Consider the following 461,373-nt stretch of genomic DNA (forward strand, 5'->3'; position numbering starts at 1 on the left):
GGCGCTCCACCCCTCCGGGTGGGCCTATGGCATCAAGCCCGGCAGAGCGCTCCTGCCGCTTGTTCTCGCTGGCATAGGCACTCACCGCCGTCGTTGCGGAAAGACGACTCGGCGCTTTAACCGATACCGGACGTGGCTGGATTGGACCTAGATAAACCATGAGTACACCTGGATTTGCGAACTACAGTCAATTTATCGGCATAAATCACTCACTCTTTAACCTTAAGAGGCAATTACCCTAAAAACTGACACCAAGATCACATTTCAACTAAAAAAATCCACAGATAACCAACGCACTAAGTGCTTGACCCCGGCATCCAGTCTTTTATACTCGCCAGCACGAAGGGGAGTAGTTATCACCGCGCAGGTCGTCAATACGAGTCACAGCTCCGGTCGCGCGGGCAAGGCATTACCTTGTAAACGAGACCTTTGTCGCAATGACAAATGGCCTTCGTACACCCTGAATTTGCCCGTCATTGTGTTACCTATACTCATGTTGACGGAGCTATCTATGTTAAACCTTCTCGCGTTTTCCTCCCTCGCCAATGCCGAAGCCGGCTTGGCAAATGCACTGCAAACAGCCGAGCAATCCACAAGCGCTATTCAATCCATCGGCACCTGGTGGATGTGGTTAGCGTTTTTTGCGATTGTTTTTCTGGCCCTCGCTATTGATTTAATTTTTGTCGGCGGTGGTAAACAACACCGCGTGTCACTGAAGGAGGCCGCCTCCTGGTCGCTGGTATGGGTCGGGCTCGCCCTGAGTTTTGGTGCTGGCTTATGGTGGTATCTGGATGTGCACTACACACGGGAATTTGCCACTACCAAAACCATGGAATACTTGACCGGCTATCTGATTGAAAAATCACTTGCCGTGGATAATGTGTTCGTGTGGCTGATGTTATTTAACTTTTTTGCCATTCCGCTAGAGCTGCAAAAACGGGTACTGACTTACGGCGTACTCGGTGCCATTGTATTGCGCACGATTATGATTTTTGCCGGTGTCTGGTTACTCGCCCACTTCCATTGGCTGCTTTATGTATTTGGTGCATTCCTGTTAATTACCGGTATAAAAATGTGGTGGATGGCCGATAAAGAAATGGATCTCAATAACAACCCCTTACTCAATTGGTTCAAGCGACATTTTGCCATTAGCGACCACTTGGAAGGCGAGCGTTTCTTTGTTGTGATAAACGGTGTAAAGCTGATGACGCCTTTATTTTTAGTGCTCATCATGGTGGAAATTTCAGACATTATTTTTGCGGTGGATTCGATCCCGGCTATTTTTGCAATCACCTCAGATCCATTCATCGTACTCACATCCAATATCTTTGCGATTCTCGGTTTGCGAGCCATGTACTTTTTATTAGCGGATGTCGCTGACCGTTTTGCCTATATCAAATACGGCTTGGCCCTGGTGCTGGTATTTATTGGTATAAAAATGTTGTTGATCGATATTTACAAAATCCCGATTGGCATATCACTGGCAACCGTTGCGTTATTAATTGGTGGTTCGGTGTTGATCTCCTGGATAAAAACCAAACCTTCATCCAGCACACACTAACAACAACGCCGCCCTTGCAATCAACAAGGGCGGCTCTGCTGATTTAATGCGCGGGGTTAAACCACTTTAAACTATCGTGTAACTTCACCACTTCACCCACAATAAACAATGTCGGTGCATGCACATCATTGGCAGCAACCACATCAGCAATTGATAGCAAATCTGCAATCAACACGCGCTGTTCCTGTGTGGTTCCCTTTTCAATCAACGCCACCGGTGTTTGCGGTGAGCGACCATGACTAATTAGCGACTCGCAAATTTCTTTTAACCCCACCAAGCCCATATAAAACACCAGCGTCTGGGTTGGATTTGCCAATTCAGGCCACTGCAGGTTGGTATTGTCCGACTTTAAATGCCCCGTTACGAAACGCACCGATTGTGCGTAGTCGCGATGGGTAAGTGGAATACCAGCATAGGCCGAACAACCTGAGGCCGCCGTAATACCCGGCACTACCTGAAAAGGAATATTGTTTTGCGCCAGCAGCTCGATCTCTTCACCACCGCGCCCAAAAATAAAAGGGTCTCCCCCTTTCAAACGTAAAACACGTTTGCCTTCTTTCGCCAAATCAACCAACAATTGGTTGATATTTTCCTGCTGCATAGCATGCTCACTGCGACGCTTTCCTACATAAATGCGTTCAGCATCGCGACGAACCAATTCCATCACACCCTCTGACACCAAGCGGTCGTAAAGCACTACATCGGCCTGCTGCATCAAACGTAGTGCACGCAGGGTTAGCAATTCCGGATCACCAGGTCCTCCGCCCACCAAATACACTTCCCCTTGGGTGATTGTCTGATCTTCTTTTGCAATTTCCGTGGCAATGACATGTTCAGCGGCAGCATCCTGACCATTTAGCGCCAACTCAGCAGCCGGACCTTGCAGGATTTTCTCCCAAAACCGGCGACGACTATCACCATCATCAAAGCGCGCTTTAACACGGTCACGCCAACTACTGGCAATTTGGGCAAGGCGTCCGTAGCTAATTGGAATCAAGGTTTCTAATTTCGCGCGAATTAATCGCGCTAATACGGGCGACTCACCGCCGCTGGAAATTGCAATTACCAAGGGGGAGCGATCAATAATCGCAGGGGTGATATAAGTGCATAACGCCGGACTATCCACTACGTTTACTGGCAAGTTGCGCGCTTTTGCATCGGTAGAAATCTGCTCATTCAGCGTTTCAATATCGGTCGCGGCAATGGCGATGACACAATCATCCAAATCACTGGTTTGATATTCGCGCTCATGCAGTTCGCCATTATTTTGCGCAACCAGCTCACGCAACTCGCTGGAAATGTCCGGCGCAACCACCCGCAAACGCGCACCCGCCTTGGAGAGCAATCGCCCTTTGCGCGTCGCAATATCACCACCACCCACCAATAAGCACAGACGGTTTTTTAAATCGAGAAAGACGGGGAAATATTCCATAAAAAAATCTACACAGTTTTATTAGACACTATGCTAATGCCAGAGTTGAAACAAGACTCAGATGAATACAAAAAAGATACTGCAGAAATAAAAAAGGTGGGCATCGCCCACCTTTTTCCTATTTTTTAGCAGGTATTAGTAACTCCAACCCACCCATATAAGGCCGCAGTACTTCTGGCACTATAACGCTGCCATCTTCTTGCTGATAGTTTTCCAGCACAGCGAGCAAGGTGCGGCCGATGGCCAGACCCGAACCGTTTAAGGTGTGCAGCAATTCAGGCTTGCCGGTTTCCTTGTTACGGAAGCGAGCCATCATGCGGCGCGCCTGGAAATCGCGGAAGCTGCTGCAGGAAGAAATCTCACGATACTTATCTTGCGAAGGCACCCATACTTCAATGTCATAGGTTTTGGCAGCTGAAAAGCCGATGTCGCCACCACACAAAATGACGGTGCGATGAGGCAAGCCAAGCTGTTGCAAAATCGTTTCCGCATGACCAACCAAGGCTTCCAATGCTGCATCGGATTCCTCAGGGCGCACAAACTTCACCAGTTCCACTTTTTCAAATTGATGCTGGCGAATCATGCCGCGGGTATCACGACCATAACTGCCAGCTTCTGAACGGAAACAGGGAGAGTGGCACACCAATTTAATTGGCAGTTGCGATTCATCGACAATGTCATCGCGATAAATATTGGTCACTGGAACTTCTGCCGTGGGGATCAAATAAAACTCGCGATCATCCGTCAGCTTGAATAAGTCTTCTTCAAACTTGGGCAACTGACCAGTGCCGAAGAGTGAATCGCGATTAACAATAAACGGAACATTCACCTCTTCATAACCATGTTGGTTAATATGTGTGTCCAACATAAATTGCGCTAATGCGCGATGCAAACGCGCAACGCCGCCACGCAATACAGCAAAACGAGTGCCGGTGATTTTGGTGGCGACTTCAAAATCCAGCCCACCGAGTTCAGCGCCTAAATCGACGTGATCTTTAATAGGGAAATGAAAACTACGTGGCATACCCCAGCGGCGAATCTCGATATTATCTTCGTCGCTTTTGCCTTCGGGAACTTCATCGGCAGGTACGTTGGGAATCGCTTTTACAAAGTCATCCCACTCCGCTTGAATTTTTGTCAGCTCCGCTTCTGCACTCACCAGTTCTTGCTTGATGTTTTCCACCGCCTGCATCATAGGCGCAACATCTTCACCGGCCTGTTTGGCTTTGCCGATACCTTTGGAAATAGAATTGCGCTCACTTTGCAGGTTTTCTGTTTTTATTTGAATAGCCTTGCGGGTTTCTTCCAATGCCTGGATTTTGGCAACATCCAACACATAGCCACGTTTGGCCAACCCTTGAGCAACCTGTTCGGTAGCGGTGCGAAGCAATTTTGAATCTAACATGATGAGTAATTTTCTATATAAAGTTAAAGGATCATTAAACGATTTTTTGGGTCAATGCCATTCCGAGAAGTGCCATTAATAACCCGATAATGACTGAGCTGCTGGCATAGACTAGCGCGTTAACAACATGCCCTGTTTGCCACAGTTGCAACATTTCCAACGAGAACGCCGAGAAGGTCGTAAAGCCACCCAGCAGCCCGGTAATAAAAAATAAGCGCCATTCGACTGGCAAGGTAGTTTTTTCCACCAACAAAACGTAAGCGACGCCGATTAAAAAAGACCCGACAATATTGACCGCAAACGTGCCCAGTGGAAAACGAAAACCAAACAGTGGCGTTAGATAGCTTACCGCGGCGAATCTGAGAACAGACCCGAGTGCGCCACCTAATGCGATTGCCAACCACTGCATCATTTTTTCAGATTCTCTATTTTTTATAGCGCTTCTTTTTACTTTGTTTATCCAACTCGCGTAGGTGCGCCAGCTTTTCCTGAATTTTTAACTCCAATCCGCGCTCTACCGGTTGATAATAACGCGTGTGCGCAATATCTTCCGGCAAATAATTTTCACCCGCCGCATAAGCACCCGGCTCATCATGGGCGTAGCGATATTCTGCACCGTAATCCATGTTTTTCATTAGCTTGGTGGGGGCATTGCGTAAATGCATGGGAACATCGAACGCGGGCTGGCTGCGCACATCTGCCATGGCTTGATTGAACGCATTATACACAGCATTACTTTTAGGTGCGCAGGCCAAATAAACCACCGCTTGGGCGATGGCCAACTGCCCTTCGGGGCTGCCGAGACGCTCTTGCACATCCCACGCGGATAGGCACAGTGGCAGTGCACGCGGGTCGGCATTGCCTATATCCTCGCTGGCCATACGTACGACACGGCGAGCGATATAGAGCGGATCGCAGCCGCCGTCGAGCATCCGCGCCAGCCAATACAATGCACCATCGGGCGATGAGCCACGCACGGATTTATGCAGTGCCGATATTTGCTCGTAAAAAATGTCGCCACCCTTATCAAAACGGCGCACGTCACTCGCCAATACTTCGGCGATCACCTCATCATTAATGATTTTATGATCATCAACTTCATTGGCAAGGTCTGCTGCAATTTCCAACAGGTTTAAGGCTTTGCGCGCATCGCCGTCAGCGGCTTGGGCCAGTGTCATCAGGGTATCATCGGGAATACGGATGTCCTGTTCACCCAAACCACGGGTTTTATCCTGGAGTGCTTGCAATAGCACATCTCTTAATTGTTCCGGCTGCAAACCGCGCAGCACATAAACGCGACAGCGCGATAAGAGCGCGTTGTTTAATTCAAAGGATGGATTCTCGGTGGTGGCGCCAATAAAAATAAAGGTGCCGTCTTCCACGTAGGGCAAGAATGCATCCTGCTGGGATTTATTAAAGCGATGCACTTCATCGACAAATAAAATGGTTTTACGGCGAGTGGAAATACGCTCTTGTTGGGCAGCGGCAACAGCGGCGCGAATTTCTTTTACACCCGACAGCACCGCTGACAGGGTTTCAAAACGTGCGTCCGCCTGCTCTGCAAACAGTTTGGCAAGCGATGTTTTGCCAACACCGGGCGGCCCCCACAAAATCATCGAGTGCAATTGACCGCGGGTAATGGCTTCACGCAGCGGCTTGCCGGCACTGAGCAGGTGTTCCTGACCTATGTAGTCATCCAGATTGCGCGGGCGCATACGCGCGGCAAGGGGTTGATAGGCGGGAGCACTGCTGGCAAAAAGATCCATGGGATAGGGTGTCAGCTCAAGGTTTAATCATTCAGAATTTCAACGCCTTCCGGCGGAACAAAGAAGAAATTTTCTTCCGGCAATGCCACATTGCGCTGCACATTACCCAGCACACAACGGGTCAGTTGTCCCAAGCTGTCCTGAATCGCAAATTCAGCCAATTGCCCGGACTTAAAGACCAGAGTGAGCTGCTGGAACATACCATCAGTTACCTTGGGCGTGAGAGTGTATTGTTCTGTATCGGCGTCTTTTGCGGTACGGGCAACGGAAAAGTTTTTACGCAGTTGCGCTATATCTGCACTTAATAATAAGGCCGGTGTTTCGCGCAGGTCATCGGTAAACTCGCGGATATTGACGGTTTCCAGATCCGGGTCATACAGCCAGATGGTTTTGTTATTGGAAACCAATAGTTGTGGCATAGGCTCCAGGGTTTTCCAGTAAAACTTTCCCGGACGCATCAGCATAAAATTACCGCTGCTACGCTCTTGCTCTACCCCGGCTTTGTCGTAAGTGGTTTGCACAAAGTCACCCTGCAAAGTGTTCATGACATCAAGTTGCTTGCGCAGTTGTGCGGCCGCCTGATCGTCGGCGGCATATGCGACGACTGAAAGTAGGACTAACAGGCCGGTAAAAAATCGAGCAAAAACGTTCATATGAATTCCAACAGTAGATTGAGGTTACAGACACCCGAATCCTATCGGGTGAGGATGAACCTGAGATAAATTAATCGCGCCCGCCGGGCACCAAAACCTCACGATTACCATTATGGCCTGCAGAAGACACCACGCCCGCCGCCTCCATGGTTTCGATCAACCGTGCCGCGCGGTTGTAGCCAATGCGCAATTTGCGCTGTACCGACGAGATGGATGCCTTGCGCGATTCAATCACAAACGAGACAGCTTCATCGTAAAGTGCATCGGTTTCACCATCAGCGTCCTCGCCACCTTCACTGGGCAGACCGGGAACCGGGATAGAGTTGTTGTCATCGTCGGTGATGCCATCAATGTATTGTGGCGAGCCACGTTTCTTCCAATCGGCGACGACATTGTGAACTTCGTGATCATCCACAAAAGCACCATGTACACGAATGGGTACGCTAGTACCCGACGGTAGATAGAGCATATCGCCATGGCCAAGCAATTGGTCTGCACCACCTTGATCCAGAATGGTTCGGGAGTCGATTTTAGAAGATACCTGAAAGGCGATACGCGTTGGCACGTTGGCTTTAATCAAGCCGGTAATAATGTCGACCGAGGGACGCTGGGTAGCGAGAATCAAATGGATGCCGGCAGCACGCGCCTTTTGCGCGATACGGGCAATCAACTGCTCTACTTTTTTCTTGTCGACAATCATCATCATGTCGGCAAATTCATCGATCACCACCACAATAAAGGGCAGCGATTCCAGATCCGGCGCGGTGGCGACCTCGGCACCAGCCTCAAAATTATCTTCCGGTTTAAACAGAGGGTCTTTGATGGGTTCACCCACTTTGATGGCATCCTCCACCTTGCGGTTAAAGCCCGCCAGGTTACGCACGCCCAGAGCCGACATGAGTTTGTAACGGCGCTCCATTTCCCCTACGCACCAACGCAGGCCGTTAGAGGCGTCTTTCATGTCGGTGATAACAGGCGTGAGCAAATGTGGAATACCCTCATATACCGAGAGTTCCAGCATTTTGGGGTCAACCAGAATCAAACGAACTTCTTTCGGTGTGGACTTGTACAACAAGCTCAGCAGCATGACGTTTACGCCCACCGACTTACCCGAACCCGTGGTACCAGCGACCAACAAGTGCGGCATTTTGGCCAGATCCGCCACAATAGGCTCGCCGGAAATATCGTGCCCCAAAGCCATAGTCAGCGGTGATTTGGCGTGATCGTAAGCCTCGGAGGAAATCACTTCCGACAGACGTACCATTTCGCGGTGCGCATTGGGGATTTCCACCCCCATCACCGATTTACCCGGTATGACCTCCACTACCCTTACCGATACCACGGCAAGCGAGCGCGCCAGGTCTTTGGCAAGCCCGGAAATACGGCTGGCTTTAATGCCCGGCGCCGGCTGGATTTCAAAACGGGTCACTACCGGCCCGGGCTGCACTGAAACCACCTCGATTTCTATACCGAAATCTTTCAGTTTGAGTTCCAGCAGGCGCGACATGGCCTCCAGGGATTCTTTGGAATAGCCCTTATCGCTGCGCTTATCAGCAGGATCAAGCAGATTCAGGGGCGGCAATTGTCCTACGGCAGGTTCCAGCGATTCAAACAAGGAGGGCTGTTTTTCCTTTTCAACACGCGGGCTGGGCGCGGGTTTCTTTTTGGGCGGCTCGGCAATGATCACCGGCGCAACACGCTTGGCTTCCTGTTTTACATGCTGCTCGACGACTTCGCGGCGATGTTCTTGCGCTCTCACGGCGATTTGCTTTTCCGCGCGCTCGCGTTGGTAAACCTGCCACTTTTCAAGCAGCTTATTACAGCCAATCACCACCCAGCGACCAATATCTTCAGCCAGTTTGAGCCAGGAAAGATCGGTAAAAATGGTCATGCCCACTAAAAACATACTGAGCATTAATAATGTGCCGCCGGTATAGTTAAACGCATCAAAGATGCCATCGGACACCGCTGCGCCTAACAAGCCACCATTGGAATAAGGCAATACCGATGCGCCGTCGCTATAGTGCATCGCCGCAATACCGGTACCAGCGACCATCACCAGCACCAATCCCACGGCACGCAAGCCAAAAAATAACCAGTCGATGGCATCCTGACGGGTACGATCCTTAAGAACCAGCCATGCGCGGTAGGCAATCATCACCGGAAACAAGTAGGCCAAATACCCGAACAGCGAAAAGAACACATCTGCAATCCATGCACCAAAAGAGCCACCCGCGTTTTGTACCAAGGTATTTTCACCTGTCTTGGACCACCCCGGATCCATAGGGTCATAACTGACCATAGCGATTAGCAGATACAAGCAGATGGCGCCCAAACAGATCAGCGCCCCCTCTTTCAAAAGACGAACGAGCAGGCTGGAAGTTTGTTCGGAAGCAGGTGCGCGGCGTTGCGGAGTTACTGATTTCAATGGCAATGTCCCGATTCAGATACGAAAGCACAAGTGAATAAACGAAGGCTATTGTAATTACTGGCGGCAGATTTACCACCGGCAAGATCACTCTGTAGGGAAATGAACGAAAAAAGCAGCGTCACCGTAGGATTTCGCTCACTTTACAGACAATTCAAGGTTAAAAACCCGATGGGGAGCAGCCTGCAATACTGGCTTTCGCCCTCCCGCGGCTAGCCAGACGCTCGCCTTACTGCATTTGATGCCAGATTGGCAGATAAAACCTTACTTTTTATCGCTTGGAACTATAAGAAAAATCAAATACTAATTATTTTTTTATGCTCACAATTTTCGAGAGTATTTCTCAACACCTCAACTAGACTCTATTCTGCGAATGAGCTAATGCCTCCAACGAGGCGTGTTTCCATAGATATGGATAAATCATGCTATGAACGGACGTGTGGTTAACCTCAAGGGACGCCCACTATTTTTAGTTGGTATAGCAACACTGCTTATCCTGGTGGGGCTTAGTGTGATCGCCAGTTGGCACCTCCCTTCTCTCTTTGCCCCAATCTACCCCTACACCACACTCATGGCTTACAACACTGCCATTGGTTTTATTGCCTGCGGTGTTGGCTTGTTAGCGATCAATAACAATCAATGGCATAAAGTCTTCCTCAGCATTTTGCTGCTGTGGGTGATCGGCATAGTCACCCTCATCGACCTGCTCACCGACTTGAATTTGCACACTACGGATTGGTTTGTCTTCCTGCTGCACGAACCGCCCCTGCGCAACCAACCTATATCGCCGACCACCAGCAGCATGTTTTTACTGGCAGGTGCTGCGCTGGCATTTGGCTATATCAAACGTGGCAATGCAGCACTGCTGGCGACACTGATTTGTTTGCTGATCATTCTGATCGCTACCGCTGCTGTCATGGGGCAAAGTTTTGGCCTACTGCCCAACTTTGTATGGCTGGGTATAAAGATGGCGCCACATACCGTTGTAGGGCTCATTACTTTTGCTCTGGCAATTATTGTGTTGCGTTATACCGCTGCCATCAATGCCTTTAATCGCCTCACAGTTTTTCATCGGCTTGTGACCGGTTTTATTTTTATGAGTTTGCTGTTTGTAGGGATAGGTTCGATTGCCGTATTGCAAATCAATAGTGTGGCCGCCATTTCGCAGCAACTTTATTCAGGGCCGTTGCAAATCAGTAATGCGCTGTTACGGATAAAATCCCGCACCAGCAAATTGAACCGCACCGCAAAGGATATTGCCGTAGCACCGGAACTGGCGCAGAAACGCAATTTACCGGTATATATTGCAGAGACAGAGACATCCATCACTAAAGAACTGACCTTCATTGCACAACAAGCACCTTACGCAGCCGCTGCAGAACAACTCCAAAAAGCGTTTAACCAGTGGCAGGTATTACTGGCAACAATGCACCACCAATTACAAGCGGGCGATATTGATGGCTATCGCCACCTCGCATTGGAAGATAGCCAGGACATTGTTCAAACATTGGAAAAAATTTGCGACCTAACGATTGATCGGGCACAAAATGAAATACGTAGACTCAATGACCAAGCATTAATCACCAAACACCATGCCGGTAATTTGATGATGGTGGTTATCCTGGGTTTTTTAGTGGTGGGCATTATGGTTGCCGCACTGATTACCCGCAGCTTAAGCTGGCAACTGCAAAAAATTCGTACCGCAATGCTGGCGCTGGCACAAGGCAATACACAAGTAGATATTCCTTTTCTTGATCACCCACGCGACGTAGGTGATATGGCAAAAACACTCAAAGTATTTGCACAAAACATTGATGAACGGAATAAGTCGACAGCCCTGTTGGCTCAACATCAAAGAATACTGGAAAAAACCAATTTGCAACTGGCACAAACCAATAAAGAACTGGAAACCTTTGCTTACGTGGCCTCACACGATTTGAAATCGCCCTTGCGCGGCATTGCACAGCTCTCCACCTGGATCGAGGAAGATTTGGAAGAGCAGCAGTTTGCTGAAGTCAATAAACACACCGTGATGTTGCGCAATCGCATTCAACGCATGGAAAAACTGCTAGACGACCTGCTCGCGTTTTATCGCGCCGGAAAAACGGACGGTAATCTGGTACAGGTCGATGTCGCATACATGGCCAAGGAATTATTCGATATTCAAAATACCAAGCCCGGCTTACACCTGGAACTGGCAGAAAACTTGCCCAATTTCACCACTCTCAGCACCCCCTTCGAGCAGGTATTGCGCAATTTATTTTCCAATGCCATCAAACACCATGATCGCGAACAGGGAATGATTCGACTCAGCTGCACCACATTGCCCAACCAGTTTTATCGCTTCAGCGTGTGCGATGACGGCCCTGGCATTCCCGAAAAATTCCAGCAGCGGGTGTTTGGCATGTTTCAAACCCTGAAGCCGCGCGACGAATTGGAAGGCAGTGGTATGGGCTTAGCCCTGATTAGAAAAATTGTCGACACCTACGGCGGCACTATCACATTGGAATCAGAAGGGCGCGGTTGCTGTTTTCACTTTAGCTGGCCGCAACACATCACCAAGGATCAAAAAGATGACTGAAAACCCCTACCCAAACCTTAATCCAGGCCATTTTAAAGCCGTCAGCCTGCTGATTATTGACGACGACGATATAGATGCAACGGCCCTGCGGCGTGCACTGCACAAGCTAAAGTTGCTCAACCCACTCTATCGCGCCAAGGACGGCTTGGAAGCCATTGAAATGTTGCGTAATGGTAATGTGCCCAGCCCCTACATTATTCTGCTGGACATCAATATGCCGCGCATGAATGGCATAGAGTTTTTGGAAGTGCTGCGCGCCGACCCGGAACTGACCCACGCCGTGGTATTTGTGCTGACGACCTCCAAATCCGATGAGGATATTTTGGCGGCCTATCGTGAACACGTGGCTGGCTATCTGCTGAAACAGCGTATGGACAGCGATTTCATCCAGGTGATTGGCTTGCTGGATCACTATTGGCGCGTGATTGAGCTGCCACACCCCGAACAGTAAATATCGCAAGGGTTCACTGCTCCAGGAGACTTAATCTGCATGAAGCTATTACTGATCGATGACAATGAACTGGATCGTCAGGCGATTATTCGGACCTTTAAAAAGTCCGAATGGGATATCACTATCGCCCAAGCCTGTTCAGCCAGCGAAGGTCTGGCACAATTTGACAGTGACGACTTTGATGCCGTTTTGCTGGATTATCGCCTGCCGGATATCGACGGCATGGAAGTGTTGCACCTGTTGGCCAAACACCCCCATCACCACGCTGCCGTAATCATTCTCACCGGCGCCAGTGCTGACGAGGATCTGGAGCGCGAATTTATTGAAGCGGGCGCGCAGGATGTGCTGTTCAAATCGGAAATCGCCCACAAACACCTCACCCGCGCCATTACCCATGCCCGCGCGCGCCACGAACTTGAGCACCAATTACACGAGAGCCACCAGCGTTTGCGTGCGCTGGCAGAGAATGACTCACTGACTGGTCTCGCCAATCGCTACTATTTTGATGAGAGCCTGCGCGCCGCCATCCAGCGTGCCAGACGACAACAGGATCAACTCGCCCTGCTCTTTCTGGATTTGGATAACTTCAAATTCATCAACGATGGCTTGGGCCACTTAATCGGCGATCAGGTCTTGCAAGAAGTTGCCAAACGACTGGTGAACGTTGTGCGCGCCGGGGATGTTGTCTGCCGTCTGGGGGGCGATGAATTTGCCATCCTGGCCCACAACTTTGAATCCCAGGAGGCGATCAGCCAGCTCGCCCAACGGATTTTGGATGACCTGCGGCAGCCCATCGTGGTGGGCAATAATGAACACCGCATTTCCAGCAGTATTGGCATAGCCACCTACCCAGATGCCGGTGAAAATGCCAGCGATTTACTCAAAGCAGCCGATATGGCGATGTACCGCGCCAAGCAAGATGGCCGCGATAATTTCCAGTTTTTCTCTCCCGCTATGCAAGCGCAAATGCAAGAGCGCCTGCATCTTGAAAAAGAATTGCGCGCCCTGATTCCCACTGATCACTTTGTGCTGTTTTACCAGCCAATTGTGGACGCACAAACCTTTGAAGTCTGCGGTGCAGAAGGCCTCATTCGATGGGATCATCCCGAGCGTGGCATATTGCCGCCCAGCGAATTCATCAGCTTGGCGGAAGAGATTGGACTCATCAGCGAAATCGATTCCCGCAGCCGATTGAATGCCTGCAAACAATTGGCGAAATGGCGCCAGCAAGGGCTGGTCAACGACGATTTCAACATGAAGTTCAACGTCTGTGCGCAGTTGCTGACCGACGAGGATCTCTACCGCGGCATTATTGCTGATCTCACGACTACAGGCCTGCCCGGCTCCTGCGTCAGCCTGGAAATCACGGAGTCCATCCTGATTGAAAACCTGACACGAACCGCACAGAAGCTGCAGCAAATGCGCGACTATGGCATCGACATCGCCGTAGACGATTTTGGTACCGGCTACTCTTCCATCGCCTACCTCAAAGAATTACCCGCGCGCACACTCAAAATTGACCGCAAATTTGTCCAGAACATCCCCGACAATCTGGCCGACTGCCGGATTTTGCGGGCGATGATTGTATTCGCCAAAAGCCTCGATTTGATTGTGGTGGTTGAAGGTGTGGAAACCCGTGAACAAGCGCGTATTTGTCGCGATTACGGCGCAGATTTGCTCCAGGGTTACCTGTTTTCCAAACCCCTGCCGCCAGTGGCATTCGAGCAGTTTTTACACAACCACAATGCCATAGAATGGACCAAACACCTCTCGGTGCTAGGCATACTGACGGGCTGACCTACCGCCAGGCAATGTTACATAGCCAAACCCAATACGGCAGATTGAACCAGACAATTTTGCGCCGCCGTTGTGATTCGCCTATCATGCCCCCACATTGAAAAGACCCTTTGGTTAGCCCCCTTTTTGTTTCAATTTCAAGGATCTCCTATGAGTGACGTACAACACCACCGTTTGATTATTCTCGGCTCCGGCCCTGCCGGTTATACCGCTGCCATTTACGCTGCCCGTGCCAACCTCAAACCTGTGGTTATTACCGGTATGCAGCAAGGCGGCCAGTTGACCACCACTACAGAAGTTGAAAACTGGCCTGGTGGTGTTCACGACCTGCAAGGCCCTGACCTGATGGTGCAAATGCAACAACATGCCGAGCGTTTTGATACCCAAATCGTGTTCGACCACATTCACGAAACTATTCTGACCGAGCGTCCATTCAAGCTCATCGGTTCCAGCACTTACACCTGTGATGCATTGATTATTTCTACCGGTGCATCTGCCCAATACCTCGGCTTGCCTTCTGAAGAGGCCTTTATGGGCAAAGGCGTAAGCGCCTGTGCTACTTGCGATGGTTTCTTCTATCGCGGTCAAAAAGTTGCCGTGGTTGGCGGCGGCAATACCGCTGTTGAAGAAGCTCTGTACTTGTCTAACATTGCTAGCGAAGTGACACTGATTCACCGTCGCGACAAATTAAAGTCAGAAAAAATCCTGCAAGACAAGCTGATGGCAAAAGTGGCTAACGGCAACATCAAGGTAATCTGGAACCATCAATTGGAAGAAGTGCTAGGCAATGATTCCGGTGTAACTGGCCTGCGCTTGAAGAGCACCCAAGATGGCGCAACTCAGGAAATCGATGTGGCCGGAGTGTTTATCGCCATTGGCCACAAACCCAACACTGACATCTTTGAAGGCCAATTGGATATGCACAATGGCTACATCAAAGTGAAGAGCGGCTTGGAAGGTAATGCAACGGCAACCAATATTCCCGGTGTATTTGCTGCCGGTGACGTAGCCGACCATATTTACCGTCAGGCAATTACCTCATCAGGCGCTGGCTGTATGGCGGCACTTGATGCTGAAAAATACCTCGACGATCTGTAATAGCTGGCACGTAGCGTCGGTAATCAAATAAAAAGGGGGAAGGTCAGCACTGACCTTCCCCTTTTTATTTGCTGGTGTTTACCTGTGCCGTTTATTTGGCAGCCAGACGATCCAACTCTGTGCGCAAGGTGCGCAACCATTGGTTAAACGCCAAGCGAATTTGTATGTTATTGGTCACACGATTGTTCTCTTCCCAAATCCGCCCCAAATCGCGACGGTCAGTAATAATGGCCAACAAATCACCGGTTGCAGAATCAATCAACGTCAGCTCCAAGGTCATGGTGCCCATACCTTCACTGTACACTTTCATCATAGTCGGGCGCCCTTGGGGATCGTCCTTACTGGCCAGGGGGGCAATTTCAAGAATTTTTGCCTTTACTTGCAACACATCTGCCCCTGCTTGCAAGGATGTTGCAAAACGACCATCGGCAATCAGGTTATTCATCAAGGCTTCGGTGTAACGCTCCTGATAATAACGTCGATCCGCATCGCTCAGCTCCCATGGGGTATCATTAATTTTATCAGTGGTTTGTTTGCGAATTTTGACTTCGTTTAAATCCAACTGCTCCACCAACAGTTTTCTGTACTGTGCAAATTGTGCATTGGGAGCCACAAAAGTACCGTCAAAACGACTACTCTCAACTGCACTTAGCCCCGCCTGATCCGCTTTTGCCGCCGCCACTTTTTCATGGGGTTTAGTCAAGGAACAACCGGCTACAACACCTGCCGCGAGCGCAATCACTACCACTTTTACGCTGAGATTTTTCATGGAGAGTTTCATAGATTACCTGCCTGAAGTTCGGAAGACTGCAACCCTATTTGCTAAACGCGGCCATTGCAGTCATTGGTTGTACCGCATGTATATAAGACGTTATTCGTATTCATGGGTTCATTAGTTGCATGCGCGCAATACAGTAGCCACTCGCACATCTCTCAACCGTAGAACGATAAGTTATTGAAGCACAAAAACAAACCGGGAAGCATAGGCTCCTCAATCAAGTTTGTAATATTTTGTAGTTCTCTCACCACTTTCCGCTAATGCTTTCGACCCACCATCACCAACAAACAAAATATGCCTGCTCAATGTCAATGCATCAGTAAAAACAACAAAGGAGGCCGAAGCCTCCTTTGTTTCACACACCAGAAATAATTAACTCACAAATACGCGAGCATTGCGGAACAGGCGCAACCAAGCACCATCATCCTTCCACTCATCCGGTTTCCAGGAGTTGGTCACGGCGCGGAATACACGCTCAGGGTGCGGCATCATAATAGTGACGCGACCATCTTGACTCGCCACACTGGTAATACCCAAGGGTGATCCATTAGGGTTAGCCGGATAGGTTTCCGTCGCATTCAAGTGATTGTCGATAAAGCGCAGCGCAACCGTGCCACTTTCGTTACAGCGCTTGAGTGCGTCAGCGTTGGCAAATTCAGCATAGCCTTCACCGTGTGCCACAGCGACAGGCATATGAGAACCGGTCATACCCTTGAACAATACCGATGAGGATTCCTGTACTTGTACCAAGCTGAAACGCGCTTCAAATTGCTCGGATAAGTTACGCACAAAACGCGGCCAGTGGTCAGCACCGGGAATCAGGTTTTTCAGGTTGGACATCATCTGGCAACCGTTACATACACCCAAACTGAAGGTGTCGTTGCGGTGGAAGAAACGCTCAAACTCATCGCGCACTTTGCTGTTGAACAAAATGGTTTTGGACCAACCTTCACCAGCGCCCAATACGTCGCCATAGGAGAAGCCACCACAGGCCACCAGACCTTTGAAGGTTTCCAGCGATACGCGGCCAGAGAGCAAATCGCTCATGTGTACATCTATCGCGTTAAAACCAGCGCGATCAAACGCCGCCGCCATTTCCACATGACCATTCACACCCTGCTCACGCAGCACAGCAATGTTCGGGCGCACGCCAGTGTTGATAAAAGGCGCGGCAACATTTTCATTTTGGTCAAAGCTGAGTTTAACGCTCAGGCCTGGATCAGCTTTCAGGATGCCATCAAACTCGGATTGCGCGCAGGCCGGGTTATCGCGCAAGGCTTGAATACGATAACTGGTTTCAGCCCACAAACTTTGCAAGGCCGCACGCGCCTGATCAAAAATCACCGCGTTATTAGCGTGGATACGCAAAGTATCTTCATCATTCAATTGGCCGATGACATGCACATGGCTAATACCGGCGGCAGTAAAGCGCGCTTGTACGACAGCAGATTTGTCGCGCGCAACTTGCAATACAGCGCCCGCTTCTTCACTAAACAATACCGCCAGCGCATCATCGCCTAAACCGTCCAGAGTGATATCCACACCGGTATGACCGGCAAATGCCATTTCAGCAAGGGTAGCAAACAAGCCACCATCACTGCGGTCGTGATACGCAAGAATTTCATTGGCAGCGAGGCTGGCTTGCATCGCATTGAAGAAACCTTTGAGTTGGGCACCGGAATCCAGATCAGCCGCCACATCACCCAATTGGTTGTAAACCTGCGCCAGGATTGAACCACCCAAGCGGTTTTTGCCGTTACCCAAGTCAACCAAAATCAGATCGGTAGCGCCTTTGTCAGTGCGCAGTTGCGGCGTCAGGGTTTGACGAACATCGACCACGGGCGCAAAGGCCGAAATGACCAGCGACAAGGGAGCGGTAACAGCTTTGTCCTGATCGCCATCCTTCCACGCGGTGCGCATGGACATTGAGTCTTTACCCACCGGGATAGTAATTCCCAACTCAGGGCAGAGTTCCATACCCACAGCTTGTACGGTGCGATAGAGCTTTTCGTCTTCACCTTTATGGCCAGCGGCACACATCCAGTTAGCCGACAGTTTTACGTCCGAGAGTTTTTCAATGCGAGTCGCGGCGATGTTGGTAATGGCTTCGGCAATTGCCATGCGGCCAGAGGCTGGTGCATCAAGCAGTGCCAGCGGGGTGCGCTCGCCCATACTCATCGCTTCGCCTTTAATACTGTCGTAACTCACTGTCGTCACGGCACAATCAGCGACTGGAACCTGCCAGGGGCCAACCATTTGGTCGCGCACCACCATACCGGTTACCGAGCGGTCACCAATGGTAATCAAGAAGTTTTTGCTCGCTACCGCTGGGTGTTTCAGCACGCGTTCGGCAGCGTCATTGATATTGATTTCTTCCGTCGAGAAAGGCACAACGGCAGCGGTATGGGAATCCGCACTGCGGTGCATTTTAGGCGGTTTGCCAAACAGCACTGACATGGGCAGATCGACAGGTTTGGCGTCAAAGTGTTTGTCATTGACCAGCAGGTGCTTCTCGTCAGTCGCTTCACCTACTACGGCGTAAGGTGCGCGCTCGCGTTTGCAAATGGCTTCAAAACGCGCCAAGTCCTGGGGATTAATCGCCAACACGTAGCGCTCTTGCGATTCGTTACACCAAATCGCCAAGGGGCTCATGCCGGGTTCGTCGTTGGGCACATTGCGCAGCTCAAATTTGCCGCCGGTGCCGCCGTCTTTCACCAACTCAGGGAAAGCGTTAGATAAACCACCCGCGCCCACATCATGGATAAAGGCGATAGGGTTTTGCTCACCCTGCTGCCAACAGGCGTCGATGACTTCCTGACAGCGACGTTCAATTTCCGGGTTTTGACGTTGCACCGAGGCAAAATCCAAATCTTCTGAGGAAGAACCGGACGCCATAGATGATGCTGCACCGCCCCCCAAACCAATCAACATCGCCGGGCCGCCCAATACCACCAATTTGGTGCCTGCACTAAAGGGCGGCTTTTCGATATGTTCTGCTTTGATGTTGCCGTAACCACCAGCCAACATAATGGGCTTGTGGTAGCCACGACGTTCGCCGTCGAAGTCTTCCTCAAAGGTGCGGAAGTAACCACAAATATTCGGGCGACCAAATTCATTGTTAAACGCAGCGCCACCGAGTGGACCATCGATCATGATATCCAGCGCCGTCACAATGCGACCGGGCTTACCATAATTCACTTCCCAAGGCTGTTCAAAGCCGGGAATCTGCAGGTTGGATACAGTAAAACCATTCAACCCCACTTTGGGTTTGGAACCGCGCCCTACAGCACCTTCATCGCGAATCTCGCCACCGGAACCGGTACCAGCACCCGAGAAGGGTGAAATCGCCGTTGGGTGGTTGTGAGTCTCTACCTTCATTAATAAGTGGATAGGCTCTTGATGGTATTCATATGCCTTGGTTTCCGGGTTCGGGTAGAAACGCCCTGCCTCGTGTCCCACGACTACCGCCGCATTATCGGCATAAGCGGAAAGCACATCTTCACCACCAACTTCATTGGTGTTTTTGATCATTTTGAACAGGCTGCGCTCCTGCTCAACACCATCGATAGTCCAGGAAGCATTGAAAATCTTGTGGCGACAGTGCTCGGAGTTGGCCTGCGCAAACATCATCAATTCCACATCGACCGGATTGCGGCCAAGGGTTTGGAAGGCATCAACCAAATAGTCGATTTCGTCTTCTGCTAAAGCCAAACCGAGTGACTTGTTGGCCGCAACCAGTGCCGCACGACCGCCACCAAGGATATCCACACTGGTTTGCGGCGCGGGTTCTTGCGCGGTAAAAATTTGCGCCGCGGCATCCAGGCTATCAAATACAGTTTCCACCATACGGTCATGCAGCACAGCAATAATCGCCGCACGATCGGTCGCAGAAATCGCACCCTGTACATAATAGGCAACGCCACGCTCAACGCGTTTTACGGCATCCAGACCTGTGTTTTTAGCGATATCAGTTGCCTTGGACGCCCAAGGGGAAATGGTCCCCAAACGCGGCACCACTAAAAATAACTCGCCGTCGTGATTCACTTCCCCCTCAACTTTCGGGCCGTAGGTTAATAGTTGCTGCAGCACCTGCTGTTGCTCCGCACTCAAGGGCGTAGACAGGTTGGCAAAGTGCACAAATTCAGAGCTGACACCAGTCACCGCAGGCACGCGCTGTTGCAGGGTAGTCAGGAGTTTTTGTGTACGGAAACTGGAAAGAGCGGGAGCGCCACGCAGAATCAGCATAGTGGGAAGAGCCTCAGCATCGGGGGGATTGGAAAAAAGGCCGCCATTGTACTGGATTTAACAATGAATCAGGCAGGTTTTTAATCCCACAGCCTATGCGCAGCAAAAACGGCAGTGAATCAGGCAAATCTACCTACTTATCTATCGCTATAGATAAGAAGGTATATGGCAACCAAATCGCCCTTTTCTCTCAGCAGCAAAAACGATAAATAGCACACCACAGGCTCAACCAAAACATGGCTGGCACAAAAAACAACCAAGCAAAATCAGGGCCTTATAACCAAAAAGTCTGAATTTTGGTGATTTTTTACGCAAGTTTTTAACAAAAATTTACGGTTATGGTCATTTTTATGCGCTACCAGAGCGCAAAAATGGCACCTAAAACACCATTTTTGCGCATTTTTTTCGCCGTTCGTCGGGTTTTCAGCAACGCCTGAAAACCGCCAAAACCCTTGTCAGCAGAGGAGCCGGGGCAAAAACGGTCAAATAACCATCAAACAGCTAGCCTATGTATGCTCAAAAAACAAGCTAGGCACACCCAAAAACTGGCTATACCATGGTCGGGTATTTGCACGGGTCATTAATGGATTTGGATTCGGCATGAATGCGCACACACGAAATAGAACACCCTTTCGGGCGATGCAGTTCAGAAACCGGAGTAACCCCTTATGGAAATTCGCAAACCTTCTGTGTTAGTGATTAAGTCCATCTTGACGAGCCTTATCATCGGCTCATTACTGATTGCCAGCAGCCTAGTGCTGGTACGTAGCACCCCTCCCAGTCAGTTGGAGCAGGTGTTGGAAGCAGGCGAATTGCGCGTAGTATCGAGCAATGGCCCAACAACTTATTATGAAGGCCCCAATGGCCTGACAGGCTTTGAATACAGCTTGGTGAAAGGCTTTGCCGACTCGCTGGGCGTTCGCTTGGTTATCGAAGATGAGTCCAATCTGGAGCTCATGCTCGCTGGCGTTGAACGTAATCAATACCACCTTGCCGCAGCGGGATTAACCGCACTGGAAAGCCGCAGCAAGAATTTGCTGTTTGCAGATCCATTCATGCAGGTTACCCAGCAATTGGTTTACAACAGCCGCTTACGTCAACCAGCCAGCATTGCAGATCTTAATGGCAAAGAGGTTCTGGTAATTGCTAACTCTTCCCATGCGGAACGCTTGCGCGAGTTGCAAAACACTTTCCCGCAGTTGCAATGGCGTGAAATACCCAACGCGGAAATGATTGACTTGCTGGAGTTGGTAAATAAAGGCGACGCGGATTATGCCGTGGTGGATTCCAGTGCATTTGATTTGAATCGCTATTCCTACCCCAAGGCCAAACTGGCGTTTGATGTCAGTGATCCGCAACCCTTGGCCTGGGCATTTCCAGCAGGAAAAGACGATACGCTCTACTCCGCCGCCCAGCACTATCTGGGCAGCATCAAAGCCAATGGTAAGCTGGCCAAAGTCACCGAAGAATTCTTTGATCGCCACATTGAGGAAGTCACCACCGGCGAAGCCATGGCCTTTACCTATCGCCTTGAGCAACGTTTGCCCCAATGGGTAGACGACATGAAAGCGGCAGCAGCAGAATTTGAGTTGGACTGGCAATTATTGGCGGCCATCAGCTATCAGGAATCCCATTGGAAAGCCGATGCGCGCTCCCATACCGGTGTCCGCGGTTTAATGATGCTGACTAAAAATACCGCCAAGGCTATGGGCATCAAGGATCGCGAAGACCCGCAGCAAAGTATTTATGGCGGCGCCAAGTACCTGCGTTTGCTGCTGGAACGCCTGCCACAACGTATTGAAGGTGATGAGCGGTTAAATTTTGCCCTGGCTGCATACAACCAGGGGCTTGGTCACTTGGAAGATGCACGTGTACTCACTGAGCGCATGGGCGGCAACCCCAGTAAATGGAAAGATGTACGCAAGTACATGCCATTGCTGTCCAAGCACCAGTATTACAGCCGCGCCAAACACGGTTACATGCGAGGATGGGAACCGGTCAAATTTGTGGATAACGTGCTCAACTACCACAAGATTATCGCCTGGCATCAGCAGCAGGAAGAGTTCCGACTGGCCACTACCGGCACAGGCAACCGCCTATCGCTTAACACCCTGCAAAAGCGAGATAGCGATGAAAGCGGTAGCCGCGGTGATATCAGCGACAGAGCAGAAAAACGCACCACTGGTAGCTCCATACTCTAATCGCCCCCCTACTCCCTCCAAGACTGCCGCACCTGCGGCAGTTTTTGTTTGTACTACCACATTCCCCAGGTTCCTGAAGAAATACATCCTTGCATGGTTTGGCACCGTACAAGGGAGTAGAATGCCGCCCCAAGATTAGCTGCCGATTGATGATCTCCCATGATTCCACGCATAGACCAAACCTCGCCCGTCCAGGCTTTGTACTTGAACTTTATCAATACATTGCGTGAACGCGGTTTCACCGGTGACCTGAACCCGGACTACGCCAACCGTACGGTACTGGCGACAGATAACTCTATCTACCAGGTATTGCCCCAAGGAGTACTCTACCCGCGCGATACAGCCGATCTGGTACGCATTGCAACACTTAGCCAGGAACCACCATTCCAACAGGTCATATTGAGCCCTCGCGGCGGTGGTACCGGTACCAATGGCCAATCACTCACCGACGGCTTGGTGGTTGATACCTCCAAATACATGAACCAGATTCTGGAAATCAATGTCGAGGAGCGCTGGGTCCGGGTGCAGTGCGGTGTGGTCAAAGACCAACTCAATGCAGCCATAAAACCCCACGGGTTGTTTTTTGCACCGGAACTCTCCACCAGTAACCGCGCCACTATCGGTGGCATGATTAATACTGACGCCTCCGGTCAGGGTTCCTGTCGCTACGGCAAAACCCGCGACCACGTAATGGAATTGAAAACGGTATTGCTTGATGGCACAGAGTGGACATCAGCCGCAATCGATGAAACCGCGCTGGAAACCCTGTGGAAACGCGAAGACCGCGTGGGTGATATTCACCGTGTTATTGATGCTATCCAGCGTGAACATCACGCATTAATTGATGCAAAATTTCCCAAACTCAATCGCTGTCTCACCGGTTATGACCTGGCACATATCCGCGATAACCAGGGCCGATTTAACCTCAACAACATTTTATGCGGCAGTGAAGGCACCCTCGGCTTTATCACTGAAGCAAAAATCAGCCTGTTGCCTATTCCAAAATGCAGTGCACTGATTAACGTTAATTATCGCGATTTCAACGTTGCCCTGCGCGATGCCACGCAACTCATGAAAGCTGAACCAACCTCTATTGAGACCGTCGATTCAAAAGTATTGAATTTGGCGATGAACGATATTGTGTGGCATAGCGTTGCTGATTTTTTCCCAGCGCCGGAGAGCGGGGAAAAAATCCAGGGCATTAATCTGGTGGAATACACAGCTGATTCAGAAAACGATTTAAAAGCCGATGTGAAAAAACTGACAGATCTGCTGGATCAGGCCGCACAAGATATCAACACAGGCCGCATCAGTTACTCCATCGCCTGGGGTAGCGACGCAGTTAATAAAATCTGGGGCATGCGCAAAAAAGCGGTGGGCTTACTCGGGAATGTGGAGGGTGAAATTCGCCCCGTCCCCTTTGTGGAAGACACTGCAGTACCGCCCGAAAACCTCGCTGATTTTATCGCCGAGTTCCGCGCGGTATTGGATGAACACAAACTGACCTACGGCATGTTTGGTCATGTCGATGCCGGTGTACTACACGTGCGCCCAGCACTGGACATGAAAGATCCGGCGCAAGAAAAAATGGTGCGCGTGATTACCGACAAGGTGGTTGCCCTCACCCAAAAATACAATGGCCTGTTATGGGGCGAACACGGCAAAGGGGTTCGCTCGGAATACGCACCGGCCTTTTTTGGTGAGTTGTACCCGCAAATCCAACGCATCAAAGCGGCGTTTGACCCACGCAACCAACTCAATCCGGGAAAAATTGCCACACCCTCAGCCGATATCGCCTTATTAAAAATTGACGGCGTCGCAACACGGGGCCAAGTGGATCGCAAAATCCCGGTACAAGTCTGGGAAGGCTATAGCGAAGGCATGCACTGTAACGGCAACGGTCTGTGCTACAGCTGGAACCCTAACGATGCCATGTGCCCTAGCTGGAAAGGTACGCGGGAACGCAAACACTCCCCCAAAGGCCGTGCATCGCTCATGCGCGAATGGCTCAAACAAATGAGCGAGCGCGGCATTAATGCGGTAGAAGAAAGTAAAAAACTGAAACGTGCGAACTTTTTATTCACCTTACCCAGTCGCACCATCAACACCCTGGGCAAGCGCAAAGGTGAATACGATTTCTCCCATGAAGTGCATGAATCCATGCTGGGCTGCCTTGCGTGTAAATCCTGTGTTGGCCAATGCCCTATCAAAGTGGATGTTCCCGAATTCCGGGCGAAATTTTTAGAGCTGTATTACAGCCGTTACTTGCGTCCGCTCAAGGATTATTTCATTGGCGGTCTGGAATTTATGATTCCCACTCTTGCCAAAATGCCTTGGGCCTACAACCTGCTAATGAAACCGGCCTTTATGCAAAAGTTTATGGCTCGTTTTATCGGTATGGTAGATAGCCCTCTGCTTACCGGCATAAGCTTGCATAAAGCCGCCGAAAAACTCGAGGTGAATTACGCTACGCTGGAGAATATCGCCCAATTAAATCCAGCGGAAAAAGCCAAGGCCGTTATTTTGGTACAGGATGCCTTTACCAGCTATTTTGAAACGCCATTAGTGGTAGACACTCTCACCCTGCTTAAAAAACTCGGCTTTGTGCCGCTGTTGGCGCCCTTCAAGCCCAATGGTAAACCCCTGCAAGTACATGGATTTTTAAAGGCTTTTGCCAAAGCAGCCGATGCCAATGCCACCCAACTCAATGGCATTGCCTCTTCCGGCATTCCCTTGATTGGTATCGAACCGGCGATGACGCTAGCCTATCGCGCTGAATATAAAAAAGTGCTGGGTGACAATGCTCCCAAAGTACTGTTGGTTCAAGAGTGGCTTGCCAAACAAACCGAATTATTGGAAGGCAAGATTACGCAATTCAGGGCAGCCGATTTCTCACTGCTCGCCCACTGTACAGAAAAAACCAATGCGGTTAGTTCCATCAAGGATTGGCAGACAGTATTTGCCAAACTCGGCCAACAACTGAAGGTTATAGAGACGGGTTGTTGTGGCATGGCTGGCACCTATGGCCATGAATCCAGCAATGTGGAAACATCGAAAAAAATCTACGCGCTCTCTTGGGCACAAGTAGTAAATAACCCGGTTAACATTGGAAAACTAACGGCAACGGGCTATTCCTGCCGCAGCCAGGCAAAACGGATTGACAATGTTAAATTGCCACATCCGGTACAAGTATTACTGCAGCAAGCCGTTTAACATTGCAGCAATAAAACCGACACAGCGACAACTGTCGCTGTGTTAATACCCTACCAACTCACTGACTGACGAAACCACGACTATGAAATTATTACGCAAACTATTTGGTGCAAAGAATAAACCTGAACCCATCAAAGCCGCTCCTATTGTTGTTGCTGAGGTTAAACCGCCCAAACCGGTTATCACTCTGGATGCAGTCGAGCAAACTGACGATGAACAGGAGTTGTTAAAGCTCGCCAGCGATGGCGCCACCAGCCCCTTGCGCCAGGCAGCTGCTGAAAAAATTCATAGCCGTGAACTGCTTGAGCAACTGGCAAAAACCGCCAAAACCAAAGATAAAAATGTGTTCAAATTGGTAAAAAGCAAGTTGGATGCGTTTAAAGCGGAAGATGCCAAACTGGCAGAGCTGGAAGCGAATGCACTGCGTATTTGCGAAAAAATGGAACGCCACATACATCAAGAAGCCGACGCACTCTTCAAGGTCAAATTAACTGCCCTGCAAACAGAATGGTCTGCACTGAGCCAAATCTCAGCGACAAGTATTGCTCGCTATAAAACCGCCCTGACAGCCTGTGAAGATAAAATTGCTGCACGCGCGCAAGCCATCGCCGATGAAGAGGAAAAAATCACACTCGATGAACAGGCATTACAATTGGCACAAGAGGCCTATCAAAACCTGAAAGCCATGGCGAAGGATATTTATCACGCCGCACATATCGACGATATCATCAACGCCAATTATGAAGTCAAGATTCAAGAACTGGGCAATGCCGTGCGTTTGGCCGCCAATCGCCAACTGCCCATGGACAATCTCATCAAAGCGTTTGAACAGCGTAAGCAGCAAACGCTCAACCTGATCGATCAAATTAAAACCTCTGGCACTGCGCAACAAATTGCTGAATTATTGCAACAAACAGAAGATAGCAATGCAGTTAACAATGCCCAGCAAAAACTGCAGCAATTTATCAAGTCAGCCAAAGAATTGGGCGAAGAAATACCGGAAAGCTTGCAAGAAGCCAAAGCCAAATTAAATGCAATTTGGGCGGAGCGCCACCAAGCAGAACAGGCAGCGAAAAACGCGTTGCGCGAATTTAGCGAGCTCGCCCGCAAAGGTCTTTGGGCTGCCGAACAAGGTTTCGTGCGCAAAGCGCGTGCCATTCAAAAAGAACTGAACGAAAAGCGCGAACAGCTCAGTGGCGCAGCACAGGAACTACCCAAAAGCATTCAAGCCAAACTGGAAGACTTTGAAGCGCAACTGGTAAAACTGGGAGACTGGCATGAGTTTGCAGTAACGCCCAAAAAAGAAGCCTTAATTAGCCAGATGCAAGCATTAGCTACCAGCACTATTGACCCCGAAGTACTCGCTACCAAGGTGCATGAACTGCAAGATAGCTGGAAAGAAGTGAGTAAAGGCGCGCAGCAACAGGATGATGACCTGTGGCAACAATTCCAACAAGCGTCCGCTGTTGCTTATGCACCTTGCAAAGAATTTTTTGAAGCGCAAAGTGCCGCACGCGAAGCAAACCTGAATAAACGCCGTGAACTGGTTGCGCAATTAACTGCTTATTTGAATGGCTACGACTTTGCCAATGCCGTGTGGAAAGAGGTTGAGCAAACCTTAAAAACTGCCCGTGCAGAATGGCAAACCTACTGGCCAGTACCGCGCAAAGCGGGCAATGAATTGCAAAAAGAGTTTGAAACCTTAATGGAACAGCTCTTTGGAAAAATCACCAGCGAATATGAAAACAACAAAGCCGCCAAGCAGCAGCTTATTGAACAAGCCCAAGCTTTGCTGGATAGCACCGATATACGTGCAGCCACAGACAGGGTTAAGCAATTACAAGCGCAATGGAAAACCATTGGCAAAAGCTGGCACAAAGAAGACCAACAACTCTGGCAGGAATTCCGCAAACACTGCGATGCTATTTTTGCGCGTCGCAACGAAGTGTTTGAAGCGGCCAAAGCTGCACGCGAAACGGTAATACAGGAAGCCGAAGGCCTGCTGGCACAACTGAATGAGTTTGCCCAGCGTTCGGTGGATGAATTGAAAGCAGCCAAAGCGGAAATAGAGGCTGTTCAAGCTGCATTCTCCGCACTTGAATTGCCCAAGGAAGCCGCGAAATCATTGCAGCAAAAACTCTCTGCCAGCCTCGCCGCGATTGCCAACAAACGCGATAGCGCACGCGCACAAGCAGAAGAACAAAGCTGGCATGACTTATTCAATGCATTGGATGCGCTGCGCCATTATGAATTAGCGGTTATTGCCAATAAGCCAGCTGAAACACTCGCCGCGCAAAAAGCAGCGCTGGAAGAATTGATTGCCAACACGCCACGCTGGCCAAGTGGTTGCTTTAGCAGCCTGCAACAACGTTTGGCAAAAGCAGATAGCATTACTGCCGCCGATCAAATCACAAACACGGAAGCACTGCGCACGCTGGCTATTCGCGCAGAAATTATTACCGGCCAGGAAAGTCCTGCAAGCGATAAACAAGCGCGAATGGTCTATCAAGTGCAGCAAATGCAGCAGGGGTTCGGCCAGCGCGACACCCATTTTGAGCCGCTGTTAATTGAGTGGATATCGCTAGCCGGTGTAGATACTGCTGAGTACACATCACTCTTGCAACGCTTCAACGCCTGTCGCATTCAGGGCGTCGCAAAATAATTCGCGCACTGATGAGCGCAATCAAATGATAGCTAAGGGCAGTTAAATACTGCCCTTTTTTATGGGTGATGAAATATTTTTTATACGCAAAAAAAAGCAGCAGTCCAAATAGACTGCTGCACAATGGGAGAGGTTAATCATTCGGAACAATCGCCACATCAATAAGCGGCACATCAACCTACACCGCTTGGATTAGTCCGAGGTAAATCAATGGTTGTGGAAAAAACTGGCAGATGCGGGCGGCATCCGCCAGAAAAAGGTCAAACACAACCCCTGCTCAGCATCTCCCGACGAGAAAACACTGAACATTAATGCTATGCTAATCCTTGCATACTAGTCGGTCAACCTTTTTGTCACATTGACTTTATGATTATTATTAATACTTTCATATTTGCATGCTCTTTTATCCTTAAAGTAAACTCTACCACTCATACACAAGAGGAGTTACGTCGTGGCTAAACAGCCTGTGATAAGCATGCGCACCGATTCGAAGGGTTTGTCTTACGACCGCCCGGCCGCCAGCCAAATTTTCGGATTCATTCGTGATGCAATCATCAGCATGGAGCTCCTGCCCGGTCAGATGATTTCTGAAACTGCATTGGCGCAACAATTCGGCGTAAGCAGAACACCGGTGCGCGAAGCACTTATTCAATTATCCAACATAGGTTTTGTTGAGGTATTACCACAACGCGGTACCTATGTATCCAAGTTCAGCATGGATAAGATTTTGGAAGCCCGTTTTATTCGCGAGGCATTGGAAGTTGCGGTAGTCAGTCACATCGCCACCAATACCAATGAAGAAACACGACTTGAGGCTGTAAGCAGTTGCGAAAAAATTATCGCCAATCAAAAAACCGCCGCGGCAGATGACGATGCAATTGCCTTTCAAATACTGGACGATGAATTTCACCAAACACTGGCCAGCTTTACCCACTATCAACGCGTGGGAGCATTTATTGAAGCAGAAAAGGCTCACATGGACAGGGTTCGCTGTTTGAGTTTGCATGTGAGCGGCCAATACAAACGCATACTCAGCCAACATGCCGGAATTATCAAAGCGATCAAATCCGGCTCTGCAGAAAAGTCTGCCGCGGCGATGAGCGTACACCTGAAGGATGTTTATAACATTCTGGCGGTTATCCCGCAGGAACATCCGGAATACTTTGAGTAATACGGCGAGCAGCACTCTTAGTGGTACTGCCATTTTTCACTTGTAAAAAAAGCAGCCCAGGCTGCTTTTTTATTAACCGTAAAAATGTGCATCAATTAACGCTGACGTTTTAATACCGCAATTATCCCCTGTGATGTATTCATAAACATCGCAGGGCAAACACTGACCAATTCCCAGCCGTCGCGCCCTAATGTATTCAAAGTTTGATTCAGCTCATCGGTATCCAACGCACCTGAAAAGAAACTGCGTTTTTTGAATTTCAGTGTTTTGTATTCCCAATGCATTATATTTTCTCCTCATCTTGATCACCTGCTGATAGCAACTCTACATCAGTCACTACCTTTTGGGTTAGTTTAACACGCCCGCTTTTTACCAAGGCCTCGCGCAACACGAATTCAATTTGTGCGTTCAAACTGCGCAAGTCATCGTCGGCCCAGCGCTGCATTGCCGCGATGACCTGCTCATTGATACGCAGCGGAAATGATTTTTTCGTCACAATGAATTGCCTGTTTTCATCAATGCCAATGACACAGCGAGTTAGGAATAAAGTGTGCCGGCATTAATCACAGGCTTTGCCTGCTGATCGCCGCAGAGCACTACCAGTAAATTGCTGACCATGGATGCTTTGCGTTCGCCATCCAGATCCACGACGCCCTGCACTTTCAATTGGTCCAGTGCATCGGCCACCATCCCCACGGCTCCCTGAACAATAATTTTGCGCGCCGCCAGAACAGCACTCGCTTGCTGGCGTTGCAACATTGCCTGGGCAATTTCCGGGGAATAAGCCAGGTGGCTCAAACGCGCCTCAAGTACATCCACCCCGGCTTTTTGCAGGCGATCCTGAACCTCACTTTTCAATTTCAAAGCAATACTGTTGGCATCGCTGCGCAGCGATAAACGCGCATCTTCCTGATCATGTTCATAGGGATAGGTTGTTGCCAGATTGCGCAGCGCTGCTTCACTTTGGATGGTCACATAGTTTTCATAATCGTCCACCTCAAACACTGCCTCTGCGGTATCCACAACTCGCCAGACAATGACGGCAGCGATTTCAATCGGATTACCGTTGGCATCATTTACTTTCAAGCGACCCGATTCAAAGTTGCGCACTCGCAAGCTAACGGACTTTTTACTGTACAGGGGATTCGCCCAGCGCAGCCCGTTATTGCGGTCGGTTCCCGCATATTGGCCAAACAACTGCAGCACCTTGCCCTGATTGGGCTGCACCATATAAAAACCAAACCAACCCACAAAAATCAGCAATGCAGCCAGACCCAACACTATTTTTAGCAATATTGGCATGAGTATCACACCCGCTATGGTTATCACTTGTGATACCAGTAAAACCAACAGCATCAAATACCCTGAACCGCTGCGCGCTTCCACTTCTTGAACCATGATGTGCTCCTGTGCCCCTAGGCCTATAGTAGGTCAAACAATTATTTTGATATCAATTTGATATCAAAATAACACAGAAAAAGATGACTGACAATTGTCATAGCGCTCTCATGACTTTCCCGGCTGGCACAAATTTGTCGCGCACTGCAAACTGATCCTTAAAATAATAATGTTGTACTCTAGGCACTAACCTATCCAAACCAGCAGGATGATCCGCTCAACATGCATAAATCTGCCAACGACTGCAGCAGCTCTCTCTATTCCGCCAAGTCATGGATCTGGCTGTTTTTCAGCCTTTACTATTTTGTGCCGCTTTATTACATCCCGTTTGAGGGCTTGCAGCTCCCCATACTGATTGGTGTTTATTGCGTATTTGTCGGGCTATACCTCTGGGCAATCACCCTCAGCGCCAGTCAGGTATGGAAAGCGATTCTGGCTCTGTGTGTACTCTCGATTGTTACTACCGCCTACACCCCTGGCGCCAGCACCTTCTTTTCATATGTGGGCTTTTTGATCGGTTTTTCCTATGGCACCAAAATTTGGCTCAACCTTCTTGCCTTTCTTGCATTGGTTATTATCGCCTTGCACTACACATTCAATTACCCGATTCCCTTTTTTGCCCTGCCTGCACTTTCCGGGCTAATCACCATCAGCATTATTGGTTATGTGGAGCGTGTGCGCCTTGAAGCGCGCATCAGCCAGCAAAAAAGCCATGAGGAAATAGAGCAACTGGCGGTGATTGCCGAGCGCGAACGCATTGCCCGCGATCTGCATGACATTCTCGGCCACACCCTCTCCAGTATTGCGCTTAAAGCAGAGCTTGCGGAAAAGCTACTCACGCAAGACAAACCGGATCACGCCAAACAACACGTCTCCGAGTTACATCAAATCGCACGCAATACCTTGAGCCTTGTACGCCAAACGGTATCGGGCTACAAACACCGCGGCCTGTCTGGCGAAGTCATGGAGCTGTGCGACAAACTGCGCCAGAACGGCTTTGTGGTCGAACTGATGGGCGAAATACCACAGTTAACGCCGCGCGCCGAAACAGCACTCATCCTGGCGCTGACCGAATTAACCACTAATGTGCTGCGCCACAGTAACGGCAATCACTGCCAAATCGAATTTCGCCACCAGTGCGACAAAATTCTGGTCAGCATGCGCGATAACGGCAAAGTGAGTTCGCTAATCCCCGGCAATGGGCTGCAAGGTATCCAGGAGCGGCTCAATGCACTCGCAGGCGACTTGCAATCATCCATCCATAAAGGCTGTGAATTTGTTATTTCACTGCCGCGCCGCGAACTGCATCAATAGCCCACAACATTCAAGAGATCAGGTGTGATGAAAATTTTATTAGCAGAAGATCAATCCATGGTACGCGGCGCGCTCGCCGCCCTGCTCGGTATGGAGGATGGTTTTGAAATAACCCAGGCGGAGGATGGTGATCGCGCCTGGCTGCTGATGAAACAAAACAGTTACGACATTTTACTGACCGATATCGAAATGCCAGGGCGCTCCGGCCTGGAGTTGGCGCAATGGGTGCTGCAACAAAAATTCCCCACCAAAACCATTATCATCACAACATTTGGCCGTGCCGGTTATATTCGTCGCGCCATCGATATGGGAGTTGCCGGCTTTTTATTAAAAGATGCCCCCTCCGAACAACTGATCGAATCCATTTATAAAGTCATGGATGGAAAACGTGTCATTGATGGTGAATTAGCCATGATGGCACTGGGCGAAGCCGATCCGCTCAACGATAAAGAACGTCGCGCACTGCGACTGGCTGCTGAAGGAAAAACCACTGCTGAAATTGCAACAGTTCTCTGCTTGTCAGAAGGCACTGTGCGCAATTATTTATCTGAAGCTATCGCAAAATTGCACGCGGCCAATCGCGTGGATGCCGCCCGTATTGCCCGTCAGAAAGGCTGGATTTAATTATTATTGTTTAATCTGCACGATTGATAATTTAATCACGCCGCCCTCTTACTCTATTGTCAAAATGACTGCTAGAATCCGGTCACACTGTCACACCTGACAGCCTGATCAACAGCGATTATAACAATCAGATCCATTTATCAGCAGACACTGCTGGCAGCACGACAGTCAACTGGCCCTGCTGCCACTCGCAGTCAATATTGACAATAATTCACAAAAAACAGGGAAATCGATCATGCATATTGAAACGATCCGGCAACTACCAGAGTACGCGGCCCTGACCCGCGCACGCAAAAAAATTATGTGGCCACTCTCATTGGCAACCATTACTGCCTACTTCGCACTGATATTAACCATTGCCTTTAATCCTCACTCACTCGGAAACCCTATTGGCAATGGAGTCACTTCAATCGGCATGGTGTTGGGCTTGGGTGTAATTTTATTTTGCATGCTAATCACAGGCATTTATGTCTATTACGCCAACCGCGTTCTGGAACCGCTCACCCGCGCCATCGTTAGCAAAGCAGGAGCACAACAATGAAATTTCATGCTCCGCTAGCCATCCTATTATCTGCCATGGCCACTTGCGCCTGGGCGCAAGCCACCAGCCACTCCAGTATTAATGTGACTGCAGTTGCCATGTTTTTAGCCTTTGTATTAGTTACCTTGGGTATTACTTACTGGGCCGCCGGTCGCACAAAAACCGCTAGCGATTTTTACGCTGCGGGTGGTGGTATAACCGGGTTTCAGAATGGTTTGGCAATTGCTGGCGATTATATGTCCGCAGCCTCCTTCCTCGGTATTGCAGGCTTGGTGTATACATCCGGCTTTGATGGCTTGATTTATGCCATTGGTTTTTTAGTGGGCTGGCCCATTGTGTTGGTATTGATTGCTGAGCCACTGCGCAATTTAGGTAAATATACCTTTGCCGATGTGGCGTCCTTTCGTTTACAGCAAAAACCGATTCGCATCCTCGCCGCCAGCGGCTCTCTGGTCACCGTTATTTTTTACTTGATTGCACAGATGGTCGGCGCCGGAAAATTAATCGAATTGCTCTTTGGTTTACCTTATGAGGCAGCAGTTATTATTGTCGGCGTGTTGATGACCCTTTATGTGACCTTTGGCGGCATGATCGCAACCACTTGGGTGCAATTGATAAAAGCGATACTGCTACTCTCCGGCGCATCCTTAATGGCATTTTTAGTGATGCTGCAATTTGGTTTCAGCTTTGAAACATTATTTGCAGAGGCCGTTAAAGTTCACACCAAAGCCAATGCCATCATGGCCCCCGGCACACTGGTCAGCGACCCCATATCAGCAATTTCACTTGGCATCGCCCTGATGTTTGGCACTGCAGGACTACCACACATTTTGATGCGTTTCTTCACCGTGAAAGATGCCGTGCAAGCGCGTCGCTCAGTGTTTTACGCAACCGGTTTTATCGGCTATTTCTATATACTCACCTTTATTATTGGTTTCGGCGCAATTATTTTGCTGCTGAAAAATCCAGCCTATTTCACCGATGGTGCACTGATTGGTGGTGCCAATATGGCAGCGATTCATTTATCGCAAGCCTTGGGTGGCGATGTGTTACTCGGTTTTATTTCTGCCGTCGCCTTCGCCACTATTCTTGCGGTGGTATCAGGCTTAACGCTGGCAGGGTCAAGCGCCATCTCCCATGACCTTTACGCCACACTGGTATTAAAAGGCAAACGCGATGAGAAAAAAGAAATTCGCGCATCGCGTATCGCCACCGTTTGTCTGGGCGTCATTGCCGTATTACTCGGGATTGTATTTGAAAAACAAAACGTGGCGTTTATGGTTGGCCTTGCATTTTGTGTCGCGGCTAGCGCCAACTTCCCGATTTTGTTATTGAGCATGTACTGGCGCAAACTCACCACTCGCGGCGCAGTAATCGGCGGTGGGCTAGGCCTATTTACAGCGGTGATATTAGTGGTAATTGGCCCAACCGTATGGGTTGATGCCTTTGGTTTTGAGCAGGCTATTTTCCCCTACAAATACCCCGCGATCTTCTCAGTGAGCATTGCCTTTATCGGCATCTGGTTCTTCTCAATCACCGATAAATCAAGCACTGCCGCTAGCGAGCAAGCCGCATTTGATGCGCAGTTCGTGCGCTCGCAAACAGGTATTGGGGCAGCGGAAGCAGCTAAGCATTAATTAGCCAAAAAAACTATCAAAAAAGCCCATGCAAGCTATAGATTTGCATGGGCTTTTCTTTAGTCAAGTCAAGAGGAAAAACAACACAATAATGGTAAGAAAACGTTATTGTTTATAACCCGCAAGGTGATGGCAGCGGTGGATTCTGCTCTTTTACATCATCCACATATTCAACACCTGCCGCTTGTAAGTGAGCGACCTGCGACACCAACTCGGCAGGAGTCAATGCAACGCCCTCCTGGAAAAATACCCAATCGATATCTTGCTGATACTCGCGCAACTCCGGTGAATCAACTGGCCCGATGGAACCATCAGCCCCCTTGGGCATAAACCAGAGGTTGAAATTGATTGACATAAAATCTTCCGGATAAACCGCACTGCTGTGTTCGGAAAATAATTTACCGTCAACGTAATAAGTCAGCTTGTTGTCCGCAATGGTTAGCATGAGGGTGCGCCAGCCTGCATAGCTTCCTTCAACACGGGTAAATTCATTCACCTTGGTCCAAGGTTCCAATTGAAAGGTATCCCAACTGGTTGTCCACATCGCAGGCTTTTCGTTAGCCCCCCAACCACCGTTAGGCAAATACTCAAAATCCGCTTCGCTGTAGTCCTTGTCCATAGGCGCCTTGAGCGGACTGATGGTATAGAAGGTTTGTATTACCTCATCACCGTCCGGACCTCGGCTTGGCTCGTCGCGAAAAAATACGCGCGCCGCGTAAGTGCCCTCACGATACTTGCGTGCATGGCAAATTTGGGTGTGACGAGTATTTTCTCCCTGACCCGCAGTGACCGAACTCATGCGCAGGGCACCCAGGTGAGTGGCAGGAATATCCTGATGAAAACTAATTCCCTCTGCTGACCAAGCGGCACCTTTTATCCCAGGGTGACCGGTTTCCGTGCGCACCCGCCAACCATTACGATTAAACGCATCCATTGATGTGTAATTAAAATCATCAAAAAACACAGCCGCTGCGGGTACCTCACCTGCCCTCGCTGGCTCACTGTGTTGTGCCGTATTGACCGCACCGGTTGGTGCTGTTGATGCACCTGTTGCTTCATTTTTTGCACCGCACGCTGCAAGTAGTGATGTTGTTACAACGCCCCCAATAAACATTAGCCCTTTGTGTTTCATTGTTGTTATCTCTTATGGTTGATTGAGACCTTACTTTTCACCATAAAGACAACGTTGTCAATTATAAACAAGAAATTCAAGTGCGCTTTAACCTGCATTAACAAAAGTTGATTAAAGGTGAAATTGTCGTTAACACTCTATGGCAATGCATTTGTCGCGGATTAAAAATCCGGTGCAGACTCAATAAATACTGGCTCAGCGGTACGCGGGTGCAGGAATGACAAATCGGTTGCGTGCAGCAACAAGCGAGTGGCGGCTTTAGCCCAATCACCACCATAGAATTCACAACCAAGGATCGGGTGACCAATCGCTTGCAGGTGCAGCCGCAGCTGATGGGAACGCCCAGTAATAGGATGCAACCACACACGTGTAGTTCCCGCCATCTCATCACGTGCAAGAACACTGTATTCGGTAATAGATGGCTTGCCCGTCGCCGCACACACCTTATAGTGTGGTCCATCGGCAGAGACGATAGGTAAATCAATCACCCCCTCATCCTGCGCCATGATTCCCGCCACTACGGCGGTGTAATGCTTACTGACACTGCGCGCCTGAAACTGCTTGCTGATATGGGATAAGGCCAATTTGGTCAGCGGCACTACCATCACGCCGGAAGTATCAAAATCAAGCCGATGCACAATGCCTGCCCCTGGATACTCGAGCTGCAGCCGACTAACCACAGAGTCATGGTTCTGTGGATGACGGCCCGGCACACTCAGCAAGCGCGTGGGCTTATTGATCAGCAGAAAATCGCTGTCTACATGAAGAATGTCCACCTCGCCAGTGCAAGGAGGAAGGATAAATAAGTCATCAATAGACGCTGGCATAGGCGTAAAATAGGTTCAAGGGGCTGGGGCCGCCATCATAACCAGATGGAACAAGCTTAGCGATAAACAGTCGTTCACTTCCCTACCCTCTGCTGCTAAGGTGCCGGCGCCCATTCAAGCAAAAAGATGGGGCGATGGATCTCACGCTGAGGTCGCCGAAAAGCTGCTTTTCCTGTATCCTGCGCGCCTCGATTTTTCGCCTCAATGCCATTTTTGGCCTTTATCCTGATGATAGGTATCTAGTTACATGTATATCTACGATGAGTACGACCATAGCATTCTGCGCCAGCGCATCGCCCAGTTCCGCGACCAGACCGCGCGTTTTCTCGCTGGCGACCTGAAGCCAGAGCAGTTCCTGCCCTTGCGCTTGCAGAATGGCCTTTACGTCCAGCGTTTGGCGCCCATGCTGCGTATCAATGTGCCCTACGGCATGGTGAACTCTGCCCAACTGCGCAAACTGGCTCATATTGCCCGTCATTACGATAAAGGCTACTGCCACGTCAGTACCCGCCAGAACATCCAATACAACTGGCCGGACCTGACCGAAGTGCCCGACATTCTCGCCGAATTGGCAGAAGTGGGTATGCACGGCACCCAATCCAGTGGTAACTGCATCCGCAATACCACCTCCGACCAATTTGCCGGTGTAGCACCGGACGAAATGATCGACCCACGCCCCTACTGTGAAATTATTCGCCAGTGGTCAACCTTTCATCCTGAATTTGCATTTTTGCCACGTAAATTCAAAATCGCAGTGACTGGCTCAACCCAGGATCGCGCCGCCGTACAAGTACACGATATCGGCCTGCAGTTGGTGCATAACGACCAAGGCGAAGTAGGCTTTAAAGTTTACGTAGGTGGCGGTTTGGGACGCACTCCGGTGATTGGCGTGGCGATTCGCGAGTTTCTGCCAGAAGAGGATTTACTCTCTTACCTCGAAGCCATTTTGCGCGTCTACAACCTCTTTGGCCGTCGCGACAACAAATACAAAGCACGTATCAAGATTCTTGTGCGCGCTTTAACGCCTGAAGTCTTTGCCCAAAAAGTAGAAGACGAATGGCAACACTTGAAAGATGGCTACAGCAAGCTAACGCAAGAAGAAATCACTCGCGCAAAAGGTTTCTTCACTGCCCCCGCTTACGAACAACTTGACAATGCAGCAGCGCAAGCCGCGCTGGATGCACAAGCAGCTGACAGTGTCGCCTTTGGTAAATGGCTGCAACGCAATGTGCGAGAACACAAAATTGCCGGTTACGCCTCAGTTACCCTCTCGCTCAAACCCACCGGTGTTGCACCCGGCGATATTACCGATAGCCAACTGGAAGTCATTGCCGACCTCGCCGACCAATTCAGTTTCGGCGAAGCACGTACCACGCACGAACAAAATATCGTGCTGGCTGATGTGAAAAAAGCAGACCTGTTTGCACTCTGGCAAGCCTGTAAGACCGCTGGTTTTGCAACACCGAACATTGGCACTATTACCGATATTATCTGCTGTCCTGGTGGCGATTTCTGTTCACTCGCCAATGCTAAATCCATTCCAATTGCTGAGGCGATCCAGCGCCAGTTTGAAGATCTGGACTATGTGTACGACCTGGGCGATATCGACCTGAACATTTCAGGCTGTATGAATGCCTGTGGCCATCACCACGTAGGTCATATCGGTATTCTGGGCGTTGATAAATCCGGCAAAGAATTCTATCAAGTGCAACTGGGCGGTAATGCCAGCAACGACGCCTCACTCGGCGATGTGCTCGGCCCCTCTTTTGGAGCCGATGATATGCCCGCTGTGATTCAAAAAATTGTTGATGTCTACGTTGCCAATCGCACCGACGAAGAATTGTTTATTGATACCTATCGCCGTATAGGCGCCGCTCCCTTCAAGGAGAAAGTTTATGCAAAAGCTAATTAAAGACGGCCAAATCCAGGCAGATACCTGGACCCTACTCGCAAAAGCAGAAGGCGAAGCTGCCGCAGTAGAAGTACCCGCGGGCCAGGTGATTATTCCTGTCGCTGTATGGCATGCGCAAAAAGATGCATTGCAACAACGCACTGATATTGGCGTATGGCTGGACAGTGATGAAGCGGCGGATTTGATTGGCGCAGATGCTAACCGCTTCCCCGTGCTTGCGGTCAACTTCCCATTGTTTATGGATGGCCGCGCGTTTTCAACGGCGCGTTTGCTGCGTGAACGTTATGGCTTTACCGGTGAGCTGCGCGCGGTGGGCAATTTTATCCGCGATCAACTCTGCTACTTACGCCGCTGTGGCGTGAACGCATTTGCCTTTGCTGACCCGGAAACCAATCTGGAAGACGCGGTAAAATCGCTGAGCGATTTGCAGGAATATTATCAAGCCGCTGTTGATCAACCATTACCTCTGTTCCGTCGTCGCGCCTGACACCACAAGTAAAACGACACATAAAAAAACGCCGCGGTTATTAACCACGGCGTTTTTTTATGGAGCAATTATTTATGTCAGCGCGAAAAAAGTGCGCACCTGCTCTGCTTGGGCAAGGGTATCTTCACGCCCCAGCGCCATCATTTCCGTAATAAATTCTTTGGAAAACAGTAAATAACTCGCTGCCGTCGCACCACCGCCTTTAGCAGTAGAACCTGTCGCTCGCATAAAAAAACGCAAGCTCTTTGGCAAATAACGAATATTACGCCCAGCAATACCATCAATAGGATAACTGGGCGAAATGATCATATTGTTTACCGGGCGCAACTGGATGTCCTGCGCCGCACGGACATCCTCAGGAATAAGGTTAAGCAGCTCATTCATGCGCTGCATATGTTCCAGATCACCTTCCAGCGCATCCACAAATGCGCTGTTAAACAAGTGACCCACAATCTGCCCCATTGACGGAGAGTGGCGATGAGGCACGCGACGGTTTGCCTTCTGCGATGTGCGGTTACCGCTCACGCCTATCACAAAAAGTGCATCTGCCCCCAAGTGCAATGCAGGGCTAATAGGTGCAAGTTGACGCAAGGCGCCGTCACCAAAATATTCACGATTAATTCGCACTGCAGGAAATACTGTTGGAATAGCGGACGATGCCAATAAATGCTCCAGGCGCAGTTCCGTAGCCACCCCACTACGCCGGTGTCGCGCCCAACTTTGTAAATCCGGATGTCCTTGAAAAAAGCTGACAGTGTGACCTGAGGTATAACCCATAGCAGAAATACTCACAGCATGCAGTTTGCCGCTTTCAATCGCAGGAGCAAGGTTTTCAAAACGGATGACTGAGCCCAGTAAATTCCATAGCGGCGCATTGTCCAGCAAAGATAATGGACGGCGATGCCCTACCCCCTCATTAAACAGGGACAATCCCAACAAGCTCAGGCCTTTAAATAAATCAAACCAGCCATGTAAATACACCTGGCCTATATCCAAATTCTGCCAGACATTAGCAAGCGCATTGACTGCAGATTTAAAATTACCCTTGTGCGCAGCAATTGCCAAAGCATTAATCGCCCCAGCCGATGTACCACAAATAATCGGGAAAGGATTTTCAATATCGTCAGGTAATATTTCAACAAGCGCTTGCAAAACACCTACTTGATACGCTGCGCGGGCACCACCACCAGAGAGAACTAAAGCTGTTTTCATAAATTGTTCTAATAAAGTAATAATGCTTATGGATAGGAATCACTCCTCACAAAGCAATAATTACTATGTCGTTATGGTTTTGGGTTGGCGGTAATGAGTCATTGACCAGAAACAAAAAGCGCTTAATTAATAAGTGCTTTGCGCAAAAAATTATTCAGCTTGCACCAGTAATAAAGAACCATCTACCGCCAACACGCGCACACGGTCTCCCACCGCCACGGAGTTGGCTTCCTCTTTCAAGCGCGCTTGCCACTCAATACCTGAGTAACTCACCGCGCCTTGATCGCGCGTCACCACTTGAGAAACAGGTAAGACGCGTCCAATCATATCGCTGCTGGTATCCGGCACAACTGCTGCATTTTGGAAACGCTTGAATGGCTTCCACAACAGGAGCGCACTTATCGCCGTTAATATACCGAGTGACAATATTGCCATTTCCCAACCGTTCACCAACCCCAGAGAAATAACAATACCGGTTAGTAATGAACCCAGTGCAACAAACAACAGTGGGCCACTCATCCCCAACACACCTAACTCAAGCACCAAACACACACCGGTGATGGTGTAAAAAAGGTGCGCCGGATTTTGCACAAAATAATCAACAATATTGCCCATCATAAATCCCTCTTAACTACGTGGGGTTTGGGACAGGTTAATCGCGGACGACACGGCCATTGCTTGCGCCACTGTGCTCACAATATTGTCACTGGTTTTACCATCAGACAGCACCACAGTGCCCTCATGCGCAATCGCCTTGTGCGCCGCGATTGCCCCTTGAGCCAGATTCAAGGCAATTGCTTTTTGCCCTTCATCTGTCGCTGCCGATTTACCAATGGTTGTCAGTGCCTCTGCCTCTGCAATAGCCACCAGGCGAATTGCTTCTGCCTTACCGGTGGCCTCCAGAATCTGCGCTTCTTTACTGGCTTCTGCCGCTAATACCTGCTCCGCCTTGGCCGCCTCTGCATCCAGAACACGCGCTTGCTTTTGACCTTCTGCCGTGGTGATTGCTGCGATTTTTTCACCCTCTGCCGTCAAAATCGCTGACCGCTTTTGCCGCTCTGCCGTCATTTGTTTTTCCATATCTTCTTTAATAGAAGGTGGAATCGCAATTTCCAATAACTCAAAGCGCAATACAATTAGTCCCCAAGGCTGGGTGGCAAGCAACATGGCCTCCTGAATCTTGGCATTGATCGCCGAGCGATTCTGAAAACAGTCATCCAACTCCATGGAGCCAATAGCATTACGCATGGAGGTCATCGCCAACTGGGTACAGGCAAGTTTATAGTCAGTGATGTTGTTGGTTGCAGCGGCTGCATCAATCACTTTAATAAACAACACACCATCAATCATGATGGCGATGTTATCTTTGGTGATGGCCGATTGTTGCGGAATAACCAGGGTTTGCTCTTTTAAATTGCGATCCGCCTCAACTGACTCCACAAAGGGGACAATAAAATTCAACCCGGAGCCCAATGTCTTGGTGTATTTGCCAAACCGATAGATTACATAACCACGGTTTTGTGGCACAAAGTGAATACCTTTTTTAAGGGTATAGAGCAGTACTAATGCAATCCAAAATGCTGGACTGGTAACAATTGAAAACAGCGAATCCATATTAATTTCCTGGTTGACTTAGTTATTCCTGAACAGATTAAAACACGTTAATCGTTTTATTTTTTAACATCCTGATCGCGCAATTCACGCCGCAAGATTTTTCCCACATTGGTTTTTGGTAGCTCTTTACGAAACTCAATCAAATGCGGCACTTTGTAAGCGGTGAGTGTTTCTTTCGCAAACTTTCGCAGTGCCTCCACGGTAAGCGCCTCATTGGCAGTGACCACAAACGCTTTTACAATTTCACTCCCCTCACCATCAGGCACACCCACAACAGCAGCCTCTATAACATCAGGGTGGCTGCTCAACACATCTTCAACTTCATTGGGGAAGACTTTAAAACCACTGACATTGATCATGTCTTTTTTGCGATCGACAATTTTAATAAAACCATCCTGCTGAATAATCGCAATATCACCCGTTTTGAACCAACCTTGTTCATCCAATACTTCTGCTGTTGCATCCGGGCGCTGCCAATACCCCTTCATGACTTGCGGCCCACGAACACAAAGCTCACCCGCCTCACCGACTGGCAAAGTTACATTGTCGTCATCAATTACTTTGCATTCTGTGTCCGGTAATGGCAGACCGACAGTACCCATTTGCACATTATCGATAGGATTGTTCGATACCACTGGCGATGTCTCTGTCAGTCCATAGCCCTCGCTGATAGGTGCTTTGGTTAATTCCAACCAATGCTTGGTTGTTTCAGCGGTGAGCGCCATACCGCCCGAACAGGTAAGGCGCAAATGACTGAAGTCCAGATTACAAAAATCCGGGTTGCGCATCAGTGCATTAAACAAGGTGTTTAAGCCTACAAAGAAAGTGAAGGGAACACCCTGAATGGTTTTGACAAACGCGGGAATATCGCGCGGATTGGGGATTAATAAACTGTGATTGCCAAGCACAACAGCAGAGGTGCAGTGGATCGTAAATGAATAAATATGGTAGAGCGGCAAAGGCGCCACATAGAGTTCCTGCGCTGGCCGAAATACATCTTTCATACGCTCATTGAGCTGCAGCATATTTGCTACCAGGTTGCGATGAGTCAACATCGCACCTTTAGCAACACCGGTAGTGCCGCCGGTATACTGTAAAACAGCGATATCTTCCGGCGACTGCTGCACCGGCGCCCATGACCTTGCAGCTGAAGATAATGCTTTGTTAAACGCAATTTGTTGCGGGAATGTAAACGGTGGCACCATTTTTTTAACGTGCTTTACCACCACATTAATCAAGGTGCGCTTTAAAAACGGATGTAAATCGGCAAGCTCAGTGACTATCACCTGCTCAACGCTGGTTTCTTTAATGATTGATGCCGCATTTTTGGCGATGTTCGCCAGCACCACCAAGGCTTTTGCACCTGAGTCATTAAGCTGGTGTTTTATTTCATGGGGCGTATAAAGCGGATTGGTATTTACAACGACCATACCAGCACGCAATGCACCAAAGATCGCCACGGGATATTGCAAAATATTAGGTAATTGAACTGCAATTCTGTCGCCAGGCTTTAATGATGTGCACTGCTGCAAATACGCAGCAAATTTCCCAGAGAGATGATCAAGCTCCGCATAGGTCAGCGATTGCCCCATACAGCTAAAAGCTTTTTTGTCAGCGAATTGTTGACAGGAATCCGAGAAAACTTCCGTAAGCGTTCTATTGTATTGCAATGACATCTGACATTCTCCGTACTTGTTATTGTGCAAAAGTGAAACAACAAGAAAAACCCATCCGACTTCCCTTGCTTAATGTTCTGATTGTAGCCAATTACACCATGTCGCGCGCACTTAACGAAGTGCACGATCGACTAATCGCAGCAACTGGGCCGTTACCGCCGCTGTGAACCCCCATATCTCGTAGCCTTGGTAATGATAGACCGGCACCCGCAATATGTGCCCATGCCGCTCAAAGTGGTCTTCCCGTACCTGAAGCCCGGCCTGAAACGCGGCCAATGGAACCATAAAAATGCTTTCCAGCTCATCAGGGGATGGCTGCAAGTTAATGCTTGCATCAAAGTGTGCGACAAAAGGGGTTACAGCTGTACCGGCACGGGTATGGGACTGGGGAAGCGCCCCCAGGAGTTGAATATGACCAGCAGGCAAGCCTATTTCTTCGTGAACCTCACGCTGGGCTGTTACCAACAGATTATCATCGCCCGGCTCCCACATTCCCCCAGGAAAACAGACTTCTCCTGGGTGGTGACGTAAATGCGCCGCACGCTTGGTGAATAGAATAGAAGGATTATCGCCACGGCTGATAAGGACCAGCACAGCAGCCTGAGGAGAACTTACAGGATAAGAAGGTATGTTTGTCAGTTGTTGCGCAAGCCCGTCAAATAGCCAGGAAGTCACTAAAAATCCTCTGAATCAACCAGCAGGGATAAGTCAAATGCGGGGGTTTCATAGGGATGAGCAGCCCGCAAAGCGGCAATAGCAGGTCGAATATACTCATCAGCGCACACCAATTCAACACGATACTCCGGTAAGCACTCCAGCTCACCAGCTTTTCCGCAGTAGGGATTGGCGCCGGGCAAAGGCCTGAACTGTCCTCTGCCCAGGACCTGCCAGCAACACTGGTCATAATTGCCAAGTTTGCCAGCACCGGCTGCAAATACAGCCGTTTTTACTATTTCCAGATGAGATTCCAGGACAAAGAAGACCAATTTATACATCTACCCTGCCCCGTATTTTGTATCATCTTAGATTACACGCACAGCAATCACGTGCTCAACTTTCGCCAACGCATCAATTACCTGGGTAGAGGGGGCAACCTCGACATCAATAATGTTGTATGCCACATCGCCACGGCTTTTATTCACCATATCAACTACATTAACTTTATGGTCGGCCAATACAGACAGCACATGCCCCAACACGCCAGACACATTTTCGTTAGAAAACGTAATGCGCGCGCCAATTCCCGCATTGCGATCCATAGCAACCGCCGGGAAATTGACCGAGTTTTTGATGTTGCCGTTTTCAAGGTAGTCAACTAATTGATCAGCCGCCATGATTGCACAATTCTCTTCCGCTTCTTCCGTGCTAGCACCTATATGAGGCATGGCATATACATCATGGCGATTCAGCAAAATAGGCTCAGGGAAATCGCAGATATATTTACCCAAGTGACCTGCATCAAGGCTTTCAACAACGGCATGGGCATCCACAATCGCTTCGCGTGCAAAATTCAGCAGGGTCGCACCCTTCTTGCAAACTTTGAGGGTATCGGCATTAATCAGGTGTTTCGTGGCAGGAATAGCAGGTACATGCAGGGTGATGTAATCAGAGCGCGCCAACAATGATTGCAAGTTTTCCATGCGTCCCACTTGACTCGGCAAGCGCCATGCGGCCTCTACAGACAAGGCTGGGTCGAAACCAACAACATTCATTCCCAATGCCAGTGCAGCATCAGCAATGAGGGAACCGATTGCCCCCAATCCGACAATCCCCAAGGTTTTACCTTGCAGCTCAAAACCGGCAAAATTTGACTTCTCTTTTTCCAGAAGCTTGGACATTTCGTCAGCATCGGTCATGTGCGTCAAACTATTTACATAAGCCATGCCCGGCAGGATTCCACGTGAACCGAGTAACATCCCCGTCAACACCAACTCTTTCACGGCGTTGGCATTCGCGCCGGGAGAATTGAATACCACCACACCTTTTTTGGTGTACTCCTCTACCGGTACATTATTGGTTCCTGCACCGGCACGCGCGACCGCTTTAACGCTTTCAGGCAATGCTTCACCGTGCAGCTTGTGACTACGCAAAATATAGGCATCAGGCTGGCCAATATCACTGGCCACTTCATATTTCTCACGGGGAAAGCGATTCAAACCTTTTACTGAAATAGCGTTGTATGTTTTTATTTTGAACATGATGATTGTTCCTCAAATCTACCAACAAAAAGGCCGTGTAAAAACACGGCCTTGAGAAAATAAACAGGCAAATCAGGCCGCTGTTGCTTGCTCATATGCCCAAGTCAACCAAGGCAGCAACGCCTCAAGGTCTGCTGCAGCCACTGTTGCACCGCACCAAATACGCAAGCCTGGAGGGGCATCGCGGTAGGCGCCAATGTCGTAGGCAACACCTTCTTTATCCAGCAATTTGATCATCGCCTTAACTTGCTCAGGTGTTGCCTTCAAAGTAAAGCACACACTGGTGTTTGACAGAGTCTCTGGCGTTTTTGCCAAAAAGTCGATCCAATCGTTCGCTGCAACAAACTTTTTCAACACCTCAAGATTGGCATTGGAGCGTGCGATTGTTTCTTTCACACCACCAATTGAACGCACCCAATCCAGTGCATCCAAATAATCTGCTACCGCCAACATGGAGGGCGTATTGATGGTATCGCCCTTGAAGATACCCTCCACCAATTTGCCACCACTGGTCATGCGGAACAATTTTGGCATTGGCCAGCTTGGCTTGTAGGTTTCCAGGCGCTCAACGGCGCGCGGGCTCAAAATCAACATACCGTGAGCGCCTTCACCACCCAGCACTTTCTGCCAACTGTAGGTGATTACATCAAGCTTTTCCCAAGACATATCCATGGCAAAAACAGATGAGGTTGCATCACAAATGGTCAACCCCTTGCGATCTGCAGGAATCCAATCGCCATTGGGAACTTTCACACCGGAGGTAGTACCGTTCCAGGTAAAGATAACATCGTTATCGAAGTTTACTTTGGACAAATCGGGTAGCAAACCATAATCCGCCTCATGCGCATTGACTGCCAATTTCAGCTCTTTGGTTGCATCGCTCAGCCAGCCCTTACCGAATGACTCCCATTGCAGTATGTCTACACCACGGGCGCCCAACAGCGACCACATTGCCATTTCAACAGCGCCGGTATCCGAACCAGGCACTACGCCAACACGATAACCTTCGGGTAATCCCAATAACTCAGCAGTATCTTCACAAGCGCGCTGTAGTGCGGCTTTACCAATGGTTGAACGATGCGAACGGCCCAGAGTGGAAATATCCAACTGCTCCAAACTGTAACCCGGACGCTTGCTGCAGGGGCCAGATGAAAAATTGGGGTTGTTTGGTTTTACTGCTGGCTTCATGGTAATCCTCTAGCTGACAGAAATAGCGGTTTGACGATGAAAATCGGCAAAACACGCACAACGGGGCTCACCCTTGTCCAAAACCCAGGGCAAACCCATAAAATTCGGGGCGTCGATTATGCCAGCTCATTACCAAATAACCTAGCTAGCGCTACGGGAATTGGGCGCAAAAAAAAGCCCTCTGAAACTCAGAGGGCGCAGGGAGACGTCGATGCATCAACCAGACATCGACGGTGAGAGAACCTAAATGCTCGAAACCAACGGGACAACTCCTTTGTCAGCCAAGCATCTCAATCAACTGAGATTACTTTAGGCTCAAATGACAGCGCTGTCAACAATAATATGAAAAGACATTCAAAAAATTGAATTCCCAATACAGCAGAACAAAAATTGAGCTATAAAAAACAAAACCAGTAACCCTATGAGCTACTGGCTGACCTGAGCGTTGTTCGGCTTGATTAAATTAATGGCATGCCATGCAGCATTACATGATCAATTAAATCGCGATTTGAAGGGAGACCAGCCAGAAATTTACGTGTTTTCTCAGCTGTTTCACGAATACGTGCCAGGGCTGTAGGCAAGTTATCGGAAGTGCGGGGCAACGCTGATGCATCCATTTTAAAACCCATGCCATAAAGCACATATTGATAACTAGCCGACGGAAAGATTTCTTCAACCTGAATAAAGTCATTGCGATGCGGGGGACGGCTCTTCCACAACACCAACAATTCGCGCAATCGATCAGGCAGAGCTTCCGGCGACGACATATCACGCCAATAATCTGAATCCCGGCGCTCTGTTAGCGCATAATGAAGCTTCAAGAAATCAATTATACGCTCCCAGCGATAACAGAAGACTTCATTGAAACGTTTTGCTACCACGCTCATCGCCGACCTATCGACAGGAAACTCCTCACAAATCATATTCATCGACAACTCAACAAGCGCTAGTGCAGATGCCTCAAGCGGCTCAATGAAGCCGGCAGACATTCCCACAGCAACACAGTTTTTGTGCCAGAACTCCTGGCGATGCCCTGCCCTGATTGATAATTTTTTACTGGATAATGAGTCAGCAACAGCCGCACCAACACTCTTGGCAATGTGAGCTCGCAACTCTCGTTCTGCCTGCTCTTCTGAGATATAACCGCTGGAAAAAACATAACCAACACCGCGGCGTGATGACAAACCTATATCCCAAGTCCAACCCGCTGATTGAGCTGTCGCCACTGTACACGACTCAATAGGGCTATTTTTTTCAGGGTAAGGAACCTGCATGGCCAATGCAGTATCGTTCAACGACAGATGCTTTTTATCAACAAAAGGCACACCAAAGTGCTGTCCTAGCAATAAACAGCTGAGCCCCGAACAATCGATAAAAAGATCGCCACTTATAATACCGGTAGCCTTGGTATCGACAGCAGCGATATCACCATTGTCAGCAGAAACAACCTTGGTCACATGATCAAGAATATGTTTAACGCCCAGATTTGCAGTGCAATGTCGCTGCAAAATGACCGCAAACTTTCCTGCATCCAAATGATAGCCATAGTTAAGTACGCCTGCATATTCAGGGGTAGCAACCTGCTTTGGTGCGCAACCATGCTCAGCCACAACAAATTGAGAAGACACAATTTCAGCAAAAGGATGATCGGCAAATTTTGCCTGCCAGGCAGCTGCCAGATTACTCTCAGCATAACCATGGGGAATACTGAATGGATGATGGTAAACATCATCGGATGCGCCCGTTCTCCAACCTACGAATTTAGACCCCTGCTTAAACGAAACAAAACACTCGCGCACCAATTCGGTTTCAGAAATGCCGATTTTCCGTAACGTCGCACGCATAGAAGGCCACGTCCCCTCACCCACACCAATCGTATTCACGTCGGGTGATTCAATTAACGTAATCTCTATAGAGGACTCAGCATGTTTAAATTCTGCTGCCAACAACCCAGCTGCCAACCACCCGGCAGAACCACCACCGACAATAATTATTTTTTTTATGCTGTTACTCATCTTCAATATGCTTCCAATATAAATGTGTCAGCGCAATTTAAAGCCTTTGATCAATAATCACCTTGCAGATAATCTGCCTTGCTATAAAAGCAAAGTACATAATTCAGCCAAACCGTAAATGGATCAACAAACAGGAATAAATAGTTACTTTTCCATAGCGCAATATTGTGCAATAAACTCTTCATGCCCTGGCAATCGGGAGATATTATTTGCTACATGATCACGGAAACCCGTCATATACGCCCTAAACTCCATATCAGACATATTATCAACTATGGGCTGATAGTTTTCAGGTGTAAATCCCTGACCAATTAAAACTTGTGTCCAGCCATTTGTTCTAAACAGCTCATCCCCACCCAAAAAGACCATTCCGCTCTGGGTGAACATATCTATACGATGCCGAAGACTGTCTGGAACAGGCATGGTACGAACATGACGCCAAAATTCAGTATCGTTACGTCGAGTAGCATGATAATGAAGAATAATAAAGTCACGAATACTCTCAGCTTCTTCTTTGGACTGACGATTATACTCATCCACCAATACGCGCTGAACTCCTCGCAATGGGAATAAGCGCAGGAAACGAATTAAACCCGAGGTAACCATATGGATGCTGGTTGACTCCAGCGGCTCAAGAAATCCTGATGCCAAGCCGAGTGCAACACAGTTCTTATGCCAACCAAGCTTACGACGCCCTGTTGTAAATTGAATCAAGCGCGGCGCAGTCAACATTTCCCCTTCAAGATTTTCTGTAAGTGTTTTTTCTGCCCATATGCGGTCTGCATATTGACTAGAATAAACAAGTCCATTACCGGTACGATTCTGTAAAGGTATACGCCATTGCCAACCAAATTCGCGGGCAGTTGATGTGGTATAAGGGGTAGCAGGCTTCACTTTTGCTGTTTGTACAGCCAGTGCAGAATCACAAGGTAACCAATGCTGCCAATTCTCATAACCTGTCTTTAATGTTTCCTCAATTAATAATCCTCGAAAGCCACTGCAATCGATAAAAAAGTCCGCATCAATAGTCAAACCACTATCGAGATGTAGGCGCTGAACAAACCCGGATTCGACATCCTGCTCCACCCTCTCAATTTTTCCTTCATGACGAACAACGCCCAATCCCTCGCTAAATTTACGCAGAAATTTTGCATACAACCCAGCATCAAAGTGAAACGCATAGTTTAAAGCGGGATTTTCGCTGATTGAAAATTTTTCTGCACGTGCTGCCTCATGCTCCAAACAATATGCTCCAAAGGGAATGTTGAGGCCATTTTTTTTTGCTCGAGCCCAAAAATGCTGAAACTCTCCAGCCCAAAATATTCGCCCTACCTGACCAAAAGAGTGAATATAATCTTCACCTATCTCTCCCCAATCCTTGAAGTTTATTCCTAACTTAAATGTTGCATGGGTTGCACGCATCATTTCCACTTCAGGAATACCTATCAGCTTATGAAATGCAAGCATTGTTGGAATAGTTGCCTCACCAACGCCAACAACACCTATAGCGTCAGACTCTATCAAAGTAACGCTCACTTGACCTTGATAGATTTTTCCAACAGCAGCTGCAGCCAACCACCCAGCAGTTCCACCCCCGATAATTACAAGCTTCTTAATAGGCTGCATACTAACCTCTAGTATTTATATTTTTATAAAAAATTATCAATCGAAAACTATTTTTCAAACTCCGAATTTTTAATATCAACCATGCGCTGAATATTAGTAATTGACCCGATAATTAAATAAGCGTAGCGAAGTAATCCAGAGCGATGCAGCTTTACGATTTCATCATCAGGAAGTGCCAATAACCGCTCTTTGCTTAGGGTGGCATAGTTGGTATTTTTATAACTCGTACCATTCGAAAAAGCGGCCTCTATGGTAATTTTTTCGATTAAATTTAGCCGCTCAAACTCAACAAGCATCCGCTCTGCTTCAGCAACACCTTCATGCAATACTGACAATACGGTTGTAATGTGCTCCAAAAATGGCGAATTACCGCCATGACGCAAAAATAACGCTTCTCCATCACCATTGATTGAAATACGGGGACTATCCAAGTCGACATTAACAACAGGCTCTATACTGCCACTCATATGCTCCTGCATACCAATCACAAAGGGTTCACGCTCAATAACAGCAGGAACATAGGGAACACGCCAGTTATGGTCTGTTAAAAATAAATTTTCATTGGCGTTAAAGCCAAAAAGCACGATAGTCAACCAGCCACTATTTTCATTTTTTTGAAATAAAATTGGATAGTACTTCTGCAGCTCATTAAATTCTGTTGGATACACCGCACACCCGCCAACAGCATCTCCAAGATCAGCCCCCCTACGCGTAATCACCCTCAAATCTTTGTGTGAAATATTATTGAGCACTTGATATCTAGCCATTTACCGCCCCTTTATCCAAATACTGTAAGCAGAGCAAAATACATACTTTTCACTCTTACACAGTGAAAGTAAACCACTTTTTGTAATATGCATAAAATCAGAAAATAATGATTATAAAAAAAGCCGCTGTTCCCAGCGGCTTTTTTTGGATATTGCTAAGTTACGCTCTCAATCAGAAAGTGTAACGCAAGCCAACTTGATAACGAGCCCCCAGATCCTCCAAAGACAGTAACTGCGCCTTTGAACGCCCATGTGTACGATAGTTTTCGCCAGTAATATTGATGCCCTCTGCCGTTAAGGTCAAATTATCATTAATCTCATAACCAATTGAGAGATCAATTTGTGCGTAATCTTCAACGTATTCTGGCTCATTACCACTACCAACAGTTCGGCTTTCCAAGAAGCTATCACGCCAGTTATAAGCGATACGAATTTGCAGCGCATCCTTATCATAAAAAGCCACCACGTTTGCAGTATCAGACAAGCCTGTCATAGCGAACTGGCCGCCAGTCACCAAATTGTCATAGCCGATATCTGAGTCAACCATAGTGTAGTTGGCTTGAACACCAAAACCTGAGTCACCAAACCAATGTTGTGCGGCAAACTCTATACCGTCAATAACAGCAGATTTATCATTAACCGGCTTGTTAACATTCCAAATCAACAATGGATCATTATCGTCAGCACGCACCCAACGACCATTTGATGAAATGTATGCAGGAGCAGAGTTTGCGAGAACATATGCGTGTAAGTCTGCTTCGTTAGTCTGGGGAATGCCACTATTGACAGCCAAATCCCCCAAACGCACATCACGCAATCCGTAAGCGTTCTCTTTAAATATCTGAGTTCCAATGAAACCATCTACGTCTTTACGGAAATATCCCACAGACAAATAACTATCATCAGTGTAATACCATTCTGCAGAGATATCAGTATTGAATGATTCCATCGGCTTTAAGCCTGGATCACCAGCATTAGCTCCGCGATTAAGCAAATTACCCAAACCAACATCAGGACGTAAATCGACATAAGATGGACGACCAATAGTCTCGCTGAGCGATGCACGTAACTTTAAGCTATCAAAGAAGGTAATATCAAAGTCCAAGTTAGGTAGCAAATAGTCATACGAACCTGTTTTATATTGCAGGGTTTTTTCTGGCGACAACTGTACTGACCAGTCATTATCACTTTCCCACCAGAGTATGACAGGCTCATTAACCAATGAACTTGAGCTAACATCCGTCTCTTCGTAACGCAAGCCAACCAATAAGTTAGATTCCAAACCAGCAATATCAAAATTAGAATGGAATTGACCATAGAATGATGTGCTTTCTTCTTCAATAGTACGGTTAGTAGCGTAAATATTATTCCACTGAACTTTACCATTTACAAAACCATAAAAGTCAGCTGAATTATTTCCTTGAGAGTTAATAAACTCAGCAGTTTCAATTAATTTGAAGATATTCGCATCAACACCAGTAAACCATAAGTCACTATTTGTTGTTGAACCATAATCAGGGAAGTCTTTACCAAAATCACGGCTTTCAAAATACTGATCAGGGAATAAACTTGGGTCGACACCATCCCAGTTACCAACACCTTGACGATTATCTCCAGATGCACGACTAGTATTTATATCTTTACGCTGTTCAAATCCAAACTTGATGCCAGCATTTTCAAAGAAACCAGAACCATTAAACTTGTACTCACCAAACAGTTGAATCTGATCAATCTCAGTACGCGTATTTGAACGAAGATTATTTGTCATTGCACCACTGACATCACCACCATCAATCACACCATTACAATTACCATTTACATAACGATGAGTTTCAACGCCATCATCTGTTCCTCTCACACGCTCGTAACAATCATCAAAAGTTACGCTCATCAGCGGCATTTCTTTTGACCAATCAACAAACTCGCTTGTGACGATATTCGCATTGAGGCCCATATCTGCAATAGTAGAAAGGTTTTCTGCACTTGAACGATGATAATCCAAACCAAACTTCAGTTGTTCATTAACATCATAAGCTAAATTCAAACCAACAGAATTATTTTGTGTCAACGAGTTCAATTGAGAGCCTGCAAACGACACATCTTTCCATACATCGTTAGGCTGAGTGAAGGGATTACTATCTGTACCACGGCCAACCCTATTAAAATACTGTTCACGGTAAAGAATAGGAGTTTTTACTGCACCATTATCAAATGTTAATTCAGAAATAGCATCCTGATTAAACCACACAGATTGCTGCGCACGATCAGAAGTACGATCTAACTCAGAGAAAGTGTAATCCAAGGTTGCTGTCAATTGATCAACAGGCTTGAATTGAACCACTGCCTGCACATTGGAGCGCTCACGCTTGTTATCTTGAACTTCATAGCGCAAATCACTTGGTCGCGACCACAACTGATCAACAGCCGGCGCATTATTAATAACAACGCCATCACCGCCATTGACAAAATTATCAGTGGTATCTGCCGTCCAAGCCTCGGTAGTCCAATTATTTACAAAGTTATTAGCATTAGAGCTATCGCGACGCTGGTAAGACCCAGAAAGCGCTACACCAAAAGTATCATTATCATTAACCCACGAAAACAGGCCTGATGCTTCTGGAGTAATTTCTGCACCAGCACCTGAACGCACTGTTTCATCCTGAATCGCTTTAACACCAATAGTCGCACGCTCACCGGCTTCTAATGGGCGTAACGTTTTAATATTGATAGTTGCCCCCAAACCACCAGTAGCCACATCAGCACGACCAGTCTTGTACACCTCAACACCAAATACGGATTCAGATGCCAAGTTGGCAAAGTCAAATGCACGAGTAGCAGAGTCACCTGCATCACTGTTAGCAACAGCAGGCATAACGCGACCATTCAAGGTCACCATATTTAACTCTGCGCCTATACCACGTGCAGTTACACGAGAACCTTCACCATCAGAGCGATTAATAGAAAGGCCAGTGATACGCTGTAACGATTCTGCAAGGTTAGTATCAGGCATCTTACCGATATCTTCGGCAGAGATAGCATCAACAACGCCCACTGCATTACGTTTTGTATCCATTGACTGAATAACCGATGCACGGATACCCGTTACCATTACCTCTTCGAGTTGAGTGTCTTGTTGTGCCAAGACTATTCCACTCATACCGGCAGCAACCGAAGCCACTGCAGTAGCTAACATTTTCTTTTTAAAGCTTATTGTGTTGTACATGGAGCCCTCTCCTGTAATTATCGTCGGGATTATTTTCCGGTACTCAGATGCCTGAAATACATACCATAAGGGTCGCACTTCAAACATTTTCGCCCCAATCACTGCAGGCGAATCCACTCTCTCAAGCTTTAGCATTAGTTATAAAACTGTTTGCTTGACCTTAGCCGAGATTTTCAAATACAAAAACTGTTAATTTTATTTTTTACTAATAAACACCAAAAATAGGATTTCAGCCGCCAATTTATTCTATTTTTGTTAACTGAGGCCAAAACTACCCCTATGTGACAGCGCTGTCAATCTATTGAAAAATAACTTTACATATATTGTTAAAACAATAATTAGCGACAACTTATAGTCAAAAAGACACAAAAAAGGAAAGTGATATCGGTTACAACTGCCAATTGATAGGAGATTTCCCCATTGACTGTAAATAGTGATTGGCTTGGGAGAAATGCCCGCAACCGATAAAGCCACGGTGGGCCGATAGGGGCGATGGATGGGGTGCCTTGAGCACCAGATGTTTTTGGTGATTGATGAAAACAGCTTTCTTCTGGGCATAGCTGCCCCACAACAGGAACACAACGCCTGTGCATTCCTGATTGACGAGCTGAATAGCCTTATCGGTGAATTGTTCCCAGCCCTGCCCTTGATGCGATCCGGCATTGGCTTGTTGCACCGTCAAGGTAGCATTAAGCATTAACACACCTTGATTTGCCCATGACTGCAGGCAGCCGTGCCCCGGATGCTGAAATCCCAGATCCCGGTGCAGCTCCTTAAACATGTTTTGCAACGATGGAGGCACTTGTACACCAGGCTGTACCGAGAAACACAAACCATGCGCTTGATTAGGGCCGTGGTAGGGATCCTGGCCAAGGATAACAACCTTTACCTGATCAAGAGGTGTGCTGTTGAAAGCGTTAAAAATATTTCTGGATTCGGGATAAATGATCTTACCCTGCTGCTTTTCCGCAAGCAAAAACGCCTTCAGTTGCTTCATGTAAGGCTGCTCAAATTCCGGCGCCAGATGATCAAGCCAACTAGGATGAAGATCTATCTTTTTAGTAGTCGCCATGGTTATTCGCCTCCAAAGTCACACAACATCACGCAGCAGCCAAACATTCATTCAATAAAAAGCCCGGCACAGGCCGGGCTTTTTACAAGACTTGGCGCTAAAAGTAAAACTTAGAGCTTGTCAGCGTTTTCAGCCAAGTACTTGGCAACACCTTCTGGTGATGCATCCATACCTTTGTCACCATCTTTCCAGCCAGCAGGACAAACTTCACCGTGTTGCTCATGGAAAATTAACGCGTCTACAGTACGAATGGTTTCATCAATGTTACGGCCGATCGGCAGGTCATTAACGATTTGTGAACGCACCACACCCGCTTCGTCAATGATGAAAGTGCCACGGAAAGCCACACCATCAGCAGATTCTACGTCGAAAGCCTTAGCGATTGAGTGAGTGATATCAGCAACCAGTGTGTAACGAACAGGACCGATACCGCCTTCGTTTACTGGCGTGTTACGCCATGCGTTGTGGGTGAATTGTGAGTCGATAGAAACACCAATCACTTCTACATTGCGCTTTTTGAACTCTTCTACGCGATGGTCAAATGCCAACAGCTCTGAAGGACATACAAAGGTGAAGTCCAGTGGGTAGAAGAATACCACTGCTTTTTTACCTTTGGTGGCGGCAGCAAAATTGTAACCGTCTACGATCTCACCGCTCGCCAATACTGCTGCTGCAGTAAAGTCAGGTGCTTTTTTACCAACTAATACGCCCATATCTAATCTCCTAATGGTTGATAACTCAATTGGGGGGAACAGGAATCGGAGGCTTCAGGTTATTCACACTGTGTGAACGTTTGATGGCCAGTTATTGATTACCCGTTATTTGTCGATAGTGCGTCGCTATCATACACAGCCACAGTCCAGTGTCCCATTGATTTTCTATATGACTATTCCAAAACTGAGGCTATTGAGCGCCTGCTGGCACATTAATTAACCTACAAGTTATAAAAACCAATAACAACACATTCCAAATAAGAATTTATATCACAAGCTGTTGACAGGGATTCTCATCAGACTTAAAGTTCTATTCGCGATACCAAGATCGCTTTCTGAACAACTTTGTGGAAGTGTTTTATGTACGTTTGTGTATGCAAAGGCATAACCGATAGACAAATCAAAGCTGCCATAAATGATGGGGCGAGTTCCTTAGGGCAATTACGCAAAGCCTTGGGCGTTGCCAGCCAATGCGGCAAGTGTTCAGTTATGACGCGTGAAATTCTGGACGAAGCCCTGAGCGAAACACCAATGATCAATGGCTTACCGCAATTCTATGCCGCCGCATGAGCCCTCGGCGCATAGCACCAGATACTGAAATAGAATCTAAATCATTACCATTTTTAGTATTTTTTCCTTCCACATCAAACACTTAGATAACTCTAATTGCTTGACATAGCCTCTTGGGGCGACCAGACTCTCCTTTTGTTATTTGCGTATTAAGGAGCACTCCATGAAAGGCGATCCACAGGTCATAGCCGTATTAAATAAAGTCCTTGGAAATGAGCTGGTTGCAATCAACCAATATTTCCTACATTCACGTATGTACAAAGATTGGGGCCTCAAAGAGCTGGCTGATCATGAGTACCACGAATCGATTGACGAAATGAAACACGCTGATGCTTTGGTTGAGCGTATTTTGTTTTTGGAAGGTTTACCCAACCTGCAAGACCTGGGCAAATTGCACATTGGTGAAGACACCCTGGAAATGCTCAAATCCGACCTAAAGCTGGAACTGAAAGCTATTCCAGATTTACGTGATGGCATTCTTATTTGTGAAGGGGTGCGCGATTTTGTGAGCCGCGATTTGCTGAAAAGCATCCTTGAATCCGAAGAAGAACACGTTGATTGGCTCGAAACACAACTATCACTGATTGATACCGTTGGCCTGCAGAATTACCTGCAAACCAAAATGGGATCAACTGCCTGATAACTCAGCTCTGTCTTGTGTAAAAAAGGAGCCTGATGGCTCCTTTTTTATTTAATGATGGAAGCTGAGATAACTTGACCGCGATTACATATTAATCCAGCCGTTCAGTGCACGCAGCTTGAATACTTTATCGCCGTGTTTGAGTACCACACCATCCACCAGAATGTCTTGCACGACGAACTGTCCGGTAGCAACCAGGTTGCCCACTCCCAAGGTTTGCCCGTTGATCACGACACTGCTGATACCACCGGCAAGATAATCGTGCCGTTGATAGCTGATGGTCGGCATTTTCTGCTTGGTGTTCCAAGGTAGCTCATTAAAATCCTGAATATGGGTCATGCTGTCAAAAGTGCGCGCAGGCTCACGCACGACTTCCACGGGTGGTACTGCTTCAGGCGTTACTGGCACACTGGCAAAAGGGTCTATAACTGATTCAGAGCCAACCGACTCTTCAACGGCATAAAGCTGATTCACGTCGGCTTCCACGGTGGGTGGTGCAGTCTCGTCAGCGTAGAGGCTTTTAACATCATTTGCTGCGACAGCATTGTGCTCCGGCGCTATAGCTGCAGCACTAGCCAAACGGGTTATGGCTTGGTTACCCGCCGTTGTTGGCGCTGCTTGAGTGGCCACTCCTGACTGCCCCACAGGCACAGCCGGTGTTGTTGGCGGAACTTGCACTACCTCGGGGACGGTAGGGGCAACGGCAGGCGGCGGATCGCCAGCAGCCAACCAACGCCATAAAACCACCGCGGCCAACAGCATAATCACACCTGCAGCAACCAACCAGATCCATGAGCGGGATGCCTTGTCCGGCTCCAGCATCAATGGGCGATGCTGGGTATTCAAATCCGGCACCGGGGTTTGGTTTTTTCGTTCGGTATCTGCGCGATTGAGGGCATCCAGAATGAGTGACATAGAACTACAGCCCTTGTGTTGCCAAACCTTGCGCATCCAGCAGCGCAGGTATTTTTTGTTCATCCAACTGGACAAGTGGCTTATCCACCCCCAGCACTTCATTGAGACGGCGTAGCGTCTGGGCGCCAATCACACCGTCCGGCAAGATATTTTGTGTGCGTTGGAACAGCTCCACCCGTTTTTTGAGTTTTTCGGTAAAAAACTGGCGCGTCAAGGGGGCAGGCTGTTGGTCGAGGCGAGCGAATTGCTCTGCCACCCAGGTCACCAAATCGCTTTTATCACCCATCTGCAGACTTTTCTCAAACCCTTGCGGTCGCGACCAGACATAGAAGAAATCGCCTGTCCAAAGTGGCGCCAACTCCCGCCAGGGAATGATTTTTTCGGCACCGTTTTCAATAATCAGTGCATAGTTTTCGCTCAGCCCGGCGACCATTAAGTACACCCATTTTTTATCAGGCGTAGCCAGTGTCATTAAGCCCGGGCGATTGATGTCCCTCAGCTCATCCCAGGAAGCAAGGCGTACTTTTTCGCAGCTGTAGTTCACAGTAGTAGAGGCAAGGCAAGGATTGGACATATCGCCTACAGCAACCGCGAGATGATCAAACAGTACCAACTGCGCTGCGACCAAATCCCGGGTTGCCAGAGTGATTAAGGGGGATTGATCGACAGATGATATTGACTCACTGGATAGGCTACTTGCAGCAGCGCTGGATAGTGATGCAGAAGACGCCACCTCCGCGCCAGCAGCCAATGCTGCCGTATTGGTAGATCGATCATCCGGTAGCAGGAACCAAACTGCAGCCATGATTACCGCTACAGCAACTACCAATAAGGCATGCCATGAGGTACGTACAGCAGCGACTTTTTCTTCTTGTTGGGTAGCAGTACCAGCAACTTCTTTCGTGGCGGCCGCAAAGATCTGCTTGTCGATATGGTGTTGATTTTGCGCGTAGGCACCCAGTAATAAACGCTCACTGAGCACATTGATCAAACGGGGAATACCGCCGCTAAACCCATGGATTTTTTTAATAATCGCATCGCTAAATGGCCGCTGATGGTCCGGCAAGCCAGCGATTTTCAGGCGGTGGTGGATATATGCCTTGGTTTCTGCAGGTGTGAGCGCCTCCAGGTGAAAGCGCGCGGTAATCCGCTGGGATAATTGTCGCAACGCCGGACGCGCCAGGAGCTTTTTTAACTCCGGTTGCCCGATCAGCATAATCTGCAAGAGTTTTTCCGTGGTGGTTTCAAGGTTGGTCAGTAAGCGGATTTGCTCCAGAACCGGCACTTTTAACAGCTGCGCCTCATCAATCAGCAACACGGTTTTTCGCCCTTTACGGTGATTATTGAGCAAAAACTCATTCAAGGCATCGGTGAGGCTTTTTACGGTAAGTTCATCGCTGATATAACTCACGCCCAACTCATCACAAATCGTGGAGAGCAACTCGGGCGCATTGGCGGTGGGGTTCAAAATAATGGCGATGTCGGTGTTGTCAGGCAACTGTTCCAGCAAACAGCGAACGATGGTGGTTTTACCGGTTCCCACTTCCCCGGTCAGCATCACAAAACCGCCGTTCTGGATGCCGTATAAAAGGTGCGCCAATGCCTCCCGGTGCTGATCGCTCATAAAGAGGTAGCGCGGGTTAACGGCAATGGAAAAGGCGGGCTCTTTGAGTCCAAAAAAGTCGTGATACATAGGGTAGAAACACGCAGTTATTATGCTTGGCTCAGCGGGCTGGAATCATAACAGGCCAATGCGCGCTTTCGCAGCTTATTAAAGTGGGACATTTTCACACCGGGTAGATCCCCCTGTCGAGGTTCCATTTTTTTAGCGTCCATCCCATGTTTGAGCCGCCCCTGAAACTGGCACACATTTCATGGAGCGGTGTGCAACCATGTCGGTACAACCACACGCCTTGAGGACATTATGACAAAAAGCCTGCCATTCCTGATTTCACTGTCGCTGTGTACAGCCTATGCCCACGGCGAGGATAACTTCATTGCTTACCCCGGATACAGCGGTAACTACGCGGGTTATACGCTAAAGGTAGATGAGCGCTTCAATCGTTTTAATAGTGGCCTGTGGCAAAAAGGCGATGGCGCGGTGGGTCACGAATCTGCCTGCCGCTTTACACCACAAGGCGTACAGGTTGATAAAGGTGTGTTAAACCTGATCGTGAATAAAGAAGTAGTCCCAGCCAGTTGGTCAGAAAACCATCAACAACAAAAGCGCCAGTATGACTACTCTTGCGGTGAACTGCGTACCTTGCCGACCAAGGCAATCAAATACGGGCGTTTTGAAACACGGATGAAAACGCCGGCACGGGCTAGCGCCAGTGGGTATATTTCGTCTTTATTTACCTATACCAACACGGACACACCGCGCGAATGGGAGGAGATTGATATTGAACTGGAAGGTGGCAGGCCGGATAAGTTTCAAGCCAACCTGATTTACGGACTGGATGCCGCCAGTTGGACACAAACCCGGGATTGGGGTGCATGGGAAGATAAAATCCAAATAGGCCCGGTGGATGAATGGCGGGTATTCGCCATCGAGTGGACCCCCACTTTTATTAAATGGTATGTCGATGGGGCACTGGTAAAAACACTCGACCAGAGCCAACTCGATTGCAAACCTGCCTGCGCACCAGGACAGAAGAATCCGACGCCTATTCCCGATAACCTGACATCGCTCATGATGAATTTCTGGATCCCCAATGATGAGATTCAGGATGTCTTTGGCGGCAACAAAAAAGGCAATGTCTATCCCATGGTGACTCAATACGATTGGCTCCGTATTTACCAATTGGACGAACATCCGCTCACAAACTACTAAGCCACAGAATATCTACTCGGGGCAAAACACAGGTTTTGCCCTAAAAACCGCGCGTCGATTGCCCGCCAAGCACCAAATTGATACCATTGCCGCCTTTTTAAACAGGCACCCTCCAGCCTTCTCCCTCCGCATTTTTATTGTTGATTTCCTTATACAGAGAGCTTCTATGTCAGTTGATTTTCGCTCAGCTTCCCCTATTGATTTTCGTTCCGCTTCGCTAGGGGCTTTGGCGTATAACGACGAGTTTGTACAGCGTCATATCGGCCCGGATGCCCAACAAACCGCCGCTATGCTGGCAACCTTGGGTGTCAGCTCAGTCAAGGAGTTGATCGACAAAACTGTACCGGACAATATCCGCCTTAAAAACGAACTCAATCTGGGCGATGCCGTCAGTGAAGCCAATGCGCTAGCGCAGCTCAAAGCTATCGCCAGCAAAAACAAGATCTTCAAAAACTATATTGGTATGGGATATCACGATACCCATGTGCCACTCGTGGTGCTGCGCAACGTCTTGGAAAACCCGGGTTGGTACACGGCTTACACGCCCTATCAGCCGGAAATCGCCCAAGGTCGTTTGGAAGCACTGCTCAACTACCAGCAAATGATCATCGACCTGACCGGGATGGAAATGGCCAACGCTTCGGTATTGGATGAAGGTACCGCCGCCGCTGAAGCCATGGCGATGTGTAAGCGTCAAAACAAGAAAAGTAAATCCGACGTGTTTTTTGTGGATGCAGATACTCACCCGCAAACCATCGCTGTAGTTAAAACCCGCGCCGAACATTTTGGCTTTGAAGTCTTTGTTGCCAAGGCCGATGAACTGGCCAATGGTGACTACTTCGGTGCCCTGCTCTCCTACCCCGGCTCCAGCGGTCAGGTGCGCGATTTAACTGCCCTGATCGAAACGGCCCATAACAACAATGCGCTGGTGACGGTGGCATCGGATTTGATGGCGCTCATGCTGCTCAAATCACCCGGCGCCATGGGCGCAGACGTCGTCGTCGGCACCAGCCAACGCTTCGGTGTACCTATGGGCTTTGGCGGTCCACACGCCGGTTTCTTCGCTTTCCGCGACGCCTACAAACGCTCTGCTCCCGGCCGCATTATTGGTGTATCGATTGATGCACGCGGTAAACAAGCATTGCGTATGGCGATGCAAACCCGCGAACAACATATCCGCCGCGAGAAGGCCAACTCCAATATTTGCACCTCGCAAGTATTGCTTGCAGTGATGAGCGTGTTCTACGCGATTTACCACGGCCCCGACGGTTTGAAACGCATCGCTAACCGCATCCATCGTTTAACCGCGATTACTGCAGCCGCATTAAAAGCCAAAGGTTTTGGCATCACTAACAGCCAATTCTTCGACACCATTACCGTCAATGTTGGCGACAATCAAAAAGCGATTTATCAAGCCGCATTAAACGCCGAAATTAATTTACGTTTAGTGGGCAGCGATTCACTGGGCATCAGCCTGAATGAAACAACCTCTGCTGCCGATCTGGAAACGTTGCTCGCTGTGTTTGGTGTCGCCGGAATTGAACTAACATCCTTTGATGAGCAAGTGCTCGCCGGAAAAAACATCACCGCCAACAATGCAATTCCTGCCGACTTGTTGCGTAGCGATACCGTATTAACGCACCCAGTGTTCAATACCTATCACAGCGAAACCGAAATGCTGCGCTACCTAAAGCGTTTGGAATCCAAGGATATCGCACTGAATAACGCGATGATTCCGCTCGGCTCTTGCACCATGAAATTAAATGCAACCGCCGAAATGATTCCCGTCACCTGGCCAGAATTTGGCAAGCTGCACCCCTTCGCACCCATCGATCAAGCCGAAGGTTACAAAGCATTATTTGAAGAACTGCAAGAGATGCTCAAAGCCTGTACCGGTTACGATGCCATCAGCTTGCAACCCAACGCCGGTTCACAAGGTGAATACGCTGGCCTTGTGGCGATCAAAAAATATTTTGAAAGCAAAGGCGAAACCCAGCGCGATATTTGTTTGATTCCTGCATCCGCGCACGGCACCAATCCAGCATCGGCGCAAATGGTGAGTTACAAAGTGGTGGTGGTTGCCTGCGATAGCAAAGGTAACGTTGACCTTGAGGATCTTGCCGCAAAAATTGCAACCTACGAAAAACAAATCGCCTGCATCATGGTGACCTACCCATCCACGCACGGCGTGTTTGAAGAAGGCATCACCCAATTGTGTGACATGGTGCATGCCGTGGGTGCACAGGTGTATATCGATGGCGCCAACATGAATGCATTGGTAGGCGTTGCTGCGCCAGGAAAATTCGGTGGCGATGTATCGCATTTGAATTTGCATAAAACTTTCTGTATCCCACACGGCGGCGGCGGCCCAGGCATGGGGCCAATTGGCGTGGGCAAACATTTAGAGCCCTTCCTTGCCGCGCACCCTGTGCAAGCGGTTCCAGGTACTGATATCAACAACGGTACTATCTCTGCCGCACCTTGGGGCTCAGCCAGCATTCTGCCCATCAGTTGGATGTACATCAAAATGATGGGCGCAGTGGGTATGCGCCAAGCCACTGAATTTGCGATGCTTAATGCAAACTACGTCGCTAAAAAATTGGAAGCTGCGTACCCGATTTTGTACAAAGGCACTAACGGTTTTGTCGCGCATGAATGCTTACTGGATTTGCGTCCGTTAAAAGAAGCCAGCGGCATCAGCGAAGAAGATATCGCCAAACGCTTGATGGATTTCGGCTTCCACGCCCCTACCATGTCCTTCCCGGTAGCGGGCACACTCATGATCGAACCGACCGAATCAGAATCCAAAATCGAATTGGATAAGTTCATTGAGGCGATGCTGATCATCCGTAAAGAAATCGATCAAGTTATCAATGGTGAAATCGCAGCGGAAGCAAGTGCACTACACAATGCACCGCACACGCAAGATGACGTACTGGAAGAAAACTGGACGCGCGCCTACTCACGCGAAACGGCTGGCCGCCCTGCCCCTTGGTTGAAAAACCATAAGGTATGGCCAACGGTAAATCGCATCGACAACGTGTACGGGGACAGGAACCTCATTTGCTCATGCCCGAGCGTAGAAAACTATATGGAATAAAATTTTCTGTTGATAGCAAAAAACGGAATAAATAAAACGCATAGCGCCATACAAAAAAGCGACTCAACGTGAGTCGCTTTTTTTGTTTTAGCCGCCAAAGCAACCTACAGAAAACATTGTCATTAACCTTTATTTTTCCTTCATATTGGCAAGCGCAAGCCAAAAAATTTCCACGCAATATTTCGATGCTGTATCTGTCGGGATTTATTAAAAACATTGATTTTGACGACAACTTTTGTATTTCTATTCTTTTTGGCGCATCAGTCATCCGCAGGCGCAGGTTCAGTGCGAACCAGTCATCAGATACTTTAGTATTTTTCCCGTATAAATACGGCTCGTCCTGCAAGGCGGTTATAGCCAGTGTGTTTGGCACTCTCATAATAAAGATTACCGCTAGCCCCAAGATCGTGTTTTCAATCAACAACGTCGATGCTCGGGCGAGCCATTATCAATACAAAATGTGGTGACGATGGAGATCGTGAGAAGAGTTTTAGGCCTGGGTGATGACGTACCTGCCCGGCCTGGAAACCGGTGATCGCAAGTTCATTGCGGTCTTTGTCTCGCCTGCCTTAATACCAGCCGCGCATTCGCGCGCGCGGTGCATTGGCAGTCATCATAATAATTTGAGGATTGAATAATGGGACACGCGACATCTCCCTCCAATCGCTTTCCTGCTTCGTGCAAACGGGCGGTCAGCCTTCTCGGCGTCAGTATTGCGCTGGCCGCGTTTTCGAACGTTGCCGCCGCAGGTTGTGAATATGTAGTGACTAACAGCTGGGGTTCCGGTTTTACGGCGGCAATCCGTATTTCCAACACCAGCTCAACCGCAATCAACGGTTGGAATGTTAGCTGGCAATACAACACCAACCGTGTGACTAATTTGTGGAATGCCAACCTCTCTGGCAATAACCCTTACTCAGCATCAAACCTGGGTTGGAACGGCACTATACCGCCGGGCCAAACCGTTGAGCTTGGTTTTCAAGGCGTTACCAATGGCGGTGCGGTTGAACGGCCAACAGTGAACGGTGCAGCTTGTACTGGTGGTACACAGTCATCCAGTTCGTCCAGTGTATTAAGCTCGGCACCATCATCCAGCAGTGTCCGCTCAAGCTCAAGTTCTGCACCCAGCTCATCGTCCGTCGCCAGCGGCGGTCAATGTAACTGGTATGGCACCCTTTACCCATTGTGTACGAGCACTACCTCTGGCTGGGGTTACGAGAACAACAGAAGCTGTATTTCTTACGCGACCTGCGATGCACAACCAGACCCATTTGGCCCTGTCACTGGCTCATCCAGCTCATCGTCTGTGCGCTCATCCAGCAGTGTGCCAAGTAGCATCTCCAGCAGTTCATCGGTACGCAGCAGTTCATCCAGTTCTGTGATCTCCAGCTCCGTCAGTTCCAGCTCCGTGCGCAGCAGCTCCAGTGTGAGTTCGGTGTCATCAAGTTCGTCTTCTATTGGCGTACCGGGTAATGGCGTATTCCGTGTGAACACCCAAGGCAACCTGACAAAAGACGGTGATCCGTTACCAGCACGCTGTGGTAACTGGTTCGGCCTTGAAGGTCGCCACGAGCCGTCGAACGATGCCGACAACCCAAGTGGTGCACCACTGGAGCTGTACGTAGGTAATATGTGGTGGGTTAACAACAGCCAGGGTTCAGGTCGCACCATTCAGCAGACTATGACTGAGCTGAAACAGCAGGGTATTACCATGCTGCGTTTACCGATTGCTCCGCAAACACTGGAAACAAACAATCCACAAGGTATGGTCCCCAACTTGAAGAACCATCCGTCTGTACGTCAAACCAATGCACGTCAGGCGCTGGAGGATTTCATCAAGCTGGCTGATCAAAACAATATCCAGTTGTTTATCGATATCCATTCCTGTTCAAACTATGTGGGCTGGCGCGCAGGCCGTTTGGATGCACGTCCACCTTATGTGGATGCCAACCGCGTTGGTTATGACTTTACCCGTGAAGAATACTCCTGTTCTGCCACTGGCAACCCAAGCTCTGTTACCAAAATCCATGCGTACGACAAGGAAAAATGGTTGGCTAACCTGAGAGAAGTTGCGGGCCTGTCGGCGAAATTAAACGTGAGTAACATCATCGGTATCGACGTGTTCAACGAGCCTTACGATTACACTTGGGCAGAGTGGAAAGGTTTGGTTGAGGATGCCTACCAAGCGATCAACGAAGTGAACCCCAACATGCTGATTATTGTTGAAGGGATCTCAGGAAATGCTAACACTCAGGATGGGACACCAGACACCAAGGTTCCCGTTCCCCATGGCAACCCTGACCTGAACCCGAACTGGGGCGAAAACCTCTTCGAAGCAGGCACCAACCCGCTGAACATTCCTAAAGATCGCCTTGTGTTCTCTCCGCATACCTACGGACCTTCCGTATTTGTGCAGAAGCACTTTATGGATCCAACCCAAACCGAGTGTGAAGGGCTTGAAGGTGATGAAGCGGGCCATGCTGATTGCCGCATTGTGATCAACCCAACCCTATTGGAAGAAGGCTGGGAAGAGCACTTTGGTTATCTGCGTGAGCTGGGCTATGGCATCCTGATTGGTGAGTTTGGCGGCAATATGGATTGGCCAGGTGCGAAATCCAGTGCAGCAGACCGCGCACTCTGGAGCCATATCACCACTAATGTGGATCAACAATGGCAACAAGCAGCGGCTAACTACTTCAAGAAAAAGGGTATCAATGCCTGCTACTGGTCAATCAACCCCGAGTCAGCGGACACCATGGGCTGGTACTTAACCCCATGGGATCCTGTTTCCGCCACCACCAGTTGGGGACAATGGACCGGGTTTGATCCTCGCAAAACCCAGCTGTTGCATAACTTATGGGGGCTCTAAGATCTCTCTTTAGGTAGAGTACGTCCATAAAAAAACCGAGGTCGAAAGGCCTCGGTTTTTTATTGATGCCCCGTTTAGGCACCCGCTCCTTGCAAAAACATCCTCTCAATTAACTCCGCCATCCCTGCACGCGGCACACGCCCACGGCTCTCCGATTCAACCAGAGAAGTGGCGATGCCAAAAAAAATCTCATTCAATGCAACCGCGCTGATATCGATACGAAGCATTCCCTCTTGTTGGCAGCGCAGAAAAAAGTCATCGCAGGTTTTTTGGATATCCAGCCAACGCCTGTCCGGATTACTTTCATTCAGGAACTCTGGGCGAAAGTGAAAGATAAGGAATTGCGTAAGCTCTTTGGACTCCAAAAACCCTGCAATAAGCGCCTTAAACGCAGTATCCACTGGGGCCTGTTCAAGGTTGCAGTTCGCTATCGCCCTGCCGACGGTCACTGTTGCCTCATCTAATAAGCGCTCGATCAATGCCTCCCGCGTTGGACAAAACCGATACAGGGTTGCCTTGCTCACACCTACAGCCTTGGCTAGCTCCTGCAAATTGGCTCGTGGTCGATGTACCAGTGCCACCGCCAATTGAAGCAGTAAAGGGTCGATCGCTGTTGATGTCACAGTCTCTTCCTCTCTTTTAAATAAGACCGCCATTCTACGAGGCTAAATATCAATGTCCAGATGACACATATGAAATTAATTAAATTTAAATGAATCAATTTTGATTCATTTAAGGCTTTTATGTATTATGCGCCACCTTGGAATCAGTCTCACTGGAGTTCATTAATGATGAAACCTGTCTTTGCAAACATCAGCCTGGCCATATCGGGCCTAACCCTGTTGGCTGTACTCACCGGCTGCGGCGAACAATCGATACAACAGGGCGAGGGGTTGCCCCATCAGGTTGAGGTAGTCATCGCTGAACCTAAAGCCTTGTTAGTGACAGATTCATTGCCCGGCCGCGTCGTTCCCGTCCGGGAGTCCCAAGTGCGGGCACGAGTGGCAGGGATTGTGATGAAACGTCACTTTGAAGAAGGCAGCGACGTCACAGAGGGCCAATTGTTATTTGAACTGGATGCAGCTCCCTACAAAGTCGCTCTGGCAAAAGCGGCTGCAGAACTCGCGCGCACCGAAGCCTTATTTACTGATGCACAAACCAGGGCCGTACGCGCTGAAGATCTGGCCAAAGTAAAAGCGATCAGCGTGCAAGATCTGGATAGCGCCCGCGCAACATTAGCCAGTGCACGTGCCAGCGTACTGGCAGCCAAAGCCGATGTGGATAGTGCGACATTGAATCTGGGATATACACGTATTACAGCGCCTATTTCAGGGCGAATCGGCAAAGCATTGGTGACCGAAGGCATGCTGGTTGGCCAAAACGAAGCGACGGAAGTTGCACACATCCAGCAATTAAATCCGGTGTATGTGGATTTCTCTCACGCATTAAGTAACGAGTTGACCCGCCAGGAAGACAGCCGCACCGGCAAGCTGCTCGACGGCGATATTCTGGAAGCACGTGTAGAGGGAACCGGAATTCAGGTTAAAGGCAAACTGCATTTCACCGGCGCCGCCGTAGATCAAACGACCGGCACTATCGCCCTGCGCGGCGAGTTTCCCAACGACGATGGCCAACTATTGCCCGGCATGTATGTAACCGTGTTGACACGCTTACACAATCAACCCACTGCATTTCTCTTGCCGCAACGCGCTATCAGTCGCGGTGCCGATGGCAATCCGCAAGTCTTGATTGCCGGCAAAGACGGCGTAGAAGTACGCCCCATTCAAACCGGAAAAATGATCGGTGCCGAGTGGCACATTCTCTCCGGCCTTAATGCGGGCGATAAGGTCATTATCGGCGGTAGCACCACGCTGCAACCGGGTGACAAGGTTGAACCTGTAATCAAGCAACAATCCCACACCAGCACTTAATTGGGGACACCACACCATGCCTGATTTTTTTATTGCACGCCCCAAATTTGCCTGGGTCGTGGCGATTTTTATCGCACTCGCCGGTTTGCTGGCGTTACCCCAACTACCTGTAGCACAGTACCCGGTTGTAGCACCGCCGCAAATCGCACTCTATGCCACCTACCCCGGTGCATCTGCATCGGTATTAGTGGACTCAGTAACCAGCGTGATTGAAGAAGAACTCAATGGCACTAAAGGGTTGTTGTATTTTGAGTCCTCCAGTAACTCCAACGGTATTGCGGAAATCACAGCAACCTTTCAACCAGGGACCAACCCATCGTTCGCCCAGATGGAAGTGCAAAACCGCCTGAAAAAAGCCGAATCGCGTTTACCTGCAGCGGTAATCACGCAAGGTATTCAGGTGGAAGAAGCCAATGCTGATTTCTTAATGTTTTACGCACTCACTTATAAAGATGGCAGCGAACATAAAGACGTGACCGGCCTTGCCGATTACGCCGCGCGTTACATTAACAATGAAGTGCGCCGTGTAAATGGTGTTGGTAAATTGCAATTTTTCGCCTCGGAAGCGGCAATGCGTATTTGGGTTGACCCACAAAAACTCATCGGCTATGGCCTGAGTATTGACGATGTAAACAACGCAATTGCTGCACAAAATATCCAGGTGCCCGCTGGCAGTTTTGGTTCAACACCCACCGGCCAATCACAAGAACTCACAGCAAATATTAATGTAAAAGGCACGCTGAGTGATCCGCGCGAATTCGGCAAAATTATGCTCGCCACACTGACGAGCGGTGCCAGTGTGTTATTGCAAGATGTTGCACGTATTGAAATCGGGCAGCAGGATTACAACTTTGAATCGCGTTTAAATGGCAAGCCTTCAGCAATTGCTGCGGTGCAATTAGCACCGGGGGCAAATGCCATGCAAACCGTGGAAGCGATTAAAAAACGCTTGGATGAACTGTCCGTCAACTTTCCGGATGATATTGAATTATCAGTCCCTTACGACACCTCACGTTTTGTTGATGCAGCCATTACCAAAGTAATACACACCTTGATCGAAGCCATTATTCTGGTGTTTTTAGTCATGCTGTTATTCCTGCAAAGTGTTCGCTACACCTTGATTCCAACAATCGTAGTGCCGGTATGTTTACTCGGCACTCTCGCCGTCATGTATGTGATTGGTTTTTCAGTCAACATGATGACCATGTTCGGCATGGTGCTGGCAATTGGTATTTTGGTAGACGATGCGATTGTGGTAGTGGAAAACGTCGAACGACTAATGGCCGAGGAAAAGCTTGCGCCAAAAGAAGCAACGATTAAAGCCATGAAGCAAGTATCCGGTGCCATTGTGGGAATTACGCTTGTGCTCTCTGCGGTATTTATTCCACTGGCACTGATGAGTGGATCCGTCGGCGTTATTTATCAACAGTTCTCGGTATCCCTCGCCGTCTCGATTTTATTTTCCGGTTTCCTTGCACTCACGCTCACACCGGCGCTTTGTGCCACCTTACTTAAACCGGTTGACGCAGGTCATCACCACAAGACCGGTTTTTATGGTTGGTTTAATCGGAAATTCCAAACACTAACCAATCGTTACTCACAGCTGAATCATCAACTGGTGCGCAAAACCGGCCGCTATATGCTGATGTATCTTGTTATCGTCGGCGTGCTTGCTTTCTTTTATATGCGCTTGCCACAGGCATTTGCGCCCCAGGAAGACCAAGGCTACATGATTATCGATGTGCAATTACCCGCAGGCGCCACCACCGCGAGAACCCGTGCAACTACCATAGAATTGGAAAACTATTTAATCAGTCGCCCAGCGATGGATTCTGTCACATCCATTCTCGGATTTAGTTTTTCCGGTATGGGCCCCAATGCCGGATTGATGTTTCCGACCCTGAAAGATTGGAGTGAACGCGGTGCCGGTCAATCAGCTGCCGATGAAGCCAATGCCTTTAATGGTCACTTTGCCTCAGTGAGCGACGGTGCAGTAATGGCCGTCACACCCCCACCGGTTGAGGGCTTGGGAAATTCCGGCGGCTTCTCTTTGCGCCTGCAAGATCGCGCAGGCTTGGGCCGTGAAGCACTCACGGCTGCGCTTGGCGAAGTATTGGGGCGCGCTAATCAATCACCCATTATTGCCTACGCCATGCTGGAAGGATTACAGGATGCCCCCGAACTCAAACTGAATATTGATCGGTCAAAAGCAGCGGCCATGGGCGTGAGTTTTCCTGTCATCAGCCAAACAATTTCCGCGGCCTTTGGTTCTGCCACAATTAATGACTTCAACAATCAAGGGCGCCAGCAGCGCGTGGTTGTACAAGCAGATGTTGAAGCGCGTATGACACCGGAAGCGCTGCTGAAGCTACACGTGCCAACCTCGACCGGGCAACAGGTTCCGCTCAGCGCGTTTGTGACCGCAGCGTGGGATTTTGGCCCGGTGCAGTTGTCGCGCTACAACGGCTACCCCACCTTCAAAATTGCTGGTGATGCAAACCCCGGCCATAGCACTGGCGATGTCCTCGCGGAAATTGAACGCATTATTGCCGAGCTCCCCAAGGGTATCGGCTACGAGTGGACGGGACTTTCCTATCAGGAAAAATTATCCGGTGCGCAAGCACCTATCCTGATAAGCCTTTCTATTTTGGTCGTGTTTTTAATTCTGGTTGCGCTGTATGAAAGCTGGTCCATTCCGCTCACCGTGTTATTGATTGTCCCTATTGGTGCCTTGGGTGCAGTGTTAGCAGTCAGTTTGATGGGCATGTCCAACGATGTGTATTTCAAAGTCGGTTTGATCACCATCATCGGGCTCGCCGCGAAAAATGCCATTTTAATTGTGGAGTTCGCAAAGGAGCTGCACGCCGCCGGTGAAACACTGGCCGACGCCGCTGTTAAAGCGGCAAAGTTGCGTTTCCGCCCGATCATCATGACCTCTATGGCATTTATCCTCGGCGTTTTACCGCTGACCATTGCCACTGGGGCCGGTGCATCCAGCCAACAGGCCATTGGCACCAGTGTCATGGGTGGCATGATTACCGCAACACTGCTCGGCGTTATTTTTGTACCCGTGTTTTTTGTATGGGTCTTATCGCGCTTCCATAGTCGTAACGACGGCAGTGAATCAATAGCGATAAAGGCGCCGTGACCTTATCAGTAGTGTGACCTGTCAGTTCGGTTACCGACCGGATTGACTCTGCGATCTATCAAAACCCGAGACTGAAAAGCCTCGGGTTTTTTATTGTGCGTTCAGGCGTCACACACCAGTCGCTTAAATCATTAAATAAATGAGATTGATTATCAAATGATATCCATTAATATAGCCGCCCTGATACTTACTGAAATAATGAGGATTTATGCGGCGCCTGCTCTTAACCACCAGCCTGTTTCTGCCATTGTTGACCATTTCCCATTCGATTAAGGCTCAACCCAACGAACTGCAGGTTGTGACACATCGCTTGCAAACCACAGCGATGGGCAGTGAGCTGGAGCTAAGCGGCACACTGCGCGCCCTGCGCGACTCCAATCTGTCAGTTGCAGTGAACGCGCTGGTCAAGCAGCTGCATGTAGATCTTGGCAGCCATGTCAAACAGGGTGACTTGCTACTGGAGCTGGATGACAAGATCGCCAAACAGGAACACCAGCGTGCACTTGCACAGCTGTCAGCCGCTGAAACCGCCGCCACCGAAGCCGCTCGCCTGCGCGATGAAGCCCTGCGGTTGAAACAACAGAGCCATATTGCCCAAAGCGAGGTCAGCGCCCGTGAAAGCGCCGCCACACTGGCCGTAGCACGACTACAAGAAGCCCGTGCCGACGCCGGTATCGCCGCCGAGCAATTGGCCAGACATCAATTGAAAGCCCCCTTTGATGGCGTGATCAGTGCGCGCTGGACCGATCTCGGCCAGTGGCTGACCCCCGGCGATCAGGTCTTTACCCTGGTCTCCACCGATGAATTGCGCCTGGACGTGCAACTACCCCAGGAGCACTTGCCCAGCATCGACCAGATCCATGCCGTGCAGATACGCCCGGATTCCCAACCCACCCTGCACATTCCCGCGCGGGTTGACGCCATAGTGCCGGTGGGCGATGCCTCACGCAGCTTCCTACTGCGCCTCGTGGCAACGGACAGTTCGCCAGCGCTGGTACCCGGCGCCTCTGCCCGTGCGCACCTGACATTCCAACAGGCGAAGACGGCGGTGTTATTGCCACGCGATGCCGTGCTGCGCAATGCCGACGGCAACTTCAGTGTCTTTGTGGTGGAAAACGGCAAAGCCAAACGCCGCCAGATTGCACTCGGCAATACCAGGCGCGATGGGTATTTAGTGGAACAGGGGCTGGAGGCCGGTGAGCAGGTGGTGATTCGCGGCAACGAACTGCTGAGCGATGACCAATCAGTGACTGTCGCCAGCACTGGCGCCCCGTCAACCAACGCGCAGGGCCAGACTAATGATTGAAAAATGGGTTCTTCAAGGGCGCTTGCTGAGCATTATTGTATTGATTGTGTGTGTACTGGGCTTTGCTGCCGCACGGCAGATGCCGGTGCAGATGATTCCCAACCTGGATACTCGCATCATCACTGTAGTCACCGGTTGGTCGGGGGCGACGCCGCAGGACGTTGAAAAGGAAATCCTGCTGGAACAGGAGCGCTACCTGCGCTCGCTGCCCAATCTCAGCCGCATGCAATCCTTCGCCTCCATGGGTGAAGCTGTGATCGAGCTGGAATTCCCTATTGGCGTCGAAGCCAATGAAGCGCTTATCCGCGTTTCCAATGCGCTAAGCCAAGTGCCTAACTACCCCGAAAACGTTGACCAACCGCGCCTGTACAGCGAATCCTTTTCTGAAAGTGCATTTATGTACTTCGCGGTATTGCCCGAGATTGGCAACCCGCGCCAGTTGGATATGGACATGATCAGCGACTTTATCGACGACAACCTGCGCCCGCGCATGGAACGGGTTGCCGGTGTGTCGCAGGTTGAGATGAGCAATACCTTGCGCCAGATCCAAATCCACGTTGATCCGGCGCGGCTCGCCCAGCGCAACCTGAGCTTGGAAGATGTGAGCAGCGCCATTCGCGCGCGCAACCGCGATGTGTCCGCCGGTGATATCAACGACGGCAAACGCCGCTACCTGCTGCGAACTACCAGCCGTTTTGATGACATCAACGACCTGCAAAACCTGATTATCACCCACCAGGATGGCAGCCATATCCGCCTGGCCGATGTGGCCGACATCCGCCTGGATCACTACGAAAAACGCAGCTATTCCATCGTTAACGGCGAAGAAGCGCTGACACTGGCGGTCAAACGCCAGCAGGGATCCAATGTTATCGACATCAAACGCGCCATGCTCGCGGAGATAGACAAAATCCGCGCAGACCTGTTGGAACCCCATGGCCTGCGCATCTTGATGATTAGCGACGACGTGCGCTACGTGGAAGATTCCATCAGCAACGTGTTTTCCAACCTGTGCATTGGTGCCTTTCTCTCCACGCTGGTGATGTACCTGTTCCTGCGCTCCGGCCGCGCCACCCTTATCTGCCTGCTGGGTATTCCGGTCTGTACTATCGCCTCCTTTATCGGTCTGGCCGCCTTTGACCGCACCATTAACGTCATCTCCCTCGCCGGCATTGCCTTTGCAATTGGCATGACAGTGGACAACAGTATTGTGGTGCTGGAGAGTATCGAACAGGCGCGGCGACGCGGGCTGGATCGTATAGAAGCCGCCGTCACTGGCGTGCGCGAAGTATGGAGTGCGGTCATAGCCTCCAGTACCACCACCGTTTTGGTATTTGCGCCGGTACTCTTTATCACCGAAGAAGCGGGCCAACTCTATTCCGATATCGCACTGGCTATTTCTGCCTCCATTTTTGCCTCCATGCTGTTTGCATTGTTTGTGGTACCAGCGGCCAGCGCAGCTATTGGTGGGCGCATGGACATGGGCGAAGGCTCCAAACGCGAAGCCACAATTCTCAAGATAACCGACTGGCTCTGCCACAACCTCAAACGCCGTTACCTGACCATGGCGCTCACACTCGTTTGCAGCCTCGGTTTAGCCTGGGTATTTATGCCCGCCGCCGAATACCTACCGGAAGGTGAAGAACCCAAGGCATTCACCATGATGTTTGCGCCACCGGGCTATAACATTGAGGAAATGCACAAGATCAGCACTGAAATTCAGGCCGAGCTGGATAAAGCCATCCAACCTGATGCGGATGGCAGCAATGGCATACCGCCGCTGGCCTACTATTTTTTACGCATCAGCGCCGGTCAACTTTGGCTCATGAGCGAGCCGCGCAGCGCTGCCAATATCGATCTCATGATGGATGTACTGGTGAAGCGCTTTGAAAGCTACCCCGGCATGCGGGCCTTCTCCGCGCGCGGCTCGATTATCTCCAGCAATCAGGGAGGCACCCGCGCCGTCGAACTGAACCTCACCGGCCCCGATCTGGCAGAGCTCTACGACACCGCACGCCATGTAATGCGCCGCGCAGACGAGGTATTCACAGAGCCGCGTATCGATTCATCGCCCTCATCCCTGTCTCTCGACCAACCGTTAATTGAAATCCGCCCGCGCTGGGAGCGTCTGGCTGAACTCGGGTTTAGTCCGGCCGAATTCGGCTTTATTGTCGCGGCTTATAGCGACGGTGCCTTTGTGGGTGAATTTATTGATGGCGACGACAAAATCGATATGTTCTTGTTCAGCAGTGCCGGTAATCGCCAACAACTCAACGAATTAGCACAAGTGCCCATTCGCACACCCAAAGGGCAAGTCCTGCCGCTCTCGGCACTCGCCGAACTGCGCGAAACGGTAGACAGCGAAGAACTGCGCCGCGTCAATGGTCAGCGCACCGTATCGGTTTATATTATTCCCGCCGACGATGTCGCACTGGAAACCGCCGTGGATAAAATGCGCACCGAATTAATCCCGGCCATGAAACTCGCGGGCGAGTTACCCGCCCGCGTCGCCCTCAGCATTACCGGCGCCGCTGATGATCTCGCCGCAACCCGCGCCTCTTTGCTCAATAATTTCGTCGTCGCCATAGTGCTGATTTACCTGATGCTGGTCGCTATCTTCTCGCACTGGGGTTATCCATTGCTGATTATGACAACCGTACCGCTGGGAATGGCCGGCGGCTTGGTCGGATTGGTGGGGCTCAATGGTCTGAGCGCACTGTTGGCCACCATCGGCTTCAGCGGCAACCATCAAGCATTGGACATGATCACCATGCTCGGTTTTGTGATTTTGCTGGGAACGGTGATCAACAATCCCATCCTGATCGTGGAAAAAACGCGCCGCAATCTGGACGAACGCCAAATGACAATCACCGAGGCCGTACGCGACGCCGTTTCAAGCCGCCTGCGCCCTATATTAATGTCCACCGCCACCACCATTTTCGGCCTCGCACCACTGGTACTGATTCCCGGCGCGGGCACAGAGCTGTATCGCGGCGTAGGCATAGTCGTCCTTTGCGGCCTCACTGCCTCCATGCTACTCACGCTGAGTTTTTTACCCTGCTTATTAATAGAAGTATTAGACCCGCAAGCACGCTGGCGACATACATTAGCGCCGCTCTTATCGCGCAAAAAATAATGCGCCAATAAAAAACGGGCAGAAAGTTTCAATTTCTGCCCGTTTTTTATTTTTGACAACCACCCTGCAAGAGCACGCAACCTTAAGCTCGCCGATTCGCCTCCCCCATCTCTGACCGAAAAATGTAAAACAACGGGTATAGACTTCTTTTTCCTTGGGCAATTGGGATAGTTTCCTGTATATTACGCCGCTATTTTCCAACCCTGTTTTATCTAACCTTGCATAACATTAAGAGAGTCCTATGGCTGACTTATCCCTTTACAGAAACATCGGTATCTTCGCTCACGTGGACGCCGGTAAGACCACTACCACCGAGCGTATCCTCAAGCTCACTGGTCGTATCCACAAACTTGGTGAAGTTCACGAAGGTGAATCTACTACTGACTTTATGGAACAGGAAGCTGAGCGCGGTATTACCATTCAGTCAGCAGCAGTAAGCTGTTTCTGGAAGGGTCACCGTTTCAACGTTATCGATACCCCCGGACACGTTGACTTCACCGTAGAAGTGTACCGTTCATTGAAAGTACTCGATGGCGGTATCGGCGTATTCTGTGGTTCAGGCGGCGTAGAGCCTCAGTCAGAAACCAACTGGCGCTATGCGAACGACGCAAAAGTATCGCGTCTGATCTTCGTAAACAAACTGGACCGTATCGGCGCTGACTTCCTGCGCGTTACCGATCAAGTGAAAAAAGTATTGGGCGCCAAGCCACTGATCATGACCTTGCCAATCGGCCGCGAAGACACCTTCGTCGGTGTGGTTGACCTGTTGACCCGCAAAGCTTACGTATGGGATGACTCTGGCATTCCAGAAAACTACACCATCACCGACGTACCAGCCGACATGGTTGATGACGTAGAAATGTACCGCGACCAAATGGTTGAAAACGCGGTAGAAATGGACGACGACCTGCTGATGGCCTACATGGAAGGCGAACAACCTTCTATCGAAGACATCAAGCGCTGCATCCGTAAAGGTACCCGCGACCTGGCCTTCTTCCCAACCTTCTGCGGTTCAGCCTTTAAAAACAAAGGTATGCAACTTGTGTTGGATGCGGTAGTTGATTATCTGCCAGCACCACAAGAAGTAAATCCACAGCCTTTGACTGACGAAGAAGGTAATCCAAACGGTCAATTTGCTCTTGTTGATGCCAATGAGCCGTTCCGCGCACTGGCGTTCAAAATCATGGACGACCGTTTCGGCGCCCTGACTTTCGTACGTATCTACTCAGGCGTATTGAACAAAGGCGACACCATCCTCAACTCATTCACCGGTAAAAGTGAACGTGTTGGCCGTATGGTTGAAATGCATGCGAACGAGCGTACCGATCTGACTACCGCACAAGCCGGTGACATTATTGCATTGGTAGGTTTGAAGAACGTGCAAACCGGTCATACCCTGTGTGATCCAAAGCACCCATGTACGCTTGAGCCAATGATTTTCCCTGAGCCAGTAATCTCCATCTCAGTAACGCCGAAAGACAAAGCTGGCGTTGAGAAAATGGGTATCGCCATTGGCAAAATGGTTTCAGAAGACCCAACCTTCCGTGTTGAAACCGATATCGATTCAGGCGAAACCATCCTGAAAGGTATGGGTGAATTGCACTTGGATATTAAAGTAGACATTCTGAAACGTACTTACGGCGTTGAGTTGATCGTAGGTCAACCACAGGTTGCTTACCGCGAAACCATTACCCGCGAAATCGAAGACAGCTACACCCACAAGAAGCAGTCAGGTGGTTCTGGTCAATACGGCAAGATCGACTACCGCATCAAGCCGGGCGAACCAAACACTGGCTTCGTATTCAAGACTTCTGTTGTTGGTGGTAGCGTTCCAAAAGAATTCTACCCTGCAATTGAAAAGGGCTTTAAGTCAATGATGTCGACTGGCCCATTGGCTGGCTTCCCTGTATTGGACGTAGAAGTTGACCTGTTTGACGGTGCATTCCACGCCGTTGACTCCTCGGCAATTGCGTTTGAAATCGCGGCAAAAGGCGCTTTCCGTCAATCTATGCCGAAAGCGGGCCCGCAACTGCTTGAACCAATCATGAAAGTAGATGTGTTCACCCCAGAAGATCACGTAGGTGATGTAATTGGTGACTTGAACCGTCGTCGCGGCATGATCTCTGGTCAAGAAGCTGGCGTTACTGGCGTTCGCATCAAAGCAGACGTTCCGCTGTCAGAAATGTTTGGTTACATCAGCACTCTGCGTACCATGACCTCTGGTCGCGGTCAGTTCTCTATGGAGTTCTCGCACTACTCTGCATGCCCATCGAACGTGTCTGAAGCGGTAATTGCTAAAGAGAAAGAAAAGAAAGCAGCAGCTGCTAAAAACTAAGGTTTAAGCAAGCGTTGCCTCTCCTGCGCATCCATGCAGGAGCAGTTTTCTGCATGTTCGCCTTGAACATAAAAAAGCCCCGCCAGTGCAAACTGGCGGGGCTTTTTTATGTGGCGCGTAAGTCTTATTTGCCCTATCGCAGGCATCATCGCAAGAATCGGGTCGCGCTCGCCTATCGGCTTCTGCATACTAGTTGTCATCTATGACTAACACTTGATGAGAATCTATCCTGTGATACAGCAACAGATCGATTACGCCCGCATTGAAACGGCTATTTACTACATTAAGGATCACCTGCAAGACCAACCCTCACTGGAAGAAATAGCCGCTACTGTGCAGCTAAGTCCATCTCACTTCCAAAAGCTGTTTACCGCATGGGCTGGTGTAAGCCCCAAAAAGTTCATGCAATATTTGAGCATCGAATACGCTAAGTCCCTGCTGCAAAATCCGGCAGCACGCTTGCTGGATACCGCTCACGCCACCGGATTATCCGGCACCAGTCGGCTGCATGATTTGTTTATCACCATCGAAGGCATGACCCCCGGCGAATTTAAACAGGGCGGTGCAGGTCTGCACATTAATTACAGTTTTGCCGACAGCCCTTTTGGGCAACTCATCATAGCCTCCACCACCAAAGGGATATGCCACCTGTTTTTCGCAACTGACAAACAGCAAGCAGTAGATAACCTGCGCTCGCGGTTTCCGCAAGCCACACTCCACCCTGCAACAGATAAACTCCAACAAAATGCCTTGGGTATTTTTCATAAAGACTGGCGCCAGCTGGATCAAATCAAATTGCATTTAGCCGGTACGCCTTTTCAGCTTAAAGTGTGGGAAAGTTTGCTTAAAATACCGCAGGGAAATCTGGTGACCTACGGTGATATTGCACAACACATCGACAAACCCAGTGCCGCCAGAGCCGTGGGTACGGCAATTGGCAGCAACCCGATTGCCTTTTTAATTCCCTGCCACAGGGTGATACAAAACACCGGACGGCTTGGCGGTTACATGTGGGGAGAAACCCGGAAGACCGCAATAATCGGTTGGGAGGCCGCGCAGCAAAGCGCTGGGGAATAAACTTAAAATGTCATTAAATTGCCCATCAGCAAACACAGAGTATGTGTATGGATCTTTTTGAAACCTTGACTGCAGAGCCGCACAATCTATTGCCTCAGGACGGCACAGTGCTCTACTACGGAAAAATACTCAGCAGCGCACAAGCAACCTATTATTTTCATCAATTGCTACAACACATACGCTGGGAAAATGATAAAGCTATCATCATGGGGCGAGAAATAATTACCAAACGCAAAGTCGCATGGTATGCAGATGCGCCCTTCAACTATGCCTATTCCGGCACCACTAAAACTGCCCTTCCCTGGATTGATGAACTACTGGCGCTAAAACAATTGGCAGAGGCAACCAGCCATGAATCATACAACTCCTGTTTACTCAATTTGTATCACTCTGGCGAAGAAGGTATGACCTGGCATAGTGATGCCGAAATTGCGTTAAAAAAACAGGGCGCCATTGCATCACTGAGTTTTGGCGCTGAAAGAAAATTTTCCTTTAAACATAAAAAAACCAAAAACACCCTATCCGTAACACTGGAACATGGCAGCCTGCTGGTCATGAAAGGGGAAACACAAACCCATTGGTTGCACAGCCTACCCACGACAAAAAAAGTATTTACACCGCGCATTAACCTCACCTTTCGTTGCATTGTCCAGCCCCAGGCTTTGTAGAAACTCCGTGCTTTGTGGTTCATTACTCCTGGGCTCAACAAATTGACTCCAGTACAGAGCAATATGCGCTATTAGTAATAAAAACCAAATCGCGAATTTTTTTACGGAAAAGTACATTTGTCATATCCTCCTTAAGTGGTGATTGCCGGGAGTTCCTATACTATCGGCAAAGGTGTCAAAATATGTCACCAAATAAAAGGGGCGCATCATGGGCAAAAGTAATACCTATTCACAAATCGATCGCCATGATCAGTTACTGGGATTATTAAAGTCAGCCGACGGCCATAAGGTGGACGATCTTGCATTGTCGTTAACGGTTAGCCGTCGCACGCTTTTGCGAGATCTGGATTTACTGAAACAACGTGGCTACCCCATAGAAACTGAAGCGGGTCGTGGCGGCGGTGTGCGACTCTATAAGCACTGGGGAATCGGGCGATTACAGTTAAACTATCAAGAAGTAATAGACTTGTTGCTATCCATATCCATTATGGAAAAACTCAACTCACCTATTTTCCTCACCCATTTAAACAGTATTAAACACAAACTCTTTGCCAGCTTTCCTGCCGAACAGCAAGCACGTATTAAAAAAGTACGGGAACGGTTACTGATCGGCGAGCTAGCTTCCGATTTTGTCACCAGCAATTACAAAGCTATCGCAAGCAATGCCACCACCCAACAAATCAGCACGGCCTTTTTTGAACAGAAAATCTTGTATATTGAATATTGCGATGAGAAAAAGAATCACAGCAAACGCTGCATAGAGCCACACTATTTATTTTTGAACTGGCCGGTTTGGTACATACTGGCGTGGGATATAGATAAAGATGCATCACGCTGCTTCAGGCTGGATCGCATCCAAAAAGCAAATACCGAAAAAGATAGCTTTCGCCTCAAAAGAGCTAATGTATTAATGGAAGAAGCAGAAAAATACGCTAGAAAATTGTAGCGGATGAATAGCTACACTGCGCTCATAAGCATGCATGACATCATTCAGATCAGTGCTGGCAGGTTTTCTTAAATAGACCATGCTAGGCGCTCATTTAAAGGGACTTTATTCATCACTCCGCTAACAAATCGATAGTGCGCAGCTCATCGGCCGCAGTCAGTAACTGGAATTGTGCTGTTTCTCCCTGCTCTACATTCATCATGCGCTTCGCTTTAAAAGCCGAACAACCAGGTATGTTGCAGCCATTAATGGACACAATTTTATCGCCCACCTGAACACCCGCTCGATCCGCAGAGGAGCCTTCTTTTACGGTAGCGACCGTGACTGATTCAAGTTTTGGGGGAAACAAGCCAATGGTGGTAACATCCACCTCCACTCCAAAGTCGCCTGTGCTCGCCAAAATAGCGGGCGATAAGAAACAGCAGATAAACCATAAAATATATTTCACGTGTAGATCCTTTTTGTGATGATTGGAAAAACCTTAACGAGGTTCAAGTATATATTAATCAAAACCGCACATCCAAGGAGACGCGGGCAAGCGCAATGGGAACACATTTGTGAAATTGGGTAAGCGCTTAAAACAGATTGAGTCTCTTGTAGGCACTGGCTACACCCACATATGGGACTGCTGTTGTGACCACGGCCTTTTGGGGGCTGCGCTGCTATCGCGCCGTGCGGCGCCTCATATTCATTTTGTCGATATTGTGCCAGCACTCATGACGTCGTTGGAAAACAAGCTGATGACATTTTTTCCGCCCAATAAAACACTGCATGACAGCAGCACCAATTCCCAATGGCATATGCACTGCATGGACACAGCACTGCTCCCGCTGAATCAGGAGGATGGAAAACACTTGGTGATTATCGCTGGCGTTGGCGGTGATTTGATGACGGACTTTATTAGCGCGATCTGCAAGCGCCACCCAAACCTTGAATTGGATTTTTTACTTTGCCCGGTACACCACCATTTCACCCTTAGGCAGCAATTAATCCAGCACCAATTCAACTTACTGCACGAAGTGCTAATTGAAGAGAACCAACGGTTCTATGAGATTTTATTAGTCACAAAAACATCGGGCAACACACTGCCAACCTCACCCATCAGCCCGGTTGGCCATCAAATATGGCACTGCACTAACGCCGCACAAACAGCCATAGCGCATCGCTATTTACAAAAAACGATTGCCCATTACCAACGAATGCAACTACGCCCCAATGTTGATGTGCAGCATATTATTCAGGCTTATGAAGCCATTAATGAAAGGTTTTTTGCTATAGCCTAACAGCCCTGCCGGGCCCGCAAAATAGCACCTTCAATAGCCGCCAGTGCTTGCGGGCTGTTTTTCCAGCAAGTCGTTTTCAGCATGGAGGCCACCATTTCTGCAATGGTTTTCGCATCCTGAACGGCCAGTTTTTCAAAGGAATCAATCCCTATTTCTTCAAACCGCTTGATCACCGTTGGCCCGACACCTTTCACGCTCAATAACGCATTTTTTTCTACCGCTGAAAACGCCATTCTTACCTCTGAATAATGTACAACTGCTGCGCAATAATATTAACGCCGTCGATACAATGGCAGCGGCTCAATAACTGATCGACCATATAATACACTGATGCCCGATAACCCCTTGAGCGCATCAACAACCGATTTGTCAGCGCGGACAGCAAAGCTGGTAAAACCGCACTGCCGCATATGGCTTAATTGATCGCGCAACACATCACCGACAGCGCGCAACTCACCGCCCCACCCCAACCGCGTGCGCAGTACATAGGCTTGCGTGTAGGCGCGGCCGTCGCGAAAGCTGGGGAATTGTAAAGCAATTAAGGGAACAACACCCAACCAGGGCACTGCAGATTCTTCCTCTTCATCGGGCGCAAGCCAAAAACCCTGTGCGCTTTGTTGCTCTCCGCGCATTACTGCCGCTGGCTGCATTTTTTGCCACAAACCAAAAGGCAAAATGTATTTTCCATCAGCATGATAATCTGTTAATTCAGCATCGGATTGAATGAAAATCCATGGATCCTGTTCAACAAGATACGCGCCTGCCTGACCCAGACCAATCACATTATTCATTGTGCCACCTCCACAGCAGTTTGCACTGATGTTGAATTGACATAGAGATGTTCTTTGAATGGCTCAAGACCAATACGCTGCACCACAGCAAGAAATGTTTCGTCCAATTCCCGATAATTTTTATAAGTCGCCAGGACTTTTTCAATCACATCAGGCATTTCTGTGGCTGAAAACGCCGGGCCAATTACCTTGCCCAAACAACTGTCATTACCCTGACTGCCACCCAGGGTGACTTGATAAAACTCGCTACCGTTTTTGTCCACACCCAGCACACCAATATTGCCAATGTGATGATGGCCACAGGCATTCATACACCCGGAAATATTTAAACTGATATCGCCAAGGTCGTGCAAATAATCCAAATCTTCAAACCGCTGTTGAATCGCTTGGGCAATCGGAATGGATTTGGCATTGGCGAGCGAACAGTAATCGCCACCCGGGCAGGCAATAATATCGGTTAGCAAACCGGCGTTGGGAGTTGCCATGCCGATTAAATCCAGCGCTTGCCATAGATTAAATAAATACGCTTTGCGCACATCGGGTAGCACCAGGTTTTGCTCATGGGCAACGCGTATCTCACCAAAACCAAATTGCTCTGCCAATAAGGCAATCACATCCATTTGCTCAGCAGTAACATCCCCGGGAGGTGCGCTTGTACCGGGTTTGGTGGATATAACAACAGACGCATAACCGGTCACTTTATGTGCGACAACATTGCGCGCTACCCAGCGAGAAAACGGCGGGTGTGAGAATAAAGCGGTGTTGTAATCAATATCCACCGCAGGCAAGCACTCATAGGCTGGCGCGGTAAAGGCAGCAGCAATACGCTGGTATTCCTGATCGGTAACTTCGGCAGGCCCAGAGTTAATCGCTTGCCATTCGCGCTCTACCTCGTCGGCAAATGCTGAAATTCCCAGCGCTTTCACCAGAATTTTAATCCGCGCTTTGTATTTGTTATCACGCCGCCCATGACGATTGTAAACACGCAAAATAGCTTCTACATAGGAGAGTAAATGCCGCCAGGGCAAATCGTTTTTAATCGCCAAACCGATAATCGGTGTGCGCCCCAAACCGCCGCCTACGTAAACACGCAGTAGCATTTCGCCGCTGTTATCGCGATACAGATGCAACCCAATGTCGTGCACTTTGATTGCAGCGCGATCTTGCTCTGCTGAGGAAATCGCAATTTTAAATTTGCGGGGCAAAAATAAAAATTCCGGGTTGATGGTTGACCATTGGCGCAACAACTCTGCCAAAGGTCGCGGGTCGATGATTTCATCGGCAGCGACGCCGGCGAAGGCTTCGGTGGTTACGTTGCGCACACAGTTGCCCGAAGTTTGAATCGCATGCATTTGTGCGGCAGCCAGGCAATCCAGAATATCCGGCGCCTGCTCTAATTGGATCCAATTGAATTGAATATTCTGGCGCGTCGTGAAATGCCCGTAACCTTTATCATAAGTGCGTGCAATATGCGCCAGCGTCCGCAGCTGATGGCTGGATAAAACACCATAGGGAATTGCCGCCCGCAACATATAGGCGTGTTTTTGCAAATACAGACCATTTTGCAAACGCAGCGGGAGAAATTCCTCTTCTGATAACTCGCCATTCAAACGGCGCGCTACCTGATCCCTGAATTGATCCACCCGTTCACGCACCAGTGCGTAGTCGTAATCGTCGTAGCTATACATTGCAGAATCGCCCCATTGGCAGCCAAGGTTAATTGCTTACCTTAGTCCTGCTCTGTACTGGAAAACAGTTGCAGATAACCAGAATAACTACAGATCAGATGCTATATAAGGCATCTGTAACAGCCCTATCTGATACGGTGTTTTTCACCGAAACTGAATCTGTTTCCAGTACAGATGGAATCCCATACTGACAGCACGCACCCAACCGACCATCAAGCGAGTCGTCCAGTATGAGCGAACATATTCCAGTACAGCAGTTACCGCACCAACCCCGCACACACAAGCCCACTCCCGCCGAGCGCGGTGGAAAAATTCACACCCGCAGTTTTAGCGGTATTTTTCGTCGCTTGCGTATGACCATTGCAGGCGCCTTGGCCCTATTGTTTTTTGGTACCGCCTGGATCAATTGGGACGGTCACCAAGCCGTACTCTGGGATTTAGCCGAACGAAAATTTTATGTGTTCGGCACCACGTTTTTACCCGAAGATTTTCTCTTGCTCGCCTTTGTGATGAGTATTAGTGCTTTTTTATTGTTGGCGGTAACAGTTGTAGCTGGTCGCGTATGGTGCGGCTATGCCTGCCCGCAAAGCACATGGACCTGGGCTTTTATGTGGATGGAAAAAATCACCGAGGGCGATAGTTACCAGCGAGTAAAACTGGATGCAGCGCCCTGGTCATTGGATAAACTTTTCCGTCGCAGTAGTAAACATGCGTTATGGATACTGGCCTCACTGGCAACAGGTATCGCTTTTATGGGTTACTTTATGCCAGTGCGCACCTTAGTCAGTGATTTGGCAAGCGCACAATTGGAGATAAATTATTCATTCTGGGTATTTTTTATCGCGGCAATGACTTACCTCAATGCAGGCTGGCTGCGCGAAAAAGTCTGTACCCATATGTGCCCTTACGCGCGCTTTCAAAGTGTGATGTTTGATAAAGACACATTAATTATTGGTTACGATACCCAGCGCGGGGAGAGCCGCGGTTCGCGCCGTAAGGATGAAGACTATCAAGCAAAAGGCTTGGGCGATTGTATTGATTGCCACTTGTGTGTGCAGGTTTGTCCAACCGGAATTGATATTCGCAACGGCTTGCAAATGGATTGTATTGGTTGTGCGGCCTGTGTGGATGCCTGCGATTCCGTGATGGACAAAATGGGCTATGCACGCGGTCTGGTGAGCTATACCAGTGAACGTCAATTGGAAAGTTCACCTGCTCAACGCAAAAGCACAAAACCGGGTATTCGCTGGCGCACCAGTCTGGTGGCCTATGGGGTTGCGATTGTCGCGCTGCTGGCAATACTGGCGATAAGTTTGCAAGCGCGTGAACAAATGGCACTGAGTGCCTATCGCGATAGAAGTGTCTTGCGCATCAATTCACTGGGCGAACCGGTCAATGTTTATCGCTTGAAGTTGACCAACAAAACCCAGCAGACACAAACCTATCAACTAAGCTTGGAAAGCGACAGTTCACTGTACCTGACCAAAACCTATCAATTGACACTGATAGCGGGCGAGCGTGTCGAATTGCCCGTGGCGGTAGCCTTAAAACACAATGATCCCATCCATAACACCGGTGGCCATATCGATTTTCGTTTTCACATGAGCAATATCAATCAGCCAGAGCAAACCATTTATCAATCCGCCAGTTTTCTCTACCGAGGTAAATAGGCGATGACGCAACGACTATCCTGAAACCGGGGGCTGGCTTATCATTCGCTTATGAAGCTCTACGAACACTTTGCAGAAAACATCGCGGAATTAATTCGCACCGGCACACTGAAACCGGGCGAAAAAATTCCGTCGGTGCGCACCGCCAGCCGCACTCACAACATCAGCGCCGCTACCGTTTTTCAGGCCTATTATTTATTGGAGCGACGCGGGCTGATTGAAGCGCGCGCGCGTTCGGGTTATGTGGTACGCAACAATGCAGGTAGCCTGCTTGCAGCCCCACAATTAAGCGATAACGTCCAGGCACGCCATGAAATCGCCGCCACCGAGGTAGATGTGAGCGAGCTGGTTTTTTCGGTGCTGGACTCCATCAAAGACCCTCACACAACCCCCTTGGGTTCCGCATTTCCCAGCCCGGATTTATTTCCCCTGCCACGCCTTGCGCGCTCTATGCATAAAGCACTGCGCGATATGTCACCGCACGCCATAGTGAGCGACATGACCAGCGGCAACGCCAATTTACGCAGGCAAATTTTGCTGCGCGCCATGTCGGCAGGCAACAAATACACCGCCGATGAATTGATTATCACCAGCGGGGCATTAGAAGCGCTTAGCTTGTCGCTGCAGACGGTCACCAACCCTGGCGATATGGTAGCCATTGAATCACCGGCCTTTTATGCCAGCTTACAAGTATTGGAGCGCTTGAAATTAAAAGCGGTAGAAATTCCGGTTCATCCCAGCGAAGGAATGGATCTGGACATTCTGGCCGATAGCCTCACCCGCCTGCCAATAAAAGCCATATGGGTGATGAGCAGCTACCATAATCCGCTTGGCGCAAGCATGAGCGATGAAAAGAAAAAAGCGTTTTGCGATCTGATCGCAGAGCACCAAACGCCAACCATCGAAGACGATGTTTACGCCGAATTGTATTTCGGCAACCAGCAAGCAAAGCCCTTAAAAAGTTTTGACCAACACAATTTAATTATGTATTGCAGCTCTTTTTCTAAAAGCCTTGCACCGGGTTATAGAGTTGGCTGGGTAGCTGGCGGAAAGTTTTCGGAAAAAATAGCGCGCTTGCAACTCATGAGTACTATTTCCCCATCGGTGCCTGCACAAGCAGCTATTGCCGATTATTTACAACACGGCGGTTTTGATCGTCACCTGCGCAAACTGCGCGACACATTAGAAGCGCAGCAACAAAAAATGTTGCTGGCAATAGAAAAGTATTTCCCCACCGGCACTCGCGCAACCCAACCTAACGGCGGTTATTTTTTATGGGTGGAACTCCCACCCCATGTGGATTCCTTGCAACTCTTCAAACTCGCCCTCGCCCAAGGCATCAGCATAGCCCCCGGCCCCATCTTCTCCGCCTCCCGCCGTTTCCGCCACTGCATTCGCTTGAACTACGGTAATAGCTGGACACCACATATAGAAGAAGCCATGAAAATTCTTGGGCGGCTAATAGCGTCTTTTTAATATAAAGATTGAACGGGATGCAAAGACTAGATCCCACCTGTCGCATCGATAAAACTGCCGGTGACAAATGAAGATTTTTCAGACGCCAGCCAAAAAATAGCTTCTGCAATTTCTTTTACCTCACCACCGCGCTGAAGCGGAATTTTATTTTTTAATCGATCCACCCGGCCAGGCTCACCGCCTGATGCATGCATATCGGTATAAACCAGCGCGGGGCGGACGCCATTGACACGGATGCCCTCTGCCGCCACTTCCAATGCAAGACCGCGCGTCAAGGTATCCATCGCGCCTTTGGAGGCTGCATAGTCAACATACTCATTGGGAGAACCGCTTTTAGCCGCACCGGAAGACACATTGACAATTGCACCACCAACACCGCCATACTTATTCGACATACGTTTAACGGCTTCCTTACTACAGAGAAAACAACTCATCACATTCACATGTAATATCTCTGAAAAACGCTCTGCGCTGATTTCATCCAAGCGGCATTGTTGCTTTAAAATTCCCGCATTATTTACCAAAACAGATACGCGCCCCAGCGCCACATCAACGGTTTCAAATAACCGTTTAACTTCATGCTCTTTGGAAACATCAGCCTTAACACTGATGCAATGACCACCAGATTGTACAATCTCCCGTTTAACATGCTCGGCCGCATCGTCGTTTGAGACATAGTTTATACAAACTGCAAAACCATTCTGTGCAAATAGTTTTGCCGCCTCAGCACCAATACCACGGCTACCGCCCGTAATAATAACAACGTTGGATGCCTGCATTTTCCGTTCCTGTGAGTCCGCTCAAAACAGCAGTTTTACCGATCGAAATACAACATGCAATCCTTGGCTTGAATTAATCGCCATAAAAAACGCCACAAAAGAAAATACTTTGTGGCGTTATTGATGATTGCAAAATAAAACGCTTAATCCGGCTGATAAATGCTAATAGCATCACGCCCGCTGGCTTTGCTCATGTAGAGCGCTTCGTCGGCAAAGCGGATCAGTTCTTCCGGGGCGCCCTGACGTGAGCAGGCGATGCCTACACTGAGTGAGCAAGGACGCTGTAATTGACTGCTGCGCTGTTTAACAAAATCCTTTAATCGCTCTGCCAATAATTTCAGGCCCTCACTATCGGTATTTAGTGCGGCCAGTAAAAATTCGTCACCGCCGACGCGACAGGGAATATCGGTGCTACGCGCGATATATTGCAGTCCCTCACCCACTATTTTGATAATAGCATCACCAGTTTCATGGCCAAATTCATCGTTAAATTGTTTGAATCCATCAATGTCGATCATCATGATTGAAAGCGGTTGCTTGGTGCGTTTACTGAGTTTGATAGCAAACTCATAGCGGTGCTGAAAGGCGCGGCGATTAAGCAGACCAGTGAGTGGATCGGTATTGGCAAGCGCGGCAAGGTTTTCAATTTGATCGCGCAGGGAATCGACCTTGGCCTCTGCCTTGCGGGTATCGATTAACAGTTTTAACTGTAACGAAAGTGCATCGGCAATAAAACCCAGGCTGGCAATGTGATGTTCGGTTAATTCGATTTTTTCTTCGCTGGCACCACAAAGTGTACCAATCGTTTCGTCTGCCACCTTGATGGGCAACACCACAAAACTTTCCATACCGGCAGCTGCACCACGACTGTCAGGAAAAAGGAGTTTCACCTGACTGGTTGCAGTGAGTTGTTGGTTAATCATGAGATTGCACATGGATTCTGACCAGGATGTTTGCGAGTCAGTTTCCACCAGTGGGCTGCCGGAATTTTGCGCAACAATAACCATTTGTTGCTGTTGCTGCCAATCGATTGCGGTAACAAAGGATGTTTTTAAACCCGTGATATGCGTAATTAATTGCAGTAGCGGCAACGCAGCACTCATAAATGCATTGCGCTCTATTACATCCAGGCTGTTCATTTATAGTCGCCCTCAAATATCAGCCCAATGTGCAGCGGATGGGAAGTAAAGGCAAAAACTCGCCCTTACCTCCAACAACAATCTTTTACCGGATCATTTATTTTTGTACCCATATCTCCTGCAAGGGTTTACGTGGCGAGGGCACTTCCTTACTGCGCAGCGCTTCAGGTAAATCGGCAGTGTTGCCTAGCTTACCCAACGCAAATGCCATGATTAATTCATCGCTATTATTATCCAGTGCAAAAAATGCGTTGGCGGCATCTTTATGGATGCCCGCCATGCCATGGCAGTGCAAACCTTCATGCTGTGCTTGCAGCACCATGCTCATCCATGCGGCACCAGAATCGAAACCGCTGTGTGCATTGGGTTTGCCGTTGTGCTCAAAATTCTTTTTCGCGACCAGAAATCCAATCACTGCGGCTTCTTTGGCCCAAAGTTGATTAGCATCGACCAAGAGTGCCAAATAATCAGCGAAGTTACTGTCATTCGAGGTGTAAAAACGCCAAGGCTGCGCATTAAAACAAGAGGGAGCAAAACGCGCAGCATCAATAATACGAGCCAGTACCTCTGGCGCCAGACTGGTTTCGGTAAAGGCACGTGGTGACCAACGGTGCGAGAGCTGTTCCACAACCCCAGGCAGTGGATCACGCAAAGAGAAATCAATTGACATAACATCCTCCCAAATCAAACACGGTTAATTAGACTCTTACGACACAATACACAGAATCGATGACAGGCGTACAGATTTATCCAGTCTTTTCTGCTCATCTCAAGACGTATTTACTCGTCCTTAATCACGGGTCACATGATTTTACGGTGTGGGAAATGGCGTTGTGGGTGGCCACCAGGAAGGTTTTACCAAGGGTGTATCAACAGATAATAAGGGGTTATGCAGTAGGACAATGTGACGCTTATCCAAAGCCGCGCGCGCAATATTTGCACCAAAATGTTGCTGGAAATGCCGCTTAAATTCGCCGTTGGCTTGTAGCCGCTTGAGCCCTAACTCAAGCCGGGATGCAAGCCGTTCGTTATCTTTATGCACAAAAAAATACACCGGGTAGGGGTAATAAAAGGCGAAGCGTTTTTCTACTTGCAGATCAGGATATTGTTTGTTGAATTCGTCCAACTCGCGCCAGACTTCGGTCAGACCACGGGGGAAAAAATCGAAACGCCCTGAGGACAACATTTTAAATAACAGGTTGTATTTAGTGGCAGGTGCCAGCTTAAAGCCATTGTGTTGATAGACCGGATAATCCCCCCAGAGTGGATTAAACCCGACAAGAAAATCACTGCGCAGCTGGTCATCGCTCTGGACACCATCAAACCGGGGTTGGGTATTTTTGTTAATCATTAACAGGCGCAGCCCTAACAACCCCTCTTCCAATGCAATAGGTACTGCGCGAAATTGCGTTTCACGGATATAGCTGACCGATAAAAAAATCACCTGAATGCGTTTTTGTTTTAGCAGCGATAAACCGCGAGCCTCAGTGGCATTGTTGTCGCCCGGGTTGTACATGGCGGGTACCGCCGCACCGTATTCCGGTGTCGTGATTTCCAGCGCCCGGTTTAATAAGGTTTGGTAGTAACCGTAGGAGCCATCTTTTTGGTAATAGTAAATGGACTCAACGTCGCTCATTGCCTGCGCCGGATTGGCAAGAATGCAGGTAGCAGCCCATAGCAAACCGGTCGCTACTGATCTGACAATATTAACAACAGCATAAGAGTCCCGCATAACACAACCAGCCTTCAGTCAACCTCACAAACGGCGCTTCCCGCACCTCAACCCGAAGAGTATAGACAATCTATGAATGTTTCAGCGCCCAATAGATTATTGGTACCCTATGGATAGCTTAGTACCGCTTTTAACTCCGCCAGATTTTCCTCCACCCACTGGACATTCACCGCCCCCCAATCGGCAACACGATAAACCCCATTGTTATTTTCCAGCTGGATAGCGAGTTCATGAATGGCGGCCAAGGTATCCTGCGCGGTACGTCGGGGCATGCCGGTGGCGGCAATCACCTTAGGCACGGTATTGATCCCCTGGGTAATTAAATAGGCCACATAAATGCGGCGATAAAAACTGGTTTTGGTTTTACTGGGTTCATTCATACTCGTGACCTGTATAGCCTATTAGTAGATTTGACTTGCACTTATTGCCCCTACTCTGGATAGTCGACATTTTGCACTAGACTAGCCTGATAACAGGTATTTATTAGCGTATTGCGATTGGAGACTTTACCCATGCTCATAAACTGTGTGGCTTATCAGGAAGGGAAAAAACTGTGCAATGTCCCGGTGGAAGCGATAAGCGATTATGTCAAAAAAGATGGCTGTTTTGTGTGGGTCGCCCTGAAAGATGCAGAACCCGGTGAACTGGAACAAATGCAGCAGGAATTTGGTTTGCACGAACTGGCGGTGGAGGATGCACACACCGGTCACCAGCGCCCCAAAATCGAAGAGTATGGAGACTCCCTCTTTGCGGTGATGCACACCGTTGAGTTTACCGATGGCGAATTAAACATTGGCGAGGTGGATGTGTTTGTCGGTGAAAATTATGTGCTATCCACCCGCAATCGCACCCGCGAAGGTTTTCTGGGTGTGCGTGCCCGTTGTGAACGCGAGCCTCATCATCTGGCTCAGGGTTCCGCCTTTGTTTTTTATGCCTTGATGGACGCGGTGGTAGATCGCTACTTTCCCGTGGTGGTGGCATTTGAAACGGAACTGGAAATTATTGAAGACCAGATTTTTACCAAAGGGTCACAACGCAACAATATTGAGCGGCTGTACGAACTAAAACGCAAAGTCACCATATTGAAACATGCCGTTGCACCACTACTGGAAGCCGTAGGCAAGCTGGACGGCGGGCGGGTGCCGCCCATTGTGGCCAATACCAAGGATTATTTTCGCGATGTGCACGATCACCTCTATCGCATTAACGCTTCCATTGATGCAATTCGCGATACCATTGGCACTGCCATTCAAGTGAATTTATCCATGGTGAGTATCGACGAAAGTGAAGTGAATAAACGCTTGGCCGCCTGGGCAGCTATTTTTGCGGTAGCGACAGCATTTGTGGGTATTTGGGGAATGAACTTTGAACACATGCCCGAGCTAAAATGGAAATATGGTTACCCCATATCGCTCAGTGTGGTGTCTGTGATTTGTGTGTATTTGTATTACCGGTTTAAAAAATCCGGCTGGCTGTAATATTGATCGCACACCCGTGTGTGCGATCAATCGCTGGCAATTACGCCAGCATTTCCTGAATATTTTTTACCGTGTGCACGGCAAAACATTCAATGGTCTCCCCTTGGGCAAGGCTGCCAATGGATTTTTTAAGCGGTACATGGCGTGGAGTGAACTGGAATAATTCACTGCGCTCGGCATAGTGGCGCACGCGCTGGCTGACTAACACTTCGCCCGGCTCTGCTGCCGCTTCCATCCGCGCGGCCATGCTAACGGCAACCCCTTCCAGATCCGGCACATCAGTCACTTCGTTGTGCACCACCAATACTTCCCCCAACTCCACACCGATGCGTAACTCAAAACCGGCAGCATTGAGTACATTGCGAATCATGCAGGCGCAAGAGACACCCGCCGTCGCATTGGTAAAGGTGACGCGCAGGGAATCTCCCTCCATATTCGGGTGCCCGGCTGAAAACTTTTTGAGGATGGGTTTTACCAAGCCGCGAAACAGTGACAGCTTTTCAGAGAGTTCGCCGTCTGACCATTTGGAAAAGCCCTTGAGATCCATAAACAAAATGGTGAGGTTGCGCACCTGCTCGTGCTCGTGGTCTACCGCCAACTCCAATAAACGCGGCCAGAATTCTTCGCGAATGGCAGCAACCTTTTCCTTGAGTTGCAAATGCAATTGGGTGTTGTTGCGCAGCATTAATTGCGCTAATTGAATGCGCTCTGCTTCAGCCTGCAACTGGTTTTTTAATTCCGTAGGATTGTGGCTACCCACTTCTTCCACCACAAATTTAACCAGCGCGCCGCCCGCTACATCGCTAATGGATTTCAAGCGCAAAATGGTGCCCCAATGCACCGCGGCCAAATGCTCCATAAAAATAGGCAGCGTCGCCAATTCATGGTCGGCAAGGCGATAGGGGTAGCGCAATTCAATGGTGATGGCTTCTGCAAAAATTCGTTCAAACTCATGCATCCGGTAGGCGGTTTTTTGCTTACCTGCTTTATCCCAATAACTGTGCGTACAGCGGATATTATTGATAAGCCAACCTGTTGTATTGGTGTCCCAGAGTTTTGCACCGCTGAGGTCGGTATTCATCAGTTTGGCTTTGCTCAGGCTGGCACTGCGCAAATCGCAATCGCTGAGATCGGCATTGGAAAAATCAACTTTGTGTAAATCCATACCGGACAAATCAACACCGGAAAAATTGGCGGATTTACACAGCGCGCCGCTCAAGCGTGCGCCTTGGAAATTGCAGTTAATTAAGCGGGCGCCGGCCAGTAACGCATTGCTTAAATCGGCATCCTGCAAATTGGCGCCTTCCAGATTGGTATTGGTCAAATCCACACGCGCCAATTGTTGCCCGGTCAAATTACTCCCCACCAAAGAAACATCGCGCAGCATTAAGCCGCTAATATCCTGTCCGCGAAAATCAATGTAATCCAAAATAGCATTAGTGGTATTGGCGGTGAGCAGGTTGGCCAAGCGCAATTGTGAATGGCTTAAATTGCAACGTGTCAGATTAGTGGCAATTAATTTGGCCTGGGAGAAATCGTTATGCTGCAACAGCGAGCCTTCGCAGTTGACCCAGATTAAATCTGTATGCTTAAAAACACAGTGGGTAATGGTGGCGTAGCGCAGCGAGATTTTGGAGAAATCATAGTGGCTCAAATCCATGCCGTGCAATTCAATGCCGTCCAGATTAATGTCGCCAGGCGCGTTTTGCTTGCGCCATAAGTTCCAGGCGCTAGCTCCTTTGTTCAATTCATGAAGTATCCGTTCTTGGTTCATGTGTTCCGTAAGGCCAGTAATGAGTGGAAGTTGTTGTGTATGCCTTGTTGTTATTGATTGTTATGGGTGCTTGCTGGCGCGCATTTTACGCTCAATTGCCCAGCAGAGCCATGCGTAGGCGAAGATTCACTCAAGCTGCCAGTCGCTGCCGTAAGTTTTAACCAGCTCCGCCTGTAATTGGGTCAGCACCATCAGCGCGGGATAAGGCAAATGCAGGACATTCGCCTCTGTTGTTAATTCATCGTTAGGATTAATGCGGATAATTCGCGCGTGGTGTTCGTGCTGGATACGCGCCGAAAAATGGCGCGCCGAGGGCACCGCCGTGCCCGCCCCTATCTCAATCACCAATGGGTGCGCAACCCGCGCCAGCCAGCGCTCCTGGTATAAATGCTGTTTACGCGTGCGCTCATAGACCCAATCCACATCGTCGAACATCAGGATATTCGGGCGCGCCAAGCGACCACAATGGGTACAGCGCGGCGTATGGCTGCGCAGCCGGCACAAATTTTCATCGACCTCGGGCTGAAACTCCACTGCGCTCCACACAAAATTGCCACAGGGCTCAAGGCATTGCAGGTAGTGGATGGAGCCATGGCATTCATGCACGCGCATCAAATCAAACCCGGCCTTAAAAAAATGCCCATCTACATTACTGGTAAATACCTGATAGTGATTGGGCATCTTATGCCCCCAATGCAGCAGCAGGCCATAACCGGCGTGGGGCTCGGTGCGGCGGTACAAATTCAGGCGATGCCCATAAAACCCCCAGGCGCGCTCGGGGTTATCATAAAACGCTCTGGGGTTGGCGATATCGGTAAACCCCAATTGTTCTCGCCCCAGTGCGGGGTATGCCCGCCAAAATCCTTCCGGGCCGCGAAAATCCGGCAGGCCCGAATCCACCGACATACCGGCGCCAGTGCTAATCACCAGCGAATCTGCCTCGGCGATCCAACTGGCGGCTTGGGAAAGCGCTTGTTCAAGGTTAATCGGGTGATGGCTCATAGTGTGGTTTTCCGGGGCAATGCTTTAACTCAAGGGATGCTTTCTTTATAGTACGCCCGCTGAAAAAATTCCCTGTCATCGGCGCAAGGCCGATGACTTTTTCTACCGAGGTATAGCCCCCATGGCTCAATACGTATACAGCATGCACCGGCTTGGCAAAGTTGTGCCACCCAAGCGTGAAATTTTGAAAGATATTTCCCTGTCGTTTTTCCCCGGCGCCAAGATCGGCGTACTCGGCCTGAACGGCTCAGGTAAATCCACCCTGTTGCGCATTATGGCGGGCGTTGATCAGGATTTTAATGGCGAAGCGCGCCCCATGCCCGGCATCAAAATCGGTTATTTACCCCAAGAGCCGCAGCTTGACCCCGCCAAAGATGTACTGGGCAACGTGCAAGATGGCGTGCGTGAAGCCGTAGATGCACTGGCCGAGCTGGATGCCATCTACGCGGCCTACGCCGAACCCGATGCCGACTTCGATGACCTGGCCAAAAAACAAGCCAAGTGCGAAGACATCATCCAGGCCTGGGATGCCCATAACCTGCAACACACGCTGGAAGTGGCCGCCGATGCCCTGCGCCTGCCGCCGTGGGATGCGGATGTAACCAAACTCTCCGGCGGTGAGCGCCGCCGTGTGGCCCTGTGCCGCTTGCTGCTGTCGCGCCCCGATATGCTGCTGTTGGACGAACCGACCAACCACTTGGACGCCGAATCCGTTTACTGGTTGGAGCAATTCCTGCACAGTTTCAGCGGCACCGTCGTGGCGATTACCCACGACCGCTACTTCCTCGATAACGCCGCCGGTTGGATTCTGGAACTCGACCGCGGCCACGGTATTCCGTACGAAGGTAACTACACCAGTTGGCTGGAGCAAAAAGATGCCCGTTTGGAGCAAGAACAACGTGCAGAAGCCGCTCACCAGAAAGCCTTGAAAACCGAATTGGAATGGGTTCGCCAAAATCCAAAAGGCCGCCAAGCCAAGAGCAAGGCGCGTCTGGCCCGCTTTGATGAATTGCAATCGCAAGAATTCCAGGCGCGCAACGAAACCAACGAGATCTACATCCCGCCGGGTGAGCGCCTGGGCGATAAAGTCATTGTGTTAGAAAACGTCAGCAAGGGTTATGGCGATCGCCTACTGATCGACAACCTGTCGCTCAGTATTCCCAAAGGCGCGGTGGTGGGGATTGTCGGCGGTAACGGTGCGGGTAAATCCACCCTGTTCCGTATGATTGCCGGCACCGAGCAACCCGATAGCGGCACCGTAACCATTGGCGATACCGTGAAAGTCGCTTATGTAGAGCAAAGCCGTGAAAATCTGGACGATAAAAAATCCGTGTGGGAAGCCGTATCCGACGGCTTGGATATTCTGAAAATCGGCAACTATGAAGTGAACTCGCGCTCCTACGTGGGCCGCTTTAACTTCAAAGGCTCAGATCAACAAAAGCGCGTGGGCGAACTCTCGGGCGGTGAACGCGGCCGTTTGCACTTGGCCAACACCTTGAAACAAGGCGCTAACGTGCTGTTACTCGACGAACCCTCCAACGATTTGGACATCGAAACCCTGCGCGCCCTGGAAGATGCGATCCTCGCCTTCCCCGGCTGTGTTCTGGTGATCTCGCATGACCGCTGGTTCCTCGACCGTATCGCCACCCACATCCTCGCCTACGAAGGCGATTCCGATATTGTCTTCTTTGAGGGTAACTACACGGAATACCACGAGGATTTCGTCAAACGCAAAGGCCACGACTCACAGCCCAAGCGCATGAAGTACAAACCGCTCAAGGCGTAAAAATCCGCGTAAAAAAACGCATAAAAGGCAGCCACACTGGCTGCCTTTTTTTTCACCTGTGTCACACTCAAGCACCTGCATAACTCACAAATACAACAATCGCCACACACTTGGGGAGCTTTCATGCTGCAACAACGCTCATTATTGGTATTGCTGTTTCTGGGCTGGTGTACCTCGGCAAACGCTGCTTCCACTGGGTTGGATTTAACCAACAGCCTGGCAGGCTGGTTTTGTGTCGGCTTGTTTGTGATTGCCTATGCATTTGTGATGTTGGAAGAAAAACTGCACCTGCGCAAATCCAAACCGGTACTGGCTGCCGCCGGTATCATCTGGGTCGTTATTGGCTGGGTTTACACGCAGCACGAACAATCCGCTCTTGCGGAGCAAGCCTTTCGCCATACCCTGCTTGAATTTGCCGAACTGATGTTATTTTTGCTAGTCGCCATGACATACATTAATGCCATGGATGAACGCGGCTTATTCAACGCCTTGCGCGGATGGATGATTAAAAAAGGCTTTACCTATCGCCAACTGTTTTGGATTACCGGCTTGATGGCATTTTTTATATCGCCCATTGCCGACAACCTCACCACCGCATTGCTGATGTGCGCAGTAGTATTAAAAATCGCTGAAAATGAAAAAGCCTTTATCAATATGTGCTGCGTCAACATTATTGTCGCCGCCAACGCAGGCGGCGCTTTCAGCCCATTTGGTGACATCACCACACTCATGGTATGGCAAGCGGGAAAAGTCGACTTTTTTACCTTCTTCCATTTATTCATCCCCTCGCTGGTCAACTTTGCCCTACCCGCCGCGATTATGAGTTTTTTCATCAACAATAAAAAACCACACAAAGATGAAGAGGATTTATTTCTGGAAACCCTCACCTACAAAGAGGGCGCCTTTCCAATCCTGTTTTTATTTTTAGCCACCATCGCCAGTGCAGTACTCGGTCACATCCTCATTCATATGCCACCAGTGCTCGGCATGATGCTGGGCTTGGCCTACCTGAAAATTTACGGTTTCTATTTGCGCAAAAAAGGCATAGTAGATTTAAAAAATGCAGAGCAAAGTGCCTCTGACTTCATGCCGAAAAATGACGAAAACCCCATCACCAAAGTGCCCCTCCCCTTTGATGTATTTCAACCCCTGGCCCGCCTGGAATGGGACACGCTGTTATTTTTCTACGGTGTGATTATGTGTGTCGGTGGTTTAGGTTTTATGGGCTACTTAACACTGCTGTCAGAATCGCTCTACGGCAATTTCAGCCACACCGTCTCCAACGTGAGCCTCGGTTTGATCTCCGCCGTCATCGACAACATCCCCGTCATGTACGCCGTACTTACCATGGCTCCGGACTTCTCCCAAGGCCAATGGCTGCTTATTACTTTAACAACCGGTGTCGGCGGCAGCATGCTATCAATCGGTTCCGCCGCCGGTGTCGCTCTCATGGGCCAAGCCCGCGGCTACTACAGTTTTCTCGGCCATTTAAAATGGACGCCGGTAGTCGCCTTGGGTTATGTCGCCAGTATTTATTCACACCTGTGGTTAAATGCTTCCATTATGTAAAGTTGGGCAGGTTAAAAGTAATGACTGTGTTGAATGCTATAACGCATGGTAATTGCGAGTGCGCGTAAGCTAAATTGGCGCGGAAGGTATTGGTTTTTTGGATTTTCCACTTTTCTCGAGCAAAATAATCATTTCTTTCGCCACCAATGCAGCAGAAGGGAGGAACATTGTGGAAACAATACGTCCATCAATAATGACATCATGTTTATCCGCGATGTTATCTTTATTGATTATCCGCGCCCCATTCTTGCGAAGCTGTTTTTCGACGAAAAATGGGAGGAGCGAGCCTTGTTTGGCCCATGACTTTTCTTTTTCGGTAGAGTCAGGAAATCCGGCGACTTGCTTTCCCTCAACCAGAAACTTTCCGCTACTCAGTTTTACATTTGCAAAACCGCCAGCACCATGCCCACTGCTACCGATCACGCCGCCTTTCTCATAAATCGCTGCCATGACATTTAACAGCTTTTTATTTGAAGCTACATCGAACAGTGTTCCGTATCCTCCGCCAATAAAAACGGCTGCGTATTCATCAGGCTTTATCTGATCCGGCGCCAGAGAACTATTGGCCCGCTCTAAAAAACCTTCATATTTTATGGTGTAGCTACTAATGCCTACTGGCTCCATCATAAACGGCACGACGTCTCCCGAGGGGGATGCAAATTCCACATCATATCCATGAGAGACAAAAACGTGATATGGGGGCGCGTACTCCCATAGATTATTCCTGGCATCATGTTTATCAGGATCACCCATATCTTCAACATTAGAGGCAATAATCAGAATTTTCTTAAGATCATTAGATTGTGCGGGCACAGAAAAAAATGCCAGTAGGATTAGTGCTATTAATAGATTTTTCATTTTCACTCCATTGATACAAGTTATTTTCTTTCATTTTCAGTCGAGCCGCATATACCAAGTGCCTCAATATGCTGCAATTCCACACGACTAACCTATGGCCCATTCCGCCGCAATCTTCCCCACCTCAGCGAGAACAGCTTCATGCCTTGCTTCTATTTTTTCCGTGTATTCACCACTATCAAAATAGGCTGCAATGATGATGGGGTTCTTACCAGGGGGAAAAGTAATAGCAACGTCATTGCACTTATTAGTCGTTCCTTCATCGCGCCCGGTTCCAGTCTTGTTCCCAGTACGCCATTCAGTGGGAAGACCAGCTCGCAACCGCCGAGCACCCGTAGTTGTATTTCGTGCCCACTCCAGAAGTCGTTCGCGCGAATCTGGCCGTAAAATGCTGCCAGTCAAAATTCGACTGACAAGCTGGGCATAAGCAAGAGGTGAAGTAGTGTCGCGAGTATCGGCAGAAAGAACCAAACCTAGATCCGGCTCATAACGATCCAGGCGAGTGACAGTATCACCCATCTCTCTGAACTTTGCGGTGACAGCCTTAGGGCCGCCCAAGCGCTTAACTAAAAGGTTCGCCGCAACGCCATCGCTCTTTTCTTGAGCCGCTTGCGCCAAGGTGGCAATACTTAAACCTCCCTTGGCAAGATGCTCTCTAGTGACCGGCGCCCAAGGAAGAAGATCCGCCGCTGAATAAGGCAATATCTCATCCAGACTCAACCGCCCGTTATCGGCCTCGCGCAGGCAAGCGGCAACCATCGCCAGTTTGAATGACGAACACATCGCAAAGCGCTCCTCGATACGATTACCACTGACCTCACCGGTAACTGTGTCAAGGAAACAAACTCCGAGGCGCGCCTGCCCCACTTCCAACATCTGAAGCCGCTCAGCGGCATCAAAACGGCGCTTGGCAGGCTTTGATGCAACAGGCATTGCCAGAATTGTGCCTGCCACCACGGAGGCAATCAAAAAGTCGCGTCTATTAAACATTCAACTGATCCTATTGTGATTAAATAAATTCCTATTTGTTGTAAAATTTGGCGACCTAATACCAAGTTCAACGGTAATTTTTCAAGAGGAACTGCTTTTAACTTTTATCATAAGCACACCCCATAATTACATTACTTTTGTTGGGGAATACTTAAGCCGACTGAACATGGCTTGTTGTAACTTCTGCTATTAGCTTACCGGATACATCAATAACCGTTGTTTTAACTACACTAACAGTGCGTCCTTTTTTGACATAATTTGATTTTGCCACAAAGGTTCCTGCCGTATTATTCCCTAATAAGTTGGCATTAATATTTATTGCCAATGGAAAGCCTTTCATACCCTGCTCAGGATTAACTCCTTCAAGAACAAGTACAGATGCGGTTACATCAGCGAGCCACAAAGTAGCACCCGCATTAACAGTACCAAAAGGATTCAATATGCCGGGCTGTATCGGCATTTCAGAAATAACTTCATCTGATGATCTTGCAGTAACCGTAAACTTAATATGACCTTGAACTTCCATACTTACACCTTACCTACAACCAATGAATTAACAATTAGCCAACTTATCCTAAGTGTTCTTAGGTTTTCAACAAACCTTATAAGAAGCTCGTCGAGCAGGGTAAATACAAGAAAAATTCACTTACGACCTGCATACGAAAAATAATGACGATCTTGAATGCCATGGTGAGCGATAACTGCGAGTGGCAGGCTAACTAAATTTGCGCCGTAGGTATTGATTTTCTACCACAGTCGCTTGTTAGAGTTCTTCTTTCTCTGCACACTTTAGTTTTTCGTTACCCAGCTCTAGGTCTGCACTAAAGTTTTTGGATTCAACCGATTGAAAGCAAACCAACTCATGATTTTGACCAAACTCCGAAATTTGGTATTGGGCATCTGCGTCAGTCAGCAGCTTATTTAAACGGACAACTACACCTTTATGATCATTTTTTCTTAGCGCATGCCTTCCATAAATTACTGTGAATTTATTTTCAGGTAGGTTTCCACTTACTATTTTTTTAACCTTTGCTTCGTACAAATAAAATGTGGACCACGTATGACAATCTTCTTCATTGTCTCCGTAGCACATAACACCAGCTGTCTTTCCAGTGTCTTTGATAAACTTTAGGTCAAGTTTTGCAATTAGCTCTTCAGAATGGCAGAAGCTTGAAAACAGAACTGCAACGATAGCGATTATTTTTTTCATTGATAACTCTAAGGCCGCGATAAACGGTGGTTTTTAAGGCTCTTCGTACTCTACTTCAATTTCAAATGGCGCCCTTGCTTTACAGTCTTCAGGGAAGATTCGTTCTATTTTTTTAATGCTTTTAATTTCTACGTTTCTTTCCCATGGCTCACCAGCCAATCCCCACCCTGCGCGCCCCTCTCCTGCTATACGCCCCACAAACTCTACATAAATAGGTTCTCGTATTTTGGCTTTTCGAAGAGCGTACTCATTTGAAATGTTCGTATTACCCACGTCAGTGAAACTCATTCCTTTGCTACCCGAGCACGAGAAAAAGCCGATAAGTTCTTCGTCATCAATAACATAACCAGAAAATGCACTCCACTGATCCGAATAGCTCTTTTCATGGAAAACATACATGCCTGCTCCAGTAAAAACAGTAAGAACAGCGCATATATAAAAATAAGTAGAAATTTGGTTAAAGTTCATGACTGCCTTAACGCCCGTAGCACGCGCGGCCTTGTAGTGGAGGCGCAGCCGCAACGAAAAGGCCGTCGCTGTACCTGCGCTTGTTAAGAGGCGACCTGCTTGCACATGACATCGACCGTCACTCCTTTATATTCGCATCGCTCCATATGACGCCAGCCCAGCTTCTCATAAAGCTTCGAGGCGAACTCGGTGTAGAGATACCATGTACTGATATTTGAGCGAACCGCCTCATCTTCGCATCGAATAATCAATTCGGTTGCTATCCCTTGATGCCGGAAGCCCTCCTTTACGTAGACGGCCGCCAACCAAGGGGATAGATCTGGTTTGGAGTCCATATCGTTCTTTACAAGCGCAGCGGAACCAACAAGCTGATTTCCTGATATTGCAATAAAGATTGAAGGAATACCCTCTCGCCCCGCGGCGTTAGCGATTGCTTCTGCTCGCCCGTCCAAAGTAAGCGATGGATTCAAATGCTTCCATTCTGCATGGTGGAGCTCAGCCAACTCAGCAATGAACTCTTTTTTATCAGCCAGAGGAACGATTTCCACAGTCTTTGCCTCTGGTCCTACCCACAAAAAGTAGACACTCTAACTATGCAGCTAGCGCTGCCCTTCGTTCAAACTCAGCGGGTGCCACATAACCAATACTGGAATGTCGGCGCAAGCGATTGTAGAACACTTCAATGTATTCAAAGATACTGGATTTAGCCTCATCAATCGAGTGAAATTGCTGGGTATAAATCAACTCTACTTTCAAGCGACTAAAGAAGGATTCCATCGGCGCATTATCCCAACAGTTGCCTTTCCTACTCATACTCGGAGTGGCTCCATGACGCACCATAAAATCAATATATTTTTGCGCCCGATATTGAACACCTCGATCAGAGTGGATGATTAGTCCAGGTTGAGTTTCCCGACGTTCAAACGCCATGCGTAATGCATTGGTGACCAGCGCCTCTGTCATACTGGTATCCAGCGACCAACCGACAATACTGCGCGAATATAGATCCATTACCACCGCCAAATAGAGCCACTGCTTTTCAACCCAGATATACGTAATATCCGTTGTCCACTTCTCATTAGGTTTGTTCGCGCCAAAGCGACGCCAGAGTAGATTCTCTGACACGTTGTGCATCGTCAAGGCATGGCTTCCATAATTAAACGCCTTACCGTTGTGGGCCTTTAAACCCTGTAGTTTCAGCACATTGGCAACAAAGTTCACTGAACAAGGATAACCTATGGCCTGCAACTCTTTGGCGATGCGCGGCGCACCATAGCGTGCTTTGTAAGTCGCATAGGTGTCCATAATCTGACGCTCGCGGCACTCCCGCTTCTGCTGCCGCTGGCTCTTTTCCCCCCGAACAGCCCAGCGATAAAAGCCACTGCGAGAAACGGACAATACACGGCACATTAGCGTTACCGAAAATGCCTCCAGATGCTCACGAATTAATGCGTACTTCACTCGTGCTGGTTCGCAAAGTACGCAGCTGCCTTTTTTAAGAAGGCCAACTCTTTTTCAAGCTCTGCATTTCTTCGCTTTAATTGACGCAGCTCATCACTTTCATTTTTTGAATAATCGACCCCCGCCACCGAATTGAATTGCTTTTCAGAAAGACGGGTAAACTGACGGCGCCAGTTGTAAATTTGCTGTGCACTAATACCGAGATCCCGCGCTACTGAAGCAGTGGTATTGCCCTCCTGCTCTGCGCGTTTAACGGCTTCGCGGCGAAACTCTTCGGTATAAGCTTGTGTTTTTTTACGTGCCATAGTGAGCACCTCCATATAGGGTTTTCTAACTATACAGGGTGTCTACAATTGGTGGGTAACTCGGCCTCTTAACGCCTAGTTCAGCGGCAGTTTTTAAGTTGTGGTTTTATGGAATACTTTTGCGCAGCAAAACCATAAAGCCGCGACTTAAAAACTTTCCAGCACACGAAGTGTGCGATGCTGGAACGACTTGTTATGTGCTATACATATTTTGGTCTTTTTCCAGCTTTAATTTGACGCGCAAGCCAAATTATTATTGGCGTGCCGAGAATGCTTGGTAAGAACCATATAAAAATATTACCGGAGCCAAAATTTACAACTAAAACTGCTGTAGCCATGGCTATAAAAGAGCCTGCTTGACCTGTTAAGTGAAACCGAAGCCAATTACGCCATTTTAATTTGGCCGCAAGAAAGCCAACCAGGGCAAAAGCATAGGAAAAAAGTGCAATAGGTAAAAACCACCATAGGCGCTCCCAATTTAGCAAGGATAATGCTACAGCCGATAGAGAAAGCATTAGAAATAGCCAGTGGTAAATATTACCCAAAAGCGTATGTATGCCTTTACGCTTTTTAGATGCAAATGCACCGAAGCCGATTACCAAGCCTGCGGCTCCGCAAAATATATGCAAAATTAATATTATAATTTCCATATTTAAGATAATTTTTCAGCCTAAGAAAACATAACGTTAAGCACAACGGCAGTTTGTAAATTGCGCGTTGTGAAATACTTTTGCGTAGCAAAACAACATAAGCGCGACTTACAAACTGTTCAGCACACGAAGTGTGCGTGCTGCAACGCTTGTTATGAGTTTTACTTTCCACCAAACAGCCTTGATATAAAACCTTTTTTTGGTTTTTTGTTTTCTCTAATACTCTCAATCTCTTGCCATACAGGATTAGCTGCTTTTTCTAAGGGGTCATGTATTTCAATAAGTTTATTTACCAGATTAAATGTTGTTTCATAATTTGATATTTCGTGCTCACAAACTTCTATTGATTTATCAAAAATGTAGGGAAATATTTTGCACCACACGGAGTAATATTTTCGACAGTATGTCTCTGTTCCGAATATTTGACCATGCGGGCCACATATAAGTGCGTGAGTTATTGTTTTACGCCGGCCATTTATTTCTTTTGCTTTTTCGATTTGAGATTCGTTTAAAGTAACAAGAGTTAAATTATATTTCATTTTTGTGGTTTTCTCATAACGTTGCGATAACCGGTGGTTTTTAAGTAGCACTTTTGCCATAAAATGGAGCGAAGCGGAATGGCAAAAATGCTACTTAAAAACCATCCGGTTGATTGCCTTGTTAGCTGCTTACTGCCAATTTTTAATTGCTCTTTCTATATGCTTTTTCTCAACCAATTCAAAATTACTTAGGCACCATTTTAAAAAAGACAGCACGGTTGATTTTTGCTGGCTGTTACAGAGGTGCTTGAAATTAAGGTGACTATTTGCAGTGTCTTTAGCTCTACCATATTCGGAAAGACAACTCAAAGTATATGAGCAGACAAGATTACCGTTTTCTTCTCCGTGCTTCATGCACCATTTCAAATAAGCTGGAACAATAACCATAAGGTCTAGTTCACCCTCAATTTCCATTAAATTCGGGTTGCGCTCAATAAATTCTTCCGTTATGACTCCGTCAGAGAATTTACCGAATGCATTTTCTATTTCTTGCGATATATTCATTTTTTTGGGTTCAGCTAACAGTTTATTAGACGGCTACAGCCGTATATCACTTTTATTTGACTTCACCAAATTGAATTAGTCAATTGTTTCTATTGGCATTTATTGGAATGCTAAAGCCTCAATAAATCAGATATACGGCGCGAGCCGTTTATAGCGAAAGACCAATTAAAGACTATCACACAAGCGAGCGCCAACAAAAATTTCACCTTATTACCTACCCCCTTTAAAAAGGGCAAAAAAAACCCGGCGCGAAGCCGGGTAAGCGTGGGGTGTACGACTACTGTTAAAGGTTAGAACTGACTGATAAATTTCCAGGCTTCTTGTGGAATCCAACTTTCTGGTTGACCAGCATCGTGTTGCGATGGCCAGTGTCCGCCATCAAATGCACACCAACGTACCGGGTAGCCCGCTGTACAGCCCTGATAAGAGGTGCATATGTGCGTGCCGCTTCCGCGTGATGGTTCAAGCGGGTTTTGTGCGGTACATCTGTTGTTTCTGACAAAGCGATCACGCAGAGAGCGACCTTGGGAAATGCTCAGCACATTGTCATCCAAACCATGGGTCGCGAAATATGCGATTGGTAAGGTTCCGCCGTCACAACCGCTTAGCTGTGCGCCTGCATAGAGTGCAACACCACGGAAAACATTGGCGCGTGCACAGGCTACTGCATTTGACATGCCTGCACCGTAGCTAAAGCCGGTAGCAAAGATTCTGCTTTTATCGATACAGAAGTTGGACTGGATTTGATTCAAAATAGCATCGGTAAATGCAAGATCACGGCCACCGCTATTTGCCCAGCCTTTATCTATGCCTTCCGGTGCAATAAAGATTGTGCTGTTTTGCGCGAGGTTCCACAGGCCGTAATAAGGTGTTTCGGTTGCAGAACCATTACCGCCATTGGCAACTTGTGTAGCATCGCCGTTTAACCAGTGGTAACCAATAATCAAACGATAGGGATTTTGATTATTGTAGTTGTCCGGTACGCGCAGAATATATGAACGATTCAATCCATTCACATTGAGATTATGGCGGCCATTTTGTTGGCTGCGAGCTTTACCACATCCGTCACTGGGTATAGCGCCATTTGGATTGGTGGGTGTTGTCGGCGGATCTATAACACCTGAGTATGGACCAATATGTACCCAATCCAGGTCTACATAATCTGTCGCGCCGACAGTGACGCGAATTTTTTGATAACCGGGTTTCAAGCGAACCTTGCCCGCTGACCAGGTTTTAAATTCACCCCAGTTATTAACGTTCGGCACCTGGAAGGATTCAATCAGCGTGGTGTTGCACTGTGAGATTTTTAATGTGCGCCCCGTACCTACAGCACCGGAACGAATGATTACATCGTAATCGCCTTCCGTTTCGACGTAGACAGTGTATTCAAGCCATTCACCAGCAGTCATCCAGCCAACGGCGTGACCATTAGTAATGGTTTTGATGTCTACGCCGGTATCTGTGCGATAAGCACCGCCTTCGTTGGCCGCTGTGCTATCAAAGTAACCGGCAGGATCAAAATCTTCCGCCTGGATTGTTGCCGGGATACGTGGCGCCAGCATTTGAAATGCATTCTCTACCTGACTTGGACAGGCATTACTCGCCACACTCGATGAGGTACGCGAGGACGATGAACTGGTACGCGATGATGAAGCAACAACAATAGATGAACTTGAACTGGAAGAGCTGACGACTGGCGTACTGCTTACCGAAGAGCTTGCTGGCGCAGTACCGCACAAGGTGCCATTAATTTGTGGACGCTCAGCGCTATTGCCGGTTTTTGTTCCCTGGAATCCAAATGAAATAGATTGACCGGCAGCAATGTTGCCATTCCAGGATACGTTGGTTGCCGTGTATGGATTGTTACCCGATAGATTGGCATTCCAGCTATTGGTAATACGATTGTTGGCATATTGCCAATTTACGCTCCAATTGTTGACGGCTGCGCCTGTATCATTTTTTACCGTAATACTTGCTACGAAGCCATTGGACCATTCATTGTCGACTTGGTAAGTACAAGCAGCCGATGCTGTTTGTGTCGCGAGGGCGATAGTAGCAGCCACCCCAAAATAGAATAACGATCGTTTTACATTACGCCAATTATCTGGGGAGGATTGGTTTGATTTATACATAATTCAAATCCTTAGCGAATAATGAAGAAATCCGCGAATGTTAACCATTCGCGGCGATAGGATTGGGGTTTGCCGAGACCTGTTAATTTATTGTTATGATTTTTAATTTTTATTCATTCGATAAAATAAAAATTTTTATATCGCATTTATAGTGAGGGGAATCTCCTATCCCTATATCAATCGGGATAGGAGAAGTCTTATTGTGAAGAGTCACAAACCTTTACGATTTATGTTATTTCTTCAGTCGCAACAAACCCAATTTATAAGGAATAGTGTTGTAAGTTGAGCCTGTGCCTGATTCGCCTTGATAGAGGAATTCAAGGTTGCATGGATCAACCGTCAGACGCTCATCGTAACCGGAACGAACGAGTTCGCCATGGCTGATACCATTAGCCCACTTACCAGTTGGCCACTCCACATTGTTATTACCTGCAAATGGGTTTGCATCAGTATCTGCCAGTGGCGTCCATGGGCCATCCAGACTGGATGATGTCCATGAGCGGAACATACGTGGGCCACTTGGCCAGGCTTCAACCAACAACAAATATTTATTTTGTCCATCCAATTTATAAACGTTAGGCGCTTCAAATAAATACTGGTTGCCATTGCCACGATGATCTTCCATCACGATGGAATAACCGGAGAAATTGGGGAAATTGCCGATAGTGGTTTTGGATACATACAACACACCGTCGTCGCGTGAGAAATATAAATAGCAGTGGGTATCATTACAAATCACCCAGAAATCCAAGGCGCCATTAGGTTCACCTTGCAGCAAGCGCTGCTTGGCTGACCAATTGGGGTTTCTAATGTCGTCCGTTGTGGCATAAGTACCCGGCCACTGGGTAATCAAATACCATTTGTTATGTGGACGGAAGAAAAATACCTGTGGTGCAACAGCGTTGCCAACACGAGTACCATTCATGGAAGTATGCGGTGCTTGTTGTGCATTGTTCCAATCAGTGAAGCTGGTGTACATGGATTTGTAGGAGGTGTCATAGTAGGTCGCATACACATGGTAAGTACCGTTATATTTCACAACCGACGGATCTTTAATAGATACCCAACCCTGGTTTTTTGGACTGATTAATGGACCAGTCGATGTCCATCTCAGCGGCGCTTTTAATTCACAGGTCTGGCCCGTACTGCTGCTGGAACTGCTTGAGCTACTGGAAGAACTGGAGCCAGGAACAACATCACCCGTGATGAAAAAATCATCCGCATAATAACTAATGGTGGTCTCTGTCGCTTCAATAATGAAATGCTGGAATGCTGTGGAACCTAACTGAGTGTAATAACCTTGCAGCAAACGCCACTCGGTAGATGATGCAGTGATGGTCGCCACACGAGTGTATTCGTTATAGGTTGTGGTATCCGAATCATCCAGGCGTTTTGCTGTCAGGCTGATAACACTATCCGGTGTGCCGGGCGCTAGTTTTACCCATACACCCACATCATACTGGTTGCCGTTAGTGAGAGAACCCACATTAAATGTCAAACCATTCCACGCCGCTGTGCGCCCGGTAATTAATGCACTGGCAGAACCACTGCGCTTATCGGCTGTTGAACGAGCAACAGTTCCTGCGGTGGTTCCCCAATTAGTCAGGCCAGATTCCACGCCACCATTTTGTGCAAAGTTATTGGCTGGTAATGAAGCATTTGCCGATGAAGCAACGCTGCTACGCACGCTGGATGCAACCATTGAACTGGAGCTTGAATTAGCGCTTGAACTGGAGCGTGGTACAGAACTGGTAGCAGCGCTACACAAAGCACCATTCACACTGGGGCGCTCAGCGCTTCCACCACGTTTATCAACCTGAAAACCAAATGATACAGACTGACCTGCAGCAATATTGCCATTCCAACTCATATTGGTGGCCGTATAGGGACTGCTGCCAGAAAAATTGGCATTCCAACCGCTAGTCATACGATTGGTAGCGTATTGCCAATTTACACTCCAATTATTAACTGCTGCATTGGTATCATTTTTTACTGTGATATTAGCAACATAACCACTCGACCATTCACTTTCAATCGAGTAAGTACATGCTGCCGACACCGCCGAGGATGCAACCATAAGGCCCATCCCCAAACCAATTACACCGCAGGTATTGCGCAAGATTTGCGATAGTAAATTGGCGGAGTATTTTTGCTTATTCATAATTCATCTCCGTTAATGGATTAAGTTATTTCACTTTATAGATTTTTATTTATTGACCGAGCCGATAATAATCAAAGTCCACATAACCACCGGTAGATTGTGTGGCGTAATTGAAAAGAGCAAAGCGATAACCCATAAAATGCTTCAGGTCATAGGTCATGCGTAAGGTGCTACCAATCACAGTCCAGTTATTACCATCAAGACTGTAGTAAAACCTTCCCTGATCAGTTTGGTTACGAAAATCCATATCAATGCGGAAATACACGCGATCCTGGTTTAAACCAATGCGAGTAATTTCTTGTGGCGAGCCGGATGTGGTGTCCACCATGACAATGGATTTATTACCTCCCGTTTTGTTTACACCAACAAAACCGTAACGCGTTTGCAATGCGCCAAGCCCGGCATAATCACCGTCTTTCATGCCGGCAGTTTCCATGGCAATGCGCGCTGAGCTTTGCGGGCCGAATGTACGCTGTGTAAGACTATTGCGTGCCACTTCAAAATTAGCAGCGGTGCGCTTGGTAGTAAGGCGCAAGTAACCAGGGCGATTCAATAACGACCAACCACTGTTATCCGGGTTGTGATTCCATTGCCATTGCAATGGCAAGCTGGAGGAACCTTGCGAACCTTGGTTAAACTCATCGGCAGTGACTATGCCTCGCAGATTTTTATCCTCTACGACGAATCCCAACTTTTGAGGAACCTTGCCACTAACTCCCATTACCGGCCAACCATCTTGCCAGCTCACAGGAACCAAATAAGGAATTCGCCCTACTGCACCGGAATCGCGGAATAAAAAGGCATACCAATTTCCAGTGGGCGTATCAACCAATCCACCTTGCGCTACACCTTGATCCTGTAATGCAATGCGCCCCTCGTAAGGCCCCGTTAAATTATTGGAACGGAAAATTAATTGTGTCCGCGATTTTCCTGATGGCCAAGTAATTAAAGAGATGTAATAGCGACCATTGATTTTCTGCAAATGCGTGCCCTCTGGACGAACAATAAAGTTTGTTCCCGCCACAGAAGACGATTTGGTAATGATGGTCTGGTTTAATCCACCCGGTTTAATTGCTGATGCATCCGCCGTTAGCTCGATAATTTTTATATCATCAATACCATAAGCCAAAAATGCGCGACCATTTTCAAAAAACAATGAGCTGTCGTGATACAAGCCATTCAAGGCGGAAACTGTCCAAGGGCCATTTTCAATATCGCGGGTTTTGTAGATATAGGTTTTATTCGTGGTGTACGAGAAGGTACTGACGTAGTAAGTACCATCCACGTAGCGAATACTGCTAGCCCAGGAACCTTTTCCATAGGCATTTTGACCATTCTCCAAATTAAGCGCGCTGGTGTTATCCAATGTGCTGTAGGCGTAATTAATCAGCGACCAATTTACAAGATCCGTTGATTTCATGATGGGCACACCGGGACTCATGTGCATGGTTGTGCTACTCATATAATAAGTATTACCCACACGAATCACCGAAGGATCTGGAACATCTGCCCAAATTGTTGGATTGCTCGCCTCAACCAGATTAAATGCTGACGATGAACTTGCAGCATTGCTGGATATTCTTGAACTACTACTCATCGCCACTGAAGATGCAGGTCGGGACGACGAAGTAGTCGTCGCATTTGATGAACTGCTCGCTGCACGCGACGAAGAAGTGACGGAACCACCACAAGGTGCGCCATTAATCACAGGGACTTCTGCGGCCGCAGTACCTTTGGTGCCTTGAAAACCAAACTCTACAGTCTGATTCGGTTGAATAGTGGCATTCCATGAAAGATTGCTGGCGGAATATGGATTAGCGCCAGACAAGTTGGCATTCCAGCTATTGGTGATACGGTTATCACCAGAGTACTGCCAATTAACTGACCAATTATTAATCGCACCAGTACCAGTGTTAGTAATTTTTATTGCTGCAGTAAAACCATTATTCCATTGATTAGTGACTTGGTATTGGCAGCTTGCGTGTACATTCCACGCAAAAAGCAGCGCAAAAAAACTGCCACCTATTTTTATACGCGATACTGCATAGCGAGCACTTACCTTGTTATTTGCGCGCATGGGAATTCTCCCTGATTATTATGAATGGGTTGGGTGTTTGACGAAGGGATTAAGAGGAGCGGCTCATAAAATCCTTTCCATGAGCCACCAAAAACCAAATTACTTTCTATTACTTCCTAATATAATTATTCAGCAGCCAAGTCATTGCGGGGCGCGGCGTACCGTTTTCGGAAATCAAGCCGGAGCCTTCAATCCAGGTTCTGCCGTTTACATATCCCCAAATGGTGATGCCTTTAACGTGTGGATGGTCCCAGAATACGGGGAAATGTGCCTGGAAGTTCTGCAGCTGAACCTGGTCATTGGTATCGCCAATATCGTATTCAGAAATGTAAATAGGCTTGCCTACTTGATTCCAAATATTGTCGATTGCCGTTTTAACTTGTGCAGCTGTCATACCCTTCAACTCGTGCGCCTGCAGGCCAACTGCATCAATGTAATTACCTTGTGCTTTGGCGAGCGCAATAAACTCATTGTGCTGCCAACGAATATTGTTGTAGTCGTTCAGGATAAGAATAGAGTTGGGGCAATATTGGCGCGCTAATTGGAATACACGTTGAATCCAGTTATTACCAAACGCCCGTTGTGCATAACCTGCTGGCTGATGACCAGGTACAGCTTCGTTCACCACATCGATCATCGCGGTATCCGGGTAGCGGGCGCAGTAATCGCGAATCCATTCTTCAATTTCTGCAGCAGTTTCCGTCGCACTCAAATTGTTGAGCCATGAAGGCGACTGCGCACCCCATATAAAGGTGTGTGCTTTTACCGGGATATTGTGTTGGCGTGCGTAGGCATAAATGCGATCAACCGGCGCCCAGTTGTAAACATCACGGGTACCTTCCACTGAGCCCCACTTACCTTCATTTTCGCCGGTAATTTGATTCCAGTAATTAATGAAGTCAGAGCGAACCGCACCTGAGGTAGTGATATTGCCGATAAATTTGCGTGTGGTGCCGCCCGTTGAGCTACTGCTGGAGCTGCTACTGGACGAGGCCGCTTGCCCACCGATGGAGAAATCATCAGCGTAATAGCTCACCGTTGTACTCTCGGCTTCAATAATAAAATGTTGGAACCCGGTGGTGCCGCTTTGGGTGTAATAACCCTGCAACAAACGCCACTCAGTGGACGATGCCGTCACGGTAGAGACACGGGTATATTCGTTGTAGGTTGTGCTGTCGCTATCATCCAGACGTTTGCCGGTGAGGTGGATAACACTGTCAGGTGTGCCCGGTGCCAATTTCACCCACACCGCCACATCGTACTGGTTGCCACTGACCAATGAACCCACATTAAATGTAATGCCATGCCAGTTGGCAGTGCGGCCGGAAATTAACGCACTTGCAGCACCGCTGCGTTTGTCTTGTGTGCTGCGCGTAACTGTTGCTGCGGTACTGCCCCAATTGGTCAAATTATTTTCCACACCGCCATTTTGCGCAAAATTGTTCGCAGGAACGGTATAACCACCGGATGAAGATGAACTGCTGGAAGTGCCCGGCATAGAACTGGGCACAGAGCTTGAAGACGGCGGCACTGAGCTAGGCGCTGAACTTGCCGATGAAGCTGTTGCACCACCACAGGCTGCACCATTAATAGTAGGACGCTCAGCCTGCCCACCATTTTTATTCCCTTGGAAACCAAAAGTAACAGACTGACCGGCAGCAAGGCTTCCGTTCCAGTTCATATTGCTTGCAGTGTAGGGATTATTACCTGAAAAATTGGCGTTCCAACCACTGCTCATCCGGTTGTTAACGTACTGCCAATTTACAGACCAATTATTAAGTGCTGCACCGGTATCATTTTTAATAGTGATGTTGGCAACAAAACCACTGTTCCATTCACTTTCAATCGCGTAGGTACAAGCTGCAAATGCCGACTGCGATAACACAGCCAACGCAGCACTTGTACCCATCACAGCGCAGGTTCGTTTAACCAGGCTGCGTAATACAGGATGAGGTAATTTTGATTTATGCATTTTTTGAAATCTCCATTGTTATTAGAAAAGCACAGGAACGAACTTAAAAACGCCCGGATCGAAGACCGGGCAAAGGGACCTAACGACGAAAAACATTACTTGCACACACTGCCACTTACCGTGGGAATGGAAGGGTTACCATTATTTTTTGTTCCCTGAAATCCGAACTCGACGGTTTGGCCGGGCGAGATACTTGAGTTCCAACTCAGCCCGGTAGCCGCGTAAGGGTTACTGCCAGTGAGCGTGGCATTCCAACTATTGGTAATGCGCGTACTATCGGCGTAGCTCCAGTTCACACTCCAGTTGTTAATTGCACTGGTGCCATTGTTGCGAATGCGAATAGCCGCGGTATAGCCACTACCCCAATCGCTGGTAACCACATAACTACAGCTTGCATTGGCGGCGCTATTGGCAGAGGAAGAACTACTGCTGGTGGTAACAGGAGAACTGCTGCTGGAGCGCGGAATGGAAGACGAAGATATCGCCACCGAACTGGACGCTACCGAACTGCGTGAGGATGAACTGGATGAGGTAGTCGCACCTGAACCTTCACTTTCAAAGGTGGCGATACTTTGTGGCTCAACGTACAAAGTGACAGCACCATTATTCACTCTGGTCGTTCCACCATAACCAACGCTCAGCGTGCTGGATGTGCTGTACTTGATAAAGTTTCCAACACTGCCATTTTGCAGGTTTACATTCAGGCTACGAGATACCGTGCCGTTGTTAACAACCACCATCACGATTTTATTATTAGGGCCCTTGTACGCACTGACCAACACATCGGAGTATGGTTTTTCTGTTACCGCAATGCGCTTAAAACCCGGGCGCACAAAGCGTGCGTATTGGGACATGATGTAACCACGCTTGGTGACTGTGCCATCTTCTGCCAAAAAGCCGTAGAAGCGACGAACATACCACCAGATATAAGCATTGAAGTTTGCCACCATACTTCTGTGCAACTCGGTACCCACATCCAACGCCAGAGGCCATACATTGGCATCACTTTTACTGTCTGTGTAATGCTCCGTCATCCACACTTCTTTGCCTTTACTGCGCGCTAAAGGGTAATCCTGTGGAACAGCACCGTATAAATGCCCTGCAATAATGTCGGCATGCTGTACTGCTGTTGGGCTATTTAATACCGGGTCGGTAAAACGCTTGGCGAATCCCACCGCTTCGCCTACCGCCACATTGATACTGGAGTCAAAACGAGAACCCTGCGAATTGAGGAAATTCACAAAATCGTCACCACTCCAATCGCATGATTCATAGTCCGGATGCCAATCCGGTTCATTTTGTACGGATACCGAATAGAGCGATGCGCCGTTACGCGACATAAAATCCACAAAGCTCAATAAGTGTGTTGCGTAGTCGCCGTAATATTCCGGCTTGAGCTTTCCACCATTGATCAAACTGTTATTGGTTTTCATATGTGCCGGTGGAGACCAGGGCGTTGCTAATAATATGGCGCCCTTTTGCTTGGCACGAACAGCAGCGGGAACTTGTAAGCGCCAATTTGCTGAATTTGGGTCAATTCGCATCCGCATAATGGACAAACCGATTTGCCCTGGCTCGGAGCCATAAGCGGCATCAATTTGGGCTGGTGTGAGGTCGCCAATCCAACCTACTCCATTCATTCCTCCAAACCCGCGTATGGTTTGATATTCAACCGCCGGATTCAGTGTGACTGATTGTGCTAATGCTTGGACGCAGGACAGACAGGCACCGACTATGGATAGCAATAAAGTGCGGTAAACAATTTTTTTATTCATGACGGAACGCCCAGATAAAAATCAATTATTAGAATAGAACCAAACGGCAATCAGACAGTGGCCGTTGAGAAACGCGAGAATAAGGAAGCGAAGATAATAAGAATGGAAGTTTTGAATGATTTCTTACAAAACTGTAAAAAATTGAAGCATTACTGCAATTATTTTAATGCAATTTTTGACGACAACCCGCAAAATGATAACCAGGTTGCACAGAGATTGTGGAAGGGTCGAAAGAAGATCTATTTCATATCAGTGTGTAAAAAAGTAGCTTACACAAAACAATAATAAAATAGCACGCCCGTGTTGAGTAAAAAATAAACGCAGCTGTATTTTTTATAGCCTTTTCTGCTACAAAATTTCTCATGAAATTTCTTTGAATGGATACAAAACCTTAAAGGTTTTTGGAACACACCCATACTCTACTTTAAATAATTTATTGAAATAGGAAACATTGTTGTAACCAACAGAATAGGCAATCTCTGACACATTTGCCTCTTCATTTTCTGACAGCAATCGCGCCGCCTCTGTGAGGCGTAGCTTGTTCAAGTAGGCACTAAAGGTGAGACCCAATTCATCTTTTAGTATGTCGTTAATTTTTGTTCGATTTACCCCCAAGGCTGTCGCAGCCATTTCCAGACTCAACTCGGGGTTAGCATACTCTGTTGCCATGTATCGCAATACTGCACTTTTTTCTTTATCTTTTTGCGGCTCAATCGATAGTTTTTTATAAGCCATTAATGGCTGATCCAACCTCACCTTTTCACGAATATCCACTTTCAATACTGCAACGTACTGGCGCAATAAAAAAATGAGACATACAACCCATAAAAATACGACGCCTATCACAGCACTGTACACACAACCAAAATCATTACCGAGTAATTTCACATCCGTTAATTTTACATAGGAAGACGTATCGAGCGGGCTTTGCAGCGAGTTCACCCAAGCGAATCCCATGGTTTTATCGAGCCTATAGCCTGTATCACTGTGCTCAAAGCCATAGCGCCCCAGCCACCAATAAGGAGTATCCAGTTCATCAAACCGAATGTTTACCGTGGCCCAATGGCTATCGCACGAAAACGCTGTTGATGACACACGACGCGTCACCGCATTATTGATATCGGTGACTTTGTCATCGAAACTGAATAGTACGAATAGCAGGACATTCTTGGGGTCGCACAGGATTTTAAACGACACACTGCTGTATTTCGTTAAATCAACCAACCTGTAGGGCTGTATGGAATCGATAAAAGCAATAGTGAAGTGCGCATAGGGAAAGGGCTTGTCGGGGTCGAGGAAGAACTCATACTCAAACGCACCGACATCATTGCGTAATGTCACCTGTGTTTTGCCCACAGGCGATTGCGGCTCTATATCAGATGCCCATAAATAATTGTCGTCGCGCGCGGGGAATAGCGATGCCGTTAAATTGGATTTGGTGTATCCAAGATACAAAATTGCGCCGGACACCATGATAAGCGCAACAAATATAGCGATGGCATTTCTATAAAACTTCAGCATAGTTAACCGCGGCCATTAAGTTTAAGCAAATTACCCGGCGGCTATGTCACACAGCCGCTGCGACTTAACAGTGTTTCACCACATAACCATCAGATGTGCCTGAGCCACACCCTAATAGCGATTAGATGTAAAAACACAGTCATGGGAATCAATGCAATTAAACCAGAATATTTTTATTATGCTGACCAAATACTATAAAACCAATTACGATAAGGCTGGAACAAACGCGCAAAATCACTGACAGGGACGCATAGGAGCCAGACATACTTTTTATTATTGAGCTGTTGAATATCACAACAGTCGTCATGATTGCGCGAACATCATGTCACATCGCCTGCCTCATAAGCAACGGCAGAAGTCAAACAAATAGCATCATCACATAAATGCAATTTTTGACGACAGAGTGGCGATGCAAATCATCTATTGAACCAGGGATAAAACCTTTTCCACATCGATACCAAAAATCATTACCCCCAAGGGTTCAAGTTTCTGCTCGCTATACAAGGGCACGCTCAAATGCAACTGAAAGCGTTTGGTGGATTCATCGTAACTAATATTGCCAAAGCTAATAGTGTTTGCCGGTTTGCCATAGACATTGATGAACTTTTCTTCATCGCCCTGCCAATAGTCCGATGTCATGTCGCTGATCGCGACATTCAAACCGCGGTTATCGGTGACTATGACTTCCGTAATCATATCCTGTGACTGCTTTTTGATTTCACGCAGCTCGGCAGACATAGGCTGATCCACCAAACCGATTGAATAGCCATAGTCATTTTCTGCAAAGGCGCGCATCCACTTTTTATCCCGCGCATTAATTTCTTGCTGACTTAAGCCATGTGTCTTTTTATTGGCGGCAATAAGCATAGGTTCCAGGTTGGGCAGGCGTTTCCAGCGCTCTATTTTACGCCCCAGCAATTCCTGAATCTGCAGTCGCTCATAATCGGTAACGGCAAAGCTCACAGTGGAGCAACGGGTAATTTGCTGGTTAAAGGCCAATAAGAAGCCTGGATTCTGATTGAGGAACTGCTCGTTAAAATAAACGCCCAAGGGGACATAACGAAAAAAGCGCGATTGGAAGTGGTTGATATCCAGCTTCAGTTCTTTAGCGGCCTGCATAAAGTGTTCACGATCGGCCAGGATCACATCGATGCGCTTTGATTGCAGCAGCTTGATTAACTGGGGCAAGTTGTTGCCAGTCATCTCTACCTTATACCCGGCCTCGGCAAGCCAGGTTTCCTGCTGGCTCCCCAAAATGGAACCCAGTTTGTAGCCCTCACGCCAGGATTCGGGGGCAATGGTATCGGTGCGCCAAAACCAGTACCAATTCTCCAGCACCAAGGGCGATGACAAGACCGCATAAGGGTCAATCTGACGCATGGGAATCGCGGTAAAGAAACCATCGATGCGATTGCTTTTGACATCCTGATAGGCACGGCGCCAAGGCATGATCTGTACGGAGTAATCGCGCTGCATTTGTTTGAAGATGCATTGCAGGTGTGGCAGTAAGGTCTGCTCGTAAGCCGTTGCGGGGTCAGCACTGTAAGCAGATGAAATATTGGTCGCAAGGTTAACCGTGGTATTGGCGGGCTCAGCCTGATTGGCACTGCTGTGCGCCGTGCACAAGGTCGCGAAGATCAATACCCATAAAGACACACAGCGCATATCGGTGCTCCTTCCTGATTAACTCGTCAACTAACCCGCTTGAGTATAGGCCCGATACGCCTGTTTGCACGCCAGCGCAAATAGGTGCTGCGAGCAGCGGTCATTACGCTTGTCGCGCAGGCAGGTAAACAGGTTACAATGCGCCCAACATTTTGTATTAAGTTACCGATTATGAAGAAAGAGTATATTTGGCCAGTTGTCGGGCTCGGCGCCGTTATCTTTTCTGTCTACTTGCTGTACCACCAGTTAAAAGGCATTTCTTACGATGATATTGTCAACAGCCTGCAAGCGATTCCGCTCAATGGCTGGCTGTTAGCCGCTCTGGCGACTGTAGGAGCCTATGTCGCTCTTGCCGGTTATGATCGCATCGCCTTGTTACACCTGCGCAAAAAGATCTCCTGGCGCTTCATTACCATCGCTTCTTTTACTGCCTATGCCATAGGACACAACCTCGGCGCCTCGGTGTTTTCCGGTGGTGTTGTGCGTTATCGGGCTTATTCTTCACAAGGCTTAAGTGGCGCAGATGTCGGTATTTTGGTCGCTTTTTGCTCATTCACCTTTGCACTGGGCAGCATTTTATTAGGTGGCATTGTGCTGGTGATTCAGCCCTCCATGCTGAACCGTTTCAATGAAGACCTGCCAACATGGGTTGGACTGGGTGCCGGCATTGGCATGCTGACACTGGTCGCCTTGTATGTGCTGGGCAGTGTGCTTAAATTTCGCGCGTTGAAAATCCGCCACTTCACTCTGGAATATCCGGCAATACCCGTCGTATGGCGCCAGTTGTTGATAGGACCACTAGAGCTCTTGGCCGCCGCGGCCATCATTTATTTTGCCCTCCCCGCCGACAGTAACCCTGGGTACCTGTTAGTGCTGGGAATCTTCCTGGCCTCTTTTTCGGCGGCATTGATTTCCCATGCGCCTGGAGGATTGGGTGTGTTGGAGGTTTTATTCCTGCTGGCCCTGCCCGATGTTAATCCAGCCGATGTGGTCGCGGCCCTGCTAGTATTCCGTTTGTTTTATCTACTGATTCCCTTTGCGGTTTCACTGGTTTTTGTTGTGTTGTTTGAGCATGACCAGTGGATCAATCGGTTCCGAAACCGCAGCAAACACACGGATCAATCCTAACTACCGGTTTGTCACCAACCGATAGGCATTGAATGGATTCAGGTTGGTGACCACTGGTCAAGGAAATCGGCTGCGAACACAGCCTCCACTTCCTTGGCCAATCGCTCAATAGATATTTCACGTTGCTGATTAATATCCACCACTTCTGCCTTGGTCACACCAGCCCAGAGCAAAAGTTGCTGCAATGTCTCGGGCCGGTCAAATAGGCCGTGCAGGTAGGTTCCTATAATAGCCTTGTCCTGGCTTATCGCCCCATCCGGCACCAGCCCATCGGCGTTCTGGAAATAACAGGCAGGTTGCAGCAGCGCATCGCCGCTACTTATCCCCGTGTGAATTTCATAACCGACAACCGGCGTGTTTTTATCCCATAAGAACCCGTGACGCTGCAGCAATATTTTGTCGCGTTGTAATTGGGTATGCATGGAAAAATAGCCCAAACCGCTGGAACTCCCCGGCGCAGACTCTACACCCTCCGGGTCATGAATCTGCTCGCCCAACATTTGAAAACCACCGCAAATCCCCAACAGCTTGCCGCCATAGCGCAGGTGCGTCTGAATCGCACTTTCCCAACCTTGGGCCCGTACAAAATCCAGATCGGCACGGGTATTTTTACTGCCAGGAATAATCAATAAATCGCAAGGAGGAACCTGCTGATTAGGGCCAACCCAGTGAAAATTAATCTGCGGATGCAGTCGCAGCGGATCAAAATCCGTGTGATTGGAAATACGCGGCAACGCCAGTACTGCAACATTTAACAACGCATCGGCGTTGGATGATGATGAGGTGGTTAAAGCGTCTTCCGCATCCAGATACAGGCCTTGCAAATAAGGGATCACGCCCAGCACCGGCTTACCGGTTTTTTGTTCAAGCCAGTCCAGGCCCGATTGCAATAAACTGATGTCACCACGAAAGCGATTAATCACAAAACCCACAACACGTTTACGTTCAGACTCACTCAGCAATTCCAGCGTCCCTACCAAATGGGCAAACACACCACCGCGATCAATATCGGCAATTAAAATAACCGGGCAATCCACCGCCTCCGCAAAACCCATGTTGGCAATATCGCGCTCGCGCAAATTAATTTCAGCCGGACTGCCAGCGCCTTCCACCACAATCACATTGTACTGCTGTTGCAAGCGCGCAAAGGAATCCAGCACATAACCCATGGCTTCAGTTTTGTAATGGTGATAAACCGCAGCATCCATATCGGTAATTGCCCGACCTTGCACAATAATTTGTGCGCGGGTATCGCTGGTGGGTTTAATCAGGATCGGATTCATGTCTGTATGGGGTTCAAGCCCGGCAGCTTGTGCCTGCAATGCCTGGGCACGCCCGATTTCACCGCCATCAACCGTCACCGCAGAATTCAATGCCATATTCTGGGGCTTAAACGGTGCCACTGATATACCGCGATTTTTCAAAATACGACAAAGCGCTGCCACCAGAGTGGATTTACCTGCATCAGATGTGGTGCCTTGTACCATTAGTGTTTTGCCAAGTGGCATAGGTTCAGCCTGTAAAAAAAATGAAAAAAGACGTCTTATCCACTCGCGGAAAAAGAAACCGAATTGCACCCTCAGTGTCATTGGTGCATAGTTTGTGCGCGACGGGATATTCGCTGTCGCCTTCCAACACCTAGGTGGTTCAATCTTGAAACTCTCGCGCACGTTGATTAATGGAATTTCCTTATTAGCTGCGATGGCAGCCTTTTACATGGTGTGGCGGGAAATAACAACCTATCAGGTAACCTGGGCTACCGTTGGTGAAATTGTTGCAGATTTTTCATCATCCAGCTTGCTGTTAGCTTTTGCCGCCACCATCATGGGTTATCTGGTACTCGCCACCTATGACCTGTTGGCCATTCATCACTTGCAATACAAAATTGCATGGCATAAAACACTCTTAGCCAGTTTCCTGGGATTCGCCATCAGTAATAATGCGGGCCATGCGATTATCACCGGTGGTGCCGTGCGTTTTCGATTTTATTCAAGCTGGGGATTGGATACTGCCGCAATTGGAAAAATTATTATTTTCTCCAGTGCCACCTACTTATTAGGCGCCGCTACTTTATTGTGTGCCGCTTATTTTTTTGCTCCGCAAGAGGAGTTACATAACCCGCAACTCTTGGGCGGCCACCTATCCTGGCTCATTGGAAGTGTCGCACTCTTACTGGCGATTTATTGGTTGCTGATCCTCAGCGGACGGCATCAACTGCGCTGGAAAAAAATTAATATTAGCCTACCGCCTGCGCCTATTTCCGCACTGCAAACCATTGCCGGCATTTGCGATTTGGTATTTGCAGGCTTGGTGCTCTATTGCTTGTTACAACCCGCAACACAAATGCACTTTATGTGGTTTTTTACCCTGTATATTCTTGCGCAACTAACAGGGCTTTTTAGTCAGGTCCCCGGCGGGATAGGTATTTTTGAAAGCGCTTTTTTATTCCTGGTGGGCGACAACTACAATCACCAAATTATTTTGATTGCATTGCTAACCTACAGACTGATGTATTTTCTACTACCACTGGTGATTGCGCTTCTTATTTTTCTATTTACGCAGCGAAAAACGTTCATGCACCATTGGCAGACATTACCGGGAGTGATTCAACTACAAAACACCGTCAAAACACTCAGCATTTTTTTGCATAAACGTTTACCACTTTTGCTATCCCTGTTGACGCTGGGCGCTGGCAGTATTCTATTGTTTTCAGGCAGCACACCGGACTTACCTGAACGGCTACATACCCTTCGTCACATTATTAATCTCCCGCTTATTGAAGCATCACACTTACTGGGCAGCGTGATTGGCGTGTTCCTGTTGATACTCGCACGTGCCATTTTATTGCGGATCAATGCCGCCTACCCCTTAACATTGTTACTGCTCGCAGCCGGTATTGTGCTGTCGCTAACAAAGGGGTTGGATTATGAAGAAGCATTATTTTTAACTGTGCTGTTCCTGCTATTTATTCCATGCAAGCCTTACTTTTACCGCAAATCCAATTTGGGTGCACATTTGCTTACACCGGGTTGGATAGCATTAATCATCAGCATTATTATATTCAGTATTGTAATTGGCTTTATGGCCTACAAAGAAGTGAATTACGCCCATGAGCTGTGGTGGCAATTTGAGCAGGACGCCAATGCATCGCGCTTTTTACGCGCAACATTACTCATCAGTATTATCGCTTGCGGAACATTATTGCATTACCTTTTATCCCGCGGACAATATAAACCACAACTCCCCTCTCCCGAAGAAATTGCTGAAGCCTATGCAATTATCAACACACAAAAGAATACCGAACACTATATTAGCCTGAGTGCTGACAAGTATCTTTTCTGGAGTGAAAACCGCGATAGTTTTATTGCCTATATAACAACGCCCAAATACTGGATTGCACTCAATGATCCCTGCGGTAATAAATCCACCTTTAAAAGCCTGGCCAAGGCGTTTCGCTCTCGCGCTGATTTACACGGCGCAAAGCCGGTGTTCTACCGTATTACCACTGAACACCTACCACTCTACGTTGACCTCGGCCTCAACCTGGTAAAACTTGGCGAAGAGGCTCATGTGGATTTAAGCAACTTTACGCTAAAAGGAAATGCCTGGACCTCATTTCGCAACACCATCAATAAAATAAACAAAGAGGGCTTTACCTTCAGGATAATTCCCGCTGCAGCATGTGCAGATCACCTCGCTGCGCTGCAACAGGTTTCTGACCAATGGCTTGCACACAAAAAAACCCGGGAAAAAGGCTTTTCGCTGGGATTCTTTGACAAACACTACTTGTCGCTTTTTGATATTGCTGTGGTGGAAAAAAATGATGAAATTGTTGCTTTTGCCAATGTATTGCATGGCGACCTGCCCAACGAAGTATCCATCGATTTAATGCGCTATGGCGATAAAGCGCCAAAAGGCGCAATGGATTTCTTGTTAACCAACATTATCCTTTGGGCAAAAGAACATCACTATTACACCTTCAATCTGGGCATGGCACCACTTGCCGGGTTGGATGATGATGAATTGGCACCGTTTTGGCAGCGCTTGGGTTCATCGGTATTTCGCTTGGGCAACGAATTTTATGATTTTCAGGGATTACACCACTATAAAGAAAAATTTCGCCCGCAATGGAACCCGGTTTATCTTGCACTGCCACGAGGCGGACACTTGGCACCGGTTATTTTTACCATCACCAATGCCATTTCCGGAGGAGTTAAAGGGAGCTTTTCCAAATGAAACGGGTGCTGTCATTGTTTTTATGCGTGCTTAGCCTTAGCTGTGCGGCGCAGTATCAACCAGAAACCCTGGCATGGGGTGATTTTGGTAACACCATTGTTTATAACGGCGGCACAAAGGGCGTTGAGTTATTGTTAACTGACAATCAACATCAACCCCAAGCCAAACTATTTGCCGAACAATTAAGCCAGCAGGGAAACCTGAGCGCTGTATTAAATATGGATAGTTATCTCACTGCTCTTGAGCGGCGACATGCCACCTGTTTTGATGCAGCAACACCACTGTCTGTCTATGCGCAAGATCTGCAACAACGCCATCGTTTCCCGCATTTTACCCAAGCCTTTATCACTGGTTTTGGTACAGCAGGACACTATTTATATGCGATGCTAAGCCAAATACCCAAAGGCATGTTTCGCGGTGCTTACAGCATCAACCTTGAAACACAATTCACCCTGCCTATTCCATTTTGCAAACCACTCCTCAACATTGCATGGGATAGTAAAACCCATAACGCCACCATTTTAGCTACCACACCGTTACAGACCCCATGGAAATTATTCAACACGACAATCTGGATTAACCAACTAATGCCACATTTTTCGCTTCTGGGCAATTGGCAACAAGATCGCCGTCAATTTGAGCAGGTACTAGCAACCAAGCAAGCGACATCTGCAGACTCAGCAATATCACAACTTCCCTTGATTGAAATCCCCATGCACTTATCATCAACAACTCCCACTTCTAATACACTTGCCATTATTATTTCTGGTGATGGAGGTTGGGCTAATATCGATAAAGACATCGCCAATGCATTAGCTAGTAAAGGAATTGCGGTGGTTGGTTGGAATTCGCTGGAATATTTTTGGGAGGAAAAAACACCCGACATTGCTGGAAAGGATTTACAAGGTGTTATTAACCATTACCTGAATGCCTGGAAAAAAACAAAGCTGATTATGATTGGTTTTTCTATGGGGGCAGACGTTATGCCCTTTATGGTGAACCGTTTAGATAAGGACACCCAGGCCAATATTCTGAGTGTGAATTTACTAAATCCATCCACTAGCGTGGACTTTGTCTTTCACCTCAGCGGCTGGCTGCAAAATGACAAAGAGGCAAGCCATAAACTTTACCCGGAAGTAAAAGATTGGAAAGACTGGCCATCCAATTGCTTTTACAGTGAGACCAAAGAAAGCCTTTGCGAAAAAATTCAGGAAAATCTGGAACAAAAACCGGATAAACAACAACTCTTCTATTTACCCGGCGATCACCATTTTAATGGGAACTATCAACAACTTATCGAACTGATACTTAAAAACAGTACCGCACAGTGATTACCACTCAATTCCCTTTTGCGCTTTAACACCGGCATTAAATGCATGTTTAATTGCTTTTACCTCACTAAAGGTATCAGCGAGATCTTCCAGATATTTTTTAGCGCCGCGACCGGTGATAATCACATTTTGATTGCGCGGGCGGTTTTGGATAGCGGTAATAACCTTATCTTTATCCAGATATTTGTAATTGAGCATGTAGGTCAATTCATCCAGCAATACCAAGTGGATATCCGGGTCGCGAAAGACGTGTTCACACTCTTCCCATACTTTTTCAGCGGCAGCCTTATCTTGTTCAGCACTTTGGGTCTCCCAAGTGAAGCCTGTCCCCATCACAAAATACTCAAGTTGTGGGCTGGCACCACGAAAAACACTTTCCGTTAAAAAGTTTTTCTCACCGCATTCCCATGTGCCTTTAATAAATTGCACTATCGCGACTTTGTAACCGTGCCCGAGGCAGCGCAAGGCCGTTCCAAAACCGGACGAACTTTTCCCTTTACCATCACCGGTTAACACAATCACTACACCGCGCTCTTCATCTGCACGCGCAATCGCCGCATCGACAATTTCTTTGCGCTGCTGCATGCGTTCTTGATGGCGCTTGGCTTTGTCGTTGCTATCGGTCTGGTTATCGGTCATGGCAATTCTCTTTAATTAAACAAGGGTGGGTGTTGCTTTCGCTTCACCCACCTTACTGTACTTAGAAGCGATAGGTAATACTGGCTTCGTAGTTACGTTCTGGTTGTGGGTATTGTCCCCAGGTCGAGTGATAACCTGCATACAATTCATTGGTAATATTATTGATACGGCCACTCACTTCCAATTGACGATAAGTATAAACCGCCGCCAAATTGAATACGGTTAGAGGTGCAAGCATGCTACTGCTGTTGTTCTCATCACCTGATTTGTAACGTGAACCGGTATAAATACTTTCCAAAGAAAAGGTTAAGGGGGTAATTGGTGTGAATAATACCGTTACTGCCGCCGAATTTTCGGCAATAAATGGGACTTTCTTACCTTTATAAGTACCATCAATGACTTCCGCGTCGGTATAGGTGTAATTAAAACGCAACGCCAGCTCATCACTCAAACGAGTGTCGGCATCCAGTGTAAGCCCCTGACGCTCTGAATCAGGCAAGTTAATATTAGCCCCGTTATAAAACTGATTGTTGGGAACAAATGGATCGTAAACGATCTCATCATTTAATGTCATATGATAAAGCGCATAAGAAACCTGTGATTTCTCACCTTGCCATTGCGTACCAAGCTCAAAGGACTCGCCTGTTTGCGGCTTCAAAAAAATGACGTTTACAGGAACCAGATTATTATCATCCGGGTTTGCAAAACGGAAACTCTCGGCAAAGCGACCAAATACTCGCCACTCATTGCTGAGCTGGTAACTTAGACCAAATTCGCTTGCCGTCAGGTCGTCTTTTTGCTGCTCTGATTGCAATTGATTTTCATCATCCACTTCTGACTGGCGCACACCTATGGTTGCAGTCAATTTCGACAAAACCGGATAAATCAACTGTGCATAATAACTACGCTGCTCTTGCGTAGAAGCAACAGGTGACCAAGCGTTATTGCTCTCATAATCACTTTCAATTTGGTCATACCCCAGAGTCGCGACCATGGGACCATTTGCAAGTGCATATTCACCGACAATACGTGGCGTTAAACTTTTTACACGCATTGAATATTGGGTAGCATTAGGCGAATACATGTATTCACCTTCTTCATTACGATCAGAATATTCCGCCTGTACCGACCAATGGGCAGACACATTTACGCCACCACCAAACCGCCAGGTATCAGTATCCTGATTACTGTAATCGTTAGGACTATTCGTTTGACGGCGATCAACTGCTGCCTGGGCATCGCTAATAGAACCCGGGGTACGCAAATCATCTTTTATTTGCTGGCCTTCAGCAAACACAAAACCGCGCTCATGATCGTAGCGCACATTCAGCAAGGCGCTTTCATAACCGGACTGGTTATTATCGCGATAGTTATCTGCATTGCGCTTTTGTCCTGACAGGCTATAGCTCACACCATTGGCAAAACCTTGACTCAGATTTACACCGTAATCTTCTAAATTATCGCTACCTGTGCGCGCAACAACTGAGCCAGTGGTTTCACCAGCCGCAGCGCGGCGTGTTATCACATTAATTACGCCACCTACGGCTTGATCGCCATAAAGCACACCCGCACTACCCTGCACAATCTCAATACGTTCAATATCGCGTACCGCAATAGCATTAATCGCAGGCGTCGCTTGGCTAGGGTTATTCAGCTTACGGCCGTCAACCAACACCAACACATTATTGGCTCCACTCAAACCACGCATGGAAATAGACACATTGCGCATGCCGCTGCCATCCATATCCGACAACTGTATGCCCGCCTGAGTGCGCAGAACCTCAGTTAATAATTTGGCACCACTTTGACGGATTTCTTCCCCGCCTATCACCTTAATCTGAGTGGCAACAGGTAAAGGGGCGGTTTCACTACGAGTAGCGCTCACATACACAGTTTCAAGCTTTTTTTCTGCTGCAACTGCAACAGGAGCAGTAATAGAAAGAATGGCAGCGCTCAGGCCACTGAGCAAAAACGCGGTAGACGGAACAGTTGATTGGCTAGACATGATTTCCTCAATCCAATGGGGATGAGGGAGGGAAAGCGGAAAATAGAGGCATGGGCTACAGACACAAGCCCAAAACACACACAGATTTCCACCGATGTTGCCCTCCGCGACATCGTGAACAAAAGGAGCTAGTGCTCCGGGTTTGAGGCTGGTATCGGACTCATCCTGCGGCATTTAAGCCGGCGTGGATTCACCGTTGCGGGGGCAGTGTCGGGATTACATCGCGCTGGTTTACGACCAGGCATGTGCACCGACTTCCCATTAACTCTGATCCCAATGCTTGCGCACTCATCAGACACCTCGGGCGCGCAAGGTAAAGGCGAGCGTCACTCAAGTCAATGAATTCCTGCTTTCTCCACACGCCTTATGACCCCAAAGCCGCCAAGATAGAAACCATTCTTTTTTCTATTTGCATTGACTTATTAAAACTCACTAGAATCTCATGCGTAAAAATATCGTAAACAACACTACAGGTCAGGACACTTAACATGCCACGCGTATTCAGCTTAAGCCCCCTCGCCGCCAGTATCGCACTGGTATTCGCCGCACCCATGACTATGGCCGCTGACACACCGAATGAGCCAAAACTCAAGGCGATGCCCACCATCCAGATTTTTGCCGCACCGGAATTATTAGAAACCACACCCGGATCCGCTGAAGTGATCGATCGCAAAAAGCTCGACCAGCTACAGCCACTCAGCACTCAGGATGCGCTGCGCAAAAGCCCCGGCATCCACGCAGTCGATACTGAAGGCTATGGTTTTTACCCGCGTATCACCATTCGCGGACTGGGCTCGGACATGAGTAAAGGCGTACTTTTGGTAGAAGATGGCTCCCCCATCGCCCTTGGCCCTTATACCGACCCGGCTACCTACTACAGCCCACCCATTGAGCGCATGGATAGTATTGAGGTGCTCAAAGGCAGCGGCGCGCTGCGCTATGGTCCATCGACCATCGGCGGTGCGATTAACTACATCACCCGCAACCCAGAAGGCTTCCGCGTAAAAGCCACTGGCGGCAGCCTGGGCTACAACAGCTTGCTGGCTGAATATGGTGGTAACTGGGATAGCACCACTGCCAGCATCAGCGCCCTGCGCAAAGAAGGTGATGGCTGGCGCGACATGCCATTTGAGGTAAACGATATTGTCGCCAAAGCAGGCACTGCTATTGGCGAGAGCCAATTTATCGGCATCAAGCTGACCCAATACAAACACGTCGCACAGCACACCTACCTCGGCCTCACCCAAAAAGAGTACGAGGAAGACTACAAACAAAACAAAGCGAAGAATGATGAAATGCAGGTAGAGCGCACCGGCGTTGACCTGAACCATGAACTGGATCTGGGCGACGGCACCAGTATCAAAACCCTGCTTTACTGGAACAATGCCGAGCGCGATTGGTGGCGGGAAGGCCACAGCCAACCCACAACAGGTGCCAACGCGGGTTATTCCGTACTCAGCGGCCAGAGCGATGGTCGCCTGCGTGAATTTACCGTGATGGGTATCGACAGTCGCTGGAGCCAGCCACATCAATTGTTTGGTTTGACCAACGAATTTGAACTCGGCCTGCGCCTGCACGATGAAGAAATGGAAAACCAACGCGTCCGTGGCCGTGCCGGTCAACCAGCCGATCACCGCGTTGACGTTACTATTAACAGCGCTGACTATAAAAATGGGGTTCGCGAAGACGATACCCGCACCGCACAAGCTATTGCCCTATTTGCGCAAAACCGTTTCCACCTGAGCGACAGCTTCACTATCACTCCCGGGGTACGGGTTGAAAAATACGAGCAAAAACGCGACATACGCGTCTGGCAATCACTCGCACCCTCTGTAGCCGAAGTGGATAACACCGAAGTAGTGCCCGGCATTGGCGCCACCTGGAAATTGAGTGCCGCTGCTACCCTGTTTGCCGGTGTGCACGAAGGATTTGCCCCTCCTCGCGTGGCGGATGCTGTGAGCAACAACGGCGATGCGGTGGATCTGGATGCCGAGCGCAGCACCAACTTTGAACTGGGTGCACGCGGCAGTTGGGGTCAGGGCCGTTATGAAGTCACCTTCTTCCGTCTGGACTTTGACAACCAACTGGTACAAGCCAGCCAATCGGGCGGCGCAGGCACGCAACTGGGCAACGCCGGTGAAACCCTGAATCAGGGCATTGAGTTGGGTGGCGACTGGATTATCGGCGGCGGTTTCAGCCTGGCCGGTAACTACACCTTCCTCGACGATGCCAAACTCACCAGCACCCGTATCATTGGCGGCATTGACCGCAACGGAAACCGTTTGACCTATGCTCCCGAGCACTTGCTCAACCTGCGCCTTGTCTATGAAGCAGCTAACTGGGGCGGCAACCTGGGTGCCTCCTACGTGAGTGAGCAGTATGCTGATTTGGAAAACACCCAAGCGGGTAGCGCCAATGGCCGCACCGGTCTACTTCCCAGCTACACCGTTTGGGATGCCAATGCCTACATCAACGCAGACGACACAGTGAAATACACCCTCGCGGTACGCAACCTGAGCGATGAAAAATACATCGCCTCCCGCGCGCCCGAAGGTATTTTCCCCGGTATTGGCCGTACCCTTGAGATTGGGGTAGACATCAAGTTCTAACTACCAAAAAGCCACCCTTGCGGTGGCTTTTTGGTTTTTGCGCGGTGCGCGCCTTAAGGCACAGCAGATTTCCTCTGAACGCTGTGCCTTTTTCGTCGCTGTTAATTCCTTAGTAACGCCAGGTAATAGAGCCAGTTACATTGCGCGGAGCGCCATAATTAGCCTGGCCCCATTGCGGGCTGAGAAGGTATTTTTCATCACCCAGATTATTCAGGTTCAAGGCTAAGGCCAGGTTTGTGGTCAGCTCATAACGGGCAAAGAGATCAACCAGCGCGTAAGTACCTTGGACTTGGGTGTCGCCATAATAAATTTCATTCTGCCAATTAATGCTTGCACCCAGGCGCAACTCCGGGAGGGCTGCGAGGTTATAGGCAGTGGCCACTTTAAATTGTCGGGTTGGGATAAAGCGGCGTGTGTCATCGCCATTTTCATCCTTAACCTTGACCTGAGTGTAACCAGCACTGATATTCAAACCAGAAAACACTTCACCAGCCAATTCCACTTCAAACCCGTCGCTGTCAAAGCCAACACCGCGATAAATGTTTAAACCGGATGCAGTATCACGGGCAACCCATTCGCCGAAGTTGTCCTGACTGGATTCAAACATAGCCAGTGTGAGTACCGCATTACCGGCAAACACTTCCTGCTTAACACCGATTTCCGCGCTCTCTCCACGTACCGCACCCAGCGGCAACAAATCAGCATCAACCCAGGTTTGGGGGTTAAAGACTTCGCTATAGCTGGTATAGAGCATGGTGCCCGGAAGAATTTCATAGGTGATGCCTGCATAAGGAACGGTTTCCTTGTCGGATGCTACCTGCGGTGCGCCATAGCTGATCCCATCCTGCTCGATATCAACCGTGCGTGCCCCCAGAAGAACAGAAAGTGCGTCCGTGAGGCTGAGGCGAGTGGATACGTAATAAGAATCCTGCGTCTGATCAATGAGTGTAGATTGTGTCGCCGCGTCGTATACATCGAATACTGGCAGTGCTGTTTTCCCCTCGGCCCAATCTGCACCTATCGGAGCATAGTTCCATTCATTGTTATACACAGAACGACCGGTCAGTTTGATATCCGCCGTATTAATACCCGCGACCAACTCATGCTCTTGCCCCCAGAGTGAAAAAGAGCCGTTCACAAAAAGATCGACAATTTCCTCTTTATCAGCAGCTTCGTAGAAACTGGCCTTTGCCCGCAAACCTTCTTCTGTAATCGGGTCCGGGGCGCCCGACAAGTAAAGTGATGGCCACTCACTGTCCAGGTCATTGCGCGTAAAAATGGCTTTCGCCATCCAGTTTGTGCCCAACTCTTGTTCCAACTCAACGAAGGTGCGGGTTTGCTTCACATCCTGATAAGCCCATTTCGGTGCCGTGTTGGTGGACACATCATAATCCGTCAGAGCGCCACCCTCGTAAAACAACGGCAAGGCACCGGATGAGTTTGCATCGCTATGGCTGTCATTAACGCTGTGACCCAAGGCGAATCGCGTGGTCTCCGTTATTGAGCCGTCGATAATGCCGTAGAAAACCGTCAGCTCTTTGCTGTAGCGATCCAGGTAGGAATCCCCATCTTGCTTGGCGAGAACCAAACGCCCCTTGAGCTTGTCCGCAATGATTGGCCCGGAAATATCGCCATCTATACGGTATTGATTCCAACTACCCGCAGAGCCAGTGACCGATGCTTGCACGTTTTCCGTCGGACGTTTGCGCAAATAGTTAATGGTGGCCGAGGGATTAGCGAGGCCAGTGATCAAGCCGGTAGCGCCTTTGACGACTTCCACCTGCTCGTAAATCGCCGTGTCGTCATGGCCATGGCCCAAGCCATAAGAAAAGGGAACCCCCACCCCATCGTATTGAAAGTTAACAATGTCAAAACCGCGCGCCGTGTAGTAAGTACGACCGGTTTCCACCTGCTCAACCGTAACGCCGGGGACCTGGGCTAACAGGGAGTTAATCTCCCGCAGGGAAAAGTCTTCAATCTGGTCACGGGAAATCACCGACACCACTTGCGGCGTTTCCAGCACCGTCAGGTTCAACTTGGTCGCGGTTTTGGTTTTCTCCGCCTCGCCATACACATAAACGGTTTCAATCTCGCCCTTACTGGAACTCTTACTTGATACTGTTGGTTGCTGATTCATTTGTGCATGGGCATTGCTGCCCCAAACAACACCTGCAACCGACAAGGCTAAAACACCACGCGACAATTTATGCATACCCACTTCCCCAATGATCCTTGTTTCAGGCCAAACCGCCTTGAAAATACAAGAGTGACGTTTAAATGGATGCAATCCTAATTCCGCTGCAAATAAGAATCAATATCACAAAATTAATTATTCAGTGTCACCCAATACTGCATAGGTAATGGTTTTATTCACGCCTTAAGTTGCCCCATCAAATTGTTATAGTATAACATCACCAAAAATTTGGATGGCTTGGCGCCTGTTGCGCTTGAGTCGCAGTGCTTTCTGATGTTGGTGAGGATGTGATGACGATGAAAAAATCCCTTTTGTGGCTGGCAATTGCCGCCGTAAGTGCGCCGGTGTTGGCGCAAGTAGAAGGTGTGGTGCGCGACCCGGCGGGTATGCCGATTGCCGGCGCGACAATCGAGGTGGTGGGTACCAATATCCGTACCACAGCCAATGAACGCGGTGAATTTCAACTCCCGCAGGTAACGGACAAACACGTTGAGCTGCATGTGCGTGCACCGGACTACACCCACAGAACCCTGCATGTGCATGAAGGCGACGGCCCCGTCGAACTGGTACTCAGCAGCACCACGCTGGAAATTGTGAATGTGGTGGGCCTGCCCTGGCATGCCTCCAATATGGAGTCGGCCCAGCCAGTCAATGTGCTCAGCGGCGATGCATTGCGTGAGCGTCAGGCATCCACGCTGGGAGAAACCCTGAAGCATGAAGTGGGTGTGCATTCCAGTTACTACGGCCCGGTTGCCAGCAGCCCGATTATTCGCGGCCTGGAAGGCCCTCGTGTACTCGTGACTCAAAATGGCTTGGATGCTGGCGATGCTTCCCGCGTGGGCCCGGACCATGCGGTTGCAGCAGAGGCATCCACAGCGCGCCAAATTGAAATCCTGCGCGGCCCTGCAACACTCTTCTACGGTAGCGGCGCGATTGGCGGTGTAGTGAATGTGGTGGATGACCGCGTCCCCCAATCCACGGACACTAACGGTGAATGGCGCCTGCAGCAGGATTCTGTCGCTGACGACAAATTGGTCTCTGCCAGTGGCAACACAGGTATAGGCAGCATGGGTTTGCATTTGGATGGTTTCTGGCGCGAAGCCGATAACTACAAAATCCCCGGTGCTGCCGAAATCGAAACCGAAGAGCATGAAGCAGACCACGACGCGCAGAGCAGCAATCGCCTCGCCAATTCCTGGAGCGAAGGCAAGGGTTTTAATATCGGCGCCAGTCAGGTTATGGATGAAGGGTTTGTCGGCCTGTCCTACGGTTTGTTGGATCGCCAGTATGGCATTCCCGGTCATGGCCACGGCGGCGATGAAGAAGTCGATGTTTATGCCGATGTCAAACAACATCGCATTCAATTTTTAAGCGAACTGAATCTGGATCACGATTTTTTCAGTGCCAGTAACACCCGCTTTGGCTTTACCGATTACGAGCACAGCGAAATCGAAAACGGTGAAGTCGGCACCACCTTCCGCAATGAAACTGCGGAAGCGCGTTGGGAATTATTCCATCACCCCATCGCAGAATGGCGCGGCGCCTTGAGCCTGCACTATAAACACAGCGACTTTGAAGCCATTGGCGAAGAAGCGTTCACCCCACCCAGCCAAACCAGAACACTTGCCCTTGGATTAATGGAAGAGCGCCACTTTGGTGATGTATTAGTGCAATTAGGTGCACGTATCGAGCAGGTAAAAATTACTGCCGATAATTTCCAGGTCGACCTTGACGAACACGATCATGCCGACGACGAACACACCGAAGAATACCTCCGCGTGTTTTCGATAGACCATGAATCAACCCCCTTCAGCGCCTCTGCCGGTGTGGTATGGGATTTCACGCCCGGCTACAACATTGGCCTCTCCTACACCCATGCCGAACGCACACCATCGGCTGCTGAATTATTGTCCTTTGGTCCGCATATTGGCTCAGGCTTGTATGAAGTGGGAGCGCTGTTACAACTGGTAGAAGATGAAGACGGCGAATTCCATTTTGATTTGGCTCGCCACGATCTGGAATTGGAAACCTCCAACAACATCGATATTTCCCTGCGTAAATTTGAAGGCGATTTTGGTTTCATCCTCAACGCGTTTTACAACCGTATCGACAATTATTATTACCTTGCCGAAACCGGTTTAACGCGTGAGAGCGGGCATGATCACGATCATGGCGACGAGGAAGACGCTCACGGCCACAGCAGTGAATTACCGGTATTTATTTATCAAGCACGCGATGCAGAACTCTATGGCTTTGAAACCGAATTTGTATGGCAACTGAGTGCTCCTTTCAAACTCAGCCTCACCAGCGATTACATACGCGCACAACTTGTGGATGGTGGCGATTTACCGCGCATCCCACCGCTGCGTGTTGGCGCGCGCGCGGAATATGAAACAGGTAACTGGCGCGCGGAATTAAGTGGCCAGCACTATTTTGAACAAGACAACATCGGTGCATTTGAAACCAGTACCGACGCTTACACCCTGCTGGATGCCCAAATCAGTTACGCGCTCAATGACGGGCTAAAAATTTACCTCAAAGGCAACAACCTCACTGACGAATACGCCCGTGTACACGCCTCATTCCTCAAGGAAAAGGCCCCATTGCCCGCACGTTCATTTGCGCTGGGAATTAGCGGCAGCTTTTAATCGGCTGCCTGTTTAACAATGAATTGAAACGAAACGCTATTGGAAAGGTAAACAACAATGTTGAAGAAAAATATCCCGTTCAGTCTCACACTGATTCTTATCGCCTCACTGCTCAGCGCCTGTGGTGGTGGCGATACAAAAATTGTTGAACGCGACCCGGTACCGATTGATCACGACCATGATCACGACGATGACCACGATCATGACGATGAACTCACTCAGGGCCGCTTGTTAATCAGCGCTCAAAACCAGGCAAAAATCAGTATTTTTGATATTAAGGACAAAGCGCTGCTGGAAGAGTTTACGCTGACAGAATCCGCCAGCGCCGTTTATGCAAGCCCGTCCTATCGTTACGGTTATGTGATTCAACGCACCGCTGACCGCGTCAATGTTATTGATAGTGGACTGTCGCAAGAAGATCACGGCGACCATAAAGATGATGTGATTGCAGCGCCCCTGTGGATGAGTTTTAGCGCCACCAATTCACGTCCGACACACTTTACCGGCAACACCACTCAATCCGTCATTTTTTATGACGGCAATGCAGCCACCACCACAGCGGCGAGTGTTGGCGTGTATACCGAGAGTGACATTGCCAACAATACGGCGGGCACTCGCCTGGAATACACCACACACATGCACGGTGCCGCACAAGGGCGTGGTGACTATTTAATTTCCACTGTACGCGATGCTGCAACCACCAGCACCCTGCCCGACCGCGTTGCGCTATACAAAGCAAACGCCGGTTTTTTCACTGAACAAACCGTCTTTACTGAAACCTGCCCCGGTTTACATGGCAGTGCACAAAATGAAAACCAAATCGCGTTTGGCTGTACTGACGGTGTATTGGTAATTACCCAAAATGGTGATGCCTTCACTGCTGAAAAAATTGCTAACCCTGCAAACTTTGACACAACCAAACGTGTTGGCACACTGCTGGGAAGCGATGATGTAATGGAATTTGTCGGCATAGCCGCTGGCGAATTTTATGCAGTGAATACCAGTACCAATCAACTCACTGCGATCAACTGGATAGACGCCAATACCTCACCCGCACCGAGTGCATTAGCCTATGGCTTTGCCGATAGCGGTGAATTATTTGTGATACTGGATAGTCAAGGCTGGTTAACACTGTTAAATACCAACGACTGGTCGGTAAAAAGTCGAATCCAAGCCGTTACCAGCAACATCGCTGCACTGCCCAGTGGCAGCCGCTTTGAGCTGGCACTGACACCGGGTCACATAGCCTATGTGAGTGATCCTATCGCCAACCAAATCAAGGCCATTGATTTGGATGAAGGCACCGTAAGCACCAGCTTGCAATTGAATTTTGTACCCAACAAATTCACCTGGCTTGGCATCGCTGACCCACAGGGCAGTCATCACTGATATTGGTTAGTCAGGAGCGGGGCAAACATCCTCTCAAGAAAGGGTCGTCAATGATGAATTGACGACCCTTTTTTATCGCCAATCCTTAATTAAGCATAAACCGCTTTTCCCGACTCTCGCCGACTGCGAAGTTCAGATAGCATATCCCGCTCAGTCAGATTCGTCGCCCATGCAGGACGTAGTTGGTAGTGTGGCTGGTCGACAATTGTCTTCCAGTTCCCACCCCACTCTAGCCCTATCTCTGTACCCAATATTCCCACGGCCTTATATTTGGGTGAATCCCCTAAATATTTGCTACCTTCAAAAACACCTATATCAAATGCGATACCAAAATTGTGATTAGAGTAACCGCCACGTGCATTGGTTACCTTGTTGCCAGGAGCAGTACGCCCTTGGGCATAAAGTGCATTTTGCTCGTCATAGGTACGCAAGCCACTGATTACCTTAATGGTAATAGCATTCGCCGCCGCTTTGTGTACCAACGCCCGCGCATAAGATTGAACCTCAGGCAACAGAGTTGAAATAATCTTTTCGCTACGCGAATCAACCAAATCGGTTACCGCTGTTGCAATTATTTTAGTGTTAGCAGGTTTGCAAATCTTTCTGTAAATGGCCCCCCAGGTTTCAGGACCAGCCTTACCATCTACCCCTATACCCAATTCGGTCTGTATCGCTGTAATCATTTCATCAATACGCATTCCCATCTCCTTGTCTTAGCCTGTTAGTCATGACGAAAGAACCGCCCAAAATATGCAGCGCTCACGCCAACTATTTAGATCACAGCGAACGGGGTCAGGTAAATGCCTGCATTAGCACAAATTTGCATGTGAAAAACGGCTGATAGGAATGAATTATTGCATTGAGGGAAATGTGTACTACAACTGTAAAAGGCTATTGGTAATTATTACGCCAACAACAGTGTCCTATAGCTATGCTAAATAGCCCCTCCATTTTCACCTCACAGGTTTAAGACGGAATTTACAATGATGACTCTATCCACTGGTTTAATAAAAGTTACCCGCTTCACCATGCTGTTAGCACTACTCTCTGCCATTCTCAGCAGTTGCTCTTCCATCAAATACCGCGAAATGCAAGCTGCATCTCCTGAGCTTAAAGGGCTAAAAACCTACCATTGGGAACGACCTGCACTCGATGCAGCCAGTGGTGCCAATGCACAGCAGTTTGATGCAACCTTCCGCGCGGAAATCGATAAAGGAATGGCCATCAAAGGTTATGTGTATTCAGCAGATAATGCGCAATTATTATTGGATTATCGTATTGCGGTGGTCACTCGCCCTGGAATAGAGGAGCCCAACTACGGCCCACATTGGATACGCGATGACACAGGCAATTTCCGCTTTACCGGCTGGGAAGATCCGCAGGGTGCCAGCAACTTGCTTGAACATGGCATTATCACAATCAGTATGCGCGCAACACGCACCGAACACTTATTATGGGAAGGTGGTGCCAGTAAACTGCTGACCTCTGGTGTCGAACAAACCAACCCCGTCAGCGCAGCAAAAACAGCAGCCAGTGTATTACTGCATCGAATTCCAGCACCGCGCTAAATGCGCGACAACTTGATCAATCAGCCTACTAAAACACAGGAGCCTGTATATGTTTAGAGGAATTCATTCGCGTCATCTTGTCATTGCATTACTATGCAGTATTGCACTGCCCGCTGCAGCGAGTAATTTTGGGTTCATGAAAAACACCTTACCCAGCCAGCTGTCCGATAGCGAAATGCAGCAATTAAAAACAGAAATCAATCGCGTACTGGAAGAAAATCCCGATAAAAAAATCACGCAGTGGCAGGCACCTGAAGCCAAAGTGAATGTAAAAATCCTTCCCAAGCTCAGCTACACTGAAGCCGGAAATCCCTGTCGCCGCACGTTATTACATTTCTCGGCACCACAAAAAAATCCAGAGAACTACGGCTTTACCATTTGCAAAAACACGGAAAATAAATGGCACATTACACAATCTCGCTTGCAAACCCTAAGCGATACCGATATCACCCTGATTGAAACTCATTCTCTGCAAGCGTTAAATGACAACAACATAGGCACGCCAGTTACCTGGTTTAATGCCAAATCCAAAATTAACGGGACAGTGGTACTGGTTGGTGCAGCCAGAAAAAATCAGCAGCACTGTAAAACCATTGCCATCAGCTTGTTTGATGCCGATGGCACATCCTTGGAGGGGCAATATTTATTGTGCAAAACCGATAGCGGCTGGAAACAAGAGGGCAGCGTTAACAAGTAATAAAAACTCCAACCAAAGCTCTGATAAAAATCGGAGCTTCGGTTGATTGTTGCCAGCAATAAAACAGAACACATATGAACATAAAACAGCAGGTTAACGACATGTAATTATTTTCACGCAAAGAATTCGATCATGACTTTACTCACAAGATTTAGCCAATCAGGAAAACATTTATGCGTTGGCATATTAGCAGCTTGCCTAATAAGCTGCTCCGAGCCATCTCCCCCCACCTCAATAAAAGCGGCAGATAGCATCTATTTCGGCGGCACCATTATTACCCTCAACGACACCCAACCTAAGGCCGAAGCCATTGCAGTTGAAGACGGAAAAATTATTGCCGTTGGCAACTATGTCGATATAGAAAGATCACACAAAAGCGCGCAGACACAGTTGATTGATTTACACGGAAAAACGCTGGTACCAGGGTTTATTGACGGTCACTCGCATTTTAGTGAAGTGGGCACACAAACCGTATTGGCTAACCTGCTCCCGCCACCGGATGGATCGGCAAAAAACATCGCCGATTTGCAAAAAACCATGCGCGATTTTATTGCGACATCACCTATTGTAAAAAAGCACGGCGTTGCTATCGGCATGAACTATGACGATTCACAACTTGCCGAACACCGCCACCCCACACGCCACGATTTAGATGCAATTTCTACCGAATTACCCATTATGGTCACACACCAATCCGGGCATTTTGGTGCGCTCAATAGTAAAGCGCTGGAACAAGTCGGCATTACTGCCGCCAGTGTTGCACCTGATGGCGGGGTCATCCGGCGCGAAGCGGATGGCAAAACGCCCAATGGGGTACTCGAAGAAAATGCATTTTTTAGCGTGGTTTATAAAATATTTCCAGCATTCACTCCTGATGAAATTGCCGCGCAGCTTCAGGCCTCTGAAAAGATTTATCTAGCAAATGGCTTCACTACCATTCAGGATGGAAAAACCACCAAAGATAATTTAAAACTATTAATGGCTATGTCAGAAGCAGGGACACTCAAGGCAGATGTAGTTTCCTATCCCGATATTGTGACCTTTGGTGATGATCCCCTACTACAAAGCCCACTAATGTCACGCCACTATAAAAATCATTTACGCATGGGCGGCGTAAAATTAACATTGGATGGTTCACCACAAGGTAAAACCGGTTGGTTTACCGTACCTTATTTTAAAGTGCCGGAAGGTCAGCCTGAAACCTATGCGGGCTACCCGGCCTTTAGCGATGAAAAATTAAACGAATGGATACTGCTGGCTTATAAAAACAATTGGCAAGTCCTTGGACATTGCAGTGGTGATGCAGCGGTTGAACAATTTATCAATGCAGTGCGTAACGCGCAAAAAATCTATCCCGGCACCAATCATCGTCCGGTTATTATTCATGGCCATTTTATTCGCGCCGATCAAGTCCCTGCGATTAAAGAGCTCGGCATTTTCGTTTCGGCCTTTCCGTTACATACATTTAATTGGGGTGACTGGCACCGCGAGTCCGTTGTGGGGCCAGAGCGGGCTGAGAACATTTCACCGACAGGATGGTTTTTGACACAGGATGTTCCATTCAGCATCCATTCCGATGCCCCGGTCATTTTCCCCGACTCCATGCAATTAATTGGAACAGCGGTAAATCGCACTACACGCAGTGGTTATGTATTGGGCGCTGAACATCGCCTTGAACCATTGGCAGCGCTTAAAGCCATGACATTATCTGCTGCCTATCAGCATTTTGAAGAAGCCACCAAGGGTTCCATTGAAGTTGGAAAACTGGCTGATTTTGTTGTACTCGCCGAAAACCCGCTAACCAAAACCCGTGCAAACTTAAAGCAAATAAGGGTTCTGGAAACGATCAAAGAAGGAAAAAGTGTTTATCGCTCAACAGAGTATGAAAAATAAAAATGCTTTTAGATTTTAATCTGCCTTCCCTTGGCGTCTACAAAATGTCCTGTCTGGCGCCATATGGAAATCAACCACAATATCTACAATAAACATGCAGAAAAAGTAATGCCCACCGCATTACTTTTCACTATTTTGTTTGATGACACGCGGCTCTGCGACAGGAATCAACTTGCCATCACGCCACTCAATAGCTTGTGACGCACCCATACTGGGCCAGACCTTAAGGTCATGTCCCTTTTGTTTTAACGCCTGTTGGATGTCGGCTGGCATAGCCGCTTCCACAAATAGCATATTGGGATTCCACTGCTGATGAATACGCGGCTGCGCCATTGCTTCAGCAACGGGCATACCATCATGTAGGCTATACAACAGGGTTTGCACCACTTGTGAAATAATCGTGGGGCCACCGGCAGCACCGAGCGTCATCACCGGTTGATTACCTTTAAATACCAGTGTCGGACTCATACTTGATAGCGGTCGCTTGCGCGCCGCAATTGCATTTGCATCTGAACCAACCAGACCAAATGCATTGGCAGCACCCACCTGTGCAGAAAAATCATCCATTTGGTTATTGAGTACCACTCCCGTACCTGGAATAACCACCTTACTGCCAAAACTGGTATTGACGGTGGAGGTAATGGCAACCCAATTTCCCTGCAAATCAGCCGCAGCAATATGAGTGGTGTGTTTATTCATCAGATGTTGGATATCTGCTTCCGGATTACCATAACGAATATCCGCTGTAGTTTTTTCCAGGCTGATTTTTTGGGCAATACTGCGCGCGTAATTTTTATCCGTCAGTCCGGCAGGTATACGCGTAAAATCCGCATCGCCCAACCAGTGGGCGCGATCAGCAAACGCAAATTTCATCGCCTCTGCAATCAGGTGATAGCGCTCGCTGGTAGTCATTTTTGTCAAATCAAATTGTTCGAGGATATTCAGGATTTGCGCTACATGAGTACCACCGGAGCTGGGCGGAGGAAAACCGTAAAGCGTGAACCCCGCAAATTCGGACACAACCGGTTTACGCATTTTTATTTGATAATTGGAAAAATCCTTACGCGTAATCAAGCCACCATTGAGCTGCATCCAACGCTCGGTTTTGCGCGCAAAATCGCCCTGATAAAAATACGCGGCACCCTGCTTGGCAATTGCGCGATAAGTCGCCGCTAAATCCGCTTGCTTCAACGTATTGCCTGCATCCCAAGGCTGTTGCTTGTCGTCGAGGTAAATCGCGGCGCTGGCAGGGAATTTCGCTAAATCAGGCGCAGTGGCTGCCAATCGCTCCGCAAGGCTACGGGATACCACAAAACCTTTATCCGCCAACTCGGCGGAGGGCAAAATTAAATCGCGCCAACGCAATACCGCGCCCAGCTGTCGCAACTTATCCAATGCCAATACCGAACCGGGAATACCTACCGCCAGCGCACCGGTACGGCTCAGCTCAGGATCAGCTTTGCCATTCACCAAAAACATATCACGCGTTGCCGCCGCCGGCGCCATTTCACGGCCATCAATCGCCAGCACTCTGCCATCAGCCAAGCGCACCAGAATAAAACAGCCCCCACCAATACCCGAGTTATGGCCGTCCACCACCCCCAACGCAAAGGTAGCTGCAATTGCCGCATCCAATGCATTACCGCCACGCGCTACCACATCCATTGCAATCTGCGTGGCATAAGGACTCACCGTCGCTACCGCTACCTTGCTATCGGCACTGACGCTGGCGTAATCGCTTGCCGGTTTAACCAAAGAAGGCATTTGCCCAGTATCCGTTACTGCAGTAACGGAGGCACACAGGAAACCACTCAAAACAAAAACAACAAGCCACCCATTTTTCATAATTATGTCCAGGGTAATGATTAATCATGCAGGTAAGTAAAGAGATAATGAATGATGAAGCATACAAGCTGTTGATGGATGCAGCAAACAGGGAGGAAAATTAACAAGGCAGGGAAGAGGCCAAATGAGCGATAAGGCGCAAGATAATAAAAATGTATACGTCTATGAGAATTAAAAAAATAGTGTTGTTTGAAGCAGTTGTGCGCAGAATATATAACTACATTCTGCGCACCAACCATCCCTATTAAAAAATCAATGCCTCTGCTGGTTTCAGGATAATGCGTTTGCCCAAGTCTCTTTCTTGCCCACTGAGTTTTTCAGTGCGCGCTCCTTGTAGCGATTTTGGCAATTCCACCTCGGCAGCAGCGGTAGAACTCAGGTTGATGACCACCCACACACTGCCGGTTTTGCCGAGCGCTTCCACTAACCAGACATCCTGATTTTCTACCGGGTAGTAACGGATTTCATCCGGTTGTTTAAGCGTTGGATTGGCGTTGCGCACGGCGATCAATCGCTTGTAGTGATTAAGCAGGGAATTTTCATCGGCACTTTGCGCGGCGACGGACAAGCCTTTACCTTGCAGCCCTTGCCAGTAATGCGCAAACCAGCCTTCGTGGTTTTGCACCCACGGGAACCATTTTCCTTGATCCAACCAGAAGTTGGCCGTGCTATTAAAACCAGCGGAGGGTTCGTCTGCCCATTGCATAATGGCGCGACGATATTGGTCGTCGCCGGTTTTATATTGCGACATACCAATTTCTTCACCGTAATACATATACAAAGTACCGGGCGTAGTCATCAATAAACTGGCGGCGATTTTCGCTTTATTCATGTCATTATTGAGCGACAACATGATACGGTTTTGATCGTGATTGGTGAGGAAGGGGGCGAAATAATTCATCGGCGCCGCGGCTTTGCGCGCGTGCAAATTGGCCCACAGGTTTTCGCGATTTTGTTGCAACTTATTATTGCCGAGCGTACCGAAATCGGCGCTTTGTTTAACGGCAGGATTGAGTATATCAATCACCATAGTGCCAAAATCAAAATCAAACGCGGAATCCAAACCTTTGCCATTATCGCGGTATTTGCCGATAGTGTTTAAATCAGCCCAGGCTTCGGCAACTAACATGGCATCGGGTTTTATGGATTTCACATGTTGGGTAAACAGTGTCCAGTAATCGATTGTGCCTTGGGTATCGGCTTGTAATGGATAACCGCCCTCTTCCACCGCGTAGCGCACCGCATCCAAACGGAAACCGTCCACACCTTTTTCCAACCAGAAGGTGGCAAGTTTATTTAATTCATCGATCACTACTTGCTTGGTGAGATTTAAATCCGGCTGGCTACTACCGAATGCACCGTAATAATAGGCGTTGCGGGTTTCGTTCCAGTGCCATACGGCTGCCGGATTGGATTCGCTGGACCAAGGTTGACCCCAACCGCTCGCGGGTCGCTCATCGCGCCAGATGAAATAATCTTCGTAACCTGCTTCTTTGTTTGCGGATTTAATAAACCAGTCGTGTTTGTCGGAAATGTGGTTGAGCACTAAATCCAGAATGACTTTGATATCGCGTTTGTGCGCTTCGGCGATAAAATTTTCAAATTCTTCCATGGTGCCGTAATCGGATTCAACCTTGTAAAAATCCTGGAAGTCATAACCGTGATAAGACGGCGCTTCAAATACCGGCGTGAGCCAAATACCATTCACCCCCAGATCTTTTAGGTAATCCAGCTTGCTGGTCATGCCGTTAAAATCGCCACTGCCATCACCGTCAGCATCGTAAAAAGAGCGCGGCCAGATCTCGTAAATAATGGCGTTGTGCCACCAGGCGTTGGCATCTTCATTGATCGCGAGGGATTGATAGGCCGTACTGCTGGTAGCGGCACTGGCGAGCGTTTGGTGTTGCGGGGAAGAAGTGCCGGAGTCGGAACAGCCAGCAAATAAGCTGGCGGCGATAAACAGGGAAAGCAGGCGTTTCATTAGCAAGGCTCCGTGAGGTATTAGCGTTATAAGACTGAGCTTTGTGAGTAAAGCCCATTCATAACACCGGTGCCAAGCCCTGTGTGGTTGTGACGCCTATGAATACGTATGCGCCAGCTTAATTATTGCTCTCTTCGTCGATTTTAGCGGCGAGCACCTTATCGATACGGCGACCATCCATATCCACAATCTCCAACTGCCAACCGGGGATCTGTGCCTTGTCGCCAGTGACCGGCATACGCCCGATCAACAGCATCATTAACCCATTGAGAGTTTGATAGTTGCCCTCTTCCGGCAATTCGGCAAGTCCAAGGCAATCCTTGATATCCAATACCGGCAACATACCATCGAGCAGGAAAGAACCATCATCGCGGCGAATAATGAACGCATCTTCATCGTCTTCACTGATGAACTCACCGGTGAGTGCTTCAAGCAAATCCTGCAGGGTCACTATGCCTTTCAGATCGCCATACTCATCCACCACAAACACCATTTGGCTGTGTGAGGAACGGAAGAACTCCAGCAGCTCCATCGCCGTGAGCGATTCGGGAACAACCTCGCAAGGTTGCGCCATAGTCGCCAAATCCACCTGATTGCCGCGAATGGCTTCTGCCAGCAATTCTTTGGCATTGATGATGCCAATCAGGTTGTCGTTTTGCTTGGTACAGACCGGAAAACGCGAGTGGGGCGATTGCATTACCCGCTGGTAGTTTTCTTCCAGCGAGAGCGTGGTATCCAAATAGATCACATCGGCGCGCGGCACCATGAGGGAGACAATACTGCGCGCTTCCAGTCGCAATACATTTTTCACCATGGTGTGTTCCTGGGCTTCCAGAATGCCGGAACTTGAACCCTCTTCCAAAATCGCGTGAATATCCTCTTCGGTAACCTGATGTCCCTGCATCTGGTTAAATCCAAGGATACGCATCAGGTAGAGAGTCGACATGGACAAGAGCGCCACAAAGGGCTTGGTGATAATCGCCAGCAGTTGCATTGGCCTTGCCATGGTACAGGCGATGCGCTCAGCACTGATCTGGCCGATACGCTTGGGCACCAATTCACCCACCACAATGGATAAATAAGTCACCACTACCACCACCAGAACTGTTGCGACGTTATCGCTGATATTGGTTGGCAACCCCAGGGTTTGCAACCAGAGTGCAAACGGCTCGGCAAATGCGGACTCGCCAAAAATACCGTTCATAATGCCAATGGAGGTAATACCAATTTGCACGGTGGACAAAAATTGGGTAGGGTCCTCTGCCAGTTTCAACGCGGCAGCAGCGGAGCGATTGCCTTTGGCCGCCAGCGCACTGAGGCGGGATTTCTTTGCAGTGACAATAGCAATCTCCGACATCGCAAAGATGCCGTTGAGCACAATTAAACCCAGCAATACAAATATTTCCATAACCGCCTACTAAATAGCTTTAATTTGTGGAGCCTTTTGATCCACACTACCCGGGAGCGAGCGAGTATAGCACTATTCAAAAACACGCCAATTAACCTCAACCCACCCATTAGCAGGATTGATTTAGAGAGCCCATCACCAAGGATTTTATGAAGACAACAGCATTGCCCAGCCAGCCGTTAGAGCAGCAAGCTACCTCAACCCCAATCAACGCAACGCATCCTGTCACTGGCAATGTGGCTCGTGAAGATGCGACTGCTATTGCCAAACATTTTTCACAATACCTGAAACCGCAGATTGCATTGAGCGAAGAACTCAAACGTGAAGTGTACAAATTGCGCCATAAAGTCTATTGCGAAGAGCTGCATTTTGAGGATGAAAAGCCCCAGCACATGGAGCAGGACGAATTTGACCCACGCTCGGTACACTGTGCTATTCGCCACCTCAACAGCAACCAGCTCGCCGGTACGGTGCGGGTCATCACCACCAAACACAGCACTGAATTATTACCCTTGCAACAATACTGCGCCCATGCGATTACGCATGAGAGCCTTGCACCGACTAATTTCCTGCCGCATCAGATCTGTGAGCTATCGCGCCTCGCGGTGCCCGCGTTGTTTCGCAAACGCATCACCGACAAACAAGATGGTGCGGCGATTGGGGTTATTAATGAAGAGTCATTTTCAGCCCACGAAATGCGCGCGTTTCCTTATATCGCGGTCAGCCTGTATTTATCTGCCATGGCGCTCTGCCACAAAACCCGCCGCGTCCACATTTATTTAATGATGGAACCACGCCTGGCGCGCAGCCTGAAATTTGTAGGAATCCACTGCACACAACTGGGGCCGGTAATTGAATACCACGGACAGCGTGCGGCCTATTATGTAGATGTACGTGAAGCACGTCGGACCTTAAACCCCGGCTATCGCAAATTACTCACATTTATTGAAGCAGAACTGTTTGATCATACTCAGATCACTGTCTGAATCCCCCAACAGCCTCACTTACAAAACTACGTTCTGCAGACTATTAACGACTGGGTGATAAACCACCCAGCCGCCCAATATTGTCTCGACAACGAGTGATCACAGGTTTTTATTGCCTTTGCACTTGAGAAGAATTATCATTAACACCAGTTTGTTATTCGCTTCTTTGTGTGTTTTATTGACTTCTTTCCTAAGGCCAGCATTTCGTTCATGTCATCCAAACATAGCTCACTGATTTCCTTACTGCTCGTTACTGGTGTGCATGTGGGTGTATTAGCTGCCGTTGTCATGTCAACGTCCGACCCTGTGCCAGTTGACATCATTCAACCGACTATTCAGGGCGTTATCGTGATGGCCGAACCAGAAGCAGCGCCACCGCCGCCTGAACCGCCACCTCCTCCGCCCCCGGAAAAAAAGCCCGAACCTAAGCCCAAGCCAAAACCGAAGCCGGTGCCCAAAGCACCACCATCAGAGCGCGCGGTAAAGGCACCGGAACCGGAGCCCGCTCCGCCGCCACCGCCAGTGGAAAAACCGTCCGAACCAAAACCGGCGGCGCCCGCGCCGGTTTTGCCGCCGCGTGCAGATGCTGGCCAGATCAGCAATCCGGCTCCTGCCTACCCGAGTTTGTCGCGCCGCTTGCGTGAAGAGGGTTTGGTTGTACTGGAGATTTTGATTCTCACGGACGGCAGCGTCGGCGAGATAAAACTAAAAGCATCCAGCGGTTTTAAACGCCTGGATGACGCGGCGATTAATGCGGTAAAACGCTGGCGCTACCAGCCGGCAACCCAAGGTGGCAAAGCCATCGATTTTTGGTACGAACAACCACTCGAATTTAATTTGCATTAATTTTGATACTCATACTGCTACAACGAGGTTTTTATGGATTCACCATACGGCATAGCTTCTATCTGGGCACAAGGCGACGCGCTGATCAAAGGCGTGGCGATCATGCTGCTCATCATGTCCATCGCAAGCTGGTGGGTAATTGTGGTGCGCGCCTGGGGTTTATGGCGCCTGCGTCACCCGGCACAGGGCTTGAACGATTTCTGGCACGCCCAGAGTTTTGCTGAAGGCTTGCGCACTTTGGGTGAAGACCGCACTACCCCATTTCGCCATTTGGCAGAAGAAGGTCAAGCAGCACTGGATCACCACAGCAATCACAAGGACGACCTGCATGGTCACCTACCTTTGGCTGAATGGCTTACTGCTTGCCTGCGCGGTTCAATCGATGAAAGTGCCGAGCGCCTGCAACGCGGCTTGGCGATTCTCGCATCGGTGGGTTCTACAGCGCCATTTATCGGCCTGTTTGGTACTGTTTGGGGGATTTACCACGCACTGGTAGGTATTGGCGTGTCAGGCCAGGCCAGTATTGATAAGGTGGCAGGCCCTGTAGGCGAGGCGTTGATCATGACCGCCTTTGGCTTGGCAGTCGCGATTCCGGCAGTATTAGGTTACAACGCACTGACTCGCGCCAACAAAGGCGTGCTCAATAAACTCAACCGTTTTGCCCATCAGTTACATGCCTATTTCATCACCGGCAGCCCGATGCAAAACAAAGGCACTATCACCAAACTGAGTCCGCGCAATACCAGTCCGCGCAAAGAGGGTTAAGCCATGGCTTTTGGTGGAGGTCTCGACGACGATAATGAAGTCATGAACGAAATCAACATGACACCACTGGTGGATGTGATGTTGGTATTGTTGATTATTTTTATTATCACCGTGCCAGTATTAACGCACTCGGTAAAAGTAGATTTGCCGCGCGCCGACAATACGCCGAATGAATTAAAACCGGAAACCATCAATATCGCAGTCAATGCCGAGGGTGCGATTTTCTGGAATGAAACCCAAGTGAGTTTTGATGATTTGGAAGCGCGTCTGGCAGGCGAAGCAAGCAAGGAGCCACAACCCGAAATACATATTCGCGGCGATAAAGCGGTCGCTTACGAGCATGTGATACAGACCATGGCCGCCGTGCAGCGCGCGGGCATTTTAAAGTTAGGATTTGTCACCGAACCCGGCAACTAGCCGGGTTCTTTGTTATGGGGCCGGGGTTTTAATGCGGAGCAGGCTTGGGTTGCCCCTGATCCCGCCAGGGTTTGCCATCGCAGGTGGCATAGTGTGGGCAAGTCTCCTGACATCCGCGACAGGGTAAGTGCACCGGCGCACCGATTTCTGTTGTGTTGGGGGTAGCTTGCAGCGACATAGGTTCTCCATTCATTATCCAATGTGTAATAAACGCTATACGCAAACTGCGACAGTTTAGGTGCATGCCGCACGCCGATTATTTATCCCATGAGCTACCCGTGAATACCTCGCAACCCGCACAGACTTCGCACTCGCCATTACCCAATACCAGCCACAGCGCCATTCTTCGCTTGGCATTTCCCATTATTCTCGCCAATGCCGCCGTGCCTTTGTTGGGACTGGTAGATACAGCCGTGATCGGTCATCAGGGCACCGCTGCCGACGTGGGCGCTATCGCTTTTGGCTCCCTGATTTTCAGCTTCGTCTTTTGGGGCTTTGGCTTTTTGCGCATGGGCACCAGTGGCTTTACGGCACAAGCAGCCGGTGCGGGCGATTATCGCGAAGTGCGGGTGGCCTATGGTCGCGCCCTGCTATTGGGTTCCGCTATTGGCCTGCTGTTAATCTTGCTGCAATACCCGCTAAGCCTGCTCGCATTTGGTTTACTGGATGGCAGTGACGCCGTTGAGCAAGGCGCGCAGGTATATCTGCATACCCGGATTTGGGGTGCACCGGCAACGCTCGCCACCTACGCCATTATGGGAACCCTGATCGGACTAGGGCACACGCGTCAGCTCCTCTGGCTGCAACTGCTACTGAATGGCCTGAACCTGTTGCTGGACGTGGTTTTTGTGGTTGGCTTCGACTGGGGTGTACGCGGCATAGCACTGGGCACAGTGATTGCCGAATGGATATGTGTCATTGCCGGTGCCCGGGTTTTATACAAGGTATTGCGCAACCAAGCACAACCGGCAGAACCTTTTTTTAACCGCTCACAGATTTTCCAGCGCGACGGGTTGATCAACACCCTGAAAATAAACAGCGACATTATGTGGCGTACCCTTTTCATGCTCACCGGTTTTGGCTGGTTCGCCAATCAAGGTGCACAGTTTGGTGATACGGTGCTTGCGGCCAATTACATACTGCTGCAGTTCCTATCGTTCGCCGCCTTTTTTCTCGATGGATTTGCATTCGCGTTGGAGTCACTGGTGGGCAAAGCTATTGGTGCGCGCAACCGCAGCTTGTTTGATCGCGTGCTTGTGGTATCCACACAAATCGCTGCCCTGTGTGCCACAGGCCTGATGCTACTCTTATTAATTGGTGGACCACAGGCAATTAACGCCCTGAATCCCCACGACGCCATTCGGCAACAGGCACAAGCCTACCTGCCCTACGCTGCAGCCTATGTCTTGTTATCGTTTATGGCATTTCAACTGGACGGTATTTTCATTGGTGCAACAGCAAGCCGCGCCATGCGAAATGCAGCCTTCGTATCGCTGCTGATATTTCTTGGCGCCGCCTGGATTCTGGTTGCCTGGGCAGGCAACCAAGGGTTGTGGCTGGCATTTATTCTCTATGTGATTGCTCGCGCGCTCACACTCGGCATTTACTTACCGGGATTGCGTCGACAGCTTCACTAGACGGCAGGTACCAAGACCATCACCAACGGCTTAGCTGTTCGCCTGATGCTTGTGCAAATGTTTCTCCAGCAACTGCATGAACCTGGGTTCAGGCCCAATATCCTCATAGAGTGGATCGCCCATTTCATCGGTGGCGATTACCTTACTGCCCTGCACATAGGGAAAACTTTCCTCCACCATATTCAACGCTGAGGATAACAATTCGCGAATTAATTGCTCTTTGGTACGCTTGGGATACATCTCCGCCAGAGCGTCGATGCGTGCAGCATCTTCAATGGTGAGATGAACCTCATAGCTGTCCTTGGTTAAAATCCCCTGCGCTTGTTTTTCCCACTCGGCAACCAAACCTTTTAACGACATAGATCCACTCCTTTTACTGCAATGACGGGATAGAATAGTGTTCATGCCTAGTGTTGAGTGTAGCCCAACCGCCACCGACGGTAGATAGGCTTCACGAAAATCCCTTACAAAAATTCACACAAGGTTAAACATAAAATGCAGGGTACCCATAGAAAATGCCCGCAACTGCGACTATGGTTAGCAGCGCAAAAACAATAATCCCTCCCTATTAGAGACGACAGCAATGACGAAAAAAATAAACCTCTTCCTGCTCGGTTTAGGACTGGCCTTCGGCAGCCAGATCAGCTTCGCAGCAGACAAGCCATTCCAGTGGCCAAATGGCGCCAAGGCAGCTATCAACCTGGCCTACGACGACGCCTTACCCACACAACTGGATAACGCCATTCCCGCTCTGGATAAATACGGCTTGAAAGGCAGCTTTTATTTAACACTGAGCGCAGAAACCGTTGCTAATCGCATGGCAGATTGGCGCAAAGCCGCCATTAATGGTCACGAGCTTGCCAACCACACCTTATTTCACCAATGTTCGCGCGTCGGTGCTGGCCGCGAATGGGTACAACCCGAAAATGATTTGGATAAAGTCAGCGCCGTTCAACTGGCAGCACAAATTCGTGTAGGGAATACCATGCTGCACGCCATTGACGGCAAAACCGAACGCACTTTCACCACCCCTTGCGGTGATTTAAATGCGGGCGGAACCCCCTACTTGCCACTGGTGAAAAATGAATTTGTTGCCGCGAAAGCCGCCTTTGGCCGCGTAGTACCCGACATGAAAACCCTCGATCCCTACTCAGTGGTTGTAGCAACACCAGCCGATGTGAGTGGCAAAGAATTAATCGCAGCCGTAAAAGAAGCCGCCGCCAAAGGCACCATGATGAACTTTACTTTTCATGGTATTGGCGGCGATCACCTGAGCATATCCAATGAAGCCCATGAGGAATTATTGAAATACCTCGCAGACAACAAAGATATTTATTGGACAGATACCTTTGTCACCATCATGAAGTATGTGAAGGAACAACAGGCAAAGAAATAATTGTGACCGTACTCGTCAACTAAGTTGACAGTTTTTGTTTAAGCCAGCTCTCATAAAGAGCTGGCTTTTTCATATACACCTTCCGGGCTTTTATTCTGAGACTCAAACGCGACTGAGGCGATTATAAATATTCACCGATGTTGTACGAGTAATGTCCACTCATCAACGTTCTGACCGATTTTTTCTTTAGCCTAAAGTTTTTTCATTTGTTGGCGTTAACATCATTAGGCGTGCAACTTTATCGGAAGGATATTTATCATGGACTCTATTAGCTTAAATCACGCACAGACTCTGACAACAACCGCAAAAAAAAGCTCAGATCAGACTACCTCAGAAACTTCATCGCCTACGCAAGAGAAGACCTTCACTGCTAGCAGCAGCTCTCCATCTGTGATTGTTACCTTGTCACCTGAATCTACAAAATTATCTTATGACTACAATGCTACCCCACGCTTTGGATCGCTTGAGGAGTTAAGCGAGCACAAAACCAGCTTATACGAGACCTGGGTTACAGAAAAGGAGCTGGAGAGTGGCACCAGACGCCCCTATGCTTCCGCCGAAGATGAGCGTCTGAGCAAGCTAACAATGAAGGAACTAATGGTTGAATCCTCAAAACTGCCACGAGTGGATCTAAATGGCCATTTGCAATCCAGCCGTGAGGGAACCGAACAGGGAGACCGGATTGGTGTTGCTAAAACCAATTTGATATTTGAGGCTCAATACAATTTTAGAAAAGCGGCTGGGAATGTCCAAGCATCTATGGAAAAATTTGAGCAGCATTTGCAAGAAGAATTTAATATTGACCCTGACAGTTACGACATTGTATTTATTGATGGCAAGATCACCGCGGTAAGCACTGGCAAAGACGGCGCAGATAGTGCAACCTTAAAAAAGATTCAAAAAATGCTGGATGATCCCGAGAAAATAAAACCTGCTAAAGACCTTGTTCAAGACATTGAAGCTTACAACAAGGCAGCATTTACCATTATCGACAATCAACTAACCATACATATTTACGGCGCATCCAAGAATCGCTATTTACCAAAAAACATTTCCGCTGATTGGCTTGCCGAAGGAATGAATTACTCTCATGCAACCACAAGCGGAAATATTAATAATAAATGGCTATCAATAGTTGCTGACGCAAATGAAAAATATCAAGCAGCAGTAAAAGATGGGTCCCACTTGGCCAACAGTAACACTGACCCTGGAATCTTAGAGCTGACCAGAATTCGCCAGTCAGCATCCCAAAACACCTAAACAGAACCAACCCCCATAATTTTCAATGCAATTGAATTTAATAGCTACTTGGCAAGACTATTAAATTTTATTGTAATGTTAAAAACATCTGCTTTTTACTGGATGCCAGCAGCTCATCTACGGCAAATTGTTGATGATTGGCATTGTATTTTTCCAACAATTCAACAAAATCTTGCACATTACGATCCTCATAAGTGCGCGAATCCTCATCTACTAATTTGCGGTTTTCATAACGGCTGACATTTTTATTGTCAGACGCATCCTGCTCAACCCACAAATTATTTACCCTGTCACCGGTCATGGATAATATCCGGCTCGTCGTTGCCTCTATACGTTGTTTAACATACAAATAGTTACCACCGGCTAAATCAGGAAACTCAAGTCCTGGTAAGGGCTCAAAACGGTTGTTAATAAACTCGTAGTGACTTTCCTGTTTGATCAGCAGGTTATCCTGATTTTTTTCTGTGGATGTTTGCTGCTGGATGGTTAATACCATGGCAGAGGTTTGCGAGTAAAAATTAGGATTGTGAAACACTGGGGACCGGAAAGTTGCTTTAAAATCCGGTAAGCCTGAGTCAAATGCAGCGATGGATTTTTCAGAGGGCGTCTGTGTAGTGTCATCACCCTTAGCCACCAACAGACTATCCGGGAAAAATCCGGAAAACACATCCAACATAAAACGTTGCGTACCGCTGGGGGTATCGCTATCGTCCGTTGCTTTGCGGATGAGCTCTATATATTGTTTTAAGACATTGGTATCTACGCCTACCCTATCGCTCAGCGGTTTTAATGCGCTAGTGATATCCACTGTGTAGCCACTGCCATCCTCTGCGCTGAGCGTGTGGGTTTGTGCCACCTCATCGATACGATAATCGTAGCTGTGGGTTTCGACGTCATCGCCTTTAGGGCGCTGGAGCGTCAGATTAAATCCACTGATTACACTGGTATCGACATCTTTCAAACCGCGCAACTCGGTGGTGCCGGTGCGAAAAAAAGTATCGCTGACTTGCGCTAATTTTTCACTGAGCTGTCCCAAGGCTTTTTGTTCAGCTTCGGATAAGTTGCCATCCACCACAAATGAAAATTCAATGCCCGACGAACCGTCTTTATAGTCAATGCGGCTCATCTGAATTTGGATGCTATCGCCCTCTTTAGTGCGCACACTCAAATTAACAGATTCCGCTTTTTTGCCGCGAGCGGCAGCAAAATCCGGCGAGAATTTTTCCGTCAGGAGTTTTTGCGGCACCTTGAATTGACGGGCTTCGTTGCGGTACTCCGTGGTTTCTTTGCTAAGGCTACTGATTTGGCTGAATACATTCGCTACCGAGAAAGGTGCTTTGCCATCGGTAACTTGATTCAGGGAGGAGAGTAATCCCTGGGACGTTGCGTGCGCTGCCGCGCCGGTATGGCTGTCATCGCGCAGGCGATTCAAGGTCGCCAGCGGTTCGGTATAGACCGGGGCGGGCGTAGGTTCGCGCGTAATACTCACTAACACCGCAGGTGAAATTTGCACTGACTCAGCCATAAGCGCCGCTGATGAATCGGCATTCACACCATTAGGCACATCGGGTTCAGTGGCTGGCGCAACAGCACTTTGGGTATTGCGGGTTATAGGTTCCAACAGGGGAATAGTGGAAATTTCCATCGTATCTGGCCTCCATAGACTCACCTTGTTATCGGCCGAAAGCAGAAAAACTTTGGGGTTAGGGATTAAAAAATGGATTTATATTTTCTATTAAGCGAGCGCAATCTATAAAATCATTGCCGTTTCAGCCAGTAAGGCTACTCATTCACCGGTGATAACGAGGCACTTCAAGATTTGATTATCCTTTGAATCCCTTACCCACCACATAGACTTCGCGCGAACGCGGGCGCGACGCATCTGGCTTGCGAATTACCACTTTGTCAAATGAAGTGCGTACGTCTTTCACGTAATCATCATAACCTTCACCGTGAAAAACCTTGGCGACAAAATCCCCTTTAGATTTTAACACACTGCGCGCCATATCCAGTGCAAGCTCAACCAGGTACATGGACGATGCTTGATCTACCGCATCCACCCCGCTGATGTTGGGCGCCATATCGGAGATCACCACATCAGCACGGTTACCACCGAGTTTCTCCATGATTTGATTAAACACCGCCTCTTCCGTGAAATCACCCTGAATAAAATCCACGTGCTCCAATGAATCCATCGGCAAAATATCCGACGCGATCACCCGCCCTTTTACCCCGACCAAACGCCCGGCAATTTGTGACCAACTCCCCGGCGCCGAACCCAAATCAACCACCCTCATACCGGGGCGAATCAGCTTATCTTTTTCATTCAACTCCAGCAGCTTATACGCCGCGCGCGCGCGATAGCCGTCCACCTGTGCCTTTTTAACATAGGGATCGTTGACGTGTTCTTCCAGCCAACGGTTACTGCTTTTGGATCGGGCCATAAATATCACAATTTTTCTGGGGGAGAAGGAAACAGGCTCATGAAAAACGAGCCAAAAACAGCGCGCATTGTATGCCGTTAAAGACCATAAAACAAAAGCACGCCGCTATAGCCAGTGACGCATCATCAGAAACCAGCGTAAAATGCGCGCCATTCTATTGTTCTGCCACCCTTTTTATCCCTTTGCTGGACAGTCACCAGCCAGGAGCCATCATGATTCGTATCACCGAACTCCAACTGCCGTTGGATCACCCTGTCGAAGCCCTGCGTTTGGCTATAGTCAAGCGCTTGAAAATCAAAGACAGTGACCTGCTCGACTTCACTGTATTCAAACGCAGTTACGATGCGCGCAAGAAAAATAGCGAAATCACTTTTGTTTACATCATTGACCTGAGCGCTAATAACGAAGAAAAAATTCTCAGCCGTTTTGCAGATGACAAAAATATTCGCCCGGCACCAGATACCCATTACTATCCAGTGGCTCAAGCGCCCGCCGATTTAAGCGAGCGCCCGCTGGTAATAGGTTTTGGCCCCTGTGGCTTATTTGCCGCACTCACCCTTGCACAAATGGGATTCAAACCAATTGTGCTGGAACGCGGTAAGGATGTGCGGCGTCGTACCAAAGACACCTGGGCGCTGTGGCGCAATAAAGTCTTAACGCCCGAATCCAACGTGCAATTCGGCGAGGGCGGTGCCGGATTATTTTCTGATGGAAAACTCTATAGCCAAATTAAGGACCCTAAATTTTACGGCCGTAAAGTGATGCATGAATTTGTGCGCGCCGGTGCACCCGAAGAAATTATGTATGTGAGCAAACCACACATAGGTACGTTCCGGTTGACTGGTGTAGTAGCTGCAATGCGGGAAGAAATTAAAGCACTCGGTGGCGAAGTGCGCTTTGAAAGTAAAGTCACTGATTTCCTGATTGAAGATGGCCGCATTGAAGGGGTAATCCTGGCCGATGGTGAAACCCTGCGTAGTCGCTATGTCGTACTCGCCCTTGGTCACAGCTCGCGCGATACCTTCCGTAAAATTCATGAACGCGGCGTTTATGTGGAGGCAAAACCCTTTGCCGTCGGCTTTCGTATTGAGCATCCACAATCATTAATTGACGATGCGCGCTTGGGTAAATATGCAGGTCATCCGGAACTGGGCGCCGCTGATTACAAAGTGGTTTATCACGCAAAAAATGGCCGCGCCGTGTACAGTTTTTGTATGTGCCCCGGTGGAACTGTCGTTGCTGCTACTTCGGAGCCTAATCGCGTTGTCACCAACGGCATGAGCCAATATTCACGCAACGAGCGTAACGCTAACTCCGGCATTGTAGTTGGTATTAACCCAAATGAAGATTTCCCCGGCGGCCCCTTGGCTGGTGTGGAATTACAAGAACGACTGGAATCCCGCGCGTTTGAATTGGGCGGTAGCGATTATTGCGCACCTGGGCAATTAGTGGGCGACTTTATTCGCGGCAAAGCCTCTAGCGAATTTGGTGAGGTTGAACCCTCTTACAAACCCGGCGTACGCTTGGGCGATCTGGCACCCTCACTGCCAGACTATGTCATTGAAGCGATTCGCGAAGCCCTGCCGGAGTTCGGCAAACAAATTCGAGGTTTCGATCGCGACGATGCCATCCTCACCGGCATTGAAACCCGCACTTCATCACCGGTGCGCATTACACGCGACCACGAAACACTGCAAAGTTTAAATACTCGCGGCCTTTACCCCGCCGGTGAAGGTGCCGGATATGCGGGCGGTATTTTATCTGCCGGTGTAGATGGAATTAAAGTGGCAGAAGCCGTCGCCAAAGCCATGCTGGCCGATTTACAAGGCCAATAAGATGCACTTAAAAATCGACGAGATAAAAAAACTCCACCAAAAAAAATACCGCAGTGAACTGGGTTATTTTTTGGTGGAAGGCGAACATCTGATTCTAGAACTGGAAAAAGCGGCAGAGCACAGCGCAGCGCTGCAAAACTGCGAATTATTTGTCACTGAAGGTTATCAGCACTTCGCCAGTCGCTTTACAAAAAATCTGGTTAGCGAAAAAACCATGGCGCAGTTGTCTGATACCAAAACGCCGCAAGGTATTATCGCTGTAGCGCCTATTGCTGATTCTCCGAAACCACTACTTACCAGCGAAAAAGTCATTTACCTCTATGAAGTGCAAGACCCAGGAAATTTAGGGACTATTTTGCGCAGCCTCGCCTGGTTCGGTAACTTCCGCTGCCTGCTCAGCCCCGGCTCGGTGGACCCTTACAATCCCAAAGTAGTTCGCTCCAGTATGGGTGCTATTTTTCATGTGCCTATGGAATTGGATGTGCCACTCGACGCTATCGCCTCACGCTTTAAATCCATCGCCACGCTGGATATGAACGGCAAATCGCTCAGCGATAACAGCTTCACACAGTTTGATTGCTACGTGTTTGGCAACGAAGCGCGCGGTGTGCCACGCGAGGCACTGCAGGCGATGAATGCACAAGCGTTTACCATTGCTGGCTGTGGAGCAATTGAATCGCTGAATTTGGCTTCCGCCGTAAATATGTGTGTGTATGAGCTGAAAAGATAATACTGGCTGCCGCAATGGCAGCCGCGATCAGGAATATTATTTTTCCAGTGACAGGGTTGCCATCAACCCCTTGGAAAGAAGACCGGGAAAAACACTGTGATGGTTTTCACCTTGCAGAACCTCAACCCGCAAACTAAACCCCTCATAATTGCGTGAGCGCAGTTGCTTCTCCATCGCTAACAAATCGGTCACCATTGGATAGTAATCATTTTCCAGTGATCCAACAAACATGGTGACATTCGCCGGTAAACGGCTATGAACTTTGGAAAACGCTTTTTCAAGCGTAAACATAACGCGATTATCGTACCACAGGGATGGGCTTCCAATAATATAGTCGGTGAACAAGTGCGGCTTTTTAAACAAAATATAAGTGCCAAGCAATCCACCGTAGGAATGCCCTACAAAAACGCTCTTTTTTGGATCAATGCGATATTTTTCTTTCAATAAAGGAATGACCTGCCGCTCAATAAAATCGACGTACTCTTTGGCATGCCCGGACGCCATGCGAGCAGTGCTCGAATTCCCATTTTTATCTACCGGTGAAAATGTGGGTGTGTAATCACGTGTACGACTGACCATGCGATCATCACCTTTTGAGTAGGAAATACCAACCACAATCGCCTCTTTAACAACGGCACCTCCCATTAAAGCCATAGCGCCATTGGTAATGGGAAAGGCAAAACTGGTGTCATTGACAATAATAAATGGGTAATGCGCTTTTGTATCCTTATAAGATTTTGGCAACTGAATATACAGTTCGTAATCTTTGTTATTGCTATTGGCATGTATCGCAACCGTTTCAAAAGGTGGATAGCCAAATGGCGGCAACGGGTTTGCATGAACAAAAGTTGATGAGCAGACCGGGACAAGCAATAAACATAATGCAATGACTTTACGAATAAACATGTAATTTCCTTATTTATTATTGATGAGTGATTACACCTGCTTTTTGGAATACCTGATTCAGATATTCCTCATTTTCTGATGGATGGCGCAACTCAGACTCAGGTATGCCTTTACTATTGGCAATAGCAGCTACCCTACCCTGTTTATGAAAAGCGATATTGGGAAAGTTGCGCGCAATAGGATCCTGGTAGGCTTGTTGTGGACTGATAATTTTCCAGTCTTTTTTACGCAAATGTGTAATCAAGTCACCTATAAACAAGGCTGCCGCATCATTTTCATGCAATAGCAGAACATGCTTGGGTGATCTGCCAAGTGTTTTTTGAGCAATAGCATCATAAAACTCAATGGTATCGTACAAGGTATCTACATAAAATTTTCTTGCCCGTTCGTAATTAATCGTTTTCTTATCCTCAGCAGCCTTGGTCAATAGCGCGCCGATATACCAATCAAAATTATCAACGGTGATGTAACCATCTTTATAACCCAGTTCCGTTAGAGATTGCTGCACCGCGATAATCGAAGGTACATCCTTGCCATAATTCATGTAAGGAAAACGATGGTAAGGCAAAAAATGCGGCTGTGATTTCAATAATAAATGCGCTTTATAGACATCAGCAGAATAATCCAAAGGACCGAGTTCACTGGCTGATGAATGACTATAACTATGATTGGCAAGATGAAAACCGGCAGCAGCATATTGTGCAAAGCGCTGTTGTGTCTGTGAATTGATGTTGCCCGCTTTCACAAAAAATAAAGCATCAGGCACTTTGGACTGCACCAGGGCATCAATCAATCGCTGGGTGCGCTCAGCTCCGCTCATTAATGCCGAGTCGGGAGTGGGAGCATCGTCAAAGGTGAGGGCAATTTCGCGGGCATGACAAAATGCACCAAGGAATAGCAATAGTATTGAGGTTAAAGAAAAATGGTTCATCACTGGTCCCGGTTATTATTGATTATTCCAAGGTATTACGAGTTACTGACACGAGCTGCAAAAATAAGTTCCATTATGCCAAGAGGCGGGCTTTCGCAAGTAAAACACCGTAGAATAGCATCTCCGCCAAGCGCCCCAGTCCCCTGTATGAGCTGCTTAGTATCACCTGTGCAGGCCACTCATGACACAATTTCGCGTTCGCTATCAAACCCTTGAGTTCGGTACCACCGATATCCACATTCGCAGTCTGCGCGACAATCAGGAATTCTCTGACGATGATGGCACCGCAGCCGATCTGGGCATTTCATCTGCCAACTGGCCACTTTTTGGCATTATTTGGCCTTCGGGTGAAGTGTTGGCCGATTTAATGGCCGCATTTGATTTTAAGGGGAAACGTATTTTGGAAGTTGGCTGTGGCATAGCACTGGCGAGTTTGATTCTTAATCATCGCCGCGCCGATATAACCGCGACAGACTATCATCCTGGTGTAGAAGATTTCCTTAATAAAAATACCCAATTAAATAAAGACCAACTCATTCCTTTTGTACGCACTGGCTGGAGCGATGCGATTAGTGACCTGGGTTTATTTGATGTCATTATTGGTAGCGATTTATTGTATGAAAGTGAGCACGTGGAGTTACTGGCCGGGTTTATTCATCAGCATGCAGCACCAGAGTGTGAAGTGATTTTAATTGATCCAGGTCGCGGGCATCACGCCAAGTTCAGTAAAAAAATGGTGTCACTGGGTTATTCACATAGCCAAACAAAAACACAAGTACACATTCAGGGGCGCCAGTCATTTAACGGCCAAATACTGCGTTATCAGCGTTAGCGCCTCGGCTCAGTCTGTTTTTAATGGCGGACAATGGTAGCTTTGCTTTATTTCGCCTGCATCAACCGAATGCAAGTACACATCAAACCCCCACAGGCGATGCAGGTGCTTTAATACCTCATTGGTTGATCCCGCCAAAGGTCGACGGTTGTGCATATAGTGATGCAGGGTTAGCGATCGGTCGCCACGCACATCCACATTGTAGACCTGAATATTTGGCTCACGATTCCCTAAATTATATTGTCCCGCCAAATTCTCACGCAGTTTTTTAAAGCCTTTTTCATTATGGATTGCATCAACGCTAATTTTTTCTTGTTGGTCATCATCCACTATGCTGAATAGTTTTAAATCACGCATCACTTTGGGCGATAAGAATTGCAAAATAAAACTTTCATCTTTGAAATTTTTCATCGCGAACTGCAATGTTTCTTTCCAATGTGAACCAGCAATTTCAGGAAACCAGTGCTTATCTTCATTCGTCGGATTTTCACAAATACGACGAATATCACTCATCATCGCAAAACCCAGTGCATAAGGGTTAATCCCACTAAAGTAAGGGTGGTCATAGGCCGGTTGCGCTACCACACTGGTATGTGATTGTAAAAATTCCAGGATAAAACCATCGGTTACATAACCACGGGCATAAAGTTCATTCAGCAAGGTATAGTGCCAAAAAGTAGCCCAACCTTCGTTCATTACCTGGGTTTGGCGCTGGGGGTAAAAATACTGGGCAATTTTGCGCACAATACGGATAATTTCCCGCTGCCAAGGTTCGAGCAATGGTGAGTTTTTCTCCAGAAAATACAAAATGTTTTCCTGTGGTTCCGATGGGTAGCGCGGTACATTTTTTTCAGGGTCTTGCAAAGCCGACTTGGGAATAGTGCGCCACAAATCATTTACATGCTTTTGCAGATATTCCTCACGCTCACTTTGACGGCGTTCCTCCTCATGGGCGGAAATAGGCGATGGCCGCTTGTAGCGATCAACACCGTAATTCATCAAGGCATGGCAGGAATCCAGAATATTCTCAACCTCACTGACCCCGTAGCGCTCTTCGCATTTACTGATGTAATTTTTGGCAAACACCAAGTAATCAATAATCGAACTCGCATCTGTCCAAGTACGAAATAAATAGTTTCCTTTAAAAAAAGAATTGTGCCCATAACAAGCGTGGGCGATAACCAAGGTCTGCATAGTCATGGTATTTTCTTCCATCAAATACGCAATGCAGGGATTGGAGTTAATCACAATTTCATAGGCCAAACCCATTTGGCCACGCTTATAGGAATGCTCCGTACTTAACAGCTGTTTACCATAGGACCAGTGATGATAACCAATAGGCATGCCCACTGAAGAATAGGCATCCATCATTTGTTCAGAGCTAATCACTTCAATTTGATTGGGGTAAGTGTCCAAACTGAATTCAGCAGCCAACTCACCCAGTACTGCATCAACATCCCGGATTAAATCAAAACTCCATTCTGATGTGGTAAACAGTGGTTTTTTCATGCGACCTTCTTATGGAAAAGTTCACGAAAGACGGGGTAGATATCACTCGCATCGCGAATGTGCTGCAGCGCAAAACGCTCGGGGAATTCTGTATGAATCGTATCGTAGGTTTCCCACAGCGCTTGATGTTGGTTTTGTGTAATTTCAATATAAGAAAAGTACTGGCAACTGGGCAGTAATTCATCAACCAGAATATCCCGACACAAATCGGAATCCTCCCCCCAATTGTCACCGTCCGATGCCTGCGCACCGTAAATATTCCAGACTTCTGGCGAATAACGATCCTGGATAATATCCTGCATTAACCGCAAAGCACTGGATACTACAGTGCCGCCAGTTTCACGAGAGTGAAAGAAATCATCTTCATTCACTTCTTTAGCAATAGTGTGGTGGCGAATAAATACAATCTCTGTTTTTTCATAATTTCGCTGCAAGAATAAATACAGCAAAATAAAAAATCGCTTAGCTATATCTTTGGTTGCCTGATCCATGGAACCGGACACATCCATCAAACAAAACATAACGGCTTTGGAGCGGGGAATAGGCTGTTTGATATGCAAATTGTATTTAAGGTCAAAGGTATCCAGCCAAGGAATACGGCCAATGGCTTTCTCCAGCTTGGCAATCGTTGCCAACAGTTCTGTAATACGCGTTGTTTTTGCAGGAGAGTCAGGCTGTTTATCCAGTGCGACCAATTCGGCGTGCAGTTCGTTCAACTGACGCCGTTTACCTGCGGTTAACGCAATACGGCGCATATTGGCAGAGCGCAAGGAGCGAACAATGTTAATGCGCCCTGGTTGCCCCTCATTGGCAATACCTGCACGCACGGTTTTAAATTCCTCCAAGCCCGTTAACTGACGCTTGACCAAGTTGGGCAGCTCCAATCCTTCAAACATAAAATCCAGAAACTCTTCTTGTGACAAGGTAAACGAGAAATCATCTTCTCCCTCACCCGAGTCGCTGGCTTGACCGCCACTCCCCTGCCCTTCACCGCCTTGAGGTCGGGCAATCTTGTCGCCTTCGGAATACTGTTTATTCCCAGGCAATACGCGCTCGTTATACCCGCCCTGACCATGATAAATACTCGGCTCATTGATATCCCGAGTCGGGATACTCACTTTGCCGCCTTTATCTATATCAGTAATTGAACGTTGGTTAACCGCATCAGAGACGGCTTTTTGAATTTGCTGGCGATAGCGCTGTAAAAATCGCTGGCGATTAACTGCGCTTTTATTTTTGGCATTGAGGCGACGATCGATAATGTAACTCATATTTCAACCTTAAGGTTTACTCACCCATTTCGAGCAGCGATTGCCGCGCAAGTTCGCTGCAATCGCTGCCTGATAACCAGTTACTGGGATTTTCTTACTCTCAAATACCACTCGGACAACAAGCGTACTTGTTTTTCCGTATAACCTCGCTCCACCATGCGCTGCACAAAGTCTTGATGTTTCTTTTTGTCCTGCACCGATGCCTTGGCATTGAAGGAAATAACCGGCAATAAATCCTCGGTGTTGGAGAACATTTTTTTCTCAATCACAATGCGCAACTTTTCATAGCTGCGCCAATCCGGGTTTTTACCCGCATTATTGGCTTTTGCACGCAATACAAAGTTAACAATTTCGTTGCGGAAATCTTTTGGATTGCTAATGCCTGCCGGTTTTTCAATTTTCTCCAGCTCATCATTTAGTGAAGCGCGATTGAGGATTTCACCAGTTTCATGATCACGATATTCCTGATCCTGAATCCAGAAATCCGCATAGGTGACGTAGCGATCAAAAATATTTTGACCGTATTCCGCATAGGACTCCAGATAGGCGGTTTGAATTTCTTTGCCAATAAAGTCTACATACTTGGGCGAAATGTATTCTTTTAAGGCATTCAGGTATTTATCTTGCACCTCTTTGGGGAACTGTTCCTGCTCAATTTGCTGCTCCAACACATACATTAAATGCACGGGGTTAGCGGCAATCTCGGTAGGATCAAAGTTAAATACTTTGGATAAAATTTTAAATGCAAAACGGGTGGAAAGCCCGGTCATGCCTTCATCGACCCCGGCCGCATCTTTGTACTCTTGTAGCGATTTAGCACGCGGGTCGGTATCCTTCAGGTTTTCCCCGTCGTAGATGCGCATTTTGGAAAAGATATTAGAGTTTTCCGGCTCCTTGATGCGCGACAGCACCGTAAACTGCGCAAGCATGCGTAACGTATCCGGGGCGCAGGGCGCCTTGGAGAGAGAGCTGTTTTGCAAAAGCTTCTCGTAAATTTTCATTTCCTCTGTCACGCGTAAACAGTAAGGCACTTTGACGATATAAACCCGATCAATAAAGGCCTCATTGTTTTTGTTGTTGCGAAAATTTTGCCATTCAGATTCATTGGAGTGAGCCAGAATAATGCCATCAAATGGAATCGCTCCCAGTCCTTCTGTGCTGTTGTAATTGCCTTCCTGAGTTGCGGTTAATAATGGGTGCAACACTTTAATGGGAGCCTTGAACATCTCCACAAATTCCATCAACCCCTGATTAGCACGGCACAAACCGCCGCTGAAGCTATAGGCATCAGGATCATTTTGGGGAAACTCTTCCAACTGGCGAATATCTACCTTACCCACCAGCGACGAGATATCCTGGTTATTCTCATCTCCCGGCTCTGTTTTGGTAATGGCAATTTGCTCAAGGATAGAGGGATACACTTTCACTACCTTAAACTGGGTGATATCTCCATGAAATTCTTTAAGGCGTTTTGCTGCCCAAGGCGACATAATGGTTTTTAAGTAACGACGCTGAATGCCGTAATCCTCTTCCAGGATCTTTCCGTCTTCATCAGCATTAAATAAGCCAAGCGGTGACTCAAAAACCGGCGAGCCTTTAATGCAATAGATGGGCATTTTTTCCATGAGGGATTTAAGCATTTCTGCCAGCGATGACTTACCACCGCCTACCGGGCCAAGTAGATAAAGGATTTGCTTCTTTTCTTCCAAGCCTTGTGCAGCATGTTTAAAGAAGGACACTATCTGCTGGATAGCCTCTTCCATGCCATAAAATTCGTTAAAGACCTTATAACGCTTCATCATCTTGTTAGAAAAAATTCGACTGAGGCGCGGGTCTTGTGAGGTATCGACCATCTCGGGTTCACCGATGGCCATTAGCATGCGTTCAGCAGCGGAGGCATAAACGCTTGGATCTTTTTTGCAGAGTTCCAAATACTCCTGAATACTTAACTCTTCCTGCTGTGTCGTTTCGAAACGCTCGCGGTAATGACTAAAAATACTCATGATCTACCTCGGGTTAGCAACTTAAGCGGCAAAAGACAGACAATTAAACCATTAACAAAATTCCACCCTAAAGGACATTAAATACCTGATTGATTCATACTACTAAGCATAGCCTCAAAATTTACAAGCACTCAATGCAATAACAAATTATTGACTCGTATCTCGCTAGAATTTTACACTCAAAAAACGCGCCAACTGCTCGTAAAATTTAATGATTATTTTTAAACAAAAGTAAATTGAGCCTATTTATTGGCATAGAGGCGCAACATTTATAAACCTATTCATATATACGCAGGTTTTTCAAAATAGGATTTCATGATTTCACTTCACTGGTTAGATTCCAACACCCTCTGGTTCCCAGATCCCTCACAGGCATTAGACGAGCCGGATGGCCTGCTCGCGGCGGGGGGCGACTTATCGCCCGAACGCATTTTAGCGGCTTACCACAAGGGCATATTCCCCTGGTTCAATCCCGGCGACCCGATACTCTGGTGGAGCCCAAATCCACGCACTGTCGTATTTCCAGCACAATTACATATTTCCAAAAGCTTGCGCAAAACCCTGCGCAAGGGTAACTACCGTGTCAGCTTTGACTGCTGCTTTGAGACAGTCATGCGGGCTTGCGCTGCACCACGGCCTTATGCCGATGGCACTTGGATCAGTGAAGACATTATTGCCGGTTACTGCGCCTTGCATCAGCGCGGTTATGCTCATTCGATCGAGGTCTGGCACGAAGATGAATTGGTCGGCGGGCTGTACGGCATTGCATTAGGGCGAGTATTCTTTGGAGAGTCGATGTTCAGTCGCGCCGATAACGCCTCAAAAGTAGGCTTTGCCCACCTGGTTCGCCAGTTGCGCGCCTGGGACTTTCAATTAATTGACTGTCAGGTCGCTAATGATCATTTGTTTAGTTTGGGGGCAGTTGAAATCCCACGTGATGAATTCCAGCAAATGCTGATAAACTTTACACAGGAACCTGCAGTTTATTCTTTGCCCTGGTCAACGCTGGCGATTGAACGCTGGGAATAATACCGATCTGCGCGAGGCAATCATGTCCGACCTCTCAACCCTCAAACTATTTGCCACCCAACCTCACCCATGCAGCTATTTGGAAGGGCAAGAAGCCACCACCGTTTTTGTTGATCCGGCAGCAGAAATAAATCCCTCACTTTATACCCAGCTTTCGCAGTTAGGATTTCGCCGCAGCGGTGCGCACCTATATCGCCCGCAATGCTTGCGCTGCCAAGCCTGTGTATCCTGTCGTATTCCCGTCAGGTTATTTAAAGCCAATCGTTCACAACGCCGCTGTTTACAGCAAAACAGCGATATTTCGCTGCATATCACCGACAACATTAATACTGAAGAACACTACGCACTCTATGCCCGCTACATTGAAAGCCGCCATCAAAGTGGTGATATGTATCCGCCATCATTGGAGCAATACACAGCATTTCTAACCAGCGAATGGGGTATTACCCAATTTATTGAGCTGAGATTGGCGGGAACACTTATTGGGGTCTGTGTGTGCGATCAGTTGGGAGATGGCCTCTCGGCTGTTTATACCTTTTACGAGGCAGGGCTTGAACAGCGCAGCTTGGGCAAATTCGCCATACTCGCGCAAATTGAAAAAGCGCGTAGCATGAACCTAGATTATGTCTACCTGGGTTATTGGATAAAGGAATGCGACAAGATGAAATACAAAATTCAATACCGCCCGCTGGAGCTATTAATTAACCGCCGCTGGATGCGCCTTAACTGAGCCGCGCACTCCTTCACGCCGATCCTTACGGGATTCTGTTCATATTTGCAGCGAAGCTACCGGATAATTCACTCAAAAACCGCCTTTTCTGGGCTTTCCCCTTGGCGCCGCTGGTTAATTAAGGCACAATTCACGCCTATTTTTTTACCCCCCTCCTGTCGCGCCCTGCGATGGGCAAGAACTATCGAAAACCTGAGGAAACTGCCGCATGGCAAAAGACGATTGCATTGAATTTGAAGGCGAAGTGGTTGATACCCTGCCCAACACTACCTTCCGTGTAAAACTGGAAAATGGACATGTGGTTATTGCACACATCTCCGGCAAGATGCGCAAAAACTACATCCGCATTCTTACTGGCGACAAGGTCAAGGTTGAGATGACTCCCTATGACCTGACCAAAGGCCGTATTACTTACCGCGCTCGTTAATTGCGACAATCCTGCCCAACCTGCAGGACGCATAAAAACCAGTGAGCCAGAAACAAAAAAGCCGCAATCTGCGGCTTTTTTGTTATTTCGTTGAGCAAACCAGATCAGGCCGGTTGTGCATGCTTGGCATTAACCACAATGGTCAATTTGTCTTCTACCGCATCCACATCCACCGTTACCGTACCGCCGCCATGGGATAAAGAGCCAAACAGGATCTCCTCTGCCATTGGCTTTTTCAGCTTGTCCTGAATCAGGCGAGCCATGGGACGTGCCCCCATTTTTACATCGTAACCGTGAATCGCCAGCCATTCGCGCGCCGCATCGCTAATATCGAGCGTAACGTGCTTGTCATCCAACTGGGTTTGCAACTCCATCAAGAACTTATCGACCACTGTTTTAATGGTGTTCAAAGTGAGCGATGCAAACTGCACAATGGCATCCAGACGGTTGCGGAACTCTGGCGTGAACATCTTCTTGATTGCTTCCATACCATCCGTAGTGTGATCCTGATGAGTAAAGCCGATAGATGCACGACTCATCACCTCAGCACCTGCGTTGGTAGTCATAATCAAAATCACATTACGGAAATCGGCTTTGCGGCCATTGTTGTCGGTAAGGCTGCCGTGATCCATCACTTGCAACAGCAAGTTAAAGACTTCCGGATGCGCCTTCTCGATTTCATCGAGCAACAACACGCAATGTGGCTGCTTGGTGATGGCATCAGTTAACAACCCGCCCTGATCAAAGCCGACATAGCCCGGTGGCGCACCAATTAAACGCGACACGGTATGGCGCTCCATGTACTCCGACATATCAAAACGAATTAGCTCCATGCCCATACATTGTGCCAACTGGCGGCAAACTTCCGTTTTACCCACACCAGTGGGGCCTGCAAACAGGAAGGAACCAATGGGCTTTTCTGCCGAACCCAAGCCTGCGCGTGACAGTTTGATAGCAGTAGAAAGCGTGTCAATTGCCTCGTCCTGACCAAAAACGGTCATTTTCAGATTTTGATCCAGCTTACGCAGCTGCTCCTTATCTGAAGAGGACACGCTTTTTGGGGGAATACGTGCAATTTTGGCGACCACATTTTCCACATCGGTAACACCGATGGTTTTCTTACGCTTACTCGGTGTTTGCAACTGTTGATATGCACCAGCCTCATCGATCACATCGATGGCTTTATCCGGCAAGAAACGATCATTGATATAACGTTCCGCCAGTTCTGCTGCCGCACGCAATGCCGCATCGGTATAACGCAAGTTGTGGTGCTTTTCGAAACGACTCTTCAAGCCTTTCAAAATTTGATAAGTCTCATCAACCGAAGGTTCGTTGACATCCACTTTTTGGAAGCGACGCGAAAGGGCGCGATCCTTATCAAAAATACCGCGGTATTCCTGGTAAGTCGTTGATCCCATGCAGCGAATTTCACCGGATGACAGCAAAGGCTTCAGCAAGTTAGACGCGTCCATCACACCGCCTGACGCCGCACCGGCACCAATAATGGTGTGGATTTCATCGATAAACAAAATTGAATTCTTTTGCTTTTTTAACTCATTCAGCAAACTTTTGAAGCGTTTCTCAAAGTCACCACGGTATTTGGTACCCGCCAATAAGGCACCCAAATCCAATGAGTAAACAACACTGTCCGCCAGGGTTTCCGGTACATCACCATCTACTATGCGTTTTGCCAGCCCTTCTGCGATAGCTGTTTTACCCACGCCTGACTCACCCACCAGCAGTGGATTGTTTTTGCGACGACGGGCAAGAATCTGGCAGACACGCTCCACTTCAAACTCACGACCAACCAAGGGATCAATACGCCCTTGCATGGCAGCTTCATTCAAATTGCTCGCAAAGTTTTCCAATGGACTTTGTGCACTGGATTCTCCGCTAACGGATTCTTCATCCTGATTTTCTTGCGGAGCCTGATGGTCATGACTGTGATCGCTATTGCCACTGACTTTGTGGATACCGTGCGTGATGTAATTAACCACATCAATGCGCGCAATACTTTGTTGCTTCAGGTAATAAACTGCCTGGCTTTCCTGCTCACTGAAAATAGCAACCAGTACGTTGGCGCCGGTGACTTCTTGCTTACCGGAGGATTGGACATGAAATACAGCGCGTTGCAAAACACGCTGGAAACCCAGTGTTGGTTGGGTTTCGCGCTCGGAATCATGCTCGGGGATTAATGGGGTGGTGGAATCGACAAATTCGATCAGCTCTTTGCGCAAACTGATTAAATCGGCTCCGCACGCACGCAGCACATTCGCAGCCGAATCATTGTCGATGAGCGCTAACAGTAAGTGCTCAACCGTCATAAATTCGTGACGCTTGGAGCGCGCACCTTTGAAAGCAAGATTTAAGGTTACTTCCAGATCTTTACTTAACATTGCGCTTACCCTCTTCTAACCAACAAATTTAAAATCTTCTCGCAACGGCTATGACCTTATCTAAGCTGCCACTAGCTGAACAAGGTCTGAACATGGCGGTAAATCGCCTTAATCACTGTCCTCGACTGGCTCTATTTCACACAGCAGCGGATGCTGATTCTCTCTTGCATATTGATTCACTTGCGCCGCTTTAGTTTCAGCGATATCACGAGTATAGATGCCACACACTGCTTTGCCGTGAACATGTACTGTTAACATCACATGAGTCGCTTTTTCTCGCGACATGGAAAAAAACACTTCCAATATTTCCACTACAAAATCCATCGGAGTGTAGTCGTCGTTTAACAGCATCACCTTATACATAGGCGGCCGTTTTAACTTGGGCTTTTCCGTTAAAACGGCAAGGCCACCATCCGACTCATCGACAGATTTGTCGTCGTCTTTAGCTAAGGTTAGTTGAAGGTTTTGCAGATTGCCCATAGAGATTCAATACAAAATAAAAATGATTGGTCGACAAGCCGCATTGTACCCCATTGGCATAACAAGCCCTAATTACTGATGATACGGATAAGCGCTTGACTTTGGGTCAAATGTTGGATAAAAAAAGACCGCCTGCGTATGCAAATACGTCATTTTGTGCAGCTCAGACCTGATTTAATCAAATCGAGATTGCACAAACAGGTTTTCATTGGGAATAGCACACCAAGTCCATACCCCCAGGCGTCATTAGGCCCCGGGAAAATAATAACGATAGCGGTACCGATTATTGTCAGGTATTGCGCGGACAGAAGGATTCAATCATGCCTACAGGCACAGTTAAGTGGTTCAATAACGCAAAAGGTTACGGTTTTATCCTAGCGGATGAAGGCGGCGAAGATCTCTTTGCACACTACTCAGCAATTTCAATGGACGGCTACAAGACTCTCAAGGCGGGCCAAGCGGTTAGCTTTGAGATCACCAAAGGTGATAAGGGCCTGCATGCCGTCAACATTACGGCCCCCGAAAACGCAGCGCAATCGGCCAGTCATAACACCACTGCCGTTCCCGCCTAGGCGGGAACAAGTAGCACACCATAAAAAAGCCCTCCGTATTACTACGGAGGGCTTTTCGTGTTGCTATGACGCCGGTTATTACACCAAGCTTGCCAATATTGCATTGAATGTGGCGCTTGGACGCAAAGCAGCAGAAGCCTTGTTCACATCGGGGCGGTAGTAACCACCCAAATCAACAGGCTTGCCAGAGGCCGCTTTCAGCTCATCAACGATTTTGGCTTCGTTTTCAGTCAGTGCTTTGGCAACTGGCGCAAACTGGGCTTGCAGTGTGGCATCGTCCGTTTGTGCTGCCAGCGCTTGTGCCCAATACAACGCCAGGTAGAAATGGCTACCGCGGTTGTCCAGCTCACCAGCTGCACGACCGGGAGATTTGTTCTCATCGAGGAATTTACCGTTGGCCTGATCCAGCGTCTTGGCGAAGACTTTTGCTTTGGCGTTGTGGGTCACATTACCAAAATGATCCAATGATTCAGCCAGTGCCAGGAATTCACCAAGGGAATCCCAGCGCAAATGCCCTTCTTCCACGAATTGCTGTACGTGTTTTGGTGCAGAACCGCCAGCGCCGGTTTCAAATAAACCACCACCATTCATCAGAGGAACAATAGACAGCATCTTGGCAGATGTACCCAGCTCCATAATCGGGAACAAGTCAGTGAGGTAATCGCGTAGTACGTTACCGGTCACAGAGATAGTGTCTTTACCGGCACGGATACGGTCAAGTGAGTATTGAATCGCCTCTTCCGGGGTTTTGATGTAGATCTCAAGGCCGCTGGTATCGTGATCTTTCAGGTAGGTATTTACCTTGGTGATCAATTGGGCATCGTGAGCGCGTTTTGGGTCCAACCAGAATACGGCAGGAGTATTAGAGGCGCGAGCACGGTTGACGGCCAGCTTCACCCAGTCCTGGATAGGCGCATCTTTCACTTGGCAAGCACGGAAAATATCACCCTGTTCAACGGCTTGCTCGATCAGCACTTTACCTGCTGCATCCACAATGCGTACAACACCATCAGTAGGGATTTGGAAGGTCTTGTCGTGTGAACCGTACTCTTCAGCCGCTTGTGCCATCAGGCCAACGTTAGGCACGCTACCCATAGTCGTTGGGTTGAATGCGCCATGCTTCTTACAATCGTCGATAACGACTTGGTAGATGCCAGCGTAGCAGCGATCAGGAATACAGGCTTTGGTGTCTTGCAACTTGCCTTCGGTATTCCACATTTTGCCGGAATCACGAATCATTGCTGGCATAGAGGCGTCAACAATTACGTCGCTTGGTACATGCAGGTTGGTGATGCCCTTATCAGAATTCACCATCGCTAATGCTGGACGAGTTGCGTACAGCGCTTTAATGTCGCCTTCGATTTCCGCTTGTTTGTCAGCAGGCAGGGATTTGATTTTGGCGTAGAGATCGCCCAAACCGTTGTTCAAATCCACACCCAACTCGCCCAATACCGTAGCGTGTTTTTCCAATACTGGTGCGTAGAACACAGAGACGAAGTGACCGAAGATAATCGGGTCAGACACTTTCATCATGGTGGCTTTCAGATGCACCGACAGCAACACACCTTTGTTTTTTGCGTCTTCAATTTGCTCAGCGATATAGGTGCGCAACGCTTTTTTGCTCAGCACAGAGGCATCGATAATTTCGCCCGCCAACACTTTGGTGCTTTCTTTCAACACTTTGGTGCTGCCGTCTTTGGCAACCAGTTCGATTTTTACTACGCCAGCGTCAGCAATCAACGCCGACTTTTCGCTGCCGTAAAAATCACCAGCGTTCATGTGAGATACGTGGGATTTGGAGTCTGCAGACCAGGCACCCATTTTGTGTGGGTTCTTGCGCGCATAATTTTTCACAGACAAAGGCGCACGGCGATCCGAGTTACCTTCGCGCAGTACCGGGTTTACGGCAGAACCTTTGATTTTGTCGTAGCGCGCTTTTGCGTCTTTCTCGGCATCGGTGCCTGGCACTTCAGGGTAATCAGGCAGGTCATAACCTTGGGATTGCAATTCTTTGATTGCGGCCTTCAATTGCGGAATAGAGGCACTGATATTAGGCAGCTTGATAATGTTGGCTTCCGGGGTGGTCGCCAGTTGGCCCAGCTCGGCCAGGTGATCGCCAATACGTTGGGCGTCAGTCAAACGCTCGGGAAATGCAGCAATGATACGGCCAGAAAGCGAAATATCGCGGGTTTCTATGGCAATGCCGGAGGTTTTGGTAAAGGACTGAACGATGGGGAGTAAAGAATAGGTTGCTAAGGCAGGTGCTTCGTCGGTTTGGGTGTAGATAATTTTGGAATCGGTCATTTTTTACGTTTACTCCGTTAAGGCAGGCGGCGAAAGCCGAGGAAACCCGCCAACGGAAAACGCCGACACGGCACCCTCGTACAAGAAAACATGGACATGTAAGTCCTAAAAAATCGCGCGCAGTATAACAGTGCTGTAAACTTTTCGCATTCGGAGATATGCCTATCTCCACCCGATCCACTCTTGATGTCAGATGTATCCATGGCTGTTTTAGTGCTTTTTAACAAACCTTTTGGTGTTTTATCCCAATTTACTGATGGGGATAATCGTCCCACATTGGCGCAGTACATTAAATTACCCAATGTTTACCCCGCCGGACGGCTGGATCATGATTCAGAGGGTTTGCTGTTGCTTACCGATGACGGCGACCTGCAGCATTACATTAGCCACCCCGCGCACAAACAGCCCAAAACCTATTGGGTACAGGTAGAGGGAGCGCCCAATAGCTATGCGCTGACCAAACTGCGCCAGGGCGTGGAGCTGAACGACGGGATGACCCAACCGGCAGAAGTGCGCCTGATTCCCACCCCCAAACTATGGGAGCGGGTACCTCCTATTCGGGAGCGCGCCAATATTCCCACCCAATGGCTGGAAATTGTGATCACAGAAGGACGCAACCGCCAGGTGCGTCGTATGACGGCGGCGGTCGGTCACCCTACCCTGCGATTGGTGCGCGTTAAAATCGGCAATTGGACGCTGGAGGGAATTGAACAGGGTAAATACAAGACAGAAACCGTTAATGTACCTAAAACGGCCATTAAACCGGCAGGCAGGGCAAATCCGCGCCACAAAACCAACAACCAACGCACCGCCCAGCATAAACCCACCAGTAATCGCCCAGTACCAGACGGCGACAAACGCAACAGACCTGCACCGGCAGGTGCCAGAAGTAGCGGTTCAGGCAAGCCGCAAAAATCCTCATCAGCAGGGCCAAAACCAGTCGTGACTAAAGCACCCACTAAAACCCTGGTGATTCAAAAACCCAAACGCAAACTGGACCTGGAAAAATAGCGCCAGTTAAACACTTAGCCCACGCTCACGAAAATCGCGGATATAAATGCCATAGGCCCCGTCGGGCAGTGCGCGTTTAATCAGGTGGCTTTTGTCCAGCTTTTCTTGCTGGATGTCATTCAAGTCCAGCACGATCTCTTTGGCGAGCGGTTTGTTGAGGTCTTTGACCACAATGATTTTGGGCAAGTGGCGGTAACGGTGGTTGGTTTCCAAGACTATACCCACTAATCCATTCACCAATTCCACAATACTGCCGGGCGGATAAAGGCCTATGCACTTGATAAATTCCAGCGCCAGACGCTCGTCAAATTGCGTGCCGCGATGTTGAAAAATACGCTTCAGTGCTTCGGTACTGGCAATTGCTCGGGAGTAACAGCGATCTGCGGTCATCGCGTCGTAGGCATCCACAATACAAATAATGCGCGCAAAATCGGAGATGCCTGCGGCGCTTAATTTACGCGGATAGCCCGTACCATCCACCCGCTCATGATGGCTGTAGGCAACATCCACCGTTGCATTGGGTACACCCGGCGATGACATCAATAGGTTGCGCCCATGTACTGCATGGGCTTTGATGATATTGAACTCTTTGTCGGTAAGTGGCTCACGCTTATTCAGGATATGGGCCGGTACGCGCATTTTGCCCACATCATGCAACAAACCGCATAACCCCAAACGCGTCAGTTCCCCTTCACTCATACCCAGATGTCGGCCAAAGGCAATGGCGAGGATGCAGACATTCAAGCAGTGCTCTGCGGTGTACTCATCTTCATTGCGCATGCGCGACATCCAGATCAGGGCATCGGCATTGCGCAGGATACTGTTCATGCAATCCTTGACGGTTGCCTTGGCCTGTTCGGTATTAACGCCGCCGCCCAGACGCACATCATCCAGCAGGGTTTTGGTGAGTTTTTTAGCCTCGCGGTATACGCCTATGGCGGCGCGGTGCTCCTGCGACGATGATATTTTATTGATATAGGCGTTTTTACGCACAATGGAGTGGCTCGATACAGCGCGCTGCTCTGGCGGAACCCACTCCTCGCGCACGGCATCAATCCAGACATATTCGGCATATTCTGCAACGACCTCGATATCATCCAGACTTTCAATGATAAACCCCTGCATGACAAAGGGAGTCTCCTGCCAGTCGCGATCCAGCCGGGAGACAAACATACCGATTTTAAGCTCGGAGATATGGATTTTGAGGGTGCTCGATTTGCGTTCAATCGAGCCGGGTTTGACATCGCGGAGATCCAAAGGAACCTCACTCTATGGTTATTAGTAAGCCGTAGGTAGTTGGCTGCTAATTAATCATAGACGCTTTTATCAGATGCGCTTGGCTTCATCCCAAAGCAGGTTCATCTCATCGATACTGGTTTCACATAAGGGTTTGGGCGTGTTTTTCTCGATGTAATGAAAGCGCTGCTCGAACTTGTGGTTAGCGCGGCGCAAGGCTTGTTCCGGGTCGATTTTCTGGTAGCGGGCAATATTGACTACGGCAAATAACAAATCGCCCAGTTCCTCTTCCAGAGCCTGTTGATCACCGGAATCCAGCTCGGCTTCCACTTCCAGCAGTTCTTCACGCACTTTGGCGATGGGCCCATAGACATCGTCCCAATCAAAGCCCACGCTGGCGGCGCGCTTTTGCAATTTGGCCGCCCGGCTCAGGGATGGCAAATTGAGTGGAACATCAGCCAATAACCCCTGTGCACCTTTTGCCGCACGCTCCTGTTGTTTGATTTCCTCCCAGCGCGCTTTGACATCCGTCGGCAAGGTGTGGCGATTATCCACACGACTATCCAGTGTGCCCTGTGGAAATACATGCGGGTGGCGGCGAATCAGTTTGGCCACCAAGTCAGATACCACGCCAGCAAAGTCAAAACGCTGCTCCTCTTTGCCCAACTGACTGTAAAAAATTACCTGGAACAGCAAATCGCCCAACTCTTCTTTGAGGTGAACAAAATCCTGTTTTTCAATCGCATCCACCACTTCATAGGCCTCCTCCAGCGTAGAGGGCGCAATGCTGGCGTAATCCTGTTTGATGTCCCAAGGGCAGCCGGATTCCGGGTCACGCAGGCGGGCCATCAAATAAAGTAAATCGTCGATGCTGTAGTGGCTCACAAATAGAATCCTAGTGTTTACGGCGCGCCGAGGCGATGTTGGGCAACTGGTTGAGTTTAGTCAGTATGCGGCTCAGCTCGTCAAAGCTGCGGATTTCCACGGTCACCTGCATATCGACAGTGTTTTTGCGTTTATCCGAGAGAGTTTGCATAGCCACAATATTGATGCGCTCGGTATCCAGCAGCACCGTAATATCTTTCAGCAAACCATAGCGGTCATAGGCTTCGATAACGATATCCACCGAGTAGAGGCTCTGCGGTGTTTCGCCCCACTCAACCTTGATAATGCGCTGTGGTTCATCGGCCTGTAGCTGCAAGATGTTGTTGCAGTCTTGACGATGGATGGACACCCCTTTACCCAAGGTGATGTAGCCAGTAATCGCATCGCCCGGCACCGGATTACAGCAGTTGGCAATTTGGGTCAGCAGGTTACCCACACCTTCGATGTAGAAATCCGAATCCTTTTTCTGGCGCGATGCCTTGCTGCTGCGGAAAGGAATCAGCGGCTGTTGTGGATCCGCATCATCCAACTGTTTTTGTGCCGCATTGAGCACTTGGCCGACGCCTATATCACTGGCGCCTACGGCGGCATACAAATCATCCAGCGTATTGAAGTGCAATTTTTTGGCGAGTTCTTCAAAGTCCAGATCGAGCAGCGCAAGACGTTTGAATTCACGGTCGAGTAGCGCCTGCCCTTCGGCGATGTTTTTGTCGCGCGCTTGCTGCTTAAACCAGTGCTGGATTTTGGCACGGGCGCGGCCAGTATTGACGTAACCCAAGGCCATGTTGAGCCAGTCACGGCTGGGCGATTCAAGCTTACCGGTGAGGATTTCCACCTGATCCGCATTGGTCAGTTGATAGTTGAGCGGCACTATGCGGTTATTCACCTTGGCGCCACGGCAACGGTGACCAACATCGGTGTGGATTTTGTAGGCAAAATCAAGCGGCGTTGCCGTGCGTGGCAAGTCCACCACATGGCCTTCAGGGGTAAAGACGTAAATACGGTCCTGATTCACCGCGCGCAGGTCATCCTGCAGGTGGGATGGATCGCCACCCAGCTCCTCGTGCCACTCCAATACTTGGCGCAACCAGGCAATTTTCTGCTCATAGCCGTCCTGGGTCGCTTTGGTATCTGTGCCCTTGTAGCGCCAGTGGGCACAAACACCCAGCTCTGATTCTTCGTGCATTTCCTGGGTGCGGATCTGGATTTCCAACACCTTATTTTCCGGCCCCCACACAGCGGTATGCAGCGAGCGATAACCGTTCTCCTTGGGCGAGGCGATGTAATCGTCGAACTCGTGGGGTATGTTGCGCCAGAGGCTGTGGACTATACCGAGCACGGCATAACAATCGCGTACCGTAGGCACCAGGATGCGCACGGCGCGAATATCGTACACCTGGGAAAAGGGAATCCCCTTGCGCTGCATTTTGCGCCAGATGCTGTAGATATGTTTGGCGCGACCATCCACCGAACCTTCGATCCCGGCCTTTTTCAACTCGTTGCGCAGCCGTTCCAACAAGTTGTTGATGTATTCCTGCCGGGCGAGGCGACGCTCATCCAACAGTTTGGCGATGCGCTTGTAATCCTCGGGTTGCAAGTAACGGAAGGAGAGATCCTCCAGTTCCCACTTGATATGCCCAATGCCCAAGCGGTGAGCCAGCGGCGCATAAATATCAGCCACTTCGCGGGCTACCTGCCGGCGGCGATCTGCTTCGGCGTTTTTGACCGAGCGAATAGCACAGGTGCGCTCCGCCAGCTTGATCAGCGCCACACGCACATCATCCACCATGGACACGAGCATTTTGCGGATTTTTTCCGCCTGCTCGACCGCTTGTGAACCCAGCACCCGGTCTTCGTGTTCGTTGCGCTGGTAGCTGATAGCCGCCATGCGCAGCACACCTTTCACCAGCTTGCTGACTGTCTCGCCAAAGCGGTTTTGTAACTCAATAAGGGTAATTTTTTGTTCACGCACAGCGCGGTAGAGAATCGCCGCCACCAGAGCATCCTGATCCAACTGCAAATCAGCCAGGATTTCAGCCATTTCCAAACCGATACGGAAACAGGAGAAATCCTCCCCCAGTTGTGATCGTCTTCGGCGTGAATATCCACCAGCGATAAACTGAGTTCGGCGGCGCGGCGCAATTCGGCGCGGCTGGTATCGGACTGCAGGTAGGACTTATTCAGACGATCGATCCAGGCATCTATATCCACTTGACCATCAGCGGCTATGGGGTGATCTGCTCTGACTTTAACCATGAGGTTCGCCTTACTTATTCTTGCGTGTCACCGGCCGCGCAGGCCAATGAACACATAAATTCAATCGAGGTTTGAATGCCCTTCGCTAACGAAAGGCAATTGGGCAGCGGTGATTAAACAACAGTTACGCTAAACAAACGCTACTTCAGCAAAAACAGCGCCATAGACTCCACATGGCTGGTGTGCGGGAACATATCGAGCACACCGACAGCATCCAACTGATAGCCGACGTCGGCCAGTAGTGCTGAATCCCGCGCCAAGGTTGCCGGGTTGCAACTGACGTAGACAATTCGCTTGGGTGAAAGTTGCTTGCCCCTTACCCAGCGCTGGATGCTGGCGATAATATCTTTTGCACCATCGCGGGGCGGGTCGAGCAAGAGCGCATTAATATTGCCCCCCAGCCGCTGTAATTGAGTATGGGTCATATCTGCCAGATTCGCGGCAATAAATGTTGCGTTACCAATGCCCAGGGACTCCGCATTTTCACGCCCACGTAGCACCATGGATTCCACCGCTTCAATACCCACCACTTCGGCACACTGACGCGCCATGGGCAGGGTAAAGTTGCCAATGCCACAAAACAAATCCAGCGCGCGGTCATCCGGCTGCAAGGCCAGCAGAGCCAGCGCTTGGGCAACCATCTGCTGGTTCACGGGTGGATTGACCTGGGTGAAATCCTGCGGGTGATAGGCAAGCCTCAACCCGGCCACCTCATAGTGCAAACGCGGATCGCAGGAGTTGCCCTGTATGTCGGTTAACCCGGTATTGCCATTTGGCTCCAGCCACACATGAACCTGTTGTTGCTCAGCCAACTGCGACAGCGAGTTCAGATCGGCCTCTGCCAGCTTTTTAATGTGACGCACAATAATGGCACTACTACCGAGGGAATCATCGGACTGCCCTTTCACCAGTTCGATATGGGTGACCGCCTTGGCCGCACGCAGTGTCGTCAGCCAGGAGCGCAAAGGCGCCAACAATTGATTTAACGCCGGTGTTAATACCAAGCACTCATCGACCTGGGTAATTTCATTACTGTAATGCTGACGAAACCCGAGGCTGACACTACCGTCTTCCTCATACCAAACACCGAGGCGCGCGCGGCTGCGATAGCCCGTATCGCTCAAGGTAATAGGTGCAAGCACGCGTTTGGGTTCTACGCCGCCCCAGCGCTTTAATTGCTGCAACAGCGAATCCTGCTTCATCAATAATTGTTGCGCAGGCGGCATATGTTGCAGTTGGCAGCCACCGCAGTCGGCATAGTGTTGGCAGGGGGGTGTCACTCGCTCGGGTGACGGGGTAATAATTTGATCGACCCGCGCATCGATAAATCGCGCATGCTCTTCCACCAAACGCGCGGTGACCTTTTCATTCACCAAAGCGCCGGCGATAAACATCGTTTTCCCATCCAGATCGGCCACACCGCGACCATCGTGACTTAAACGATCAATGGTGAACTCACCCAGTCGCTTATTAAATTGTGGCAACACTTTTTCCGCAGCGCGCGGCTGATTGCGGCGCGGCGCATCATCGCGCACATACACTTTGCCATCCGCTTTTTTGGGCCGAGGTTTTTTGCCGAGCAGGCTGCTGCCTTTTTTAGCGCTGCCAGAGGGAGTTTTGCCGTTTTTGTGTGCCATGAAAAAATCCGCTAAAAAACTAAAAAAAGTGCGCCGGCTATTACGACAAATAGCAAACCCCGAATATCACCAAAGAAACAATAATTATTTCTGATTGAATAAACCGGACGATAAGTAGCGATCACCGCGATCACAAATAATCGCCACTATCACCGCATTTTCCACCTGTTGGCTTAATTCCAGCGCCGCTGCGACCGAACCGCCGGATGACACTCCACAAAAAATACCTTCCTTACGCGCAAGCTCACGCATGGTGTGCTCCGCCAAGGATTGCGGCATGCTGACTATGCCATCGACACGGTCGCGCTCATAAATTTTAGGCAAATAGGCTTCCGGCCAACGACGAATACCTGGAATTTGTGCACCCTCTGCTGGCTGCAAGCCAATAATCTGGACAGCGGGATTTTTCTCTTTGAGGAAGCGCGAGGTTCCCATAATGGTGCCTGTTGTTCCCATGGAGCTGACAAAGTGTGTGATGGTACCGGCCGTTTGTTGCCAAATTTCCGGGCCGGTAGTCGTGTAATGGGCGAGCGGGTTATCGGGGTTGCCAAACTGATCCAATACCTTGCCCTTGCCTTCTGTCTGCATTTTCAAGGCAAGATCCCGAGCGCCTTCCATGCCCTCTTCCTTACTCACCAGAATAAGCTCCGCCCCATAGGCGGCCATGGAGGCCTTGCGCTCAGCCGTGGAGTTGTCAGGCATGATCAAAATCAGGCGATAACCTTTGATTGCCGCCACCATAGCCAGTGCGATGCCGGTATTGCCGCTGGTTGCCTCAATCAAGGTATCACCGGGCTTAATATCACCGCGCAGTTCGGCGCGACTGATCATCGACAGCGCCGGGCGATCTTTTACCGAACCCGCCGGATTATTGCCTTCCAGTTTCACCAACAGAGTATTGTTGGTCACACCCTGCAAGCGCTGTAAGCGCACCAAGGGGGTATTGCCAACAAACGCTTCAATGGTGGGAAAATCCATGCTGACCTCGGAATAGTTAAATCGGTTAGGGGCTGTAGGGGCTAATCGTGCCGTGACTAAATGGTGTCGTGACTATTTGTCGGAAGGCGTCAGGTTTTCAAGCCTACCGTTGCGCAGCCGCGCGCGAGGCGGCTATTCTACCCGTGATCGCCCTGCCTGCGAACACTCGGTAGCAAATCTCCTACGACTATCGGACTATAGGGTGGCAGTGCTATTGCCAGACGTAAGTTTTTGGACTATCACAAAAATAAGGCCCACGCTGTTATGAATCCAGTTAGCAAACAGAAACACAGCAATATTAAATCCGATGTCTGGCGCCTGATTTTTATTCCCTCGTTCACCATCATCATATTGATCGCTGCTAGCCTGACTTATTTGTGCATTTCGCAAATCAATAAGTTCATCGATTTGCGCGGCAGCATACTCGCACAGAAAACAGCGCATTTACTGCACAAACCTATACTCGAACAGGATACGGAATTGGTGCAGCACATACTCGACGCCTCCGTTGAGGAACCTTATATCCGTGCCATCCATGTTTACTATGCAGCAGGCGATAAAAATTATCACAGCGGCCCGCAGTTTATGGACATCCGCGATGATACTGAACCCAGCATCGAATCCCCCACCGAGCATCGCACCTATCGCACACTGCACTTCTCTCACCCGCTGGTGGATCGCAATAACCAGAATGCCATTGGTTGGGTTGAGCTGGAGTTATTAACTGCACCATTTGTGGTAGTGCGCTATGAAGCCATAGTGCTGACCATTGCCATTACCTTGCTGTGTTTAATTATCGGCGCCTATTTTGCAATCTCACTCTATTACCGCATTACTGAACCGCTGGAGCACATTAAAAATATTGTGCAAGGGCTTGCCCGCGGGCGACTCAGTGAGCGCGTCCAACCGCAAAATTCCCGTGAGTTTTTAGCCCTGGCCGAGTCCATTAACAACATGGCCGATTACATGGAAGCCGCGCAGGCAGATATGCAATCCCACATTGACCACGCCATTGAAGACCTGCGCGAAACGCTGGAGACCATTGAAATCCAGAACGTAGAACTGGATCTCGCGCGCAAAGAAGCGCTGGAAGCCAGCCGGGTAAAATCCGAATTCCTGGCCAATACCAGCCATGAAATTCGCACACCGCTCAACGGCATTTTAGGGTTTATCAATCTCGCGCTGAAAACAGACTTGAATGAACAGCAGCGCGAATACATGGAAACCATTCGCGACTCAGCCCAAAACTTGTTGACGGTTATCAATGGCATTCTGGATTTCTCCAAAATAGAATCGGGCAAACTCACTCTGGATTATGCACCACTGCCCATTCGCCACTCGATTGACGAAGTGCTGCATATTTTTGCACCGGACGCCCACGATAAAAATCTGGAGTTAATTAATTATATCGAGCCCTCTATTCCCAAAAATCTGTTGGGCGACGCGTTGCGTTTTAAACAAGTACTATCCAATCTGATTAGCAATGCCATTAAATACAGCAGCAGTGGCAACATCATTATCGACGTGAGTATTTTGCAACGGCAAGAAACACAAATTACCCTCAAGGTATGCGTGAGCGATGAAGGCATAGGCCTGTCGCGCGAAGCACAGGAACAATTATTCAGCCCCTTTATCCAAGCCGATTCATCCAACAGTCGCGAACACGAAGGTACCGGCTTGGGGCTTGCTATTTGCAAAGGTTTGGTTGAGCGTATGAACGGCGAAATTGGTGTCGTGAGCGAGCCGGATAAAGGCTCCACCTTTTGGTTTACTGCGCGACTGGGGATTGATAAACGCCAGCCCTCACAAAACCAGCTGCCTAATTTGAGCGACTATCGCATTTTGCTGTGCGGTGAGAACCCGGCCTCCATCAAACAATTGAATAATTTATTACACAAATGGAATGCCAACACCCACACTATTCCTGCTATTCACGATTGTTTTCCTATGCTGCGCAGTGCGCGCGACAGCCAGCAAGGTTTTGATTTATTGATATTGGATATCGCCCCCAATGAACGGAAAATTCCCCCCATTTTGTTAAACAACCTCGCTGAACAATTGCACGCTGAATTTAACTGTACGCTGATCGCCTGCTGCACTACCGCGCATCAGCGTTTATTCCGCGCCCATACAGAGAAATCCCAGGTATTGTTTATCAACAAACCTATCGCCTACGATGCAATGCTGCAAACGCTGGGGCGTCAACTCGACTTACACATAAAAGATTTGCGCGATCAGGAAGATGAAGAAGCCCTGCGTCCCACCGCCTCGGTTTTATTGGTAGATGACAACCCCGCCAACCTGCAATTGGCCTCCGAATTGTTGCGCGGTTTAAATACCCAAGTCGTGCAGGCGAGTAATGGAAAGCAAGCGATTGAAGCCTGCCAGCATCAGGAATTTGATGTGATTTTCATGGACATTCAAATGCCGGGGATGGATGGCATGGAAGCAACACGGCACATTCGTGCTCTGGAACAGGGTAAACGTCGCACACCAATTATTGCACTAACAGCGCACACTATCACCGAACAAAAAGCCGAATTATTAATTGCCGGCATGGATGATTGCATCAGCAAACCGGTGAATGAATCGCAGCTGGCACATATTATTAATCGCTGGGCAACACTGACGGGTAAAAAAGAAATTGTTATTCATACGGATGACAAGGCATTTACCAACACTAACCCAGGTATTCCCACCGAGGATCACACCGGCTCAGTAGACATTAACCTGTGTTTAAAACTGGCTAACCACAAACCGGCACTGGCCCGCGACATGCTCACCATGTTACTGGCGGGGTTGGAAAGCGAAAAACAACAAATTAACGAATCGCTGGCGGCTGAAAACTATGAAGAGTCCGGTGAATTAATCCATCGCCTTTATGGCAGCAGTTGTTATTGTGGTGTGCCACGGTTAAAACACATCAGCGGTTTGCTGGATAAACTATTTCAAAGCAAGCAATACGATCAAGCACGGGATGCTATTCCCGCATTGAACCACGCGCTGGATGATTTGATTCGCTGGGGAAAAAATAAAGATATAGATGCACTGTTCGGTTTGGAAAAAGCGCCTGCGTGATTATTCAGTGGGCTTGAATGACACGAACAATTCGCGGCTGTTGAGTGGGCGACTTCCCAATAATGGCTTGAGCAGTCGCCGCGCCAATTGTTTAGCTGCAAGGCGCGTTGCAGGCAGCGAGTAATCCCCACAGTCAATGGCGAGCAAACATTCGCCTTTCAATAAAAACTGCTCGGGAAGATTCGGCGCGGCACTGAAAAACCCCTCCTGGATATGACATTCATAAAACCCATCGGGCACTATGGCGCAATGGTTACGCGCATCCTGGGTAAAATCCAGCCCATACCCCAACTCTGTTAATAAACGAAACTCAAATACCCGCAACAAGGGTTCTATATCCTCCCCTGCTTGCAGTGCATTCAAGCTCTGCTCATAGGCGTGATAGATGCCATTATGGCTGTCCATTTCCGGCAGCAAACGCACCAACAATTCATTCAGGTAAAAACCCGAGTACAAGTGATTCGCCGTGAGCGAAAGAAAATGATTGTCCGATTCAAAATTGGTGAGCAGTTTCATATCCGTTTTACCCTGCCAGGAAACTAGCAGGCGGCTGAATGGATTAAGCAACTGTCGTTTGGGAGTTTTGGTTTTGCGTACACCGCGCGCCACTGCCGTGACGCGCCCGTGATCGGGCGTGAGAAAGTCAATCAAGAGACTGGTATCGCGATAAGGACGAGTGTGGAGGATATAAGCGGGCTGCAGATCAACACGCATAAGCCGGCGTTAAAACTCGTTGTAACCGAGACTGCGCAAAGCGCGCTCATCGTCTGACCAACCGGACTTTACCTTGACCCAGAGTTTGAGCATGATTTTCATCTCAAATAACTTTTCCATATCAACACGCGCCTCAGTGCCAATTAGTTTGATACGCGCGCCTTTGTCGCCAATCAGAATTTTTTTCTGGCCGTCGCGCTCCACCAGAATCAGCGCAGAAATATTCAGCAAATTACCTTCTTGTTTGAACTCTTCAATTTCTACCGCCATTTCATAGGGTAGTTCATCACCTAATTGGCGAGTAATTTTTTCGCGCACGATTTCAGCCGCCATAAAACGCGAGCTGCGGTCAGTAATCTGATCTTCCGGGTACATATGAATGCCTTCCGGCAAGCGTTCGGTAATCAGGGTTTCCAATCGATCCAGATTGGTATTGCGCAGTGCCGACATAGGGACGATTTCGGCAACACTGAGCTTCTCCGACAGTACTTGCAAGTGCGGCAGCAGTGTTTCTTTATCTTCAATCTGATCGACTTTGTTTACCGCCAAAATAATTGGGCAACCCACATGCTGCAGCTTTTCTGCTACCGCTTCATCTTCCTCGGTCCAAATAAAACGATCTACCACAAACACCACAACATCCACATCCTTCATGGCGCTGGTGGCCGCTTTATTCATATAGCGGTTAATCGCTTTTTGTTGCCCGAGGTGCATGCCGGGAGTATCGACAAAAATAATTTGTACATCACCTTCGGTTTTAATACCCACCACCGCATTGCGTGTGGTTTGCGGCTTGCGCGAGGTGATGCTGATTTTTTGCCCGAGTATATGGTTAAGTAAGGTTGACTTACCCACGTTAGGGCGACCAACAATGGCGACATAACCGCAGCGACTGGCCGATGAATGTTCTGTATCTGAATTGAAGGTCATAGAAGAATTACTACAGGGTTAGTGATAAAAAAGCGCGTACATTACCGCGAAAGATCAATCGATTTTTAACTGGGCCAACATGAGTGCCGCTGCTTGTTTTTCAGCTTCACGGCGGCTGGATGCAACAGCGCGAGTCGGTTGTTTTGCCAGCGCAACACGGCATTCAATGGTAAACACCTGAGCGTGCCCTTCACCACCGACTTCCGCTACAACATAGTCCGGCAAAGGCTGACGCTGGGCTTGCAAATATTCCTGCAGGCGCGATTTGGCATCTTTAGCACTGGTATTAGCACTGAGTTCGTTCAAACGCGGCGCAAACCAGGTCAATACCCGCTCGCGACATACATCCAAACCACTGGCTAAATACATGGCGCCAATAATAGCTTCCACACTGTCAGCTAAAATGGAGTCACGACTCTTGCCACCAGATTTGAGTTCGCCCTCGCCTAAAATCAGGCAATCGCCTAATTCAAATTCACGGGCCAATAAGGCCAGGGTATCGCCCTTTACAATTTGGGATCGCAAGCGGCTCAGTTGGCCTTCGCGTGCTTCAGGCAAGCGTTTGAATAAGGCTTCACCAATAATAAAATTCAGGATGGAGTCGCCCAGAAACTCAAGGCGCTCATTATTGGTCGCGCCGTGGCTGCGGTGAGTTAATGCCAGTTGTAACTGGCGCTGGTCGTCAAAACGGTAGCCAAGGCGTTGCTCAAGGCGCTGATATTTAAGTGTTAACACAAGTTACTTGATCGCTGTTACTGGCTTACAACACTGACCGGGGCGCGAGCTGTCCAAATGGTTTTGGAAGCTTAAGACCAGGTCTATGTTGTAAAAAAGAGGGACACGGGTTTCATAGTCAACAGTGATGAGCAAATCCTCACTGCGACGATCAATTTTGATGTTTTTGGTCGGGCCTTCGCTGCGTACATTGTTAATCATATAAAAGTTGCCCAGTTTCTTTTTAATCTCGGCATCAGTCATATTCTCAACTTTTTCCCCACCGTTTTCGAGGGAGCGCAAGGCTGATTCCACATAGCGGTTTTCTGCGTAAAGCGGGATCACTTTAAATGCAAATAACAGAAAGAAACCGGCAACGGCAATCACCAATGCCCACTGCAGCATACCCAAACCGCGCTGACCTTTAATCGTTTTATAGTGATTCGCTCGCATCAGGTTTCACTCCAGAAAAAAGAAACGGGACTGTATATTAAGTAACGCCAACGCGATTATTGAATAACGCCAGCGCGATTAAACGTGGGAATACTGAAAAAAGAATCCCAGTGCATCCAGACGGCAAAAGCCTTACCGACAATCGCATCTTCCGACACCATGCCCCACTCGCGGCTATCCAAACTATTGTCGCGGTTATCGCCCATCATAAAATAATGGCCGGCGGGCACTACCCAGGAACCGTGCATGCTCAAACGGCTGGGCTGCAAGTGTTTGTAGGTAGTAAATTCCTTATCGTCAATGGTCTCGCTGGTCATTCTGAGCACCGGTGCACCAGCAGGCAATTGAGCAATCAGTTTTTCCTCAATCACTTTTCCGTTAATCGTCAACTGATGATTATTGTAGGAAATATGATCCCCAGGAACGCCAATAACGCGCTTGATATAATAAGTCTCCGGCGCATGGGGTGGAAAGAACACCATCACATCGCCGCGTTGCGGTTTACCAACAGGGATAATTTCTTTGTTTAATACCGGTGCACGCACGCCATAAGCAAACTTGTTGACCACAATGAAATCGCCCACTTCCAAGGTCGGGATCATGGAGCCGGAAGGGATCTGAAAAGGTTCAACCAGGAATGAACGCAAAAAGAAAACAATGAACAATACCGGAAAAAACGATTTGGAATACTCCACCAACATCGGCTCTTTGGCAGCGACCGATTTGGCTTCCTCATAGGCATTTTTTTGCTGCTCGGTATCCAGTGCCATACCGTTAAACTGTTTTTCAACAGCGGCCAACTTTTCCTTGCGCGGGCGCGATAACACCAAGGCGTCAAACAACCACACCAGTCCGGTAATAAATACGGCCAGCGTGAGAATCAGAGGAAGGTTAATACTGCTCATCGAGTTACCTTAGCGTGTTGGTTATAGGCAATGTTAGCTATCTATTTTAAGCACGGCGAAGAAGGCGGCCTGCGGAATTTCCACACTGCCCACTTGCTTCATACGTTTCTTACCGGCTTTTTGTTTTTCCAGCAGTTTTTTCTTACGGGTTGCATCACCACCATAACATTTGGCGGTTACATCTTTACGCAATGCTTTTACGGTGGAACGTGCAACAATTTGTCCACCAATCGCCGCTTGAATTGCCACATCGTACATCTGGCGTGGAATCAGCTCTTTCATTTTTTCAGTCAGTGAACGCCCCATGCCGTGCGCTTTGTCGCGGTGCACAATAATGGCCAGCGCATCTACTTTTTCGCTATTGATCAACACATCCAGGCGCACCAGGTTTGCGGGCTGGAAGCGGATAAAGCTGTAATCCAACGAGGCAAAACCACGGCTGACGGATTTAAGGCGATCGAAGAAATCGGTCACTACTTCGTTCATCGGCAATTCGTATTTCACCGACACTTGCGAGCCGGTGAATTGCAGGTCTTTCTGTACACCGCGCTTTTCAATACACAGAGTGATTACATTACCTAAATGCTCTTGCGGCACCAGAATATTGGCTTCCACAATCGGCTCGCGCATTTCATCGATAGAACCCGGGTCGGGTAGTTTGGACGGGTTGTCCACAAAAATCACTTCGCCGCCACGTTTGACCACTTCATAAACTACCGTGGGTGCAGTGGTGATCAGATCGAGATCGTACTCGCGCTCCAGACGCTCCTGAATGATTTCCATGTGCAGCATGCCGAGGAAACCAACACGGAACCCAAAGCCCAGCGCATCCGAACTTTCCGGTTCGTAAAACAGTGAGGCATCGTTCAGGGTCAGCTTGGCCAGCGCTTCACGGAAATCTTCAAAGTCGTCAGAGCTGATGGGGAACATACCCGCATAAACTTGCGGCTTAATTTTTTGGAAACCATCCAGCGCTTTCACTTCCGGTGTTTGCGCGTGGGTGATGGTATCGCCCACGGGAGCGCCGTGAATGTCTTTAATACCGGCCACCACAAAACCTACTTCACCGGCCTTAAGTTCTTTTAATTGGGTGGGCTTGGGGCTGAATACGCCCACGCCATCAACAATTTGTGCTTTACCGATGGTTTTAGTGATGATTTTGTCTTTCAGGCGCAAGGTACCCTGCTTTACTCGCACCAGCGAGACAACACCCAGATAGTTATCGAACCAGGAGTCGATAATCAGCGCTTGCAAGGGGGCATCCACATCGCCGACGGGTGCTGGAACCAAGCGCACCAATTCTTCCAGGACATCTTCCATGCCCAAGCCGGATTTGGCCGAACAGCGCACAGCTTCCGTGGCATCGATACCAATAATGTCTTCAATTTCCTGCGCAACGCGATCAGGTTCCGCTTGCGGCAAGTCCATCTTGTTCAGTACCGGAATCACTTCCAGCCCTTGTTCGATGGCGGTGTAACAGTTGGCAACTGACTGGGCCTCTACACCCTGAGCGGCATCCACCACCAGCAGAGCACCTTCACAGGCGGCCAGCGAGCGGGATACTTCATAGGTGAAGTCCACGTGACCGGGGGTATCAATAAAGTTCAGCTGATAGGTTTTGCCATCGCGCGCTTTGTAATAGAGCGTCACGCTATGGGCTTTAATAGTGATACCGCGCTCGCGCTCCAGATCCATGGAATCAAGCACTTGCGCTTCCATTTCACGGTCACTCAAGCCGCCGCACATCTGGATAAAGCGATCGGCGATGGTGGATTTACCGTGGTCAATGTGGGCGATGATGGAAAAGTTACGGATATGGCTCAGGTCAGTCACAGGCGCTTAACTACTTTAAGATGATGGAAAAAATGAACCCCAACCAAGTTGGGGCATGAAAAGAATGGGCGGCATTCTAGCCTATTTGCGGGGTGGGTGCTATGCAGCCAACAGGCTGCCCGAGACTTGAGTCAACCGGCCGTCGGGCGCACTCATCAGCCCGACGGCAGTTGCCAAACTCACGCGTTTTACTTGATGACAATCGACCGGAATACAGGACGATTTTGACGATAGAAACGAATAGCCTGGGGCTCGTTTTTGGGCAGGCCTTTGACAATTTTGGCGTAATCATCCGGCGATTTAATATCGCTGAATGCGAGTTGGGTGATGATATCGCCTGGTTGTATCCCTGCTTCTGCTGCCGGACTGCCCGGTTTAACTTGCTGCACCACAACACCGGCCTCAGCGCCGCCGCGCTGACTGCGCTCCAAAGGCGTAATAATGAGCCCTAAACTATCCACGGTGTTTTGCGCAGGCGCCGACGCCGGGCGACTTGCGGCCTCTTGGGGGGATACAGGCAAGATTCCCACAGTGACACTCAGGGACTGCTGTTTGCCTTTGCGCATAATTACCACAGGCACCTTGGATTTTGGTGCAGTGCGCCCTACCAGATAAGGCAGGTCACTGGACGTATTCACGGCGTGGTCATTGAATTTAATGATCAGGTCACCCGCTTTTAAGCCTGATTTGGCTGCGGGACCATCAGCATCCAATTCGCTGATTAGCGCTCCCATGGGTTTATCAACCCCCAATGAACTGGCCAAGTTTTTGTCGACATCCTGAATCATCACGCCCAACCAGCCGCGATCTACACGACCTTTATCTTTTAATTGCGCAACCACATCGACGGCCAATGAGGACGGAATTGCGAAAGACAGCCCAACAGAACCACCACTGGGTGAGTAGATTTGGGAATTAATACCCACTACTTCGCCATCCATATTGAACAGCGGACCACCGGAGTTACCAGGGTTGATAGCGACATCCGTCTGGATAAACGGCACATAATTGCTTTCGCTATGTGCCGAGGGAATGCTGCGACCAATAGCACTGACAATACCGGCGCTGGCGGAGTAGTCCAGCCCGAACGGCGAACCAATCGCCACAACCCATTGCCCCACTTTCAAGGTTTCATCCTTCGCCAGGATCAGTGTTGGGAGATTTTTGGCGTCGATTTTCAGCAGCGCCAAATCCGAGCGCTCATCGCTGCCCACCAGGGTGGCACTGTACTCCCGCTGATCATTCAGAATGACAGTAATGCTGTCCATTTTGTCGACCACATGGTCGTTCGTCAGTACATAACCATCGGCTGAAATAATAAAACCTGATCCCAAAGAGCCGCGATCACGCGGTGCCTGACGGCGCTCTAACAATTCACGAAAAATATCCGGCAGGCCCTGCATATCTTGCGGCAAACTGCGCTGCGGTTCCGCCGCACTGCCTTTGGACACGGCGGTAATTTTCACCACTGCCGGTGAATGCTGCTCAATCAATTGGGTGAAATCCGGCAATTCCGCGGCCTGACTCACCAGCGAATAAACACTGATACTCACGATTGCAATAACGGTTTTGATACCGGACGCCCACTTGGCAGTCAATGTGTGCATGAATGGCTCCTTAGATGAAATGAATTCAGGTCGCAAAGACACTGGCTCGCACATTGAGACTGATGACAGATAAAAAAATTCCAACCCGATCCTGAAAACCGGGTTAAGAATAATCTGGGAATTGTGGTTAAAAAATGCAAGTCCACGCAGGCGTCAACTGCGCAAAAAATTACAGGCTAGGCTGTTTGCCACTATTGAGGTTTTGTTTTTCCACTAACTGTTCAAGTTGACTGGTAGTTACCGACGATGCCTCAGCGGCGGCTTGTTTTTCCGCCTCTGCTGCCACTTTGGCTGCCTGTTCGGCAGCCGCTTTCTGCTCCGCCGCTTTTACTGCCGCAACACGGCGCTCCATTTCTTTGCGGGATGCTTCATTTTCAAGGCGCAAGGTAATGCGGCGATTTTTTGCCTGACCGGCAGCGTTTTTGTTGTCGGCGATGGGAAACTTATCGCCATGCCAGCGCGTTGTAATAAAAGTGGCAGGCAGGCCTTTTTCAATCAAATAATCAGCGACTAATTCCGCCTGCTGCTGCGATAAGCGATCGGCGTCCTCTGGGGTTTCGTGTTTATCGCTGTGCGCATCCACCAAAATACCCAGCACCTTGTTGTCCGCCTTGGTGTAGCGAACAATTTTATCCAACTGCGCCTTGGCGGCTGAACTCAATACGTCGGCACCACTCGCGTAATTGATCAAGGTGCGCGATAACTGATCAAACGTATAAGGAATCAAATTGGCAACGCAACGTTTATAGGTGGCATAACTCGCGGCAAAATTGCGCGCATCCACTATTACCCGCAGATTGCTGCCCTCATTCGCACTGGCGCTGCTGAACACGACATTGGTGCCGCCCTCCAATGACTCCGCCAAGGTTTTAAGTTGTGCGGCATTTAAACGCAACCCAGTGGTCGCCGATAAGGTCATCAAACTCTGGGGGCAAGATCGCTACGCCATAAGGGCGGTACAGCTTCCAGCTTCACACTGCCAGCAGGGAAGGCTTTTTTAGCGCCGCGAAATTCAAAAAAACCGGCTGAACCTGCGTTTTGACCAAAATACGCGGTGCCAAATGCGGGAATCTCATGGGTCAAGCTGCACGCAAAAGCACCAGACTGGGCGCTCCACTTGGCATCAGTAAACCCGGAGGCATATGTCTGCGCCTGAACGCTAAACGCCATCGACAGAGGAATCATGGCGAGACAGGATAAAATCGCGGGTTTGGACAACAAAAACATGCAAATGAAGCTCAGTTGAAGGGACGATCTCTGGAGTATAGCCACCTGCTGCCGGATTGCCGACCAGAATTAAGGCTGCGGATGCATGCCATTTTTGGTAGCATGCCGCGACTTTTCTGATGCTTATTGCTTACCGCTAGGGAATCACCACTCATGACCCAAACACTGACGCTCACCCGCCCCGACGACTGGCATATTCACCTGCGCGACGGCGCGGCCCTTAGCCGCACCGTAGGCGATGCCGCCGGGCAGTTTGCACGGGCGATAGTTATGCCCAACCTCGTGCCGCCAGTGATGAATGCCGAACAAGCGCTGGACTACAAAGCGCGCATTTTGGCTGCGCGCCCCGCTGGCAGCCAGTTTGAACCGCTGATGGTGCTCTACCTCACCGACAACACCGACCCCGCTGAAATTGCCCGCGCCAAAGCCGCCGGGGTAAAAGCCTGCAAACTCTACCCGGCCGGTGCCACTACCAATTCAGCCTCAGGCGTAACCGACCTGAACAAGATCTACCCGGTACTGGAGGCGATGCAAAAAGAAGGCATGCACTTCTTATTGCACGGTGAAGTCACTGACAGTGCCATTGATATTTTTGATCGCGAAAAAGTGTTTCTGGATCGCACCTTCAGCCAGGTGGTACGGGATTTTCCAGCACTGAGGATGGTACTGGAGCACATCACCACTGCTGACGCCGCCGAATTTGTCGCCGCCGCACCAGCCAATGTAGCCGCGACCATTACAGCCCATCACCTGCTGTACAACCGCAACCACATGCTTGCGGGAGGTATTCGCCCTCATTATTACTGCCTGCCCATTTTGAAGCGTGGCACACACCAGCAAGCGCTGATCAAAGCCGCCACCAGCGGTAGCCCCAAATTCTTCCTGGGTACAGATTCAGCCCCGCACGCCAAGGACAAAAAAGAAGCTGCCTGCGGCTGTGCTGGTAGCTATACCGCTTTTGCCGCCATTGAACTCTATGCCGAAGCATTTGAAGACGCAGGAGCACTCGACAAGCTGGAAGGTTTCGCCAGCCATTTTGGCCCTGACTTTTACCAATTGCCGCGCAATACCGACACCATCACACTGGTGAAACAAGACTGGCAAGTGCCGGACAGCCTGATATTGGGCGATCAACCGCTGGTGCCATTGCGCGCCGGTGAAACCCTGCGCTGGAAGCTCCAATCCAGCACGACTAACAGCCAGTTGCATACGGCTTAAGGCGATACCGTGAATCCACCTGAAAACTCTCGCGATCCCGACTCTCCACTGGCACAGCGCTTTCGCGGCTTTTTGCCCGTGATTGTGGATGTGGAAACCGGCGGCTTTAACGCCCAGACCGATGCCCTGCTGGAAATTGCTGCCGTGACTATCCGCATGGATCAGGATGGTTTTTTACATCGCCACGAAACCTTTTCCTTCCATGTTGAGCCATTTGAAGGCGCCAACATTGAACAGGCCGCGCTGGACTTCACCGGCATTGATCTGGATAGCCCCGACCGCATGGCAGAGCCGGAATTGATGGTGATGACTGATTTGCTGGCCGCCGTACGCCGTGCCGTGAAAGAAAACGGCTGCACGCGCGCCGTGATTGTCGGCCATAACGCCCACTTTGATTTGAATTTTGTCAACGCTGCAGTGGATCGCTGCCATATCAAACGCAGCCCCTTTCACCCTTTCTCAGTATTCGATACCGCCACCCTGGCCGGACTTGCCTTTGGGCAAACGGTGCTGGCAAAAGCCTGCAAGGTTGCCGGACTTGAATTCAGTAATAGTGCCGCGCATTCAGCTGCCTACGACGCCGAAAAAACAGCCGACCTGTTTTGCCTGATAGTGAATCGCTGGAAGGAACTGGGCGGCTGGAATGCCCTGTTGGATGAAGAGGACGAGTAATTAATACCTCGCTGGATAAGCATTGCAGGTAAAGAAAGCAAAAGACATAAGGCTCACCTGATCGTGGTGAGCCAATATCGCGTAATGAGCCAAACTGTTTTCATTCACGCCGGACACCTGCCTATGAGCAAACACAATCCCCTCCTGCCCCACACCTATTCTCGTCACCTCATGGTCACTGCACTGATCGCCCTGGGCGCAGGCACAGTGAGCGCAGCAGAGCCGCCAACCGCAGCGGCCTCCGTTGGCCCCCAGGAATTGATCCAGACATTTGAAGCCGTTGCTGGCGTACACAAGGGGATGCGACGCGGTCACGCCAAAGGCTATTGTGCAAAAGGCTTATTTACCGGCACAGATGGCGCCAACCAATATTCCAGATCACCGATTTTTAATGGGACACCGCACCCGGTAACAATGCGTTTCTCCCTGGGAGGCGGTAACCCGGCAGCCAGTGATGCCGCGCGCGGGCCACGAGGCATGGCTCTGCAAATCAAATTGCCCGATGGCCAGATGCACAACATGGCTATGCTCAGCACCCCCATGTTCCCCGCTAAAAACCCAACGGTTTTTAATGGCTTACTGCAAACCTTTATTCCCGACCCTAAAACCGGCAAACCCGACCCAGCCAAGACAGTCGCTTACCGGGCAGAACACCCGGACACACAAACCCAACCCGCATGGCTTGCAAGCCACAATCCCTCCTGGAGTTATGGTTCAACACGCTATTTCGGGATACATACCTTCTTTTTCACAGGAAGCGATGGCAAGCGTCACAAGGTGCGCTGGCAATTTAACCCCACTGCGGGTGAAAAATTGTTAAGCGATGAGGAATTAGCCAACGCCGGTAGCGACTTTTTGATCGACCACCTACGCGGACAACTGGCAAAAGGGCCTGTCCGCTGGGATATGGTGATCAGCCTTGGCGAAGCAAATGACAGCGAGATAGACCCATCACAAACCTGGCCGGATAACCGCCCCACAGTCACCCTGGCCACGTTGAGCCTAAGCTCCGCCGATGCCACGGATAAGGATTGTGAGGCGGTGAATTTTGACCCCAACCGGGTGACCCCAGGGGTAGAACCAAGCGCAGATCCTGTGCTGCAAATGCGCTCGGCCGCCTATGCTATTTCCTTCGGTAAACGCCTGAGCGGCCAGTAACCGAATGGCCTGATCAAGCGCCTAGCAGTATCTCCGGCACATGCCCCGGCGCCAGTGATTGTTTGATCGCTGGCGCTATGACTTCCGCGGCACCTTTGGCGATCAATTTGCCGTCCTGATTGTGCGCCTCGCAATCCAGCGTCACCAACTTCACCCGCTCTTTGATCTCTGCCACTGTCAGAGTGACCGTCACCGTATCGCCAATTTTTACCGGATGTTTAAAACTCAGGCTCTGGCCGCGATAGACCGAACCAGGGCCAGGCAGGCGCGTGGCAATTGCCGCAGACACCAATGCACCCGTCCACATACCATGGCCAATGGGCTCGCCAAATACGGTGGTAGCGGCATAGTCTTTATCCAGATGTACCGGGTTTACATCGCCAGAACAGGCGGCGAAAAGAATCACATCGCGCTCGGTCAGGGTTTTACTGTAGGTCGCTGTTTGACCCAGCGCGATTTCATTAATTGGGTAGTTTTCAAGCAAATTCATAGCCTTATCCACTGAGCTGTGTAAAAAAGGCGTACAGTTTAATCCATATCAACTTTATTTAACCGCTATCACCTGCAGCAAGCGGCTTTCGCGCTGTAAAAACACCAACGGGGTTGTTATGCTAGCTCCCAGCGAAAATAACAACCTAACTTTTTAGGGAACCAGTAGGAGCCTGTATGTCAAAGTCACAAAAGCTGTTTGTTGTTGTTGACCCCAACGACACCCACCACATAGCACTTGAGCGCGCGATTATCGTTTCATCCTTGATGCAAGGCATCAAACCCAAGGTTCACGCCTTTGTCGCGGTTGATGGCGATGCGGTAGACACTCGCTCTATTAACGACAATTTGTTCCGCGACCTGACCTGGTTTGAGCAAAATATTAAAAGCCCACTGGCCAATGCCGGTATCGAATACACCCTGGAAGTATCTTGGTCGAGCGAATGGCAAAAATCCATTATGGAATCAGCCAAACGCTTTGATGCCGATTTGATTTATCTGCCAGTACACGCCAAAACCAACAACAGCCGTTTCAGTTTCTCTGAATCAAAATGGGAATTGTTGAAAGGCGCATACTGCCCTGTCGTATTGATTCGCCCGGGTGCAAAAGCACAGCGCAAAGTGATTCTTGCTGCCGTTAACATGCAAGCACAACGCGATGTACAAATTGAATTAAACAAAAAGATCATCGAACAAGCTAAATTCTATGCTGATGTCTACGGTGCAGATCTGCATGTGATCAACGGCTACCTGGATTCACTGAGCTATCCTGATCGCGGTCGCTTGGTTGCCTTGACTGGCCTGCCTAACGACAAAATTCACGTGGCCAATGGTTATACTTCTGACGTGGTGTCAGCGCTGGCTGAAGAAATCAGTGCTGACTTGATCGTGATGGGAACATTGGGTCAAAACGGCATGACCAAAACCCGTCGCGGCAACACAGCCGAGCGTTTGATTGCAGCAGTTGATACCGATGTAATGGTCATTAACCACGGTTAATGACGGCGATTTAAAAACTGGTAACAACAAAACCCGATTATCAACCGATAATCGGGTTTTTTTATTGGCAGACGATTAATGGTATTGCCGATGATCCATAAAAAATGGCGACCACCAAGGCCGCCATTTTTCAATCGACTCAAGCAGAATTAACGCATTGAATCGCCAATCACTTTAATCAGCTCACCATTATTGGTATCGCCACTCAACTCCCAGAAGAATGTACCGCCTAGGCTTTGTTGATGCACGTAGTCCATTTTGCCAACCATGGTTTGCGGCGTATCGTAACTCCACCAGTTGCCATTACAGAACGCGTAGGCTGTGCCACCCACAGTGCCGGTTGCCGGGCAGGTATTTTTCAGCACTTTGTAGTCTTCTATACCGGCTTCATACGAACCTGTTGCAGCACCTGTTGCAGCACCGCCAGGTGCAGCTTGGGTTACACCTGACCAACCGCGACCATAGAATCCAACACCTAACAGGATTTTGTTCGCCGGAATGCCTTTGGCTTTCAGCAACTGCACAGCAGCGTCTGAATAGAATTCAGCGGCAGGAATACCTGAGTAGCCATAAAGTGCAGAGTGCGGAGCGGTTGGGCCTTTGGCCGCAAATGCGCCGAAGTAGTCATAAGTCATTGGCATAATGAAATCCAGATATTGGGCAGCACCGGCATAGTCAGCGGCGTTGATTTTTGAAGGCGCCGCACCGATTGCTGAAGTCACCAGCGCATTGGCACCAAAGCGGGTACGCAACGCCTGAATCAGGTTTTTGTACGCTGAGAAGCCGCTCGTATCACACGTCAGGCCGCAATCGTTGGGGTATTCCCAGTCGATATCAATACCATCGAACACATCCGCCCAACGAGGGTCTTCCACCAGGTTGTAGCATGAGTTGGCAAATGCAGTAGGGTTAGCTGCTGCTTGACCAAAACCACCCGACCAGGTCCAACCACCGAATGACCAAATCACCTTGATGTTTGGATAGGCTTTTTTCAGCTTACGCAACTGATTGAAGCTACCGCGCAAGGGTTGATCCCAGGTATCTGCAACACCGTCAACACTCAAATCCGCCGTGTAAGCGCGCTCGTAATCAGCATAGGCATCGCCAATCACACACTGGCCATTTTGCACATTACCGAAGGCATAAAGAATGTGGGTCAATTGCGCCGCCGAACCGCTGGTGGCGATGTTTTTCACATGGTAGTTACGGGCATAAGTACCCCATTGCGCAAAGTACCCAACCACTCGTTTGCCACCAACCGAGCTGACGCTGCTGGACGATGAGCTGGATACCACCGAACTGACAACAGAGCTGGAGGATGATCGGATAACAGAGGATGAGCTACTCACTGTTGAGGCAGATGAGGTTGAACATTGACCTTTGTTTGCCCAGACACCATCGACAGATGAGTTGGTTACTGGATCCTGGCCTTGCGTCCACCATTTAGCCTGATACTTAACACCATTACGCACTACTTCATTACCACCCGTGTAAACAGCCGTGCTATTCCACGCGGTAACACCGGAGCAGCCAGCTACCGAGGTGACAGATGAAGCGACTGATGATGTTTGACTCACAGTGGAGCTGGCAACAGAGCTTGGCGCTGCACTGGATACGGACGAAGAACTGACGGTACCGCCGGAACAACTACCCAAACTGCTCCAGGCATTTGTCCATGCCCAACCTGTGCCTGGCGCATAGGGGCCACCCACAGTACACCAGCCACCCACAGTACAGGAGTATGCACTGCCGCCGTTTTGCACTATGGCGCCCGTGGCGTAAGTAGCACCGCCCTGATACTGCGCAACGCCATTACAGTTATAGGCTTGCGCCTGGTTTGCCAATAAACCGGCAGTTGATAACAGCCCAAGGGTTGATAATAGTTTTATTAACTTAGGGGATCTCATTGAAACTTCCTCTGCATAATTTTTTTATTACACCGCTTGATAAGTATTGTGAATACCAAAACGGCTCCCGATACATCCACACAGTGACGCGCTCAACACTTATCCACCCACGCAAAAAATAACGCCGTAAATAAGGCGCGCTCCTTGTAATATTTTTTTGTCCGCTAACAGCATCCTGCAACACTCTCGTCCGCACCACTTTTGCCCACAAAATGCTGAGAGAAATGCACTATTTGCAGGCAAAATAAATCCTTCAGGCGATAAAAAGCCCTGAGCGATATCTCAAACCAGGAAATAAAAATTTGGAAAAAAGCGCACCCAACCCTGTAATAACAGAGTAGAAAAAACAGCACAGAAATCGCGAAAAAATAAAACGAACCACATTGAACACAACAGCAGATTTTTAAATTAAACCTGTGTTTTTTATCGATCCTTGGCTTACTACACGGTTGTTATGATTGTTATATCAATAGTAAAACCAACACACGCTTGAAAAATACACCCAACAGGACAACGTTGTCAACAGATTGTCATAAAGATGCTTTCAAGATCACATTTTTAACCGGGTATCAGCTGACAGGGAAAAGGAAGAATGCGACAACAGCGCACAACACAACAAGTGATGGCGCTGCACAAGGAAATGATATTACTGGCGAGATTTTTTAATGAGATCGTACGCGGATTGGATTTCCTGTGAGCGTTCCGTGGCCGCCTTGATCATATCCTCTGGCATGCCCTGCCCGATCAACTTGTCGGGGTGATACTCGCTCATTAATTTCCGGTAGGCTTTTTTTAACTCCGCATCACTTGCGGTTTTATCGACACCCAAGGCCTGATATGCCAGTGTTAAGGCGTCGCCACGAACAGCGTCCTGGTAACTGCCGCGCTCGCGATTAAACGCATCCTGCGCATTCAACATTCGCAGCAATTGTTCAAAGGCAAAGCGGGAGAAACCCAACTTTTCTGCCAACTGGCGCAGAACTTGTGCCTCCTGTTGGTCCAGCACCCCATCGGCCATGGCCAGATTTACCAAGTTGACCAACAGCATGTTGTTTAAATTCGGGCTCACGCCACACACGCGTTTGAACTCTGCAATGGTTGCATCAAAATCAAAATCGGCGGCAGCACCGTTTTTAAACAAACGAATTGCTTCGCGGCGATGGTCTGGCGTTAACCCCATTTTTACCATCAGCGCTTCGGTTAACTGTACTTCCGTTTCGCTCACACGACCATCGGCCTTGGCGAGATAACCCAATAATAAAAATACACTGTTAAAAAAAGTCGTTTGAATTTGTTCGCGCTGTTGGGCAGTGAGCTTGGGCGTATTTTTATGGCGACGCCACAGCAAAAATAAAAACCCAAGCAGCCCGCCTAACAAAACGCCCACCAAACCCACAAGCAATAAAATGCCACGCAATACTATTCGCAACACTGTACCTAATACCTTAATCATGCTGTTCCTGTAGGGTGTAAAAAATAGAAGATGAAAATTGACGGCAGTTTATGCACTGCCGGTTTATCAATTGCGAATTTTATGAACTGCACGACAGCATGGAACAACCAGCTTTGTGTCTGGCCCACTCTGGTCGTTTGGCATAATAGGATTCATATTCCGGCTGTTCATCATAGGGGTTGCGCAGCAGTTGCAACAATCGCTCAACCTCGGAGAAATCCCCTGCTGTCGCGCTATCAATGGCTTGCTGTGCCAAATAATTGCGCAGCACATATTTGGGATTTGCGCGATTCATCACCGCGCGCCGCGCCGCATCGCTCACATTGTGTAGCACCCGATCCTGCTGTAACCGCTGCCCGTAACGACGCAGCCAGTTGATCATAGCGAACCGAGCCTCTGCAGTCGGTTCAGCGTAATAAGCCAAGGCCACCTTATCAAACCACTGTTGATCCGTGTATTGATCAATGTCATCGAGCGCGTATTGCGCAAGTTGGCGATAAAAAATGGTCATATCAATCTCGGCTGATTGCAGCACAACCAATAAATCATCTGTTAAGGATTGGTCGCGCTCCGGATCAAAACGATGCAAACCTAATTTATTCGCCATATCCCGCTGGGCGCAGCGCTCATATTCAGCACGATATTGCTCAAGCGCTGCCTGCAATGGCTCCACTGCATTGATTAGCGGGTAAATCGCATTAGCCAACTGCGTCAAGTTCCACAGCGCAATGCGCGGTTGATTGCCATAGCGATAGCGACGGCCCTGCGCATCGGTGGTGTTTGGTGTCCAATCCGGATCATAACCTTCCAACCAACCGTAAGGGCCGTAATCAATGGTCAAGCCGAGGATCGACATATTGTCGGTATTCATCACGCCATGAACAAAACCGACACGCATCCAATGGGCAATTAACTGCGCCGTTGTCGTACACACTTCGGTAAACCAACGCAGATAAATATCACTGTTAATCTCCGTTGTTGTTGGCGATAACAGCTGCGGGAAATCCGTGCGAATGGTGAAGTCTGCCAGGCGCTTTAATAATTCGTTATCGCCACGTGCCGATAAAATTTCAAAATTGCCAAAGCGCGTAAAGCTGGGCGCAACGCGACACACAACGGCGCCCGGTTCAAATTGGGCGTTGCCGTCGTAAAACATATCGCGCCGAACGCGTTCGCCCGTGGTAACCAAGCTCAAGGCGCGTGTTGTGGGCACGCCTAAATGAAACATGGCTTCACTGCATAAAAATTCGCGCACCGAGGAGCGCAATACCGCTAAACCATCGGCAGTGCGCGAGTAAGGTGTGGGACCAGCGCCTTTTAATTGCAGCGTCCAATACTCACCCTTGCTATTGCGCAACTCACCCAGATTAATGGCGCGGCCATCACCCAACTGCCCTGCCCAATTACCAAATTGATGTCCACCGTAACAACAGGCATGAGGCTCCATGCCCGCCAATAATTGATTGCCGGCAAATACCTGCGCAAATTCTGCGTGCTGGAAAATGGTGGCGGGTAAATCCAGTAATGCGGCGACCTCGGCTGCACCTGCCAACAGTTGGGGATTACTTACTGGCGTAGGATTAACGCGCGAATAAATCGCACCCGTCACCTGACGTCGATAATTTTCCGTTTCCGGATCAGCCGGTAACTCGCGCACAAGGCGATTATCAAACAGCAATTCATGCAGGGAAGTTTTCATAGAGGTCAGCGCAAATGGCGCCTGTTTCCGAGAGTTAAGTCGCCAGGCGAGGTGTAACCGGTGGCGACAAGGGAGGTGATATGCCCGACCATGCGGGCAGTGCAATAATTACTTTACGCCGAGCAATTCAATTTTGTAGCCATCCGGGTCCTCTACGAAGGCGAGAATGGTAGTGCCGTGCAACATAGGGCCAGGTTCGCGAACAATTTTACCGCCTGCCGCACGGATTTTATCGCAGGTGGCATAGACATCCTCACACCCCAAAGCAATGTGACCATAGCCCTTGCCAAGGTCGTAACTTTCTACGCCATAGTTGTAAGTTAATTCAATCACTGAGTTGTTGGCTTCATCGCCATACCCAACAAACGCGAGGGTAAATTTGCCGTCAGGATAATCGTGTTGACGCAACAATTTCATACCCAGAACCTGGGTGTAAAACTCGATGGATTTTGGCAAGTTGCCAACACGCAACATAGTGTGAAGAAGACGCATAACTCTACCTTTCAATAACTCTCTTGGATAACCGGTTAAAAACGTTGCTGGGCGCCAATGGTGAGCTGGTATTTATCCAGACCGGCACGCGCACTTGTCGGTGTGGCCAAGTCCACGTGCACAACATTGCCGATGCGCACCTTACTCGAACTAAACCGCAACCCAACACCCACATTGCTCAGCAACGGGCTATAACCGTATTCGTCAATACCCCAGGCTTTACCCATATCAAAAAATACCACGGTCCCAACCCGCATCAGGTTGAAGATATGCAGGTCGGAGAAATAGCGGCGCTCGATGGTAAAAACATAGCGCTCGTTGCCGCGCTGAAAGTCGGTGGGGTAACCGCGTAAACCGGTAATATCACCTACGGTTAACTCTTCATGCTGGGCCAGATCCTGGCCTATGTCGTAGCGCAAGCCGAGATACCAACGGCGCTTTTCATCCTGAAAATAATTGTAATTGACATTAAAACCGATAATGGCCGTGCTGATGCTGTCCAGATTCAGGTAGTGGCGACCGTCGATGGTAACGCCCGCTTCCAGAATGTGGTGCTTATCAACTTCGATGATATTGGTGTAATTCCCGATATAACGAACAACATCATCGGTATTATCAAACGCCGTACCACCATAACCCAGGCGAAATGCCAGGTTCTGGCCGAGGGCTATATCTTCAGGACGCTGGATTTGATTGACGTTTTTGAACACCCCAAACCGATTTTCCAGGTATTGGTATTCAACCCAGGGATACACAGCTTTGCGCTGCAAAGGCAGCGGCTGCGTAGTATCACTGGTGCTGTAAAAATTATCTTCCTCATTGGAAACACCCACCAGCCAGCGCTGGGTGTGGGTCTCTGTGATATCTGTAGCGAGGCCAAAATACACCCGGTTATTCATGGCCTGATGCTGGAATTCATTGATATTTTCATCCATGTGCCGGATTTTTTGTTCCTGGGTGACATCCTGGGTGTAAAAGCCAGCAGCCCATGGACTCTGCAATGAATAGAAGGGATGGGATACATCCACAATGGTGTCGCGCCCATCGCTGGTATCGGCGTAGTAGAGTTTGACAGCAATCTGGGAGTTAAAAATGTGCGGGTTGCGGAAATCATAATTGACCAGATTGCGCTGGGCATTTTCCTCATAGCCTACCGTTAGGCTGTTTCCCGACCCCAGGATGTTGCCATCGGAAATGGCAAAACCTGACTTGGTGCCTTCAGACTCCTTACTGACAGAAAATTGCGGCTCCAGAGCCCAAGCGTCCTGGGTCACGACCAATACATCCAACTGATCATCACAGACGTTAAGCGGCAGGATATAGGCGTTGGTCAAATAGGGGCGCTTGCGCAAAATACGTTCACTTTCCTGCACGCGCGGCAAATCAAACGCTTCTCCCTCGCTAAATAGCAACTGTGCACGAATCACATGGGGGCGGGTATTGATGTGCAATTTATTGAGGAAAAGATAAAGACTGTTGTTCTCGCGGGGATCGTCTTTATCAAAAATAGATAAGGTGTTGTATTGGATATGACGGATGCGCTTACCTTGCATGCCCTCAAACACATTGGTTTCTACCCTGGCATGGGCATCAGTAATGGCAAGTGTTTTACTCTTGTTCGCCTGGTAGGGTACGCAACTGGCATCCTCTTCCATGACGGTATTATCGGACTCTGTTTCGGCCACTGCACAGACAGATACACTCGCCAGTGCCCCCCAAAACCAACAGCCAGTTTTTTTTAGCAACCCTTTACCTGGGGCTTTCATCATAATAGTGTCTCGGACGCTCGCTCAGGTGACCACAGAAAACCAGTCTCTCTTGGACTCAACAGTCACTGTTTAAGTTCAGGATAGCAGGCGCGCACCTTAGCATAGGGGAATTAAGACGCCTAGCGGCGAGCTGTAAAGGCTTGTTAGTGGTGGTGATGCTCGTGAGAGTCAGGCATCTCCGCTGCGGAAGAAGCCTGCTGGTGATGGTGTTCGTGCGCGTCCTGCGCCTCAGTTGCAGGAGTGGACCGGTGGTGATGCTCATGGGATGAAGGCGCCTCAGAACCGGCAGGCGCGGTTTGCTGGTGATCATGATGATGCCCGTGACCGCCAGCACCCCACAGGGTCCAGAAGCCAAATAGAATAATCAGGATCGCCATGCTCCACCGCAATTGGCGTAGCTGTAGCAGGCGTGTAAGTTGTTGGGCGGCAATCCCCGCGAGCAACAAGCTCGGCAGCGTACCGGCGCCAAAGGCCAGCATAGTCAATCCACTCAGGGCCCAATGCCCCTGAGCCATGCTGTAAGCCAAGGCAGAGTAAACCAAGCCACAGGGCAACCAGCCCCAGAGTGCCCCCAGTAACACCCCTTTTGCAGGACTATTAACGGGCATCAACCGTTTACCTATGGGTTGGACATAGGCCCACAAATAACGCCCGGCAGACTCCAGATAGGTTAATCCGTGCCACCAGTTGGCAAGGTACAATCCCATGGCGATTAGCAATAAGCCCGCCAGCCAACGCAATACCGAGGCGCCGCCAGATGCCGTTATTTGTTGGGCAAACAACCCCACCAAAATGCCCATGAACACATAGCTCAACAGGCGCCCGATATTGTAAGAACACAAAATAATAAAGCGGCGACGGGGCTCGCAGGCAGGAACAGCCATACTCAGGGCACCCATGATGCCGCCGCACATACCAATGCAATGGGCGCTACTAAATAGTCCCAGCAGAAAAGCGGTAACGACTACTGAACTATCGATGATCATTCAGGTGTATTCACTGAATCAGGTTTGGCAGGAGCCTCTTTCTTGGCCTGTTCGGCCTCAAAGAGTATGCGATGCGCTTCAGTATCGAGATTGTCGTACTGGCCGTTATTGATCGCCCAGAACAGCGCTTTTACCGCCAGGGCGATAAAAATAAGCGCGCAGGGAACCAAAAAATAGAGACTTTCCATCACAGACCTACAGTAAGGACACTTGCCCCGGAAGGAATCAATCCATCAAGCGCAGTGCATTAAAAATTACAACCAGAGAACTGGCGGTCATGCCGATCGCCGCCAACCAGGGCGGGATCATACCCGCTGCCGCCAAGGGCAAGGCGAGCAGATTGTAAACCAGCGAATAGCGCAAATTCTGACCTATCACCCGCTTGGTGCGGCGCGCAATCTCCAGCGCATCCGACAAAACGGCCAAACGATCATTGAGCAATACTGCATCGGCGCGAGTTTGCGCCAAATCCGACGCTGATGCCATGGCGACTGATACATCCGCACCGGATAACACCGGTATGTCGTTAATACCATCGCCAATCATTAATACTTTATCACCTGCCGCCTGGCGCTGGTTCAAGTGCGACAATTTGTCGCCTGGTTTAGCGCCCGCGATAAACTCGTCGATACCCAATTGACGAGCGAGCTGAGCAACCGCACCACTTTGATCACCGCTGAGCAGCTCAACCGCAATTCCCTTGGCTTTAAGGCTCGCAATCAACGCAGCAGCATCAGGCCGCACCTCATCGACCACACTGATCCAGGCCAGAGGCTGTTGCTCGCTGGCCAGCAGTAGCCAGATCTGCTGATCGTCCGGCAGTGGGAGTTCACGCGCCGTATTTTCATTGCTGAGCTGACTGGCAAACCCAGCAGTGCCCAAGCGATAACGCACACCATCAATCTCCCCTTCCACACCGGCTGCGGTCGTTTGTTTCACTCCACTTGCCTTGTAGGCGTCCTGCCAGGGAGTAAAGGCCACTGCCAGCGGGTGATTGGAGCCAGCCTCCAGCGCTGCGGCTATGCCAAGCAACTGATCGCGCGATTCCCGCGTCGCCTCAAAGAGGCGCACCTCTGCCAGAGTAAACTGGCCTTGGGTGAGGGTTCCGGTTTTATCAAAAATCACCCGATTCACACTATTGAGTGTTTCAATAACATGCCCGCGCGCGACTAAAAACCCGCGTTTACGCAGGTTGGCCGTGGCCGCAGACAGCGCCGCTGGCATGGCCAAGGCCAAAGCGCAGGGACAAGTTACCACCAAAACCGACAAGGTGACCCAGAGCGCATGCTCAGGGCGATACCACAACCAAAACGCAAAAACCGCCGCGCAAACCACCAATAATCGCGCGATAAAAAAGCGCGCAATACGATCAGCACTCAGTACCTGCTGGGGTTTTTCATCGGCGGCTTGACTGGCAAGACGCTCAATCGCCGACAACTGGGTTGCCGCCCCCAAGGCAGTCACTTCGACCTTTAGCGGACTGTGATTATTCAGGGTGCCAGCAATCACCAAATCGCCCGGCCTCTTTGTGATCGGTTGTGATTCCCCGGTGAGCAATGCCTCAACAACCGCACTTTCACCGGCAACCACCCGGCCATCACAGGGAAAGGTATCTCCCGCCTTCACCAGAATAAGATCGCCCAGCTGCAAGGTTTTGATCGGTGTGGATTCTTCTACTTCGCAACCATTTTCAACACGCAAACAGCAAGCAGTGAGCGGCATGAGCTGGGCAAGGTTGCCAAATGCCAAGCGGTTGCGATGGCGCGCACGCAACTCCACATAGCGTCCCACCAACAAAAACAAGGTGAACATGGAGACCGACTCAAAATAGACTTCGCCGCTACTGGTAATAGTGGCCCAGACACTTGCCAGATAGGCCAGGCCAATGGCCAGCGCCACCGGCACATCCATTACCAAATGGCGCATTTGAATACTGCGCCAGGCTGCCTGGAAAAAAGGCCAGGCCGAAAAGAACACAACGGGAGTAGCGACCAGCATGGACAGCCAGCGCAGGAAATCCAACCAGAAATCGGTCGCGCCGGTATACATCCCCACCGCGACCATCATTGCCTGCATAGTGCCAAAACCAGCCACACCGATGCGGAACAAGGCAATGCGGTTTTCTTTTTTGATCAATTGTTGCTGCTGGTCATCGGTTGCCGGACGCGGCACATAACCTATGGTATTGAGTGCGGAAAAAATATCGCTCAGGGGTGTCTGATCATCCCAAATAACCGTGCATCGATGGGTAGTCAGGTTCACCGTGACCGATTTGACAGCAGGATTTTTTTTAAGATGGGTTTCAATCAGCCAGCTACACGCTGCACAGGTTATACCTTCCAACAGCAGGTTGGCCTGCTTGAGGTTGCCGGTCAGCGGTGTAACAAACTCGGTCTGCACTTCTGGCAAGTCGTAAATTGCCCAGCGCTGGGCAGACAGCGCGGGCGAGTCACCAAACGCATCCGGACGCTCATTTGCAGCAGTCCGGAACTGGTAAAAGCTATCCAGTCCCCCATCCACAATAGCCATGGCAACAGCCTGGCATCCAGGACAACACATCAGGCGGGCTTCCCCCTGAATGCGGACCGGGTAATAACTGGCTGCGGGAACTGGCAGGCCACAGTGGTAACAAGCCTGCTCTTGGGGAGCGTGCGCGGTGGACGATGTCATGAATGACCCGATTATTTGACGCGCGGCGCCAGCCCTGTTTTTTCGTTAAGGCGAAAATCAATTTCACCGCTGAGCGTCCATGCTGCATCTTTACGCAGATCAATATTGCCAATGGGATAAAGGGTCAGATACCAGGAGTATTCCGGTTTGGTGAGCAATTCACCGCGATACTCTCCCGGCCCAATAGCCTTGAGGTGAATAAGCTGGTCTTTCTCTTCCTTTACCGGGTGTCCCATCATCAACAGTAAAGAATCCGGCATCAAACCGGCATCACTGGGGGCGTTGGCAATGCTCAATGCCACTTCGCCCGTGGTACGGTCAAAACGCAAATCACCACTTAACCCCAAATCGCGTGCGCGCTGATCCTGTTCCAACGCCTGATTGATCATGCGCCCTTCTTTGTAATAGTTATCCACTATCACATCATCCGCCCCTTTCAAGGCGATAGTCACGGTGATGCTGCACATGATGATGATGTAAATCAGCGGGCTAAATACAAACCAGAACCAAAACTCGCGATACCAGGGTTTTGCATTCTCTTCAACTAACTCACTCATACGAAATACCTGTTAAATCCAATTCAAAACCAGTATTGAACCCGTTTTTACTCAGGGGCCGATAAAGGTCGTTGTATTAATAGCCACAAGGTCAGGATTCTCCCGTGCACGAACACGGAAACGAATCTCGCTCTTGCGCGTCTTCAACTCAGATTTGGGAATAGTAACCCGTACCGGCACGGTCAGCACTTCGCCTTCCAATGCGGGCATGGCGCGATAGCCTTCAATGGCAAATGGATAATCCCCCTCCACTTCCAGATCATAGGTATGGGTACTGCGATCCATATTGCTGATCTTGATGGTATACACATTTTGAATCTCATGCCCTACCACGCGGTACATGCGCACACCGCGATCACGCTGTGCTTCCAGGCCAACCGGAACACGGGTTGCAATGGAATAGACAAACAGCGAGATCATAATGGTTAGCATCAGTCCGTAGCCCAGCAGGCGCGGACGGAACACTTTGGTCTTACCGTTTTGGATCGCATCCTCAGTGGTAAAACTGATCAGGCCGCGAGGATAATCCATCTTATCCATCACGCTATTACAGGCATCCACACAAAGACCACAATCGATACACTCGGCTTGTAGACCGTCGCGAATATCAATATCCACCGGGCACACCTGCACACACCAGGAACAATCAATACAATCGCCCAGGCCTTGCGCTTTGTAATCATCACCCACTTTACGCGGGCCACGCTTTTCACCACGCAGCGGGTTGTAGGAAACGGTCAGGGTATCCTGATCATACATGACCGCCTGGAAACGCGCGTAGGGACAAATGTATTTGCAAAACTGCTCGCGCATGAAACCGGCGTTCATATAGGTGGCGCCCACAAACAGCGCTACCCAGAAAAAGGGAACCAAATCGAGGTTAAAGGTGAAAAAGCCGACGACCAATTCGCGAATCGGAGTGAAGTACCCCACAAAGGTCAAGGAGGTGATTACGCTGATCGCAATCCAGATAAATTGTTTGGCACCCTTGCGCCACAACTTCTCAAAGCCCCAGGGTTTGGCGTCCAATTTGATGCGTTTGTTGCGGTCGCCCTCACAGACAAATTCCGCCCAGATAAACATTTGTGTCCATACCGTTTGGGGGCAAGTAAAACCACACCACACACGGCCTACCAACACCGTTACCGTGAACAGCAAAAATGCAGAAATCACCAACAACCACGCCAGATACATAGCATCCTGTGGCCAAAACGTCAGCCACAACACATGGAATTTGCGCTCTGGTAAATCAAACAACATGGCTGGACGACCATCGATCACTAACCAGGGAAGCAGTAAAAAACCCAGCATCAGCGGTACGCCGGTGTAACGACGCAAACGCTGGTAGAAGCCGGTGATACGCCGTATGTAAATTTTGTCATCGGCCTCGTAAAGATTTACATAGCGAATGACAGGCTCTGACGGCTTATTGTCGGGGGATGTGTTGGCGGGTTTTTCACTCAAGGGAACCACCTCGTTGGTTAGTTGCATTAAGACTCAAACAACTAAACAGGCATAAAAAAACAGGGCGAAAAAAAAGGCAGGCCTGGGCCCGCCTTCCTTGTGTAACAACCAGTACTACAACCTAGTTGTTATCATCTAAAGACAGACTGTACACATAAGCGGCCAGCAAATGGATACGGTCTTCTTTTAACAGGTCTTTTTGGGCAGGCATTACGCCGTTACGGCCATGACGCAAGGTTTGGCGAATCGTTGCCGGTTCACCGCCGTAAAGCCAGATATCATCAGTCAGGTTAGGTGCACCCACCAATTGGTTACCCTTGCCATCAACACCGTGACAGGCAACGCAGTTGGTATCAAAGTGCTTTTTACCTACCGCTGCTTTTGCTGCATCATGATCAGCGCCGGACAAGCTCAACACATATTCTGCCGTGTCAGCAATACCTTGCTCGCCCAGCAATGCGCCCCACGCCGGCATAGCGGCTTTACGACCATGGGTGATAGTCTCCAGAATTTTCTCGGGAGTACCGCCATACAGCCAGTCTTTGTCGGTCAAATTGGGGAAACCGGGGTTACCACCACCATCCGAACCATGACAAACAGCGCAGTTGTTAACGAACAAACGGAAACCCATCTTAAGTGCATCGGAGTTTCTGGCGAGGTCTTCAATCGGCATTTTTGAGTATACGCCGTAGGTTTCTGCATAAATTTTTTCAGCTTCAGCCTGGTCGCCACGCAATTCGCCTACTGATGTCCACGCACCAGTATCTTTCCATTCAATCCCTTTATAAGCGCCCAATCCCGGATAAATAATGAGATAAGCCGCGCCAAATACAAAGGTGAGTAAAAACATGAAAAACCACCAACGCGGCAAAGGGTTATCGTACTCCTCAATACCGTCGTATTCATGACCTGTGGTTTTTGCTTCCGTGTTCTCCTCGCCAACCACCGCACGCTTACGGTTGGCAAAAAGAATCCATAACAGCAACACCAGATTGGTGACTGTCAGGATAGTGATCCAAAGACTCCAAAAAGTACTCATAGTTAAATCCGCCCTAATCGATGATTACTTACGATCATCAGTCTGCTTGTTATCTGGCTGCTTGGTGAGATGCTCATCATCGGCAAATGGTAACTTTGCATCTTCTTCAAAGCGCTTTTTCAGCTTGGGCGAAAAGGCCCACAGACACACGCCAAAAAACGCAATAGTTACCAAAACCGTTGAAATAGCGCCGAGTGTACCTGTGTCCATTAGCGCTTCTCTTTGAGCAAGATGCCCAGGTTCTGCAAGTAAGCAACCAGCGCATCCATCTCCGTCACACCTTTCACAGCGTCTGCAGCACCGGCAATATCTTCCTCAGTGTAAGGAACACCAACGGAAGCCAGCGCGCGCATTTTAGCTGCAGTGTGCTTGCCATCCAGCTTGTTGTCATACAACCAGGGATAAGCGGGCATGATGGATTCAGGCACTACAATGCGTGGATTAAACAAATGTACCTTGTGCCAGTCATCAGAATAACGACCACCTACGCGAGCCAGATCAGGACCAGTACGCTTGGAGCCCCACAAAAATGGATGCTCGTAAACAGACTCGCCCGCTACCGAGTAGTGACCATAGCGCTCAACTTCTGCACGCAATGGGCGCACCATCTGGGTATGGCATACATGGCAGCCTTCGCGGATATAAATATCGCGGCCTTCCAATTGAACAGCGGTATAAGGCTTCAAACCTTCGATGGGGGTAGTTGTTTCCTTCAAAAAGAACTGTGGAACGATTTCTACCAAACCACCGAAACTAATGGCGATGACAACAAAAATTGTCATCAAACCGATATTTTTTTCTACTATTTCATGACCTTTCATGGCATTCCCCTTAAACAGCTGGTGCCTGAACAGGCTGGGTAGCGCCCGCAGCAGCTTCCAGTTTGGAAGCTCTTACGGTGCGGTAAGTGTTGTAGGCCATTACAAGCATACCGGTCAGGAAGAAAGCACCACCGATAAGACGCATGATGTAACCACCTTTGCTGAACACCACAGTTTCAATGAAGCTGTAGGTCAAGGAGCCATCGGGGTTAAATGCACGCCACATCAGGCCTTGGCCTATACCGTTGATCCACATGGCTACTACGTAAAGAACAGTACCTACGGTTGCCAACCAGAAGTGCAGGTTGATTAACTTAACGCTGTGCATCTCTTCGCGGTTAAACAGCTTGGGCAACATATGGTACAGCGCACCGATCGAAATCATTGCTACCCAACCGAGTGCACCGGAGTGAACGTGACCAACGGTCCAGTCAGTGTTGTGGGACAAAGCGTTTACATTTTTGATGGCCATCATTGGGCCTTCAAAGGTAGACATACCGTAGAAAGACAAGGCAACAACCAGGAAGCGGAGGGTTGGGTCGGTACGCAATTTATGCCATGCACCCGACAGCGTCATGATACCGTTGATCATACCGCCCCAGCTTGGCGCGAGCAGGATCAAGGACATCACCATACCCAGTGATTGGGTCCAGTCCGGCAGTGCCGAGTAGTGCAAATGGTGAGAACCTGCCCAAATGTACAGAGAAATCAGCGCCCAGAAGTGAACGATAGACAATTGATAAGAATAAACAGGGCGTCCGGCTTGCTTGGGTACAAAGTAGTACATCATGCCGAGGAAGCCTGCAGTGAGGAAGAAACCTACCGCGTTGTGACCATACCACCACTGCACCATCGCGTCGGCAGCACCGGCATAGGCAGAGTAAGATTTGGTCAGGGTCACAGGTACGGCAGCGCTGTTAACAACATGCAGTACGGCAACGGTAATAATGAAGCCACCGTAGAACCAGTTAGCCACGTAGATGTGGGAGGTTTTGCGCTTGACGATAGTGCCAAAGAAAACGGCAGCATAAGCAAGCCATACCAGAGTGATCAGAATATCGATCGGCCACTCCAGCTCGGCGTACTCTTTGGTAGTCGTCATGCCCTGTGGCAGGGTGATTACTGCCAGTACAATCACAGCTTGCCAGCCCCAAAAGGTAAATGGCACTAACCAACCACCAAACAAAGTCGTCTGGCAGGTTCTTTGTACTACGTAATAAGATGTCGCAAACAGAGCACAACCACCAAACGCAAAAATAACCACGTTGGTATGCAAAGGACGCAAGCGGCCAAAGTGTGTGTAGGGTTGCAGCAGGTCATTCAACCCGGGCCAAACCAATTGTGATGCGATAAGTACACCAACGCCCATACCCACTATGCCCCATACAATGGTCATAATGGAGAACTTGCGTACTATATCGAGGTCGTACACTGGAGGATCTCCAGCTACAGTCGCATGACTACCCATAGGACTTTCCTGTTACTTAAGAGAAATGAAATCTTGTTTGTCTCTAACCGTGCTATCTGTCCACACGGAGCTTCACGGCAATCATCAAGCCTATAACCCTACTGAAGGTGCGGCATTTTGCCTCATGTGCGACAGTTTGTCCCACCCTAGTAGCTATCGGATTGATATTTATCAAATTATTTATGCGGATTTAACCTGAGTGCTTTATTCACGCTTGGGAATAAAGCGCCTGCACACATTCAGGTGCGCAGGCATACAGAAAAATTACTTCAATACACGGCCTTTGTTAGCAGCAATACGCATACGGAGTGCATTCAGTTTAATGAAACCTTCCGCATCTTTCTGATTGTATGCGCCTGCGTCATCTTCAAATGTAGCCACTTTTTCATCAAACAAGCTATCCGCTGAGCGACGACCAACAACATGAACAGCACCTTTGTAGAGTTTTACGCGAACTTCACCGTTAACGTACTCTTGTGACTGATCAATCATTGCCTGCATCATCTTACGCTCAGGGCTCCACCAGTAACCGTTGTAGATCATTTCGGCGTACTTGGGCATCAAGCTGTCTTTCAGGTGAGCCACTTCGCGATCGAGGGTGATGGATTCAATTGCACGGTGTGCACGCAGCATAATGGTGCCACCGGGGGTTTCATAACAGCCGCGTGACTTCATGCCAACATAGCGGTTTTCAACGATATCCAAACGACCCACGCCATTCTCACCGCCCACCTTATTAAGATAGGTTAGTACAGTTGCAGGAGACATGCGCTCGCCATTGATCGCAACCACATCGCCTTTTTCGTAGGTCAAATCCAAATAGGTCGCTTTATCCGGTGCAGCTTCCGGTGAAACGCTCCAGCGCCACATATCATCTTCGGCTTCAGTCCATGGATTCTCCAACACACCGCCTTCATAGGAGATGTGCAGCAGGTTGGCATCCATTGAGTAGGGCGACTTTTTCTTTTTGTTGAAATCGACTGGGATATTGTTGCGCTCGCAATAGGCCATCAGGGTTTCACGGGAGGTCAGATCCCACTCACGCCAAGGCGCAATCACTTTGATGCCCGGTTTAAGTGCATAAGCACCCAACTCAAAACGTACCTGGTCATTGCCCTTACCGGTGGCGCCGTGAGAAATGGCATCTGCACCGACTTCATTGGCGATTTCAATCAGGCGTTTGGCGATCAGCGGACGTGCGATAGACGTACCCAGCAGGTACTCGCCTTCATAGATGGTATTGGCGCGGAACATGGGGAATACGAAATCGCGGACAAACTCTTCACGCAGGTCATCGATATATATTTGCTTAACACCCAACGCCTGTGCTTTTGCACGCGCTGGCTCAACTTCTTCGCCCTGACCAATGTCGGCGGTGAAGGTAATAACTTCACAGTTGTAGTTTTCTTGTAACCACTTAACGATTACTGAGGTGTCCAGGCCGCCGGAATAGGCCAACACCACTTTTTTGATAGATGACATGGGGAGCTCCCGCTAAAACTCGTTGACAATTCACAGGGCACGATCACGAGCCACAATCCGCAGACCAGTACCTTCTTGGGCGCGGAATTGTACTCGCAAGTAGATGAAATTCCCACTCTTGCGGCGGCGAAAACCACGGAGAAACAGCAAATTAAATCGCTGGCGGCAAATAGGCAGTCATCACCCAACAGGTTCGCTCATTATGGCCAGTCGCCAAAAACAAAAGCGGCTACCTGGCCGCTTTTGTGGACGCTTTTTGCGCAACGATTACAAGCGGAAAGTAGACACCTTGTCATTCAGGCCACTGGCCAGATCCTGCAAGTCCTTGGCGCGACGCTCACCTTGATTTGCTTCTGTCGCTGAATTGTCGGCCACAGTTTTAATCGCAGTGATATTGGTCAATACCTCTTTCACCACATGGCTTTGCTCTTCTGCTGCGGTGGCAATTTGCCCGGCCATACTACTGATGGCGCCCACGGCTTCGTTGATTTTATCCAGTGAGCGCGAGGCGTTGTCCGCATTATCCACGCTACCTGTTGCCAGACAGCGACTGTCATCCATAATCGCGACCGCATTTTGCGCCGTAGCTTGCAAGGTGCCGATCATGGTTTGGATTTCCTCTGTGCTCGCATGGGTTCGCTGGGACAAGACACGCACCTCATCCGCCACTACCGCAAACCCCCTGCCCTGCTCACCTGCACGGGCAGCCTCAATCGCCGCATTGAGGGCAAGCAAATTGGTTTGCTCGGCAATCCCCTTAATAGTCGCCAGAATACCGCTGATATTTTGCGCATTGCTGTTCAGGGCAGAAATTACACTGCCCGCCTGCTCAACCTTGTTGGCCAGAACCACAATGGAATCGCGGGTTTTATCCACTTGCTGCTTGCCATCACTGGCACTGCCTACTGACTCCCGCACTGAATCCGCGGTGTGTTCGGCGTGATGTGCGATCTCCTGGGTGGCATTGGTCATCTCGTTCATCGCTTGGGCGACCATACCGATTTGCTGCTGCTGAACCCCCAGCTCACGCACAGAGGTCACCGCTGAATCAGCCATGGCGCGCGCATTTTCCTGCAACTCGCTGGCCTGGGTGCGGATATGGCGCACCAGATCATTCATATGGTCCACAAAGGAATTGAAGTTGGCCGCCAATTGGCCGACCTCGTCATTGGAGGTCACCGGCAAACGCCGGGACAAATCGCCACCGCCTGATGCGATATCAGACAGGGATTGGGACACATTGTGCAAAGGCTGTAATAACACGCCATTGAACCAATTCAAGGCGATCAAGGCGACAATCAGCAGCACCAGGATAGTTGCCAGTTGCCCCACCAGCGCCGAGTGCACCGGGCCAACCAACAAGTCGCGCTCCAGCAACATGACCAACACCAAGTCACTGCCGGGGATGGCATCGGCAAAAATCTGCATGGTTTTGCCGTCCAGTTCAACCAGGTGCAGCTCATGTTTGTCGCGCTGGATTTGCTGTAGCCGGCTTGCCGTCAAATCAGCGGAAATACCCAGTAAAGGCTTGTTGAGTAGCTTCTGGTCTGCATGGGAGAAAACCTTGTCGCCGCGCACAATAAACATGTAGCCATTGCCTGGCAGGTCGATATCCCGCAGTTGCTGGACTATAGCGTCAATCACCACATCTATACCCAGAATAGCCTTGATACTGCCATCACTGTTGAGCACCGCCCGCCCGAGCGATACCACATTTTTACCGGTTGCCGATGCTACCGATGGATCGGCGATATAAGTTTCACGAGGATTTTTCGTCGCGGCGATATACCAGCCCCAGACTCGCGGGTCGTCGTTACCTGCGGCCATAACCAGATTATTGGCGTTAAATAGCTGACCATCAGCGAATGCCAAAAAACTGTTATCCACATCGGCCGATACTTTTACCTGATTCAAGTGCGCATTGTAGTTTTCTTCGGTGACTGTCGCGGGGAATGCCTCCAGCGCCTTACCCTTCAACGCGAACCAGTCGCTCACATATTTGCTAAACGTCGCCGAAATACCGGCAATCTGGCGATTAATATTCACTTCCATCGCCTTGATGGCCGACATATAAGACAGGTAGGAAACCGCACACCCCACCAATAAGAGAGATACGGCTACCGCCGCACTGATTTTTTTGCGTAGTGACCAATTTGCCGCCATGTTATGACCTCTGGGTACTAGAGCCCCGTCGTTGTAGGGCTTATATAGTTATTAGTATTTACATCTCTCACACATACGCGCGCCGTGACCATGACGCGCCCGAACCAACATCCTCCGTTAACCAGGTTTTCCCATATTTCGCCTTTATCAAAGACCTTCTGTAATCAGCTTAGCAGTTGGCTTTTAACTTATCGGCATAAAGCAGTAATTCCTTTAGAAGGCTTCTCTGCTGTTCACTGGTTTCCTCCGCATGCATCAGTGCCACCACCCTCTGATCAAATTCGCCAAGGGTCAAACTTGATTGCGCCTCCGGCGAGGTCAAGCGCCAGCGGCAGAACTCGCGCCAACGCTCTTGCTCTGCCGCTGTGAGGCTGGCGGGGAAGTTGCGCGCGCGGTAGCGGAATAGCATTTCCGGCAATCGAGGATCACGAAATGGGAAATCCGCGCTGGCTAGAGTGGCAGGGTCTGCACTGCGCACGCGCGTCATCAAGCGCTTGTCTTGCTCATCAAAAAAACCGCTGTAGAGCTGTTGCTCCGGGTCAGTTTTTTCCGCAAAAGATTGGGTGGAATACAACTGGTGCAAACGCTGTAGCAGGGATTCACGTTCACTCAACGTCAGGTTGCGCAGGGTATGCCAATGGGTTTCGCAGCGCTGCTTATCAATGTGCAGGCGCTGGGCCGTAGCATCATCCAACATGGCAGCGGGCAACAACATAGGCGTTTTATTCATGTGCACTTCTTTCAGTGCCAGACGCTCCACACCTTCTGGCAAGTCTTCTGTGCGAGTAAACAAACGCTGCTGCAATTCTTCTACCGGCAAGGTCAAGAGTGCCTGTGGATCAGCATTCAGGTTGTAAGCAATCACCGAGTTTTTGTTGGTCGGGTGCATCGCCAGAGGAACAACCAGGGCAGCATTACCATTCTCACCGGCAAAGCGCGACGAAATGTGCAGCAAGGGCTTGCAACCGTCGATATCAATCATACTCGCTGCAAAGCGCTTATCGCGCAGGCGATAGGCATAGTCATAGAGTTTGGGATGGCGGGTTTTTATCAGTTTGGCGACGGCGATGGTAGCGTAGACATCCGACAGCGCATCATGGGCTGCTTCATGTTTGAGGTTATTGGCCTGGCTCAGCATCTCCAATTTGAAGCAGGGGCGACCATCATCGTAATTGGGCCATTCAATTCCCTCGGGACGCAGTGCGCGCGTCATGCGCACCATATCGATAATGTCCCAGCGGGAGTTGCCATTGCGCCACTCGCGCTCGTAAGGATCGTAGAAATTACGGTAGAGGGTATAACGGGTAACTTCATCGTCAAAGCGGATCGAGTTATAGCCCACACCACAGGTTCCCGGGCGCGCTAGTTCGCGGTGAATCGCGGCAATAAATTCGTACTCGGGCAAGCCCTTGGCTTGCGCAACCTGCGGCAATAGACCGGTAATTAAACAGGCTTCCGGCTTGGGTAATACATCGGCGGCGGGCTGGCAATAAATCATCAAAGGCTCATCAATCACATTGAGCGCTTCATCGGTACGCACGCCGGCAAATTGTGAAGGCCGATCAATGGCAGGGATCTCGCCCCAGGTTTCGTAATCGTGCCAATAAAGGCTTGCCGTGGTTTCATTTTTCATACAATTTATTCCAAAAGTATTTCCTCGGGTGCACTCCGCTTTGCTGCACCAAGAGCGGGCAATCTAACACCTCACTATCAGTTTCCCCTATACTGCGGCCTGATTTTTGTGACACATATTCTCAACCTAAAGTCCCGCCTTGGAGCCATTATGAGTGATTTAGAGAGCCTGTTTGCCAGCAATATAAAATGGGCCGAAGACATCAAACGCAAAGAGCCTGACTTTTTTTCAAATCTGGCTAAACAACAAGCACCAGAATATTTGTGGATTGGCTGTTCGGACAGCCGTGTGCCCGCTAACCAGATCGTTGATTTGGCTCCCGGCGAATTATTTGTGCACCGCAATGTTGCCAATGTCGTGATTCATACCGACCTCAACTGTATGACCGTTTTAAATTACGCCGTTGAATTTCTCAAAGTAAAACACGTCATGGTTACCGGCCACTATGGTTGCGGTGGCGTAAAAGCGGCGCTGGAAAATCGCAAGCTGGGGCTGATCGATTATTGGCTGCGTAATATTCGCGATGTCTACTACAACAACAAAGACATCATGGATCAAATTAGTGATCCCGACGAGCGAATCAATCGCTTGTGTGAACTGAATGTTGTGCAGCAGGTTGAAAATATCGCGCGCAGCAATATTGTGCAAAATGCCTGGTCTCGCGGCCAGGAACTTACCATCCACGGTTGGATTTACGACATTCACGACGGCATCCTACACAAACTGATGCCGCCTATCGATTCGGTTGAGCAAATCCCCGAGCAATACCGCCTCTACTAATCAGCAACAAACTCGAATGCCATATCACCGCCAGCAGTACCTACAAGGTCTGTACTGCTGGCGGTAATCCTCCGTAATATTTTCCTGCAAGTCAGTCTGTAACAATACCTTGGCCGGGCTAGAAAGCAGTCAATGCTGTTCTATACTTCGGTAGCAGATCCGCATCCCTGGGTTTTACACTGACGAGACAACCAATGCACGGAGATTCACTGCCACCCGACCACCCAGCAGCGCCAGATGCGGCTACCTCGTCGGCGATGCAGTTGTTTAGCCAGCAACACCTGGAACCCGAGCAAGTCCATCAACTCTACAAAGGCTTTCCCCTGTCGCTGTTGGCATCGTTGGTGATTGCAACCATGCTCAGTGCATCGCAATGGAAAGTTATTGCCCACGCCGACATTATTCGCTGGAACCTGTTACTCAGCAGCGTACTCTTGCTTCGTATCGTGCTCTGGCTCTGCTGGAAAAATTTGCACCAGCTCTACTCCGCCCGCTTTTGGTTGAACAGCTTTCGCCTTGGCGCATGGTTAACCGGTATAGCCTGGGGCACAGCCGCACTTCTACTATTCGCCGCCGAAGAAACTATTTACCAAGCCTTGCTAGCCTTCACTCTCGCCGGTGTGGCAACGGGTTCAATTACATCACTGACAGTCGATAAATATTCATCCATTGGTTTTGTCATTTTCACCGTCAGCCCACTCAGCATTGTCATGCTATTACAAGATGGCCCCACAGCTATTGCCATGTCAGGCATGTCATTTATTTTTATTTTTTTTGTATTGGCCAGCGCTAAACGTACGCGTAGCACTATGGTCGATCAACTCACCAAACAATTTGATTTATTACACCTGAGTGAAACACTGAATAAAAAGCAGCGATTGGAACACATTATCAATAACGCACAATCGATTTATATCAGTGAAAATAATATTCAATCCGCACTGGACAATCTGCTGCGAGACACACTGGCGTTGTGCGACAGCAAACTGGGGTTTATAGGGCAAACCGACAAAGATGAACAAGGCCAGCCTTTTATGCGGGCACTGGTCTTTGCCAGCAACAAACCAAACGATTTACAACTGACATTATTCCGCGAAAAAAACTTACCTCCACAAGGTGAGTATCGCAATTTAAGCACCATTTTTGGCAGCATCATGCTCTCGGGTAAACCTGTGATTACCAGCCACTTGGGGCGCGACTTACGCGCCGCCACCCTTCCCCTCGGGCATCCTGCAATAGAAAGTTTTATCGGTATTCCTATTTTTAATGGTAAAGAACAGGTTGCCATTTTAGGTCTGGCTAACGCGCCAACTGGCTATAGCAACGACACTATTACCTATCTGGAACCCATTCTGAAGAGCATCGCCCAATTTGTGCAAACGCTTAATCATGAACGCCAACATGAGCACGACCAAGCGGCGCTGGAAGCCAGCAACCAACAAAATCAAACAATACTGAATGATATTGCCGACGGTATTGTGATTATTAATAAAGACGGCATTATTGAAAGTTTCAACCATGCAGCAGAAACGATTTTTGGTTATCGCGCCCCTCAGGTTATTGGCAAAAATGTCAATGTATTAATGCCTGAACCCTACAAGGCGATGCATGATGGCTACTTGAAAACCCACCTTCGTACCGGCAAAAAAAATATTATTGGGATCGGGCGCGAAGTGCGTGGACTGCGGCGCAATGGCAATGAGTTTCCCATGGATTTAATGGTGTCGCGGGTATATCAACGGGGAGAACCGGTTTTTATTGGCATCATCCGTGACATCACCGAAAAAAAACGCATAGAGGATTTGCGCACACAATTTATCAGTGCAGCCACAAAAGAAATTATCGGACCACTCAACCTCATCAGCGAAGCCATCAGCCTGCTTCACAAACGCGCTACAGAAACGCTACCGGAACATTTGGTGAACCTTACTGAAATAGCGCAAACCAATAGCAACCAGTTGCAAAAGCTCATGAGCGATTTGATTGAAGTACAAAATCTATCGCGCGGGGATGTCCCCTTTGAGTTGCGCAATCAGGCCGCACTCCCCTTGTTAAAAGACGCTGTTGCGCAGCAGAAAACCTTCTGCGCCATTTACCAAAATAGCGTTCTCATCAATGAAGATACCGGCAACTTTCCCATTTGTATCGACGCCCATCGCTTCAAACAGGCGCTTGGACATTTGCTTCAATACCTGCTTAAAACATCGGGGCGCAATGGAGTTGTACAACTGAAGCTCTACGAGGAGCGTGGACAGGTAAAAATGAGCATGCACTGCAATAACCATAAACTGAGCGAACAGGCTCGCCACAGTCTACGCCAGCAACTGAGCCAAAATACTGCCATAACGCGCACAAATTATTACGATGGTAGTGAATTAGGTCTGGCGATTGCCAAAGAAATTATTGAAAAAATGTTGGGGAGCATTGAACTGGCTGATTCGGCAGACTCACTGAATATTGTACTGGTATTTCCCCGGGCACCTCACAATTCCTAGCGACATTTTACATTGCACAAAGGCCTGAAAAAATTTAAAGGCGATTACCGCTGCCCATTGCTTTTATTTTCTCAAGCAGTACAGCCCCCATAGTGCCTAGCTCAACGGTTTGATCCACACCACCAACAGATACAGCCTCTTTGGGCATACCGTAAACTACACAACTCGCCTCGTCCTGAGCCAGGGTATAACCACCGTGCTCGCGAATATTCAACATGCCTTTGGCACCATCCTTGCCCATGCCGGTTAAGAGTACACCCAACACATTTTTACCTCCCGCCAAAGCGACTGATTCCATCATTACATCAACCGCTGGTCGATGACGATGCACTGGTTCAGCATCGGATAATTTCACCACATAATCCGCACCAGAACGCACGACAATCAAATGATGCCCTCCAGGCGCCAAATAGGCATGGCCGGGTAAAATCCGTTCACCGCCTTTGGCTTCCACAACATGAAGACGTGTTAGCTTATCCAGCCGCTCGGCAAAGGTGCGGGTGAACCCTGGCGGCATATGTTGGGTCATCACTATACCGGGTACCGCCGCAGGTAATTGCATGAGCAACTCTTTGATGGCTTCAGTTCCTCCGGTTGAGGCACCTATGGCAATTATTTTTTCTGTGCTTTGCAAACGCCCACCAGTGGCAATTTTTTGTTCTGTTTTTAAGGCAGTGACATTTTTTTTAACAGGAGCCTTAACCTTTGCAACAGCGGCTTCCTGAATCTTTTCCACAATCAAGTCCGTGTACTCACGGATACCGCTGGCAATACCTAATTTGGGTTTTGGAATAAAATCAACAGCGCCCAATTCCAGCGCGCGCAAAGTTGCATCCGCCCCCTCTTCCGTCAAGGTGGAAATCATAACCACCGGTGTGGGGCGCGCATTCATTAATTTCTCTAAAAAACTTAACCCATCCATGCGTGGCATTTCTATATCCAGGGTAATAACATCCGGTGAAAACTGTTTTACCATGTCACGCGCCACAAAGGCATCCGGGGCCAAACCAACCAATTCAAGGCCCGGTGTAGCGCGAATAATCTCAGCCAACAAACTGCGCACTAATGCAGAATCATCCACCACAAGCACTTTGATTGCCACAGTTAATTCTCCGAAAAAAGTTCAACATCGCCACTTTTAGGCGTGTACTTCACTCGCATACGGTATTCACTTTCACGATCCATAATGGTGGTATTGTGAATGGATTTTATTTTTTTAATCATCACCTTACCGCTATTCGGAAAAAAATATACCTTACGCGGATAAGAGCCCAACAAGTCCTGGGCAATAATAGGGATTCCCTCATTGTGCAAATAATCCAATACAAATTCGGCGTTACGTTCACCAACATTATTGACTGTCAACCCACGCAGCACATTACCACCACCAAATATTTTGGCCTCAAGACGATTGCGGTTGGCACCAATTTTGAGCAAATGGTTAATTAATAATTCCATGGCGTAACTACCATAGCGTGCCGATTCCGTTAATAAGCCGGTCTGATTACTCTCATCATTGGGCAACAAAAAATGGTTCATGCCACCTGCGCCGCTGTACCTATCGCGCAAACACACCGCCACACAAGAACCCAGCACAGTCACAATTAATTTGTTACTGGCGGTCACATAATATTCTCCCGGTAAAATTTTTACTGCCTCACAATCAAAATGACGGTCGTAATAACTGTTGGGAGAAAAATGTACATCCTGTTCATATTTCATGCCCGGCACCTTCATCCGCAGTACTTGCCAAATGATAAGTTGTTTTGCCCACCAGCCTGACTAAATGTGTAGCTTGGGTAAAACTTTCCGAGTGCCCTGCAATATAAAGTCCATCGGGTCTGAGTAACCGCGTCATGCGTTCCAGCAATGCCATTTGTGTTGGCTTATCAAAATAAATCATGACATTGCGACAAAAAATAACATCGAATGGACCTTGTAATGGCCAATGTTTGTCGAGCAGGTTTATTTTTTTAAACTCCACCAAGCGTCGCAGCTGATCTATCACTTTAGCCTTACCGGCATTACTGCCTTTGCCGCGCAGGAAAAACTGTTTTTTCTGTTCCAGCGGCAAGGCTTCAATGCGATCCAGGCTGTAAACTCCACGGCTAGCCTCCGCCAGTACATTGCTATCAATATCAGAGGCAATAATATCCACTGGAGGATCATAGCGCCCAAAGGCTTCTGCCAGTGTAATCGCAATTGAATAGGGCTCTTCACCGGTGCTGGATGCTGCACACCACACGCGTAACCGGTGCGCACGCGATTGATGCTGTTTGGCATAATCCGCCAGAATAGTAAAATGGTGAGACTCCCGAAAAAATGCCGTGAGATTAGTCGTCAGTGCATTAACGAACTCTTCCTGTTCTGCGGGCTCCTGCTCGAGGTAGGTTAAATAGGTAGCAAAATCCTGCAGGTGCAACGCCCGCAAGCGGCGCGCTAAACGGCTATATACCAACTGTTTTTTGCTATCGCCCAAGTGAATTCCAGCTTTGCGATAGATAATTACCTTTATTCGTTCAAAGTCCACATCGCGATAATTAAACTCACGAGTGGATTCAACCCGAGATCTGACCATTTTTTTGCTCTACGCACACATGCGATTGGCTCCTACTTGCAGAGCACAGCCAATAATCACCGCCACAAATAAAAGATGCACGTGGCGGTATGAATTCCCTGAATTCGCTGCAATTAAAATTCCTCCCACTCATCATCCTGGGAAGCTTTGGGCGGTGTTAATTTTTTAGCCGTAGCAGGTTTGCTTGTCTTAGCGCGCGGATTTGCCAAACGCTTCGCCGCTACAGGCTGGGCAAAGGCATCGGTTGCCAAATGAAATTGTGCAACGCTTTGACTAAGTTGATCAGCTTGCGATTGCAAACTTTCCGCCGCTGCAGCTGCCTCTTCCACTAGCGCCGCATTTTGCTGTGTCATTTCATCCATTTGCGATACGGCGGTGGATACCTCTTCTATACCGGTAGACTGCTCGGCGGATGCCGCTGCAATTTCCGCCATAATGTCATTCACACGCTTAATAGCATTGACGATTTCTTTCATGGTATCGCCCGATTTTCCAACCAGTTGATTACCACTATCAATTTTTTGTACTGAATCGGATATCAGGGCTTTGATATCTTTTGCGGCATTGGCAGAGCGCTGCGCCAGTGTACGCACCTCGGAGGCAACCACCGCAAAACCACGACCTTGATCACCGGCCCGCGCTGCCTCTACCGCCGCATTCAGTGCAAGGATATTAGTTTGGAAGGCGATGCCATCTATCACACCAATGATGTCGGAAATTTTTCGTGCGGATTCATTAATCGCATTCATGGTAGTAACCACTTGCTGGATCAGTGCACCACCATCAGTCGCAACAGCAGAGGCCTGCTCAGCCAACACATTCGCTTGTTTGGCGTTGTCTGCATTTAATTTCACCGTTGAAGTCAGCTCCTCCATAGAAGAAGCTGTCTCTTCCAGGTTTGCGGCTTGCTGCTCTGTGCGACTGGAGAGATCCGCATTACCTTGGGCAATTTCACTGGACGCCGTAAAAATGGTATCAGCCGCCATACGAATTTCACCCAACATACTGGTGAGGCTTGATGTGGTTTCATTACAATAATTTTTTAAGTCGCCAAATGTACCTGCATAATCTGCATCAATCGTTTCGGTTAAATCCCCTTTGGCAATAGCACCCAATACCCGCGCCACATCTTTCAATCCTTTATCGGCTGTTGTTACCAGGCTATTTAACCCTTCAGCCAACTTCAGGAAGAAACCACTTTTCCCATCAATTTTTATGCGTTCACTGAAGTTCCCCTCGGCTGCCGCTTCTACCAGTTGGTTCACCTCACTCTCTACACCCACTTCCTCTGTGCGGTCCAGCCATTCGACCACTGAGCCCAAACGTGAACCATCTTTGGCAAAAATAGGATTGGCTACCAAACGGAAAGAACGTTTGCCCACCACAATATTACTGGTATAGGTAGTGGTCAGGTTCTCCAGCAATTTCATTTGGTGCATGGGATTTTTATGGAATATGTCCATAGTGCTGCCCACAATTTTATCAACGGCAAAATGTGGCAATACCAGTTTTATATCAGCCTCAGCAATCCGCAACATTCTCTCTACCGATTTATTCATGTAGATAATTTTACGGTCTGTATCAGCAATCATGACATTAGTAGTGGTGGTTTCCAGTGCGCCCAAAATGCGCGTCAATTCATGATCAGCTTTTAACTTGACGGCCATGTCCGCCGTCACATCTGTAGCATATTTCACCACTTTTAGCGGGCGCCCATCCTTCCCGAGAATAGGGTTATAGCTCGCTTGTATCCACACTTCTTTTCCACCTTTGCCAATGCGCTTGTATTGGCCCGCTTCAAAATCACCGCGAGCCAGCGCCTCCCAAAACTTACGGTAGGCATCACTGGTGCGGTAATCAGGCTCAACAAACATACTGTGGTGCCGCCCTTTCACTTCATCCAGGTTATAACCGGTAAGCCGCAGGAAGTTGTCATTGGCATTCAACACAGTGCCGTCAAGGGAAAACTCAATAACGGCTTGCACGCGATTAATTGCCGTTAATTGTCCGCGCACGTTTTCCAGCTCGTGTGAATCCACTTTAACGAGATTTTTATCGCCGGCAAACATTTCAAGAAAGTTCATGTGTAAGTCTCCTTATGTTCTCGCTGCCATGGATTCAGCAGTATCAAATAATCCCAACTCTTCGCTGGAGATCAGTTCATTAATATCAACCAAAATAATCATTTGTTCGTTCACTGTGGCTAGCCCTAACAAATAACGGCTATTAAATGCCACACCAAAATCAGGTGGCGGTCGCAGCTGTTCTTTACTCAAGCTGACTACGTCGGAAACACCATCAACGACAATACCTACTATGCGATTGCGAATATGAAGCACAATGACAATAGTGAATTCATCGTAGGTCACTTTCCCCACATTGAATTTAATGCGCAAATCAACAATAGGCACTATATCGCCCCGCAGGTTGATGACGCCTTTAATAAAAGTAGGCGCATTGGCAATTTTTGTTACTGACTCATAACCGCGAATTTCTTTTACCGTTAGAATATCAATTGCATAGTTTTCATCGCCCAGACTAAATGTCAGGAACTCCTGTACAGCAGAGGCGGTAACTGATTCGGAAAACTGATCCATTTACACATTCTCCAGAGAAAGGAATAACGTCGGGTTAAATGGCGGCCGCCAAGGTGGCTGACTGATGGACAGATAGCGCCAGTGATTCAACATCAAGAATTAACGCTACGCTGCCATCACCTAAAATAGTTGCACCAGCAACACCATCGACTCGCTTGTAATGTTGCTCCAGGCTTTTGATCACTACCTGTTGTTGACCAACCAGTGCATCAACAAATAATGCAAACCGGTGTTTGGCCGTTTCCACCAGCACCACTATGCCGCGCGGCACTTCCCTGTACACAGGTTCCAATTGCATGATTTTGTAGAGGTGCAAGATTGGCCAGTATTCGTTGCGGACGTGTAATAATTCATCATCACCGGCAAGGGTTTTAATATCCTGTTGAGCAGGCTGCATGGATTCCACAATGTGAACCAGTGGAATGATGAATGTCTGATCGCCGACCGACACACACATTCCATCCACTATGGCCAGCGTCAGGGGCAAATGAATAGTGAAAGTAGAGCCCTGCCCCGCGTGAGACTCAATATGAATTCGCCCTCCCAAACTTTGCACATTGCGCTTTACAACATCCATTCCGACACCACGCCCGGAAATATCGGTAACCGCTGCAGCAGTGGAAAAACCCGGTGCAAAAATTAATTGCCATACTTCCTCATCTTTTGGGTTTTCACTAATGGCAATATTATTTTCAAGGGCTTTTGCTAAAATTCGCTCGCGATTTAAACCACCACCATCATCACTAATACTAATAACAATATTTCCACCTTGCTGGGCGGCACGCAGTGTCACTTTACCCACAGGGTCTTTACCGCGCTCGCGCCGCACCTCTGCTGATTCAATGCCGTGATCAATACTGTTGCGTACCAAGTGGGTTAAAGGGTCTACCAATTTTTCGGTCAAGCCTTTGTCCAATTCGGTATCACCGCCCTCTATAATTAACTCAATATTTTTTCCCAGCTTTCCCGACAAGTCGCGCACCACACGAGGAAAACGGTTGAATACAAATGAGACCGGCAACATGCGAATGGACATAACGGCCTCCTGAATTTCACGCGTATTGCGTTCCAATTCGCTGGCCACTGCCTGGAATTTTTCGGCGATTGCACCTTCAAGCCCTTGCCCTAATAAATTCATCATTGACTGGGTAATCACAATTTCGCCCACCAGGTTAATCAATTGATCGACCTTGGCGACATCAACACGAATCGAGGAGCTTTCCACCACACTGGTGTCAGGCGTTTTTTGTTTAGTCGCGCTGTGCAGCTCAACAACGGGAGCAGCTGTATTTGATACAGAAACAGTATTTGGCGTTGAAATCGAAGGCGGAGCAGACACCGGAATCGGGGAAACGCTCGCGCCATTCTCAGAGTCGGATAAAACCGGGGAAAGTGGCTCAAAAAAACCAAAACTGTCATCTACGGCGGGGCTCAACAAACTGTCAACAAAGCCATACACATCGTCTTTATTCGTATTGACAACCGCTTCGCTGCCTACTAGCTCATCAAAAAAACCATACCCATCGTCTGTTGCTGGGGCGGGATCATCAAAAAAGCCATAGGCTTCTGGCTCAGGGGCAACGGGAGGATCGCTAAAAAAGCCGTAGGTATTGTGATCAGATGCGGCCGCCTTGGGGCTATCCGTCGTTACGCCCGCAGTAATAATTTCCAGTTTTTCAGTCAGCTGATGTACACCAGCCCAATCAATTGCTTCACCGTGACGATAAGCACGCAAAATTTCTTTCAATTGATCGACGGCCGCTAAAAACAAATCGATCATCTCAGCAGTAATGGCCAGGTTTCCTTTGCGGATTTTATCCAACAGTCCTTCCATTATATGGGTCGCGCTGGTGAGGGCATCAAAACCAAAAATGCCACTGCCGCCTTTAATGGAGTGTGCTGCACGAAAAATACTGTTCAGCATTTCTGCATCCGGCGCGCTAAGGTCAAGGTCTAATAACAATTGCTCCATCTCATCGAGATGCTCTTGGCTCTCTTCAAAGAAGACGGTATGAAATTGTTTCATGTCGATCGACATACACTATTCCTATCAGTAAAAATCCTTCACGCAAACTCACTCGATGACAAGGTTACAAGCGTTATTACCCCATCACTTTTTTCGCAATTTCCAATAATTTATTGGGGTCAAAGGGTTTAACCATCCACCCGGTTGCTCCCGCTGCACGCCCTTGGGCCTTCATGGCGTCACTGGCCTCTGTTGTTAGCACAATAATGGGCGTGCGGATATGGGCAGGTAAGGCGCGCAGGGATTTGATCAGCGTTAACCCATCCATATTGGGCATGTTCTGATCTGTTAATACAAAATCGTAGGTTTTTGTTTTGCACAGGTTTAATGCTTCCAACCCGTCTTTCGCAGCGGTGACTGTGTAGCCGGCAGACTTGAGTGTTGCCTCAACCATTTGTCGTACCGATACAGAGTCATCAACGATTAATACATGCTTACTCATAGATAGATCCCTAATACGCCTTTATCAAAAAGAACTGATTACTGCCCGAATAAGATTGCCGGGCGGTGCAATATCAACTGATCGGGCCAAGCTGCGAATTAAATGCAAACCTCTTCCCGATAATTGATCATCGTTGTGCGCACGCAGAACGGATGGATCGTAACCGACACCGGAATCGCGCACAGTTATTGCCAGCGCCGGATTGCCGGGTTGCGGTAACCATTCCAATGAGAGCGATATAACATCCTGTTCTGTTAATAACTTTAGTCGACGCTCACGCTCTTGAAAATAAAACTCAAAGCCATCCGCCTGTTCTTTTACGGCGGAATCAAGGCGCAAAATGCCATGATCAATTGCGTTGCTAACCATTTCACTCACAATTAAAAAGACGATCTGGCAAATGTTTTGATCAATACCCAAATACTGGAGAAATTTATTCGCGAGTGGCGGCATTTCACATTCCGCAATTTTGCGACCAGAGAGTTCAACCCCCCAGGAAAAATGACCAATCCCCTGTTCAAAACGCCCTTGTAACATACCATTTGCCAGCAAACGCGAACTGCCAAGCAACATATCTGCGGGTGTTAGTGTGCACATGGAAACATCATCACTATAGGTCTCTCGCCCGGTATGCGCATGCAAGGCAGTAATTAATTGCCGGTGTAAATCCGCTGGATTGGACTGAATAATATCGACCACTCGCTGCATGGAAAAACACTCACCCGCCGGATTGCGCTCCTCCAGCAAACCATCGGTGCACGCAAATAAAAAACCGCTCTTGGGAAAATGATAGGTATCGACATTTGCATCAAATTGATCATCATCCAGAATTCCCAACGCCATATGACGCGAGCGGAACTCTTGCTGTATTTTTCCACCATTTATCCAATAGGCGGTTGGCATACCGCCATTCCACAGGTGCAATTCACTTCGGTCTTTTTGCACCTGTACAATAATGGCAGCCACAAACCGGTCTGCCGGAGTATCGCGGCTCAGTTTTTTATTCAGCTCCGTCACTATGGGCTGAATGTGAAAGCCCTTGGCCACCATACTGTTAAAAATTGATACCGCTGGCATGATCGTTATCGCCGCCGATAGCCCATGCCCGGTGGCATCTGCCAGCATGAAATACAAATCACCACTGGGTGATGTGCGAGCCATAGCAATATCGCCACTGAATGACGATGAAGATTGTAACCAGGTATTGACTCCTTCAACTGATTGACTGTTTTGCCCCAGCAAATATTCGTAAATAAACTTTGCAATGGCTTCTTCTCGCTCGGCCTCTTGTTTGAAACGTGCCAGCTCGGCATTTTGCAATGAAATTAACTGCTGCATGGATACAGAGTTAATGAGTGCTTTTACCTTTAAGGCTAACAGCGATAAATTTATTGGCTTGATAACGTAATCCGCCACGCCACAGGAAAAGCAGCTTTGCAAAAAATCCGGATCTTCATTCACACTGATCATAATTACCGGCGGTATGGCATGGGCATCGCGCGCGGACAAACTGCGTAGCAAATCCAGACCCGTGCCATCGCCCAACTCATAATCCAGCAACACCAGATCGACATTGTGACTGGCGCTACTCAAGGCCTGTGTCGCTTCAACCAAGCTATATGCAGAACGCGCTTGCAAATCTTTGCTGCGTAAAAATTCACAGAGAAGCTCATTGAGTAATTGATCATCATCAACGACCAGAATGCACAGCGGTTGGTCCAACACAATATCTGTCATAACAATTCCATTGGCGCCTACTTATAGATAATCAAAGAGGCGCTGCATATTTGCCATTGCCAGTATTTGTGCGGTAGCACCTTTAGCGCCTTTGATATACATTTTTTTGTGGGAAGCGGCAGCGCGACGCTGCCACATCATCATCATGCCCAAGGCAGCACTATCCAAATACTCAACACGACTAAAATCAAAAACGATATTTTTGATCAGCTCGTCGCCAATGTAGTCGGTGCATTTCTGCTGAAATTCTTTGTGATATCCGTAATCAAAGCGATTAGGAAGCACCACTACGGCTTGATCACTCATACACCTTGCACCTTCATAAAATGTCTGATTACTCGATATCAATAATTTTTTGGATATTGGCAAGCCCAAGAATTTCCTTGGGCGCTGTTTTCAGGCTATTCATCGTGAGCGCGGCACCACTGCTTTGTACTTTTTTTTGCGCCATCACCAATAGGCCAATACCGGCGCTATCGATATAGTCCATTTCCGAACAGTCCAGGGTGATATTTCCACCAAACTCCAACGCAGCCAATATCGCCTGGTTAAACTCCACACCCGACGAATAATCAAATCGTTTGGGCATTCGAATAACAGCGGCGGTCTGAGTCATTATTTGCTCCTTGGCAAATTAAAATAAATCGATAGAACCACTCTCCACTGACGAAGCAGAGACTGGATTGTGTTTTTGGCGCTGCTCACTATTTTTGTAGCGCAGCACTTCTGCATCCAATTGCTCCGGGCTTTGTGTCGCTACGCTTAATGTACGCACCAGGGGCTGAAGCTCATTCAAACGCGCGATACTGTATTCCATGTTTTGTTTGGACATATCTTCAAACTGCAACGCGCGCACCGCATTGTTCAGGGCATTCACCAACTGATTGATCAGCAGATCCATGTTATGTGTGGTCTCTTCATCAGCGTTTGCTTTGTGAATTAAATGCGTGCTTATGTGTTGCATGTCGGCTTTGGCGTGCAACACATAACTCATATCCTGCGATGCAACACGCCCCACCACTACATCAAGGTCAGCGATGGCATTTGCAATGCTACCCAGTTGTTGTTGAATATCCTTACTGAAACCCGCCGAGCGATTCGAGAGCGCGCGCACTTCATCTGCCACCACCGCAAAACCGCGACCAGCTTCACCCGCTCGCGCTGCTTCTATGGCCGCATTCAACGCCAACAGATTGGTTTGCGCGGCAATTTGGTCTATATCTTTCAAGGCGCGAATGACATTGGGCATCTGCTCTGCAATAGCACCCACTTTTTCTACCAGCTCCATAGACGATGCACTGATCTCTACCGTGGTATCCACAAAGCGATTCAGCAGACTGTAGGTATTTTCTGCAAACAAACTCATACGCGCGGACACAGTGCTCTTTTGCGCATCACTGTCGCTCTCATAGAGCATTTGATTGATATAGTGCTGCTGTTTCTCCAGCAAGGTTTTGATTGAATCAAAGGATTGGGTTAAGAGTGCAGTGGCATCGGATTGAACTGCAATTTGTGACGCCAAATTACGCTGTGTATCCTGTATCACCTCGTCCAACAACAAACTGGTTTCCTCTAATGAACGATTGGGCGACAAGGAAATATTCTCACCTGCAGGAAACGCAATAACACGGGCATTGGATTGCAAAACTAACAGCAACATTAGCGCTGTAGAGAAAAGTACAGCTAGCAGTGGATGAAACCAAATCCCCAAGAGACCACCGCCAATCACGGCCAAGGCGACGACAATAAGCTGCTTTATTGGCATAACCGCACTGTTCCCCTGCAGGTATCCGATGAGTAAGCTGGCCCACCAGCTACTCCGGTCAATATGAATTAAAAGTAGCAGGTTTATTTTTAGATGCGCAATTCAACAGCGATCTTGGCAGAAATAACTGAGGTGATATAAAAGATGGTTGGCTTAAAGCAATTCCACCGATTAAAAAAATATTTTTTTATAACATAAAAGTGTTTTTATACCGCGCTTATGCAAAAACGGCAGCCAGTGGCTGCCGTTTTTTTAAGGTTCAATCCTGATGATTTATTTAACCGCGATAGTGCCTTCTTCGATCTTGGCCTTCCAAATCTTTGGCCCGGTGTTGTGCACCGATTCACCGCGTGAATCTACAGCCACAGTGACAGGCATATCTTTTACATCGAACTCGTAAATCGCTTCCATACCCAGTTCAGGGAAGCCGAGCACTTTGGCGGATTTAATCGCTTGTGCTACCAGGTAAGCAGCGCCACCAACAGCCATTAAATACACGGATTTATTGTCACGGATTGCATCAATCGCGGCTGGGCCACGTTCGGATTTACCAATCATGCCAAGCAAACCGGTTTGCTCGAGCATGGTGCGGGTAAATTTGTCCATCCGGGTTGCCGTAGTGGGACCTGCCGGGCCAACCACTTCATCACGTACCGGATCAACCGGGCCGACGTAATAAATGAAGCGACCTTTCATGCTCACTGGCAGCTCCTCGCCTTTGGCGAGCAGGTCGGTCATTTTCTTGTGGGCAGCATCGCGACCAGTGAGCATTTTGCCGGAGAGTAATACGGTTTCACCGGTTTTCCACTCTTGCACCTCTTCGGGCGTCACAGTGTCCAGATTAACGCGGCGCACGCTGTCACCTACATCCCAACTGATTTCCGGATAATCGTCCAGTGAAGGCGGTGTTTGTAACGCTGGGCCTGAGCCATCCAACACAAAATGAGCGTGACGGGTTGCAGCGCAGTTGGGAATAATGGCGATGGCCTTGTTGGCGGCGTGAGTGGGGTAATCTTTTACTTTCACATCCAGCACGGTTGTCAAACCACCCAGGCCTTGCGCACCAATCCCCAGACGATTCACCTTGTCGTATAACTCAATACGCAATTCTTCTGCGCGATTACTTGCACCGCGCGCTTGCAGCTCTTGAATATCCACCGGTTCCAGCAAGGCCTCTTTGGCGAGCAGCATGGCTTTTTCGGCAGTGCCGCCAATGCCTATGCCCAGCATTCCCGGTGGGCACCAGCCGGCACCCATCTCGGGTACGACTTTTAACACCCAATCCACAACCGAATCCGATGGGTTGAGCATAGCGAATTTGGTTTTGGCTTCAGAGCCACCGCCTTTGGCTGCCACATGAACATCCACAGTGTTACCGGGCACAATGTTGTAGTGGATGATGGCAGGAGTATTGTCGCCAGTGTTCTTGCGCGCACCATCGGGGTCGGCAAGGATTGACGCGCGCAATACGTTGTCCGGGTTCATATAAGCGCGACGCACACCTTCATTCACCATATCGGTCAGGCTCATTTGCGCATCCCACTGCACATCCATCCCCACGGTCACAAACACAGTGACAATCCCCGTATCCTGGCAAATTGGGCGATGGCCCATGGCACACATACGTGAGTTGATGAGGATTTGTGCCATGGCGTCTTTGGCGGCCTTGCTCTCTTCGCGCTCGTAGGCTTGGTGCACCGCCTGGATAAAATCAACGGGGTGATAGTAGGAGATAAATTGCAGCGCATCGGCAACGCTGTCGATCAAGTCTTGCTGGCGAATCACGGTAGGCATAATCGCATCTCTTTTTAGAATCAATAGGATTTAAAAAAACGGTGGAAAGAAGCAGTTAAAAAGTGGCGCCAATTCTACACCATCAAGTTCCTCACTGGCGTTTTTGACCGGTCACTTTCTTTGATTAAAAGTTGTGCAAATTATCGGCCAGCAACTAGGCTAAATTAAGCGCCACTTTCAAGGAATCATAAGGTCATGAACGCGTTGTCACTTCGTTTCAAACTAAGCCTCAGCATTGCGTTAATCCTCGCCTTCAGCATGGGCACATTAAGTTTTGTCGCCTGGCGATCCATGTCCAATAACGCACAAGAGTCGATCGCGCGCAGTGCGGAATCCATGAAAACCACGATCAATAATCGCCTGCTGGAAATTGCCCAGGTCAGTGCACTGGAAACCAGTTCACTGCTCAATCGCAACTTCGATGTCGCCCTGCACCTTGCCAGTATTATGAGCGGCACGGCACACGGCAGCGGCACAACGCCCTACACCAGAGCCGAAGTGAAAAAAATGGCGCATGATATTTTGCTGTCTACGCCATCAGCTTCATCTATCTACACCCAGTTTGATGTTAATGGTTACGACAATCTCGACAGTCAATATCAGGGCGATACTGAATACAGTTCAGAAGTAGGCAGCTTGGGCATTTATTGGGTAGCCAATGAAAAAGGCCCGATTTACAGCCAAGTGAGTAATGCAGACCAATACGATGAAACCATTGATGCCAACGGCTTGCGCAAAGCGGAGTGGTATTTATGTAGCCGGGATACACGCAAGCCCTGTTTAATGGAGCCCTATTTGTATGAGGTCACCCCCGGCAACAAAGTGTTGCTTACCTCACTGGTGGCGCCGGTGGTGGTGAATAATCAGTTTCGCGGGGTGGCGGGGATTGATATCGACTTACCGGTACTGCAAAAAAATATCCTCGATCAATCGGCCAATTTATACAGCGGCAAAACCAGCATGTACTTACTGAGTGCGCGCAATAATGTAGTCGCCAGCAGCATGCATCCCGATTTTGTCGGCAAACCATTAGCCGATGGGGATAAAGAATTATTCGCCGCCCTCTCCGCCAACAACAGCAAACAATTTATTTATCAGGACAATATCATTACCGTCCAACCCATCATTGCCGATGCAGTGAGCAGCCAGTGGAAAATGGTCATAGTCACACCTGCCACGATTGCCTACGATGTGGTAGACGAACTGAGTAGGTCCTTACACGAAAGCAGTTTATCTACTGCGACCAATATGATCAGCCTCGCACTGATTCTATTGGTGGTCTTTGTGGGTGTTGTATCACTGTGGATTAAAAAATCCACCCATCCCATAGTGCACATGAGCAATATGATGCGAGACCTTGCCAGCTCGGACGGAGACCTGACACGCCAATTAATTCCCTCTAACGACAAAGAATTAATTGACATGGCAAATGGCTTTAACAGCTTCACCGAAAAATTGCGCAACATGATTATTGCGTTAAAACATGACTCTGTGCGCTTGAAAGAACAGAGTAATAGCCTGACCGGAACCTCCAAAAACACTCGCTCAGCCACAGAAATACAAGTAGAGCAAATTCAAAATATTATGACCGCCATTCATGAAATGTCGGCCACGGCTAACGAAGTTGCCAAGTTAGCCAGCAACACCTCCAGCGATTCGCAAGCCTCGGTAAAAGAAATTAATAATGCCCGTGATTTATTCCAACGCACAGTGGAAGAATTCAAAGGTGTGGCAACCGACTTTTCCAACTCCAGTCAAAAAATCCAATTGGTCGCTGAGAGCAGCAATAAAATCAGTGGCATTACCGATGTCATCCAAGCTATTGCCGCCCAAACCAATTTATTGGCATTGAATGCGGCGATTGAAGCCGCACGCGCAGGGGAACAAGGGCGCGGCTTTGCCGTTGTCGCCGATGAAGTGCGCTCATTGGCGGCACGTACCCAAACCTCCACCGAGGAAATCAAACAATTAATTCAAAGCCTGCAACAACAAGTTGATCAGACAGTGGTGCAAATGAATCAAAACACCCAGCGGGTTGGCGATACATTAACGGAAGCGGAGCACGCCTATGAGCGCTTGACCACGGCAACACAGGGCATTAATTCCATCACCGATAGCGCTTATCAAGTCGCGGCCGCCGCCGAAGAACAAAATCAGGTGACAGAGGAAATTAATCGCAATATTTCCGCCATCGGCGATGCCACCCACGAACTTGAACGGTTGTCGCACAGCGTTTTGTCCGCCAGCACCAATGTGGACAAAATTACTCAGGATATTGATAAGCACCTAACGCAATTGCGTTGCTAGCAAAGACACGACAAGGGAGGCTTGGCAGCGTGATGTAAGGTAATTGACACCAGAATGGGGAATCAGGCATGAGGGATATTGATTGGCGCACAGCAGCACTGCTCTGCATTGCCAGCACAAGCATACCGGCACAGGCGGAAGTGTCAGGCAATCTAACGCTGGTAAGTAATTATCTTTCCTACGGCCTTTCGCAAACAGAGGATGCCCCTGCCCTGCAGTTCAGTGCCACCTGGTCAGGGGAATCCGGTATCTATGCCAGTGGTTGGGCCTCGCAAGTAGATTTCGGGGAAGGAACCCATACAGAGCTGGGTATTTATGCCGGTTACTACAGCGCATTTTCAGACACAGTATCGCTGGATTGGGGAATCGCCCAATTTTTGTATGAAGGCGCTGATCACAGCGATGATTACAACTACAACGAGGTTTACGCCACCCTTGCAACCGCACTCATTACCATGGGAGTTCATTACGCCTGGGATTATTTTGGCAGTGATGCAGACTACACTGTAGTGCAAGTTTCCAAACAATTTTCCCTGCAAGATGGATTTGCACTCACACTGGGAGCGGATTATTCAGTGACTGGTGATGAAAATAAATACAGCATTATGGGCGAGTCGGATTGCCTGCATTATTTTGTGCGCGTGGAAAAAGAATGGCGTGGTTTGCAATGGCGCTTGAGCCTGCACGATACCAATATGTCGACGACAGAAACCGATAAAGCCCGTGTGGTTGCGGGTATTGGCTGGGCATTTTAGTAAAGCAGGAAAACACTCGCGAACAGCCCCGAACTATGCCGGGGCTGTTGTCGATATTGATTAAGGTTTAGCGCTAAGCTGTTGTTTAATTTGCAACAGCTCGCGATTGGTGGTGCGACGGTAGTCATCAATCGCAGCAATCGCTTCATCATGGCTGCGAATACGCGCGGCCAAACTATCCAGAGCAGTCATTTCCAATGACATTTTATCCAGACGCTCTTTCAGCTCCTGCACACCTTTGGACTGCTGGCTAACACTGCTGGCCATGCCATCAATTTTTGCCGCAGCGCCATCAGCAACGGTTTTATTCGCTGCCAACTCTTGCTTGAGCGATGTTGTTGCCGTTTTGGCCTCGGTTGCCGCTTTTTGGGCATTGGCAGCATCGCGCCCAACCAGGGTTGTTTTCTCGGTATTGGCGGCAATCGCCTTGCGATTAGTTTCAATCACCCCCGCCAAACGGCGCACTTCACCATCGATCTTTTTCAGATTGGATTGCAGGGTGACTACTGACGCACTCGATTCCTCAGACGTCATACTCAGTTGCTGCTCCAACCCCTGGATGCGGGTATCCGCCTGCTTGAGCATGGCTTGGGCCTGGAATAACTGCCAACCTAAAAAGCCGGCACCGCCTACCGCAACCAGTGCAATAACCAACGCCACCGCAGGCAAGCTGCTGGAAGGCGCCGGTGCATAAGCGGGGGCTTGTGGCGCCGCCTTGCGCGCGGGACGGCTTGGTGCTGGGTCATCATCGTGATCGAGATGGGATTGCTGGCGACGCGCGGTGGACTGCGCAGGTTCTGATATTGCGCCGGGAGATAATGTGGGTTCTCTGCGTTCCATAACAACAACTACCTTAACGATGAGTCAGTGATCAAGATGAGTAACAAGTGTGCGCGCATTTTATAGCAGCCGCCAACACAAACATAGGCTGCTATTTTTATTTCACACAATAAAAAACGGGCCTGTTGGCCCGTTTTTTATCACCTGAACAACAATTACTTGGCGTAATTGGTGTTCACGAATTCCCAGTTTACCAACGCCCAGAAAGCGTTCATGTAGGTTGGGCGTGCATTTCGGTAGTCAATGTAGTAAGCGTGTTCCCACAAATCCACAGTCAGGATCGGGGTAACAGAGGCGTCGGTCAATGGAGTAGCCGCATTGCTGGTGTTCACAATAGCAACAGAACCATCAGCCTTTTTCACCAACCAGGTCCAGCTTGAACCAAAGTTGTTGATAGCAGAATTGGTGAATTCTTCTTTGAACTTGTCAAACGAACCAAAAGCAGCATTGATTGCATCTGCTACAGCACCAGTTGCTGCGCCGCCACCGTTAGGGCTCAAGCAGTGCCAGTAGAAGGTGTGGTTCCAGATTTGTGCAGCATTGTTAAACACACCACCAGAAGAGGTTTTGATCACTTCTTCCAGGCTTTTGCCTTCAAATTCAGTGCCAGGAACCAGGCCATTCAACTTATCAACATAGGTTTTGTGGTGCTTACCGTAGTGGAATTCCAGAGTTTCAGCAGAAATATGGGGAGCCAATGCATCTTTCGCGTAAGGCAGTGCAGGTAATTCAAAAGCCATGATGTTTCTCCTAATTCACGGTTGTATACATTCAAGCGTCATTCAAAAAGCGGAGCTAATAATACCAACTAAATGATTTTGGCATTATTAAAAATTCGCTATCGCCATTTTAAAAGGGCAAATACCAAAAACAATTGCGGCCCACGAGGGGCCGCAACTATCGATGGGTCGGCTTACATCATACCGCCCATGCCACCCATACCGCCCATGTCTGGCGCAGCAGGTTTGTCTTCTGGCAGATCAGCAACCATTGCTTCGGTAGTGATCATCAAACCAGCGATAGAGCCGGCTGCCTGCAATGCAGAACGGGTTACTTTGGCTGGATCAAGAATACCCATTTCCAGCATATCGCCATAAACACCAGTCGCCGCGTTGTAACCGTAGTTGCCAGTGCCTTTTTTCACTTGGTCAGCAACTACTGATGGCTCATCACCGGCGTTAGCAACGATTTGACGCAATGGCGCTTCCATCGCACGACGAGCGATGCCGATACCGGCGTTTTGATCTTCGTTGTCACCTTTCAGGTCAGCGATAGCAGCTACTGCGCGAATCAATGCAGTACCGCCTCCTGGAACCACGCCTTCTTCTACCGCTGCGCGAGTAGCGTGCAGGGCATCTTCAACGCGGGCTTTCTTCTCTTTCATTTCAACTTCAGTCGCTGCGCCCACTTTGATTACCGCAACACCGCCAGCCAACTTGGCTACGCGCTCTTGCAGTTTTTCACGGTCATAGTCAGAAGAAGTTTCTTCGATTTGCACACGGATTTGTTGTACGCGTGATTTGATTTCTTCCGCGTTACCAGCACCGTCAACGATGGTGGTGTTGTCTTTGTTCATGGTGACGCGTTTTGCAGTACCCAAGTGTTCCAAAGTAGCGCTTTCCAGATCCAGACCCACCTCTTCAGAAATCACAGTACCGCCAGTCAATACGGCGATATCTTGCAACATTGCTTTACGACGATCACCGAAGCCAGGTGCTTTAACAGCAGCTACTTTCACGATACCGCGAATGTTGTTTACAACCAAAGTGGCCAGCGCTTCGCCTTCAACATCTTCAGCAACAATGACCAGTGGCTTGCCGGATTTGGCAACGCCTTCCAACACAGGCAACAACTCGCGGATGTTGGAGATTTTCTTGTCAACCAACAGGATGAACGGATGATCGTGTTCAACGCTCATGTTGTCCTGGTTGTTGATGAAGTAGGGAGACAGGTAGCCACGGTCAAACTGCATACCTTCTACTACGTCCAGCTCATTTTCCAGACTGGTGCCTTCTTCAACAGTGATAACGCCTTCTTTACCCACTTTTTCCATGGCTTCGGCAATCAACTCACCGACAGAAGTATCGCTGTTAGCAGAAATGCTACCCACTTGAGAGATAGACTTGGTATCAACACAAGGCTGGGCGATAGATTGAACGTGTTTAACGGCTGCGCTAATCGCTTTGTCGATACCGCGCTTCAGATCCATTGGGTTCATACCCGCGGCAACAGACTTCAAGCCTTCGTTCACAATGGCTTGCGCCAATACGGTTGCAGTCGTGGTGCCGTCACCAGCGTCGTCAGAAGCGCGTGAGGCAACTTCTTTCAACATTTGTGCGCCCATATTTTCAAATTTGTCTTTCAAGCTGATTTCTTTAGCAACAGACACACCGTCTTTAGTGATGGTTGGTGCACCGAAGGACTTCTCCAGCACCACGTTGCGGCCTTTCGGGCCAAGGGTCGCTTTAACCGCATCGGCCAAAATATTTACACCGGCCAACATGCGTTGACGTGCGCTATCACCAAATTTCACTTCTTTAGCTGACATATTTTCAATTCCTACAATCTTTTGTTAACCCAATGGGATCGGCACAGGGCGATCCCAGACTAAATTCTGCTAGCGTACGGTTTACACCAGTACCGCTTTGATGTCGGATTCGTTCAGAATCACCAGTTCTTCGCCATCGATGGTGATGGTGTCGCTACCGGCATACTTACCGAATACCACTACATCGCCAACTTTCACGTCCAGAGGACGCAGCTCACCACTCGCCAATACGCGGCCATTACCTACGGCAACCACTTCGCCTTGATTAGGCTTTTCTTTCGCAGCGCCAGATAAAATGATGCCACCGGCAGTTTTGGTTTCTTCTTCTTTGCGACGAATAACAACGCGATCGTGTAACGGACGGATTTTCATGAACATTTGTCTCCTAAACAAACAGGTTAAACGAGCGTAGAGCCTTACTCTTGATCACAAGAGCACAGGGCTCCGGCTTGATGACATATAGGGATGGTCTTGAGGGTTTCAAGGGCCATCAGTAAAGCCACCGATCTACAGGGACAACCCGGAAACCGGTAGCCAATAAAGCGGTGAAACCTATGTGGGGTTAGCAATGGGGATTTCAACCTGACTGCGCAAAAAATCTCGCAATAAAATGGATTTCTTTTACAAACCGGTGAATTGAGGACGTTTAGGGGTTGCTACAGCGGGTTATCGAGGCGGATTGTCGCAAGGTTTATCCTCGGGTCGCGCATCGGCGGGTTGGTCAATCAACAGGCCTGTCGTTGAGCTATCGCTCTCCGTTTTCACCGGCCCCTGATGTTCATAGACATTGCCTTGCCCGGCAAACGGGTTGCGCCGGAATTGCTCCGGGTTGAAACCGGCAGTGTAAAACCCGGTGGCTGACGCGCGCACTGCCATTTTAGCAAGCCACCGCTTGAGCAGTAGGCGCCTCACCAGCGGAATAAAACACAAAAGCGCCATAACATCGGTAAGAAAGCCCGGAATAATGAGCAGCACGGCACCCACGGCTTTGAACAGGTTATCCGCCAGAGCCTGCGCGGGTAATTCACCACCCATACGCATGTTTTGCGCTGTGCTCAGCATGCTCGACGCGCCCAAATAGCGGAGCAGGTTAACACCAACCACAATCATCAATACCAACCAGCCGATCACTGCCCAAGCGCCCAGATGACTGCCAATTTCAATCATCAGCCAGAGCTCAACAATAGGCAGCAGCAGGATTAACAGTGGCAAGCGCATAGCGGGTGTCCAATAGGTGAGGCTGGGCAGTTTACCACTTGTAGCTCACCCCCAGCGACATACGTGTGTCCTTGTCCTGACGCGTGGGCTGCGGGTCTGTGTCCAGCCAATAATCGATTTTAAACTCGGAATATATCCGATCGAGGATCATGGAGCTTAGACCGGTGGAGGTTTTCAATTGTAAATTGGGGTCATCTTCCGCCGATTGCAACAATTCATTATTGTGGAAAAAACCAACACCCCAAGGCAGGTTATAACGAAAATCCAGCGCAACCCCGAGGGCCATAAACTCATCGGCCAATGCATAGTTGCCCATCAGTTCAGCAGGCAGTTGATAGGATTCCTCGTGCAACGCCAGCCCCGACTTAAGTGACAGCGCCATGGTTTTATTATCGAAAAACTGATATCCCGTACCTGAACCCCAGCGCGTGTAATTGCGCATACCGCGCTGGGGATCGGCACCGGCAAGCACACTGTTGTACCAAAACCAGTGTTCGCCGAAAAACCAATCCAATGAGTAACGCAGGTTCCAACGCTCCTGCGGACGCGAATAATTCCAGGATGCGCGCGCAAATTCGCCGCCCACAACATGGCGGAAATCATTGCGCCGCAGGCTGAATTCCCCCTGGGTATTCCACTCCTCACGCACCTCGTTGCCACGGGAATAGGCACCCCATAAATTTAATCGCCCATGATGCACATAAGCGCCTTTCGTAAACTCTTCATAGGGCATCAGGGTTTTTATGCGCAGCAGCGATGCGCGCTTAACGCGATTGGAATCACCGCAGTTATAGCGTAAAAATTCATTTTCCATTGGCTGCAAGTGGCAGGGTGAGTTGTTGCCATTGATTTTCAATGCAACATCCGTCTGGATATTTTTAATATTGGTTTTATTGATGCGCTGCTCGCCAAAATTCGTTGAACGCCACAGCAGGTGTTCGTCATCCAGGCTCACCAGCTCCCCTTCCAAACGATCACCATTGAGTAATTCAACAACACCGGCAACAGCAGCCTGGCTAAGCCACAACAACAAAAACACAAGCCATGCAGTTTTATTCACAACTAACCTTTTTTGCGGCGAGAGGTTTATCGGGAGGGAAATACTCATTAAAGTGAGCCACACCCACCGCTGCAACGCCAAAAATGTTAATAGTGTTAATTTAGGTTACCTTGAGTTTAGCGAGGTAAATCTTCCATGTACTTGATCAATTCACGGACACACAACCCCTGATGAGCAGCAATCAACACAAAGAAGCCATTTATCTGGCGCTGATGACCATTCCACCGGGAAAAGTCGTGACTTATGGTGAGCTAGCCAAACTTGCAGGCCTACCGGGCGCAGCCCGCTTGGCAGGAAGACTCATGTCAGGGCTGAGCGAGAACACCACCCTGCCCTGGCACCGGGTGATTAACGCGCAAGGGCGACTATCGCTGCCGGAAGATTCCGAGGGGCGAAAAATACAGCAAGCGCGACTGGAAGCAGAAGGTGTGATTTTTGAACGAGGGAAAATTAATCTGCGCATTTATCGCTACAATGCGGCCGCAGCACATTCAACCGATTAGCACACACGACCCTATCACCACACATGAATACAGGCCCTATGACTTCATCACCACACGCTGACAGTGAATCGCAAAACTACAAGGGTTGGGCGGGTATCAAACGCGCCTTCGCCACCCCCTCCGCACTGACCATGCTGTTTTTGGGCTTCGGCTCTGGCTTACCCTTTTTATTGGTTGGCGCCACACTCTCAACCTGGCTGCGCGATACAGGCGTAGCGCTGAGTGTGATTGGCCTGGTGAGCTATGCGAGTTTTTTTTATGTATTGAAATTTTTGTGGGCGCCATTAATTGATCGCTACCCACTGCCATTTTTAGGCCGCCGAAAAGGCTGGCTGGCGCTGTCACAACTATTGCTCATTTCCGCACTGGCAGGTATGGCACTGTTTGGCCCGCAATCATCGCTCTTGTTATTTGTTGCACTGACAGGATTAGTCGCGCTTGCAGGAGCCACGCAAGACATAGTGGTAGATGCCTATCGCATTGAAGTCGCGCCAGTGCAGTCACAAGCCGCACTCGCCGCAACCTATATTTTAGGTTATCGCTTCGGACTGATTATCTCGGGCGCTATAGCCTTGTATTTAGCAGAACTCACCAGTTGGACAACAGCTTATCTCGTGATGGCCGCTTGCATTTTATTGCCCTTGTTAGCGGGATTATTATCCAAAGAACCGGCGGCGCAAGCATTGGCGATACGCGAAATTCGCTTGAGGGATGCATTTATAAAACCGTTTCAGGAATTTTTTTCGCGCAATGGCATTTGGCTCGCACTGGCACTGCTCGCCTTTGTTGGACTATTCAAATTGCCAGATCAAATGATCGGCGTACTGGCTGGGCCATTTTATTTAGACTCAGGTTATACCAAAGCCGATATAGCCACAGTCTCTAAAGTTTACGGTGTGTGGATAGGTATAGCAGGTGCATTTTTAGGTGGGATTTGTATCGCCGCATTTAGTTTGCGCTCAATGCTGGTGATTGCAGCACTCGCCATATCGATTTCCAATATTGCCTACTTGCTGATGGCCAATAACCCCGGCGAGAACTGGGCATTTTTTGCCACCATCAGTGCAGACAATTTATCGCAAGGGTTTGCAGGGGTTGTATTGGTTGCATTTATGTCGAGCCTTACCAATCGTAATTTCACGGCGACGCAATATGCACTGCTCGCCTCACTCGCCAATTTACCCGGTAAATTTATCGGCGGGTTATCGGGATACATTGTGGAAGCAAGTAGCTACTCGGCCTTTTTTATTATGAGTACCTTTTCCGTCATACCAACTCTGTTGTTGCTCGCCTGGATTTGGCATCGCATTCAGGCAGACAAACTGCAATAAAAAAGCCGCCGGATTTCTCCGGCAGCTTTTCATCCAGCCAAAACGGTAAACTGCAGAACCGCCTAGTCGCGGAAATTTTCAAACTGCATTGGCATTCCAAATTCAGCAGCACGCAACGCGGCGATACACTCTTGTAAGTCATCGCGTTTTTTGCCGGTGACACGCACCTGCTCACCCTGAATACTGGCTTGCACTTTCAGCTTTTTCTCTTTTACCAAGGCGACAATTTTTTTTGCCAGCTCCTTATCAATTCCCGTACGCACGGTGATATCCCGCTTTACTTGCTTACCTGCCGTTTTGATCGGCCCAATATCCAGGCAACTCACATCAATCCCATTTTTCGCCATATTGGGCCTGAGCACATCCAGCATTTGATCCAGTTGCATCTCGGCATCGGCGGTAATGGTGATTTCATATTCTTTGCGCTCGAAGGTTGCATTTACACCTTTAAAATCAAAACGATTGGTAATCAGTCGCTGGGTCTGATCAATCGCATTGGTCAAATTATGTTTATCAACTTCGGACACTACATCAAACGATGGCATAACAAACCTCTTTCACACTCAATCAATTCAATTACACAATCAGCGTTGCAAACGCAATCGCACAAATCCAGAACAACAGCGAACGCGAATAAAGCGGCAAGCTCGATTTCACCAACGCAAACGAATAGGCAGGCTCGGAATGGGTGGTGATTACATCGCCAGTGAGATCTTCAATAATATCCTGAGTCTCCTCCGCCATTTCCTCTTCCATTTCCGCTTTTTCGGCGGGATCCATTTGTGCCATGGTGGCTGCTGAACAGTCAGTGGGCGCACCCAGTGCACCGCGTAAACACTCGTTCAATACATAGTCAGACGGGCTTTGGGTGTCCAATAAATTCTTGCGCAAGGGACAGGTTTCAAAATTGCCGACAAAGGCCCAGGTAACGCCCATCAAACGCACGGCAGGTAATTCCAACAGCCACAGCCATTTACTCGCAGCGCGGAAGCTATCGCTGTCCTGCGGCGCAAAATCGCGATAGAGCACACTCAAACGGTACAACAGCGCTCCGAATGGCCCCGCGATAAAAAACCAGAAAAGTACCGCAAAACTGCGCTCAAAACCGCGATATGCAAAAACTTTTAACGCTTCGGTATGCATCTCACGCCAATCAGACACATCAGCACTGTTTTGCTCTGCGGGCGTATTGCCGCGTAAACGATCAATTAATTGTGCGGCTGCAACACCATCGCCACGGGTTGCCAGCGCGATATATTCGCGCGCATCGGCCAAAATGTTGCCGCGCCCCAAACTGTACAGCAACACCGGCACATAGAGGAAAAATAACCAGTGCTTACCCGCAAAGTGATGAATTAATAAAAAGATAAACACCAGCGTCACCAGTGGAATCAGCAACGCCAATAGCAATGGTGGAACAGGTGATGCGGAAAATCCGGGGATTTTTTGCAGACGGTTGATTAGCCATTTAAACCAGCCATCGTAGTGGATAAAACTGGCAGAACCGAGCCAGTAGACGATTGCGAGAACAACAACCAAGCTGAGAAAAATCATTGTGTTTTATCACTCATCGGTCAATAAATGTGAAACGAGGGCTTTATAAAAGCGCTCTGCGAAAACGCTGCCAATCAAAGGCAGGACCCGGGTCAGTTTTGCGTCCGGGCGCTATATGCTCATGACCAGTGATGCGCTCAAGCGTTAGTTTAGGATAAGTCAGCATCAACTGGCGAGTAACTTTCTCCAGGGCCAGGTATTGGGCATCGGTATAAGGTAGCTCGTCAGTACCCTCCAACTCTACGCCAACACTGTAATCATTACAGTTGGAGACCCCGTCAAAACTGGATGCACCGGCATGCCAGGCGCGCGCGGTAAAAGGCACAAACTGGGTAATTGCGCCATCGCGTTCAATAAATAAATGAGCAGATACCTGCAAGCCCGCAATGGTTTCAAAATAAGGATGGGCGTTAATATCTAGCCTATTTTGGAAGAAGGCCTGCACATAACCGCCGCCGAACTCGCCCGGCGGCAAGCTGATGTTGTGTACCACCAATAGACTGATATCTACCGATTCAGGCCGCGAATTGCTATTGGGTGATGGGCAAATATTGACGCCACTCAACCAACCATCGTGAATCATCATGTTATCGCCTTGTATCATAAATACCCTGCTTTATGCCGGAATGGTGCGGTCTTCAGCCCAGCGCCGCAACTGTGAAATCTGCTCAGCCATAACTACCGACAAGGGGCTGGTGGCCGCTATTTCACGCAAGAGAATATCAGTAGTCAGTGCCTGCGCCTCGGCAGCCGCTGAGTAGAGTGCGGCGATAATCGCCTGTTCAATCTCTGATCCCGAAAAGCCATCGCTAGCGTTGGCAAGGCGTTGCAAATCAAACTGCAGGGCATCGCAACCGCGCTTGCGCAGGTGTATAGAGAAAATATCCTGCCGCACCGCCACTTCAGGCAAATCGACAAAAAAGATTTCATCCAAACGCCCTTTGCGAATCAGCTCTGGCGGTAAGCGCGAAATATCATTGCTGGTGGCAACAATAAACACCCGTGAGCGCCGCTCTGCCATCCAGGTCAGCAAGGTGCCCAACAAACGCTGCGATACGCCATTGTCATTACCATCCTGCGCCATACCTTTTTCGATTTCATCCAGCCAGAGCACACAAGGCGACATGGCGTCGGCCAATTTGAGCGCCTCGCGCAGGTTGCGCTCGGTTTCACCATGGAATTTGTTGTAGAGCGCCCCGACATCCATGCGCATCAGGGGCAATCCCCACAGGCCAGCCACCGCTTTGGCAGCGAGACTTTTGCCGCCACCCTGCACACCTAACAGTAAAATCCCCTTGGGGCGGTCCAGTTTGGACTCCTCATCATTAAATGCGCCGCGACGGGTGAGCAGCCAACGCTTCAAGTTCTGCAAACCGCCAACGTTGGAGAAATCCTCCGTCTGCTGCTCAAAGCTGACCACGCCCTCCATATCCAGCAGTGCAAATTTGGCTTTATTGATTTTGGGCAAATCGTCTTCGTTGAGCGAGCCATCATTCCAGATCGCGCTACGCACCAAGCGACGCACATCGCTGACACTCATGCCCTGCAGGTTGTTCACCAGCTTTTTCAGCGTGAGATTGTCCGTTTTTACCCGCGCGCCCGCATGGCGATCAGACCAATCCTTAGCCTCCTCACGAATGATATCCATAATTTTGTCATCGCTCGGCAGGGTCAGGGCATAGGAAGCGCTGTAGCGCGACAACTCTGGCGGCAAGCGCAACTGATAACTCAGCAATACCAGCGTATGCGGCACCGCAAAGTGATTGAGGGCGATATCTTTCAACAGACGAACAACTTGAGCATTATCAGTCAGAAAGGGATGCAAATCGCACAACGCAAACATGGCAGGCTGATGCTGCTGCTTGATATGGCGCAGCATTTCCTCCGGATCGTTCAACGAACTGCCCTTGGGAACCAATTGGGGGCCGAAATTCAAGCGCGCCAAGCCATCAGTGAGCGACCAGCGGTGCAGATCCTTACCCTGGGTGTTTGCCACCTTGAGCAACACATCCAGGGCTTTTTTCTCTTCGAAGGTTTCTATGACTACGAGTGGGATACGGGCATCCAATAGCAGCTTTATTTCGTTTACATCTTGCACGCTTGTCTCCTTCGAGCAGGAAATGAATGAAAGGCGCCAGCATGCAGTGCCGCCTGCTGGCTTGCAATGATTTGATGCAACGCAAACAAATGCGCCAAGGTACAAGTGCCGAGTGCGACGATTTCTGTTTAAATAGCCCTATTAGTGATTCAAGGTAATGCGCCATGTCCCAGATTCGACACAGTTTCATCGACAACCTGATTATCAATGCCGATCGCGCCCTGCGCACCTTGGTGGCAGGCAGCGATATGACCAGCGAGCGGCCGTCACCCGCCCTGCCACTGAGTGAAGGCGACCTGTCAGAAACAGAACGCAAAAAATCAGCCGCCTTGATGCGCGTCAATCACACCGGGGAAGTCTGCGCCCAAGCGCTATACCAAGGACAAGCACTGACCGCCAAGCTGCCTCATGTTCGCGCGGAAATGGAACATGCCGCCGACGAAGAAATTGACCATCTGGTGTGGTGCCAACAGCGCATCGACGCACTCGGCAGTCACACCAGCTATTTGAATCCAATGTGGTATGGACTCTCCTTTGCGATTGGCGCCGGTGCAGGGCTAATTAGCGATAAAGTCAGCCTGGGGTTTGTTGCGGCAACGGAAGATCAAGTCTGCAAACATCTGCAACATCATTTGGCCGAGTTACCAGTAGCAGATATACCTAGCCGCGCTGTGGTCTCGCAAATGCTGGACGACGAAGCCCGCCATGCCGATATGGCACTTAGTGCCGGAGGCTATCGTTTCCCCGCCCCCGTAAAAGGTGTGATGACACTGGTATCCAAAGTCATGACAACGGCCAGCTACCGCTTGTAAATACGCCCTGCTTTCAGCGAGGCCAAAAACCACAATGCCCGCAAACGCGGGCATTGTTGTTTTTGGCAAAGTGATGCAAATTGCCCGTATCAGACCTCACGAATCTCGTAAGAATGGGTAATTTCTACGCCACCAGCTTCCAGCATAATAGATGCAGAGCAATACTTGGTTGCCGATAATTCAACAGCGCGTTTTACTTGCGCCTCTTTCAACTCTTTTCCTGTCACCAAAAACCTCATGTGTATTTTCGTAAAGGGTGAAGGAACACCTTCTGCGCGTTCGGCCTCCAGTTCGCAACGGCAATCAGTAACCTGCTGGCGAGCTTTGGTAAGGATGCTCATGACATCAAATGAAGAGCAGCCGCCCAAACCAATCAACAGCATTTCCATAGGGCGAACGCCGGTATTACGGCCACCGTGGTCCGGCGGGCCATCCATCAATACTGCATGGCCACTGCCCGACTCACCCAAAAATTGCGCGCCATCAACCCATTTAACCACTGCTTGCATATCTTGCACCGCCATAAAAATCGTGTTTAAAAATAGATGCTTAGCGTAACACAGCAGACCATCAAATCGAAAATGTCACGAAAATCAACACACAACAGACATTTGTCGACTTTTTGTAGACAATTCATTTCTCTGAGCTTATAACTACATCACAAATTTTAAGGTTGTTCTGGCATATCTCTAGCAGTACTTTAAGCATGTGTCATAATAAATTTTATATCCCAAATAGTGATATAAATATTAACTAATTATTACCATTCAACTTTGGAGCCACACCTTGGTCGCTGTCTCACTCACACCGCACATTAAGAATGTGGAAGAATTTCTGGTTCATTGCCATCGTCGCCGTTACCCAGCCAAGAGCACCATCATTTACGCTGGCGACAAAAGCGATTCGCTTTATTACATAGTCAAAGGTTCAGTTACTGTATTAATTGAAGATGACGAAGGCCACGAAATGATCGTCGCCTACCTCAATGACGGTGACTTTTTTGGTGAAATGGGCCTTTTTGACGACAAAGACTCACGCAGTGCCTGGGTACGCGCCAAATCAGAATGTGAAGTCGCTGAAATCAGCTATGCCAAATTTCAGGAGATTTCTGAAGAGCACCCTGAATTCCTTTTTGCACTGGGCAGCCAAATGGCGCGCCGCCTGCGTGCAACCACCCGCAAAGTCGGTGACCTCGCCTTCCTGGATGTTACCGGTCGTGTCGCACGCACCCTGCTTGAGCTTTGCAAAGAGCCTGATGCCATGACTCACCCTGATGGTATGCAAATTAAAATTACCCGCCAGGAGATTGGACGCATTGTAGGCTGTTCGCGTGAAATGGTTGGCCGTGTACTAAAGACCCTGGAAGAGCAAGGTCTGGTGATGGTGAAAGGTAAAACAATGGTTGTATTTGGCACCCGCTAAACCGACATCATTACCCAAATCATAAAAAAGCCCGCATTAACTTGAATAATGAGGGCTTTTTTACTGCACTCAGATTAAATCAGGCAAAAAAATTCGCCAAGGCAATGCCTGGCTCATCAGCGCGCATAAACGCCTCGCCCACCAAAAACGCATTTACATTTTTGCTGCGCATGGCCTGCACATCGGCTGGTGCAAGAATTCCGCTTTCAGTAACTACAATGCGATCACTGCCAATTTTATCGAGCAATTTATAGGTCGTATCCAGAGTCACATCGAAGGTGTGCAGGTTGCGATTATTAATGCCGATTAATTTGTTAGGTAATGCCAGCGCAATATCCAGCTCCTGCTCGTCGTGCACTTCCACCAATACATCCAAACCAATACGTTGTGCCAGGCTATTCAGTTCTGCCAACTTTTCCGGAGAGAGTGCCGCGACAATTAGCAGAACGCAATCAGCTCCCATCGCCCGGGCTTCATATATTTGGTACTCGTCTACCAGAAAGTCCTTGCGAATCACTGGCAAACTAACGGCAGCACGCGCCTGTTGCAGGTAAACATCAGCACCCTGAAAAAAATCGACATCTGTCAAAACTGACAAGCATGCCGCACCACCCTGCTCATAGGAACGCGCAATTTCATCCGGCACAAAATGCTCGCGAATCACCCCCTTACTGGGTGATGCTTTTTTAATCTCAGCGATCACACCTGCCTTGCCTTGCGCGATTTTATTTTCAATCGCTTTTACGAAACCCCGAGTCGGTGTTTGCTGAGCGGCTTGTATTTTTAACTGGTCCAGCGAAACCTGCGCCTTACGCTCGGCGATTTCTTCCCATTTGCGCGCAATAATTTTGCGCAGTACCGTTGGTGTATCAGACATGGAATCTTCCAAAAAACGTGTAACAAAAAGTTATTGCAGATATTGCGTAAATGCGGCTAATTCGCGAATTTTCTCGCCTGCCAAACTGCTGCCAATAGCATCGCGCGCCATTTCAACACCGTCGGACAAACTGCTCGCTACTCCGCTGACATAAATCGCAGCACCCGCATTAAGCGCAATAATATCGGCGGCTTTCTCTGCGTACTGACCACGGCGATTCCCCAGCGCATCGCGAATCAACAGCAGCGAATCTTCAGCATTGGAAACGCTCAAACCAATCAAGCTCTTGGATTGCATACCAAAATCTTCCGGTTTGATGATGTATTCGCGAATTTCACCATTCTTCAACTCTGCGATTTGTGTTTCAGTCGACAGGCTAATTTCATCAAGGCCATCTTTTGCATGCACTACCATCACATGCTCACTGCCCAAACGCCCCAGCACTTCCGCCATAGGCTTGCATAGCTCGCCATTAAATACCCCTATCACCTGGCGCTTCACATTGGCAGGATTTGTCATAGGGCCAAGCATGTTAAAAATAGTACGCATACCCAATTCTTTGCGCGGCCCGATGGCATGGCGCATAGCGCTGTGATGTGCCGGGGCAAACATAAAACCAACACCAATTTCACGCACACAGCGCGCCACCTGCTCGGCGGTGATATCCAGCTTAATACCAGCAGCTTCCAACACATCAGCACTACCCGTTGAGCTGGAGACGGAGCGATTGCCGTGCTTGGCAACTCTTCCACCTGCAGCGGCGACCACAAAAGCACTGGCGGTTGAGATATTAAATAAGTTGGCGCCATCGCCACCGGTACCACAGGTATCTACCAAATAATTCACATCAATATCGACTGGCGTTGCCAGTTCGCGCATCACCATTGCTGCACCGGTAATTTCATCCAGTGTCTCGCCTTTCATGCGCAAGGCAACCAAAAAGCCGCCGATTTGTGCAGGTGTTGCTCCACCAGTCATCACAATACGCATCACCGAGATCATTTCCTCTGTACTCAGGTCGATGCGCGCCACCAATTTTGTTAATGCTTGTTTGATATCCATTGCCTTTTACCTTTTTAGAATTGGCGCCCCCAATCAACAGTGCGCCGTATTTGTTGTCAGTAAGTCAGGAGCGATAAATTCAAATTAATATGCTGTCAAAAAGTTGCGCAGCATATCGTGACCATGTTCCGTTAAAATGGATTCAGGGTGAAACTGAACCCCTTCCAACGCGAGCGTTCTGTGCTTAACACCCATGATTTCAGCCACACTTCCATCGTCATTTTGCGTCCAGGCAGTAATCTCCAGACAATCGGGTAAAGACTCTTTTTCAATCACCAGCGAGTGGTAGCGCGTGGCTTGAAATGGGTTGGCTAACCCGCGAAATATACCAGTGTTACTGTGATAGACCGGTGAGGTTTTACCGTGCATTACATAGGGGGCGCGAATCACTTTACCTCCCAATGCCTGCCCAATACTCTGGTGCCCCAGACAAACCCCCAAAATCGGAATTTTTCCTGCGAAGGTTTGAATAGTCTCAACCGACACACCCGCTTCTGTTGGGGTGCAAGGCCCGGGAGAAATAACAATTTTTTCCGGTGCCAATGTCGCTATCTCATCCAAGGTGATCTCATCATTGCGCACAACCTTGATATCAGCACCCAGCTCACCGAAATATTGCACCAGGTTGTAGGTAAATGAGTCGTAATTATCGATCATTAAAATCATTTTGTATCACCTTTGAGACTTGGCTCACCGACCATATCAACCGCTTTGAAGATTGCCCGGGCTTTATTCATGGTTTCTTTCCACTCCAAGGCCGGCACCGAATCAGCAACAACACCTGCACCAGCCTGCACGTAGAGTTTGCCGTTCTTAATCACGGCTGTGCGAATGGCGATAGCCGTATCCATGTTGCCATTCCAGGCGATATAACCCACTGCGCCGCCATAGATACCGCGCTTTTCCGGCTCCAACTCATCGATAATTTCCATCGCACGAATTTTGGGGGCGCCGCTCAAGGTTCCCGCTGGCAGCGCTGCACGCAACACATCCATTGCCCGCAGCTCCTCTTTTAATGTCCCGGTGACATTGGAGGTAATGTGCATCACATGGGAGTAACGCTCTACCACCATTTTATCTGTCAGTTTTACGCTGCCGATTTTGGCCACGCGCCCCACATCATTGCGCCCCAGATCGATCAACATTAAATGCTCGGCAATTTCCTTGGGATCATTGACCAGCTCAATTTCCAGCGCTTTATCTTCTTCTGCTGTGCGACCACGGCGACGGGTCCCAGCAATCGGACGCACAGTTACTTCACCATCTTCCAAACGCGCCAGAATCTCCGGGCTTGAACCTACAACGTGATGATCACCCAAATCCATGAAATACATATAAGGCGAGGGATTCAGGTTGCGCAATGCGCGATACAGGTTAATTGGCTCACCTGCAAAATCAATAGACATACGCTGGGATACAACCACCTGCATCGTATCGCCAGCCAAGATATAGTTTTTGATTTTATTGACGTAACCGTGAAAATTTTCTTCGCCGCAATTGGAAGTAAAATGAGGCTCGCTATCGCCATTGTTTCCGAGCGACAAACCAGGAGTTGCGGGAATTTCACCGCGCAGCTTCTGTTCCAGCTCATCCAGTCTGGCATTGGCTTTTACAAATGCGTTTTCAACATCAGGATTGGCGTGAATAACAAAAATTAATTTGCCCGCCAAGTTGTCAAATACCAACACCTCATCTGACACGCTCAACAAAATATCAGGCGTACCTATCACATCTTTGGGGGTACTCGCTTTTAAATGCGGCTCGACATAACGGATACAATCGTAAGCAAAGTACCCCACCAGACCACCGGTAAATCGTGGCAAGCCGGGTAGCTCTGGCGCGCGATAGCGCTCCTTAAAGGTCTCTACAAAAGCAAGCGCATCGGCACACTCATGGGTTTCAATAACCTCACCATCACGCTCTACGGTGATTTGATCACCCAAGGCTTTTAATACTGTGCGTGCCGGCAAGCCAATCATGGAGTAGCGGCCCCATTTTTCACCGCCTTGTACAGATTCAAATAAGTAAGAGTAAGGACCGGCGGCGAGTTTGAGGTAAGACGAGAGCGGCGTATCCAAATCGGCCAGGACTTCGCGCATAACCGGAATGCGGTTGTAACCTTGCGCCGCTAATTGAGCAAACTGTTCGGAGTTCATGGGATTACCTTTTGCTTGCCACCCAATCGTGTACAAGTCTTATCGTTATCGGAAATTCGATGTATTAATTTGAGTGCGCGGTTCCATTAACAGGAGCTCATTACGCAAACAGAGAGAAGGCAAGCCATACATCAACCTAAAAGTGACATATAGCAAGATGAACTAGCGGCGCCATCGGGCGGCAAGGTGGGTAGCGCACTCTGTGATGATGGAAGTAGCGTTGTTCACGAGGATGGTTCCTGTTGATCGTGAGGGCAAGTGTACTGAATTAATCTGCACATGCCTACCCTCATTCAACACCTTCATTCAACTTGGGAAACCCAACTTAAACTTGCGCCAACTGTGCACGCATTTCTGCAATAACAGCCTTGTAATCCGGCGCATTAAATATGGCTGAGCCAGCGACAAATGTATCTGCGCCAGCAGCAGCCACTTCGCCAATATTGGCAAGTCCAACACCGCCATCAACCTCCAGACGGATAGGCAAACCACTGGAGTCAATCAGGGTGCGTGCAGCGCGCAACTTATCCAGCACGTAGGGTATAAATTTCTGGCCACCAAAACCGGGGTTAACAGACATTAATAACAGCATATCGAGCTTATCCATCACATAGTGAATCTGCTCCAGTGAACTGGCCGGGTTGAGCACCAAACCGGCCTTACAACCGCGATCTTTAATCAACTGCAATGAGCGATCCACATGGCGCGATGCCTCGGGATGAAACGTAATATAAGTTGCGCCAGCGTCTGCAAATTGAACGATAAGGTCATCAACAGGCTCAACCATTAAATGCACGTCAATCGGTGCCGTTACACCGTAGTTACGCAGGGCCTTACATACCATTGGGCCGACAGTTAAATTTGGCACATAGTGATTATCCATCACATCAAAATGAATAAAGTCAGCACCCGCCTCCAATACAGCATCAACCTCTGCACCCAAACGTGCAAAGTCAGCTGAAAGAATGGACGGTGCAATTTTGTAATCCCGTTTAAAATCTTGCATACGACTCAAGTTCTTCATAATTGTCCCGATATGTATCAACAGCAAGCCCTATTTTAGGCGAAAAGCCACACAACCTACAGCATGCAAGGTCAAACCATGCCATCAGCTCACCACCAAAGGCCAATTAGTTTCGCCAATTACCTTCTCAGCCTACTGCTTGGACTGACATTGTTAGCCGCTGATGGGCATACCCAAGAAACAGAAAATACGGCAGCGCAGAGCGACCCACAACAAAGCGAATCCCAAGCAAGCAGCAGCGTTTCATCGGAGGCACCACCTTATGAATCGCGCGCCATGCGCGACAGAACACTTATCGCCAATGCCCTACAAGATGAAAGCCTGTGGCTGGACACTGAATATGGAAAAATATTGGCGATGCACCGTATCACAGAAGCCAAATCAACTCTCGGCGTATTGCTATTACTACATGCCGCGGAAGATCCTCAACACTGGCCACCAACGTTGGAAAACGTGCGCGCAAACTTGCCACGCTATGGCTGGGAAACTCTCGCCTTGGCCGTGCCGCCAAAAATAGCTCCCCCAATTCCAGCAAGACCCTCCTCATCATCCTCAAGCCAAAGCGATGAGAGCAGTGACGAAAAAAATACTAATGAACCAAGCTCACCTGATGCTGCACCAGCAGCTAGCGCATCAAGCTCAAACTCAAGCTCAAGCTCAAGCTCAAGCTCAAGCGCATCAAGTGTTCCGCGGGAGCAACTGATCGCAGCGTATATAGATGCAGCACTCAACTATTTAAAAGAGAAAAATCAATTCAACGTTGTGGTTCTGACCGATAACAGCAGCGCCTACCCTAGCCTACAAAAACTACTCCCTATGATTAATGACAACCCAAAGGATCCCAAGACTATTGATGGCCCCCTCCAAGCACTCATCATTATCAACCTGCAACAGCAAGAGCCTTTAAACAGAGAGGAATTGGAGAGCATTTTTGACTCGAAACAACTACCGGTAATGGATATTTTTTTTACACCAGATGATGCAGCACAACAAACGGCACGCAACCTTCATCGCGCAGTTGCCATGCGCAAAAAGCTGGATGACTATCAACAATTGCAAATCAACAACCAACCGACCATCACCGAAACCGACTTTCAAAGTTTTCTATTGGGGCGAGTGCGCGGCTTTATGCAGAAAAAAGCCAGCGGGATTGAACTGAAAAAAGAGGATGAAAAAACACCAGGGACCATAAACTAAAAAAGCGGTATCAGCACAAGCCGATACCGCTTTTGGGTTACCCCCTCGACAATGAACATCCTGTTCTCATCGAGCAACTTCCTTACTGCCTACCGAGTGAGTACTCATATTAGGCGCTTCCCTTGACCCTGCTTGGCCAACCTACCTTCCCTGACGACCTCCTTGTTAGATGCCATTCTCCAGTAAGGAAGCCTTTAGGAATAGTCGCAAAGTTCACTGCTTTTTGTAGGAAATTGCCGCTAGCGCCTAGCCGTAATCGGCATGCTTGTGCGCGACATTAACAGCATCACCTCAGCGATAACCCAATATCTGCGCATGTAAATCACCAATAACAGGAGGCTGTGTCGCACGGGTAGCCAAATAATGCATGTTGAATAACTGAAAGTAGCCTAACAATCCATCTGCAGCACGTTGCTCACGAGCCATTTGCAAACATAAACCAGCTGCCTCCGCGGTAGACAGGTAATGCTCCTGATGCGACTTCCTAACCGCATAGCCACGCACAAGTGCCTCCGGCAGCTGTACGCAAGGCACAGTATCCAGCCAGCGACTGAGATGAAACATCCTGCCGCTTTGCTTCCATGTCCCATCCAAAAGGATAAAAGTTGTCAGTTTTCCATCTACCGGTAACTCTCGCACTACTTCACGCTGTATTGAGGCGCTACCGGCAGCTTCTGCCGGAAATACAACAACGCAACGTCGCTGGGTATCATTCAGCAGCGCCAACAATGCAGGATCCGGTTCGGTTCGACTCCAGCAAAATACATGGGTCTGCGCAGGCAATACATCAGCAATAAGCCGTCCGGTATTAGTTGGCTTAAAAACCTCATCACGATGCATCAAGAGCAGAAACTCACAACTTGCCGCCAAGCGTGGTTGCCATGGGCAAATACAGGCAAATGCCGCAAGTTGACAGGCATCACAACGCACCACTGATTTTCCCCGCGCGAGAAACTCACGCGTAGATTCAGCAAGTCGTTGCGCACGTAAACGCAAGTACTGATTGGGATACTCACTTGTCACATTGTTTACTCCAACCACTGCAGATTATCAGCAACAGCTACCAGATAAATAAAAATCACAGACGAAAAAAAAGCGCTCTTAGGAGCGCTTTTTTATTTGGTGCCCTGGGCCGGACTCGAACCGGCACAGCTTTCGCCACTACGACCTCAACATAGCGTGTCTACCAATTCCACCACCGGGGCAAAGACCTTTAATTACTCCTTTTTCTCTTCAGGCTGAGCAGCACTTGGAGCAGCTTCGCTCTGTACTGCAGGCACATCAGAAGGAGTTGTTGTAGCAGCTGGAATCTCACTCGCAGGTACATCAGAAGCCGCAGGAACTTCTTGTTGTTGTAACTCTGCCGGAACAACTAACCCTTTAGTTGCTACCTGAGACTGGTTTTTAGCAATAATCGCTAAACCAAAGCTGGTACAAAAGAAAATTGCTGCAATAACTGCAGTAGCACGAGTAAAAAAGTTACCACTGCCTTCACTGCCAAATACTGTTTGCGATGCACCAGCACCAAACGAAGCACCAGCTGCTGCGCCTTTACCTTGCTGCAATAAAATCAAACCAATAATGGCGATTGCCGCAAGCGAATGAATAATGAGTACTAATTTTTCCATTGCAAAGCTCTCTTGAGCGCTTGATGTAAAGTGCTTATTCAGCGGCCTTACAGATTGCTAGAAACTCGTCAGCATCGAGTGATGCACCGCCGAGCAAGGCACCGTCAATATCGCTTAACGCAAATAACTGCTCTGCGTTGTGAGCCTTAACACTGCCACCATACAATATTCTTACATCTTCACCTATCTCACCCAGTTGGCTGCGCATATATTTATGCACTTCTTCTGCCTGACTCGGTGTTGCTGTTTTACCTGTGCCTACAGCCCAAACAGGCTCATAAGCGAGTACAGCATTGGAAAACATCGACTTATCGACTAAATCAAACACAGCATCAAGCTGGCGACTAATAGTTTGTAGATGCATTCCTTTTTCACGATCTTCAAGAGATTCCCCTACACAGAGTATTGGAATCAAACCTGCCTGTTGAGCTTGAACAAATTTTTCTGCAACTTGAAGGTCAGATTCGCGCTGCATTCGACGGCGCTCATTGTGACCAATTATTACAAATTTGCAATTCAAATCTGCAAGCATTTCGGCAGAAACCTCGCCGGTATAAGCACCTTTTTCATATTCACTTACCGTTTGCGCGCCGATCATAATATCGAGGCCAGACAACACGGTTGCAGCATGAGCGAGATATGGGAAAGGAGGGCAAATTACAACATCAGCGTTACGCTGACCATGCCATCCGACGGCAATTGCTTTTAGTAGCACTGCGTTTTCACGCAAATTACCATTCATCTTCCAGTTGCCAACCACAAGTTGGCGGCGCTTGGTGTTACTTGCTTTAGTCAACAGCAATACCTCCCCCAAAGCGGGCGCTAATCTTAGCCAAGATGATTTCAACATACAACCAAATCTTGGCTTAACATCTGATTTTTATCTGTTTTTTTAAACTAAGCGGAGGAGTATTTTAACTCGTGAGCACAACTTAACCTGACCGGATACATTTTGCGCATTAATGCTGGGGCATATAGCCCCATTCACCTAGAAATCAGTTGAGCGCAGCCTCAACAGTCGCCGCCAGTTCCTGCGCCAATTCCTTGACCTGTTTTTTGTCCTCGCCTTCAACCATGACGCGCACTACAGGCTCAGTACCCGATGGACGAAGCAGTACTCTGCCAGTACCCGCAAGCTTATCCTCAGTGTGCTTAACTGCAGATTGGATCGTCGTATTGCTACTCAAGTCAACGCGCTTTGACATATGCACATTGATCATCACCTGCGGCAACTTGGTCATTGCTTTTTTGAGGCGATGCAACGGCTCCCCCATAGTCGTTACTGCAAGCAGCACTTGCAGCGCGGCAATAATGCCGTCACCTGTCGTGGTCACATTGCTGCATACTATATGACCGGAGTTTTCACCGCCTAAACGCCAACCATTTGCTCTCATCAACTCAATAACATAACGATCACCCACCTTTGCCCGCGCAAAGGGAACATTGAGTTTTTTAAGCCCTAGTTCAAAACCAAAATTACTCATCAAGGTGCCGACAACACCATCGCAACCACCGGCGTATTCATGCTGATAAGCCGCAATGATGTACAGCAATTCATCACCATCGACCAACTCGCCCTTGTGGTCTACAAAGACCACGCGATCGCCATCACCATCAAATGCAATCCCCAAGTCTGCCCCCAGCTCAACAACCTTTTCTTGCAGGGCTTCTGGCTTGGTGGAACCGCAGCTACGATTGATATTTGTGCCGTTGGGTTCAACAAATAAAGGGGTTATGCGTGCGCCCAGCTCAGTAAACACATCAGGCGCGATGTTATAGGTAGCGCCATTCGCGCAATCCAGAACGATATGCATGCCCTTAAGGTTAAATCCCCAAGGCATAGTGCCTTTGCAAAATTCGATATAGCGGCCAGATGCATCTGCAATACGGCGTGCCTTGCCCAGCTTTTCTGCTGTCGACATTTGCTGCTCAAGCTGCTGTTCGATGAGGCTCTCCAACTCATCTGGCAATTTACTGCCATTACCGCCAAAAAACTTGATGCCATTATCAACATAGCTATTGTGTGATGCGCTAATAACTATACCGGCCTGCGCCTTAAAGGTACGGGTCAAATAAGCAACTCCAGGCGTTGGCATTGGCCCCAACAGACCAACGTCTACACCGGCATTAATCAATCCAGCCTGCAATGCAGACTCAAACATATAACCAGAAATACGCGTATCTTTACCAATCAAAATCATATTTTGACCGTCGAAACGATCCTTCAATACACAACCAGCAGCCCAACCCAGCTTGAGCATAAAATCCGGGGTAATGGGGAACTCTCCCACCAAACCGCGAATACCATCTGTACCAAAATACTTGCGAGACATACTTCCTTACTCCGCTATCAATAGGTAGCTGAAACCAATTATGGATTTACAGCAGCAAGAACTTTCAGGACATCAACCGTTTCAGCGACATCATGAACACGAATAATAGATGCACCGCGCTCCGCGGCGAGCAGCGCCAGTGCCAAGCTTCCAGCCAAGCGTTGCTCAACTGGTCGACCAAGCAATTGGGCAACCATGGACTTGCGCGACATACCCACCAACAAAGGCAGCCCCAAGCGCGCGAATTCCGGTAAGCGCTGCAAAAGCGCGAGATTATGCGCGAGCGTTTTACCAAATCCAAACCCAGGGTCGAGGAGGATTTGTTCGCGCGCTATTCCAGCAGCGAGACAATCCGTTATTCGCTGCTGCAGAAAACTGGACACCTGCTCAACCACGTCACTGTAATGGGGATTTTCCTGCATAGTGTCAGGCTCACCCTGCATATGCATCAAACACACAGGCAAACCTGCCGCAGCAGCAGCTGCAAGCGCGCCATCACGTTGCAGCGCACGTACATCATTGATTAGGCCTGCGCCATGTCTGGCCGACTCACGGATGACCTGTGCCGAACTGGTATCCACAGATACCAATGCACCTAATTTACCTGCAACCGCCTCAACTACTGGCACCACACGTTCCAGCTCCTCCTGCTCCGATACCACAGGGGCCCCAGGGCGGGTGGACTCACCACCAATATCTATTATCTGCGCACCTTCCGCTAACATTTGTTCTGCACGGCGCACGGCAAGATCCAGTGATAACCGGTGGTTCTGGTAGTAGCTACCCCCATCCGAGAAGGAGTCTGGTGTTGTATTTAATATACCCATTACCACCGGACGACTCAGGTCCAATAGATGCTTACCACAGCGCAAGCTGGACACAGAAGAAAACATTGGTTTCATAAAAAGGCGGATAGTTTGGTGGGTGGCTATTATAAAACAAGAACCCCGAGCAAGCTCGGGGTTCTTGGTTAGCCTATAAAAGGATTAATGTGTATTGGCTGGACCACCGATAGGACCTGCCGGGTTATCCCCGGAACTGCCTTTTTCCTTTTCTTCCTTCTCGCGCAAGTGACTGTTGAAATCATCATCATTCCAGTCGCGTGGTGGACGTACTTTACGGCGCGCCATCAGATCATCCACCTGATCAGCATCGATAGTTTCATACTCCATTAGTGCGTCTTTCATTGCTTCCAGAATATCGCGGTTATCTTCAAGGATTTTCTGCGCGCGCGCATAGCACTCTTCGATAATGCGACGAACCTCTTCATCAATATTTTTGGAGGTATCATCCGAGTATTGCTGGCTAGCCATACCGGGGTACATTCCTTCTTCTTCACCATAATGAAGAGGCCCAAGCTTGGATGACAAGCCCCACTTGGTCACCATATTGCGTGCAATCGCTGTGGCACGCTCAATGTCGTTAGATGCACCGGTAGTAATACCGTCTTCACCAAGGGTCATCAATTCCGCAATTCGCCCACCAAACAGGGTACAAATACTCGACTCAAGCGCACGACGACTCAAGCTGTATTTGTCTGTCTCAGGCAGAAACTGGGTAACACCCAATGCGCGCCCACGCGGGATAATGGTCACCTTATGAACAGGATCATGCTCTGGCACTATACGACCAACAATGGCATGACCAGCCTCATGATAGGCTGTATTCTCTTTCTCTTTTTCGCTCATCACCATGGTGCGACGCTCCGCGCCCATCATGATTTTATCGCGCGCCTTTTCAAAATCTTCCATTGTCACTAAACGCTTATTGCCACGAGCCGCCATCAGCGCCGCTTCATTCACCAAGTTGGCCAGTTCAGCACCCGAAAACCCTGGTGTGCCGCGAGCAATAACCGAAGCACTGATACGCTCGTCCAGCGGTACTTTGCGCATATGCACTTTCAGGATTTGTTCGCGACCACGGATGTCCGGTAAACCGACATACACCTGGCGATCAAAACGACCTGGACGTAACAACGCCTTATCTAATACATCGGCACGGTTAGTGGCCGCAATAATGATCACGCCATCATTGCCTTCAAAACCGTCCATTTCGACCAATAGCTGGTTAAGGGTTTGCTCACGCTCATCATGACCACCACCATGGCCACCACCGCGATGGCGACCTACGGCATCAATCTCATCGATAAAAATAATACAGGGGGCTTGTTTCTTTGCCTGCTCAAACATATCGCGCACACGACTGGCGCCGACACCGACAAACATTTCAACAAAGTCCGAACCAGAAATGGAGAAGAACGGGACTTTCGCTTCGCCCGCTATCGCCTTAGCCAGCAAGGTTTTACCGGTACCCGGAGGGCCGACCATCAGTACACCACGAGGGATTTGACCGCCCAAACGCTGAAACTTGGAAGGATCGCGCAGGTATTGAACCAGCTCTTGTACTTCCTCTTTGGCTTCATCGACGCCCGCAACATCGGCAAAGGTAGTTTTGATTTGATCCTCACCCAGTAAGCGTGCCTTGCTCTTACCAAAGCTCATGGGGCCGCCTTTACCACCAGCACCGCCTTGCATTTGGCGCATAAAGAACCAGAACACCGCGATAATAATCAAAATGGGAAAACTGGCTACCAATAGCTGGTTCAGCAGGCTGGGCTGCTCAACTTCACGACCTTTGATGGTCACGTTATGATTGTAGAGATCATCAATCAGCTTGGGGTCCTGAACTTGAGGGCGAATGGTCTTGAACGTAGAGCTATCTCTGTTAATACCTTCGATAACCAAACCATCAATGGTCACCTCTTTTACCCGGTCATCGCGCACACTGGCGATAAAATCCGAGTAATTTAACGTGTTGCTCGCTGACTGCTTGTTGAAGCCCTCAAACACACTAAACAGGACTACGGCGATCACCAGCCAGAGCACGAGATTTTTGGTTATATCGTTCAAGGAAAAATCCTCATAGTTACATCATCTTGGTGGAAGCATCTGTATCCAGCATAGCGCTACGACCTACAGAGTCCCAATGGAATTCGCTAATTCTTACACATCTTTGACGTTAAATCGCCGGTTTTTTCCAAGTTTAACCCTTGGCATTTACCACCCATACTCACTTGGCAAAAGCATTGTACGGGAGGGATGATTGGGGCCAGGGGCGCCAAAAACAAGGCCAACCGCCAATTATTGCCATGAAACACCCAGGCTTTCACCACTCCTGTGCCCAAATACAAGCCTTGATAACGAGAATGGAGTAGAATGCGCGCCATTATTTCTTCTATTACTTCAGGTAAGTGTATGCCGATCAACACCGAGCGCAAAAAACAATTTCGTACTATTGGCCACAAGTTAAACCCTATCGTTACCATCGCAGGCAATGGCTTGAGTGATGGCGTTATTGCCGAGCTGAATCGCGCCCTGGATGACCACGAACTGATCAAAGTAAAACTGGCGATTGCCGAGCGCGACGAACGCAAAGAGCTGGTTGCAGAGCTGCTTGGACTACCCAATGTTGAGTTAATTCAGGAGATAGGCAAAGTTGTTTTACTCTATCGCCACAATAAAAAAGCCAATCCGAAGCTGTCTAATCTGCATCGCTAGGAATAAAAAAACCGCCCAAAGGCGGTTTTTTTATAACTGTATGTCAGCAAACTAGATGTGCTCAACCTTATCTATTTCATAGTCGACATCGCCACCCGGTGTTCTCACTACCACAACATCGCCCTCTTCTTTGCCGATCAAGGCGCGTGCGATAGGTGAATTCACTGAAATCTTGTTGGCTTTCACATCAGCTTCATCATCGCCCACGATTTGATAGGTCATCGCCTGATCTGTATCCAGATTAATCATGGTGACGGTGGTACCAAACAGCACTTTACCGGTATGCGGAATCTTGGTGACATCAATAATTTGGGCATTGGAAAGCTTGCCTTCAATTTCATTGATGCGCCCTTCACAAAAACTCTGCTGCTCACGCGCCGCTGAGTATTCTGCGTTTTCCTTCAGGTCACCGTGTTCGCGCGCCTCGGCAATAGCCTGAACAATACGCGGACGTTGAACCTTTTTCAGGTCTTCCAGCTCAAGGCGCAGTTTCTCTGCGCCTTGTTCGGTCATGGGAAATTTAGTGCTCATGCCAGTTCCTTTTAAGAGATTCTGTTGTGCAAGTCTTGCAGACGACGCACTTCAATATCTTTCACTTCTTTGAGTGCCATACAAACCGCAAAGCCAGCCGCCAGGGTGGTGTTGTAATACACGCGATGGTTTTCGGCGCTGCGACGAATTGATGATGAATCGCGGGTAGCCTGACGACCTTCCACGGTATTGATAATCAAGTCGATTTCATCATTTTTAATCATATCAACAATGTGCGGACGACCTTCCTGCACTTTATTCACGATATGCACAGTCAATCCAGCCTTCTCGAGTACAGCAGCAGTACCACGGGTAGCAACCAGCTTGAAGCCGAGCTCGGCCAGATCCTGCCCTACGCTCACTATGCCGTCTTTATCCATGTCGCGAACGCTGATAAAGGCTGTTCCCGAGGTGGGAATACGGTTATTGGCGCCCAACTGTGACTTGCCATAGGCTTCACCGAAGGTATTGCCAACACCCATCACTTCACCGGTTGATTTCATTTCTGGCCCGAGGATCGGGTCAACCGCCGGGAATTTGTTAAAGGGGAACACTGCCTCTTTAACACTGAAGTAGTCAGGAATAATTTCTTTGGTGAAGCCCTGCTCCGCCAATGACATACCTGCCTGACAGCGCGCAGCCACTTTAGCCAGCGACACACCAATACACTTGGAGACAAAAGGAACAGTACGGGATGCACGTGGATTCACTTCAATCACGTAGATCTTGCCGTCCTGATAAGCCAACTGGGTATTCATCAAACCAATAACACCCAATTCGATCGCCATTTGCTTCACTTGTTCACGCATAGCGTCCTGCACATCAGCAGGTAATGAATAAGGTGGCAGCGAACAGGCGGAGTCACCAGAGTGAACGCCACACTGCTCAATGTGCTGCATGATGCCGCCGATAACCACTTGCTTACCGTCAGATACCGAATCGATATCTACTTCAATCGCGTTATTCAGGAAGTGGTCGAGCAACACCGGCGCATCTTCCGACACCTGAACAGCGGTACGCATATAGGTGCGCAGCTCTTCTTCCTTATACACAATCTCCATCGCACGGCCGCCCAACACATAGGATGGACGTACAACCAATGGGTAACCGACTTTGTCCGCCGCGAGCAGTGCTTCTTCGAGAGAGCGCACAATCGCATTAGGCGGCTGTAACAAGCCCAGCTTGTGGATCATTTGTTGGAAGCGTTCGCGGTCTTCGGCTTTATCGATTGCGTCCGGGCTGGTGCCGATGATAGGTACACCTTCGGCCTCTAGCGCGCGAGCCAATTTCAGCGGCGTTTGACCACCAAATTGCACAATCACGCCAACCGGCTTTTCTTTGTGGACGATTTCCAGCACATCTTCCAGAGTCACAGGTTCAAAGAACAGGCGATCGGATGTGTCGTAGTCAGTCGATACGGTTTCAGGGTTACAGTTAACCATGATGGTTTCGTAACCGTCTTCACGCATAGCCAGCGCTGCGTGCACACAGCAGTAATCAAACTCGATACCTTGACCGATACGGTTAGGCCCACCACCGATAACCAGAATTTTCTTCTTGTCACTCGGGTTAGCTTCACACTCTTCTTCATAGGTTGAATACATATAGGCAGTCGAGGTAGAGAACTCGGCGGCACAGGTATCCACACGTTTGTATGCAGGGCGAATATTTAAACCCTGGCGATAATGACGCACGGCTTTTTCAGTGGCGCCCAACAACAATGCCAAACGCTTATCCGAGAAGCCTTTGCGCTTCAGTCTGAACAGTTGCTCCGCATTCAAGTCGTTGAGTGACTTGCCACGCAGTGACTGTTCGATATCAATTAACTCTTTGATTTGCACCAGGAACCAGGGGTCGATTTTTGACAGGTTGAATGCATCATCCACACTCAGCCCCATACGGAATGCATCGCCCACGAACCAAATACGCTCAGCACCTGGAGTTGCCAGTTCACGGCGAATCTTGGCTTGTCCTTCTTCGCTGGTCACATCTACTTTGGATTCAAAACCGGCAGAGCCCACTTCCAAACCGCGCAAGGCTTTTTGCAAGGATTCCTGGAAGGTGCGCCCAATGGCCATCACTTCGCCCACAGATTTCATTTGCGTCGTTAGACGTGCATCTGCTTCACCGAATTTTTCAAAGGTAAAACGCGGCACCTTGGTGACTACATAATCGATGGATGGCTCAAACGAGGCTGGTGTTGCGCCGCCGGTAATTTCGTTTTGCAGTTCATCCAGGGTGTAACCAATCGCCAGTTTTGCTGCGATTTTTGCAATAGGGAAACCCGTTGCTTTAGAGGCGAGAGCCGATGAGCGCGATACACGCGGGTTCATCTCGATTACCACCATGCGGCCATCAACCGGATTCACCGCAAATTGCACGTTGGAACCACCGGTTTCCACACCGATTTCACGCAATACCGCAATCGATGCATTACGCATGATTTGGTATTCCTTATCGGTGAGGGTTTGCGCTGGCGCTACGGTAATAGAGTCACCGGTGTGCACACCCATGGGGTCAAAGTTTTCGATGGAGCAGACGATAATGCAGTTGTCGTTTTTGTCGCGAACCACTTCCATCTCGTACTCTTTCCAGCCGAGCAAGGATTCGTCGATCAACAATTCGTTGGTGGGAGACAGATCCAACCCGCGGGTACAGATTTCTTCAAACTCTTCCCAGTTGTAGGCGATACCGCCACCCGAACCGCCCATGGTAAATGACGGGCGAATAATGCAAGGGAAACCAAATTCTTTCGGAACTTCTTTGGCCTCTTCCATGGTGTGAACGATTTTGGCACGCGCACATTCCAAGCCAATACGTTTCATCGCCTGGTCAAATAGATTGCGGTCTTCCGCCATGTTGATGGCTTCTTCTTTCGCGCCAATCAACTCCACATTGTACTTTTCCAACACACCGTTTTTAGCCAGCGCCAGTGCGCAGTTCAGTGCGGTTTGACCGCCCATGGTGGGCAGGATGACATCGGGGCGTTCTTTTTCGATGATCCTGGCAACGGTTTGCCACTCAATCGGCTCAATGTAGGTTGCATCTGCCATGGCAGGGTCGGTCATGATGGTGGCCGGGTTGGAGTTCACCAAAATAACGCGGTAACCCTCTTCACGCAGGGCTTTACAGGCTTGCGCACCCGAGTAGTCAAATTCACAGGCCTGGCCGATTACAATCGGGCCAGCACCGAGTATCAATACACTATTTATGTCTGTACGTTTTGGCATGTCTGCTCCGATTAGGACGCCTTGCGCGCTTGCATCAATTCAATAAAGTGGTCGAATAAGGTATCGGCATCGTGTGGGCCGGGGCTGGCTTCGGGGTGACCCTGGAAGCTGAACGCGGCTTTATCGGTGCGATGAATACCCTGCAAGGAACCATCAAACAAGGATTTATGAGTCGCCTTGAGGTTGGCAGGCAAGCTGGATTCTTCCACCGCAAAACCGTGGTTCTGTGCGGTGATCATCACACGCTTGGTTTCCAGATCCTGCACGGGGTGGTTGCCGCCGTGGTGGCCAAATTTCATTTTGATCGTTTTGGCACCGGACGCCAGCGCCAGCAATTGGTGACCAAGGCAAATCCCGAATACCGGAATATCAGTTTCCAAAATGGACTTGATGGCCTCAATGGCGTAAGTACATGGCTCAGGATCGCCAGGGCCATTGGAGAGGAATACACCGTCCGGATTCAGCGCTAATACGTCAGCGGCAGTGGTTTTGGCAGGCACCACAATGAGTTCGCAATCGCGATCAGCGAGCATACGCAGAATATTGCGCTTAACACCGTAATCGTAAGCCACGACTTTGAATTTTTTCGCACCGGCCAACACCTTATGACCTTCGCCCAAAGTCCAGCTACTTTCATTCCAGGTGTATGACTCACTCACCGTCACTTCTTTAGCGAGATCGAGGCCTTTCAACCCACCGAATGCTTTGGCAGCAGCCAGCGCTTTGGCTTCATCAACGTCATCGCCCGCCATCAGGCAACCGTTTTGAGCACCTTTGTCGCGTAGGATACGGGTCAAGCGGCGGGTGTCTATATCGGCGATGCCGATGACATTACGCGCTTTCAGATAATCGGAGAGGCTTTCCTGATTGCGGAAGTTGCTGGCCAGCAGCGGCAGATCGCGAATCACCAGGCCAGTAGCCCAAATACGTTCGCATTCTTCATCTTCGCTGTTGGTACCGGTATTACCGATATGGGGATAAGTGAGGGTAACAATTTGCTGGGCATAGGATGGGTCGGTAAGGATTTCCTGATAACCGGTGATCGCGGTATTAAATACCACCTCACCGACAGATAAACCTTCAGCACCAATCGCGGTACCACGGAACACACTACCGTCGGCAAGGACCAAAATGGCCTTCTTCGGGGCAGGAAGGGATTCCTGAGTAGTCAAAACAACCTCCTGAGCTGGTTGGGTTTTGGCTTGGAGAACACCGACAGCACCTTAACAATGGACTGCGGTAATACCCTTAAAGCAAGCTAATAAATCGTTATGGATTCGTCACCAGATTCGCACAGACGTTCAGTTTTTTTGGGCTCAAAAAGTCAGTCGCACTGACACGGATAAGGTGGGCGGCGCGATAAGTTATTGAGTACAAAGGCAAAATTAATCTGGCTGTAAAACGTCTGGTTGTAAAAAAGCGAGATGAAACTCTAATCTCATCTCGCTTTTTTATGTTCTTGTGCGAACCGTTTTGTATTCTGTGTCGCCCTATTTTTCAACCGGGCGCAATCTGACCGCGGATTCTACGGGACTCGCGCCTGCCTGTCCAATGGATATTGCCCTAATTAGAGTCAAGCACGCGACGGGCGAAATAACTTACCCAAAAGACTGACAACTGCCAGCACCAACGCACCAATCACCACACCTGCCAAGCCATTGAATAGCGACGATGTTAGCCAGCCCAGGGGTTCCGTCGCCGCGGCGACAGATTCGACCCAGTGATGGAATAGCGGAATACTGTGAGTCACTATGCCACCACCCACCATAAACATGGCAGCAGTGCCCAACACCGACAGTAATTTCATTAGTTTGGGGGCGGCAGCCAATAAAAACTGGCCAAGTAATTGTGCTGCGCCATTGGATTTTTTGCACAGATGCGCGCCAAGATCATCCAGCTTAACGATAAGGGCAACAAAACCATAAACCCCAATCGTCATGATGGCGGCAATCGCGACTACCACAGCAGCTTGCTTGGCGAAGGTCGCGGCGGCAACCGTGCCAAGAGCAATAACGATAATTTCTGCTGAAAGAATAAAATCCGTGCGCACGGCACCTTTTATTTTTTCTTTTTCAAAGGCAACCATATCGATCGCAGGATTAGCAACAGCGGACATGAGTTCACGATTGCGCTGATCACTTTCCTCTTTGGGATGAAAATAAGTGTGCGCCAGTTTTTCAAAACCTTCAAAACACAAATAGGCACCGCCGACCATTAGCAGCGGCACAATGAGCCAGGGAATAAATGCACTGATTGCCAAAGCGGCAGGCACCAGAATTAATTTATTTACTGCCGAGCCTTTAGCGACAGCCCACACAACCGGTAATTCACGCTCCGCTCGCACACCGGCAACTTGCTGCGCATTGAGCGCCAAATCATCCCCCAAAACACCCGCGGTTTTTTTCGCGGCAACTTTGGTCATTACCGCCACATCGTCCAATACTGTGGCGATATCGTCGAGCAACATCAATAAGCTGGAACCGGCCATAACACACCTTGTCGTGTAGGTTGGGCAACAATGCCCAATAAGGCTTTTAAACATTTATGTCAGGCATTGCTGCCGAACCTACGCAAAATCAACGCAAACCCAACACATCCTGCATATCAAACAAACCGGATTTTTGTTGTTGCAACCATACCGCGGCACGTACTGCACCATTAGCAAATGCCAAACGGCTTGATGCTTTGTGAGTGATTTCCACGCGCTCGCCATCGGCCATAAACATAACCGTGTGATCGCCCACTACATCGCCGCCACGCACAGTGGCAAAACCAATAGTGTCGCGCGGGCGCGGGCCAATTTGACCTTCGCGACCATAAACGGCGACTTTATCCAAATCGCGCTCCAAGGCATTTGCCAACACTTCACCCATACGCACCGCAGTACCTGAAGGTGAATCTACTTTATGGCGATGATGGGCTTCGTAGACTTCTACATCGTACTCATCGCCCAATACGCGCGCAGCTAAATCCAGCAATTTAAAACACAGGTTGACGCCAGTGGAAAAATTGGCCGACAGCAATAATGGAATTTGAGTTTGGTAAGCAAGCAATTCGGCTTTTTCTGCCGCACTAAAACCGGTAGTGCCAATCACGATGGGCTTGTTGTGTGCCGCACATAGTTTTACATGCTCCAGTGTTGCCAGGGGCGAACTGAAATCAATCAACACATCAAACTGATCAATCACTGCAGCAATATTATCAACCAATGTTATGCCGAGTTTTCCTACGTTACCCAACTCACCGGCATCCACACCAACCAGCGAACTGCCGGTGCGCACAGTGGCGGCGCCCAGCGTGGTGTGTGGATGTTTTTGAGTGGCTTCAATCAGCGCCTTACCCATACGGCCTGCGGCCCCCGCAATTGCAATTCGTGTCATTGCTTTAGTCTCAATCAAAGATGGTTATAAAAATAGTCGCTGTGCTATATCAAAGTTGCATCAAAAAGATGTCAAAAAATTATTCGTCGTCTTCACTGTTGAACAAATGCCCGAGCTTACCTTTTTTAGTTTCAAGGTATTTGGCATTGTGCGGGTTACGGCCGGTTTGATGGGGCAAGCGCTCAACAATATTAACGCCCATATCCTGCAAGGCTTTTACTTTGCGCGGATTATTGGTCAGCAATTTTAATGACTGGATATTAAGGTGTTCGATCATGGGCTTCAGGATCGAGTAGTCGCGCATGTCTGCACCAAAACCCAGTTGCTCATTGGCCTCCACTGTATCAGCCCCCTGATCCTGCAAATGATAAGCTTTGATTTTATTAAGCAAACCTATGCCACGCCCTTCCTGGCGCAAATAAAAAATAACGCCGCGCCCAGCCAGTGCCACCTTATGCATGGCAGCTTGCAATTGTGGACCACAATCGCAGCGCATACTAAACAGTGCATCGCCGGTTAAACATTCAGAATGCACCCGTGCGAGCACAGGCTCGTCAGTGCTGACATCGCCCATGGTGAGCACTACATGCTCTTTGTCATTTTCGGCATCGCAAAAGCCATGCATGACAAAAATGCCCCAGGGGGTTGGTAATTTGGAAGATTCAACAAAACGAACGGTCACAGAAACCTCACAAAATAGGCAAGCAGTTGCAGCACAATCAGTGCATAGATTCCGGCCAGCAGATCATCGACCATGATGCCAAAACCACCGTGAACTTTTTTATCCAGCCAATTGATTGGCCAAGGTTTGATAATGTCGAAAAAGCGAAACAGTACGAAGCCAACGACAATCCAGATCCAACCGGCAGGCGCCATAAACATAGTCACCCAGAAGCCGACAAATTCATCCCACACAATACCGCCGTGATCGTGCACTCCCAGCGCTTTGGAGGAGCGTTCACACCAGAATACGCCCAGCGCAAAGGTGACTAGCAACCAACTGAGGTAAACCGGCCAGGTTAAATGTTGCAGCAATAAAAAAAATGGAATCGCTGCCAGAGTGCCAAAGGTACCTGGCGCTTTGGGAGCCAAACCGCTGCCGAAACCAAAGGCGAACAGATGATCCGGATGGCTAAAAACCTGTTTCAAGCTGGGGGTATTCATAGTTTTTCTGACATCACTCAAAGTGTTGGTACCCGGTTTTGGCGAGAACAAAGGGCTCGCCCTCCAATTCACAGACAACCTGATTACCGGGAATAATTTCGCCAATAACAGTTGCGTTTAATTTTCCCTGCGCAATTAACATAGCGATGTCGGCCATTTTTTCCGGCGGCAGGGTAAAACACAGTTCGTAATCATCGCCACCGCTGAGCGCCCACTGGTAAGCCTGTGAAGTATTATTCAAGGCTTTCACCGCAGGCGATAAAGGAATATTTTCCACATCGATTACCGCCCCCACATCGCTGGCATCACAAATATGTTGCAAGTCAGCCACCAAGCCATCGGAAATATCCAGCGCACTGGTCGCCATGTCGCGAATCAATGCAGATTCTTGCAAGCGCGGCGTTGGGCGATAAAAACGGGACAATAAATAATCCCGGTGTTCAGGCGCAAACGATTGTGTCTGCTGGATTACTGCCAAGGCGGCAGCACCATCACCCAGGGCATTGGTGACCAGAATAAAATCGCCGATGTTGGCGCCATCGCGCCGCATCGCCTGATGCGCTTGCGTGGCGCCCATCACCTGAATCGTAATCGACAAGGGGCCAGAAGTAGTATCGCCACCGACCAGCGCAATTCCATAATCGCGCGCGCAGCTAAATAAACCGCGACTGAAACGGCGCAGCCACTCTTCATTGGCCTCAGGTAATGTCAGTGCAAGCGTAAACCATAAGGGGTCGGCGCCCATGGCAGCCAGATCGCTTAAATTGGTTCGCAATGCACGTTGGGCAATTAATTCCGGATCGGCATCTGCAGGAAAATGTACACCTGCAACCAGTGTATCTACCGACACGGCCAATTGTTTTCCTGCGGGAATTTGCAGGAGCGCACAGTCGTCGCCAATACCCAGCAATACCCCTTCGGCAGGCTGCTCGGCTTGCTCGCGCTGGAAAAATTGCTGGATTAATTGAAATTCACTGGGCACGGTAAGGGTCGGCGATGATGAGGCAGGAAAGAAAAAGGTGAGCAGGGCTCACCTTGGTCGTCACACACAATACTAGCGGCTTTTACGCTCGGCATTCACTTCCAAAGAGCGCAACACAGCAGCAGTTTTATCCAACACACCGTTGATAAATTTGTGGCTGTCTTCTGCTCCAAATTTTTTGGCCAGTGCTACTGCTTCATTGATAACCACTTTGTAGGGCACATCGATGCGGAATTTGAATTCATAGGTTGCCATGCGCAACAGCGCGCGGGTAATTGCATCCAACTCATCCAAAGAACGGTCCACCAAAAATGGAGTGAACATGGCTTCCAAATCACTGAGGTGCTCAGGCACTGCGTGCAAAATATCGTGGAAGTATTCAACATCCACTTTGCTCATATCGTTGTCGGTACGAAATTCCGCTTCAATGGCATTAATGCTGGAACCTGCCATTTGCCATTGGTAAAGCGCCTGCATGGCATAGTGGCGCGCCATGCGGCGAGTTGCAGCGGTGTGGCCTTTTTGCTGGCCTGAAGGAGTGCTCATGAACAATTACCTGATAAAGAACTTGAATGCAGAATTTGAATAACCGATACGATGATTAAAAATTAAATTTTTCCAAACAGGGAAACCATTTCCAGGGCAGTAGAGGCAGCTTCAACACCTTTGTTGCCCGCTTTGGTACCGGAGCGCTCAATGGCTTGTTCAATGGAATCTACCGTCAATACACCGAAGGTTACTGGTACGCCGTATTGCAGGGACACTTGCGCCAACCCTTTGGTGCATTCACCAGCCACATAATCAAAATGCGGAGTGCCGCCGCGAATAACAGCGCCCAACGCGATGATTGCATCGAATTCGTTTTTGGCCGCAATTTTTTGTGCGGTGAGCGGAAACTCAAATGCACCTGGTGCGTAATAAATGGTGATGTTTTCATCTTTAATGCCGTGGCGACGCAGGGTATCCAGAGCACCGTCTTTCAGGCTTTCTACAACAAAACTGTTCCAACGGCTCACGATCAGGGCGTATTTACCGGCTGATGCGGAAAAATCACCTTCAACTACTTTGATATTGCTCATATGCTTTTCTCTGTTCGATTAATTTTTCAAGGTGCGATGGGTAGCGCATGGCGTTACCCATAGTGCGAAAACTATTTTGGATTTATTCGCCTTCCGGACAAATATATTCCACTACTTCCAAATCAAACCCGAGAGCGCGGAGTAGCGCATAGGGGCAGACATCACCCGCATTTTACGCACGCCTAAATCGCGCAGGATTTGCGAGCCGGTGCCCACTTGTTTGTAGAGGACTTCCGAGCTGCGGCGCATTTGTTTGCCGGAAATCAGCCAGTCGATACTGTCCTCCACTTCTTTCGTGGATTCGTCGTGGCAAATCAGCAACACAACGCCTTTACCTTCTTCACTGACCTTTTTCAGCGCATCCTGATAGGTCCAGCTTTTGCCACCGGCAACCGAGGTGCGCTTCAGGCTTAATACGTCGCGCGCTATATCCATCACATGAACACGAACCAGGGTTGGTTCTGCGTCTATCTGGCCCATGGTCATCACAAAATGTAAATCGCCACGGGCAGTATCGCGATAGGTGTGCAAATCAAACTCGCCGAAGAGGGTCTCCACTTTGCGGCTGTTGATGCACTCCACGGTTTTCTCTTTAGTGGCGCGGTAGTGAATCAGGTCGGCAATGGTACCGATTTTCAGGTGATGTTGCTCGGCAAATCGCTCCAGGTCAGCGCGGCGCGCCATGGAACCGTCGGGGTTCATCACCTCCACAATCACCGCCGCCGGCTCAAAACCGGCCAGACGAGCCAAGTCACAACCGGCCTCAGTATGCCCGGCACGGCTCATAACGCCACCGGGCTGAGCCATCAGCGGAAAAATATGGCCCGGCTGGACTATGTCGCTGGCTTTGGCATTAGCCTTGACAGCGGCGCGCACGGTTAACGCGCGGTCGGCAGCGGAAATACCGGTGCTGACGCCTTCTGCCGCCTCAATGGAGACGGTGAAGTTGGTGGTGTGCTGGGATTTGTTGTCGCTCACCATGAGAGGCAAATCCAATTGCTTGCAGCGCTCGGCCGTAAGCGTCAGGCAAATCAAGCCACGGGCATGGGTGGCCATAAAGTTGATGTCTTCCGGGCGCACCTGTTCGGCGACCATGATCAAATCGCCTTCATTTTCACGATCTTCGTCATCCATCAGGATAACCATCTTGCCGTGACGCAAATCTTCTATCAGTTCTTCAATACTATTGAGTTGCATAGAGAATCCCGAGTTACCAATGTCTGTTGGGGAATGCCTGTCAGGTAATATCAATTACATAAAACCGTTTTTCGCCAAAAACTCCAGAGTGATGCCCTGCCCTTCACCCTCGGCGGCTTTTTCACCGAGCATTAAGCGCTCCAAATAACGCGCCAATACATCGACCTCCAGGTTGATTTTACTGCCCGCTTGATAGGACTCCATGATCGTCCATTTCAGGGTGTGCGGCACAATATTGAGCTCAAACTCGGCACCATCGACTTTGTTTACGGTAAGACTAGTGCCATCTACCGTAATTGACCCTTTATGGGCGATATATTTTGCCAATTCCTTGGGCGCGCGAATGCGGAAGCGCTCGGAGCGTGCATCCGGGTGACGACTGACTACTTCGCCCACACCATCCACATGGCCACTCACAATATGGCCGCCAAGGCGGGTTTGGGGAGTCAGCGCTTTTTCCAGATTGACGCGCTGGCCAATTTTCCAGCCAGGCAAAGTGGTGTTATCCAGGGTTTCGCGTGAGACATCCGCCCAGTAGCCGTCACCGGGTAAGTCGACAACCGTGAGGCAGACACCATTAGTGGCGATTGAGTCGCCCAGGTGCACGTCTGCCAAATTCAGGTTGTGGGTTTTGATACGCAGGCGCAAGTCGCCATTTTTAGGCTGCAGCGCCACAACTTCGCCAATTGCTTCAATGATACCGGTGAACATAGGTGGCCTCCGAATTGCTGCCGTAAAAAGTGCTACACGATGATGCTGTCAGGTTTGCCCTGATGATGGCTCACAGGGATCTTCAAATCGATCACCTTGGTTTTGGCGATATGATCGTGGATACAACGCTTATCGTCGCGGAAAATGGCCAATACGTCGGCCAAGCGCAACAAGATACCAATGACGGGAACCAGCCCCATGAGCCACTGGGATACGTAGCGTTGCAGGATCAACGGCAAGAATGGCGGCTTTTGGTTATCCATGGTGACTATGGCGATACCAATAATGCGCTTGCCAATAGTCTGCCCATACTGGTGCAGCAGGAAACCGTGCAGGACAAAAAACATCATCAGCTGGAATAACACCAGTTTCAGCGCCAGTTCCGGCGGAATAGTGCCTTGCTGTTCGGCGATTTCCATCAACCCCTGGTTTTGTGCAAAGGGGAAAATACACACCATCATGATCACCACATCAATCACCATGGCCTGCAGGCGCTTGCCCAATGAGGCGGTGTTATCCACTACAGGACCGGTGGGTGGCTGGGTAAACGGGGACGATTGTTGTTCATCACTCACAAGCAAAAACCTTTACTGGAAACAGGGTGGACGGGAAATATTAATACTCGGTATCGGGCACTGCGGTCAGACGCCAATCGCGGCCGACGGCACGAATGTCTTTGATTTTTAATGCCAGCGACGAGGACATGGTATCCAGCGGCAGCTCAAAAATCGGGCGCGCATTGCTGCCGAGCAGTTTGGGCGCCATGTAGATAATGATTTCATCCAGCAGGCCGCGACGCAAAAAACTGCCCGCCAGGGTTGCGCCAGCTTCTACCAGCACCTCATTGCACTGGCGCTGCACTAACTCGCGCAGCAGCGCGGTTAAATCGATACGGCCATCTTTGGCGGGGAGCGCCAGCAGCTCCACAAACGCTGGCCAGCCCTCGCACTGGGCGGCATCAACCGAGCCGTTATGCACCAACAAGATGGGGCTGGATTGTTTGAATAACAAGGCATTGCGCGGTAACCGCAGGGTGGAATCCAGAATGACACGCAGGGGTTGCCTGATAGCGATCTCCTCGGCATGGGGCAAGCCCAGTTCGTCGGCACGTACCGTCAGGGAGGAATTGTCCTGCAACAGCGAATCCACGCCGGAAATAATGGCACAGGAGCGGGCGCGTAAGCGCTGTACATCGGCGCGCGCTTTGGGGCCGGTAATCCACTTGCTTTCGCCGCTTTCCATGGCGGTGCGACCATCCAGGCTCATGGCTAACTTGCAGCGCACCAGCGGTTTCTTGCGCTCCATGCGTTTGATAAAACCGGGATTCAGGGCGCGGGCATCGTCTTCCAGTACCGGGCCATCCACCTCAACACCGGCGGCACGTAATAGCGCAATGCCATTGCCGGAGACCAGCGGATTAGGATCTTCCATGGCGTAGACAACCCGCGTCACACCAGCATCAACCAGCGCTTGTGAACAGGGGCCGGTGCGGCCGGTATGACTGCAAGGTTCAAGGCTGACATAGACTGTTGCGCCGCGAGCATTCTCGCCAGCGATACGCAGTGCGTTAACCTCGGCATGGCCTTCACCGGCGCGAACATGCCAACCCTCGGCGATGACCTGTCCGTCTTTCACCAGCACACAACCAACACGGGGGTTGGGCATGGTGGTGTACAAGCCGCGTTCTGCCAAGCGGAACGCTTGGGCCATGTAGTCAAAATCAGTAGGGGTAAGCGCCATTGGGAGTTAGTTGTGTCCGGTTGCCGTTTGTTTTCAGATGAGTGTGTTTGTTTTCAAGTTAGAGTTCATTTTCAGGTTGCTGCTCAAGGCGATCTATTTCCTGACGGAATTCATTTAAATCCTTAAAACGACGATAGACAGAGGCAAAGCGCACATAAGCGACTTCATCCAATTTCTGTAATTGCTCCATCACCTTTTCACCGACCAACAGGGCTTTGACTTCGCGTTCGCCGGTGGCCTGCAGAAAATGTTTGATGTGGTTAATGGCGGATTCAATCGCCTCAATGCTCACCGGGCGTTTTTCCAGCGCGCGCAACAAACCGGCGCGCAATTTATTTTCATCGAAGGGTTCGCGGGTGCCGTTTTGCTTGATGATGCGCGGCATCACCAATTCAGCGACTTCAAAGGTGGTAAAGCGTTCATGGCAGGATAAACACTCACGGCGGCGGCGAACTTGATCGCCCTCGGCCACCAGGCGGGAATCGATAACCTTGGTATCTTCCGCACTACAAAACGGACAATGCATAATCATTAGCCCCAGCGATTAAAAACTGGCGCGCAGTCTAGCACAAACGCGGCATAAGCCTTAACACACGCCAAACCACTCCGCTGTGCCCGCTGGAAATTGTCGTTATCAGTCAATATTCGGTTCAGCAGTTACTTATGCTCGTGTGGTATTTCCATATGATCCTCCACACCGGGTTGGGATAGTTCAAACTCGGATGGATTTTTGTAGATCCAGCCACTGCCACTTACCGAGACCAGGGTGTAGCTTCCTTTGGGCGTAGTGACTGTGGCAAACACTGAGTTGGCGCCATAGGTCATCACCACCGGATAATCCGTTCCGTACCCATCCAGATAGCCGCGCCAGGAATAATCGCCATTAGGATTTTCATTGCTGCTGATGACGGTGGCATTCACCAGAGCGCCTTCAGGTAATTCCAGCGCAACCTGCTCACCGGGCCCTGGAAACACCGGGGAATTCATATCGATAGTGACAGATTCATAGATCACCACACCTTCTGGTAAAGCGACAGCAGTTGAACCGGTATTGTTGCGCTGCCACGCCGGAACGGCACTTGATGCAGCTGCCGGTTTAACAGTTGGTTCAGTGATGTTTTCTGTGTTGGCGCTTGATACTGCTGCGCCAGAATGAACAGCAGCGGGAGGACGCTCACCGGATTGTGATTCAGCGGGCACTCTTGCCGGTGGCAATGCGCTGTAATCGCGCGGCGGCAATAAAAAATAGATGGCGCCAATAAGCACCAGAAGAATCAGTAAGAGCAAAAAATAACGGGGCTTGCCTTCAAATTGAGTTGTCATCCGCGTCGTCCGTGTGTCATTACCAAATTAAAAAATAGAAAGGCCGCGCATTAAACACCGCCTTAAAAAATAGCAGCCTTAAAAAAATAGCCTAGCAGCAACATAGAATTGCGCAGGGGCGGCAACATAAAAAAAGCGGCCCGAAGGCCGCCTTTCTCTAGCCAGGCACCCACCTATAAAGGTGGAGGCGCAACACACAAGGCATGCACGTTCAAGTTGGCCAGCAAGCCCAGGACCGCGGCTTTTTCAATCTCCACCTGATTGAAGTTACTGGTGGCATTCATGTAGACCAACTGTTTGGTGGCGTCACCCGTGAGATTGAGCAATTGCAAACTCAACAAGCCACTGGACGCAGACGCTTGCTGCGGTACGCCACTCAAATAGGTAGTGACTTTCAAGTTGCTGAGCAAGCTCAGATCCAGCACGCCTACGGGTAGCGATACCAGGAACCCAACGCGTTTGGAACCGCTATAGGTTACCGGCGCCTGAACGCGACCCCATACCGAAGCGGCTACAGCTACCGGTGTCGCGAAGGTTGCTGCATCGTTAATGGTGGATGCCATATACGCCGGATTCGTCACGCCGCAGCCTATACAGAGCACGCCACGCAACCCTTGGGTTACGGTTGCACTACCCAACACTGGCTCGAACAGCTTGCCGGGTGCACAGGCGACATTTTCCAGCGTATCGCAGGCGTCACCAATGCCATCGCCATCAATATCGGACTGTGTCGGATTGGCAACCAATGGGCAATTGTCTAACGCGTTCAAGATGCCATCGTTATCGATGTCGGTATCGCACGCGTCACCGTAGGCGTCACCATCGGTATTCAGTTGGTCAGCGTTCGCCACCAGTGGACAGTTGTCCAGATTGTTGGGAACACCATCGCCATCCGAATCCAAATCACAGGCATCGCCTATGCCATCACCGTCCGTATCCAACTGGCTGGGGTTGGCCACCAAGGGGCAGTTATCAATCAGGTTGAGTATGCCGTCGTTGTCCATATCCAGGTCGCACGCATCACCAATACCATCATGATCCGTGTCGGTTTGCGCCGGGTTGGCAATTAACGGGCAATTGTCTACATGATTGGCAATACCATCCCCATCATTGTCGGTTAGCGGGTCGCACGCATCGCCTATACCATCGCCATCCGTATCCAATTGGTTCGCGTTGGCATTGAGCGGACAATTGTCAGCGGCGTTGGTCACACCATCGCCATCAATGTCGGTATCACAGGCGTCGCCTATACCATCCTGATCTGTGTCTAACTGGCTGGGATTGGGGATCGCCACGCAATTGTCGAGCAGGTCGTTGACGCCATCACCGTCTATGTCGACCACACTATCGCAGGCATCGCCCACACCATTGCCATTGCTGTCCAACTGGTTGGGGTTGGCAATTAATGGACAGTTATCGGACACGTCCAATACGCCATCACCATCCTTATCGTGGTCGCACACGTTGCCTATACCATCCAGGTCAGTATCCAGTTGGTTGCTATTGGCATTGACCGGGCAGTTATCCACGGCATTTAACACACCATCACCGTCGACATCCGGGTCACAGGCATCGCCAACACCGTCGCCATCCAGATCCAATTGGTTGCTGTTGGCGATCAATGGGCAGTTGTCCACCACATTGCTCACACCGTCGCCATCTATGTCAGGATCACACGCATTACCAACACCATCACCATCGGTATCAGCCTGGTCAGGGTTGGCAACCAGCGGACAGTTATCACTGGAGTCATCGATAAGGTCGCCATCGCTATCCGTGTTGGCATCGCAGGCATCGCCTATGCCATCACCATCCGTATCTTGCTGCAATGGATTGGCAATGTTCGGGCAGTTATCCAGGACGTTCGGCACACCATCACCATCGCGGTCCGTGTCACAGACATCGCCAATACCATCCCCATCGCTATCTGCTTGTGTGCTGTTGGGCATTGCAGGGCAATTATCGATGTTGTTGGGCACGTTATCGCCGTCCTGATCGTCGTCACAGAGGTTGCCAATGCCATCGCCGTCCATGTCGGCCTGATCCGGATTGAATACCTGCGGGCAGTTATCCACGGCATTGAGGATGCTATCGCCGTCGCGGTCGTTATCGCAGGCATCACCTATACCATCGCCGTCAGTGTCCTGTTGTGAGGCGTTGGCGACCAAGGGGCAATTGTCGATGTTATTCGGGATACCATCGTTATCGTCATCCGTATCACAGGCGTTGCCTATGCCATCGCCGTCACTGTCCTCTTGCAATGGATTAGGCACAGCCGGGCAATTGTCCGTACCATCATCAATACCATCGCCATCCGTATCAGTATTGTCATCGCAGGCATCGCCCAAACCATCCAAATCTGTATCGAGCTGGCTCGGGTTAGCAACAGAAGGACAATTGTCGATGAGATTCAATACACCATCCCCATCGCGATCCGGGTCACAGGCATCACCGACACCATCGCCATCCTGATCAGCCTGGTTACTATTGGGCACCAGCGGGCAGTTATCTACACCGTTGAGCACAAGGTCACCGTCGATATCGTTATCGCAGGCGTCGCCTATGTCATCACCATCCTGATCCGCCTGGTTTGGATTCCCTACCAGGGGGCAGTTGTCGAGCACATTGAATACACCGTCGCCGTCGATATCGTTATCGCAACTATCGCCCACGCCATCCCCGTCTGAATCAAGCTGGCTGGGGTTGGCGATGGTGGGACAGTTATCCACCAGATCCAGGAAACCATCGCCATCCATATCCGGATCACAGACATCACCTATACCGTCACCATCGGCATCGGCTTGATTGGCGTTCCAGATAAGCGGGCAATTGTCCAGGTTGTTGGCAATGCCATCGCCGTCGTTGTCGGTTAATACATCGCACACATCGCCAATACCGTCGCCGTCGCTATCCAACTGGTCAGCATTGGGGTTGAGTGGGCAATTGTCGGCGCCATTGGCAACGCCATCGCCATCCAGGTCGTTGTCGCAGGCATCACCTATGCCGTCACCATCCGTATCCAACTGCGAGGGATTGGCGATGAGCGGGCAGTTGTCGAGCAGGTCATTCACACCGTCGCCGTCTATATCGACTACGCTGTCGCAGGCATCACCCACCCCGTTGCCATTGGTATCCAACTGGTTGGGGTTGGCAATCAGCGGGCAATTGTCGGAGATATCCAACACACCATCACCGTCGGCATCGCTGTCACACACATTACCAATGCCATCGCCATCGGTATCCAGCTGGTTGCTGTTGGCATTCACAGGACAGTTGTCGAGGGCGTTGTCCACGCCGTCGCCATCTATGTCGTTATCGCAGGCGTCACCTATACCATCACCATCCAGGTCGACCTGATTGCTGTTGGCGACTGATGGGCAGTTGTCTGCAACATTGTTAACACCATCGCCATCCAGGTCGTTATCGCAGGCATCGCCTATGCCGTCACCATCCGTATCCAACTGACTGGGATTGGCAATTAGCGGGCAGTTATCGGTGGCATCATCAATCAAGTCGCCATCAGTATCGGTGTTGGCATCGCAGGCATCACCAATACCATCGCCATCCGTATCCTCCTGAAGCGGGTTAGCGGTGATGGGACAGTTGTCTATGGCATTGTCCACACCATCACCGTCGCGGTCGGCGTCGCACACATCACCGATACCGTCACCATCCTGATCCGCCTGGTTGGTATTGGCAATGGCGGGACAGTTGTCGAGATTGTTGGTGACGTTATCGCCATCCAGGTCATCGTCACAGACATTGCCAATACCGTCGCCATCCAGGTCGGCCTGATCAGCGTTGGCGATTAACGGGCAGTTATCCACAGCATTGAGTATGTTGTCGCCATCCAGATCGGTATCGCAGGCATCACCAATACCATCACCGTCGGTATCCAACTGGCTGCTGTTGGCAACTAATGGGCAGTTGTCGAGGGTATTTGGAACACCATCGTTGTCATCGTCGTTGTCGCAAGCATTGCCGATACCATCGCCATCGCTATCTTCTTGCAGGGGGTTGGCAATGTTGGGGCAATTATCCACGCCATCATCAATACCATCGCCGTCAGTGTCGAGGTTGCTGTCGCAAGCATCACCAATACCGTCGCCATCGGTATCCAACTGGTTGGGATTGGCTAGTGTTGGGCAGTTATCGACGTTATTGAGCACGCCATCGCCGTCACTATCGCTGTCACAGGCATCACCAATACCGTCACCATCCTGATCGGACTGGCTGCTATTGGAGACCAACGGGCAGTTATCCAGCGCATTGAGCACATTGTCGCCATCGACATCGTCATCACAGGCATCGCCAATGCCATCGCCATCCTGATCCGACTGGGATACGTTGCCCACCAGCGGACAGTTGTCGAGTGCATTGAATACGCCATCGCCATCCATGTCGTTATCGCAGCTATCACCTACACCATCGCCATCGGTATCCAACTGGTTGGGGTTGGCTATTGCCGGGCAATTGTCGAAGCCATCATCAATACCGTCGCCATCGGTGTCGGTATTGGTGTCACAGGCATCGCCTATGCCGTCTGCATCGCTGTCGATTTGTGTAGGGTTAGCGACTGTCGGGCAGTTATCGACCGCATCCAAAATGCCATCATTATCCCGGTCGTCATCACAGACATCGCCTATACCATCACCGTCCTGATCGGCCTGATTACTGTTGGATACCAGAGGACAGTTATCGAGTGCATTGAGCACACTGTCGCCATCGATATCATCATCACAAGCATCACCAATGCCGTCGCCATCCTGATCTGACTGGGATGGGTTTGCGATTAGCGGACAGTTATCCAACGCATTCAATCTGCCGTCACCGTCGCTATCGCCATCACAGACATCGCCAATACCATCGCCATCCGCATCTTCCTGCAGTGGATTCGCCACGGCGGGGCAGTTGTCGACACCATCATCCACGCCATCCGCGTCGGTGTCAGTATTGTTATCGCAGGCATCACCTATTCCATCGCCATCGCCATCGGCCTGATTGGCGTTCGCGACGGCAGGGCAATTATCAAGGTCATTGAGCACGCCATCGCCATCCCGGTCGGCATCGCACACATCACCAATACCATCACCATCAGAATCCAATTGATTGGCGTTAGCGGTGACAGGGCAATTATCGACATCATTCAATACACCATCGCCATCCAGATCGTCATCACACACATCGCCAATGCCATCGCCATCCAGGTCTGCCTGATTGCCATTGGCTGCATTCGGGCAATTATCCAGGGCGTTGAGCACACCATCGTTATCATTGTCATTATCACAGGCATCGCCTATGCCATCGCCATCAACATCTTCCTGCAGTGGGTTCACATTGAACGGGCAATTATCAACACCGTCATCAATGCCATCGCCATCAATATCTGTGTTGCTATCGCAGGCATCGCCTATACCATCTGCATCGGTATCGGCCTGATCGGTATTGGCAATTAACGGGCAATTGTCATTGGCATTCAGCACAGTGTCGCCATCGCGATCCGCATCGCAAACATCACCAATGCCGTCATTGTCCAAATCGGCTTGATCAATGTTGGGAACAGCAGGACAGTTGTCGAGCGCATTCACAACAGTGTCGCCATCAATATCGCTATCGCACGCGTCACCGACACCATCATTATCGGTATCCAACTGATCGGCGTTAGCAACATTGGGACAATTATCCTGCCCATTGGGCACACCGTCATTATCACTATCGCTAAAAGGTTGTTCGCCCGGTTCTGTAATCACCGAAGAAGACGCGCTACTTAACGACGAACTGCTTAACGACGAACTATTTGAGGATGAGAATGAGCTAGGCACCTCACCGGGATTAGTAGGAGGCAAAGAAGAACTCGTTGATGACGAAACAGATGAAGCAGAAATAGATGAAGGAATTGAAGAGGCAACAGTCGTTGAAGATGCCACCTGACTCGAATTATTTTTAGGGAAGCCATTGCCATCACCACCGCACGCCGTCAACCCGAGCATCGACACCAACAACGAAAACAATAGTATATTTTTCATAACAGCCACCATGCGTATTGAATAGTTTAAAAACCACTACCGAGTTTTAGCGCCAGAAATGACAAACTCGACTCGTCGGTTTTTTGCCCTACCCTCTTCCGTTTGATTGTCTGCTACAGGCTGTTCCTCACCCATGCCATGCACAGTGATGCGATTAGCCTCAATGCCTTTTGACTGTAAATAATGTGCCACCACCTTCGCGCGCGTCTCGGACAAGCGTTGGTTGTACGCCGTCGCACCTCGCGCATCGGTATGCCCTGTGATGCTCACAACCAGTGATGGATGCTGAATAAGTTGCGCAACAACCGGATCAATAGCCGCAGTGTTGCGGATAACGGATTTATCAAAATCAAATAAAGGACCACCGACCTGCTCATCAACAATAATGCGCTGATCTGCAACAGGCTCAGGCGCTGCTTGAACAGGTTGCACTTGTGGTGCCGGTTCAGGTGCAGCAACGACAGCCTCAGGTGTTTTGCGCAGGCGAGATGCAAAATTCCACACCAATGACAGGCCAACAAAATTGGCATTAGCACGCCCCATTTCGCTATCGCCCACTTGATCTATGTATTGATATTCCAAACGAGTAGTCCAGCGATCTGACAGCGGTAATTCAATACCGCCACCAATTAACGGGCGCACACCTGAGCCATCAAGTTTGGTGGCACCCCCGGTTACTTCACCATCCCAATAGGCTGCACCGAGTTTTCCGTAAATACGGGTTTTCTGATAAAGCGGGTAAGATACCTTTAACGCCAAATCAATCTCGCGCAATTCTCCTTCCATAGTCGCACCGGGATATTTCGCCACAGAATCGCCGATATCATTCACGGACAATTCCAGAGCAAGGCGGCGATTAAAATCATATCCGGCAAAAACACCGTAGGCTGCTTCGTCTTTATCGCACACAAGCGCGGTATCGAGGCAGGAATTATCATTGTGTGAATAGCCAATACGCGCCCCCAAATAACCGCTCGAATAAGGCTCAGTGCTATCAGAAAAAGCAGCATTCGATAAACCCAGCAATGCCACCCACGCAAAACACACTCTGGCCGAATATACATTTTTCATAAGTATTCCCTCAGAACAGGCAAAGCAATGCCATGACGAAAATTCGCCAAAAAAATAAAAACCCAAAAAAAACTGGTTCAGAAAAACCCAACAAACGCTATTGAAAAATCACCGGACAACATTTTTATTAGCAGGCAAGGTTTTTCCGGGCATCAAAAAATCAGGAAGAAGAAAAACAGGAAATCGAGGAAAAGCACGAAAAGGAAGTACAAAAGAAGTATTTTTTTAGAATAAGAGGAAACGATCTATTCACGTCAGTCACTCCTTACAATCCAGATTGCAATAACACCGCAGAGAAAAAATAAAAAACTCTGCAATCTTCCAAGACACAGAAATCATTGCTTTCAATTAGGAGACTAGCAATGGAGAAACACAAAGCAACCATGCAGATAGATCATATTTCTATAAAAAAATAAAACCTTAAATTACATAACTAAAGAAATTAGCCAAAAAGGAAAATTAAACGACAAATTAAATAATTTTAAAATTAAAAAAATAATTTAACTTTTTAATTTATCGAATGAGATTTAACAGCGAGGCGCGAAAAACATAAAACAGGATGTCGCCAAAATAAGAAAAACCATCGACATTAAAAATAAAAAAATAAATTACATCACCTTACAGAAAAACAACGAAGCTCTGTTGGCACATAAAATAATCACAAAGCAGCTTATAACAGCGCCCATAAAATATGGGCGCGTCATTTATTAATTTATGCAGAAACCGGAACCCTGGCGCGGCGCGCAAATACCAATACACTCAACAACAGCGTTAAAAAGAGAGGGAATGCACCGCCTCCACCACCTGAGCTGCCGCCACCTGAACCTCCGCTTACCGCGCCACCTGTCGCTACTGAAGAGGTAGCACTGGGCAGGTTATCGCCGGTGGCATTTGCTGCACGGCTGGAAGACTGCATTGAACTGGTTGCCACACTCGAAGCAGAGCTTGCACTTGCAGCCGCTGCAAAAAATTTCGCAATTTGCGGGCCGGTAATATTCAATACATACACCGCATCTGCGCCGCTTGCAGTATTAGTACGATCGACACCGCAAGGTGAACCCTTACAGTTCAGCGTCGGGCTGGAAAATTTGTAAACCTTGCCGTCCCAATAATCCACATTAAATGCGCTTTGATAAGCCATGATGGTTGTGAATTTATTGTCTTCACCGTGCCCCAATGCGTAATCAAACGTGGCGCCTTTACCATCCTGTTTGCGCGAATGACGCAACCCCATGTTGTGCCCCAACTCATGCGCAGTCATAAAATCGCCACAACCATCAAAGGCAATATGGGCAAACATGAAGTCTTTGAGTGAGGGATCAGAAAAGTCCCCTTGGGTATCCGTGCCGCCAGTCCAGGCCAAACCGCAATTGCCATGGATCGCCTTATAAGGGCGATACAGAATCACCATATCGGCATTGGCCTGCGCACGCGCAGCAGCTACCGGGTTAAAAGCCGGGTCGCGATTGAAAGTAATATCCTGCAAGGCCGTTTCTGCAGAGTTTTCATCGGTGTAATCCACCATTAAGGTGCTGGCGACACGCACCTCAAGATCGACACCACTGTCCAGGTAAATTTGGTTGGTAACCTGAAAGAGTTGATTGATGCGTGTAGTAGGGTCACCGCCATAGTTGTCGGCCGTGCCCTTGGTGTAGACCACCAGTACATCAATCACATTGTTGGCAGCGAAAGCAGGAACAGCAATCAAAACAAAAAAGCTCGCCATCATATGCGTAACGCTTTTCAGGATAGTGCGCATAAAAATATTCTCGTAACGTTAAGTAAATGAGCCCTCCTTGATGTGTTGGTGAATGCCTGGGCTGTGTCTCACTCGTCTCTGAGGCACAGCGGTGCTTTTTTTGGCGCGCAGAAGCCCGTCCCAAAAAGCGTGAAAACTTTTGAGTGATGCGAATGTTCTTTCCGAGGGTTTGACGAGCAGCTATAGCGACGGGACAACCTTACATTCTGGCTATAGCGATACCACAGGGATCGACAGTGATTCCTGATAGTCCTTATGACGCTGGGGGAAAATCTTCAGCAGCAAGTGCCTTTTGTGCGAGAGCCTTTCGGCTTCCATTTTGATAGGCGAAAACCTACGCCAGCTAGTCGGCAAATTTCGGTATTGCGGCATAGCCTTCGCGCGCAAATTACCGAAAAACAACAACCTCACTTGCAAGCACCACAAAAACACAACAGCTCACAAGTTAATCAAATTGTAGAGGATTTATGCGCCAAAATCCATTTTTTATTACTTATCTAAAAATAAAATCTATTTGTAAGAGTTTTTTTGCTGTTTTGTTATAAGAATAGTCAATTGTAGGTAGAAATACTCATCGCGAAAAAATATAAGGCGTAGTTATACGAAGGCGGTAAATTTTGGCTCACTTGGCGCCTTAATTTTTTTATTGCAATAAAAAACCCGGCCTGAGCCGGGTTAAGACAAAGTTGCACGCAGGTTCAAACGGGTACTATTTTTTAGGCATGGCTTTCAAGGCAGCTTTGTATTGTGCTTGCAAGTTATTGTAAATCGCCAGGGCGTTAGCAACAGCGGCAGTCAGGCCCGCTGTTCTGGCTTTTTCAGTGGCCAAGGCAATAGTCGCGGCATTGGCTTTTACTGTCGCTGCATTTACCGCGTTAGTGGCGGGAACCAATTGTTGCTGGGCAGCGAGGGTATCGGTGCGCGCTTTCACCGCTTGTTCCAGCAAGAGGTTGTAACTCTTGACCTGATTGTTGTACTGATTCAGCTTGGCCGATTTAGCCGCCGCCGTAGTGGCCGTGAGATAGGCCGATAAGCTGGCATTCAACTGCACCTGCAGAGCATTCAGGCGTGCCACCAGCGAGTTGTAGTTGGCGAGAGCTTTCTCATAATTTTTAGTGGCAGTAGTCAGCGCAGTGGTGGCAGCCGTCAGCGCTGTTTTTGCTGTCCGCTCAGCGGCTGTTTTTTCGGTAATGGCCAGCTTATTGGCATTGAGGGCGGCCACTGCCGCAACATGATTCAAGCGTGCGGATTCTACTTTTGCCGCTAATTCGGCCAACCCTGTACCAGAAACACTACTGGCCGAACTCGAAGACTTTGACGATGAACTGGCCAGACTTGAACTCGACAGGCTTGAACTGGATAGACTTGTACTCGAGCTGGTCGCTGAGGACGAGCTGGCGGGCGCACCTGCATAATAGGCCGCGATCTGGGGTGCAGCTATATTCAGCGCATAACGCGCATCGGCACCGGTTGAGGTATTGTTGCGATCAACACCGCAAGGCTGATTCTTGCAGGTCATCAAATCCGGGTTGGAAAATTTGTAGACCTTACCATCCCAGTAATCCACATTGAATTCGCTTTGGTAGGCCATGATTGTGGTGAAGGAATTCATCACCCCATGCCCCAATGCATAGTGGAAAGTACCACCTGCGCCATCCTGTTTGCGCGAATGTTTTAACCCCATGTTGTGCCCCAACTCATGGGCAGTCACAAAGTCGCCACACGAATTTATCGCTACGTGGGCAAACATATAGGCTTTATGGCCAGCAATGAACACGCCATTGGCACTGCCAGCAACCCAGGCGACACCACAACTCCCATGGGAGTTCATATAGGGGCGATAGAACACCACCATGTCCGCTTTCGCTTTTTCGCGCGCGGCGGCTACACCATTAAATGCGGGGTTCTGGTTGTAGGTAATATCGTTCAAGGCTGTTTCAGCATTGTTATCGTCGGTGTAGTTCACCTGCAAGGTGGCAGCTACGCGAATTTCCAAATCCACGCCGCTGTCTGCGTATATCTGGTTGCTGACCTGAAAGAGTTGGTTGATCCGGGTTGTTGGATTACCGCCATACAAATTGGCGACTCCGTTGGTATAGACCACCAGCACATCGATAACATTGGAGGCGGCCAGCAGCGAGGGTGACGCAGCGGATATCAGGGCGATAGCCGCTACGCGAATAAGGTTTTGCACTGTTGTTTTCATGGAATGATTTCTCTGTTGACTTTACTGAAAACCCTCCGTGATTGACAAACCCGGAACCCACCGGGAGTTTGCGCGTATCCATCAAAGCCTTGCCTTACCGTTTTAGCCTTTCATCATGACTCCTCGCCTCGCAGCGATTAACACCACAGAGAATCAAGGGTGATCCTGTGGAATTTCAAGATAATCCCTGGCACCCGGCGTAGATAACTCAAATTCCGAGGGATTTTTATAAATCCAGCCACTTCCCTTAATCGACTCCAGGGTATAGCTGCCCGAGGGAGTAGTGACGGTGGCGAACACCGAACTACCGCCATAGGTCATCACTACTGGATACTCATCGGCGCCATAGCCATCAAGATGGCCGCGCCAGGTGTAGTCGCCGTTGGGGTTGGTGGTACTGGTTTTGACATTCACTTTCAAGCGCTCACCGCCCGGTAAGGTCAGGGTGGTTTGCTGCCCTGCCTCGGGAAATACAGGGTTATCCATATCGACCGACACAGGTTCATACAGAGATACGCCGTTTGGCACAGGCATAGACGGGGTGGCGGCAGTCGAATCTGCCATGCGCCAGGCATCGGGCGCGGTAGTCTGATCTGGTCGTGGAGGCTCCGCCGGCGGAGCGGGTTTAGTGGCTGGCGCAGCCAGAATACCTTGGGCACGCGCCAATTCTTTTCTGGCATCCGCTAACAGGGGATTGGCAGCGGGATCGGTCATCAAGGGGGGCGACTCTTCCAGCATTTGCTGCAGCCGTTGATCTGGGACTAACAAAGTCTCTTCACGGGTGATGCGATGCACCACAAACAACAATACAAACAACACCAAAAAAACCACTGCAACCACCAAGGAGGGGCGCATAAGATTACCGGGAAGGAAGGTTTTCATGGATCAATCAACTTGTTGCCTTAATTGTTTAAAAATGCGCCAAAATGATCAAAAAATCCAGTTTTTATTACTCTTTGTGAAAACAAAGTCTAATTTGCACAATTTTTTAAAAGAAAAGAAATAACAGAATCAGAAGCGGATAGGAATATTCTGGGTTGGTGAATGCCGTAATAACAAAAAGGCAGCCACAGGGGCTGCCTTTTTGCTACCGGGAAGCATTTGCTTCCAGCACTACCGATAACGCGGGCTAGATTACGCCGCGTAAACCGGGAATTGTTTGCACAGTGCTGACACTTTGGTTTTTACATCCGCAATCACCGCATCGGCATTGCCTGCTTCCAGCGCATCAAAAATATCGCAGATCCAGTGGGTCAATTGCACACACTCGGCTTCTTTGAAACCACGGGTAGTCACCGCAGGAGTACCTACACGAATACCGGAAGTAACAAAAGGTGAACGCGGGTCATTAGGTACGGCGTTTTTGTTCACAGTGATGTGCGCTTTGCCCAAGGCTTCGTCAGCGTCTTTACCGCTGTAGGATTTGCCAATCAAATCAACCAGCATCAAGTGGTTTTCAGTACCGCCGGACACAATATTAATGCCGCGCTCGATAAAGGTTTTAGCCATCGCTTTGGCGTTAACCACAACTTGTGTTTGGTAGGCTTTGTATTCCGGTGTCATAGCTTCTTTGAAGCTGATCGCCTTGGCCGCAATAACGTGCATCAACGGGCCACCCTGGCCGCCGGGGAATACGGCTGAGTTGAGTTTTTTCTCAATCTCTTCGTTGGCTTTGGCCAGAATCAAACCACCGCGCGGACCGCGCAGGGTTTTGTGAGTGGTGGTGGTGGTAACGTCAGCAATTTGCACCGGGTTGGGGTACAAACCAGCAGCCACCAAACCGGCAACGTGCGCCATATCCACAAACAGATAGGCGCCAACTTTGTCGGCGATGTCGCGGAAACGTTGCCAATCCACAACTTGTGAATAAGCAGAGAAACCGGCAACAACTACTTTTGGCTTATGCTCCAGAGCCAAACGCTCTACTTCGTCATAATCGATCAAGCCGGTTTCCGGGTTCAGACCGTACTGGACAGCGTTGTAATATTTACCCGATGAACTCACCTTGGCACCGTGGGTTAAGTGACCACCGTGCGCCAGGCTCATACCCAGAATGGTATCGCCCGGATTACACAACGCCGCGTAAACCGCTTGGTTAGCCTGTGAACCAGCGTGTGGTTGCACGTTAGCGTAATCCGCACCAAACAGCTCTTTGGCGCGGGAAATCGCCAGTGCTTCGGTGACATCCACGTATTCACAGCCGCCGTAGTAGCGCTTGCCCGGATAGCCTTCGGCGTACTTGTTGGTCAACTTGGTGCCTTGCGCTGCCATCACCAGAGGACTGGTGTAGTTTTCCGAGGCGATCAACTCGATGTGCTCTTCCTGACGCTGGCCTTCGTTTTCGATAGATGCCCAGATTTCGGGATCAAAAGAGGCGATAGTTTGGTTTTTATCAAACATAGATAGTTCCTGAGTTAACCGCGCACCATGAGTATGGCCGAGGTGTTGATGGGAAGGTGAAAAAGGGAGGCGCGCATTGTACACCATGCCCCCAAATAGCTTCCATGCAAAAAACTCATACACAGCGTTAAATCGATTCATGCCAGTGCCTGATGTACTATCACCCGACGAGTCGCAACGCACCAAAAGAGCACAAAAACCCGTTATTTTCGGCGAAAACGACCCTGTGTCACCCCCTGCCATAGCCGACCAGAATCACTAAACATCGGCGATATGACGCCAAAAACAACATTATTTGCGCCCTACTCTGCATTTCCGTGAATTTTTAGCGATAACACGCCACTTGGGCCTCGCTTTTGCAACACAGGTAACAGCTACAGGTTTTATTCCTCGTGATCCGGGGTATAGATCATTAAGGACAGTACACATGATGCGTTGTTATCCCCTTGGCCGCTTTTGTTTCTCCCTCACCACAGCCCTTCTGCTGCTGTGCAGCGCGCTGGTATGGGCAGAAACCTCAACCGCTCCGCGCAGCTATGTGATTGGCAGCGGCGATGAAATTCGCATTACGGTATTCGGCCAACAAGAGCTCACCGCTGAAGTTCAAGTCAGTGCCGCTGGCACAGTGCAAGTTCCTCTATTAGGCACACTGGCGATTGCCGGTAAAAATGCTGCCGACGCCGCACAAATGATCGCCGGGCGCTATGAGGCCGGTAACTTTCTCAAAAATGCCCAGGTCAACCTGCTGGTCACCAAGTATCGCAGCCAGGTGGTGGCCATCCTCGGCCGTGTCAACAGCCCCGGGCGATTAGTATTGGAAGGCCCTACCAGCTTGACCCAGGCACTGGCATGGGCCGGTGGTATCGCCCCCAGCGGCAGCGAGCGCCTGATCCTCACCCGCCCCCTTGCCAATGGCCGCCAGGAGCGCACCGAATACGATTTACAGCAGATGCTCAATTACGACGCCGGCCAGCAACCAACAGTCTGGCTGCGGGATGGCGACACGATTTATGTCCCCAATGCGGGCCGCTTTTACATTAATGGCGAGGTGCACTCGCCGGGTATGTATCCCTTGGATCGCCCGCTGAATATCCGACAGGCACTCAGTGCTGGCGGCGGCCCTACCGCCCGTGCCAGCGATAGCAAAGTGAAGGTATTTCGGCAGGCAGCGGACGGTTCGGTGCAGGAGTTAACCGCCAAACCCAATGATCAGGTGATGGATGGCGATGTACTGGTCGTGAGGGAAAGCTTGTTCTAGCCCTCATCAACACCCGGGAGCAAGGCATGAATCTGAATAGCTTGATAGGCATTTTACTGGCGCGGAAGTGGGCGATTCTGGCCAGTTGTGCACTCGCCTTAGTCGCTGCGCTGGCGATTATCCTGCTCACCCCCAAATCCTACACGGCGACGATTGACCTGCTGGTGGACAGCCGCGGGCTTGATCCGATCAGCGGCCAATCGCAACCGACGCGCATGACCGGCGCTTACCTAGCAACCCAGAGCGACATCATCCGCAGCCGCAATGTAGCCAGCAAAGTGATCGAGCAACTGGCGCTGGGCAGCTCCCCGGCGATGATCAGTGCCGCTCGGCTGACCGGCAACCCGGAGAGCGATCAGCGCCGTATGCTCAGTTTTCTGGCCAAAGGGCTGGTAGTGATCCCCAAACGCGACAGCAGTGTCTTGAGCATTGCCTTCAAGGCACAAGACCCAACCCTGGCCGCCCAGCTCGCGGACGCCTTTGCCGAGGCTTATATCTACACCAACCTTGAGCTGCGCATTGAACCCGCGAAGCAGACCAGCCAGTGGTACAACCAGCAACTTGCCGCACTACGGCAAGAGTTGATCGACAAGCAAAATGCGCTTTCCACCTATCAGGAAGAGCACGGCATACTCGCCTCCTCTGACCGACTGGATCTGGAATCCAGCAAGCTCGCCGATCTGTCGTCCATGCTGATGGCGGTACAAAACGAGCGTTTGAACTCCCAAAGCCGCAGCGACCAGATTGCCAACACCAAGCGCGGCCAACTGGAGACCCGCGCGCTGGATAACCCCCAAATGCAAAAGCTGGCAACCGACCTGGCGCAGGCGCAGGCGCGCCTGACCGAGTTGGCAACCCAGGTGGGCGAAAACCACCCCCAATACCGCCAGGCGCTCAGTGAAGTGGGTGCACTCAAGCAGCAAATGAACCGCATGCTGGAATTGATTAGCAGTAGCTTGCAGTCGTCGGTTGAGCTGTCCCAAGCCCGCGCTGATCAATTAAAAGCCGAGCTGGCGCAGCAAAAGGAGCTGGTACTGCAACTCAGCCGCAATCGCAATGAGCTGACCCTGCTCAAGCAGGAGGTGGATAACACCCAGGCCGCCTATGACGCCGCGCTCGCCCGTTCGGTACAAACCCGACTGGAGAGTCAAATCGCCGCGACTGACATAGCTGTACTCAACAGCGCGCTGGTGCCAACACAACCAACCTCCCCCAAACCCCTGCTGATCACCCTGCTTGCCACTCTGGCAGGCTTGTTGTTTGGCATTGCGATGGCGCTGTGCTGGGAGTGGCTGGATCAACGGATTCGCAGTGTGACGGACCTTGAACAGGGGCTAGGCCTACCGGTACTTGCCTATATCCCTCGCTGATAAACACAAGATGCTGACACCCATAGGAAGTACCCAGGAGGTCGCAAGATGAATGATCGCTTACAGATACTGGACCAGCAGACGCTCGCCACAACCACCGCACTGAGCCAGTCCACGCGCATGGGGCCTATGCTGGTCGCCATGGGCAAGCTCAGCCCCGCTGACCTGAATGCCATTCTCGCGATGCAAAAGAAACAGGGACTGCGTTTTGGCGATGCGGCCTTGCATCTGGGTTTGGTCAGCGCCGACGACATTAATGCCATTCTGGCCGAACAGTTTGCCTATACCCAGACACCGGCAGCCTCCAGCAAACTCGACCATCGCCTGAGCGCGCTGTTCCAACCGGATAGCAACCAGGCCGAAGCCCTGCGCAGCCTGCGCAGTGAACTGATGCTGCGCTACTTTAATCCCCAGCCGCAGCGCGCTGTGGCACTGGTGAGCACCGAAGATGCCGAGCGCACAGCACTCACCACTGCCAACCTGGCCATCAGTTTTGCGCAACTTGGGCTGCGCACCTTGCTGATCGACAGCAACCTACGCGCCCCGCAGCTCAACCGGTTATTTCATTTACCCGAGCACGCGCCAGGGCTATCGGACTGGATTGCCGAGCGCACCTCCGTCGCCCCCAGTGCCATAGAGCAGGTGCGTTCACTGTGGGTGCTCCCCGCAGGCACCCGCGCACCCAACCCCCAGGAGTTATTGGCCAGCAAGCACTATCAGGAGCGGGTTAATCCGCTGATACAGCAGTTTGATATCACCCTGATCAATACCGCGCCCATGGATTCCAATCGCGATGCCCAACTGGTCGCTGCCCAAGCCGGGGCGGCGCTACTCATCGCCCGGCAACACGTCACCCACACCAAGGCCCTGCTCGCTATTAGCAGCCGCTTCCGTGAATTGGGCGTACGCCTGCTGGGCACAGCCCTGCTCGGTTAACCGCAACGCCATACGAGGTAAGGATGAATTACCAGCAGGCCTACCCACCCCTTCCACCACTGCCCGCCAGTACACAGCGGGTGCAGGACCAGCCCTGGCTGAGCGACCAGCGGCTGATCACGTTTATTGTTGTCGCCAGCGTTGGTTACCAGTTGGTACTCTGCCTGCTCAACACCCAGTTATTACCTATGTCGCGCGCGCTGGTGGGCCTTGCTGAAGCCATTATCCTGCTGGCCTGCGTACCCTTTCTGATGCGCCGTTTACTGCCGGGTGTGCTGATCCTCGCCTGCCTTTCTGCCGCCATGCTCTGCCTGTTGGGCATAGCCAATGAGCAGCTCAATATCAAAGCCTTCCGCGATATTGCCATCCCCCTGTGTTACTTCTGGCTGGGGTGCAATATCGGACGGCTGGACCTGGCTGACCGCGCGCTCAAGGTCGCGATTAGCCTGGTGCTGGCGATGGGTATGTTTGAGCTACTGCTGCTGGATACCTATACCCGCTGGTTCGATATCTTTAGCTATTACGTCAATATCGGTTCACTCGACCCCGCCGTGGGTTTTGTGCGCGAGGATCGCCTGCAAGCCAACGGTATGCGCCCGGAAGGCATAGGCCGCACCCTGCTGCCCGGTTTGCTCGGCCCCCACCGGGTCTCCTCGGTATTCCTTGAGCCGGTATCCCTCGGCAATTTTGCCAGCCTCTGTGCCGCCTGGGGCCTGGCCCGCAGCCACTGGCGTGAAGGGATATTTTTTGTACTGGCTGCGGTAGTCATGATGGTGCTGTCCGACTCGCGCTTTGCGCTGATGACCGTCACCGGCTTTGTTGTGTTGCGGCTGCTAGTGCGTGGCGCCCTGCTGAACCTCTGTGTACTGGCACCGATTGCCGCCATTGTGCTGTTGCTGATCATCGGCCATTACACCCCCAATGAGACAGGCCGTATCCTCAATGATGACCTGCAAGGACGGCTGGCCTACAGCGGCTGGGCGCTACTGCAATTTGATGCCTTAAAGCTGCTCGGCATAGGCCATACCCGTGTCTATTACGACGAGGGCTACGCCCATACCCTGGCCACTTTTGGCCTGCCGATGACCCTGGTGTTTTGGGGCAGCTTCTGGCTGTTGCCGATGGAATCCGCCACAAGCCAGCGCTTTCGCGCCATGGTTTCGCTCTACATTGCGCTGATTCTCTGCATCAGTGGCTTCTCGTTTTTTGCACTCAAAAGTGCCGGCTTACTCTGGTTTTTAGTGGGCTGCAGCCTGCAGCAACCTGCGGCTACCCCCGGGCCACTCACCCATCCCGGAGGCCGTTATGCCCCTTGATTCCCCCGTCAAAGTCACCCACATAGTGCGCCAATACCTGCCGTCCATCGGCGGGATGGAAGAAGTAGTACGCAATATCGCGCACCACCAACTGCGTCGGGGACAAGACGCTACACGCATCATTACCCTCAATCGCTTGTTCCGTCAGTCAAGCCAGCAACTGCCAGCGCAGGAATGGATAGATGGCATAGAGGTCATACGCCTCCCCTATGCAGGCTCCAGCCGCTACCCACTGTGCCCCGCCGTGTTCAAATACCTAAGGGACGCCGACGTGATTCATGTGCACGGCGTGGACTTCTTCTACGATTTCCTCGCCGCCACCAAATGGCTGCATCGCCGACCCCTGCTGCTCTCCACCCACGGCGGCTTTTTTCATACCCGCTTTGCCTCCCGCGCCAAACAGGCCTATTTCCACAGCATTACCCGCCTCTCAGCCAATGCCTACAACCAGGTGGTAGCCACCAGCGCGAATGACGGCGACCTGTTTGGGCAGATCATAAGCCCACTGAAATTGCAGGTGATTGAGAACGGGGTGGATGTGGAAAAGTACGCAGGCAGCGCCGCCCCCCAGCTCACGCCAACCCTCATGTACTTTGGGCGATGGTCATCCAACAAAGGGCTATTGCCCACCTTGAAATTGTTTGCCGCCTTGCTCAGGCAGCACCCTGAGTGGCGCCTGATTATCGCCGGGCGCGAGTACGATCACAGCCTCGCCGAGTTACAGGAAGTCACCCGTGTGCTGGGAATCAGCCACGCCGTCACCCTGGCCGCCAACCCCAGCGATGAGCAGATCAAACAACTGTTGGCACAAGCCAGCTACTTCATTTGCCTGTCAGATCACGAAGGCTTTGGCATAGCGCCCATAGAAGCAATGAGCGCTGGGCTTACGCCCATTCTCAGCGGGATTCCACCCTTTCAGCGGCTGCATAACGAATCCGGCCTGGGCATCTGCATTGAACCATCAACTCCCATACCCGCCGTGATTAGCCGTTTGCTGGATTTGCACCATCAGGGCGAGGCCGCCTACCAGGGGCGTGTGAAAGCCGCGCAAGGATTCTCCTCCCGCTACGCCTGGCCACAAGTGGCGGATCGCTATCTCGCACTCTACGAACAACTAAGACGCGACCAGTTACCACAAGAGCAAGGGAGGAGCGCACAGTGAACCGCCAAGGGCGCCAGCAGCAGGTACCTGTCATCGCCATGCTCACCGGCGCGCTACTGCTCTTGCTTCATGCACAGTTACAGGCGGGCTGTTTGGATAAGGCACGGCTGACCGGCGTCAATCTGGCCGGTGCCGAGTTCAATACCAAAGCCCTACCCGGTATTGCCTTCAAGGATTACACCTACCCCAGCGCCGCCGAGCTGAATTACATCGCCGCCCAGGGCGCCAATATGATTCGCCTGCCATTTCGCTGGGAGCGGCTGCAACAATCACTCTACGGCGCGCTTGATGGGGCTGAACTGGGGCGCCTGCGCACGGCGGTCAATAACGCCAGCGCTGCCGGTTTGTGTGTGCTGCTGGATGTTCACAATTACGCCAAATACCGCCAATACAAACTGGGTGACCCACTGCCCGAACCGGCACCCGCTGGCAGTACCCTGAGCGATATGTTTATCGCCTTCTGGCTGACACTAGCTACTGAATTTCCCGACGCCAATCAGGCTGCCTTCGGGCTGATGAACGAACCGGCTAACATCCCATTGAGCCAGTGGGCCGTCATCGCCAAACAAACCCTTGCCGCCCTGCGCGCGGCCGATGCCAGCAATCTGGTGTTTGTCAGCGGCGGCCGTTGGAGCGGCGTACACGATTGGTTTTCCGGCTTGCAATACAGCAACGCCAGCGAGTTTGATGACCTGCAAGACCCACTTAAGCGCGCCATTATCGAGGTGCACCAGTACACCGACAGCGACTATTCCGGCACCCACACTGCAAAGACAGGAGCAGGTTGCCGCGCCGCCGCTGACTTTACCGCCAAATTCGAACGCATCACCGCCTGGGCAAACAGCCATCAGCAAACCCTGTTTTTGGGGGAGTTTGGTGTACCACCCGACAGCGAATGCCTGCTCACCCTCACTCACTTATTAAGCCTGATGGAAAACAGCACCTGGCGCGGTTGGAGCTACTGGGCCGCAGGCAGTTGGTGGGGAAATTACCCGCTGGCGCTGAGCGGTGCCAATCAGCCGGTTGCCCCCCAATGGGAACCGTTAAAACATTTTTTCTACTCAGACCCTGGCAGCGACAACAGCCCACCCGAACCACCAACGCCTCACCCCTGATGCCGCGAGTGAAGGCCTGATGTACTGAAGGAGAGCATTGTGAACACAACAGAATTTCTTAGCCGGACCAATGAATCCGCATTGACCGACACCGCCTGCGCAGCGCAACAGAAATACCTGCTGCTCTCCGCACACGACTACCGTTCGCCGCGCAAAGCAGGCATTCATTTTGTGGCCAGTGAATTAGCCAAAATGGGGCCGACGCGCTTCTTCTCGCTGCGCTACAGTTTTTTATCGCGCTACAAACACGACCCGCGCCTGTCGCTGGATGACCAGGCCAACAAAATCGTGACGCATCAGGGTGTCGACTGCTATTTGTGGAAAACACTGATTCACCCCATTCGCATTCGCCCGTTTGAATCGCTGATGTATCACCTCTACAGCTTCGGTTTTAATCGGGTATTGCGGCGATGGATTCGCGAATCCGATGTGATTATTTTGGAGAGCGGTGTCGCGCCGATTTTTTTCGATTTAATTAAACACTTAAATCCGCGCGCAAAAATACTTTACCGCGCCTCCGATGCACTCGACACCATTGATGCTGCCGTTTATATCCGCAACACCTTTGCGCGTATCGCCAAAGACATAGACACCATCGTCATGCCCTCTAAAGCACTCGCCGACTCAATGCCATCAACCCACAACCTGGCGTTTGTGCCGCAGGGAATTGATTATTCTGTTAATGAAAAAGCCAACCCATCACCCTATAGCGAAGGTATACATGCGGTGTCGGTAGGTTCCATGTTATTTGACCCACACTTTTTTGTACTCGCCAGCAAACGTTTTCCGCAGATTCATTTTCATATTATCGGCTCCTGCCAACCGCGCCACCCGGACTATGGCAACAATGTCAGCGTATACGGTGAAATGCCGTTTGATAAAACGCTGCCCTACATCAAACACGCCACACTCGGCATTGCGCCCTACTCCAGCGTTAACCTGCCCGCCTATTTGCGCGATACCTCACTCAAACTCACGCAGTATGAATTTTTTGGTTTGCCCGCCATTTGCCCGCATTTTATTGCCGCCGATTACCCCAGCCGTTTTGGTTATGACATTGGCGATGAAGATTCTATTGCACAAGCCATTTCCCGCGCACTGAACCCACCGCAGCCCTTTAGCAAACGCACTGTACTGGATTGGGCACAAGTCACCGCCCGCATGCTCGCCCCCAAACAATTCAGCGACACCGAGGTATTTGCCTGATGGACACTCCAATTCATGCAACACGCCCCCATGACATTATTGCCCTCGGTGGCTTTCCTATAATGCGCACCACAAGTGCTGCGCTAATTCCACTGTTGCAACAAAAAATGCAACAGCAACAAATCGCGCTGTGTTTTGCCAATACCAACTTCATTGTGAAATGCCAGGCAGAACAAGCGGCGTTAACGGGCAACGACACCATTATTGTCAACGATGGGATTGGTATTGATATAGCCACCTGGTTAGTGCATCGCCAGCGCTTTACTGAAAATTTAAACGGCACGGATTTTACACCGCAACTGCTACAACAGTTGGGAACCAGCGCGCGCGTATTTTTACTCGGCGCCAAGCCTGGTATTGCCCAGCGCGCGGCACAAACCCTGTCCACGCAATATCAGGTAAATGTGGTGGGCGTGCGCAATGGTTACGAAGAAGCACGCAACGCTGAAATGCTGATCAGCGCCATTAATACCAGCCATGCCAATGTAGTTTTAGTCGCTATGGGCAACCCCTATCAAGAACAGTGGATTCTCAAACATCGCCACCAACTGAACGCCACGCTCTTAATGGGTGTAGGTGCGCTGTTGGATTTTTTAGCAGGCGATAAAACACGCGCACCGGCATTGGTACAACGCTTGCGACTGGAATGGTTTTATCGGCTCTGCCTTGAACCTTCGCGTTTATTGCGGCGCTATACGCTGGATATTGCGCAATTCCTGCTGCTCTGTGTACGCAGCGGCGATCGCATTCATCACCTGCGTCACTCCGGGGGATAAGCCATGAAACTATTTGCCGCACCGGCCTTCAGCAATGAAAAGGTTAACCCTTACAACGCACTGCTCTACCGCGAACTGCAACAACTGGGGGTTGAGGTTGAAGAGTATCGCCACAGCAAAGCCCTGCGCACTCCGGCTGACATAGTGCATTTTCACTGGCCGGATGGTGATATTAATCGCGCAAGCCTCGGCAAAAGCTTGCAGCGCATGCTGCTCATGATTGCGATGGTGTGCCTGTTCAAATGGCGGGGCACTAAAATCCTGTGGACTGTACACAACACCGCACCACACGATGCGCGCCGCCCTCAGCTATCAAATACGTTTATGCAGTGGTTTGCTCGCCGTTGCGACGGTTTTATTTTTATGAGCGAAGCCAATCGCGCTGCATTTTACCAACACTACAATCCCTCACCCCACAGCCATTACGCCATTATTCCCCACGGTCATTATCGCAGCTGCTATCCACCAGCCATTGATTCGCTCTCCGCCAAAACACGATTGGGATTGGACCCGACCAAAAAAGTATTGTTATTTATCGGCATGATCAAACCCTACAAAAATATCGATGGATTAATGCAGGCGTTTAATCAAATCGCGCTGGGGGATTACCAACTGGTTATCGCTGGTACCGCCGACACAGCCCCGCCCGAACTGCGCAGCGCTTTGGAAACCTTAAAAAATAATCGCACACAATTATTTTTGCGCTTTATTCCCGATGACGAGCTAGCTGTTTTTATGAGCGCGGCCGACACAGTGATCTTGCCCTACAAAGCCATTCTCAATTCCGGTGCCCTGTTATTAGCACTGTCTTACAACCGCCCGGTGATTGCACCGCATATGGGCGCAGTCGCCGAACTGCAAAAAAAATTAGGGCGGCAATGGATTTACGGCTACGCCAGCGACTTAACACCAACCAGTTTGACCCATGCACTGCTCGCCCTTGAACACAGCAGCCGCCCGGAGGTGTGCCCATTGGATAGTTACAGCTGGGACAAACTCGCTGCACAAACGCTGGATTTTTATCGCCAATCCGGTACACCAGCCCACACGGCGGCTACCGCTACACCTTCCGACAAACCACACTGATCAATGATGAAAAATCTCGCGCGCCATATTTATCGTCGCATTCGTGCACAGTTATTACAGCGCATGATTCCCAAAAGCCATGCGTCACTGCCCACCAAGATGGACGAACTGTGCATCGAAGTAATCGGTTTTTTTCACAGCATTTCCGGCATTGGGGAATCTGCCCGTTTGTGTGCACAACAATTAGCGGCTGACGGCTATCGCGTTCACTGCACCAGTGTGGAAACATTTTTTCGCAAACCAAAAATATTGCCATGGGATTGGCCAACACCTGCAACCCACCCTGGCGATACACCAGCCATTAATTGCCGCATCTACCATTTAAATCCGCCCATGTTGCCGCCAGTCATTTTGCAAATGGGCATCGCCCAGTTTAAGCAAACCTACAATATTGGTTACTGGGCATGGGAGCTGGAAGCCATACCTGACGAATGGATAAATGCGCTTCGTTATATGAACGCCATTATTACGCCATCGCATTTCACTACCCGGGTTATTCAGCGCTATACCGACTCACCGGTGCTCACCGCCACTCACCCGGTAACCTGCGGCGCTACTAGCAGCGATATACGTACACGACTGAATATTCCTGCGCAGGCATTTGTGGTGTCCAGTATTTTCAGTTTTGGCAGTGCCATGGAACGCAAAAATCCGCTAGGGCTGATTGCCGCCTTTAAAGCCGCCTTGGCACACAAGCCCGATGCTTACTTGATATTAAAAGCCAATGCCGGTGGTGACTCGCCGGAAAAAAAACAATTACTCGATGCCATCGCCGGGCATCCGACCATTTTGTTAATCGACCAACAATGGAGCCATGCCGATATACTCGGATTAATCCAATGTTCGGATCTCTATGCCTCATTACATCGCTCGGAAGGTTTTGGCTTAACCCTTGCAGAAGCCATGTTGCTGCACACCCCCGTATTAACAACGGCCTGGTCAGGCAATATGGATTTTTGTAACGCCGACAACAGTTTTTTAGTGCCCAGCAAACCCATCGCGGTAAATTCCAGCCATCCGGAATTCAGCGATTTTGAACAAGCAACCTGGGCCGATGCAGACATTTCAGTAGCAACACAATGGCTAACGGATATTTATCAGGATCGCCGCCTGCTCGCGGCAAAAAAATCCTGCTGCGCGCAGCAAATGCAAGCCTGTATTGATCGCCACAAATACCAACACGCGTTGCAACACTTGGTTAACTCACAAGGCAATTCCTTATGAGCCTGAAAAAAAACTTTGGTAAAAGCACTGTGTGGATGAGTACTGCTGCCAGCGGCAACAGCCTTATCAGCTTTGTGATTTTTATTATCCTGTCGCGCTTGTTAGCACCTGAAGATATAGGCCTGGTCGCCTTTGCCTTGATTGTGGTGGAGCTGGGAAAAATAATCGTCAATGCCGGTTTTTCGCAAGCGATTGTGCGTCACACCGAGTGGGATGAACGCTATGCTGCCACCTGTTTTTATCTCAACCTGTTGCTGGCCGTACTGGTTACAGCAGTGGCGTTTTGGGTAATCGCGCCGCTGGTGGCTTACTATTACGACACCCGTGCCGAATTGCTGGTGCAGGTGCTTTCCATTATCTTTTTATTGGAAGGCGCCAAAGCCGTACACGAAGGAAAACTCAAACGCGATTTTAATTTCCGCGCTATTGCATTGCGCACCATTATTGCCAGCCTCCTCTCTGGTACACTGGGTATCCTATTGGCCATACAAGGCTATGGCTTATGGGCATTGGTGTGGCAACAACTGCTCAATCAACTCCTCATCACCCTTATCACCTGGTACAGCGCCCACTGGTTTCCCGGCTGGCATTTTTCCTTCGCACACAGCCGTTCACTGTTGCGCTTTTCCGCACCACTCACACTGGCGCAACTGGTGAGCAACTTGGCCACCAAAATATATGAAATGTTAATTGGCATCTTAATTGGCCCTGCGGCATTAGGGTTTTTCCGGGTGGGCGGTCGCGTATTATTTATCATGCAGGAAATTGTTATAAAACCCTTTGAACAGGCGCTGCTGCCCGCACTGTCACGCTTGAATGAAACCCAGGCACGCGCGCAGGCCACCTTGCGGGTCATGCGCATCAGCGCCTATTTCACCTTTCCGATTTTTTTTGGCGCCGCCGCACTGGGGCCAGAATTTATTCAACTCGCTTTTACCGACAAATGGGCACAAAGCGGCCAGGTCATGACTATGCTTGCCTTGGGTATTGCACCCCTGGTGATCAGTACGCAAGTTAATTCTGCACTCACCGCCAGTGGCCACACTCACTACGTGATGATACTGGCAGGCATTGCATTCGCATTGAATTGTCTGCTGGGCTTTCTGCTGGTGCCCTTCGGTATAGTCGTTGCAGCAGCGGGCTACGCACTGCGCGCCTACCTCAGCATTATTTTTAATATGTTATTTTTCAAAAAAATATTTCAGGTGGGCCTATTGCAACAACTGCGTGTTATAGCGCCCACTTTCAGCGCCGCACTGATTATGTTCGCACTGGTGCAGGCAACCAAACTACTCTTACCGACAGACTGGGCGCTTGGCTTACGTCTACTCGTGCTCGCGGGTTTTGGTGGACTGATTTATGTGCTGATAATGTCCTGCATTTTCCGCCATGAAACAAAACATTTTTTAGGTGAGAGCGCCGCCATGGCTCCCACCAAAGCAAAACCATTTATCCATTATGTGCAGCGGTTGTTGCGCCTTGCCTAGCTAACAGGATTAATCCCACAAATAGTAGGGAAAGGCATTCAATAACGGGCGATAATCAAAACGCAATCCGGGCATGCCCCCCATCTCCTTGCCTTCATCAATGGAACTGGCAAATTGCAATTCCGCTTCCACGCGACCGGAACCCAAATAATAATCGTTGTATTTGAAAGGATCTTCCGTTTGCGAGAGACGTACATAGCGTGCGGGAATACCGTAGGCTTCGGCAATAATCAGCCCGTGCAGTGAACTGGCCAATACCAATTTGGCTTGCAGGATTTGTTCAATAACCCGATTCCAACCTTGCAGGGGCGAAATCACATGGGGAGTATTGGGCGGCAGTATGGAGAGATCGTGCAAGTTAGGCACGAATACATAATCGCGGCTGGGGTTAGCTGTAAAACGCCCGGAGAATAAATGCGGCACTAACAGCGCAGGATCTCCATAAATATCGGGGACTGCAAAACCACGGCGCTGTAAAAATTCAGCGGTCAAGGGGCCACGCACAGCATGCAAGTTAAGCCGTCGGGATTTGAACATCACCTCCGGCACCTTGCCATTCCAACCGGTTCCCCAAATATGATCGTCGTCTGCACTGTATTGCAACACCGAACCTATAGCCAATAATCGCGCACTTTTACTGACTTGCTGATCCAAACTTAACCCCTGTAACGCCAACACCTGACGCGTCACAATTTCGGCGAGGTGATCGCCAAAATTCACGCGCCCATCGCTCGGCATCCAGTTGTATAAATCCACATAGGGAAAAGGCAAGCGCGGTTTATACTCAACCGCAGGTTCCAGGTAAGCAGCCAGACGTTTAAACATAGGCACTCCGTTAGCATCAATTCACAAGTCATGCATCGCGTATTCAAAATACCAAAGCGATACCAAGGCTGGCTTGTACATAATCATAATCGCGATACACCAGCGGCGATTGGCGATCCACCCATTGGGTATCAAGACGAATCCTGAGTAAGTCACTAAGCTGATAAGTCAGCGCCAATGGACTAAAAGTAGTAATCGTTTCATCGCGCGCAGGTTCTATCAATCGCTGCGCATAAGCCTGTTTACTGTAACCTGCGGCGGCAGTGAACAACCATTTTGATCGTGGCTCCCACCCAAGTATCAATTTACCCGTGCGCACAGAAGACGGTGAATCACTTGTCTCACCAACAGCCGGCTCACTTTGGCTGTAATTGAGCGATAGCGTCATTTTTTCACTCATTGCCCAACGCAAATCGATTAACGCTTGCGTACCCGTGCCCGCATTCACGTCCCCTTCGCGTTTAAAACGCCCTAAGGTAAAACCCAATTGTGTTTTGCGTGTCAGCGCCCAGGAACCTTCTATTTCCAATTGGCGATAATCAAAATCCAGCACCGCCACTGCATTAGGTACAGGGTTCACATAGTCACGCGAACCTTCGCGCAAACGCAGGCTCAGTGACGATTTATTGGCCGTGCTGTAGCTACTCGCCACAAACCATTCATCTTCATCAAAATCCAGGTAATCGCGCAATTTATTGGAATGGGTTTGCGCCACTTGTCGCGCACCTAGAGTGAGACCAAGGTATTTGCCCATACCCAGTGTTAACTCGCCACTTGCATCATCCCGTGCAACAACATCTTTATCGGCGAATTCCAAACGATCCACGGCATAGGCATCGCGCGCCCAGGCAAATGCGGTTTTTACGCGCGAATTCCAATCGCTGCGCCAACGCGCTTTGCCCTCGTAAAAACTCACATCCAAGTCATCGCGCTGCGCATAAGCGTAGCGACTACCACTCACACCCAAAGCAATATCCTGTTTACTCCAGCGCTCATGCAGTGCAACAGATGCAGTGGCGCGAGTGTAATGCTCTGAATCCACCTCGGCATTGCGCGCAAAATTACTGTCCCAATGTTCCTGCGCACCTAACATCAAGGTAAAACGATCTTCTGCCACAGCATGGCTAGCACTGAGTGCTACACCTGCTAGCGCCATCATCGCACTACTTGTCCAAGCACAACTCACCGATAAACAACTCTGCAAGCTACCGCTAAAAAAGCGGCGGAAGATACTCACACTCACACGGCCAGAATTAATACACATTCTGCCCGACAAAGCCTTTAAAAATAGTTTTCCATAAAATTTTAATATCCAACAAAATCGACCAGTTGCGAATGTATTCCAAATCATAGGCAATGCGGCCGGACATTTTGTCCAGCGTTTCTGTCTCACCGCGAAAACCATTGACCTGTGCCAAGCCAGTAATGCCGGGTTTGACTTTGTGACGCAACATATAGCCTTTAATCTGGCCGCGATAAAACTCATTGTGCGCCACCGCATGAGGGCGAGGCCCTACCAGAGACATGCTGCCCGACAACACATTAAACAATTGCGGCAATTCATCCAGTGAAGTGCGCCGTAAAAAATTCCCAAAGGGAGTAATGCGCGGATCAGCGCGCGTGGCTTGCGCTACATCCTTGCCGTCCTCACACACAGTCATGGAGCGAAACTTCCACACTTTTATTTTTTCGCCACCCATTCCGTAGCGCGTCTGTTTAAAAAAGATCGGGCCAGGCGATGTCAGTTTTACGCCAATCGCAACCGCCAACATAGGAATTGCCAGTAGCAATAAAATACCGGTACCGAGTACCACATCCTCCAAGCGTTTTGCCCAACCGTTATCCACCAGTGGGGAATCGTAAATACTGAGCGCGGGAATCCCTTGCAAACAGGTGAGGCGCGAATGCAATAAATCAAAACTGAATACATCGGGAATCACATAGGGCGAGACAGTGGTATCCGCAAGGCGATCAATCACCGTGTGCATACGCAACTCAGCACGCATGGGCAATGCCACAAAGACCATGTCCAATTTACCGTCGTGGGCGTCCTGGTATAACTGCTCCAATCCACCTTTTACTTCAATATTGTTGCCAATCAACCGTCGCCCTACGTCATTGGACGGCGAGCGGTCATCATAAAAACCCATCACCTTGTAACCCAACCAAGGCATAACTTTCATGGAGTTAATCAAACGCAAACCCAATTCATTTGCGCCTACAATTGCCACACGCCGCGGCTCGGTGGGGTTAGCGCGCAATTTCGCCAGCAGTAATCGTCGGCCCAAATGCATAGCCACCATCAAGCCTGGTGTGGCAATTAACCAACTGGCAAGTACCCATAAACCCAGTGAGGCAAATGGATAAACCAGCAGCGCAACCAACGCAATAAAAATGGCTGTTATGAACCAAGCTAGTAATAGTCGCGCCGCTAAATCCAACATAGAATGCCCGCGCCACAAATAATAAACCTCATTACCTTCGGCAAAAAAACCAAAAATAATAACGGCGGCAATCGCAAACGCGGTATAGAGATTTGTCCACTCAAGCCCAAAAAATGCCAGCCCGAGCCAAAGAATTGAAACAATGAGTGCGCTATCAATCGCGCGAAATAGCGCAAGAATTTTTGAATGGTGGAACCGTATAACCGGTGGTTGATTAGACGAAGTTACTGGGCTCACCAAAGCCCCTTTCACAGACAGATTGCTCATACGACCTCCATGCATGTTACTTCATCATGCCAAAAACATTCTGCGTCTTATTTGTACAGAGCATTTTCCAGGCCAAAAAATAACCTGCACGAAAATCCTGCAAAATTTTGTGAGGGAATTCGATCAATCTTCGCTTTGTGTCGCCAAAAGCAACAGATTACTGCTATTTAGCGAATAACAGAAAATCCAAAAAACACAGTGACTGCCCCAAGACAACGCATGCTTTTTGCGAAAGCACTGCACTATGGCAGCCAGAGGTGAATATCATTCACGGCGGTAAGCCTTTATAATCCGTTTTCATCGGATTTATTTGCCAGCATATGACCACACTTAAATATCTGGGCGGTTACTCGCCAGAGACACTGCAGAAAGTACAGACACTGATTGAGGAAGACCGCTTGGCGGAGGTATTACGCGCACGCTATCCGTCCGTACATGCAATACGTACCGACAATGCGCTCTACCAATATGCACAGCAACTCAAAGCCGACTTTATGGGAAAAACCCAGCCGCTCAGCCGCGTTAGTTACGACAGCAAAATAAAAGTGATCCAGCATGCGCTGGGGCAGCACCATTACATTAGCCGCATTCATGGCGGGAAACTTAAAACCGTCAACGAAATCAAAATCGCCAGCGTCTTTCGCAAAGCACCCGAAGCCTTTTTAAAAATGATAGTGGTGCATGAATTAGCCCACTTTAAAGAAAAGGAACACAACAAAGCGTTTTATCAACTGTGCTGCCACATGGAACCCAACTACCATCAATACGAATTTGATTTACGTTTGTATCTGACGTATTTGGATTTGAAAGGGGATCTCTATGTGTAGGGCGATAGCTTTTTTATTCTTTAGATAGACGGGGGGATTTTCCCTCTCCCCCCCAAATCTTAAGCACTCTTCTTAATCAATATTCACTGTCAGTGAATCCAAAACCACACCTGCATCGACCATCCAGATCTTAATATTCTGTATCCCCGGCGCTGTAATTTCATGTTCGGAAATTCCAATAGCGGCGGCCCTCAAAGTATTCACATTCCACGCTTCTGAGTACTCATTTGCATGAATATCAACAATGCGAGGCTTGTCTCCGTTTAACGATATTGCATAACGCAAGCCAGAATGTTCAGACGTAATTTTGTGTGTCGGTAAACACTGGGTATGAATTTTCACCTGACCGGTGCTGAATGAATAAAAACTATACGTCAGCGAAGGGCTATCTTCAGCCAGACGAACCAAATCAATACTCGCGGCTGTGACAGGCTGGATAGTCATGCCGTCACCGGTTGCGGTTGCCCGATTAACACGGTGCCAACCAGTACCGTTGTTAAGATCATGGTGCGCTATGTAGTCAACCGCGGCAATTTTGACTTCACTGTTATTTTCTACCGCGCTTGGCAGTGCCGCTACATCAAGCCCTTCTGGATTAAACACCCTTAGATCAACTCTTCGCTCCGTGCCTGCACCTGCAAGGGTAATAAATCCGGCAACAGCATCTCCGTAAGGTGCCTGCTGCCAATCAATACTCACTACGATACGAGCATCTCCACTGGCGCTAGCCTGACTCAACAGTATCCATGGAGCACTGGGTTTGGCTGTCCATTTCAAATCACCTGCACCTTGATTAAAAATATCGATAAAAAATTTGGAATTGGCAGGGCGATTAAAGATAGGAAGCACCCCTACCGCATTCACGCCGAGAGGATCGACAGCGCCTTCAACCACTACACCAAGGTTTGCTTGCGGCAGCGGTGTGTAATCACCTACCTCTGGCATCACCCAAGCACGTTGGGTGTCATGGGCCCAAGTGGGCAGTTGCGATAACGGCATGGGATTAGCCATATAATTCCATTTTCCATCAGCATTTTTTTCGTTGTAAAAACGCACCTCTTCAAGTAATGCTTTTTGGGCAGAATGTGCCTGCGCGGCAAGTGATGCTGTGGCAGCACGCTGTTGATGCGCCCAAAGGCGGCTACGCTCTGCCAGTAAAACCTTGTGGTTGATCAGGGAGGAAGCGCGAACGGCGTAAAGCACCATTTCGTAAAATGCCGGCTTGTGTGAATCGGGAAGCTGTTTATAAATAGCATCGGCAGATTCGGTTAAGGCTGCGAAAGTATCCAAGCGCTGCTGTGCTTCATCCCCTTTAGCGACAAGGCTAAAACCACTGTCGATTAAATCGAGTTGTTCCGGGCGTTTTTTAATATTCAGGCTGAGGTAATTTTCAAGCACATCCGCAATGGCATCAGCGTGCTCAGCGCCGAATGTGTAGGCTGCCCACTGCGTGAGATAAATTCTTTGATCAAAGTTTCGGAAGGCCTCCGGGTTGCGCGCAAGGCGCATAAAAAAGTCAGTGCCAATTTCGTAAGGCTTGATGTCACCAACATTGACGATCCAGATTTTATTCGCGTTAAAGTCCCACGCCTTTATCATTTCTGACTGTGTCATTCCCAAGGGTGTAGTGTAAAACCACAAATAACTGCGGGGGACACCCCAATATTGCAAGTGGTAGTAAACACCCGATCCACCGGAGCGCGCATTCTCGACAGGCGTAGAAAGCTGACGGATGTAACCGTGATTATCATCAGGCCAAACAATGGTGACATCATCCGGCAAGGTTAGGCCAGACTGGTATTGAACCAATGTTTCTTTGTACGGGATAAAAATTTGTGGGATCCCGGCAGGATCCACATGTAAATGATCAGCAATCATCTGGCGCTGATCTGGAATAATCGCATGCTGGATTTTTGCCGCTTTTTCTTCATTGGTTGTTTCCTCAGGAGCCATCATTCCTTCATCACGGCGCCCACGCATGCCAATGGTATAAATATTTTCATAGCTGGCCGATTCTTTTACACGATTCTCCCAGAACTTATAAATACGCTCGCGATTGTTCCAGTAATCGTATGGGCCGTGAACAGCTTCGTCGTATTCATGGCTATTTGTCAGCATAGGCTCGTGATGGGAAGTACTGATAACAATCGCATAGTTATCTGCAACGATTTTATTCTCGGGAATCTCATAGAAAGGTGTACTCTTCACCGGAAATTCATGCATCGCTGGCCAAATGACATTGCCATGGAGGCGCAGTAGTAACTCAAATATGGTGGCGTAGGTTTTGGAACCAATATTTCCGACTTCTGGCTCAAATGTGTTTGCAGCCCAGGGCTGTATGCCCCAATCCTCATCGTTAATAAAAATTCCGCGATATTTAACCCCGGGTGATTGCTGGGTATGGCTGCCAGCAATATAGAGCGCGTCTTTTTTCGCAACAGGTACATCACCCCAAAAATGCCAAGGGGAGATGCCTATGGATTCAGATAAACCAAACACACCAAAAGCGGTTCCGCGTCGATCACTGCCGACGATGATGAGACCTTGTTCTACATCGGGCAGAGGGTTACTTACCACAGCGGCAACATAGGCCTCCCATTTACCTCGAATGGCAGACACATCAATCTTGCCGGCTTTAACCAAATCATCAATCAGTGAACTCTGACCGAGAGTTCCAATCAAAATAGCGCGAGGTACGTGCGGTGTTCCCGTGCTTACCTCAGGTAGGAGACCTGTCACACGCTGAATATCATCGCGCAATGCCTCTGCGGCAAGCTGTACAACTTTGGCGTCCTCCATACTGTAATAAATAGCGGCAACATGGCTTTCAGCAGCAAGTATCATGGCCTCGTCTATTGGCGATTCTGATACAGGCATAAACGGTGGTGCGAAATAATTTGGTTGACTGGAAATTGCCGGATTCATTCCGTCGTAGGGCTTCCATACGCTGCCCATACTGCGTGGAGGCTCTACGTCATCCCGCCCAATTGTTGTCAGAACCAATACTGCCGCCACAACAACCAGCACAGAAACTACCATGATCTTTCTTATTGGATAACTCATACGCATCAATTCCCAACTATCTTGTATACAAGTATTTCAGACAATCTAGATTAGGGCTTGATAGTGCAGAAATCAACTCCAGAGAACCTCTGCTTGGCAATACTCAAGAAAGAAGCCATATCGGCAAGTCAACACAACGAATTAAAAACACATTTTCCTTTACATTCAATGAGTTATATTGTTCACTTTTAAACAATATAAACGCAACTGAACTTTTTGGAGACATTTACACCCAAGCCTCACGCGGTTTAAGGCCGCCACAATGATAGACAGGAGAATGACTGCCTTATGAAAGAACTTATGCAAAACCTGCTGACGCAGCTTGGTATGGGCGATAACGACTATATTTACGCATCAGCGGTGATAATACTGATTGTGCTGATATCACTTATTATCCACTGGCTATTTCACAAGGTTGTGATGGGGTTTTTACGGAAAAACGCCAACAACTCCGAGCAGCAATGGAAGCATTCACTGTATAAAAATAAACTGTTTCCTCGTATCGCGTTAACCTTGCAAGGCATTATTATTTTTGTGCAAGCGCGACTCTGGCTGAATGCCGATGATAACGCGTTACCTGTTATTGAAGTGATAACCCACTTATGGATTTTGTTGTATGGTTTGTTGTCAGTGTACTCGTTGCTGGATACGCTGGAGGACATTTCCAATAATAGCCCAACCGGCAAGCGCCTTCCCTTACGCGGTATTTTTCAAAGCATTAAATTAATTGGCGCTACGGTTGCTATTATTTTTGCGATTGCGTTATTGATTGGTAAATCCCCCGTTATTTTATTTAGTGGTTTGGGGGCCATGACGGCAATTTTATTATTGGTCTTTAAAGATCCAATTCTTGGTTTGGTGGCGGGCATTCAGTTGTCCGCCAATAAAATGCTGGCCGTAGGCGATTGGCTTGAAATGCCAAAATATGGCGCCGATGGCGATGTGGTTGACATTAACCTTACCACCGTAAAAATTCGCAACTGGGATAAAACCATTACCACGGTTCCTACCTACGCATTGATTTCTGATTCATTTAAAAACTGGCGCGGCATGACCGAATCCGGCGGACGCCGTATTAAGCGCGCCATTAATATTGATACTACCAGTGTTCATTTCCTGACAGACGCCGATATTAATCGCCTGCGGAAAGCGCAATTATTGAGTAGTTATATTGAAAACAAGTTAACCGAAATTGCTGCCTACAATGCCGAACACAAAGTGGATGCCAGTTCCGCCGCCAATGGCCGCCGCCTGACAAACCTTGGCACGCTGCGCGCCTACCTTGAAGCCTATTTAAAAGCGAGCCCGCACATCCACAAGGAAATGACCTGTATGGTGCGCCAGTTGCATCCGGGGGCAGAAGGTATCCCACTGGAGATTTATGCGTTTACCAATACCACCGCGTGGGCAGCTTATGAAAATATCCAGGCCGATATTTTTGACCATATTTTTGCGGTGTTGCCTGAATTTGGTTTGCGGGTGTATCAGTCACCAACCGGTTATGACATGCAACAACTCGGCAGCACACTTAACAACCCACGCGTAACTGCCGAGTCACCAACATCATAAACTTTTAATATATTCCACCAGCGCCCAACGCTCTTCGTCGCTCAATGCTGTGCCATATTCATGGCCAGTATTGGCGTTGCCGGGGAGCCGTGTATCAAACAAACTGGTATTGGGCGCTGCGCTGGATAGGCTTCCTACTTTTTGAGTATCCAACTCAATATTCCCCACATAAAACTGCTGTGGTCGCTGTGCTGCAGGCAATAATAAATCGTAAATGGTAGGCACCGAGCCATTATGCAAATAAGGGGATGATGCCCAAATGCCGTTAATAGAACGCGCCTTGTAGCTATCCACTGTGGGCACAGCAGCAGAATGGTTGTCCTGATATTCACTGACAATTGCTTTGAGAGTCTGCCAGGGGCTATTTAATAATGCTCCCATCGCCGCATGTTTTACCAATTCAAGTGAGCCAGCATCTGCCGCGAATTTTTTTCCAATCAGCACCATACTGCGCTCACCTTCCAGAATACCGGTTTTCACTTTGCGCTGACTGAAATTGCTCGCCATTAATGGATCGGTTCCCACTTCAGCTACGGGCGTTAGTACGGCATTGAGCTTACGTTTTTTATCTGTTGTATCCACATGGGTATGACACTCTACACAATGCTGATCGTAGAGTGCTTTGCCCGCTGCCAATTTTCCTGCATCTAAAGGGCCTACTATGTCCTGCGGCCAGGGCGGCGCGGTCAGTTGATAAAACGCATTTTGAATATCAGCCAAGTGATGAATGCGAATAGACGATGAATAGGTTAAATGCTCTTTTTTGATACTGATCGTGCCGTAAACCGCAAGCGCAGTAATCGCATTTTGAAACAGCGGCCCGGGTTCTTTATTCGGTGCTGAAGCATTCCATTGCACCAGATCCAAATGAGAGGCATCCCAGAGTACGGGGTAACTGGTGGGCGCATTCGGCGAATAAATATTTTCCGGCATATTCAATGCTTCAACGGCAATTGCATTAAAAATTTGCCCAAATGCATCCAGTCGCCCATAGCCATAAGGCACATCGGTCTTGTTAATCGCTAAGCGCTGTTGCAATTGCGCTAATCGTTCTTGCAACAACACCTGCAGTGATTGGGTCGTTAACGAAGGCGTTGTACTGTTTGTGGAAATAATGCCACCGGCAGATTGCGCGGTATGCACACGCGTATAAAAACGCGCAAATTTTTCAGTATCGGCAAGTGTTGCAGACAGTGCAGCAACCAGTGCAAATTCAAAACCACTGAAATCAATTAGCGCTTGCCCACCATCAATTTGAATACGCTGGCCATTGACCATGACTTGTCCTGTATGGCACGCCGCACAGGTCATACCGACATAATCGCCCTGGTGCTTATCGGTATCGCGCACTATGCCAATGGGCAGGCCATCCGGGTTGTACTCATCAGCAGGTGCGCTGATAAAACCCAGGGCCGCCATATGTGCGGAATCGCGAAATAATGTGGTGTTATCGGCTTGTTCCAGCGCGAGAAACCAATCGTAGGGAATAATGCGGGAACCAAAAGAAGTGAAGGATATTTTCTGGCGGGTTTGGTGATCCCAGCCTTGGGGTAAATAATGCATATGCTGTCGCTCTGGCGACACATTATGTGTCTGTGCGGCACTGGCACATGTCACCAGCAGCAGGGTTCCAAACCCCATACCGCGCCATAGTTTATTTGCACCAATCAGAGTTGTTTTGTTTTTTTTACTGTGTTTTTTCATGCTGCATCCTCAACATTTTTATTACTACTCCACACCTGAAGTAGTAGCACACTTTAAAAAAACGATTCCCTCCACTGTTAATGCCTTACCAGTCTCCTTCTATTACATCGGATAACCGTGATTACAGCCATGAATTACGATTACCCGATGTTTGATAATTTGCCAAGCCATTCACTAACCATAGATCAATTAACAGCAGATCAACTGACTCTATATCAACTAATCATGCATTGATTAACTGTGCAGTAAACAACAGTACCTTAACGTCGCCCTCCCAATAGCGAACCGAGAATACCGCGCACAATCTGTCGGCCAAGGTTACTACCAATAGCACGCGCCGCACTTTTCGCCAAGGCTTCTGCGGCGGATTCACGTCGGTTACTGGCGCGCTGCGCTTGCTGTTGCGCTTTTTCCTGCTCGCGCTGCCAGCGTTCTTGCTGTTTCTGCTGCTCTTTGGCAAGGCGTTCTTGCTCGATGCGCTGTTGCGTCTGTAATTTTTCTTGCTGCGTCACCTGTGCTTGCTGATTTACGCGCTGCTTTAAAATTTCATAGGCAGATTCACGGTCAATCACTTGATTGTAAATCGCTTTGTAGGGCGATCGCGCCATGACTTCAGCGCGCTCTTCCGGTGTTAGTGGGCCAATACGCGATGCCGGTGGTGCAACCATCACCCGCTCAACGGGTGTGGGCGAGCCTTTTTCATCCAATACCGATACCAAGGCCTCACCTATACCCAATTCAGTAATCACCGCTTCTGTAGAAAAAGCCGGATTAGGGCGAAAGGTTTGCGCCGCAATTTTTACCGCTTGTTGGTCTTTGGGGGTATAAGCGCGCAGTGCATGCTGGATGCGATTGCCCAACTGCCCCAAGACGCTGTCGGGAATGTCGGCCGGACTTTGGGAGATGAAATAAATTCCCACACCTTTGGAGCGAATCAACCGAACCACCTGTTCAATTTTATCCACTAATAATTTTGGTGCACCGTTAAATAATAAATGCGCCTCATCAAAGAAAAACACCAACTTGGGTTTATCGGCATCGCCTTGCTCCGGTAAGTTTTCAAACAACTCCGAAATTAACCACAGCAAAAAAATGGCATAGAGTTTTGGCTGATTCACTAATTTGGTGGCATCCAGAATATTAATCACACCAGTGCCTTCCAGTGTTACCTGCATGAGATGGTTTAAATCCAGAGCAGGCTCACCAAAGAAATGATCAGCACCTTCCTGTTCCAACATCATCAACCTGCGCTGAATAGCGGCAATACTGGCTTCACTCAAACCACCGTATTCGTCTTCCAGGTTCTTGCGTTCGTCCTTCATCCAATTCAACATGGCTTGCAGGTCTTTTAAATCCAACAGCAACATGCCCTGGTCGTCGGCAATTTTAAAGGCTGCATAAAGCACGCCAGTTTGGGTTTCATTCAAATCAAAAAAATTGGCGAGCAGCAATGGGCCAAAATCGGAAATAGTAGCGCGTACCGGGTGCCCTTGCTGCGCATATAAATCCCAAAACACGCAGGGAAATAATCGCTGCTGATAATCGCTAATGCCCATGAGCTGTACACGCTCATCTACTTTAGGGTGAGGTTTTCCCGCTTTGGCAAGGCCAGACAGGTCACCTTTAATATCCGCCATAAAAACCGGTACGCCTGCTTTGGCAAAACCTTCGGCCAACACCTGCAAGCTCACTGTTTTACCCGTACCGGTTGCACCGGCAATTAACCCGTGACGATTTGCCATGCGCAAATTTAAATGGACTGACTGGGTGCCATTGCCACCAATAAGATAGTGTTGAGTCATAAGCTCTCCATAACAATAAGCAAAATAATTTTACCGCTGCTGCGCATAAAGTTTGCGCAATTGGTGTTTGGGTGTTTTGGTTAATTGATGCATAAATCCGAAGGATAATTGCGTAAATCCCTGTTGCGCACGCAGTTCATCCAGCAAGCGCAACCATAAGTGCGCAGTCACTTCAGCATCCGCCAATGCCCGGTGGTAGATGCCTTCTGTCGGTAAGTTTTTGTAGGATGCCAAGGTCGCCAACTGATGATTGGGCGCATCGTGGAAAATACGTCGCGAGGCCAATAAACTACAGGCGATACCGCCACTGAATGTTTTTTTGATCCGTTTAAATTCTGCCCGCAGGAAACGCTCATCAAAACTGGCGTTGTGGGCAACCAGATTGCGCCCGGAAATAAACTCGTAAAAATCAGCCATCACCTGTGCATTGCTACGCGACTCCTTCGCCATAGCGTTGGTGATACCGGTGAGATTTTCGATAAACAGTGGAATGCGAATCCCTGGATTCATAAGCTGTTGGAAACGATCGGTGATTCTTCCGTTTTCAATCAATACCGCACCAATTTCAATGGCACGATCACCCATATCCGGCGATAGACCGGTTGTTTCAAAGTCAAATACCACCAAACTATCGGCAGGGTAACGATGGAGTTCCAGTAGCATCATGAAAGAATCCGAACATTAATACAGTAGCACTGCACCAAAAAAGACAAACAAAAAAGGGATGCACTCACAGAGCGCATCCCTTATTAATTGCTGCGCAAATCTGGCAGCTTCACGGTTAATCCGGCAACGTAATATTCAACTCCAACACAGAGCAATTGTCGGAGTTGTCGAGGTTGACCGTAACCTGGTCAGATTCGATATGAATATATTTGCGAATCACCGCAATAATTTCCTGCTGCATTTGCGGCAGGAAATCCGGTTGGTTTAAGTTGCGCTTGGTGCGCTCATGCGCCACGATAATTTGCAATCGTTCCTTTGCCACAGATGCCGATGAGGGCGCGCGCTTCTTGCGCAGATAATCAAAAATACTCACGGTTTATACCCCCAGCAAACGCTTAAGGAAACTTTTCTTTTCAGCTTCAAGGAAACGGTGCGGAATATCTTTACCCAATAAACGATCAACAGCATCGTTATAGGCTTGTCCCGCTTGGGTTGCATCGTCAAGGATAACTGGCGCACCCTGGTTAGAGGCTTTTAATACTGCCTCTGATTCAGGAATAACACCCAGCAGTGGAATGGCCAGGATTTCTTCCACGTCATTTACACTGAGCATTTCGCCGGCTTCTACCCGCACAGGGTTGTAGCGAGTCAACAACAAATGCTCTTTGATCGGCTCCAGATTTTGCTCGGCGCGACGGGATTTGCTCTGCAAAATACCGAGGATACGATCCGAGTCGCGCACCGAAGACACTTCCGGGTTGGTAACCACAATGGCGATATCTGCAAAATACAATGCCATCAATGCGCCCTGTTCAATACCGGCAGGTGAATCGCACACAATGAATTCAAAATCTTTGGAGAGTTCATTGATAACGACTTCTACGCCTTCGCGAGTAAGTGCATCTTTATCGCGGGTTTGCGACGCGGGCAGAATATATAAACCTTCTGTACGCTTGTCTTTGATTAATGCCTGATTCAAGGTGGACTCACCTTTCACGACATTAACAAAGTCGTACACAACACGGCGTTCGCAGCCCATGATTAAATCGAGGTTACGCAAACCCACATCGAAATCGATAACCACGGTTTTGTGGCCGCGCATCGCCAAGCCAGTGCTGATTGCTGCGCTGGAGGTGGTTTTTCCCACTCCGCCTTTACCTGATGTAACAACGATAATTTTGGCCAAGGGAGGCTCCTTAAATGACAAATCTGGGTAAAAAATACAAACCTGAATAGGTAATTGATAGGCAATCAATCCCCTATCCGCTAATTACTCACCAGTGCTTCGACAACGACTTTTTCGCCTTTCAGCGATACCTGCACAGGCTTTTTCAATAATTCCGGGGGCAGTGAATCCTGCAGTACAAAATTGCCTGCCACCGAGACTAATTCAGCCTCCATTTGCTGGCAGAAAATACGTGCACTTTCATCGCCTTTTACCCCGGCAAGGGCGCGACCACGCAGGGTGCCGTAAACATGGATATGACCATCGGCCAACACTTCGGCGCCTTCACTGACTTGCGCCAGTACAATAAGGTCTGCGCCTTCTGCGTAAATTTGCTGGCCTGAACGCACCGGACGTGTGATCACTTTGCTTTGACGTTGCACCAATCGCTCTTCAATAACGGTTTCTACAACCGTTTCCACAACGCGCTCGATAACCGTTTCTACCGAGGTCGCCGTTTCCTGTTTAGGAAGCTTGAGTGCACGTTCGCTAGGGGTTGGCAGTATGGCCAAGCCCGTCTTGTTAACTGCCGCTAACAATACCTCAGGTACGCCGCTAAAACCTAGTGGTTGTAAATCCAGTTCGCGGCAAATCGTCAGCAAATCCGCTATTTTTTTCAGGCTTTCAGGGTTTTCAAGGCGATCCAGATTGATCAATACCGGAGAGTTCACAAAGAACTGGGGCGCCTGGGTGATTTTCTCTTTCAGTTCGTCCACCAAACTCTTGGGTTCGTAGCGAATAATCGCCAATACCACCACGGTAATGGCACTACCTTTTAGCTGGAAATTCACATCGATCATGCGTGGCTCTCGGGTCTGGGGGCGGTGCTGCAGTTTGCATTGCAGAGGTGCGCCATTATCGGGGCGCATGTTGATTAGTCAAGCAAGATACGTAGCCAATAAAGCACAATCCAATCGCCGTGCTACCTGCTTGATAGTTCAGCCAGCGTTAAGCCCCACGCGCCTATAAATGAACCATGAGCGCCAATCCGCCCTCCAAGGGGCGACTATTGTGAAAATGCGTGATAACAGTGAGAACCACCATGACCTATCAGCTACTGCAACGCCCCGGAAAACTTGCGTTAACACTCAGCCTGCTGTTGCCGTTATTGGTGGGCTGCACGACGAGCCAAGCGGTGGAAACACCGGCCTATCGCGGGGCCGCAACCCAGTCGAGCTTCAGCTCAGCCCAGTTGGATTCCCTGCTGGCGCCAATCGCCCTCTACCCGGATACAGTTTTATCCCACGTACTAATTGCTTCTACCTACCCCCTGGAAGTGGTGGAGGCTGACCGCTGGGCGCGTAACAACACCCGCTACAAAGGTGATGATGCCGTCAATGCCGTGGACGGACGGGACTGGGACCCCAGTGTTAAAGCACTGGTCGCCTTTCCCGATATTTTAAAGCGCATGAGCGATGATCTGGATTGGACCCAACAATTGGGCGACGCTTTCCTCGCCGATGAAGAGCGGGTGATGGACAGTATCCAAAACCTGCGCAATCGCGCCTATGACTCCGGCAATCTGGACAAGGTGGAGCATGTGCGGGTAATCCGCGAAGAGCGAACCATTGTGATTGAGCCCTCGGTTGAGCGGGTGGTTTATGTGCCCGCCTACGATACCCGTGTGGTCTATGGCAGTTGGTGGTGGCCAGACTACCCACCAGTGTATTGGCACTACCCCAGCAGCTATGTGTTTGTATCCGGCTTTTATTGGGGTCCACGGGTTTACCTTGGTCCGCGCTTTTATTTCAGCGCAGTACACTGGCATCAACGCCGGGTCGTAGTGGTTGATCACCACCATCATCACCGTTTTTACGACAGCCGCAGCGTAGTGCGCTATCAAAATGCCCGTCATTGGCACCATAACCCGGTACACAGACGGGGCGTAGCCTATTACGACAATAACACTCGCGAGCGTTTCAATAGCCCGCGGGAAAGCTATCGCGATACCCGTGAATATCGCAGCAATCTGCGCGATGGCAACCAGATCGCCCCTAACCGTGCACGGGATCAACGTCAGGGCCGCGATGCGCAATTCCAACAACAACTGGAACGCCGTCAGGCAGGCCCCATGGGCGGCAATGATGCCAGGGCACGCATCTACGGTAATGATGAGCAGCGCAACCAGCCGCGCGCCGACCAGTTGCGTGAACGAATGACAGAGCGCCGCGAACAATTCAACACCACACCCAATCGGGGTGATGATCAACGGGCGCGCAACCCGCAACCGGAGCGCCAGGAGCGGCTCATTGAACGACGCGAAAGTCGCCCGGAAACATCCATTAACAGAACCCAGCAGCCGGAGTATCGCGCCCAACCCGGTGTACAGTCTACGCAAGAGCGGCAACGTATTTACCGCACCGAGCAACCAAACCGGCAGCAAGACATTAACAGTAACCGTGTTGAGCGGATTCAATCACCGCGCGCGCAACCTATTGAGCGCAGCCAACCGCGCTTTCAAAACAACGAACGCCGCGATACACCACGGGTAGAACGCAGTGGTGGCGATAACCGCGCCAGTATGCGCGGCGAGCGCGAACGTTAATCGCCTTGAAGATGGCGCCTGCACAGGGCGCCATCGCACTACTCCCGTCTCACCTATCTTCTTCTGCATTTACCTGTGCAAGCACTTCGCCAGCTTTTATACTACTGCAACATTGTTGAACCACACTGGCTTCACCTCACGTACAACAGAGCGTTTCACCTCCATGCAAAAACGTGCACACCCCTTTCGACTGCTGGCGCTACTGGCGCTGGTCGCCTCCTTGTTCGCCTGTACCTCCACCCATCGCGCCGCACAAGACCCATGGCCTGAGCGCATGCCATCCCGCGCTTATTTTGTGAAGGTTTACGAGGCAGACAAAATCAATAAACAAATCCAAACCCAGGATGAATACCTCACCTGGATCTTGCGTTTCTATAAAGGATGGGAGCTGTACCGACGCGGCTGGATCAAAATGACCGATGAATTGGTCGCCCAGGTGAATGACCCGCAGCAAGTGGAAGAGATTCGCTACAAAATCGACCGTATAGGCCGCTTGGTGTCAGGGGAGTGGGCGAAAAAATCCAATACACGCACTATTTATTTGCGCCATGTATCCATTTGGGGCAACGCGCTCCTGGAGTCTTTGGATCGCGATGAGGCGCTACCGCTGATTAATCGGGTTAACAACGATGTGGATGACCTGCTAGCCCATAAAATTAGTCCGGATGTCATCACCGCCAACCGCTATTTTCCCGTCAGCGAAGACGATCCGTTTTTATAATCTACCGATAAACACAGGCTGCCAAACGGATGCGGCAGCCTGTCATGCATCAAGACGCAAGCACTTTGATCGCAATTTCCGAACCGGGTAGCGCATCGGCGGCGATTAACAAAATCATCCCGATAAACAACCCCACTACCGCCAAGTACCACAATACCGAAAACCAGATACCGTAGCGGGTAAGCGGCGGTATATCTTCCGCCAGCCCTACGCGCCAACCGGCGAGAATATCAATCACTCCCAGAACAATAAAAAAGGTGATGAAGTACAAACCCAGCTTCCAGGCCACCACAAAACACAATGCGGAAATGACCAGCAACGCAACCAGCGCCAAATAATTACGCCCGGAAAACACCAGCGATTTGACTACACGCCCGCCATCGAGCGGATGCACGGGAATCAAATTAAATAGATTCAGCAGCGCGCTGGTGGAAGCTACCAATCCGGCAAAATGACTATCGGTCACCAGATAAACAATGTAAAAAGCCACGGTCAGGACCAAGCCAAATACCGGCCCCATCATCGAGATATACACATCCTGCCAGCGGGTTTTAGGCATATCGCCCACTGCCAAACCACCCACAAAGGGAATCAGGTACATACCCTTGGTGGGCAGGCCGCATTTTTTCATCGCACGTAAATGGCCGTACTCATGGAATACCAATACACCCACCAGTGCCAGTGCAAACTCCAGGGTAAACATCACGCTGTACACCGCAACCGAGGCCGCCATCAAGGCGACTTTTACCACTTGCGCTGCTTTTAAAAACTTAAAGGCAATCAAACCAATGGATAACCAGGAATTGCTTTTGTCAGGTGCCGGAGCCGCTGGTGCACCGCCCTCGCCTGCCAACGCCGCTTGTTGTGCGGCAAACGCCTGGGCTGCAGATTGCTGCTCAGCCGACACCAGTGCGCGCCCTTCCAACACTTGCGCATCGTTAACCCATAATTCGTAATTCACATCACCCGCACGCAGGTTAAGTACATACACCAATTTCACCGCACCCAGATCAGCCAATACAAATTCATGCGTACTGGCAATACCAAAATGGCGCGCACTGGATACTAGCTGACCATCGACAGCCACTTGTTCCTCTCCTGTTGCCGGAGTGGCCGCCACCGCAAATTCATGACCAGCGTAACCAAACGAAAATAACTGCATAAACATCAATTCTCTTAATCAGAATCATCAATATACTGTGATGAAAATTCACTACCAACAGCCTTGCTAACCTAGCGGCGCATTGTACACACCTAATCCAATACCTGTTGTTTTATAGCCAGGGCCAAACCCGCTAACCCTTGTTCCAGTTCTTGCTGATTCAAACTCGCATAACCTAAACGCAATGCGGGAATTGTTTTTCCTGGCCCGGAAAACCATTGCCCTGGCAATATCGCCACCCCCTGATTCAAAGTGTCACGCTGCAATTGCAACATATCAAGCCGCGCATCCAGAACTAACCACAAAGCCAACCCACCTGGAGGAACAGTGAACACCGCTTCCGGAATAATCTCGCGCACACGCTTAACCGCATAGTCGCGTCGCTCTCGATAGATTTTTAATGCACGCCGCACATGCCGTTTTATTTCCCCGCTACGCATCAATTCAGCAACAGCCAATTCAGTCAGGGAATTTCCTTGCCGATCAATCAAAATAATGTCGCGCACACAACGATTAATCACCAACTCCGGCGCAGCGATATAACCCAGTCGCAACCCCGGCGCGAGCACTTTGGATAGCGAGCCGATGTGAATCACACGACCATCAGTATCCATACTTGCCAGTGGCAACATCGGGCTGTGGGAAAAATGAAATTCATGATCGTAATCATCTTCAATAATCACAAAATCATGCTGCCGCGCCAATTCCAGTAATCGAATGCGTCGCTCAACGGAAAGCATGACAGTGGTGGGAAATTGATGGTGCGGTGTGGTGTAAACCGCACTCACTTTTCGCTGCAAACAAAGCGCTTCCAAGGCATCCAAATCCATTCCAGCGTGGTCCAGTGGAACATACTCAAGCGCTATGCCACAGGAGATAAATGCTTCGCGCGCAGGTGGATACCCGAGTTCTTCCATCACGACACAGCCCTCAGCTGAGGCAAGTAACCGTGCGCTGAGATAAATCCCCATCTGGCTACCGCGCACAACACAAATATGCGTTTCCGAAACACTCATGCCACGCTCGGTGCGCAACATATCGGCAATCGCTTCGCGCAATAATTGACTCCCGCGCGGATCATCATACGCAAGTCGATTAGCGCGCGCAGAAAATACCAGCGCTCGGCGATATGCACGCGACAACACATCAAAAGGCACCAGACGCGCATCGGGCACACCGTCGCTAAAACGGATAATGCCTGGCAGATTCATCGCCAAATCACCATAGGGCCACATATTGTTTTCAGGCAAGGTGTACGCAAAAGATGGCGCTGCCTGAAGTGCATTCGGGCTTTCTTTTTTCTCCGGCAGCAGCGGCAAATATGCCGAGACAAAAGCACCACGTCGCGCTTGTGTTTCAATCCAACCTTGTGCCTGCAATTCATCATAAGCCTGCACTACCGTCTTGCGGTTGAGTGACAGCGCCTCAGCAATTGTGCGGCTACCGGGTAAAGCGCTACCCGGCAGCAAACGCCCACGCTGGATTTCCTGAGTGATCGCTTGTACCAGCTGCAAATGCAGTGGCACACCTGCCGTCCGCTCCAATACCAGAGTCAAGTACCAATTCCGTAACATTGTCCACCTCGCACACCCCATCTGGACCAGTAATATTTTTAAAACTGGACGATTAAGGGAGCCAGAAAAAATCGCACTATTACTGCCAACAGACCTTACGTCAACCCTGAGGAGCAGAAAATGGCGAACACCCTTGATACCCCCAAAGATGAATTAATTCTCCAGTCGCAACAAAAGATGGAACAGTTTTTATCGCTGCCCCAATGGAGCACGCGGGAAAAATTAGCGCTCAGTTGCCGTATTTTATTTGATGCCGGGCACGACTCCGGCCTCGCTGGTCAGATCACCGCCCGCGCCGACGAACCGGGCACCTATTACACACAACAGTTGGGGCTGGGGTTTGATGAAATCACTGCATCCAATTTGTTACTGGTGGACGAAGACCTCAACCGCCTTGACGGCGCAGGCATGCCCAATCCTGCCAACCGTTTCCATACTTGGGTATACCGCCGCTATCCGGACATAAAGTGCATTATCCATACGCATCCGTTTCACGTTGCCACACTCTCCATGCTCGAAAAGCCGCTGGTGATTTCACACATGGATACCACGCCACTCTTTGATGACTGCGCATTTCTTGATAAGTGGCCAGGCATTCCTGTGGGCAACAGCGAAGGCCAAATGATTTCTGAAGCATTAACCAACAAGCGCTGCTTATTTCTCGCGCATCACGGCTTGTTAGTCACTGGTCGAACCGTAGAAGAAGCATTAATGCTTGCACATTTATTCGAGCGCGCTGCACGCATGCAACTCGTCGCAATGGCAGCAGGCAACATCCAACCCATTGATGAAAGTCTTGCAAAAGAAGCCCACGACTGGACATCAACACCCAAGCGTCATCAAGCTTTTTTTGCCTATTACGCACGCCGCACATTGCGCAAACACAGTGACTGCCTGCAATAACTCCAATCCATTTTTTAACACACCGCCATCAGAGGATATTTTTATGAAGCAAACATCAACGCAATTCAAAGGCATTATTACCTACCCCATCACGCCTTATTTACCAACGGGTGAAATTGATCTTAAAACCTTGAATCAATTAATTGAGAAATTGGTCAGTAATGGTTCACATGCCATTGCACCTTTAGGCAGCACCGGCGAAAGCACTTATTTAAATGATGAAGAGTGGACTGATGTTGCCCTGGCAAGTATTAAAGCCGTTGCCAAACGCTTGCCCGTTATTGTTGGAGTGTCAGATCTCACCACGGCAAACGCGATAAAAAGAGCGAAGATTGCGGAAAAGGCTGGTGCTGATGCCATTATGGTTTTACCAGTTTCTTACTGGAAATTATCCAACAATGAAATTTTTAACCATTACGCAAAAATTGCCGATGCGGTTTCACTACCGATTATGGTGTACAACAATCCCGCTACCAGCGGTATTGATATGTCGCCGGAATTGATTGTGCAAATGTTTAGGGCTATCGACAATATCACCATGGTAAAAGAAAGCACTGGCGATATTCAGCGTATGCATAAAATTCGTGTACTGGCCGATAATCAACTACCGTTTTATAACGGCAGTAATCCTCTTGCACTGGAAGCCTTTGCCGCCGGTGCAAGTGGCTGGTGCACTGCCGCACCTAACATCATTCCACAATGGCCATTAAAACTGTATGAGGCTTTCCAAAATAACGATCTCCCTCTCGCACGCGATGTTTTTTATAAACAATTACCGCTACTGGAATTTATTTTAAAAGGCGGGTTGCCCACCACAATTAAGGCTGGCCTTAAGCTACAGGGCTTAAATGCAGGTGCGCCACGCCTGCCATTACAACCATTGGACGAAGCCGGTAGTAGAAAACTGGAAACGCTATTGGGCGATTTGAAAAAACTGTGTTAACCGTGCAAACAGAAAGGAGCTATATGGCTCCTTTCTACTGTTTAATCACTGCTTAAGCCCTATCAAAAAGCCCAACCCAACGGTAAAACTGGAAATCCCCCTGCCATAACGCATACACTGTCTGCCTTTTCCGCATACACCTTGGCTAAAGGTCTCCTATGTTACAAATCGGCAAGCAAAACCGCTTAAAAATCATTAAACGTACCGATTTTGGTCTTTTTCTAGACGGTGGCAAGTACGGCAATATTTTGTTGCCCAAACGTTATGCCACCATTGAAATGAATATCGGTGATGAGCTGGACGTATTTATTTACCTGGACTCTGACGATTGCATCATCGCTACCACACTCACGCCAAAAGCGATGGTCGGCGAATGTGCTTTTTTGGAAGTCAAAGAAGTGAATAATGTGGGCGCCTTTTTGGATTGGGGACTGCCTAAAGATTTGCTGGTGCCCTACGGCGAACAACACAAACCTATGGAAGTGGGCCGCTCTTATGTGGTGTGTATTTACCAGGATGAATACACTGGCCGCATCACCGCCTCGTCTCGCCTGAATCGCCACCTTGAGGAGCGCGCCAGCGGTTTGCGCGCGCAACAAGCCGTTGACTTGATTATTTGCGGTCGCAGCGATATGGGTTACAAAGCGGTTGTCAATCACACTCACCTCGGGCTTATTTTCCGCGATGATGCTTTTCGTACGTTGCTATACGGTGAAAAGGTCAAAGGTTATATCAAAGCCATTCGCGCTGATCGCAAAATCGATTTGAGTTTGCAAAAACACGCGCGCGATACTAAAGAAGATTTAGCAGAAAAAATCCTCAGTGATCTGCAACAAAAAGGTGGCGTTTCCTATTTGACGGATAAGAGCGACCCGGATTCAATTTACAAAGCGTTTAACGTGAGTAAAGGCAACTACAAAAATGCCCTGAGTTTGCTCTATAAACAGCGAAAAATTCTGATTGAAAAAGACAAGATTACACTCGTATAACCGCAACAATCGACGACTCGACTTACCATGAATAGCAACGAAATTATCCGCTGGGGCATTATCGGGGTTGGCAGTGTTTGCGAAGTAAAAAGCGGCCCCGGGTTTTATAAAAACCCTAATTCACAATTGCTGGCCGTTATGCGCCGCGACTTGGAAAAAGCCCGCGACTTTGCAACGCGCCACAAGGTTCCGCTCTGGTACGACAACGCCGATACGCTGCTGAATAATCCCGATATCGATGCGGTTTACATCGCCACACCACCAGCGCAACACAAAGACTATGCGCTGGCGGCACTCGCGGCAGGCAAAGATGTGTACATCGAGAAACCCGTTACCCTCAATGCAGACGAATGCAAACAATTGATTGCTGCCGCGGCACAAAGTAATAACAAAGTCTGTGTTGCCCATTACCGCCGTGCGCTGCCATTTTTTGTACACATTGGCGAATTACTTCGCGCGGGCGCCATAGGCACACCACTGCTTGCGCGCATTGAAATGTTACGCCCAGCACCAGAAACACCTTATAGCGATGACAATTGGCGACTAAACCCAGCGGTTTCCGGCGGTGGTTTATTCCATGATTTGGCACCACACCAATTGGATTTACTCTTGCACTGGTTTGGCGGCGTACAAACTGCCAGCGGAATAGCGCTCAACCAACGGCAATTAAGTGCGGCAGACGATCTAGTGCAAGGCTGGGCACAATTGGCCTCGGGCCTTGTTGTGCAGGGGCGCTGGCATTTTGCCTTGGCGCCTATGCACAAGCGCGACCAAGGTGAAATTATCGGCACTCTGGGTAGCATTCACTTCAGTTTTTTTGGCGATGCCACACTTCAATTAATTGATAACAATGGCGAACGCACTATTACACTCAGCCACCCCGAGCATGTACAACAGCCATTAATTGCACAAGTAAACGACTATTTCCGCGGCAACGGCGCCAACCCTTGCAGTTTGCAAGATGCGTTAGCCGTTATGGAATTGATGGATTGTTTTAGTCAGACCACTAAGCAGGCGGGTTAAACAAATAAGGAAATAACTGTTGTTTTTGCGTTTGGGTTAATTGCTCCATGCAGGCTTTATTGTTATCGGGCACAGCATCAATATCATCGTAATAAGCGAGCGCCTTTTCCAAACTGGCTTCACGGATAATGTGCAGGATTGGATAGGGCGAGCGGTTGGTGAGGTTTTCTGCATCTTCCGGCGCAGCGCCGGCAAAACAGTAATCGGGATGAAAGGTCGCCAACTGATAAATGCCTGTCCAGCGATTGCGCTTCAGCAGTTGTTCGGCCCAGTTCAGAAATTGGTTGTAATCAAAAAAATCCTGCAGGTGCTGTGGAATAATTAATAGCGTTGTTTCAAGAGCACTGGCTGGCGTTTCATCGAGCAGTTCCAGTTCGCGCTGTAAATCCTGCAGCAGTAATTCATCGTCGTTCGCCGCACTCACTACCAAACGCACGCGATTTTCTCCGGTTGGCTTAGCCGCAAACGGGCAGAGATTTAAACCAATCACTACTGAATTTAACCAACGCGCCACGTCATTTTTTATCTGTTGCACTGCTGACTGCACAACAGCTTGCTCCGAGGTTTGTTCACTCACGTTGTCACACTCCTGCACTGGTAATTGCCGTCTGTTACGCACTGGCCTTGCGTGCCGCTAACCACAATCCAAGTCCTTCGATAAAATCCAGCACTAGTTCATCGTCACAGGCTTTGAAGTGTACATGGCCGGGTTTGCGAAATAACGCGGCCAAATCCGATTTGGTGAGTTCAATGGTTGCCAGTGCCAAGGCTTCGCGCACCTGCTGTTCGTGTAAGTTAAACGCGACGCGCAGTTTTTTTAGCACATCGTTATTGGATACTTTGGCGTGTTTTTCAATCACGGTTTTTTCTGCACCTTCTTTTTTGCCGCGCTGCTGTTCAATCAGGCTATTGAGGAAAATTAACAGCACATATTCCGGCATGGCTTCAAAGCCGGGCTGATAGTCCGTTTTCAGTAAATTGGCGACTTCTTTTTCGCTCAGTTCGATATCCGACAGCGAAAAGAGTTGTTGGACCTGCGCGGTATCCAGTGTGAGTGATTGGGTAATCTTACGAAAAATATCATTGGTTCTCATGGGGCTTGCTCTATGATTGCAGCTGGATTTTGCGTCATTCTACCGCAAATACACACTATTCGAGAGTCAGGCTATGAACCCATTCAACGAGGTTAACCCTTTTGCGGCTGAGCTGGTTGCCGGGCGCAAACGCGCCAAACAACTGTGCCAACAACTTAATGCGCTGCGCGCCGACCAAACCAAAGCGCGCAAACCGCTGTATCAACAATTATTCGGGCAGGTGTCCCGCGCGTATATTGAGCCCCATTTTTTTTGCGATTACGGCAGTAATATTTTTTTAGGCGACGGATTTTATGCCAATCACAATTGTGTGATTTTGGATGTGGCCGAGGTGCGCATTGGCAACAATGTGATGTTTGGCCCGAATGTACAGATTTATGCGACCACACACCCACTGGACCCGCAAGAGCGCGCAACGGGCAAGGAATTTTGCGCGGCGGTCACTATTGGCGATGACTGCTGGATTGGTGGCGGGGCGATTATTCTGGCCGGCGTGACTATCGGCAATGGCTCGGTCATAGGTGCAGGCAGCCTGGTCAATAAAGATATTCCTGCCGGTGTCGTCGCGGTGGGTAATCCTTGCAAGGTCATAAAAACCCTTGCTGATGAAGCGCCTTAATCGCCGGGGGGCTGGGCTGCCAGTTGCCGATAATGCTGTTTTTTAGCGGAGTACATGCGTTCATCGGCGAGGATTAGCAGGTTTTTGAGTGAATCCTTGTCGGTGCTGGCGAACCCCACACTGAAGCTGATGGCAATTCGCTCGCCGGCCACCAGCATATGCAAATCCCGGCACTGCGCAGTCAGACGGGCAACAAACTGCGCACATACAGCTTCTGTGGCCTGCTCCAGCAACAGGTAAAACTCATCGCCACCGACGCGGGCAACCGTATCATTGGCGCGCGCCGCTTGCTTGAGCGCGCGCGCTACTGCCATGAGCATCTGATCGCCGTATTGATGCCCATAATGGTCATTCACAAACTTCAGGCCGTTCACATCTACTACAAACACCCCGAAATGCGTTGCGGCATCACTGGCTGAAAAGGCGGCGAGTTTGTCGTTGTAATGGGTATTAAACAGGTGGCGATTGGGCAGTCCGGTGACGGAATCCAAATGTGCAAGTTGGTGCAGACGCGCATTCAAGCAATGCTGACGCAGCGCGGAGGACAACATAGTGCACAACACCATGAGTGCCTCTTCGGCTTGCTGGCTGCGCTCGGTGCGCGCGGTAATCAAAAACCCCTGGTAATCCGCCCCGGTGCCGCCAATCGCAAATACATGCAAGTCGCTATGAGGTTCGATCAAAGATAGTAAGGTGGTGTGGCTATTTAACGCGCTGTGGTGTTGGCGCAACAGTTGCTGATGGGACTCGTCCAAGTCGCTAATCAACTCACACCCGCCAAAAAATTCATTGCGCAGCAGATACAACCCAAAAGGCTGTCGCGCAACGGTCTGCGCCACAGCGAGGCTCCACTGCCCGAGTTCATCCAGTACATCGGTCTGATGCACTTCCATAGAGTACTGTACCAACCGCTGTAGGGCTGTACGCTGTTCATCCAACAACTGCAGTGGCCGTACGACTTTATCGGCCAGTTTTTTGACCAGTACCACCATCAGCACAATGGACAAAATCACCGCAATCGCCTGGGTGCGATAAGCCATGAGCACTTGGGTAATTACCCCTTGTCGGGTGTGCCCAAACTCCACTTGTAGCGATTGGTTTCCCAGCCCCAGCATGATGGGCGCCTGATGACGAAATAGCGCGGGGTCGCTATCACCGCGACTGAATATTGCCTGTTTGTCGCTGAGCAAGCGCAACAAGCCTGGCTGGCCTTGATGGGTATCGATCACCGCCTGCATCAACTTTTCCGTATTGATGTTCACCAGCAACAGACCATCCACCTGAAAAGGTTGTGCCAGCGAACTGCTGGCGGTCAGTATGGGGCGAATAAACACCAGCATTTGCGGCTGTCCCGGTGCAGTGGGCGGGATGAACATGCGCGGGCGTGGATCGCTAATGGAGGATGGCGATGACACAACCTGCGCCATGTAGGGCTCATAGGCCGCGATATCATCGGTCAGCGCCCAAGTCGGGATGACCTCTATGGGGAAAAACTCTTTGTCGATCAGCATCACACTTTCTGCCGATGGGTTACTGCCCAGGTAAGATTCTATTTTTTGCACGGAGATAGGGGTGAACAAGGGCATGGAGAGCGAGCGAATCACATTGCCATCGCTCGCAATACGGTCCAAGTCCCCCATCAACTGCAATAGCCCTTGGGTCAGCAGAAAAGAAAACCGCTCGGTTTCATAGACCAACTCACGTTCATTTGTGGTGACTTGTCGCTCATAGTCGGCGCGCAGTTGGTAGATACATAAAATGAGCAAAGGTACGGCAACAACCGCCCATACCAACAACTGGACGGTATGGCGAAACCTTGGCAGCACCTGTCTGGTCACGATCAAATCCTCAGGGGCCCGGTGTTGTCATCATGCGCTGGGCATTGCGAATATGGCGCTCGGCCAATTGCTGCATGTATTTGGCTGCCGCCGGGCCATTCAGGGCGCCCTCGCGGTGACGCAAAAACCCCTTGCCCATCGCATCCCAGATAAAGGTCATTTCTTTATCGGCGGGCAACGGCTTGGTATTAGCCATGAGCTCGATGGTTTTTTTGAGGTAACCACGGGCATTTTGCTGCGCCTGTTCAAAGGCGGCCTGCTCCACCGGGATAGCCCCCATCGCTAGCCAGAATTGCTTTTGCACGGCCGTACTTTGCAGGTAATTGGCCAGTTTGAGCAGGCGGGCACGCTTGGGGCCGTTCAGGCTCTGGTTGGGAAAGGACAACACATAGGAGCTGAAGGTAGGCACCATATGGCGCCCTTCGGCGGCGGGTATAGCACTCACGCCCAAATCGTCCCCCAAGGCTTCATAAAACGCTTTGCCGATCCAATCGCCATTGATGGTGTAGGCCACGGCGCCAGTTTTGAATAAATCGACCGCACACTGATAGCTGCAGCCTGGATAAGGCAATTCACGCGAACGCAATTGTTTATAAAAATCCAGGGCCGCCGCCATTTCGGGAGTATTTAACTGCACCTTGCCATCGTTGAGTGGCCAGCCGCCATAGGCACCCAGAAAGGGCAAAAACCAGTACATCTCATCAAAGCTCCAGGCGATAGAGGCAACGCCTTTGGCCATCAGCGCCGGACGCTGGGCAAACATGGCCTCCCAATCGGCGGCGGGTTCTGCAACCAGTTTTTTATTGTAAAACAGCATTAAGTGATTGCCCTGGATCAGCGGCACGCCGTAGGACTTACCGTCACTGTAGGTACTGGCCCAGACTCGCGGCGGCACGCGGGCGGGAAAGTCGGCAGGGTTGATCTCGCTGTATCTGATAAAACTGTGCAACCCTGTGTGATCGGCGGGCATGATGATGGCATCAGGCGTAGTACCCTGCTCCATCATGCCCATAATGCTGGACTTGAGTTCGTTTTGCTCTTTGAACTCCGCCTTGAGGGGAATCGATTCCCCCTTGGAAAACTCCGTCAAGATTGCTCCCAAGGAGTCTTTTGCGTAGGTATAGATAATGGTCAGATCATCATCTGCGCGGGTGACAGCTGCGGATAAGAGCACCGCAATGGCAAAAAAACAACGAGCAATTGTGGGTTTCAACCTGCACTCCCAAGCGGTGGACGTGAATCTTATCAATTGTTATTCAATGTGGATGACCGCGCCATTCCCTAGCAATAATAGACCACATAAGGGCACCTGGCCGGTGGATGTATCAACCTGCTGACACTCGCCCATCATAGCCAAGTGTATGTTTTTGCTTGCCCAATGGCGGCATTTTTTTTAAGGTGTCCCACCCTGGAGTTGCCTGAACCAGCGTATACCCCCTTTAATCGGCAGCGCTACACACGAATAGATCACTATAACTAGGCGCACGATATTCTTGGCGATCCGCCAAATTCCCAGACCAATAGCGGCAGCTTTTGCTGCTGTTACGCACAACGAGGAGTTAGTTTTTATGCAAGCGACGCTATTTGAACAAGCGCTCGATTTATTGATTTTTGGCATGGGCACAGTGTTTGTGTTTCTTGTCCTGCTGGTCATCGCCGTCAATATGATGTCGCGTTTTGTGGAGACCTTTTTTCCGGAAACGGTCATCGAAGAAACGCCCAATATCAAGCGAACACTCGCCACTGACACTCTAGATCCAACTACCCTCGCCGTTATTCAGGCTGCCATTCATCAACATCGCGACAAGCAGTCGCGCGGCTGATTCAGGAGTTCTTTGCATGATCAACAACAATAACCCTCTGGGAATTACTGATGTAGTACTGCGCGATGCGCACCAGTCCTTGTTTGCCACCCGCCTGCGTTTGGATGACATGCTGCCCATTGCCGCCAAGCTGGACAGCGTGGGGTTTTGGTCGCTGGAGTCCTGGGGCGGCGCCACTTTTGATGCCTGTATTCGCTACCTGGGTGAAGACCCATGGGATCGCATCCGCGAACTGAAAAAGGCCATGCCTAAAACCCCGCAGCAAATGCTGTTGCGCGGCCAGAACCTGCTGGGCTATCGCCACTATGCCGATGATGTTGTAGAGGCCTTTGTAGAGCGCGCCGCCACCAGCGGTGTGGATGTATTCCGTGTATTTGATGCGATGAACGATATGCGCAATATCGAAATCGCCATGAAAGCCGTCAAGCGCCACGGCAAACATGCGCAGGGAACACTCTCTTACACCCTGAGTCCGGTGCATAACCTGGATGGCTGGATCGCCCAAGCCAAGCAAATTGAAGATATGGGTGCAGACTCCATTTGCATCAAAGACATGGCAGGCCTACTCAAACCCTACGATGGTTTCAAGCTGGTCAAACGCTTGAAAGCGGAGTGCGATATTCCCATCCACATGCAGTGTCACGCCACCACCGGTTTAGCGCACGCCACCATTTTGAAATGCGTGGAAGCCGGTATCGATAATGTGGATACCGCCATTTCATCCATGTCCATGACCTATGGCCACAGCCCGACCGAAACCCTGGTCGCCGCCCTGGAAGGCACCAATCGCGATACCAAACTGGACTTGGTACTACTGGAAGAGATCGCCACCTACTTCCGTGAAATGCGCAAAAAATACGCGAAATTTGAAGGCTCCTTAAAGGGTGTGGATGCTCGCATCCTGATCGCCCAGGTGCCCGGTGGCATGCTCACCAATATGGAAAGCCAATTGCGCGAGCAAGGTGCTATTGACCGGTTTGATGAAGTGCTCGCCGAAATTCCCCGCGTACGTGAAGACCTGGGCTTTATTCCGCTGGTGACACCCACCTCGCAAATTGTGGGCACCCAGGCAGTCCTGAATGTATTGAGTGGCGAACGCTACAAAAATATCTCCAAAGAAACCGCCGGGGTACTGCGCGGTGAATACGGTTCAACACCTGCGCCGATGAACGCCGAGCTGCAAGCAAAAGTGTTACAGGATGGCGAACAGCCCATTACCTGTCGCCCGGCAGACAACCTTGCGCCAGAGCTGGCGCAGTTGACCTCCGCGCTGGAGAAAGAAGCCGCGTTGCGCAATATCACCCTGCGCACCGGCGAAGGAGCACTGGACGATGTGCTCACCTACGCCTTGTTCCCGCAAATCGGCCTGCGCTTCCTGGAGCATCGCCACAACCCTACCGCCTTTGAGCCAGCGCCAACGGGTAAAGAGTCGTCGGTAGTGACTAACGACGCCGGTGAAGAAATTTATACCGTGGAAGTAGACGGTAAAAAATACACCGTCAGTGTGAACAACGGCGGCGACCTCACCGGCATCAAGCCATTACAAGGTGGCAGTGTTGCAGCAAAACCCGCGCCCACTAGCGAAGCGCGGCAAGTACCGGCACCGCTGGCAGGCAATATCATCAAAATTGCGGTGAATGTTGGCGATGAAGTACAAGAAGGCGATGTATTACTGCTGTTGGAAGCCATGAAAATGGAAACCCAAATCAGCGCACCCTGCAGCGGCACCATCACCAGTATTGACGTCAAAACCGGCGATTCCGTTGTCGTTGGCAAAACCCTGCTTGCAATTGCGGGGGCATAACGAATGGATACCCTGTTACGACTCTGGCAATCCACTGGCATCTACCACATGCAATCCGGTCAGCTGATTATGATCGGCATATGCTTGCTGCTGCTATTCCTCGCCATTCGCAAAGGCTTTGAGCCAATGTTGCTGGTGCCCATAGGTTTTGGGGGATTACTCGCCAACCTGCCCGCCGCCGGGCTAGCCTTCTCCGCCATCGAACACGCACTGCACAATGGCACACCGGAAATAGGCGCGGCGCTGGCGCAACTGGCAGGGCTCAGTGCAGACACCACCGATGCCGTCATCTACAAAACCCTTGGCAGCGGTGACCCCGAACTGTACCAAACGGCATTGCACACAGCGCAAGCCGCTGGCTACAACGACGGGATGCTCTACACCTTCTATAAAGTCGCTATTGCCAGCGGTATTGCTCCCTTGGTGATTTTTATTGGCGTTGGCGCCATGACCGATTTTGGCCCACTGCTTGCCAACCCCAGAACACTCCTGCTTGGCGCAGCGGCGCAGTTTGGGATTTTCGCCACAGTATTGGGCGCTATAGGGCTGAGTTATTTCGGTATGGATTTCTCCCTCGCCGATGCCGCCGCGATTGGCATTATCGGTGGCGCTGATGGCCCGACGGCGATTTATGTTGCAAGCAAACTGGCGCCCGATTTACTGGGTGCCATTGCCGTTGCCGCCTACAGCTATATGGCGCTGGTGCCACTGATCCAACCACCCATCATGCGCCTGCTCACGACCCAAGCCGAACGCGGAATTGTGATGCAACAACTGCGCACGGTGAGCAAACGCGAAAAAATCATTTTCCCGATTGTGATGCTGGCACTGGTGGGTTTGATTCTGCCCGACGCCACTCCGCTGCTGGGCGCCTTTTGCCTGGGCAACCTGATGCGTGAATCGGGCGTGGTTGATCGTCTCTCGGATACCGCCCAAAACGCATTGATCAATATCACCACCATCTTCCTGGGCTTGGCAGTGGGCTCCAAACTGGCGGCAGATAAATTCCTCGACCCTAAAACCCTAGGCATTCTCGCGCTGGGTATTGTCGCCTTTGGTATTGGTACTGCCGCTGGTGTGTTGATGGCGAAATTAATGAATGTGTTCAGCAAAAACAAAATTAATCCGCTGATTGGCTCCGCTGGCGTTTCCGCCGTACCCATGGCCGCCCGCGTTTCCAACAAACTCGGATTGCAGGCGAATCCGCAAAACTATTTGTTGATGCATGCGATGGGACCAAACGTAGCCGGGGTCATAGGCTCAGCCATTGCCGCCGGGGTCATGATTACCATAGTGACCAATGTCTCAGCGGGATAAAGACGGCTGTCATTAACAACAAAAAAGGCTGCAAACTCTCGCGTTTGCAGCCTTTTTTATTGGAGGAGCTAATGCCGTTTAATCCAAAATAATATGCGGCAAAAACCGTGAGCTGTCTTTGGTGATCAGGGTTGCATCCTCGCGGATACAAATACCTGCAGCACTATCACCCACAACCCAACTACCCAGCATGGTGTAGGTATCTGCGTTGCGGTATTCATCGCGAAACTTTGGTAGTGCATGCAATGCTTGACGCACATAGCGGCCATCATCGTATGGGCCTGCTGCCGATATTTTTTCACCACTTGCTGTCACCAAATCCACGTTCGCACCTTCGCGCGATAACAGCGGCTTACGCACCCAACCTGCACTCAATGGTTCACTGCTGGCAGTTTCAAAAAAGGCGGGTAATAAATTCGGGTGATTGGGATAGCGCGCCCACAAGAGCGGCAAAATACCTTTGTTGGATAACAGCATTTTCCAGGCAGGTTCAAGCATTTGGGTGTTGGCTGCCATGATGGTTTTGGCAAAATCTTCCTGCACCATAAATTCCCAAGGGTACAATTTGAATAAGCCTTTGATCGCTTGATTATCCATATCAACAAATTGATCGTGCAGTTCGCCAATATCTTCCAGCGCGATATAACGTACATCTACCCCTGCCTGCGCGGCGATGTCCATCAAATAATCAACCGTGCCCTTGTCTTCTGCATTGTCGCGCACGCTGCTGAAATAAAACGGTTGGGGCAAATTCAAGTGTGCAAAGGCTTGTTCAATTTTGTCGTGCAGGGAATTGAATTGATCGGCACTGTCAGGCAACACACCATTTTTAATTTGATCTTCCAACCAGACCCATTGGAAAAATCCGGTTTCAAATAACGAGGTGGGCGTGTCGTAATTTAATTCGAGTAATTTTGCAGGGCCAAAACCGTTGTAAACCAAATCCATGCGGCCATACAAATGCGGCTCGCCCTTGTTCCAGGAATTCCAGATATAACTCCAGAACTCGCGGGGGATATTCAGCAGCGTAAGCATTTCCTCGCTGCGGGTAATATCGCCCACCATGTCCATAACCATCTGGTGCAGTTCTTCGGTAGGCGCTTCCAGGTCCTCTTCGATTTGTTGCAAACTGAATTGGTAATAGGCGGTTTCATCCCAATAGGGTTCGCCGTCAAAGGTGTGAAAATTAAACCCCACTTCTTCGGCATAAGCGCGCCAATTGGCGCGCTCGGCAACACTGATGCGTTTCATGGATTAGCCACCAAAACTATTGCGCGCAGCTGCTTGCTGGCCGAAACCACCGCGACGTACCACTTGGCCCACTTGCGGTTTTACTTGTGACGGTTTGAGGGTGATTGGGCCAATGGTTTTGGCAACAGGTGTATTGGTTGCAGTGCGGAAAGTGCCGCGATCATCGCGCGATTTATACAGCGGTTGCGTAGGCACCGTTGAACCACCGGCACCCGCCGCCGCAGGCTGTTGAAAATTACTGCCGCCGCGATTCATCATTTGCCCGGCGAGATAGCCCATCATCATCGGCATAAACACACTGCCGCCCGATGTGGTTTGCTGCGGTGCGGTTTCGCAATTGCCCGCACCAAAATCCACTTCGCATTCTTGTTTGTTTAAATATTTTGGCGCGACCTGCGGATGCAGGGCTTGGGCGGCTGCGTAATCGGCATTGCATTGCGCTGTATCATTTAACCCGGCAGCACTGCACTCACTCGGGTCACTGAACACCATCGCCTGCTGACTCTCTTCACCGCAACCGGCAAGCAGCAGTGTGGCAACAGGAACCATTAATACCAATGCAGCTTTTTTACTGCGCTTCAACGACACTTTTTTAGCCTGTTTCATAAGCATTTGTCCTGCAAAAAATTAATAACTCATACATGCGGCGTTGATCATGCCCACAGCAATAGCGGCAGCGGCAGCAAAAATACCCGTCGCAATTTCGCCCTGATTAATACGCTCGGGCAATTGTTTAATGACAACACGTAACACCACAAAGGTCAGCACTTGTACAATCAACGCCACAGCGCCCCATACAGCGCAATCGAGCAGCGACAGTGAATTGGTAATTGCGCTGGACAGTGGCAAAGCAAAACCAATGAGCGCACCACCAAAAGCAAGGGCTGCCGCCGGGTTATTGGCGCGGATCAAGGTCAACTCGTCTTGTGGCGTCACCCAGGTGTAAATACGCACAAAAATCAGGACTAATGCTATCGCCACGGCAAAATAGGCGAGAAAAGGCGGAATGCCATTCAGTGATGAGAGTGTTGTCGCAAGCATAGGAATTTCCCTAAGGTGTATAGATGAACATTAATACATGAAAAACCGGGGGGATTCTGACACAAAAGCCAGCGTGGCTCTATCTTGCCGAATGGCAAACAGCGGCCTATAAGTGTTAACTATTTTTAAGCGCTCTTTCTGTCACACTCAGCCTTGTCCATAGCTCAGGGATCCGTTTATGAAATCAGTTCTGTTTGATGCCTTTCGTTGCAGCCTGTTGCTGGCGCTCGGGGTGCAGCTCATCGCCTGCAGCGACCACAACGCCAACATCGCGCTCGGCACCCTGGAGCGCGACCGTATAGTGCTTAAAGCCACTGCTGCGGAAATCATCACCCAATTACCGCTTGTCGAGGGCAGCGATGTGAAAGCGGGCGATTTATTGTTGCAACTCGATGATCGCCGCCAGCAAGCGCTGGTCGCCAAGGCCGATGCCAACCTCGCTAGCGCCCGGGCCAACCTCACCAAATTACAAAACGGTGCACGTACTGAAGATATTGCGGCAGCACGCTCGCAAGTCAAAGGTGCCGAAGCCCAATTGGTAGAAGCGCAAAAAACCTTTGCCCGCGCTGAAACATTGGTGAGTAAAAAACTCGCTGGCGCCGCTGAGCTGGATAGCGCCCGCGCCAAACGCGATTCAGCGCAAGCCAATCTGGAGAAATCCCACGAAAACCTATTGCTGCTCACCAACGGCACCCGCGAGGAAGACTTGCAGCAAGCCGAAGCGCAAGTCGCGCTCGCCAAAGCCGCGCTGGCATTGGAGCAATACAATTTGAGCGAACTGAGCATTCGCGCCACCAGCGATGCGCGGCTGGATCACCTGCCTAAACACCTGGGTGAACGCACGAGTATTGGCGAAGCTGTCGCAACCCTGCTCGATAAAAACGCGCCCTATGCACGGGTGTATATCCCCGAAACCCATCGCGTGAAAATCCATACGGGACAGGAACTGGTAATCCATGTTGATGGACTGGATCAGCCACAAACCGGCAAGCTGCGCTGGATCTCACAAGATGCGGCCTTTACGCCCTACTTCGCACTCAACTCCACCGATCGCGCCCGCCTTGTCTATTTAGCGGAAGTGCAACTGCCCGACTCGGCGGCCAATTTACCCAGCGGTTTACCGGTACAGGTTGAGCTGCCCCATGACTGACCCCCTATTTAGTAAGGAGCCGGACTGGGCGATAGAAACACTCGGCATGACTCGCCGCTTTGGCGATTTTGTCGCCGTAGACCAGTTGGATTTACGTATCCCCCACAAAACCATTTACGGATTTCTCGGCCCCAATGGCTGTGGTAAATCGACCAGCATGCGTTTGATCACTGGCCTGCTCACGCCAAGTGCGGGCAGCGTGCGTGTATTGGGAATGGATATTCCCGAACAAGCCGAATTACTGCGCCGTCGCCTCGGCTATATGACACAAAAGTTTTCCCTCTACGACGATTTAACCGTGCAGGAAAACCTGCGCTTTATGGCGCAGATCTACAACCTCGAGAGCCGCAGCGTAAAACAGCTGATCGACAGCCAGCTCAGCCGCTATCAACTGGATGAACGCAAAACCCGCCTTGCCGGTGCACTCAGCGGCGGCCAACGCCAGCGCCTGGCGTTGGCAGCAGCGACACTGCACAAACCGGAACTGCTGATTCTGGATGAACCCACCTCCGCCGTAGACCCGGAAAACCGGCGCGATTTTTGGGAAAAATTATTCGACCTTTGCGATGGCGGCACCACTATTTTGGTTTCCACTCATTACATGGATGAAGCCGAACGCTGCCACGGCTTGGCGATTATGGAGGGCGGAGTAAAACGCGCCGATGGCTCGCCCGCACAACTCATGCGCGAGTTGGGAGCCAAGGTGGTTGAGATCGACGGCGAGAATTTGCGCCTGCTTAAACAGCAATTGGGTGAACTGCCAGAAGTCGTCTCCACCGCACAACAGGGCACACATTTGCGGGTATTGATTACCGAAGCAATCAACGACCCGGAAAACTGGCTGCGCACGATTCACCCGACGCTGGTCGTCAATCGCCAGATCCACAGCGTACGCCCAAGCTTGGAAGATGTATTTGTGCATTGCACCGGCAGCAACGCCGCCGGACAGGGAGCGCGACAATGAGTGCCCCGACCAGGAAAGCAACGGCGGTTAACGCCTTTGGCCAAAGCCTACAACGAATCGGCGCGATCATCTTCAAAGAGCTACGCCAATTAACGCGCGACCGCCCCACCTTTGGCATGATTGTGATGGTGCCACTCATCCAACTGTTGCTGTTTGGTTTTGCGATCAACACTAACGTGCGCGACCTGCCAGTGGGCGTGGTGGATTTAAGCCACACACAAACGGCGCGGGCGCTGATAAGTGACCTTACTGCTACCCAAGTGGTGAGCTTTACCGAAACCTATCAAACGCCCGCGCTGGCGGAAGATGCGATCCGCCGTGGCCATGTGCATGCGGTGTTGGTAATCCCTGAGGATTTTGGCCAGCGCTTGCAAGACCAGCGCCCTATCGCCCAATGGCTAATCGACGGCTCCGACACCATGGTCAGCAACGCCCTGCTCGCCCTGCAACAAATGCCCTTTGCCAGCGGCTTTGAGGCGCAACCCATCGCGCGCAAAAACACCTTTGAAATCGCGCTGTTTTTCAACCCGGAGCGACGCTCGGCGGTGAATATTGTCCCGGGCTTGGTGGCGATTGTGCTCACCATGACCATGGTGATGTTCACCTCGGCGGCGCTGGTACGCGAGCGCGAGCGCGGCAACCTGGAATTGCTGATCACTACGCCGGTGCGCTCCAGCGAGATTATGATCGGCAAAATCGTGCCCTATATTTTTGTCGGCCTGATTCAAGTGGCCATTATTCTCGGCCTCGGTCATGTGATTTTTGATGTGCCGATCAACGGGCGATTGGATCAACTGGTGCTCGGCGTCTTCGCCTTTATCAGCGCCAGCCTCACGCTTGGCCTACTGGTATCCACCATCGCCAAAACCCAGCTGCAGGCGATGCAACTCACGGTGTTTCTGCTGATTCCATCGATACTACTGTCCGGCTTTATGTTCCCCTACGAGGGCATGCCAGAAGCGGCGCAATGGATTGCGGAAGCGCTGCCTGCAACTCACTTTATCCGCATGGTGCGCGCCATTGTGTTGCGCGGCGCGACGCTGGAAGATTTGCAGCCGGATTTGTGGTGGCTGATCGGATTTACCGTGCTTGGGGTGATCGCCGCCGCGACTCGTTTTAAGAAACGGCTGGATTAATACCAAATTGACCTGCTTATACCCAACAACCCGCCATTTTGCTGAAATGGCGGCCTGTTTATAACCTATGCGCGTAACCACAGAAATTTTTATAGTCCAAAGCTTGTGATTGCACATAATTCAACCTAGACTTCAACACATCATTTCTGTGAACCGGTTCGCACTTATGCTCAAGCATGTTTCTGCTGTTTTAGCCTTACTCATCTCTACCCATGCCGCTGCTATCAACATCGACCTGGGGCCAGCAACAGGCTACAACCTTTTTATCAAAGAGAACTTCACCCAACCGGGTGCAGACTCCCAAGGCAAGATCGCCATTGGCGGTAACGCCAATATCGGCCAATACGATGTGGCCGTGAATTACGAACCTGGCACCCGCCGCGACGGCATACAATTTTGGACTGATCCGGGCAAATACGCCGATGTGTTAGTGGTAGGCGGCAACCTGACGACTACCCAATGGGCTTGGGGCAATGTCAAAGGCAATCTGATTCTGGGCGGCGAACTCACCCAGGGCTCCAGCAAAAACGCCGTGCTGGGTACGACTACCAAAGGCAAGCCTATCGATTTTGATGCTGCCTTTAAACAATTCACCAACCTGTCGCAAACCTTGGCAGGGCAATCCAACACCAGCGGCGTGGAGTTTAAATACAACAACTGGTTGATTTTGGATGGCAGCGCGAGCAATGACGTTTATGTCGCCAATATCACCGGCCAAATGCTGGCAAGTGCGACCGACTTGACCGCTACTGGTTTGGATAAAAACGACACCTTGATCATCAACGTCAGCGGCAAAAATATTAATTTTGACTCGCTCAACTATGGCCAGCGCGAAAGTTTTAATGCACTGGATATGTCGGCCAGCAATATTCTGTTCAACTTCTTTGAAGCGGAAACCATTACCTTCAGCGGTGGTATTAAAGGCAATATCCTCGCCCCTAATGCCGACTTCACCTTCTTGCAAGGTGACTTGAGCGGTCAGGTTATTGCCAAATCCTGGACCGGCGGATGGGGTGCACAGGCCAATTTGTGGGATGGATTTTTTGTTCCGCCCATAGACCCGCCTACTCCCACAACACCGCCAACTACTGTTGAAGTGTCTGAGCCAGCAACCTTGTTGCTGTTGGTTTTCGGATTGTTAGCGCTGGTGGCAATTCGTCGCAGTCGCCGCAACTAAGCACTTCCGGTTTATCGCACAAGCCGCTACCAGCCATGCTGATAGCGGCTTTTTTTATTGCGCGTATTGGTTACACTGTGCCCCTGTCATTTCACCGCTTGCACCCGCAAGCCCCACAGCACAGGGATATTTATGAAATTCGATAATATTTTGCAAACCATTGGCAACACCCCACACGTTCGCATCAATCATTTGTTCCGCAGCGATATTGAAGTATGGATGAAAGTCGAACGCTTTAATCCCGGCAGCAGCATTAAAGACCGTATTGCCCTGGCGATGATTGAAGATGCCGAAGCCAAAGGCCTGATTAACAAAGACACCGTCATCATCGAACCCACCTCCGGCAATACCGGCATTGGCCTCGCCTTGGTATGTGCCGTAAAAGGCTACAAATTAATTCTCACCATGCCTGAATCCATGTCGGTCGAGCGCCGCAAAAATATGAAAGCGCTGGGCGCAGAATTGGTGCTCACCCCCAAAGAGCTGGGCATGGGTGGCTGTATCGCCAAAGCCAATGAATTGCTCGCTGAAAACCCCAACAGCTGGATGCCACAACAGTTCAATAACCCCGCTAATGTGGAAGTTCATCGCAACACCACCGCGCAAGAAATCCTCGCCGATTTCCCCGAAGGTATTGATTACATGATTACCGGTGTCGGCACTGGCGGCCACATCACCGGTTGCAGCGAAGTCTTGAAAGAAAAGTTTCCGCAGTTAAAAACCTTTGCCGTCGAGCCGGAAAAATCCCCTGTTATCAGCGGCGGCCAAAAAGGCTTGCATCGCTTGCAAGGAATTGGTGCCGGATTTATCCCTCAGGTACTGAACAAAGATACGCTTGATGGCACCATCCTTGTCAGCGAAGAAGCCGCGTTTGACATGACTCGCCAATGCGCCTTAAGAGAAGGGATTTTTATCGGTATCTCCTCCGGCGCTACCCTTGCTGCTGTTGCCCAGCAACAAGCCGACATGAAACCCGGCAGCCGGGTGATTATTTTCAGTTACGACACCGGTGAGCGCTATTTATCGATTGAGGATTTATTTTAATTTTTCACATCAACCAACGTGAAAAATTACAGAGAGTAAACATTTAAAGCGTTAATGAAATAGAAAATTAAAAAATGAAAAAGGGGCGCAGTAAATGCGCCCCTTTTTCGTTTATCGCAGCAGCTATTACTCTACCGCAACAACAATCACGCCTTTGGCAGGAATTTCAATTGCCAGTTTTCCAGCATTGGCTTTAGCTTCAAATGGAGCAGGTTTTACCTTCTCTGGTTCAGCGAAGGTGTTGTGGCTATCCATTTCAGGGGCGGTGAGCACCTGGCCTTTAACTCCATTCACGGTGACACCTGCGAGGCTGATATCCACAGTTTCAGCTGCGTTCGGGTTGGCGTTTACCAAAGCGATATACACCTTGCCGTCTTTCGCGCGCGCTGCAGTTGCACTTACCGAGGGTACCGATGCTTTACCTAATTTATAGGTGGGCACTTTCTTCAAATCAATCGCAATGCTGGTTGCATCCTGGAATGGCTTATACATATTGAAGACATGATAAGTCGGAGTGAGAATCATCTTCTCTTTATCCGTCAAAATCATTGCCTGCAATACGTTTACCATTTGCGCAATGATACTCATGTGCACACGGTCAGCATGTTTGTGGAAAATATTGAAGTTAAGTGCGGTCACAATGGCATCGCGGATAGTGTTTTGCTGATACAAGAAACCAGGATCATCATCGCCGGTTACGTCATACCATGTGCCCCACTCGTCCACATAGAAGCCCACTTTTTTCTCTGGATCGTTTTTGTCCATCACCTTTTTGTTGTTAATGATGAATTGATCCATTTTCAAGGTGTTCACCATGGTGGACATCCACTCTGCTTCTGGGAAGCCGAGCGCTGCACCTTTTTTCTCCCAACTTCCGGTAGGCAAGGTGTAGTAATGGAAGCTCACCGCATCCATACGCAAGGCCCAATTGGGCTTCACGTTTTTGGTAAGGTGATCGGCCCATTCAGTATCTTCAGTGTGACCACCGCTGGCAATTAGGATTGGCGTATTGTCCTTGGGTGTTTTCAGGAAGCTGGCGTATTGCTTGTAGAGGTTGGTGTAAACCTCAGGCGTCATATTGCCGCCGCAACCCCAGGCTTCGTTACCAATCGCAAAATAATGCACGCGGAAAGGCTTATCGCGACCATTTTTACGGCGCAGCTCAGCGAGGGTAGATTTACTGTCTGAAGTCATATACTCCAGCCACTCCGCCATTTCTTGCGGGGTACCAGTACCTAAGTTGCCGTTGACGTAGGCTTCAGCACCGAGGATTTCTACCAGATCAAAAAACTCGTGGGTGCCTACGGCGTTATCTTCCAGTACACCACCCCAGTTGGTGTTCACGCGCACCATCCGTTGATCGCGTGGACCAATGCCATCGCGCCAGTGATATTCATCAGCAAAGCAGCCGCCTGGCCAACGCAATAAGGGCACTTGAATCTCTTTCAATGCGGCCAGCACGTCGTTGCGCCAGCCTCTGGTATTAGGAATGCTGGATTCAGGGCCAACCCACAGACCTTCATAGATGCCGCGACCAAGGTGCTCGGTAAATTGGCTGTAGATGTTTTTATTGATGACCGGCCCGGTTTTGCTGGCATCGATCTTGATTTGTGTATCGGCAAATGCCCCGAAGCTCATGCTCAGCCCCAGCGCCATTACCAATGGTTTAATCATTCTCATGGATGTCTCCTGTTTGTTGTTATTTACTGTAGCAGTCGTCTATTGAATACCTGACCTGTGAGGATAAGGGCTTAAAGGTCTTATTGTCATACAAGTTAACCTAAATTTACGACCACGTACCACACCGAAAGATAGATTCACTGATGAAAAAAGATGACACACACCCAATACTGTATTTAAATACAGTATTATATCTTGGAACAACAACCCGATTGCTTATCCATCATGCGCAAGATTATCCACTGCGATGCCGACTGCTTCTTTGCTGCTATAGAAATGCGCGATGACCCAAGCCTTGCCAAGCGTCCGATTGCTGTGGGCGGTAGCAGTGACCGACGCGGGGTTATCTCAACCTGCAACTACGAGGCGCGCCGCTTTGGCGTGCACTCTGCCATGCCCTCCAGCACCGCCAAGCGCCTTTGCCCTGACTTATTAATTCTGCCCCATCGCATGGAAGCCTATAGGGACGCCTCCCTGCAGATGCGCGCCATCTTTTATGACTATACCGACTTGGTTGAACCTCTCTCGCTGGATGAGGCGTTTCTGGATGTGAGCGATAGCAAACATCATCAAGGCAGCGCCACCCGTATCGCCCAGGAGATTCGCACCCGCATTCACCGGGAAATTGGTATCACGGTCTCTGCTGGCATAGCGCCCAATAAATTTCTTGCCAAAATCGCCAGCGATTGGAATAAACCCAACGGCCAATATGTGATTACGCCCGCGCAAGTGGATAACTTTGTCGCGCAGTTGCCAGTCAAAAAGATTTTTGGTGTAGGTAAAGCCATGGCAGCAAAATTGGCTGAACTGAATATTTTCACCTGCGCCGACTTACAAAAATTGTCGGTATTTGAACTTTCGCAGCGCTTTGGCCAAATGGGTTCACGCCTTTATAAATTAAGCCGCGGGATAGATGAGCGTGAATTAACCCTAGACCGACGCCGTAAATCGCTCAGCGTTGAAAATACCTTCGCGCAAGATTTACAAAGCCTGCCACAGTGTCTACACGAACTGCCAACACTCAGCCAACAACTCGCCATTCGGTTACGCCGTGTGGATGAGGATTACAAAATCGTAAAGTTATTTGTAAAAATCAAGTTTTCCGACTTCAGTATCACCACTATTGAGCGCAGCGCTACCGGCGTTCAACTAAATGAGTTTATCGACTTGTGCAGCGAAGCCTATCACCGTAAAGAACAACCAGTGCGGTTGCTCGGTGTGGGAGTAAGGTTTATTGATTTACGCGAGCACAATCATTTTGTGCAATTGGAATTATTTAATCATAACGCGCCATACCTGCCTCACACCGAAGCGGTTGCTACAGCAGCTATAGCGCGGTAAACCATCATTTATTTGGCAGTGGTCTCAATGGAATATACATTGGAAATATCACGATTAAACGCGGTGAAATCATCGCGGTAAAACTCGCGGAAGTCTTCCAGTGTACCGTTTTGAATATTTTCTTCGCGGTTGGCAGGCACCCAGTAATGGGGAACGTTTTTACCGTCTGGCCCGGGAACACCTTCCGGTGCATTGCGCCAGGTAAGCAGGAACGAAATATTGCGCGCATCCGGATCTGCTTTTAACGCAGAAATCAGCTTGCGGTACCATTGGTTGTCGTACTTGCCCGCTTCAATATCCGGGGCGCGAATACCAATTTCAGAAATTACTGGAATTTTTCCACGCGCTTCTGCCATGCGTGCCACCAGTGCGGCATTATCCACCACGTTTTTAAACCAATCGGCGTTATTTTCTACTGGGCCATAGGTATCAAAACCCAACATATCCACCCAGGCATCGCCAGGGTAGCGCTCTTCATAGTTGGCCTCAGTCACTTCCCAAAAATTATTGGGTGAGTAAGCATATAAAAAGTTACGTACGCCTTTGGTATCGCGCAAATATGCCACGGTGTATTGATACAATTTTTTGTATTGCTCCGGCGTGGATTGCTCTTCACCCCACCAAAACCAACTGCCAGTATTTTCGTGGAGAATACGGAAAATCACCGGAATCAATACGCCGTTTTCATCCTTCAAGTTATGCGCCCACTCTGCCAGCTCATCCAGATAACCATTGTATACCGCATTGAATTCACCATCGGGCAATGAAGCCACTACTGCAGGGGTTTTATCCCAGGAAGTGCCTACAGGCCATTCACCTTTTTGTTTATCGGTGATGGGATTATCGAAATGCGAACTTATGGTGATAATACCGCCGCGCGCGTAGGCTTTTTTCACTTGCTCTACTACATCGCCTTCCAGTTTTGGCGAGACAATCGAAAGCGTATCCCAACCGTACACCGCTGCAAAATCGCCAACGGCATTGAAGGTGTCAGACTGTGTGCCATCGGTAGTGGTAATAGTTAAACCTTGTGTGGTGTCGTGTTGATGGCCAAACATAATGGAGTGTTTACGCTGCGCTTGCATAAACGCAAACAGCGAGCGAGTTTCAGCAGTTGCCTGTTTATCCACCAGGGATACTTCTACTGCAGCCGTCGTTTGCACCGCCGCAACACTGCTGGCACCTTGCGCTGAAACACTCGATTTTTCCGCTGGATTACAACCAGCCAAGGTGGCCAGCACCAGCATGGAAAACCCTACACGCACAGCAAGCGAGCGCATTGAAACTATTTTTTTCATTGTTGTCCTCTCATTGTTTGTCCGCCAAAAAAATGGATTGGCGCAGTTAATGGGCATAAACACTTTCTTATAAGTCTATTTTTTCCGCTGTTATGAATTCATAAAACAATCGGGTGATTGGCTGGTAACGAACCATCCAATCACCCGATTGCGCAACGACCTTGAACAGCACTGAGGCTGTGAGCCAACACTCAACCTAACGAGTGTTGTAGCGCACGCGTATGCCTATGTCGTACGAGAGTCGCAATTCTTCCGCACTGATTTCACGGGGAAAAAATGCGCCGGAAAAATGCGCCTGACAAAAACTGGCACCCTCTAATTGCGTATTGCGGAAATCGACTCCGCGCAAATCGGCGCCGCGAAAATAGGCATCACGCAAGTCCAAGCCATCGGCATCTAACTCACGCAAATCCAGTCCGCGAAAATCACCGCCGCGCAACATTCCCTCTTTCACTTCTCCGCGCGCTTTGCGCTGATTAAATTCAGCCACACGCTCAGCCTTCAACAATTGATAAAGAGGGTTTTGATGGAGAATGGGTTTAGTCATAATCAGCTCCGTGTGATGCACTGTTATTAGTAAGGCTACACCTTGACTATAGCCCATGAGACTAATTTTGCTTAACCGATTACCCGCTGCTACACATTATACTGTAAACGGTTACATTCGGGTTTAAGAAGTGTAATCTCTTCATCAAAGACTTGTCGCGCCGGTTGGTATTTTATGCCGCAAGCGTTACACTTATCCGCAAGCTGCAACATAGCGGCACAACCCAACCAATAAAAAATCCATGTTGGGTATTCATCTAGCCTTTAGGCAGGCAATCCTCGGTCAAACTTATCCCCTCGGGCAAAAACCCGATGGAATAAAAATCATCAACCAGTCTCCCTACATCCAGGTTGGCCGCTCATTATTTGAGCCGGTTCATATGAGGCGTTGAGCGTAAAAAATTATCTTGCCATCGCACAGCCTCACGCGGGATTGCTGGCGCTTCGGCATTTTTGAGGAATTGTGAGAATGAGCTTTATCCACGACGACTTTTTGCTCGACACCGAGCAGGCCAAGGTACTCTTTCACGAGTACGCTAAAAACATGCCGATTATTGATTACCACTGCCACCTTCCTCCTGAGCAAGTCGGCCAGAACAAACAATTCAAAAACCTGACAGAAGTGTGGCTAGCCGGTGATCACTACAAGTGGCGCGCTATGCGTTCCAATGGTGTCAATGAGCGTTTCTGCACTGGCGATGCCAGCGATTGGGAAAAATTTGAACAATGGTGTGCAACCGTCCCTTACACCTTGCGCAACCCGCTCTACCACTGGACTCACCTGGAACTGCGCAAACCCTTTGGCATTACTGATCGCCTGCTGGATAGCAGCAGCGCCAAGCGCACTTGGGATGAGTGTAATGAACTGCTCGCCACCCCCGAATTCAGTGCGCGCGGTTTAATGACCCAAGCCAATGTGAAACTGGTATGTACTACTGATGACCCGATTCACGACCTGGCACACCACAAGACTGTCGCCGCCGACAGCTCGTTCAAGTCAGCCATGCTGCCTACCTGGCGCCCTGATCGCGCCATGATGGTGGAAGACACTGCCGCCTATAACAAGTATCTGGATCGCCTGGCAATTGCGGCTGATGTCAATATCAACACCTTTGAAGACCTGATTAAAGCGCTGGATATTCGCCACGATTATTTCCATGCAAATGGCTGTCGCCTATCAGACCACGGCCTTGAAACCGTTTACGCGGCGGATTACACCGAAGACGAAATCAAAGCTATTTTCCTGAAAATTCGTAGCCATAAAGATCTGGATGCGGTGGAAATTGAGAAATTCCAATCAGCGATGATGGTGGAATTTGCCCTGCAAGATCATGCGAAAGGCTGGGTGCAACAGTTCCATATCGGTGCCATCCGCAATAACAACCCGCGCCTGTTCCGCACCTTGGGTGCCGATACCGGGTTTGACTCTATTGGCGACCACAACTATGCCAAGCCATTGGCGAAGTTTTTGGGTCGTTTGGATGACCAAAACAAACTCGCCAAGACCATTATTTACAACCTGAACCCGCGCGATAACGAAGTGATCGGCACCATGATTGGTAACTTCCAGGACGGCTCCGCCGCCGGCAAGATCCAATTTGGCAGCGGCTGGTGGTTCCTGGATCAAATGGAGGGCATGACTCGCCAGATTGAAGCCCTGAGCCAGTTAGGCCTGCTGAGCCGTTTTGTGGGTATGCTCACCGATAGCCGCAGCTTCCTTAGCTATTCACGCCATGAATATTTCCGCCGCATTCTGTGTGGCATTTTAGGGCGCGATATGGCAAAAGGTTTGGTACCTAACGACACCAAGATGGTTGGCAAAATGATTCAAGACATCAGCTTCAACAACGCGAAAAATTATTTTCCGTTTGTTGTGCCTGAATAATCGTTTTACGATCCACAATTGCCTGAGCAATATATGACAGGCATGCGATAATAAAGCCCGGCTTGCGCCGGGCTTTATTATTTTCCGGAACATCACTTTGCTAACAAACGCACTCACCACCTTCTCTTTTGCCTTTGGCATTACTGCGCCCATTTTTGTGGTGTTATTTCTCGGCATGCTGCTGAAAAAGCGCGGCATGATTGACGATGGTTTCATCAAAAGTGCATCGGGCCTGGTTTATACCATCGGCCTGCCGATCATGCTGTTTACTACCAGCGCGAGCGCCGATTTTAGCCACATGGCCGATGTGGGTGTATTGATTGCCTTTGGCGTGATGACCCTGCTGGTATTTGCGGGCAGCCTGCTAACTGCACATTGGTTCACTCAGGAGCCACGCGACCATGGCGTGATTATCCAAGGCGCCTTTCGCGGTAATCTGGTTATTCTGGGGTTGGCGTTTTGCGCCAATGCTTATGGTGAGCGCGGCCTTGCTACTGCCGCATTGCCCGTAGCCATGACGGTCGTACTCTACAATGTACTTTCCATTTATGTGCTCAACCGCAGCCTGCAACGCAGCAGCAATTCCATTAAGGCGACACTCAACGGCATTGTTAAAAACCCGCTGATGCTCGCCATAGCGGCTGGACTCCTATTCAACACCAGCGGCTTGAATATGCCCGGCATTTTGCTCGATAGCGGCAAATATTTAAGTCAGATGGTACTGCCATTGGCATTGATTTGCATTGGTGGCGCGTTGGATTTGTCGCAATTAAAACGCATGGATGCCGCCACACTCAGCGCCAGCCTATGGAAATTAATTCTGTCGCCGTTACTGGCTTGCGGGATTGCAATTGGCCTGGGCGTGCGCGGCGAAAATCTTGCCATACTGTTTGTACTGGCCGCCTCACCCAGCGCTACCGTCAGCTTTGTAATGGTACAAGCCATGAAAGGCAATACATTACTCGCCGCCAATATTGTGGTGCAAACAACACTCTGGTCGCTGCTGAGCGTAACGCTAGGATTGTGGTTATTGGAAATGCTGGGATTGATTTGATAGGCAAATCAACCAAACCAACTTTCCGTTAAACCTGTATAGGGCGTGGCAAAAATAAATAAACTGCCCGCTCGCGGTTGCTGCGCCAATGCGTCATCGCTTAAGCCAACACGGGCACTCGTCACCGCTAATAAATTTAATTGCTCGCCACCAAATGCCACGCAGGTTGGTTGTGTCACTGGCATATTTAACACCAGGTTCTTGTTGCCATCTGGTGCGTAACGCACAACCTGGCTACCGCCCCACTGCGCATTCCACACATAACCTTCTGCATCGACACAGGCACCATCCGGCTCTACGCCAAGATCAGTATGGGTAAATATTTGTGGATTAGATAAATCGCCACTAGCCGCATCAAAATCGTACACACGAATACTGTGGGTAGGTGAATCCGCGTGATACAGCTTGCGCGAATCCGGGCTCCAGCAGAGCGCGTTGGAAATCATCAAACCACTGAAATGTTGGGTGATGGAATAATCTTTATCCAATGAGTAAAGCCCTGCCCCTTGCTCCTCACTGTGACGCTGCTCGACGATTGAGCCCATCCAAAAACGCCCCTGGCGATCACAGCGTCCATCGTTGGAGCGATTACCTTGTATATGCGCTTCCGGCTTGGCAATCCACTCCACGGCCCCCGACTCGGGCGTAAACCAGGCAAAGCCAGACTCAAATGCCGCCAGAATTCGCGCATCATTTTTGGCAAAGGCAAAGCAACAAAGGCGTTCAGGTAAATCCCAATGCGTTAAGTGCTTGTCATTCAAGCAATAGCGATACATCTTTGCAGAAAGAATATCTGTCCACCAAAAGCAACCATCCTGATGGTTCCATTGCACACCTTCACCCAGTGTATTGTTGCAAGGGATTGTGTCGATCAGAGTCATTGTCGTCATAGTTTGCGCTTTTAAAAAAGTCGGAGTGAATAGGCCAAAAATTGCGATTTGAGAAATTGGTTGCAAAAAAAATGCCCCGTAAAAGGGGCATTTTTTTAACCAACCTTAATGCCGGTCAGCTTACCACCAAGTGGCATAAATTGCGGCAAGAATCAAAACAACACCAACGGCGGCGATGTTGAAGCCTGATGTGGTTTTGAAGCTCACATCGTCCAGATGAATTGCATTGGCTTGCTCTTTCGCGCCACCCAACAAGGTAACAACAGCGGCCAATACACAACACAAAATAAATACCAGACCAACACGATCCATAAACGGCACTTCTGGTAAATAAATTTTAAACAGCCAGGATAAAACAACCGATGAAATAGCAGCGGTCAATGCGGAACTGGCTGTCGCTTTTTTCCAGAAGAAACCGAACAGGAAAATCACCACAATACCGGGCGTAAAGAAGCCGGTGAATTCCTGAATAAACTGGAATGCCTGCTCAGACTTTCCTACCAAGGGCTTAGCCAACACAATAGCAATTACCATTGCAATCAAGGCTGTTGCACGACCAACAAATACCAACTTATGTTCGCTGGCATTTTGATTGATGAGCTTTTTGTAAATGTCCATTGTAAAAATAGTCGAGATACTATTACTCATTGAGCTAAGGGAGGATGCAATCGCTGCCACCAACGCCGCAAAGGCAACACCTAACAAACCGTGCGGTAGGAGCTTCATCATTTCCGGATACGCTTGATCTGGCTTTGCCAAATCAGTGGCGAGTACCGCCGCGCAAATGCCGGGCAAAACCACAATGATAGGTACAAATAACTTCATGTAGGCAGCAAATGCCATACCCTTTTGTGCTTCCTGAATATTCTTGGCAGCCAATGCACGCTGAATAATGTATTGGTTAAAGCCCCAGTAGCTGATGTTCATAATCCACAAGCCACCAATCAATACTGATATTCCAGGCAGGTCCATGTAGTTAGGGTTGTCTTTGGACAAAATCATGTCGAATTTTTCCGGTGCTTTTTCCATCAAGGTAGCAAAACCTTGCACGACACCTGCATCACCGGAAATTTGGTTAAGGGCCAGATAGCTCACAAACAAGCCGCCCAATACCAACATAATCACTTGCACTATGTCAGTCATGGCAACCGCTTTAAGGCCGCCGTAAACCGAGTAAGCCATGGAAAACAACACCAGGAAAATCATGCCGTACACCATATCCACACCGATAAATTGCGAAATCGCCAATGAGCCCAAGTAGAGCACCGAGGTCAGGTTCACAAAGGTGTAAAGCGCCAGCCAGAAAATAGCCATCACGGTACGCACGCGACCGTCATAGCGGTTTTCCAGAAACTGCGGCATGGTGTAAATGCCTTTAGTGAGGAAAATAGGTAAAAAGAATTTGGCAATAATAATTAATGTGATAGCAGCCATTAATTCGTAGGCGGCGATTGCCATACCAATTTTGTAACCAGAACCCGACATACCAATAATTTGCTCCGCCGAAATATTGGCGGCAATCAAGGATGCACCTATGGCCCACCATGGCAAGGATTTACTGGCAAGAAAATAATCGTTGGCGTTTTTTTCGTGACCTTTTTCGTCACGCGATACCCAATAGGCAACAAATAGCAGAATCAGGGTGTAGGCAATTAATACCCCGATATCGATCCCGTTTAAAATCATATTGACCTCTGTGTAGTGATGCTGTGGTTGGAGAGCATCCTGTTATTAAAAAATTTTGTTTTTATTGGTGCCACTCAATCGGGTAAAAATTGAATGGCCCTATAAACAAGAAGCACTCATCAGGATCGCTGATGAATGCTTCCGGTTTGCCTTGCGTACTGCACTAACAATCGTAAGTGCTTAAATTCTCCCACCATCGACAATAAATTCTTGCGAGGTGATCATGGCGGAGTCATCCGCCGCGAGGAAGAGTGCCAGGTTCGCCACGTCGTGAGCACCCAAGCGTTTCTTGAGGCACACGCGTTTCATTAATTCTTCTTCCTCTTCTGCGGACAGCCATTTTTCCAACTGTTTAGGCGTAGCCACCCAGCCGGGTAAAATGGAGTTCACACGAATATTGTCCTGACCATAATCCGTGGCCAGCGCTTTGGATATCCCTAAAATACCCGCCTTGGCGGTGATATAACTGGCCAGATTGGGCGGGCCAAATTGTACATTAATAGAACTGATATTGATGATGGAGCCACCGCCCTGCGCGGCCATCATCGGCTGTACGGCCTGTGCGGCAAAAAATGCCGGGTGCAGGTTAATCGCCAAGCCGCGATGCCAACTTTCCTCTGTCATGGTTCGCGTATCGTAACGCTGATCATTGGCGGCGTTGTTCACCAGTACGGCAATGTCGCCATGAACTGCACGCGCATCGGCGATACTTTGCTGCAAGGCGCGAATATCGCTCACATCACAGAGTTCAAACCAGGGGCGCGCATAGCCTTGTCGCTCCAACGCATCACACAATTCACCGGCGCCTTCCGCATCAATATCCACAAAGGCAACGCGCGCGCCTTGGGCCGCAAACGCTTCCACCAGCGCCGCGCCTATGCCGGTTGAGCCGCCGGTTATAAATACGCTGCGCCCCTGCAGGCTGGCGTAGCGGGTGTATTGTGTGTGGTTTGAATAGCTGTACATCTTAATCTCTCTCTGGGTTCACACGGCATTTGGCTGTTATGAGCTTAGGCAGAATCAATCAACCTGCAAAGGTATTTTTGATAACTGCTCTCATGCAGGCTTAACCAGAGATACATTAATCAGTTGCATCACTTCTTGTAACAATACTTTAACCGCGCGACTCGCCTCTTCCTGATCACCCGCACAAATCGCATCGTAAATGCGCTTGTGATCGTCGTAATCTGCCGTCAGTACACCTTTGAGTTGGTTGGTACTGGCGATGCTCACGCGCAGCGCGACCTGGATAAAATCGCGCAACTGGAAGAAGAAGCGATTATTACCCGCCGCCAGAATGGCGCAGTGAAACTCAATATCGGCTGTGAGTGGATCATCCAACCCTTCATCGGCGCGCTTCATACGCGCCAAGGCGTCGCCGATTGCTTTAATTCTTGCAGTGTCCTGATTGTTTTCCGCTGCCAACACCGCCGCTTCCGGCTCAATGGCCATGCGCAACTGGGTGAATTCCCGCAGCAACTCCAATGAGGGGCGCGCGTTCAGGGTCCACCCAAGGACATCGGCATCAAACATATTCCAATGGCTACTCGGCATGACCCGAATGCCCTGACGTGGCCGCGAGGCAATCAACCCCTTGGCAGTCAGCATTTTTACCGCTTCGCGGGTAACGCTGCGGCTGATATTAAACTGCTGCGATAACTCGGCTTCCGTTGGGAAGGACTTATCGATTGCATATTGACCTTGAACAATTGCCGCACCCAATTGATGGGTTAACTGGTGAGTAAGGTTACGCCCTGTGTCCAGCATAGTTAATTAGCCTATTTATATTATATATATGTTGGTGGTTCGACAAGCTTTTCTTGGTGGTCTGGATACCGAAAAACGCGTGTTGATGTCAGAAGCCACGCTGTGTTGACCCTTAAAAACAAAAACCCGCGCCTGAACGCAGACGCGGGTTATTTAACAAGAGGGAGTCGCTTTAGTCACGCAAAAAATGCAGCGTGCGCCAAATGACGGGCTTATTCCTCTTTGGCATTCACATTTTCAGTGATCTGCTCAAGGTTGGCGTGACGAACATCCTCACCATTGACCAGATAAATCACGTATTGCGCCAGGTTGCGTGCGTGATCGCCAATACGCTCCAGCGCCCGCAGTGACCACATGATATTGAGCACCCGGGTAATGCTGCGCGGGTCTTCAATCATAAAGGTCACCAGCTCGCGCATGGCGGTGCTGTATTCCATATCCACTTGCTTGTCGGTTTGCACCACGGTCAGTGCCAATTGCATATCCAGACGGGCAAAGGCATCCAGTGCGTCTTGCAACATACGCGATACGTGGCCGCCAATATGGCGCACCTCAATATAACCGCGCGGCGACAAACCATCTTTGTTCATGGCAATGGCCTGACGGGCAATTTTGGTGGCTTCGTCGCCAATACGCTCAAGGTCGGTGATCGCCTTGGTGACGGCGATGACCAGGCGCAAATCGCTGGCAGCCGGTTGACGACGGGCGAGAATACGCACGCACTCCTCGTCGATCGCCACCTCCATAGTGTTGACTTTGGTGTCCGAGCGAACCACCTGCTCGGCGCGCTCCACGTCAGCGTCAATCAGCGCCTGGATGGCATCGTTCACCTGACGCTGGGCCATACCGCCCATTTCCGACAGGTGAGTGCGAATCGCTTCCAGCTCTATGTTGTACTGTTGCGAGATATGATGAGTGTGACTTGTAATATCCATAACCATGATGCGCCTCCGCATTAACCGTAACGGCCAGTGATGTAGTCTTCGGTTTGTTTTTTACTGGGGTTGGTAAACACTGTGTCGGTAAGATCGTGTTCAATCAAATCGCCCATGTACATAAACGCCGTGTAATCGGAAACGCGCGCCGCCTGCTGCATACTGTGCGTCACAATTACGATGGTGTATTGGTGCTTTAATTCGTTAATCAATTCTTCAATTTTCAGCGTGGAAATCGGGTCGAGCGCTGACGCTGGTTCATCGAGCAGAATGACTTCCGGCTCAATAGCAATCGCGCGTGCAATGACCAAACGCTGCTGCTGCCCGCCTGATAAACCGAAGGCATTTTCATGCAGACGATCCTTTACCTCATCCCAAAGTGCAGCGCCTTTGAGTGAATTTTCTACGACCTCATCCAGTACACGCTTGGATTTGACACCTTGCAAACGCAACCCGTAAGCGACATTTTCATATATCGATTTAGGAAAAGGATTCGGCTTTTGGAACACCATGCCGACCTGACGACGCAGCTCAGCGACATCCACACTTTTTTCGTAAATATTTTCACCGTCGAGCAGGATTTCACCTTCCACACGGCAGGAATCCACCAAATCATTCATGCGATTAAAACAACGTAACAGTGTGGATTTTCCACAGCCTGAAGGACCGATAAATGCAGTCACTTTTTTCTCAGGAATTTTCATGCTCACATTATTCAATGCGCGCTTTTGATCGTAGTACAAGTTGAGGTTTTTCACTTCAAGCTTGATGGGTTCCACCAGTGCAGTCGGGGTCATATAGGTGCCTGCTGTTTTAAAGACAAAAGTAAAATCACTAGAGAATTTTTGTTAATGCGCAAGTGCAACCGGTATCCGCTTAATCGGATGCACCACGATACTTTTCACGCAAACTGTTGCGGATTTTGATCGCCGTAATATTGAGGATCATAATCAGCAGGACCAAGGTAAGTGAGGTGGCATAGACCAAGGGGCGTGCCGCCTCCACGTTCGGGCTCTGGAAACCCACATCGTAAATATGGAACCCCAGGTGCATAATTTTTTGATCCAGATGCAGATAGGGATAGTTGCCATCCACTGGTAACGCCGGTGCCAACTTAACCACACCCACCAACATCAGTGGCGCCACTTCACCGGCAGCGCGGGCAATTGCCAAAATCAAACCCGTCAACATGGCCGGTGTCGCCAGCGGTACCACCACTTTCCACAGGGTTTCCGCTTTGGTTGCGCCCAAGGCCAAACTGCCTTGGCGAATTGTGCTGGGAATACGCGACAAACCTTCCTCGGTAGAGACGATAACAATGGGCAGGGTCAAGAGTGCCAGCGTGAGCGACGCCCAAAATAATCCCGGTGTACCAAAGGTAGGAGCAGGCAGCGATTCAGGATAAAACAGTTGATCGATACTGCCCCCAGGATGTACACAAAAAATCCCAAACCAAATACGCCGTACACAATCGATGGCACACCGGCAAGGTTGTATACCGAGATGCGGATAATTTTTAACAGCGTGCCTTGCTTTGCATATTCACGCAGATAAATAGCGGCGAGAATTCCCAGCGGCGTAACCATAATCGACATCACAATCACCATAGTGATGGTGCCAAAAATAGCGGGGAAAATACCGCCTTCCGTATTCGCCTCGCGCGGCTCGTCAGCCAGGAATTCCCAGAGGCGATCAAAGTATTGACCCAACTTGCCAAACACCCCCAGTACATTGGGACGGGTGACGCGCACTATGTGATCAAAACCAATAACAGCTTGCTTGCCATCTGCAGTGCGCACCATCAACTTGTCGCGTGTTGCTTGCGCGAGTATGTCGTCGCGCGCTTTTTTCACTACCGCATATTCCGCTTCCAAGGCGGCACGACGCTCGGCAAATTCGGCATCAGCCGCCGCCATTGCCGCGCCCTGCACACCGTTTAATTCCAAACGACGGCGCTCAAGACGCAGGTCATCCATGCGCTTATTGATGCGACCAATATCGACTTTCTCTATGCGATGTACCTGCGCATGTAAATCCAGTGCACGCGTCAAACGTTGATCCAGTTGCATCCAGAAGTCAGCGTTAGCCAGTTCACTGACTTGTTGCTCGCCTTCTTTAATCGCAACGGGGTAGCCATAAAAGTTGCCCCACTCACGGCGCTCAATCGCGACCGCATCAGTCGGGTATTCCCAGGGCTTCATGCCAATATCCAGGTACCACACAAAATCGCGGCCACTGATATCGCGGTTACCCATCTTGAACAGGTGACGGGTAATTAACTCAACATCGTCGGCAATCTCGTAACCACCATCGCGCGCTACCGCCGCAGGAATAACTTCATCGCGCACCGCTTCGCCCATGATGATGTGAGTCTGGCCGGTGCGATCCACAATGCTGGTTTGCAAAATGTCAGCGGGCCAAAAGTGACCAAAGCCCCGTACCGCAATCAACCCAAGCAGGCCGATAACCATGATCATACACAGCGCGATTGCACCACCGTTTAACCATATCCAGGGCGATCCGCTACTAAACCAGGAGCTATTTTTACTTGCCAATTTTTTCATCGGATTTATCACCAATTACAAGTTGCTGTAGCGTTTGCGTAAGCGCTGACGTATCACTTCTGCCAGAGTATTCATCACAAAAGTGAGCGCCAATAACACCAATGCGGCTAAAAACAATACCCGGAAGTGGGTGCTGGCCACGGCGGTTTCCGGCAACTCCACCGCAATGTTGGCCGAGAAGGTACGCATGCCCTCAAAGATATTAAAGTTCACAACCGGACTGTTACCGGTGGCCATAAGCACAATCATGGTCTCCCCCACAGCGCGACCAAAGCCCATCATCATCGCCGAGAAAATACCTGGACTGGCAGTGGGCAATACCACGCCAACTACGGTTTGCCAGCGGGTTGCACCGAGCGCCAATGAACCTTGGGTCAGGTGACGTGGCACACTGAATACGGCGTCTTCGGCGATAGAGAAAATAGTGGGGATGACCGCAAAGCCCATCACAATACCTACCACCAAGGCGTTGCGTTGGCTGTAGTCGATTCCATTTTCGGTAAACCACTGACGCATGCTGCCGTCAAAAAACCAGACCTCTGTAAACGGACTGGCGGCAACGCAAGCCCATACCGTGAGGATAATGGGTAGCACCAGAATGACAGCCTCCCATCCCTCTGGCACGCGATTACGCAGTGACTCGGGGCAGCGACTCCATGCATAACCCGTCACCAACATAATGACCGGCAGCAAAATCAGGATGCCAAATATCGCCGGCAGGTGATCTTCCACAAACGGTGCCAGCCACAAACCGGCCAGAAACCCGAGGATTACCGTGGGTAGCGCCTCCATGATTTCGATGGTTGGTTTTACCAGGCCACGCAGTTTGGGAGTCATAAAATAGGCGGTATAGATAGCGCCCATGACTCCCAGTGGAATTGCAAACAACATGGCAAAAAATGCGGCTTTTAATGTACCAACAGAGAGCGGCACAAAACTCATTTTGGCTTCAAAGTTGTCACTGCCTGAGGACGCTTGCCAAATATATTCCGGCGCATCGCGGCCCTCGTACCACACTTTTTTCCAGAGTGAACTGAATGAAACTTCAGGGTGTTTGTTCCAGACATTTGCCACGCTCAAGGTGTCGGTTTCATCCAACAACAAACTGCGATTGTGAATAGGTGAAATAGCGAGTTGCTTGATGGGATGATCACTCACCGATTCAATCAACAATGTGCGCTGGGAGGTCGCGTAATAAATACCGATATTGCCCTTGTCATCGCCCGCCCAGAAACCGCGACGCGCATGTTCAGGTGTAATGCGGGTAATCGCACCAGCCAGCGCATCAAACCCGCGTACATATTTCAGCTCATAAATATTGTCCGGGTTGCGCACCAGAAACCATTGGCTCAGGGCGCCCTTGTCAGTACCAATAATCAGCGAGGCAGTGCCCACTAAAAATTCCATCCGTGTGATCTTGCCATCGCCAATCACTACTGGCGGCTGCACTTTTACATCGCTGGGATTAATCACGTTGTACAACACCAGTTGCGACTGATCAGTCGCTATAACTATATGCTGTGCACGGTCGTCGATTTGTATGGCAATCGGCTTGCTTCCTGCCGGCAATGACGGCAGGGGAAACACTTCCTGATTGATACTCACATCGCCGGTAATCATGTTGTGGCTGCTGCTGTAAATCGCCAGCAGCAAACGCTGGTCAGCCGTCATTGCCGCCAACACAATCCCGCTGCCCGTCTCTTGCACCGCCAACTGTGTCAATGCAGAGCCCTGCTCATCCAACTGCAAGGGAGCATCACCCAAGGGGAATAACAGACTGGGTGTGATTTGGCGTTTGTCTTGTGGATAGCTGAGAGCATAATCCGCTTTGATGACGGCAACCTGGCCATTGCTGTAACCATAGGCGACCAAACCGTAATCCGGGGTGCTGGTGGCAATACGGGTAAAGCTGGCATCCGTCGCATGAGGTACTTGGGCATTCAGTACCTGACTGCCATCGCTGACATTAAAAAAATGTACGGCACCACTGCGCTTGAAACTTGCTCCGATTTCCTCATAGCGCTCTAACGTCAGGTGCTCTGTTGGATCGGTGGCCTGCTGTTGTAATTGGGCTGAGGTGTAACTGTGAATAGGTTCAACCGACGCACCGCGAAACAGCGGCGCAATCTCGGAAAACAAGTAAAAGAAAATCAACCCAAGCGAAAACACGACGGCAAGTCCGGCGGACATTACCCCGTAACGCGATAATTGATCTTTAAATTTGCGAATGCTGCGCAATTTACTGCGCTGCTCGCGATTGGGCATCAGGCTCTGGATTGGCTTTGCCGCTGTAATGGGTTCGGACATGGTCTACTCACCTGTTTATCGTCTGGCACAAGAATCCTAGCAATCGAAGATGACACTTTTGTTACAAAACCCCGAAAACTGTCATCCGACTGTCATATTTCTCTCTGGCTTCATCCATAAAAAAACGCCGAACAAGTCGGCGTTTTTTTATGGCAATCACGCGGGATTAATAGCGCAACAATTATTTCTGCAAGTCAGCCAGGGCTTTGTTAACCATAGTGGCTGGCAATGGAATATAGCCATCGCGAACAACGGTTTCCTGACCTTGTTTGGAAAGGATCAGTTTTACAAACTCTAACTGAATCGCATCCAACGGGCGGTTCGGGTGCTTGTTGATGTACATGAACAGTACGCGCGACAGGGGGTAAGAACCGTCCAGGGCGTGAGTGGCATCTGCAGCGATATAAGGCTGACCATCTTTTTTGGACAGGGGAACAGCGCGCACACCAGAGGTAATGTAACCAATACCAGAGTAACCAATGCCGTTGATAGATTCAGAAACACCCTGCACTACCGATGCTGAACCGGGCTGCTCAAGAATGCTGGATTTGAAATCGCCTTTACACAGAGCTTCATCTTTAAAGTAACCGTAAGTGCCTGATACCGCGTTACGGCTATAGATGGTGAAATCGCGATTTACCCATGCACCGGTCAAACCTACATCCCCCCAACGGGTCAGGTCTTTGGCACCGCCGCACTTGCGTGTAGCAGAGAAAATAGCATCCACCTGGGGAATGCTCAGGCCTTCAATCGGGTTATCTTTATTGACATACACAGCGAGCACGTCAATCGCCACAGGCACAGCCGTTGGCTTGTAACCATGCTTGGCTTCAAACGCCTGGATTTCTTCGGTTTTCATTGCGCGGCTCATAGGGCCGAAGTTGGCAGTACCTTCCGTCAAGGCTGGTGGTGCAGTAGAAGAACCGGCACCTTGAATCTGGATATTGACGTTGGGATACCACTTTTTGAAATCCTCTGCCCAGAGCGTCATCAGGTTATTAAGCGTGTCTGAACCGATTGAGTTAACGTTACCGGATACACCGGTAGTGGCTTTGTACTCTGGCAGCGCTGGGTCAATTGCAGCCTGCAATGCAGTGGCACAAACCATAGAGCCGGCCAAAACCAACCCTTTCATAATTTTCATAGCGTTCATAGAGCGCTCCATCAGTGATTACATGAGTAATGAATAGTGTGTCTAACCGTGAAGGGTTATCCCTTCAGTGATAATCACTTTACCCAGCAAATATGACAGTTATGTGACCAGCAGAAATTTTTGTCACAAATGTGTCGCACAAACGTCACACGCCCAGCGTGTATTGCTCCATCACCAGACAAATAGCAAAACACCAGCCGAAGCTGGTGTTTAAGGGGGGTATGCAGAGGCGTTATTTAACCACGCGCAAACCGGGTCGCTTGGCGGGTGGAGCATCACCCGACGTACTTGTACCGCCGCCACTGGGCACGGGTGTAGGACCGCTGGGTGGCGGTGGCGGTGGTGCAGGATTTGGCTCGGGTTCAAACATCATGCCCTGCCCGTTTTCACGGGCATAAATGCCCAAAATGGCACCGCAAGGGATGTAGAGATTATTAACTACACCGCTAAAACGCGCATTAAACGACACGGCGGTATTGTCCATAAAAAAGTCTTTAATCGCCGAGGGGGAAATATTCAGAATAATCTGGCCGTCTTTGTTGACGTGCTGCTGGGGCACCTGGGTTCCGGTCACATGGGCATCAACCAAAATATGGGGTGTGCAGTTGTTATCCAAAATCCACTCATAGACAGCACGTAAAAAATAAGGGCGACTGGACGTCATGGACATAAGTATTTCCTTGGTCTGATCAGGGCGAGACAAGCTGCAATTTACCCTGTTTTGGTGCTTTATAAAACCAACAGGGCTTAAACAAAAAGGGCGACCTAAGTCGCCCTTTTGGGTGTCATTTACTGCAATCAGTGAATTTCTCGCCAGAACTCACGGTTCAGGAAGTAAACAAAGATAAACAGAATAACCAAAAAGCCTAAAACATAATAACCAATCGCTTCACGCTTAACTGCCACTGGCTCGGCAAGGTACTCAAGGAAGTTCACCAGATCATACATCGCCTTGTCATACTCAGCGGTTGTCATAGTGCCTTTTACTTTACCTTCCACCAAAGCGCCGCAGTGCTCGTCCATTTCCACTTCACCCACATCGTTGCGCAATGCACCGCCGTGATGATTCAGTTTTGGACCTGCACCGCACTCCAACAGACCTTGTGGGCCAATCAGGACGTGAGGCATACCGACGTTCGGGAATACGCGGTTGTTAACACCCCAGGGGCGGGTTTCATCTTTGTAGAAGTTGCGCAGATAGGTGTACAACCACTCCGGTGAACGCGCACGGGCAACCAGCGTCAAATCCGGTGGTGCAACACCAAACCAGACTTTGGATTGTTGTGGCTTCATCGCAATTTCCATCAACTGACCAATGCGTTGACCGCCAAAAATCAAATTCTCTTCCATGGCACTGTGCGGGATATCCAGGTCATCGGCAATGCGCTCAAAGCGAGAATATTTGGCCGAGTGACACCCCATGCAGTAGTTCACAAAGTATTTGGCGCCACTTTGCAATGACTCTTTGTTACGCAAATCGGGCTCCATTTTGTCACACGGAATAGCGCCGCAATCAAATGCACCGCCCGCCGCTACAGCTTTGATTGGCACAATCATCAAAATCAGGAAGAGCGCAAAACCAGCAAGTACCACAATGGCAGGCAGGCCTTTCGCTTGGGTGCGAGTGGGTTCAACCAAATCTTTATCGCGCGCAGCCAAGGCTGGCAATACGGCAAAAATCACAGCCAACACAAAGCACAGCACCAACAAAATCGCCGGAACATCACCGCCAATATAGTCCACACCCATCCATGCAAAGATTACGGCAAACACACCAGAGACAATCCAGGAGGCTTTTGATTTCGCTTTCTCTGGGCTGGTGGTGGTCCATACAGGCATAGTCAGGAAGTAAGCAAAGTAGAATGCGGTAGCAATTTGCGACAACAAGGTTCTGCCTTCGGTAGGCGCCTTCACACCCAAATAACCCAACACCACAAACATAGCGGCAAAGGCAATCAGCATGATGCGAGGGATATGACCACGGTAACGCATGGATTTCACTTTGCTGCGATCAAACCAGGGCAGTACAAACAGGAGCGCAATCGCCGCACCCATCGCCACAAAGCCCAACAGTTTTGCAGTCAGAACCATTGGGCCGACTTCGATTTGCAGAGTTACTGCACGCAATACCGCATAGAAAGGGGTGAAGTACCAAACCGGTGCAATATGGGTTGGGGTTTTCAGGTTGTTTGCTTCTTCAAAGTTAGCGTATTCCAGGAAGAAACCGCCCATTTCCGGCATGAAGAACATAATGAAGCAGAAGGCAAACAGGAATACAGTAATACCAACCAAGTCGTGCACGGTGTAGAAAGGATGGAAAGGAACGCCGTCGCGTGGAATGCCGTTTTCATCTTTGTTCTTTTTGATTTCAACACCATCGGGGTTGTTGGAACCTACTTCGTGCAGCGCCAGAATATGCATGACTACCAGTGCCAGCAGTACAATCGGCAGCGCCACAACGTGCAAGGCAAAGAAACGGTTCAAGGTGATGCCGGAGATGAGGTAGTCACCGCGAATCCACTCAACCAAGCCATCGCCCACCACTGGAATCGCACCAAACAAGGATACGATTACCTGTGCCCCCCAGTAAGACATTTGTCCCCATGGCAACACATAACCCATAAAGGCTTCTGCCATCAGGACCAGATAAATAGTCATCCCGAAGATCCACACCAATTCCCGTGGGGCTTTGTAGGATCCGTACATCATGCCGCGGAACATGTGCAGGTAAACAACAACGAAGAACGCAGAGGCGCCGGTGGAGTGCATATAACGCAGCAACCAACCGTAATCCACATCGCGCATAATGTATTCAACAGAGGCAAAAGCACCTTCAGCGGATGGGTTATAACTCATAGTCAACCAAATACCGGTAACCAACTGGTTAACCAATACCAACAGCGACAGAACACCGAAGAAATACCAGAAGTTGAAGTTTTTGGGCGCATAGTATTTGCCCATGTGGGTGTCCCACGCGCGCTGTACTGGCAGACGCTTATCAACCCACTGCCACAAACCTGTTAACCAATTCATATCAAGCCTCCTGATCTTCGCCAATCACAACTACAGAGTCGCTCTCATAACGATGAGGAGGAACTTCGAGGTTGAGAGGAGCAGGTACACCGGAATAAACACGACCTGCCAGGTCGTATTTGGAACCATGGCAAGGACAAAAGAAGCCGCCTTGCCATTTATCGCCACCCAAATCGGCAGCTCCTACGTCAGGCCTGAACATAGGCGCACAGCCAAGGTGCGTACAAATTCCCAGCAAAATGGCAAATTCTTTGTTAATCGCACGCGCTTCATTCTGCGCGTAGGCTGGCTGCTGGGCTTCTTTGGATTCCGGGTCCAAGAGTACGCCTTGCGCCTCAACCGCTTTCAAACTATCCAATGCGGCTTGGGTACGACGCACAATAAATACCGGCTTGCCGCGCCACTCTACAGTGACCATAGCGCCGGGTTCTATTTTGCTGATGTTGTATTTAACAGGTGCGCCTGCAGCTTTTGCTCTGGCACTCGGGTTCCAGGAACCCACAAACGGAATTGCTGCACCCACCACGCCGACCGCACCCACTGCACAAGTGGCACCGATCAACACGCGACGGCGTGTTTTATTTACTGCGTCATTACTCATGACGAATTCTCCCCTAACAGCTTTAACGGCTAGCAAATCGCCTCACATCGCCCCACAACCTGATACTAAGGCTTATACGAAGTCTGGCGACAAAGGATTATTGGGTGACTCAAGAAAAGGCGGGCAATCTTAATGAATTAACACGCTGCTTACAAGAATAACCACACATAAGTAGTGGGTTATAGCTGTGCAATTTTAGACATAAAAAAACGCCCAAGCCAGCAAAGACTTGGGCGTTCTTGACGATCATCAACCAGCCGCCCAAAAAGCAGCTGGTGAAAACCATTAACGCTTGGAGAATTGTGGCTTCTTACGCGCTTTACGCAGACCCACTTTCTTACGTTCAACTTCGCGCGAGTCGCGAGTAACGTAGCCAGCTTTACGCAATTCACCACGCAGACTTTCATCGTACTCCATCAGAGCACGAGTCAGGCCGTGACGAATAGCGCCCGCTTGACCAAAGCTACCACCGCCAGAAACGGTAACATTTACATCGAACTTCTCAACCAAACCCACCAACTCCAATGGCTGACGCACTACCATGCGCGCTACTGGACGACCGAAATACTCGTCCAGAGGACGATCATTTACAGTGATGGTGCCTGAACCAGCGGTGATGAAAACACGCGCGGTAGAGGTTTTGCGACGGCCGGTGCCGTAAAATTGTGCAGACATGTCAGCTCCCCTTAGATGTTCAGTTCTTTAGGTTGCTGAGCAGCATGTGGATGCTCATTACCTGCATAAACTTTCAGTTTTTTGAACATGGCACGACCCAGTGGACCCTTCGGCAACATACCTTTAACGGCAGTTTGAATGGTGCGCTCTGGCGCCTTCTCAATCAACTTCTGGAAGCTGATAGATTTAATGCCGCCCACGAAACCTGTGTGCGAGTAGTAAATCTTGTCAGTAGCTTTACGGCCAGTCACGCGCACTTGAGCAGCATTGATCACAACGATGTAATCACCGGTATCAACGTGTGGTGTGAATTCTGGCTTGTGCTTGCCACGCAAACGCGAGGCGATTTCCGCAGATAAACGGCCGAGTGTTTTTCCCGCCGCATCCACGATGAACCAGTCATTAACGACAGATTCTGCTTTGGCAATATAGGTCTTCATGTTATTCCTGCCTAATTGGATGTGGATACTAATTTAAATACAACGAAACAACCCTAAAATAGGGAGGCGGCATACTACACAGCAAAGACCAGCTTTACAACCAGTATTTGAGCTTATTCAGGCCGGTGCGGACGGGCCAGATATTCATGACTTTGCATCTCCAACAAACGGCTCACTGTCCGCTGAAACTCAAAGTCCAGCTTTCCGGTTGAATAGAGCTGTGCCAGCGGGCGCTCGGCAGAGATAACCAGTTTTACCTGGCGATCGTAAAACTCATCCACCAGATTCACAAAACGGCGCGCCTGATCATCGGTTGCACGCCCAAGTCCAGGCACATTACTGAGGATCACCGTGTGATATTCACGCGCCAGTTCAATATAGTCATTCTGGGAGCGCGGGCCATCACACAGGGCAACAAAGTCAAACCAGGCAACACCCTCTCCGACATGACGCGCGCGAATCAGGCGCCCTTCCACTTCCAGATCGATATCATCCTGCAGCACCGCGTGTGCAGGTAAAAGGCTCTTGAAACTGCACATCAAACTTTGGTCAGCGGCCTCATCAAGAGGCGAGTGATATAACTCCGCCTGCTCCAGCGCGCGCAACCGATAATCAACACCACCATCAACATTCACCACCAAGGTATGCTGATTCAGCAGCGCAATCGCCGGCAGAAAACGCGCGCGCTGCAAACCATCCTTATATAAGCCATCCGGCACTATATTGGATGTCGCCACCAGGGTAACACCCCGCGCAAACAGCTCTTCCATCAGCGTTCCCAGAATCATGGCATCGGTGATATCAGAGACAAAAAATTCATCGAAACAGATTACGCGCGCCTCAGCTGCAATAATATCCGCCACTTTTTTAAGCGGATTTTTCTGCCCATCCAGTTTTTTAAGCTCAGCATGAACACGGCGCATAAATCGATGGAAGTGCGCGCGCAGTTTTTGATCAAATGGCAAGCTTTCAAAAAAGTTATCCATTAAGTAGGTTTTGCCACGCCCTACACCACCCCAAAAATACAAACCTCGCACCAGCTTGCGTGAATCACTACCGGTCAACTTCTTCAACAAACTTCCCAGTGCCGACTGTTGCTGCTCAGCGGTCCAGGCAGCCAGCAGCTCATCGTAGAGGCCCTGTAAATGCTGAACTGCCAGCGCCTGTGCGGCATCATGGCGAAAATCTGGTCGCGCCAGATCCCGTTGATAACGCGCCAGTGGCGATAAAGACACCGAAGAACTCACCATTGCGCTTGTCATACTACCTCTGCCCATTGCCGCTCAATGACACAACTTAAATCTGCTTTGAAGGCTGTTAAATACCCGTGAAAAAAATGCCCTGCCTGCTGATAACGCAACACTTCAACAACCCCGCCCAATGCAGCAGCCCATTGATAGACCCCTTCCGCATCCACACGCTCATCAGCATCACCCTGCACAACACACAGGGGACAGCTAAATTTACCGCCCTGCGCATAGGGGTAACGCTCCACCGGCGGTGCAATAAGGGTTAGATGCTGCAAGCCCGGTACGCGATAACTCACTTGCGCCGCAATTGAGGAGCCAAATGAAAACCCGGCCAGCAATAAAGGGGCCTGTGGAAATTGCTGGCCAACCCACGCGATGATCGCCAACAGATCACCCTGTTCGCCGATGGCATTATCAAAACTGCCCGCACTGGCGCCCACGCCGCGAAAGTTAAAACGCAATACATGGATACCCAGATCACGATAGGCGCGCATTAGCGTTGTTACCACCTTATTCTCCATGGTTCCGCCATGCACAGGGTGTGGATGGCATATCACCGCAAGCGCTTGGCGCGCAGCAAACACACCACCCTCATCAGCGGCATGTATCATCGCCTCTAATTGACCACAGGGGCCGGGAATAAAAAGCGCCTGCTCTTTGGCAAAGGGAAAAGTCATCGAATACCTCTGAATTCAGTGCGACTTCGCACAGGGGCAATAATTTTTGCCCATTTTAATGAGAAAATGGACTTATAATAGGTCTATTGGTGCTTCTGGCTGCATATTGTCAGAGCGACGCCCTTGTTCAGTAGGAGATAGCTGTGTATTCACTTAGTACCCTTATTATCAGTGGTTTGGTTTGCTTGCTCGCCGGTGGTGGTATTGCCGCTTTTATTCTTTACACATTCCGTGCACCACTGCTGGGCCGCGACCTGGAACAGCGCCTGCATCAGGCCGAAACTACCCTGCAAAGCTATCAGCGCGATGTAGCAGAACACTTTGCACAAACATCACAGTTGGTTAACAACCTGACACAATCCTATCGCGATGTGCATGAGCATCTGGCCAATGGCGCCTTAAAACTGGCAACGCCTGCTATTAGCCGTCAGATTCTGGACTCTGCCAACAGCGGATTGGGTGGGGATACAAAATCCTACATCAGTGGACAACACATTGAGCCGCCACGCGATTGGGCCCCCAAAACACCAGGCACCAAAGGCACGCTCAGCGAAGACTACGGCTTGCGCGATGATCACACTGACAGCTCGCCCCTGCCAACAGAATCAGCAGACGACTATGATTTTGATGGCAAAGCTAACCGCTATTAAAAGCTGAATAAATGCGCGCAACGGATTAGTCGCGCATTGCTACACACCTGAGTTCATTCACAGGATGTCGAACACAAGTAGAACCCCGCATTTAGCGGGGTTTTTGTTGGTCTGGTCACTGCTCGACGGAGATGCTTTTAATGTCCTTACAACGCTTGCTGCAGTTTATAGGCTGGCCGATTACCGCAGGCGTTATCATTGCGTTACTTGCTCTTTTGTTATTTCCGCAGCTACGCGGTAACAACGCACCAGTCCCACAACCCCAAGAACCCAAATATCCCGTCGGCGTAGTTTCCTATGCAGATGCCGTCAGCCGCGCGGCGCCCGCCGTGGTAAATGTGTATACCGAAAAGCGCGTTGTGCAGCGCTATCAGAACCTCTACAACAATCCGCTCTATCGCCAACTTTACGACAAGTCCAATACACCACAGCAACAGCGCATGCAAAACACCTTGGGCTCAGGTGTTATTGTCGATGCGCAGGGGCACATACTCACTAACAAGCACGTAGTAAATGGTGCCGACAAGATTTTGGTGTTGCTCTACGATGGCCGCGGCGCCTCCGCCGAATTAATTGGTACAGATCCGGAAAATGATTTAGCGGTATTAAAAATCAACACCGAAAACCTGAGCCCCATCACTATTGGCGACTCCAACAATATACGTGTAGGCGATGTGGTGCTCGCTATTGGCAACCCATTCGGGGTGGGCCAAAGTGTGAGTCAGGGAATTGTCAGCGCAACAGGTCGCTGGAATTTAGGCATTAACAGTGCAGAAAATTTTATCCAGACAGATGCTGCCATTAACCCGGGAAACTCAGGCGGCGCATTAATTGACGCTCACGGTAATTTGATAGGCATCAATACCGCCATGCTTGATGAAACCGGCGCATCGGTTGGAATCAGCTTTGCAGTACCCGCAGAAAAAGCCATGAATTCGCTGCGCCAGATTGTCGAGTATGGCGAGGTGCGTCGCGGCTGGCTGGGCTTGGCCATTAATTCACTTACCCATGAACAAATCAAAGAACTGGGCATTAATGGTTTGGTAGTAACCGAGATAGAAAGCAAAAGCCCCGCTGAAAATGCCGGCTTTCAAAAAGGCGATATCATCACTCATATTGATGGCGTCGCGCTAATTGACGCCCCCTCACTGTTCAACTCCATTCGCAATATCCAACCGAATGCAGAAATTACCTTCAGAGTCGTGCGCAATGGCGAGTCGAGAGAATTAAAAGCGATTGCAGGCTTCCCTCCCACCAAAACCTGATTTGCAACATTTTGCATAATCAATCAAATAAAAAATGGGCGCACACTGGCGCCCATTTTTAATACTGCAGACGTTTTGTTAATCGATAATACGATATTCCGCCGAGCGCGCATGCGCCTCCAGATATTCACTACGCGCCAACACTGATGCAGTTTTGGATAAGACCGACGCACCGGCAGCAGAGCACATAATAATCGAGCTGCGCTTTTGAAAATCATACACACCGAGTGGCGATGAAAAGCGCGCAGTGCCGGAAGTAGGCAACACGTGATTGGGACCAGCGCAATAATCGCCCAACGCCTCTGGAGTAAAGCGCCCCATAAAAATGGCACCCGCATGGCGAACCTTTGGCAGCAATGCTTCAGGATCTGCAACAGACAACTCCAAATGCTCAGGTGCAATGCGATTGCTCACAACAATTGCCTGCTCCATATCGGCAACTTTAATTAACGCGCCGCGATTTTTTAGCGATACGCTCGCAATGCTTTCGCGTGCCAGCGATGGCAACAATCGCCGAATAGATTCTTCAACCTTATCCAAATAATGCGCATCAGGGCACAACAAAATCGATTGAGCCTGTTCATCGTGTTCGGCTTGGCTAAACAAATCCATTGCAATCCAATCCGGATCCGTCAAACCATCACACACCACTAAAATTTCCGAGGGGCCAGCGATCATATCAATCGCTACCTGACCAAACACCGCACGCTTGGCGGTGGCCACATAAATATTGCCAGGACCGACAATTTTATCGACTTTTGCAATGGTTTCAGTACCGTACGCCAGTGCAGCAACTGCCTGGGCACCACCAATGGTAATCACACGATCCACACCGGCAATTGCCGCCGCCGCCAACACCATGGGGCTAATCTCACCATCGGGCGCAGGCACCACCATGGTCAACTCATCAACACCCGCCACCTTCGCCGGAATTGCATTCATTAATACCGATGAAGGGTAAGATGCCTTACCGCCGGGTACATACAAACCAACGCGCTCCATGGCAGAAATTTGTTGCCCAAGCACAGTGCCATCCGCTTCGGTGTAGCGCCACGAGCTTTGCAACTGGTGCTGGTGATAATTGCGGATTCGCTCGGCAGCCACTTCCAATGCCGCGCGCTGCTCGGCACTGATTTGCGTCAAGGCATACTGCAATTGCGCAGGCGTGACTACAAAGTCGTTAATACTTTGCGCAGTACGGCGATCAAACTTATTGGTGAACTCCACTACGGCGGCATCACCGCGCGTTTTTACTTGATGCAAAATATCATCAACCACCGAGGCAACTCGGGTATCGCTTACCGATTCCCACGCAAGCAACTGATCAAGGCGCAGATTAAAATCGCTTTGGCTGGCATCCAAACGGGTGATGATAGAGTCAGACATGGAATTCTCTTTAAAAACGGTGAACTAGAAAAATAATAAGTTGATCATGCAGCCTATCCATTGCAAATACACATTGACATTTGCAATAGACGGTATAGAAAATTAATTGACCGCTACGGCCTTGGCGATATGGTCGATGATAGTTTGGATTTGTACGTGCTTCATTTTCATTGAGGCTTTATTCACAATCAAACGCGAGCTGATATCCGCAATAAAATCGCGCGGCTCCAAACCATTGGCGCGCAGCGTGTTACCTGTATCGACAATATCCACAATTTCATCGGCCAAATTCATAATCGGCGCCAGCTCCATAGCACCGTACAGCTTGATAATATCGGTCTGACGCCCTTGGGAGGCATAATATTGCTTGGCAATATTCACATACTTGGTCGCCACACGAATGCGCCCCGCAGGCAGTGATTCACCTTTTACGCCAGCCGTCATTAATTTACAGCGCGCAATATTTAAATCGAGCGGCTCATACAATCCCTCAGCGCCGTTTTCCATCAATGTATCTTTGCCGGAAATACCCATGTCCGCCGCACCAAATTGCACATAGGTGGGTACATCAGCGCCGCGCAACAACAGCAGACGAACATGGGCCTGCGTGGTATCGAATACCAGCTTGCGGCTCTTCTCCATGTCCTCCAGCGGCTCAATGCCCGCTGCTGCCAGCAGCGGTAATGTCTCTTCCAGAATGCGCCCTTTGGTGAGCGCAATTGTCAGGGTTTGGCTCATAGCATCCACCTTCTTACGACCCTTTTACGCGGCGCACACTTGCACCGATGCTTTGGAATTTTTGTTCGATGGCTTCGTATCCACGGTCAATATGGTAGATACGGTCAATCAGGGTTTCACCGTCAGCGACCAACCCGGCAATCACCAAACTGGCGGATGCACGCAGGTCTGATGCCATAACGGGTGCCGCCTTCAAACGCTCAACACCGGTCACAATGGCGGTGTTGTGCTCTAATTCGATGTGCGCCCCCATACGGTTTAATTCGGCCACTTGCACCAGGCGGTTTTCAAAAATTGTCTCGGTAATATGGCTTACACCATCGGCGACGGCATTCATCGCCATAAATTGTGATTGCATGTCGGTAGGGAATGCGGGGTAAGGTGCCGTTTTCAAACTGACAGCCTTGGGGCGCTTACCGTGCATATCCAGCGTGATCCAGTCCTCGCCCACAGCAATATCGGCGCCTGCTTCCTGCAATTTTAATATCACCGCCTCAAGAATATCGGCGCGAGTATTGGTCAGCTTGATGCTGCCGCGTGTGGCAGCGGCGGCAACCAGATAAGTGCCGGTTTCAATACGATCCGGCATCACGGCGTATTCACAGCCATGCAATTTATCAACGCCATAAATCGTCAGGGTCGAGGTGCCTATACCTTCAATTTTTGCCCCCATGGAGACCAGCATATTTGCCAGATCCACGATCTCGGGCTCGCGCGCAGCGTTTTCCAGTACGGTTTTGCCATCGGCCAATACCGCAGCCATCAGCAGGTTTTCCGTACCGCCAACGGTGACCATATCCATCAGGAAGTGACAACCTTTCAGGCGACCATTGGAGCGGGCGCGGATATAACCACCATCAATTTCAATAGTTGCCCCCATGGCTTCCAGGCCGCGGAGGTGAATATCCACCGGACGCGAACCAATCGCACAACCGCCAGGGAAAGAAACATTGGCTTCACCGTAGCGAGCCAGCAAAGGCCCCAGCACCAGAATGGAGGCGCGCATGGTTTTCACCAACTCATAAGAGGCGGTGTAGGAGCTAATCGTATTGGGATCGACAATCACTACGTGATCGCCTTCGATCTTGATGGTCAACCCCAAGGTCAGCAGCAACTGCACCATTGTGGTCATGTCTTTTAGATGCGGGACATTGGTCAGCCGCACTTCACCATCTGCCAATATAGAGGCCGCCAACAGAGGCAAACCGGCATTTTTAGAACCGGAAATACGAATTTCACCAGAGAGCGGCCCGCCGCCCGAAATCAAAAACTTGTCCATTACCAACCTGAGAATAAAAGAAATGTGCGCACCAAGGCGAATACGCGGCGTCAACCGTGATGACGACTGAAGATCACCGCAAAATGAAGGACGGCCCTGTCGTAAGACTTACTGCTGCGCCTGCCACTGCTCAGGCGTAAACGATTTGATGTAATCCACCGCATGGATACTGCGATCCGCAAATTGCGCACTCAGGGTTGCAAGCACCAATTGCTGCTTTTTCACTGGAGTAAGACCCGCAAACGCAGGACTAACGATCACCAGACCAATATGGTCGCCCTGCACTTCTACGGACTTGACATCGCAGTCTGGAATTTGGCTTTCAATCAGGGCTTTGATTTGTTCGGCTTGCATAGTATTTCCCGGCAGAGGCTAAGGTCGCACCCAATCAGCACCGGGGCATGCTCTAGCATCACGGCACTGTTGGCTGGACTGAATGTAGCGATAAGTAAATAAGGCGCGGAGTTTACCGGAATGTCGCCCATATCGCACTTAAAAAACCATGATCCAAAACGCAAAACCCCCAGCCATTGGCCAGGGGTTTTGCGGTACCACAATCGGTGATCAGACTATGAATCAGGCATCAACCAGCCAGTTAGCGATCACCTGATCCAGATCGCCATTGTGCTTTTTCAGGCCAGCCTTGAATTGACCGCTGAAGGATTGCCCCAAATTTACACCATTAAGAATAACGTTGATCAGCTTCCACTCGCCCGTTTTCCCCTGCACCATGGTGTAATCCAGCTTGTGGTTGGCGCCATCGGCTGTCAGCTCTTGCTTCACCACTACGCGCTTCGGGTTTTTAGGATCGGCAGTAACGCCTGCCAGAGTAACTTTGCTATCGGCATAGCCCAGAATACCTTTGCCGAGTGATTTCACCATGCCATCTTTAAAGACCTTCAAAAATTGCTCGCGCTGTGCGGCAGTTGCCTTGCCGTAAGTCGCTTTACCCATAACCGATGCTGCGATAAAGGGGAAATTCACTACTTCATCCAGCACCTTCTCGACTTGTTTGAAGTAAACATCATCGGCTGTTTTAGCGGTATTTTTCGCTTTGACCAAGCCAAACAGTTCTTGCGCAACCGATTCAACGATCACTTGTGGTGCCTGGGTTGCATCGGCAGCCTGTGCTGACTGCAAGCCAAACAATAAAAATAAGCCCAAAACAGCACCAGAAACGTTGGTGAACAGATATTTCATTGTAAAACCTTCCATTAAGTGAGTTGTATTCATTCAGTCAAAATGACCTCAGGCCTGGATTCAGCGCACCGACACTCGGACAGCATTTATTCCTGATGGTGCCATTCTTTTCGTTTTTAAGGGTATTTTGGATGTGATGGCTGATTAAACCAAAGGGGAAATTAATTGAACCTGAAGGCCCGGCAAGCAAGTTCATGGCGCGCACTATACCATTTTGCCATTACAGGGGATAAGCAATAGCATGGAAAAAACAGCACCTTAAGCCTCACCTTGGAGGGCATCACCGCTATAATGCCTTCCCGCACTTCAGGAACCGCCCTATGTCTGCATTCGATTATGTTAGCTCTGCCCTACGGACTATTCGCCTTGAAGCGGAAGCCGTTAGCGCATTGAGCGAACGCATTAATGGCAGCTTCACCAAGGCCTGCGAACTGATCATGGCCTGCAATGGCAGAGTAATAGTGACGGGCATGGGCAAGTCCGGTCACATTGGCAAAAAAATCGCAGCAACACTCGCCAGCACTGGCACTCCTGCGTTCTTTGTTCACCCAGGCGAAGCGAGCCATGGTGATTTGGGAATGATTACCCGGCAGGATGTTGTGCTCGCCATCTCTTATTCGGGCAGCTCCAATGAGGTTGTTACCCTGCTGCCGCTGTTAAAACGCGCCGGGGTAAAGATCATCAGCATGAGTGCCAATGCCCAATCGACGCTGGGCGAAGTTGCTGAGGTTAACTTGGATATCAGCGTTGTACACGAAGCCTGCCCGCTCGACTTGGCCCCCACCTCCAGCACTACCGCCACCTTGGTAATGGGCGATGCGCTTGCTATTGCCTTGCTGGAAGCACGTGGCTTTACGGCTGAGGATTTTGCTTTTTCACACCCGGGCGGCGCACTCGGGCGCAAATTATTACTGCGCCTCACGGATGTCATGCACTCTGGCAGCGACATCCCTCAAGTATCACCCGACACGCCATTGCTTGAAGCATTGATGGTGATGTCAGAGAAAGGCTTTGGCATGACAACAGTCATGAATAACAGCGGTGAACTGCTCGGTATCTTTACCGATGGCGACTTACGTCGCAGTATTGATCGCGGTGTAGATGTGCGCAGCGCCAAAACAGGCGAGCTAATGAATACCAACCCCCGCATGCTGCGCGAAAACACCCTGGCAGCCGAGGCACTGGCAGTCATGGAAGAGGCAAAAATTAACGTACTACTGATCAGCAACGAACAAAAACAGCTCGTTGGTGTCGTAAAAATCAATGACTTGTTGCGCGCCGGCATTATTTAATGCCGTCACTGCAAGCTGACCTGGAACAAAGCATGAATCCCGAATTACGCGAGCGCGCGGCGCAAATCAAACTTTTTTTATTGGATGTGGATGGTGTACTGACCGATGGTCGCCTCTATTTCAGCAATAGCGGCGAAGAGTTTAAATCCTTCAGCACACTGGATGGACAAGGCATCAAAGCACTCCAAAAGACTGGAGTGAAAGTCGGCATTATTACCGGCAGAACCAGCAACCTGGTTGCCAGACGCGCCAAGGATTTGGGTATCGAAATTCTGGTGCAGGGCCGCGAAGACAAGTGGGATGCACTGCAAGAAATACTGCAACAGCACAGCTATGCGCTGCATGAAATTGCCTTTATGGGTGATGACTGGCCAGACCTCACCGTCATGACACGGGTTGGATTGGCATTCACGGTAGCCAATGCCCATACCAGTGTCGCCCAACGCGCGCACTGGCAAAGTGCCGAGCGTGGTGGCGAAGGCGCCGTGCGTGCTGCTTGCGACTTGATTATGCAAGCACAAAATACATTTGATGCTGCCCTGAACACCTACCTCATTGGAAACAGCCACTGACACCATGACTCTTTTGCAGCGCGCCCAATACCTACATCAACACATTCCAGGCCCCTGGCTAATCGCTTTCGTCCTGCTAGTGTGCTTCTTTGCCTTTTCGCTCCGCCAAAAGGACGATCCGCAACCTGCCACCTACGATCCACGCGGCTTTCCCCAGTACTATATGAAGTCGGTAGAAACCCGCGAATATAATTTGGGTGGTCAGTTGCGCTACCAACTCACTACACCGCAAGTTACCCACTTTCAACTGCAATTGGATGCACCATCGGCGGAAGACTATACCCACATAGAACAACCCGTGATGCTATTCCTTGATGTCGATGGCGGTGCTCCCTGGCAGGTTACTGCCAATACCGGGCGCAGCGAATCCAATGGCCACTTGATTCGTTTGCTCGACGATGTATTGATTCAGCAACAAACCCACAGCAATGGTTTGGTTCGCATCACCACTACCGAACTTAACTTGCACACCAATACACAATTCGCGCAAACCGACAAAGCTGTTAACATGCGCAGCGCAAAAGGCCAGATGGATGCAATAGGAATGGAAGCCGATCTGGCAAAAAGTTGGCTGACGTTAAAGTCACAGGTTAAGGCTGCTTATGAACCACGCTAAAATTCCGCTCAACATATTTCCCCTACTTATCAGCCTGTTATGTGCCAGCACAGCGTGGGCATTGCCCACCGACAAACATGAAACCATTCGGGGCTCTGCTGATAACCTGACCGTCGACCAGAAAAATGGTGTGGCCACCTACACCGGCTCTGTTGAGATTCGCCAAGGCTCACTCATCATTAATGCCGACTCCATTATTATTCACACCAATGCCGAAGGTGGTGTGGAAAAAATGATCGCCACAGGTAGCCCGGCAAAATTCAAGCAGCAACCCGATGCTGAACAGGGGATTGTAACGGCGGCAGCCAAGCAAATTACCTACACCCCCAACAATGAACACCTGCTATTAATAGAGGATGCATCCGTTGAGCAAAATGGCGCCGTCATGAGCGGCCCCCACATAGATTACGATTTAGTGAAAGAAGTCATGAAGGCAGAAGGCGGCAGCATTAAAGGTGAAGGGCAGCGAATTGAAATTGTTATCCCCCCAAAAACTGCCAGACCAGCAGAGCCACAAGCTTCCTCATCCACTGCCACCGATAACTGATTCCTATGCCTAGTTTGCACGCACGCCACCTCGCCAAAAGCTACAAAAAACGCAAAGTCGTTATCGATGTATCAATCACCGTAGAAAGCGGTCACATTGTTGGCTTACTGGGCCCTAACGGCGCCGGAAAAACCACCTGCTTTTATATGATTGCCGGTCTGGTACCAGCGGACAATGGCAGCGTACTGATTGATGATCGCGATATTACCCAACTCCCCATCCATGGCCGCGCCCGCGCCGGAATTGGTTATTTGCCGCAGGAAGCTTCTATTTTTCGCAAACTCACCGTCGCCGATAACATTATGGCGATCCTCGAGACCCGCAAAGACCTGAGCCGCGAAACACGCCTTGAAAAACTGGAGGCACTACTCAATGAGTTTCATATCACCCACATTCGCGATAGCTTGGGCATGGCCCTCTCTGGCGGTGAACGCCGTCGCGTAGAAATTGCGCGCGCGCTGGCAACTGACCCCAAGTTCATCCTGCTTGATGAACCCTTCGCCGGGGTAGACCCCATTTCCGTAAATGACATCAAAGAGATTGTCCGACACCTCAAAGACCGCGGCATCGGCGTATTGATTACGGATCACAATGTGCGTGAAACCCTGGATATCTGCGAAACCGCCTACATAGTCAGCGAAGGTCATATTATTGCGGAGGGCGATGCTGATACTGTCCTCAGCAATAGCAAAGTCCGCGAGGTTTACCTGGGCGAACACTTCCGGCTGTGATGAAATCCCACCAACAAACAGCTTGACATTTAAGTTTCTTTATACTCTAGGCATAAAGCTTGCTTACAGATGTTGCTTGCGGCGCAAACCCTGACTAAACTCCACCTAACAGATGTTTTCCATCCCGCGTTATAAGGGTTTGTTGCTACAACAATGAAACAATCTCTCCAGCTTAAACTCGGCCAACAGCTGACAATGACCCCCCAATTGCAACAGGCAATTCGCCTTCTGCAACTGTCCACACTGGATCTACAACAGGAGATTCAGGAAGCCCTCGAATCCAACCCGATGCTTGAAGTTGAAGAGAGCTTTGACTCATCAGCCAGCAGCACCGATTACGAAGGCAGCGAACAAGACAAGATTGACTACACCCGCCAACAGGAAATTGCCGCTGAATCCGGCACCGACAATAGCGCGGACTTTAGCGCAAGCGATAACTTCTCCTCAGCGACCAGCGACAACTTCAACGAGCCCGGCTATAGCGAAACCGAAAGCTTTGGTGACAGCGAAGGCTTTACTGATGGGGAATCCTTTGGCGATAACGATGTCTATGGTGAAGGTGAGAGTTTTAGTGCCGACAGCGGCGACTGGAGCGATTCAATCCCCAGCGACCTGCCTGTAGACACCAGTTGGGACGATGTTTACCAAACCTCATCCACCGGAAATTCCAGCAATTACGACAACGAAGACAGTGACTTTGAAAGCCGTCGCGCAGTAACCGATTCACTCTACGATCACCTGATGTGGCAACTCAACCTGACACCCATGTCTGATCGCGACCGGGTTCTGGCTATGGCGATCATCGACGCAGTTGAGCCCAGCGGCATGCTTTCCATCACCCTTGAAGAAATATTTGAAGGCATGCGCGGTGATTTTGAAGAGCTGGAGCTGGATGAAGTTGAGGCCGTTCAACACCGCTTACAGCAGTTTGATCCCTGTGGCGTTTGCAGCCAGAATCTCTCGGAATGTTTATTGGTGCAACTGCAGCAATTCGACCCGAAAACACCTTTTTTGGATTCAGCAAAGCTGATCGCCAAACAGTATTTGCCCTTGCTGGGAAGCCGCGACTACCGTCAATTAATGCGGCGTACCAAATTGAAAGAGGCGGAATTAAGTCAGGCAATCGCTCTTATTCAAAGCCTGAACCCGCGCCCGGGCGATATTATCGCCAGTGGTGATACCGAATATGTAGTACCGGATGTATTTGTAGAAAAACGCGATGGCCGCTGGATTGTTGAACTGAACCCGGAGATAGCACCACGCCTGCGGATCAATTCCAACTACGCTTCCATGGTGAAGCGTGCCGATTCAAGTAGCGATAACACGTTTCTCAAAGATAACCTGCAAGAAGCCCGCTGGTTCCTGAAAAGTTTGCAGAGCCGCAATGAAACCCTACTCAAAGTAGCAAGCTGTATTGTGGAAAAACAACGTGGCTTTCTTGATTACGGCCCCGAGGCGATGAAACCACTGGTGCTGCACGATATTGCAGAAATTGTAGAGATGCACGAATCCACTATCTCGCGCGTGACTACCCAGAAATACATGCATACCCCACAGGGAATCTTCGAGCTGAAGTATTTTTTCTCCAGCCACGTGAGTACTGACAGTGGTGGCGAATGTTCCTCAACGGCAATTCGCGCCATCATCAAAAAATTGGTGAGCGCCGAGAACCCCAAAAAACCGTTGAGTGACAGCAAGATTACCGACCTGCTCGCCGAGCAGGGAATACAAGTAGCTCGTCGGACCATTGCGAAATATCGCGAATCGCTGAATATTCCGCCCTCCAACGAGCGTAAAACAATTTAATTCCTAGCCCTATAAATACGAAATTCGGAAGAAAAATCATGGATGAGCTGTTGGGTTGTGGTAACCACAACCATTTTGTTTCTATCGAGAGGAAGTATCTATGCAAATAAATATCAGTGGTCATCATCTGGAAGTTACCGATTCGCTAAGAGACTATGTCAGTAGCAAAATCGAGCGCTTAAGCCACCACCACGATCGCATTACCAGTACGCATGTCATCCTCTCTGTCGATAAATTAATTCAAAAAGCAGAAGCCACTATTCATGTCAGCGGTAAAGATTTATTTGCCGATGCTACCCATGAGGACTTGTATGCTGCGATTGATTCTCTGGCCGATAAATTGGATCGCCAACTGATTAAACACAAAGAGAAGATGCGCAGCCATCGTTAACCCACGCTATGCAGCGGCCCCAGTGGCCCGCTGCATTCAACATTGTGAGATTCCTGGTAATCACCCTAGCCATGCAAATTCAAACTCTTATCAGCCCTGGCCGCACGCTGTGTGGTATCGAAGGCGGCAGTAAAAAACGCGCCCTGGAACTATTGGCAAACGCCATTGCACAGGATGTCCCCGGTATTGATGCGGACGACTTGTTTCGCCGCCTGATTGGCCGCGAGCGCCTTGGCTCAACCGGTATTGGCCACGGTATTGCCATTCCCCATTGCCGGGTAGAGAACTGCAGCGGCACTATAGGCGCACTGATCACCTTGGTAGACCCGATAGACTTTGACGCCATAGATTCACAACCCGTTGATATTCTGTTTGCCATGCTGGTTCCCGAAGACGCGCATGACGAACACCTGCAAACACTTGCCGCGTTGGCGGGTGCACTCAACAATGCCGACTATCGCCAGCGCTTGCGCAATGCCGATAGCGATGCAGCGCTTTATCAAGCAGCGATAACCCCCTGACAGGTTAATAACATGCATCTGGTGATTGTGAGTGGGCTCTCGGGTTCAGGAAAAAGTACAGCGCTTCACGTCCTTGAGGATGTGGGGTTTAACTGTATTGATAACCTGCCAGTCAGCCTACTGCCTGCACTGGTGGCACAAATACAAATTCACAAGAATGATCAGCAGCGTTTTGCAATCGGCATTGATGTGCGCAATGCCTGGCAAGACCTGAGCATATTTCCGCAGATGATCAGCACGCTGAAAGAGGCTCACCTCCCCTTTCAGACCTTGTTTCTGGATTCACAACCCGCTGTACTGATCCAGCGCTTTAGCGAAACGCGCCGCAAGCACCCACTATCGGATAAGCATACTAGCCTTGAAGAATCCATCTCCGCTGAACAGCATCTGCTGGAGCCTATTCGCGACTGTGCCGATCAGGTGATTGATACCAGTCATCTGAATTTGCATGAATTGCGCGATCTGGTGAAAGAGCGGGTGGTAGGCCGTAGTGAATCCACCATGGCAATCCTGTTTGAATCCTTTGGCTTTAAACACGGTGTGCCCGTGAATGCCGACCTGGTATTTGATGCACGCTGCCTGCCCAATCCTCACTGGAAGCCCAATCTGCGCCCGCAGACGGGTCAAGATCAGGAAGTGATTGAGTTTCTGGAAGAGCAAGTTACAGTCAAGGAAATGTATGATGACATTGAACATTATCTGACGCGTTGGTTGCCGCGCTATCAAGCGAACAACCGCAGCTATATTACGATTGCTATAGGCTGTACGGGCGGGCAACACCGCTCGGTGTATCTGGCAGAACGCCTGCAGCGTCATTTCAATCAGAGTTTTAGCGATGTGCAGGTGCGCCATCGCGATATCAACAAACACAAAAAACACTAAACCATGCCAATCGAAACGCTCGACATCATTAACAAGCGTGGGCTTCACGCGCGCGCCGCCGCCAAGTTTGCCACCCTGGCTAACCAATTTCAGGCCAGCGTTCAGGCTCGTGTCGGTGAAGGCCTTTGGGCTGATGCCAAAAGTGTCATGTCATTAATGCTGCTTGCCGCCAGTTGTGGCAGCCGTTTGGAAGTCAGCACTGAAGGTGCTGATGCCGATGCCGCGATGAATGCCATCAAGACACTGATTGCCGATCGCTTTGATGAAGGCGAATAAATACTCTATTGTTAAGCCAAAGCGGTTGTAGCTACCGCCGTTGTGCACTAAGCTGCGCGACCTTTTACCCTATTTCCCTTTCTGTCGGTAATACGCTCCCTGGATACGTAAAACTGATGGCGACTCCTTGAGCAAAAACAGATATTCCTATGGTTTACAACTACGACGACATCAATCCCGATGACTACATCCTCAGCAAATCGCAAGTAAAACGCGATATGCACGCCCTGCAGGCACTGGGTGAGAGTCTCATCGATATGAATGAAAAGCAGCTCGCCAGCATCCCACTGAGCGAAGAAATGCTCGATGCGATCTACATCGCCCGCAAACTACCACCGAAAGAAGCTCGCCGCCGTCAGGTTCAATATATTGGCCGCTTGATGCGCGAAGGCAATCATGAGGAGATCAAAGCGGCAGTAGAGAAAATGCAAAACCGCAGCGATCAATACGTGCATCGTCAACACCAGATTGAGCGCTACCGCGACCTGTTAATTGAAGGTGATAAGCAGATATTCCAAACCCTGGTGACCTCCTGTCCGGGTATTGATGTACAGCATTTGCGCCAACTGATTCGCGCGGCCCAAAAAGAGCGCGAAGAAAACAAGCCGCCCGCCAATGCGCGCAAACTCTTTGGTTTTATTCGCGATCAGCTCGCCACGCAAGATTAAGCATATCTCTATGCACAATGAAAAAGCCCGGACATGATCCGGGCTTTTTCATTGTGGGCGACAGACAATCTCACTAGGGCGCATTTGCCGCATCAATGGCATCATTCACTTCCGCCGGGGACAAAATCTTGGGACCCGCAGGTGGCTGAGTGAAGGTATCACTGCTATTGATCAGCTTACTACTGTCGATACCAACTCCACTTCCCAAGGCATCTGCTACTGCTTTTTTGAGCACAATAATCGCAATGCGGCGATTAATCGGTTCATTGGGGCGATCAACCAAGAAGGGCGCTGCCGAACCCATGCCCTGCACAGTTGCCACCTTGGCCTCAGGGTATGTACCCTCCAATAAAGCACGCCGCGCAGCGTTGGCACGATCCGCAGAAAGCTCCCAGTTGGTATAGGTCGCCCCGGCCCCATAGGGGGTTGAGTCTGTATGCCCGGTAATACTGATTTTGTTCTGCACCTTATTCAGGATGGGTGCCAGCGCATGCAACACATCCACTGAGTAGGACTTAAGGTTTGCACTACCCACATCAAACATCGGGCGCTGATCCTTATCCACAATCTGGATACGCAGACCCAGTGCAGTGAAATCAATAAGAATTTGATCCTTGATTTGCTGGAACACAGAATCGAGGGCATTAATTTCTGTTTCCAACTGTTTCTTCAATTCTTCCAACTGCTGATTTTCGATGCGCTCCATCTCTTTCTTGAGTTGGTCCTCACTCATCTCTTGTTGATAGCCTGCATCTTCCTTATTGCTAGCAGTGGAGTCCTCACTGTCATCAGCGTCTGAACGCTGAATGGGGCGCTCCTGGCTAATCAAACCGAGATCTGCACCACCCTCGCCCACAACATAGGGGCTACCCGGGTCTTTGAAATAACCGGAAATAGCCTTTTTCTCTTCTGGCGAAGTGCTTCCCAGCAGCCACATCAACAAAAAGAATGCCATCATCGCCGTCATAAAGTCGGCCAATGCAACCTTCCAGGAGCCGCCATGATGACCATGGCCATGGCCCTTTTTCTTTTTGATAATAATGGGTTGCTGTGCTGAGTTCTTTTCCATAAACGCTCGACCTTACTTCTTGTTAGCGCGATATTGCTCTTCCAGCTCTTTAAAGCTGGGACGCACACTATGGAAAAGAACCTTGCGGCCAAACTCGACCGCGACTTGCGGTGGCACACCGTTCATGGAGGCTACCAATACTGCCTTAACGCATTCATAGGCACGACTTTCATCGCGCACTTTGCCTTGCAAATAGCTGGAAAAGGGGGCGATAAAGCCATAGGCAAACAAAATACCCAGCAGCGTTCCCACCAGTGCAGCCGCTACCGCTGCACCAATTTCTGCAGGCGGCCCACCAATTTTACCCATGGTGATAATAACCCCGAGAACCGCCGCCACAATACCAAAGCCGGGCAAGCCGTCTGCAGCATTCTGGATAGCACCGGGAACCACCGACGCCTCTTGATGATGACCATCAAGTTCCTGCTCCATGAGTGACTCCAACTCGTGCGGCGCCATATTACCCGCGACCATGATGCGCAAATAATCACAAATAAATTCAACGATATGGTGATCTTTGAGGATAGAGGGATAGTTGGCAAAAATGGGGCTGGAATCCGGCTCTTCGATATCGCCCTCAATCGCCATCAGGCCTTCGCGACGGGTTTTATTGAGGATGTCATAAAGCAGTGTCAGCAGTTCCAGATAAAACACCTTGTTGAACTTGGAGGGCGTCATTAACGACCCGCCTGACTTGATAACCCCGATGGTGACGGATAGCGGGTTACCAATGATCATCGCCCCAAACGATGCCCCACAAATAATCATCACCTCAATCGGTGACATGAGTGCCAAGGGGTTACCGCCATGTATTGCAAACCCGCCGATAACACAGCCGAGTACGACAATAATGCCCAGAATGATATTCACGCAAAAACTCCCATTGCAAAAGGCCGGCTTGCTACCAGGCGATAAGAAACTATTAACATAACCAAATCATTACAACGACAAGCTTAACAGTACCGTTTGAGTATAGGCAGCTTGAATTGAGGATCAAGACGGGAAAAAAATTTAATCGCTACAAAACCCAATACTATTTGAACGATCAGGGTGAAATGCCGGAATTAATCGTAGAATAGCGGCCATGCCTAGCCTACGGAGTCATTTACTATGAAAATTCAAGACCTACCTATTGCCACTCAAGAACAACTGGAAGCAGCGGCGTTTCGCCGCCTTGTCGCACACTTGGATAGCCGTAAAGATGTACAAAATATCGACCTGATGAATCTGGCAGGCTTTTGTCGCAATTGTTTAAGCAAATGGTATGTCGCTGCCGGCGCCGAGCGCGATATTACGCTGGACTATGAGGATGCGCGGGAGAGAATTTACGGCATGCCCTACAGCGACTGGAAAAACCAGTTCCAGGGTGAAGCCAGTGCAGCACAACTGTCGCAGTTTGCGCAAAAAACCAGCAGCACTGAATAATCTGATTTGTATAACCCGAATAGACCAGCCCTGTTATGGGCTGGCCTGAATAGACAACATCCGAATAGAGGATGCCCCTACTTTAATTGATAAGCAGTCACTGTATCTTTAAAGAAATTAGGTACAAACAAGTGTTTATTCGTTGGATCGTAACCAATATCCGCGGTATTGATCTTCTCTTCGCGCGAGTCGATCAAAAGCTCCAGACGACCATCGCCGTGAACGTAATAAACCAATCCCACCCAACAGCTGACAATAAATTCGCCGCGCTCAATCATCTCAATACCATCAATACCAGACTCAAATCCCTTGGCGATTACCAGACGATTTTTCTTGGCATCCACCAGCAGTAGCTCTTGACCGGCACCTACCACTAAATTGGAACCTAATGCTTTCAAGCCATTGGCACTGGTCACATTATCCAGATATAGCTCTACTTTGCCGTTTTGATAGCGGTGAACTTTATTGGTGCGGGTATCCGACACATACACAATACCCGATGAGTTCACGGTGACATCATTCAAAAATACGGAATCGGCAACCGGAATTTTTTCGATTACCTTTTCTTCCTCAATATCGATAATAACCAGCTCGGTAATATCTGCCACATAGAGGTGGTTTTTATAAAGCGCCATGCCTTTGGGAGCATTGAGCCCAGTGATCCACTCCTTATCGATTACTTCCCCTTCGGTAGTTAATTTGGCAATACCGCCTTTGCTATCAACAACATCACCTTGCCCATCAATCAGGGATACAAACAGATATGGAGATTTTTTATCCGCCACATAGAGTACCGACTCAGGCGTAGGTAAATCAGCAGTTTGCCACAGTGGTTCCAATTGTTTCGCAGCCTGTGCCGGAACACCCAGTAGTAGGCACAACGGCAATGAGAAGAGCATAAATAGCTTTTTCATGGATAAACCTCATTATGATTATGGGTAACACATAGGGGAGCATATGGAGATTCAATCCGGGCCGTCCGGACATCCACCCTCCCCTACTACCCCATGGTGCCCCGCAGATTCGAAGATCGCAAAATGTTTTACATATCCTTGCGCGTCAAGTGAGGGTGAAGTGGTGTGAGTGAAATGATTGCGCTTGGCGGGCCTAAGCTCTACCCTAGCGCTTTGCTGACTAACTGAACCTCTACCGCTTATGAAAACCAGTGTCGATAAACACGCACCTAAATCCAAAGCCACGATTAAAGACGTTGCCAAACTGGCGGGTGTCTCTTTCAAAACCGTATCGCGAGTGATTAATAAAGAAGGTACTGTGGGGCAAGAGCTGCAGGAAAAAGTCATGCAGGCCGTCAAAGCGTTGAACTATCAACCAAACTTATCGGCACGCTTACTGCGCGGTGCGGCGTCATCCATCGGCTTCATTTACGACAACCCCAACAGCAACTATGTGATCGATATGCAAAAAGGCATATTGGGTGAATGTCGCCGCCAGGGTTATGAACTGGTTATTCACCCTTGCGATTCTAAAGCGGAAGACATTATTGACGAAGTATTGAACATGGTAGATCGCAGTCAGGTAGGCGGCCTGGTGCTCACGCCACCCATGTCAGAAATGCCTGAGGTACTATCAGCGCTCAGTAAACGTAAAATTCCGTTTGTGCGTATTCTCTCCGGCTCACAACCACCGGATAAAAAAGGCCCCTGTATTTTTATCGATGACCGCACTGCCGCGCACAAAATTACCCAGTATTTAATCGACTTAGGGCACAAGTCCATCGCCTTTTTAGGCGGTGAAGAGGCACACAAATCCAGCATTGAACGTTTGGAAGGCTATAAAGCAGCACTCAAAGCAAACAAAATTCCACTCGACAAAAAGTTGATTATTCCAGGCGAATACTCCTTCGAATCCGGAGTAAAACGCACACGCCAATTACTGGCATCCAATTTAAAACCGACAGCCGTATTTGCGTGTAACGACGAAATCGCGGCGGGCACTTTATTTGCCGCACGTATTCAAGGGGTGGAAGTTCCACAACAACTGTCTATTGTCGGCTTTGAAGACAGCCCCTTCTCTCGTCAAGCATGGCCCAACCTGACAACAGCGCAACAACCGAATACTACGATTGCTGAGCGCGCCACCGGATTGTTAATTGATACTATTCGCGCGCATCGCGATGTAGAAAGCGAAGGTTTTTACCCACAATTAATTGTGCGCGACTCAACCTGCCCAGCGCCGTCAAAGCGTTAAGCAAACAATAAAAAATCGCCCAACAAAAAAAGCCCGCACAATTAAATTGTGCGGGCTTTTTAGTGAGTGGCAAATGAGTAAATACAATTACTCATTACACATTCGTTTACTCAATTTTGCGGATGGTGTTGTTTTCGGTATCTGTCACAAACAATGAAAAACCGTCTGTGGTGATGCCAGTTGGATTATTGAACTGCGCTGCTGTGCCTACGCCGTCGGCACTGCCTATTGACCCACGCCCCGCCAAGCTAGTCACCACGCCCGTGGCGATTTCGATTTTGCGGATTGTATTACTGCCTGTATCAGCAACATAAAGGTGAGTACCATCGGTGGTGATACCTTGAGGGTTGGCGAAACTCGCCGCTGCGCCTGTGCCATCAACACTGCCGAATGAACCACTACCCGCCAGCGTAGTGACCACACCCGTCGCTATTTCGACTTTGCGGATTTTATAATTATTAGTATCGGTAACATAAAGGTGAGTACCGTCGGTGGTGATACCTTGAGGAGAATAGAAGCTCGCCGCAGAGCCTGTGCCATCAACACTGCCGTTTGCACCACTCCCCGCCAGTGTAGTGACCACGCCGGTCGCTATTACGATCTTGCGGATTTTACGATTGTATTTATCTGCAACATAAAGGTGAGTACCATCGGTGGTGATGCCGCTCGGCTCGTAGAAACTCGCCGCTGCGCCTGTGCCATCGGCACTGCCTCGTGAACCACCCGCCAACGTAGTCACCACGCCGGTCGCTATTTCAATTTTGCGGATTTTATGATTACCCTTATCAGCAACAAACAAGTAAGTTCCATCGGTGGCAATGCCGGACGGATTGTAAAAACTCGCCACCACACCTGTGCCATCTTCACCACCTTGTGAACCACTTCCAGCAAGCGTAGCGACTACACCTGTCGCTATCTCGGCTTTGCGGATTTTATGACTACCTTTGTCAGCAATATAAAAGTAAGTGCCATCGGTAGCAATGCCGGACGGTTCATGGAAATTCGCAGCTGCACCTGTACCATCAGAGCTATCCAGTTGACGGCCGGCTAGAGTGGTAACAACGCCTGTTGCTATTTCGATTTTACGAATTTCATGATTCGAACTATCTGCAACATAAAGATGAGCACCATCGATGGTGATGCCAGCCGGCCGAGAGAAGCTAGCTGCTGCGCCTGTACCATCAATACTGCCGCTTGAACCACTACCAGCCAGCGTAGTAACCGTACCCGTAGCCATATCGATTTTGCTGATTTTGTGATTGGAAGGTCCGGTAACATAAAGGTGGGAACCATCGGTAGTAATACCTCTTGGTTTGTTAATACCTGCAACTGTAGTGACGGCACGAGTCACTAAATCAATTTTGCGAATTTTATCATTATTGGTATCTGCAACATAAAGGTGAGTACCATCAATGACGATGTCGTTCGGAGTCCAGAAGCCTGCGCGAGTGCCTATGCCATCGACAGCTTTACCCCAACCTCCACTGCCAGCGAGCGTTGTGACGATATTCGTCGCCATATCGATTTTGCGAATTGTATGACGGTAAGAATCGGCAACATAAAGATAAATACCATCAGTGGCTATGCCTGTGGGAAAGAAAAACACACCCGCAGCGAGCGTAGTGGCTATACCTGTCGCTATCTCGATTTTGCGGATTTTATAACTGCCATAATCTGTGACATATAGGTAATTGCCATTGATAGTAATACCTTTCGGCTCATCGAAACCCGCCGCAATGCCTGTGCCATCAGCGTCACCACGTAAACCACTGCCAGCAAGAGTAGTGACTAACCCCGTCGCTATCTCGATTTTGCGAATTTTATGATTGTCAGCATCAGCAACATATAGGTAAGTACCATCGCTTACAGAACCAGTTGGGAATCTAAACTTAGCCGCAGCACCTATGCCATCAGCACCCGGTGGTGTTCCTGCAAAAGTTGTCACCACCCCCGTCATATTGAGTGGGGTTAGCTGAATAGCAGTTGTGGTTACTAAGAATGGGCGGGTAATACCACCGATCGTAATATCAGCCTGCATCTCAGTTTCAATAGTCGCTGCACTCGTTAATTTAACTGCGACAGTTTGACCATTACTTACCGTACCATCCGCACTCGTAAAAGCGCCGCCGTCAATAGAATATTCACCATTCTCAACACTAATGGGCACAGCGGTATTGATGCCTAAAATGGTGACCACCGCAGAAATAACGGCTTGATTCAGCGGGGCACCAGTGACGGAGGGGAAGCTAAACGAATCGGGAGTGGTATCGGGCAATTCGGTAGTAACACTAAAAGTCTGCGCTACTCCACCAACGGTCAAGGTAGCTTGTGTCGTAGTGCTCGGAGTTACAGATGTGGTGAGACTAACCACTACCGTTTGGCCATTAGTGACGGTTCCGGTGGCACTGGTTGCGGTACCGCCAGCAATGGAGTACTCACCACCCGTGATGCTGATAGGTGCTGCCGTATTAATACCGGAAATAGTCACTGCTGTTGAACTGATAGTGGCGTTCAGGGCCGCGCCGGTAACAGCGGTAAAACTAAACGCATTGGGGATAATATCGGGCAACTCGGTAGTAACACTGAAAGTCTGCGTCACTCCACCAACGATCAAGGTTGCTTGAGTCGTCGCACCTAATGTAGTTGCTGTGGTGAGGCTAACTACTACGGTTTGACCATTGGTTACTATTCCGGCAGCGCTCGTAAAAACACCACCATCTATGGAATATTCACCATTGGCAATGCTAATGGGCGCAGCTGTATTGATGCCTGAAATAGTGATAGTTGCCGAAGTGATGTTCGCATTCAATGCAGCTCCGGTGACGGCGGGGAAGCTAAACGAATCTGGCGTAGTGTCGACAGGAGCAACTACAGCGCTACTTGTCGAGCTGCTAGAGGAATTGCCCAGCGAACCCATACTGGAAGCGCCTTGGAAACTGCTCAGCGAACTGCCGATTGCGGAATTGCCGGGCGAACTAACGCTGGAACTATTTAGGAAGCTACTCAGCAAACTACTACTTGAATTGCTTACCGGGCTGGAACTAGGGGGAACCGGGTCAGGTTTTTTACCGCCACCTCCGCCACCACAAGCAGCCAATGTACTGACGAGACCTAGAATAAAAAACTTACGCATACTGATTTGAAATAGAGAACTTATCCACATGTCAATTATGATCCTTGAATGATACGGGTAAAAACGGTGCAACATAGTGCGGCGGCATGATATTACAGATCGTTTTTTAATGCCGAAACATCGTCAAAAAATGAGTACTGCACCTAAAAAACGCTACTTTTTACTGATACCTGATTTATGGCTATAAGAGCACTCCGCGTTTTAAATAAAAAAAGGCCGACTTGTAAACAAGCCGACCTTTTTTATTTAAGGTAAGAGCACTAAATAATCAGGTGCGTCCTAAACGCTCAAGCAGTTTCTGATTTTCCGCTTCGATATGCTTATAAAAATCCACATCCGATAAGTGTGATGCAGCGGCCTCATCGATCACTAGCACCACTTGCTCATGCAGCTGCAACGCTGATGCTGGGCACGCTGCCGTTAAGGGACCTTCTACAGTGGCTTTGATCGCCTCGGCCTTGTTTTCACCCGTTGCTAACAGCACGACTTTTTTCGATTCCAGAATAGTGCCTATACCCATAGTGATGGATAAATGCGGCTGGTATTCATCTGGCCCAAAAAAGCGCGCATTATCCTCAATGGTAGCGCGGGTCAGGGTTTTTACCCTGGTGCGAGATTTCAACGACGATGAAGGTTCATTAAACCCGATATGCCCATTGCGCCCAATGCCAAGCAACTGGATATCAATGCCGCCTTTTTGTTTGATATTTTTTTCATACGCCTCACAGGCAGCAAAAGGATCTTCTGCATCACCTGCAGGTACATGGGTTTGTGTTTTATCGATATCCACATGGTCAAACAATTGTTGATTCATAAAATAGCGATAACTTTGGGGATGGGTTGATGGCAACCCCAGGTATTCATCCAGATTAAAACTACTCACATTTTTAAATGAAACGCGGCCAGTTTCATAAGCGGCAATTAACTCTTTATACAGTGCAACCGGTGTTGAGCCTGTTGCCAGGCCCAACACAGAATCAGGTTTTTGATTAATATGGTTGATAAAAATATCCGCGCCATAACGTGCAACAGCAGCGGCGTCTTTCAAAATAACAACTTTCATTGAACACTCCGGTGAGTGGTATTAACTAACCATTAAATATGTAGCGCTAGAGCCGGGTAGCAGTTTCTATTTATCAAATATGCGTGCAAGGCTGACCGGCCACCCAGGTGTGGGTTACACGGTAGTCATCAGTAAAATGTACTAAATCCGCACGATAACCACTGACAATACGCCCCAAATAATTATCTGCCTGCATAAACTGGGCGGGGTAAAGTGATGCCATACGCAGGCTCTCTGCCAATTCCACACCAACCCAATTGGTATTTAAACGCACCGCATCAATCATACCGATGGCACTACCGGCCAAACGCCCTTCTGCGTTCACCAAGCAGCCGTCTTTTTCATAAATAGTTTCACCATAAATTTGGAAAGATTTTTCTGGTGAGCCAACGGTCGACATAGCATCCGTTACTAAATACATTTTGCCTTTGGGTTTTGCAGCATAAGCAATACGCGCGGACGCGGCGTGTACATGGTATGTATCAATAATAATACCGCACCAACTATTGCCATCCTCCAGCGCCGCGCCGACTACGCCAGGCTCACGCCCAGTTGTAGGTCGCATGGCGTTATACAAATGGGTAAACCCACTCAACCCTTCGTTGAGGGCTGCAGTAACATCTTCATAATGACCATCCGTGTGGCCAGCACAAACCACCACGCCGGCTGATGTTAATTGTTTGATTTGACCGGGTGCCGCATGTTCCGGCGCAAGTGTGAGCATCACTTTAAAATCATGCTGCGCCTTTACCGAAGCCACCAACCAATCAATATCGGCTTGCTCCATGGTGCGGATGTAGCGCTCATTGTGCGCCCCACGGCGCGCCATATCAAAAAATGGACCTTCTACATGAACACCCAACACCCCTTTGATCCCTGTCGCCACTGCATCTGCAACGGCTTTTACACCAGCTTGATGCACTTCACGCGTATCGCTAATCAAAGTAGGTAATAATGAGGTTGTTCCGGTTGGGCGATGACCATCCAGCATAGTTTGGATCGCACTTACACTGGTATCGTTGGTAAAAAATGCTCCGCCACCGCCATTCACTTGCAGGTCAATAAACCCCGGCGCCAGCACACCGCCCGCTAAAGGTGTTTGGAGAATTGATGAATCCAATTGTGCACGCGGCACTAGCGCTTCAATTTTTTCACCGGCAATCACCAGCGCATAATTATCCAGAAATTCTTCGCCGGTAAAAATGCGCGCACCGACCAGAGCTTGTTTCATAAAAATACCTGTAAGACGTTTTACACCCAAGGTGAAAAAACAAACTGTTTAGAGGCTGATAATGATATTGCGTTTATGTAATAGCCATGCCACAACCCACAAGATTAACACCATCAACAAGGCAAACAACAATGACGCCAAATAAGGATCTGCAAACTGGCAAAACGCTGCATAGAGCGCAACATAAGCTGCTTGATTGCCGATGGGGATCAAATATAAGGTAGTTGCCAACAAGCCCGACAACACATAAATAAACAACGGATTTTTGCCGATAATTTCAAACACATGATAGACAGGTTTAATCGCCGGTGCGGCAGCCGACTGCTCAAGCTTAACCAGCAATAACAACATCAAAATAGCAACACCGCAGGTCAAGAGGACAAAGGAACTAGTCCAGAGCGATTTGTTAATCGGAAACCATAAATTCCATACCAACGCGGCACCAATGAATAAGAGTGAAGCCACAAACAACTGACTTAATGCTTTGGTTTTATTTTCACTGGCAAGTAATACTCGTGTTGCTTCAAAACCGATAATGACATTAACAATAGAGGGAAAGGTGCTCAGAATACCTTCCGGGTCAAATGCTATGCCTTTGCCTTGCCACAAATGATTCGCACCCAATACTGCCACATCAAATTGACGCACCAGATTGTGCTCAAGGCTATATGGATCTGCAGAGAATTGCAGTAACGCCCAGTACCCCACCAACAAAGCCGCGCTGATCAAGGCTCGCCCGGTAAATCCGAAATACAAAATAATGAACGCCGCAAAACCGTAGGCAATCGCGATGCGCTGCAAGACGCCCATAACACGCCAGTTTTCAATACTGGTAGTAAATGGATACGCCGACAGCAACACACCAATCACAAACAAGAGCAACACACGACGCAGGATTTTTTTGGTTTGTGTCGCAGGAGCCAATTGCCGCAATCCACGCATCGCAAAATACATGGAGGAACCGACAATAAACATGAAGAAGGGAAAGACAAAGTCAGTGGGTGTGGCGCCATGCCAATCTGCATGCAGCAGTGGGCCGTATACATAGCTCCACGAACCGGGTGTGTTGACCAAAATCATCAACGCGAGGGTCAAACCACGCATCACATCCAAAGCTTGAAAACGTTGTTTGACCACTAAACACCTCGCAGATGATAAAAATATTTCCAGTCAATAATTCGCGATGAATTATTTCCAGCTGCGCAGTTTGTATCCTTTAGCTGCGTAAAACAGAATAAACAAATAGCACGGAGTCATGACGATATAAGCCGTTTGACGGTCAACAATAGTAGATGCGGCCCCCAGTATGACGGGAACAACCGCACCACCGGCAATTGCCATAATTAGCAGCGCAGAACCCGTCGCGGTATATTTACCCAAACCGCTCAATGCCAAGGGCCAAATAGCTGGCCATACAATGGCGTTGGCCAAGCCGAGCAGTGCAATACATAAAATAGTATTGGGAATGGCAGGCACCCCCAGAAATGCAAAGGCAGAAGAAATAGAGGTTGATTCATTACTACCAAACACAATGGCCAAACTAATTAACACACCCAATGCCGCTGAAACCAACAACATATTTTGCTGTGAAATAACTCGCGGAATTAACACTATGCCCAGAATGTAACCAAACACCATACACGCCATAGTGATAGAGGTCAGGATTGAAAAATTGGTGTAGCCAATACTGCGTCCATAGGAGCCGATGGTATCGCCCGCAATGACCTCTACACCCACATACAAGAACAATGCAATAACACCCAACACTAAATTAGGGAATTGAAACACTTCACGCAGTGGTAATTTTTCTTCTTTACTTTCTTCCTGCTCCAATTCTGGCAGCGATGAAACCCTTACTAAAAAAGCGACAACGCCAATCACCAGCGCCATGTAGATGTAGGGCAATACCAGATTACTCGCCAGTTGCTCAATCTCTTCAGGGCTTGGGGTTTTGGATGTAGCACCGCTCATACCACCAAGAATTAATGCGGTAAATACCAGCGGCGCCACAATGCCAGCAGATTTATTCAGGATTCCCATAATACTGATACGACGCGCAGCCGATTCCTCCGGCCCCATTTTGACAACATAAGGATTCACCGCCGTTTGCACCAATGTTTGTCCCGCACCCATCATAAATTGCGCAACCAAAAACAATAGGAACCAATGGGATTTTGCCGCCGGGATGTACAACAAGGCCGCCAATGCCATCACCGCCAAACCGAGGGCCATACCATTTTTATATCCGACTTTGCGAATTACCCAGGATGAAGGCAATGCAAAAACAGTTACCGCGATATAAAACGAAAACAAAATAAACGATGCCTGAAAAGGTGTCAGTGTTAATACCAACTCCAAATAGGGCATCAGAGATCCATTAAGCCAGGTTACAAAGCCAAAAATAAAAAACAAACCTGCAATCATCGCCAAAGGAATAATGCTCGATGATTGCTTGGGTACCGCTATAGTTTCGACTGACATAGTAAGTAACCTGCACTAGTGGATTTACATTGAACTCTTATGTTTTTAGGTAATGCTGATGGAACTGACCGAATGTAATTTTTTTTGAAACACAGATTGAATAACGAAATCACGAACAGCAACACAACCGCCATGAAAAACAGCAATCACTATCGCTTGGATTGCTGCTTGGCAAAATACACCGCGCCAAATTCTGGCTGGTACAAGGCTGGCGAAAGGTTGTCAGCCATGTCCTTATCCATCCAGGGAATCAAGCGCGGCGCCAAACCGCCAATAATCGACATACGCCCAGGTTGGGTAGCCCACAACCGACGAGCAACCGCACTCATATAGGCTGCTCCTTCCTTCACAATACTGATGGCAACTTCATCGCCCGCATCAGCAGCATCCACCACAAAAATAGCGAACTTGGCGTAATCACTAGATTTTGCACCAAACATTTTGTCCACAATCATCACGCCCTCTGCCTGCAAAAAGTGGCTGATGCTATGACTGAGCATGGTGGCAGGGCCAAGGTTATCGGAATCGAGCAAAACGGCTTGTATGGCTTCAAGCCCCATCCAGGCACCGCTGCCTTTATCGCCAATAGGAAAACCGTGTCCACCCAAAAACAGCGATGCATTGTTTACGTACGAATAACCGCAGGAACCCGTACCGGCAATCATCACAGCACCTTCGTCGCGGTTGTGCGCGCCGAGGCAAGCAATATGCAAGTCGGTAGTCAGAAACATTTGTTTGAAGGGATGCTGCCAATCGCTCATTACGTCATAAAGACTGGGCACATTCACACCCGCCAGACCAGCACCGGCAATTAATTGTCCCATGGCTGCAGGAGGCAGCCCGGCATCGATCAATGCCAGCTCGGCGGCTGTGCGGATGGAATCTTTTGCTTGCTGTACACCATGGAACGGATTAGCGGGGCCACCAACGCCAGTGCCTAGCACCTGTAAATCTTCAGTCATGATGCTGGCACGACACTTGGTGCCTCCGCCATCAATCCCGATATACAAGGTCTGCTCGCCAAGCGGCATTTTCACCATGATCTACCTCTTTATTTTTAGCGCAAATACCTGACTTTCCAGTGATTGAGTCAGCTATTCAAAAAATCTGATCGTTCTCGTGTGGGAGGTGATAATAGCAGAGAGTTAAAAAAGGTTAGTGCCCCATAGGACACTAACCACAAGACCACTACTACAGCTCTAGAGAACTCATGCCCTCTGACATCAAGCAGGATATGGAGAGCTATCCCGCAAGCGTTTCATCATCGGACAAGCTTAGATTACGCCGACAGGACAACGTTGTCAAAAAGAATATGTTCTTTTTTGGAAAAAAATTTTCGCCACATCACCACAACCGAGTGTCCCCTATAAGCATCGTTGCTTCGGTTAGATTCAGATGTGCAATATCTGCCAAAGACACACAAACAGAAAGGTCTAAATATTTTTTAATTCACAGTATTTAATCTGACAGATAAGGTCTCAATGGGGCAAAAGTTTTGACTCAACCCATCAAAACATTTTGAGAAGAGGCGCTTGGTTTTTCCCAATTAAAAATGCCAAATTATTTGGAAAGGCGTTCGTATTGGTTACACATCATATCCAAACTTCCAGTTTTCCCCACAAGGATTCAGGAATACTTACCGAACGATGACTATCATTCAAAAAATCACTATCTACACAATTAATATTGATAAGACAGCCATGGAAAAAACTCGCCAATCGATTACTGTTGTAACTGGGAAATCAACCATTTTTTTAACCGCTCAGCAGCGACTTCGTCGATTTCTGCCATAATTCCTCTTTTATCCTGAGGGAGATACTCTGCGATTTCACCGTCCTCTCGAAACACATAATAATCAAATAATGCCTTCCAGGCTCTTCTGGCTGAGGGTGAGCGCTTATTCATGGCCAACAAACTCATGAGCATTGCTGCATGAGGATAAGGAGATTCTTGATCACCACCAATAGCACCGCCACACCAATAATTAATCAATACATTTATTTCGGCCAAGGCTTCAACATGATGCCACCACAAAGTGGGGATATATAATCCATCCCCAGGTTCCATATCCGCCACAACGGCATACTCAAGAGCCTGTTTCAAACGTGGATATTTAGTGAAATCAGGCTGTGTCAGGGAAGCCATGCTGATAGTTGCCCCCGCCGGTGTAAACTCCAACGGACCAACATAAAGATTTTTAATTTGATCAGGGGGGAAAAGAGTAAATCTCCTCTTACCCGCCACCACGCAAGCAATGTTATCTGCATCATCATAATGAGTACCGACAATGGTTTTGTTACCAATCCAAATGCGCGGGCGAAGATTATCCCCCATAATAGTCATTCGGTTTTCAACATCAACACCCGGGAAATACTCATCAACAAAAGCACTTTGTATAGATAAAAAAGCAGAGCTTTTATACTTATAACTTAACAAGCGCTCACAAAAATCATGGAATTTTGCCTGTTTTCTTTCAAAGTTAAATCCCTGGAGGGTATCAGAGTAAAAAAAATAACCTCTTGTTGAAAATGGAGCCTCCAAAGTACTAACCATACCTGGAGCTACTTTACCACAAAGATATTCCAATAGACTTTCATCTGAATACCCCCCCGCACTAACTATCGGCCACGATTTAACAAGCCCTTTTAATAGAACTGGAACCGATTTTTCTTTTAAGGTTTGATAGTAATCTGGAGCCCCCCATTCATAAGAAACCTCCACCTTGGGAAGAATATCAATTAAGGACATAGTAATTATCCAGAATGACTTTTTAATTTAATATCGATCAAACGCTGTATATGCCCAAAAGACAATAGATGCGCATGAATAAGCCCAAAGTAGTTATTGCGCTGAATCTTAATAATTGTTTCATCATCCAAATTAGCTAATGCCTTCTGGTTAACCCTGTAAATTCCCCCAAGAATAGACTCACCAGAATTCAAATTAACTTTAATATCGACAGGTTCGATAAGCCCATTCCTAAAAAGAAAATCAATGAACTTATAAGTATTTATTTCCTGATCCATCAATTTGGAGAGATCATTAATTTTCTTAATAGTCAGTGCTGTTGGCTCGCCATTGGGATGAAATAACCGTTCGCCTTGCTCTCCAATTAATTCACTATCAAGGTCAACACATAGACTTAAATTTCTGGTGCTTTCATCAACAACGGCAGAAAAGGGATAACGAGAAATAGAAGCAGGAATATAAGTTGACAGTGAAACTTTATTGCTAAAAATCAGATTTTCATTTTTTTCCAAGCCTACAAGCCCTACGGACCGGAACTCACCGGTTACAGGGTCTTTAACAAAAACGACGGGGAAGTTAACCGCGGCATAGATAAATTCATCAACAACCAATGGCACCAAATTCGCTTGGGCTACATGCTCAAAGCTCAGCCTGTTATTTACACACAGATTGACATGCTTTTTTTTATCCAAAATTTCAATATTTGCCATAGTAGTACTACCTATTTTAAACCTGTTTGCTTTCCAATAAAAAAGCCGGGGAATGCCCGGCTTTTTTACTAAACACCAAGCTATCTAATTAGAATGTATAACGTATACCTGCAGTAAAGCGACGACCATTTTCATAAATAGACATCAGGCGCGCTTCATTGTTATCAGCATATTCAACTACTTGCTCATCCGTCAGGTTAATAGCCTCAAGGTTCAAGCTCAAACCTTCCATAATATTGAAGCTAATACTTGCGTCCAACTGACCGAAATCATCGTTAAACAAGTCATTGCCATTGTTGTGTTTACCTTTGTACCAATCAGTACGGAAGTTATACATAACACGTGCACTTAACAAGTCGTTTTCAAAGAATGCAGACAAGTTATACATGTTTTCTGAAACACCTGGAGTATAAGCTTCAGGGTCATCAGTTTCTGCATCGGTATAAGTATAGTTGGCCGTCAAACCAAAACCATTATCAAAGGTATGCATAGCTGACAACTCAAGACCAGAAACAGTGCCGCCTTTTGCATTGGTTGGCTTGTTGAAAGTAACATCAACCATGGTGTTATCTTCTTCACGCAAACGCGCTTCAACATAACTCTCGGTACCAATGTATGAGCTAATGTCTTTGAAGAAGTAAGCCGCAGATACGAGAGATGCATCGGCTAGATACCACTCATAAGACAGGTCGTATTGGTTAGCAAACGTTGGCTTCAACAATGGGTTACCCGCAGAACCCGTTGGGCTAGGAACGTTCAGCGCGCCAGCAGTCTCATAAGCCGACAAAGATGCCTGATTTTGGCGAGCCATTACACGACCAGCACCAAAACGCAGCTTCATATCATCATTTAACTCGTATGCAATATTCACACTTGGCAACAGCTCACTGTAATCGTTATCTACAGTTGTCCAGTTTACCGTATCTGTTGGTGGGGATATCAAAGCAGCCCATGCTGGATCAATTTCATCAACGTTAACGAGCTGCAAACCAGAGCCAGTGTAGTCATAACCACCTGATGTTTGCGAAGTGTCTACATAACGTAAACCAACGTTACCGCTGATAGAGTCCGCTTCGAAATCACCTTGCACATACAACGCAGTGATATTCTCTTCAACACGCCAGATCTCCGGTAAGTTATTCCAGATAGCGTAGGTAGCAGGACGACCATTCAATCCAACAAATGCAATTTCTTCCATTACCGCACGGTTTTGTTTAACTACGTCAAGGAAGTTACCACCTACAGGTGCATCAACACTTTGCACACCTAAAGAATCCAAACCGCAGGTAGCCAAAGTTGGACACTGATCGAAGATGTACCACATATAACCACCGGCACCACTGGTTGGTGCGCCATGCCAACTGTACGCATGACGCCCCTGGGTGCGCTCTGCATCACGCAATTTTGCACCCACTTTAATGGCATTAAATGCACCCAGCTCAACAGGGAAAACCAAATCCACTTGAGCATAAGTTTCCTCATCGGTAGTTGGCTTGGATCCGCCCCAAATCCAACCAGCCGCAAATTCAGAAGCGTCTGATGGAGCCGGGTCTGATACCAAACTTGGATTCCTCAGGTCAAAACTTGCATTTGATCCAGCAGCAACATATTCCCAAGAAGTTTCACGAAAAGTACCGCCTTCCGCTTCGGTGTAACCAACAACACCTGTCAGCGTGAATGCTTCTGTTTCGTACTTGGTTTCAAAGTTGTAAGACTTGGTCTCGGTGCTGGAAACACGGTTAATCCAGTTAACGCCTACGTTTACGGAATCAGACTCGTTAGCAACCACGGAGCCATTTTCGATAGTGGCACCAGAAATGTCAGTAATCGGCCAAACCAACCAGTTAGCATTTTGGTTATTAGCATCCATTTTTGAATTTAATAAATTCAATGTCATGGTTAATGAGTCTGTCGGCGCCGCCTGAAGAGAAACAAATACAGTTTCACGCTCACGACTCTGCTCAAAGCGTGGAACGCCCATTGGCTGACTTGGTGCAGAAACACCATTTGCGTCTTCCGGGCTCCAACCCAACACTTCAAAACCTTCACGAACAACAGTGCGATCTTGTTTGGTATAGGAAATCAATGCCCCCAGAGTGCTCTCATCATTTTTCCAGGAGTATTGGGCAGAAACTTGTGGGTCAGTTTTTTCAGATGTTTCTTGATATTGACCTTCCAGGGAAAAAGCAAAGCTATTTGCATCCTGATCAAGTGGCTTACGGGTTTTGATAATGACGGTACCACCCAATGAACCTTCTTCTTGAGAAGCTTCAGGGCTCTTGTGTACTTCAACAGTACCAATAAGAACGGAAGGCAACAGCGTATAGTTAAAGCTACGGTTTGGGTTATCCAAGATGAACCAGTCAGCAGAAGCAACTGTCTGACCATTCAATAATGTGCGGTTATAGTCAGAGCTGGTACCGCGAATGTTTACCTTTTCACCCTCACCAAATTCACGACTTACGTTTACACCGGGGATACGCGACAAAGATTCTGCTGCGTTACGGTCAGGAAACTTACCTACATCTTCAGCATTGATTGCATCTACAACGGTTGCAGAATTACGTTTTACATCAATAGATTGCTGCAAAGATCCACGAATACCGGTTACTACGACTTCTTCTGGCTCAGAGCCTGCACCCTGCGCACTTGCGGTAGTTGCAAAACCCATCATAGCGACGGCTGCTACAGAACCGAGCATGATTGCACTCTTATTGGCCAGCTTGATCGCGTCACTTAACTTATTACGCATGGTTAATCTCCCGAGATTAGTACTTTTATGTGTATTGATAACGATTGAGCTTATTCGACAACACAACCAAAAGACAACGTTGTCGATAAATCAACACTATCCAGACAGGACAACGTTGTCAACATCTTTGTAAACCTGCGTAAAAGAAAGTAAATGCACGCTTGGGACGGAACTTTATGAGAAACCTATTACAAATCAAAAGATTAGATTAATTGCCGGCCAGACGGCGGGGAAAAATATTTTTTATTGTTACTGGAAAAACATTACGAAAATACACACACCGAATTCGAGGCATAAAAAAAGCCGCAAATTTGCGGCTTTTTTTATATTTACAGCAAGGCTTCCTGCGCCCAATTATGTGTCACTGTGTGATGAGGCGTGCACGCAATTGGCGCAAGCTAGCTTTTACGCTGCGCGCATTTTCAGGGCCCATGCGCAACATTAATTTGTGCGTTTGCGGCAGTTGCTCCAGCGCTGGGTCGGCATATTGGTAAAACACTTTTGGACGAACTAACAATAAGTCGCCCTGTGCATCAGGTGCTGCCAAAATATTATCAATAGCCGCAATAAGCACACTGTGGAAGTTAGGCTTTTTCAAACCCAACTCGCGGAAGGCCTCTTCCAACAAGGGATAAAAACGACGGTAAACCGCTACTGCCGCATCACTGTCAATCAACGCCAAGGTGGTGACATAGGTTTCATAGCGCTGGTAGTTATTGGCAGATACACGCTCTTGTTCTACGGCCTCCCCTTCGATCATTACTGTGAAACTATCCACAATAAATGGAGGTGGTGGTGAAATGACCGGACGGTATTCATGAATCACTTTACCTTCCGAGAGATTGTTAACCGCCAAGACAAATTTACGGATCAATTCCTGAGGGACTAATAGTTCAATTAACCCTTCTCCGCGCAATTGCGTTAACGCCGCTAATACACTGCTGTCGCTCTCACCCAATGCAGGCAGTGGTTCAACTTCAATCACTTGTGCAGGCGGTTGATATTCTTCTATCGGCGCTTGCTCAGCCGGGGCGCTACTGGAAGTAACAGACTCCGGTGCAGTGGCAATGGGGGTTGCTACCACCGGGGTTGACGCTGGCGCATCGTCGCGCAGGTACATAAATGCTAGCCCAAGGGCGATTAAGGCTATCACCACAACGACGATCATGGCAGTAGACGAAGATTTTTGACGGGGTGGATAATCATCACTCATGGCAAACCCTTTTGTTGGTGATTTGTTGGTAACCGTAGATCGAACAGCTTAATGGGTGATTATGGCGTAATACCTATAAGCCTGACAGCCTCTATATCCATGGGTTCCCATCTTTTATGAACAACCGCTAGACTGGCAGGTGTACAGACTATTACCTGCTTAAGCATATAAAGGATCTTCATGAGTCGCCTTACTCACTTTGGTTTGACGCGCAGCCTACAGCGTGCGCTTGTTATCGCTAGCCTGTTGGTCACTATCGGTTGTGTCAGTATGGGTGGCTCGCAGTGGGATCAACGCTACGGCAAAGCCGTACCGAGGGAGGTTGCAACCAGCCCCCAGAAGGTAAGCCGCAATTATTACCAGCACACCAAAACGATTATTGAGCAGCGCTGCGTCGTCTGCCACGGCTGTTACGATGCCCCCTGCCAGCTCAAGATGGAGTCCTACGAAGGAATATTGCGCGGAGCGAATCCCACCAGGGTTTATGATGGTTCGCGCTTGCTGGGCGCCAGCCTGACCCGCTTGTTTGAGGACGCACAATCTACCGAAGCCTGGCGTAGCAAGGGGTTTCATCCCGTCATTAATGAACGTGGAAATAGCGCCAGCGCCAATATCAATGCCGGGGTGATGGCACAGCTATTAGCCTTAAAACAGGATAACCCCCTACCGGAGGACGCCCTTTTGTCCAGTGCGTTTAATCTGGATATCAACAGCCCGCAATACTGCGCCAGCATTGAAAATTTAGAGCAGTACACCCGTAAAAATCCGCTTTTGGGCATGCCTTATGGTTTGCCCGGGCTGAGCGATCAGGAATACAAAGTCACTATGGATTGGCTCAAACAAGGGGCTGCCATGGGTAAGGCACCGGAACTGCCACGACAAATCTACACGGATATTGCACGCTGGGAGGCCTTTTTAAATGGCAATACACTCAAAGCGCAATTAGTTAACCGCTATATATATGAACATCTGTTTTTGGCACAAATTGATTTCGCCTCTGCACCCGGTGTGTATTTCCGCTTGGTGCGCTCCAGTACACCGCCGGGTGAACCGCTACAGCGAATCAGCACCGCTCGCCCATTTGATGACCCCAAGGTGAACCGTGTTTATTATCGCCTCTGGCAAGACCCATCCAGTGTGGTTGCCAAAACCCATATGCCGTATCGCCTTGATGCAGCGCGCATCGCACAGTGGCAAACCCTGTTTTATGCATCGGACTATGAGGTCACACAACTACCGGGCTACAGCAGCGAAACCGCATCCAACCCCTTTGTGACCTTTGCCCAGTTGCCTATAGATGCGCGCTACCGGTTTATGCTCAATGAAGCCCGTTTTACCATCATGAACTTTATTAAGGGCCCGGTATGTCGCGGGCAGGTAGCCCTGAACGTCATTCAGGATCACTTTTGGGTATTTTTCTATTCCCCCGAATCACAAGCCACAGATGAAGATGCCCGCTTCCTGGCTAAAAACAGTAAACACTTGCAGTTGCCTGCCGGAGCGGGCAATACACTGCTGCCCTTGACCAATTGGCTCAAATATTCGGAATTACAAAAAGAATACCTGGCTGCCAAGGCAAAATTCATCAGCCAAAAAATGGCGGCCGAAGGCGGTTTGTTGATGCACGGCATTTGGGATGGCGATAAGGGCACCAACGACAATGCCGCACTCACCATTTTCCGCCACGCCGATAGCGCCAGCGTCCACAAGGGACTGATTGGGCAATCACCCAAAACTGCATGGGTTATTGGTTACCCACTGCTGGAGCGCATTCATTATTTATTGGTGGCGGGTTTTGATGTGTATGGCAACGTATCCCATCAATTATTGAGCCGGCTCTACATGGACTTCCTGCGCATTGAGGGCGAGATGAATTTTGTGGAGCTACTGCCGCGCGAGGCCCAACAGCCCACCATGCAATACTGGTATCGCAACGCCGAATCTAACCTGCAAACCTACATTGACCTCTACCTGAAACAGGTGGATTTGACCAACAACATCCAGTACCACACCGATGCACCACAAGAGGAGCTGTACCTCAAGCTAAAACAGCATTTGGGTAAAGCCGGTCAGTCGGCCCACAACCTCAACACCGCAAAATTACCTGCGGCCAAACTGGCGCTCTACCATCGCCTGCAAAACACCAGCGGTAAGGCAATCAGCTTCCTGCCGCAAACCACACTGATTGAGTTGCGCGGTGTCGGCTTGTTCAGCCTGATCCACAACAGCGCCTATTCCAATTTATCCTCCCTCTTTGGGGAAGATAAACGACGAATACCTGCCGAGGACAACCTCACCCTCGCGCGCGGTGTAATTGGCGCCTACCCCAATAGTTTCTTGCGCATTGGCCCGGATGAACTGGATGAGTTTATTGATCGGTTGCAACAAATCGACTCGGAGCAAGGCTACTTCGCCCTTAAGGAACGTTTTGGCATACGTCGTACCCACCCGGAATTTTGGGCATTTAGCGACAGGGTTCATCAGCTTTATAAAACGGCCGAGCCGGAAGAAGCAGCCCTACTGGACTACAACCGGCTGGAAAACCGCTAGCAACAGCTGGCGGCACCCCCTGCGCGACTAATGCAAAGGCGTGCAAAAATCAGCACCTTAAATTGCGACTCAGGGGTAAATGAAGTATTCTTTCTAATAATCAATCTCATTTACATTCAAGACGCCACTTCTTATGAATACTGCTGTGCTTGCTGATGCTATTACACCCGTGCTACGCCTTGACCAATGCCGTAAAGGTGCTTGTGTGCGCGTTACCACCCTTATCGAACAGCCACTGTTCGGCGCACAGGATGAGCGCGTCAGTTTGCGCTTGAAGGAACTGGGTTTTTTGCCCGGTGCGCAACTCAAGATCATTGGTTTTGGCTTGTTGGGTTCAGACCCTATGGCAGTACAAGTCAACGGCACTAAATTCGCCCTGCGTCGCGCCGAAGCCGCGAAAATCTGCGTGGAACCTGTATCCACTAACTCCTAATCAGGTAGCTCTATGTCCTCCCCTATTCGCTTTGCGCTAATTGGCAACCCCAATTGCGGTAAGACATTCTTATTCAATCGTTTAACTGGCGCGCGCGCCAAAGTTGCCAACTATCCCGGGGTGACCGTAGAGCGCCGCTCCGGCAAGCTGAGCGGCCTGTCACAACCCGCCGAATTGCTCGATTTACCCGGCACCTACAGCTTGTTTGTCACCTCACCGGATGAGCAGGTCGCACGCGATGTCATTCTCGGCAAACTTGCCGGTGAACGCCGCCCGGATGTGCTGATCGCCGTTGTTGATGCCTGCAACCTGAGCTTGGGGCTGCGCTTGGTGATGGAGCTTAAAAGCCTCAACCGCCCGATTGTTGTCGCACTCAACCAGATGGATGAAGCCAGACGCCGTGGCATTAGCATCAATACCGCCGCGCTATCCCAGGCGATTGGCATGCCCATCATTGAAACTGTTGCCGTGAATAGCCAAGGCGTTACTGCTTTGCGTGAACTCTTGAATGGTTATGCCCAGCAACCACCACAAGCCGAAGGCGAACAAACACTCGCCTTAAGTAACCGTCAGGAATCTGTGGAGGCGCTTTACGCGGAAATTGAAAGCTTGATGCGCCAGCATGTAATAGCACCAGCACATATGTCGCGCTGGCAAGATCGTATCGATCACTTGGTACTGCACCCGCTGATTGGCCTGATCGTGCTATTCAGTATTTTGTTGGTGATTTTCCAGGCCGTATTTGCCTGGGCGTCCCCTGTTGTCGATTTAATTGATGCCGGCTTTAGCGGCTTGGGTGAATTGGTAGGATCGCTCCTGCCCGATGGCATCCTCAAAGACTTTATTGTGGAAGGGCTTATTGCCGGTGTTGGCGGCGTATTGGTATTCCTACCGCAAATTATCATCCTCTTCTTTTTTATTCTGGTGCTGGAAGATACAGGTTATCTCACCCGAGCCGCCTTCCTGCTGGATCGCCCCATGCGTGGGTTGGGCTTGTCAGGCCGTTCATTTATTCCACTCCTGTCCAGCTTTGCCTGCGCCGTGCCTGGCATTATGGCCACCCGGACAATCGCCGATCCTCGCGAGCGCTTCATCACCATCATGGTGGCGCCGCTAATGACCTGCTCGGCAAGACTGCCGGTTTACGCACTGATTATCGCGGCATTTATCCCTGCACAAACCGTGTGGGGCATCTTTAACCTGCAAGGCCTGACGCTGTTTGCGCTCTATTTTGCCGGTGTTGCCAGCGCGGCATTAATCGCCTGGATTATGCGTCGCCGCACCAGTGGACGCGAAGAGTTTCCGCTGCTGCTGGAGCTACCTACTTATCGCTGGCCTATGCTCTATCACCTGATGATTGGCCTTCGTGAGCGCGCATGGATTTTTATCCGTCGCGTCGGCACCATCATTCTCGCGCTGTCCATAGTGCTCTGGTTCCTGGCTACCTTCCCCGGCGCCCCGGCTGATGCAACCCAACCCGCGATTGATTACAGCTTTGCCGGTCAGCTCGGACACTTCATGCAGCCGCTCTTTGCTCCACTCGGTTTCAACTGGCAGATGTGTATCGCACTGATTCCCGCCATGGGCGCACGCGAAGTTGCCGTGAGCGCATTAGCAACGGTTTATGCGGTAGGTGAAGAATCCATTGATGTAGCACTGGGCTCGGCCCTGGCAGCCAGTTGGTCACTACCTGTTGCTTACGCTTACTTGGCCTGGTTTGTTTATGCACCACAATGCATCTCCACAATTGCAGTGGTAAAACGCGAGACCAACTCCGCCAAGGCAACTACGTTCTTCACCATCTATTTATTTGCATTAGCCTATTTTGCCGCTTGGGCGACCTACCAAATCGCCAGCGCGATTGTGGGCTAACCGGACAAGGGGGAAATCTTTATGTGGCAAGAGATAATTGTAGGTGTCTGTGTGTTGGCCGCCGTGATTTTCCTGGCACGCCGCTGGATATTTCCCTCTGCCAAAAAATCGGCAGGCTGCGGTGGTTGCGGCGGCTGTGATAAAACCAGCGCTTCCAGTTGCAACAATCCCACCGAGAAAACATCACATTGATGTAACGGGCGCGATCTACCGCGCCCTACACTCACTCAGCATATCCAGCGGTGCTTTATAAACTGCCGTATCTATATTCATTAATCCCAACAAGGTATGAAATAAATTATCTTGCGAATAGTCCTGCGAGGCATGTGCAATCAAGCACTGACGATCTATGTGGTTATCGCGTTCAAAACCGGGAGAGAACCAAAAGAAAAACGGGACGTGTTTTTGTGCCGTGGGAGCGATCATATAGGGCATGCCGTGCAGATAGAGGCCATTTTCCCCCAGGGATTCACCGTGATCAGAAAGATACACCATGGCCGTGTTGTAATAGCCAGACTGTGATTCCAGCCATTGAATAGTGCGCACTAAAAATTGATCGGTGTAGTGAATGGTATTATCGAACGCATTCACAACCTCTTCACGACTACATTCCTGTAATTGATTGGTATGGCATGCAGGTGTAAATACCTCTGCACTTTCCGGGTAGCGATGATAATAGTCCGGGCCATGGCTGCCTTTTTGGTGTAATACAATCACTTTATGCCCTATACCCTGAGCTGGCATAAGCCCGACTTTCTGTTCCAGTTCGTGCAACAACACATTATCAAAACATTCGCGCTTATTGCACAGATCCAGCAGGGTGAGTGCGCGCATATCTTCATAGGCAACACGATCACAGGTTCCTTTGCAGCCAGAATTATTATCGCGCCATAAAACGGGTACACCAGCGCGATGTATCACGTCCAGTACCGATTCCTGCTCCTTGGCTTTGCGATCGGAGTAGTCTTTGCGCGGTAATTGCGAAAACATACAAGGCACAGAAATGGCTGTTTCTGTACCACAAGATGTAACCGACGGATAATTAATAATAGGTTGTTGTGCCAATAGTGGAGTGGTAGCACGGTCATAGCCATTAATGGAAAAATGATCTGCCCGTGCCGTCTCGCCCACCACCACAATTAACAATGTCGGTTTGGTTGCTGCCAAACCACGCGCATTTAACTGTGCATCTTCACCGATTGGTTTAACAAACTGTGTATCTTTTTCCACAGCATAGGCGATACCCGCATAAATAAAATTTAAGGGATTAGCCATTTGACGCACATCTTTATGGTTGCGAAAAAACGAGGCAAATTGGCTGGACATACTTAAAATTAATGCAATCGCCAACAGCAACGCGATGCTAATAATTTTTAGCCGGTGCCATATTTCACGCATTGGTTTCTCATACACAATATGACAACGACCAACAAGAATGGCGGGCAAAACACCTAGCATCAATAAGTAGCCCAATAACTCACGCGATAGCAATGAACTGACTTCCTGAACATCAGTCTCCATCAAGTTTTGAATCATGAGTTTATGAATGACAATGCCATAGGCATTCATAAAGTAGGCAGTCGATGCAGCGGAAACCAATAGCAGCATCATTAATGGCTTGATGATGTAAGGCAGCATAACCAGTGAGATTACAATAAACGTCAGCAGCCACAATAACAAAGCAAGGCATAACACAAATAGCGCGCCGCCAAGTGTAAACACATTAAACAAATGACTTACAGCATGAAAAAAATGCAGATTATCAACAAGCACCATAACGAGTGACCAGAGTGCAGCAAAGCGAATGCTGGTCATTTGCCAAGTGAAAAAATGTCGCCTGAAGCGATGCAGTGGTTGCACAAGACTATTCATGATGAAAATTCCCTTTTGCAAACACAGAATACTGTAAGGATTGATGTGCCGGAGTTAGTAAAAGCCAATACCACAATAATGCAACCAGCCAACACACCAGAAGTGTTGCCAAGTCGTGCGATAAAAAATGCGCGCCACGCAATTGTTGTGTGACACCAAATACAACGCCGAACAAAAAAGGTAACGCCAGACCTAGCCAGCGCCACCTTGCCTGCCAATAAAGGCCGACAAAATAAAACCCGAACCAAGCGTAGCCTGCGCTGGCATGCCCAGCGGGAAAACAACCATCACCATTGCGAATAACCAATTGCTGCAATAGCGATAAATAGCCTATGTCGCCGCCGTAACGGGAAAATTCCCATGGGCAGGATATGGCAAGTGAATGTTTGGCAAAGCTGACCAATGCACTGGCACTGATCGCCGATAAAAAAAGATACCCAATAACTCTACGCCAAGGGCGCAAGTGAAAAAAATAAAAACTGCCGAGCCAGGCAAAGACAACAATGAGTGCCAATAAAATAGAAAGGTGTTTACCGCCTTCATGTAACACTGCACTGAGCAACCAATGATTGCGCAGCGACCATCGATTGCCTTCCTGCATAAAAATATAATCAGCAATACGGCTATCCCATGAAAACCAGTGGCCGACTAATAACAGCACCGTAAATAATAACAGCGGATACACAAGGTGATACCGCCAAAAGCGATGTACCGATGTGCCGTTTTTCACCGCGAAAAACAAAGCTGCCATAAACGGCTCCTGAATTATTTCAATTCAGTATGGCCGTGTATTCTTAAGGTTTACTTAAGTTGAAAAAATAATGGCGCTGGAAATGCGATTAATTCGCTAATGCCGCTGAAGACGACGCCGAAGAAAAGGAATACCAATAACGTGGGTTATCAATGGGGGTCGATTTTGGTAGTGAAGGATTGTTCAGCAGGAATGGCTGACGACCGTCAAGATAAGGCAGGCCATTTTTGACGCGAGGGTGGGACGAAAAAAATTGCTCAAACTCACCAATGTCGATAATTTTTTCAAAGCCGGTTTCAATCCGTGCTGCCAGCTCTTCATCCTCCCTGTTGACAAAAAAGTACATAGCGGCGGGGTAACTCAAATACCATTTTGGCGCAACCATCAAATCATACTGCTGCAAAAATGCCGTTTCATTCGCAATTTCCGTAACGCCGCGCGGGAAATAATCAAACCGTTTAGCCGCCAGCATTTTATAGAGTTGCTCTTTACCTACACCTTCGGTTACCTGCAAGCCATTGGCTTTTAATACCAGGCTATCTGGCCATTTGGCGCCCTGCCCGGCCACCAAGGCCTGTAAATCTTGCAGGGATGTTAACTGCCGGAAACGCGCTTCATCGTCGCGACGAATAACCAGCAGCCGTATACCGATCAACCCTTTGAACAATGGAATACGAATGGGGCGCAACAGGGTTTCGCGGTGCGTGGAGGTCGCTGTCCAGAGTAGCTTATTGCGGCTATCGGTTTGGCTGAGTTCAATCAACCAGCGCCATTGGGTAAATTGACGGTCAGAGAAACGCAGTTCAACATTTTCGCCCGGTGCAGTGCTGGCGGCGAGGATCAGACGCAGCAGGTTGACATAGTAATCGTCCTCACGTTCCGGGGTGACTGCCTCTACATTGATAACATAGTGACGCGCTGTTGCAGATGAAGCCAGTTGCGCTTCCGGTGCATCAGCTACCTGCGCTACCGCACAGTACGCGCCCCAGAAAATAACCGTGAGGATATGCCAGCGTGAGCGCAACATAGATTGATCCACAGAAATCACCTTGCTTGAGATTAGCACAGGGAAATGGATGACACCGCTGGAGTTGCTACCGTATAGTCTCGCCTCATCGCAGGACTACATTACGGAACTCGCACCATGCAACAAAAACTGGAAACTCGTACCTTTCTGCTCTTTTTGCTCATAGTGTCTGTGGGCTTTTTACTGATCCTAAAACCCTTCTTTGGCACTATTTTCTGGGCCTGCGCTATTACTGTTATTTTTTATCCGCTACAGCAATGGCTGCTGGAGCGATTAAAAGGGCGCACCAATATCAGCGCACTACTCACCCTGACGGCCTGTATTCTTATTGTCGTCTTGCCGGTGACACTGTTGATTAGTTCGGTGATTGCCGAGGGCGCCAATGCCTACAAAAAGCTGGAAGCAGGTGAAATCAACCCAGCACAATACATTGAGCAAATACGCACTGCCTTCCCCGCCGTTCAGGAAACGCTGGATCGCTTTGATGTGGATGTCGCCAAACTCAAGGAAGGTGCGCTGAACCTGTCGATGACGGCGGGTAAATGGGCGGCACAAAATGCCCTGAGCATTGGCCAAAACACCTTTAAGTTACTGCTGAATACCTGCCTGATGCTCTACCTGACCTTTTTCTTACTACGCGATGGTAATTACCTGCTGGAATTGCTGATCCGCGCGCTGCCCTTGGGCGATGCCCGTGAGCGTATGTTGTTCGCCAAATTCGGCGAAGTCACCCGCGCTACCATCAAAGGCAACCTGGTGATTGCTGTGATCCAGGGCACTCTGGGTGGTCTGATTTTTTGGGTGCTGGGCATTCCCGGTGCGCTGCTCTGGGGGGTGGTGATGGCGGTGCTATCGCTGATTCCTGCCGTGGGGCCAGCTATTGTCTGGGTGCCGGTATCCATCTATTTATTTGCTACGGGTGACAATGTCAAAGGCATTATCCTGGTTGCCTTTGGTGCCGGTGTGATTGGCTTGGTCGACAACATACTGCGCCCGATTCTGGTGGGCCGCGACACCAAGTTGCCAGACTATATAGTGCTGCTCTCCACCCTCGGCGGGCTGGGATTATTTGGTATCAACGGCTTTGTGGTTGGCCCGCTAGTGGCCGCCTTGTTTATCGCCTTTTGGGGGATTTTTATCCGTGAAGTGCACATCCTGGCTCCTGATCAGGATGAGGAAGATAAGCAAGAAGTACCGCCCACAACACAATCGAAGCAGGATTCTGCAGTCTGATCTGCTAGACTGCCCGACCTTTTACGCGGGGATTTGGCTCTGCCTGCCCCTCTATTTACCCAAGAGAATGTTTTATGTCCAAGCAATATAGCAGCGTTGAAGACCTCGTCAGCTACGGCATCGGCCGTCAAATGGGCGAGCAATTAGCCAGCAACCCTTTTGATGGTGTATCACCTGAAGCCGTGGCTCAAGGTGTAATTGATGCGCTGAACGGCGTTGCAATGCCTTACAGCAATGAAGAAATGCAAGCCGCGTTTGAAGAAATCAACACCCGTATGCAGGCGCAAGCCGCTGAAAAGCACAAGGTATTAGCCAGTGCAGGTGAAGCATTCCTTGCGGAAAATGCCAAAAAAGCGGGCATCACTGTGACTGCGTCTGGCTTGCAATATGAAGTGATTACTCAAGGTTCCGGTGCAGTGCCAACCGCGACTTCTAAAGTAAAAACCCATTACCACGGTACTTTGATTGACGGCACTGTATTCGACAGTTCTGTGAATCGCGGTCAGCCAATTGATTTCCCGGTTAACGGTGTTATCGCTGGTTGGACTGAAGCATTGCAATTGATGCCAGTTGGCTCCAAATGGCGTTTGTATGTTCCGCACAACCTTGCTTACGGTGAGCGCGGTGCAGGTGCGAGTATTGCGCCGTTCTCAACGCTGATTTTTGATGTTGAGTTGATTGATATTGTTGGTTAATTAATTCGTACCAACGTCGAGCTCCAGCAGGAGTTGCGGAGGTGTTTCCGAGACACGCCGTAAATCCTTCCCTGGAGGCTCGCCGTCGACAGCCGCATTTGTTCCATACAAATTGCGGCACTTCCCACATCCGTGTGGGTCGTCCATGTCTCCGACGGTCTCAGAAACACCTCCGCAACTCCTGCTTCATCAGCTTCGATAAGCTTTACAAGCACCCCATTATTCACTGTTAATTTGTTAACGGATTTTCCATGTGGTTTAAAAATTTACGTTTGTATCGTCTCACCGAACAGTGGACTATTTCCGCTGAAGAATTAAATGAAAAGCTTGCCGAATTTTGTTTTAACCCCTGCGGCAACCTGGACCCCATGCGCTATGGCTTTGAGCCACCGCTGGGCCGTCACGGCAGTGAGTTTGTGCATGTGACAAATGGCTACATTATGGTTTGCGCCAAGAAACAGGAGAAAATTCTGCCCGGTGGCGTGATCAAAGAACAGTTGGAAGAAAAAGTTCAAGCCATCAAAGACGCCGAATCGCGCCCGGTTGGTCGCAAAGAGCGCGACACATTAAAAGACGAAATTATTTTTTCGCTGCTGCCGCGTGCCTTTACCCGTTCATCGCTGGATTACGCCTATATCGCGCCGCAAGAAGGCTTGATTGTGGTGAACTCTTCATCTGCCAAACGTGCGGAAGATTTACTCAGCAAATTACGCGAAGCCTTGGGCAGCTTGCGCTGTTTACCTATCGCCCCAAAAAATATTCCCACCCAGGTGATGACCCACTGGCTGCGTGAGAGCGAAGCGCCGCACCAGTTTGCACTGGGCGAAGAAGTAGAATTACAAGCCGCAAAAGATGGCCGGGTCGTGCGCTGTAAAAAGCAGGATTTAACCGCAAGCGAGATCCGCAACCATTTGGAAAGCGGCATGCATGTAAGCAAAATTGCGTTAGTCTGGAAAGAATCAATCAGCTGCATTATCGATGACCAAGTCGCCGTAAAACGCTTGAAGTTTGAAGATGTGATTAGCGATAAAGCCAACGAGCGCAATCCCGAAAGTAAAGCAGAGCAGTTCGATGCTGATTTTGCCATTATGGCGATGGAGTTAAAAAACTTTATCACCGCGTTACTGGCAGCTTTTGGCGGTGAAGCTGAGCGAGAATAATAGTTTTTTAGTTTATTGGTCGCGCTCAGCCTGCAACTCGCTCACCACAGCCTTACGCGCCTCATCAAGAGTTAAGTAAAAACGCAGCACGCCTTTAATCGGTTTGATATGGGCGTGCGCCAGCGTACTCAGCGGCTGCTTGGGAATATCCGTTAGAATTAATTCGGTATTATTTTTTTCGCATTTGGTAATTAATTTATCCAGCGCCGACAGACCACCTGCATCTAACAACGACACCTCTTTTAACGACAAAATAATATGTTGTTGCGCGCTACACAGCGTAGAAAGCTCACCGAACACACGATCTGCCGCCGCAAAAAATAATGGGCCGCTGATACTAAAAGCGCGCCAGTTTTCTGGTAGCGGTTTATCGCCCTCACCGCTCAAATCATCAACATGTGTCATGGCCGCGATTTCTTTCATAAATAACAGGGCCGCCAACACAATACCGGCAGTAATGGCAATCACCATATCAAACACCACTGTGAGTGCGAAGCAGGTAATAAACACCCAAATATCGCCGCGCGGTGCCGTTTTCAATAAATGCACAGCCTTGTGTGCCTCACTCATTCCCCAGGCCACCATCACCAAAAGCGCGGCCATCGCGGGCATAGGCAAATAAGCGAGTAGCGGCGCAAGCACAACCAAACCGAGCAATACCACCAAGGCATGAATCATGCCCGCAACCGGCGATTCCGCTCCCGCTTTAATACTCGCGGCTGAACGTGCAAGCGCTGCCGTGGCGGTAATGCCGCCAAAAAATGGGGTGATAATATTCGCAATGCCCTGCCCTAATAATTCGCTGTTAGCGCTGTGGCGTTTGCCCGACATGCCATCCAACACCACCGCACACAATAAAGATTCAATTGCGCCCAGCATGGCAATGGCAAACGCCGCCGCGAGCAAATCCTGTAACACTCGCCAACTCCATTGAATCGCCTCGCCATTTGCACCGGCTTGCAACCAAGGCCATTCAAAATGTGGCAATTGCGGCGGAATACCCAAACCGCTTGTGCCATCGGCCAGAGTGTAAGAAAAACGCGAACCGATGGTATCCACATCAAAACCAGTTTGATTCAACAGCAAAGCGACCAAGGTACCGATAATAAGTGCAGGCAGGTGTGGCGGGACTGGCAATTTTAATAAAGGCCATAACAACATCATGACAAAGGTCACAGCAGCAACAATAAAACTGGGCCAATAAAAATCTGGCAGATGTTGTGCTAACAACCAAAGTTTTTCCAAGTAATGCTCGGGAATTTGCGTTAACTGCAACCCTAAAAAATCCTTGATTTGCAGAGTTGCAATCACCACCGCAATACCGGCGGTAAATCCGAGCGTTACCGCCTCAGGAATATATTCAATCAAGCGCCCCAACCGCAGCAGCGCCATCAGCACTAAAATTCCTCCCGCCATCACACTAGCGACCAGCAATCCGCCCAAGCCATATTTTTGCGCGATGGGATAAAGGATCACGACAAACGCCGCCGTAGGGCCAGAAATACTAAACCGCGAACCGCCCAGCAACGGAATTAAAAAACCGGCAATGATGGCGGTATATAAACCGTATTGCGGCGGCACACCGCTGGCGATGGCGAGTGCCATGGCGAGGGGAATTGCAATAACACCCACGGTAATGCCCGCTAAGAGATCACGGGTGAAACGTGAGCCAGCATAGGGTTCAGTGATGCACGCTTCGCGCAAGGCATGACCAATACGGAGAGAAAATAAATGGGCTCGGTGGGGCATAGGAATCCTTTAATGAATCCTTATGAGGACTTTTTATCCTCGCTTTTCGATTTTGGGTTTTGCAAATACCTCGGCAAAACCAACACCAGAAACACAACTCGTCGCTCTTAGTAACTCGATCTGTATGAATGGCTGTCCATTGTCAGCATAACTGCTGCTAGAGTCAGTGCCATAATTGGTCTGACCCAGTTATTGACCTTATACCTACAAAAACCTGAGAATCCATAGGTTTGACTATGTCGCAAATCTTTGCCGGCATCAACTAAGGCTAACTACCTCTGCTGATTCAGGCCACTTAAGGTAGTAAACAATGCAAACCACCCTTGTTAATCTCGTCTGTGTATTGATCTTCTATGGATTGTTTCAGCACATGATAAGTCAACGTGCAGAAGCTGCCGCGAATATTAATATTGTCAATTACGGTGCACACGGCAACGACGGTAAGGATGACACCTTAGCCATTCAGGCTGCAATCAACGCCGCCAATTCTGGCGATAGGGTTTTTATCCCCAATGGAATATATACCATCTCCCGTACTCTTATCGCCAAATCAAACATTAAGATTCAAGGCGAATCACAAGCCGGAGCAATTGTTGAGTTTTCCGGTGCAGATAACTTCGCAATGATTAATTTATCAGACACTTCCAATGTAGAGCTAACCACTTTCACTCTCGACGGAAAGATGAAAAGCCTTGCGAATGGCATTTTTGCTAAAAACGGTAGCGGCCATAAAATACAGTTCATCACCATACAGAATCTCACCTATCGCGGTTTTGGGCCGCACGGCATTTTATTTGAAGGCAATGCCGATTGGAAAAACGCGGTGAATTATAGCCTGCTAGCAGATAACACCTTTTCCAATATTGGCGTGCGCTCTGAATGGGGCGCGGCGATTCGGTTTGCCAACGGCTCCTCCTATAATCACGCACTCAGAAACACCATTATCAATACCGGTCGCGGTGGAATACTGGCCAATAATGGTGCGACTGATTTAATTATCAGTGAGAACATCATTACTGGAATCGGTAAAACGATTGAGGGTTTATCCATTGAAGTACACACAGAGTGCAACCGTGCCATCATTGAAGATAATGTTGTTGAGCATTGGATAAGCCTGGATAAAACCAATTACAGCGCAATCCGCAGAAATACTGTTCACTCAGACAAAGTAGATGACTGGAAATACGCGGGCCTTGAATTAGCGGGAGGATCAAACAATATATTTACCGACAACCATGTAAGCCAAGGTTCAAAGGTCGGTATTTCCATCTCGATTGATTATCCCAAAGAGTATGTTTTTTGGGGGCGCAACAACATCAGTCATGTGGCGGATTGGGGCGTACAATTACAAGGCGATTCAATCGGATTAAGTTATCACTATTTTTATAAAAATAGTTTTTCTAACACCTACAGAAATCATGCTCAATCGACTTATGAAAATCAGGGTCATGGTTTTCGAGTCAATGGAAATTCCCACCGGATCACGCTGGAAGAAAATATTATCAGCGGAAATGAAGGGATGGGCGTTGAGTTTTCGGGCAAAGATATTGATCAATTTACCTTAACCAACAATATCCTGAGCGACAACCAACAAGGAGCGATCACCACCTATCCCGGTAATGATTTACAGTGGAGCGACAATCAAGTCACCCGCAATAAAAATAATGCAACACCAACATCATCAGGATTCAAAAACAGCGCTATACCTACCGCTGATTTCAAATCACCCACGCAAGTTGAGGTACATAAGCCTGTTGCATTTATCAATTCCTCGCATTCAAATAATTCAGGTGGCGCCATCGCTCATGTGTTGTGGGACTTGGGGCAAAGCCTGCCCAGCACCGCCACTAATCCCACCTATCGCTACTCCAAACCCGGCACATATTCGGTAACACTGATTGTATGGGATGAAAAAGGCAGGGCGGCGCGCAAAGAGCAGATGATTAATGTAACCCCTCCGCGATAAATCTCTCTTTACAACTTCTTTACGCCCCTCGCTTCCAACCCACTCGATTCTTTACGCGCGTTTTCCCTAATCTGATCTCCTCGTTAACAGATGAGGTTATACCCGTGAATACGTTGCTGTTGTTGATTGTTATAGCGCTCTCCATCTACTTGTGTGTGGCTATGGTCGCACCTGAAAAATTTCAGGAGTAAACCATGCTGGAAATTACGCTGATTGTTGTTGCCAGCCTGTTGCTGGCGTGGCCGCTGGGGATTTATATGGCGGGGATTTTCTCTGCGCAGCCTCACGCCAGCGACCGGATTTTTTTACCCATCGAGAAAACCCTTTATCGCCTGTTGGGGATTAATGCATCGCGCGGCATGGACTGGAAAACCTACGGCAGTGCGTTTCTGCTGAGCAATTTTTTGCTGTTTATTGCCGCTTTTTTGTTGTTTTTATTTCAGCATCGTCTGCCGTTAAATCCGGATGGTATCGGCCCGCTCAGTTGGGATTTAGCGCTTCATACCGCCGTATCCTTTATCACCAATACCAATCAGCAACACTATTCGGGGCAAGCGCAGCTGAGTTATTTCTCGCAATCGGTGGCGATTGTGACCCTGCAATTTGTGACTCCGGCGATGGGTTTGGCGATTTGCCTTGCGGTATTACGCGGCCTGCTCGGTGGCAACAATAAAGACACTGCCGCTGAAGGCGAAGAGCGGGATCTGGGTAATTATTATGTGGATGTGACCCGCGCCGTGGTGCGCGTATTGATTCCCGCTGCCGCTATTCTCGCGCTCTTGCTGACTTGGCAAGGCGTGCCGAGTACCTATGCAGGCGCGGCGACGGTCACCACACTTGAGTCAGCCAGTGTTGAACAAACAATCCCGCGCGGACCAGTCGCGGCGATGGTGGCGATCAAACAACTTGGCACTAATGGCGGCGGCTGGTTCGGGCCTAACAGTACCAATCCACTGGAAAACCCCACGCCACTGAGCAATGCGCTGGAAACCATGGCGCTGGTGCTTATCCCTATGGCGGTGGTGTTTATGGCGGGCTATCTGCTCCGCAACCGCCGTTTTACCTTGATGTCGTTGGCGGCGATGGGAATGCTCAGTATCGCCTGCATTAGCGCCAGTGTTTACAGCGAGCGCCAACCCAATGCGGCCTTCAGCGGATTGAGCGCAGCCGATGTAAACATGGAAGGTAAAGAGGTTCGCTTTGGCGCCGATGCCTCCGCACTCTGGGCGACACTTACCACCCAAACCTCCAACGGTTCGGTGAATGCGATGCACGATTCACTCAACCCGATTGCCGGTTTAGTGACGCGCGCGGGCATGCTAATCAACGCCATCTGGGGCGGAATTGGCTGCGGCTTTGTGAATTTTATGGTGTACGTATGGACCACCATATTCCTCGCCGGTTTGATGATCGGGCGCACGCCGGAAATATTCGGGCGCAAGCTGGAGACTCCGGAAATTCGTCTACTTGGCCTGCTAATCGTATTACCCAGTTTGTGCATCCTCGGGCTAACCGCCATCACGTTGACAATTCCGTCTATCACCGGCACCAGCAATCCAGGCTTTCACGGTATATCCCAAGTGATTTACGAATACGTCTCCGCCTTTGCCAATAACGGTTCGGGGTTTGAGGGGCTGGGCGATAACACTCCCTGGTGGAATCTAAGTACCAGTTTGTGCCTCGCATTGGGTCGCTACTTGCCGCTGTTTATCCCGCTGATGATAGCCGGTTATCTCGCGCGCAAACGTGTCGCGCCGGAATCCAGCGCCAGTTTGAATATCGGCAGCACCACCTTTTGCCTGACGCTAGTGACGGTGATTCTGCTACTCAACTTCCTCTCCTTCCTGCCTTCCATGGTGCTTGGTCCGATTGGCGAAGCACTGCAACTGGCGCAACACTCAGGAGCTGCCAAATGAAGAATTCACTCATTAAAAAATCTCAAAAAGCAGCGCCTGCGCTCGACCAAAGGCAAATCGCCTCCGCTTGCTGGATTGCCGTAAAAAAACTCAATCCGCGCAGCGCCAGTAAAAATCCGGTGATGTTTGTGGTGCTGATCGGCACCCTTTTAAGTGCCGGTATCACTTTGCAACGAGCATTCGCTGGCGCCAGTTTTGGCTTTGAACTCACCTGCGCTTTGATCCTGCTGTTTACCGTCTGGTTTGCCAATCTGGCTGAAGCAATTGCCGAGGCGCGCGGGCGCGGTCAAGCCACCAGCCTGCGTTCAGCACGCCGCGACCTGATGGCTGAGCGCCTCGACAACCACGGCCGCGCCACCAAAACCATCCCAGCCACCGAACTGCGCAAGGGTGATAAGGTGTTGGTGAGCGCGGGCAACTACGTACCCGCCGATGGCGAGATTATCGAGGGCGTGGCCAGTATCAATGAATCCGCCGTGACCGGTGAATCGGCACCGGTATTGCGCGAAGCCGGTACCGATCACTCGGGCGTTATCGGCGGCACCAAAGTGTTGAGCGGCGAGATAGTCGTCGCCATCACCACCGAACCGGGCGAGAGTTTTCTCGACCGCATGATCGGTTTGGTGGAGGGCGCCAAACGTCAGAAAACGCCGAACGAGTTGGCGCTCACGGTGTTGCTTGCGGCGCTGACGTTGGTGTTTTTAATCGCCGTGGCCAGCCTGCCCGCTATGGCCGGATTTATGGGCGTAAATCTCGATAACACCATGCTGATCGCGCTGCTGGTGTGCCTGATTCCAACCACAATCGGCGGGCTTCTACCTGCAATTGGTATCGCTGGAATGAACCGGGCGCTGGCCGCCAACATAGTCGCGAAATCCGGTAAAGCCGTAGAAGTCGCAGGCGATATAGACACCCTCATGCTCGACAAAACCGGCACCATCACCTTTGGAGACCGCCAGGCCACGCGCTTTTTGCCGGTGGCAGGTGTAAGCGAACAAGATTTGTTGGAGGCCGCCGTTTACAGCTCACTGCAAGACCCAACTCCCGAAGGCAAATCCATCCTCAAGCTGGCCGAAAATCGCGGGTTTCATTTGCCCACTTTGCCAGACGACGCAGTCTTCTCGCCCTTCTCTGCCGAAACCCGTCTGTCAGGTCTGAGCCTGCCCGCAAGAGATGGCAATGCCGCGCGCGAATTTGTAAAAGGCGCGGGCACAGTGGTAAGCCGCTGGGCAGAGGGTTACGATCTGTTTGTACCGGGTAGTTTGCAGGGTCTCATTAATCAGGTCGCACAAACTGGCGGAACGCCGCTGGTGGTCGCCAGCAACACCGCCATCCTCGGTGTGGTGGCCTTGAGCGATGTAATCAAACCCGGAATCGCTGAACGTTTTGCCCGGTTGCGTGCACTGGGTGTACGCACGATTATGGTCACCGGCGATAACCCCATCACCGCCGGTGCCATAGCCGCTGAAGCCGGTGTGGATGATTTTATTGCGGAAGCAAAACCGGAAGACAAACTCGCACTGATCCGCGCCGAACAAGCCAAAGGCCGCCTGGTTGCCATGGTAGGTGACGGCACTAACGACGCTCCTGCCCTCGCCCAAGCAGATGTTGGTCTTGCGATGAACTCCGGCACTCAAGCGGCGCGTGAAGCGGGCAATATGGTGGACCTGGATTCTGACCCCGCCAAATTGCTCGCGGTAGTTGAAGTAGGTAAACAATTGCTGATGACGCGCGGCGCACTCACCACCTTTTCACTTGCCAACGATGTGGCGAAATATTTCGCGATAGTGCCCGCGATTTTTATTGCCGCGATTCCGGGTATCGGCGCACTGAATTTTATGCAGTTGCACAGCCCACAAAGCGCCGTGATCGCCGCGTTGATTTTTAACGCGCTGATTATTCCGGCGTTAATTCCCCTCGCACTGAAAGGTGTGAATCTACGGGCGATAAGCGCGGAAAAATTACTGCGCAACAATATGCTGGTGTACGGTTTGGGCGGTGTTTTTTTACCCTTTATTGCGATCAAATTATTGGATGTGATACTTACGCCGTTAATCTAAGGCGCCCTTGATGTAATTGCATCACAACTCTTTATGTCATTGAGGTTTACCATGAATTTTTCACTCAGCTTTTCACAACAATTTTTTATCGGCTTGCGCTTTTGTTTGGTAATGCTAGTGCTGTGCGGAATCCTGTATTCCGCCAGCATCACCAAACTGGGCGAGCTATTATTTTCCTATCAAGCCCAGGGCAGTTTGTTAGAGCATAAAGGTGAAGCGCGCGGTTCACTACTGGTTGCACAAACCTTTAGTGGCGATGGCTATTTTCACGGCCGCCCCAGCGCCGCCAGCAACGACCCTATGGCCACGGCAGGCAGCAACCTCGCACCGAGCAATCCGGCGCTGCGCGAGCGGGCACTCACAGATAGCACTGCGATTCAAATCCGCGAGCAGATTACTGCAACGCAAATACCGGTGGACTTAATCAGCGCCTCCGGCTCAGGGGTTGATCCGCACATATCCCCCGCTGCGGCACAAGTGCAAATCGCCCGAGTTGCCAGAGCGCGCAATATCAGCGAGGCAGAAGTTGTGCAATTGGTCGCGAACAATACCGAGCAAAAACAATGGGGAATTTTCGGACAAGTGCGTGTTAATGTGCTTTTATTAAATCTCGCGCTCGATCAGCTTGCCCCGCACTAACCACTAGATAGCACTTGCCATGAACAATGAACAAACACAGCGTCACCAACAAGCCGATGCGCTGCTAAAAACCGTGCAGCAGCAAGGTGGCGGGCAGTTGAAAATATTTTTAGGCGCGGCGCCCGGCGTAGGTAAAACCTGCGCCATGCTCAATGCAGCGAAGGAACTGCAGCAACAGGGAACGGCCGTGTGTGTCGGCTTGGTGGAGACGCACGGGCGCGCTGAAACCGAAGCGCTATTGCAAGGCTGTACAATATTGCCGCGCAAAACCATTCACTACCAAAACCAACAGCTCACGGAATTTGATGTAGATGCGGCGCTCGCGCTGCGCCCCAACATTATTCTGGTAGATGAACTCGCGCATACGAATGCCCCCGGCAGCCGCCATAAAAGGCGCTATCAGGATATTGCGGAATTACTCAAAGCAGGCATCCATGTTTACACCACTCTTAATGTGCAGCACATCGAAAGCCTGAATGATGTGGTGCTGCAAATTACTGGCGTGCGCGTGCAGGAAACCGTACCCGATTCATTTATCGATCAAGCCCATGAAATTGTATTTATTGACTTACCCCCGCAAAACTTGATCGAGCGTTTACAGCAAGGAAAAGTCTATGTAGAAGAATATGCTCGCTCCGCGCTGGAAGGTTTTTTTTCACCTGCCAATTTAACGGCACTGCGCGAATTGGCGATGAAAATTGTCATCGAACATGTGGATGACTCACTCAAAACCAGGCTGGATTCACGCGGCGGACAACAACATCTCGTTATTAACGATAAGTTGTTGGTGTTAATTTCAAACCGTAGTACGCACGACTATTTAATTCGTATCGGGCGTCGCCTGGCAGAAAAACGCGGTATGAGTTGGTTGGTAGTATGGGTGGATACTGGCCAGGTACAACTGCAACAAGACAAAGCACGCCTGCAATCTGCCATGACTCTGGCACAGGAGTTAGGCGCGCGCACTGAAATCCTGCGCGGCCCCAGCACCTGGCAAACCATAATCCCGTTTATTCGAGAAGAACGCATCAACACCGTTTTGGTAGGCTCGGGCACACGCAAGTGGCGCTGGCGAAAACCACTTTATCAACGGTTGATTAACAGTGGTTTAGGTTTAGAGGTGAGCGTTTATCGCGATCCCGATCAGCACAGCCGCGTTAATCATTTTATTCAACCTGCCGAAACATTCTTATCTGATCTGCGCGGATATTTACTCAGCACTCTTGGCGTAGCACTCGCCAGCATGATTGCTGTGCTATCAAAAAACCTGTTAGATCCGAATAATCTGGTATTAATTTATGTAGTTGCGGTGATTATTAGCGGCCTGCGTTTTGGCGCCGCGCCAGCAGTATTCTCGGCTATCTTTTCATTCTTCAGTTTTAATTTTTTTCTTACCGAGCCACTTCACACGCTCACGGTAAACAATCAGGAAGATATTTCCCGTCTGGTTTTTTTAGTCATCATTGGTTTGGTCTGTGGCCCAGCGGCTTCACGTATACGCCGTCAATTTTTACTACTGGCGGAATCTAATCGCTATTCCGAGTCACTACAGCGGCTTGCAGAACAATTTGCAGTTGCTGATGACCAGAATGTACTCTGGCAAGCGCTCACCAAAGAACTCAACAGCGCACTTCTGGCAGAAACCCACATAGTGCAGTTCAACAGCGATAATTCTTACGATATTTTTCCCGCTCGCGGTGAAAGATTCAGTGGAGTGGATATGGCGGCGATTGAATGGACGCGTAAACAAGCAGCACCTTCCGGTCGCTTTAGCGATACGCTCAGCAAATCCAGTTGGAGCTGTTTTCCGATTGCGAAAAATAACAAAACCATCGCCGTGATGCTGGTGCGACTACACGCTGAAAAATATGGTTTTACTACCTATGACATGGACATCATCAACGCCATGACGCAACAAGCGGCAAATGCATGGCAACGTATCCACCTCACCAAAGATTTGGAGTCCGCCAGGGTAAAAGCAGAAATTGAACAGTTACGCTCAGCGCTGCTCTCATCTGTCTCGCACGATTTGCGCTCGCCACTCTCCGCTATGATTGGTGCTGCCGACAGCTTGCGATTATTGGATCAACAACTCAGTAGCGAAGATCGCAGTGAATTAATCGACACAATTTTGCAAGAGAGCCGCCGCCTTGATCGCTACATCCAAAATCTTTTGGATATGACTCGCCTCGGTCATGGAACCTTGAAAATTGAGCGCGACTGGGTGTCTGCCAGCGACATTATCGGCAGTGCGCTGGCGCGACTGAAACGCTACAGCCCCGATGCTCTGGTTGATTTTCAGGTAAATGGCGCACCGCCGCTGCTCTATGTGCACGCCGCATTAATAGAACAGGCTTTATTTAATATTTTGGAAAATGCCGCAAAATTTACGCCGCCCGGTGAAAAAATTACCATCATTCTGGAACAACAACAGAACACTTGTACTATCACCATTGACGACAAAGGACCCGGTATTCCTGAGGCCTTGCGCGAGAAAATTTTTGATATGTTTTATGTGGTATCCGATGGTGATCACAAAAAAAATAACACGGGCATAGGCCTCGCCATTTGTAAGGGCATGATTGCGGCACACGGTGGCAGTGTGACTGCACAGGAAGGTGCACAAAAAACCGGCACACGCTTTTTAGTGGAGATTCCGCTACCATTGAATCAACCATAAACCAAATAGCGAACAGCACGAGAGCCTGTAATGAGCGCAAAAATTCTGGTCATCGACGATGAAACGCAAATCCGGCGCATGCTGCGCATCGCCCTGAAAAGCGAAGGTTACGATATTAGCGAAGCAGAAAATGGTGAGCAGGGACTGTCCAGTATCCTGCGCCTGCAACCGGATTTGGTCGTACTGGATTTAGGCCTTCCCGATATGGATGGACAAACCCTGCTACGCGAATTGCGCAGTTGGTCAACCGTACCAGTGATTGTGCTCTCGGTGCGCAATAGTGATAGAGAAAAAGTGCAGCTGCTCGACGCCGGTGCGCAGGACTATGTGACCAAACCGTTTAGTATTGAAGAATTTCTCGCCCGTGTGCGTGCCAATCTGCGCGATCACATTAAGCAGCAGAGCGCACAGATTCTGGATGACGGCTATTTATATATCGATTTAGGCAAACGTTTGGTCAAAACGGACAACAACCCTGTCAATCTAACGCCCAAAGAGTATGCGGTACTCTCAAAGCTCGCCAAGGTTCCCAACTGCGTGATCACCCAAACGCAATTGTTACAGGAAATTTGGGGGCCAACCCATCAGGAAGATTCCCATTATTTGCGTATAATAGTCAGCCACTTGCGGCAGAAGCTGGGGGAAGACCCGGCAGAACCCAAGTACATCAAAACTGAAGCTGGTGTTGGCTACCGCCTGATTTTTGCCTCCTATTGAATAATGGGAGGCGAATAGCAGCGGCTGGCTGCACCCACTACCGGATGTATGATTATGCGTTTTCTCCCTCACCTCCTACTGGTTGCGACCAGTTTTCTTATCCTTAGCTGTAGCAAAAGCCCGGAAATGAGCAAAATCACTGGCTATGCACAAGGCACCACTTATAACCTCACCTTTGAATTGCCCGCCGATACCAATGTCCCCCTCAGCCGCATTGAAGAGGCGGTGAACGAAGAGCTGGCGCGCATGGATCTGGTGTTGTCCAACTATCGCGACGACTCACAAATTGAACAGTTTAATGACCAGCAATCCACCGACCCGGTAGAAGTGGATGCAGAGATGGTAGAACTGGTGGAGATTGCGCGCGTTATACATCGCGCCAGCAATGGCTGTTATGACCTCACCATCAAACCCCTGTTCGATTTGTGGGGCTTTAAGAACGATGTATTCAACCCGCCCAGTGACGATGCTATCGCCGCCACACTCGCCAATGTCGGCCTGGACAATCTGGAAACGGTTGACGCAACACATCTGCGGAAAAAAATTCCCAACCTGCGTATTGATGTCTCCTCTATTGGCCAAGGCTATGCGGTGGAACGCATTGTGAAACTGCTTGAGCAATATGGCGTGCACAATTATTTAGTAGAAATTGGCGGTGAATTAAAAGTTCAAGGTAAAAAAATCAATGGTGAGGCCTGGCGCATCGCGCTGGAAAAACCGCTACCGAATGAGCGCAAAATGCACAAGATTGTCAGCTTCGATTCGGGCAAGCCCATGTCGCTGATCGGTTCAGGCACCTATCGTCATTTTTTTGATGATCATGGCAAACGCTACAGCCATATTCTGGATGCGCGCAGCGGCAAACCCGTTGAGCACAACACTGTATCCGTCACTATTCTTCACCCCGATGCCACTCTGGGTGACGCTTGGTCTACCGCCTTTTCCTGCCTGGGAAGCCGCGAGGGGCTGAAGGTGGCGAATGCAGAAAACCTGCCGGTATTATTTATTGATCAGGAAGGCGATAAATTTATTGAAACCGAATCCGATGCACTAAAAGCAATTACCGGTATTAGCTTTAAAAACCCTTAATAACCAACAGGATTCTTCAGCATGAAACTTGTCTACACCCACGAAAACCGTTTTCTAGTTGGTAATGCGCAGAACATTCTCGAACAAGCCGGAATTCGTGTGGTGTGGAAAAATGAATTCTCCTCGGGCGCCATTGGCGAAATATCGCCCTTTGATACCTGGCCGGAACTATGGGTAGTGGAAGATACCGATTACGAACAAGCTATCGATATTCTGTCCAATGCGTTTAACACACCCAGCGCACCAGAATGGCAATGCGCACAATGCAATGAACAAAACGCCGCTGCTTTTGAGACCTGTTGGAATTGCCAAACGGAGAAAGTGGGGTTGGCGCAATGAAACACATCATCTTAATTTTTCTTCTTCTGGCAGTCACTGCCAGTGCACTAACCACAACAGCATTTGCAAAAAATACTGTGACAGTGATGAGCTACAACATCCGGTGTGGATTATGCGAGCCAGCGGAAAACCCTCACAACTGGGAAAAACGTAAGTATTTTGTCGCACATTTAATTAAAACGCACGATCCCGATGTGATTGGCTTACAGGAAGCTGAAATATTTCAAGTAGAAGATTTAGTTGAAATGCTGGATGATTATTCCTGGACGGGGGTTGGCCGCAACGACGGCAAAGATAAAGGCGAAGCAAATGCAATTCTGTTCCGCACTGAACGCTTTTCGCTACAGTCGCAGCAAACACTCTGGTTATCGCAAACGCCGTTGAAGCCTTCGCTCGGCTGGGATGCAGCTTATCGCCGTACACTGACCATTGCGAAATTACTCGATGCGCAATCCAAACAGCTTTTCTATGCACTCAATACGCATTTAGATAATGAAGGTGAAACCGCACGACAGGAAGGGGCACAATTACTCCTGGCTGAAATCGCAAAAATTGACGCAGCATCGCCCTTGGTGGTAACTGGTGATTTTAATGTTATCGCCACCTCCACAACCTACGGCATCATTACCCAAACACTCGCCGACGCCGAGAAAATATCCATCACACCTGCTGTAGGCGGCACCAATACCTACAACGGCTTTGGCGAAAACAAAGAGCCAAACAATAAAATTGATTTTATTTTTGTGAAAAAATCAATGAAGGTGAAAAGCCATCAAATAGACACCACCATCTACAACAATATCTACCCCTCGGATCACTATCCAATCATCGTAACGGTGGATACAGCAGCCACACCCGTAGATTCTTTATTGATTGCCGAGTAGCACCGCCAATTCGTTGCGGATATATTTTTCTTCCACCCATTCAGTTAAATGGGCATTCATAAATTCAATGAAATTATGCGCGGTAACAGGCAAGCGGCGATCGCCATGCTGCACCAAATACCAATGACTGTTCAACGGAAAATTGCGCACCTTAATTTGCGCTACACGCGCTTGGGATTGTGCCAATGTATGCTCGGATAACACGGCCAAACCCAAGCCATTTTCCACACTCATCCGAATCACTTCATTGCTTTCAATTTGCATGGTGTTGTGCAATTGCAAATTCTGTTCGCGCAGAAAATTTTCAAAAACCATCCGCGTCGCACTGCCAGGCTCGCGCATTAAAAAACGCTCATCAACCAACTCCACGCAATCCACTTCATCCCGCTGCGCCGCCCAATGATGGATGGGTGCAATTAACACCAACGGGTTACGCAAAAACCGACGGCTAATTACATGGTCGCCTGTGGGTGGATGACTAAACAGATACAAATCATCCAACTGATTTTCAAACCGCTGCAACACACTGCCACGGTTGCCGATATTAAAAGTCACATCCACCGCCGGATATTGTTGCGCATAGGGGCTGAGCAGCCGCGGCAACACATACTGTGCCGTTGTTACCACACCAATGCTGAAATGGCCCTTATTACCACGCGCGGCATCGGTCAGGAAACCATCAAAGTCCTCAAAGCGGGTAAGTGCGTCCAAAGCGGCGTGATACAGCTCGGTACCGACAAATGTCGGCTTATAGCTACCCTCGCGCAGCTCCAGCAAAGGCTCCCCCACCGCTTCGCTCAGGCGCTTGACCTGCAGGGAAACCGTGGGTTGGGTGAGATGCAATTGCTGGGCAGCTTGCGAGATGGAACCGCTGCGCACCACAGCGACATAGACCTGCAACAGGCGAAAAGTGAGATGTCGAATATTCATAGCAGCATTCAAATTCCAACATATAGATGACTATAAATATAATAAATCATAAACATTAATTATCATCAATTACCAAATAAAACGACAATAGCACCACTGCCATCACACTGTGGAGCGAACCATGCCCGATATCGTTATTATGTTCTTCTTGCTCGGCGCCCTTGCCGGAGTTGCCAAGTCTGACCTTCAAGTGCCCAAAGCGGCCTATGACACACTCAGTATTTTGTTAATGCTGACTCTGGGACTGAAAGGAGGTTTAGCCCTACACGGACAAGTGAGCTGGCAGCTACTACCCGAAGTGGTTGTGGTTATTCTGATTGGCATCGCCATTCCTTTGGCTGTCTATCCAATTGTTCGCAAACTTGCAGGCCTTAACGCCGCCGACAGCGCCAGCCTAGCAGCACACTATGGCTCGGCCAGTGCCGGCACCTTTGCCGTCGCGCTGGCTTTTGCGGAAGCCAACAACCTGCCGATAGCACCACAAACCACTCTCTACCTGGTTTTACTGGAACTACCGGCAATTGTGGTGGCGATTATGATTTATCGCAAAGTCACTGGCAGCACAGCCAAAGCCAGCGCCATCTGGCACGAAGCCCTAACCAGTCGCGGGGTGGTTCTGCTGGCTGGCGGTTTGCTGATTGGCTACTGGTACGGGCCCGAAGGCAGTGCAGCGATCAGCCCTTTATTCCTCGGTGCGTTTAAAGCGCTGCTCGCCCTCTTTTTATTGGAAATGGGACTGTGTGTGTCCAAACACCTCAACCCATTCCCGATAAAACATTGGCGCTTGATTGGCTTTGCGTTAGTCGCGCCAGTCATCCTGGCGACCATAGGCATTAGCCTTGGTGTATTGCTCGGCTTACCCGCCGGTAGCAGCTTGATTCTCGGCAGTCTGGTTGCAAGTGCGTCCTATATCGCCGCACCAGCAGCCATTCGCGGGGCAATCCCCGAGGCCGATGTAGGCCTCTCCATTTTCGCCTCACTGGGCGTGACCTTTCCGTTGAATGTGTTAGTGGGAATTCCCGTTTATTACCAGATGATGGAAGTGATAAGCCATCTGTAAGCGATACCGGTTGGGGGGCGTCACCTCAATGTAATCCGCGTTGATAGCTGCCAGTCAAGAATGCCCAAAGAATGCATTCGGCATCCCCCCAGCATCGTGCTAATATGCGCGCCTTTTTTCCGTTTCCGGCTCATTTTTTGAGCTTACACTTATTGAGTTTCAAGCATTCGGGCAAGCGCTATGGCAAGAAAAGTTGCGGTGATTATGGGCTCCAAGAGCGATTGGGCCACTATGCAGGCGGCAGTAGAAATACTGGAGCAGATGGGTGTCGAGTACCACACTGAGGTAGTGTCGGCGCATCGCACCCCGCAAAAGCTAACGGAGTTTGCTGAAAACGCAGTGGAGCAGGGTTATGCGGTGATCATCGCCGGCGCCGGTGGTGCAGCGCATTTGCCGGGCATGGTGGCAGCACACACCCGCTTGCCAGTCCTGGGCGTTCCCGTGCAAAGCAAAGCCCTGAGCGGTGTAGATAGCCTCTATTCCATCGTACAGATGCCCAAAGGCGTAGCGGTGGGCACACTGGCGATTGGGGTTGCTGGCGCATTTAACGCTGGCCTGCTGGCCTGCCAGATCCTGGCAGTGACTGACCCTGCGCTGGCCATCAAAATCGAGCAATTCCGCCATGACCAGACACAGGCCGTTTTGGATAATCCCGATCCAAGAGATCAATAAGGCGCAATCAATCATTTCCCGTTTTACAGGCTGTTTCCGAGGTTAGGCATGAGTCAACGAATTTGGGTTTTAGGTGCAGGTCAGTTGGGCGCAATGCTCAAGCATGCCGGCATGCCATTGGCGCTGGACGTGTGCCCTGTCGATATTAATGAAAGCAGTGCGCCTGCACTGGCCGTTGATGATCTGGTGACCGCCGAGCGTGAGCAGTGGCCGGCAACCCTGGTGACCCATGCACTTGCCCAACATCCGCGTTTTATCAATCAAAACGTGTTTGGCCGCCTGGCAGATCGTAAAACCCAAAAAGAACTGATCGACTCACTCGGCATAGCCACAGCACCATGGCGCAATGTTGCCAATGACATCACTGCGAATGAATTGCGCGATCAACTTGGCGAGCGCGTACTGCTGAAGCGTCGCACCGGCGGTTACGATGGCCGTGGCCAACATTGGTTGCGTACTGATGACGATGAAGTGCCCGGTGATTGGCAAGGTGAAGCAATCGCCGAACAGGCGATCAACTTTGATGAAGAAGTTTCTCTGGTGGGTGTGCGCAATGCAGCGGGCGAATGCGTGTTTTATCCACTCACCTTGAATTTACATTTGAGCGGCATACTCTACGCCTCGGTTGCGCCACTCGCCCGCCTGCAACCGCTGCAAGCGCAAGCCGAGCAGATGCTCGGTAACATTTTGAATGCGCTGGACTACGTTGGCGTGATGGCCATGGAAACCTTCCGTGTTGGCGATCAATTGCTGATTAATGAATTGGCACCACGCGTACACAACTCGGGCCACTGGACACAAGCAGGCGCCAGCATCAGCCAGTTCGAATATCACCTGCGCGCCATTGCCGATATGGCCATCCCTGCACCACAGGTGATAGGTCAAAATGTGATGATCAATTTGATCGGTATCGACTACAACCCACAATGGCGCAACCTGCCCTGTGCACGCACTTATTGGTACGGTAAAGAGGTTCGCCCTGGTCGCAAAGTGGGCCATATCAATATTGTCAGCAATAACATTACCGAGGTACGCGAAACCCTGGTTTTGCTCGGCGACCTGCTGCCCGAACACTACTACCGCGATGCTATCGACTGGAGCCTGAGTGCACTGGAATCGCTCTAACAAAAAGCCGGACTTGTTCCGGCTTTTTGTTAGGTTTGGTTAATTCTTGCATCTTGTCAGCACCGAAGTGTGATAGTTTTTGCTACCTGTAACGTAACAACAAGCATAGATTTATCCCTTCACTTTGCCGCATATAGCACAACACCCCAGTAACAGTTACTTTTATGAATAGGAGCTATTTAGCTTGACGGACCTTGATCTGAAAATCACACCCCATGAGAATTACCTGCATGTGGATGTACGTGGCATGGGCAATTATGAAAACGCTCTGTTTATGTGGCAGAGCGTGGTCGATGCCTGTGAGCAGTACCAATGCTTCAAAGTGCTTGGCGAACAATATTTATTTGATTCGGTATCAACCGCGGAAGCGTTTGATCACCCCACCATCTTTAAAAAGGTCGGCATCACCAAAAAATACACATTCGCGTGGGTTGATAATAATCCACGGACTCGCGAGACCACACAATTTGTCCGCGATGTGTTGGCGAACCGCTCCATTGGTTACGGTCGATTGTTCAACGATGCTGACAGTGCAAAACGCTGGTTACTGCAACAGGATTAGTACTGCGTTGCAAAGACACAGCCAATAGCCAGCTAATAATGCCCACAAAAAAAGCGCCCTGTAAGCGCTTTTTTTGTGGGTGAAGACAGTCGCTTTCACTATAAAATCCACACCTCTACACGGCGATTCATGCGGCGCCCCTCTTCCGACTTACTGCTCGCCAAAGGTGCTTCATCACCCATGCCACGCGCCACTAACGGATAGATACCGCGTGCAATTAACGCTTGTTCAACAACCTTGGCCCGGCGCAAGGACAATTCACGATCATCTGAATTACTCCCTTCGTCATCGGTAAATCCAAACAACTGCACCCGTTTTGGTGCATTGGTTTCCATATATTTCACCAAGCGCTCCAAATCGGTAATCGCCTTGGTATCCAACTCATCACTACCATCTTTAAAACGAAAGTTAATCGACAAACGCTGTGAACGATTTGTTAACTGGCGCATTTCTTCAGGGTAAAAACTATTGCTGTAAGGCTGACCGGTTTTAATATTTTGTGAGACCAACCCTATGTCTTCCACAATGCTCTGACCGCGCTCGGTCGCACTGAAGCGCACAAACTCCTCCGCTTCGGCATTGGTATTTTTTTGCGGCAAATAAAAATACAAGCGACGCGCCAGTGGATAATCTTCTGTACTGACGGTGAAATGCGTGGGTACTATCGCCTTGGCAGTTTTAGTCGCTGAAATAGCCAATAATTTTGCGCGACGCACATAAGGCAACCCAATAAAACCTATAGCCCCCTCATCCTTTGCAATGGCATCCGACAACTCTGTGCTGGATTCAAACCGCTTGGCCGCCAGAGACATGCTGGCTTTTGCAGGGTCCAACACCATACTTTTAAAGGAATCCCAGGTACCGGAATTTTCATCCCGTGCATAGAGGGTGATGGGACGATCAGCACCACCCAATTCAGACCAGTTAGTCGTTTCACCGGAAAATATTTTCACCAACTGCGGAATGGATAAACTACCGACCGAGTTGGTATTGTTAACAATAATCGCAAGCCCATCCAAACCGATAATATGTTCAGCACCGGGCTCCGTCATGTCGCCCTGCTTACTCATTAACAATTCGCGTTCTTGCTCTTTGATCCGTCGTGATGACATGCCCAACTCGGCCTTGGCATCTGATAAATCTGTAAATGCCGTACTGGAACCGTGGGCATGGATTTGTACAAACTCGATACGCCCATTGATTTCTGCACTGACTGCTTTTTCAACCGGGCTGTTACCCTGCTCGGTTTTAATATTCGCGCCGCCACGCGCCATTAAATAGGATTCAACCAATCGCGGTGCCAACTTCTCGCCAACGGTATTGGAGCCATGCACACGAAACAGCGGAGTTGTCGCACGGGTCAGTACACCATTATTCGCCGCTGCAGTATGCGCAAGGGCATTCGCCGGTTTGATATGCGTATCGCTAATTGCCTGGATGACAAATACTTCGCCGGCATTCAGCGGTAAAAATGAGCGCAGTAAATAACCGCTTAAGATCAACAATAGCGCACAAGAGATCATGGCAAGGCCAGAAAGTCGAATACCTTTTTTTACTTTTTTAGCGACTTTGAATTGTTCACCCTTGTGGGTTGCCGAGGTGATTGAATCTTCAAGTTGACGCACTTCCCATACCAATGCAGTTAACTCAGCGTCATTGGCACTCAGCGCTTTTTCGAGCAATTCGTGGCGATAGTCTTCATCCTTTAATACCATGTTGAGCGGAATATGCATTTTTAAATGCACCTCGCACAAACGCTTCAAATTCCATAATTTATCAACCAGGGCGACGTTATAGTGAATATTCTTATGGGGTTTGGGGGACATGGCGCTTCTCGATAAAGAACAGAAGCGCGCACTATAGAAATGAGAGGTGACAGTTACATGACAAAGCGGTATTACTGGTGGTTATTTACCCTTATTTTCCCTCATGCTCACGACGTAACTGACTCAAGCCAGTCTTAATCCAGGTCAATAAATCATCGGGAAATAGCGGCTTGGAAAAATAAAACCCTTGTACCAAATCAACACCTAAATCCACAACAACTTGAAAGTCTTCCCGGGTTTCAACACCTTCTGCAACGGTAGACAGATTGAGTTTTTTAGCAAGTTCAACCGTACTGGCAAAAATAGTTTGTTGTTGCGGACGCGCGGCGGCGCGGTGTACCAAAGAGCGATCAATTTTTAATTCTGTCGCAGGTACACGTGACAACTGCTGTGCATTCGCAAAACCAGTGCCGTAATCATCGATGGCAATATGGAAACCCTTTAAACGCAAACGCGCCAGTGTACGTATCGCACTGGCCAATTCGCCTAGCAAGGCATTCTCTGTAATTTCAAAGGTAATTTCATTAGCAGGCACATCGTATTGCGCGGCCATTGCACACAACCAATCCACAATATCTATATCAGCAAGGGAGAGGGGCGATAAATTAAAGGCGAGATTAAAACGCAGACCGTATTGTTGCCAGGTGCGCTTATGCTTGAATGCCTGCTCTAATAAATGCCGCGTTAACGCATCAATCAATCCGTGGCGCTCGGCAAGCGGAATAAAAACACCGGGAGAAATCATTCCTTTGGTAGGGTGATGCCAACGCGCCAAGGCCTCTACACCACTCAATATTAACCCTTGCACGGTTAATTTGGGTTGGAAGGCCAAGGTCATCTCATTATTAACAATCGCCTTACTTAACTCTACAGCAGTTACATCTTGCTCGATATCATCTTCAATAGGTTGCAATGCCATTTTGGCATCGTGAATAAAACGCAACAAACTGCATTCAAGCGCATCAGGTAATAGTGGTTTCTGAAAGGTTCCCAATACATGCAGGCCATCGGCTTCAGCCATAGTACCTACGCTGGAAATTAAAACGGGATCTTTTGCACTGAGAATAATAATGCTGGTCGATAATTTTTTTTGTGCAATGGCGCGAATGAGTTCAACCCCATCCATCACCGGCATTTCCAAATCAATCAACACAACATCGATTGCCTCATGCTCCAGTATTTGTAAAGCATCCATTCCGTTGGCAGCGCCCAGCAATTGGGCAACCCCCATTTCACGGCATAAATCCTGCGCATACTGGCGCTGGGTCAAGCTGTCATCAGTAACCAGTACATTTAATTCTTTGATTGTGGATTTCACGCCCTACCTCCCAAAACGGCAGGAATCTGTGAGAGCGACATCACCTCTTTCGCTGCCCCAAGGCTAATTGCCTCTTTAGGCATTCCGAATACCACACAGGACGCTTCATCCTGCGCAATAGTACGACAACCTGCTTGCCGCATTTCTAACAAACCTCGCGCACCATCATCTCCCATGCCGGTAAGGATAATACCCGTAGCATTGCGCCCTGCCGCACGCGCAGCGGAACGGAATAGCACATCCACAGACGGACAGTGACGGTTCACGCTAGGGCCACGAAATACCTTTGCAACATATTGCGCACCTGAACGCTGCACCTCCAAATGGTGTCCGCCCGGCGCAATCAGAACGCGCCCCGGAATTAAACGGTCACCTGACTCGGCCTCTTTAATATCCACCTCACACAAGCCATCCAAGCGTTTGGCAAACGCGGCGGTAAATTTTTCCGGCATATGTTGCACCACAGCAATACCTGGGCAAGTGCGCGGAATTTTGCTCAGGATTTCCTCCAGCGCCTGAGTTCCTCCCGTAGAGGTTCCAATCACAATAATAGAATCTGTAGTCGCCGTCATGGTCACCAAATCCACCGCATGTGCATGCGGAATAGGTTTGGTAACAGCAGCACTGGGCGCGCGCCGTGCAACATGCGCACCGGCGGCGCCACGCACGGTTTGCCAGAGCAAATGCTTGGCATCCAGCAAAAAATCTTTTACGCCCAATTGCGGTTTGGTAATGATATCAATGGCACCAGCAGACAGCGCTTGTAGCGACAGCTCCGCACCTTTTTCAGCAAGGGAAGAACATATGATGACTGGCGTTGGCTGCTCGCTCATCAAGCGACGCAAAAATGTCAGACCATCCATACGGGGCATTTCAATATCCAGCAAAATAACGTCAGGCCACTTTTTTTGCATTTGTTGCTGGGCAAAAATCGGGTCCGAGGCCGTTGCATAGACATTGATATCAGGTGCTTCATTGAGCACTGCCGTCAGCACCTGACGCACTACAGCCGAATCATCGACTACCAACACATCAATTGTCATAGCAATTAAGTATTCCAGGGAAATAGGATTAGTATGTTTTTAAGCTGGTATAAGTATTGTCGATCCCTGCCTGATTACAAGGCATCAATCAGCACTCATTTGATAATGTTTTACCTGAATTTCACCGCTAGTCATAACCATGGTTAATGAGCGGGAGATAGCTCCTCCCACATCTACACGGCATGGTTTTAGATCCTCTTGTATAAGCCATTCCCGAGCATAGGCAATATTGTCAGAGCCAATAGAGGTTGGGCCGCTATAGGCAAACATATCACCGCCGCCAAAAAGCCCTATTTGAAATTCCTTTGGATTGCTTACGCGCAACATGGCCAATCTCATTTCCAACAGCGCATTTTGTGCATAACGATAATCTCGCGCTGAAATTTTACCTTGTGTTGATGCATTTTTTTGCTTTGGTTCTGTTAGCAAATAGTGACATAAACCACCCACTTTTAATTTAGGGTGCCATGCGGTCACAGCCACACAAGAACCTAACAGCGTTCTTATGTGAGTATAGGCAGTGCCAAAATACAGCTCCCCCGGATGAACAGTACAAGTATCGTACTTGCTAACCACTACCACAGGTATCACCTTTGTGTCAGCTTATAAACGGCTGGCCTTAGCTGTGAAAAACGATCACTAATACCATGCAGACTTTCTGAATGGCCAACAAACAAGATCCCATCAGGCTTCAAGGTAGCGGCAATACGTTCAAGGATCTTTGTCTTGTTTTCATTTTCAAAGTAAATCAATACGTTACGCAAGAAAACCAAATCAAACTTGCCCAGATCAGGAAAATCCTCATGCAAATTCAGCGTGAAAAATTGCACAGCCTGACGTAAATCAGCAATAACGCGAGCATTGCCCTCTTGCGGGCCAACCCCCTTACGGCAAAAACGACGCAAATATTCTGGCGGAATATTTTTGATGCGCATTTCAGGATAGATGCCCACCTTAGCCTGCTCAATCACCTTCCGGTTTACATCAGAGCACAACAGCTCCCATGTATTTTGGCAACGATCAGCTAGCAGCATTGCAATACTATAAGGCTCCTCACCCGTTGAGGCAGCAGCACTCCATACACGAAAATTATTACCGGGTTTTAACTTTGGTAAAATATCATCACGCAAATAATCAAAATGCTTTTGCTCTCGAAAAAAGTAAGTTTCATTGGTAGTAATTAACTCAAGGGCAAGACTTAACTCACCCTTGCCTTGTGGGCTTTGAATATAACGATAATATTCTTCAAAGCCCTTCATATTGCATGCAGCCAATCGTTTCCATAAGCGATTACTGAGCAATGCTTTTTTTTGCGGTGGCAAAAATATCCCTAACTTACTTTCAATTAACTGCTGAAATAACTGAAATTCCTTATCCGAAGGCATTGCATGTGATATTTCATTCGCCATAACCTAACGACTCTACTTAATTGTAACGAACAAAATCCCTATCCAGTTCATCATCGGTCAAGGCTTTACTAGCCGCCTTACGAGGACGAGAGGCCGTTTGATTGGAAGCTGAGTGATGTGAAGCATTATTGCCTCTAAAACTCCGCGATGCGGATCCATCGTTATTGCTTAATGTGAAATAGCTAACTGCCTCCTGCAACCGCAATGCCTGAGCACTCAACTCTTCAGAGGTTGAACTCAGTTCTTCAGCAGCAGCGGCGTTCTGTTGCATGGTTTGACTAACCTGCCCGATAGCAGCATTAATTTGGTTAACCCCTGCAGACTGCTCAGTAGATGCTGCGGCAATTTCTTGCACCAAATCTGCCGTTTTACGAATAGAAGGAACCATTTCCTGTAACAATTTACCCGCATTATCTGCTTTGCTAACGGTTTCACCGGCTAATGAGCCAATCTCTTGCGAGGCTACTTGACTACGCTCGGCCAACTTACGCACTTCGGAAGCAACCACAGCGAAACCGCGACCATGTTCACCCGCACGACCTGCCTCAATGGCGGCATTGAGAGCAAGCAAATTGGTTTGATAGGCAATATCGTCAATCACGCTGATGCGCTCAGCGATTTTACGCATTGCATCCACAGTGCTTGATACCGCCGCACCACCTGTCGCTGCATCTGATGCTGCCTTCTGAGCCATGCCATCAGTCACACTCGCGTTTTCAGTATTTTGAATAATGGACGCGGACATTTCTTCCATTGAAGCAGATGTCTCCTCAACACTGGCCGCCTGGACAGAAGCGCCTTTTGCCAAGGACTGCGCTGTTGAACTGACTTCTTCAGAGGCGGAGGCAAGGGCATCTGCCGAACCACGGACTTCAGACAAAACCTGCGACAGGGTACTGGACATCTCACGAATAACCGCCAGCATACTTGTTGTGTCGCCAGGTTTGGTCATCACCGTTTGAGTCAAATCACCAGATGCGATTTTGGTAATGACTGCGGCAGCATATTCTGGCTCTCCGCCTAATTGGCGAAGTAAGTTGCGAGTAATAACAAAACCAATAATACCCACAGCAATCAATGTAATGGTTGCAATTACGATAGAAATCACTACGGCACTTGATTTTGTTGCCAAAGCAGAATTTTTTGCATTGGCTGCCAACTCAACATTGTATTCCGCATGATTATCCATCGCTTTAATTACAGCAATACCGTCTTCTCTTGCCTTGGCTAATAATTCACGGGCCAAAGCACCATCATTATTATTCACAGCAGCAATAATCCCTGGAATACTGGCACTGTATTTATCAAAAGCTTGCACATCCTCCGAAAGCAGATCTCTATCTCGATTATCAGATATTACTTTTTTGTAGCTTTCCAGTCCTGCTTGAGCCGCACGTACACCTTGATTGATATCATCAATCATTCCAGGCACTAATGAGGCATCATCGTTTAATACTAATGTAGTAACCCTGATTCGAACACGCGAAACATCATTCTGTACGTTGGACAATGCCACAATACTTGGAATGATATTTTCATTACTGTAATTGGTTGTATCAAAAACGGAATTGAGTTGAACCTGAGCAGAACCAGCTAACAGAATGATACCTATCAGCGCAGTTGCCACTAACAAAGACATTTTTTGTGCGACAGTCATACAAAGCTCCCTTGGAGTCTACAAAATATTTAAATTGGTTAACGATTAAAAACCCATCAAGTACGGCTCATAGAAGCCAACTCACTTGACGAAAAATATCCCTCAAATTTCACCTATTGCAATTGCGCCTCAACTAAATGAGCCAATTCACGAATCGATAGTGCGCTGTTAGCATCTAACAGCACAATAAATTCATCGTCGCGCTTGGCAATTCCCTGAATAAAATCAGCGCGAATATTGGCTCCAAAAGACGGGGCATCCTCAATATTTTCATCATCCATTTCAATTACTTCACTGACTGCGTCTGCAAGCAAACCCAGCACGTGATTCTGTTCATTGTTTTCTAACTCAACAACAATGATGCAAGTGCGCTTCTGAACTTGTATTGGCTTCCTGCCCAAACGTACCGCCAAATCAATCACCGGCACCACTTCACCGCGAAGATTAATGACTCCACGCAAAAAATTAGGCATGAGTGGAACTTCAGTAATACCGTTATACTCAATAATTTCCCGCGTTTGAGACAACTCCAAACCATAATACTCATGACCAATATTGAACGTCAGGTACTGCTTTATAACTTCCGGGAGATTGCTTTTTTTCGCTTTTCCGGGCTGATTCATGACTGCTCCTCCTGCGCACTCATAGGCAGAGCGCTGTTACGTAGATGTTCTTGATTAATAGCATAGGTAATGAGCTGTTGGATATCCAAAATAAGTGCGACAGCACCTGTCCCCAATAAGCTGGAGCCTCCAATACCTTTTAATGCCTGGAAAATAGGGCCCATAGGTTTCACTACGGTTTGAATCTCCCCGTGTAACTCATCCACTACTATGCCCGCACGTTTTTCACCAAACTGTACAACGACAACTTTTTCACGCTGCACATCAGTACCCTGCAATGAAAATATTTCACGCAGGCGAATGTAAGGCACTTGTTCACCGCGCAGGTTGACACAGTTTTGTCCGTGAGAATGATTAAGCGAATTCAAATCTACGCATTCGAGAATGGTATTTTGCGGCACAATAAAATCTATTGCGCCTGCCAGGACGTGGAAGCCATCGATAATCGCCAGAGTGAGCGGCAAACGAATAGTTAAGCTGGTACCAACACCTATTTCACTTTCAACTTCAACGCCGCCCTGCAACTCTTCAATGTTACGTTTGACAACATCCATACCCACACCGCGACCGGAGAGATTAGTCACCTGCTCTGCTGTGGATAAACCAGGGTGAAAAATGAGTTGGAACAGCTCTTGTCGGCTTAAGTGAACACTCTCGTCGAGAATACCGTTAGCAATGGCTTTCTTGCGGATTTTTTCAACATCCAAACCACCGCCATCATCGTGAATACCAATCACGATATTGCCGGAATCGTGGTATGCGGTGAGTTTAATAGTGCCCTGTGCAGGTTTACCGCGCGCTTTGCGAACCTCCACAGACTCAATACCATGATCCATCGCATTGCGCACAATGTGCATTAATGGATCATTGAGTTTTTCCACCATGGAGCGATCCAATTCGGTTTCAGCACCTTCTATCTCCAACTCAATTTCTTTGTTTAACGTTTTTGCAGTATCGCGCACCACACGTTTGAATTTTTGAAAAGTGTCACCCACCGGCACCATACGCAGCGTTAATGCTGCATCGCGGATGGCTTCGGTAAACGCCCCCATAGAAGCAACTGCTTCTATCAGCATTGAATCACCCAGCTTGGACGCCAATAAATCTATACGCTGGCGATTCACAACCAGCTCGCCAATTAAATTAATCAAGGTATCCAAACGCTCGGCATCTACACGAATAAAGCGATTTTCCGGGCTGGATTTTTTCTCGACAATTTTCTTTTGCTTATCCAATGCCGCAGTTACAATCTCCGGCGCTACCGCTTCACCTTTCACCAGAATATCGCCAAGCATACTGACCGGACTTTGGTTTTTGGCTTGTAGCTTTTGCGTTTCCAGCGCAGCGTCCAGCTCCTGATAACTAATAGCATGGCTTTTTACCAAAATCTCACCCAAGCGTTTGCTATCTTCCGGTAAAGATTGGATTAATTTGACATAGGCTTCGATATTGCTACGCGGGGGAATGATGGTGATATCGGAATCATCGCGCACAAACATGAAGGCATCTTCAATTTGCTGCTGCGTAACTGAACCGGTGAGGGCAATTTCAAAACCCAAATACAATTGCTCTGGATCAAACTGTTCAACATCCGGCAAATGATCGGTAATGGTTGTGATATGCGTAATTTCGCCCAGAGTAGACAGAAAGCGCATGATCGACAGCGGGTCCATACCATTGCGCAACAAATCCGGGCCAAAGCGCACAGAAATATGCCAGGACTCACGCTCAGCTTCACTCACTAGTGACTTAATGTAATCAGCCTGCAATGTGGATGTTGGCTCTGCAAGCTCGGTATTGCCTGTGTTTGCTACAGCACTATCCTCTAACCATGGCTGCAAAGAACCCAACAATGCTTGCCCATTGGCGAGACACTCATTGTCGTTAGCACGATCATGCCTGGCATTTTCAACCAGTACCGCAATATGGTCGCGACAGGGCAGCAACAAACTAAGCAGATCGCTGGTAATAGTAATTTTATTATCACGCGCACGATCCAATACATTTTCAACAATGTGCGTAAAGCGCACTATGTCATCCAAACCAAAAAGACCCGCAGAGCCTTTTATGGTATGGGCCGCACGAAAAATTTCGTTAATCGTTTCCGGGTCAGTATCGCCATCATCCAACCGCAGCAATGCTGCTTCCATGGAGTTGAGCAAATCATCAGCTTCGGCAAAAAACGTTTGTAAGGCAGCATCAAGATTCATTGTCGATCCCTCTTAGGATTCAAGTGAAAATTGGGAGGAGAGATCGAGCTTGGTCAACACTGCATCGACAATTTCATTGCTTTTTGTAATAAACACCGTTTTATGGAGCTTGGCGAAAAACACCTTCGTAAATAGTAGAAGCTGAACACCGGCGGTATCTATTTCACTTACGTTATGCAAATCCAATGCGATTTTATCGGTGAGTCGTTCGTGATCAGCAAAGATTTCCGCTTTGCTTTCAGTGACATTATAAATAGTGAGATCACCTTCAAAGGAAAGCGTGGTGGTTTCCCTATTTTTTTTGCGTGTAATTTTCATGTTCATAATCCATCAGGATAGTGTGTTAACAAGATCATCCTTACAAAAAAATAGCTGCAAATTAAATCAGCATGGAAACAGCCTGCAGCATTTGTTCCGGGCGAAAGGGTTTTACAATCCAGGCTTTTGCACCAGCTGCCTGGCCTTCACGTTTTTTCTCGTCGGCACCTTCGGTGGTCAACATGATTACTGGCGTAAATTTATAGGCTGGCTTTTGTTTCATTTCTTTCACAAAGGTAATGCCATCCATATTGGGCATATTGACATCGGAAATAACCAGATTAATTTTTTGCCCATCAAGTTTGTTCAGTGCATCCTTTCCATCACTGGCCTCTACCACACTATAACCAGCACCCCGCAGCGCAATACCCACGACCTGACGCACGCTGGCAGAATCATCAACCACTAAAATAACTTTGGACATTCACGACTCCCTAAAAAAAGGTAATTTCAGAATTGCTTGGACTTTTGGAATGATCGCCACCGCGATGTACATCAACCTGCTCTAAAGTGGTGTAGGTTTTTTGTACCGCACGCAGCCAATCATTGATATCAATTGGCACCACCGTTTCACCGTGGCGAATGCGAGTTTCCTGTTCAGAGATCGCACCCACCAGCTTTTCCATATCATCAGTGACATGACTAAGGATCTGACTCACCCGATCCTGAAACTGCAAATTAACCAATACTTCTTCCACACTGGCTTGCACAGCGGAACTTTCATGTTCCAATGTCTGTGCCGATTGCATAATGCTTTCACTGGAGCGCTGGAACTGCTCAAGCACTTGCGTAATGGATGCCTCGGATTTACTCAGGCGAGAATTATCTTCCGCTGCATATTCTGTGGTGCGCTCCAGCGTGGTTTGCAGCACAGAATTCACCTGTTCAATACGGCGTCCGATACGCGCCCCGGTTTCACCCGAGCGAGTTGACAGGGTGCGAACCTCATCCGCCACTACCGCAAAACCACGCCCGTATTCTCCGGCACGGGCAGCTTCAATTGCGGCATTTAAAGCCAATAAATTGGTTTGCGATGCAATGCCGGCAACATCGGCACTCATGCCACTGAGTTCAACAGTAATTTTGGATAAGCCGGAAATTTCGCCAAGTAGCTCATCGCGCTGGCTGATTGCCTGGCGTAATGTTTGGGTGATGTCATTCAATTCTGTATTGGCAAAATGAATCACGCCCCCCAAGCCTTTTTCACCACTCATACTGCTGGCCGTGCTGGATGAACTGGCCACCGCCGCTTGCAAGCGCTGGTGAATGTCGGAGAAACGTCCAACCAATTCAGTGATACTGGATTCCAGTTGATGCCGCGCCAATTCAGTTTGACGCTGCCACAAGGGCAAGACTTCACGAATTAATTGCTGATAATTTTCCAACAGCGGTTTGTAATTTTGTGCAACCGCCAGGTTAGATTCAGCCTGTGCCAAATCACTACCCAATTGCGCGGCGCGCCCGGCTAATTGGTTCACTGAATAAATGCCAATGGCTGCAGCGACAACCACCACCATGAGTGCCAGCAACTTCCACACACCAGAAATCGAACCTAAAAAAATCAGTAGCAATGCCGCTGCGACAAGTCCACCTAAACTGCTAATCAATAGCAGGTGCGAATTCGAGCGAGATGAGTTTGCATAGGCACCAGAACTGGCACCATAAGATTGGTTGCTGCGCATCAAATTTATCCATGAAGCCGAAGAGCATTGAAAGAAAAAACAAGAAAGAACTTATCGCTACATCAACGTGGTAGCGGCAGGCAAATTAGTTATAGTCGTACACCTGAAGAGTGTCAAAAAAATATATTTGCCGAATGATCCAAATGAAGAATCATTGCAGTAGAGCGACTTTCATATAATAAAAATTAACAGGGCAGTCGCATTCGGTAAAAAAAAAACGCCCAACCTTGCTAAGCGTTGGACGTTTTAAAAAAGCTAAAACACAACATTAAACCAGCATAATCAACCCGTATTGCGCATACCTGCGGCAATACCCGCCATGGTCACTTTCAGTGCACGTTCAAGGTCAGGGCTAATGGTTTCGCTGCTGCGGTAGCGCTTTAGCAATTCAGCCTGTAAATAGTTGAGTGGGTCAACGTAAGGCTTACGCACTTCCAGTGACTGACGCAACATTGGCTCGTCGGCTAACAGCACATCCTGCTTCTTCATTGTATTGATCAAGGTTTCCAGCGCTTTCAAATCGCCACGCAATTCTTCGCCCAAACCGCGATACTCAACCGGCACCAACTGTTGCTCATAATAAGTGCAGATTGGGCCGTCGGCTTTACCGATAACCATTTCCAACAAGTCGAGGAAGCTGGAGAAGAATGCCCAGTTGCTGATCATGTCTTCCAGCAATTGCGGGTCATTTTGCAGGGCGTATTCAAATGCCTGACGAGTGCCTAACCAGGCCGGTAAATTTAAACGCACTTGTGTCCAGGCAAATACCCAAGGAATAGCACGCAAACTTTCTACACCACCGGTGGATTTACGCTTGGCCGGGCGACTACCCAGTGCCAACAAACTTAACTCTTGCTCAGGCGTGAGGTTGCGGAAGTAGGGAACAAAATCTTTGTGACCGCGTACAACGGCGCGATAGGCCTCCAGACTGGCTTTACCCATGCGCTCAATCAGATCGCGCCATTCTTGTTTGGGCGCGGCGTTAGGTGACATGGTGGCACGCAGGGTTGCCGTTACGTAAGACGATAAGCTGCTAAATGCAACACGCGGCAAACCAAACTTGTAGCGAATCATTTCGCCCTGCTCGGTCACGCGAATACGGCCTTTTACGGAGCCGGGCGGCTGCGATGCCATGGCTTTTTCTACCGGGCCGCCACCGCGACCAACGGTACCGCCACGGCCGTGGAACAGCACCAGCGATACCGCAAACTTGTCGGCAAGTGCGACCAGTTTTTCCTGCGCTTTGTATTGCGCCCAGGTAGCGGCGAGCTTGCCCGCATCTTTCGCGGAATCGGAATAGCCGATCATGACGGTTTGTTGTTGCGCTGAATACTGTTGATACCACTCCAGATTCCACAAACGCTCCATCACAATCGGCGCGCGGTCCAGGTCATCCAAGGTTTCAAACAGTGGCACAACAGGCATATTCCAGGTCATGCCTGACTCTTTCAACAAGAGTGCAACCGCGAGCACGTCTGACGGCTGCTGTGCCATGGAAATAACGTAATGAGAGAGGATTTCGCGCGGCTCTTGCGCCACAACACGGCAAGTCGCGAGTACTTCAGCAGTTTCATCGCTCATTGGCCAGGAAGCAGGCATCAATGGACGCTTGCTGGTGAGCGCATCCAACAGAAACGCTTGACGCTCTTCTTCTGACCAGGCGCGATAGTCACCAATCTCCAAATACTGCACCAACTCATCAATTGCCTGCACATGGCGATCGCCATCCTGACGTACATCGAGCGGTACCAGGTTGATGCCAAAGCAGTGTACGCGACGGATGGTATCGACCAGCGGGCCATTGGCGATGTGCGGCAGACCGACATCGTTCAATGAGCGGAAGCAGAGCATTAATGGTGCGAGCAGATCTTCGCGACTGGTGATCAGGTCTGCGGGCACTTCTACCGAACGGCCTTGCAGGCGCGCCTCGGCCCACTCCAGGGTGGATTGGATGCGCTGACGCAGATCGTACATGGCATCGCGGTAAGGAGTAGTAGAGTCGGGGTAGCGGGCGCGAAGCTCGTCGCTGGCTTCGCTCATACTCAGGTCACCGCCCAGGCTGTACACATCGCGTGAGTAGAGTTCTGCTGCCATCCAACGGCCTAGCAACAGGACTTCACGGGTAATTTTGTGAGTGACATTCGGATTGCCATCACGGTCGCCGCCCATCCAGGAATAGAATTTGATCGGGCGAATATCCACAGGCAAATGCGCGCCCAGGTGACGTTGGGTCAAGCGATCCAGGTGGCGGATAAAATCCGGCACGGCCTGCCATAGGCTGTTTTCGATAACAGCAAAGCCCCATTTGGCTTCATCCACAGCCGTAGGACGTGTGGTACGAATCTCATCGGTAGCCCAGATTTCTTCCACCAGACGGTGCAAGCGGCCACGCAGTTTGTCTTGTTCAAATACCAGCAGGCTGGGGTTTTGGCGATCAGCAAGCGTATCGACTATCTGGTCGTATTTGCGGATCAGGGTGCGGCGAGTCACCTCAGTGGGGTGGGCGGTCAGCACCAGCTCAATACGCAGCTTATTAATAAGTTCGGTGAGGGCATCTTTGCCCTGTGCAGCGGCAAGCTCGATAATCAATGCTTGCAGCTTGTCTTCGGCCTCCGCTTCGGCGCTGGAAAAGTATTCCTGGTCGGCGATATTAGCGAGGTTAAGGAATTGATTAAACGCACGGACTATAGGCAGGATGCTTTGGTCATCAAGACTGCTGAGCATAGCCACCAGCGGTGCAGAGTCACCGTTTTCAGCTTTGTTAATCGCCTTACCCAGTTTGCGAATTCCTTCAACTTTGGAAAACAGCTCTTCACCCTCGTGGGCGTGAATCGTTTCACCTAATAGTTCCCCTAGCAGGCGTACGTTTTCGCGCAGGGTTTCAGGTAGTTTTAACATGAGCACTTCTCCAACAATCGATAAGAGGAAGATAAACAGAGAATCAAACAGTGACGGGATTAACCGCCGCTGGCCAGATCATCAGCCAATGGGCGCAGCGAAAGGTATAAAAGCTGCGAAATCTGTGCCTAATTGATAAAAAAGACACCGGGCTTAACACCGCGTGCTATAACGGCGGCCGCGCAGATTACAAAGACACCCTCGGGGATGCAATAGCCAGTTGAAAAACCCTAGGGCATCACCCCAAAAAATGCGCAATATTTACGCGCAAATTGCCGCAAAAAGCGCTATGCAACGTTATGTAGGATCACACAAAGCCTGAAGGCTGTGCACAACTTCCCTTGTCCCGCCCACAACAGATCACCATCCTCAAGGGTAGCGGTAATAATAAACAACCTGCACCAAAAACAACCGCATTGCCGTAGAAAAGCCGGAGTTACATCCTAAAAAGATCCACAGCGAAGTATCCACAGAAGCTGTGAATAACTCTGTGCATGACCCTTTGGTAATGGGGCGCAGGGCTGATTATTACTGGTGTGGCGCCAGGTGTTCAATTCCTGCACGTCATTATTTCACTGTTCAGGAAAGGCTCAACATGGCCTTAAAGCGTTCGCGATAACGGCGTGACAAGGTGAGCTGTTGCCCATTGCGCAAGCGCACCTGATAGTCGCCACTATCCAACGCCTCTATATCCTGTACCTGCCCCAGGTTGATAATTGTTGAACGGTGAATACGGGCGAAATGGGCTGGCAATAGCTTTTCCAACTTATCCATGGTGATGCGCATGGGGTAGACGCTGCCTTTTATATGTAGATTGGCGTAGTTACCAGAGGCCTCCACCCATTCAATATCCGCCGTTTGAATCAGAAATTCCCGCCCCAGCTTTTTAATCAGCAGACGCTCGGGTGGCGATTCAGGCTCAGGCGTCTCGCTCTCTGCACTGTCTGCCAGATAGCTCGCCTCGCCCTGTAACCGCCGGGCGATAAAGCGATAGCCCACAATGATCAGCGCCAGCGTCAAATAGGCTTGGGCGTCCTTGCGGTATTCATAGAAAAACTCGACCGGCAGATCACCAAACTCATAGCTGGCGCCCATGGCGCGATACCAGAGCTGGCGAATCGTCACCATGCCGCTGACATGCAGTACAGAAAACGGCACAGTCGCTATGAGATGTACCAACAAGCGCCATTTGAGCGCCAGTTGACTGATCCAGCGATCATTCAGCCACAGCACCAGCGGGATCAACAGCAACAGCACCATGCAGCTGGATATTTCCCAACAAAACGGTTCCCACACAGGAATAGTCCCACCGCTGCGCCGCACTTCCATCAGGGTAGTGGTTGCCAGCACCACTACATTCACACTGAACCAACCCACCAACAGCGCGGCACCCCAAGCCCATTGATGCGCTAAAAAATGCCGGATTAACAGCGATTGCAGGTGAGTCGATTGGGAAGGGGAATGAGTCATGCTGATCACTGTCGATTGGGGTGCGCGAATGTCGGGTATTGCCTGGCTTTTCGCAACCTGGGTTCATCACAAGGGGCGTCCGTTCATCACATTTCCTTGTAGAACAATCACTTGGTAGCACCACTGCCCTGCGGGTTTACCTAGCATAGCGTTTTTGTATTCCTAAAGGCATGCACCATGACACAAGCACATTCCGTCTTAACGGCACATCAGCCCGATAGCCATTCCCCGCTCCCACGCCCCTATACGCAGGCTGAGTTTCACCGGCAGCGATTGGTTGAGCTGGACTGGCTCAGGGTGTTGGTATTTGGCCTGTTAATTTTTTACCACACCGGCATGCTTTACGCCGAAGGCTGGGACTATCACTACAAAAGCACTTATACCAGCAAACTGCTCACCAACATCATGCTCTGGTCAAACCAGTGGCGTATGTCGCTACTGTTTTTAATCAGCGGCGCGGCGATATCCTTTTTAATCGCCAAACAGCCTTGGGGGCAATTTATCCGTAAGCGCATTCCCCTGCTTTTATTGCCACTGTTGTTTGGCATATTGGTAGTGGTAGTTCCACAGGTTTATGTGGAAGCGAACAGCAAAGGGTTAATCAACCTCACTGACTATTGGCATTTTTGGCACATCTACCTGGATCAAACCAGCGCTGAATTTGCTCCACACAAAACCTTGGGCCAACTCCACCTCACCTGGAATCACCTCTGGTTCTTGCCTTACATACTGGCCTATACATTGATCTTGTGGGCGCTCTACCCGCTGATAACTTCCCGCGCATGCGCGCCAGTGTGGCGATGGCTCAGCAGCAAATGCACCCTGAGCCTGGTAGTGCTGGTACCTGTAGTGCTATTTCATGGCATCGGCTGGTGGCTCTACAGCAAATACCCCACCACCCATAATTTTGTCGAGGATTGGTACAACCACGCGCGCTCCTTGTTGTGCTTTGTACTGGGCTTCGCACTGGTGCGGATGCCGCAAGTATGGAGTCAATTCGCATCGATACGCTGGCACTTGCTGCCCATCGCCTTATTAACCTACGCCTATACCCTGTTTGCGTTTAACGGCGGCTCCCTGGGCGATAACAGAATCGCACAGGAAATCAACGGCTTTATATGGTCAGCCAACGGCTGGTTGTGGATACTCACCATCATCGCCTGGGCACAACATTGGTTTACCTTTAGCAATCCATTGCTGAAATATTTAAACAGCGGTGTGTATTGTTTTTATATCTTGCACCAGACACTGATCATTGTTATTGCCTACTTTGTAGCACCCCATAAAGTGGGCCCAGTACTTGAACCACTGTTGATCATCAGCGCTGTTGCAATCGGGTGCGTGGTGATTTTTGAAGTGGTTAAACGGCTTCCGGTGGTGCCGGTGCTGTTTGGGATTCAGAAGAAATAACAGGTCATGGGCGTGTGACTATTCAAAACAGGAGATTAACCCTTCAACAATAGTCACACGCCATCATCAGCGCGCTCAAGGATACGCGCTCCCGGGCCTTGGGCGCCGAGCACATCATCGGGGTTGCGCAAAGGGCAATCCCGAAGCGATAGACAACCACAACCGATACAGCTATTCAATTCATCCCGCAAGCGCTGCAATTTTTGTATCCGTTCGTCCAGGCTCTCGCGCCATTTTGCAGCGGCGCGGCTCCATTGTGCTTTACCGGCTTTGGCTTCCGGTTGATATCGCCCCAGCACACGCTCTATTTCCCCTAAAGGTATTCCCACACGTTGCGCCACTTTAATAATCGCAATATAACGCAACACACTGGGAGCATAGCGCCGTTGATTGCCCGCATTGCGAATGCTCACAATTAACCCCTTAGCCTCATAAAAATGCACGGCAGATACCGCCACACCACTGCGCGCAGCCACTTCACCCACACTCAGTTCACGCTCACTGCACATCTTGTGTTTTGTCACAGCTATTGACCTCAAGTTAACTTGAGGTTTTATAGTGCAATCACTTTGCATTCATGACAAGCGCACTCACCTACCCATGCACCCCAGAGGTACTCACTATGCTGGATCAACCGGAAAATATATTGCATGAAAAAAATGAATTATTGGTAACACGATTCCTGACATCAATCTTCAAACATCAGATCACAGGGCAGGAAAAAACAGCATTATTCTCCAACACCTTGATGGATACATTAAGCTGTCAGGGGTTTCCGGAATTCAACCCACAAACATCGACCGAACTCAGTGGGTTTTTAAACTATCTCCTGGATGTATTCAGGCAGCCAACTATCAGTATCAACACCATCACAGCTGATGACACCACGGTACTCATTCACTTTCGTATCCAAGGGAATCATCACGAAGAGTTCATGGGGCTTACCGCATCCTGCGGCAAGCTGTTATTAACAGCCCATATTCGCTTCACATTGCGGGAAAACAAAATCAGTGAAATATCTATGTACAACAAGCATGTTTCCTTAACCACTAATAAGGGCTACACCTACGAACTCACCAATCAGCAAGATCCCATACCGCAGTAGCTCATCTACACTTGCCCGAAACTTGTAATATAATATATCTTATTCCCACATTCACTCGCACAGCACACATCACCCTGTGCGAGCCCTTTGTATTTACTTGATACCAAAGGGATTTTCACAAATAACGATAAAAGTAAAACAACCCCGGCGTTCTGCGAAAACACCGACGAAATGTAATAACAAACAATAATCTTTTGATTATGCGCAGAACCCATCGCCTGCTTTGCAAATAACGCGTTTTTTATCGGCAATGATTTGTAAAGTTTTGAAAAATTAAATGTTATCAGGAGATAAATTTATGCAACGGCAATTCACGATGTTTTTGCGGTCAATGCTATTCGGTGTAGCTTGTTTAAGTAGCGTCGCCACCTTCGCACAAGATGGAAAAATGTATCCCATAGAGGCACCCGCTGAGCCGGGCGCAATTCCATTAAATACCGGTGGAGTGGAAAATCAGCCCGCACAGGAATCCTGGTTTCGTCAATGGGGCGACCCAATGGCGAGAAACATCACCAAAGCCACACTGACGCCCTTTCTCGCTGACCCTAAAAAAGCCAACGGCACCAGCGTGATTGTTGCACCAGGCGGCGGCTTTATGTGGTTATCCATGGCGAATGAAGGCTGGGAAGTTGCCGAAGCGCTCGCTGCACGCGGCATTAATGCGTTTGTATTGAAATATCGCCTGCAACCTACCGCCGATTCACTGGAAGCATTTGAAACACAAATGAACCAGCGTTTTGCCGAAGCTGCAAAGCCGGCAAGCGATGATAAATCCGGCGAGAAAAAATCAGGCACCGACAGATTACAGCGCAATTTGGATAATCAACTTGCCGACGTGGAAGCCGCCTATGCACTGATTAACAGTCGCGCCAAAGAGTGGAATGTAGATATGAAAAAAATCGGCATGATGGGCTTTTCTGCCGGCGCCGGATTAACCATGGCAACTACATTGCAATCCAAAAAAGTGAAGCTGGCGTTTATCGCGCCCATTTACGGCGGGATGAATGCCGTAGATGTACCTAAAGACGCACCACCCATGTTCGCTGCCATTGCCGTTGACGATTTTTTATTCCACGGTGAAACCGGCCTGATCAAATCCTGGTACGACGCAAAAATCCCTGTGGAATTTCACCTCTATCAAAACGGCGGCCACGGCTTCGGCTTGGGCAACCCGGATCGCACCAGCAACAAATGGTTTGATTCTTTCATCTACTGGCTTGAAGTAAACGGCTTTGTGAAACCTTAATTTATTATCACCAGTAAAGTCCGCTGTTATAGCAGCGGACTTTATTCATTAAGCACGGCATTAATCGACAACTGGTTTAACGCTTATTCATTTCTCCTGCAAAAAACTCACATCTCCCTTTCAATAAAAAATCCCGCCGCAATCCAGGCTTGTTTTACTTCTGTTTGCCATGAGTGAGCGACAAGTTTCAATGGTTTAGCTGTCCAGTGCGCAATAGCGTCCAGTGCGTGACTGATTTTATTGCCGTCGCGCAGTATTTCCAAAAAGCGAAATTGCACGGGGGTGACAGGAAAGGTTGCTGTTTGAAAGTCGCGGCGCAATATCACCGCATGGGATAACATTTTTGGTGGAAAATCCGGCGTGCGGCCAGCACG

Annotated in this window: 386 protein-coding genes, 1 tRNA gene, 3 pseudogenes and 1 riboswitch (2 of these 391 only partly in view); of the genes and pseudogenes, 143 read left to right on the top strand and 247 right to left on the bottom strand. The window is 49.4% G+C overall.

The annotated features are described in order from the left end of the window. Positions 1-160 carry the 5' portion of a hypothetical protein gene (locus tag B0D95_RS07755; RefSeq protein ID WP_078043363.1) on the bottom strand. 104 nt of this gene lie to the left of the window's left edge, so only the first 160 of its 264 coding nucleotides appear in the window; the start codon lies at positions 158-160; the stop codon falls past the left edge of the window. Between the two features lie 351 nt (positions 161-511). Here B0D95_RS07755 and B0D95_RS07760 point away from each other — a divergent pair, with 351 nt between their 5' ends. After that, a complete protein-coding gene (locus tag B0D95_RS07760) occupies positions 512-1,561 on the top strand; it encodes a TerC family protein (protein WP_305763984.1) in 1,050 nt (349 codons plus the stop codon). 43 nt (positions 1,562-1,604) lie between these two features. On the opposite strand, the gene cysG is transcribed toward B0D95_RS07760, so the two are convergent. From cysG to B0D95_RS07790, 6 genes are all read right to left on the bottom strand, one after another. Then, positions 1,605-2,993: a siroheme synthase CysG gene (gene cysG, locus B0D95_RS07765; RefSeq protein WP_078043364.1), complete on the bottom strand. Its 1,389-nt coding sequence runs from the start codon at positions 2,991-2,993 to the stop codon at positions 1,605-1,607. A gap of 118 nt (positions 2,994-3,111) precedes the next feature. Continuing rightward, positions 3,112-4,398, bottom strand: a complete 1,287-nt coding sequence (gene serS, locus B0D95_RS07770) for a serine--tRNA ligase (RefSeq protein ID WP_078043365.1) — start codon at positions 4,396-4,398, stop codon at positions 3,112-3,114. Between the two features lie 34 nt (positions 4,399-4,432). Then, entirely contained in the window at positions 4,433-4,810 is a 378-nt protein-coding gene (gene crcB / locus B0D95_RS07775) for a fluoride efflux transporter CrcB (RefSeq protein WP_246841754.1), read from the bottom strand. Between the two features lie 13 nt (positions 4,811-4,823). Beyond that, complete coding sequence (locus B0D95_RS07780; RefSeq protein WP_078043366.1) at positions 4,824-6,164, bottom strand: replication-associated recombination protein A; 1,341 nt, start codon at positions 6,162-6,164, stop codon at positions 4,824-4,826. Between the two features lie 23 nt (positions 6,165-6,187). Beyond that, positions 6,188-6,817 carry an outer membrane lipoprotein chaperone LolA gene (gene lolA, locus B0D95_RS07785; RefSeq protein ID WP_078043367.1) on the bottom strand — a complete coding sequence of 210 codons (630 nt, stop codon included), beginning with the start codon at positions 6,815-6,817 and terminating at the stop codon, positions 6,188-6,190. Between the two features lie 70 nt (positions 6,818-6,887). Next, the gene (locus B0D95_RS07790) at positions 6,888-9,245 is read right to left on the bottom strand and encodes a DNA translocase FtsK (protein ID WP_078043368.1); all 2,358 of its coding nucleotides are present in this window, start codon (positions 9,243-9,245) and stop codon (positions 6,888-6,890) included. A 427-nt stretch (positions 9,246-9,672) separates the two neighbouring features. Here B0D95_RS07790 and B0D95_RS07795 point away from each other — a divergent pair, with 427 nt between their 5' ends. The 4 genes from B0D95_RS07795 (at position 9,673) to trxB (ending at position 15,172) form a co-directional block, all read left to right on the top strand. Beyond that, complete coding sequence (locus B0D95_RS07795) at positions 9,673-11,826, top strand: ATP-binding protein (protein ID WP_078043369.1); 2,154 nt, start codon at positions 9,673-9,675, stop codon at positions 11,824-11,826. Beyond that, positions 11,819-12,277: a response regulator gene (locus B0D95_RS07800; protein WP_078043370.1), complete on the top strand. Its 459-nt coding sequence runs from the start codon at positions 11,819-11,821 to the stop codon at positions 12,275-12,277. Before B0D95_RS07795 ends, B0D95_RS07800 begins: the two co-directional genes overlap by 8 nt. A 39-nt stretch (positions 12,278-12,316) precedes the next feature. Then, positions 12,317-14,074 (top strand): bifunctional diguanylate cyclase/phosphodiesterase, encoded by a 1,758-nt coding sequence (locus tag B0D95_RS07805; RefSeq protein ID WP_078043371.1) that lies wholly within the window; start codon positions 12,317-12,319, stop codon positions 14,072-14,074. A gap of 150 nt (positions 14,075-14,224) precedes the next feature. Beyond that, a complete protein-coding gene (trxB, locus tag B0D95_RS07810; RefSeq protein ID WP_078043372.1) occupies positions 14,225-15,172 on the top strand; it encodes a thioredoxin-disulfide reductase in 948 nt (315 codons plus the stop codon). A 91-nt stretch (positions 15,173-15,263) separates the two neighbouring features. On the opposite strand, the gene B0D95_RS07815 is transcribed toward trxB, so the two are convergent. Then, the gene (locus tag B0D95_RS07815; RefSeq protein ID WP_078043373.1) at positions 15,264-15,953 is read right to left on the bottom strand and encodes a DUF3313 family protein; all 690 of its coding nucleotides are present in this window, start codon (positions 15,951-15,953) and stop codon (positions 15,264-15,266) included. 369 nt (positions 15,954-16,322) lie between these two features. Beyond that, the gene (purL, locus tag B0D95_RS07820; RefSeq protein ID WP_078043374.1) at positions 16,323-20,195 is read right to left on the bottom strand and encodes a phosphoribosylformylglycinamidine synthase; all 3,873 of its coding nucleotides are present in this window, start codon (positions 20,193-20,195) and stop codon (positions 16,323-16,325) included. Positions 20,196-20,863: 668 nt separating this feature from the next. Between purL and mltF the strand changes: the two genes are divergently transcribed. The 4 genes from mltF (at position 20,864) to B0D95_RS07840 (ending at position 29,442) form a co-directional block, all read left to right on the top strand. Next, complete coding sequence (gene mltF, locus B0D95_RS07825; protein ID WP_078043375.1) at positions 20,864-22,396, top strand: membrane-bound lytic murein transglycosylase MltF; 1,533 nt, start codon at positions 20,864-20,866, stop codon at positions 22,394-22,396. Between the two features lie 159 nt (positions 22,397-22,555). After that, positions 22,556-25,609 (top strand): FAD-binding and (Fe-S)-binding domain-containing protein, encoded by a 3,054-nt coding sequence (locus tag B0D95_RS07830; RefSeq protein ID WP_078043376.1) that lies wholly within the window; start codon positions 22,556-22,558, stop codon positions 25,607-25,609. A gap of 82 nt (positions 25,610-25,691) precedes the next feature. Then, positions 25,692-28,271, top strand: coding sequence for a DUF349 domain-containing protein (locus B0D95_RS07835; RefSeq protein ID WP_078043377.1), 2,580 nt, complete (start codon positions 25,692-25,694; stop codon positions 28,269-28,271). 451 nt (positions 28,272-28,722) lie between these two features. Beyond that, positions 28,723-29,442, top strand: a complete 720-nt coding sequence (locus B0D95_RS07840) for a GntR family transcriptional regulator (RefSeq protein WP_244904482.1) — start codon at positions 28,723-28,725, stop codon at positions 29,440-29,442. Positions 29,443-29,537: 95 nt separating this feature from the next. Here B0D95_RS07840 and B0D95_RS07845 read toward each other — a convergent pair whose 3' ends face one another. Genes B0D95_RS07845 through B0D95_RS07855 form a run of 3 tightly spaced genes read right to left on the bottom strand, consistent with a single transcriptional unit; the run spans position 29,538 to position 30,840 of the window. Further along, positions 29,538-29,726, bottom strand: a complete 189-nt coding sequence (locus B0D95_RS07845; RefSeq protein WP_078043378.1) for a DUF4177 domain-containing protein — start codon at positions 29,724-29,726, stop codon at positions 29,538-29,540. Beyond that, on the bottom strand, positions 29,726-29,938 hold the full coding sequence (locus B0D95_RS07850; protein WP_078043379.1) for a hypothetical protein: 213 nt from the start codon (positions 29,936-29,938) through the stop codon (positions 29,726-29,728). The genes B0D95_RS07845 and B0D95_RS07850 overlap by 1 nt, the downstream gene beginning before the upstream one ends. 41 nt (positions 29,939-29,979) lie before the next feature. Further along, positions 29,980-30,840 carry an SPFH domain-containing protein gene (locus tag B0D95_RS07855; RefSeq protein ID WP_078043380.1) on the bottom strand — a complete coding sequence of 287 codons (861 nt, stop codon included), beginning with the start codon at positions 30,838-30,840 and terminating at the stop codon, positions 29,980-29,982. 222 nt (positions 30,841-31,062) lie between these two features. Here B0D95_RS07855 and B0D95_RS07860 point away from each other — a divergent pair, with 222 nt between their 5' ends. From B0D95_RS07860 to B0D95_RS07875, 4 genes are all read left to right on the top strand, one after another. Then, on the top strand, positions 31,063-32,154 hold the full coding sequence (locus B0D95_RS07860; protein WP_244904483.1) for a sensor histidine kinase: 1,092 nt from the start codon (positions 31,063-31,065) through the stop codon (positions 32,152-32,154). A 27-nt stretch (positions 32,155-32,181) separates the two neighbouring features. Then, positions 32,182-32,778, top strand: a complete 597-nt coding sequence (locus B0D95_RS07865; protein WP_078043381.1) for a DNA-binding response regulator — start codon at positions 32,182-32,184, stop codon at positions 32,776-32,778. A gap of 235 nt (positions 32,779-33,013) precedes the next feature. Next, positions 33,014-33,319: a DUF485 domain-containing protein gene (locus tag B0D95_RS07870; protein ID WP_078043382.1), complete on the top strand. Its 306-nt coding sequence runs from the start codon at positions 33,014-33,016 to the stop codon at positions 33,317-33,319. Then, a complete protein-coding gene (locus tag B0D95_RS07875; RefSeq protein ID WP_078043383.1) occupies positions 33,316-34,956 on the top strand; it encodes a cation acetate symporter in 1,641 nt (546 codons plus the stop codon). The genes B0D95_RS07870 and B0D95_RS07875 overlap by 4 nt, the downstream gene beginning before the upstream one ends. Before the next feature lie 112 nt (positions 34,957-35,068). Here the strand turns inward: B0D95_RS07875 and B0D95_RS07880 are convergent, their stop codons facing one another. Then, positions 35,069-36,088, bottom strand: coding sequence for a glycoside hydrolase family 16 protein (locus B0D95_RS07880; protein ID WP_078043384.1), 1,020 nt, complete (start codon positions 36,086-36,088; stop codon positions 35,069-35,071). A 161-nt stretch (positions 36,089-36,249) separates the two neighbouring features. Then, positions 36,250-36,915: an RluA family pseudouridine synthase gene (locus B0D95_RS07885; protein WP_078043385.1), complete on the bottom strand. Its 666-nt coding sequence runs from the start codon at positions 36,913-36,915 to the stop codon at positions 36,250-36,252. Positions 36,916-37,162: 247 nt separating this feature from the next. Between B0D95_RS07885 and B0D95_RS07890 the strand changes: the two genes are divergently transcribed. Both B0D95_RS07890 and B0D95_RS07895 read left to right on the top strand, forming a co-directional pair. After that, on the top strand, positions 37,163-38,827 hold the full coding sequence (locus B0D95_RS07890) for a nitrite/sulfite reductase (RefSeq protein ID WP_078043386.1): 1,665 nt from the start codon (positions 37,163-37,165) through the stop codon (positions 38,825-38,827). Continuing rightward, on the top strand, positions 38,811-39,314 hold the full coding sequence (locus B0D95_RS07895) for a DUF934 domain-containing protein (protein ID WP_078043387.1): 504 nt from the start codon (positions 38,811-38,813) through the stop codon (positions 39,312-39,314). Before B0D95_RS07890 ends, B0D95_RS07895 begins: the two co-directional genes overlap by 17 nt. A gap of 72 nt (positions 39,315-39,386) precedes the next feature. Here B0D95_RS07895 and B0D95_RS07900 read toward each other — a convergent pair whose 3' ends face one another. From B0D95_RS07900 to B0D95_RS07965, 14 genes are all read right to left on the bottom strand, one after another. After that, the gene (locus tag B0D95_RS07900; protein ID WP_078043388.1) at positions 39,387-40,526 is read right to left on the bottom strand and encodes a patatin-like phospholipase family protein; all 1,140 of its coding nucleotides are present in this window, start codon (positions 40,524-40,526) and stop codon (positions 39,387-39,389) included. 150 nt (positions 40,527-40,676) lie between these two features. Beyond that, a complete protein-coding gene (locus B0D95_RS07905; protein ID WP_210403693.1) occupies positions 40,677-41,144 on the bottom strand; it encodes an NfeD family protein in 468 nt (155 codons plus the stop codon). A gap of 9 nt (positions 41,145-41,153) precedes the next feature. Continuing rightward, positions 41,154-42,140, bottom strand: a complete 987-nt coding sequence (locus B0D95_RS07910; protein ID WP_078043390.1) for an SPFH domain-containing protein — start codon at positions 42,138-42,140, stop codon at positions 41,154-41,156. A gap of 56 nt (positions 42,141-42,196) precedes the next feature. Beyond that, a complete protein-coding gene (locus tag B0D95_RS07915) occupies positions 42,197-43,816 on the bottom strand; it encodes an AMP-binding protein (RefSeq protein ID WP_078043391.1) in 1,620 nt (539 codons plus the stop codon). Positions 43,817-43,927: 111 nt separating this feature from the next. Next, the gene (locus B0D95_RS07920) at positions 43,928-44,410 is read right to left on the bottom strand and encodes a CoA pyrophosphatase (RefSeq protein WP_246841755.1); all 483 of its coding nucleotides are present in this window, start codon (positions 44,408-44,410) and stop codon (positions 43,928-43,930) included. Positions 44,411-44,490: 80 nt separating this feature from the next. Then, positions 44,491-44,811: an NGG1p interacting factor NIF3 gene (locus tag B0D95_RS07925; protein WP_078043393.1), complete on the bottom strand. Its 321-nt coding sequence runs from the start codon at positions 44,809-44,811 to the stop codon at positions 44,491-44,493. A 27-nt stretch (positions 44,812-44,838) separates the two neighbouring features. Further along, positions 44,839-46,014, bottom strand: coding sequence for a phosphoglycerate dehydrogenase (locus B0D95_RS07930; RefSeq protein ID WP_078043394.1), 1,176 nt, complete (start codon positions 46,012-46,014; stop codon positions 44,839-44,841). Positions 46,015-46,086: 72 nt separating this feature from the next. Continuing rightward, complete coding sequence (locus B0D95_RS07935) at positions 46,087-47,202, bottom strand: phosphoserine transaminase (RefSeq protein WP_078043395.1); 1,116 nt, start codon at positions 47,200-47,202, stop codon at positions 46,087-46,089. A 458-nt stretch (positions 47,203-47,660) separates the two neighbouring features. Next, on the bottom strand, positions 47,661-49,217 hold the full coding sequence (locus B0D95_RS07940; RefSeq protein WP_078043396.1) for a tryptophan halogenase family protein: 1,557 nt from the start codon (positions 49,215-49,217) through the stop codon (positions 47,661-47,663). Between the two features lie 144 nt (positions 49,218-49,361). Then, positions 49,362-50,843 (bottom strand): tryptophan halogenase family protein, encoded by a 1,482-nt coding sequence (locus B0D95_RS07945; RefSeq protein WP_078043397.1) that lies wholly within the window; start codon positions 50,841-50,843, stop codon positions 49,362-49,364. A 47-nt stretch (positions 50,844-50,890) separates the two neighbouring features. After that, complete coding sequence (locus B0D95_RS07950) at positions 50,891-51,610, bottom strand: SapC family protein (RefSeq protein WP_078043398.1); 720 nt, start codon at positions 51,608-51,610, stop codon at positions 50,891-50,893. Between the two features lie 172 nt (positions 51,611-51,782). Beyond that, positions 51,783-54,833 carry a TonB-dependent receptor gene (locus B0D95_RS07955; RefSeq protein WP_168172422.1) on the bottom strand — a complete coding sequence of 1,017 codons (3,051 nt, stop codon included), beginning with the start codon at positions 54,831-54,833 and terminating at the stop codon, positions 51,783-51,785. 388 nt (positions 54,834-55,221) lie between these two features. After that, positions 55,222-55,905 (bottom strand): uracil-DNA glycosylase, encoded by a 684-nt coding sequence (gene ung, locus B0D95_RS07960; protein ID WP_078043400.1) that lies wholly within the window; start codon positions 55,903-55,905, stop codon positions 55,222-55,224. A 110-nt stretch (positions 55,906-56,015) separates the two neighbouring features. Next, positions 56,016-56,618: a peroxiredoxin gene (locus B0D95_RS07965; RefSeq protein ID WP_078043401.1), complete on the bottom strand. Its 603-nt coding sequence runs from the start codon at positions 56,616-56,618 to the stop codon at positions 56,016-56,018. Between the two features lie 360 nt (positions 56,619-56,978). Between B0D95_RS07965 and B0D95_RS07970 the strand changes: the two genes are divergently transcribed. Together B0D95_RS07970 and bfr are read left to right on the top strand one after the other, a co-directional pair. After that, positions 56,979-57,188 (top strand): bacterioferritin-associated ferredoxin, encoded by a 210-nt coding sequence (locus tag B0D95_RS07970; protein WP_078043402.1) that lies wholly within the window; start codon positions 56,979-56,981, stop codon positions 57,186-57,188. A gap of 163 nt (positions 57,189-57,351) precedes the next feature. After that, complete coding sequence (gene bfr / locus B0D95_RS07975; RefSeq protein ID WP_078043403.1) at positions 57,352-57,828, top strand: bacterioferritin; 477 nt, start codon at positions 57,352-57,354, stop codon at positions 57,826-57,828. 84 nt (positions 57,829-57,912) lie between these two features. Here the strand turns inward: bfr and B0D95_RS07980 are convergent, their stop codons facing one another. Both B0D95_RS07980 and B0D95_RS07985 read right to left on the bottom strand, forming a co-directional pair. Then, positions 57,913-58,743 (bottom strand): general secretion pathway protein GspB, encoded by an 831-nt coding sequence (locus B0D95_RS07980; RefSeq protein ID WP_168172423.1) that lies wholly within the window; start codon positions 58,741-58,743, stop codon positions 57,913-57,915. A gap of 4 nt (positions 58,744-58,747) precedes the next feature. Then, positions 58,748-60,436: an ExeA family protein gene (locus B0D95_RS07985; RefSeq protein WP_078043405.1), complete on the bottom strand. Its 1,689-nt coding sequence runs from the start codon at positions 60,434-60,436 to the stop codon at positions 58,748-58,750. Between the two features lie 231 nt (positions 60,437-60,667). Here B0D95_RS07985 and B0D95_RS07990 point away from each other — a divergent pair, with 231 nt between their 5' ends. Next, complete coding sequence (locus tag B0D95_RS07990; protein ID WP_078043406.1) at positions 60,668-61,576, top strand: family 16 glycosylhydrolase; 909 nt, start codon at positions 60,668-60,670, stop codon at positions 61,574-61,576. 166 nt (positions 61,577-61,742) lie between these two features. Continuing rightward, positions 61,743-64,676 (top strand): aminomethyl-transferring glycine dehydrogenase, encoded by a 2,934-nt coding sequence (gcvP, locus tag B0D95_RS07995; protein WP_078043407.1) that lies wholly within the window; start codon positions 61,743-61,745, stop codon positions 64,674-64,676. On the opposite strand, the gene B0D95_RS20405 is transcribed toward gcvP, so the two are convergent. Further along, positions 64,636-65,055: a hypothetical protein gene (locus tag B0D95_RS20405; protein WP_149867882.1), complete on the bottom strand. Its 420-nt coding sequence runs from the start codon at positions 65,053-65,055 to the stop codon at positions 64,636-64,638. The genes gcvP and B0D95_RS20405 overlap by 41 nt on opposite strands. A 258-nt stretch (positions 65,056-65,313) precedes the next feature. Here B0D95_RS20405 and B0D95_RS08005 point away from each other — a divergent pair, with 258 nt between their 5' ends. After that, positions 65,314-67,545 (top strand): cellulase family glycosylhydrolase, encoded by a 2,232-nt coding sequence (locus B0D95_RS08005; RefSeq protein ID WP_078043409.1) that lies wholly within the window; start codon positions 65,314-65,316, stop codon positions 67,543-67,545. A gap of 74 nt (positions 67,546-67,619) precedes the next feature. Here the strand turns inward: B0D95_RS08005 and B0D95_RS08010 are convergent, their stop codons facing one another. Next, positions 67,620-68,168: a TetR/AcrR family transcriptional regulator gene (locus tag B0D95_RS08010; protein ID WP_094983835.1), complete on the bottom strand. Its 549-nt coding sequence runs from the start codon at positions 68,166-68,168 to the stop codon at positions 67,620-67,622. 165 nt (positions 68,169-68,333) lie between these two features. On the opposite strand from B0D95_RS08010, the gene B0D95_RS08015 reads away from it, so the two are divergent. From B0D95_RS08015 to B0D95_RS08055, 8 genes are all read left to right on the top strand, one after another. Then, complete coding sequence (locus B0D95_RS08015) at positions 68,334-69,476, top strand: efflux RND transporter periplasmic adaptor subunit (protein ID WP_210403694.1); 1,143 nt, start codon at positions 68,334-68,336, stop codon at positions 69,474-69,476. A 16-nt stretch (positions 69,477-69,492) separates the two neighbouring features. Next, positions 69,493-72,624: an efflux RND transporter permease subunit gene (locus tag B0D95_RS08020; protein ID WP_078043410.1), complete on the top strand. Its 3,132-nt coding sequence runs from the start codon at positions 69,493-69,495 to the stop codon at positions 72,622-72,624. A 208-nt stretch (positions 72,625-72,832) separates the two neighbouring features. Then, positions 72,833-73,930: an efflux RND transporter periplasmic adaptor subunit gene (locus B0D95_RS08025; protein WP_078043411.1), complete on the top strand. Its 1,098-nt coding sequence runs from the start codon at positions 72,833-72,835 to the stop codon at positions 73,928-73,930. Beyond that, on the top strand, positions 73,923-77,066 hold the full coding sequence (locus B0D95_RS08030; protein WP_078043412.1) for an efflux RND transporter permease subunit: 3,144 nt from the start codon (positions 73,923-73,925) through the stop codon (positions 77,064-77,066). The genes B0D95_RS08025 and B0D95_RS08030 overlap by 8 nt, the downstream gene beginning before the upstream one ends. Positions 77,067-77,307: 241 nt before the next feature. Further along, complete coding sequence (gene fusA, locus B0D95_RS08035; RefSeq protein ID WP_078043413.1) at positions 77,308-79,401, top strand: elongation factor G; 2,094 nt, start codon at positions 77,308-77,310, stop codon at positions 79,399-79,401. Between the two features lie 231 nt (positions 79,402-79,632). Next, positions 79,633-80,478 carry a methylated-DNA--[protein]-cysteine S-methyltransferase gene (locus tag B0D95_RS08045; protein WP_210403695.1) on the top strand — a complete coding sequence of 282 codons (846 nt, stop codon included), beginning with the start codon at positions 79,633-79,635 and terminating at the stop codon, positions 80,476-80,478. A 47-nt stretch (positions 80,479-80,525) separates the two neighbouring features. Beyond that, positions 80,526-81,146 carry an alpha-ketoglutarate-dependent dioxygenase AlkB gene (locus B0D95_RS08050; protein WP_078043416.1) on the top strand — a complete coding sequence of 207 codons (621 nt, stop codon included), beginning with the start codon at positions 80,526-80,528 and terminating at the stop codon, positions 81,144-81,146. A gap of 208 nt (positions 81,147-81,354) precedes the next feature. Further along, positions 81,355-82,092: a YafY family protein gene (locus B0D95_RS08055; RefSeq protein WP_078043417.1), complete on the top strand. Its 738-nt coding sequence runs from the start codon at positions 81,355-81,357 to the stop codon at positions 82,090-82,092. A 112-nt stretch (positions 82,093-82,204) separates the two neighbouring features. Here the strand turns inward: B0D95_RS08055 and B0D95_RS08060 are convergent, their stop codons facing one another. Then, positions 82,205-82,540 carry a PDZ domain-containing protein gene (locus B0D95_RS08060; RefSeq protein ID WP_078043418.1) on the bottom strand — a complete coding sequence of 112 codons (336 nt, stop codon included), beginning with the start codon at positions 82,538-82,540 and terminating at the stop codon, positions 82,205-82,207. 109 nt (positions 82,541-82,649) lie between these two features. Between B0D95_RS08060 and B0D95_RS08065 the strand changes: the two genes are divergently transcribed. Further along, on the top strand, positions 82,650-83,375 hold the full coding sequence (locus tag B0D95_RS08065; protein WP_078043419.1) for a tRNA (adenine(22)-N(1))-methyltransferase TrmK: 726 nt from the start codon (positions 82,650-82,652) through the stop codon (positions 83,373-83,375). Here B0D95_RS08065 and B0D95_RS08070 read toward each other — a convergent pair. Genes B0D95_RS08070 through B0D95_RS08080 form a run of 3 tightly spaced genes read right to left on the bottom strand, consistent with a single transcriptional unit; the run spans position 83,372 to position 85,854 of the window. Next, complete coding sequence (locus tag B0D95_RS08070) at positions 83,372-83,608, bottom strand: helix-hairpin-helix domain-containing protein (RefSeq protein WP_078043420.1); 237 nt, start codon at positions 83,606-83,608, stop codon at positions 83,372-83,374. The genes B0D95_RS08065 and B0D95_RS08070 overlap by 4 nt on opposite strands. Positions 83,609-83,647: 39 nt before the next feature. Continuing rightward, complete coding sequence (locus B0D95_RS08075) at positions 83,648-84,166, bottom strand: DUF934 domain-containing protein (protein ID WP_078043421.1); 519 nt, start codon at positions 84,164-84,166, stop codon at positions 83,648-83,650. Continuing rightward, positions 84,163-85,854, bottom strand: coding sequence for a nitrite/sulfite reductase (locus B0D95_RS08080; RefSeq protein WP_078043422.1), 1,692 nt, complete (start codon positions 85,852-85,854; stop codon positions 84,163-84,165). The genes B0D95_RS08075 and B0D95_RS08080 overlap by 4 nt, the downstream gene beginning before the upstream one ends. Before the next feature lie 230 nt (positions 85,855-86,084). Between B0D95_RS08080 and ccoG (B0D95_RS08085) the strand changes: the two genes are divergently transcribed. Then, positions 86,085-87,524 carry a cytochrome c oxidase accessory protein CcoG gene (gene ccoG, locus B0D95_RS08085; RefSeq protein ID WP_078043423.1) on the top strand — a complete coding sequence of 480 codons (1,440 nt, stop codon included), beginning with the start codon at positions 86,085-86,087 and terminating at the stop codon, positions 87,522-87,524. Positions 87,525-87,575: 51 nt separating this feature from the next. Next, positions 87,576-89,000: a PLP-dependent aminotransferase family protein gene (locus B0D95_RS08090; protein ID WP_078043424.1), complete on the top strand. Its 1,425-nt coding sequence runs from the start codon at positions 87,576-87,578 to the stop codon at positions 88,998-89,000. A gap of 26 nt (positions 89,001-89,026) precedes the next feature. Here B0D95_RS08090 and B0D95_RS08095 read toward each other — a convergent pair whose 3' ends face one another. The 5 genes from B0D95_RS08095 to B0D95_RS08115 form a co-directional block, all read right to left on the bottom strand. Further along, a complete protein-coding gene (locus B0D95_RS08095) occupies positions 89,027-89,779 on the bottom strand; it encodes an SDR family oxidoreductase (protein ID WP_078043425.1) in 753 nt (250 codons plus the stop codon). Positions 89,780-89,922: 143 nt separating this feature from the next. After that, positions 89,923-90,918, bottom strand: a complete 996-nt coding sequence (locus B0D95_RS08100; protein WP_078043426.1) for a GGDEF domain-containing protein — start codon at positions 90,916-90,918, stop codon at positions 89,923-89,925. Positions 90,919-91,015: 97 nt separating this feature from the next. Then, positions 91,016-91,588, bottom strand: a complete 573-nt coding sequence (locus B0D95_RS08105) for a nitroreductase family protein (protein WP_078043427.1) — start codon at positions 91,586-91,588, stop codon at positions 91,016-91,018. Positions 91,589-91,729: 141 nt separating this feature from the next. Next, complete coding sequence (locus B0D95_RS08110) at positions 91,730-92,650, bottom strand: hypothetical protein (RefSeq protein ID WP_078043428.1); 921 nt, start codon at positions 92,648-92,650, stop codon at positions 91,730-91,732. A 107-nt stretch (positions 92,651-92,757) separates the two neighbouring features. Then, on the bottom strand, positions 92,758-93,030 hold the full coding sequence (locus B0D95_RS08115; RefSeq protein WP_078043429.1) for a winged helix-turn-helix domain-containing protein: 273 nt from the start codon (positions 93,028-93,030) through the stop codon (positions 92,758-92,760). Positions 93,031-93,162: 132 nt separating this feature from the next. Here B0D95_RS08115 and corA point away from each other — a divergent pair, with 132 nt between their 5' ends. After that, positions 93,163-94,128, top strand: coding sequence for a magnesium/cobalt transporter CorA (gene corA / locus B0D95_RS08120; protein WP_078043430.1), 966 nt, complete (start codon positions 93,163-93,165; stop codon positions 94,126-94,128). Between the two features lie 40 nt (positions 94,129-94,168). Here corA and B0D95_RS08125 read toward each other — a convergent pair whose 3' ends face one another. Next, positions 94,169-95,902, bottom strand: coding sequence for a pentapeptide repeat-containing protein (locus B0D95_RS08125; protein WP_078043431.1), 1,734 nt, complete (start codon positions 95,900-95,902; stop codon positions 94,169-94,171). A gap of 126 nt (positions 95,903-96,028) precedes the next feature. Further along, a complete protein-coding gene (locus tag B0D95_RS08130) occupies positions 96,029-96,904 on the bottom strand; it encodes a Sir2 family NAD-dependent protein deacetylase (protein ID WP_078043432.1) in 876 nt (291 codons plus the stop codon). Positions 96,905-97,025: 121 nt separating this feature from the next. Between B0D95_RS08130 and ettA the strand changes: the two genes are divergently transcribed. Next, positions 97,026-98,690, top strand: a complete 1,665-nt coding sequence (gene ettA, locus B0D95_RS08135; protein WP_078043433.1) for an energy-dependent translational throttle protein EttA — start codon at positions 97,026-97,028, stop codon at positions 98,688-98,690. Positions 98,691-98,813: 123 nt separating this feature from the next. Then, positions 98,814-100,259 carry a sodium:proton antiporter NhaD gene (gene nhaD, locus B0D95_RS08140; RefSeq protein WP_078043434.1) on the top strand — a complete coding sequence of 482 codons (1,446 nt, stop codon included), beginning with the start codon at positions 98,814-98,816 and terminating at the stop codon, positions 100,257-100,259. Between the two features lie 69 nt (positions 100,260-100,328). Here nhaD and B0D95_RS08145 read toward each other — a convergent pair whose 3' ends face one another. The 18 genes from B0D95_RS08145 to B0D95_RS08235 all read right to left on the bottom strand — a co-directional run bounded on the left by B0D95_RS08145 (position 100,329) and on the right by B0D95_RS08235 (position 120,547). After that, positions 100,329-101,117 (bottom strand): type 1 glutamine amidotransferase domain-containing protein, encoded by a 789-nt coding sequence (locus B0D95_RS08145; RefSeq protein ID WP_078043435.1) that lies wholly within the window; start codon positions 101,115-101,117, stop codon positions 100,329-100,331. 87 nt (positions 101,118-101,204) lie between these two features. Continuing rightward, a complete protein-coding gene (bla, locus tag B0D95_RS08150; protein ID WP_078043436.1) occupies positions 101,205-102,107 on the bottom strand; it encodes a class A beta-lactamase in 903 nt (300 codons plus the stop codon). A gap of 151 nt (positions 102,108-102,258) precedes the next feature. Further along, a complete protein-coding gene (locus B0D95_RS08155; RefSeq protein WP_078043437.1) occupies positions 102,259-102,633 on the bottom strand; it encodes a PaaI family thioesterase in 375 nt (124 codons plus the stop codon). 237 nt (positions 102,634-102,870) lie between these two features. After that, complete coding sequence (locus B0D95_RS08160) at positions 102,871-103,317, bottom strand: hypothetical protein (protein ID WP_078043438.1); 447 nt, start codon at positions 103,315-103,317, stop codon at positions 102,871-102,873. 33 nt (positions 103,318-103,350) lie between these two features. Then, a complete protein-coding gene (locus B0D95_RS08165; protein ID WP_149867883.1) occupies positions 103,351-103,785 on the bottom strand; it encodes a hypothetical protein in 435 nt (144 codons plus the stop codon). Between the two features lie 83 nt (positions 103,786-103,868). Further along, complete coding sequence (locus B0D95_RS08170) at positions 103,869-104,333, bottom strand: GNAT family N-acetyltransferase (RefSeq protein ID WP_168172424.1); 465 nt, start codon at positions 104,331-104,333, stop codon at positions 103,869-103,871. 43 nt (positions 104,334-104,376) lie between these two features. Next, a complete protein-coding gene (locus B0D95_RS08175; RefSeq protein ID WP_149867884.1) occupies positions 104,377-105,246 on the bottom strand; it encodes an IS3 family transposase in 870 nt (289 codons plus the stop codon). Then, complete coding sequence (locus B0D95_RS08180) at positions 105,243-105,551, bottom strand: transposase (protein WP_210403643.1); 309 nt, start codon at positions 105,549-105,551, stop codon at positions 105,243-105,245. The genes B0D95_RS08175 and B0D95_RS08180 overlap by 4 nt, the downstream gene beginning before the upstream one ends. 200 nt (positions 105,552-105,751) lie before the next feature. Continuing rightward, positions 105,752-106,201: a hypothetical protein gene (locus B0D95_RS08185; RefSeq protein WP_078043441.1), complete on the bottom strand. Its 450-nt coding sequence runs from the start codon at positions 106,199-106,201 to the stop codon at positions 105,752-105,754. A 161-nt stretch (positions 106,202-106,362) separates the two neighbouring features. Continuing rightward, a complete protein-coding gene (locus B0D95_RS08190) occupies positions 106,363-106,740 on the bottom strand; it encodes a hypothetical protein (protein ID WP_149867885.1) in 378 nt (125 codons plus the stop codon). 129 nt (positions 106,741-106,869) lie between these two features. After that, positions 106,870-107,244 carry a hypothetical protein gene (locus B0D95_RS08195; RefSeq protein ID WP_078043443.1) on the bottom strand — a complete coding sequence of 125 codons (375 nt, stop codon included), beginning with the start codon at positions 107,242-107,244 and terminating at the stop codon, positions 106,870-106,872. A gap of 290 nt (positions 107,245-107,534) precedes the next feature. Further along, positions 107,535-109,376: a cellulose binding domain-containing protein gene (locus tag B0D95_RS20640; RefSeq protein ID WP_078043444.1), complete on the bottom strand. Its 1,842-nt coding sequence runs from the start codon at positions 109,374-109,376 to the stop codon at positions 107,535-107,537. A gap of 232 nt (positions 109,377-109,608) precedes the next feature. After that, the gene (locus B0D95_RS08205; protein WP_246841756.1) at positions 109,609-111,537 is read right to left on the bottom strand and encodes a non-reducing end alpha-L-arabinofuranosidase family hydrolase; all 1,929 of its coding nucleotides are present in this window, start codon (positions 111,535-111,537) and stop codon (positions 109,609-109,611) included. Between the two features lie 49 nt (positions 111,538-111,586). Continuing rightward, positions 111,587-113,614, bottom strand: a complete 2,028-nt coding sequence (locus tag B0D95_RS08210; RefSeq protein ID WP_078043446.1) for a family 43 glycosylhydrolase — start codon at positions 113,612-113,614, stop codon at positions 111,587-111,589. 109 nt (positions 113,615-113,723) lie between these two features. Further along, entirely contained in the window at positions 113,724-115,586 is a 1,863-nt protein-coding gene (locus B0D95_RS08215) for an endo-1,4-beta-xylanase (protein ID WP_078043447.1), read from the bottom strand. A 95-nt stretch (positions 115,587-115,681) separates the two neighbouring features. Further along, positions 115,682-117,361 (bottom strand): cellulose binding domain-containing protein, encoded by a 1,680-nt coding sequence (locus tag B0D95_RS08220; RefSeq protein ID WP_078043448.1) that lies wholly within the window; start codon positions 117,359-117,361, stop codon positions 115,682-115,684. Between the two features lie 360 nt (positions 117,362-117,721). Next, positions 117,722-118,882 carry an AraC family transcriptional regulator gene (locus B0D95_RS08230; protein WP_078043450.1) on the bottom strand — a complete coding sequence of 387 codons (1,161 nt, stop codon included), beginning with the start codon at positions 118,880-118,882 and terminating at the stop codon, positions 117,722-117,724. Between the two features lie 420 nt (positions 118,883-119,302). After that, complete coding sequence (locus B0D95_RS08235) at positions 119,303-120,547, bottom strand: ABC transporter substrate-binding protein (RefSeq protein ID WP_078043451.1); 1,245 nt, start codon at positions 120,545-120,547, stop codon at positions 119,303-119,305. 171 nt (positions 120,548-120,718) lie between these two features. On the opposite strand from B0D95_RS08235, the gene B0D95_RS08240 reads away from it, so the two are divergent. Continuing rightward, positions 120,719-121,675, top strand: coding sequence for a lysylphosphatidylglycerol synthase domain-containing protein (locus B0D95_RS08240; RefSeq protein ID WP_078045676.1), 957 nt, complete (start codon positions 120,719-120,721; stop codon positions 121,673-121,675). 38 nt (positions 121,676-121,713) lie between these two features. On the opposite strand, the gene B0D95_RS08245 is transcribed toward B0D95_RS08240, so the two are convergent. Next, positions 121,714-123,183 carry a cobyric acid synthase gene (locus B0D95_RS08245; RefSeq protein WP_246841757.1) on the bottom strand — a complete coding sequence of 490 codons (1,470 nt, stop codon included), beginning with the start codon at positions 123,181-123,183 and terminating at the stop codon, positions 121,714-121,716. Positions 123,184-123,328: 145 nt separating this feature from the next. Here B0D95_RS08245 and mprF point away from each other — a divergent pair, with 145 nt between their 5' ends. Further along, positions 123,329-125,911 (top strand): bifunctional lysylphosphatidylglycerol flippase/synthetase MprF, encoded by a 2,583-nt coding sequence (gene mprF / locus B0D95_RS08250; RefSeq protein ID WP_149867886.1) that lies wholly within the window; start codon positions 123,329-123,331, stop codon positions 125,909-125,911. After that, positions 125,908-127,242, top strand: coding sequence for an AcvB/VirJ family lysyl-phosphatidylglycerol hydrolase (locus B0D95_RS08255; protein ID WP_078043453.1), 1,335 nt, complete (start codon positions 125,908-125,910; stop codon positions 127,240-127,242). The genes mprF and B0D95_RS08255 overlap by 4 nt, the downstream gene beginning before the upstream one ends. Here the strand turns inward: B0D95_RS08255 and cobO are convergent, their stop codons facing one another. Together cobO and B0D95_RS08265 are read right to left on the bottom strand one after the other, a co-directional pair. Further along, a complete protein-coding gene (gene cobO / locus B0D95_RS08260) occupies positions 127,243-127,881 on the bottom strand; it encodes a cob(I)yrinic acid a,c-diamide adenosyltransferase (RefSeq protein ID WP_078043454.1) in 639 nt (212 codons plus the stop codon). A gap of 61 nt (positions 127,882-127,942) precedes the next feature. Continuing rightward, on the bottom strand, positions 127,943-129,886 hold the full coding sequence (locus B0D95_RS08265; RefSeq protein ID WP_078043455.1) for a TonB-dependent receptor: 1,944 nt from the start codon (positions 129,884-129,886) through the stop codon (positions 127,943-127,945). A 128-nt stretch (positions 129,887-130,014) separates the two neighbouring features. Further along, positions 130,015-130,204, bottom strand: a riboswitch (cobalamin riboswitch). A 170-nt stretch (positions 130,205-130,374) separates the two neighbouring features. Between B0D95_RS08265 and B0D95_RS08270 the strand changes: the two genes are divergently transcribed. Beyond that, on the top strand, positions 130,375-132,495 hold the full coding sequence (locus B0D95_RS08270; protein WP_078043456.1) for a TonB-dependent siderophore receptor: 2,121 nt from the start codon (positions 130,375-130,377) through the stop codon (positions 132,493-132,495). Positions 132,496-132,604: 109 nt separating this feature from the next. Here the strand turns inward: B0D95_RS08270 and B0D95_RS08275 are convergent, their stop codons facing one another. Further along, positions 132,605-134,707 carry a TonB-dependent siderophore receptor gene (locus B0D95_RS08275; RefSeq protein ID WP_078043457.1) on the bottom strand — a complete coding sequence of 701 codons (2,103 nt, stop codon included), beginning with the start codon at positions 134,705-134,707 and terminating at the stop codon, positions 132,605-132,607. Between the two features lie 278 nt (positions 134,708-134,985). Between B0D95_RS08275 and B0D95_RS08280 the strand changes: the two genes are divergently transcribed. Both B0D95_RS08280 and B0D95_RS08285 read left to right on the top strand, forming a co-directional pair. Further along, a complete protein-coding gene (locus B0D95_RS08280) occupies positions 134,986-137,337 on the top strand; it encodes a TonB-dependent receptor (RefSeq protein WP_078043458.1) in 2,352 nt (783 codons plus the stop codon). Positions 137,338-137,394: 57 nt separating this feature from the next. Further along, on the top strand, positions 137,395-138,726 hold the full coding sequence (locus B0D95_RS08285) for a hypothetical protein (protein ID WP_078043459.1): 1,332 nt from the start codon (positions 137,395-137,397) through the stop codon (positions 138,724-138,726). An 89-nt stretch (positions 138,727-138,815) separates the two neighbouring features. Here B0D95_RS08285 and B0D95_RS08290 read toward each other — a convergent pair whose 3' ends face one another. Beyond that, the gene (locus B0D95_RS08290) at positions 138,816-139,424 is read right to left on the bottom strand and encodes a M15 family metallopeptidase (protein ID WP_078043460.1); all 609 of its coding nucleotides are present in this window, start codon (positions 139,422-139,424) and stop codon (positions 138,816-138,818) included. 285 nt (positions 139,425-139,709) lie between these two features. Between B0D95_RS08290 and B0D95_RS08295 the strand changes: the two genes are divergently transcribed. From B0D95_RS08295 to B0D95_RS08305, 3 genes are all read left to right on the top strand, one after another. Next, positions 139,710-140,294, top strand: coding sequence for a DUF4136 domain-containing protein (locus tag B0D95_RS08295; protein ID WP_078043461.1), 585 nt, complete (start codon positions 139,710-139,712; stop codon positions 140,292-140,294). Positions 140,295-140,343: 49 nt separating this feature from the next. After that, positions 140,344-140,991, top strand: coding sequence for a hypothetical protein (locus B0D95_RS08300; RefSeq protein WP_078043462.1), 648 nt, complete (start codon positions 140,344-140,346; stop codon positions 140,989-140,991). Positions 140,992-141,123: 132 nt separating this feature from the next. Then, positions 141,124-142,884: an amidohydrolase gene (locus B0D95_RS08305; RefSeq protein WP_078043463.1), complete on the top strand. Its 1,761-nt coding sequence runs from the start codon at positions 141,124-141,126 to the stop codon at positions 142,882-142,884. 120 nt (positions 142,885-143,004) lie between these two features. Here the strand turns inward: B0D95_RS08305 and ggt are convergent, their stop codons facing one another. The 3 genes from ggt to B0D95_RS08320 all read right to left on the bottom strand — a co-directional run bounded on the left by ggt (position 143,005) and on the right by B0D95_RS08320 (position 148,118). Beyond that, positions 143,005-144,729: a gamma-glutamyltransferase gene (gene ggt / locus B0D95_RS08310; protein ID WP_078043464.1), complete on the bottom strand. Its 1,725-nt coding sequence runs from the start codon at positions 144,727-144,729 to the stop codon at positions 143,005-143,007. A gap of 244 nt (positions 144,730-144,973) precedes the next feature. Beyond that, positions 144,974-146,710 carry an alpha-amylase family glycosyl hydrolase gene (locus tag B0D95_RS08315; RefSeq protein WP_078043465.1) on the bottom strand — a complete coding sequence of 579 codons (1,737 nt, stop codon included), beginning with the start codon at positions 146,708-146,710 and terminating at the stop codon, positions 144,974-144,976. Positions 146,711-146,828: 118 nt separating this feature from the next. Further along, entirely contained in the window at positions 146,829-148,118 is a 1,290-nt protein-coding gene (locus B0D95_RS08320) for a hemolysin family protein (protein WP_078043466.1), read from the bottom strand. Positions 148,119-148,267: 149 nt separating this feature from the next. Here B0D95_RS08320 and B0D95_RS08325 point away from each other — a divergent pair, with 149 nt between their 5' ends. The 4 genes from B0D95_RS08325 (at position 148,268) to B0D95_RS08340 (ending at position 151,132) form a co-directional block, all read left to right on the top strand. Then, positions 148,268-149,104: a PEP-CTERM/exosortase system-associated acyltransferase gene (locus tag B0D95_RS08325; RefSeq protein ID WP_078043467.1), complete on the top strand. Its 837-nt coding sequence runs from the start codon at positions 148,268-148,270 to the stop codon at positions 149,102-149,104. 210 nt (positions 149,105-149,314) lie between these two features. Next, on the top strand, positions 149,315-149,950 hold the full coding sequence (locus B0D95_RS08330) for an energy transducer TonB (protein ID WP_078043468.1): 636 nt from the start codon (positions 149,315-149,317) through the stop codon (positions 149,948-149,950). Between the two features lie 33 nt (positions 149,951-149,983). Next, positions 149,984-150,715, top strand: a complete 732-nt coding sequence (locus B0D95_RS08335) for a MotA/TolQ/ExbB proton channel family protein (RefSeq protein WP_078043469.1) — start codon at positions 149,984-149,986, stop codon at positions 150,713-150,715. A gap of 3 nt (positions 150,716-150,718) precedes the next feature. Then, a complete protein-coding gene (locus tag B0D95_RS08340) occupies positions 150,719-151,132 on the top strand; it encodes a biopolymer transporter ExbD (protein ID WP_078043470.1) in 414 nt (137 codons plus the stop codon). Between the two features lie 28 nt (positions 151,133-151,160). Here the strand turns inward: B0D95_RS08340 and B0D95_RS20570 are convergent, their stop codons facing one another. Continuing rightward, positions 151,161-151,310, bottom strand: a complete 150-nt coding sequence (locus B0D95_RS20570) for a hypothetical protein (protein ID WP_168172425.1) — start codon at positions 151,308-151,310, stop codon at positions 151,161-151,163. 64 nt (positions 151,311-151,374) lie between these two features. On the opposite strand from B0D95_RS20570, the gene B0D95_RS08345 reads away from it, so the two are divergent. Further along, positions 151,375-152,769, top strand: coding sequence for an MATE family efflux transporter (locus B0D95_RS08345; protein ID WP_078043471.1), 1,395 nt, complete (start codon positions 151,375-151,377; stop codon positions 152,767-152,769). Positions 152,770-152,799: 30 nt separating this feature from the next. Here B0D95_RS08345 and B0D95_RS08350 read toward each other — a convergent pair whose 3' ends face one another. Beyond that, positions 152,800-153,129, bottom strand: a complete 330-nt coding sequence (locus B0D95_RS08350; RefSeq protein ID WP_078043472.1) for a type 1 pili tip component — start codon at positions 153,127-153,129, stop codon at positions 152,800-152,802. Between the two features lie 223 nt (positions 153,130-153,352). Between B0D95_RS08350 and B0D95_RS08355 the strand changes: the two genes are divergently transcribed. Both B0D95_RS08355 and B0D95_RS08360 read left to right on the top strand, forming a co-directional pair. Further along, a complete protein-coding gene (locus tag B0D95_RS08355) occupies positions 153,353-154,165 on the top strand; it encodes a polysaccharide deacetylase family protein (protein ID WP_078043473.1) in 813 nt (270 codons plus the stop codon). A gap of 258 nt (positions 154,166-154,423) precedes the next feature. Continuing rightward, a complete protein-coding gene (locus B0D95_RS08360; RefSeq protein WP_078043474.1) occupies positions 154,424-155,425 on the top strand; it encodes a hypothetical protein in 1,002 nt (333 codons plus the stop codon). 67 nt (positions 155,426-155,492) lie between these two features. On the opposite strand, the gene B0D95_RS08365 is transcribed toward B0D95_RS08360, so the two are convergent. Continuing rightward, positions 155,493-157,070: a hypothetical protein gene (locus tag B0D95_RS08365; RefSeq protein ID WP_078043475.1), complete on the bottom strand. Its 1,578-nt coding sequence runs from the start codon at positions 157,068-157,070 to the stop codon at positions 155,493-155,495. Between the two features lie 178 nt (positions 157,071-157,248). After that, on the bottom strand, positions 157,249-157,869 hold the full coding sequence (rlmE, locus tag B0D95_RS08370; RefSeq protein ID WP_078043476.1) for a 23S rRNA (uridine(2552)-2'-O)-methyltransferase RlmE: 621 nt from the start codon (positions 157,867-157,869) through the stop codon (positions 157,249-157,251). Between the two features lie 212 nt (positions 157,870-158,081). Here rlmE and B0D95_RS08375 point away from each other — a divergent pair, with 212 nt between their 5' ends. Together B0D95_RS08375 and B0D95_RS08380 are read left to right on the top strand one after the other, a co-directional pair. After that, a complete protein-coding gene (locus tag B0D95_RS08375) occupies positions 158,082-159,704 on the top strand; it encodes an NAD(P)/FAD-dependent oxidoreductase (protein WP_078043477.1) in 1,623 nt (540 codons plus the stop codon). A 1-nt stretch (position 159,705) separates the two neighbouring features. Beyond that, positions 159,706-160,434, top strand: a complete 729-nt coding sequence (locus B0D95_RS08380) for an RNA methyltransferase (RefSeq protein WP_078043478.1) — start codon at positions 159,706-159,708, stop codon at positions 160,432-160,434. Between the two features lie 36 nt (positions 160,435-160,470). Here B0D95_RS08380 and B0D95_RS08385 read toward each other — a convergent pair whose 3' ends face one another. Both B0D95_RS08385 and B0D95_RS08390 read right to left on the bottom strand, forming a co-directional pair. Beyond that, the gene (locus B0D95_RS08385; RefSeq protein ID WP_078043479.1) at positions 160,471-161,340 is read right to left on the bottom strand and encodes an alpha/beta hydrolase; all 870 of its coding nucleotides are present in this window, start codon (positions 161,338-161,340) and stop codon (positions 160,471-160,473) included. Between the two features lie 16 nt (positions 161,341-161,356). Further along, on the bottom strand, positions 161,357-162,271 hold the full coding sequence (locus B0D95_RS08390; protein WP_078043480.1) for a polysaccharide deacetylase family protein: 915 nt from the start codon (positions 162,269-162,271) through the stop codon (positions 161,357-161,359). Between the two features lie 181 nt (positions 162,272-162,452). On the opposite strand from B0D95_RS08390, the gene B0D95_RS08395 reads away from it, so the two are divergent. Further along, positions 162,453-163,103: a methyltransferase gene (locus B0D95_RS08395; RefSeq protein ID WP_078043481.1), complete on the top strand. Its 651-nt coding sequence runs from the start codon at positions 162,453-162,455 to the stop codon at positions 163,101-163,103. Positions 163,104-163,112: 9 nt separating this feature from the next. On the opposite strand, the gene B0D95_RS08400 is transcribed toward B0D95_RS08395, so the two are convergent. The 3 genes from B0D95_RS08400 to B0D95_RS08410 form a co-directional block, all read right to left on the bottom strand. Continuing rightward, positions 163,113-164,612: a SpoVR family protein gene (locus B0D95_RS08400; protein WP_078043482.1), complete on the bottom strand. Its 1,500-nt coding sequence runs from the start codon at positions 164,610-164,612 to the stop codon at positions 163,113-163,115. Continuing rightward, entirely contained in the window at positions 164,609-165,883 is a 1,275-nt protein-coding gene (locus tag B0D95_RS08405; RefSeq protein WP_078043483.1) for a YeaH/YhbH family protein, read from the bottom strand. Before B0D95_RS08405 ends, B0D95_RS08400 begins: the two co-directional genes overlap by 4 nt. Positions 165,884-165,963: 80 nt before the next feature. Continuing rightward, complete coding sequence (locus tag B0D95_RS08410) at positions 165,964-167,886, bottom strand: PrkA family serine protein kinase (RefSeq protein ID WP_078043484.1); 1,923 nt, start codon at positions 167,884-167,886, stop codon at positions 165,964-165,966. A gap of 315 nt (positions 167,887-168,201) precedes the next feature. Between B0D95_RS08410 and aat the strand changes: the two genes are divergently transcribed. The 3 genes from aat to infA all read left to right on the top strand — a co-directional run bounded on the left by aat (position 168,202) and on the right by infA (position 170,072). Continuing rightward, a complete protein-coding gene (gene aat, locus B0D95_RS08415; RefSeq protein ID WP_078043485.1) occupies positions 168,202-168,915 on the top strand; it encodes a leucyl/phenylalanyl-tRNA--protein transferase in 714 nt (237 codons plus the stop codon). A gap of 22 nt (positions 168,916-168,937) precedes the next feature. Beyond that, positions 168,938-169,645: an arginyltransferase gene (locus B0D95_RS08420; RefSeq protein WP_078043486.1), complete on the top strand. Its 708-nt coding sequence runs from the start codon at positions 168,938-168,940 to the stop codon at positions 169,643-169,645. Between the two features lie 208 nt (positions 169,646-169,853). Then, positions 169,854-170,072 (top strand): translation initiation factor IF-1, encoded by a 219-nt coding sequence (gene infA / locus B0D95_RS08425; protein WP_007643841.1) that lies wholly within the window; start codon positions 169,854-169,856, stop codon positions 170,070-170,072. Between the two features lie 104 nt (positions 170,073-170,176). On the opposite strand, the gene clpA is transcribed toward infA, so the two are convergent. Both clpA and clpS read right to left on the bottom strand, forming a co-directional pair. After that, on the bottom strand, positions 170,177-172,468 hold the full coding sequence (gene clpA, locus B0D95_RS08430; protein ID WP_078043487.1) for an ATP-dependent Clp protease ATP-binding subunit ClpA: 2,292 nt from the start codon (positions 172,466-172,468) through the stop codon (positions 170,177-170,179). Positions 172,469-172,576: 108 nt separating this feature from the next. Continuing rightward, positions 172,577-172,948, bottom strand: coding sequence for an ATP-dependent Clp protease adapter ClpS (gene clpS, locus B0D95_RS08435; RefSeq protein ID WP_078043488.1), 372 nt, complete (start codon positions 172,946-172,948; stop codon positions 172,577-172,579). A gap of 320 nt (positions 172,949-173,268) precedes the next feature. Here clpS and cspD point away from each other — a divergent pair, with 320 nt between their 5' ends. Continuing rightward, entirely contained in the window at positions 173,269-173,520 is a 252-nt protein-coding gene (gene cspD / locus B0D95_RS08440) for a cold shock domain-containing protein CspD (RefSeq protein ID WP_078043489.1), read from the top strand. Positions 173,521-173,598: 78 nt separating this feature from the next. Here cspD and B0D95_RS08445 read toward each other — a convergent pair whose 3' ends face one another. After that, the gene (locus B0D95_RS08445) at positions 173,599-175,824 is read right to left on the bottom strand and encodes an NADP-dependent isocitrate dehydrogenase (RefSeq protein WP_078043490.1); all 2,226 of its coding nucleotides are present in this window, start codon (positions 175,822-175,824) and stop codon (positions 173,599-173,601) included. Positions 175,825-176,025: 201 nt separating this feature from the next. Between B0D95_RS08445 and B0D95_RS08450 the strand changes: the two are divergent. Then, positions 176,026-176,628, top strand: a pseudogene (locus tag B0D95_RS08450) (pseudouridine synthase); the annotation flags it as partial. Between the two features lie 213 nt (positions 176,629-176,841). Here the strand turns inward: B0D95_RS08450 and B0D95_RS08455 are convergent. The 5 genes and pseudogenes from B0D95_RS08455 to cysM all read right to left on the bottom strand — a co-directional run bounded on the left by B0D95_RS08455 (position 176,842) and on the right by cysM (position 183,827). After that, complete coding sequence (locus tag B0D95_RS08455; RefSeq protein ID WP_078043491.1) at positions 176,842-178,092, bottom strand: HD-GYP domain-containing protein; 1,251 nt, start codon at positions 178,090-178,092, stop codon at positions 176,842-176,844. 69 nt (positions 178,093-178,161) lie between these two features. Next, a complete protein-coding gene (mazG, locus tag B0D95_RS08460) occupies positions 178,162-178,956 on the bottom strand; it encodes a nucleoside triphosphate pyrophosphohydrolase (protein WP_078043492.1) in 795 nt (264 codons plus the stop codon). Between the two features lie 10 nt (positions 178,957-178,966). Next, positions 178,967-181,212, bottom strand: a pseudogene (relA, locus tag B0D95_RS08465) (GTP diphosphokinase). A 140-nt stretch (positions 181,213-181,352) separates the two neighbouring features. Continuing rightward, positions 181,353-182,849, bottom strand: a complete 1,497-nt coding sequence (gene rlmD / locus B0D95_RS08470) for a 23S rRNA (uracil(1939)-C(5))-methyltransferase RlmD (protein WP_078043493.1) — start codon at positions 182,847-182,849, stop codon at positions 181,353-181,355. Between the two features lie 84 nt (positions 182,850-182,933). Beyond that, positions 182,934-183,827: a cysteine synthase CysM gene (gene cysM / locus B0D95_RS08475; protein ID WP_078043494.1), complete on the bottom strand. Its 894-nt coding sequence runs from the start codon at positions 183,825-183,827 to the stop codon at positions 182,934-182,936. A 264-nt stretch (positions 183,828-184,091) separates the two neighbouring features. On the opposite strand from cysM, the gene B0D95_RS08480 reads away from it, so the two are divergent. Continuing rightward, a complete protein-coding gene (locus tag B0D95_RS08480; RefSeq protein ID WP_078043495.1) occupies positions 184,092-186,905 on the top strand; it encodes a response regulator in 2,814 nt (937 codons plus the stop codon). On the opposite strand, the gene recO is transcribed toward B0D95_RS08480, so the two are convergent. From recO to B0D95_RS20980, 9 genes are all read right to left on the bottom strand, one after another. Further along, entirely contained in the window at positions 186,906-187,619 is a 714-nt protein-coding gene (gene recO / locus B0D95_RS08485; protein WP_078043496.1) for a DNA repair protein RecO, read from the bottom strand. A 9-nt stretch (positions 187,620-187,628) separates the two neighbouring features. Next, positions 187,629-188,549, bottom strand: coding sequence for a GTPase Era (gene era / locus B0D95_RS08490; protein ID WP_078043497.1), 921 nt, complete (start codon positions 188,547-188,549; stop codon positions 187,629-187,631). Between the two features lie 54 nt (positions 188,550-188,603). After that, on the bottom strand, positions 188,604-189,284 hold the full coding sequence (gene rnc / locus B0D95_RS08495) for a ribonuclease III (RefSeq protein WP_078043498.1): 681 nt from the start codon (positions 189,282-189,284) through the stop codon (positions 188,604-188,606). Between the two features lie 3 nt (positions 189,285-189,287). Then, positions 189,288-189,716, bottom strand: a complete 429-nt coding sequence (locus B0D95_RS08500; protein WP_078043499.1) for a DUF4845 domain-containing protein — start codon at positions 189,714-189,716, stop codon at positions 189,288-189,290. Between the two features lie 56 nt (positions 189,717-189,772). Beyond that, positions 189,773-190,621: a signal peptidase I gene (gene lepB, locus B0D95_RS08505; protein ID WP_078043500.1), complete on the bottom strand. Its 849-nt coding sequence runs from the start codon at positions 190,619-190,621 to the stop codon at positions 189,773-189,775. A 33-nt stretch (positions 190,622-190,654) separates the two neighbouring features. Continuing rightward, on the bottom strand, positions 190,655-192,454 hold the full coding sequence (gene lepA / locus B0D95_RS08510; protein WP_078043501.1) for a translation elongation factor 4: 1,800 nt from the start codon (positions 192,452-192,454) through the stop codon (positions 190,655-190,657). A 188-nt stretch (positions 192,455-192,642) separates the two neighbouring features. Continuing rightward, positions 192,643-194,061, bottom strand: a complete 1,419-nt coding sequence (locus B0D95_RS08515; protein ID WP_078043502.1) for a Do family serine endopeptidase — start codon at positions 194,059-194,061, stop codon at positions 192,643-192,645. Between the two features lie 169 nt (positions 194,062-194,230). Next, a complete protein-coding gene (locus B0D95_RS08520) occupies positions 194,231-194,980 on the bottom strand; it encodes an OmpA family protein (RefSeq protein WP_078043503.1) in 750 nt (249 codons plus the stop codon). Then, positions 194,980-195,288: a hypothetical protein gene (locus B0D95_RS20980; protein ID WP_078043504.1), complete on the bottom strand. Its 309-nt coding sequence runs from the start codon at positions 195,286-195,288 to the stop codon at positions 194,980-194,982. The genes B0D95_RS08520 and B0D95_RS20980 overlap by 1 nt, the downstream gene beginning before the upstream one ends. 153 nt (positions 195,289-195,441) lie before the next feature. On the opposite strand from B0D95_RS20980, the gene pyrC reads away from it, so the two are divergent. From pyrC to B0D95_RS08540, 3 genes are all read left to right on the top strand, one after another. Continuing rightward, the gene (gene pyrC, locus B0D95_RS08530) at positions 195,442-196,506 is read left to right on the top strand and encodes a dihydroorotase (protein WP_078043505.1); all 1,065 of its coding nucleotides are present in this window, start codon (positions 195,442-195,444) and stop codon (positions 196,504-196,506) included. Positions 196,507-196,515: 9 nt separating this feature from the next. Then, positions 196,516-197,178, top strand: a complete 663-nt coding sequence (rnt, locus tag B0D95_RS08535; RefSeq protein ID WP_078043506.1) for a ribonuclease T — start codon at positions 196,516-196,518, stop codon at positions 197,176-197,178. A gap of 123 nt (positions 197,179-197,301) precedes the next feature. Next, a complete protein-coding gene (locus tag B0D95_RS08540; protein WP_168172426.1) occupies positions 197,302-198,336 on the top strand; it encodes a catalase family peroxidase in 1,035 nt (344 codons plus the stop codon). A 13-nt stretch (positions 198,337-198,349) separates the two neighbouring features. Here B0D95_RS08540 and B0D95_RS08545 read toward each other — a convergent pair whose 3' ends face one another. Then, a complete protein-coding gene (locus B0D95_RS08545; RefSeq protein ID WP_078043508.1) occupies positions 198,350-198,826 on the bottom strand; it encodes a MaoC/PaaZ C-terminal domain-containing protein in 477 nt (158 codons plus the stop codon). 176 nt (positions 198,827-199,002) lie between these two features. Here B0D95_RS08545 and B0D95_RS08550 point away from each other — a divergent pair, with 176 nt between their 5' ends. Further along, positions 199,003-199,824, top strand: a complete 822-nt coding sequence (locus B0D95_RS08550; protein WP_078043509.1) for a universal stress protein — start codon at positions 199,003-199,005, stop codon at positions 199,822-199,824. Between the two features lie 149 nt (positions 199,825-199,973). Here the strand turns inward: B0D95_RS08550 and B0D95_RS08555 are convergent, their stop codons facing one another. The 17 genes from B0D95_RS08555 to sbcB form a co-directional block, all read right to left on the bottom strand. Beyond that, positions 199,974-201,731, bottom strand: a complete 1,758-nt coding sequence (locus B0D95_RS08555) for a glycosyl hydrolase family 18 protein (protein WP_078043510.1) — start codon at positions 201,729-201,731, stop codon at positions 199,974-199,976. A gap of 646 nt (positions 201,732-202,377) precedes the next feature. Then, positions 202,378-203,184, bottom strand: a complete 807-nt coding sequence (gene djlA / locus B0D95_RS08560) for a co-chaperone DjlA (RefSeq protein WP_078043511.1) — start codon at positions 203,182-203,184, stop codon at positions 202,378-202,380. Positions 203,185-203,263: 79 nt separating this feature from the next. Beyond that, the gene (locus tag B0D95_RS08565; RefSeq protein WP_078043512.1) at positions 203,264-204,883 is read right to left on the bottom strand and encodes a YdiU family protein; all 1,620 of its coding nucleotides are present in this window, start codon (positions 204,881-204,883) and stop codon (positions 203,264-203,266) included. A gap of 108 nt (positions 204,884-204,991) precedes the next feature. Further along, on the bottom strand, positions 204,992-205,375 hold the full coding sequence (gloA, locus tag B0D95_RS08570) for a lactoylglutathione lyase (protein WP_078043513.1): 384 nt from the start codon (positions 205,373-205,375) through the stop codon (positions 204,992-204,994). A 35-nt stretch (positions 205,376-205,410) separates the two neighbouring features. After that, entirely contained in the window at positions 205,411-207,144 is a 1,734-nt protein-coding gene (locus tag B0D95_RS08575) for a hypothetical protein (protein WP_246841758.1), read from the bottom strand. 143 nt (positions 207,145-207,287) lie between these two features. After that, positions 207,288-208,130: a sulfite exporter TauE/SafE family protein gene (locus B0D95_RS08580; RefSeq protein ID WP_078043515.1), complete on the bottom strand. Its 843-nt coding sequence runs from the start codon at positions 208,128-208,130 to the stop codon at positions 207,288-207,290. Next, a complete protein-coding gene (gene ccoS, locus B0D95_RS08585; RefSeq protein ID WP_078043516.1) occupies positions 208,127-208,318 on the bottom strand; it encodes a cbb3-type cytochrome oxidase assembly protein CcoS in 192 nt (63 codons plus the stop codon). The genes B0D95_RS08580 and ccoS overlap by 4 nt, the downstream gene beginning before the upstream one ends. Positions 208,319-208,355: 37 nt before the next feature. Next, positions 208,356-210,800, bottom strand: coding sequence for a heavy metal translocating P-type ATPase (locus B0D95_RS08590; RefSeq protein WP_078043517.1), 2,445 nt, complete (start codon positions 210,798-210,800; stop codon positions 208,356-208,358). Between the two features lie 11 nt (positions 210,801-210,811). Further along, complete coding sequence (locus tag B0D95_RS08595) at positions 210,812-211,357, bottom strand: FixH family protein (protein WP_078043518.1); 546 nt, start codon at positions 211,355-211,357, stop codon at positions 210,812-210,814. Between the two features lie 51 nt (positions 211,358-211,408). Continuing rightward, the gene (gene ccoG, locus B0D95_RS08600) at positions 211,409-212,848 is read right to left on the bottom strand and encodes a cytochrome c oxidase accessory protein CcoG (protein ID WP_246841759.1); all 1,440 of its coding nucleotides are present in this window, start codon (positions 212,846-212,848) and stop codon (positions 211,409-211,411) included. 94 nt (positions 212,849-212,942) lie between these two features. Beyond that, the gene (gene ccoP, locus B0D95_RS08605; RefSeq protein ID WP_078043519.1) at positions 212,943-213,860 is read right to left on the bottom strand and encodes a cytochrome-c oxidase, cbb3-type subunit III; all 918 of its coding nucleotides are present in this window, start codon (positions 213,858-213,860) and stop codon (positions 212,943-212,945) included. A gap of 24 nt (positions 213,861-213,884) precedes the next feature. Then, complete coding sequence (locus B0D95_RS08610; RefSeq protein WP_078043520.1) at positions 213,885-214,070, bottom strand: cbb3-type cytochrome c oxidase subunit 3; 186 nt, start codon at positions 214,068-214,070, stop codon at positions 213,885-213,887. Beyond that, positions 214,070-214,681 (bottom strand): cytochrome-c oxidase, cbb3-type subunit II, encoded by a 612-nt coding sequence (gene ccoO, locus B0D95_RS08615; RefSeq protein WP_078043521.1) that lies wholly within the window; start codon positions 214,679-214,681, stop codon positions 214,070-214,072. The genes B0D95_RS08610 and ccoO overlap by 1 nt, the downstream gene beginning before the upstream one ends. 10 nt (positions 214,682-214,691) lie before the next feature. Continuing rightward, positions 214,692-216,149 (bottom strand): cytochrome-c oxidase, cbb3-type subunit I, encoded by a 1,458-nt coding sequence (gene ccoN, locus B0D95_RS08620; RefSeq protein ID WP_078043522.1) that lies wholly within the window; start codon positions 216,147-216,149, stop codon positions 214,692-214,694. A 264-nt stretch (positions 216,150-216,413) separates the two neighbouring features. Next, a complete protein-coding gene (locus B0D95_RS08625) occupies positions 216,414-217,631 on the bottom strand; it encodes an argininosuccinate synthase (RefSeq protein WP_078043523.1) in 1,218 nt (405 codons plus the stop codon). A gap of 267 nt (positions 217,632-217,898) precedes the next feature. Then, on the bottom strand, positions 217,899-219,794 hold the full coding sequence (locus tag B0D95_RS08630; protein ID WP_078043524.1) for a methyl-accepting chemotaxis protein: 1,896 nt from the start codon (positions 219,792-219,794) through the stop codon (positions 217,899-217,901). A 169-nt stretch (positions 219,795-219,963) separates the two neighbouring features. After that, a complete protein-coding gene (gene sbcB, locus B0D95_RS08635) occupies positions 219,964-221,427 on the bottom strand; it encodes an exodeoxyribonuclease I (protein WP_078043525.1) in 1,464 nt (487 codons plus the stop codon). A gap of 150 nt (positions 221,428-221,577) precedes the next feature. Here sbcB and can point away from each other — a divergent pair, with 150 nt between their 5' ends. Together can and B0D95_RS08645 are read left to right on the top strand one after the other, a co-directional pair. Further along, positions 221,578-222,207: a carbonate dehydratase gene (can, locus tag B0D95_RS08640; protein ID WP_078043526.1), complete on the top strand. Its 630-nt coding sequence runs from the start codon at positions 221,578-221,580 to the stop codon at positions 222,205-222,207. A 194-nt stretch (positions 222,208-222,401) separates the two neighbouring features. Further along, the gene (locus B0D95_RS08645) at positions 222,402-224,702 is read left to right on the top strand and encodes a PAS domain S-box protein (protein WP_078043527.1); all 2,301 of its coding nucleotides are present in this window, start codon (positions 222,402-222,404) and stop codon (positions 224,700-224,702) included. 34 nt (positions 224,703-224,736) lie between these two features. Here B0D95_RS08645 and B0D95_RS08650 read toward each other — a convergent pair whose 3' ends face one another. The 12 genes from B0D95_RS08650 to B0D95_RS08705 form a co-directional block, all read right to left on the bottom strand. Further along, positions 224,737-225,804, bottom strand: coding sequence for a chemotaxis response regulator protein-glutamate methylesterase (locus tag B0D95_RS08650; RefSeq protein ID WP_078043528.1), 1,068 nt, complete (start codon positions 225,802-225,804; stop codon positions 224,737-224,739). 2 nt (positions 225,805-225,806) lie between these two features. Further along, positions 225,807-226,424 carry a chemoreceptor glutamine deamidase CheD gene (cheD, locus tag B0D95_RS08655; protein WP_094983921.1) on the bottom strand — a complete coding sequence of 206 codons (618 nt, stop codon included), beginning with the start codon at positions 226,422-226,424 and terminating at the stop codon, positions 225,807-225,809. After that, the gene (locus B0D95_RS08660) at positions 226,414-227,280 is read right to left on the bottom strand and encodes a CheR family methyltransferase (protein ID WP_078043530.1); all 867 of its coding nucleotides are present in this window, start codon (positions 227,278-227,280) and stop codon (positions 226,414-226,416) included. The genes cheD and B0D95_RS08660 overlap by 11 nt, the downstream gene beginning before the upstream one ends. Before the next feature lie 113 nt (positions 227,281-227,393). Next, the gene (locus tag B0D95_RS08665; protein ID WP_078043531.1) at positions 227,394-229,364 is read right to left on the bottom strand and encodes a methyl-accepting chemotaxis protein; all 1,971 of its coding nucleotides are present in this window, start codon (positions 229,362-229,364) and stop codon (positions 227,394-227,396) included. A 12-nt stretch (positions 229,365-229,376) separates the two neighbouring features. Beyond that, positions 229,377-229,877 carry a chemotaxis protein CheW gene (locus B0D95_RS08670; RefSeq protein ID WP_078043532.1) on the bottom strand — a complete coding sequence of 167 codons (501 nt, stop codon included), beginning with the start codon at positions 229,875-229,877 and terminating at the stop codon, positions 229,377-229,379. 34 nt (positions 229,878-229,911) lie between these two features. Then, complete coding sequence (locus B0D95_RS08675) at positions 229,912-231,915, bottom strand: chemotaxis protein CheA (RefSeq protein WP_078043533.1); 2,004 nt, start codon at positions 231,913-231,915, stop codon at positions 229,912-229,914. 64 nt (positions 231,916-231,979) lie between these two features. Next, complete coding sequence (locus tag B0D95_RS08680; RefSeq protein WP_078043534.1) at positions 231,980-232,345, bottom strand: response regulator; 366 nt, start codon at positions 232,343-232,345, stop codon at positions 231,980-231,982. 24 nt (positions 232,346-232,369) lie between these two features. Further along, positions 232,370-234,082 carry a fused response regulator/phosphatase gene (locus tag B0D95_RS08685; protein ID WP_078043535.1) on the bottom strand — a complete coding sequence of 571 codons (1,713 nt, stop codon included), beginning with the start codon at positions 234,080-234,082 and terminating at the stop codon, positions 232,370-232,372. A gap of 21 nt (positions 234,083-234,103) precedes the next feature. Further along, entirely contained in the window at positions 234,104-234,388 is a 285-nt protein-coding gene (locus tag B0D95_RS08690) for an STAS domain-containing protein (protein WP_078043536.1), read from the bottom strand. Between the two features lie 28 nt (positions 234,389-234,416). Next, positions 234,417-234,698: an STAS domain-containing protein gene (locus B0D95_RS08695; protein ID WP_078043537.1), complete on the bottom strand. Its 282-nt coding sequence runs from the start codon at positions 234,696-234,698 to the stop codon at positions 234,417-234,419. 18 nt (positions 234,699-234,716) lie between these two features. Further along, entirely contained in the window at positions 234,717-235,847 is a 1,131-nt protein-coding gene (locus tag B0D95_RS21060) for a methyl-accepting chemotaxis protein (protein WP_078043538.1), read from the bottom strand. 273 nt (positions 235,848-236,120) lie between these two features. Further along, on the bottom strand, positions 236,121-237,641 hold the full coding sequence (locus tag B0D95_RS08705) for a fumarate hydratase (RefSeq protein ID WP_078043539.1): 1,521 nt from the start codon (positions 237,639-237,641) through the stop codon (positions 236,121-236,123). A 195-nt stretch (positions 237,642-237,836) separates the two neighbouring features. Between B0D95_RS08705 and B0D95_RS08710 the strand changes: the two genes are divergently transcribed. Next, positions 237,837-239,948 (top strand): methyl-accepting chemotaxis protein, encoded by a 2,112-nt coding sequence (locus tag B0D95_RS08710; RefSeq protein ID WP_078043540.1) that lies wholly within the window; start codon positions 237,837-237,839, stop codon positions 239,946-239,948. 68 nt (positions 239,949-240,016) lie between these two features. Further along, the gene (locus B0D95_RS08715) at positions 240,017-240,703 is read left to right on the top strand and encodes a TorF family putative porin (protein ID WP_078043541.1); all 687 of its coding nucleotides are present in this window, start codon (positions 240,017-240,019) and stop codon (positions 240,701-240,703) included. A gap of 60 nt (positions 240,704-240,763) precedes the next feature. On the opposite strand, the gene B0D95_RS08720 is transcribed toward B0D95_RS08715, so the two are convergent. The 6 genes from B0D95_RS08720 to B0D95_RS08745 all read right to left on the bottom strand — a co-directional run bounded on the left by B0D95_RS08720 (position 240,764) and on the right by B0D95_RS08745 (position 246,369). Next, positions 240,764-241,543 carry a hypothetical protein gene (locus B0D95_RS08720; RefSeq protein WP_078043542.1) on the bottom strand — a complete coding sequence of 260 codons (780 nt, stop codon included), beginning with the start codon at positions 241,541-241,543 and terminating at the stop codon, positions 240,764-240,766. Positions 241,544-241,698: 155 nt separating this feature from the next. After that, positions 241,699-242,283 (bottom strand): superoxide dismutase [Fe], encoded by a 585-nt coding sequence (sodB, locus tag B0D95_RS08725; protein WP_078043543.1) that lies wholly within the window; start codon positions 242,281-242,283, stop codon positions 241,699-241,701. A gap of 173 nt (positions 242,284-242,456) precedes the next feature. Next, entirely contained in the window at positions 242,457-244,091 is a 1,635-nt protein-coding gene (groL, locus tag B0D95_RS08730) for a chaperonin GroEL (RefSeq protein WP_078043544.1), read from the bottom strand. 81 nt (positions 244,092-244,172) lie between these two features. After that, positions 244,173-244,463, bottom strand: coding sequence for a co-chaperone GroES (locus B0D95_RS08735; protein ID WP_007643943.1), 291 nt, complete (start codon positions 244,461-244,463; stop codon positions 244,173-244,175). 294 nt (positions 244,464-244,757) lie between these two features. Beyond that, positions 244,758-245,309 carry an FxsA family protein gene (locus B0D95_RS08740; protein WP_078043545.1) on the bottom strand — a complete coding sequence of 184 codons (552 nt, stop codon included), beginning with the start codon at positions 245,307-245,309 and terminating at the stop codon, positions 244,758-244,760. Between the two features lie 31 nt (positions 245,310-245,340). Continuing rightward, positions 245,341-246,369 (bottom strand): DUF481 domain-containing protein, encoded by a 1,029-nt coding sequence (locus tag B0D95_RS08745; protein WP_078043546.1) that lies wholly within the window; start codon positions 246,367-246,369, stop codon positions 245,341-245,343. A gap of 170 nt (positions 246,370-246,539) precedes the next feature. Between B0D95_RS08745 and B0D95_RS08750 the strand changes: the two genes are divergently transcribed. Both B0D95_RS08750 and B0D95_RS08755 read left to right on the top strand, forming a co-directional pair. Next, positions 246,540-246,872 carry an MGMT family protein gene (locus B0D95_RS08750; protein WP_168172427.1) on the top strand — a complete coding sequence of 111 codons (333 nt, stop codon included), beginning with the start codon at positions 246,540-246,542 and terminating at the stop codon, positions 246,870-246,872. Between the two features lie 38 nt (positions 246,873-246,910). Next, entirely contained in the window at positions 246,911-248,203 is a 1,293-nt protein-coding gene (locus tag B0D95_RS08755) for an MFS transporter (RefSeq protein ID WP_078043548.1), read from the top strand. Positions 248,204-248,265: 62 nt separating this feature from the next. Here the strand turns inward: B0D95_RS08755 and B0D95_RS08760 are convergent, their stop codons facing one another. Genes B0D95_RS08760 through B0D95_RS08775 form a run of 4 tightly spaced genes read right to left on the bottom strand, consistent with a single transcriptional unit; the run spans position 248,266 to position 251,855 of the window. Next, positions 248,266-248,748, bottom strand: coding sequence for a YajQ family cyclic di-GMP-binding protein (locus B0D95_RS08760; protein WP_078043549.1), 483 nt, complete (start codon positions 248,746-248,748; stop codon positions 248,266-248,268). A gap of 31 nt (positions 248,749-248,779) precedes the next feature. Then, complete coding sequence (ampE, locus tag B0D95_RS08765) at positions 248,780-249,757, bottom strand: regulatory signaling modulator protein AmpE (RefSeq protein WP_078043550.1); 978 nt, start codon at positions 249,755-249,757, stop codon at positions 248,780-248,782. A 43-nt stretch (positions 249,758-249,800) separates the two neighbouring features. Then, positions 249,801-250,343, bottom strand: coding sequence for a 1,6-anhydro-N-acetylmuramyl-L-alanine amidase AmpD (gene ampD, locus B0D95_RS08770; RefSeq protein ID WP_078043551.1), 543 nt, complete (start codon positions 250,341-250,343; stop codon positions 249,801-249,803). Positions 250,344-250,373: 30 nt separating this feature from the next. Beyond that, positions 250,374-251,855: an AAA family ATPase gene (locus B0D95_RS08775; RefSeq protein WP_078043552.1), complete on the bottom strand. Its 1,482-nt coding sequence runs from the start codon at positions 251,853-251,855 to the stop codon at positions 250,374-250,376. Positions 251,856-252,019: 164 nt separating this feature from the next. Here B0D95_RS08775 and coq7 point away from each other — a divergent pair, with 164 nt between their 5' ends. Next, positions 252,020-252,667 (top strand): 2-polyprenyl-3-methyl-6-methoxy-1,4-benzoquinone monooxygenase, encoded by a 648-nt coding sequence (coq7, locus tag B0D95_RS08780; RefSeq protein WP_078043553.1) that lies wholly within the window; start codon positions 252,020-252,022, stop codon positions 252,665-252,667. 89 nt (positions 252,668-252,756) lie between these two features. Here coq7 and B0D95_RS08785 read toward each other — a convergent pair whose 3' ends face one another. Beyond that, positions 252,757-253,176 carry an OsmC family protein gene (locus B0D95_RS08785; protein ID WP_078045680.1) on the bottom strand — a complete coding sequence of 140 codons (420 nt, stop codon included), beginning with the start codon at positions 253,174-253,176 and terminating at the stop codon, positions 252,757-252,759. A 277-nt stretch (positions 253,177-253,453) separates the two neighbouring features. Here B0D95_RS08785 and crp point away from each other — a divergent pair, with 277 nt between their 5' ends. Next, positions 253,454-254,089, top strand: coding sequence for a cAMP-activated global transcriptional regulator CRP (crp, locus tag B0D95_RS08790; protein ID WP_078043554.1), 636 nt, complete (start codon positions 253,454-253,456; stop codon positions 254,087-254,089). Between the two features lie 79 nt (positions 254,090-254,168). Here the strand turns inward: crp and trpC are convergent, their stop codons facing one another. The 5 genes from trpC to rpe form a co-directional block, all read right to left on the bottom strand. Next, positions 254,169-254,966, bottom strand: a complete 798-nt coding sequence (trpC, locus tag B0D95_RS08795; RefSeq protein ID WP_210403698.1) for an indole-3-glycerol phosphate synthase TrpC — start codon at positions 254,964-254,966, stop codon at positions 254,169-254,171. Positions 254,967-254,996: 30 nt separating this feature from the next. Next, positions 254,997-256,028: an anthranilate phosphoribosyltransferase gene (gene trpD / locus B0D95_RS08800; RefSeq protein ID WP_078043556.1), complete on the bottom strand. Its 1,032-nt coding sequence runs from the start codon at positions 256,026-256,028 to the stop codon at positions 254,997-254,999. 84 nt (positions 256,029-256,112) lie between these two features. Continuing rightward, on the bottom strand, positions 256,113-256,694 hold the full coding sequence (locus tag B0D95_RS08805) for an aminodeoxychorismate/anthranilate synthase component II (protein ID WP_078043557.1): 582 nt from the start codon (positions 256,692-256,694) through the stop codon (positions 256,113-256,115). Beyond that, the gene (trpE, locus tag B0D95_RS08810; RefSeq protein WP_078043558.1) at positions 256,691-258,184 is read right to left on the bottom strand and encodes an anthranilate synthase component I; all 1,494 of its coding nucleotides are present in this window, start codon (positions 258,182-258,184) and stop codon (positions 256,691-256,693) included. The genes B0D95_RS08805 and trpE overlap by 4 nt, the downstream gene beginning before the upstream one ends. A 325-nt stretch (positions 258,185-258,509) precedes the next feature. After that, positions 258,510-259,208 carry a ribulose-phosphate 3-epimerase gene (gene rpe, locus B0D95_RS08815; RefSeq protein WP_246841760.1) on the bottom strand — a complete coding sequence of 233 codons (699 nt, stop codon included), beginning with the start codon at positions 259,206-259,208 and terminating at the stop codon, positions 258,510-258,512. A gap of 150 nt (positions 259,209-259,358) precedes the next feature. Between rpe and B0D95_RS08820 the strand changes: the two genes are divergently transcribed. Further along, a complete protein-coding gene (locus B0D95_RS08820) occupies positions 259,359-260,405 on the top strand; it encodes a DUF3530 family protein (RefSeq protein ID WP_168172428.1) in 1,047 nt (348 codons plus the stop codon). Positions 260,406-260,696: 291 nt separating this feature from the next. Here B0D95_RS08820 and B0D95_RS08825 read toward each other — a convergent pair whose 3' ends face one another. The 7 genes from B0D95_RS08825 to ftsH form a co-directional block, all read right to left on the bottom strand. Next, positions 260,697-261,428: a tRNA-uridine aminocarboxypropyltransferase gene (locus tag B0D95_RS08825; RefSeq protein ID WP_078043561.1), complete on the bottom strand. Its 732-nt coding sequence runs from the start codon at positions 261,426-261,428 to the stop codon at positions 260,697-260,699. 97 nt (positions 261,429-261,525) lie between these two features. Then, positions 261,526-261,610: transfer RNA gene (locus B0D95_RS08830), tRNA-Leu, on the bottom strand. Positions 261,611-261,622: 12 nt separating this feature from the next. Continuing rightward, positions 261,623-262,033: a preprotein translocase subunit SecG gene (gene secG / locus B0D95_RS08835; protein ID WP_078043562.1), complete on the bottom strand. Its 411-nt coding sequence runs from the start codon at positions 262,031-262,033 to the stop codon at positions 261,623-261,625. A 34-nt stretch (positions 262,034-262,067) separates the two neighbouring features. After that, positions 262,068-262,775, bottom strand: coding sequence for a triose-phosphate isomerase (gene tpiA, locus B0D95_RS08840; RefSeq protein WP_246841787.1), 708 nt, complete (start codon positions 262,773-262,775; stop codon positions 262,068-262,070). Between the two features lie 253 nt (positions 262,776-263,028). Then, complete coding sequence (glmM, locus tag B0D95_RS08845; protein WP_078043564.1) at positions 263,029-264,366, bottom strand: phosphoglucosamine mutase; 1,338 nt, start codon at positions 264,364-264,366, stop codon at positions 263,029-263,031. Positions 264,367-264,404: 38 nt separating this feature from the next. Then, positions 264,405-265,268: a dihydropteroate synthase gene (gene folP / locus B0D95_RS08850; protein WP_078043565.1), complete on the bottom strand. Its 864-nt coding sequence runs from the start codon at positions 265,266-265,268 to the stop codon at positions 264,405-264,407. 84 nt (positions 265,269-265,352) lie between these two features. Then, positions 265,353-267,275, bottom strand: a complete 1,923-nt coding sequence (ftsH, locus tag B0D95_RS08855; RefSeq protein WP_078043566.1) for an ATP-dependent zinc metalloprotease FtsH — start codon at positions 267,273-267,275, stop codon at positions 265,353-265,355. 345 nt (positions 267,276-267,620) lie between these two features. Here ftsH and B0D95_RS08865 point away from each other — a divergent pair, with 345 nt between their 5' ends. Continuing rightward, the gene (locus B0D95_RS08865) at positions 267,621-267,923 is read left to right on the top strand and encodes a YhbY family RNA-binding protein (protein ID WP_078043568.1); all 303 of its coding nucleotides are present in this window, start codon (positions 267,621-267,623) and stop codon (positions 267,921-267,923) included. A gap of 51 nt (positions 267,924-267,974) precedes the next feature. Here the strand turns inward: B0D95_RS08865 and greA are convergent, their stop codons facing one another. The 22 genes and pseudogenes from greA to glyA all read right to left on the bottom strand — a co-directional run bounded on the left by greA (position 267,975) and on the right by glyA (position 296,722). Continuing rightward, entirely contained in the window at positions 267,975-268,454 is a 480-nt protein-coding gene (gene greA / locus B0D95_RS08870) for a transcription elongation factor GreA (protein WP_078043569.1), read from the bottom strand. Positions 268,455-268,465: 11 nt separating this feature from the next. After that, on the bottom strand, positions 268,466-271,684 hold the full coding sequence (carB, locus tag B0D95_RS08875) for a carbamoyl-phosphate synthase large subunit (RefSeq protein WP_078043570.1): 3,219 nt from the start codon (positions 271,682-271,684) through the stop codon (positions 268,466-268,468). A gap of 11 nt (positions 271,685-271,695) precedes the next feature. Then, positions 271,696-272,856, bottom strand: a complete 1,161-nt coding sequence (gene carA / locus B0D95_RS08880) for a glutamine-hydrolyzing carbamoyl-phosphate synthase small subunit (protein ID WP_078043571.1) — start codon at positions 272,854-272,856, stop codon at positions 271,696-271,698. 401 nt (positions 272,857-273,257) lie between these two features. Further along, positions 273,258-274,172, bottom strand: a complete 915-nt coding sequence (locus B0D95_RS08885) for a DUF808 domain-containing protein (protein ID WP_078043572.1) — start codon at positions 274,170-274,172, stop codon at positions 273,258-273,260. 88 nt (positions 274,173-274,260) lie between these two features. Further along, on the bottom strand, positions 274,261-275,064 hold the full coding sequence (dapB, locus tag B0D95_RS08890; protein ID WP_078043573.1) for a 4-hydroxy-tetrahydrodipicolinate reductase: 804 nt from the start codon (positions 275,062-275,064) through the stop codon (positions 274,261-274,263). Positions 275,065-275,143: 79 nt separating this feature from the next. After that, a complete protein-coding gene (ribA, locus tag B0D95_RS08895; protein WP_078043574.1) occupies positions 275,144-275,746 on the bottom strand; it encodes a GTP cyclohydrolase II in 603 nt (200 codons plus the stop codon). Continuing rightward, the gene (locus B0D95_RS08900; RefSeq protein ID WP_078043575.1) at positions 275,743-276,228 is read right to left on the bottom strand and encodes a phosphatidylglycerophosphatase A; all 486 of its coding nucleotides are present in this window, start codon (positions 276,226-276,228) and stop codon (positions 275,743-275,745) included. The genes ribA and B0D95_RS08900 overlap by 4 nt, the downstream gene beginning before the upstream one ends. Positions 276,229-276,241: 13 nt before the next feature. Beyond that, positions 276,242-277,210 carry a thiamine-phosphate kinase gene (gene thiL / locus B0D95_RS08905; protein ID WP_078043576.1) on the bottom strand — a complete coding sequence of 323 codons (969 nt, stop codon included), beginning with the start codon at positions 277,208-277,210 and terminating at the stop codon, positions 276,242-276,244. Between the two features lie 72 nt (positions 277,211-277,282). Beyond that, a complete protein-coding gene (gene nusB / locus B0D95_RS08910; protein WP_078043577.1) occupies positions 277,283-277,756 on the bottom strand; it encodes a transcription antitermination factor NusB in 474 nt (157 codons plus the stop codon). Between the two features lie 62 nt (positions 277,757-277,818). Continuing rightward, positions 277,819-278,289 carry a 6,7-dimethyl-8-ribityllumazine synthase gene (ribE, locus tag B0D95_RS08915; protein WP_078043578.1) on the bottom strand — a complete coding sequence of 157 codons (471 nt, stop codon included), beginning with the start codon at positions 278,287-278,289 and terminating at the stop codon, positions 277,819-277,821. 82 nt (positions 278,290-278,371) lie between these two features. Beyond that, positions 278,372-279,486: pseudogene (gene ribBA, locus B0D95_RS08920) on the bottom strand (bifunctional 3,4-dihydroxy-2-butanone-4-phosphate synthase/GTP cyclohydrolase II). Positions 279,487-279,540: 54 nt separating this feature from the next. After that, positions 279,541-280,197 carry a riboflavin synthase gene (locus B0D95_RS08925; protein ID WP_078043579.1) on the bottom strand — a complete coding sequence of 219 codons (657 nt, stop codon included), beginning with the start codon at positions 280,195-280,197 and terminating at the stop codon, positions 279,541-279,543. Between the two features lie 32 nt (positions 280,198-280,229). Beyond that, positions 280,230-280,772, bottom strand: a complete 543-nt coding sequence (locus B0D95_RS08930) for an RDD family protein (protein ID WP_078043580.1) — start codon at positions 280,770-280,772, stop codon at positions 280,230-280,232. A 40-nt stretch (positions 280,773-280,812) separates the two neighbouring features. Continuing rightward, complete coding sequence (gene ribD, locus B0D95_RS08935) at positions 280,813-281,937, bottom strand: bifunctional diaminohydroxyphosphoribosylaminopyrimidine deaminase/5-amino-6-(5-phosphoribosylamino)uracil reductase RibD (protein WP_078043581.1); 1,125 nt, start codon at positions 281,935-281,937, stop codon at positions 280,813-280,815. Between the two features lie 58 nt (positions 281,938-281,995). Beyond that, positions 281,996-282,463: a transcriptional regulator NrdR gene (nrdR, locus tag B0D95_RS08940; protein WP_078045681.1), complete on the bottom strand. Its 468-nt coding sequence runs from the start codon at positions 282,461-282,463 to the stop codon at positions 281,996-281,998. 131 nt (positions 282,464-282,594) lie between these two features. Next, positions 282,595-283,260: a hypothetical protein gene (locus B0D95_RS08945; RefSeq protein ID WP_078043582.1), complete on the bottom strand. Its 666-nt coding sequence runs from the start codon at positions 283,258-283,260 to the stop codon at positions 282,595-282,597. A 173-nt stretch (positions 283,261-283,433) separates the two neighbouring features. Then, the gene (locus B0D95_RS08950; protein ID WP_246841761.1) at positions 283,434-289,286 is read right to left on the bottom strand and encodes a thrombospondin type 3 repeat-containing protein; all 5,853 of its coding nucleotides are present in this window, start codon (positions 289,284-289,286) and stop codon (positions 283,434-283,436) included. A 36-nt stretch (positions 289,287-289,322) separates the two neighbouring features. Then, positions 289,323-290,357, bottom strand: a complete 1,035-nt coding sequence (locus B0D95_RS08955) for an OmpA family protein (RefSeq protein ID WP_078043583.1) — start codon at positions 290,355-290,357, stop codon at positions 289,323-289,325. Positions 290,358-291,069: 712 nt separating this feature from the next. After that, positions 291,070-292,116, bottom strand: a complete 1,047-nt coding sequence (locus tag B0D95_RS08960) for a M12 family metallo-peptidase (RefSeq protein WP_078043584.1) — start codon at positions 292,114-292,116, stop codon at positions 291,070-291,072. A 709-nt stretch (positions 292,117-292,825) separates the two neighbouring features. Then, positions 292,826-294,322, bottom strand: coding sequence for a zinc-dependent metalloprotease (locus B0D95_RS08970; RefSeq protein WP_078043586.1), 1,497 nt, complete (start codon positions 294,320-294,322; stop codon positions 292,826-292,828). Positions 294,323-294,475: 153 nt separating this feature from the next. After that, the gene (locus B0D95_RS08975) at positions 294,476-295,204 is read right to left on the bottom strand and encodes a hypothetical protein (RefSeq protein ID WP_078043587.1); all 729 of its coding nucleotides are present in this window, start codon (positions 295,202-295,204) and stop codon (positions 294,476-294,478) included. A gap of 252 nt (positions 295,205-295,456) precedes the next feature. Beyond that, the gene (gene glyA, locus B0D95_RS08980; protein WP_078043588.1) at positions 295,457-296,722 is read right to left on the bottom strand and encodes a serine hydroxymethyltransferase; all 1,266 of its coding nucleotides are present in this window, start codon (positions 296,720-296,722) and stop codon (positions 295,457-295,459) included. Between the two features lie 427 nt (positions 296,723-297,149). Here glyA and B0D95_RS08985 point away from each other — a divergent pair, with 427 nt between their 5' ends. The 11 genes from B0D95_RS08985 to B0D95_RS09035 are packed head-to-tail and all read left to right on the top strand — an operon-like array spanning position 297,150 to position 309,658. Beyond that, positions 297,150-297,980, top strand: coding sequence for a polysaccharide biosynthesis/export family protein (locus B0D95_RS08985; protein ID WP_078043589.1), 831 nt, complete (start codon positions 297,150-297,152; stop codon positions 297,978-297,980). Positions 297,981-298,006: 26 nt separating this feature from the next. Next, entirely contained in the window at positions 298,007-299,350 is a 1,344-nt protein-coding gene (locus B0D95_RS08990) for a Wzz/FepE/Etk N-terminal domain-containing protein (protein WP_078043590.1), read from the top strand. Between the two features lie 48 nt (positions 299,351-299,398). Beyond that, positions 299,399-300,286: a polysaccharide biosynthesis tyrosine autokinase gene (locus tag B0D95_RS08995; protein ID WP_078043591.1), complete on the top strand. Its 888-nt coding sequence runs from the start codon at positions 299,399-299,401 to the stop codon at positions 300,284-300,286. A gap of 23 nt (positions 300,287-300,309) precedes the next feature. Beyond that, positions 300,310-301,602, top strand: a complete 1,293-nt coding sequence (locus B0D95_RS09000; protein WP_078043592.1) for a polysaccharide biosynthesis protein GumE — start codon at positions 300,310-300,312, stop codon at positions 301,600-301,602. Beyond that, complete coding sequence (locus B0D95_RS09005) at positions 301,592-302,764, top strand: glycosyltransferase family 4 protein (protein WP_078043593.1); 1,173 nt, start codon at positions 301,592-301,594, stop codon at positions 302,762-302,764. The genes B0D95_RS09000 and B0D95_RS09005 overlap by 11 nt, the downstream gene beginning before the upstream one ends. Further along, a complete protein-coding gene (locus tag B0D95_RS09010) occupies positions 302,761-303,879 on the top strand; it encodes a glycoside hydrolase family 5 protein (protein ID WP_246841762.1) in 1,119 nt (372 codons plus the stop codon). Before B0D95_RS09005 ends, B0D95_RS09010 begins: the two co-directional genes overlap by 4 nt. A gap of 39 nt (positions 303,880-303,918) precedes the next feature. Continuing rightward, complete coding sequence (locus tag B0D95_RS09015; RefSeq protein ID WP_149867889.1) at positions 303,919-305,085, top strand: glycosyltransferase; 1,167 nt, start codon at positions 303,919-303,921, stop codon at positions 305,083-305,085. Next, a complete protein-coding gene (locus B0D95_RS09020; protein ID WP_078043594.1) occupies positions 305,085-305,861 on the top strand; it encodes a WecB/TagA/CpsF family glycosyltransferase in 777 nt (258 codons plus the stop codon). The genes B0D95_RS09015 and B0D95_RS09020 overlap by 1 nt, the downstream gene beginning before the upstream one ends. Positions 305,862-305,864: 3 nt before the next feature. Further along, a complete protein-coding gene (locus B0D95_RS09025; protein ID WP_078043595.1) occupies positions 305,865-306,947 on the top strand; it encodes a glycosyltransferase family 4 protein in 1,083 nt (360 codons plus the stop codon). Positions 306,948-306,950: 3 nt separating this feature from the next. Further along, positions 306,951-308,171 carry a glycosyltransferase family 4 protein gene (locus B0D95_RS09030; protein ID WP_078043596.1) on the top strand — a complete coding sequence of 407 codons (1,221 nt, stop codon included), beginning with the start codon at positions 306,951-306,953 and terminating at the stop codon, positions 308,169-308,171. Continuing rightward, positions 308,168-309,658, top strand: coding sequence for a lipopolysaccharide biosynthesis protein (locus B0D95_RS09035; RefSeq protein WP_078043597.1), 1,491 nt, complete (start codon positions 308,168-308,170; stop codon positions 309,656-309,658). The genes B0D95_RS09030 and B0D95_RS09035 overlap by 4 nt, the downstream gene beginning before the upstream one ends. Positions 309,659-309,667: 9 nt before the next feature. Here B0D95_RS09035 and B0D95_RS09040 read toward each other — a convergent pair whose 3' ends face one another. From B0D95_RS09040 to B0D95_RS09050, 3 genes are read right to left on the bottom strand one after another with little or no spacing between them, the layout of a single operon-like run. Then, positions 309,668-310,483, bottom strand: a complete 816-nt coding sequence (locus B0D95_RS09040) for a polysaccharide pyruvyl transferase family protein (protein ID WP_078043598.1) — start codon at positions 310,481-310,483, stop codon at positions 309,668-309,670. A gap of 43 nt (positions 310,484-310,526) precedes the next feature. Further along, a complete protein-coding gene (locus tag B0D95_RS09045) occupies positions 310,527-311,747 on the bottom strand; it encodes a hypothetical protein (RefSeq protein ID WP_246841763.1) in 1,221 nt (406 codons plus the stop codon). Next, a complete protein-coding gene (locus B0D95_RS09050; RefSeq protein WP_078043600.1) occupies positions 311,737-313,194 on the bottom strand; it encodes an undecaprenyl-phosphate glucose phosphotransferase in 1,458 nt (485 codons plus the stop codon). Before B0D95_RS09050 ends, B0D95_RS09045 begins: the two co-directional genes overlap by 11 nt. 320 nt (positions 313,195-313,514) lie before the next feature. On the opposite strand from B0D95_RS09050, the gene B0D95_RS09055 reads away from it, so the two are divergent. Next, on the top strand, positions 313,515-314,021 hold the full coding sequence (locus B0D95_RS09055) for a M48 family metallopeptidase (protein WP_078043601.1): 507 nt from the start codon (positions 313,515-313,517) through the stop codon (positions 314,019-314,021). Positions 314,022-314,093: 72 nt separating this feature from the next. Here B0D95_RS09055 and B0D95_RS09060 read toward each other — a convergent pair whose 3' ends face one another. After that, a complete protein-coding gene (locus B0D95_RS09060) occupies positions 314,094-317,060 on the bottom strand; it encodes a glycosyl hydrolase 115 family protein (RefSeq protein WP_168172429.1) in 2,967 nt (988 codons plus the stop codon). Positions 317,061-317,372: 312 nt separating this feature from the next. On the opposite strand from B0D95_RS09060, the gene B0D95_RS09065 reads away from it, so the two are divergent. After that, on the top strand, positions 317,373-318,653 hold the full coding sequence (locus B0D95_RS09065) for a mechanosensitive ion channel family protein (protein ID WP_078043603.1): 1,281 nt from the start codon (positions 317,373-317,375) through the stop codon (positions 318,651-318,653). On the opposite strand, the gene B0D95_RS09070 is transcribed toward B0D95_RS09065, so the two are convergent. The 6 genes from B0D95_RS09070 to minC all read right to left on the bottom strand — a co-directional run bounded on the left by B0D95_RS09070 (position 318,648) and on the right by minC (position 324,850). After that, positions 318,648-320,357, bottom strand: coding sequence for a di-heme-cytochrome C peroxidase (locus B0D95_RS09070; RefSeq protein ID WP_149867890.1), 1,710 nt, complete (start codon positions 320,355-320,357; stop codon positions 318,648-318,650). The two genes, B0D95_RS09065 and B0D95_RS09070, sit on opposite strands and share 6 nt — an antisense overlap. Positions 320,358-320,617: 260 nt before the next feature. Continuing rightward, complete coding sequence (locus tag B0D95_RS09075; RefSeq protein ID WP_078043604.1) at positions 320,618-322,159, bottom strand: helicase HerA-like domain-containing protein; 1,542 nt, start codon at positions 322,157-322,159, stop codon at positions 320,618-320,620. Between the two features lie 30 nt (positions 322,160-322,189). Next, positions 322,190-322,825: a PolC-type DNA polymerase III gene (locus B0D95_RS09080; protein ID WP_078043605.1), complete on the bottom strand. Its 636-nt coding sequence runs from the start codon at positions 322,823-322,825 to the stop codon at positions 322,190-322,192. Positions 322,826-322,940: 115 nt separating this feature from the next. Then, positions 322,941-323,198, bottom strand: a complete 258-nt coding sequence (minE, locus tag B0D95_RS09085; RefSeq protein ID WP_078043606.1) for a cell division topological specificity factor MinE — start codon at positions 323,196-323,198, stop codon at positions 322,941-322,943. 3 nt (positions 323,199-323,201) lie between these two features. Then, the gene (gene minD, locus B0D95_RS09090; RefSeq protein WP_078045686.1) at positions 323,202-324,011 is read right to left on the bottom strand and encodes a septum site-determining protein MinD; all 810 of its coding nucleotides are present in this window, start codon (positions 324,009-324,011) and stop codon (positions 323,202-323,204) included. Between the two features lie 80 nt (positions 324,012-324,091). Next, entirely contained in the window at positions 324,092-324,850 is a 759-nt protein-coding gene (gene minC, locus B0D95_RS09095) for a septum site-determining protein MinC (protein WP_078043607.1), read from the bottom strand. 242 nt (positions 324,851-325,092) lie between these two features. On the opposite strand from minC, the gene B0D95_RS09100 reads away from it, so the two are divergent. After that, entirely contained in the window at positions 325,093-326,595 is a 1,503-nt protein-coding gene (locus tag B0D95_RS09100; protein ID WP_078043608.1) for a DUF3300 domain-containing protein, read from the top strand. A 163-nt stretch (positions 326,596-326,758) separates the two neighbouring features. Further along, positions 326,759-327,316, top strand: a complete 558-nt coding sequence (locus tag B0D95_RS09105; protein WP_078043609.1) for a hypothetical protein — start codon at positions 326,759-326,761, stop codon at positions 327,314-327,316. Positions 327,317-327,365: 49 nt separating this feature from the next. On the opposite strand, the gene B0D95_RS09110 is transcribed toward B0D95_RS09105, so the two are convergent. Both B0D95_RS09110 and B0D95_RS09115 read right to left on the bottom strand, forming a co-directional pair. After that, positions 327,366-328,478 carry a site-2 protease family protein gene (locus B0D95_RS09110; protein WP_078045687.1) on the bottom strand — a complete coding sequence of 371 codons (1,113 nt, stop codon included), beginning with the start codon at positions 328,476-328,478 and terminating at the stop codon, positions 327,366-327,368. A gap of 92 nt (positions 328,479-328,570) precedes the next feature. Next, positions 328,571-330,052 carry a PLP-dependent aminotransferase family protein gene (locus B0D95_RS09115; RefSeq protein ID WP_078043610.1) on the bottom strand — a complete coding sequence of 494 codons (1,482 nt, stop codon included), beginning with the start codon at positions 330,050-330,052 and terminating at the stop codon, positions 328,571-328,573. A 120-nt stretch (positions 330,053-330,172) separates the two neighbouring features. On the opposite strand from B0D95_RS09115, the gene B0D95_RS09120 reads away from it, so the two are divergent. The 4 genes from B0D95_RS09120 (at position 330,173) to B0D95_RS09135 (ending at position 333,910) form a co-directional block, all read left to right on the top strand. After that, on the top strand, positions 330,173-330,955 hold the full coding sequence (locus tag B0D95_RS09120) for an aldolase (protein WP_078043611.1): 783 nt from the start codon (positions 330,173-330,175) through the stop codon (positions 330,953-330,955). A gap of 43 nt (positions 330,956-330,998) precedes the next feature. Continuing rightward, a complete protein-coding gene (locus tag B0D95_RS09125; RefSeq protein ID WP_078043612.1) occupies positions 330,999-331,898 on the top strand; it encodes a dihydrodipicolinate synthase family protein in 900 nt (299 codons plus the stop codon). 158 nt (positions 331,899-332,056) lie between these two features. Then, complete coding sequence (locus B0D95_RS09130) at positions 332,057-332,887, top strand: S1 RNA-binding domain-containing protein (protein ID WP_078043613.1); 831 nt, start codon at positions 332,057-332,059, stop codon at positions 332,885-332,887. A gap of 27 nt (positions 332,888-332,914) precedes the next feature. After that, complete coding sequence (locus B0D95_RS09135; protein WP_078043614.1) at positions 332,915-333,910, top strand: Gfo/Idh/MocA family protein; 996 nt, start codon at positions 332,915-332,917, stop codon at positions 333,908-333,910. Here B0D95_RS09135 and B0D95_RS09140 read toward each other — a convergent pair. Together B0D95_RS09140 and B0D95_RS09145 are read right to left on the bottom strand one after the other, a co-directional pair. Next, entirely contained in the window at positions 333,894-334,487 is a 594-nt protein-coding gene (locus tag B0D95_RS09140; RefSeq protein ID WP_078043615.1) for a DUF1415 domain-containing protein, read from the bottom strand. The two genes, B0D95_RS09135 and B0D95_RS09140, sit on opposite strands and share 17 nt — an antisense overlap. Positions 334,488-334,521: 34 nt before the next feature. After that, entirely contained in the window at positions 334,522-335,004 is a 483-nt protein-coding gene (locus B0D95_RS09145; RefSeq protein WP_078043616.1) for a DUF1456 family protein, read from the bottom strand. 73 nt (positions 335,005-335,077) lie between these two features. Here B0D95_RS09145 and B0D95_RS09150 point away from each other — a divergent pair, with 73 nt between their 5' ends. Beyond that, positions 335,078-335,623, top strand: a complete 546-nt coding sequence (locus B0D95_RS09150; protein ID WP_078043617.1) for a sugar O-acetyltransferase — start codon at positions 335,078-335,080, stop codon at positions 335,621-335,623. On the opposite strand, the gene B0D95_RS09155 is transcribed toward B0D95_RS09150, so the two are convergent. Together B0D95_RS09155 and B0D95_RS09160 are read right to left on the bottom strand one after the other, a co-directional pair. Beyond that, on the bottom strand, positions 335,620-337,461 hold the full coding sequence (locus B0D95_RS09155) for a GGDEF domain-containing protein (protein ID WP_078043618.1): 1,842 nt from the start codon (positions 337,459-337,461) through the stop codon (positions 335,620-335,622). The two genes, B0D95_RS09150 and B0D95_RS09155, sit on opposite strands and share 4 nt — an antisense overlap. A 10-nt stretch (positions 337,462-337,471) precedes the next feature. Continuing rightward, positions 337,472-338,674 (bottom strand): extracellular solute-binding protein, encoded by a 1,203-nt coding sequence (locus tag B0D95_RS09160; RefSeq protein WP_246841764.1) that lies wholly within the window; start codon positions 338,672-338,674, stop codon positions 337,472-337,474. Positions 338,675-339,029: 355 nt separating this feature from the next. Here B0D95_RS09160 and B0D95_RS09165 point away from each other — a divergent pair, with 355 nt between their 5' ends. From B0D95_RS09165 to B0D95_RS09175, 3 genes are read left to right on the top strand one after another with little or no spacing between them, the layout of a single operon-like run. After that, positions 339,030-339,284: an OadG family protein gene (locus tag B0D95_RS09165; protein WP_078043619.1), complete on the top strand. Its 255-nt coding sequence runs from the start codon at positions 339,030-339,032 to the stop codon at positions 339,282-339,284. A 16-nt stretch (positions 339,285-339,300) separates the two neighbouring features. Further along, entirely contained in the window at positions 339,301-341,088 is a 1,788-nt protein-coding gene (gene oadA / locus B0D95_RS09170) for a sodium-extruding oxaloacetate decarboxylase subunit alpha (RefSeq protein WP_078043620.1), read from the top strand. Between the two features lie 3 nt (positions 341,089-341,091). Beyond that, positions 341,092-342,405, top strand: coding sequence for a sodium ion-translocating decarboxylase subunit beta (locus B0D95_RS09175; RefSeq protein WP_078043621.1), 1,314 nt, complete (start codon positions 341,092-341,094; stop codon positions 342,403-342,405). A gap of 78 nt (positions 342,406-342,483) precedes the next feature. On the opposite strand, the gene B0D95_RS09180 is transcribed toward B0D95_RS09175, so the two are convergent. From B0D95_RS09180 to B0D95_RS09190, 3 genes are read right to left on the bottom strand one after another with little or no spacing between them, the layout of a single operon-like run. Continuing rightward, the gene (locus tag B0D95_RS09180; RefSeq protein WP_078043622.1) at positions 342,484-343,656 is read right to left on the bottom strand and encodes a glutathionylspermidine synthase family protein; all 1,173 of its coding nucleotides are present in this window, start codon (positions 343,654-343,656) and stop codon (positions 342,484-342,486) included. 3 nt (positions 343,657-343,659) lie between these two features. Next, on the bottom strand, positions 343,660-344,262 hold the full coding sequence (locus B0D95_RS09185; protein WP_078043623.1) for a DUF1190 domain-containing protein: 603 nt from the start codon (positions 344,260-344,262) through the stop codon (positions 343,660-343,662). Between the two features lie 21 nt (positions 344,263-344,283). Further along, on the bottom strand, positions 344,284-344,697 hold the full coding sequence (locus B0D95_RS09190) for a DUF350 domain-containing protein (protein ID WP_078043624.1): 414 nt from the start codon (positions 344,695-344,697) through the stop codon (positions 344,284-344,286). Between the two features lie 178 nt (positions 344,698-344,875). Here B0D95_RS09190 and B0D95_RS09195 point away from each other — a divergent pair, with 178 nt between their 5' ends. The 5 genes from B0D95_RS09195 (at position 344,876) to cysK (ending at position 350,168) form a co-directional block, all read left to right on the top strand. After that, positions 344,876-345,847 (top strand): HlyD family secretion protein, encoded by a 972-nt coding sequence (locus B0D95_RS09195; RefSeq protein WP_078043625.1) that lies wholly within the window; start codon positions 344,876-344,878, stop codon positions 345,845-345,847. Beyond that, positions 345,840-346,811 (top strand): ABC transporter ATP-binding protein, encoded by a 972-nt coding sequence (locus B0D95_RS09200; protein WP_078043626.1) that lies wholly within the window; start codon positions 345,840-345,842, stop codon positions 346,809-346,811. The genes B0D95_RS09195 and B0D95_RS09200 overlap by 8 nt, the downstream gene beginning before the upstream one ends. Continuing rightward, complete coding sequence (locus tag B0D95_RS09205) at positions 346,808-347,947, top strand: ABC transporter permease (RefSeq protein WP_078043627.1); 1,140 nt, start codon at positions 346,808-346,810, stop codon at positions 347,945-347,947. Before B0D95_RS09200 ends, B0D95_RS09205 begins: the two co-directional genes overlap by 4 nt. A 166-nt stretch (positions 347,948-348,113) precedes the next feature. Then, a complete protein-coding gene (locus B0D95_RS09210; RefSeq protein ID WP_078043628.1) occupies positions 348,114-349,124 on the top strand; it encodes a choice-of-anchor A family protein in 1,011 nt (336 codons plus the stop codon). Positions 349,125-349,256: 132 nt separating this feature from the next. Further along, positions 349,257-350,168, top strand: a complete 912-nt coding sequence (gene cysK / locus B0D95_RS09215; protein WP_078043629.1) for a cysteine synthase A — start codon at positions 349,257-349,259, stop codon at positions 350,166-350,168. Positions 350,169-350,294: 126 nt separating this feature from the next. Here the strand turns inward: cysK and B0D95_RS09220 are convergent, their stop codons facing one another. Further along, entirely contained in the window at positions 350,295-351,842 is a 1,548-nt protein-coding gene (locus tag B0D95_RS09220) for an alpha-L-arabinofuranosidase C-terminal domain-containing protein (RefSeq protein WP_210403734.1), read from the bottom strand. Between the two features lie 231 nt (positions 351,843-352,073). Between B0D95_RS09220 and dinB the strand changes: the two genes are divergently transcribed. Next, positions 352,074-353,189 carry a DNA polymerase IV gene (gene dinB / locus B0D95_RS09225; protein ID WP_078043631.1) on the top strand — a complete coding sequence of 372 codons (1,116 nt, stop codon included), beginning with the start codon at positions 352,074-352,076 and terminating at the stop codon, positions 353,187-353,189. A gap of 8 nt (positions 353,190-353,197) precedes the next feature. Here dinB and B0D95_RS09230 read toward each other — a convergent pair whose 3' ends face one another. Both B0D95_RS09230 and B0D95_RS09235 read right to left on the bottom strand, forming a co-directional pair. Next, positions 353,198-354,487, bottom strand: a complete 1,290-nt coding sequence (locus tag B0D95_RS09230) for a glycosyl hydrolase (protein WP_078043632.1) — start codon at positions 354,485-354,487, stop codon at positions 353,198-353,200. Between the two features lie 196 nt (positions 354,488-354,683). Further along, positions 354,684-355,034, bottom strand: a complete 351-nt coding sequence (locus tag B0D95_RS09235; protein WP_078043633.1) for a pentapeptide repeat-containing protein — start codon at positions 355,032-355,034, stop codon at positions 354,684-354,686. A 468-nt stretch (positions 355,035-355,502) separates the two neighbouring features. Between B0D95_RS09235 and uxaC the strand changes: the two genes are divergently transcribed. Next, the gene (gene uxaC / locus B0D95_RS09240) at positions 355,503-356,918 is read left to right on the top strand and encodes a glucuronate isomerase (protein WP_078043634.1); all 1,416 of its coding nucleotides are present in this window, start codon (positions 355,503-355,505) and stop codon (positions 356,916-356,918) included. Positions 356,919-357,015: 97 nt separating this feature from the next. Then, positions 357,016-357,972: an AEC family transporter gene (locus B0D95_RS09245; RefSeq protein WP_078043635.1), complete on the top strand. Its 957-nt coding sequence runs from the start codon at positions 357,016-357,018 to the stop codon at positions 357,970-357,972. An 8-nt stretch (positions 357,973-357,980) separates the two neighbouring features. Here the strand turns inward: B0D95_RS09245 and B0D95_RS09250 are convergent, their stop codons facing one another. The 17 genes from B0D95_RS09250 to B0D95_RS09325 form a co-directional block, all read right to left on the bottom strand. Continuing rightward, complete coding sequence (locus tag B0D95_RS09250) at positions 357,981-358,862, bottom strand: SMP-30/gluconolactonase/LRE family protein (protein ID WP_078043636.1); 882 nt, start codon at positions 358,860-358,862, stop codon at positions 357,981-357,983. Positions 358,863-358,982: 120 nt separating this feature from the next. Then, positions 358,983-360,548, bottom strand: a complete 1,566-nt coding sequence (locus tag B0D95_RS09255) for a sodium/sugar symporter (RefSeq protein ID WP_078043637.1) — start codon at positions 360,546-360,548, stop codon at positions 358,983-358,985. A 180-nt stretch (positions 360,549-360,728) separates the two neighbouring features. Continuing rightward, positions 360,729-361,514, bottom strand: coding sequence for an SDR family NAD(P)-dependent oxidoreductase (locus B0D95_RS09260; protein WP_078043638.1), 786 nt, complete (start codon positions 361,512-361,514; stop codon positions 360,729-360,731). 90 nt (positions 361,515-361,604) lie between these two features. Further along, a complete protein-coding gene (locus B0D95_RS09265; RefSeq protein WP_078043639.1) occupies positions 361,605-362,315 on the bottom strand; it encodes a FadR/GntR family transcriptional regulator in 711 nt (236 codons plus the stop codon). 212 nt (positions 362,316-362,527) lie between these two features. After that, the gene (gene phoU, locus B0D95_RS09270) at positions 362,528-363,250 is read right to left on the bottom strand and encodes a phosphate signaling complex protein PhoU (protein WP_210403700.1); all 723 of its coding nucleotides are present in this window, start codon (positions 363,248-363,250) and stop codon (positions 362,528-362,530) included. A gap of 20 nt (positions 363,251-363,270) precedes the next feature. After that, positions 363,271-364,047: a phosphate ABC transporter ATP-binding protein PstB gene (pstB, locus tag B0D95_RS09275; protein ID WP_078043641.1), complete on the bottom strand. Its 777-nt coding sequence runs from the start codon at positions 364,045-364,047 to the stop codon at positions 363,271-363,273. A gap of 79 nt (positions 364,048-364,126) precedes the next feature. Then, entirely contained in the window at positions 364,127-364,582 is a 456-nt protein-coding gene (locus tag B0D95_RS21110) for a PstA family ABC transporter permease (RefSeq protein WP_371453468.1), read from the bottom strand. Then, positions 364,579-365,814 carry a hypothetical protein gene (locus B0D95_RS09280; protein WP_371453471.1) on the bottom strand — a complete coding sequence of 412 codons (1,236 nt, stop codon included), beginning with the start codon at positions 365,812-365,814 and terminating at the stop codon, positions 364,579-364,581. The genes B0D95_RS21110 and B0D95_RS09280 overlap by 4 nt, the downstream gene beginning before the upstream one ends. A 15-nt stretch (positions 365,815-365,829) precedes the next feature. Continuing rightward, complete coding sequence (locus B0D95_RS09285) at positions 365,830-368,121, bottom strand: ABC transporter permease subunit (RefSeq protein WP_078043642.1); 2,292 nt, start codon at positions 368,119-368,121, stop codon at positions 365,830-365,832. Positions 368,122-368,302: 181 nt separating this feature from the next. Then, complete coding sequence (locus B0D95_RS09290) at positions 368,303-369,274, bottom strand: PstS family phosphate ABC transporter substrate-binding protein (RefSeq protein ID WP_078043643.1); 972 nt, start codon at positions 369,272-369,274, stop codon at positions 368,303-368,305. A gap of 232 nt (positions 369,275-369,506) precedes the next feature. Further along, the gene (locus B0D95_RS09295) at positions 369,507-369,944 is read right to left on the bottom strand and encodes a ClpXP protease specificity-enhancing factor (protein WP_078043644.1); all 438 of its coding nucleotides are present in this window, start codon (positions 369,942-369,944) and stop codon (positions 369,507-369,509) included. A 128-nt stretch (positions 369,945-370,072) separates the two neighbouring features. Continuing rightward, on the bottom strand, positions 370,073-372,307 hold the full coding sequence (locus tag B0D95_RS09300) for a ubiquinol-cytochrome c reductase (RefSeq protein WP_078043645.1): 2,235 nt from the start codon (positions 372,305-372,307) through the stop codon (positions 370,073-370,075). Position 372,308: 1 nt separating this feature from the next. Next, entirely contained in the window at positions 372,309-372,908 is a 600-nt protein-coding gene (petA, locus tag B0D95_RS09305) for a ubiquinol-cytochrome c reductase iron-sulfur subunit (RefSeq protein ID WP_078043646.1), read from the bottom strand. Between the two features lie 285 nt (positions 372,909-373,193). Beyond that, entirely contained in the window at positions 373,194-373,583 is a 390-nt protein-coding gene (gene rpsI / locus B0D95_RS09310; protein ID WP_078043647.1) for a 30S ribosomal protein S9, read from the bottom strand. A gap of 11 nt (positions 373,584-373,594) precedes the next feature. After that, positions 373,595-374,023: a 50S ribosomal protein L13 gene (rplM, locus tag B0D95_RS09315; RefSeq protein WP_078043648.1), complete on the bottom strand. Its 429-nt coding sequence runs from the start codon at positions 374,021-374,023 to the stop codon at positions 373,595-373,597. A 113-nt stretch (positions 374,024-374,136) separates the two neighbouring features. Next, a complete protein-coding gene (gene zapE / locus B0D95_RS09320; protein ID WP_078043649.1) occupies positions 374,137-375,285 on the bottom strand; it encodes a cell division protein ZapE in 1,149 nt (382 codons plus the stop codon). Next, the gene (locus B0D95_RS09325) at positions 375,282-375,950 is read right to left on the bottom strand and encodes an alpha/beta hydrolase (RefSeq protein WP_078043650.1); all 669 of its coding nucleotides are present in this window, start codon (positions 375,948-375,950) and stop codon (positions 375,282-375,284) included. The genes zapE and B0D95_RS09325 overlap by 4 nt, the downstream gene beginning before the upstream one ends. A 143-nt stretch (positions 375,951-376,093) precedes the next feature. Between B0D95_RS09325 and B0D95_RS09330 the strand changes: the two genes are divergently transcribed. Together B0D95_RS09330 and B0D95_RS09335 are read left to right on the top strand one after the other, a co-directional pair. Further along, positions 376,094-376,600, top strand: a complete 507-nt coding sequence (locus tag B0D95_RS09330; protein ID WP_078043651.1) for a YhcB family protein — start codon at positions 376,094-376,096, stop codon at positions 376,598-376,600. A gap of 140 nt (positions 376,601-376,740) precedes the next feature. Next, complete coding sequence (locus B0D95_RS09335; protein ID WP_078043652.1) at positions 376,741-377,865, top strand: trypsin-like peptidase domain-containing protein; 1,125 nt, start codon at positions 376,741-376,743, stop codon at positions 377,863-377,865. Between the two features lie 78 nt (positions 377,866-377,943). On the opposite strand, the gene hisD is transcribed toward B0D95_RS09335, so the two are convergent. From hisD to B0D95_RS09360, 5 genes are all read right to left on the bottom strand, one after another. Beyond that, positions 377,944-379,251: a histidinol dehydrogenase gene (gene hisD / locus B0D95_RS09340; RefSeq protein ID WP_078043653.1), complete on the bottom strand. Its 1,308-nt coding sequence runs from the start codon at positions 379,249-379,251 to the stop codon at positions 377,944-377,946. A 102-nt stretch (positions 379,252-379,353) separates the two neighbouring features. Continuing rightward, entirely contained in the window at positions 379,354-379,989 is a 636-nt protein-coding gene (hisG, locus tag B0D95_RS09345; protein WP_078043654.1) for an ATP phosphoribosyltransferase, read from the bottom strand. A gap of 13 nt (positions 379,990-380,002) precedes the next feature. Continuing rightward, positions 380,003-381,268, bottom strand: a complete 1,266-nt coding sequence (gene murA / locus B0D95_RS09350) for a UDP-N-acetylglucosamine 1-carboxyvinyltransferase (protein ID WP_078043655.1) — start codon at positions 381,266-381,268, stop codon at positions 380,003-380,005. Between the two features lie 108 nt (positions 381,269-381,376). Then, entirely contained in the window at positions 381,377-381,622 is a 246-nt protein-coding gene (locus B0D95_RS09355) for a BolA family protein (RefSeq protein WP_078043656.1), read from the bottom strand. A gap of 222 nt (positions 381,623-381,844) precedes the next feature. Continuing rightward, positions 381,845-382,468 carry a phospholipid-binding protein MlaC gene (locus B0D95_RS09360; RefSeq protein ID WP_244904506.1) on the bottom strand — a complete coding sequence of 208 codons (624 nt, stop codon included), beginning with the start codon at positions 382,466-382,468 and terminating at the stop codon, positions 381,845-381,847. 320 nt (positions 382,469-382,788) lie between these two features. Between B0D95_RS09360 and B0D95_RS09365 the strand changes: the two genes are divergently transcribed. From B0D95_RS09365 to yjgA, 11 genes are all read left to right on the top strand, one after another. Then, positions 382,789-383,760 (top strand): KpsF/GutQ family sugar-phosphate isomerase, encoded by a 972-nt coding sequence (locus B0D95_RS09365; RefSeq protein ID WP_078043658.1) that lies wholly within the window; start codon positions 382,789-382,791, stop codon positions 383,758-383,760. 32 nt (positions 383,761-383,792) lie between these two features. Next, the gene (locus B0D95_RS09370) at positions 383,793-384,332 is read left to right on the top strand and encodes an HAD family hydrolase (RefSeq protein WP_078045689.1); all 540 of its coding nucleotides are present in this window, start codon (positions 383,793-383,795) and stop codon (positions 384,330-384,332) included. A 4-nt stretch (positions 384,333-384,336) separates the two neighbouring features. Beyond that, positions 384,337-384,948 carry an LPS export ABC transporter periplasmic protein LptC gene (gene lptC, locus B0D95_RS09375; RefSeq protein WP_078043659.1) on the top strand — a complete coding sequence of 204 codons (612 nt, stop codon included), beginning with the start codon at positions 384,337-384,339 and terminating at the stop codon, positions 384,946-384,948. Then, a complete protein-coding gene (gene lptA / locus B0D95_RS09380) occupies positions 384,935-385,495 on the top strand; it encodes a lipopolysaccharide transport periplasmic protein LptA (protein ID WP_078043660.1) in 561 nt (186 codons plus the stop codon). Before lptC ends, lptA begins: the two co-directional genes overlap by 14 nt. Before the next feature lie 5 nt (positions 385,496-385,500). After that, positions 385,501-386,226: an LPS export ABC transporter ATP-binding protein gene (gene lptB, locus B0D95_RS09385; RefSeq protein WP_078043661.1), complete on the top strand. Its 726-nt coding sequence runs from the start codon at positions 385,501-385,503 to the stop codon at positions 386,224-386,226. A gap of 153 nt (positions 386,227-386,379) precedes the next feature. After that, a complete protein-coding gene (locus B0D95_RS09390; RefSeq protein ID WP_078043662.1) occupies positions 386,380-388,032 on the top strand; it encodes an RNA polymerase factor sigma-54 in 1,653 nt (550 codons plus the stop codon). Between the two features lie 100 nt (positions 388,033-388,132). Next, positions 388,133-388,423: a ribosome hibernation-promoting factor, HPF/YfiA family gene (gene hpf, locus B0D95_RS09395; protein WP_078043663.1), complete on the top strand. Its 291-nt coding sequence runs from the start codon at positions 388,133-388,135 to the stop codon at positions 388,421-388,423. 71 nt (positions 388,424-388,494) lie between these two features. Continuing rightward, positions 388,495-388,944 (top strand): PTS IIA-like nitrogen regulatory protein PtsN, encoded by a 450-nt coding sequence (gene ptsN, locus B0D95_RS09400; protein ID WP_078045690.1) that lies wholly within the window; start codon positions 388,495-388,497, stop codon positions 388,942-388,944. A 12-nt stretch (positions 388,945-388,956) separates the two neighbouring features. Then, the gene (rapZ, locus tag B0D95_RS09405; RefSeq protein ID WP_078043664.1) at positions 388,957-389,826 is read left to right on the top strand and encodes an RNase adapter RapZ; all 870 of its coding nucleotides are present in this window, start codon (positions 388,957-388,959) and stop codon (positions 389,824-389,826) included. Positions 389,827-389,829: 3 nt separating this feature from the next. Beyond that, a complete protein-coding gene (locus B0D95_RS09410; RefSeq protein ID WP_078043665.1) occupies positions 389,830-390,102 on the top strand; it encodes an HPr family phosphocarrier protein in 273 nt (90 codons plus the stop codon). Between the two features lie 149 nt (positions 390,103-390,251). Further along, on the top strand, positions 390,252-390,770 hold the full coding sequence (gene yjgA, locus B0D95_RS09415) for a ribosome biogenesis factor YjgA (RefSeq protein WP_078043666.1): 519 nt from the start codon (positions 390,252-390,254) through the stop codon (positions 390,768-390,770). Positions 390,771-390,843: 73 nt separating this feature from the next. On the opposite strand, the gene motB is transcribed toward yjgA, so the two are convergent. Next, positions 390,844-391,839, bottom strand: a complete 996-nt coding sequence (gene motB, locus B0D95_RS09420) for a flagellar motor protein MotB (protein WP_078043667.1) — start codon at positions 391,837-391,839, stop codon at positions 390,844-390,846. 12 nt (positions 391,840-391,851) lie between these two features. Continuing rightward, positions 391,852-392,709, bottom strand: a complete 858-nt coding sequence (motA, locus tag B0D95_RS09425; RefSeq protein WP_078043668.1) for a flagellar motor stator protein MotA — start codon at positions 392,707-392,709, stop codon at positions 391,852-391,854. Between the two features lie 240 nt (positions 392,710-392,949). Between motA and B0D95_RS09430 the strand changes: the two genes are divergently transcribed. Then, a complete protein-coding gene (locus B0D95_RS09430) occupies positions 392,950-393,264 on the top strand; it encodes a DUF1244 domain-containing protein (RefSeq protein WP_078043669.1) in 315 nt (104 codons plus the stop codon). 77 nt (positions 393,265-393,341) lie between these two features. Here B0D95_RS09430 and B0D95_RS09435 read toward each other — a convergent pair whose 3' ends face one another. Then, positions 393,342-394,178, bottom strand: a complete 837-nt coding sequence (locus tag B0D95_RS09435; RefSeq protein WP_078043670.1) for an SMP-30/gluconolactonase/LRE family protein — start codon at positions 394,176-394,178, stop codon at positions 393,342-393,344. Positions 394,179-394,419: 241 nt separating this feature from the next. Here B0D95_RS09435 and B0D95_RS09440 point away from each other — a divergent pair, with 241 nt between their 5' ends. Beyond that, positions 394,420-395,472: a LacI family DNA-binding transcriptional regulator gene (locus B0D95_RS09440; RefSeq protein ID WP_078043671.1), complete on the top strand. Its 1,053-nt coding sequence runs from the start codon at positions 394,420-394,422 to the stop codon at positions 395,470-395,472. Positions 395,473-395,578: 106 nt separating this feature from the next. Here the strand turns inward: B0D95_RS09440 and B0D95_RS20645 are convergent, their stop codons facing one another. From B0D95_RS20645 to B0D95_RS09495, 10 genes are all read right to left on the bottom strand, one after another. Then, positions 395,579-398,635 carry a hypothetical protein gene (locus B0D95_RS20645; RefSeq protein ID WP_210403701.1) on the bottom strand — a complete coding sequence of 1,019 codons (3,057 nt, stop codon included), beginning with the start codon at positions 398,633-398,635 and terminating at the stop codon, positions 395,579-395,581. A 238-nt stretch (positions 398,636-398,873) separates the two neighbouring features. Next, positions 398,874-399,668: a glucosamine-6-phosphate deaminase gene (gene nagB / locus B0D95_RS09455; RefSeq protein ID WP_078043673.1), complete on the bottom strand. Its 795-nt coding sequence runs from the start codon at positions 399,666-399,668 to the stop codon at positions 398,874-398,876. A 73-nt stretch (positions 399,669-399,741) separates the two neighbouring features. Then, positions 399,742-400,899 carry an N-acetylglucosamine-6-phosphate deacetylase gene (nagA, locus tag B0D95_RS09460; protein WP_078043674.1) on the bottom strand — a complete coding sequence of 386 codons (1,158 nt, stop codon included), beginning with the start codon at positions 400,897-400,899 and terminating at the stop codon, positions 399,742-399,744. A 48-nt stretch (positions 400,900-400,947) separates the two neighbouring features. Then, positions 400,948-402,036, bottom strand: a complete 1,089-nt coding sequence (locus tag B0D95_RS09465; protein ID WP_078043675.1) for an acyltransferase family protein — start codon at positions 402,034-402,036, stop codon at positions 400,948-400,950. A gap of 51 nt (positions 402,037-402,087) precedes the next feature. Further along, a complete protein-coding gene (nagP, locus tag B0D95_RS09470; RefSeq protein WP_078043676.1) occupies positions 402,088-403,380 on the bottom strand; it encodes an N-acetylglucosamine MFS transporter NagP in 1,293 nt (430 codons plus the stop codon). Positions 403,381-403,529: 149 nt separating this feature from the next. Beyond that, entirely contained in the window at positions 403,530-404,420 is an 891-nt protein-coding gene (nagK, locus tag B0D95_RS09475) for an N-acetylglucosamine kinase (RefSeq protein WP_078043677.1), read from the bottom strand. 682 nt (positions 404,421-405,102) lie between these two features. Continuing rightward, positions 405,103-406,128 (bottom strand): cupin-like domain-containing protein, encoded by a 1,026-nt coding sequence (locus B0D95_RS09480; protein ID WP_078043678.1) that lies wholly within the window; start codon positions 406,126-406,128, stop codon positions 405,103-405,105. A 5-nt stretch (positions 406,129-406,133) separates the two neighbouring features. After that, positions 406,134-406,838 carry a SapC family protein gene (locus B0D95_RS09485; RefSeq protein ID WP_078043679.1) on the bottom strand — a complete coding sequence of 235 codons (705 nt, stop codon included), beginning with the start codon at positions 406,836-406,838 and terminating at the stop codon, positions 406,134-406,136. Positions 406,839-406,926: 88 nt separating this feature from the next. After that, entirely contained in the window at positions 406,927-409,590 is a 2,664-nt protein-coding gene (locus B0D95_RS09490; RefSeq protein WP_078043680.1) for a TonB-dependent receptor, read from the bottom strand. 361 nt (positions 409,591-409,951) lie between these two features. Continuing rightward, positions 409,952-410,803: a DUF3014 domain-containing protein gene (locus B0D95_RS09495; RefSeq protein ID WP_078043681.1), complete on the bottom strand. Its 852-nt coding sequence runs from the start codon at positions 410,801-410,803 to the stop codon at positions 409,952-409,954. Between the two features lie 180 nt (positions 410,804-410,983). Here B0D95_RS09495 and B0D95_RS09500 point away from each other — a divergent pair, with 180 nt between their 5' ends. From B0D95_RS09500 to B0D95_RS09515, 4 genes are all read left to right on the top strand, one after another. After that, positions 410,984-413,353: a fatty acid cis/trans isomerase gene (locus B0D95_RS09500; RefSeq protein ID WP_078043682.1), complete on the top strand. Its 2,370-nt coding sequence runs from the start codon at positions 410,984-410,986 to the stop codon at positions 413,351-413,353. Positions 413,354-413,486: 133 nt separating this feature from the next. Then, complete coding sequence (locus tag B0D95_RS09505; protein ID WP_078043683.1) at positions 413,487-413,786, top strand: FeoA family protein; 300 nt, start codon at positions 413,487-413,489, stop codon at positions 413,784-413,786. 12 nt (positions 413,787-413,798) lie between these two features. Then, positions 413,799-415,658, top strand: a complete 1,860-nt coding sequence (locus tag B0D95_RS09510; RefSeq protein WP_078043684.1) for a ferrous iron transporter B — start codon at positions 413,799-413,801, stop codon at positions 415,656-415,658. Positions 415,659-415,679: 21 nt separating this feature from the next. After that, on the top strand, positions 415,680-415,850 hold the full coding sequence (locus B0D95_RS09515) for a FeoB-associated Cys-rich membrane protein (protein ID WP_078043685.1): 171 nt from the start codon (positions 415,680-415,682) through the stop codon (positions 415,848-415,850). A 15-nt stretch (positions 415,851-415,865) separates the two neighbouring features. Here the strand turns inward: B0D95_RS09515 and B0D95_RS09520 are convergent, their stop codons facing one another. The 3 genes from B0D95_RS09520 to B0D95_RS09530 all read right to left on the bottom strand — a co-directional run bounded on the left by B0D95_RS09520 (position 415,866) and on the right by B0D95_RS09530 (position 419,320). Next, positions 415,866-417,530: a phosphoethanolamine transferase gene (locus B0D95_RS09520; protein ID WP_078043686.1), complete on the bottom strand. Its 1,665-nt coding sequence runs from the start codon at positions 417,528-417,530 to the stop codon at positions 415,866-415,868. Continuing rightward, the gene (locus B0D95_RS09525; protein WP_078043687.1) at positions 417,523-418,281 is read right to left on the bottom strand and encodes a phosphatase PAP2 family protein; all 759 of its coding nucleotides are present in this window, start codon (positions 418,279-418,281) and stop codon (positions 417,523-417,525) included. The genes B0D95_RS09520 and B0D95_RS09525 overlap by 8 nt, the downstream gene beginning before the upstream one ends. Before the next feature lie 88 nt (positions 418,282-418,369). After that, a complete protein-coding gene (locus B0D95_RS09530) occupies positions 418,370-419,320 on the bottom strand; it encodes a hypothetical protein (RefSeq protein ID WP_210403702.1) in 951 nt (316 codons plus the stop codon). Between the two features lie 105 nt (positions 419,321-419,425). Between B0D95_RS09530 and B0D95_RS09535 the strand changes: the two genes are divergently transcribed. The 3 genes from B0D95_RS09535 (at position 419,426) to rdgC (ending at position 422,396) form a co-directional block, all read left to right on the top strand. After that, the gene (locus tag B0D95_RS09535) at positions 419,426-420,541 is read left to right on the top strand and encodes an AI-2E family transporter (protein ID WP_078043688.1); all 1,116 of its coding nucleotides are present in this window, start codon (positions 419,426-419,428) and stop codon (positions 420,539-420,541) included. Between the two features lie 74 nt (positions 420,542-420,615). Next, positions 420,616-421,236, top strand: a complete 621-nt coding sequence (locus tag B0D95_RS09540) for an FKBP-type peptidyl-prolyl cis-trans isomerase (RefSeq protein WP_078043689.1) — start codon at positions 420,616-420,618, stop codon at positions 421,234-421,236. A gap of 251 nt (positions 421,237-421,487) precedes the next feature. After that, positions 421,488-422,396 (top strand): recombination-associated protein RdgC, encoded by a 909-nt coding sequence (gene rdgC / locus B0D95_RS09545; RefSeq protein ID WP_078043690.1) that lies wholly within the window; start codon positions 421,488-421,490, stop codon positions 422,394-422,396. A 12-nt stretch (positions 422,397-422,408) separates the two neighbouring features. On the opposite strand, the gene dauA is transcribed toward rdgC, so the two are convergent. Next, the gene (dauA, locus tag B0D95_RS09550) at positions 422,409-424,145 is read right to left on the bottom strand and encodes a C4-dicarboxylic acid transporter DauA (protein ID WP_078043691.1); all 1,737 of its coding nucleotides are present in this window, start codon (positions 424,143-424,145) and stop codon (positions 422,409-422,411) included. A gap of 370 nt (positions 424,146-424,515) precedes the next feature. Here dauA and B0D95_RS09555 point away from each other — a divergent pair, with 370 nt between their 5' ends. From B0D95_RS09555 to B0D95_RS09600, 10 genes are all read left to right on the top strand, one after another. Beyond that, positions 424,516-426,111: a right-handed parallel beta-helix repeat-containing protein gene (locus tag B0D95_RS09555; protein ID WP_168172430.1), complete on the top strand. Its 1,596-nt coding sequence runs from the start codon at positions 424,516-424,518 to the stop codon at positions 426,109-426,111. A gap of 104 nt (positions 426,112-426,215) precedes the next feature. Beyond that, the gene (kdpF, locus tag B0D95_RS21115; protein WP_371453652.1) at positions 426,216-426,302 is read left to right on the top strand and encodes a K(+)-transporting ATPase subunit F; all 87 of its coding nucleotides are present in this window, start codon (positions 426,216-426,218) and stop codon (positions 426,300-426,302) included. A 3-nt stretch (positions 426,303-426,305) separates the two neighbouring features. Further along, positions 426,306-428,027, top strand: coding sequence for a potassium-transporting ATPase subunit KdpA (kdpA, locus tag B0D95_RS09565; RefSeq protein ID WP_078043694.1), 1,722 nt, complete (start codon positions 426,306-426,308; stop codon positions 428,025-428,027). Then, a complete protein-coding gene (kdpB, locus tag B0D95_RS09570) occupies positions 428,024-430,087 on the top strand; it encodes a potassium-transporting ATPase subunit KdpB (RefSeq protein ID WP_078043695.1) in 2,064 nt (687 codons plus the stop codon). Before kdpA ends, kdpB begins: the two co-directional genes overlap by 4 nt. A 51-nt stretch (positions 430,088-430,138) precedes the next feature. Continuing rightward, entirely contained in the window at positions 430,139-430,726 is a 588-nt protein-coding gene (gene kdpC / locus B0D95_RS09575) for a potassium-transporting ATPase subunit KdpC (protein WP_078043696.1), read from the top strand. 19 nt (positions 430,727-430,745) lie between these two features. Further along, the gene (locus tag B0D95_RS09580) at positions 430,746-433,406 is read left to right on the top strand and encodes a sensor histidine kinase KdpD (protein ID WP_078043697.1); all 2,661 of its coding nucleotides are present in this window, start codon (positions 430,746-430,748) and stop codon (positions 433,404-433,406) included. Positions 433,407-433,436: 30 nt separating this feature from the next. After that, the gene (locus B0D95_RS09585) at positions 433,437-434,123 is read left to right on the top strand and encodes a response regulator (RefSeq protein ID WP_078043698.1); all 687 of its coding nucleotides are present in this window, start codon (positions 433,437-433,439) and stop codon (positions 434,121-434,123) included. Positions 434,124-434,249: 126 nt separating this feature from the next. After that, complete coding sequence (locus B0D95_RS09590; protein WP_246841765.1) at positions 434,250-435,212, top strand: FAD:protein FMN transferase; 963 nt, start codon at positions 434,250-434,252, stop codon at positions 435,210-435,212. Positions 435,213-435,233: 21 nt separating this feature from the next. Further along, complete coding sequence (locus B0D95_RS09595) at positions 435,234-435,551, top strand: DUF2007 domain-containing protein (protein ID WP_078043700.1); 318 nt, start codon at positions 435,234-435,236, stop codon at positions 435,549-435,551. Beyond that, a complete protein-coding gene (locus tag B0D95_RS09600) occupies positions 435,548-436,435 on the top strand; it encodes an endonuclease/exonuclease/phosphatase family protein (RefSeq protein WP_078043701.1) in 888 nt (295 codons plus the stop codon). Before B0D95_RS09595 ends, B0D95_RS09600 begins: the two co-directional genes overlap by 4 nt. On the opposite strand, the gene B0D95_RS09605 is transcribed toward B0D95_RS09600, so the two are convergent. After that, positions 436,418-437,365, bottom strand: coding sequence for a LysR family transcriptional regulator (locus B0D95_RS09605; protein WP_078043702.1), 948 nt, complete (start codon positions 437,363-437,365; stop codon positions 436,418-436,420). The genes B0D95_RS09600 and B0D95_RS09605 overlap by 18 nt on opposite strands. Positions 437,366-437,486: 121 nt before the next feature. Between B0D95_RS09605 and B0D95_RS09610 the strand changes: the two genes are divergently transcribed. The 4 genes from B0D95_RS09610 (at position 437,487) to B0D95_RS09625 (ending at position 440,784) form a co-directional block, all read left to right on the top strand. Further along, the gene (locus tag B0D95_RS09610) at positions 437,487-438,425 is read left to right on the top strand and encodes a sodium-dependent bicarbonate transport family permease (protein ID WP_078043703.1); all 939 of its coding nucleotides are present in this window, start codon (positions 437,487-437,489) and stop codon (positions 438,423-438,425) included. A gap of 180 nt (positions 438,426-438,605) precedes the next feature. Further along, positions 438,606-439,097: a 5-(carboxyamino)imidazole ribonucleotide mutase gene (gene purE / locus B0D95_RS09615; protein WP_078043704.1), complete on the top strand. Its 492-nt coding sequence runs from the start codon at positions 438,606-438,608 to the stop codon at positions 439,095-439,097. Positions 439,098-439,145: 48 nt separating this feature from the next. Then, positions 439,146-440,222, top strand: coding sequence for a 5-(carboxyamino)imidazole ribonucleotide synthase (purK, locus tag B0D95_RS09620; RefSeq protein WP_078043705.1), 1,077 nt, complete (start codon positions 439,146-439,148; stop codon positions 440,220-440,222). 184 nt (positions 440,223-440,406) lie between these two features. Continuing rightward, on the top strand, positions 440,407-440,784 hold the full coding sequence (locus B0D95_RS09625; RefSeq protein WP_246841766.1) for a hypothetical protein: 378 nt from the start codon (positions 440,407-440,409) through the stop codon (positions 440,782-440,784). A gap of 98 nt (positions 440,785-440,882) precedes the next feature. Here B0D95_RS09625 and B0D95_RS09630 read toward each other — a convergent pair whose 3' ends face one another. The 13 genes from B0D95_RS09630 to B0D95_RS09690 form a co-directional block, all read right to left on the bottom strand. Further along, positions 440,883-442,610, bottom strand: coding sequence for a phosphate ABC transporter substrate-binding/OmpA family protein (locus tag B0D95_RS09630; RefSeq protein ID WP_078043706.1), 1,728 nt, complete (start codon positions 442,608-442,610; stop codon positions 440,883-440,885). A 91-nt stretch (positions 442,611-442,701) separates the two neighbouring features. After that, entirely contained in the window at positions 442,702-443,928 is a 1,227-nt protein-coding gene (locus tag B0D95_RS09635) for an EAL domain-containing protein (protein WP_078043707.1), read from the bottom strand. Continuing rightward, a complete protein-coding gene (locus B0D95_RS09640) occupies positions 443,925-444,971 on the bottom strand; it encodes a chemotaxis response regulator protein-glutamate methylesterase (RefSeq protein ID WP_078043708.1) in 1,047 nt (348 codons plus the stop codon). Before B0D95_RS09640 ends, B0D95_RS09635 begins: the two co-directional genes overlap by 4 nt. 84 nt (positions 444,972-445,055) lie before the next feature. Beyond that, complete coding sequence (locus B0D95_RS09645) at positions 445,056-445,454, bottom strand: chemotaxis protein CheD (RefSeq protein WP_244904511.1); 399 nt, start codon at positions 445,452-445,454, stop codon at positions 445,056-445,058. A gap of 104 nt (positions 445,455-445,558) precedes the next feature. Next, positions 445,559-446,380 carry a protein-glutamate O-methyltransferase CheR gene (locus B0D95_RS09650; protein WP_078043710.1) on the bottom strand — a complete coding sequence of 274 codons (822 nt, stop codon included), beginning with the start codon at positions 446,378-446,380 and terminating at the stop codon, positions 445,559-445,561. 16 nt (positions 446,381-446,396) lie between these two features. Further along, positions 446,397-448,037 carry a methyl-accepting chemotaxis protein gene (locus B0D95_RS09655; protein WP_078043711.1) on the bottom strand — a complete coding sequence of 547 codons (1,641 nt, stop codon included), beginning with the start codon at positions 448,035-448,037 and terminating at the stop codon, positions 446,397-446,399. Positions 448,038-448,150: 113 nt separating this feature from the next. Continuing rightward, positions 448,151-448,660 carry a chemotaxis protein CheW gene (locus tag B0D95_RS09660; RefSeq protein WP_078043712.1) on the bottom strand — a complete coding sequence of 170 codons (510 nt, stop codon included), beginning with the start codon at positions 448,658-448,660 and terminating at the stop codon, positions 448,151-448,153. After that, positions 448,657-450,870: a chemotaxis protein CheA gene (locus tag B0D95_RS09665; protein WP_078043713.1), complete on the bottom strand. Its 2,214-nt coding sequence runs from the start codon at positions 450,868-450,870 to the stop codon at positions 448,657-448,659. The genes B0D95_RS09660 and B0D95_RS09665 overlap by 4 nt, the downstream gene beginning before the upstream one ends. 12 nt (positions 450,871-450,882) lie before the next feature. Then, positions 450,883-451,188, bottom strand: coding sequence for a lipid asymmetry maintenance protein MlaB (locus B0D95_RS09670; RefSeq protein ID WP_078043714.1), 306 nt, complete (start codon positions 451,186-451,188; stop codon positions 450,883-450,885). 61 nt (positions 451,189-451,249) lie between these two features. Continuing rightward, the gene (locus B0D95_RS09675) at positions 451,250-451,612 is read right to left on the bottom strand and encodes a response regulator (RefSeq protein WP_078043715.1); all 363 of its coding nucleotides are present in this window, start codon (positions 451,610-451,612) and stop codon (positions 451,250-451,252) included. Positions 451,613-451,622: 10 nt separating this feature from the next. Further along, complete coding sequence (locus B0D95_RS09680; protein ID WP_078043716.1) at positions 451,623-452,870, bottom strand: methyl-accepting chemotaxis protein; 1,248 nt, start codon at positions 452,868-452,870, stop codon at positions 451,623-451,625. Positions 452,871-453,152: 282 nt separating this feature from the next. Further along, a complete protein-coding gene (gene ppc, locus B0D95_RS09685) occupies positions 453,153-455,768 on the bottom strand; it encodes a phosphoenolpyruvate carboxylase (protein WP_078043717.1) in 2,616 nt (871 codons plus the stop codon). 579 nt (positions 455,769-456,347) lie between these two features. Next, the gene (locus B0D95_RS09690; protein WP_078043718.1) at positions 456,348-457,238 is read right to left on the bottom strand and encodes a LytTR family DNA-binding domain-containing protein; all 891 of its coding nucleotides are present in this window, start codon (positions 457,236-457,238) and stop codon (positions 456,348-456,350) included. Positions 457,239-457,415: 177 nt separating this feature from the next. Between B0D95_RS09690 and B0D95_RS09695 the strand changes: the two genes are divergently transcribed. Further along, positions 457,416-458,648, top strand: a complete 1,233-nt coding sequence (locus B0D95_RS09695; protein ID WP_078043719.1) for an acyltransferase — start codon at positions 457,416-457,418, stop codon at positions 458,646-458,648. A gap of 53 nt (positions 458,649-458,701) precedes the next feature. Here the strand turns inward: B0D95_RS09695 and soxR are convergent, their stop codons facing one another. Continuing rightward, positions 458,702-459,157, bottom strand: a complete 456-nt coding sequence (soxR, locus tag B0D95_RS09700) for a redox-sensitive transcriptional activator SoxR (protein ID WP_078043720.1) — start codon at positions 459,155-459,157, stop codon at positions 458,702-458,704. A 113-nt stretch (positions 459,158-459,270) separates the two neighbouring features. Between soxR and B0D95_RS09705 the strand changes: the two genes are divergently transcribed. Both B0D95_RS09705 and B0D95_RS09710 read left to right on the top strand, forming a co-directional pair. After that, on the top strand, positions 459,271-459,753 hold the full coding sequence (locus B0D95_RS09705) for a hypothetical protein (RefSeq protein ID WP_078043721.1): 483 nt from the start codon (positions 459,271-459,273) through the stop codon (positions 459,751-459,753). 298 nt (positions 459,754-460,051) lie between these two features. Continuing rightward, positions 460,052-460,999 carry an alpha/beta hydrolase gene (locus B0D95_RS09710; RefSeq protein ID WP_078043722.1) on the top strand — a complete coding sequence of 316 codons (948 nt, stop codon included), beginning with the start codon at positions 460,052-460,054 and terminating at the stop codon, positions 460,997-460,999. Positions 461,000-461,106: 107 nt separating this feature from the next. On the opposite strand, the gene B0D95_RS09715 is transcribed toward B0D95_RS09710, so the two are convergent. Further along, a protein-coding gene (locus B0D95_RS09715) for a DNA-binding domain-containing protein (RefSeq protein WP_168172431.1) crosses the window boundary here: on the bottom strand, positions 461,107-461,373 show its 3' portion. It continues 543 nt past the right edge of the window; 267 of the gene's 810 nt are visible here — the last part of the coding sequence; its start codon lies beyond the right edge, outside the window; the stop codon is at positions 461,107-461,109.

The organism is Cellvibrio sp. PSBB023, assembly GCF_002007605.1.
Lineage (GTDB): Bacteria > Pseudomonadota > Gammaproteobacteria > Pseudomonadales > Cellvibrionaceae > Cellvibrio.

Bases quoted from the DNA above. Each gene is read 5' to 3' on its own strand.
- B0D95_RS08290 (WP_078043460.1), bottom strand. From the start codon at position 139,424: ATGCGTATTGATGAAATGATTACAGCGATACAGACCGAATTGGGTATA.
- B0D95_RS08520 (WP_078043503.1), bottom strand. From the start codon at position 194,980: ATGACCTTATCGGCGACCACTGGGTTGCGTTTAAATGCCGCACAACTT.
- clpA (WP_078043487.1), bottom strand. From the start codon at position 172,468: ATGTTAAGTAAAGATCTGGAAGTAACCTTAAATCTTGCTTTCAAAGGT.
- B0D95_RS07940 (WP_078043396.1), bottom strand. From the start codon at position 49,217: ATGAGTAACAGCATAAAAAAAATAATTATTGTCGGTGGTGGTTCTGCC.
- B0D95_RS09510 (WP_078043684.1), top strand. From the start codon at position 413,799: ATGTCCTCCCCTATTCGCTTTGCGCTAATTGGCAACCCCAATTGCGGT.
- ggt (WP_078043464.1), bottom strand. From the start codon at position 144,729: ATGAAAAATGGGTGGCTTGTTGTTTTTGTTTTGAGTGGTTTCCTGTGT.
- pstB (WP_078043641.1), bottom strand. From the start codon at position 364,047: ATGACCCCGACTGCACTGGTGGAACCCATCAAGCTTGAAGTGAAAAAC.
- B0D95_RS09120 (WP_078043611.1), top strand. From the start codon at position 330,173: ATGGCGAACACCCTTGATACCCCCAAAGATGAATTAATTCTCCAGTCG.
- rpsI (WP_078043647.1), bottom strand. From the start codon at position 373,583: ATGTCTGCACAATTTTACGGCACCGGCCGTCGCAAAACCTCTACCGCG.
- nhaD (WP_078043434.1), top strand. From the start codon at position 98,814: ATGCTGCAACAACGCTCATTATTGGTATTGCTGTTTCTGGGCTGGTGT.
- B0D95_RS08110 (WP_078043428.1), bottom strand. From the start codon at position 92,650: ATGCGGGACTCTTATGCTGTTGTTAATATTGTCAGATCAGTAGCGACC.
- ccoG (WP_246841759.1), bottom strand. From the start codon at position 212,848: ATGCAACTAACCAACGAGGTGGTTCCCTTGAGTGAAAAACCCGCCAAC.
- B0D95_RS07830 (WP_078043376.1), top strand. From the start codon at position 22,556: ATGATTCCACGCATAGACCAAACCTCGCCCGTCCAGGCTTTGTACTTG.
- B0D95_RS09325 (WP_078043650.1), bottom strand. From the start codon at position 375,950: ATGACTTTTCCCTTTGCCAAAGAGCAGGCGCTTTTTATTCCCGGCCCC.
- ccoN (WP_078043522.1), bottom strand. From the start codon at position 216,149: ATGGGTAGTCATGCGACTGTAGCTGGAGATCCTCCAGTGTACGACCTC.
- B0D95_RS21060 (WP_078043538.1), bottom strand. From the start codon at position 235,847: ATGCCAATAAAGCAGCTTATTGTCGTCGCCTTGGCCGTGATTGGCGGT.
- B0D95_RS08195 (WP_078043443.1), bottom strand. From the start codon at position 107,244: ATGAATATATCGCAAGAAATAGAAAATGCATTCGGTAAATTCTCTGAC.
- B0D95_RS09370 (WP_078045689.1), top strand. From the start codon at position 383,793: ATGAATCCCGAATTACGCGAGCGCGCGGCGCAAATCAAACTTTTTTTA.
- B0D95_RS08215 (WP_078043447.1), bottom strand. From the start codon at position 115,586: ATGCATAAATCAAAATTACCTCATCCTGTATTACGCAGCCTGGTTAAA.
- groL (WP_078043544.1), bottom strand. From the start codon at position 244,091: ATGTCAGCTAAAGAAGTGAAATTTGGTGATAGCGCACGTCAACGCATG.
- B0D95_RS09115 (WP_078043610.1), bottom strand. From the start codon at position 330,052: ATGTTACGGAATTGGTACTTGACTCTGGTATTGGAGCGGACGGCAGGT.
- B0D95_RS08865 (WP_078043568.1), top strand. From the start codon at position 267,621: ATGCCGATCAACACCGAGCGCAAAAAACAATTTCGTACTATTGGCCAC.
- B0D95_RS08705 (WP_078043539.1), bottom strand. From the start codon at position 237,641: ATGCCTACCGTGATTCGCCAGCAAGACTTGATCGACAGCGTTGCCGAT.
- B0D95_RS09300 (WP_078043645.1), bottom strand. From the start codon at position 372,307: ATGAATTGGTTAACAGGTTTGTGGCAGTGGGTTGATAAGCGTCTGCCA.
- B0D95_RS08715 (WP_078043541.1), top strand. From the start codon at position 240,017: ATGAGGGATATTGATTGGCGCACAGCAGCACTGCTCTGCATTGCCAGC.
- trpE (WP_078043558.1), bottom strand. From the start codon at position 258,184: ATGAACTCCGAACAGTTTGCTCAATTAGCGGCGCAAGGTTACAACCGC.
- B0D95_RS09055 (WP_078043601.1), top strand. From the start codon at position 313,515: ATGACCACACTTAAATATCTGGGCGGTTACTCGCCAGAGACACTGCAG.
- B0D95_RS08480 (WP_078043495.1), top strand. From the start codon at position 184,092: ATGAATCCAGTTAGCAAACAGAAACACAGCAATATTAAATCCGATGTC.
- B0D95_RS09025 (WP_078043595.1), top strand. From the start codon at position 305,865: ATGAAACTATTTGCCGCACCGGCCTTCAGCAATGAAAAGGTTAACCCT.
- B0D95_RS09285 (WP_078043642.1), bottom strand. From the start codon at position 368,121: ATGTCCGAACCCATTACAGCGGCAAAGCCAATCCAGAGCCTGATGCCC.
- B0D95_RS07910 (WP_078043390.1), bottom strand. From the start codon at position 42,140: ATGGATTCGCTGTTTTCAATTGTTACCAGTCCAGCATTTTGGATTGCA.
- B0D95_RS08050 (WP_078043416.1), top strand. From the start codon at position 80,526: ATGGATCTTTTTGAAACCTTGACTGCAGAGCCGCACAATCTATTGCCT.
- B0D95_RS09220 (WP_210403734.1), bottom strand. From the start codon at position 351,842: ATGATTAAACCATTGGTAATGGCGCTGGGGCTGAGCATGAGCTTCGGG.
- B0D95_RS09230 (WP_078043632.1), bottom strand. From the start codon at position 354,487: ATGAAAAAAATAGTTTCAATGCGCTCGCTTGCTGTGCGTGTAGGGTTT.
- B0D95_RS20980 (WP_078043504.1), bottom strand. From the start codon at position 195,288: ATGTTTTTGTTGTCCAAACCCGCGATTTTATCCTGTCTCGCCATGATT.
- B0D95_RS08330 (WP_078043468.1), top strand. From the start codon at position 149,315: ATGTCATCCAAACATAGCTCACTGATTTCCTTACTGCTCGTTACTGGT.
- B0D95_RS07950 (WP_078043398.1), bottom strand. From the start codon at position 51,610: ATGGCTAGATATCAAGTGCTCAATAATATTTCACACAAAGATTTGAGG.
- B0D95_RS07955 (WP_168172422.1), bottom strand. From the start codon at position 54,833: ATGTACAACACAATAAGCTTTAAAAAGAAAATGTTAGCTACTGCAGTG.
- B0D95_RS09150 (WP_078043617.1), top strand. From the start codon at position 335,078: ATGAACCCATTCAACGAGGTTAACCCTTTTGCGGCTGAGCTGGTTGCC.
- mltF (WP_078043375.1), top strand. From the start codon at position 20,864: ATGGAAATTCGCAAACCTTCTGTGTTAGTGATTAAGTCCATCTTGACG.
- djlA (WP_078043511.1), bottom strand. From the start codon at position 203,184: ATGATTAAGGTATTAGGTACAGTGTTGCGAATAGTATTGCGTGGCATT.
- B0D95_RS08070 (WP_078043420.1), bottom strand. From the start codon at position 83,608: ATGGCGTTTTCAGCGGTAGAAAAAAATGCGTTATTGAGCGTGAAAGGT.
- B0D95_RS09410 (WP_078043665.1), top strand. From the start codon at position 389,830: ATGCCAATCGAAACGCTCGACATCATTAACAAGCGTGGGCTTCACGCG.
- B0D95_RS08945 (WP_078043582.1), bottom strand. From the start codon at position 283,260: ATGACAACTCAATTTGAAGGCAAGCCCCGTTATTTTTTGCTCTTACTG.
- lptA (WP_078043660.1), top strand. From the start codon at position 384,935: ATGAACCACGCTAAAATTCCGCTCAACATATTTCCCCTACTTATCAGC.
- ribE (WP_078043578.1), bottom strand. From the start codon at position 278,289: ATGAGCAATATCAAAGTAGTTGAAGGTGATTTTTCCGCATCAGCCGGT.
- B0D95_RS08090 (WP_078043424.1), top strand. From the start codon at position 87,576: ATGAAGCTCTACGAACACTTTGCAGAAAACATCGCGGAATTAATTCGC.
- B0D95_RS09655 (WP_078043711.1), bottom strand. From the start codon at position 448,037: ATGACTGTCGCACAAAAAATGTCTTTGTTAGTGGCAACTGCGCTGATA.
- purE (WP_078043704.1), top strand. From the start codon at position 438,606: ATGGCAAGAAAAGTTGCGGTGATTATGGGCTCCAAGAGCGATTGGGCC.
- soxR (WP_078043720.1), bottom strand. From the start codon at position 459,157: ATGTGCAGTGAGCGTGAACTGAGTGTGGGTGAAGTGGCTGCGCGCAGT.
- B0D95_RS08515 (WP_078043502.1), bottom strand. From the start codon at position 194,061: ATGCACACATTGACTGCCAAGTGGGCGTCCGGTATCAAAACCGTTATT.
- B0D95_RS09125 (WP_078043612.1), top strand. From the start codon at position 330,999: ATGAAGCAAACATCAACGCAATTCAAAGGCATTATTACCTACCCCATC.
- ccoS (WP_078043516.1), bottom strand. From the start codon at position 208,318: ATGGAAAGTCTCTATTTTTTGGTTCCCTGCGCGCTTATTTTTATCGCC.
- B0D95_RS08165 (WP_149867883.1), bottom strand. From the start codon at position 103,785: ATGAACTTTAACCAAATTTCTACTTATTTTTATATATGCGCTGTTCTT.
- B0D95_RS08805 (WP_078043557.1), bottom strand. From the start codon at position 256,694: ATGATTTTAATGATCGATAATTACGACTCATTTACCTACAACCTGGTG.
- B0D95_RS08445 (WP_078043490.1), bottom strand. From the start codon at position 175,824: ATGACCGATTCCAAAATTATCTACACCCAAACCGACGAAGCACCTGCC.
- B0D95_RS07880 (WP_078043384.1), bottom strand. From the start codon at position 36,088: ATGAAACACAAAGGGCTAATGTTTATTGGGGGCGTTGTAACAACATCA.
- B0D95_RS07885 (WP_078043385.1), bottom strand. From the start codon at position 36,915: ATGCCAGCGTCTATTGATGACTTATTTATCCTTCCTCCTTGCACTGGC.
- B0D95_RS09280 (WP_371453471.1), bottom strand. From the start codon at position 365,814: ATGAAAAAATTGGCAAGTAAAAATAGCTCCTGGTTTAGTAGCGGATCG.
- yjgA (WP_078043666.1), top strand. From the start codon at position 390,252: ATGGTTTACAACTACGACGACATCAATCCCGATGACTACATCCTCAGC.
- B0D95_RS08265 (WP_078043455.1), bottom strand. From the start codon at position 129,886: ATGTCTAGCCAATCAACTGTTCCGTCTACCGCGTTTTTGCTCAGTGGC.
- B0D95_RS09600 (WP_078043701.1), top strand. From the start codon at position 435,548: ATGAAACACATCATCTTAATTTTTCTTCTTCTGGCAGTCACTGCCAGT.
- B0D95_RS09105 (WP_078043609.1), top strand. From the start codon at position 326,759: ATGCAAAAACGTGCACACCCCTTTCGACTGCTGGCGCTACTGGCGCTG.
- ccoO (WP_078043521.1), bottom strand. From the start codon at position 214,681: ATGAAAGGTCATGAAATAGTAGAAAAAAATATCGGTTTGATGACAATT.
- B0D95_RS08285 (WP_078043459.1), top strand. From the start codon at position 137,395: ATGTTGAAGAAAAATATCCCGTTCAGTCTCACACTGATTCTTATCGCC.
- ribD (WP_078043581.1), bottom strand. From the start codon at position 281,937: ATGGCGCTTACCCCTACTGATTTTGACTACATGGCCCAAGCGTTCCGC.
- B0D95_RS07970 (WP_078043402.1), top strand. From the start codon at position 56,979: ATGTACGTTTGTGTATGCAAAGGCATAACCGATAGACAAATCAAAGCT.
- motB (WP_078043667.1), bottom strand. From the start codon at position 391,839: ATGGAAAAGAACTCAGCACAGCAACCCATTATTATCAAAAAGAAAAAG.
- B0D95_RS09205 (WP_078043627.1), top strand. From the start codon at position 346,808: ATGAGTGCCCCGACCAGGAAAGCAACGGCGGTTAACGCCTTTGGCCAA.
- B0D95_RS07930 (WP_078043394.1), bottom strand. From the start codon at position 46,014: ATGTTCAAAATAAAAACATACAACGCTATTTCAGTAAAAGGTTTGAAT.
- B0D95_RS09190 (WP_078043624.1), bottom strand. From the start codon at position 344,697: ATGCTTGCGACAACACTCTCATCACTGAATGGCATTCCGCCTTTTCTC.
- B0D95_RS09365 (WP_078043658.1), top strand. From the start codon at position 382,789: ATGTCTGCATTCGATTATGTTAGCTCTGCCCTACGGACTATTCGCCTT.
- B0D95_RS09535 (WP_078043688.1), top strand. From the start codon at position 419,426: ATGCAACAAAAACTGGAAACTCGTACCTTTCTGCTCTTTTTGCTCATA.
- B0D95_RS09650 (WP_078043710.1), bottom strand. From the start codon at position 446,380: ATGGCGAATGAAATATCACATGCAATGCCTTCGGATAAGGAATTTCAG.
- B0D95_RS09145 (WP_078043616.1), bottom strand. From the start codon at position 335,004: ATGAGAACCAATGATATTTTTCGTAAGATTACCCAATCACTCACACTG.
- B0D95_RS09110 (WP_078045687.1), bottom strand. From the start codon at position 328,478: ATGCAGTTATTTTCGTTTGGTTACGCTGGTCATGAATTTGCGGTGGCG.
- nagA (WP_078043674.1), bottom strand. From the start codon at position 400,899: ATGAAACAAGCTCTGGTCGGTGCGCGCATTTTTACCGGCGAAGAATTT.
- B0D95_RS09630 (WP_078043706.1), bottom strand. From the start codon at position 442,610: ATGTCCCCCAAACCCCATAAGAATATTCACTATAACGTCGCCCTGGTT.
- B0D95_RS08315 (WP_078043465.1), bottom strand. From the start codon at position 146,710: ATGAAACGCCTGCTTTCCCTGTTTATCGCCGCCAGCTTATTTGCTGGC.
- B0D95_RS09705 (WP_078043721.1), top strand. From the start codon at position 459,271: ATGCTGGATCAACCGGAAAATATATTGCATGAAAAAAATGAATTATTG.
- sbcB (WP_078043525.1), bottom strand. From the start codon at position 221,427: ATGAAAAATGAAACCACGGCAAGCCTTTATTGGCACGATTACGAAACC.
- B0D95_RS09520 (WP_078043686.1), bottom strand. From the start codon at position 417,530: ATGAATAGTCTTGTGCAACCACTGCATCGCTTCAGGCGACATTTTTTC.
- B0D95_RS09135 (WP_078043614.1), top strand. From the start codon at position 332,915: ATGAATAGCAACGAAATTATCCGCTGGGGCATTATCGGGGTTGGCAGT.
- B0D95_RS09235 (WP_078043633.1), bottom strand. From the start codon at position 355,034: ATGACTAAACCCATTCTCCATCAAAACCCTCTTTATCAATTGTTGAAG.
- B0D95_RS07980 (WP_168172423.1), bottom strand. From the start codon at position 58,743: ATGTCACTCATTCTGGATGCCCTCAATCGCGCAGATACCGAACGAAAA.
- B0D95_RS08345 (WP_078043471.1), top strand. From the start codon at position 151,375: ATGCCGCACGCCGATTATTTATCCCATGAGCTACCCGTGAATACCTCG.
- B0D95_RS08975 (WP_078043587.1), bottom strand. From the start codon at position 295,204: ATGAAAACCTTCCTTCCCGGTAATCTTATGCGCCCCTCCTTGGTGGTT.
- B0D95_RS09665 (WP_078043713.1), bottom strand. From the start codon at position 450,870: ATGAATCTTGATGCTGCCTTACAAACGTTTTTTGCCGAAGCTGATGAT.
- B0D95_RS09265 (WP_078043639.1), bottom strand. From the start codon at position 362,315: ATGCTGGACACAGGGCGTAACCTTACTCACCAGTTAACCCATCAATTG.
- B0D95_RS09485 (WP_078043679.1), bottom strand. From the start codon at position 406,838: ATGGCAAATATTGAAATTTTGGATAAAAAAAAGCATGTCAATCTGTGT.
- tpiA (WP_246841787.1), bottom strand. From the start codon at position 262,775: ATGAATGGTAATTTGCGTGAAAACGCAGTGCTACTAAAAGCAATTGCC.
- B0D95_RS08420 (WP_078043486.1), top strand. From the start codon at position 168,938: ATGTCCGACCTCTCAACCCTCAAACTATTTGCCACCCAACCTCACCCA.
- petA (WP_078043646.1), bottom strand. From the start codon at position 372,908: ATGAGTAATGACGCAGTAAATAAAACACGCCGTCGCGTGTTGATCGGT.
- B0D95_RS09165 (WP_078043619.1), top strand. From the start codon at position 339,030: ATGCAAGCGACGCTATTTGAACAAGCGCTCGATTTATTGATTTTTGGC.
- zapE (WP_078043649.1), bottom strand. From the start codon at position 375,285: ATGACAAGCGCAATGGTGAGTTCTTCGGTGTCTTTATCGCCACTGGCG.
- aat (WP_078043485.1), top strand. From the start codon at position 168,202: ATGATTTCACTTCACTGGTTAGATTCCAACACCCTCTGGTTCCCAGAT.
- rdgC (WP_078043690.1), top strand. From the start codon at position 421,488: ATGTGGTTTAAAAATTTACGTTTGTATCGTCTCACCGAACAGTGGACT.
- lepB (WP_078043500.1), bottom strand. From the start codon at position 190,621: ATGAGCAGTATTAACCTTCCTCTGATTCTCACGCTGGCCGTATTTATT.
- B0D95_RS08550 (WP_078043509.1), top strand. From the start codon at position 199,003: ATGTCAAAGTCACAAAAGCTGTTTGTTGTTGTTGACCCCAACGACACC.
- B0D95_RS07805 (WP_078043371.1), top strand. From the start codon at position 12,317: ATGAAGCTATTACTGATCGATGACAATGAACTGGATCGTCAGGCGATT.
- B0D95_RS08785 (WP_078045680.1), bottom strand. From the start codon at position 253,176: ATGCAAGCAGTGGTTAAATGGGTTGATGGCGCGCAATTTTTGGGTGAG.
- glyA (WP_078043588.1), bottom strand. From the start codon at position 296,722: ATGTTTGATAAAAACCAAACTATCGCCTCTTTTGATCCCGAAATCTGG.
- B0D95_RS07905 (WP_210403693.1), bottom strand. From the start codon at position 41,144: ATGATGGGCAATATTGTTGATTATTTTGTGCAAAATCCGGCGCACCTT.
- B0D95_RS08665 (WP_078043531.1), bottom strand. From the start codon at position 229,364: ATGAACTTTCTTGAAATGTTTGCCGGCGATAAAAATCTCGTTAAAGTG.
- B0D95_RS08735 (WP_007643943.1), bottom strand. From the start codon at position 244,463: ATGAAAATCCGTCCGTTACACGATCGCGTTGTTATTCGTCGCAAAGAA.
- B0D95_RS08630 (WP_078043524.1), bottom strand. From the start codon at position 219,794: ATGGCGGCAAATTGGTCACTACGCAAAAAAATCAGTGCGGCGGTAGCC.
- corA (WP_078043430.1), top strand. From the start codon at position 93,163: ATGCTCATAAACTGTGTGGCTTATCAGGAAGGGAAAAAACTGTGCAAT.
- B0D95_RS08590 (WP_078043517.1), bottom strand. From the start codon at position 210,800: ATGACATCGTCCACCGCGCACGCTCCCCAAGAGCAGGCTTGTTACCAC.
- cspD (WP_078043489.1), top strand. From the start codon at position 173,269: ATGCCTACAGGCACAGTTAAGTGGTTCAATAACGCAAAAGGTTACGGT.
- B0D95_RS08710 (WP_078043540.1), top strand. From the start codon at position 237,837: ATGAACGCGTTGTCACTTCGTTTCAAACTAAGCCTCAGCATTGCGTTA.
- B0D95_RS09195 (WP_078043625.1), top strand. From the start codon at position 344,876: ATGAAATCAGTTCTGTTTGATGCCTTTCGTTGCAGCCTGTTGCTGGCG.
- B0D95_RS08575 (WP_246841758.1), bottom strand. From the start codon at position 207,144: ATGATGAAAGCCCCAGGTAAAGGGTTGCTAAAAAAAACTGGCTGTTGG.
- B0D95_RS08030 (WP_078043412.1), top strand. From the start codon at position 73,923: ATGATTGAAAAATGGGTTCTTCAAGGGCGCTTGCTGAGCATTATTGTA.
- B0D95_RS08750 (WP_168172427.1), top strand. From the start codon at position 246,540: ATGAGCAGCAATCAACACAAAGAAGCCATTTATCTGGCGCTGATGACC.
- B0D95_RS09555 (WP_168172430.1), top strand. From the start codon at position 424,516: ATGATAAGTCAACGTGCAGAAGCTGCCGCGAATATTAATATTGTCAAT.
- phoU (WP_210403700.1), bottom strand. From the start codon at position 363,250: ATGGATATTACAAGTCACACTCATCATATCTCGCAACAGTACAACATA.
- ccoG (WP_078043423.1), top strand. From the start codon at position 86,085: ATGAGCGAACATATTCCAGTACAGCAGTTACCGCACCAACCCCGCACA.
- nusB (WP_078043577.1), bottom strand. From the start codon at position 277,756: ATGAGCACTCCTTCAGGCCAGCAAAAAGGCCACACCGCTGCAACTCGC.
- rlmD (WP_078043493.1), bottom strand. From the start codon at position 182,849: ATGGCACACAAAAACGGCAAAACTCCCTCTGGCAGCGCTAAAAAAGGC.
- nrdR (WP_078045681.1), bottom strand. From the start codon at position 282,463: ATGCATTGTCCGTTTTGTAGTGCGGAAGATACCAAGGTTATCGATTCC.
- B0D95_RS08360 (WP_078043474.1), top strand. From the start codon at position 154,424: ATGGACTCTATTAGCTTAAATCACGCACAGACTCTGACAACAACCGCA.
- B0D95_RS09595 (WP_078043700.1), top strand. From the start codon at position 435,234: ATGAAACTTGTCTACACCCACGAAAACCGTTTTCTAGTTGGTAATGCG.
- B0D95_RS08305 (WP_078043463.1), top strand. From the start codon at position 141,124: ATGACTTTACTCACAAGATTTAGCCAATCAGGAAAACATTTATGCGTT.
- B0D95_RS09670 (WP_078043714.1), bottom strand. From the start codon at position 451,188: ATGAAAATTACACGCAAAAAAAATAGGGAAACCACCACGCTTTCCTTT.
- B0D95_RS09040 (WP_078043598.1), bottom strand. From the start codon at position 310,483: ATGTTTAAACGTCTGGCTGCTTACCTGGAACCTGCGGTTGAGTATAAA.
- rlmE (WP_078043476.1), bottom strand. From the start codon at position 157,869: ATGGCCCGATCCAAAAGCAGTAACCGTTGGCTGGAAGAACACGTCAAC.
- B0D95_RS08985 (WP_078043589.1), top strand. From the start codon at position 297,150: ATGATGCGTTGTTATCCCCTTGGCCGCTTTTGTTTCTCCCTCACCACA.
- B0D95_RS08950 (WP_246841761.1), bottom strand. From the start codon at position 289,286: ATGAAAAATATACTATTGTTTTCGTTGTTGGTGTCGATGCTCGGGTTG.
- B0D95_RS09175 (WP_078043621.1), top strand. From the start codon at position 341,092: ATGGATACCCTGTTACGACTCTGGCAATCCACTGGCATCTACCACATG.
- B0D95_RS08145 (WP_078043435.1), bottom strand. From the start codon at position 101,117: ATGAAAAATCTATTAATAGCACTAATCCTACTGGCATTTTTTTCTGTG.
- B0D95_RS07895 (WP_078043387.1), top strand. From the start codon at position 38,811: ATGCAAAAGCTAATTAAAGACGGCCAAATCCAGGCAGATACCTGGACC.
- B0D95_RS08580 (WP_078043515.1), bottom strand. From the start codon at position 208,130: ATGATCATCGATAGTTCAGTAGTCGTTACCGCTTTTCTGCTGGGACTA.
- fusA (WP_078043413.1), top strand. From the start codon at position 77,308: ATGGCTGACTTATCCCTTTACAGAAACATCGGTATCTTCGCTCACGTG.
- gcvP (WP_078043407.1), top strand. From the start codon at position 61,743: ATGTCAGTTGATTTTCGCTCAGCTTCCCCTATTGATTTTCGTTCCGCT.
- B0D95_RS08670 (WP_078043532.1), bottom strand. From the start codon at position 229,877: ATGGATCAGTTTTCCGAATCAGTTACCGCCTCTGCTGTACAGGAGTTC.
- B0D95_RS08125 (WP_078043431.1), bottom strand. From the start codon at position 95,902: ATGAACCAAGAACGGATACTTCATGAATTGAACAAAGGAGCTAGCGCC.
- rpe (WP_246841760.1), bottom strand. From the start codon at position 259,208: ATGAAGAACTTGAGTCGTATGCAAGATTTTAAACGGGATTACAAAATT.
- crcB (WP_246841754.1), bottom strand. From the start codon at position 4,810: ATGATGCAGTGGTTGGCAATCGCATTAGGTGGCGCACTCGGGTCTGTT.
- B0D95_RS07835 (WP_078043377.1), top strand. From the start codon at position 25,692: ATGAAATTATTACGCAAACTATTTGGTGCAAAGAATAAACCTGAACCC.
- B0D95_RS08245 (WP_246841757.1), bottom strand. From the start codon at position 123,183: ATGCCACTTGGCAAAACACTAATGGTACAAGGCACCACATCTGATGCA.
- B0D95_RS08545 (WP_078043508.1), bottom strand. From the start codon at position 198,826: ATGAATTTGCTTGAAAACTACCCAATTAATGAAATCGCGCTGGGTCAA.
- B0D95_RS09075 (WP_078043604.1), bottom strand. From the start codon at position 322,159: ATGACTCAACACTATCTTATTGGTGGCAATGGCACCCAGTCAGTCCAT.
- B0D95_RS07800 (WP_078043370.1), top strand. From the start codon at position 11,819: ATGACTGAAAACCCCTACCCAAACCTTAATCCAGGCCATTTTAAAGCC.
- purL (WP_078043374.1), bottom strand. From the start codon at position 20,195: ATGCTGATTCTGCGTGGCGCTCCCGCTCTTTCCAGTTTCCGTACACAA.
- B0D95_RS07815 (WP_078043373.1), bottom strand. From the start codon at position 15,953: ATGAAACTCTCCATGAAAAATCTCAGCGTAAAAGTGGTAGTGATTGCG.
- folP (WP_078043565.1), bottom strand. From the start codon at position 265,268: ATGAAACCAATGTTTTCTTCTGTGTCCAGCTTGCGCTGTGGTAAGCAT.
- B0D95_RS09690 (WP_078043718.1), bottom strand. From the start codon at position 457,238: ATGACTCATTCCCCTTCCCAATCGACTCACCTGCAATCGCTGTTAATC.
- carB (WP_078043570.1), bottom strand. From the start codon at position 271,684: ATGCCAAAACGTACAGACATAAATAGTGTATTGATACTCGGTGCTGGC.
- infA (WP_007643841.1), top strand. From the start codon at position 169,854: ATGGCAAAAGACGATTGCATTGAATTTGAAGGCGAAGTGGTTGATACC.
- sodB (WP_078043543.1), bottom strand. From the start codon at position 242,283: ATGGCTTTTGAATTACCTGCACTGCCTTACGCGAAAGATGCATTGGCT.
- B0D95_RS07915 (WP_078043391.1), bottom strand. From the start codon at position 43,816: ATGTCATTGCAATACAATAGAACGCTTACGGAAGTTTTCTCGGATTCC.
- B0D95_RS09050 (WP_078043600.1), bottom strand. From the start codon at position 313,194: ATGAGCAATCTGTCTGTGAAAGGGGCTTTGGTGAGCCCAGTAACTTCG.
- B0D95_RS07870 (WP_078043382.1), top strand. From the start codon at position 33,014: ATGCATATTGAAACGATCCGGCAACTACCAGAGTACGCGGCCCTGACC.
- ampE (WP_078043550.1), bottom strand. From the start codon at position 249,757: ATGATTTTTCTCAGCTTGGTTGTTGTTCTCGCAATCGTCTACTGGCTC.
- ppc (WP_078043717.1), bottom strand. From the start codon at position 455,768: ATGTTAAAACTACCTGAAACCCTGCGCGAAAACGTACGCCTGCTAGGG.
- B0D95_RS08025 (WP_078043411.1), top strand. From the start codon at position 72,833: ATGCGGCGCCTGCTCTTAACCACCAGCCTGTTTCTGCCATTGTTGACC.
- B0D95_RS09035 (WP_078043597.1), top strand. From the start codon at position 308,168: ATGAGCCTGAAAAAAAACTTTGGTAAAAGCACTGTGTGGATGAGTACT.
- ccoP (WP_078043519.1), bottom strand. From the start codon at position 213,860: ATGAGTACTTTTTGGAGTCTTTGGATCACTATCCTGACAGTCACCAAT.
- B0D95_RS08240 (WP_078045676.1), top strand. From the start codon at position 120,719: ATGAAGAAAGAGTATATTTGGCCAGTTGTCGGGCTCGGCGCCGTTATC.
- B0D95_RS09255 (WP_078043637.1), bottom strand. From the start codon at position 360,548: ATGATTTTAAACGGGATCGATATCGGGGTATTAATTGCCTACACCCTG.
- B0D95_RS07990 (WP_078043406.1), top strand. From the start codon at position 60,668: ATGACAAAAAGCCTGCCATTCCTGATTTCACTGTCGCTGTGTACAGCC.
- B0D95_RS08645 (WP_078043527.1), top strand. From the start codon at position 222,402: ATGCACGGAGATTCACTGCCACCCGACCACCCAGCAGCGCCAGATGCG.
- B0D95_RS09295 (WP_078043644.1), bottom strand. From the start codon at position 369,944: ATGTCCATGACGTCCAGTCGCCCTTATTTTTTACGTGCTGTCTATGAG.
- B0D95_RS09505 (WP_078043683.1), top strand. From the start codon at position 413,487: ATGAATACTGCTGTGCTTGCTGATGCTATTACACCCGTGCTACGCCTT.
- B0D95_RS08885 (WP_078043572.1), bottom strand. From the start codon at position 274,172: ATGGCCGGTTCCAGCTTATTGATGTTGCTCGACGATATCGCCACAGTA.
- B0D95_RS09640 (WP_078043708.1), bottom strand. From the start codon at position 444,971: ATGACAATTGATGTGTTGGTAGTCGATGATTCGGCTGTAGTGCGTCAG.
- B0D95_RS08015 (WP_210403694.1), top strand. From the start codon at position 68,334: ATGATGAAACCTGTCTTTGCAAACATCAGCCTGGCCATATCGGGCCTA.
- bfr (WP_078043403.1), top strand. From the start codon at position 57,352: ATGAAAGGCGATCCACAGGTCATAGCCGTATTAAATAAAGTCCTTGGA.
- recO (WP_078043496.1), bottom strand. From the start codon at position 187,619: ATGCGTGTTGATCTGCAGCCCGCTTATATCCTCCACACTCGTCCTTAT.
- B0D95_RS08300 (WP_078043462.1), top strand. From the start codon at position 140,344: ATGTTTAGAGGAATTCATTCGCGTCATCTTGTCATTGCATTACTATGC.
- B0D95_RS08280 (WP_078043458.1), top strand. From the start codon at position 134,986: ATGAAAAAATCCCTTTTGTGGCTGGCAATTGCCGCCGTAAGTGCGCCG.
- B0D95_RS09185 (WP_078043623.1), bottom strand. From the start codon at position 344,262: ATGAAACAGGCTAAAAAAGTGTCGTTGAAGCGCAGTAAAAAAGCTGCA.
- B0D95_RS08350 (WP_078043472.1), bottom strand. From the start codon at position 153,129: ATGTCGTTAAAAGGTTTGGTTGCCGAGTGGGAAAAACAAGCGCAGGGG.
- purK (WP_078043705.1), top strand. From the start codon at position 439,146: ATGAGTCAACGAATTTGGGTTTTAGGTGCAGGTCAGTTGGGCGCAATG.
- B0D95_RS08385 (WP_078043479.1), bottom strand. From the start codon at position 161,340: ATGTTTATTCGTAAAGTCATTGCATTATGTTTATTGCTTGTCCCGGTC.
- B0D95_RS09680 (WP_078043716.1), bottom strand. From the start codon at position 452,870: ATGCGCAGCAACCAATCTTATGGTGCCAGTTCTGGTGCCTATGCAAAC.
- B0D95_RS09100 (WP_078043608.1), top strand. From the start codon at position 325,093: ATGACCTATCAGCTACTGCAACGCCCCGGAAAACTTGCGTTAACACTC.
- B0D95_RS08205 (WP_246841756.1), bottom strand. From the start codon at position 111,537: ATGAATAAGCAAAAATACTCCGCCAATTTACTATCGCAAATCTTGCGC.
- B0D95_RS08295 (WP_078043461.1), top strand. From the start codon at position 139,710: ATGATGACTCTATCCACTGGTTTAATAAAAGTTACCCGCTTCACCATG.
- kdpA (WP_078043694.1), top strand. From the start codon at position 426,306: ATGCTGGAAATTACGCTGATTGTTGTTGCCAGCCTGTTGCTGGCGTGG.
- B0D95_RS09065 (WP_078043603.1), top strand. From the start codon at position 317,373: ATGAAAGAACTTATGCAAAACCTGCTGACGCAGCTTGGTATGGGCGAT.
- B0D95_RS09515 (WP_078043685.1), top strand. From the start codon at position 415,680: ATGTGGCAAGAGATAATTGTAGGTGTCTGTGTGTTGGCCGCCGTGATT.
- B0D95_RS08625 (WP_078043523.1), bottom strand. From the start codon at position 217,631: ATGTCATCTATCAAAAAAGTGGTGTTGGCCTATTCCGGCGGCCTGGAC.
- B0D95_RS07860 (WP_244904483.1), top strand. From the start codon at position 31,063: ATGCATAAATCTGCCAACGACTGCAGCAGCTCTCTCTATTCCGCCAAG.
- B0D95_RS08275 (WP_078043457.1), bottom strand. From the start codon at position 134,707: ATGCATAAATTGTCGCGTGGTGTTTTAGCCTTGTCGGTTGCAGGTGTT.
- minC (WP_078043607.1), bottom strand. From the start codon at position 324,850: ATGATCGATGTGAATTTCCAGCTAAAAGGTAGTGCCATTACCGTGGTG.
- B0D95_RS08255 (WP_078043453.1), top strand. From the start codon at position 125,908: ATGAAACGGGTGCTGTCATTGTTTTTATGCGTGCTTAGCCTTAGCTGT.
- B0D95_RS07845 (WP_078043378.1), bottom strand. From the start codon at position 29,726: ATGCATTGGGAATACAAAACACTGAAATTCAAAAAACGCAGTTTCTTT.
- B0D95_RS20645 (WP_210403701.1), bottom strand. From the start codon at position 398,635: ATGTGGATAAGTTCTCTATTTCAAATCAGTATGCGTAAGTTTTTTATT.
- B0D95_RS09710 (WP_078043722.1), top strand. From the start codon at position 460,052: ATGCAACGGCAATTCACGATGTTTTTGCGGTCAATGCTATTCGGTGTA.
- B0D95_RS09695 (WP_078043719.1), top strand. From the start codon at position 457,416: ATGACACAAGCACATTCCGTCTTAACGGCACATCAGCCCGATAGCCAT.
- B0D95_RS07900 (WP_078043388.1), bottom strand. From the start codon at position 40,526: ATGAAAACAGCTTTAGTTCTCTCTGGTGGTGGTGCCCGCGCAGCGTAT.
- B0D95_RS08720 (WP_078043542.1), bottom strand. From the start codon at position 241,543: ATGGAACGCAGAGAACCCACATTATCTCCCGGCGCAATATCAGAACCT.
- B0D95_RS08340 (WP_078043470.1), top strand. From the start codon at position 150,719: ATGGCTTTTGGTGGAGGTCTCGACGACGATAATGAAGTCATGAACGAA.
- B0D95_RS09045 (WP_246841763.1), bottom strand. From the start codon at position 311,747: ATGTGTATTAATTCTGGCCGTGTGAGTGTGAGTATCTTCCGCCGCTTT.
- B0D95_RS09030 (WP_078043596.1), top strand. From the start codon at position 306,951: ATGATGAAAAATCTCGCGCGCCATATTTATCGTCGCATTCGTGCACAG.
- B0D95_RS08595 (WP_078043518.1), bottom strand. From the start codon at position 211,357: ATGAGTGAGTTAGTTGAAGAGAATGCAAAACCCTGGTATCGCGAGTTT.
- B0D95_RS09200 (WP_078043626.1), top strand. From the start codon at position 345,840: ATGACTGACCCCCTATTTAGTAAGGAGCCGGACTGGGCGATAGAAACA.
- B0D95_RS08755 (WP_078043548.1), top strand. From the start codon at position 246,911: ATGACTTCATCACCACACGCTGACAGTGAATCGCAAAACTACAAGGGT.
- B0D95_RS20405 (WP_149867882.1), bottom strand. From the start codon at position 65,055: ATGAGAGTGCCAAACACACTGGCTATAACCGCCTTGCAGGACGAGCCG.
- B0D95_RS08075 (WP_078043421.1), bottom strand. From the start codon at position 84,166: ATGAATAATGTGATTGGTCTGGGTCAGGCAGGCGCGTATCTTGTTGAA.
- dapB (WP_078043573.1), bottom strand. From the start codon at position 275,064: ATGACACGAATTGCAATTGCGGGGGCCGCAGGCCGTATGGGTAAGGCG.
- oadA (WP_078043620.1), top strand. From the start codon at position 339,301: ATGATCAACAACAATAACCCTCTGGGAATTACTGATGTAGTACTGCGC.
- nagB (WP_078043673.1), bottom strand. From the start codon at position 399,668: ATGAAAGTTGTTATTTTGAAAGACGCCGCTGCTGTTGCACGTTATGGC.
- B0D95_RS08960 (WP_078043584.1), bottom strand. From the start codon at position 292,116: ATGCGCACTATCCTGAAAAGCGTTACGCATATGATGGCGAGCTTTTTT.
- kdpC (WP_078043696.1), top strand. From the start codon at position 430,139: ATGAATTTTTCACTCAGCTTTTCACAACAATTTTTTATCGGCTTGCGC.
- B0D95_RS08155 (WP_078043437.1), bottom strand. From the start codon at position 102,633: ATGGAAGTTCAAGGTCATATTAAGTTTACGGTTACTGCAAGATCATCA.
- B0D95_RS08500 (WP_078043499.1), bottom strand. From the start codon at position 189,716: ATGCGAGCGAATCACTATAAAACGATTAAAGGTCAGCGCGGTTTGGGT.
- B0D95_RS08680 (WP_078043534.1), bottom strand. From the start codon at position 232,345: ATGAGTAAGCATGTATTAATCGTTGATGACTCTGTATCGGTACGACAA.
- B0D95_RS08695 (WP_078043537.1), bottom strand. From the start codon at position 234,698: ATGACTCAGACCGCCGCTGTTATTCGAATGCCCAAACGATTTGATTAT.
- B0D95_RS08610 (WP_078043520.1), bottom strand. From the start codon at position 214,070: ATGGACACAGGTACACTCGGCGCTATTTCAACGGTTTTGGTAACTATT.
- B0D95_RS09500 (WP_078043682.1), top strand. From the start codon at position 410,984: ATGAGTCGCCTTACTCACTTTGGTTTGACGCGCAGCCTACAGCGTGCG.
- B0D95_RS09335 (WP_078043652.1), top strand. From the start codon at position 376,741: ATGTCCTTACAACGCTTGCTGCAGTTTATAGGCTGGCCGATTACCGCA.
- B0D95_RS08690 (WP_078043536.1), bottom strand. From the start codon at position 234,388: ATGAGTGATCAAGCCGTAGTGGTGCTTCCTAATCGCTTTGATTACGGA.
- B0D95_RS08100 (WP_078043426.1), bottom strand. From the start codon at position 90,918: ATGAACAGCCTGGATGTAATAGAGCGCAATGCATTTATGAGTGCTGCG.
- B0D95_RS09490 (WP_078043680.1), bottom strand. From the start codon at position 409,590: ATGCGTAATAAGTTAAGTGACGCGATCAAGCTGGCCAATAAGAGTGCA.
- B0D95_RS08390 (WP_078043480.1), bottom strand. From the start codon at position 162,271: ATGAACCATTTTTCTTTAACCTCAATACTATTGCTATTCCTTGGTGCA.
- cysM (WP_078043494.1), bottom strand. From the start codon at position 183,827: ATGGATTTTCCCACCATTGAAGCGTTTGTTGGCAATACCCCCTTGGTG.
- B0D95_RS09360 (WP_244904506.1), bottom strand. From the start codon at position 382,468: ATGAAATATCTGTTCACCAACGTTTCTGGTGCTGTTTTGGGCTTATTT.
- B0D95_RS08375 (WP_078043477.1), top strand. From the start codon at position 158,082: ATGATTCGTATCACCGAACTCCAACTGCCGTTGGATCACCCTGTCGAA.
- B0D95_RS08005 (WP_078043409.1), top strand. From the start codon at position 65,314: ATGGGACACGCGACATCTCCCTCCAATCGCTTTCCTGCTTCGTGCAAA.
- B0D95_RS07965 (WP_078043401.1), bottom strand. From the start codon at position 56,618: ATGGGCGTATTAGTTGGTAAAAAAGCACCTGACTTTACTGCAGCAGCA.
- rplM (WP_078043648.1), bottom strand. From the start codon at position 374,023: ATGAAGACCTATATTGCCAAAGCAGAATCTGTCGTTAATGACTGGTTC.
- B0D95_RS08410 (WP_078043484.1), bottom strand. From the start codon at position 167,886: ATGAGTATTTTTAGTCATTACCGCGAGCGTTTCGAAACGACACAGCAG.
- secG (WP_078043562.1), bottom strand. From the start codon at position 262,033: ATGGAAAAATTAGTACTCATTATTCATTCGCTTGCGGCAATCGCCATT.
- gloA (WP_078043513.1), bottom strand. From the start codon at position 205,375: ATGCGTCTTCTTCACACTATGTTGCGTGTTGGCAACTTGCCAAAATCC.
- B0D95_RS09000 (WP_078043592.1), top strand. From the start codon at position 300,310: ATGAATTACCAGCAGGCCTACCCACCCCTTCCACCACTGCCCGCCAGT.
- B0D95_RS09390 (WP_078043662.1), top strand. From the start codon at position 386,380: ATGAAACAATCTCTCCAGCTTAAACTCGGCCAACAGCTGACAATGACC.
- ung (WP_078043400.1), bottom strand. From the start codon at position 55,905: ATGGCGACTACTAAAAAGATAGATCTTCATCCTAGTTGGCTTGATCAT.
- B0D95_RS08925 (WP_078043579.1), bottom strand. From the start codon at position 280,197: ATGTTCACCGGTATCATTGAAGCAATTGGCGAAGTTGTGGCGCTGCAG.
- kdpB (WP_078043695.1), top strand. From the start codon at position 428,024: ATGAAGAATTCACTCATTAAAAAATCTCAAAAAGCAGCGCCTGCGCTC.
- B0D95_RS08660 (WP_078043530.1), bottom strand. From the start codon at position 227,280: ATGGTCAGATCTCGGGTTGAATCCACTCGTGAGTTTAATTATCGCGAT.
- B0D95_RS09020 (WP_078043594.1), top strand. From the start codon at position 305,085: ATGGACACTCCAATTCATGCAACACGCCCCCATGACATTATTGCCCTC.
- B0D95_RS09525 (WP_078043687.1), bottom strand. From the start codon at position 418,281: ATGGCAGCTTTGTTTTTCGCGGTGAAAAACGGCACATCGGTACATCGC.
- B0D95_RS09005 (WP_078043593.1), top strand. From the start codon at position 301,592: ATGCCCCTTGATTCCCCCGTCAAAGTCACCCACATAGTGCGCCAATAC.
- B0D95_RS08955 (WP_078043583.1), bottom strand. From the start codon at position 290,357: ATGAAAAATGTATATTCGGCCAGAGTGTGTTTTGCGTGGGTGGCATTG.
- B0D95_RS08685 (WP_078043535.1), bottom strand. From the start codon at position 234,082: ATGACAGATATTGTGTTGGACCAACCGCTGTGCATTCTGGTCGTTGAT.
- uxaC (WP_078043634.1), top strand. From the start codon at position 355,503: ATGAGCTTTATCCACGACGACTTTTTGCTCGACACCGAGCAGGCCAAG.
- B0D95_RS20570 (WP_168172425.1), bottom strand. From the start codon at position 151,310: ATGTCGCTGCAAGCTACCCCCAACACAACAGAAATCGGTGCGCCGGTG.
- B0D95_RS08565 (WP_078043512.1), bottom strand. From the start codon at position 204,883: ATGAAAACTTCCCTGCATGAATTGCTGTTTGATAATCGCCTTGTGCGC.
- B0D95_RS09355 (WP_078043656.1), bottom strand. From the start codon at position 381,622: ATGCAAGCCGAACAAATCAAAGCCCTGATTGAAAGCCAAATTCCAGAC.
- B0D95_RS09440 (WP_078043671.1), top strand. From the start codon at position 394,420: ATGAAAACCAGTGTCGATAAACACGCACCTAAATCCAAAGCCACGATT.
- coq7 (WP_078043553.1), top strand. From the start codon at position 252,020: ATGTCCCAGATTCGACACAGTTTCATCGACAACCTGATTATCAATGCC.
- B0D95_RS08970 (WP_078043586.1), bottom strand. From the start codon at position 294,322: ATGAAAACAACAGTGCAAAACCTTATTCGCGTAGCGGCTATCGCCCTG.
- B0D95_RS08080 (WP_078043422.1), bottom strand. From the start codon at position 85,854: ATGTATAGCTACGACGATTACGACTACGCACTGGTGCGTGAACGGGTG.
- lolA (WP_078043367.1), bottom strand. From the start codon at position 6,817: ATGAACGTTTTTGCTCGATTTTTTACCGGCCTGTTAGTCCTACTTTCA.
- era (WP_078043497.1), bottom strand. From the start codon at position 188,549: ATGACCTTCAATTCAGATACAGAACATTCATCGGCCAGTCGCTGCGGT.
- clpS (WP_078043488.1), bottom strand. From the start codon at position 172,948: ATGGGCAATCTGCAAAACCTTCAACTAACCTTAGCTAAAGACGACGAC.
- B0D95_RS09580 (WP_078043697.1), top strand. From the start codon at position 430,746: ATGAACAATGAACAAACACAGCGTCACCAACAAGCCGATGCGCTGCTA.
- cheD (WP_094983921.1), bottom strand. From the start codon at position 226,424: ATGAAATATGAACAGGATGTACATTTTTCTCCCAACAGTTATTACGAC.
- B0D95_RS07985 (WP_078043405.1), bottom strand. From the start codon at position 60,436: ATGTATCACGACTTTTTTGGACTCAAAGAGCCCGCCTTTTCCATTGCC.
- trxB (WP_078043372.1), top strand. From the start codon at position 14,225: ATGAGTGACGTACAACACCACCGTTTGATTATTCTCGGCTCCGGCCCT.
- B0D95_RS08235 (WP_078043451.1), bottom strand. From the start codon at position 120,547: ATGCGCTGTGTGTCTTTATGGGTATTGATCTTCGCGACCTTGTGCACG.
- dauA (WP_078043691.1), bottom strand. From the start codon at position 424,145: ATGCCCCACCGAGCCCATTTATTTTCTCTCCGTATTGGTCATGCCTTG.
- B0D95_RS09130 (WP_078043613.1), top strand. From the start codon at position 332,057: ATGTTACAAATCGGCAAGCAAAACCGCTTAAAAATCATTAAACGTACC.
- B0D95_RS08760 (WP_078043549.1), bottom strand. From the start codon at position 248,748: ATGCCATCGTTTGATGTAGTGTCCGAAGTTGATAAACATAATTTGACC.
- B0D95_RS08555 (WP_078043510.1), bottom strand. From the start codon at position 201,731: ATGAGATCCCCTAAGTTAATAAAACTATTATCAACCCTTGGGCTGTTA.
- rapZ (WP_078043664.1), top strand. From the start codon at position 388,957: ATGCATCTGGTGATTGTGAGTGGGCTCTCGGGTTCAGGAAAAAGTACA.
- B0D95_RS08220 (WP_078043448.1), bottom strand. From the start codon at position 117,361: ATGAATAAAAAAATTGTTTACCGCACTTTATTGCTATCCATAGTCGGT.
- B0D95_RS09435 (WP_078043670.1), bottom strand. From the start codon at position 394,178: ATGAAAAAGCTATTTATGCTCTTCTCATTGCCGTTGTGCCTACTACTG.
- B0D95_RS07925 (WP_078043393.1), bottom strand. From the start codon at position 44,811: ATGTATAAATTGGTCTTCTTTGTCCTGGAATCTCATCTGGAAATAGTA.
- B0D95_RS09495 (WP_078043681.1), bottom strand. From the start codon at position 410,803: ATGAGTGATGATTATCCACCCCGTCAAAAATCTTCGTCTACTGCCATG.
- B0D95_RS09660 (WP_078043712.1), bottom strand. From the start codon at position 448,660: ATGAATCAGCCCGGAAAAGCGAAAAAAAGCAATCTCCCGGAAGTTATA.
- bla (WP_078043436.1), bottom strand. From the start codon at position 102,107: ATGTTTAATAGACGCGACTTTTTGATTGCCTCCGTGGTGGCAGGCACA.
- glmM (WP_078043564.1), bottom strand. From the start codon at position 264,366: ATGTCTCGCAAGTATTTTGGTACAGATGGTATTCGCGGTTTGGTGGGA.
- B0D95_RS08210 (WP_078043446.1), bottom strand. From the start codon at position 113,614: ATGCGCGCAAATAACAAGGTAAGTGCTCGCTATGCAGTATCGCGTATA.
- pyrC (WP_078043505.1), top strand. From the start codon at position 195,442: ATGACCCAAACACTGACGCTCACCCGCCCCGACGACTGGCATATTCAC.
- B0D95_RS07865 (WP_078043381.1), top strand. From the start codon at position 32,182: ATGAAAATTTTATTAGCAGAAGATCAATCCATGGTACGCGGCGCGCTC.
- B0D95_RS07875 (WP_078043383.1), top strand. From the start codon at position 33,316: ATGAAATTTCATGCTCCGCTAGCCATCCTATTATCTGCCATGGCCACT.
- nagP (WP_078043676.1), bottom strand. From the start codon at position 403,380: ATGTCAGTCGAAACTATAGCGGTACCCAAGCAATCATCGAGCATTATT.
- cysK (WP_078043629.1), top strand. From the start codon at position 349,257: ATGAAATTCGATAATATTTTGCAAACCATTGGCAACACCCCACACGTT.
- ampD (WP_078043551.1), bottom strand. From the start codon at position 250,343: ATGATGATTCACGATGGTTGGTTGAGTGGCGTCAATATTTGCCCATCA.
- B0D95_RS09605 (WP_078043702.1), bottom strand. From the start codon at position 437,365: ATGAATATTCGACATCTCACTTTTCGCCTGTTGCAGGTCTATGTCGCT.
- B0D95_RS09430 (WP_078043669.1), top strand. From the start codon at position 392,950: ATGAAAATTCAAGACCTACCTATTGCCACTCAAGAACAACTGGAAGCA.
- B0D95_RS09540 (WP_078043689.1), top strand. From the start codon at position 420,616: ATGTCCAAGCAATATAGCAGCGTTGAAGACCTCGTCAGCTACGGCATC.
- B0D95_RS08230 (WP_078043450.1), bottom strand. From the start codon at position 118,882: ATGCTGAAGTTTTATAGAAATGCCATCGCTATATTTGTTGCGCTTATC.
- lptC (WP_078043659.1), top strand. From the start codon at position 384,337: ATGACTCTTTTGCAGCGCGCCCAATACCTACATCAACACATTCCAGGC.
- cysG (WP_078043364.1), bottom strand. From the start codon at position 2,993: ATGGAATATTTCCCCGTCTTTCTCGATTTAAAAAACCGTCTGTGCTTA.
- B0D95_RS08020 (WP_078043410.1), top strand. From the start codon at position 69,493: ATGCCTGATTTTTTTATTGCACGCCCCAAATTTGCCTGGGTCGTGGCG.
- B0D95_RS08395 (WP_078043481.1), top strand. From the start codon at position 162,453: ATGACACAATTTCGCGTTCGCTATCAAACCCTTGAGTTCGGTACCACC.
- B0D95_RS08320 (WP_078043466.1), bottom strand. From the start codon at position 148,118: ATGGAAATATTTGTATTGCTGGGTTTAATTGTGCTCAACGGCATCTTT.
- B0D95_RS07935 (WP_078043395.1), bottom strand. From the start codon at position 47,202: ATGAAGCCAGCAGTAAAACCAAACAACCCCAATTTTTCATCTGGCCCC.
- ettA (WP_078043433.1), top strand. From the start codon at position 97,026: ATGGCTCAATACGTATACAGCATGCACCGGCTTGGCAAAGTTGTGCCA.
- B0D95_RS07760 (WP_305763984.1), top strand. From the start codon at position 512: ATGTTAAACCTTCTCGCGTTTTCCTCCCTCGCCAATGCCGAAGCCGGC.
- B0D95_RS08400 (WP_078043482.1), bottom strand. From the start codon at position 164,612: ATGAAAAAACCACTGTTTACCACATCAGAATGGAGTTTTGATTTAATC.
- B0D95_RS08130 (WP_078043432.1), bottom strand. From the start codon at position 96,904: ATGAGCCATCACCCGATTAACCTTGAACAAGCGCTTTCCCAAGCCGCC.
- B0D95_RS07795 (WP_078043369.1), top strand. From the start codon at position 9,673: ATGAACGGACGTGTGGTTAACCTCAAGGGACGCCCACTATTTTTAGTT.
- B0D95_RS09585 (WP_078043698.1), top strand. From the start codon at position 433,437: ATGAGCGCAAAAATTCTGGTCATCGACGATGAAACGCAAATCCGGCGC.
- B0D95_RS09590 (WP_246841765.1), top strand. From the start codon at position 434,250: ATGAGCAAAATCACTGGCTATGCACAAGGCACCACTTATAACCTCACC.
- B0D95_RS08740 (WP_078043545.1), bottom strand. From the start codon at position 245,309: ATGCGCTTGCCACTGTTAATCCTGCTGCTGCCTATTGTTGAGCTCTGG.
- dinB (WP_078043631.1), top strand. From the start codon at position 352,074: ATGCGCAAGATTATCCACTGCGATGCCGACTGCTTCTTTGCTGCTATA.
- B0D95_RS09675 (WP_078043715.1), bottom strand. From the start codon at position 451,612: ATGTCCAAAGTTATTTTAGTGGTTGATGATTCTGCCAGCGTGCGTCAG.
- trpC (WP_210403698.1), bottom strand. From the start codon at position 254,966: ATGTCTGATACACCAACGGTACTGCGCAAAATTATTGCGCGCAAATGG.
- B0D95_RS20640 (WP_078043444.1), bottom strand. From the start codon at position 109,376: ATGTATAAATCAAACCAATCCTCCCCAGATAATTGGCGTAATGTAAAA.
- B0D95_RS07855 (WP_078043380.1), bottom strand. From the start codon at position 30,840: ATGGTTCAAGAAGTGGAAGCGCGCAGCGGTTCAGGGTATTTGATGCTG.
- B0D95_RS09210 (WP_078043628.1), top strand. From the start codon at position 348,114: ATGCTCAAGCATGTTTCTGCTGTTTTAGCCTTACTCATCTCTACCCAT.
- cobO (WP_078043454.1), bottom strand. From the start codon at position 127,881: ATGACCGATAACCAGACCGATAGCAACGACAAAGCCAAGCGCCATCAA.
- B0D95_RS08995 (WP_078043591.1), top strand. From the start codon at position 299,399: ATGAATGATCGCTTACAGATACTGGACCAGCAGACGCTCGCCACAACC.
- B0D95_RS08365 (WP_078043475.1), bottom strand. From the start codon at position 157,070: ATGGAAATTTCCACTATTCCCCTGTTGGAACCTATAACCCGCAATACC.
- B0D95_RS08055 (WP_078043417.1), top strand. From the start codon at position 81,355: ATGGGCAAAAGTAATACCTATTCACAAATCGATCGCCATGATCAGTTA.
- greA (WP_078043569.1), bottom strand. From the start codon at position 268,454: ATGAGCACTAAATTTCCCATGACCGAACAAGGCGCAGAGAAACTGCGC.
- B0D95_RS08185 (WP_078043441.1), bottom strand. From the start codon at position 106,201: ATGGAAATTATAATATTAATTTTGCATATATTTTGCGGAGCCGCAGGC.
- B0D95_RS09480 (WP_078043678.1), bottom strand. From the start codon at position 406,128: ATGTCCTTAATTGATATTCTTCCCAAGGTGGAGGTTTCTTATGAATGG.
- hisG (WP_078043654.1), bottom strand. From the start codon at position 379,989: ATGAGCCAAACCCTGACAATTGCGCTCACCAAAGGGCGCATTCTGGAA.
- B0D95_RS08540 (WP_168172426.1), top strand. From the start codon at position 197,302: ATGAGCAAACACAATCCCCTCCTGCCCCACACCTATTCTCGTCACCTC.
- B0D95_RS08335 (WP_078043469.1), top strand. From the start codon at position 149,984: ATGGATTCACCATACGGCATAGCTTCTATCTGGGCACAAGGCGACGCG.
- B0D95_RS09180 (WP_078043622.1), bottom strand. From the start codon at position 343,656: ATGAAACGCATCAGTGTTGCCGAGCGCGCCAATTGGCGCGCTTATGCC.
- B0D95_RS09250 (WP_078043636.1), bottom strand. From the start codon at position 358,862: ATGACGACAATGACTCTGATCGACACAATCCCTTGCAACAATACACTG.
- B0D95_RS08990 (WP_078043590.1), top strand. From the start codon at position 298,007: ATGAATCTGAATAGCTTGATAGGCATTTTACTGGCGCGGAAGTGGGCG.
- B0D95_RS09080 (WP_078043605.1), bottom strand. From the start codon at position 322,825: ATGATGCTACTGGAACTCCATCGTTACCCTGCCGATAGTTTGGTGGTA.
- serS (WP_078043365.1), bottom strand. From the start codon at position 4,398: ATGTTAGATTCAAAATTGCTTCGCACCGCTACCGAACAGGTTGCTCAA.
- B0D95_RS07780 (WP_078043366.1), bottom strand. From the start codon at position 6,164: ATGGATCTTTTTGCCAGCAGTGCTCCCGCCTATCAACCCCTTGCCGCG.
- B0D95_RS08900 (WP_078043575.1), bottom strand. From the start codon at position 276,228: ATGAATACCCCCAGCTTGAAACAGGTTTTTAGCCATCCGGATCATCTG.
- B0D95_RS08095 (WP_078043425.1), bottom strand. From the start codon at position 89,779: ATGCAGGCATCCAACGTTGTTATTATTACGGGCGGTAGCCGTGGTATT.
- ptsN (WP_078045690.1), top strand. From the start codon at position 388,495: ATGCAAATTCAAACTCTTATCAGCCCTGGCCGCACGCTGTGTGGTATC.
- hpf (WP_078043663.1), top strand. From the start codon at position 388,133: ATGCAAATAAATATCAGTGGTCATCATCTGGAAGTTACCGATTCGCTA.
- B0D95_RS09060 (WP_168172429.1), bottom strand. From the start codon at position 317,060: ATGGTAGTTTCTGTGCTGGTTGTTGTGGCGGCAGTATTGGTTCTGACA.
- B0D95_RS07890 (WP_078043386.1), top strand. From the start codon at position 37,163: ATGTATATCTACGATGAGTACGACCATAGCATTCTGCGCCAGCGCATC.
- B0D95_RS08355 (WP_078043473.1), top strand. From the start codon at position 153,353: ATGACGAAAAAAATAAACCTCTTCCTGCTCGGTTTAGGACTGGCCTTC.
- nagK (WP_078043677.1), bottom strand. From the start codon at position 404,420: ATGGTGAAAATGCCGCTTGGCGAGCAGACCTTGTATATCGGGATTGAT.
- B0D95_RS08325 (WP_078043467.1), top strand. From the start codon at position 148,268: ATGAAGACAACAGCATTGCCCAGCCAGCCGTTAGAGCAGCAAGCTACC.
- B0D95_RS08160 (WP_078043438.1), bottom strand. From the start codon at position 103,317: ATGAAAAAAATAATCGCTATCGTTGCAGTTCTGTTTTCAAGCTTCTGC.
- can (WP_078043526.1), top strand. From the start codon at position 221,578: ATGAGTGATTTAGAGAGCCTGTTTGCCAGCAATATAAAATGGGCCGAA.
- B0D95_RS09610 (WP_078043703.1), top strand. From the start codon at position 437,487: ATGCCCGATATCGTTATTATGTTCTTCTTGCTCGGCGCCCTTGCCGGA.
- B0D95_RS08190 (WP_149867885.1), bottom strand. From the start codon at position 106,740: ATGAAATATAATTTAACTCTTGTTACTTTAAACGAATCTCAAATCGAA.
- B0D95_RS09290 (WP_078043643.1), bottom strand. From the start codon at position 369,274: ATGAACGCTATGAAAATTATGAAAGGGTTGGTTTTGGCCGGCTCTATG.
- B0D95_RS08675 (WP_078043533.1), bottom strand. From the start codon at position 231,915: ATGTCGATCGACATGAAACAATTTCATACCGTCTTCTTTGAAGAGAGC.
- B0D95_RS08270 (WP_078043456.1), top strand. From the start codon at position 130,375: ATGCCACGCGTATTCAGCTTAAGCCCCCTCGCCGCCAGTATCGCACTG.
- B0D95_RS08180 (WP_210403643.1), bottom strand. From the start codon at position 105,551: ATGGCACGTAAAAAAACACAAGCTTATACCGAAGAGTTTCGCCGCGAA.
- trpD (WP_078043556.1), bottom strand. From the start codon at position 256,028: ATGGATATCAAACAAGCATTAACAAAATTGGTGGCGCGCATCGACCTG.
- murA (WP_078043655.1), bottom strand. From the start codon at position 381,268: ATGGACAAGTTTTTGATTTCGGGCGGCGGGCCGCTCTCTGGTGAAATT.
- B0D95_RS09070 (WP_149867890.1), bottom strand. From the start codon at position 320,357: ATGAAAAAACACAGTAAAAAAAACAAAACAACTCTGATTGGTGCAAAT.
- B0D95_RS07945 (WP_078043397.1), bottom strand. From the start codon at position 50,843: ATGCAGCCTATTAAGAAGCTTGTAATTATCGGGGGTGGAACTGCTGGG.
- B0D95_RS08115 (WP_078043429.1), bottom strand. From the start codon at position 93,030: ATGAATGAACCCAGTAAAACCAAAACCAGTTTTTATCGCCGCATTTAT.
- hisD (WP_078043653.1), bottom strand. From the start codon at position 379,251: ATGTCTGACTCTATCATCACCCGTTTGGATGCCAGCCAAAGCGATTTT.
- B0D95_RS08405 (WP_078043483.1), bottom strand. From the start codon at position 165,883: ATGAGTTACATTATCGATCGTCGCCTCAATGCCAAAAATAAAAGCGCA.
- B0D95_RS09260 (WP_078043638.1), bottom strand. From the start codon at position 361,514: ATGTACAGCTATTCAAACCACACACAATACACCCGCTACGCCAGCCTG.
- lptB (WP_078043661.1), top strand. From the start codon at position 385,501: ATGCCTAGTTTGCACGCACGCCACCTCGCCAAAAGCTACAAAAAACGC.
- B0D95_RS08380 (WP_078043478.1), top strand. From the start codon at position 159,706: ATGCACTTAAAAATCGACGAGATAAAAAAACTCCACCAAAAAAAATAC.
- B0D95_RS08105 (WP_078043427.1), bottom strand. From the start codon at position 91,588: ATGTCAATTGATTTCTCTTTGCGTGATCCACTGCCTGGGGTTGTGGAA.